The sequence below is a fragment of the Promicromonospora sukumoe genome, from assembly GCF_014137995.1.
GTDB lineage: Bacteria > Actinomycetota > Actinomycetes > Actinomycetales > Cellulomonadaceae > Promicromonospora > Promicromonospora sukumoe.
Genome location: NZ_JACGWV010000001.1, coordinates 1,367,559 through 1,824,167, shown reverse-complemented (window position 1 = coordinate 1,824,167; position 456,609 = coordinate 1,367,559). Strand labels below are relative to the sequence as shown.

The window sequence follows — 456,609 nt, the reverse complement described above, 5'->3', positions numbered from 1 at the left end:
GACAGCGCTGGCGAGGTCGCCACATCGACGGGCAGCAGTGACCAGGATGACGTGCTGACGGAGGGTGGTGAGCTCCTGATCTGGGCCTGGGAGCCCACCTTGAAGCAGGTCGTGGCCGACTTCGAGGCCGAGTACCCGAACGTGGACGTCGAGCTGGCGAACGTCGGCACGGGCAACGACCACTACGTCGCCCTGCAGAACGCCATCAGCGCCGGCTCCGGCGTCCCCGACATCGCCCAGGTGGAATATCACGCCCTGCCCCAGTTCACCATCACCGACTCCCTCGCCGACCTCACGCCCTACGGCGCAAGCGACCTCGGGCGCACGTTCTCCCCCGGCACCTGGGACGCCGTCACCGGCGGCACCGACGCCGTGCACGCCCTGCCGATGGACTCCGGGCCGATGGCCCTGTTCTACAACCAGCGCGTCTTCGAGGACGCCGGCGTGGCCGTGCCGACCACGTGGGCCGAGTTCGCCGACGCCGCCCAAGCCATCCAAGACCATGACCCAGGCACGTACATCACCGCGGACAACGGCATCAGCACCTTCACGACGTCGATGATCTGGCAGGCCGGCGGCCACCCATTCACCGTCGACGGCACCACCGTCACCGTCGACCTCGCTGATGAGGGCACGCTCCGGTTCGCGACCATGTGGCAGCAGCTCATCGACCAGGGCCTGGTCGCTGATGTCTCGGACTGGTCCGACGAGTGGTTTCAGGGCCTGAGCGACGGGTCGATCGCTGCACTGGTGACCGGGGCATGGATGCCCGCCAACCTTGCCACCGGAGCTGCCACGGCGTCGGGTGACTGGCGGGTGGCCCGCATGCCGCAATGGACCGACGGCGCCAACCAGACCGCGGAGCTCGGTGGGTCCTCCCTCGCCGTCACGCAGGTCAGCCAGAATGCCGAGCTCGCCTACGCGTTCGTGAAGTACGCGAACATCGGCGACGGAGTCGCCACCCGCCTGAACGCCGGCGCGTTCCCCGCCACGATGCGGGACCTGACCGATCCGGCGTTCCTGGCCCAGGAGCCGGAGTACTTCGGGGGGCAGCAGATCAACCGGGTCCTGGCCGACTCCGCCACCCACGTCCTACCCGGCTTCCAGTACCTCCCTTTCCAGGTGCACGCCAACAGCATCTACCCGGACACCGTCGGCCAGGCCTACACCGGCACCACCACCCTGACCGACGGCCTGACTGCCTGGCAGGACGACATCGTCTCCTACGGTCAGGCACAGGGCTTCACCGTCAACAAGTAGGGCCAGCGTTCGAAGGACGACAGAGGGGCAGCCGCGCGAAGCGGCTGCCCCTGTCTCAACGGGTCCAGGCCCGCCAGAACGGGCCGTCGGCGCGCTCGAGCAGAGCGTCCCGGAGCGCGACCGGTGCCATGTCGTACTCCGCCAGGTCCTCCAACGCCAGCCACTGCGGGTGGTGGATCTCCGCTCTGTCGAACGTCTCGGTCGACGTCGGATCTGGGTCTGAACCTTCGGCTTCGAACACCAGGGTGATCACGTTCCCTACAGGGCCCGGGTGGGCGGTGTGGTGTAGAGCGCCCGCAAATCCAGTGACCGTGACCTGCAGCCCGGTCTGGTGTGCCACGTGTTCTTGCAGCGAGCCCTGGACCGACCTGCCCTCCCCGACACGGCCACCAGGCAATGTCATGCGCCCAGTGGCCGTCTCGCGGACCACGAGGACGAAGCCTTGCGAACGGACCAGGGCCCTGACTGTAAGCTCGCGCCCCGCTCCGAGCATGTTCTGTGCATGGCCGAGGGCAGGCTCACGCGTCTCGGGCGGATCACTCACACGGTCGCCGAAAGCACTGCGTGCTCGTGGGATCCGTACGAAGCCGAGGTCCGTGTCCGACTCGACACCCAGCACTGCTCGCAACGCTTCTCGGTACGCCTTGCCCGGCCATCGCGTCAGCCCACGCTCCCACCGCCAGACCTGTTCACGGCTGAGCGTCCCGGCCCGCCCGGTCGTGGCACGGATGTGCTCGTTGACCGCCTCCGCCAGCTCACGACGGGACATAGGCGCCGTCGATCTGGACGGTGAGCTCGTTGCCTCGCGCCGTGCCCGCAAGCGGTCGTTCGTCATACGTCGCCCGGCGCACGGCTCTGCCTGCTCTCCGCACCTGACTCGCCGGAGAGTGTGACTGACAGGAGGGTGTCGTGGGCAGCGTCGCCGGCCAGCCAACCCCGCCAGAGCCAGTCGTCGGTGACCACCCTGCGGGGTACCGCGGGCAGCCGAAGGACGGCGGCGAGGAGTGCAGCGTCGTCTGGTTCGGGGATGCTCAGCCGTGCTTCGACGACGTGGATCGAGCTGCTGTCGACGCCGCGCACAGGGAGAGTGCTCGCCGCGACCTGCACCACACATTCAGCGGAGATCCCGCTGGCCGCGGCCAGGAGCCGCATGCGGATACCCACCTCGACCAGCCGAGGCTCGGCGACCGTTGGTGGAGGTGTCTCGTCGCTCAGCCCGCCATCTGATGCCCGGCGGGGCGTGGAACCGGTCATAGGTCGGGCCTGACGGCGTGGGAAGCCAGGTCGACGATGTCACCGAGCCGTTTGGGCAAGCGACCGTTCAGGACGTTCCCGGTCAGGCCGGCGTTCTTCACGACCTCGGCCAATGCTGACCGGTCCCCGTCGGTGATCGACGCAGTGATCGCCGCATGTCGCAGCACCTCCTGCGCGGCGTACCCGTCGGCCGCCGCCAAGGCCTCTGCGGTGGTCTGGGCGCCGACGGCAGGGGCGGCGGGGTGCCGGTGAGCATGGGCGATGATCGCGACCGCGGCCCCGTATCTGGCCCGGTAGTACACGTACCCCTCCCTCGGCACAGCACCGGCCCGGTACCGGGCCACCATGGCGTCAGTGGCCAGGCGACGGGTCGTGGCAGAGGCGCACAGAGCGGTCAGGCAGGTCGCGGCGTCATAGTCCTCGTCCGGAGACACGCCCGAGCTCGACGCCGAGATCAAGGCCCGGGCGCCGTTCCCGTCCCGGTTCAGGAGGCGGGAGGTGACCTGAGCCTGTCGCCCTTCCAGGAGGCGGTCGTCGTTCCCTGCGTAGGTCGCGGCCAGGACGGCAGCATCGGCCCAGCGTCCCGCCATGGCAAGGGCGAACGTGCCACCGACCACGAGCTGGGTCCGTGCCAGACCAACGAGCTGGCGGTGCTGTGCCAGGGAGGTGTCGATGTCGCCGAATGGCAGGGGCAGACCGTCCAACTGGATGGGCAACCGGCCATGGAGCGCCCCGAGGATCCGGGTCAGCATCGCCACACCCTGGTCCGGGTCGGTGCGCAGGTGAGCACGGGCGCGGCCGGTGGCCGCGCCCACTACTTGTGCCGCTTCCTGGGCCGTCAACGGCCGCGTCAGGTCGGTGTACAGGCCGATATGCCGGGCGCTGATGGTCCGCGCGAGGTCCGGCTGGTGGCAGTCCCTGGCGATCTGTGCGGCACCCGTCAGAGCCCGACCCGCCTCCCGCACCGTGACCTGCCGGTCCGTCGCTGCCGCCGCGGCGCGGGCGGCAGTAGCGACGTGGTCGAGGCGGGTGCGCAATGGCAGGCAGGCCGGACGCGGCCTGGCCACCAGCGGGAAGCACGCGGCGATCTCGCCCCGCCCAACGCGTCCCGTTCGCACCGTGCCCGCGGTGGGCTCCGTGTGCTGGTCTCGGGTCGCGGTCGTCGTAGGCGACACGTGGGTGACAAGGGTGCGTGCGCTGGTCATGGTCGTCATCTCGGGGATCTGTGGTGCGTCAAGGTTCGCGGCGGCGAGGGTGCCCTGGCTGACTGGTGTCGCTGTGTTCGGTGTCATCGTTTGCCCTTGGCCCACAACGCGTTGCGGATCGCGACGGCCAGGACCTGCTGGTCGACCGGGTGCAGGCCGAGCCGGTTCCAGTGCGCTGCCACGGCGTGCCGCAGGTCGCGCTGCAGCGCGTCGGGAACCGTCGCGCTAGGTGTGGGAGTGAATCCCTGGTGGGTCAGGGCGCATAGGCGGCCGCCTGCATCGGCGAGGGCACTGGCCCACACTGCCGCGTATTGGTCCAGGTCCAGCAACCGTGTCGCGGGCGTGAGCAGATAGGCACCGAGCATCTCGGTCAGCCCGTGGGCCCGGACCCTCGCGGCCTTTTCCAGCGGGGTCGCGTCGAGCCAGTGCTGGTCGACGAAGTCCGCCGTATGCGGAGTGCTCAGGCCCGCCGCGTGGCACAGGGCCACGGTCAGGATCCCGGCCAGATGCCGGGGCACGAGCAGAGGATGGTCCTCGCGCAGGTAGTCCAGGACGCCCTGGCTGTCGGCACAGTGCAAGTCCGCTAGCACCAAAGCCCGGGGCCCCGGTACACCGGACAGGTTCCCGACGGGCCGCATCGAGAGCGGGGTCGGCGCCGGTGCGGCCCACCAAGGCCCAGCTCTTCCGGTTGGACCCGCCTGGTTCACCCATGCGGCCGCCTCAACCGCGGGCAAGCCCTGCAGGTAGACGCGCCAGCCCCGGTCCTGGTTCAGGAACCACCACCGAACGCTAGCCTGTGCGCACAACTCGTCCAGAACGTCGGCAAGCACGATCGCCACGCCCGTGCGAGCCTGGGGCCCGGCAGTGAAGACGAGGTCGAGCTGGGACCAGCCGACCACGTCCGCTGGCGCTGGCGTCGGGCTGGGCACCACGATCGTGCCCTGCGTGTACGGCTGGGCTGTGCGGGGCGTGGGCAGGTAGAGGATCGTGCCGCTCATTCGGCCCACCCGATCCCCAGGACGCCGTCGCCACCGCAGACCGGAGACGCGCGCCGACGCAAGGACTCGAACACCAGCCGCGTGCCGAACCGCCCGTACAAGAAGCGTGGCTCGAGCTGGATCGCCCAGGCGACCGCCGCGCGGGCGATCCGCTCGGGTCCCAGTACCGCCAGGATCGGCTCCAGGACGTCGCCCGCCGCGCGCCGGACGTTCCCGGCGTTAGCCTGCGGGTGAGCCCCGCCGTCCGGGACGGGGCGCCGTCCGGCTACAGGTTGGTGCGGCCCCACGTCGGGTCGCGGGCCGGATCCTGCGACGAGAGGTCTGGGTTCTAGCGTGCCCATCTCGGGCCTCCTTGCGTCATTACGTGGAACCCGACCGGTGACGGTTTCTCCAGCGCGTCACCGGTCGGGCGATCTATGGCCGCGATCTGCGTGCGAGCCGCTGAGCACATCGGCTGGATCCCGACCTACGTGCGTGAGAGGTTGACTTCGAGGTGCTCGGTCGAGGAGGTCCCAGGGATCGGTAGGACGACTGGTGACAGGTCGAGCAGGTAGGTGATCGCGGCGCGGGTGTCGGTCGCCAAACTCCCGGCGCCGAGGGGCGCGTAGGGCACGAACGCGAGTCCCTCGTGCGTGCAATACCGGACGACGTCGTGGTCGCCGTCGGTTAGGTTGAGCCGGTTCTGCACGGCGGCGATCGGTGCGGTCTTCAGGGCTGCGTCGATCTGGGTGGTCGTGACCTTGGACAGGCCGAGGTGCCGGATCTTGCCTTCCGCCTGGAGCGCCGCGAGCTCGCCGATCTGGTCGTCGAGCGGGACCTTCGGATCGATGCGGTGCAGGTAGTACAGGTCGATCCGGTCCACCGCGAGGCGGCGCAGGCTCATCTCGACGCACTGACGCAGGTACTCCGGCCGGCCAACGGGCGCCCACTGGTCGGGACCCTGGCGGGTCATGCCGCCCTTGGTCGCGATGACGAGGTCGTCTGGGTAGGGGTGCAACGCTTTGCGGATGATGCGTTCGGCCGTCTCGGGTCCGTAGGCGTCGGCGGTGTCGAGGTGGTTGACGCCGAGGTCGACCGCGCGGCGCAGGACGGCTTTCGCCATGTCCATGTCGGCGGGGTGGAACCAGTGGCCTGGGCCGGTCAGTTGCATGGTGCCGTACCCGATGCGCCGTACGGGCAGGTCCCCGCCGATCGAGAACGTGCCGCCGAGGTCTCCGGGCACCGGCTCTCCGGCGATGTCGGTGGTGCTCACGATGCCTCCTTCATGCCGTGGACCGTCTGGAGCACGAGCGAGGCGGCCTGGTCGGCAACGGCTTCGGGGTCGAGGTTGGTGGTGTCGATGTGCGCGATCCGGGCGCCGGTGGTGGCGAGCCGGTCGGCGGCCTGGTGGAAGTAGTTGATCTCGTTGGTGGTCGAGTCCGGGCGGTCTTGGTATCGGTTGTGTGCGCCGCGGTTGGTCAGCCGGTGGCGGACGATGTCCGGTGTCCCGGTCAGCAGGATCGTGAGGTCCGCGGGGAGAACAGGGAGGTTGAGGGCGTCCAGGAAGGTGGGCTCGACACCGTCGTGGCGCTGCATGGTCATCCCGGAGGTGGTGTAGCGGTCCGTGATGACGATCTGGCCTTCCCTGAGGCGAGGTCCGATCTCGGTGACGGCCTGGTGGTACCGGTCTGCGGCGTACAGGCACGCCAAGGTGTGGCCGGCGGTGGTCGGTGTGAGCTGCCGGGCCAGGATCCCGACCGGTCCGGTAGAGGGCTGTGTGGTGTGGTGGACCGCCAGTCCCATGGCGCGGAGTCGGTCGCTCAGGCTGCTGCACAGGGTGGACTTGCCGACGCCAGAGGGACCGTCGACGGCGACCAGAAGGCCATCACGGTGTGGCGCGGTCATGGCAGTTCGAAGAGGGTCGGAGCCTCATCCGTGGTCGGCGTCGAGTTGCCGCGCTTTCCAGAGCTCGCGATTTCGACGAGGTCGCCGAGGGTTGCCCCGCCGGGTGCGAAGCCAGAGGCGAGGTCGGCGAACAGGCGGGCGGTGACCAGGGCGTCGTAGTCGGCGCGGTGGGCCTTCATTCGTGCTGGCAGGTCGGTGTCCAGATGCCGGTGCTCGACCAGGGCTGTGAGTTTGTACGACTCCAGGTCGTAGCAACGACGGGCGAGCTTCAGGGTGTCCAGTGCGGTCGGGTGGTCCCAGCCGGGCAGCGACCGGTGCAGGACGTCCAAGTCGACGTGGACGGCGTGCCCGACGGGGATCGCGTCGCCGAGCGCAACCAGAATCTCGTCTGCCACGGCGTCGATCGTTGGTGCGCTGGCGACGTCGTCGTTGCTGATGCCGTGGATCTTGCGGGCCTGCCAGGTGATCGGGACCGCGGGCCGCACCAGCCACACCAACGGCTTCCCGACAATGCCGCCACGGACGGGCACGGCGGCGACCTCGACCAGGTCCGGTGGCCGGGCGCCGTTGCCCTCCACGTCGACCACGACGTAGTCGACGTCGTCCCATCGGGTCGTTGCGCTCATACCGGCTCCTTCGACGTCGTCTGGTCGGCAGCATCCTGGTCGGTGGGCCAGCCAGTGTCGGCGCGGCCGTGCAGGCGCGGCTTGTGGGGGTGACGCTGGTCGTGGAACTGGAACCCGAGGCCGTGCTGCAGGAAGTAGCGGGGCTGTTCGTCCAGGCCAGCCACGATCGCGGCACGCTCGGTGATCTCCACGATCTCGACATCCTCTCGGCCGGGCAGCCGTCGCGCGAGGTCACGCACCGCATCGTGCGTGGGCTTGTCGTGGTGCTTGGCGCACAGAGCGAGCTGCTTGGCCGGGCAGATGTCGCACAGCTCCCGGATGCCGTAGTGCCCGTTGTAGTCCGGCACTTCGTGGGCGAATGAGACCGAGCAGCTGGTCTTGCGGAACAGCGGCCCGCCGCCGTCGGCGAACGCCTCGAGCACGCGGCGTTCCAATGTCTCGGGAACGATCTTGCGGCGCGCGGTGCCCTCGTAGGGTTCGGGCAGGTTGTTGGCCTTGTAGTAGTCGGCGATCTCGTCCCGGTAGAACAGTCCGGTGAATACGGTGCCGTGGGCGTGGTGGGACAGTTCGACGGCCTTTGCCATGTGCTCGGGCGTGTCGTTCAGACCGGGTACCAGGGGCCGCCAGTACAGGATCACGCGGTACCGGTCGGCGTGCGCATACAGAGTCTTCAAGGACCGCTCGGCGATCTCGCTGTTGACCGGCTCGATCCGCTTGTCGCTGATCCCGGAGTAGGTCACCAGGATCGTGACCCGGATGTTCGTCAGCCGGTTGAGGCGGTCGCAGTCCTCGGGGTCGACGCGGTAGCGGGTGATGACCAGGACGTGGTTGGTCAGGCCGCGTGAGTCCAGATCCTCCAGGACCGTGAACAGGTGCTCCTTGACGCGGGGCAGGAACGGGTCGGTGGCCCGGTTGAAGACCTGCACGGGGGTGTGGTGCGCCTGGAAATAGGGGTGCGCGACCAGTTGCCGCACGGCCTCGTCGTCGGGCATCAACGCCCGCGGCTGGGTCATCTCCCATACCCCGTAGGTGTGGCGGATGCAGTAGGCGCAGTCCAGGGGGCAGCCCTGGATGTGGTTCAGCGACAGGCCCGACTTGCGGTAGTCAACGACGCTGCGTGCCGCTTCGGGCAGCTGGGCGATCTGGTCGGGGGTCAGCAGTGGGACGGTGACCGGCACAACAGCCTCCAGAGAGAAGTCAGTGGGCGACGAGATCTACGAGGTGCTTGTGGTGGCTCCATCACCAGGGGCCGGGTCAACTGTGCATCTCGGGCTGCGGCGGGCAGGAGGGCATTCTGGCTGCTCAGGTCCGGCATTCTGCGAAGCCGTGTGTCCCGTAGGCAGTCAGCGGACTGATCGTCGGCGGTCGGTCAGGTCGTTGATGATGGTGGTCACTCGACCCACGCTGTCCCCAGGACGGCGTCGGCGCCCGAGACCGGCACTGCGCGGCTCTGCAGCGCCTGGAAGACCAGTCGCGTGCCGAACCTGCCGTGCAGGAACTCGGTGTCCTGCGGGTCGGGCAGAACCCTGCTGGTGCGGGACACCGCATCGGCGGCAGCCCCGACACGATGGGTCAGCATCGAGGTCCGTGCCTGAACAGACGCGAAGCCTTCCGCGTCCTCGGCCGCGCGCAACACCGTCAAGTACATGCCGCCCGTCCCGGCATACAGGTCCGGCTCGGTCAGGACATCGAGCTGGGACCGAGTTAGGCACGACGCAATGACGCCCTCCGCGGCTATCCGAGCCTGCGGGTCGCCTAGCGCGATGGCCGCCATCTGCAACGCCCTGCCGATGCCCGGCGTACCGTGCGCCCAGGTCGGAGCAGACGGCTCCTGACTGGTGCTGCCGCTCTCCAGCTCGTCCCAGCCGATACGCGTCGGCCACCACACCACGCCGTCGCTTGTCTGCTGACGCCACCGTTCGTACCAGGACGCGATCTGCCGGATCGCGACGTCCTGGCCCGGCACCGCGTGCCCGGCGCGCGACGCCGCCGCGAGGACCGCCAGGATCCCGGCTCCGCCCCGGGCGAACCCAAGATACGCATGCCCGCCAACCCCGTCCATGGCACCTGGTGCCGTCGGTGAGGACGACCGCGCGGTGCTGCTCCACCAGCCAGGGACAGGCGCGCCCTCCAGCACTCGGTTGCGCGCACGGTCCACCAGATAAGCCAGAGCCCGGACCAGCGTCGTATGCAGCACCTCAGCCTGCTCCGGGCCGGATGCGGCCGGGTCCTCAGCAACGTGCACAGCGCGGCGCAGCAGGACCGTGGTGAGGCCAGCGAGTCCCGTCATGAGGTCGAACTCGCCGCTGCTCACCGGGGTGCGCTCGCGCCAGCGGGCCGCTGCCTCGGCAAGACGGTCGTTCACGAGGGCAACCAACGATCCGTCCAGCTCGGCGAGCTGACGCGCCCACCGCGCGCGACCTGCCGGACCGGTCGCATCCACAACGAACGCCAAGGCGGGAACTCCGTGGAACAGGTTCGCCCGCACGGAGGTGTCCAGCGCTACCGAGGTGGCCGCGAGCAGGTGGTCCGTCACGTCGTCCCACGAACCCTGACTGGTCAACGCCATCTCGACCGCGACCAGCGTGCGAGCCAGCTCCCCGTCGGCCAGGGACTGAGGGGTGGAAGACGACATGCCTGGGCTGGAGCGGTGGTCGCTGGGCCGGTGGCCGGCGCCTCGCATGGCGATCACGGCTTCGGCCGGATCGTCATGCCGTCAGCCGCGCAGCGCCCGGGCAGCAGAAGCAGGGGCGTCAGTTTCGGGCTGGAAGGGCGCGGGTGGTGGGTGCCCATGTGGTCTCTCCTGTAGTGCTATGGACCCGGTCGGTGACGGTTTCTCCGGCACGTCACCGACCGGGAGTTGTGGGCGTCCAGAGAGCGATTCCGCATCGGACGGCCGTGCGAGGTTCGGCCACATGGGACCGGTCGCGATGTCCTGGACCGTTCACCAGGGCATGGTGATATCGAGCCAGAAGGAGCCATGCTCGGAGTCGGGGCGCCACCGGGGCCGCCCGCTGGACTCCAGCGGGTAGACGTACCCGGCCGTGACGAGCACTCGTTCCAGATCGAGCCTTGTCGCACCTGAAGCGGCGGGGAGATCCGTGCGGCGAGTCCAGCGCAGGTCGGAGTCTCCCTCCCAGACCTCGCACGCCACGATCTGGAATCGCAGCGCGTCGAGACGCACACGGAGCGCCAAGAAATAGGTGCGCGACGGCGCCTGGACCGCCAGCGCACGCACCTGGTCGATCAGCTCGGTAGGCGGTGCCATCATCACCGTCGAGACACCCGGCTTCCGGCTAGCTCGGCGACGAGGTCGCGAAGCACTGCGGCAGCACCGTTCTGGGCCAGGGACCCGGTGACGGTGTCAGCGGCGCGACGTACTTCCGCGGGCGCGTTGCCCATGGCAACCGCGTGGCCTGCCCACGCCAGGGCAGGCAGATCGTTCAGTCCGTCACCGACGAACACCGTCTCTTGTGGAGCAACACCTAGCGCCGACCGCACGGCTTCGAGCGCAGTCGCCTTCGACACCCGTGGCGGTGTGACGTCCAACCAGTGCGGGCCGTTGATGTTCACCGTGACGTCGAGCGAAGCAACCAGCTCGTGCAGATACTCCACAGCGTCCCGGCCGGCCAGGACCAGACGAGGTGTCTGGACGCGCTCCAGCACCTCCTGGGAGACCACGTACTGGCGCCCGTTGAGCTGTCCCGGGTCGAAGAGTTCCGAGACGTGATAGCCCCAACCGATGTCCTCGGCACCGGTCTTGATCCCCGGAACAACGCGTCGTGCAAGTTCGAGCACCGAGCCGCCGGCCAGGGTGTGGCTGTCCTCGAGCTCGTAGCCCCCCGGCCAGGTTGAGTCCACTCGGGCGGTCACTGCACCGTTGGACGCCACGACCCTGGTGCCGTCCAGGCCAAGAGCGATCGCGACCGGCAGCGCGCCTTTCAACGACCGTCCTGTCGCCAGGACGACGTCGATGCCGGCCCCGACGGCGTCGGCTACTGCCCGCCGGGTGGGTTCCGGGACATCGATCCCGGAGTCAGGCACGAGCGTTCCGTCGATGTCTAGGGCGACCATCCGGCGGATCGGACGCACGTCGGTGACGGTCATGCCGGTCCCGCCGTGAGGCTGCGGAGCTGGGCACGGATGTGGACCTCATGCCCATCGATGTCGCCAGACCAGTCGGTGGTCCCCGGAACGAGCATTCGGTGGTCCATCGGAAGCGAGCAACCCAGAGCCCTGGCAATCTGCTCGCCCTCTGACAGGTCGTGGGGGTGAAGGCTGATCCGCCCCCGGTTCAGCGTCACCGTCTCGATCCGGTCCTCGCCTACCGTGGCCAGCACCTGGGCAACGACGCCCAGCGCACGCACCAACGAATCGGGACTCGTAGCGGTGGTTTTCATGGATCCTCCTCGCGCAATACGCGTTTCCCGGTTGAGGAAACGGCGTCACGCTGCGATCGGCAGTGGAATAACGATCGACCACGTGCGACAACGCGCAGGAGGGCATTCTGTAAATTGCTTTCCGGCAATCTGGTCCAGATTGCTACCGGCCTCGGAGACAGGCAAGTCCCCTCCGTGAAAATCGTCAGGCCAGCGAACTCGGTCGGGAGGTATCACTCCAGAATGCCGGAACAGCTCGTTCAGAATGCCCTCCCCCACGAGCCCCGCTGACCGCACAGTGGCCTGGAGCGCGCGCCGACCCGGCAAGCGTCCGCGCTGTTTGACCCACCTCGCCTTGAAGGAGGCATCGTGTCGATCACCGCTTGGCTGCGCCCCCACGTCCATACAGCGCGGCGCCGTGAGCAGGCGACGATTCAGCACCGTGGCGCACCGATCCAACCCACCCTCCCGTGAGCGAGCAGAGCAGCACCGGCGTCTTCGTCGCGGTCGACGGGCCCAGCGGTGTCGGCAAGTCCACCCTGACTCGGGCGCTCACCATCCGCCTTGCAGACGACGGGCATACGGTGCACCGGACAGCGGAACCGTCCGACGGACCTATCGGCTCGCTCGCACGCACGCTGACGAACACCGCCGACGGCCTCACCCTCGCTTGCCTCTACACCGCGGACCGGCATCACCACCTAGCGCACGAGATTGAACCACGGCTGGCGACCGGAACAATCGTGATCACCGACCGCTACATCGCCTCGGGCCTGGTGATGCAACGGCTCGACCATGTTGACCCCGACTACCTCCGCGCCCTGAACGAGCCGGTCCGTGTACCGGACCTCCTTCTGGCGCTGACAGCAGACGAGGACGTCATACGACGACGTCTGACCCGACGCGGGACGCACAACAGATACCAGGACCAGCGTGCCTCCAGCCAGAGTGAGGCGGCGTACCACCGGGAAGCGGCTCAGCACCTCGGCGGCCGGGGCGCACTGGTCCACACCATCAACACAACGAACCTGACCACTGACGCGGTCGCCGCACTCGCGCACAGGTACGTACGAGACGTGCTCGGCGCGCTCGGAGATACCGCCGCGTGATCGGCGCCATCCCACCAGGGCGTGCGCAACCGCGACGCTTGCGCTGGCAGACAACCAGCGCCAAACCGCCGCGGTCAGCGAACGTGTGGAGCCTCCGAGCTTGCGGGAAGACAACTCGCCGAGCGCATCCTGGCTTTGCTGCAAGACACCACGGCGAGCTCACTGCGAGCTCCCGCTCACTCGCATCGCGCCACAACTGAAGCCGGTGATCACCGACGCGAAGTAGGGCCGCCCGATCGGATATGCGCCAAGTTCGGCAGCACGTGGCGGCGTGCCAGACTTGCGGCCATGCTTTCGCCGACCGTGAGACAGGACGCGCAGATCCTCTGGGAATTTCACCAGATGCCCGACGAGGATCGTGCGACCGACGTCGCGATCGGCCTCGGCGGCCATGACATCAGCGTGGCGGAGCACACCGCGGCACTGTATCGGCGGGGCAGGTTCCCTCTGGTGGCGTTCAGCGGTGCTAACGCACCCACGACCGTCGAGAAGTTCCCGCGTGGTGAAGCGGTGCACTTTGCTGAGCGCGCTGAGCAGCTCGGTGTTCCACGTGAGGCGATGGTGCTGGAGACGAAGGCAACCAACACCAGTGAGAACTTCACGTTCACGCGCGACCTGCTCCTGAGCCAGAAGATCGATCCGGGATCGGCGACGATCATCAGCCGCCCCTACCAACAGCGTCGCGCGTGGGCAACGGCCCGAAAGGTCTGGCCCGGACTCGAGGTCGTGTGCTCGGCGAGGTGGCAGTCGCTGGAGGACTACATCGTCTCGATCGGCGACGAGCAGCGGGTGTTGAGCATGCTGGTCGGAGACACGCAACGGCTGTGGGTCTACGCCGACGCCGGGTTCGCTGTCCCGGTCGAAGTCCCCGACGACGTGCGGGCCGCCTACGAGCGGCTAGTGGCCGCCGGATACACCAGCCGACTGGTCAGTGTGTAGACCAATTCAGGTCAGGGGCACATCGGCCGCCCGGGCCAGCCGAATCAGGTCGACGCCGGGTCGGCGGTTCATTGTCTCCACGAAAGCGGACACGATCTGCTTGGTGATGTCGTGGTGGCGCACCTGCGACGGCGCGACCGCTTCAGCGTGCACAAGGGTGGCGAGTGCTCCGTCTCGGTCCCCCGCTGCAAGGTGGGCGCGGGCGACGTCCAGGTGCAGACGGACCCGCCGCTCGATCGGCATATGCCCGACGTCCAACGGCGCTCCAACAGCCAGGACGGTGTCCATGTCGCCCAGCACCGCCGCGATGTTCGCTCGGTGGATCGCGACATTGGTGGGACCGAACGCCGTCCACAGATCGTTGCGGTCCATGCCAGCCACCAACGCCGCATCATGAGCCTCATCCAGGTACGCCGCAGCTCCGGCGTTGTCGCGGTCGGCAGCCAGAAGCAGCGCGCCTGTCAGCAACATCGTCCCGTAAACCGCCGCCGATGCGACCGTCTGCGACATCCGGCGCTGGAACTCACTTGTGGCTCTCTCGACAATGGTCAGTGCGTCAGTCCGGTGGCCGGCAGAAGCCATCGAGAACGCCGCGGTGCGCAGCAGAGACATCCGCAGAGTGGGATCGCCGCTTGCTTCGGCAGCCGACACACCTCGGTCCGCAGCGATCCAGGCGACGTCCGCGCTGCCCGCCTTGGACAGAACGATCGCGCCGACTTGATTGGCCAACGCGAGGACCCGCGCATCGGTAGGCCCGCCCCGAAGTTCCATCGCACGCAGTACCCGCAGCGCCGAGGAGGAAGCGAGAGCGGCAGCTTCGAAGTTGCCTGCCTGGTACGCGTCGAACGCAGCACCGATCCCCGACCGCGCTGAGGACAGGTCAGCGCGGGCGACGTCGGTGCCGGTTGCCGGGGCGTAGGTGAGCAGCGCTCCACGCAAAAGGTCGATCGCGGTGTCGGGAACGGCGCTGCTCCTCCCGGTCGTGTGATCCTTGTCAGCCCACGTCGCGACCCAGCTCGCAGTGTCCGGACCGCCCGCAGCCGATCGCCCTCGCCGAGTCTTGTGGAAACCAAGCTCCGAGTCCCTGGCGACGCCGAGCACTGCCCGCAGACCCTCCCGGTATTCGGCGTTCGGCCAGCGGATCAGCCCACGCTCGTAGCGCGCAAGGGTGTCGACGTCGAGACCGCTCTGCCTGCCGGTGGTGCGCCAGATGTACTCGTTGACGGCCTGGGCGAGCTCGGCACGCGTCATGGACGTTCCGCTGCCCGACGGCGATGGAGTCACCTCGCGGCGTCGCCGCAAATGATCATTGGCCACGAGCATCCCTCCCGCAAAGCGGCTCGATCCGCTCTGGTCCCCTATCAGAGTAGTGACCACTCCCACATCGACGTGTGACTGGGTCCAGATTGCCGGACCGAAGTTGCCAGATTGCCCTCTAACACCGAGGCGGCGGTAACGGTCTCCGCACCGCACGCCACTGCCCCGGTGAACCTGTTTCGCAGCGCAGGCCCGACAGCAATGCCCGCACGGTCATGCTCGACGAGCCGGAGTCGTCTGGGCAGGGGCAGCAGCAGCGATCTCGCCGGTATGTCACTGTCGCGTCGGTAGGCTGGGTTTCTGCCCGTCAAGTCCCGCCACGGGATCTCGCCGGCGGCCGCAGTGGTCGCCAGCCACTCTCTGGAGCCGTGGAGCACCGGCACGGCCCAGTGCGTCATCAGAAAGGGCCGCCATGATGCACTGGGCCAATTCAGCGGGCAACGTCGGCCAGACGCCAGGATCAGCAAGCTAGGCGCCCGAAATCGGCCATCCAGCGGCTCGATCTCGTCCTGTTCATTTCAGAGCCCAAGGGATCGGCTCGATGTATTGGCGAGGGCGTCGAGCGGCCGGACGTAATGGCGGACCAGGGTGGCGACGTCGCGATGATAGGTCCGTGCAGAGAGCCCGACGTCGCCGTGAGTTGCCGCACCAGCGTCAAATAGCACTTGGCCGGTCCTGTACCTGTGCCGGCGAAACGACACATTCCGGGAGTGCGCTTATGCTCGTGGCGTTATGAAGCACGCTGCGACCGGCGACTTTTCGCACGAGTTAGATGTATATTCCTGGTCATCGGAACATGCACCCGTCACCATGGCTCCATGGAGACGATGCGGCGGTTCCTCGTCCTGACCCCGGTATCACTCGGGGTCTCCACCGTGGCATTCGTAACCTACTCGGCGGTCAGCACCGGTGGCTCTATCAGGCCAGAGGTGGAAACCGCCCTTTTCGTCGCGCTCGTGGGGGTCGCGATCGTGCTCGTGGCGGTATTCCTCGCCGCACGCCTGCTCCGTCCGCTGGGGGTGGACAACGCATGGGCCGCACTAAGCCTGGCCCTCGGTTTGGCCACAGTCGCAATGGGCATCACCTACGCCGGAGCCGAACCGGACGAGTGGGGCATGCTTCTCTTTGAGGTGGCTGTCGGTGTGCAGGTACCCGCTTGGCTGACGTACGCCGTCGGGCTGCTGGCCGGTGATCTACGGAACCGAGCCGCTCGGAGGCGTGTCGACCCCACCGACGCGGCGTGACAACCTGTCACTGCGAACCGATTCCAGCGTTGGGCGGGCAGGACGACTTTCAGTCACCGTTGTCTCAGGCGTGGTTGCCCGGCCGCGGACCGGTTCCGGCGGGTGCACGAGCACGTCCTGCACTTCTACCGTGGCCCCTGGCGCGACCTGTACCACCAGACACCCCGCACCCACGTCGACCAGCGCGGGCGCCACTCCCCCACCACGACGCGGCATGCGGGACCGAGCACGCACGCCGGGTACGGGCCCTCGACCTGGACCGAAACCGGCACCCGTCTGGTCGAGTCCGTGCTCCACGCCCCGAAGGACCACACCGGGTCGATCACCCCGACCGAGAAACCCGTCAGCGTCCTGGAGCTCTTGATCAGCTACGCGTGCCCATCCGGTGGCGTGGTCCTGGACCCCTTTGCCGGCTCGGGGTCGACGGCGGTCGCGGCCCGGCACACCGGGCGGTCCGCGGTGCTGATCGAGAAGCGCGAGAAACAGTGCGAGACCACCGCACGCCGCCTGTCCCAGGCCGTGCTGGACCTGGGCGACTCCATGTGAGAGAGCTTGTCAAAGCGAAGACCACGCTGGTGTCTCCCCCGACATGTTCCCATCATTCGCGCTCCAGGGTGGGTGCGAGCGCCGCCCTGACGAGCCACTGCCCTGCACCGGCGGTCTCAAGCCAGGCAGTGCGGGCACCGGCCACGCTCGCAGTCACGGACCCGCCTGGGAACCGGGCCAGGTCCGGGCCGTCGTAGCCGGAGGCCGACGGCGTCGCGCGGTACAGGTAGGACGCCGGCTCCGAGTCCTGCACCCCGGGCTCGGTACTGGTCCACGAGAGCACGCCGCCGGCGGCGCGGAGGTCGTCGGCGACGCCGTCGGGCAGCCGCACGATGCTGTCGCTGTCACCGACTCGGTCGACGACGTACAGGTCTCCGGGGCCGTCGGCGCCGAGGCTGACCGTCCACGCGATGACGTCGTCCGAGACCGCGATCTGGGTGACCACGGACGAGGAGTCGTGCTCGAACTCCATCAGCAGAGTGCCGGTCGGGTCGACGCCGCCCAGGTCGTCGAACAGCCGGATCGACGTCGTACTGGTCTCCCCGGAGCCGGGGGTCAGGATCGCGGCCATCGCCTCGTCCTCGTCCGCAGCGAGTGCGGTGACCCCGGCCGCGAGCTCCGTCGGCGTGCCCTCGTCGTCGAGCGTCTCGGCGTACAAGCGGGTGTCGTCTGCCGTGTCCCCGGCTGTCCAAAGGGCATGGTCCAGTGTGGTGGCGATCAGCCACACGTTCTCCTGGCTGGTGACCAGGGGTTCCGTCGAGGAGGTGATGCCACCGCCGGCCAGGCTGGCCGTGCTGACGAAGTTCGCGCGGGGTGACGTGCCCGCGGCCGCGTAGTCGCTCCAGACCACATGTTCTCCGGTCACGGCGAGGCCGGTCGGGGACGCCCTGCGGTCCTGGTACCAGGTCAGGGTGGTCGAGGAGCTGCCCGACCCGTCGCCTGCCCAGCCGTCTGCCCGGATGCTTGCCTCGTCGGTCGTGTCGTCGTCGTCGAGGAGCTCCCTGCTGTCGAAGGTCCAGATGTGGCCCGTGCCGGCGAGCCCGCGCGGCTCCGGGAGCGGCTCCCCGTAGGCAGTGACCGGCAGGCCCTGGTCGTCGAGGACACCAGGCGTTACCACCTCGATGTCGGCGTCGTAGCAGGTCAAGGGGCGGGCGTCGGGAGTGTCGACCACCACGGGGTCGACGAGCGGGCCGACGTCGAGGCCGGAATCCGGGGCGCGCGCCGGCGTCGGCCCGGGCAGGTCATCGGGGCACGCGAGCCGGGTGTAGCCCGCCGGGTCCGGGCCGGGGCCGAACCAGTCCGTGCGGCCGTCGTCGAGCAGGCGGGCGATCAGCTCCCCGCCCGGCAGCACCACCGGCCCGATTCCAGGCAGCGGCACCGGCCCCCGGGTCAGCACGCCGAGCACCACCAGCAGCGCCAAGCACGCCGCACCAACCGCCTGACCCGTCCGACGCCGCCGCAGCGCCGCCCGGCTCCGGTCCAGCACCACCTGCTCGTCGACGACCACCGGCTCGACCACCTCGGCATGCGCCGTCAGCAGGTCCCGCAGGCGGGCCAGCCCCCGCGAGTTGGCCGCCTTCACCGTCCCGACCGCGATCCCGAGCTCGCGAGCGACGTCCGCCTCGGGCAAGTCCAGCAGGTGCCGCAGCACCACCACCCGCCGCTGGTTGAGCGGCAACCGGGCCAGCCCGCGGACCAGCTCGTCGCGCAGCACCACGTGCCCAGCATGGTCCGACGTGGGTGGGATGGGGATGTTATCGTCGCCCGGGAACGACTCTCGGTGTGCGTGGCGCCAGGCGTCGATGCGCAGGTTGACCAGGATCCGCCGGGCGTAGGCACGTGCCGTACCCGGCTTGACCTTGGCCCAGGTGCGGTAGACCCGCTCGAACGTCGACTGCACCAGCTCCTCCGCCCGGTGCCGGTCACCGCACAGCAGATACGCGGTGCGGTGCAGGTAGGTGCTGGAGTCCCGGACGAACGCGGTGAACTCCGCATCCCGGGTCCGCGGCACGTCGACCCGCACGTCGAGCGGCGGACCGTCGCCTGCCCCGCCGTCGCTCGCTGGCGTGCTCACCTGAACTCGCTCATCATCGCTACGCTTTCCCACCTCATGCCCTCCCCTACGGAGAGTGTCAGCTAAAGGTTGCCCGGTCGGTCGATCGACCGGAGGCTCCCACCGATGGCAGGCGGTCGCAAATGTGCGCTCCCGAGTGGTGAAAGCCCGTCAGTTGGGAAAGACCGAAAGCGGTACGCCGAGCATTTCCGCCGTCGCCTCCCACAGCTGCGCCTGCTTCGACGGATCGGTCGCTGCAGCGCTCGGGACGGCGACGAAGCCGTCGTGCATGTATGTGCCGCTCTGAATGTTCTGGGTGATGCCAGCGATGACGTTGGCTGCAGCACGGCTGACCGGTTGGCCTGCAGATCCTGGGAACATCGCGTGCAACAAGGGGGTGTCGGTCAGGCCAGGGCAGATCGCGACGGCGGCTGGCCCGGCGTCACGAAGGTGGCGAGCGAGCCATTGAGTGAACGTCACGATCGCGAGCTTTGACCGGCGATAAGCCTCGAAGGCCTCGTAGCCGTTCTCAAGCTGAAGGTTGTCGAAGTCGAGGGACGCGCCGCGGTGTGTCTCAGAAGAGATATTGACGATGCGCTCGCGTACGACGTCCCTCAGTTGAAGGGTGAGCGAGACCATCGCCAGGTAGTTGACCTGCCAAGCGAGTTCGTTGCCGTCGATGGTGACCACGCGCTGTCGGGCCGGGGGCGCAACGGCGTTGTTGACGAGCAGGTCGAGGTGCCCAACGCGCTCGCGTACGCCATGGGCGAGTTCGGAGACGTCGCTGAGCCGTGAGAAGTCAGCTTGCAGGTACTCGACTCGTGCGCCGTGCGTTCGTAACCGCTCGATCAATGCCCGCTGCTCGGATCCCGGTTGAGGGCCTTGCACGAGCAGGGTCGCGACCTGAGACGCGAGCCGTCCGGCGACAGCTTCTCCGATCCCGCTGGTGGCGCCGGTGATGAGGACCTTCTTGCCCGTCAGTTCCATCCGTTCTCTCCTTCGTGCTTCCGTGTCCGCGGTGGCATGGCGTTCCGTCGTGGACGGCGATGTCGGCTCTGATCCGAGGCGTGGAACGGCGCACTGCGTCTGCTCCCCACCTGTACTGCAGCCACGTGGGTGTGCGACTGTCGGCCGCGCGCCGCACGAAGGCGCCGCCTGTTCGGGCGGCGCCTTCGGGGTCAGATGGCCCGCTCGGAGAACGTCAGCACTCGTTCGCCCTGGCGGATGTGGCCCAGGGCGAGTGCGCCGTCCCCGGTATCCGTGGCCTGCTGGAACGCGGTGAGCGTGGGCCAGATGTACTGACGGATCTCTGCTACAGATCCCCCATCGTCGACAGGGACATTCACGATCGCCCGAAAGGCCCCCAATTGGTCGGCCACCGCAGCGGCCGACGTGGGTGCCGGCGTGCCACGGCGGACGATCTCGAAGAGAGTCACGAAGCTGGGCGCGTCGCGATCAGACCAGATGCGGTCGGCGAGCGGCCGCGCGGCGGCTGTCGTGCCCGCAGGGAGCACGTTCTCGGTGACGGCGACGAACTCGAACTTCTCCTGATCGACAAAGGTTGCTTCGTCGGGCTGCACGTTGCGCGAGTACTCCGGGTCCTGGGCCAGACTCTGGCTGGCCTGGAGGTTGTCGAAGGTGACCTCGCCGATGCCGTAGTAGGGCGAGTCGCCGCTGATGTCGGCCGCGCCGAGGATCCGGTGGTTCTGGATGTAGCGGCGCATCAACCGGATGCCTCGCGACAGCGTGCCGTGGGGGTGTCGCCAGTGATCCTGGAACTCCTGCGGCGTCAGCCCTACCTTCGGCGGGGTGAGGATGAGGAGCTTGACCTGTCCTTGCATGGTTTCCTCTCTGGGGCTCGCGGCTCGACGCGGCGCCACCGTGAGTGGTTTCGTGTGGTTCAGCCTTCGGGGCGGTCGGACCCGTTCGGGCCTGTCGCGGGGTGGAGCACTGCCTTGGCGACGCGGCCGGAGCGGGAGTCGGCCAGGGCCTTGTCGATGTCGTCCAGGGGGTAGTGCGTCTCGATCTTGTCGATCGGGAAGCGGCCCTGGAGGTAGAGGTCGACCAGGCGGGGCAGCAGGATCGAGGGTGCGCTGTCACCGAGCGTCGAACCGCTGACCTTGCGGCCGCCGAGCAGGAGCCAGGGATCGAACTCCAAGGCCTGCCCCTGGGCGACGCCCGTGATGACGGCGTGCCCCATCTCGCCGAGCACCTCGACGCTGGTGCGCATCACACCGGCGTTTCCCGTCGCTTCGAGGCTGAAGTCGACTCCCGTCCCGCCGACGATCGCGCGCACCGCTGCCGGCACGTCGTCGGTGCTGGTGGTGTCGATGACGTGGGTCGCGCCGACCTCGAGTGCTCGGTCCAGCTGGGGCTTCTTGCGGGCAACGGCGATGATCGTGCTCGCGCCCGCGACCTTCGCGGCCATGATCGCCGTCAGCCCCACGGCGCCGAGGCCGAAGACGGCGATCGAGGAGCCGGGCGTGACCTGGAGGACGTCCAGGACCGAACCGGCTCCGGTGCGGACACCGCAACCGAAGGGCCCAAGGACGGCCGGGTCGACGTCGGGCGACACCTTGATCGTGCTGGTGGCGTGCGCGACGGCGTAGGTGGACCACGACGACTGGTAGAAGAAGTGGCTGTGGACGGGCTGACCGCTCTGGTCGGTCAGGGAGGTCGACCCGTCGCTCCTGCCGCCGGAGAAGTTGATGTCGTAGTGGTGCTCGCAGTACGCGGGCTTGCCTGACACGCAGGCGCGGCAGTGCCCGCAGTTCGCGCTCGTAAGCAGGACCTTGTCGCCGGGCTCCAGCCCGGTCACGGCCCTGCCGACCTGCTCGACGACACCGGCGCCCTCATGTCCGAGGACCACGGGCGGGGTGGCGAGCTGGTCGAATCCTTCGTCCAGGATCTCGATGTCGGTCGCGCAGATCCCTGCGGACTCGATCCGTACCAGGACCTCGTCATCGCGAATGGGACCGACGTCGAGATCTTCCAGGCTGATGGTCTTCACGTCGCGCATGACGGCGGCATGTGTTGCGGTCATGGTTGTCTCCGAATCGTGGTTCGCCGAACGGTCACGGCTGGTCGGTGGGCCGCACGACGATCTCGTTGACCGCAACCCGGCGGGGGTTGGTCACGATGAACGCCGCGGCCTCGGCGATGTCTTCGGCGTGCAGTGCCTCGACCTCACCGAACATGGCGGTGAAGCCCTCGGCCGCACCGTCCTTCTGGTCGAACAGCTCGCTCTCAGTACGACCGGGCTCGACAACCGAGAAGCGGACGTTGCGCGTGGTGTACTCCTGACGCCACGCCTCGGTCGCCGAGGTCACGGCGAACTTGGTCGCGGTGTAGACGGCGACCCCCGGTGCAGCGACCCGGCCGGAGACCGACGAGACGTTGACGACATCGGCGACCGAACGAGAGCTGGTGGTCGCCGCGCTGAGCAGGTGAGGGAGCGCGGCCTTCGTGACGTACAGCAGGCCGCGCAGGTTGATGTCGACCATCCGGTCCCACTCGTCGAGCGGAGACTCCTCGGAGGGTCCGTTGAGCATGGTCCCTGCCGCGTTGACCAGCGTGTCCAGGCGGCCGAGCTCGGCCACGACACGCTCGATCGCAGCGCGGGCGGCGTCCGCGTCGGTCAGGTCGGCGCCGATGACCAGGGCGGTCCCGCCGTCGGCCTGGATCTGGGCGGCGAGGTCCTGGAGGCGGTCCTCGCGGCGCGCGATGAGGGCGACCGTGGCGCCGGCGGCGGACAGGCGACGGGCGGTCGCCCGGCCGATACCGCTGGATGCGCCGGTGACGACTGCGACGGTGCCGGTGAGGTTCTCAGACATGATCTCTTCTTTCGGTGTTCGGCTTTGCTTGCTCAATGAGCCAAACACCCGCAGAGGCAAATCTGGCGGGCTTAGCCCGCACCCCTCGACCTGGTACTGCCAGTACGTGTTAGGCCGGGTCCGACGACACGGCGACTGAGTTCAGAAGGACAGCGGCGACGCGACCAGGCCAGACACTCGTCGCGAGATCGTGATGCCACGCGGACGCCGCTCGCCCAACGGCGCTTGTCGCACCCGGCTGCAACGGGACGACGAGATCAGCGCTCGGAGGCGGCCGGCTGGTGGGACGCTTCGGCCAGGTGCTGATCGGCCACGCTCCAGGTGATCAGCGGGTGCAGGGCTCGCATCAGCCCGATGCCACGCTCGGTCGGCCGGTAGGTGATCTGGACCGGCTTCGTCGCGATCACCTCTCGTTCGAGCAGCCCCTCAAGCTCGAGCTCACGCAGCCGCTGAGTGAGCAGCCGGCCCGAGATGCCCTCGACGTGCCCGCGGTACTCGACGAACCGCCGCGCACCGAGCATGCCGGCCAGCATGATGCCGGCCGTCCACTTGCGGCCCACCAACTCCGCCGAACGCTCGAAGCTGCGGCACTTCTCAGCGTCGATGTGCTCGAAGCCCTCAACGACGTGAGCGGGCGCCTGCCGGACAGACGGGGCCGGGTCCTGCCGCGCAGCATCGGACCGGGTGACGCGGGCACTGGCCGTCGAGGAACTCATACCACGAGCCTACCCGAATCGGTAATCATAGGTAACCGAGTTACCTGTGCGTTGCTCGATGTTCCGTCGTGGCGGATCGTCTCCGTCATGGACACGACCGCCACGGACCGGGGCGCACGATGAACTACGCCCACTCGCTGGAGCTCGGCCTGCAGCTGCCGCAGGGGGCCGAGGTAGACGACGACGCGCGCCACCGGCTCGTCAGTCTCGCCGAGGAGCTCGGGTACGACCTCGTCAGCGTCGTCGACCGCCCGGACCTACCCGCCACCGACGCCGTGACCCTGCTGGGCTGGTTGGCGGCTCGCACCAGCACGATCCGGCTCAGCGCTGATATCCGCGCGCTGCCGCTGCGCGACCCGGCGGTCCTGGCCCGTTCGGTCGCGAGCCTGGACCGGCTCACCAGCGGGCGGCTGGACCTCGTGCTCGGCGCCGAGACGAGCGCGGACACCGTCGTGGCTGCCGGCGGGCCGCAGCTGGAGAAAGCCGAGACCTGTGGCGTGCTCGGCGAGGCGATCGACGTCGTCCGGGAGCTGTGGAGCATGGAACGCGGCCTGGCCCGGGTTGACGGGCGCCACTACCGGCTCTCCGGCGCCGCGAAGGCAGCGCCCGCGCACGAGGTACCGGTCGGCGTGTACGGCACGACGCCGGACCTGCTTGAGCTCGCTGGGCGTCGCGCCGACGCGTGGTCGGCGCGCTACGCGGGCACGGACGCTCTCGCCGCGAGCAACGCGACGATCGACGACGCGGCCCGGCAGGCGGGACGGGCCCCGCGTGAGATCCGGCGCCGGATCATCGTGAACGGCACCTTCATCCAGGCCGGCGAAGAGCACAGCCTCGGCCTGACCGCGACACCGACCCAGTGGGTGACCGAACTGCTGCCACTGGTCGTCGACCACGGTGTGGGGACGATCATGCTGGACTCCGTCGACACGGACACGATCACCCGGTTCGCCCGCGAAGTGATTCCCGCTTTGCGTGCGGCCATCGACGCCGCGCTGCCCTACGGTTCCGCCGGCCTGCGCGTCCGGACCGCGGCAGCTCTGGCCCGTCGGACACCCGGTATCGACTACGACGACGTGCCCGCCGGCCTGGCCGAGATCGTCGAGCCCGGTGACCGGGCATACGCCCGCTACCGCTCCGGCTACCTGCGTGGCGGCTCCCCCGCCGTCGTGCTGCGCGTGTCCACGCCCGAGCAGGTCGCACTGGCGCTGGCTTACGCGCGGCGCCACCCCGAGCTCCCGCTCCCGCGCCGCAGCGCCGGGCACGGGATCTCCGGGCGCTCCACGAACGAAGGCGGCATCGTCATCGACCTGTCCGCGATGAACCAGATCGAGGTGCTGGACGAGGCCACACGACGGGTCCGGATCGGTCCCGGGGCCCGCTGGATGGAGGTGGCGGCAGCGCTGCACCCGTACGGCTGGGCTCTGAGCTCGGGTGACTACGGCGGCGTCGGTGTCGGCGGTCTGGCGACCGCGGGCGGGATCGGGTATCTCGTGCGCGCGCACGGACTGACGATCGACCACCTGCGAGCGGTCGACATGGTCCTCGCCGACGGCTCGCTCGTCCAGGCAAGCGAGACCGAGAACACGGACCTGTTCTGGGCGGTGCGCGGTGCCGGAGCCAACGTCGGGATCGTCACGTCCTTCGAGTTCGAGGCCGACGTGGTCGGGCCGGTTGGGTACGCCGAACTGACCCAAGACGCCAGCGACCCCGCACGCTTCCTCGTGGACTGGGGCCAGTTCGTCGAGACGTCTCCACGCGAGGTGACCAGTTTCCTCATCATGTCGCCCGCACGCGGCAGACAGCCGGCCGTGGCGCTTACTCGCACCATGGTCGACTCCGACGACCCCGAGACGGTCGTGGCGCGGATCGAACCATTGGCCGATCTGGCCGCGCTCTACGCCCAGCAGGTGCAGATCGTGCCCTACGCGGCGGTCCTGGCCAACGCCAGTGACGAGGAGCCGGTCTCCCAGGGCGAGCCGGTCTCGCGCAGCGGTCTGCTTCGCCACATCACGCCCGAGTTCGCCGCTGCCGCCGCCCGGGTGCTGTCCAGCGGTGGCGTGCACTGGTTCCAGATCCGCGCGCTCGGCGGCGCCGTCGCCGACACCGACCCCGACGCGACCGCGTTCGCCCACCGCGACGCGAACTTCTCCGTGGTCGTCATGGGCCGACAGGACTCCGTCGTCGACCGTCTGTGGGCCCGGCTGGAGCCCTTCTTCGAGGGCAGCTATCTCAGCTTCGACAGCAGCCTGCGACCGGACCGCATCGAACAAGCGTGGCCGACGCGCACCCTCGCACGACTGCGGGAGCTCAAAGTGGCGTACGACCCCGACGGCGTCTTCAACGACAACTTCCATATCCCCCTTGTCCCTTCACCAGCCAGTACAGGAGCAGCACGATGACCGACTACGGCCACGACCTCACCTTTGGCGCGTTCATCACCCCGGTGGCGAGCCCGGCACATCAACCCGTCGAGCTTGCGATCCTCTCGGAGAAAGCCGGCCTGGACATGGTGGGATTCCAGGACCATCCGTACCAGCCCGCGTTGCAGGACACCTGGACCCTGATGTCCTACGTGGCCGCGCGCACCGAACGCGTCCGGGTCGTAGGCAACGTGCTCAGCCTTCCCCTGCGGTCACCCGTGACGCTCGCGCGCGGCGCCGCCGCGCTCGACCGGCTCTCCGGAGGGCGGGTCGAGATGGGCCTCGGTGCAGGCGCGTACTGGGACGGGGTTGTCGCGATGGGCGGCCGCCGCTTGACCAAGGGCGAATCGGTCGAGGCGCTCGAGGAGGCGGTCGCCGTCCTACGCGGCCTGTGGGCCACCAACGAGCGCGGCGGGTTCCGGTTCGACGGCCGGTACTACACCGTGGCCGGCGCACGTCGGGGTCCAGTTCTGGCGCACCACGTGCCGATCCACATCGGCGCCTACGGTCCCCGCATGCTGCGCCTGACCGGCCGTGTGGCCGACGGCTGGTTGCCGTCACTCAGCTACCTGCCAGACGGTTTGGACTCCCTGGCCGGCATGAGCGAGCAGATCGACGACGCGGCGGTCGCCGCCGGACGCGACCCCGCCGCGATCGTGCGCCTGCTCAACATCGGCGGCCGGTTCACCACGCGTGCCGACGGGGTCTTCGACGGCCCGCCGGAACACTGGGCAGAACAGATCGCCGAGGTCACGCTGAACACCGGCGTCTCGGGGTTCTTCCTCATGTCCGACACGCCCGCGGAGATCGAGTCCTTCGGCCAGGAGATCGCACCTCGCGTGCGTGAGCTGGTCGCCGCGGCCCGGGCTCACTGAGACCCCACGTCGGACAGGGGCAGCGCCCCTCCGGCGAATGAATGCGACGCATTCACGCAGGCCGCCGCCACGACGTGGCGGCGGCGGCAAGTGGTCGCCGAGCACGACGCTGACCGGCACGCTCAGCGCCGCGCTCACCCTCCCCCGAATCCGCGCGGGCGGACCCGCAGATCGATGGCAAAGGATGACCGTGCGCTCGTACGTGATGTCGTGGGGGACGCGTGCCTATGGGCGCGTCAAGGTGCCGTTCGACACCGTCGAGGGCTTCCACTGCGGGTTGGATCTCGCTACGGCAGATGCTGAGATCTCTGCCCGCGTGTTCGAGGTCGACATCTGGGACACCCAGACCAGGCTCGACCACCCGTTCATGATGCAGGTCCTGGTCGGCCATGCCACCCGCACCCGCATCCTCCTCCACGAGGAGGCTGGGTCCCGGTACGCCGTCGGCGACCTGCCGACCAGCACGGACGCTCCACTGACCTACGAACGGCCGACCGGCACGAACACTGCCGAGACCGAAACCACCACAGTCCCGGTCAGTCAGGCCCGCGGAATCCTCACCGAGTACGTGCGCACCGGCGAACCGCCCACGCAGGTCACCTGGGCCGTCCAAACCGAGGACTGAAGCACGCGCCGCTACCGAGCCGGGCACCTAGCCCTGGGTCGAGGGGCCGCGCGGTGCGATGTCCATCGCGCGAGCCCAAGCGGCCGCGTCGTGGGGGAGGTCGGGAGACGGCATGTCCTCGCCGAGCAAGTATCGCAGCACCTCGAACGCCGAGATCCGGTTGCCCTTGCGGTCCAGGAACCGGCTGGCGATGATCCCGCGGGCGCAGAGCTCCCCGCCCCGCGTGAACGCTTGCTCCTGATAGAAGGCGCGCTCGTCCCAGCCCAGGATCTGTGTGGTGATCTCGAAGCGGTCCAACAGTCGCAGGGATCGCCGGTACTTGATGGTCGATGCCGCGACCACTGGGGCCCAGCCCAGAGATCGAGCGACCGGGAACAGGCCCAGGTCACCGAACTGGTTGTTCCGGGCCACGTCCATCATCTGCAGGTACGTGCCGTTGTTGACGTGCAGGTACGAGCCGAGGTCCAGGGGCCCGACGCGCATCCGGGTGACCGACGGGTCGAGCGTCGTCTGTCCCGGACGGACCTTGCGGGGGAAGAGTTCAGTCCAGGTGCGCTGAAGCATGCGGGCCATGGGGTCTCCTGTGTCGGGCCGTGACCGTTGTCGGTGGCGGGGCTAGATGGGTCCGAGCACGGCGCGGGTGCTCGGCGTTGGGAGAGGTCGCAGACGTCGCGGCTGGGCCGCACATGCAAGGAGACTGGCCGCGAGACATCCGCAGGGATCGCGGGGCATGATGCGGTTTCGGCCGGAGGCCATGCGTCGGCTCAGACCGGTGCGCGCTGCGAGTTTGCTGCCTCGTGTGGAGGGCCGGCGCGGCGTTTTGGCACGACCGAGATCGTCGGTGCTCGAGCAGGCCGGCCTGGTCAGCGCGGCCCTACATGGACGCCTCACGGCTCTCGGTGCTCGGCCTCGCTCTGGACAGAATCCGGCTCGACCGGAGTCGTCTCGTCCGGGCTGTTGCCCCAGCTCATCAAGATGCTCAGCTTCTCGGCGGCCGGCGAGCCAACGTCGGCGGTGTAGGTCGAGAGAAACTGGCCGCCTGAGTCCGGGATGTCGAACGTCTCGTAGTTCAGGCTCATCACCCCGACGGTCGGATGGAAGATGCGCTTGGTGCCGTGCCCGTGCTTGAACAGCCGGTAGGTAGCCCAATACCGCGCGAACTCCTCGGAGGCCACCGACAGCTCGCCGACGAGCTTCTCCAGCGCCTCGTCCGGTCTGCCCGGGTTACGTGCCGCGCGCAGTGCGGCGACGGTCGGCGCCGCGACTTCCTCCCAGTCGGGGTAGCGCACCCTGTTCGACGAGTCCAGGAACAGCCAGCGGGCGACATTTCGGTCGCGAGCGGGCATGGCACCGAAGTCGGTGAGCAAGATGGTCGCCGCACGGTTCCACGCCAGGATCTCCATCCGGGGACCCTGCAGCAGGGCAGGCACCGGGTCGATAGCCTCGACGAAGGTCCGCAAGCCCACCCGCACCTTCGGTCGTCCCACCGGCGTGCTGCGGCGCTGCTGAGCAGTTGGGTTACCCACCAGGCTGCGCAGATGCTGACGCTCCAGGGGGTCGAGCCGCAGTGCGTCCTCGATCGCGGTCAGCACCTGGTCAGAGATGTTGCCGATGCGCCCCTGCTCCAACCGGGCGTAGTAGTCGACGCTGACACCAGCCAGCGCGGCGACCTCCTCGCGGCGCAGGCCACGCCCTCGACGTTGGACGGGCGACGGCGGAAGCCCGACCGTCGCCGGATCGATCTGGGCGCGACGTGATGTCAGGAACTCGCGCAGCCCGTTCGACGTCGTCATGCTCCGATTCTGCCCACGAACGCTACGCACAGGCGGTGCTTAGCGCGTACTGCCAGTACCAGTTCCAACGAGCGCACTCTGGATGCCCGGTCCGCCCGGACTGTCGAAGTCGGACGGACGCGGATGGACACCTGGACGGATCGGTATCGCTTCATCTGCCTCTGTCGCCGGCTGAAATGTGGGGCAGGGTCGAAGGCACGCCGCGCCTTCGACCCTGCGATTCGCCGTGGCGCGGGATTCTATGGCGCGAGCGGCGGGTAGTCCGTGTAGCCCGTGGCGCTCCCGCCGTAGAAGGTCGCGGGGTCCGCCTCCGTGTAGGGGCCCTCGCGGTCGATCCTGTCGATCAGATCGGGGTTGGCCAGCCACGCTCGCCCCAACGAGACCAGGTCTGCTCCCCCGTCATCCACGGCGTCGCGGGCAGCCTCGTGCGGGGCCATCGGCTCGTTGTCCCGATGGGGGTTGAGCATCAGGACCCCGGGCCACAGCTGACGCAGCTCGTGGATGAGCTGACGCGTCCCCGGCTCCTCGATGATGTCCAGGAACGCCAGCCCGTCACCAGCCAGCTCGGTCAGCATCGCCCGGTACAGCTCGGCCGTTCCCGCCTCACGGATGCCCAGCGCAGAACTCGCGGGCGACACGCGCAGCGCGGTCCGCTCTGCCCCGACGGCATCTGCCATGGCGCGCACGGTCTCGACGGCGAACCGGATGCGGCCAGCGGTACTGCCGCCCCACTCGTCCTCACGGACGTTCGCGTCCTGGCACAGGAACTGTTGGACCAGATACCCGTTGGCTCCGTGGAGCTCGACTCCGTCAAAGCCGGCAGCAATCGCGTTGCGCGCCGCGGCGGCGTGTTCGTCGATCGCCTCATGGATGTCGTCCTCGGTCATCGCCTCGGGTGCGAGGTTGGACCTCATGCCGTCCGGCGTGTAACTGCGGCCCGGTGCGGCGACCGATGACGGGGCCTTGGGGACACGCCCACCACGCACCTCGGGACGCCCGGCACGCCCGCCATGCATGATCTGGGCGAAGATCAGGCCGCCCGCCTCGTGCACGGCGTCAGTAACCTGTCGCCAACTAGCGACCTGTTCGAGCGTGTGCAGGCCTGGAGTCGCCGGGTAGGCCTGTCCCAGGGTGCTCGGCTGAATGGCCTCCGAGACAATCAAGCCCGCGGTCGCCCGCTGCCGGTAGTACTCAGCCATCAGTTCGGTAGCAGCCTCGCCGGCGCCCGCTCGACTCCGTGTCATCGGAGACATGACCAGCCGGTTGGCGAGCTCGTACGGCCCCAGTTCCAGGGGCGAGAAGAAATCGGACATGGACGGATTCTTCGTCGGATCGACGAACCGTCCAACCATCAGGTAACTCACTTACATTGCGTAAGCACAGACTTTCGAACAGCACATTGACCCAGGTCATGCCTGCCCCGCCGCTCGCCTGGTGGTCGCTCGCCGCGATCGGTCACGGCGGAGCCGCGGAGGGACGCGACCGCAGGTCCGACGTGGTGACGCTAGCGGGGCAGCGCGCAAGAGATCCGGCGGCTCGAACCGGTCGATGCCTGTGGATAACCCTGGGGCAAACCTGTGGATATCAACCGCAAAAGGTCCTCCAAAGCCGCGAGGTTGAACGGCTCCAGACATTGGTGCGCTGTGGAAATTCCTACCAGTCCCGGCCGCCGCGCTGCTGGGATGCCCGGTCGACGGCATCGCGTCGCGCTCGTTCGTCCGCGTCACGGCGGATCCAGGCAGCGCGGGCTCGTGCGTCTGTCAGGACTGCCGGCACGCGCTCCATCGGCCGCGGCTGCGAGCGGCCGCGGTGCAGGGTCCTGGATTCCCGACGGGTCGTGATGGCTTCCAGTGCTCGTGCGGCAGCAGCGTAGGCCTCGCTGCGCTCCCCTTCCGGTACCTGCGGTCCGAGCGGGGCGACCGGGTCGGTGACCTGGTAGCGGTCGCGATAGGCCACCACCTGCCGCATCGCCATCTGCCATGCCCCGCGTGCGGGGCCGTCCGGCGGCGGCAGGGCGATGGTCTCCATCCACAGCTGCGGGTTCGTCACCGCGTCCTCCACCAGGGCGTCCAGTCGGGTGGCGATCAGGTCAGCGTGCCGGGCGAGCCACGTCTGCACGAGCGGATCTGTCGCCGGTCGCGCACGCCCCGCCTGCACGCTGGCCTCGGCTGCGCTGTCGGCACCGGTGCCTGCGTCGGTCCGGGCTGGGTTGGTGATGAGGTCGGCGAGGTGGTCGGTCATGACCTTGCGGACCGAGCCGACGTCGAGCTGTTGGAGTGTCGCGGCACCCGGTGCGTGACAGACGCTCTGGGCGACGTGTTCGATCAGGGGCCACCACTGGTCCAGCTCGACCCGGTCGTAGAGGTGGTCGACCAGGGCGCGCAGCGCCGGGATCTGCCGTTCGAAGTGGTCCAGGTTCCGGATGGTCTGCAGGTTGGGTTCCATCGCGAACCACGTCAGCGGAATGGTCTCGGCCAGCGCGCCTGCGAGAGCATCGGGGTTGTCGGTGGCGGTCTGGGCGGGGTCGGTGGGCAGGTCGAGTGCCTGGGCGTGGGCCGCTTCGTCGGGGGTGAGCATCGCCCAGACGCGGGCGGCGGCGGTGCGGCCGGCGGTGTCGGGGTCCAGGGCGACGATGAGGTCGCTCAGGTCCCTACCGGTCGCGTCGCGCAGGGCTTGTAGGTGTCGTTCGGTGATGCCGGTGCCGCCGGCGGCGACCGGCGCGATCTCGACTCCGGTCTGTTCCGCGAGACGGGCCGCGGCCAGGTGGAGGGCGGCGTGGTCGGTCGGTCCCTCGACGAGCACCGGGCGGGCACCGGCTGCCAGGCGGGTGATGGCGTCGGGGTCCAGGCCGTAGACGAGCTCGCCCTTGCGGTACGCCGCGGTCTCGGGGGTGTTCAGGTACTTCGGTGCGCGCCCGTCACCGGTGTCTGCCTCGGTGGGGTTGATGCGTGCGGTGACGCCGACGACGGTCCCGGTCTGGTCGCGGTAGGGGAACACGATCCGGTTGCGGAACTTGTCGATGACCTTCCCGCCGCGGGTGCGGGTGGCGACCCCTGCCGTGACGAGCTGGTCGGGCGTGTACCCGAGGGTCTGCAGGTGGTCGGTCAGCCCGGTCCATAACGCGGGAGCGGCGCCCCACTCCGCACCGGCCAAGCCGCGGCTGGTCATGTATCGGGTCGCCCAGGACTGGGTGGTCTTCTGCCGGGTCCACCAGGTCCACGCATGGCCGGTGATCTCGACGACTAGGTCCCGCTCCCCCGCCTCGACGACGGGCTCCTGAGCACCGGCCATGGGCACCTTGCCATCCGCGCTTGTCGGGGCACCCGGCCCAGCCGTCGCACTGCCCTCGGTGCCTGCTTCCTGCCGCGGTGTCTCGGCCGACGGCGTGGTCGCGATCGGGTCGCCGGGCCCGTCCGCGCCGGCGGCCGGGACGTCAGCCCAGAGCATCGTGTCGGTGGTGTCGGGGGCGGTCGTGATCCAGGCCGGCAGTCCCCGCTCGTCGTGCTCGCGGTGTCGGGGTAGGCCGATGCGGTGGTGCAGGACCTTCGCGATCGACCGGGCGTTTCCGAACCCGGTCCCGGCCGCCCGCCGGACCACGGCGGCGGGGTCGGTGCCAGCTGCTTCGTGCATGGACAGGCGCTTGGCCAGCACCGGCCAGACCTCGTCGCCCAGGACCCGGTCCGCGACCCGTCCGGGCAGCACCGACCGGACCGCCTCGGCCAAGCGACCGACGCGGTCGGGCTCGAGGAAGGTGAGGTAGGCGTCCTCGTATTCGGGGACGAGGCGGGCCAGGGAGTGCGCGTAGTCCCACTCGTCCTCGATCACCCGGGACGCGGACTGTTCCTCGCCGTCGCGGTCCAGGACGCCCTTCAGCGCGTTCAGCACGGCGCGCTCCAGGTCGGGCTGGCGGTGCGGGTCCAGATCCAGGACGTCGTCGGTCTCGACGTAGACCCGGTTGGAGTGCGCGCCGCGGGTGATGGCGGTGTAGAGCTCGTTGCGAGTCATCCCAACCCCGACCATCGCGTGGGAGGTGTCGACGGTCATGCCCTGCACCCGGTGGATCGTCGCGGCGTACCCGAGCTCGACATGCTGAGCGACGTAATCGGCGGGAAGCACCACGGTCGCCCCGGTCTCCAGGTGCCGGGCCTGCAGCGCACCGTTCTCGTCGCGGGCTGTGACGCGCCACAGGTCGCCGTTGTGGACCCAGTCCTTGCTCCAGTCGATGTGTCCGTGGTCGTGCTGGGCGCGCAGGTGGCGGTTGTTCAGCCGGGTCACGATGACGTCGCCGATACCGGCGCGGTTCTCGTCGTGCAGGGTGATGCCGTCGTCCTCGACCTCGCCACGGGTCACCCGGTGCAGGCGGGCGCGAGCGGACAGCTCGGTCACGAGAGTGTTGGTCGCGGCGATCATGATCGTCTTGCGGCCGGTGTCGGAGTCGGTCTGCCAGTTCGCGAACATCTCCTCCGCCATCGCCGCCGCCGACCCACCCAGGGTGCGGCGGTGGGTGATGTAGAAGTCCAGGCCTCGGTGGTCGCCGTCGCGGAGCTGGAGGGAGGCTTCGGCTTCGCCGGGGGTGTGGAAGCGGTGGATCTGGGTCAGCTCGACGGCGCCGGCCTGCTGGGCGATCAGCCGCAGGGCGCCGCCGGCGGCGACGGCGCCGAGCTGGGCCGGGTCACCCAGCAGCCGGACACTGCCACCCGCCTGCTGGGTGATAGCAAGGACATCGGCGAGGGCGAGCGTGCCTGCAAGGCTCGCTTCGTCGACCAGGACCACCGTCCCGGGCTCCGCCGTGAGGCGTTCGCGCAGGCGTTCACTTCCCGCGCCGTGGTTTGCCAGGAGGAACATGTCCAAGGTTTCCGCCGTGATCCCGTCGCCGAGGTCCGCGCCGAGGACTTCCGCGGCGGCGGCCGACGGCGCCAGGGCGATGAGCTTGCCGCCCGAGTCATGGACCGCGGTCGCGAAGGCGCGCATGGCGGTGGTCTTCCCGGTGCCAGCCGGCCCGATGCCCGCTGCCAGCACCGTGCTGGTCGCGAGGTGCGCTACCAGGTCCCGCTGCCCCTGGTTCAGGACCCTGCCGCGGTCAACCCGGACCTGCTCAATCGCGCGCTCGACTGCGTCCGGGTCGATGATCAGGCCACCCGGGGTACGGGCGGCAGCCAGCAGTTGGTCCTCGGCCTCCAGGACCGCCAGGGAGGTGTACTTCGTGGAGCCGTGCACGAAGTAGACGCTCTCGCCATCCTTGCGACGCATCACATCCGGCGGCTCATTCAGATCCGGCGGCGTGATCACCAGGCTTGCAGCTTCCGCGAACCCGGCGATCGTCGCAGCAAACGCGAGCAGATCGGTGCCCTGGGGGGCATGCTCGCGGGCCAGGCGGGTGGCCTCGGCCTGCAGGTGGTACGTCGTCCATGTCGCCCGCTTGCCCGCCACGTTCGTCAGGCAGGCATCGACCAGATCACCCTGAGCGAGGACCTGTGCCGTGAGGTCCGCAACGGTGGCCCGGCGGCTGGCGGCGGTGCGCCACCGCAGTTGCCGGAAGATCTGCGCGCGCGGCCACGCCACACCGAGGCGCTCGACCGCCTCGGTGACGTCCTGGGACGCCCACCGGGCAACACCCCGCCCGGCAAGGTCCTGGGCGACGGCGGGCCACAAGTCCTTGAGCTCGTCCACCCCCACCCGACCGATGCCCGGGTGGGGGTGGAGTGCCCCGGCGAGCATGCGCGCGACCGCATCCGGGTCGCCCAGGATCGTGGCTGCCAGCTGGGCCCACTGCGGGAGCCGGTGCCGTAGCCCGACGGGTGTGCCATTGCCCTGCCGGGTGTCCAGGTTGGCCTGCTGCGTCAACCCGTAGGCGGTCTTCGTGGCTGGCTCGTGCCCGTGCTTCGCGCGGTAAGCGGCCCGGAGAGACTCGTAGGACTCCTGGATCGCGGCCCGGCGCCGCGAGAACGCCTCCCGGAGCTGCTTGGGGACGCCGACGATCTCCCGCACACCCTGCTTCCCACGGCCCCGGCTCTCTGTGTGGAACGCGACCCCGAGGACCTCGACCAGGAGCTGCTCGATGCGGGTGTTGTACCGCTCCGAGGCGGCAGCACCGAGCGAGTACAGGACCCGACCGTCCAGCGCCCGCCAGATCCCGTCGACCCCGAGCGCCTTGGTCGAGACCGCGACATGCGTGTGCAGGTTCGGGTCGCCGGCGCGGGAGTCGAGGTGGTCGAACGCGACGGCGGTCAGGCCGTGGGTGTCGATCTGCCGCACACCACCCGCGCCCCCACGGGTGAGCGCGGCCTCGGACTCGATCCACCCCAGGGTGTCCTGCCACGCCTGGGTATGCGCCTTCGTGATGGCCTCCCGCGTCGCCTGGTCGCCCAGCCCCCACAGAACACTGATGCTCTTGGACGGCGTGAACACAAGGTCATACCCGGCCACCGCCTTACGGGGCTGCTGACCGCGCTTGGCCATCCAGGTCGCCACGTCCTTGTCCGAGACCTCGCCTGATCCGCCCTTCTCGGCGTGCTCCTGCTGCGCCAGGGTGCGCGCGACGTTCCAGCGGATCAGGTCCCGCTCGACACCAGCCTCCGGCGGCCGATCGTTGTCCGCGGCGAACCGCGCGAAAGCTGCCTCCAGCGCAGCGGTGTAGCCGTCGTCGGGGCGGGCTTTGAACTCGGGGAAAGCCCGACCGAGCGCGCCCACCCTGGCGGCGTCTTGCTTGGACGTACCGCGGGCCAGGGCCTCGACCTCCAGCCGCTCCGCGTCCGGGTGCCGGCCCTGCCCGAACAGCGACTTCATCTGCCGCTCCAGCACCTGCCCCGATACCCCGAGCTGGTCCAAGCCCGACCCGACCCAGTGGCCTGGCGGGTTGCCGTGCTGCATGTAGTAATCCGTCAACGACATCCCACGACCCCGCGGCACGTCGCCCGACGCCACTTGCTGGGTCAGGTACGTGTACCCGCTGCCTGCGCTCAGCGCGTGGACCGTCATCACGTTGTCCCCCACCCCCTCTCCTGGGCTTGTCGGGCTGTTCCAGGTCGCCTTCGGCGGCCTCCGCTCACGGCTTGTGCAAGAGGTGTGTGGCCTTCGTCGTGGCGGTCCGCGGGACCCGCAGTCCTGCTGCCCGCCTGCCCGCGTCACGCCGCCGCGTGCGCCGCGTCGTGCCGTGTCGTACGCGTGCGCGTCGTCGCGCGTGCGCGTCGCTGTGGTTGCTCGTCGCCGGTGTCGCTGCTGGCCGGGGACCACAGCAGCGGGGGTCCCGGCACGAGACCCCTGGGCGGGGGCGGCTGGACGCCACACTGGGCATACGAAAGAGACCGCCATCCCCCGGTACGGGGATGGCGGTCTCCTGGACCTGGTGCTACGCGGTGAGCATCACAGAGACCCGGCAGCGGCCGGCTGCGGGACGCTGGCCGTCTTCTGCTCCTGCGGCTTCACCGCCGGTCGCTGCGCCTTGACCGGCTCCTGCTTCGCGGCCCCCTGCGCCGTCGGCGACGGGTTCGCCTCCGGCGTGGTGCTCGCGGTCGTGGTCGCTGCCTTGCGCGGGCTGCGGGCGGGCTGCGCCTTCTCGGCGTTCTTGGCCTTGGCCGAGGTAGCGCGGGCCGGGCCGTCGTTAGCAGGCTTGGCTGCCACCTGGCCCGCGCTCTGGCTCGTGGCCTTGGTCGCGGCGTCCGCCGACACGGAAGCGGTCGCGGCCTTGACCGGGGCGCTGGTCTTGGGTGCGTCGTTCGCCTCGGCGGACTGCAGGGTTCGGTCGTCCGGGATAGCGGTGCGCAGGCCTGCGGCGATCTCCTCGACCTTGTCCAGGTCGTAGCCGAAGTCCCGCAGGGCCAGGAAGTACCGGGCCTCGCGCGTGCTACGCCAGGTCGCCTTGCTGGTGCGGGCCTCGATCGCGGCCAGCGCCAGGACCAGAGTGATGCGCTGCACCCGCCCCGGCCTACCTGCCTTCGCGGCCTTGGCGATCATCTCGCCGATGGCCGTGCGAGCCCCGTAGCCCGCGTTCTTGATACCGAGCCACTCAGCGGCCATGGCGTGCCCGGTGTTGCCCGCCTTGTCCAGGCTGCCGCCCTCCTGCAGCACCGACATCGCGATGAACTCGTCCGCGCCCTTCGGCGCGGTCGTCTTCTTGGCGAAGTCGGCCAGCCACTTGCGGCGCACGTCCGTGGCCGACTCCCAGCGCGGGTTGAACTCACGTACCGCGTCGCGCTCGGCCTTCTCCTTGCCGCTGAGCGGCACCCCCAGGACGCGGCCGTCCTTGGCGTGCTTGTTCGCCCTCGGGTCGGTGCACACGTACGCGACCTTGCTGCGGCTGTACTCGTCCAGGTAGGCGGCGTGGCCGGGGCAGGTGCGGTGCGTCTCCTCGGTCAGGCGGTTGCCCTGCGCGTCGGCCAGGTCACCCAGCCGGGTGATCTTCTTGTTGCCGTACCCGGGGTTCGGGATCTCCCGCACACCGGCCTCGCGCAGCGCCTGGCGGGCCTGCGCCAGTTCCTGGACGCGCTGGAGCGTGTCGCGCTGCCGCTGGGCCTCGTGCGCGAACTGTCCCGGGTTGCTGGTGGCGACCTCGGTCAGCTTCGCGACGATCTTCGGGTGGTCGACGAACTCCGTGAGCGTCGCGGCCTGGTCGATGGTCAGGTCGTACTTGACCTGAGCGGCCCGCGCGGTCTTCGACTCGGCGACGCCGAGTGCTGCCTTCACCTTCGCCGTGGTGGTCTTGGTCCGCTTGGCGATCTGCGCGGCGGTCGCGCCGAACAGCGCCATCTGCTGGTACCCGGCCGTGCGGTCGGCGTCGTTGATCCCGGCCCGCTGGTCGTTCTCGTGGAACTGGTTCACCAGCCGGTCCAGCGCGCTGCTGCCATTGCTGCTGGGCACCACGATCACCGGGTACAGCGCCAGGCCAGCCTTAATCGCTCCCCAGGTGCGCCGCGCACCACCGTCGACCAGGGTGAGCGTCCCGTCCTGGTCCTCGTACACCGGCGGCGGCACCCGAACCCCCAAGTCCCGGATGCTGTCGACGAAGTCGACGTCGATGGTCTTCTCAACGTCGCTGCGGACGTTCGTCCCGAACTTCACGGTGCGCGGGTCCACGTACCGCAGCTCCGCCTTCTCGAAGGCGTTACCCGCCACCTTCTCGGCGTTCTTGTTCTCGATCTGCACAGACATGATCGGCTCCTTGTGCCGTCAGGGCCTGGGATAACCCCGGGCCGTTGTCTCAATTATATGCTACAAAGAACGCTCAGGCCACCGATAAAGGCCATAATTTACACGTTGGACTAATCATTTATTTCATTTGTTCAGCTTTCATGGCCGATGGAGTCAATCTCGGAGGTTGTGCCGATTCGAGTGCCGGGCACGTTTCCTGCGGCGCGAGCGGCGACTGTGCGCCACCAGCGCACACCGAACCGCGCGACGGCGGGGGGCTGTGGCTCCTTGTCCGAGTAGACGACCACCACCGGTTGTGGCATCTGCCGCAGGTCGGCAGTCAACCGCTCGACTTCCTTCGCGGTGATCGCTTCCAGTTCGTCCATCTGCTCGCGAACCCGGAACGGAACATTCAGCTTTCCACGCTCCCAGTCGCGGACGATCTCGGCGCGGTTGCCGAGCAAACGCCCAAGATCCGAGCGCTCCAGACCGAGCGCTTCGCGCGCGCACCAGACCTCACTACCCGTCATCCTGCGCAACTGCCCATCGCTCATGACGCCTCCGTCCTGCATCCATGGCCCCAGCGCGCGGCCCCAGCGCGCGGCCCGGTTCGGTCCGCGCCTGGCCGGCGAGGGCTCACCCCGCGCACCCGATGCTAGTTCGACACTGATCCACGTCGCGGGCCCAATGGGCGAGCAGGGCACGGCAACCGAACCAGTCCGTTCCGGCACGCCATGCCCGCTTGATTTCGCATAGTGAATTCTCGCTCTCAGCCTGTTGCGCGCCGCGCGCACCTGTGGTGCGCGCGGCATTTGGACAATTGTCCAAATGCATTCAGGCCATCCCAACGCCCGCCCAGGGAGCACCGTCGAGGCGAGTTGGTGCGCGCTCCTGACCTGCGGTGATACCCGTGCACACCACGGTGTGCACGGGTCAGGGTGTGCGCAGAGCGCGCGCACGCCTGCCACCGTTGCGACGGTGAAGACCTCGACCAAAGCGTTGCCCAATTCCTGCCCCGTTCGTTTCGGGCGCGTAACAGGTGTGCCAATTGCCTTGCATCAACGACCCGGATCGGCGGTAATGGATTCCCCCAGTTTTCACCCGCTCGACAATCTCGACCTCGTCGGCGATCACCGCGTGCCGTCCCGGCGGCGCGCCCACGGAGGCAGGCCCCTCAGCATGCGCACCACACGACCTGTTCTCACCGCAGCGCTGCTGCTCGCGCTAGCTTCAGGCTGCACGACTGGCGGGTCGGCTTCGCCTACACCGAGCGAGTCGGCGAACTCGCCCACCCCGTCTCTTTCGGCGTCACCGTTACCGAGCCCCACGAATCCGAAAGCGCTCGCCCGTACAAGTGCCGAGGCACTTGCGCGCGATTACTACGCGGTCACGGACGAGGTCGGTCAAGATCCCGATGCCAAGTTGTCTCGGCTTGGCAGAGTCGCCACGAGCGTGGAGCTCAGCACTCGCCAGCAGATCGTGGAGCAGTGGCGCGCCGATGGCTGGCGCAAGACAGGGCAGACCACGGTCGCCGAAGTAATAGTCCAGTCCGTGAACCTGGACAACTCGGATCCAGAAGCGGGGCGAGTCCCGACCGTACAAGTGGACGTCTGTTACGACGTCAGCGACGTCGACCTCGTCGACGAGGCCGGAAATTCCAGGGTGAGCCCGGACCGCGCCGATCGCGGATGGGAACGTCTCCACGTAGCCAACTACGACTACAAATCAGATCCTGCCAGCGGCTGGCGCGTCGCCTCATTGGAAACACTGGAGAAGGCCCCATGCACAGGCTGAGGGCAACAGTCACTGCCGTCTTCGCACTCGCCCTCGGTGGGATTGCGATACCCGCATCAGCGGACCCGCATTGCAAAGCCTTCGACCGGGATTCCGGCGTCTGCGTGATCATCGCCCACGACCCCGGATCGGCCTCTGCGCAGGTCTCGGACGATTCAGCGTCAGCGGCGAGCGGACGCTCCGAGGCACCAGCCAAGCCGGCTCGCCGGTCGAGCATGGGGTCGGCGTGCACGTGGGAGCCGCAGGGCAGCATCACGATTCATCTCGATGAGGCGGGTGGCCCGGTGCCGTGCACGTCCGAGTACGGGGTGTGGAGCGAGCAGTGGAACTGCTACCTGAGCCGGGCCATACCGCAGCCGCCGGCCACCGCCCCCGAGTGGGAAGGGCATGAGCAGGGCGACGGCGCGATCTACGAGTGCCGCATCCCCACCGGCGGGCTCCAGGGCGCGGTCTGGCTGGCGACTCCACCAGACGCGGCCGACGCCGGACCCACGCCGGGTGAGGTGGCGCAGATCGCGGTGGAGCGGATGAACCTGCGTGCGGTCGAGATCGGGATGTCCCCGGATCCGGACGGGCCTGGGGTCGTGGCGTTGCCGACGTGGCTGTGGGTCCACGACCCCGGTGAGCAGACGTTCGGTCCGATCACGCGTACTGCTTCGGCGGGGTCCGTGACGGTGTCGGCGACGGCCCGGGTGGAGCGGATCGTATGGGACATGGGTGACGGCACCCAGGTCGTGTGCACCGGCCCGGGCACCCCGTACGAGTTCCGGTTCGCACGGCAGGCGTCGCCGGACTGCGGGCACATCTACACCCGGGAGTCCGGGTACCGGCCAGGGCAGGAGTACACGGTCACGGCCACCAGCGAGTGGGTCGTGGACTGGGAAGGGGCCGGGCAGTCCGGGTCGCTGGACGTGGACGACCTGTCGCGCAGCGTGCAGGTCTCGGTCGGCGAGGCACAAGTACTGGTGAACTGACGGGCTGCCCGAGCTGGGCGGCCAAGGGGGATGTCGGGATGACTAGCACGACCACGCGGGGACCATCGGCGCCAGGGGCGTCACCGGCAGGGGCCAGGCTCGCACCACCACGATTGAAGCGGCGTCCGGTGCTGGCAGTAGTGATGATTGCGGCGATCGGCGTCGGCGCCCTGGGCGCGGTGCTGCTGTGGGCGACGCTGACCGACACGCGCACGGTGCTGGTCGCCCGGGACACGATCGTGCGGGGCTCGGTGATCACGGCCGAGGACCTGACCGAGACCCAGGTCGGTGCCGACGTCGCGTTGGACCTGATCGGTGCCGGGGCGCGGGCCGACGTGGTCGGGCAGCGTGCGGCGTGGGACGTCCCGGCCGGCGCCGCACTGACGGCCGGTGTCGTGGCCGAGGAGTTGGTGCCGCCGTCGGGCATGTCGGTGCTCGGCATGGTCCTGCCACCACCGGTCGCACCGGGCCTGAGCCTGCTGCCCGGCGACCAGGTGCGAGCGGTCGTCACGGCCGCCGACGGCGGTGGCGAGCAGACCCCGACGTTCCACGAGGCCGAGGTAGTCGCGGTCAACCCGCCCGCCCCAGATGGACAGACCGTCGTCGACGTCCTGGTCTCCCACGAAGAAGCCATCACCCTGGCTGCCGAGGCAGCCGCCGGCAAAGTGACGCTCGTCCTGGACTCCCGCGAGCTCGACGAGACCACCAGTCCGTCCGATGACGGAGCAGAGCCCTCCGCCTCGCCCAGCACCTCATCCACTACCGAGGAGGGCTGATGGCTGTCATCGCACTGTGCTCCGCCTCCGGCTCACCGGGCGTCACCACGACCGCGCTCGGCCTGGCCATCGCCTGGCCACGCCCGGTCGTACTGGTCGAGGCCGACCCGGTGGGCGGGTCCGCGATCCTCGCCGGCTGGTTCCAAGGCGCCCACGACCACGACACCGGACTGCTGGACGTCGCGTTCGCGGCCGAACCCATCGCCGCCGCCGTGGACCGGGTCGCGGTCCCGATCAAGGACGGGGTCCGGTTCGTGCCTGGTGTCCGCTCACACCTGGAGGCACGGGAACTGGGCGGCCTGTGGGGGCCGCTCGCCGAGGTGCTCGCCGGGCTGGACGCGACCGGGCAGGACGTGATCATCGACGCCGGGAGACTCGGAATGGCCGACTCCCCACGGCCCCTACTCGAGCGAGCCGACAAGACACTGCTGGTGACCCGGACCGACCTGCCCGCGCTCGCGGCCGTCCGCTCCTATGCCGATCTGGTCGTGCGGACCCGGGCGTGGAAGCGGGCCGGGCTCCTGGTCGTCGGGCCCGACCGCCCCTACTCGGGGCGCGGCGCGGCCAAGCTCCTCGGACTCCCGCTGGCCGGTTCTGTCGCGTACTCGCCCAAGGATGCCGAGACCTATCACCTCGGAGCGGCGCCCCGGGCCCGGTTCCACAAGAGCGGCTACGTGCGCTCGCTCGCTGCGACCGCTCGGACCCTGGCCGCGGAGATCTCGCTCGGCACTGCACCACCCAGCCCAGCGCTGCCCAGCCCGTCCGGTAGTCCAGCAGACCAAGCCGCGAGGCAGGGACGGGCCCCGGGTCCTGCGGCGGTCTGGGCTGCTGCCGCTGATCGTCGACAGGAGCACGCATGACGGCCGAGCCGCGCACCGAGTCTCCCGAGGGCACCGACCCGGCGGGCATCGCGTTTCTGACGCGACCGGTCCCGCACGAATTACCACCGAACCTGCGTCGCCCGAGCAACCCCTGGGTTGGCTCCGGACAACCTGACTCGGGTGACGGGACGACTCGCCGATCCGACCGCTCTGCCGCCGCACTGCCACGGCCGGTCCCGGTGGACTGGGCCCTGGTGGACGCGTTGCGCGACCAGGTCTCCACCGAGCAGGCCGAGCAGTTCTCGCCCGGCACCGACACCCTGGTGCGCGAGGAAGCCGGCAAGGAGGCCATCAACCGGCTGGTGAAGCAGGCCTCCACCGACCGGCGCAACGACGGCAAGGCCGAGTTCACGCCCGCCGAGCGGGAGGTCCTGCGGGATGCGGTGTTCAACAGCCTGTTCCGCATGGGCCGGCTACAACCGTTGTTGGACAACGACGACGTCGAGAACATCGAGATCTACGGCCACCGCACTGTCCAGCTCCAGCTCGCCGACGGCACCTGGGTGGCCGGCCAACCAGTCGCGGACTCCGACGATGAGCTGATCCAGCTGATCCAGGACATCGCCTCCCGCACCGGCTCCGGCGCCCGCCCGTTCTCCGAGCGGAATCCGTACGTCGACATGCGCCTGCCCGGTAGCGGTGCGCGCCTGGCGGCGTCGGCGTGGGTGACCGACCGGCCCGTGGTGGTCATCCGGCGCCACCGCCTGATCCAGGTCACCCTCGACCAGCTCGTCGGGCTCGGGATGCTCTCGCCCATTGCCGCGTCGTTCCTCGCGGCAGCGGTCCGGGCCCGGAAGTCGATCGTGGTCTCCGGTGCGGCCAGCGCCGGCAAGACGACCCTGACCCGGGCGCTGTGTGACCAGATCCCGGCCGGGGAACGGATCGCGACGTTCGAGACGGAGTACGAGCTCGGGCTGCAGGACCTGCGCCCGAACGTGATCGCGTGGGAGGCCCGCCCCGGCTCCGGCGAGGTCGGGCTCGATGGGCGGCAGGCCGGGGAGTCGACCATTGCCGAGGCGTTGTGGCGGTCTTTCCGGTACAACCGGTCCCGCTTGATCGTCGGTGAGGTTCGCGGCGCGGAGGTGTGGCCGATGATCAAGGCGATGGAGTCCGGCACCGGGTCCTTGTCGACCACGCACGCCACCAGCGCGGTCGCCGCGATCCGGAAGCTGGTGACCTGCGCGATGGAGGGCGAGGAGCAGGTCACCCATGACCTGGCGACGTCCAAGCTCGCGCACGCGATCGACCTGATCGTGCACGTCGACCTGTCCTACGACCCCACGAGCCAGGCACCGCGCCGTCAGGTCGCCGAGATCATCTCAGTCGCCCCCGGCGAGCGGGAGACCGGGTACGCCACCACCCAGATCTTCGCCCCCGGACCCGACGGGAACGCCGTACCGAAGACCATGCCGGACCTGGACCACCAAGGTCTGGAGGCCTACGGGTTCGACCTGCAGGGCTTCAGCGAAGCCCTGCACCACCCCGGAGTGCCCGGCCGGGCGACGACGGCGGTCCGGTCATGATCCTCGCCGCCCTGTGCGGCGCGCTGGTATGCGGCGGCCTGGTCGGCCTCGTCTACGCTCTGCGCCCCGTACCGCCGGCCCTGCCTCCGGCCGCGCGACCGCCGCGCACCAGCCTGGTCGACCGGGCCCGGACAGCGTTCGGCCGGATGCCGCGCCGAACCCGCATCCTGCTCGGGCTCGGTATCGCCGCGGGTCTGGTCGCCTGGCTGATCACCGGCTGGCCACTGCTCCTGCTCGTCGGGCCGGTCGTCTCGGTCGGTGTCCCGTCGATGCTGTCCAACAGGGCACAGGGCGAACGGATCGCGCGCCTGGAAGCGATCCAGGACTGGACCCGGTCCCTGGCCGGCTCCCTCTCCGGCGGCAAGAGCCTGGAGAACGCCCTGCGGTCCACCGCGTGGACCGCACCGGCCCCGATCGCACCCCAGGTCCAGGCGCTGGCGGCGCGGCTGGAGTCGAGCTGGAACCCGCGGGTGGCGCTGGCCGCGTTCGCCGACGACCTCGCCGACCCGACCGCGGACATGGTCGCCCAGTCCCTGACCACCGCGATCGAGCTGCGCGGCCCCGTGGCCAAGGTGCTGGACGACCTGGCCGACGACGTCGCCGACCAGGTCCGCGCCCGCCGCGAGGTCGAGGCCAGCCGCGCCACCTACCGCGCCACCGCGACCTGGCTGACCGTCATCACCGTCGGCACCCTCGGCGCAATGCTGCTGAACGGCACCTACATCGAGCCCTACCGCACCCCGCTCGGCCAGATCGTCTTCCTCGTCCTGGCCGCCTTCTTCGCCCTGACCCTGTTCTGGTTCAACCGCATGTCCAACGGCTCCGGACCCGCTCGCCTATTCACCAGGGGCCGGTCATGACCGGGCTGTTCTGGGCCGGCCTGACCGGCGCATCCATCGCACTGGCCCTCGTCCTCCTGGTGGTCCAGCTCCTGCCGGCGCACGTCGACCTCGCCCAGGGCTTGACCCGCCTGGCCCCGGCGAACCACCCGTCGCGCTCCCGGCCCCAGGAGCAGGCCGTTCCGGGCAGCACGGAACGGCTGGGCCGGTGGGGCCGCGACCACCTCCCTGCTGGACTCTGGCTGCGCACACCCCACCGTGATCTGGCCCTGCTCGGCATCCCACCGGCCCGGTTCTACGGCGAGCAGCTGGTGTGCGCGGCCCTCGGGGTGCTCGCTGCGCCCCTGCTCATGTGGGGCCTCGGTGTCCTGGGCATCCGTGTGCCGTTCACCGTCCCTGTCCTCGCGGCGGTGCTGCTGGGTGCCGCCTTGTTCCACATCCCGCACTACACCGTCGCGGACAAGGCGACCAAAGCTCGCACCGAGTTCCGCCGCGCCCTGTCCCTCTACACCAGCCTCCTCGCGCTGCGGCGCATCAGCGGGTCCGGTGTCCCGCAGGCGATGGAGCAGGCCGCGCAGGGCACCGGGTCCTGGGTCCTGAACCGGATCGCGGTCACCTTGGCCCAGGCCCAGATGTCTGGGGCGCGGCCCTGGGACGCGTTGAAGGATCTGGCCGACCAGGTCGGCGTCGGTGAGCTGCGCGACCTGGCCGAGACCCTGGAGCAGTCCGCCACGGAGAACACCGCGATCTACGACAACCTCCGCAAGAGCGCCAAGGCCCAACGCAACGCCCTGCGCAACCAAGACCTCGCCGCCGCCAACGCCATCGCCGTCCGCATGAGCGCCTCCGGCGCCGTCATGGCACTGACGTTCATCGCGCTGCTCCTGGCGCCGTCGGTCATGCGCCTGCTGACCCCGGTCTAGCCCGCACACCTATCCCGCCCGACTGGAAGGACCGGCATGCCCGCTAGCGCCGCGCACACCTCGGACCAGGCACCCGTGCCGGTCCGGCGTGCGCGCACACCCTGGTGTGCGGGCCGACGGGAGGCGGGGCAGGCGGCGATCCAGACCGCGATCCTGCTGCCGCTGGTGCTGCTCCTGATCATCGCGTGCATCCAGGCGACGCTCTGGTTCGCCGGCCGCCAGGTCGCGGTCGCGGCCGCCAGCGAAGGCGCCCGCAGCGCGGCAGCCGAGACAGGCACGGTCGGCAGCGGGCAGGCGGCAGCTATCGAGTTCGCCAGCACGACCGGGCGCGGCTTCCTCCTGGTCCCCACCGCGACCGTCACGCGCAGCGAGACCACCGCGTTGGTGACCGTGTCCGGCAAGACCCTGTCCCTGATCGAAGGGTGGGAATTGGCCATCACCCAGACCGCGACCATGCCCGTCGAACGCCTGACCGCCCCGACCGGGCCAGGTACCCCATGACGGCGCCCACCCCACGCGCCCACCCCGGGGTTCGTAGGCGGGAGGCCGGAGTCGTGGCGATCGAGCTCGTCATCACCATCCCGGCCGTCGCGCTGATCGGCTGGGCAATCATCGTCGGTGCCCTGTCCGTGCTGGCACAACAGTCCGTCCAAGCCGCTGCCGCCGACGCGGCCCGGACCGCTTCCCTGGCCCGCACCGTGTCCACCGCCCAGGCTGACGCGTCCGCGGCGGCCTCGATGTCGCTAGCGAACCAGGACCTGCGCTGCGCGTCGACCGACGTCGCCCTCGACACGGCCGGGCTGCTGGCACCCGCCGGGCAGCCGTCGACGGTCTCGGCCACCGTCTCCTGCCACCTGGACCCCCGCCGCCTCGGGATCCCCATCGGGCGCCCGTTGACGATGCAGGCCACCGTGTCTTCCCCCGTCGATACCTGGAGGTCTCAGTGATCCAGCACCAGCCGACCACCACCGCACCGGGACCCGAGGAGGAGCGTGAGGCGGGGTCGGTGCTGCCGTTCCTCGTTGTGTGCGTAGCGACCTTGCTGGTGTGCGCGGCGTTCGTCGTCGAGCTCGGCGGGACCCTGCACGCCCAGCAGCGCGCCAACGACCTCGCCGCGCAGGCGGCACGCACTGGCGGCCAACAGATCGCCCTCACCCAGGGCGGGACACCCGGGTCTCAGACGCTGACCGTCGACCCCTACGCCGCACGCTCCGCCGCACAGGCCTACCTGTCCACCGCGGGTGTCTCCGGGTCCGTCACCGTGGCCGACGCCACGCTCACCGTGAACGTCACGGACACCTACCAGTCACCGATCATCGGCTCGATCGCCGGCCCCCGGCAGGTGTCCGGGTCCGCGACCGCGCGCCTGGTGCGCACCCTCGCCGGGACAGAGCAGGAAGGACGCTCATGACAACCCCACCCACCGCGCGGCGCGCACCACAGCGCGCACACCCTGGTGCGCGGCCCACGACCAGTGACCGGCTGCGCGGCCTGGCCGCCACGCTCGGGCTGCTGCTGCTCGTCGTCGGGATCCCTGTCGTGCTGGAACTGGCCCGCCACCGGCTCCTGCCTCCTGGGTTCGGATGGGACGACCTCGGACTGGTCCTGACTAGCGCAGGCAGCACGACCCTGGTGGTCGTGGTGCTGGGCTGCGTGACCTGGGCCGCTTGGGCCTACCTGACGCTCACCATCGTGCTTGAGGCGGTCGCACTGAGCGGCCGGATCGCGGTCCCGGGTCGGCTCGGGTTCCAGCGCGGTCTGGCCCGACGCCTGCTGACCACCGCATCACTGCTGTTCGCGGTCTCCATCCCACCGGCACTGGCCCAGACCCCGGCAGACGCGGCCACCGCGCACACCGAAACCACCGCCCCGCACACCACCTCGGCGGGCCCCGAGGCGGCGCGCGCACCTGCGCGCACCTCTGCGCACACCATCCCCGACCAGGACGAACGACCCGCACGCCCGCAGACGGTGCCGTACACGGTGGTCGAGGACGACAGCCTGTGGAGCATCGCCCGCGACCAGCTCGGCGACCCCATGCGGTTCACCGAGCTCAAAGACCTCAACCAGAAGGCCCTGGCTAGTCGGCCCGACTTCCTCATCCCCGGGACCGTCCTGCGCCTACCCGCCCCACCAGCCGACGACGACGTCGAGGACGGCACCGGGCAGAACGTTGCTGCGGCCGAGACGGTGGCGGACAGTCAGGCGCCGCGCGACGAGACGTACACGGTCAAGATCGGGGACATCTTGACCCAGATCGCGCTGGACGAGCTCGGTGACGCCGGCCGGTACCCCGACATCGTGGAGGCCTCCGAGCAGACCGTGCAGCCCGACGGCGACCGGCTGACCGACCCCGACCACATCAAGCCGGGCTGGCGCCTGACCATCCCCGCCATCACACCCGCCCCGGCCAAGCCCACGGCATCCACCCCGGCACGCGAGACAACAACAGAGCAGCCTGCCGACACCACCGAGACGGCAGCCAAGGACTCGCACACCCCGCCAGCAACAGCCGAGCAGGACCACGCACCGAAGTCCGAGGCCAGCGTCCCCGAGAGCCCTCACGACCCCAGTACCTCGACCCCGGACGGGGCGCCCGCACACCAGGGTGTGCGCAACCACACCCGGTCCCCGGACGCGACCGGAACGGAACCGCACACCAACCCCTGGGCAGGCCCCACCGACCTGCCTGGCTCCCGGTCCACGTCCGCGGCACCAGGCGCCAGTGAGGGGCAGACCACCAGCGCGACGCCAACACCGCGAGCTGCGACAGAGGAGGACACGGCAGAGGCAGACGAGAGCGACCTTGCGGGTCCAGCGTGGCTCGTGCCCGGGCTCGCTGGCGGGGGTGTGATGCTCGCGGCCGGGCTGCTGGTCGTGCTGCGTCGCCGTCGCGCTACCCAGTGGCGCTACCGGCGCCCCGGGCACCGGATCACCCCCGCACCGACCACCACGGTGCCGGTCGAACGCACGATCACGACCACCGGGCAGGCGTGGATCGGGGACATCGACGCCCTGGACCGCCTCTTGCGCGGCCTGGCCACATCACACCAGGGCAGCTCGGCCGGGGACCTGCCCGCGCTGATCGGGGTCGAGCTCACCGGGAACGACGCCGTCGTCCACCTGGCCGAACCGACCGACCTGCCGCTGCCGTGGGTCGGCTCCGGTACACGGTGGACCGCTGCCGTGTCAGAGGCACCGGCGGAGACCTTGACGGACGATGTGCTGGCGCCCTACCCACTGCTGGTGACCGTCGGCATGGACGAGGCCGGGCACGTGTGGCTGCTGGACCTCGAACAAGCCCGCACCGTGACCGTGACCGGCGACCCCGAATCAGTCGACGCATTCGGGCGGTACATCACGGCCGAGCTGCTACTGCACCCCTGGACGGAGAACACCACCCTGCACACCCTGGCCACCCGCTGGGACGTGACCGGCCTGGCAGACTTCCGCCACCACCACGACCACACCGACGACTACGACACCCTCGCCTGCGTCAGCGAGGTCGACACCGCCACCGCCGCTCTGCGGGACAGCGCTGGGCGCGAGCGGGACGAGTCACACGCCCTCATCGCTGCGCCGGGCATCGGGGCGACCACCCGGTCCGCCTTGCACACCCTGACCACGAACCTGGACACAGCCCAGGACCGGGCCGGTGCTGCCGTCGTACTGCTCGGTGCGGCCGCCGAACCATCGCCCGTGCTCGCTGCGGCAGCCACACCCAGGCTCGTCGTCGACGTTCGTGAGGGCCGGCTGCGTGTGCCGGCGCTGGGGTGGGACCTGGCCGCCGTCGGGCTGGCCGAGCACGAGCTCGCCGCGTCGGTCGCCATCGTCGAGGTCACCCGAGCCGCAGAAGAACCACAGGCCGAGTCCACGGCCCTGGAACCGGTCGGTCGTGCAGCGCCCCTACCCGAGCCGCTCGAGCGCGTTCACGCGGGGCACGCTTCGCCCCCAGCAAGCACGGAGGAACCGGCTGTGCAGCCGCGGCCCGCCGACCAGCACGCACCGGCCGGACCCTGGTCGCTCCTGCCTGCGCCGACCGCCGACTACGTCGAGGCCGCTGCCACCACGGCACAGGACATCGAGGTATTGGCGCCGGTCGTGCAGCCACGGCCGGCGAGCGAGAAGGTCCGTGACACCGACCCGACCCTCGACCAGGATGTGGCGGCATGGTTCGACCCTGACCAGTACCGACGTCCGCGGCTGATGTTGCTCGGTCCGGTGACCGCGACCGGGTACGGAAGGATCACCGAGCCCACGGCGCGGCTCAAGGCCCTGCACGTCGAGACCCTGGCGTATCTCGCGCTCCACCCACGGGGAGTCACTCCCGCGGAGCTGGCCGAGGACTTCTCCATCGTGGAGGGACGCGGCCGGTCCTTGGTCACCGGGGTGCGGGCCTGGCTCGGCACCGACCCCGCCACCGGCCGGCTCTACGTGCCGGATGCGACCAAGACGGCCGCGTCCGCCGCATCGGGTAAGGCCGCGTACCAGGTCGAGGGCCTGCTGGTCGATATCGACCTATTCCAGCGTCTCCAAGCCCGAGCACGTGCCCGTGGTGCCGACGGCATCGACGACTTGGTCACCGCGCTCAAGATCGTGCGGGGCCGCCCGTTCAGCCAGACCCGCACCGACGGGTGGACCTGGTTGTTCGAGGGGGACCGGATCGACCACACCATGACCGCGGCGATCGGTGACGTCGCCCACCTGGTGCACACCCGGGCGATGGCTGAGGAGAACATCGACCTGGCCCGGTGGGCGGCACAGGTCGGCAAGCAGGCCAACCCGGATGATGAGACCTCACGGCTGGACGACATCACCATCCAGTACGTCACCGGGCACGCCGAGCTGGCCCGCAAACGCCTGGCCGAGGAGATCTACGACCGCAGCGACGACGAGTGGCCGCCGCCGGACCCGCCGGAGCGCACCCGCGAGATCGCCGCCCGGCGGGGCATGAGTCCAGGAGCTCCCGGCAGGAAGCGCCGGCGCGCCTGAGCACTGACCTGCTCGACGCCGAACCACGCCCGAGACAAGGGGCCGCACTCGGCCCTCTGCGTGGTGAGGACTCCGGGTAGCGAGGTGCCAGGGTCTGCCCCGGCGCGTACCACGCCACGGAGTGCGGGTGGCGTCGCGCTCGGCGTCCCGTGAGATGAGGCGCACTGTGGCGGTCAGGGCGTGCGCGGCGGAGCGCACCTGAGCCGTGCACACCTGCCGCAGGCCGTGCGCGCACCTGCCGCGCACCCGGCGACCGTTCCGGTTGGGACGGGCCTTCGAGCCTCGTGCACGCCGGCTCAACCCCTTTGTTTGAAACGACTTGGTGCGCGCTGCTGACCTGCACGAACACCGTGCGCACCCGTGGTGTGCGCACGTGAGGTGTGCGGAAAGTGCGCGCTGGATCGTCAGGGTCGAGCCATGGACACCACGCACGAGCTCGACCCGGCACCGCTGGAGGCAGTCGGCCGCGCCGCGAGCACCCACGGCACCGCCGAGGGGGCGCTGCTGCTCGCCGCGGCGGGCGTGCCGGTCTTCCCCTGCGTCCAGGGCGGCTCGCGCCCGTTGCTGCCCAGCGGGCCACGCGCCGCCTCGGCCGATCCGGACCGGGTGGCCTCGTGGTGGTCGCGGTACCCGGCCACCAACCTCGCCATCCCGACCGGTGCCGCCTCGGGTCTCGATGTCGTCGAGGTCTACCCCGACCGCTCCCGGTCGGGTATCAGCGCGGTGCGGCTCGCGATGCGGGCGGGCCTGCTGCCCCGGCCAGGCCTGGCGATCAGCACCCCGACCGGTGGGCTGCACCTGCTCTTCCCCCGGGCACCACAGACCGCCCAGCCGTCCTGGGACGCGCCGCGGTCGGGACTGAGCTTCCACGGCGACAGCGGCCACATCCTGCTGCCGCCGTCGCTGGTTCTACGCGCCGACGGCGTCGTCGCGCGCTCCCAGCTGGTCGGCCCCGGCAACACGTCCACCGGCCCCGTCCATGCGGGCGCGCTACGGCGTCTCGTTGACCCTGCCCCCGCGCAGAACGGCCGGCCGGCGCTGGCGCCCACAACCGCGTTGCGACCGGGACAGAGGCGGGGCCACACCGCCGATCCGCGCCCCGTATCGCCAGCAGGGCCCCAACCGATGTTCCGTCCCGATCCCGGCGGCCCTGGTCGTCGGCCTTCTGAGGTGGTGAGCCTGTGAACCCGCAATCCCCGCACTCGCAGCACAGCCGAGGCCCGCGTACCCAACCGGTCCAGCCCCAGGCGCTGGGCCCGTCGTCGTCGAGTACCGATCCGCACGCCTTCGAGGAACAGGCCCGCCGCAAGACGGTCCGGTCCAAAGCTCCGGCCCGCTCGGCCCGGGACCGGGAGGTCACCTGGGTCCGTCCCGGGGACCTGCCTTCCCTGACTTCCCGGCGGGTCCTGGTGCGAGGCGTCGACTTGCACGCCGCGATCGTGCGCCGGGCTTTGCGACGACCGACCGCAGCCGCGAAGAACGCCGTCGGGGCCGCCAAGCGGGCGCTCACCCCGGGCGCCCGGCGACAGGAACGAACCACACCGCAGCAAGGCACCGAAGGGATGGGTATCTGATGACCACCACGACGCTTCCCAAGGCTCCCGAAGCCCCCACGGCAGAGGGAAAAGAGCCGCTGTTCACCACCGGTGAGGGTCTGCGGATCCTACTGCTGCGTCTGCACATGGACGGGCCGGCTGCCTGGTCGACCGACCTGGAGGCCACGGAGCTGATCGAGTTCTGCATGGCCAAGTACGCGGGCATGGCCAAGAAGTACCGGCAGACCCCGCACGACGCAGCGTTCGCCGCGTTCGAGGTCCTCCGTGCGCCGGCCACCGCCGAAGCCGACGACCCCTGGGGCGTCGTGACCCGAGCGGTGCAGCTCTCGCTGATGGCCGAGGACCGAGCCAACGGCCTGCTGTGCGACCAGTCCCGTGCCCGCCGGCTGCTGACCTCCGACCAGCACGACGCGACCCGGTTCAGCGACTACGAGCTCGACGGCGCCCGATCCATCGAGACCATCACCGGCGAAGTGGTCTCCGTCGACCCAGCGCTCCTGGATCACCTCGACGCCACCGAGGCCGTGGTCGCATCGCAACCGTCACGGGTCGCGACGATCGAGACCCGCACCGCACTGGACCTCGCCGCGAAGGTCCTGGCGGGCTTCGGCTGGAAGGTCACCCATGCCCGAGCCTGCCTGGACTACATCACCGAACGCCTGACGATCACCGGGGACAGGACTCGCGCGTTCGAATACCTACGCCGTGACAAGACCGCGCTGGGTCGGTTCGATCTGGAGCTGCGGCGGTGGACCGCGTTGTGCGCCGTCGTTCTTGGCCACCCCCACCACCCGGCGCTAGCGGTCCGGAACGGGTTGCTGGAACGGCTGATGCGCGGGCAGCGCACCGCCACGATGCTCACCGACGAGCGATTCGTGCGCGCGCTGGTCGCCGCCAGCCCTGCCCGCGCCGCAGTACCCGAGCGTACGGTGCGGCCCGCCCTGCGGGTGGTGTGCGATGCCTGAGACCCGGGGACAGAAACAGGACACCGCGGAAGGCGTGTTGCGCCTGGACGTCGCCGTCGACGCGATCACCGTCGGCGAACGGCACCGCCACGACCTCGGTGACATCGACGCCCTGGCGGCATCGATCGACCAGCTCGGGCTGCTGCAGCCGATCACCGTGACCCCGGACCTGGTCCTGGTGTGCGGGTACCGGCGCCTGGTCGCGATCCAACGCCTGGGCTGGACGACCACACGACCGTGGGTACGCAGCGGGATCTCCGACCGCCTCCAGGAGGTGCTGGCCGAACGTGACGAGGAACAGCTGCGCAAGCCGCTGGACGACGTCGAGGCTGCGCAGCTGTACCGGGAGATCAAGCAGCTCCTGGCGGAGGACGCCGCACGCCGCCAGTCGAACACCCGCTTCGGCGCCGACGACGACGCCCAGGAAGCCATCGCGCAGCCTGCTTCCGAGGCGGGGGCTAATTCGGACATCGACGGTGGTGCCAAATTGGCACCACCGCGTGACCTGCACGAACGCACTCGGGCACAGGCGGCACGCATGGTCACCGGGAAGGCGTCCTACTCCCGCCTGGACCGCATCGCGACCCTGTCCGACATCGCGCAGGACCCCGCCCGCCCCGAGCGAGTCCGGGCACTGGCTACCGAGGCCCTGGAACAGATCCGCGAGGGAGCATCCGTGTTCCCGCTGTACGACGAGGTCAAGGCCGAGCTCGCCGCCACCGACCCGACCGCCCAGGCTGTCGAGGAGGTCACCCAGGAGGAGGTCGACGAGGTCGTCGCCGCCGCGATCCAGCGGCTGAACCAGCCCGAGTCAGCCCCAGATGCGCGCGGCAAGGGCCGGCACTCGCTGCGGGCGTTCGCGCTGCTGTGGCAAGGCCTGGACGGGTGGTGGGAGCACTACGACCCCACCGACGTCGGAGCCGCCACCCACGATGCCGACTGGGCCGTGTTCGAGAACGTCCTGGACCAGACCACCCGGTTCGCCGCCGCAGCCCGCGCCGCACGCGACCAAGCCCAGGCAGCCCGCCGCGACCACACGGAGGCATGACCATGCTCAACCCACGAGGCCTCAGGTCATGGATCTCCGCGCACCGCGCCCTCAGCATCCTGATCGGCACGCTCATCCTCGTGCTCGTCGCCGTCGGGCTGCGGCTCACGCCCCCGAGCACCACGGACGCCACCCACGCAGCCGCGTCGCCGGCGGCTCCCTCCACCGCGCCGAACGGGGTCGACGGCCCGACCGACGGCGCCATGGAACCGACCGCCGCCGCTGACGCGGCGACCATCCAGGCGACCGACCCTGACGTGTTCGCGCGGTCGGTGGCCAAGGCCCTGTTCACGTGGGATACGACCAACTCCAACCTGCCCGATCTGACCGAGCAGCTGCTGGTCGTCGCGGACCCGACTGGTGAGGAAACCCCGGGCCTGTTGCTGGATCTTCGGACCTACCTGCCGATCTCGAAGGCATGGACGCACCTGGCGCAGTACCAGACCCGGCAGTGGCTCGAAGTCACCGACGTCGTCGAGCCCGCCACGTGGCACGACGCCCTGGCGCAGGCCCCCGACGGGGCGGTCGTCGAAGGGACGACAGCGCGCACCGTGACCGCGATCCGGCACCGCGCCGGGACCTGGGACAGCGCTGCCGTCTCGGCCAGCTCGCAGACCCAGTTCACGATCTTCATGGTCTGCGCCCCCGCCTACGAGCAGTGCCACCTGCTGCGCCTGTCCGCCTCCGACGCCGCCCTGCTCTGAGGAACACCCATGATGCGCGCACTCGCTGTCATCGCTCTGGTGGTGTTCCTGTTCGGGCCACCCACCGCGCTGACCGCCTACGCCCTCCTGGCCCCCACCACCACCGGGTGCATGCCCGGCGGCAACACGGTGGGCCCGATCGGGGCGCTTCCCACGCAACTGACCGCGTCGACCACCGGTGGCGCAGTCGTGCGCCTGGACCAGGTCCAGCTCGGCCACGCCGCCACGATCATCACCACCGGCTCTACGGCCGAAGGTGTGGGACGGGACGGGGTGCTGGTCGCGCTCATGGCGGCACTGACCGAGTCACACCTGCGGATGCTCGCCAACCCAGGCGCCTACCCGTCCTCGGCGGGCTTCCCAAACGACGGCGATGCGAGCGACCACGACAGCCTCGGTCTCTTCCAGATGCGGCCTGCCGCCGGTTGGGGAACCGTCGCCCAGCTCATGGACCCGGGCTATCAGGCCGCGGCATTCTTCGGCGGACCGACCGGCCCGAACCACGGGTCACCGCGCGGGTTGCTCGACATCCCCGACTGGCAGCGACTCCCAAAGGGCGCGGCGGCTCAGGCGGTGGAGGTCTCCGCGTTCCCCGACCGGTACGCGCAGTACGAACCCGTCGCCCAGGCGATCCTGGAGCAGCTGACGACCACGCCTGGCGCAACCGACGCCAAGCGGGACGACGCCCCTTTCGTGTCGTCACGCATCGTGTTCCCGCTGCCAGCCGACACCTGGACACGCATGTCCGGGTTCGGGATGCGGACCCACCCGGTAACCGGCGTCCGCACACTGCACGCCGGGACCGACTACGCTGCCCCGGCTGGTACCCCGGTGCTCGCGCTGGCCGACGGCGTCGTCGCCTACGCGGGACCGGACCCACGCGCGGGCAACCTGCTCGTCATCGACCACACCCTCGCAGGACCCAACGGTCCGCGACGAGTGGCCTCGGCCTACTCACACCTCCTCGACGGCTCCACGGCGGTCTCCGAAGGCGACTACGTGAGCGCTGGTTCCCAGGTCGCCCAGGTCGGGTCCACCGGGCAGTCCACCGGACCTCACCTGCACCTGCAGATCCACCCCGGCGGGTTCGACGCCGCCCCCACCGACCCCGAACCCTGGCTGGCAGCCCACTCCCCCACCGCCCTGGACGGCTCGACGGTCCTGCCGGCCACCGGGTCCTGCCGGACGGAGGCGACGCCATGACGAGCTCAACGATCTCCCTCGCGGTCACCGCCCTCCTGATCTTCGGAGTCGGTCCGGACTTCGGTGCCGTGACCGGTAGCCGCCTGTACCCGATCATCGGCGCCGTACTGACCATCGCCCTGGTGCTCGCCGTGGCGATGTTCGTGGTCTGTGCGTTCGTCTGGCCCATCGCGTCGGCCTCCGGGAACTGGCAGGCCACCAGCAAGGCCCGCACCGGCGTCCTCATCTCGGTGGCCGGCGCCGTGCTCGCGGGCAGCAGCTTGGCCTGGACGAACTGGCTCATCGACCTCGGCCACACCCTCTAGACCCCGGTCGGCGGTAGCCCCTCACCAGCATGCCTTGACAGCCCCGGGCGTGGTGCGGGCGGCACACCTGCCCAGCGCAGACATCACCGCGCTGAGGGAGAACCGCCATGCTGCACGTCCAGACCGTCACCCACGCCGCCTCCGCCGCGGCCACCCGCACCGCCGAGCACGCCACCCTGATCGCGGCAGGGATCGCCACCCGGGTACCCGGGGACATCGACATCCGGCCGAACACCAGCGGCCTGCCCGGGATCCCGCAACTGAAGGAAATCGTCGGCGCGATCATGAGCATCGGCCTGATCCTGGCCGTGGTCGCCCTGATCATCGCCGCGATCGTCTGGGCTTTCGGCGCCAACAGCTCCAACCCGCACCTCGCCGGCCGCGGCAAGACCGGGATTCTGGTCGCCGCCACCGCCGGCGTGCTGTGCGGGGCCGCCGTCGCCCTGGTCAACTTCGGCTGGGACCTCGGGCAGCAGATCTGATGGACATCTGCTCCCTCCCCTTCGTCGCCCAGGTCTGCGCCGGATCCGCAGCAACAGCAGCCTCCCCGATCCAGCCGCTCGCGGACCTGGTCGGAGACCTGGCCGCCTGGGTCATGGAAGGCATGTGGGCCCTCATGGTCACCACGACCATGACCGACGTCACCAGCCCCCAGTTCCGTCGGGTCTACGCCCTGGTGTTCGGGATCGCGGTCCTGGTCATGCTGCTGTTCTTCCTGCTGCAGGTCATCACCGGCATGCTCCGCCGCGACCCTGGTGCCCTCGGCCGCGGTGTCCTCGGGCTCGGCAAGTCGATCCTGGGCTCGTTCCTCGTGGTCACGCTGACGGCGGCGTTGCTGGAGATCACCGACCAGCTCTGCCACGGCCTCGTCCAAGCAGCCGGGACCACGATGGAGGAAGTCGGTGACCGGCTGATCGTCATGGTCACCGGCATCTCCATCTCGACCGCGGTGGTCGGGGTCGGGCCACTGTTCGCGGTGTTCCTGGCCGGACTGGCGTTCACCGGGGCGTTCACGGTCTGGATCAGCCTGCTCGTGCGCTCCGCGCTGATCCTGATCGCCATCGCCCTCGCACCCCTGGCCCTGGCCGGGGCGTCGTGGGACGCGACCCGCGGATGGGTGACCAAATGGGCCACGTTCACGATCGCGCTCATCGTGTCCAAACTGGTCCTGGTGGTGATCTTCCTGATCGCGACCGAGCAGATGTCCGCACCCATCCAGGTCGACATCGCGTCGGTGGCCGAACCACTAACCGGGATCGTGCTCCTGATCATCGGCGCGTTCGCGCCGTACCTGACGTACAAGTTCCTCAACTTCCTCGGCTTCGACCTCTACCAGACGATGACCACCGAGACCGACGCCAAGGAAGCCCTCAACCGGCCCGTCCCCTACCTGCCCGGCGGATGGTCCCGACCGAACCCGGCCAAGGTCCTGGGATCCGACGGGACCGCCGACCGTGGCGGTGCCGCAGACGGTGCGGGCGACGGCGCTGCAAAGGCCACGACCGCCTCGGGCGGTACCAGCCTGGGCGGCAGCACCGGGGCGGCAGGAGCGGGCACCGGGGCCAGAACGGGTGCGGGCGCCAGCTCCGGTGCCACGGCGACTGGGGCTGCTGGGGCTGGAGGTCCGGTCCTCGCCGGTGCTGCCCTGGCCAAGGCCGCTTTCGACTCCGGCGGAAAGACCGGGCAGGCCCTCGGCGGCCAGGCCGCACAGGCCGGCGAGGGCGCGACCGCTCCCACCGCCGACCAGCCCACACCGGCCGGTGCACGCCCGACGGCCCCGGCCGGTGACGGCTCGCAGCCGCCGTCGGCATCACCCCGGGAGCAGCCCGGGATCTTGTTCCAGGACGGGGACTAACCCATGACCAACCACGAACAATCAGGCGGACTGCTTCGGGCGGTGAAGTTCTCCCGCCTGTCCAAGCGAGCCCTGCTACTGGGCCTGACCGCGACCCAGCTGACGATCATCGGCATCGGTGGCCTGCCCCTGGTGATCGCGCTCTACACCGGAGCCGGAGCCCTCTACGCGATCGTCGTGCTCGCCATGGCCGTCGCCGCCGCGCTCGTCCCGGTGGGCGGGCGGCAGGTGATCACCTGGGTTCCGATCGCGGGCTCGTGGGCCTGGCGCACCGTCACCGGCCAGCTGGACTACCGGGCCCGGATCACCGGCCGCACCGAACGGCCGCGGCCGGCCGGAACTCTCGCCCTGCCCGGGGATTCCGCGGCGCTGCGTCAGTACACTGATCCCGTCACCGGGGCTGTGCTCGTGCACGACCCGCACGCCGCGACCCTGACCGCGCTGCTGCCGGTCACCCACCCAGCGTTCGTGCTCCTGGACCCAGGCGAGCAGCAACGCCGAGTCACCGCCTGGGGACGGGTCCTGGCCACGGTCTCCCGGTCCGGGCACATCGCCGCCCTCCAGGTCACCGAACGCACCCTGCCCGGCTCCGGCGCTTCCCTGGCCGACTGGTGGCAGACCCATGGCGCCCACGACGGGTCCTTCGCCAGCAGGACGTACGCGGACCTGATCGACCGGGCTGGACCTGCCGGGGAACAGCACTCCACGACCATCGCCCTGTCGCTGGACCTGAATGCCGCCGCCCGCACCATCCGGGCCGCCAGCGGTGGGCTGCGTGGGGGCGCGGCGGTACTGCGGCAGGAGGTCGAGACCCTGACCATCGCGCTGCATGCCGCGGACCTCACCCCCGGCGAGCCCTACGACGCGGGACAGCTCGCCATCCACCTACGCACCGCGTACGACCCGGCGATCGGTCCGGCCCTGGAACGCCACCCCACGCTCGGGCGGGAGCTGGCCGCCGCCGGGCCCATCGCCGTGACCGAGACCTGGGGGCAGCTGCGGGCAGACGGCGCCCACCACTGCATCCTGTGGATCTCACAGTGGCCCCAGTCCCAGACCTTCCCTGGCTTCCTCGCCCCGCTCCTGCTGTCGTCGGGCGTCCAACGGACCGTCTCCTTGACCTACCGGCCCGTGCGGCCGGACGCCGCGATGCGCGAGCTGCGGCGCCGGCGCACCGGGCACCTGTCGGACGCCACCCAGCGCGCTCGCATGGGACAGACCACCGATGCGACCGACCAGGCCGAGCTCGCCGACGTCCTGCAGCAGGAAGCCGACCTCGCAGCCGGACACAGCCTCCTGACCGCCACCGGCCTGATCATCATCAGTGCTTCCGACGCCGAGCAGCTCGAGCACGACATCGCCGCAGTCGAACAGGTCGCGATCCAGGCCGGCATCGAGACCCGCCGGCTGTGGGGCCAGCAGGCCCAAGCGTTCGCTCGGTCAGTCCTGCCCGGATGAGCAAGACAGATCTAAGCAACCCTTGCATGCCGCTTATGTCGGAACGAACGACAGAAGCGGTATGAGCAATGCCAGAAAACCCGCCATTAGGCTTATCCGAGCATTGGCCAACTCGACCGAAAAACGTTCACGCCAAAACCACCGCGGCTCTTGGTACTCGTCAACCCGAATCCGACCCGACGCGGCATCGACAAGGGAATCGCGAATTAGGTCACTTATCTCTGAGGCGCAGCCAGACGTCATCGGGTGTTCGTCGAGCAGATCGAACACGCGGCGTCCACGCCACTCGTAGTCCACGCCGCGCGCCTTGCCGAAACGACGCCAAGCATGGGCCGAGCGCACCGCGGACTCCTTATCCGACAGGCTGTATGGCTTGAAGTTCTGCAGAGACCAGATCAGGCGGAAGCCGGCCTGACCGTAGGACCGGTAGGCGTCGAAGCGCCTCACGATCGCTTCGATGTCAGCCGTGAGGCCGTAGAAAAATCCAGCGAAGGCAACCACTGAAAACGTAAACCACATGGCACAGAACAACCATATATTTGACTCGCGCAGAAACAAGGGCGGAAGTAACCCGTACAGCACTCCCAGCACGGCGCAGAACAGGACTTGCCACCATTTCGTACCTTCAGCCCAGCTCGACATCCTGCGGACACTCGTCTCAGGCAACAGCGACACCTGTTCACGGCTGATCCCAACCCGCTCCAAGACCTTGAACGCTCGACGCGTTGCCGCAATGTCTCGAGACCCCATGCTGCCGCCCGGGCTCCTGTGGCTACTGCGCACTCCTCCACTCCTTCGGTTATGTCCGTGCCGCCCACCTGCTCGAATGCTGCGTCACCCTACGCACGACCACCGACAGTCGTAGCATTCTGGACGCACCGGCACGGGCGTCCATCCGCGGAATTGGTCCAGGACCCCGACTCAGGCACCGGCCGAAGCGATGCCCTGAGCAGGCAGTGCAATAGGAACGCCTGTTAGCACCTAGCCCTCCGCGTCTCACTTAGCCCAGGACCGAGGGCCACGGTGAGGACGAGCACACCTGTCCGGCATGAACAACGACACTCCTCCCAGCGCCCGAGAGCTGGTCACACGGCAGGCTGGTTCCCTCAGTCTGGCGCTGTGGCATGACGGCACCACACCGGACGAAGACGGCGGCTACCGCCAGCGGTACGCCTACCGCATCGCCGATGCCACCGTTCCCGGCGCACTGCCTCATGACGGGCGGGACATCCATTCCGGAGTCGGCGCCGACGGCGACACGACCGCGGGCATGACCTCTCTCGTTACCCTTCTGTCCGCGGCGGCCGAGTCCTACCGGCACCAGATGAGCAATCCGCTCAGCGCCCCGGAGAGCCTGAACCTGTTCCCCGCCTGGGTCACCGAGGCCGCGTACCTCAACTCCGACGAGCTGACCATGCTCGCCCTCGAACTGGAGCACCCTGGCGGCCTCGGGCCCAACGAGTCGGCCACTGCGGAAGCACCGCCGGTCACCTCTGCTGGTCCGGAACCCACCGGTGAGGCGCCGGCATGGCCTCCCGGGCGGTACTACACGGTGATCTTCCTCCAGGACGAGGAAGGGCACGCCGTCGTGGACCTCCTGCAGGATCAGGGCGCGCAAGCCGCGATTGACCACCTCGCGCAGTGGGACTACGGGTCCGAGACCATGGAGGCGGCCTTGTTCAACCAGGACTACCACGCGGACGTCCCGCACTACTCGGGCACCAGCGAAGCCACCGACGGCCCCTACGTCCTGAGCTACCAGCCCGGTCTGGGCACGGTGCACCTGCTGCGTCAGTTCCCCGCCCAGGCGCCGGACGGCTGGCCCAACCGGTACACCGGCGTCATCGACCCGGCCCCCGGCCCCGCAGCCGCGCAGGCGGTTGCGCCGCGGGCGACCGCAACCCGTACCGCAGCCGGGCATGCGATAGATCCCGAGCCTGCCAGAACGAGGCCCGACGACGGTCTGTCCCTGTGACAAGCGAGCCGCTGACGGTGTCGGCCGCGCACCTGGTCGGTGTTCACGCTCACCGAGGCTCAGGGAGTTCGTCATGGAGACCACCAATCCGCAGCACGACGCCGAGGATGCCGCCGAGGCTCTGCGTCGGCTGGCGCACTCGACGCAGAAGCTCGACGACCTCGCGGACACGTACTGGGTGATCACCGACCTGGCTGCCGTGGTCCGTCGCCTGGAACAGGTCACCACCCAGGTCCTGACCGCGCATCGCGACAACGTGGACCTGGCCCACGACGACCAGGGCAAGGCTGCACCTGGACAGGTCCACGCACTGACCGCGGTCGAGCACCTGCGCAAGGCCGTCGAGCTGTTCCGCCGGGCCTACCTCAGCCTCGACCTGGCCATGGGCCACTCCGGTGCCATCGCCTGGTACCCCGCCACCGACACCACAGCTACCGCTGCGGGAGGGCGGCCCCGCGCCCAGGCGCGTCACGCCAGGCTCGAGAGCGACACCGACGGCGCCCTAGATCTGCCGCGCAGCCGGACCGCCAAGCGGTCGCGATGACGACGTCAGCCCCCGGCCAGGGTAGGGACGAGAACTCCGATCCAGGCAGCGCCCTGCCAGCCGAGCCCGAGCAGTTCCACACCGCGACCCTGACCACCGGCCGTGAACCCAGGTCGGTGCGCCGCGCTCGTCAGCGAGCCACGGCAGCTGCGCTAGCCCGAGCACGTCAGGACCGGATGCAGTCCAACCAGCAGCGCCTGGACGCGGCACGAGCTGAGACTCGCGGCCTACGGTTCCTGCCCCGCTTCGGCGACTACGGCCCGGCCACACTGCGCACGCCTATCCGGTTCCGGGTCCCCCAGCATCAGGACACGTCCGCGACCTGGGGCGCCGCGTACCCGTTCCTGGCCGAAGGCGGCCTCGGCGCCGACGGCGTGTTCGTCGGCCGCGACCTGCACTCCGGATCCTCCTTCGTCTACGACCCATGGGTGCTCTACCAACGAGGTCTGGTCACCGCACCCAACATGGTCGTGGCCGGGATCGTCGGCGCCGGCAAGTCCGCCCTGGCCAAAGCCCTCTACCTGCGCTCCCTCGCGTTCGGGCGACGCGTCTACATCCCCTGCGACCCCAAGGGCGAACACACCGCCGTCGCCCACGCCGTCGGCGGCCGAGCCATCGCCCTCGGCCCCGGCATGGCCGCGCGGCTCAACCCGCTCGACGAAGGCCACCGCCCGGCCGGAACCGACGACGCTGCCTGGGCCGAGCAGGTCGCCGCCCGGCGGCGGACCCTGGTCGGTGCACTGACCGAGACCATGCTCGACCGGCCGCTGCACCCGGTCGAGCACACCGCGATCGACATCGCCCTCGGCGCCACCGTGCGCACCAGTGCCGTGCCGATCCTGCCGACCGTCGTCGACCACCTCCTGGCCCCCGACAAGGCGGACGACCTCGACGGGCGGCTGACCGAGGACGGCCGGCACGTCGCCCACGCGCTACGACGGCTCGTGCGCGGCGACCTGGTGGGCTTGTTCGACGGTCCCTCGACCGTTGCGTTCGACCCGTCGCTGCCGATGCTGTCCCTGGACCTGTCCCGGGTCACGGAGAACAACTCCGCCCTCAGCGTCCTGATGACTTGCGCGTCGGCGTGGATGGAGGGCGTCCTGGCCGACCCCAACGGCGGCCAACGCTGGGTCGTCTACGACGAAGCCTGGCGCCTGATCTCTCACCCCGCGCTGCTACGCCGCATGGACGCCCACTGGCGCTTGGCACGCTATTACGGCATCGCGAACATGCTCGTCATCCACCGACTGTCCGACCTCGACAACGTCGGCGACACCGGCACCGCGCAACGCTCACTCGCCGCCGCGCTACTAGCCAACGCTGAAACGCGGGTCATCTATCGGCAGGAGACTGACCAGCTCGGCCACACCGCCCAAGCCCTGAACCTGACCCTCACTGAAGCCGGGCTGCTTCCGACCCTCGGACTGGGGCAGGGACTGTGGCGCATCCGCAACCGGTCCTTCCTCGTCCAGGCCCAGCTTCACCCCGACGAAGCCCGCTTGTTCGAGACCGGTGCCAAGGCCCGCGGCATACATGGCCGCGCCCGAGATCAATGAGCATCCTGGCCGCACTCGGAAAGGTTTCGCTCAGGAACAGATCGCTGCTATGTGCGCTCTGGAGCGACTAGGCGTCTTCAACCACCAACCAGAAAGGTCCGTCAGACGGGCAGGACTCCGGTGCTTGCACATCGGGCACTCCAGCGAGGTCGTCGTGCGCACCACCACGGAGTTCCACCTGGTCGCCGGCGATCAACTGGCCAGCTGACGAGGAGCCGGCCGGAAACACCGGCGTGTAGATGAGCTCTGTCTCGCTCTCGGTCACGGTGACGCAACCAGCCGTGTCCTCGACCTGACCTGAAAGAACTGCTGAATCGCCTACACCAGGGTCATCGGAGGCATAAGTGGCGTACTCCAAGCCGCTATCCGTGCTGCTACCTGATCCCTGGGCACAAGCGGACAGCCCTGCAACGGCTCCCAAGACCAACCAGCCGGCAGCAGTCGATCGCTTCATCGTGGGCCTCACCTTCAGTAGTAAAGAGATGTCGCACTCGGGATGCGGGAGATCTTCGAGTAGACACTCCATCCACCCGCACCTGAGGCACCGCCCTTGTGTATGCCGATCGGATGGGTTCCGTTCACCCATGGCCCACCGCTGTCTCCCCCGGCCGTCGGGGCGCCAGTCACACGAACGAACACAGCATTGCACGTGCCATTCGGGCAGGCACCGGTCCAGGTCGGGCGATACGCAATCGACGCAATGGTCCCGCAATCCCAGCCGAGCGCTGGCCTACCGCGGTGGCAGGCCGTGATCCCTGCTGGCACGTCCTGAGGCGAACCCATGGTCGTCGCACTGGACGAGGAGGATCCGAAGAAACTGCTGGACACGTAGTGCCCAGCGGGAATCCTGTAGAAGCCGATGTCAGCGTTCGCGCCGTGATTGCGCAGGGTACGGGTGGCAGTGACGTAGCTGCCAGTGCCCGCCGTGTTCGTGTAGACCCGCTTGCTGGTACCGCAGTGCGACGCGCTGAATACTCCGATGTACGACGAGCCATTCCGCGCAGAGAACGCGACTGTGCAGCCGTTCATCGCCACCCCGCCGCGGGTGAGGATCGTGTCGGATGCGACCGGGACCGACTCGACAATCACTTGGTCGAATCCTGTCGACGCGGCCAGTTCGATGGCGTCGACATCGCCGACGGAGTCCGTGGTATCGATCACGAGCGCACCATCAACGGACCGGACATAGAGACCCTGGATGCCAGGCGCAAAATCGCGAGCAATCGCTTCAACTTCGTCGGTTATTTCAGGGACGATCGTAGCGACAGGAGCCTCGTCGAGGACGGCCACTGTCGTCTCACTCGACAGCGCAAGATCCGAAACTGCACTCGCAACGTCCACATCTTGGGTGCGGACGCTAAGTCGCTGCCCGGTGTCCGTCTGATCGAACCAGACGTCCGCATCGACACCCAGCTCCAGGTTCTGCTCGTTGAGCACCTCAACGACCATCTGCTGGTCCGACACGGCCGCTTCCGCGTCGGCCTCATCGACGCCGTTCTCACGCGCATAGTCACGCGCCGCGGCGGCTCGGGGACCAATCGCATCGTCGGGCGGAGCAGCCTGCGCCGGCACCAATGCCAGTCCGCTGATGACAGCGAAGACGAGCGTTGTGGTCAGGACATGGCGTCGCTTCATGGTCGCTCCTGCCAATGGGGTCATGGGAGATGGGGCCAACCGGAGCCGACGATATTCCGAGCCGATCTCGGAGCACCACGAAAGTCCCGCCGTTTCACCCAGCCAACCTGCAAGGCGCCCAGTAACACGATTACCGACCGCGCCTTCACGGCAGCAGAAACCACAAGAATCACCTGCCTTGCCCACCGTGCGAGCTCTTTCGGCATGTCACCGATAGATCGTGGCGTTCACAAGACACCTGCCTTCCGGACACCGCTGGGAGGCAACATGCGTGAGGACACTCGAACGCCGGACGACCAAATCGCCGACAGGATCGCCAGGCTCGACGCCTTGCACGAGAGACTGGCGAGCGCCATCGACCGCCTTGTCACAGGTCAGGACTGGCGACGCGCGATCGAGTTCGCCGCCAGGTTCCGGAGCCGATCATTCAACAACACCCTGCTCATCTGGGTGCAGCATGCCGCGGCGCATGAGGAGGGCCGCGTCCCGGACCCGTACCCGACCCGTGTTGCCGGGTACAAGCAGTGGAAGGCCCTGGGGCGAAGCGTCGACAAGGGCCAGGCCGGCTATCAGATCCTCGCGCCCGTCACCGCACGGGTCGCGGTCACCGAAGACGGATTATGGCGGCGCCTGGGCAAGGGCGAGAAGCCGGAAGCGGGCGAGACCGCCAAGAGCCGCATGGTCGGGGTCCGGCCTGCCTATGTCTGGGACGTCTCCCAGACGTCGGGCGACCCCCTCCCCACACAGCCAGCTCCGGCGCTCCTGGAAGGCGAGGCACCACCAGGGCTCTGGGACGGTCTTGCCCACCAGATCCAGGCTGCCGGGTTCACGCTCCACGAGGCACCCACTGCCGCCGCCATCGACGGCGCGAACGGTGTAACGCACTGGCTCAAGCGCACCGTCCACGTCCGCGCCGACATGGACCCGGCTGCCCGGGTCAAGACGCTCGCTCATGAGCTCGGGCACGTCATCCTGCACGACCGGGACGACGTCGACGCTGTCGTCCACCGAGGCATCGCCGAGGTCGAGGCCGAGTCGTTCGCCCTGATGGTTGCCGCCTCGCACGGCATGAACACCGAGCGGTACACCGTGCCCTACGTCGCGACCTGGGCCTCCCGTGTACCTGGGCAGGACCCGGTGACGACGATTCAGAAGACCGCCACACGCGTTCGCACCGCAGCCCTGCAAGCCCTCGAGCAGCTCGAAACGCCTCAGATCCCGGACGGCGAACCACCCTCGTCGTCAATCTCCACGGTGGTCGCCGACTCCCAGGCCGGACCGCGACAGACGGCGAGCGCCGCACAGTCCGCGTTGCCACGGCCGACACAGAGCTCGACTGGTGCAGAAGGACCGGGAGTGTGAGCGGGCGGCACGTGCCCGTGACGCTACCCCGGGCTCGCTTCGACGTCGGCCCCGACGGGGACCTGACGGTCACGGTCGATGGCCGACCGTGGCAGCCGCCCGTCCAGATAGAGGGCACAACGTCGAGGGGCCCGGGCCTACCGTTGGGGCGTTCCGACGCCCCGTGGGCCCAGCAGCAGATCGCGAACGACCTGGACACTCCCGTCCGGGTCGAGACCGTCGAGGACGGTCGTTCCCGCACCGACATCGCGCTTCCCGACAGCTACCAGGTCGCAGATCCGCCTCGTCCTCAGGTCTCTGACGGGGTGGGCGCCGGCCCTTACCTGCCGGGTGAGCCGGTCTCGATCAGTGTCGTCGTCGGGCAGACGCACGCCGACGAGTACGGGCAGGTGCGCTACCAGCTACCGACCGCGCTCGGCGACCGGGCCGTGCTGGTTCACGGGGAGACTTCCGGCACCACCCGGCCGCTGGACACGTCGCCTCTCCCAGAACCGTCCGCCGATCCGGTCGAAGCGCCTTCGCGCCGCGCCTTCATGGGCCGCAACTTCGATGTCCGTCGGCGTCAGCCCGGTTCAGATCATCCCCGGCCCGCACGGCGGGCACCCGCGACTGCATCCCGGGCGACAGCGGACGACGGCCTGGGGGCACTGTGAGAACGCCGTCGTCCGCGCCCGGACGGGCGATGGGTGACGAGCTGACCGACCTCGGCCTGATCGCCCTGGGTGGGCTGCTCGGTCTGGCCGCTGTGCTGCGCGCGGCGGGCAGCCTCGCCACCTGGGCCATCGGCGCCAGTTCACCGACCGGGAGCGCGCTGACGGGACTGGGTGTCCTGCTCAGGCCCGCCGACCCCGCCGTCGTGCTCGGAGCAGACGGTCTGCACCCGGTCGCGTACTGGGTCACCGTCGCCGTACTCCTGACCGTCGTCGGTGTCGTTGTCTGGCAGGTCACCCAGGCAGTCCTGGGGATGAACCACCGGCAGACCCGCGACCCGCACCACACCCCCGGCACGGCGACGCGACGCGACGTCGCGCACAGTGCCTCGGAGCGGGTGCTGCTCAAGCGGTCACGCACCCTGCGCCCGTCACTACGGAAACCCACGGCGCCGGAGGTCGGATATCAGCTGGGGGCCGCGCACGGGCAGGGCGTGTGGGCTTCGGTCGAGGACTCCCTCTTAGTCCTGGGGCCGCCGCGGTCGGGCAAGGGCCTGCACATGGTGGTCAACGCGATCCTCGACGCCCCCGGGGCCGTCGTGACCACCTCGACCCGGCCCGACGCCCTGACCGTCACCCTCAAAGCACGCGAACGCGTCGGACCCGTCGCTGTGTTCGACCCGCAACACCTGGCCAAAGGACTGCCGGCCGGGCTGCGGTGGTCGATAGTTCGCGGCTGCGAAGACCCCCTTACCGCCATGATCCGGGCCACCGGCCTCGCCTCGGCCACCGGGCTGGGAGGGGGTGGGACGGAAAACGGTGGGTTCTGGGAGGGAATGACACGCTCCGCGCTGCAGGCCATGCTGCACGCCGCCGCCCTGGATGGGCGTTCGGCTCGGGACTTGTTCGCATGGTCAAACTCGCCGTCAGCTGCCGAGGACGCCGCCGCGATCCTCGCCTCCCACTCGGACGCGGCCACGGGATGGGGGCAGTCGCTGGAGTCGATCATCCAAGCCGACCCCCGCACCCGAGACAGCGCCTGGATGGGCGTCAAGCAGGCCCTGGCCTGCCTCGCCGACCCCCGCGTCCTGGACTCGGTGTCTCCCGGCCCGGACGAGTCGTTCGACCCCGAGGCGTTCCTACGGGACAACGGGACCCTCTACCTCCTGGCCACCGGGGCTGGGTCGGTGACCTCTGGGCCCTTGGTCGCGGCGTTCATCGAGGACCTGGTCGAGACCGCCCGGCACCTGGCCGCCGCCTCACCGGGTGCTCGCCTGGACCCACCCGTGTTGCTGGCGCTGGACGAGATCGGCAACCTTGCGCCCCTGCCTTCGCTGCCGACCCTGATGGCTGAAGGCGGTGGCACCGGTTTGACCACAATGCCTGTGCTGCAGTCCCTGGCCCAGGCGCGGGACAAGTGGGGCGAGAACGCGGCCAACGCGATCTGGGACGCCTCGATCGTCAAAGTCATCCTCGGCGGCTCCTCGTCGTCCAAAGACCTGGCGGACTTCTCCAGCCTGATCGGCGAACGCGACGAGTTCACCGACACCCACATCCGCGGCGAACGCGGCTCAAGGTCGATACAGCGCGCCGTACGGCGTGTGGCGATCATGCCGCCGCAGGCCATCCGGATGCTGCCGTTCGGCATCAGCTTGGTCCTGCTGCGCGCGGCGCCGCCGATCATCACCGACCTGCGGACTTGGACGACTCGACCTGATGCCGACCAGCTCAGTACGGACCGCGACGAGGTCGAGGCGCTCCTGCAGGACGCGGCCCAACGCACCAGGCGTCCCAGGGCCGACACCCCAGATCACTCCCCGCCCGAGCGTGGCCCCGTGAGTGAGCGAGACGAACCCCAGGACGACTCGGAGGAGAGCTCGTGATGGACGGCGGCCCGTATACCGGCGACGAGATCGAGTCGGCGTGGCACCACGCTGACGTGCTCCGACGGCAGCATGTACCGGATTCACGCCGCCCAGTCCAGGCAGTGTGAGCAAGATGATCTCGTCCTAATCGGCCGAACAATTGACGGAGATCACCGGAAGTTTCCACTCGCCAGGCACGCGGGTGTCAGCGGTCGGCCGCATCATGGTGCTCAGCGAGTCCGCAAGAAAGGGCACCGGCATGAAGGTTGTGGCCACGATCGACACCCGCGCTGCCGTCCACGGCGAAGAAGCCTCCCAAGCCCGCGAGATCGAGGCCGAGGCCGCGACCTACGAGCAGGCTCGTGACGCCCTGTTCGGCCAGGTGCCTGAGGACTGGATGATCATCGGCGGGATCGGTGTGCCCGACAGGGCCGACACCTACCAGCCCCCTCGACGCCACTAGCCCGCAGACGGACCCGTCCTCACCCTACGGCGGCCGGTCCGGGACACCGCAGTGTTCGCACATACAATAGAACGCATGTTCGACACTGTGGCAGTTCCAACGGCACTGGAACATGCCCGCGCCACGCTCCAGTCGGCCGAGCGCCGGGTCGGAGTTGAGCACCGCAACCAGGTCGTCGAACTCGCCCCGGCCTCCCCCGCACTCTTGACCGAGCTGCTGCCCGGGGGCGACCTGCCCGCCGGCGTGGCGGTCACCGTTCGGGGCTCGGCCAGCTTGATGTGCTGGCTCCTGGGCGCCACTCAGCGAGACCGGTGGATCGCGCTGATCGGCTGGCCCGAGCTCAGCGCCGTGGCGCTGGTCGAGGCAGGCGTCGACCTGGAGCGTGTCGTCGCAGTGCCTGACGCTGGCAGCCGCATGGCCGATGTCCTCGCCGCGCTCCTGGACGGTATCGAGATCGTCGTCGCCGGCCCTCGCGCCCAGCTCACCCGGAGCGAGCGGCGCCGGCTTCTGGCCCGGGCCCGGCAACGCGCCACCACAATCTTCTCGCCCGACTACTGGGAGGGTGCGGCGTTGGTGCTCGACGTCGAGCAGACCAGGTGGAGCGGCCCGGACCGCGGAGCCCAGTGGCTGCGTGAGGCCCACTTGGGCGTGGTGCGTCGCTCGCGTCTGGGCGGCGCTGGCGCTCGCTTCGACATCACCCGGCATGACACTACTGAACCGACCGCGCTCGCTACCCGCGCTGCGGCCCGTCGTCGGGCGGGGTAACGCCGTGGTGTACGACCTGACGGGGCTGATCAACAACTGGCCCGCTGCTGCCGTGGGTGGTGTGCCTGTCAAGCCCTCCTACTCCTGGGACCCAGTGGCCGTGCTGGCACGCCTGTGCTGGACCGATCACGCGATCTGGGTGCCCGGACATGCCAATCGGTGGAACAACCACTTCGTGCTCGTCTACGTCACCCCGGATGAGAACGACCGCCGGACCGAGACTGGGCTGTGGCTGCATTGGACTGACGTCGCCCGCGTCGTACCTGCCGAACCTTCCCGGGGGCCGATGCCTCCCGATGAGCCCATCTCGCGGGCACGCCCAGAGGCTCGGCGCCAGGCGCCCTCTCTGCGGTCTAACCGGACGGGTCGTTCTGACGCGCGCCCTCGTCACTAGCCCGGATTCAGGCTGAGTCGCCCTGATGGCTTCCGGGTGTTGTTGGGACACGAGACGGTCGCCTCTGCGGGCGTGCTCCAAGTGCGGTTGCGGTGGGTGTGGTGTTGGTCGTGCACCTGGCAAGGGATATGGGCGCGATTTGGCGCCCGTGACCCGAGCAGGGAGCCACCGTGACGATCCCCATTCGCCAGAGCTTGGAGGGCGTGTTCCTGACCGGGCTGCGTCCCGGCACTACCCGCACAGGCCTGCCCGTGCTGCGAGCGCGGGTACGCGCCCAGCAGTGGCAGCGAGAGGACGGGAGCTCCACACCCGGTGAGCCGGTCACGTGCGACCTGGTCGTATTCCACGCATCGACCCAGCGTGCCCAGACAAGGTTCCGGCCTGGTGACGCGTTCGTCGCCGCAGGCCACGTCAATGTCTACGACGTCACCCGTGACGGCAAGACCGTTCAGCGCGAGGAGTTCGTCGCCCGGCGCCTCGGGCGCGATGCGGCGCGCACCCGGTACAACGTCACCCGCACCCGCCGCTGGCTCCGACCGACCACAGCACCCGTTGCAGCATCCAGCTCGGGGCGTGCGTCGTGAGCGGCCCGGACCAGGTACACGGTGCCGACCCGGGCGAACCAGAGCTGCCCGGCCCGGACGCCCAGGACGAAGTGCCGGTCACGCAGGGCGGTGTACCGGCCGATGCGTCCGAGCTGTCGCTGCTACGGATGCTTGGGTGGCGGCCCGGCGACCCGCTGCCCGACGTCGACGGCCTGAATGACGCGCCAGACGAAATCGGCAACGACGGACAGCATTTCCCTTCGAGCGGTCGGAGCCTGGGCGGAAGCACGGCGTCCTCAGATGCCGACCCGCTGCTTCCGGAGGAGCCGGAGCCGGTCGTACCGATCAACTGGAACACCCTGGACCCGGAGCGGGCCGAGCAGGAGTGGTGGCAGCTGGACGCGTTCGTGTACTGGCTGCGCGACGACTTCGGCCTGACGCCGCAGGAGCTGCCGCCGATGTGGCACCGGCACCCCGAGCTGGTCTGGGAGCTGTCGGCGCTGCGCACGTCCTGGCTGGCTGGGCACGCCGAGGACGCCCACCCAGGGTCACCGCTGGTGTGGCTGCGGGACCTTTCCGACTCCCGGCGCCGGTTGCGGGACTGGGTCCAGCGGTGCGGCACCACCCTCACCGAGGACCGCTCCACCCGCCGTACCACCTGGCCCGGTGAACAGGCCGCCACGAGCCCGGTCCCGGTAACGGTCGCCGATCGGGCCGCGGACTTCGCAGTGTTCGTCGCCGACGACGTCGCCCGGCGGCGCCAGATCGAGGCCGACGCCCAGGCCGAGATCGAGGAGGCGCGTGCCCGACGACTGAGCCGTCTGCGCGAGCAGTGGGGTCTGCCCGGCACGTCCACCAGCACCACCGAACCAGCCCCGGACGGGCAGAGCTCAGCCGCGACCGACCAGGAGGGCACCCCATGAACCACGCCGTCACCCAGGAAGCGCTTCAGCATGCAGACATCGCAGCCCTGACCGCGCAGGAGCATGCCGATGCCAGCGACGCGCACGCACTGATCTCGCACAGCGTCTGGCGCCTGCTGCACAGCCTCGGCGCGCCGACCGGTGGGCGCGCCATGGCCTTCGGGCACGACCCGCAGATCCTGCTCTCCGGCGACCCGGCGCGCTCAGAGCTTCGTGACTCCGACGGGTTCCCCCTGTACTCACGGTGGCAGGCAACCGTCCCAGCCCCCGGAGCCCACAGAAACATAGTCGGGAATGCAGTCCCGATCAGCCGGTACCCCCTCAACCTGGAGACCGCGCCGGTCTTCGAAGTCGCCGTCGCTTCGATGCAGTACAACGACATCCGCCTACGCAGCCGCGAGGCTCGCGTCACCCGGCACCGCGGCTTTCACATCCAGGCCGCCGAAGCCCTGACCGCGCTGGCGCCAGGTGGACATGCGGTACTGCTGGCCAACCACTCGATCCTGGACTTCCCCGACCCGCAGCCCTGGGGCGAGCTGGCGCGAATAGCCGACTTCCTCGGAGCGGTGCGGCTGCCCTCCTACGCACTACGGGCTGCCCGAGCATGCGACGCCCCTGTCGATGTCCTGATCCTGCGACGCCGCGAGACCCCATTCCCCGACCCGAAACTGCAGTTCCCCGGTGTGCAGTGGTCACCCGAGGACGGCCTGCACGAGAGCACCTACTTCACCGATCACCCCGACCGGGTGCTCGGCACCCGAGATGTGGGCACCGACTACTGGGGCATGAAGCAGCTCGCCGTCCACGACCCAGATCGCACCTGGCCAGGCCGGCTCAACGCCGCGCTCGACGACATCGCACACCATCACGGTGCCCACAGCGACCGACCACCTGGCCCGCCGCCAGCGTCTGCACGGCCCTTTCCTTGGCCCAGCGCCACCCGCCCACCCGGGGAATCGCCCGGTCCGCAGCTGTGACCGCAGGCAAGACGGAACACCCGCCCTACCACCGCCACCAACGGAAGGAACACCCATGCAGTTCGACGAAGCCAACTTCATCCAGACCGACCTGGAGACACTCCTGGAGCTGTTCGGAAAGAAGTACCACTACGACACCCCGGCGGCCGCAGCGCACCAGAACATCTCGGAACACCTGTGGCCGCACCTGAAGGCGCTGGAGTACACGACCGAACGACTCCTGGCCATCGGCGAGGACTCCGATGTGCTCGCCGGCGTCCCGCCCGACGCACGAGAGCTCACCGAGAGCATCGACGACTACGAGGTCGGCGACGTCCTGATCGCCGACTCGCCCCGTGCCGACCAGTGGCCACACCCTGACCTGCAGCTCCGGCTGGCGAAGGAAGCCGAGCTCGAGAACGCGAGCCTCGTCCTGGCCAATCTGCCGATGACGGACACCCGAGCGCTGACCCGTGCCACGAAGACCGATCTCGCGATGGTGCACCACGGGCTCATCCTCGACGCCCTGGCCTGGCTCCGCCCGGGCGGGCTCCTGGTTGTCACAGCCCATCGCCAGTTGCTGGAGGGTTCCGACGCCCAGCCCCGCCGCTCCATCGCCCGGCACGCAGACCTGGTCGCCGCCGTCCGCCTGCCCTCGTCCGCGCTACGTCAGGCACCGCTCCAGGACAGCCCCGTCGATCTGCTCCTGCTGCGTCGCCGCGAACCAGGTCACCCGCCGGCCGGCCTGGACTTCATCGGCCGAAGCCCCGTACACGTCCACGACGCTCCGGACATGCTCATCAACGACTGCTACGCCATCGCGCCCTGGGCCGTACTGGGCAACATCGTGCCCGACCCGGTCGAACCCGACATGACGACGGTCGCCCCGGTCGGCGGTGACTTCCGCCGGGCACTCGCTCAGGCACTCGGTGCCCACTCCGACATCGCGATCGACGACGGCCTGTACGCCCAGGAACGCACCACACGCGCGAGCAAGGCGCACCCGGCGCCCGTCCAGGACACGTCGCGGGCCGCGAGGGCCAACCCGGACGGGCCTGCGCTGTGAGTGTCGATCCGAAGTCGATACCGCTGCTCCGCGGAGCATTCGTATCGGCCAGGCAGCCCGGAAGGACGCCATCGTCATGATCACCAAACTGGCGGAGTACCTCGCCCACTTGCCCTACACCATCGGCCACCAGCTCGGAGACCAGCACGTCGTCGTCGGTGCGTTCGACTCCGATCTGCGCACCATCGCGCACGCCGCCATCGACTGGAACGACGGTAACGGCAGCGACGACCAGACCGCCGAAAAGATCACCGCATACCTCGGCCGAGTGCTGAAACCGCACCCCGTCGCACGACTGATCGTGACCGCGTACGGGCCGGAGGGCCCTGCCCGCTCACAGGCCCTCGCCGATGCCGTTAAGGATGCGTTGGGACTTCGTACCGAACAGATCCATGTCCAGGAGGACTTCGGTCGCCTCCGCCAGTCCGCCACCGGCACGTGGGGACCAGCTGTGCGTCTAACGGGAGTCGTGCCACGGGCAGCGCTAGGCGGCCGTCCAGTACCTGCGGCGTCGCGCGAAGAACTGCTCGAATCCGTAGCCCCCTTGTCTGTTCCACTGTTCGGCGACATCGCCGCCGACCGGGCCGCCGCGCTGAGCAGCAGTTCTCCTCTTCTCCGGGCAGAGGTCGCGCAGCACGCCATCGACACCCTGGCCACCGGGCCAGTCGACGACCTCCAGCAGATGTCAGTCCTGTCTCACCTGATCACCACCGACATCCGGATGCGCGACTGCGCGCTCGCGCACGCAATTGGCGCGAGCGACGAACTGATGGGACCTCGAACCAGTGCCCTAGTTCGCACGTTCCGAGCGGCACCACCCGACGAACGGCCCGAGCTCGCGTCCACCGCTGCTGCGGCGGCATTCCTCGCCGTGTGGCCCCCGCCGATCGTTCACGGCCTCTTGCGATACGCGAATGAGTCATCCGGCCTCACCACGCTCGTTACACGGGCGATCGAGGCGGGTGTCGACCCCAGACCGATGCGACCGGGCATCGCACGCGCGTCACAAGACCAACTGACCAGGCTCGAGGATGACTGGACTGCTCAGCGTCCAGCGCCGCGTCTCGCAAGCGGGCGAACGGTTTCGTCGCCGGCTCCGTCCGTACCGTCGACGGGCTACCCAAGGCGGGAGCACCACGACCCTGGGGCCGGCACACCTGAGTTGTAGGCAGGTAGGAGCGGCTATGACCTACGGCGACATCAGCATCGTCCTGAGGGACACGCTCACGAGGATTCTCACCGACTACCTGCGGCCGATCCCGCACCTCGGTGGTCCGATGGGGCGCGGCGTACCCCGACGGACGCCGTCAGGGATCGACGCGGACCTCCTGCTCGTCCAGCGGTACCGAATCCCGGTGCTGCAGTGGACCCTAGCGCTGCTCGACGCTGTCGTGCCCGCGAATGCAACAACACTCGATCCTGAATGGGGCCCGGGCCGCCTGCTGGTCAACCGATTCGCGGCCGCGGTGGAGCCCATCGCCCAGGCCATCCCGGAACCGTCCGACGCCGACATGCGTGCCCGCCACCAGTACGAGTTGGTTGAGATGTGGCGCCAGGCGGCCAGTGCAGCGAGCGAGGCACTCGACCACGAACTCGGCGCACTGACCAATCTCTCCCGGGCGGACGGCCTCCGCGCCATCAGCGACGCCTGCGACCTGGTGCGGGCGCTGATCCGGCTCGACGACCGGATACGCGACAGGTCGACCTGGTACCACTTCGGTGGCAGCCGATACGTCAAAGGTCACACCCATTCCTGGGGCCTGCTCCGCGCGGCCGAACTGTGCGCAGACTGGCTGTCAGCCCATGACCTCGGCCAGGTCCTGGACGCCCAGGGCCAGCGCACCGGCGACATCGACCACACCGGCATGTTCCACCAGCGTCTCGCTGTGACACCTGGTCCGTATCCGCCAGGTGTGTCCGGGGCGAACGACGCCCAGCGCAATGCGCTCTTGCACCTGGACGTCCCGCCTGGCGCCCTGACGCTGCGCCGTCTGATCATCGCCCACCGACAGGTCAGCTACGACGCGCGTAACATCGCGCGGTCCGTCGGTGCAACCGGCCTTGCCGCGCGGTTCGACGAGCGCTTCCTCCTCTACGACCGGCTCGTGCACACGACCAGCGGCGTTCGTGACGGCGACACGAAACCGGATCCGAAACATGCCTGGCATCCCGACCAGGCCCTCTCAGAGACCCGCACCACGATCAGACTCCTCGCCACGCCAGCTACCCCGTCAACGCTCGACCTGGCCGTGCTCGACAGGCTCGCAAACAGGGTCGACGCCCGCCTTGCAACGATCCTGCGCGAAGGCGCCCGCGACCGTCGCTACGTACTGACGAACGGGCGCGGCATCACGGACCGGGTCGTCTCGCTCGCCCCGCGCAGCGCTCCGGAATTCTTCGCTCTGGCTTCGGAGCTAACCGCGCGCCTCCGGACCGAACTGTCGCTGCCGTCTCCGTGGACGTCCCGGGACATCGAGGCCGCCGAGCATTCGAGAGCAACCTTCAGGGCCTCGCTGCTCGCGGGCCGGCGCGGAAGTCGCACCAGCGGACTCCGCTTCGAGGAACGGCATAGCCCTGCATCGCACCTTGCCGCTGAGCCTGGCACCCCGGAGGCACAGGAAGCTGCCTACCGGCGCTACCTCGCTTCCACACCGACCCGGTCTAGCCGGAGCGCGCCGCCGCCCGGCATCCAACGCTGACCACAGCCAGTCCCCAGGCGGCCCGGACTGCACCTCACACCTCTCCTGTATGGAGATCTCCGCCGATATCGCCCACGCCGCGCGACACTCGACGGTGTCGGACGACGGACTCAGCTTCGTCGCTCGGCTTCCCGAGAACTACGAACCGCCGCCCGACGCGCTGGCCGTCTTCGTCCGCATCCTGCGCCGCGTCGCAGAGGAGGATCGCGCCAACCGCCCCACCGGGAGGGCACGAAAGGCAGCGTGACCCATGGATCTCGCCTTCCTCGGCCGGGTCTCGACCGAAGACGCCCAGGACCCCACGACGTCGCGGATGTGGCAGCTCAAACGAGCCCGAGACCTCGTCGAACCGATGGGGCACCGCATCGTCGCGGAGTTCTTCGACGTCGGCCAGTCTCGATCTCTGCCATGGAAGCGACGGCCCGAGGCAAACGCGCTCTTGGAGGAGATCAAGCGCGGCTCCCGCCGCTTCGACGGTGTCGTCGTCGGTGAGCCGCAGCGCGCGTTCTACGGTCACCAGTTCGCCATGACGTTCCCTGTACTCACGCACTACAAATGTGCGCTGTTCGTACCCGAGGTAGGCGGTCAGGTCGACCCCGACTCCGAGGCTCACGAGATCATGATGGGGCTGTTCGGCGGCATGTCGAAGAGCGAGCGTAGCCGGATCAAGAAGCGCACCGCGGCCTCCATGCGCGAGCTTGCCGCACACACCGACCGCCACCTCGGCGGACGCCCGCCCTACGGGTACCGGTCGATCGACATCGGCCCCCACCCGAACCCGGCTAAGGCCGCCGCAGGCCAGCGTGCCCACAAGCTGTCCCCCGATCCCGTCACGGCCCCGGTCATCGAGCGGATCTTCGCCGAGTTCATCGCCGGAAAGGCAGTCCGCGCCATCACCGCCGGCCTCGTCGCCGATGACATCCCTTCGCCGTCCGCCTACGACCCGGCTCGTAACTCCCATCGAGACCAGCGCGGATGGGCCCACCAGACCGTCCGCGCGATCCTGCTCAACCCTACTTACACGGGTTACCGGGTCTGGGGGAAGCAGGAGAAGTTCGAGCAGCTCATGAACGTCGAGGACGTCGCCGCGGGCGAGGTCACCCGGATGCGCTGGCGTGGCACCGACCAGTGGATCCGCCCCGACAGTCAGACCCACCCCGCGATCGTGGACATCGCGACCTACGAGAAAGCGCTCGCCCGGATAAACGCACAGCGACGGGGAGCCAACCAGCGCAGCCCCAAGACCTCATCGACCGGCCGTGTGTACCCGCTCGCTGGCCGCTGCTTCTGCACCGCATGTGAAAGTCGCCTGTCGGCCCGGTTCTACGCCTCGAAGAAGAAGGACGGCACCGGCCGTGTGCTCTACCGCTGCGACGTCGGCGGCAAGCGAGCGCTCCCAACGAAGCTGGCCGAACACCCCGTTGCCGGTCTCAACCAGAACCGTGTCCTACCCGTGCTGGACAGCTTCCTCTTCGAGCTGTTCGACGAGCCAGCCGCGCTCGCCGCCACCATGGCCGGTGGAAACCCTGGTTCCAGCCAACGGGCGGTTGCTCAGCACAAGCAGATCGCCGAGACGAAGAAGGAGATCGAGAACCTCGTCCGAATCCTTGCGGGCGGCCTCACCTCCGAGGCCATCACGACTGCGCTCGTCGCTAAGGAGGCTGAGCTCAAAGCACTCCAACGCCAGCTCGATGACCTGCAGGCCCCGGGTGAGTCGATCGACGTCAAGCAACTGGCCGAAGACCTACAGATCGTGGGCGGATCGCTCAACGTCCTGGGTCGCGCTACAGACGAAGAACGCCGAGACCTCTATGAGGCACTCGGCGTTCGAGTCGACTTCAACGCCGCTGCGTCAGAAGTCGTCTTCTCTGTAAACCCCCTGATCACAGGGCGTTACGATAAAAGTGTCCGGAGGGGGACTTGAACCCCCACGCCCGATAAAGGGCACTAGCACCTCAAGCTAGCGCGTCTACCATTCCGCCACCCGGACAGGTGGACCGTTCCTGGCGTTTCCGCCTTCCCGGTGCGTGGAAAAACATAGCACGCAGGAGGGGTCGGGTCCGAATCGAAAAGCGTGTGACCTGGGCCGCTCTGAGACCAGGCGGCCCAGGTCCCGCCCGAACACCGGCGCGGGGCCGCCCGGACCAGGCCCTGGCGCCCCGCCCATCAGCCCAGGAGCTCCTCCGTGACCTCCCACAACCGCCGCTCGCGCTGCGGGTCAACCGCGAACGGTTCCACCTCGCGCTCGGCGTTCTTGACCACGAACGCGCCGTCGCGCAGGTGCGCCCAGCGCTCGTCGAGGGCGACGGCCGCCAGCAGCGGACCCGAGCGCTCCGGCGTCGAGACCCCGGGGATGCGCCCGACCGCGCGTCCCACCCGCTGCAGCGCGGGCCCGTGCTCGCGCGAGAGGCCGCTGCCGGGCATGAACCCCGGCTCGAAGACCGACACGGCGACGCCGTCGGGCAGGCGCCGTTGCAGCTCGTGCGCGTAGTAGAGGATCGCGAGCTTCGAGTTCGAGTAGGCGACGCCCGCGTCCCGGGTGCCCGGCTCCGCCCCGGCGTCCGCCGGCCGCGCGAGGTCCAGCGGGTCGCGCCACTCGGCGGGCGGCACGCCGAGCAGACGGCGCGGGGTGTTCAGGTAGTACGTGTTGGAACCGAGCAGCACGATCCGGGCCGGAGCCGTGAGCGCGCCCGCCACCTCGCGCACGAGCTGGGCGTGGGCCAGGTGATTGACCGCGAAGGTCAGCTCGTGGCCGTCCGCGGACGCCGTGCGGGTGTCCGCCACCGACACCCCTGCGTTGCCGATGACCGCGCGCAACGGCCGCACGGCGCCGTCGGTCAGGAGGCGCACGGCCTCCTGGCCGGCAGCGCGGACGTCGGCGAGGCTCGCCAGGTCGGCACCGATGGCGTGGGCCGTGGCGCCCACGGCCCGGACCTCCGCGGTGATCGCGTCCAGCCGCGGACCGGGCCGCCCCACGAGGAGCAGGTCGGGACGGTGCTGCGGGCTGCGGTTCGCCATGGCCAGCACCGCGGACCGGCCGAGGCCGCCCGTCGGTCCGGTGATGAGCACGGTTCCGGTGGTCGAGGTTGTCATGCCGCCATCGTGGGTCGGCCGGATGCCGCGGGGCAGTCGTCGGGTTGTCGTAGGACCGGCAGGGCCACCACAAGCGCGCGGCCGGAGCGCAGACTGGACCGATGGAGCTTGGACCAGCGATACGACACTGGCGCGACCGCGTCTCGCCCGACGCCGCCGGGATACCGGTCGGCACGAGACGGCGCGCCGCGGGGCTGCGCCGGGAGGAGCTGGCCCAGCTCGCCGGCATCTCCGTCGACTACCTCACGCGGCTGGAGCAGGGGCGGGCCACAGCGCCGTCGGACCAGGTCGTGGAGGCGCTCGCCCGGGGCCTCCGGCTCAGCGAGCCCGAGCGCGAGCTGCTGTTCCGGCTCGCCGGGCTGACCGCCCCGGGGCGCGGCCTGGTCTCCAGTCGCATCACGCCCAGCGTGCAGCGGATGCTCGACCGGTTCGACGGGCACCCCGTGGTCATCTTCGACGCGATGTGGAACCTCGTGACCGCCAACGCCGCCTACGACGCCCTCATGGGCCGGACCACCGCGTGGCGCGGGCCGGAGCGCAACGCGGTCTGGCGGCACCTGCTCGGACCCGCCTCACGCGTGGTCCACTCGCCGCAGGAGGAGGCCGACCTGGTGGCGAACCTCGTGGCCGACCTGCGGCTGACAGCGACGCGCTACCCCACCGACCCACGCATCCGCCGGCTCGTGGCGGACCTCAAGGCGCAGAGCACCGAGTTCGTGCGCCTCTGGGAGGCGATCGACCTGACCGCGCAGGAGGCACCGGCGAAGCTGAAGACGGTCGACCACCCCGAGGTCGGTCGCATCCGGATCGACTGCGACACGCTCGTCGTCGCCGGCGACGACCTGCGGATCATGGTCTACTCCTGCGAGCCCGGCACCGAGGACGCGGAGCGGCTGGCGCTCGCGATCGTCCTCGGCAACCAGGCCATGCGGGAGCGGGCACCGAGCAGCCAGGAGACCGGCGGCCAGGAGCCCGCCGCCGTCACTCCCCCGCCGCCACCTCGATGATCGTCTTGCCGGGCACGCGCCGTCCGGCGAACGCGGCCGCCGTCTCGGACAGCGGCCGGACGGCCCCGACCACGGGCCTGAGCCGGCCGGCCCGGACGCGTTCGGCGAGGTCGGCCAGCCGGGCGCGGTCCGGTTCGACGACGAAGAAGACCGCCCGCCCGTCCTTCGGGTGCACGGTGGGCGGCGCGGCGATGGTGACGACGGTGCCGCCCGCGCGCACCAGCTCGGTCGACCGCTGGAGCACCTCTCCGCCGATGACGTCGAACACCACGTCCACCTGGCCGGCCTGACCCAGCTCGCCGGAGTCCAGGTCGAGGAAGGCGTCGGCCCCGAGGTCGAGCGCCAGGTCCCGGTCCCCGGCGCGGCCCGTGCCCACCACCCGGGCGCCCGCCTCGCGGGCGAGCTGGACGGCGACCGAACCGACGCCGCCCGCGGCGCCGTGCACCAGCACGGTCTGCCCGGTGCGCAGGCGGGCGTGGTCGAACAGCCCCTGCCACGCCGTGAGCCCGGAGATGGGCAGCGCGGCGGCCACGGTGTGGTCCAGGTCGGCCGCCAGCGGGGCGAGGTTGCGCGCCTCCACGGCGGTGTACTCGGCCAGGGACCCGTTGCGGCTCCAGTCAGTCAGCCCGAACACCCGCTGGCCCACCGTCAGGCCCGTGGTCCCGTAGCCCAGCTCGGCCACGACGCCCGAGAGCTCGTGCCCGGGCACGGTCGGCGTCCGGTCCCGGCCGGACCGGTCCACCCAGGTGCCGGGCCAGTCGAGCTCGCCGGGCGTGAAGCCGGCGGCGTGCACGCGGACGACGACGTCGTTCTCCGCGGCGTGCGGGTAGGGCAGGTCGCTCATGACCAGGCCCGAGATGCCGGCCTCGCGGTCCTGCGTGGTGATCGCTCGCATGGTGGTTCCTCTCGTCGTCGCTGGACGGTCCGCGCGGGGGACGCTGCGCCCACTCCCCCATGCTGCCCACCGGTGAGCGGTCCGCGCCGCCCGAGCCCGGCCAGGAATCCCTCGGATCCGGACCCGCTGCCGCAGCCGCGACGTCGGCCTAGGGCTCGCGCATCCGGGACCGGAGGACGTCGAACTCGCAGCCCGGCGCGTCCGGGTCGAAGCCGTGCTCGACCAGCCAGCGTGACGCCGTCAGGCTGCGCAGCGACCACCAGGCCCGGATCACGTCGCGGTCCGCGCCGGGGCCGTAGCCGGTCAGCAGGTCGTCCAGGCGCTCCTCGTGCCCGAGCGTCAGGATGGCGAGGTCGAACATGGGGTCGCCGGGCGCCGCCTCGGACCAGTCGATGATGCCGGTGACCTCGTCGCCGTCGACGAACACGTGGGTGATCTGCAGGTCGCCGTGGATGAACGCGGGCCGGTACGGCCGGAGGGCGGCCTGCGCGATCTCGCGGTTGCGCCGGACCACCTCGGCGGGCAGGACCTCGTTTGCGAGCAGCCATGCGCACTCGCGCTCCAGCTCCGCGGCGACGTCGTCGAGCCCGCGGCCCGGCCAGGGCGGAGGCGGTGCGTCGTGCAGCCTTCGGACGGCGGCGCCCGCAGCGGCCCACGCCGCCGACGACGCCGGGGACGGCTCGCCGAGCACCCCGAGGGCCGTGCCGGGGACGGCGGCGATCGCGAGCACCGGCGGCTCGTGCCAGCGGATCGCCGGGGTCGGCACCGGGACCATGCCCATCGCCCGGATCTCGACATCGGCGTGCGCCGGGTCGCCGTCGACCTTCAGGAACACGTCGCCGACCCGCAGCGTCGCGCGCTGGCTGTGCGCGACAACGACCTCCACCTCGCCCATGGCTGCCTCGCTCATGGCGGCCATCCTGGCGCAGCCGGCGGATCTCTCCGGTTTTTCGGTGGGGTGCCGTGCGCGGCTTCCCTTCGAGACCGAAGTTTCTTGTCTTTGACCGACCTCAAAGACAAGAAACTTCGGTCTCGAAGGGGATCGTCCGCGAGGGGTCGGCCGACGTCGGCCGGGCCGGGCCGGGGCCGGGCGGGTGAGTGTCAGTGGTCGGGTGTTTCCTGGACCCATGAACAGACCCGACCAGGACGGCGCCGGCCGGAGGACGCGGTTCGCGATCGACGCCGTCACCGCGCTGCGCCTGGTGCGCGAGGACCCCGCGGCGGGCGCCCGCGTGCCGCTGGTCGCGCCCGCGGTGCTGCGCAGCCACGCCATGGCGATCCTCTACCGCGACGCCGACGCCGGGCTCCTCGACGAGAAGACGGCGCGGGCGCTGCTCGAACGGGTCGCGACGCTCAAGGTCCGGCTGCTCGGCGACCGGGTCTCGCGCTCGACCGCGTGGAAGATCGCGCGGCAGCTCAAGTGGGAGGACACCGGCCCCGCCGAGTACCTCGCCGTCGCCACGCTGCAGGCCGACGTGCTGGTCGCCGGGGATCGGGACATCGCCTCGGCGGCGTCGGGGCTGGTACCGCTGGCGACGTACGACGACCTGCGGCGGGCGTGACGGCGGCGGTCCGTGTCCGCCCAGCCCCGTGTCACCGCGCCGCCCCGCGCGTGCGCAAGAATCCTCGCGTGACCACGCTGAGGTTCGAGCTCACCACGTCCGTCCCGGTCGGCCCGCGCGCCGCGATCGACTTCCTGACCGACCTGACCCGGCACCGCGGCCTGCACCCCTACCTGGTGTCCGCCGACGTCGTCGCCGAGGGCACCGGACCGGACGGGCCGTGGCAGGAGTGGCGCGTCGTCGAGCGGCCGCAGCTCGGCCCGCTGCGGTACACGATCCGCTTCCCGGCCCGGGTGGTGCGCGACGGCGACACCATGACGTCGTCGGTGCGCGCCGCACCGGGCTGCACGCTGCGCACGGTCACCCGGGCCACGCACGCCGGGGACGACGACGGCACCAGCGCCCTGCTCACGGAGACCACCGAGGTCACCGCACCGTGGCCCGTGGCCGGGTACATGACCCGCCAGGCCCGTGCCGCGCACGAGCGCACCTTCGCGCTGCTGCCCGGGGAGCTGGGCCGGCTCCGATAGACAGGACCGGGCGGGCGCAACCCCTCGGGCAGCGCTCGCCACGCCGCGCGACACGCCGAGCGGGACACCGTGTGCGGCCGCCGGTTCCGGGGCATCATGAGGAACATCGGGGGGCGGCCGCATCTCGCAGAGGAGCCGCGACATGGAGCTGTCCGACCGGGCGCGCGCCGCGCAGGACGCCATCGGGCCCGTCACGTCCTTCTTCCAGTCGTTGCGTGCGATGGACGGGCAGGCCGGCATCGTCGACCTGACGTTCGGCGACCCGCACGAGATGCCGCTGCGCGGGCTGGTGAACGCCCTGCGGGAGAACCTCGAGCCCCGCTCCGTGGACTGGTTCGCCTACAAGACGAGCCTGGCGCCCGCCCGGGCGACGATCGCGGAGGGGCTGCACGGCGAGCTGGGCCTGCCCTTCGACCCGGACGACGTCGCGATGACCCAGGGCGCGTTCGGCGCCATCGCTCTGGCGTTCCGGCTCGTGGCCGACGCAGGCGACGAGGTGGTCTTCCCCCAGCCCGGCTGGTTCTACGCCCCGATACTGCGCGCGGCGAACCTGGTGCCGGTGCGGGCACCGCTGGCGGCGGGCAGCTTCGACCTGGACGTCGAGTCGATCGCGCGGGCGATCACGCCGCGGACGCGCGTCGTCGTCGTGAACTCGCCCGCGAACCCCACCGGGCGCGTCTACGCCAAGGACCGCCTCGCCGAGCTCGCCACGGTGCTGGAGGCGGCGTCGGCCCGCAACGGCCGCCGCATCTGGCTGCTGTCGGACGAGCCCTACCGCCGGATCCGGTTCGACGGCATCGGCTTCACGAGCCCGGCCGAGTGCTACCCGTGGGCCCTCGTCGACTACAGCTACGGCAAGGTGCTGCTCGCACCCGGCCAGCGCCTCGGCTACCTCGCGCTCTCGCCCCTGATCCCGGCCGCCGAGCGGGACGAGCTGCGCGCCGCCCTGCTCCCCCTGCAGATGGGGCTCGGCTGGACCTTCCCCGACGCCCTCATGCAGTACGCCGTCCCGGCCCTGGAGACCGTCTCGATCGACGTCGCCGAGCTGCAACGGCGGCGCGACCTGATGGTGACGGCGCTCGGCGCCGCGGGCTACGACCTCACCGTGCCCGAGGGGACGTTCTACCTGTGGGGCGCGGCCCCGGGCGGCGACGCGTCGGCGTTCGTCGCGGCGCTCGCGGGGCGCGGGGTGTTCGTGCTGCCGGGCAGCGTGTTCGACCACGCCGGCCACTTCCGGATCAGCCTCACCGCGACGGCCGCCATGCTGGAGCGGGCCCTGCCGGCGCTGCTCGAGCTCGCGCCGCGGTGAAGCGCGCCTGTGTCAGCGTCCCCTGGCACACTGGCGGCCATGACTTTCCCGGACGCCGCACCGCCCGCGCACGACGTTACCGCCGCAGCGCTCGGCGTCGCGCCCACGCCGCTCGACGTGCTCCGTTCCGTGTTCGGCTACGACGCGTTCCGCGGTGACCAGCAGGAGATCATCGAGACGGTGGCCCGGGGTGACGACGCCCTCGTGCTGATGCCCACGGGCGGCGGCAAGTCGCTCTGCTACCAGATCCCGGCGCTCGTTCGGCAGGGCACCGGCGTGGTCATCTCGCCCCTGATCGCCCTGATGCAGGACCAGGTGGACGCGCTGGACGCCCTCGGTGTGCGGGCCGGGTTCCTCAACTCGACGCAGGACCCGGACCAGCGCCGGCACGTCGAGCAGGCCTACCTCTCGGGCGAGCTGGACCTGCTCTACCTCGCCCCGGAGCGGCTCGGCGTCGAGTCCACGGCCCGGCTGCTCGACCAGGGCACCATCGCGCTGTTCGCCATCGACGAGGCGCACTGCGTGTCGCAGTGGGGCCACGACTTCCGGCCCGACTACCTGCGCCTGGGCGCGCTGGCCGAGCGCTGGCCCGGCGTCCCCCGCATCGCGCTGACCGCGACCGCCACCCAGCACACGCGCGAGGAGATCGCGGAGCGCCTGGGCCTGACGGAGGCCAAACACTTCGTCGCCAGCTTCGACCGGCCCAACATCACCTACCGGGTCGCGCCCAAGGACAGCCCGCTCAAGCAGCTCCTGAACCTGCTGCGCACCGAGCACCCCGGCGACGCCGGGATCGTGTACTGCCTGTCGCGCGCGTCGGTCGAGAAGACCGCCCAGCAGCTCACCGACCAGGGCATCCGCGCCCTGCCGTACCACGCGGGCCTGCCCGCCCAGGTGCGCGCCGCGAACCAGTCCACGTTCCTGCGCGAGGACGGCGTGGTCATGGTCGCGACCATCGCGTTCGGCATGGGCATCGACAAGCCGGACGTCCGGTTCGTCGCGCACCTCGACCTGCCCAAGTCCGTCGAGGGCTACTACCAGGAGACGGGCCGCGCCGGGCGCGACGGCCTGCCGTCGACGGCGTGGCTCGCGTACGGGCTGGCCGACGTCGTGCAGCAGCGCAAGATGATCGCCGAGTCCGAGGGCGACCTCGCGCACCGCCGCCGGCTGTCGTCCCATCTCGACGCGATGCTGGCGCTGTGCGAGACCGTGGAGTGCCGGCGTGCGCAGCTCCTGCGTTACTTCGGCCAGGACCACCCGGGCACCTGCGGCGCGTGCGACACCTGCCAGAACCCGCCCGAGGCCTGGGACGGCACCGTCCCCGCGCAGAAGCTCCTGTCCGCCGTGTTCCGGCTGGACCGCGAGCGCAACCAGCGCTTCGGCGTCGGGCACGTGGTCGACATCCTGCGGGGCAAGTCCACGCCCAAGGTCACGCAGTTCGGGCACGACAGCCTCACCGTGTTCGGCGTGGGCGAGGACCTGGCGGACGGCGAGTGGCGGTCCGTGGCGCGCCAGCTCCTGGCGCAGGGCCTGCTGGAGGTCGACTCGAACCACGGCACGCTGCTGCTCACCGAGACCAGCGGCGACGTCCTGGGCCGTAAGCGCGAGGTGCGGCTACGGCGCGACCCGGCCCCGGCGGCGGGCGCCCGCCGGTCGTCCCGGTCGGGCGGCACCAAGGCGGACGCGGTGGCGCTGTCGGACGCCGACCAGGAGGTCTTCGAGCGGCTGCGCGCCTGGCGGGCGGCCACGTCCAAGGAGCAGGGCGTGCCCGCCTACGTGGTGTTCCACGACGCGACGCTGCGCACGGTGGCGACCGAGCGGCCGGCCGACCTGGACGCGCTGAGCGGTATCAGCGGCGTCGGCCAGGCCAAGCTGGAGCGGTACGGCGCGGGGATGCTGGAGGCGCTGCACTCCCCCGCCTGATGCCCGCCGTGGTCACGGGTCGTGCTCACAGGTCGTGCTCGGCGAGCTCGCGGAACTCGTCGGGCACGGCGCCCCCGCGGCGCAGCACCACGGGGAGGTAGCCGACGGCGTCCCCGCCGAACCGGGTGCGGATCGCGTCCATCGACTCGTCGACGGCGCCCCGCGCCACGCCCGGCGCGGAGCCGGGCCGCCACGGGTCCGGCGGGTCGAGGTCGAGCTCCATCTGGACGGCCGACTGGTCCGCGATGTTCGAGACGGAGACGCCGAGCAGCGTGATCTCGCACGGCGCGGCGTCGTCGCCCGCGTCGTCGATGGCGGACCAGGCCAGCCGCACCGCGACCTCGGTGAGGGTGAGCGTCGCGGACATCGGCACGGGCAGCGTGAGCGAGCGCGTCGCCCGGGTCATGCCCGCGAACCGCACGGCGACCGTCACAGTGCGCCCCGCGCGCCCCTTGGCCCGCAGCCGCCGCGAGACCCGGTCGGACAGGTGCGCCAGGACCGCGCGGACGTCGTCGGGCTCGGGCCGCCGTCTGCTCAGGGCCGACTGCGCCCCCACGGAGCGGGCGCGACGGCTGGTGACGACCCGGCGCGGGTCCTCGTCGTGCGCCATGGCGCTGAGCTTGTGCCCGACGGCGTGCCCCAGGATGTGCTCGACCGCGGACGACGGGGTGCGGGCCAGCTCGCCGATGGTGCGGATGCCGAGGTCGGCCAGGCGCTGCTCGTTGACGGGTCCCACGCCCCAGATGAGGCTGACGGGCAGCGGGTCGAGGAAGGTCCGCTCGGCGCCGGGGTCGACGACGACCAGGCCGTCGGGCTTGGCGACCTGTGAGGCGATCTTCGCGAGGTGCTTGGTCCGCGCGGCGCCGACCGAGATGGGCAGGCCGACCTCGTCGCGGACGCGCTCGCGGATGCGCGCCGCGATGGCCGCGGGCGGGCCGAACAGGTGCGTCGCCCCGGACACGTCGAGGAATGCCTCGTCGATGGAGATCCGTTCGACGACGGGCGTGACGTCGGCGAGGACCCCCATGACGGCGTCACCGAGGCGCTGGTACTCGCCGAAGTGGCCGCGGACGAACAGGAGGTCGGGGCAGAGCCGGGCCGCGCGCCAGCCGGGCATCCCGCCCTGGACGCCGAACCTCTTGGCCTCGTACGAGGCCGCGAGCACGACTCCCCCGCGCGGCCCGCCTCCGACGGCGATCGGCCGACCGCGCAGGTCAGGGTCCAGCAGCTGCTCGACCGACGCGTAGAACGCGTCCAGGTCGGCGTGCAGGATCGTGGGGCCGGGCGCGGACATGCTCCCACCCTACTCGAACACCTGTTCGACTCGACCCCACAGCCCTTCGTTGAGTGCTGGATATTCGCCCTCCAACGCCCGTCAGAAGGGCAAATACCCAGCACTCAACGAAGCGGCTCCTGGCGTCATATATGATGTACGACGTGCCGACGACGCCTCCCGCCCCGATCTCCCTCCCCTCCCGGACGGAGCACGCGCTCGCGACCATCAAGGAGGGCATCCTCAGCGGACGGCTCGCCGCCGGGCAGGCGCTCGTCGAGGCGGACCTCGCCCAGGAGCTCGCGATGTCCAAGACCCCGGTCCGCGAGGCGCTCAAGACCCTGGAGATGAGCGGTCTCGTCGTCGTGCGGCCCTACGTCGGGGTGCGCGTGCGGGAGCTGACGCAGGCCGACGCCGTCGCCATCTACGAGACCCGGCTGCTGCTGGAGCCCGAGGCGACCCGGCGCAGCGTTCAGCGCGGCATGGACACCGCGAGCGCCCGGGCGGCGCTGGAGCGCGCGGCCGAGGTGACGGAGCCGGTGCAGCGCAGCCTCGCCAACCGCGCGTTCCACGCGGCGCTGTGGGCCGCGGCGGACAACCCGGTGCTGGTCGGCATGCTGGAGGGCCTGCGGGACCAGACGGCGCTGGCCGCCGTCACGACGTGGGCGAAGCAGCCGAGCTGGCGCGACGAGGCGCAGGAGCACGCGCAGATCCTTGCCGCTGCGGAGGCCGGCGACGCCGACCTCGCGGCGGACCTGACCCGCCGGCACATCGCCGGCTTCCTCGACCGGCTCCACCAGGGAGGTGCGACCGCCTGACCCGCAGGACCTGAGCAAGAAGCAGACGAGGTGCAGCCCGTTCACCGCCAAGTTCCCGGGCCGCACCTCTGGAACGAGTGCTCCATGGCGGAGCACGCACGTCACCCGATGAAGGAGCAACGATGCTCAATAGTACAAAGCAGCCCGTGGCTGTCGCAGCGCGTGCGCGGCGCAGCCAGATGCGCTGGACGATCGTCGCGTTCTCGGCGCTCGGCCTGACCATCGCCTATCTCGACCGCGCCGCGCTCAGCGTCGCGCTGCCGTTCATCTCCGAGGACTTCCACATCAGCCCCGCCGTGCAGGGCGTGCTGCTGTCCTCGTTCTTCTGGACCTACGCCCTGTTCCAGGTGCCGTCGGGCTGGCTGCTGGACAAGTTCGGCCCGCGCGTCATCTACCCGATCGCGGTGGGCTGGTGGTCGCTGTGGACGGCGCTGACCGCCTTCGCGACGGGTGTGACCAGCCTGATCGTCTTCCGGCTCGGCCTAGGGATCGGCGAGGCGCCGGTGCAGCCCGCGAACATCAAGGTGGTCTCCACCTGGTTCCCGCGGCGTGAGCGCGCCTTCGCGTCCAGCCTGTTCGACATGGGCCAGCAGATCGGCTCGGCCCTGTCCATCCCGATCGTGACGTCGATCGCGGTGTTCGCCGGCTGGCGCTGGACCTTCGTGCTGATCGGCGCCGTCGGCCTGCTGTGGATCGTGGGCTGGCTCGCCATCTACCGCGCCCCGCAGAACCACAAGCGCGTCAACGAGGCGGAGCTCGAGTACATCCGCTCCGACCAGGCCGAGATGGTGGAGCGCGCCGGCGAGGAGGTGCGCTGGAGCACGCTGCTGCGCGACAACCAGACCTGGGCCCTGCTGCTCGGCTACGTCTTCCGGTCGCTGGCCGGCGCGTTCTTCCTCACCTGGTACCCCAGCTACCTGCTCAACGAGCGCGGGTTCACCGAGGCGGAGTTCGGCATGGTCGGCGCGCTGCCCGCCGTCATCGGCATCGGGTCCACGGTGCTGGGCGGGATCGTCTCGGACCGCATGCTCGCCTCCGGCCTGTCCCCGAACGTCGCGCGCAAGGTGCCGATCATCTCGGGCCTCGTGCTGAGCGCGTGCATCGGCTTCAGCCCGTTCGTGGAGAGCAACGTGGTGCTCATGGTCGTCCTGACCGTCTCCAGCGCCGCGCACTCCTTCGCCGGAGCGGCGATCCTCAGCCTGCCCGCCGAGGTCTCGCCCAGCCCGGAGCGGGTCGGCTCCCTGGCCGGCTTCCAGAACTTCGGCTCGCAGCTCGGCAACCTGATCAGCCCCATCGCCATCGGCCTGGCCCTGACGGCGTCGGGCGGCTCGTACCTGTGGCCGCTCGTCTTCGCGGCGGTCAGCTGCCTGGTCAGCGCCGCGATCTACGGCCTCTGGGTGCAGATCAAGCCCGTCGAGCAGCGCGACGAACCCCTCGACACCTCCGGTGACAGCGACAGCACCGGCCCCCTGCAGAACGGAGCATCATGACCGGGCACCACGACATCGTCGAACGCCTGAAGACGGTGGTCGGCATCCCCGTCGTCCCCTACGCGCCCGACGGCGGCGTCGACCTCGCCCGGACCGGGCAGCTCGCCGACCGCCTGGTCGCCTCGGGCCTCGGCGCGATCACGCCGAACGGCAACACCGGCGAGTTCTACGCGTTGACCCCGCGCGAGCGGGCCGACGTCGCCCGGACGGTCACCGAGGTGGCCCGCGACCGCGCCGTCGTCATCGTGGGTGTAGGCCTGGACCCGGCCACGGCCCAGGCCGAGGCCCGGGCGGCCGCCGAGCTCGGCGCGCACGCCGTCATGGTGCACCAGCCGGTGCTCCCCTACATGTCGCGGCGGGGCTGGGTGGAGTACACGGCCGCTGTCGCGCACGCCGTGCCCGGCCTCGCCGTGCTGCCGTACGTGAGCTCGCCCGTCATCCGGGGCGCGGACCTGGCGGCGCTCGCGCAGGCCGCGCCGAACGTCGTCGGGGTCAAGTACTCCGTGCCGGACCCCGTCGCCTTCGCCGAGACGGTGCAGGACACCGACGCCGACCTGCTCTGGATCGCCGGGTTGGCCGAGTCGTACGTGCCGTCGGCGTGGCAGTCGGGGGCGCGCGCGTTCACGTCGGGCCTGGTCAACGTGGCGCCGGACGTCTCGTTCGGGCTGCTCGACGCCCTGCGGCAGGACGACGGCGCCCGCGCGGCGTCGGTCTGGCGGCGCATCCGGGAGTTCGAGCAGCTCCGGGCCCGCGACCGGTCCGCCGACAACGTCTCGGTGGTCAAGGAGGCCATGCACCAGATGGGGCTGTGCGACCGCTCGGTGCGCCCGCCGAGCACCACCCTGGGCGAGACCGACCGGGCCGCGATCACCCGCATCCTCGACGACTGGAAGGCGACGGTATGACCACGGGCAGGAAGATCGACCGGCTGACCACCTACCTGCAGCGCGTCGGCAACCGCCCGCGCGTGCTGCTGCGGATCACCACCGACGACGGCATCGACGGCTGGGCGGAGATCTACAACCACGGGCCGGACCTGGCCTACCCCGCGATCATCGAGTACCTCGCGGACCAGGTCGCGGGCATCGACGCGTCGCGGGTCTCGTACGTGAACCAGCTGCTGCACCAGTCGGCCCGGTTCCCGCAGGGGGCGCTCGGGCTGGCGGCCATCGCCGCCGTGGACCACGCGCTGTGGGACATCGCCGCCAAGTCGGTGGGCGTGCCCGTCTACCAGCTCCTGGGCGGCGCCGTCCGCGACCGGGTACGGGTCTACGCCGGCCTGTACGACGCGCCCGACGTGCCCGAGCTGCGCGACCGCACCGCCGCGCTGCACGAGAACCACGGCGTCGACGCGTTCAAGCTCAGCCCGTACCGCCGCGACCTGCACCGGTCGCGGTTCGGGCTGGTCGCGCGGGAGCTCGGCGACTGGTTCGGCGACATCCGCGCGAACCACCCCGAGGAGTGGGAGTTCGCGTTCGACGCCCACGGCTGCCTCTGGGAGCCGCGCCAGGCCGTGGACCTCGCCGCCGCGCTCGCGCCCAACGAGCCGATGTTCCTGGAGGAGCCCATCCGCCCGGAGTACCTGCCCGCCTGGGGCCGCATCCGCGCCGAGATGACGGTGCCGCTCGCCACGGGCGAGTCGCTGTACTCCCCGAACGAGTTCCTCGGCCTCCTGAACGTGCAGGGCGCGGACATCATCCAGCCCGACATCGCCGTGGTCGGCGGGCTCACCCAGATGCGCAAGATCGCGACCCTCGCCGAGGCGCACGACGTGCCCGTCGCGCCGCACAACCCGCTGGGCCCGCTCGCGACCGCGGCGAACGTGCACTTCGCGGCCGCGACCTGGAACTTCTCCATCCTGGAGTACAAGCCCGACGACGTCGCCTGGTGCCACGACCCGTACGTGCCGGTCGACGGCCACCTGGACCTGCGCCCCGACCGGCCCGGCTGGGGCATCGAGATCGACGAGTCGGCGCTCGCGCACGACGACTGGGTGCACTGGGAACGCAAGGTCCCCGTGCGGCAGGACGGATCGACGGCATGGATGTGACCAGCCCCGTACGCAGCAGGGACGCCCGCACGGGCGCCGTCCGCGACCTCGACGTCGTCGAGACGACGCCGGAGAGCCTCGACGACGTCGCCCGGCGCGCCGCCACCGCGGCCCCCGACCTCGCCGCCTGGCCGCGCGAGCGGCGTGCCGCCCTCCTGGAGGCGCTCGCCGACGCGCTCGACGCCGACCGGGACGCCCTCGTCGCGGAGGCGGACCGCGAGACCGCCCTCGGGCCCGACCGGCTCGGCGGCGAGCTCACCCGGACCGCCTACCAGCTCCGGACGTTCGCCCGCGTCGTGCTCGACGGCGGCTACCTGGAGGCGACGATCGACCACGCGGGAGACACCCCCATGGGCCCGCGCCCCGACCTGCGCCGCATGCTGGTGCCGCTCGGCCCGGTCGCGGTCTACGCGGCGAGCAACTTCCCGTTCGCGTTCTCCGTGCTCGGCGGCGACACGGCCTCGGCGCTCGCCGCGGGCAACCCCGTCGTCGTCAAGGCGCACCCGGGGCACCCGGCGACGTCGGAGCGCGTGGCCCGGCTCGCCGAGCGGGCGGTCGCCGCGACGGGCGCGCCGGCGGGCACGTTCGCGCTCGTGCACGGGTTCGACGCCGGGGTCGCGCTGGTGTCCCACCCCGCGATCCGCGCGGCCGGGTTCACGGGGTCGCTGGCCGGCGGGCGCGCGCTCGCCGACGCCGCGGCCGCCCGCCCGGCGCCGATCCCGTTCTACGGGGAGCTGAGCAGCATCAACCCCGTGCTGGTCACGCCGTCGGCCGCCCGCGAGAAGGCCGACGTGTACGGCGCCGGCCTGGCCGGCTCGGTGCTCCAGGGCGGCGGGCAGTTCTGCACCAAGCCGGGCCTCGTCCTGGTCCCCGCGGGGGCCGACGGCGACCGGGTCGTCGAGGCGTTCGGCCGCGCGATCGGCGCCGCGCCGGCCCTGCCCGCCCTGACGGCCGGCATGGCGGACGCGTACGAGCGGGGGCTGACGGCGCGGGCCGCAGAGGCCGTCGTCCGGGCGCGGGGCGTGGACCCCGGGGCCGGGACGGGCGGGGCGGGGGCGGCCGGGTCTGAAACGGCGGGGTCCGGAACGGCGGGGTCGGCGGCGTCGACGACGCGACCCGCCCTGCTGGAGGTCGACGCCGGTGCGCTGACCGCCGACCTCGTGGAGGAGTGCTTCGGGCCGCTCGCCGTCGTCGTGCGGTACGCGGCCGAGGCCGAGGCCGTGGGCGTCGTCGGGCAGGTGGAGGGATCGCTCACCGCGAGCATCCTCACCGCCGGCGCGACGGACCTGGACCTGCCCGACGCGCGGGCCGCGCTCGCGGCACGCGCGGGGCGCGTGCTCTACGACGGGTACCCGACCGGCGTCGCCGTGGCCTGGGCGCAGCACCACGGCGGGCCGTGGCCGTCGACCAACACGCTGCACACCTCGGTCGGCGCGACGGCGATCCGGCGGTTCCTGCGTCCCCTCGCCTGGCAGCAGGCCCCGGAGCACGCCCTGCCGCCGGAGCTGCGCGACGGGGCGCCGGTGGTTCCCGTCCGGATCGACGGGGAGCTGGTGCTGCCCACCGCCTGAGCAAGCGGCACGGGGAGGAACCCGGGGCAAAAACAAGCGGCCCCGCGGCTGTGGAGGCCGCAGGGCCGCTCGATCCGCTGTCTCATCGGATCCCGCCGGCACTCTCGCGCCGGAAGTCTGGAGCCAGTCTAGCGGACCCACCCGTCCGCGCGGGGCTGTTCGCTCGGGCGGGTGAATCCCGTCCGAGCGGGGGCGGCGCCGGATACGCGCGCGTATCGTCGCAGGTGCCACAGCATCGGGCAGCACGGCGGGCCCGTCCGGCGGCTCGCCGCGGACGGTCTGCGACGTGCCCGCCCGGTCCGTTCCCACGAAAGGCTCGGCGGCCGGAGGCAGCAGCACCGGACGCGCGACGGGCTTCGTGGAACGCCCGCGCATCGAGCCCGGGCGCGACTGTCGCAGAAATCGACGCGAGCGGCGCTCGGTCCCCCGACCCGCCATCTGATCGCCGGAACCTCACGGTCGGCGAGCCTTCCCTGCCTGGTCCGCGCACGCGGGCACCGGGCGGAGGCCCACCGGCGGCGCCCTCGCGCGGTCGGAAGGAGAACGGGATGAGCACCTCGAACCGTGAGACCAGGAACCGCCGGGCCGGTGGCCTGAGCGTCCAGGCCTGTGCCGTGATCGTCGCCGTGGCCGGGATGTGCGCCTGGGTGGCGCACGACCTCCTGGCCGGGGCGGCCCCGACGACGCCTCTGGCGGTGGCGGCCGCACCCGCCGGAGCGGACGGCGCCGGGGCGGGCGACGTGTACGTGACGACGCCGCAGGCCGCGCCGCCGGTCGTGCTGCTGGTGGCGCCGGACGGGTCCGCGGCCGTGGTGTCGGGCGGTGCGGCCGGAGCGGCCGACGCCGGCACGGCTGGTGCGGTGCCGACCCGGCCGTCGTCCGGGGGCAGCCTCGCCGGGCTCGCACCGGTGGGCGCGGCGCCGGCGACGGGCGCGGGCGCTTCAGGTACGGACCCGGCGGGCGGGGCCGCCGCCCCCGTGATCGTGCTCCCCGCCGATCCTGGCGCCGCCGGCCACGGTGCCGACCTCGACGTCCGGCAGGACCAGCGGGTCAGCTATCAGGTGCTCGCGGCCGACGGCTCCGTCGTCTACGTGGGCGCGGACGGGCGCCTGGTGGCGAACACCGGCGCGGTGTCGTCCAGCGGCGTCCTCGCGCTCGGTTCGCGCGGTTCGGACCTGCGGTCCGGGCGGTCGACGGCGCCTGCCACCACCAGGACCACCGGCGACTCCGAAGCGTCCGGCGGGACCACGGCGATGACGCACGGCAACGACTCCTTCGGCGGCCTGTTCGAGGGGTACGGAACGGGGCGCTCCCTGGCGATCAGCGGCTTCGAGGACCACTCGGTGAGCGTCGTCGGCAGCGACCAGGTCGTCACGTACGACGACTCGAACGTGTTCCTGGCCCGCAACGGCCGGATCAACGCGAACACCGGCGACACCGACTCCAGCGGCCTCAACACGGTGGACGTCACGGGGTCGGTGGTCCGGTCGGGCAACTCGGGCGACGCCGAGGACGAGGAGGGCGACGACGCCGACGAGGAGGAGGACGGCGAGAACGGCGAGGCACCGGAACAGGACGAGCAGGAGGACGGCGACGAGCCCGCGGGACCCGCCGTCCCGGTCACCGGCCCGGCCGTCACCGGCACGAGCCACGCGACCGTGACGGACGAGGGCGCGTCGTCGGCCACCGGCGACGGCGCCCTCGTCATCGGCGCCGACGGGTTCGACGACGTGTCGATCCGCAGCCGGGGCGACGGCAACGTCGTCACCTACGACGACTCGAACGTCGTGATCGGTGGCTCCGGGCCCGTCAACTCCCAGATCGGCGACAGCGATACCGGGGGTGCCGTCGTGATGGGCGTGCACGGCTCGGACGTGCGGGCGGGCTGCGAGGGCGACCTCTGCTACTCCGACTGACGGCGCGAGCTGACCGCGCAAACTGTCCGCGGGACCGGGATAGCCGTGCCGGTCCCGCGGACCTACGCTGGAGGGGTACCCCTTCCGCGACGACGACGTGGCGGTGACACCCGATGGTGTGGCCCTTCCTGACGCGCGCCAAGCCGGCGCCCGACCCCCTGGTCACGCTGCGCCTGCAGTCGCGGCTGGGCCAGCTCGCGGCCGAGCTGCGCCGGGTCGAGGAAGACCCGAGCCTGTACGCCCGCGCCCACCACTGGTTCGCCGTCCAGAACGCCTACGACGCCCTGCTGCGCGAGGCCTGCCGGCTCGCCGACCTGCCCACCGACGCGGACCCGTTGCGCGCGAGCGAGCGCTCGGCCGCCGACGAGCGGCTGCGGGAGGAGCTGGAGCTCAGCTCCCGCGGCTGGTCGTGGTGAGACCGCCCCGCTGCCGCCAGAACCTCCGCCCCCGCTTAGGGTCAGGGCATGTTCCCCTGGCTCGAGATCGCCGGCTGGGTCGGCTCCGCGCTCGTCGTCCTGTCGCTGACGCAGGCGCGCGTGTTCCGCTTCCGCTGGCTCAACCTGACCGGCTCCCTGATCGCGACGACGTACAACGCGATCCTCGGGATCTGGCCGTTCTTCGCGATGAACGCCGCGATCAGCCTCATCAACATCTACTGGCTGCGCCGCCTGACCCGCGAGCGCCACGACGCCGCGGTGTACGAGGTCGTGGAGGTCGCCCCGGACGACGCGTACCTGCTGCACGTGCTGCGTACGCACGAGGCCGACATCGCGACGTTCGCGCCGCGCTTCAGGGCCCTGCCGGGGCCGGGTGAGGAGCGGTCGGCGTTCCTGGTGCAGCGCGGGGACGAGACGGTGGGTGTGGTGGAGGTGCGCGACGCCGGGGACGGCGCGGGCGTCGTGGAGCTCGACTGGGTGTCCATGCGGTTCCGCGACCTGACGCCGGGCGAGTTCGTGTACCGGCGCAGCGGGATCTTCGCGGCCAAGGGGTTCGACCGCGTCGTCGTGCCGGAGGCCGCGCAGGGCGAGCAGGCGTACCTGCGGGGCGTGGGCTTCCGCCCGGAGGGCGAGACCTGGGTGCGCGACGTCGTGGCCGGGGAGGGCGGCGCACCCGGGTGAAAGCCGCCTGAGCGACCTTGACAGTACGGGGGCTGCCTGGGAAAACTCACCTCAGCCGCTGGTCTGCATCGAGGCAATCCGGCGCCGCCGACACCGACGTCCGGGAGAGAACGTGCACCTGCCCTCAGGCAACCGAACCAGCGGCAGACCGGGAGGCGTACGCCGACGGCGCCACGCCCCCGCGGCCGCGACCACCGCGCTGGCCCTGCTGGTCCCGGCGCTCGTCGCCACCGCGTCCCCGGCGGCCGGCGCCCCGGCGTCCGCGCAGGAGGCGTCCACGCAGCAGGCGGGCACGCTCGACGGGTACACCGTGTCCTCGCCGGACCGGTCGATCGAGGCCGGCGTCGACGTCGTCGACGGGCGCCTGACGTACGAGGTCGTGCGGGACGGGACCACGAGCGTCGTCGCGCCGTCGGGCCTGGGCCTGAAGCTGCGCCAGCCCGCGGTGGACCTCACGACGGGCCTGAGCATCGAGGCCACGGAGCGCTCCGTCGTCGACGAGACCTGGACCCCCGCCTGGGGCAACGACGCCCAGGTGCGTAACCACGCCAACGAGCTCACGGTGCACGCCGTGCACGAGGCCTCGGGCGTGGAGCTCGACGTGGTGTTCCGGGTGTTCGACGACGGTGTCGGCTTCCGGTACGTCTTCCCGGAGCAGGACGCGCTGGGCGACGGCGTGGTCGTGTCCGGCGAGTCCACGCAGTTCGCGCTGCCCGCCGACCTCACGGCGTACTCCATCCCGGCGGGCACCCGCTGGAGCGCGGACGAGCAGCACTACCGCACGCAGCCGTTGCCCGACGTCGCCTCCGCGCAGACGCCCATCACGATGTCCCGCGCGGACGGCCTGTTCCTGGCCGTGCACGAGGCGGCCCTGATCGACTTCCCGAGCATGACGGTGGTGCGCGGCGCGACGCCGGGCACGCTCGTCTCGGACCTGATCGCGCTGCCGAACGGCGACAAGGCGGTGATCGACGTCGACGCGGACGGGTTCGCCACGCCCTGGCGCACGCTCACCGTGGGCCGCACCGCGGGCGACCTGGCGGCGTCCCACCTCATCGAGAACCTGAACGCGCCGTGCGCCATCTGCGACGTCGACTCCGACGACGACGGCGCCGCGGACACCACCGACTGGATCGACCCGGGCACGTACGTCGGGGTGTGGTGGGAGCTGCAGCGCCGCGACACGACCTGGAACGCCGGGCCGAAGCACGGCGCCACCACGGCGCGCATCAAGGAGTACGTGGACCTCGCCGTGGAGTCCGGGGCCAAGTACGTGCTGGCCGAGGGCTGGAACCAGAACGCGGGCGGCGAGTGGAAGGGTCAGGACTTCGTGACGCCGCAGGCCGACGTCGACATCGACGAGGTGCTGGCCTACGCGAAGGAGAACGGCGTCGGCTTCATGGCGCACAACGAGACGCGCGGCTACGTGGACTACTACGACGCGCACATGGACGAGATCTTCGACCAGTACCAGGAGTGGGGCATCCACGCCCTGAAGACCGGGTACGCCACGCGGTTCGAGCTGGGCGGCGTCAACCGCAGCCACTACGACCAGGAGGCGGTCAAGCACTACCAGCGGGTCATCGAGTCGGCGGCCCGGCACGAGATCTCGGTCAACGCCCACGAGGCCATCAAGCCGACCGGCCTGTCGCGCACCTACCCGAACATGATGACGGGCGAGGGCGTGGCGGGCATGGAGCAGCACAACTACATGGGCGCGAGCGGCAACCCGCCCGAGCAGGCCACGATCCTGCCGTTCACACGCTGGATGGGCGGGCCCGCGGACTACACGCCCGGCGTCCTGGCCGTCACGTGGGACCCGGCGAACCTGAAGACCCGCGTGCAGACCACGACGACGGGGCAGCTCGCGCTCTACCCGACGTTCTCCAGCCCGCTGCAGATGCTGGCGGACACCCCGGAGAACTACGCGGAGCACGCCGAGGCCTTCGAGTACCTCAAGGACATGCCGACGGCGTGGGACGAGTCCCACGTGCTCGACGCCGTCCTGGGCGACCACACCGTGACGGCCCGCCGCAGCGGCGACACCTGGTACCTCGGGTCGGTCACCGACGAGAACGACCGCACCGTGCGGGTGCCGCTCACCTTCCTGGACGAGGGCACCACCTACGTCGCGGACGTCTACGCCGACGCCGGGGACGCGTCCTGGAAGGGCAACCCGACCGCCGTCGAGGTGACGCACTCGCTGGTGGACGCGGCCGACACGATCGAGGCGTCCATGGTGGGCGGCGGCGGGCACGCCGTGAAGCTGCGCCCCGCCACGCCGGAGGACGTCGCCGAGCTGCCGGACTACGCCACCGGGACGTTCACGCTGGAGGGCACGCCCGAGGTCGCGTACGAGCCGACCGCCGGCACCGTGACGGTCACCGCGACCGTCCGCAACGACGGCACGACGGCCGGCCAGGCCCGGATCGCGGTCGACGGCGCGACCGTCGACGGCGCCGCGGGCCGCGTGGGCGGCGGCCAGACCCGCACGTTCACGTTCACCGTCGCGGCCGACGACGTCGACTACCGGACGGCGAACCGGCTCGCCGTCGTCGGCGCCGACGGGAAGCCTGGCGCGCCCGTGTCCGTGGCGCTCCTGCCCCGGCCCGACCGGACCCTGCTCGACCTGCTGGACGACGAGGCCCGGAACCTGGACCCGGCCCGGGCCGCGCTGATGACCCAGCGCGCCGAGGCGGCACTGGAGACGGGCCGCGGGGACGACTTCGCCGCCGTCCGCCGGGCGATGCAGGCCGTGCGGCACGCGGTGCTGACCTCGTCCGTCGAGGCGGTGCCGCCGGGGGTCGCGGACGAGATCGACGCCGTCGTCGAGCCCTACCTGGGTACCGCGGCGGGGCTGTTCGGCATCCTGGGGCTGATCCGGGACGCGGAGCACGCGTCGGCGATCGACGCCCGGACCGCCGTCGGGCTTCGGAAGCCGGCTGCCGAGGCCGTGGCGCACGCCCGGTCCGGTGACGCGGAGGCGATGGACGAGGCGCTCGGCGACCTGGCTCGCCAGGTCGAGGCGGCCGAGGGCGACGCGCAGACCCTGGCGCGGCTGCTCGCGGCCGTCGAGGCCCAGCACGAGGAGCAGGTCAGCGAGGCGGAGACTGGCACGCTGCTGGGCGGCGCGCGCACCAACGCCGAGCACCCCGGCTACACGGGCACCGGGTTCGTCCGCGACCTGACCAAGGCCGGGGCGGGCGTGCGGTTCGCGTACGAGGCCGCGGCGCCCACCACGGTGGAGCTGTCGTTCCGGTACGCCAACGGCATGGTCGTCGCGCCCCTGGACCGTCGGCTCTCCGTCTCCGTGGACGACGGCGCGGCGCAGCCGGTCTCGTTCCCGAACCTCGGCCAGGGCGCCGACCGGTGGCGCATCTGGGACTACTCCCCCGGCGTGCTCGTCACGCTGCCCGCCGGGCGGCACGAGATCCTGCTGCACCACACCGCCGCGGACACCGGCAACATCAACCTGGACCACCTGCGCATCACGGCGCAGCCCGGGGTGCTGACCGAGCCCGCCGCCGACGCCTGGGGCGCCCGGACGATCTACACGGCCGGGGACCTCGTCGCGCACGACGGCGCGCTGTGGCAGGCGTCGTGGTGGACCCAGAACCAGACGCCCGGGGCGTCGGCGTACGGGCCGTGGAAGGAGATCGCCGAGACGTACGACGGCACCGCCGTGTGGACGGCGTCGCGCATCTTCGACACCGGGGACGTCGTGGAGCACGACGGCACGCGCTACGAGGCGAAGTGGTGGACCCGCAACCAGGCGCCTGGCGACAGGCACGGGCCGTGGAAGGAGATCGGCTGACGGTCTCGTGCCCGACGGCGCCGCTGTGTGGCGGCGCCGTCGGGCGTGGGGCCGTCGGGCGTGGAGCCGTCGGGGACGGAGCGCGACCTCCGCGTCCGTGCCCGGCCGGGCGAAACCGGGCGGGCGCGGACCGATAGGGTGCGGCGCGGGCCCGGCACGACGACGGGCCGGTCACGGCGGTATCCCCCACGAGAGGAAGCACAACGGTGTACGACCAGGTCACAGCCCGGCGGCGCACACCCCTCGGCCTGCTCGTGTGGGTGCTCGCCGGAACCCTGGCGTTCGGCGCGGTGGTGGGCACGGTGTGGGTGCTGACGCGGGACGTGTCCCCGCAGGACGCCGTCGGGCAAAGCACCAGGACGCCGACGCCCACGGTGCCGAGCCCCAGCGACGCGACCCTGGTCGACGCCCCGGCGAGCCCCGAGCCGGAGCCCACCCCCACGCCCGAGCCGCCCGCGCCGACCACGGTCGCGCTGCAGGGCGTGGGGTCCGGCCGGTGCCTCGACGTGCCCGGCGGCGGCGCCGGGGACGGGGTGACGCTCCAGATCCACGACTGCAACGGGTCGGGCGCGCAGCTCTGGACGGCGTCGGCCGCCGGGGAACTGCGGATCCTCGGGACATGGTGCCTCGACGACCCGAGCGGCGGGCAGGAGGGCGCGGCCGTCCAGCTCTGGACCTGTCACGGCGGCGCGAACCAGCAGTGGGCCCCGCAGGCCGACGGCACCCTGCGCAACGCCGCGACGGGTCTGTGCCTGGACGTGTCCGGGGGCGGCGTCGAGAACGGCACGCCCGCGCTCGTGTACGGCTGCCACGCCGGGGACAACCAGCGCTGGTCGTTCGCCTGACCCGTCGTCACCGCAACGGTCCCGCCCCACTGGGGCGGGACCGTTGCGGTGACTCACACCAGCGGCTGAGCCTCACGCAGCTCGCGCAGCGCCTCGACGACGAGCGCGTGGTCGTCCTGCTGCGCCAGACCGGAGACGGTCGCGACGGCGACGATACCTACGCCCTCGACGCGCACCGGGAACGCGCCGCCGTGCGCCGAGTACTCCTGGAACAGCAGCCCGTGGTCGGCGTTGAAGTCTGAGCCCTTGGCCTTGGCCCGCAGCCCGACCAGGTACGACGACGCCCCGAACCGGTAGACGACCCGCACCTTGCGCTTGATCCACGAGTCGTTGTCGGGGGTCGTACCGGGCCGCGCCGCGTGGAAGACCTGCTGCGTGCCCTTGCGGATGTCGATCGTGACGGGCAGGTCCCGCTCGACGGCGAGCTCGACGAGCAGGTTGCCGAGCCGCCAGGCGTCGTCGTGCGTGAAGGACCTCAGCACGAGCTCGACCTCCTGGGCCTCGACCTCGGTGATGATCGCGGTGACATCGGATTCGCTCATGCGCCCATCCTGCCCTGCCCGTCGCGGCCCCGGTCCAGCCCGGCGGGCGCCAACCCGGCCGACGACGTTCTCCTTTGAGACCTAAGTTTCTTCGCTTTGAGGCGGCTCAAAGCGAAGAAACTTAGGTCTCAAAGGAGAGGCCGACGTCGGGCCAACCGGACAGATCCGGCGGACCGGTCAGACGGGCTGAGCCGACTGGTCCGTCAGGCGGCCCGTCCGGCGGACCGTCAGGGCAGACCCGTCAGGGCAGACCCGTCAGCACGGCCCGGTCACGGCGCCTCGTACGTGGCCGACACGTGGTAGACGCCGCCGCCCCAGCCGTCGGCCGGGAACGCGTCGGAGACCCGGATGTAGGCGGCCTTGTCGTCGCCGAGGTGCTCGGTCAGGTCGAGGGTGTGCTCGGCCCGGTTGGAGCCGTCGCGGATCTGCTCGTCCTCGGTCAGCACCGTGGTCCAGCTCTCGCCGTCGGGCCCCACCTCGACGACGTACTGGTTGTCGATCTCCAGCGTCACCTGGGCCGACGTCGTCCCCGCGGGGAACGGGAACCGGTAGACGAACGCGCTCTCGCCGTCGGCGTACCGGCTGCCGCCGCCGCTGAAGCCGGAACCGCCCGCTTCCCAGAGCCAGGGGATCTCCTCGGGCGACCCGGCGGCGAAGTCGACGACGCCCGCGACCAGCACCTCCGCCCGCGCGGTGTAGGTCAGGCCCGACCGCGCCGTGACGGTCACGCTGACGGGGTAGCTGCCGTCGGCGGTGCCCGCCGGGACACGCACGGTCACCGGCACGGTGGCCTGCGCGGGGTCGGCATGGCCGTGCGGGCTGAGCCGCAGGGTCCGGTCAGCCGTGACCTTCCAGCCGCGCGGCCCGGTGGCCTTCACGGTCACCGGCAGCGGTTCGGGCCGGGCCGACGTCGCCGCGACGCGGACGTCGAGCCCCACCTCCGTGGCCGTCCCGGAGGCGGGCAGCACCGCCACGACCGCCGGCGAGGCCGCGGCCGACAGGGTGCGGCGCGGCTGCTCCTGCGGCACGTCGGCGATCAGCGCGCTCAGGGCGCTGGCCTGGGTGCGCCAGTCGAACACGTTGGGCTGCGTGTCGGTCGCGCCGGCCCAGCGCAGGCCGAGCCGGCCGACGACGTCGCGGTCGTTCGCCCAGATGGAGTCCGCCTGGTCGGCGACGACCTGCTGGTAGGCCGGCTCGCCGGTCGTGTCGGCCAGCTCCATCAGGTAGCGCGCGAAGATGCCCTTGAACTGCTTCTGGTTGTCGTCGCAGCTGCGACCGGCGGCCTCGCACCACTCGGTGAGGACGCCGTCCTTGACCAGCACGTCCGACTCCAGCGCCGAGTCGGCCAGGTACCGGGCCTGCTCCAGCAGCTCCGGGTCGCCCGTGGCGCGGTACAGCTCGAGAGCCGCGCCGATGCCGAGGCCCTGGTTGTAGGTCCACACGGTGTCGTTGTTGCTGCTGCAGTCGTCGCGCAGCCCGTCGTTGATCAGGCCGTCGGAGTTGATCATGCCGCTGCCGACGAACCAGTCCCAGGCCTCCTGCGACCGGTCCAGCCAGAGGGTGTCACCGGGCAGACGGTTGTGCAGCTCCGCGGTCAGCCGGACCCACTGGCCGTTGGTGACGGCGTTCTTGTACGTGCGCTCCTCGTTCCACCAGATGCCGCCGCCGCAGGTGCTGGTGTCCCAGAACTCGTTCATGAACTCGCCGATGGTCACGGCCATGTCGAGGTACTTCTGGTCGCCGGTCAGGTCGTAGGCGGTGACCCAGTTCAGCCCCCACCAGCCCGAGTCGTCGATGGCACGGCTGGTGAAGTTGCCGTAGATCTCGTCCGTGGACCGCTGCCCTGCCGGGAACGGTCCCTTGTTGGTCTCGAAGCTGTGGTCCAGCTCGTCGAGGTAGCGCTCGTCGCCGGTGCGCTTCATGTAGTCGCCGATGGTCTGGAGCGCGACGGCGGAGTTCCACCAGCTCGACGCGAACCACGCCTTCTCCTGGTCGTAGGAGTCCATCAGCACGTCGGCGGAGACGCGCGCGTCAGCGACGGCGGTCGCCGCGGACGGCGGTGCGGGGGTATCGGGTGCGGGTGGCGGCCCGGCATGGGCCAGGACGACCGGCTGCAGCCCGGCGATCACGGCCATGGCCAGCAGGACACGTCTGGTACGACGGAACATCGACATCGATGGGCTCCTCCCCCTGGGCGCGACGTTGCCCCCAGGCGCTCGTGATTTCACCCAAAACCTACAGGACAATAGGATGAAATACACCCATTAGATGACAGCGATGTCATAGCGGCCCGCGGGCGGGCGCGCGCGGGTCGCCGACGGGCGCGGGCTGATGGTGCGCTTCTAACCAGTCATTGCGCCCGGGATCAGGCTGTTTTCGGGCCCAATGACGGGGTAGAAGCGCACTGCCGGTCAGCGCGGCAGACAGCGGCATCAGCCGAGCGGATCGGCCGGACAGGTGTGCTCGGTCAGGCCCATCCGGCCGGCAGGACACTCGTCGACCGACGCCGACGCCGCCGCACCTCTCATCGCCGCGCTCGCCACTGCACCGAACGTCGATGTGCGCTTCTACCCAGCGATTAGGCCCGGAATCAGGCTGTTTCGGGGCGCAATGACTGGGTAGAAGCGCACATCGGCGGCACGGCGGCACTGGCGGAGCAGATCGCCGGGCGCTGCTCCCGCGGCCGGGCACAGAGGGTCGGCCGGGCAGTAGCTGGCCGACGTCGGCGTCGCGGACGACGCAACTCCCGCCACCGCTGCGCCCGCCAACTGCGCCCGACGTCGAAGTTCGCTTCTACCCCGTCATTGGGCCCCGAATCACGCTGTTTTCGGGCGCAATGACTGGGGAGAAGCGCACATCGGCGGAGCGGGGGCGCGAGGCCGAGCCGCGGGCGTTAGGGGGCGGGGTCGGCCGGGCAGGTGTCGTCGGGGAGGTCCACCCGGTCGGCAGGGTCGACCCGGGGTGCCGGGTCAGCCGGGCAGGTGTCGTCGGTGAGGGCCGCCATGGGCGCAGGGTCGGCCGGGCATTCGTCGTCGGTCAGGGGTGCCGGGTCGGCGGGGCAGTCGTCGGGGGACGTGGGTGTGCCGGACGCCGCTGCCAGGGCCGCCGTTGTCGCCGACACCGACATCGCCGACATCGGCAGTGCCGACGTCGGCATGCCGTTCGACGCCGCACCCGCCACGGACGCACCCACCCCCGCACCCACCGGCACCCCCGCCGACGCCGTCACCGCGAGCCGGCGGTCCGGGTCCAGGCGGGTCAGGATCGCGTAGGCGAGCCGGGCCAGGTCGTCGACGTCGCCCTCGGTGAGCCCGTCGAGGATCATGCTGGTCACCGCGTCGGCGTACAGCGGCGTGCTGTCGCGGTAGACCTCGCGGCCCTGGTCGGTGAGCAGGGCGTTGGTCGCCCGCGCGTCCTCGGGGCAGGGCGCGCGCCGCACCAGCCCCTTGCGCTCCAGCCCCGTGACCACGCGCGACAGGCGGGCGAGCGTGGCGTTGGTGCGCGAGGCGAGGGCGCTGAGCCGCAGCTTGCCGTCGGAAGCCTCGGCCAGCGCCTCCAGCAGCGTGAACTCGAACGACGTCAGTCCGGCGGGCTGCATGCGCTTGTCCAGCGCGGTGGGCAGCAGCTCCAGCAGGGCGTGCAGGCGCGCGACCGCCACCCGCTCGGGGTACCTCAGCTCGCGCTCGTCCATGTCGCCATCCTAACAGTTGGTTGCACCTACAACCAAAGGGGTCTATGGTCGGTGCTTGTAGATACAACCAACTAGGCAACAACCGAGGGAGCACCACCATGGCCAGCATCACGATCATCGGCACCGGCGCGATGGCCAACGCGATCGGCGGGGTCTTCGCCGCGGGCGGGCACGACGTCGCCCACGTCGCCCGGGACCAGGTCGGCACCGCGCCGCTCGACGGCGACATCGTGGTCCTCGCCGTCCCCTACGGCGCCCTCGACGGCCTCGCGACGACCTACGGCGAGCAGCTCGCCGGCAAGACCGTCGTGGACATCACCAACCCGCTGAACTTCGAGACCTTCGACTCCCTGGTCGTGCCCGCCGGCAGCTCCGCCGCCGCCCAGCTCCAGGCCAAGCTGCCCGCCAGCCACGTCGTCAAGGCGTTCAACACCACGTTCGCCGCGACGCTCGGCGCCAAGCAGGTGGGCGGCCTGCCCACCACGGTCCTCGTCGCCGGGGACGACGCCGACGCCAAGGCGGCCCTCATCGCCGCCGTCACCTCCTCGGGCCTCGGCGCCGTCGACGCCGGCTCGCTGGAGCGCGCGCACGAGCTGGAGGCCATCGGCTTCCTGCAGCTCACCCTCGCCGTCGGCGAGCAGATCGGCTGGACCGGCGGCCTCGCCGTCGCCCGCTGACCCCCCGCACCAGCACCAGCACACCCAGCACCCAGCACCCCGCCAGAACACCCACCCCGGACCTGGAGCCCGCCATGGATCGCCCGACCGAACCGACCGCCGTGCACGACCGGATCATCACCCCCGACCTGGCGATGGACGCCGTGACGCTGCGCGTCGGCGACCTCGACACGATGGCGTCCTACTACGGGACTGCGTTCGCGCTCGAACCCCTGGAGGAGCGCGGCAAGGGCAGCGAGGTGCACCGGGTGCTGGGGCGGGGTACGACGCCGCTGCTGCGGCTCGTCCACACGCCCGGCCTGCCCGCGGGCGACCACCGGCAGGCCGGGCTGTTCCACACGGCCCTGCTGTTCGACGACGAGGCCGCCCTGGCCGCCACCGTCTACCGCGCGGTGCAGGACCCGCGCGGGCAGTTCACGGGGTCCAGCGACCACCTGGTCAGCGAGGCGTTCTACTTCACGGACCCCGAGGGCAACGGCGTCGAGCTCTACACGGACCGTCCGCGCGAGCAGTGGGTGCACGAGGGCGGCCAGATCAAGATGGGCAGCGCCTGGCTGGACCCGAACGCCTACCTGCGCACGCACCTGACCGAGGCCGAGCTGGGCGCCGCGCCCAGCCGGTCCGGCCGCGTGGGCCACGTGCACCTGCAGGTGGGCGACATCGCGCCGGCCCGGCAGTTCTACGTGGACGCGCTGGGCCTGGAGGCGACGCTCACCGGCTTCCCCGGCGCGCTGTTCGCGTCGGCGGGCGGGTACCACCACCACATCGCGATGAACACCTGGAACAGCGCGGGCGCCGGGCCGCGCGCCGCGAGCCTCGGGCTGGGCGAGGTCGCGATCACCGTCCCCGGCCGCGAGGACCTGGACGCGCTGGTGGCGCGCCTGCGCGCGGCGAACCTCCCCTTCGCCGACGACGGCCGCTCGGTGACCGTCGCCGACCCGTGGGGCACGCAGGTCAGCGTCTCGGTGCCCGGCACCTCCGTCGAGGACCTGCTGGCCCGGTAGGGCACCTGGCCGGTCGCCGCGCGACCGGCCAGGTTCAGCGCGTCGAGCTCCCCGGCACCAGCTCGGTCGGCAGCGTCACCTTGGTGACCTGCCCGGCGTCGCGGAGCTGGTCCAGGACGAGCCGCACGGCCTCGGTGCCCATGTGCGTCTCGTCCTGGCGGATGTGCGTGAACCGGTAGCGCGCCTGGTCGTAGAACGCGTCCGGGTGGTCGAAGCAGACGATGCCGAGGTCGCCGGGCACGTCCCGCCCGGCCCGGTGCGCCGCCTCGCGCAGCAGGACGGCGATGTTGTACTCCGTGGCGACCAGCCCGGTCAGGCCCGGGTTGGCAGTCAGGAACTTCTCCAGCTCGGCGATGTCGTCCTCGGGCGCGACGCCGCTGCCCGGCACCGTGGAGCGCACCCGTCGGAACTGGTGCGCGGGGTCGAACGGCACGTGCCGGGTCGCGTGGGCGGCGACGACGCCGTCGAGCCGGTCCTGCACCGTGGAGACCGTGCTCGCCGCCGAGACCAGGCCGACGTGGTCGTAGCCGGCGTCGAACAGCGCGTCCGCGGCCTGGCGGCCCGCCGAGACGTTGTCGGAGCAGACCGACGACACGGGGACGCCGTCGAACACGCGGTCCAGGATGGCCACGGGGAACGCCCGGGTGATGAGCTCCAGCACGGACGGCGGCACGTACTGCGAGGAGCTGGGCTCCAGGACCAGCCCCTGGACGCCGTCGGCGACGAGCGAGCGCACGAGGTCGCCCTCCGCCTCGCCGTCGCCCAGGCTGCGCTTGATGACCAGGTTGGCGACGGTGCCCGACGCGTCGAGCAGGCCCGCCAGCACGCGCGTGCCGAAGGTGTCGTCGAAGTCGGTCAGCACGCAGCCGATCAGGGGGCTGGGCCCGGGGCCCGCGCCGACGGCGTTCGTGGCGGTCTCGCTGACCACCACGGTGCCGAGCCGCGGACGGCGCGTGATGTAGCCGTCGTCGCGCAGCAGGTCCATGGCGCGCTTGAGCGTGATCGCGCTGACCCCGAGCTGTTTGGTCAGCTCGGCCTCGGCCGGCATCCGGTCGCCGACACGGTACGAGCCCGCGTGGATGGACGCGCGGAGCTTCTCGTACACCTCGAGGTAGAGCGGCTGGCTCACTGATGCCCCTTCACCGAATGGATATGACCGATGAATCTACCGTGGTCGGAGGGCCTCGCCCGCCTCCACCGCGGCCCGCAGCTCCAGCGCCATGATGGCGCTGACCTGCGTGGAGTAGTAGACGGGCGGCTGCGCGGGCGCGCGCCAGTCGTCGCCCGCGAGCAGCGAGCCGTCGCGCTGTCCCGTCGCCCACAGCGCGTCGGTGCTCGTGCGCACGAAGTCCACGAGCGGGGCGGCGTCGGGCGAGCCCGGGCCGAGCCGGTCCAGGAGCGTGCCGAGGTAGCGGTAGAGCACCCCCTTGAAGAGGCCCTCGTCCCCTCCCCCGCCCTCGCGGCCGACGACGCCGTCCGGCGCGAGCTCGGCGATAGCCGTCGTCGCGGTGCGCACGGCCTGGGCGACGAGCTCCGGCCGGTGCAGGACGGCGTCGAGCGCGACGGCGGCCCCCACGTACAGGCCCTGGTTGTAAGTGAACCGCCACTGGGTGTCGATCCGGCCGTCGCCCTCGCGGTTGATGCCGTCCTCGACGAACCCGTCCGGCCCCACCAGGGTGCTCGTGATCCAGTCGAAGGCGACGGTGCCGTGGTCCAGGTACCTGGGGTCGGGGTCCTGCGCGTGCAGCCGCGCGGACAGGATCGCGAACGGCCCGTTGGCCGGCGTGTTCTTGTAGTACGGCTGCTGCTTGCGCCAGGCGACGCTCGGCCCGTGCGTGTCGTTCCACCCGTGCTCGACGACGTGCGCCCAGATGGCGCGGGCGTCGTCCAGCGGCTCCTCGCGCCCGGTGAGCCGCGCCAGCCGCTCCAGGGCCAGCGCGTACCAGAGCATGTCGTCGAAGTAGTCGTTGAACAGCGAGCCCTCGTTGCGGGAGCGCAGGTTGGCGCTGGTCGCCTCGGCCGCCGCCAGCCACTCCGGGTCCCCCGTGCGCTCGAACGCGTCCAGCCGCGCGTCGATCACGTGCGCCAGCCACCAGTAGTTGAACGTCGAGTTGTCGCCGGCCGGGTAGGTGTTGTCCAGGAGCTGGGGCTCCGGGGCGCCGAAGAAGTGGTCCAGGCCGCGCTGGGCCAGGTCGGCCCGGGCGGACCAGGGGTTCTCGGTCCGGGCGTTCGAGTCGTTCACAGGTCTCCTAGGGTCGCTGCGCGCGAGTCGCGCGCCGGGGTGGCGCGTGCCGCCCGTCTCGTCGAGACGGGCGGCACGCGGCGGTGTCACTGCGCGTTGTCGGCCAGGATGCGGTCGCCCAGCTCCTGCGCCTCCTTGAGCGCCGTGGCGGCGTCGGTCTCGCCGCCCAGGAACTTCTCCAGGGCGGGGATGAGGGCCTTGCCCTCGACGTCGGACGCGCCGGGGATGTTCGAGCGGACCTGGGCGTACTCCATGGTCTCGATGAACGCCTGGTAGCGGTCGTCGTCGGTGAAGTACGGGTCGTTGGCGGCCTCGACGTTCGCGGGGATCCAGCCGGAGATCTTGGCGAAGTCCACGCCGTTGGCGGGCTGGGTGGTCCACCACTTCATGAACTCCCAGGCGCCGTCCGGGTTCTGCGCGCCGCTCGGGATGACCAGGCCGAACCCGCCCATCCCGGCGCCCTGGCCGCCGTCGGGGCCGACGGGCGGCTGCACGATGCCGTAGTCCACCTCGGCCTCGTCCAGCGCGGTCAGGGCCCACGGGCCGTCGTACTTGATGGCCGTGGAGCCCTCCGCGAAGGAGTCGACGCCCTCGCCGAAGCCGGGCTCGTACACGCCGGCGTCGAACAGCCCCTGCCAGAACTCCAGGACCTCCAGCCCCTCCGGGCTGTTGAACGCCGTGCCGGCGCCGTCGTCGGAGAACATCTGGCCGCCCGCCTGGCGCAGCCAGATGTTGAACAGGCCCGGGTCGTCCAGGGCGAAGCCGGCGACGGACAGCTTGCCGCCGTCCTGCTCGGTGACGGCCTCGGCGGCCTCCTTCAGGGAGTCCCAGTCGGTGGGCGGCTCGACGCCGGCGTCCGCGAGGAGCTCGGTGTTGTAGAAGAGCGACCGGTTGTCCACGAGCAGGGGCAGCCCGTAGGTCTCCCCCTCGACGACGAGCTCGCCCATGGCCTGCTCGTAGAACTGGGCGGTGTCCACGCCGTCGGCCGCGATGTACTCGTCGAGCGGCGCGAGCGCGTTCTTCGGCACGTACAGGGGCGTGTTGTACCGGTCCCAGAGGACGACGTCGGGCACGCTGCCCGAGGCGAGCGCCGTGAGCAGCTTCTCCTCCACGAGCTCCTGGCCCACGTACGTGACCTCGTACTCGTCCTGCGACTCGTTGAAGGCGTCGGCCTGGGCCTGGAGCTGCTTGGCCTGGGCGCCCGACCAGGAGCCCCAGAAGGTGACCTCCTCGGGACCGCCGCCCGAGCCGCCGTCGGACGCGCCGCCGCAGGCGCTCAGCGCCCCGACCATGACTGCCACCGCCGCGAGGGCCCCGGTGATACGTGCTGCTGACCTCATGACTCTGCTCCTTTGCAGGGTGTCATCACTTCGTACCCGAGTGGGCGAAGTTCTCGATGATGTAGCGCTGGGCCACGACGAAGACCAGCAGGACCGGCAGGCTCGCCAGGATCGTGCCGGCCAGCAGGGGCCCGTACTCGGTCTGGTACTCGTTGACGTACCCGGCCAGGCCCACCTGGACGGTGAGCATCTCCGGGTCGTTGAGCGCGATCAGGGGCCAGAGGAAGCTGTTCCAGCCGGCCTGGAAGGTGAGCACGCCCAGCACCGCGAGGCCCGCACGGGCCAGCGGCAGGTAGATGTTCCAGAAGATGCGGAACTCGCTCGCGCCGTCGATGCGCGCGGCGTCGCCGAGCTCGTCGGGCAGCGCCTGGAAGAACTGGCGCATGAAGAACACGGCGAACGGCCCGGCGGCGAACGGGATGAGCACGGCGCCGTAGCTGTTGATGAAGCCGGCCCCGCCCTCGCCGAACAGGTCGTTCCCACCCACGAGCGGGAACCGCCGCAGCACCAGGAAGGTGGGCACCATCGTGATGATGCCGGGCACCATCATGGAGCCGAGGAACAGCGAGAAGACGACGCCGCGGCCGCGGAAGTGCAGCTTGGCCAGGGCGTACCCGGCCAGGCCGCCGAAGAACAGGTTGGTGACCACGCCGCCGAGCGCGATGACCGCCGAGTTGGCCAGGTACCGGCCGAACGGGCCGTCGGTGAACAGCGCGACGTAGTTCGCGACGGTCGGGTTCTCGGGCACGAGCTGGAGGTAGGACGAGAGGATCTCGCCCTCGGGCTTGAGCGACGTCGACAGGGTCCAGACCAGCGGCATCACCGTGGTGACGGAGATCAGGACGACGGCGAGCGCCCAGACGACCTTGCCGGTCACCGCACGCGGGGTCAGCGGCCGGGTCGTGGTGAGCTGCTGCGGGGCGGACGCCGGGGCGGGGGTGCCGGCCGGGGCGGTCGCGAGCGCGCTCATCGGCCGGTCTCCCGTCCGGTGGCCCGGGCGTTGGCGACCGAGAAGACGAGGATGACCAGGAACAGCACGAACGACAGCGCCGAGGCGTAGCCCATCTCGAGCCGCCCGAAGCCGCGGTCGTAGATGTAGTAGACGAGCGTGAGCGTCGAGTTGCCGGGGCCGCCCTTGGTCAGCACGTACGCCTGGTCGAACACCTGGAACGCGGCGATCAGCAGCAGCGTCAGGATGAGGAACGTCGCTCGCGAGATCGCCGGCCGGGTCACGTGCCAGAACACCCGGTAGGCCCCCGCGCCGTCGACGCGGGCGGCGTCGGTCAGCTCGCGGGGCACGCCCTGCAGGGCGCCGAGGTAGATGATCATGTTGGCGCCGAACCCGGCCCAGACGCTCATCATGACGATGGCGATCATCGCCCAGCGGGACTCGTACAGCCACGCCGGCCCGTCGATGCCGAACCAGCCGAGCACCGCGTTGAACAGGCCGTACTGCGGGTTCAGCAGCCAGAACCAGATCGCGGCGGTCGCCACGGTCGAGGAGACCACCGGGATGTAGAACAGGGTGCGGAAGACGCGGGCCACGCGCGTGCTGCGGTTCAGCAGCAGCGCGGTGCCGAGCGCGACCAGCAGCCCGGCCGGCACGTACAGCACCGTGTAGAACGCGGTGTTGCGCACCGCGACCCAGAAGATCGGGTCGCCCGCGATGCGCGCGTAGTTGTCCAGGCCCACCCACTCGAAGTCGCCGATGACGGAGTAGTCCGTCAGGCTCAGGCCGATCGCCATCACCACCGGCAGCAGCAGGAAGACGGCGAACAGCGCGACCGGCACGGCCAGGAAGATCCAGGCGGAGATGGTCTGCTGCCGCCGGGTGGCACTCACGGCGGCGCTCACTGTGCTGACCCCGAGACTGACTCGGCCGCGCTTCCGGCGGTCGAGTCAGGTGTGTGGTCCGGGGCCGGACGGCGGTAGGTGCGCAGGCCCGCGGTCTCCAGGGCCAGCTCGCAGAACATGGAGTTCGCCCAGGAGAACCACTCGCGGGTCCAGATACCGGGGTCGTCCGCGTGGAACGACTCGTGCACGGCGCCGGTCCCGTCGTCGGTCGCCAGGATCAGGTCGAGCAGCGCGCGGCGCTCGGCCGGGTCGGTGCTGGTCAGGCCCTGGATCGCCAGCGCGATGGGCCAGACGTGGCCCTCGGGCGTGTGCGGGCTGCCGATGCCGGAGGCCGCCGAGCCGCGGTAGTAGTACGGGTTGGCGGGGCTGAGCACCAGGTCGCGGGTCGCGAGGTAGAGCGGGTCGTCGGCGCGGCACCAGCCGGTCAGCGGCAGGGCGAGCAGGCTGGGCGTGTTGGCGTCGTCCGCCAGGAGCACGCCGCCGCGGCCGTCCACCTCGTACGCGTAGACCGGCACGCCGTCGGGCCCGGTCACGACGCCGTGCTCGCGGATGCCGCGCTCGATCTCAACACGCAGGGTCGTGGCCGCGGCGGCGAGGTCGTCGTCGTGCAGCACCTCGGCGGCGAGCTGCGCCAGGTGCCCGAGCGTCGTTGCCGCGAGCGCGTTGCCCGGCACGTTGTAGCCGTGGGTGCAGGCGTCGTCGCTGGGGCGGAAGCCCGCCCAGGTCATGCCCGTGAACCCCACCTCGGGCCCGCGGCCGTCGCGCACCAGGGTGTCGGTCGGCGGGCAGTCGGTGCGCTCGAAGGTGTACGACGACGCCTCCGCGTGCCGCTGCTCGGTGCGCCACAGGTCGATGACGGTGCGCCCCACCTGCCCGAGGTCGGTGAGGTGGTCGGTACGGCCGGTGACGCGCCACAGGTCGAAGGCGAGCTGCAGCGGGTAGGCCAGGGAGTCGATCTCGTACTTGCGCTCCCAGACCCAGGGCGACTGCCCCGTCTCCGGGTGTCCCGTGCGGTCGCGGTGGCCGCCGCCGGTGGGCCCGTCGTTGAAGGCGTTGGCGTACGGGTCGCGCAGGATCGAGGACTGCTGCCGCCGCGAGACGGCCGCGATCGTGTCCGCGAGCCGCTCGTCCGCGGCGGCGAGGTGCAGGAACGGCGCGAGCTGCGTCGTCGAGTCCCGCAGCCACATCGCCGGGATGTCGCCGGTGATCACGAAGGCGGTGCCGTCCGGGTGGAGGGTGATCGTCCGGGCGAGCGTGTCCGCCATGCAGCGGCCGACGGCGTCCGCGATCTCGCCGCCCAGCCGCTCGCGGACCTGCTCGACCAGGTCCACGAGGACGTCCGGGTCGTAGAGCGCGGCCGTACCGGTCTCCGGCGCCGCGCTGCCTGTCACGTAGCTCATTCGAACCCCATCGTTCGGTGCTGCCGGCCGGACCCACGCTGGCCCGGCCTGTCGTGAACAGTAGGAGCCAATTACCCCCATGTCAACGTATCGGAATAGGGGTAATAGCAGAAGACGCAGGTGACCGGCTCGCGGAATACTCGAAGGGCCGCACCCCGACGACGAGGGCGGCCGTCTCGACGAGGAGTTCCCCATGTCAGAACGCGCTACCGAGACCACCGGCCTGGCCACCGCCGACCTGTTCGTCGGCGGGCAGTACGTGCCCGCCGAGGGCGGCCGGTACACCGACTTCGTCCGAGCGCTGACCGGCGAGAGGATCGCGCGCGTCGCCGCCGCCTCCGTCGCGGACGCGAACCGCGCGGCCGACGCCGCCGCGGCAGCCCTGGAGACCTGGTCCGGGCTGCCCCCGGCCGCCCGCCGCGAGGTGCTCGCGGGTGCCGCGCGTCTGCTGGCCGAGCGGGCGGACGAGATCGCCCGGGTGATGGGCGAGGAGATGGGCGCCACCCGGCCGTGGTGCGAGTTCAACGTGCACGTCGCCACGGGGATGCTCGCCGAGGCGGCGGCGCAGGCGTACTCCGCCGTCGGCGAGATCATCCCGTCCGACGTGCCGGGGCTGACCGCCTACGGCGTCCGGCAGCCCGCGGGCGTCGTCGTCGGCATTGCGCCGTGGAACGCGCCCCTGATCCTGGGTGTCCGGGCCGTCGCGATGCCGCTGGTGCTGGGCAACACCGTGGTCCTCAAGGCCAGCGAGCAGACGCCGCGCACCCAGGCCGCGATCGTCGACGTGCTGCGCGAGGCCGGGGCGCCCGCGGGGGCGATCAACCTGATCAGCAACGCGCCGCAGGACGCGCCCGCGGTCGTCGAGGCGCTCGTGGCGCACCCGGCCGTGCGGCGCGTCAACTTCACCGGGTCGACGCGGGTGGGCCGGGTGATCGGCGAGCTCGGCGGCCGGCACCTGACCCGGGTGCTGCTGGAACTCGGCGGGAAGGCGCCGTTCGTCGTCCTGCCCGACGCCGACCTGGCCGAGGCGGCGGCCGCCGCGAGCTTCGGTGCGTTCATGAACCAGGGCCAGATCTGCATGTCCACGGAGCGCGTCGTCGTCGACCGGTCCGTCGCCGACGACCTCTCCGCGCGGCTCGCCGCCCGCGCCGCGGGCCTGGCCGTGGGCGCGCCGGACGACCCGCAGTCGCAGGTGGGGCCCATGGTGCACGCCGCGGCGCGGGACCACGTGCTCGACCTGATCGCCGACGCCCAGCAGCAGGGCGCCGAGGTGATCGCCGGCGGCACCGCCGACGGGCTGTACCTGCGACCCACGGTGGTGCGGGGCGTGCGGCCCGGCATGCGGATCTACGGCGAGGAGTCCTTCGGGCCGGTCGTCTCGATCACCGAGGCCGACGGCGCCGACGAGGCCGTGCGGATCGCCAACGACACCGAGTACGGCCTGTCGGCCGCGGTGTTCGGCGGGGACGTGACGGCCGCGCTCGACGTCGCGCGCCGCATCCGGTCCGGGATCTGCCACGTCAACGGGGCGACGGTGCACGACGAGCCGCAGATGCCGTTCGGCGGCGTGGGCGCCAGCGGGTGGGGACGGTTCGGCTCGCGGGCGGCGATCGAGGAGTTCACGGAGCTGCGCTGGATCACGGTGCAGGCGGGGTCGCGGCCGTACCCGATCTAGCGGCGTCGGACGGGCTGGGCGGGGCCCGGGCCGACGGCGTCCGGCGGGTAGCCTGCGGCGGGACGCCCCGGTCGCGGGGCGAGCGCTCGACGAAAGGCACCCCTCATGACGCGTGAGCTCCCCCTGGACGGCCGGACCGCCGTCGTCACCGGCGCCGCCCGGGGCATCGGCGAGGCGACCGCCCGGCGCCTGGCCGACGACGGCGCCGCCGTCCTGCTCGTGGACGTCTCCCCCACCGCCGAGGACCTGCGGGACGAGCTGCGCGCGGCGGGACACCGGGCGGCGTCGGCGGTCATGGACGTGGCCGACGAGGCCGCTTGGACCGACGCCGTCGCCGCCTGCCACGCGGAGCTCGGCCGGCCGCAGATCCTGGTGAACAACGCCTACGCGGGGCGCATCGCCTCGCTGGCGGACACGCCGCCGGAGAGCTGGGAGCACCAGATTCGGGTGACGCTGACGGGCGCCTACCTCGCGACGCGCGCGCTGCTGCCGGACCTGTCGGCGTCGGGCAACGGCGCCGTGGTGATGGTCTCCTCGGTGCACGCGCACTTCGGGCTGCCCGGCCGGGCCGCGTACGCCTCGGCGAAGGCGGGGATGACGGGGCTCGCGCGGCAGCTCGCCGCCGAGTACGCCCCCGCCGTCCGCGTGAACAGCGTGCTGCCCGGGCCCGTGCTCACGCCGCACTGGGACGGCGTCGGCGATGCCGAGCGCGCGAGCGCCGCGGCGGCGACGGCGCTGGGCCGGCTCGGCGAGGCGTCCGAGGTCGCCGACGCGATCGCCTACCTCTGCTCCGACCGCGCCTCGTTCATCACGGGCGTCGAGCTGAACGTCGACGGCGGGTGGAGCGTCACCAAGGAGTCGGTGTGACGGCTCCTTGGTGCGGGAATCGCCTGCGGGAATCAGCGTGAACCCCGGGCCGCCGCCGTCCTAGGGTGTGCCGATGACGACCGTTCAGCCCGTCCAGATCACCTTCGACTGTGCCAGCCCTGAGCGCGTGGGCCGGTTCTGGTGCGAGGCACTGGGGTACGTCCCGCCGGACCCGACCGAGGACGGTTTCGCCACGTGGGAGGAGTACAGCCTCTCGCTGCCCGAGGAGAAGCGGGACTCGTGGTTCGGCGCGAGCGACCCGAACGGCGTCGGCCCGCGGCTGTTCTTCCAGCGCGTGCCGGAGGGCAAGGTCGTCAAGAACCGGGTGCACCTCGACATCAAGGTCGGCCGGGGCCTGGTGGGCGAGGAACGGCTGGCGGTCCTGGAGTCGCACGCCGTCCGCCTGGAGGCGATCGGCGCGACGCGCGGCATCCTCCTGCTGGCCGACGGCGAGAACGAGTCCTGCCAGAACATGCAGGACGTCGAGGGCAACGAGTTCTGCCTGGACTGACGCCGAAGGCTCCTTGGTCGAGCTGGTCGAGCCGGTCGAGGCCGACTACCGACGCGGGGACGCAAACTGCCGACGCGGGGATGCGAACTGCCGACCACCGCTGAACCCCCCTCTCCTTTGAGACCTAAGTTTCTTCGCTTTGAGGCGGCTCAAAGCGAAGAAACTTAGGTCTCAAAGGAGACGAGCCAGCCGGCGTCGGCCTACCCCGCGACCACCGCGCCGCGGCGGGCGTTGAGGTCGTCGAGCGCCGTCCGCACCTGCTCCGGCGCGCCCGACGGGAGCCGCACCAGCTCCTCCTCCAGGGTCCGCTGGTCGGTCCACTCCTTCAGCGAGCGCAGCGCGCCGGTATGCCCGGTGTCCGCGGCCTCGACGGCGGCCAGGACGGTCGCGAACGCCTCCGGGTCGTCGGCGACTGCGCCCAGCGTGGAGCCGAGCGTGACCGGCGGCGGGACGGACCGGTCGCGCGGGTCGGGCACGGTCCACTCGTGCCGCCCGGCGCCCACCTCGAACTCGCCGGAGCCGTCCGGCAGCACCACGACCGCCGACGCATTCGGCGGCACGACGGTGTGCACCACGATCTCCCCGTCGCGCGCGACCCAGCCGGCCTCCGCCAACCCGTACGGCGTCGAGAACCGCGTCACCGCGTGGTCCAGCCCCGCGATCGGCACCGGCGCGACCCGCAGCCGGCGGTATCCCGCTGCGTCCGGGGCGAGCCCGGCCACCGTGCGGTGCAGCCAGTCCGCGACGGCCCCGAAGGCGTAGTGGTTGAACGACGTCATCTCGCCGGGGTTGATGCTCCCGTCCGGCAGCATGCTGTCCCACCGCTCCCAGACCGTGGTGGCGCCCATGGTCACGGCGTACAGCCAGGACGGCACGCCGGTCTGGAGCAGCAGCCGGCCGGCGACGTCGGCGTGCCCGGTGCCGGTGAGCGCGTCCTGGATGATCGGTGTGCCCACGAACCCGGTGCCGATGCGGTAGCCCGCGCGGCGCACGAGCCAGGCGAGCCGGTCGCCCATCACCGCGCGCGTCGCGTCGTCGACGAGGTCGAACGTGATGGCCAGCGCGTACGCGGTCTGCGCGTCCGAGACGATCCGGCCCGACGGCGTCGTGTACTCGGCCGCCCAGGCCAGTCGCGCCCGCTCGGCGAGGTCGCCGTACCGCTCGACGCCCGCCGCGTCGCCCACCTCGCGGGCCGCCCGCGTGACGAGCTGCAAGGACCGCACCAGGTAGGCGCTGGCCACGATGTCGGGGTCGGTCTTGGCGCCGGCCGGGTCGTCCGGCGGCGCGTCCGGGTCGAGCCAGTCCCCGAACTGGAACATGCCCTCCCAGAGCAGCCGCTCCCCGGACAGGTCCAGCAGCACGTCGGCCCAGGCCCGCATGCTCGGGTACTGCTCCGCGAGCGCCCGCCGGTCGGCGAACCGTTCGAGCAGGGTCGTGGGCACGACGGCGGCGGCGTCGCCCCAGGCCGCGGCGGGTTTGGACCCGAACGGCAGCACGAACGGCACCACGATCGGGCAGACGCCGCCGCGTGCGGCTTGCTCGGCGGCGACGTCGCGCAGCCAGGAGGCGAGGAAGGCGTTGCTGTCGAAGAGGTAGCTCGCGGTGGGCCCGAAGACCTGGATGTCGCCGGTCCAGCCGAGGCGTTCGTCGCGCTGGGGGCAGTCGGTGGGCAGCGAGACGAAGTTGCCGCGCATACCCTGCACGACGTTCTCGTGCAGTCGGTTCACGCGCTCGTCCGAGCTCTCGAACCATCCGGTGCGGCGCATGTCGCTGCTGATGACGACGGCGGTCACGGCCGCGCGGGCCGCCTCCAGGTCGAGCTCCCCGGGCCAGCCGTCGACCTCGGCGTACCGGAACCCGTGGAACGTGAACTCGGGCTCGAAGGTGTCGTCACCCCCGGAGAGCACCAGGTGGTCCGTGGCCGCCGCGTGCCGCAGGGGCCGCACGCCGAGCTCCCCGTGCTCCAGCACCTCGGCGTGCCGCAGCGTGATCACCTGCCCGCGCTCCCCCGTCACCCGCACCCGGAGGCGGCCCACGAGGTTCTGCCCGAAGTCGAGCACCGTGCGCCCCGACGGCGTGGTGATCACCTCGCGGACCGAGAGCTCCCCGACCCGCCGCACGGGTTCGGCGATGGCAGGCTCGGGGACGACGTCGGACGCGTCCACGCGCACCGGCGCCCACGCGGCGTCGTCGAACCCGGGCAGGCTCCAGCCGGAGACGGCGCGGCCGGCGTCGACCCGCTCGCCCGCGTAGATGCCGCTGGCCACGACGACGCCAGCAACCGCGCCCCGCCAGTCCGGCCCGGTTGTCAGTACGCGGATGGTGCCGTCGGCGAGCTCGACGTGCAGGTGCACGGCCGCGGCCGGCTGCTCGCCGTAGAAGGTCTGGGCGGCGCCGTGGAAGCCGTACTTCTCGGTCCACCACCCGCCCGCCAGGCGGACGCCGACGGCGTTGGCGCCGGTCCGCAGCAGCGCGGTGACGTCGGTGGCCTCGTGCACCAGCCGGTGCTGGTAGGCGGTCCAGCCGGGCTTGAGCACGGCGTCGTCGACGTCCTGCCCGTTGATCTCGACCTGGTAGACGCCGTGCGCGGACGCGTAGAGCGTGGCGCGGGCGACGTCGCCGGGCAGGTCGAGCTCGGTCCGCAGCAGCCCGGGCGTGGCGTCGTCGTCGGGCCCCGGGCCGGCCAGGCCCACGAACCGGCCCGCCCACTCGCCGTCGGCCAGGAAGACGCTGCGCACGGTGACGGGGTCGCTCCAGGGCGAGGTGCCGCCGTCGGTGCCGGTGACGCGCACCTCCAGCGTGTGCCGGGCGTGCGGCGTCAGTGGGTCGAACGGCCAGGGCACGAACCGCGACTCGTCGGTGTCCAGGCGGAGCGCCTCCCCGCCGTCGAGCCGTACCTCCGCTCCGGCCTGCCACCAGCCGGGCACGTCGGACTCGACGGTCCAGCTCAGGCGCGGGGTGGGCGTGTCGGCGAACGCGCCGTCGGTGCGCCGCTCCACGCGCACCTCACGGACGCGGGTGCCGGCGGTGGTCGGGGTGTCGTCGTTCATCGGTGGCCCCTTTCAGCCCTTGACCGCGCCGGACGTCATGCCGGCCACGATCTGGCGGTTGAAGAAGATGTACATGACCAGCGGCGGCACCGTGATCAGCAGGATGTCCATGAACAGCAGGTTGAACTGGCTGACCATCTGGCTCTGGAAGTTGTAGAGGGTGAGCTGCACGGTCGCGTTCTCGTCGCCGGGCAGGAAGTACAGCGGGTTGGTGAAGTCGTTGAACACGTTGACCGCCTGGACCACGACGATCGTGATGATCACGGGCCGCAGCAGCGGCAGGATGACGGCGAAGAACAGCCGCAGCGGCCCGGCGCCGTCGATGATCGCCGCCTCGTCGAGCTCGCGCGGGATGGTCGCCACGAACGCGCGGAACAGCAGCACGCAGAACGAGAGCCCGAACGTCGCCTCGATGAGGATCAGGCCGGGCATGGTCTTGAACAGCCCGGTCTGCTGCAGCACCCAGATGGTCGGCACGACGGCGGGCGGCACGATGAGCCCCGCGAGCACGAAGAAGTTCACGACCGGGTTGAGCCGCGACTTCCGGCGCTGGAGCAGGTACCCGACCATCGCCGCGAGCACCACCATGACCGCCACGCTCACCACGGTGAGCACTGTGGAGTTGAGGAACGCCCGCACGACGATGCCGTCGCGGGTGGTCAGCACCTCGGTCAGGTTCTCGGTGAAGGCCCACTGCGTGGGCCACGTGAACTCCAGGCGCGACGCCGACGACGCGTCCTTGGACGCCGTCAGGAAGATGAACGCGAACGGCACGAGGAAGACCACGACCGACACCGCGATGGCCACGATGCCCGTGGCCCGGGACCCGGCGCGTCTCATCGGTCCACCTCCTTGCGGTTGAGCAGCAGGGAGACCGGCACCATGATCGCCGTGACCACGAGGAACAGGATCACGTTGCCCGCCGTCGACAGCCCGTAGAAGCCGGCCTGGTACTGCTTGTAGATGACGGACCCGATCACGTCGCTGGTGAACCCGGGGCCGCCGCCCGTGGTCGCCCAGATGAGGTCGAACGACCGCAGGCCGCCGATCAGGGACAGGATGATCACGGTGGCCGTCGCGGGCTGGACCAGCGGCAGCGTGATGGAGCGGAACTGACGCCAGGCGCCCGCGCCGTCGACCCGCGCGGCCTCGTAGTACTCCTGCGGGATCGCGACGATGCCCGCGATGTAGATGAGCGTCGCGATGCCGAGCCCCTTCCAGACGTCGACGGCCGCGATGGTCAGCAGCGCCTGGTTCGGATCGGTGAACCACCCCGGTCCCTCGATGCCGAACGTGGCGAGCATCGTGTTGACCACGCCGTCGAACGGGTCGAGCAGGGCCTTGAACGTGATGCCCACGCCGATGGTGGAGACCAGCACCGGGAAGAACACCACGGAGCGCAGGTAGCCGCGGCCCACGAGCTGCGAGGTGAGCAGCACCGCGAGCGCCAGCCCGAGCACGACCTTGGCGCCCGAGGTCACGAAGCCGTAGATCAGCGTGTTCAGGAACCCGCGCGAGAGCTGCGGCTCGGCGAAGAACTGCACGAAGTTGTCCAGGCCGATGAACTCGGTGTCGAACAGGGTCCAGCGGGTCAGGCTGAACCAGAACGACGCGAACGTGGGCACCGCGAAGAAGATCAGGTAGAGCACGCCGGCCGGCAGGTAGAACCAGGTCGGGTAGATGCTGCGCTGGGTGGCCGAGGTGGAGCCTGAGCCCGCCGTCCGACGACGCTTGGCGGACCCCACCTCGGTCATGGTCGCGACCATCGGCGACCTACCAGCCCTCGAGGCCGAGCTGGCGGGCCTGGTTCTCGACGTCCTGGTCGTAGAACTCGGCGGCCTCCTCGGCGGTCTTGATGCCGGAGCCCACCTCGACGGTGACCTTCTCCAGGTTGGGGCCCTTGACCGGGGAGCTGAACTCCAGGGCGTTGGCGGCCTTCCCGGCGTCGAAGTAGGCCTGGATGTCGGCCAGGAGCGCCGGCGCGGTGTCGAGCGCCTCGCACGTGCCCGCGTACGGCCCGGCGGGCGGCAGCAGCTCGTTCTGGATCTCGCAGCCGGCCTCGCTGTTCGCGAAGGCGACGAGCTCCTTGGCGGCCTCCAGCTCGGCGCCCTCGGTGGACCTCGGCACGTAGAGAGCGTTGGGCTGCCAGATCGTGGCCTGCGTGTTGGCGGCGTCCTCGGCCGGGAGGGCGAAGAAGCCGATGTCGTCCACGGCGTCGGGCGTGTTCTGCAGGATCGTCTGGATGACGCTGGAGAGCATCGGGTAGTGCGCGCCCTCGCCCTCGGCGACCATGCGGGCGCCGTCCTGGAAGGCCGCGGACGGGAAGTCCTCGTTGAAGTACCCGGCCTCGGCCACCTCCTGCTGGTGCTGGAAGCCCAGGAGCGCGGGCTCGTCGGCGTAGGAGCGCTGGTGGGCCGTGTACTGGTCGGCCCACTCGGGGTCGACGGCGAGCACGTTGGCGAAGTCGCCCAGCACGAAGAGCTGGCTGGTCCACGTCTCGCCGTAGGTCTGGATCACGGGGGCGACGCCGTCACCCTCGGCGGCGATCGTCGCGTTGTTCGCCATGAACTCGTCCCAGGTCTCGGGGACCTCCAGCCCGAGCTCCTCGTAGAGCGGCTTGTTGTAGACGACGCCGCCCGCGAACGAGGCGCCGAGCGGCGCGCCGTACAGCCCGTTGTCGGTGCTGACGACGGGGGTGAACTCCTCGGTCAGCGAGCTGACCCACTCCTGGTCGCTCAGGTCCACCAGGGTGGAGTCGGGGTTGAGGGCCTGGAGCAGGGAGCCCGAGTTGTAGTAGAAGACGTCGGCCATCTCGCCGGTGGACAGCCGGGTCTTGACGAGGTTGTCGCCCTCGGTGCCGCCGGGGCGGATCTCGACGTCGACCGAGACGTCGGGGTGCTCCTCCTCGAAGGCCGCGGCCAGGGCCTCGGCGGTCTCGGGGTTGGGGGCGTCGTTCGAGGTCAGGAACGTGATCTCGGTGGTGCCGTCGCCGGAGCCGGACGCGGCGCAGCCGGTCAGGGCGCCGGTCGCGGCGAGGGCGGCTGCGGCCGTTGCGGCGGCGAACCTGCGGGTGGGGAACGTACGGGACATCTCTCTACCTCCTTGTAGAGACGGATGGGACGGCGGAGTGTAGAGCGATCTACACTCGCACCGATGAATCCTTTCAGTGGGAGCACGCTAGCGGGGTGCCATTTCTGGTGTCAACCGATCTACACGGGCAGGATGGCCTCACGATGAGCACCCAACCGACCCGCCGCCCGCGGCCCTCTACCATCCAGGACGTCGCCCGCGAGGCCGGCGTCTCCCGGGCCGCGGTGTCCAAGGTGATCCGCAACGCCTACGGCGTCAGCCCGCACATGCGCACGCAGGTCGAGGCCGCGATCGAGCGCCTGGAGTACCGGCCGCGCGTCGCGGCGCGGGCGATGCGCGGGGCGAGCTTCACGCTCGGCTTCGAGATCCCGCAGGTGGGCAACGACTTCCTGACGATGATCGTCGACGGCGCCACGGAGGCGCTCGCGGAGACCCCGTACCAGATGATCATCGCGCCGCTCGGCCGGGACCAGAAGGGCGACGTGGCGATCAACAGCCTCGCCGACCGCCAGGTCGACGGCATCGTCGCGATCTCGCCGCGCGTCGACCCCGCCTGGCTCGAACGGGTCGCCGAGCGCACGCCGCTGGTGATGATCGGGCGGCACGACCGCTCCGACCGCTACGACACGATCACCGGCGACGACCGCTCCGGCGCCGAGCAGGTCATGTCGCACCTGCTCGACCTGGGCCACACCCGGATCACGCACCTGACCATCCACCCGTCGCGACCCGAGCCGCCGTGGGCCGGCCAGGCCGGGGCCGAGCCCCACGTGGTGCGGACCGCCGTCTACCGCGAGCGCATGGCGGCGGCCGGGCTGGAGCCGCAGGTGGTGCACACGATGTTCGACGGCTCCGAGGCGCACGCCGCGACGCTCGGCCTGCTGGCCTCCCCCGACCGCCCGACGGCGATCTTCGCGGGCAACGACACCCTGGCGATCGGGGTGCTGAGCGCGGTCGCGGAGGCAGGCCTCGACGCAGGCGACGTGTCCGTCGTCGGGTACGACGACGTGCCGATCGCACGGCACCCGCTCGTGTCGTTGAGCAGCGTCGACCAGAGCGGCATCACGCTGGGCCGGGAGGCGGTGCGGCTGCTGCTGGAACGGCTGGAGGGCCGGACCGAGTCGGTGCTCTACGAGGCAGAGGCGGTGCTGCGGGTCCGGCGGTCGAGCGGGGCGGCGCCGGGGCGTGAGGGTTAGTGGCCGGCGGGTGGCCGGTGGGCATGGCCGGCGGCCGGTGGAGCATGGTCGGTAACCGGTGGCCCGTGGAGCATGGCCGGTGGCCGGTGGCCGGTGAGATCGGCAGTCCGCATCGAGATCGGTAGCCAGCGTCGTCGCCCTCTCCTTTGAGACCTAAGTTTCTTCGCTTTGGGGCGGCTCAAAGCGAAGAAACTTAGGTCTCAAAGGAGAGGTCCCAGCAGGCATCCGCCTCCGGCCGACGGCGGACGGCGGACGGCGGACAACCGACGTCGGGCGGCGGACAACCGACGTCGGACGGCGGACGGCGGCAGACCCGGCCCCCAGGGGCACACCTCGGAATGCGCGTGGCCGCAGAGAAGTTGGTCATTTCGTGAGCCTTCTGACCGACACCGGCGCGGCGCCCGACGACGCGGCACGCACCACCGCCACCCGCACCACCACGCCCGCCAGCGCCACGACCACCACCGCACCCAGCGCCGACCAGCAGCCGTCGGCCGCCTCCGCGAAGACCGCCTTCCCGGCGCCCGGCTCCCCGGCCACCGCCGCCCCGGAACCCGACTACTCCGTGCTGGACAACGCCGCGTGGTCGTCGCTCAGCGGTGAGCACGCGCATCTCGCCGAGGGCGGCGACCTGGTACGCCGGTACCCCGGGGACGTCTCACCGTTCGCCGCCGTCCGCACCTGGGACGACCCGCGCGTCTGGGCCGCGATCATCGACCTCGTCGGGTACGACGCCGACTTCCCCGCCCCGCCCGAGTCCGTCGCGCTCCCGGCGGGCTGGGTGCGCGGCGACCTGTTCGCCGGCGTGCAGCTCGTCGAGACCGCGCGCCTGGTGGGCCGCCCCGACGAGGAGGCCGTGGTGCTGGGCGAGGCGGACGTCCCGGAGATGCTGGACCTCGTCGCCCGCGCGAAGCCCGGCCCGTTCCTGCCCCGCACCCACGAGATGGGCCGGTATGTCGGCATCCGGCGCGACGGCGTGCTCGCGGCCATGGCCGGCGAGCGCCTGCGGCCCGCCGGCTGGACCGAGATCAGCGCCGTCGCCACCGACGAGCGGTTCCGCGGCCAGGGACTGGCCTCGCGCCTGGTGCTCGACGTCGTGCACCACGTCCGCGAGCGCGGCGCCCGGGCCATGATGCATGCCGCGGCGAACAACACGAACGCGATCCGGCTCTACGAGAGCCTCGGGTTCGTGGTGCGACGCCGCAACGAGTTCGGCATGGTGCACACGCCCGCGCGTCCGTGACGCTGCGGGAGCCCGGCCAGAGTCCGGCACCGGTTCCAGCGCGGTAACGCGACCCGGTGCGGGCGCCTGACCCGGAACCCATCCCCGCAGACGCGAGACGGCCCCCGGCGCACCATGCACCGGGGGCCGCCTCCGCGAGCCCAGCAGATGAACCGAGCAGCTCAGTGCGCCGCCGACTCCTCCGTCGCCTTCTTCCGGGACGGCAGCAGGTGCAGCACGGCCACCACGACCGCGCCGACCACCAGGCCGACGACCGCGGAGCAGAACGTGTTGAACAGCCACCCGAGGGTGCCGCCGAGCGCGCCGGCGCCGTCGTGGATGACGACCTCCAGGTGGTGCACCCACTCGTAGGGCCCAGGGATCCAGCCGGTGCCGTCGGCGCCGAGGTTGACGAGCAGGATGTGCCCGCCCACCCAGAGCATCGCGACGGTGCCGACCACGGAGATGACGGCGAGCACGCGCGGCATCGCCTTGACGAGCCCGCGGCCCAGCGACTTGGAGAAGCCGGAGTCGCGTTCGGCGAGCCGCAGCCCGACGTCGTCCATCTTCACGATGGCCGCGACGATGCCGTAGACGATGATCGTGATGACGAAGGCCACCACGACGAGGATCGTCAGCCGGGACCAGAACGACTCGTCGGCGACCTCGTCGAGCGCGATCACCATGATCTCGGCCGACAGGATCAGGTCGGTGCGGACCGCGCCCGCGACCAGCTTCTTCTCCGCCTCGGGGCTCACCTCCGTGGCGAGCACCGTCTCCTCGGAGTGGCCGGAGATCTTGTGCCAGATCTTCTCGGCGCCCTCGTAGGCGAGGTACGTGCCGCCGATCATCAGCACGATCGGCAGCAGCCACGGCAGGAACTGGCTGAGCAGCAGCGCGGCCGGGAGGATGAAGACCAGCTTGTTGCGGATCGACCCGATCGCGATCTTCTTCACGATCGGCAGCTCGCGCTGCGCCGCGATGCTGCGCAGGTACTGCGGTGTCACGGCGGTGTCGTCCACGACGACACCTGCCGCCTTGGCGGTCGCACGGCCCGTGGCTGCGCCGACGTCGTCGATGGACGCCGCCGCGAGCTTTGCCAGCGCGGCGATGTCGTCCAGCAGTCCCATCAGGCCACCCACGGCGCACCCCGCTCCGGTCGATGTGTCGTCATGTCCCGAAGCCTATGCAATCGAGGCCCCCGCCCGGGCACCCGACCCACACCACGTGTCAGACGTACAGGTCCCCCGAGGGACCTGTACGTCTGACACGGGCGCCGGGCCTGGGATCAGCGGCCGGCCGGGATGAGCTCGATGCGGTCCAGGTTCCAGTTCTGGTACGCGTCCTCGGGCAGGCTGATCCGGAGGGTGTGCGTGCCCTTGGTCAGCCGCTGCGTGACGCCGCTGGGCTGGAGCACCTGCTTGGCGTGGCTGGTCGTGTTCCGGACCGCGACCCGGCCGCTCGGCGCGCCGTCGTCGAAGGAGACGGTGTACGTCCCGGCGGGCGAGTACGGCGACGACGCGCGCACGGCGACCTCATAGGTACCGGTCTTCGGCACCTCGACGGAGTACGTGAGCCACTCGCCGCCGCGCATCCAGCCGAGGCTGACGGCGCCGTCCAGGTCCTGGATGTCCACGCCCTCCCCCGGGCGCATCTGCAGGTTGCTGCGGTTGGCAGGCTCGAGGTCGTGGTACCCGACCCCCTCGCCGGGCAGGAAGTCCTCGGCCTCGACCCGGACGGCGCCGCGCGGCAGCGGGTCGCCCTCGCCGGTGCGGAGCCAGCTCTCCAGCTTCTCGACGTCGTCGGTCTGGAAGATCGTGGTGTTGTAGCCCTCGACCAGCGCCTGCCAGCCGCGCAGCGGGTCGATGAGCGACGCCTCGTCCGTCATCCGCTCGGACAGGCCGTTCCACATCGTGTTGCTCCAGACGCGGCTCCCGCTCGCCACCCGGTCCAGGAACGGACGGCGCGCGACGGCGTCGGCCGTGCTGTCGAAGTTGACCTCGTAGGCCACGGGCTGGTCGTCGCCGAACTTATCGACGTCGGCCAGGTTCGCGTCGGTGACCATGTGCATGTAGACGGCGCCGCGGTGCGTGGCGCGGAACTCCTGCACCTGCTCGACGGGCGCGTCCGACTTGAACAGGCCGTTGCGGACCGTGCCGGTCTCGGTGAGCACGGCCCAGATCTCCTCGCGGAACGGCCAGCCCTTGTCGAGGTTGACCAGGCCGCGGTCCTTCGCCAGCCGCATCGCCTCGGCCAGGGTCGGCACGCCCTCGTCGGTGAGTGCGGCCTGCGCGCCGCCCAGCCCCTCGCGCAGCCGCAGGCCCTCGACCTGCTCCAGCGTCAGGCTGTCGACGCGGCCGGTGCCGTTCGTGGTGCGGTCCACGGTCGTGTCGTGCATCAGCACGGGCACGCCGTCGGCGGTGAGCTGGACGTCCAGCTCGACGATCTCCGCGCCGTCCTCGAACGCCGCCAGGATGGCCGGCTCGCTGTTCTCGGGCGCCGAGCGCCACTGCGCACGGTGCGCCGCGGTCAGGATCTTCGCGTCCGGGCCGTGGTCCAGCAGGTCGCGGTAGGCGCGTTCGGCGGGGGTGCGGCCCCCGTGCCCGGGGCCGCCGTGGCCGGCGTGCAGGGCGGACGACGACGCCGCGTCGACCGGGCCGGCGTCGACGGACGGGGCACCGGCCAGGGTGCCGGCCACGGAGGCGACGGCGCCGGACAGCACCAGGGCGGCCGTGGTGACGACGGCCCCGGCGCGGGTACGGATGCGTGAGTTCATGGGGGCGAGCCTGGTGCCGCAGCCGGCCGCCGGGGCGACGCGCACCCGACGGCCGGCTGAACACTCGCTGAACGCTGGGCCGGTCAGACCTCCCCGCACTCCACCCGCGCGTCGCCCCAGTCCGCGTGGTCGAAGTTCTTGCCGTCCGGCCCCTCGTCGGCGACCAGGCGCAGACGGCGCACGCCGGTGACGTCGACGTCGAGCGGCACCCCGCCGTCGTCGTTGGACAGGACCGGCGTCTCGGTGAGCAGCACGCCATCACCGTAGACGGCGAACCGCACTGAGCCGACGCCGGTGTCGCCCGGCTTGTCGAGCACCTCGTCGTCGATCCCGACGACGGCGGTGAACGCCGTGCAGGCGCCGCCCAGCCAGGCGGTCACCGAGCCGGTGGCGTGCATGCCGATGCCCTTGGCGTAGGTGACGCCCGCGATCCGCAGCGGGTTGCCGTCGCCGCCCGCGGCCTCGCCGTTGGACCGGTCGCGCTCGACCGGGCCGTAGCCGTTCGACTGCTCGGTCCACTCCAGGTCGGAGACGTACGGGCTGCCCGTCGGGGCGGGCGGCGTGACCCACAGGGTCGCCTGGCTCGCGGCGACGTACTCGCCGCGACCGGTCGCGCCGCCCCCGGTCGCACCACCGGCCCGGTAGTCCACGTCGACGGGCACCTCGTACGTGCCCGGGGCGCCGTCGGCCGGCACGCTGACCTGCCAGGTGAAGCGCGCGGTCTGCCCGGCGGCGAGCCGCGCCACGGTGCGGGCGCCCTGGTCGGTGGTCCACCCCGCGGGCAGGTCCGGCGTCAGGCGCACGCGCGTGACGGCGCGGTCCGCGACGGTGAACGCGGCCGTCACCTCCACGGTGCTGCCGGGCGCGACGTCGGCCTCGACCGGGTCGACCGTGATCGCGGCGTCCGGCCGCGCCTCGAGCGGCTCCAGGCAGGACTCCCGTCCGCCCGTCGCGGCGCACACGACCGCCACGAAGCCGCCGTTCTCCGCCGTCGGCACCCGCAGCGTGTCCCGCGTCGTGGTGCGGACCGTGGAGTGCACGGTGGCCGACCCGTCGTCGCCGTCGTCGGTCAGCAGGTCGACCACCACCTTGGAACCGCGCGCGAGGCCCTCCAGCGGGAGGCGCAGCGGGTCGCCGGAGCCGGCCCGCATGCCGCCCACGAACCACCGGTCGCCGGACCGCCGAGCGAGCACCGCGTCCTGGCCCGGCGTGCCGCTGAGCAGCCGCACCTCGTCCCAGGTCGTGGGCAGGTTCCGCAGGAACGGCAGCGCGTTGGGCTCGTCGTCGTACCCCTCGGGCTTGTCCGAGATGTGCTGCCAGCCCGACTCGTAGACGACGCCCATCGCGGCCTGCTGCGCCTTGGACGTGCGGTCGTTGTCGCGGGAGAACACCACGGGCGTGAAGTCCATCGACCCGACGACGCCGCGCGTGAACGGCACGATGAGGCTGCGCTCGGGGCTGATCCCGTTCTCCATGCCGCGCACGGCCTCGTAGCTCATGATGTGCGGCCACGTGCGCTGCAGGCCCGTGGGCAGGGCCGCGCCGTGGAAGTTGATCATCAACTCGTACCTGGCGGTGTCGCGCGCCACGTCGTCGTACCACCGGTGGATCTCCTGCGAGTCGGAGTCCATGAAGTCGACCTTGATGCCGCTCACGCCCCACGACTTCAGGCGCGGCAGCCACTCGTCGCGCTGCTCCTGCGTGCGCAGGTCGCGGCTGTGGAACCAGACGATGACGTCGACGCCGCGGGTGTGCGCGTAGCGGACCGTGCGCGGCACCCAGCTCGCGTCCCAGCCCTCGTCCAGCAGCACGTACTCCCAGCCGTTGCGCGCGGACAGGTCCACGAAGTCGCGCTGGCGCGCCTCGTCACGCGGGCTGCCCGCGTCCGTCAGCCAGCTCCAGCTCGACCGGCCCACCCTGATCCAGTCCGCCTCCGGGTCCAGGGCGGCGGGCGTGGCCAGGTCGTCCACCAGCGTGGAGCCGACGACGCCGGGCAGGTCCCCGACGACCGCGACCCGCCACGGGGTCGACAGGTCGCCCGTCGTGGTCACGGGGCGCCCCTCGAAGAGCTCGACGTCGTAGCGCAGCGAGCCGGGCTCGTGGGCCAGGTGCGTGCCGGAGTAGTCGCCGTGCAGGTCGGCCTCCGTGACCAGCGCGTACGTGTCGCCCTGGCCGAACAGCACCGGGTACCCGACGCTGCCGGAGCCGTTGCCCGCCGCCGCGGTCGTGGTGCTCCACTCGGCCTCGTAGTTGACGGCGTAGGAGCGCTGCATCCACGCCGGCCCGTCCGCGGCCGGCTCCCACGCGCCCGACTCGTCGTCGACCCGGTGCTCGCCCGGTCCGTCGACGAGGTAGCGGTAGGCGACGCCGTCGTCGGCCACCCGGACCGCGATGCGCAGGCGGCCGCCGGCCGCGCCGTCGAACGTGAACACCGACTCGCGGTGCGTATAGGCCCGGCGCTCACGCTTGCCCGTGGACATGGCGTAGGCGTCGCGGACCGTGCGGTCGCTGCGGCCGGCGAAGGTGAGGCCGGTGGTCAGGTCGCCGTCGCTGCCCCGCAGCCCGAGGCGCGTGGCCGAGAGCACCGTGCCGCCGTCGGACCGCACGTCGAGCGCGACCTGACCGGCCTCGTCCAGGCGCAGCAGCCCGTCCAGGTGCGAGCCGCGCGGGCCGTCCACGCGCCATTCCGACGCCGCCGCACCTGACCCGCCCGGTCCGCCACCCGGCCCGGTGCCCGCCGGGGCCGCGCTGGCGGTGCCCGCGACCACCAGCCCGCTCGCGACGAGCGCGAGGACTGACACCGCTGTCACCAGATGAAGGGCAGGACGGAACGCTGGTACGAGCTGCACGAGGTCTCCCTTGACGTCGAGTGCGCTGCTTCGGATGCGGTTGTGTGGTGGTGCGGCTGCGTCGTGCTGCGGCTTCGGAGCACGGCGGCCGGTGCGCCGCCCAGCAGGCTAGGCGGCGCACCGGACCAGGTCAACAGGCGTTCCCGCCCCTGGTGGGTGGGCCTGACGGCGAACCGACCGGCGAACCTACCGGCGGCCTACCGCCGGATCTGCCAGTGCCCCGGCCGCAGATCGAGGCGGCGCAGGAGCTGGGCGTTGAGCGCGACCACCACGGTCGAGAGCGACATGAGCACCGCCCCCGCGGACATCGGCATCACGAAGCCGACCGGCGCCAGCACCCCGGCGGCCAGCGGCACCGAGATGAGGTTGTACCCGGCGGCCCACCACAGGTTCTGCTTCATCTTGCGGTAGCTCGCCCGCGACAGATCGATCACCGAGAGCACGGACCGCGGGTCGTCGCTGGCGAGGATCACGCCCGCCGAGGCGATGGCGACGTCGGTGCCGGCGCCGATCGCGATGCCGACGTCGGCCTCGGCGAGCGCGGGGGCGTCGTTGACGCCGTCGCCGACCATCGCGACCTTGCGCCCCTCGGCCTGGAGCTCCGCGACCTTGGCCGACTTGTCCCCCGGCCGGACGCCGGCGAAGTACCGGTCGACGCCGAGCTCGTCGGCGACGGACCGGGCCACGGCCTCGGCGTCGCCCGTGATCATGACGACCTGGACGCCCCGGTCGTGCAGCGCCCGGACGGCCGCCGGGGACTCGCGCCGCACCTCGTCGGCGAGCTTGATCGCGCCGGCCACGACGCCGTCGCGCAGGACGTGCAGGATGATCGCGCCGTCCTGCCGCCAGGCGTCGACGGCGTCCAGCTCGTCCTGGCCGTGCTCCTCCAGCAGGCGCGGGCCGCCGACCCGGATCTCGTGCCCGTCGACGGTCGCCGTGACGCCGACGGCGGGCGACGACTCGAAGCCCGTGGCCCGCGGGACCGTCAGCCCGCGCTCCTGCGCCGCGCGGACGATCGCCCGGGCCAGCGGGTGCTCGCTGTCCTGCTCGGCGGCGGCCGCGAGCGCCAGGAGCATGTCGGTCTGTGTGCCTCCCGCGTCGGTGTCGTCCTGGCCCGGGTCACGGGCGGACCGCACCTCGGCGACGGTGGGCTCGCCCTTGGTGAGGGTGCCGGTCTTGTCGAACAGCACGGTGTCGACGGTGCGCATGCTCTCCAGCGCGAGGCGGTCCTTGACGAGCACGCCGCCGCGGGCGGCCCGCTCGGTGGCGATCGAGACGACGAGCGGGATCGCGAGGCCCAGCGCGTGGGGGCAGGCGATCACGAGGACGGTCACGGTGCGGATCACGGCGTCGTCGGGCAGGCCGAGCAGGGTCCAGACGACGGCGGTGATCGCGGCCGCGCCCAGCGCGAACCAGAACAGCCAGCCCGCGGCGACGTCGGCGAGGCGCTGCGCCCGCGACGACGACGCCTGCGCGTCGGCGACCAGCCGCTGGATACCGGCCAGGGCGGTGTCGTCGCCGGTGGCGGTGACCTCGACGCGCAGGCCGGAGTCGGTGGCGACGGTCCCCGCGGTCACGGGCTCGCCCGGGCCGCGCGGCACGGTGCGCGACTCCCCCGTCACCATGGACTCGTCCATCTCCGCCCGGCCGTCGACGACGCGGCCGTCGGCCGGGACGCTCCCGCCCGGCCGCACCACGACGACGTCGCCGACCACGAGGTCGCCCGGCGCGACCGTGACGACCAGGTCGCCCTCGACCCGCTCGGCCTCGTCGGGCAGCAGGGCCGCGAGGGAGTCCAGGGCCGACGTCGTCTGCGCGAGCGAGCGCATCTCGATCCAGTGGCCCAGCAGCATGATGACGATCAGGAGCGCCAGCTCCCACCAGAAGTCGAGCTGGTGGTCGAGCAGGCCCAGGCTCGCGCCCATCGAGGCGACGAACGCGACGGTGATCGCGAGCCCGATGAGCAACATCATCCCGGGCTTGCGGGACCGCAGCTCGCTGACGGCGCCGGTCAGGAACGGCGAGCCGCCCCACACGTACATGACGGTGCCGAGCACCGGCGGGATCGCCGTGACCCAGGCGGCGTCGGGCAGGTCGTAGCCGAGGATCATCGCGAACATGCCGGAGAACGCGACGACCGGCACGGCGAGCACCAGCATGATCCAGAACAGCCGTCGGAACTGGCCGACATGGTCGCCGTGACCCGCGTGCCCGCCGTGGCCCGCGTGGCCCGCGTGGCTCTCGTGGCCGGTGTGTTCGACGTGCGCGGCGTGCGCGACATCGTGCGACGCGTCGTCGGCGTGGCCCGTGTGGCCGGCGTGGTCTTCGTGCGACGGCGCCGGGTGCGCGTGACCCTGGTGGAGGTCGGGACCGGGCGCAGCGGTGTGTCCGGAGGTGTGCTGGTGTGGCTCGTTCATGGATCGCTCCTGGGTTGAGCAGAGCATGCCCCGTGGGGCGGCAGTACTCCATATATACCCCTAGGGGGTATCAACGTCAACCGGGAACCCAGGTCGTCCGTGACCCACGCGCCCAGGTGGCAGGCATACGAATTCGAGGTGTGTTGCTCCACGTAGACAATGTCCACGCAGAGCAACACACCTCGAATTCGTACAGTTACCCGGGCCCGGATCTCGACCGTCGCACTCCCCGACTCAGTCTCAAGTCGAGGTTGAAGGTTCACCCGGGTCCCGACCTCAGGTCGAGGTTGAGACTCCGTGCAACACCGCAGGTCAGCGCCGCAGGCCAGGGCCCAAGACCGCCTACACGTCCACGTGGGACCCGAGCAGCACCGTCCGGTCGCGGGGCAGGGCGAAGTGCTCGGCGGCGTCGGCGGTGATGTGCGACGTCGCGATGAACAGACGCCTGCGCCAGGCCGCCATGCCGGGCTCGTCGCCGAGCTGCAGCTCGATGCGCGACAGGAAGTAGGTGGCGTTGTCGAGGTCGAGGCGCCCCTCGGTGTCCTCGGGCGCGAGCTGGGCGAGCGCCCACGGCACGTCGGGCCGCTCGTCGTACCCGAAGCGCACGGTCAGGTGCGTGATGCCGTCGTCGCTCTCGCCGAGGTGCTCGATGGTCACGCGGTCCTCGTCGGCGAGCCGGGGCACGATGGCCGTCTCCACGGCCACCACCGCCACCTGCTCGTGGCGCACGTGGTTGTGCTCGACGTTGGCCCGCAGGGCCAGCGGCGCCGTCTGGCTCGCGCGGTTCAGGAAGATCGCGGTGCCGCGGACCACCTGCACCGGCGCTGTCCCGGTGCGCAGCTTCTCCACGAACTCGCGCAGCGGGCCCTCCATGGCCTCGCGCTTGGCCGTGACGATCTCGCGGCCCCGCTGCCACGTCGTCATGACGGTGAAGGCGGTGATGGCGATGAAGAGGGTGAGCCAGGCGCCGTGCACGAGCTTGGTCAGGTTTGCCGCGACGAACAGCAGGTCGACGGTGAGCAGCACGGCGGCCGTCGAGGCGAGCGCCCAGCGCGGCACGTTCCAGGTCTTCCACGCGACGTAGAAGAACAGGACGGTCGTGATCGTGATGGTGCCGGTGACCGCCATGCCGAAGGCGTACGCGAGCGAGGCGGAGTTGCGGAACGCGAAGACGAGCGTGAGCACCGAGACCATGAGCACCCAGTTGATGAACGGCACGTAGATCTGGCCGCGCTCCGACCGCGAGGTGTGCAGGATGCGCAGGCGAGGCAGGTAGCCGAGCTGCGCGGCCTGTGCGGTCACGGAGAACGCGCCGGTGATGACGGCCTGGGACGCGATCACCGTGGCGGCGGTCGCCAGGACCACCATGGGGATCAGGGCCCATTCGGGGGTGAGCAGGAAGAACGGGGCCGACACGTTCGCGCGGTCCTGGAGGATCAGCGCGCCCTGGCCCAGGTAGCTCAGCGCGCAGGCCGGGAGCACCAGGAAGATCCAGCCCACGGAGATCGGCCTGCGGCCGAAGTGCCCCATGTCGGCGTACAGGGCCTCGGCGCCGGTCACGGACAGCACGATCGCGGCCAGCGCGAAGAACGCCAGGTCGAAGTGCCCCGCCAGGAAGCCGATCGCGTACGTGGGCGAGAGCGCGCGCAGGATGCCGGGCTCGTTCGCCACGCCCCAGATGCCGCACGCCCCGATCGCGGTGAACCACGCGATCATCACGGGGCCGAACAGCCGCCCCACGGCCGCCGTGCCGAACTTCTGGGCGGCGAAGAGCAGCACGATGATCACGGCGGTGACCGGGACGATCCAGCCCTCGAACTCGGGGTTGATGATCTTGAGGCCCTCGACCGCGGAGAGCACGGAGATGGCCGGCGTGATCATGCTGTCGCCCAGGAACAGCGCGGCGCCGAACAGCCCGAGCCCCGCGAGCGTCATGGCGGTACGCGTCGACCCGTTCTTCGCCCACCGGCGCAGCAGGGTGATGAGCGCCATGATGCCGCCCTCGCCGTCGTTGTCCACCCGCATCGCCAGCAGCACGTACGTGATGGTGACGATGAGCATCACCGACCAGAAGATCAGCGAGACGACGCCGTAGACGTTCTCCGTGGTGGCCGGCACGGGGTGCGGGTCCTCCGGGTTGAAGACCGTCTGGAGGGTGTAGATCGGGCTGGTCCCGATGTCGCCGAACACGACGCCGAGCGCGCCGACGACGACGGCGAGCCGCAGGACGTCAGCGGGCCGCGACACCAGGCCGGGCGGGCGAAGAGCAGTAGTCACCCGTGGAACCTAAGGCGCATCCGCCGCGCCCGGCGCGGCATTGACGGTTTCTTAACGCCCCGCGCGTCACACCCGGGCGCCGGGCCCGACGTCGGCCCGGGCCCGCGGCGCGGCAGGTCAGTCGAGCGGCGACAGGAGCTCACGGAACTCGCCCGGACTGGTGTGCAGCCCCCAGATGCGCTCGGCGACGGCGTCGTGCCCGCGCTCGGGGTCGTCGCCCTGGATGGCGCCGGGGATCACGAGCTGGACCGCCCGGATGCCCGCGGGCTCCAGCGCCTCGTGCAGCATCTGCACGTAGGCGCTCTCCCCCGCGAACCCGATGGACGTGCCCGCGTACTGCGTGCGCGGGCGGACCGACGTCCCGCCGTTGACGAACACGAGCGTGCCCGCGCCCGCCTCCCGCATGCCGGGCAGCACCGCGTTCACGGCGGCCACCGGCCCGAGCACGGAGAACCGGACGGCCTCCAGGATGTCGGCCGGGGGCGTCTCGGTCACGGGCCGCAGGTAGTGCCGCGCCGGGAGCGGGCTGTACTGGAGCACGGAGACCGGCCCCAGGTCGGCGGCCGCGGCCTCCAGGGCCGCGGTCAGGGCGTCGGCGTCGAGCACGTCGGCCGCGTAGCCCCGCGCGGTGACGCCGTCGTCCGCGAGCTCGGCGGCGAGCGCGTCGACCTTGTCCTGGCTGCGGGAGACCAGCGCGACGGCGAAGCCCTCGCGTCCGAAACGCTGCGCGACGGCGCGGCCGACGCCGGGGCCGGCGCCGATGATGGCGATGGTGGGCATGCGACGAGTCCTCTCGTAGGTGTCACTCGAAGGTGTCACCTCGACGCTACGTCCGCTCCCGGGTCCCCGGCAGGTTCTGCCAGGGACCCCCTCGTCAGCGCTCGTTCAGGATCAGCGCTCGTTCGGGATGAGCCGCCACGCGACGACGGCGGCGATCGCGACCAGCACGGCCGCGACCACGCACGTCGTCTGCAGGGAGGCGACGAACGCCTCGCGCGCCGCGTCCAGGACGGCCGTCTCGACGGCGGCCGCCTGGTCGCCCGCGACGGCGACCGCGGAGGCGAGCGAGTCGCCCGCCTGGGCGGCGGCGTCGGCCGGCAGCCCGGCGGGCAGCGCGACGCGCGCCTGGTAACCCAGGGTGACCAGCGACCCGAGCACGGCGACGCCCAGCGCGACGCCGAGCTCGTAGGCCGTCTCGGAGATCGCCGAGGCCCCGCCCGCCTTGGCCGGCGGGACGGCGGAGACCACGGCGTCCGTCGTCAGGGTCATCGCGAGCCCCACGCCGAGACCGGCAGGGACGAGGGCGAGCCCGAGCCACACGTAGTGCTCGGCGCCCTCCGCGACCGCGATGCCGACCATGCCCAGCGCCGTGACCGCGAGCCCGAGCGCGATCGCGCGCCCCCGGCCGAACTTACGCAGCGACCAGCCGACCACCACGACGACGGCGATGGACGCGACCGTGGCGGGCAGCTCGGCGATGCCGGCGACCAGCGGGGAGAACCCGCGCACGAGCTGCAGGTACTGCGAGAAGAAGAACAGCATGCCGGTCAGCGCGAAGATCGCGATGAGGTTGGCCGCCACCGCGCCGCTGAACGCCGGCACCTTGAACAGGCCGACGTCGAGCAGCGGGCCGCGCCCGTCGGCCGCGAGGCGGTTCTGCCGCCGCACGAACCAGACGCCGGAGGCGACCGCGAGCGCCAGAACGCCGACGGCGAGCGCGTCGACGCCCTCGGACGCGGCGTGCTTGATGGACCAGACCAGCGGCATCACGGCGGCGAACGACAGCAGCACGGAGAGCAGGTCGAGGCGGCCGGGGTGCGGGTCCTTGGCCTCGGGCAGCAGCACCGCGCCGGCCACGACGAGGACCAGCACGACGGGCACGTTGACGAGGAAGACGGAGCCCCACCAGAAGTGCTCCAGCAGCAGGCCGCCGACCAGCGGCCCGACCGCGGCGCCACCGCCGGCCGCCGCGGACCACACCGCGATGGCGCGGCTGCGCTCGGCGGCGTCGGGGAACAGCGTCCGGATGAGGGACAGCGTCGAGGGCATGATCGTGGCGCCCGCGACGCCGAGCAGCAGCCGCGCGGCGATGAGGGTCTCCGCGTCGGGCGCGAACGCCGCCAGCACCGAGGCCGCGCCGAACGCCGTCGCGCCGATGAGCAGCAGCTTCTTGCGCCCGATCCGGTCCGCGAGGGTGCCCATGGTGACCAGGAGCCCGGCGATGGCGAGCGAGTAGATGTCGCCGATCCACAGCACCTGGGTGGCGGTGGGCGCGAGGTCGCGGGTCAGCGACGGGACGGCCAGGTACAGCACGGTGCCGTCGATCGCGAGCAGGCCGACGGCGAGCACGAGGACGGAGAGCGCGGCCCACCGGCGGCGCACGGAGAGAAGGGGAGCAGGTGCGGTCACCCGAGTAACTGTACCGTCTAGCCGGTACAGTTTTCTAGGACCAGGCGTGTGACGCGGCCTATAGTGCGGTGCGACGGGTGCGAGGGGGTGGGCGATGGGCAGGACGGCGGGCAGGAGCCCGGAGCAGACACGGGCGGTGATCCTGGAGGCGGCGAGCCGGCTGGTCCGCGAGCGCGGGGTGTCGGCCAGCCTCGACGACGTCGCGCGCCGGGCGGGCGTGTCCAAGGGCGGCCTGCTGTACCACTTCGCGAACAAGCACGACCTGCACCTCGCCCTGGCGACCGAGTGGCTGGAACGGTTCCGCACGGCGGTGCGCACTGCGATCCCGGCCGACGACGACGCCCCCGGCCGCCTCACCCGCGCCTACGTGCGCGCCTCGATCGACGGCGCGCTGGACGCCGCGGCCTCCCGGGACGCGCTGGTGGTGATCGCGCACCTGTCGAGCGTGGACGCCGTCATCGACCTGGCCCGCGCGGACGCGCGCCGCTGGAACGAGGAGCTGCGGGCGGACGGCCTGCCCGAGGACGTCCTGACGCTCGTGGTCGCGGCGGCGGACGGCGCGAGCGCGCAGCCCGCCTGGGGCGACGAGTCGACGCCGGAGCAACTGGCCCGGCTGCGGGAGCAGCTGCTCGCGCTGACTGTCATCGGCGGCTGACGGCGATCCTGCCAGCGCGGGCCCGGCCGGCGAGAGCCGGCGTCGTCAGCCCGCCGCGCTCCCCCGGTCGAACTGCTCCCGGCTGTCCCGGAGCTGCTGGCCGTGGTCCTGCGCCCAGTCGACGAAGCCGTGGGCGAGGTCCATGAGCTTCCAGCCGAGCGGCGTCAGCTCGTACTCGACGCGCGGCGGCACCTCGGCGTAGGCGGTCCGGGTGACCATGCCGTCGCGCACGAGGCCCCGCAGGGTCTTGCTGAGCATCCGGTGCGAGACCCCGGCGACGACGGCCTGGATCGTGGAGAAGCGCTGCGGACCGTCGGAGAGGGACGCCACGACCAGCAGGGTCCAGCGGTCGGCGACCTGGCCCATGAGGTCCCGGGTCAGCTCGTGCGTCTCGCTGTCGCAGGGCGAGTCCGGGCCCCCGGGCATCTTGGCGGTCAGGCTCTCCAGACGCGCTTCACGCGAGATCGGCGTCATGCCGCATTGCTTCCTCTCGGGTAACCGACGAACTGCAAAGTGCGTATTTGAAAGCTGGATTACCGGCTTCTCCGCACTGTTGTCTCACGTGGACCAACCAGACCGGTACCGCGTTCGTTCCCGCGACCGGGCAGGTCCACCGACAGCATTCCTCGACGCGAAGGACCAGCAATGCTCAAGATCGCCATCATCCTCGGCAGCACCCGCCCCGGCCGGAACGGCGAGGCCGTGGCCAAGTGGGTCTACGAGATCGCCTCGCAGCGCACGGACGCCGAGTTCGAGCTCGTCGACCTGGCGGACTACCCCCTGCCGCACCTCGACGAGCCGATGTCGCCGGCCATGGGGCAGTACGCCCACGACCACACCAAGGAGTGGGCCGCCAAGGTCGCCGAGTTCGACGGCTACGTGTTCGTGACGCCGGAGTACAACCACTCGACGTCGGGCGTGCTGAAGAACGCGCTGGACTTCGTCTACAACGAGTGGAACAACAAGGCCGCGGGCATCGTCTCGTACGGCGGTGTGGGCGGCGCCCGGGCCGCGGAGCACCTGCGCCTCATCCTCGCGGAGCTGCAGGTCGCGACCGTGCGCCAGCAGGTGGCGCTGTCGCTGATGACGGAGTTCGAGAACTACTCGGTCTTCAAGCCGGGCGAGCACCTGACCCCGGCCCTGAACACGCTCCTGGACCAGACGGTCGCGTGGTCGGGCGCCCTGGAGCCCCTGCACGCCTGACCCACCGCACAAACTGCCTCGTTGAGTGCGGGATATTCGCCCTTCTGGCCCGCTCAGAAGGGCGAATATCCCGCACTCAACGAGGGGGTCAGCGGCGGAACGTGCGCAGGCGCAGGCTGTTGCCGACCACGAAGACGCTCGAGAACGCCATCGCGGCACCGGCCAGCATCGGGTTGAGCAGGCCGAGCGCGGCCAGCGGGATCGCGGCGACGTTGTAGCCGAACGCCCAGAACAGGTTGGTCCGGATGGTGCCGAGCGTCCGGCGGGACAGCCGGATCGCGTCGGCGGCCGAGACCAGGTCGCCGCGCACCAGCGTGATGTCCGCGGCCTCGATCGCGGCGTCGGTGCCCGTGCCCATCGCCAGGCCCAGGTCGGCCTGCGCGAGCGCGGGGGCGTCGTTGACGCCGTCCCCGACCATCGCGACGACCCGCCCCTCGGCCTGGAGCCGAGCGACGACGTCGGCCTTGTCCTGGGGCATGACCTCGGCGATCACCTCGGTGATGCCCACCGCGGCGGCGACCTGGGCGGCCACGACGCGGTTGTCGCCGGTGAGCAGCACGGGCGTGAGCCCGAGGGCCACGAGCTGCCCGACGGCGTCGGCGCTGGTCGGCCGGACGGCGTCGGCCACGACCAGGATGCCGCGCGCCTGCCCGTCCCAGCCGACAGCGACCACGGTCCTACCCTCGCCCTCCGCGCGGGCCTTGCCCGCGGCGAGGTCCGCCGGCAGGTGCAGGGACCAGTCGGCGAGCAGGCTCTCCCGCCCGACGACGACGGCGTGCCCGTCGACGACGCCCTGCACGCCCTTGCCCTGGACGCTCTCGAACGACTCCGGGACCGGCAGGTCGCCGACCTCCTGCGTCGCGCCCTTGGCGACGGCCTGGGCCACGGGGTGCTCGGAGGCGTCCTCCAGGGCGCCCGCGAGCCGCAGCAGCTCCTCGCGCGTGGTGCCGTCGGCGGGAACCGCCTCCAGGAGGGTCATCCGGCCGGTCGTGACGGTGCCGGTCTTGTCGAGCACCACGGTGTCCACCTTGCGCGTGGACTCCAGCACCTCCGGCCCCTTGATGAGGATGCCGAGCTGGGCGCCGCGCCCGGTGCCCACCAGCAGCGCCGTCGGCGTGGCCAGGCCGAGCGCGCAGGGGCAGGCGATGATCAGCACCGCGACGGCGGCGGTCAGCCCGGCCGCTGCGGGGAACCCCGCGCCGAGCCAGAAGGCGAGGGTCGCGACCGCGACCGCGATGACCACCGGCACGAAGATCCCGGAGACCCGGTCGGCCAGCCGCTGGATCTCGGCCTTGCCGGACTGCGCGTCCTCGACCAGCCGGGCGATCCGCGCGAGCTGGGTGCCCGAGCCGACCTCCGTGGCGCGGACGACGAGGCGGCCGCCGGAGTTCACCGTCGCGCCGGCCACGGTGTCGCCGACGCCCACCTCGACCGGGACCGACTCCCCCGTGAGCAGCGACGCGTCGATCGCGGAGGAGCCGGCGACGACCACGCCGTCGGTCGCGACCTTCTCCCCCGGCCGCACGACGAACTCGTCGCCCACGCCCAGGCTCTCGACCGGGACCCGCGTCTCGGTGCCGTCCCGCAGCAGCGCGACGTCCTTGGCGCCGAGCTCCAGCAGCGCGCGCAGCGCGGCGCCCGCCCGCCGCTTGGACCGCTTCTCGAAGTACCGCCCGGCCAGCACGAACATCGTGACGCCGGTGGCGACCTCCAGGTAGATGTTGGCGGCGCCGTCCGACGGCGCGACGGTCAGCTCGAACCCGTGCGTCATCCCCGGCTCACCCGCCGTGCCGAAGAAGAGTGCGTACAGGGACCAGCCGAACCCGGCCAGTACGCCCAGCGAGACGAGCGTGTCCATGGTGGCGGCGCCGTGCCGCAGGTTGGTCCACGCCGCGTGGTGGAACGGCCAGGCCGCCCACAGCGCGACCGGGGCCGCCAGCGCGAGCGACGCCCACTGCCAGTACGTAAACTGCCAGGCCGGGACCATCGCGAGCGCGATCACCGGCACGGAGAGCACGACGGACGTGATCAGCCGGTCGCGCAGCGCGGCCAGCTCGCGGTCGCGCGGGTCGGCCGCGTCGCCGCCGTCGGCGGGCGCCTCCGGCGGCGCGGGCAGCGCCGCGGTGTAGCCGGTCTTCTCGACCTCGGCCACCAGCGCGTCCAGGTCGTACCCGGCGGGCGCGGTGACCTTCGCCTTCTCGGTGGCGTAGTTGACGCTGGCCGTCACGCCCTCCAGGCGGTTCAGCTTCTTCTCGATCCGCATGGCGCACGACGCGCAGGTCATCCCGCCGATCTCCAGGTCGACGGTCGTCACCTGCTCGTCCGCCCGGGCCGTGGTGCCCATCAGCCCCTCCCCTCGGTGTCCACGACGAAGCGCGCGGTGTGCACGTCCCCGTCGACCTTGAAGTCCAGGTACAGCAGGTAGCGGCCCGACGTCGGCGCCTCGGTCATGAACGTGACGTCCGGGCCGGACCGTGTGCCCGGCTCGGGCTCGTCGCCCTCGGGGTGCACGTGCAGGTAGGCCAGGTCGCCGTCGCGCAGCGCGACGAGGTGCCCGTAGGCGCCGAGGTACGGCTCCAGGCCGGTCACCGGTTCGCCGTCGCGCGTGACCGTCGCCGTGAGCGTCGACTCCGCGTCCGTGCTCAGGTCCCCCGTGAGCGTCGCGGTGTAGCCGCCGGTCGTGTCCGACGCCGAGACCGCCGCCGCCGGGCGCGGGTCCACCGGTCCGGCGACCTCGACGGCCCGGCTGAGCGTCACGTTCTCGCCCGACGCCGCGGGCACGAAATCGGTGAACACGCGGTAGGTGCCCGGCTCGGCCCAGGTCCAGGGGATCGACCAGACGCCGTCGGCCGACATCGTGGGGTGCACGTGCCGGAACCGCTCGCCGTCGGACCGCACCACGACCAGGTGCAGCTCCTTGTCGTGCTCGGTCTCGAACGCGGTCACCGCGGCGCCGTCGGCGTCGGTCACCGAGAACGAGAGCGTGCCGCGCTCCCCCACCTCGTCCGGGGCCGTGACCGGGCTCAGGAGCAGGCCGTCCTGCTCCAGCGCCAGGCCGCGGACCGATGCCGGGCCGGGGGCGCCGGAGCCGTGGGCGTCGGCGGCGCCGTCGGCGTCCGCCGCCTCGTCCTGCCCGTGCCCGCCGGCGTCGCCGGGCATCTCGGTGCCGTCCATCTCCATCGCGTCCGGCCCGGACCCGGCCTCGGCCGACGCCGACCAGGCGTCGACCGAGGCCTGCGGCACCACGGCGCCCGCGACGGCGAAGGTCACGGCGAACAGCGCCGCGAGCCCGCCGCCGTACAGCCCGAGCCGCTGGGGCGCGTTCATGAGACCCGCGCCGCCTCGTAACCCGCCTCGTCGACGGCGGCCAGGATCGCGGCCTCGTCCAGCACCGCGGCGCTGCGGACCACGAGCCGGCCGGTCGCCGCGCTCACGTCGACCTGCTCGACGCCGGGCAGGCGGCTCACCTCGCCGCGCACCGACGTCTCACAGTGCCCGCACGTCATCCCGGTCACCTGGTACTCGCTCGTCGCCATCGTCTTGCCTCTCGGATTGGTAGCGTGCTACCCCTAGGGGGTAACCGTATGCGCTTCACCATATACCCCTGCGGGGTATGCCGCGCAACGTCGAGCGCGGGCCCGGTGGCACTCTGAGCGCCGATTCCGCAACCAGACCCGCGCTCATCGACGACGCCCGACTCGGCGCCGGCCCGGCAGCCGAACGTAGGGGCCGTCGGCGGATGAGCCGCCATGAGCCGACGGCGCCTACGTTCGACGGCGCCGGCGTTCGGCAGGGCCCGACGCCGCCTGACCGCTACGGTGCAGGGATGTTCGAACTGCAGATCATCCCGGCCGCGATACTCGTGCTCCTGCTCCTGCTGTTCATCACGGTCAGCGGCAACATGAGCTCCCGGGCGAAGACGACCGAGCGCCTCGAGCGCAAGCTGGACATGGTGATCAAGCACCTCGGCATCGAGGGGCCGGCCGCCGAGGGCATCCCGCCGGAGGCCCTGGCCGAGATCGACCGGTGCATCTGGTCCGACCGGCGGATCGAGGCCATCAAGCTGTACCGGGAGGCCACCGGCCACGGTCTGCTGGAGGCGAAGGAATGGGTCGACCGCCGCGCGGCGTCCTACTGATCCTCCCCGCGACCAGAGCGGCTAAAGCGACCCGACCGCAGCCCCCACCCCCCTGACCTGGCCGTTCACCGCGCGAAAGAACCGTAATTCGGCGACAATTCACCTCCTCCATCGGTAGGGTGACGATCGCCGCGCCTGTGTCTGTGTCCGGGCGGGCTTTCTTTTGTGGAGTGATGATCAGGAGGACGCATGAGCTTTGCCTCACGCGTATTTGAGAACCGTCGGTCGGTCGTGTCGGTGGGTGTGGTGACGTTGTTCAGCGCGGGCCTGCTCGGCTTCGCGCTGCTGTACGACGGCGAGGCGACGGCGGACGTCGACCTGAACGACTCCGGCGTCTGGGTGACGCAGACCGCGCAGGGCCAGCTCGGCCGGTTCAACTACGAGGCCAAGGCCCTGGACGGCGTGCTGCTGGCGAACTCGACGAGCTTCGACGTCGAGCAGGACGCCCAGCGCGTGCTCCTGGACAGCGTGAGCGACTTCTCGGCGAGCCCGGTGAACCCGGCGCAGCTGTCGCTGGACAACACGATGAAGTTCCCCGCGGGCGCGCAGGTCGCCGCGGGCGGCGCCACCACCGCGGTCTACGACGGCGAGACCGGTCGCACGTGGGTCATGCCGTTCGACGCGGCCACCTTCGACGAGAAGGAGAACAAGCCGACGCTCACGGTCGGCACGGGCGGCACGCTCGCGGTGGGCAGGGACGGCACCGTGCACGTGGCCGTGCCGGGCGACGGCAAGCTATACACGGTCCCGACCAGCACGCAGGGCGTCGCCGAGGACGCCGACGAGTCGTCGCTGGCCCTGGCCGCGGACGCCAAGATCCAGGTCACGGCGGTGGGCGACCAGCCCGTAGTGCTGAACCAGTCCACGGGCAGCCTGGTGCTGCCGGGCGGCGACTCCGTCCAGATCGAGGACGGCTCCCAGGGCATGCTGCAGCAGCCCTCCGGCGAGGCGGACGACGTCGCGCTCGCGACCCCCACGGGCCTGGTCACCGTGGCGCTGGGCGGGGGCGACCCGGTCAAGCACAGCTTCGCGGGCGGGACCGGCGGGCAGCCGTCGGCGCCCGTGCAGCTCGGCGGCTGCCTCTACGGCGCCTGGGCGGGCGGCCAGGTCATCCGCGAGTGCGGGGACCGGGAGGACGACGTGAACCAGGTGCTGGAGGGCATCAACCCCGCCGCGAACCTGGTCTACCGGGTCAACCGCAACATCATCGTCCTGAACGACGTCGCGAACGGCTCGCTGTGGATGGCCGCCGACGAGTTCGAGAAGGTGGACGACTGGAAGCAGACGATGCCCGAGGACGCCGAGGGCGAGAAGACCGAGACGGAGGAGGCGACCCCGGAGCAGGTCGACCAGGCCGTGGCCGACCGCAACCGGGCCAACCGCCCGCCCGTGGCGAAGCCCGACACGTTCGGCGTGCGGCCGGGCCGCACGACGGTGCTCAACGTGCTGGGCAACGACTCCGACCTGGACGGCGACGTCATGGTCGCGGCCGTCAAGGGCGAGGTCGAGGGCGACATCAGGGTCGACCGCGTGCTGGGCGGCGCCGCCCTGCAGGCCGACGTGCCCGACGAGGCGACCGGAACCTCCACCTTCACGTACCAGGTGGACGACGGCCGAGGCGGCAGCGACCAGGCGTCCGTGGACGTCGAGGTCGTGCCGCTGGAGGAGAACAACGCCCCCGAGCAGCCGGGCAAGCCGGTGCTCGTGGTGGGCCAGGGCAGCATCGGCACCATCAAGGTGCTGCCGTACTTCAAGGACCCCGACGGCGACGACATGTTCCTGTCCAGCGCCAGCACCGCCGACCCGCTGGACGAGGTGCGGTTCCGCCCGGACGGCACGGTCGAGTTCCGCGACGGCGGCACCGTGACGGGCAACAAGGTCGTCGAGCTCGTGGTGTCCGACGCCCTGGGCATGCCGTACCAGGGCACGCTGATCATCCAGGTGGTCGCGGCCAACGTGCCGCCGGTCGCTGTGCAGGACCACGTGACCGTGCTGGCCGGCGAGCCCGTGACGGTGGACCCGCTGGTCAACGACTTCGACCCCAACGGGGACGACATCCGCCTGACCCGGGTCGACGACAAGCAGGGCGCGGAGATCACGACCAGCTCGACCGCCCAGACGTTCCGGTTCCGCTCGGAGACCCCTGGCTCGTACGACGTGACCTACGAGATCACCGACGGCCCCGAGCCGACCATGGGCCTGGTGCGCGTCGACGTCGTGCCGCCGCCGGACGAGGCGGGTGCGCCCGTCGCGGTCTCCGACCAGGTGCTGCTCCCGGCGGGCGGCACGGCCCTCGTGGACGTGCTCGCCAACGACACCGACCCCGCGGGCGGCGTGCTCGTGGTGCAGGGGGTCAGCGTGCCGTCCGACGCACCCGTGAGCGTCTCGGTGCTCAACCACCAGATCCTCAAGGTCTCCGAGGTCAAGCGCCTGGAGGGGCCGGTCACGATCTCGTACACGGTCGCCAACGGCACGAGCACGGCCAAGGGGCAGGTGCGTGTGGTGCCGATCCCGGCGCCGGCCCAGCTCCGACCGCCGGAGGCGGGCCCGGACGAGGCGACCGTGCACGTGGGCGACGTCGTGACCATCCCGGTGCTGAAGAACGACAACCACCCGGACGGCCTGGAGCTCACCCTCACGGACGAGCTGCAGGAGGCGCCCCCGGCCGAGGCGGGCGAGGCCTTCGTCTCCGAGGACACCGTGCGGTTCCGGGCCGGCCAGGAGGCCGGGACGTACCACGCGGTCTACGAGGTCGCGGACGCCAACGGGCAGAAGGACTCGGCGCAGGTCACGATCAACGTGCTCGACGCGCCGGAGAACTCCGCGCCGCAGCTTCCCGACATCGAGGCACGGGTGCTGGGCAACGGCGTCGTGCGCATCCCGCTGCCGCTCGACGGCACCGACCCCGACGGCGACCACGTCACGCTGAGCGCCATCTCGGCCGCGCCGTCGAAGGGCACGGCGACGATCGTCGACGGGTTCATCGACTACCAGGCGGCCGAAGGGAGCAGCGGGCTGGACACGTTCACCTACCAGGTCACGGACACCCGCGGCGCACCGGCCGAGGGCGTCGTGCGGGTCGGCATCGCGCCGCCCCCGGCGTCGAACCAGGAACCGCAGGCGATCGACGACGTGACGACGGTGCGGCCCGGCCGCACGGTGGCCGTCGCGGCCCTGGAGAACGACTCGGACCCGGACGGCGACCAGATCTCGCTGGTCGCGAAGGGTTTTGAGGGCACGGGCGACCTGAAGCCCAAGGCGGTGGAGGACGACGTCGTGGTCACCGCGCCGGACGACGAGGGCGCCTACTCCTTCTACTACGCCATCCAGGACACGTTCAAGGCGGAGGCCAGCGGCGCCGTCACGGTGAACGTGGACCGGAACGCGCCGCTGCTGCGGCCGATCGCCCACGACGACGTCGTGACGGTCGACGACGTGGAGGGCTCCACCAGCGTCACGGTCGACGTGCTGGCCAACGACGTGGACCCGGACGGCGTGGCCGCCGACCTCGCCGTGTCCGTGGACCCGGACCTGACGGGCGTGACCGTCACCGAGTCGAACGGCATCCGGGTCGAGCTGACCCAGGACGCCCAGGTGATCACCTACACGGTCACCGACATGGACGGCCTGGAGGCCAAGGCGTTCGTCCGCGTGCCGGGCGACCAGGCGCGGCCACACGTCAAGCCCGGCCTGGAGCCGCTGAAGGCGACCAGCGGCGAGCCGCTGACGATCGACCTGGCCGAGTACGTGGTGGTGCGCGACGGCCGCGAGCCGCGGATCACCGAGGAGAAGACCGTCAAGGCGCTGGAGGGCTCGGCCGACGTCGCCGACCACGACACCATCGTCTACACCTCGGAGCTGGACTACGCCGGCGCGGCGTCGGTCAGCTTCGAGGTGACCGACGGCGACGGGCCGGACGACGCCGACGGCCTGTCGGCGGTGCTGACGCTGCCGATCGACGTGACGCCGTCGACGAACATGCCGCCCAAGGTCACGGGCCGGCCCGTGCTCAAGGTCGCGGCGGCCGAGGAGGCCGACGTCGACCTGTCGCGGTACGTCACCGACCCCGACAAGGACCCGCTGACCTTCGACGTCAAGGGCGCCGAGGGCGTCACCACCACGGTGTCGGGCGCGGTCGTGACCGGCGAGGTCGACGCGTCGGTGCCCAAGGGCACCTTCCGCGAGCTGCCGATGACGGTCTCGGACGGCAAGAACCCGGCGGTGAAGACCGTGCTGACCGTCGAGGTGGTGCCGTCGACCCGGCAGCTCGCCAAGACGGCGCAGGACGTGGTGCTGGACGCCCACCAGGGCGAGGCGACGACCATCCCGGTCCTCGCCAACGACACCAACCCGTTCCCCGACAAGCCGCTCAAGGTGGTCGGCGCCCAGCGCGAGACGGGCCAGGGCGACGTCTCGTTCAACGAGTCCGAGGTAGTCGTGACCCCGGGCGCGGACTTCACCGGCGTCATGACGGTGCGCTACCGCGTGCAGGACGCGACCGGGGACCCCGACCGCGAGGTCGACGGCACCGCGAAGCTGACCGTGCTGGGCAAGCCCGAGGCGCCCCGCGCTCCCCGGGTCGAGGAGGTGCGCTCGGAGACCGTGGTGCTGAGCTGGGACCAGCCCAACAACAACGGCTCCGACGTCACCGGCTACACGCTGCGGACACAGAACGGTCAGGAGCACGCGTGCAAGACGACCACCTGCACGTTCGACGGGCTCAAGAACAACGTGAAGTACACGTTCACCGTCACAGCCACGAACGAGGTCGGCGAGTCCGCGCCGTCCCCCGCGTCACGTGCGGTCCGTCCGGACGCGAAGCCGGACCAGCCCGCGCCGCCGACGCTCAAGTTCGGCGACAAGAAGCTGACCGTGTCCTGGAAGAACAAGTCCTACTCGGACCGGTCCCCGATCGAGTGCGTCAACCTGGAAATCAGCCCCGCCCCCAGCGGGGTGACGCAGAAGACCTGCCAGCCGGGCACCAGCACCACGTGGAGCGGCCTGGAGAACGGCACGGCGTACACGGTGCGCGTGCAGGCCAAGAACAAGGCCCCGGACCCGTCCGACTGGTCCGCGCCGTCGGCACCGGAGACGCCGGCCGCTCCCCCGGCCGCACCCGCGGTGCCGACCGCGACCCGGGTGGACACCGCCGTGGGCGGGCAGATCACCGTGAGGTGGACGGCGCCGGCCAACAACGGTGACGCCATCGACAAGTACTGGTTGGGCGTCTACACGGGTGGCGAGCTGGTCAAGGCGATCGACACGATCCGGACGACGGAGGTCGTGCAGGAGCTGTCGACCGACTCGACGTACACGTTCCGGGTCCGGGCGATCAACAAGGCCGGCAAGGGCGACGCGAGCCCCTTCTCGAACGCGGTGGTGCCCTTCGGCGTCCCCGACGTCCCGGGCAAGCCGACCGCGAAGCTCGGCTCCACCACGAGCGGCCAGGCGAACGTGAGCTGGAACCGTGTCACGGAGTTCCGCGGCGCGGGGGCCCACTACGAGGTCACGGCCAACGGGGAGCCCAACCCCCCGAGCGCGGGCAACAACGCCACGTACGTGTACAAGGGCCTGAACAACGGCACGTCGTACACGTTCCAGGTGCGGGCGTGCAACGCCGACGCCTGCTCGAGCTGGTCGTCCGCGTCGAACGCGGTGACCCCGTACGGGCCGCCGCCGGTCCCGAAGATCACCGCGACCGGCGAGGGCGGCAAGGTGACGTTCACCTGGGACGCGCGGACGGAGAACGGCCGCCCCACCACCGCCCGGGTGACGGGTTCGATCACCAGCACGTCCAAGAGCGGCACCCAGTCGGCCACGGCCGGCGCCGGGCAGTCCCGGCAGGCGTGCGTCGAGGTGACCGACTCCACGGGCAAGAAGGCCAGCGCCTGCGACTCGGCGGCGGCCCTGACGCCCAAGGCCTGGGTGACCGTGGGCGGCGGGAGCGGCGACTGCTCGAGCTGCCGCAACTGGGTGCTGAACTGGTCGGGCTTCGACTCGGGCAACCACGAGGCGGCCTGCTGGGCGGGCAACACGCAGAAGTACGACCAGGACAGCCCGACCTACTGGCACGACATCCACCCGCCGCACGCCAACACCTGGAGCGGCAGCACGAAGTACGCGATGAACGGGTCCAGCGGGTCCCGGACGCTCTCGTGCTTCATGAGCTCCAAGTACAACGGGGCGGACGTCGCGTTCATGGTCGACGGCGAGCGGTACCAGGTCTCGACCTGGAACAGCTGACCTGACCCGCGGCGGGGGCGTACGGGCGACCGTGCGCCCCCGCTGTCATACGCCCGGAATCGCTCCGGAATCGTTCCGGAGGCGAATTGCCCTACTTGTCGTTACGCTGCCGCCGACGCCAGGTTCGACCATTTGGTCCGCTCTGCCCTGAGTCGCGCCGACGACCTGGACCTCGAACGCAAAGGACCGCAATGTTCGCCCAGGCCCTCACCACCAGCCTGATCGACGGCAGCCGCACCGTCGACAGCCACACCGTCGACAGCGACCACGGGACGTCGATCTGCCGGAGCTGGGCGAACCATCCGGGGGCCAGGACCACGGACACGGACCACGGCGGGTACTCCGCCGTCGTCGACCACGCGCCGCTCCCGCCGGCGCGCGACACGGCCACGCTCAGCGTGCTCCGGGGAGCGGCCGTCGACGTCGGCTGCGGGTGGGCCTTCTTCGACGGCCTGGCGCCGGCGGCCGGCTTCGTGCGCGCCGGCCTGCTGTCCAACCTGAGCCCCTCCTGGGACCTGTTCGAGGCCGCCGAGGTGCGCTCCTGGTGCACCGAGCACTGCTGCGACGAGGCCGCGCTGGTGCTCGGCCGCCAGGTCCACGACCAGGACGAGATCGACGGGTTCTTCACGCAGTTCGCGACCTCGCTCGCCGCGTAGCGCGGCGCGCCCGGCGCCCCGCGCGCTTGCGGACGGCGACGCACCCGGACGACGACGCACCCGGACGACGACGCACGCGGGCCGGCCTGGTACGACCCCAGTCGTACCAGGCCGGCCCGGTGCTGCCGGACGGCGGCGGTCAGTGCGTGCGCGGCACCTCCCCGCCCGGCGTGCGGCCGACGGCCGTCGCCAGTGCCTCGCCCAGCTGACGCCGGCGCCGGATGAGCAGCCCGCCCGCGGCGAGCAGCAGCAGGGCGCCGGTCACGAGGGTGGCCACGTCGGCGCCGGTCTGCGCCAGACCACCCCCACCGGTTCCGGTACCGGTCCCAGCACCGGTACCCGTCCCGGGGTCGTTGCCCGAGCCGCCGCCGGCCGTGGGCTCCACCACGAAGGTCGCGACGGCGGAGTCACCTGCCTCGGCGCTCGTGGCGATGCCGGAGTGCGTCCCGGTCCCGAAGTCGGCCGGGACGGTGAAGGTCCACGAGACCGTGCCGTCCTCGTCCGCCGCCGTGCCGGTGAGCACGATCTCCCGCGAGCGGATCACGCCGGTGACCATCTCGCCGGGCTCGAAGCCGGACGCGTAGAACGTCTGGCTGTCCCCCACGGCCACCGACTCGTCCTCGAACCACGCCGTGAGCGTGCGCGCGTCGCCGCCGGTCACCTCGACCGGGACCTCCGCGCCCTCGCTGCCGTCGGACGGCTCGGCGACGATCACGTGGATGCCCGGCTCCGTGTCCTCCGGCACCGTGATGGTGACGGTGAACCCGCAGGTGTCGTCCGGGACCGCGACGACGGGCTCGCCGACCGGCTCCCCCGCGGCGTCGGTCAGCGTGACGGTGACGTCCACCCCGGCCGGGAAGCCGGTACCGGTGACGGTGACCTCGCCGCCCGGCTCGACCGTGCTCGGGTCGACGGTGAGGGTCGGGTCGGTGCACTGCTCACCGGGGTCGACCGGGGCCACGACGAGCGGGGCCTCGGCGGCCTCGCCGCTGGTGACGTCCGTGACGACGACGGTGTAGTCGCCCGGCTCGGCGTCCTCGGGGACCACCAGGTCGGTGGTGAGGGCGCCGTTCTCGTCGGTCTGCACGGTGACCGGTTCGCCGACGGGGTTGCCGTCCGCGTCGGTGAGCTGCACCGTGGCGGTGCTGTCGGGCGTGTAGCCCGCACCGTTCACCGTCACCGTGCCGCCCGGCTCGACCTCGGACGGGTCCACCGTGACCGCCGGGTTGACGGCCGGCGCCTCGTCGGAGACGGCGAGCGCCGCCTCCACGGAGGTGCCGGTGGTGTCGTCCGTGGCGGCGACGGTGTAGTCGCCCGGCTCGGCGTCCTCCGGTACGGCGAGGAGCGTCGAGAAGGCGCCGTTGTCGTCGGTGTCGACCGTGACCGGCTCGCCCACGGGGTTGCCGTCGGCGTCGGTGAGCTGCACCGTGACGGTGCTGTCGGGCGTGAAGCCCGTGCCGGAGACCGCCGTGCTCCCGCCCGGCGCGACCTCGGTCGGCGCGAGGGTGAGCTCCGGGGTGATGGGTGCCGCGACGACGTTCAGGGTCTCCTCGGCGGAGGTGCCCGTGGTGTCGTCCGTGGCGACCACGGTGTAGTCGCCCGGCTCGGCGTCCTCGGGGACCGTCAGGTCGGTCGTGAAGTCACCGTTCTCGTCGGTGTCGACCACGACCGGCTCGCCCACGGGGTTGCCGTCGGCATCGGTGAGCTGCACCGTGACGGTGCTGTCGGGCGTGTATCCCTCGCCCGTCACCGTGGTGGTGTCACCCGGGACGACCTCCGTCGGGTCCACCGTCAGGGTGGGCTCGATCGGCGCCGCGACGACGGTCAGGGTCTCCTCCGCAGAGGTGCCCGTCGTGTCGTCCGTGGCGACCACGGTGTAGTCGCCCGGCTCTGCGTCCTCAGGGACCGTCAGGTCGGCCGTGAAGTCCCCGTTCTCGTCGGTGTCGACCACGACCGGCTCGCCCACGGGGTTCCCGTCGGCGTCCGTGAGCTGGACCGTGACGGTGCTGTCGGGCGTGTATCCCTCGCCCGTCACCGTCGTGGTGTCACCCGGGACGACCTCCGTCGGGTCCACCGTCAGGGTGGGCTCGATCGGTGCCGCGACGATCGTCAGGGCCGCCTCGGCCGGCGTACCGGTCGTGTCGTCCGTGCCGACCACCGTGTACTCGCCCGGCTCGACGGTCTCCGCGATCACCACGTCGGTGGTGAAGGCGCCGTCCTCGTCCGTGCCGAGCGAGACCGGCCCACCGACCGGGTCGCCGTCGGCGTCGACGAGCTGGACCGTGACGGTGCTGTTCGGCGTGTAGCCCGTGCCGGACATGGTGGTGGTGCCGCCCTGCTCGACCTCCGCCGGGTCCAGCGTCAGGGTGGGCTCGATCGGTACGGCGGCGACGGTCAGCGCCGCCTCGGCCGGCGTACCGGTCGTGTCATCCGTGCCGACGACGGTGTAGTCACCCGGCTCCGTGTCCTCGGGGACGGTGAGGTCGGTGGTGAACGCGCCGTCCTCGTCGGTGTCGACCACGACCGGCTCCCCCACGGGGTTGCCGTCGGCGTCCGTGAGCTGGACCGTGACGGTCGAGTCGGGCGTGTAGCCCTCACCCGTCACCGTGGTGGTACCGCCCGGCACGGCCTCCGTCGGGTCCACCGTCAGGGTGGGCTCGATGGGTGCCGCGACGATCGTCAGCGCCGCCTCGGCGGGCGTGCCCGTGGTGTCGTCCGTGCCGACGACGGTGTAGTCACCCGGCTCGGCGTCCTCCGGAACCGTCAGGTCGGTGGTGAACGCGCCGTCCTCGTCCGTGTCGACCACGACCGGCTCGCCCACGGGGTTCCCGTCGACGTCCGTGAGCTGCACGGTGACGGTCGAGTCGGGCGTGTAGCCCTCACCGGTCACCGTCGTCGTGTCGCCCGGCACGGCCTCGGCCGGGTCGACCGTCAACGTCGGGTCGATCTCCGCGGCGGGGATGACCGTCAGGGCGGCCTCGGCGGGCGTGCCCGTGCTGTCGTCCGTGCCGACCACGGTGTAGTCACCCGGCTCCGCGTCGTCCGGGACCGTCAGCGGCGTCTCGAACGCGCCGTTCTCGTCGGTGTCCACCACGACCGGCTCCCCCACGGGATCGCCGTCGGCGTCGGTGAGCTGGACCGTCACGGTCGAGTCAGGGGTGTAGCCCTCACCCGTCACCGTCGTCGTCCCGCCCGGGCCGACCTCGCCCGGGTCCACCGCGAGCGTGGGCTCGATCGCCAGCTCGCAGGCGTCGATCCGCGCACCGGAGTTGCCGAGCCCGACCCGGCCGGCGTCGGCCGACTCGACCAGGCCCAGGCTGAGCGCGGAGACCTCGACGTCGGCGAGCAGCTCCTCGCCGTCCGCCGTCGTGCAGGTCTCCGTCACCTGGCGGTTGATCTGCAGGGAGACGACCTGGACCAGCACCTCGAACACGGGCGACAGGGCCTCGCCGAGAGTGTCGGAGATCCCCTCCGTCAGCGGGTCGATCAGCTCCTCGAAGATCTGGTCGCCCGCGTCGCTGATGAGCAGGTCGTAGACCGCCCCGAAGATCGGCGCCGCCGTGTTGCCCAGGCCGTTGATCGTCGTCGTCAGCAGGGCGCCGGTCGCCGCCTGCACGCCGGTGCTCCGGTTGACCGCCTGCGGGAAGTCGCCGTTCACGGCACCGACCAGCGGCACGGACCAGGACACGTCGAGCCTGCCGAGCGCGGACTGGTCGAAGAAGGCGATGTTGACGGTCACGGCGTCCAGGGCCTCTTCGACCGCCCCGGTCATGATCTGCGTGACCTCCTGGAGGATCTCGGCTACGGCGTCGAGGACCTGGGCGGTGGTCTGCTCGTCCAGCACCTCGGTGTTGGGGGCGAGCCCGTTCAGCCCGACGCCGTCGTCCCCGGACCACGGGTCGGTGCCGTCCACCAGGTGCTCCAGGTGGAGCTGCAGCTCGCCGGTGGACAGGTCGATGGTCACGAGCTGGTTCTCGGAGGTGATCGGCTCGCCGACCACGGCCTCGACCAGCGTGTCCTGCAGGTCCGACTGCACGGTGAGCGTCGGCTCCGGGATGCCCGGCACCGCCGCCAGGAGGTCGGTCAGCGCCGAGAGGTCCAGCGTGTCGTTGACCAGCGACTCGATCTCCGTGTCGACCAGTCCGCCGATGTCGGAGACCGCGCCGGCCGCGTCCTCGATGGCGGGCGAGTGGAGCTGGAGGTCCGCGTCGCCCAGCCGGTACTGACCCGGGCCGGTGACCCCGCCGTCGGGGTCGAGGAACACGCCGTCCTCTGCGGTGACCTGCGATGCCGCGGCGCCGAGCTCGACGGTGAGCTCGTCGACGATCTCGTCGGTGAGGCCGTCGGCGCCGGCGAGCCGGGCCAGCGACAGCACGTCGAGGCTCGCGGCTCCGAACTCGTCGTCGGTGCCGTCCAGGGTGACGCCGCCGTCGGCGCCCACCAGGCCGGACACGGCGTCCGCGTCCTGCGGGCCGGACGCCTCGCTCGTGCTCGCGAGCGCGCCCACCTGCCCGAAGTCGAGGATCTGGTCGACGGGGATCTCGAGGTCCCCGATCTGGAGCAGCTGGGACCCGAGGAGGTCGACGTCGATGTTCTCCGTGTTCGGGCCGGGGTTGCTCTCCGAGCCGGCGTCGGAGCTCGCGGCGCCCAGCAGGGCCTCCTCGAGCAGGTCCGAGTCCAGGACCGAGGCCGCGGCCTCGGCCGGCTCGTCCGGGTAGTTGTCCACCGCGACGGCGGGTAGGCCCGCGCTCGTCACGATCAGGGCTGAGGTGACGGCCACGGCGAAGCCTCGGCGCCACGTCGCGCCACCTCGCCTCCGGCCTGTCGGCACATGCTTCGAAACCAAGAGATCGCTCCTCACGCTCGCGCGTCCGGGGACGGCGTCCGGGTGACTGCGGGTCGCGTCGGTGGTGCGCGCCCCGGTCCAGAAGACACACGTTCGCGGTGACTTGCCACGCGCAACGCCAATCGTGCACAGGTGCACTCCGGTGCACTTTCCGTTGCGTCGGTGCAACGAAGGACAATTCGACGCGCTGAAGGCCGGGCAAAGGGGAACGGGGCGCGCAATGCGCCCGGGGCCGCGACAAGGAGCGGGTGAAAAATACCTCGCCTCCGCCGCTCCGGCCAGCGCAGCGGCGGATGCGGGGCCGGAAACCGCCGCGAGAGCAGGTGCCGATATCTCGCACAATTCACCCGGTGCCATATGCTCCACTAGGAGGCTTCAACGGAAAGTCATGGGGTCTTCTGGAAAGGAATTGAACGTGGGTCCAGAAAGCGGACCCCCGGCACCGACGCCGCCGCACGAGTCCTCCGGGTGGGCGTCAGCCGAGGGAAGCAGGGGGCTGGACCGGGCGGTCCATGGTCGCGATCCGGAGCTGCGGGTCATCGCGGCCTTCGCGACCAGCCTGGACCCGAGCACCCTGGTGGTGAGCGGTCCCAGCGGGATCGGCAGGAGCACGACGGTGCTGGCCGCGCTGCGCCGGACCGGCGCGCACCTGTCGGCCGTGCGGGTCGTACGGTCGAGCTCCGCGCGGCCGTACGCGCAGGGCCTGGTGGGCCGGGACCGCCTGGACCTCTCGGACCTGACTGCCCCGGCGGACCCCGGGCCGGGACACGAGCTCGACCCCGCCGGGCTCCTGGAGGCGGTGGACCGCGGCGTCCCGCACGCCGGCGGCGGTCCCCGGGTGCTGTTCGTCGACGACGTCGAGCTGCTCCCGCCGGGCGGCATCGCGTGGCTCGAGCGCCTGGGCGACGCGGCGTACGAGCGCGACTGGCGGGTCGTGCTCGCCGCCCGGCGCGTCGTGCGCGCCCGGCTGCCCGACGACGTCGAGCTCGTCGAGCTGGGCCCCCTCGCCGTCCGGCCGCTGCGGCTGCTGCTGGACGAGCGCCCGGGGCTGCCCGTCGCCAGGGACGTGGCGGACCGGCTGCACCGGTGGAGCGCCGGCAACCCGCGCGTCGCCCTCGAGCTGGCCGACGGCCTCAGCGAGAGCCAGCGGCGCGGCGACGTCGGGTGGGCCGGCCCGCGCACCGTGGGGCTCGCGGCGCGGCGCGCGTACCGGGGCCTCGCGGACGAGGCCGGGGCGGCGGACGCGGCCCGCCACCCGCTGCTGGGCCTGCTGCGCGAGGAGCGGGCGGCGGCCGACGGCGGTGCCGTGGGGCGGGTGTGCGTCGGCGGCACGGTCGCCGAGACGATCCTGGACGGGCTGCACCTCGACGACGTCGCCGCGCTGGCCGACGCCGGCGCGGAACCGCGCGTCGCCGCCCGGGCGGCCGGCGTCACGCTGCTGACCGGGTCGGCCTGGGCCGAGGGCGCCGGCCGGTGGGCGCCGCCGGTGGCCGCAGCACAGTGGACCGACCACCTGTGGTGGCGGGACCCTTCCGGCGTCGGGCGGGCGACCCGGGCCGCCGGGGTGCGGGCCGCCGCCGCGCTGATCGAGCTGGAGCACACCGGCCGGCTCGCCGACCCGGCCGCGCTGCGCGCCGACCTCGGCCGCCTCGGGTCGGGCCCCGACCCGCACTGGCTGGGGCTGTGCCTCCAGGTCAGGGGGCACCTGCTGCTGGGCGACGGGTCGGGGGCGCGCCGGTTCCTGGAGAACCGGGCGGGCCCGGCCGAGGGCCGCACGGTGGCGGAGGTCGTCGCCCGGGACCTGGCGACGGCGCGGGTCGCGATGTTCGACGGCCGGGCGGCGGACGCCCGCGCCCACCTCGCGCACGCGACCGACCTGCGGCCCAGCGCCCAGGAGTGGCTCCCCGTCCAGGGCCTGCGCGCCGTCGCGGCCGCGGTGCTCGACGGCGCGGCGCCCGGGAGCGCGCTGCCCGCGCGGCCGGGGGCGTGGTCCACCCGGGCGCTGGGCGAGTTCGCCGTCGACCTGGGCACCGCGCACCTCGCCGTCGGGCAGGCCGAACGGGCCGCCGAGCTGCTCACCATCGGCCTCGAACGCTGCGCCTGGCCCTACCGCGGCCGGGCGCAGGCCCACGCCGACCTGGTCGAGGCCCACATGCTCCACGAGCCCTTCCGCGGCGCGCTGCCGTACCAGGCCCGGCGGCTGGTCGACCCGCCAGTACCCCCGGACGAGCGCACCGACGCCGACACCGCGGCCGCCCACGCGCGGACCCTGGCCGTGCTCGCCGCGCTCGAGGGCGACGAGACCGGGCGGAGCGGCGTCGAGGGGTGGCTGCCCGCGGAGCCCGCGCCGGTCTCGCCCTGGCAGCGGCTCCGGTCGCTGATCGCCTACGGCCGGCACGAGGTGGCGCACGGGGACCGCGCCTCGGCGGAGCCGGCCCTGCGGGAGGCCCGGACGCTCGCCCACCTCACCGGGGTGCCCGGCTGGGGCGTGGCGGTCGACGCCTGCCTGACCGGCCCGGACACCCGGAACGAGCACGTCTGGGACGAGCTCGACGACGACGAGCGCGAGCTGGTCCGCCTCGCGCTGCGCGGCACCACCAACGCGCAGATCGCCCGGATCGCCTACGTCTCGCTGCGCACCGTCGCCAACCGCTTCCGCCAGATCTACGCGGTGCTGCACGTCCGCGACCGGCGGGACCTGACCGAGCTGGCCAGGTCCCACCCGCCGTCCTGGCTCGCCGAGCGAGCCTGACCGGCTACCCGGCGTCCGCCGCCAGCCGCTGCGCGACGGCCGCCGCCTCGGCGGCCTTGACCTGCGCCTTCTCCGCCCGTCGCGCGGCCTTGGCGGCCCGCTTCGGCGTGCTGCCCTCCGAGCGGCGCTCGAACAGCGTGTAGATCACCGGCACCACGTACAGCGTGAGCAGCGTCGAGGACACGAGCCCGCCGATCACCACGAGCGCCAGCGGCTGCGAGATGAACGCCCCGCCACCCGTCAGGCCGAACGCCATCGGGGTCAGCGCCAGGATCGTCGCCGCCGCCGTCATCACGATCGGCCGCAGACGCTGGCGCGAGCCCTCCCGCACCGCCTCGTCGAGCGGCCGCCCGTCGGCCCGGTACTGGTTGATCAGGTCGATGAGCACGATCGCGTTGGACACCACGATGCCCACCAGCATCAGCACGCCGATCAGCGCGGCGACGTCCAGCGGCGTACCCGTGAGCAGCAGCGCCAGCAGCGCGCCCGTGGCCGCGAACGGCACCGACACCAGCAGGATCAGCGGCTGCCCGATGCTCCGGAACGTCGCCACCATCACCAGGTACACGATCAGGATCGCCGCCAGCAGCGCCAGGCCCAGGTCGGCGAACGCGTCGGCCTGGTCGGCCGCCACACCGCCCACGCTCACCTCGGCGCCGTTCGGCAGGTCCAGGCCGTCGATCTCCGTGGTCAGCGCCGTGGTGAGCGTGCCGAGGTCCTGCCCCGCCGGGGTCACCGCCACGGTCGCGCTGCGCTCGCCGTCCACCCGCGTCACCGACGCCGGGGCCGACACCTCCTCGACCGTCACCAGGTCGCTCAGCGGCACCACGCCCGCCGCCGTCGGCACGTCGATCTTCTCGATCTGCGCCGCCGTGGCCGGCACGTCGCCCGCGACGACGACGTCGAGCGACGACCCGTCCAGGTCCACCGTGCCGATGCTCGCCTCGTTCATCGCGCCGGCCACCAGGCCCGACACGGCCGCCTCGGTCAGCCCGGCCTCGGCCGCGGCGTCCCGGTCCACCGTCACCTGCACGGTCGACTGCTCGGCGGCCAGGTTGTTGGTCACGCTCTCGACGCCGTCCACGCCGGTGACGGCGTCCTCGACGGCGCTCGCGGCGTCGGACAGGTCGGCGGCGTCGGGCGCGGTGACCACCAGGTCCACGGTAGAGCTGGCGAAGCCGGCGTCCCCGGCCGCGACGGTGACATCGCCGTCCAGGGTGGCGGCGTCGAGCGCGTCGCGGACGTCGTCCTGCACGGCCTCGCCGTCGGCGTCCTCGTCCAGCGTCATCGCGAACGACGCACTGCTCCCGCCGCCGCCCATGCCGAAGGCGGCGGCCATGCCGTCGCCTGAGCCGACGGTGGTCTGCACGGTCGCGATGCCGGCGACACCCGCGAGCACCTCCTCGACCTCCTGGGCCGCCTCGTCCTGCTGCTCCAGCGAGGTGCCCGGCTCGAACTCCTGGGTGACCGACAGCGTGTCCTGGCCCGCGGCCCCGATGAAGTTGGTCTCCATGCGCGGCACCAGCGCGAGCGTTCCGGCCAGCAGCGCGACCGCGACCGTCAGCGTGACCGCCGGGTGGCGCAGCGAGGCGGCGAGCGACGGCACGTAGGCGCGCTGCCAGATGCCGCGGCGCTCCTTGAGCTCGGCGGCCTCCCGCATCGCGGCGCCGCCGTCGGCGGAGACCGGCACCTTGATGAACCAGTACGCGAGTACCGGCACGACCACGAGCGCGACGATCAGCGAGGCGCCCATGGCGATCGCCACGGTGACGGCGAACGGCTGGAACAGCTCGCCCGCCATGCCGCCCACCAGAGCGATCGGCGCGAACACCGCGATGGTGCAGACCGTGGAGGCCGTGATGGCGGCGCCCACCTCGCGCACGGCGGTGACGATCGCGTCCACGCGGTCCTCGCCGTAGGACAGGTGCCGCTTGATGTTCTCGATCACGACGATCGAGTCGTCCACGATGCGCCCGATCGAGATGGTCATGGCCGCGAGCGTGAGGATGTTCAGCGTGTAGCCGGTCAGGTTCATCGCCGCGAACGTCACGGCCAGCGACAGCGGGATCGAGATCGCCGAGACCAGCGTGGCCCGCAGCGAGGCCAGGAACACCAGGATCACGAGCACCGCGAACAGCAGGCCGAGGCCACCCTCCGTGGTCAGGCCCTCGATCGACTCCTCGATGAACGGGGCCTGGTCGAACGTGACGGCGGTGTTCACGCCCGCGTCGTCGAGCTCGTCCTCGACGTCGGCCAGCACGTCCTGCACCGCGTGCGACACGTCGACCGTGTTGCCGTCGGGCGTCTTGGTCAGCGCGATCGCGAGGGACGGCTCGCCGTCCAGGCGCGAGAAGGAGGTGGGGTCGACGTCCTGCAGGCTCACCTTCGCGACGTCGCCCAGGTGGACGACGTCGGGGGCGGAGGGGGTCTCGGCGTCGGGGGCGCCTGGGGTGGCGCCGGTTGCGCCTGCTGCGCCCGCTCCCGCTGCACCCGCGGCCCCGGCCGCTCCGGTCGCTCCGGCGGAGGCGCCGGCCGACGGGACGATCGGCAGGTCCTCGAGCTCCTCGACGGTGCTGACGGTGGTGCCCACCTGGACGCTGCTGGTGCGGCCGTCCTCGGTGACCGAGCCGACCGGCATGACCGTGCCGTTGTCCTGCAGCAGCGACGAGAGCTGGGCGGCGGTGAGGCCCGCGGCGGCCAGCTTGTCGTCGTCGGGCTCGATGACGACCTGGCGCTCGGTGGTGCCGGTCACGGTGACGTCGCGGACCTCGGTGATGCCCGACAGCTCGGGCACCAGGACGGAGTCGATCGTCTCGGTCAGCTCGCGCTCCGTGCCGTCGCCGGACACCGCGAGCTGCACCACGGGCAGGTCGTCGAACGAGCCGGCCATGACCTCGGGCTCGACGTCCTGCGGCAGGTCCTGGATGTTGCCCAGCGCGGAGGTCATCTCCTGGCTGGCCTCGTCGATGTCGGTGCCGTACTCGAGCTCGACGGTGGTCATCGAGATGCCCGTGGAGACGGTCGAGGTCACACCGGTCACGCCGTCGACCCCCTCGACGGCGGTCTCGACCGGGCCGGTGACCCGCTCCGAGACCAGCTCCGGCGACGTGCCCGGGTAGGTCGCGGTGACCGCCACCACGGGCACGTTCAGCGACGGTATGAGTTCCTGGCGGAGCTGCCCCATGCTGAAGATGCCGACGACGAAGACGGCTATCGTCGCGAGTGCCACAAGGGCACGGTTCGCGAGCGACATTCGGGCAAGACGAAACACACTGCCTCCAGATCTGGGGTTCACGCCGGGGTCCCACGACTCCGTCGGCGCAGTATTTTGCCTAACGCAAAGGATCGCGCCCGGGTTCCCGGCCCGCAACTCCGGTTCACCCGGGCCGGTACGCCGACTAAAGTCACTGCGTGACCGACCAGACGCGTGCGCAGCTCGCCGCCGAGCTCGCCGACCTGCACCACCGGCTCGGTGAGGCGTTCTTCGCCTCCCGGCTCCGGCCCCTGCTGGAGACGGACCTGACGGTGCAGCAGCTCAGAGCGCTGGCGCTCGTGCAGGTGGACCGCGACTCGACGCCGCAGCGGCTCGCCGAGGCGCTCGGCGTCTCCGCGGCCACGGTCTCCGGCATCCTCGACCGGCTCACGGCCGCCGGGATGGTCGTGCGCACCCCCGACCCCGACGACGGCCGCGTCCGCCGCGTGACCAGCACGGAGAGGGGCAGCGAGGCGATCCGGCGCATCGTCGCGCTGGAGGACGACCTGCCGCCCGACCTGCTCAACCTGCTCGACGTCGACGACCTCCGCGCCCTCACCCAGGGCACGAGAGCCCTCCTGGAGGCGGCCCGCCGCCTAGCCCCCTAACCCCTCGTTGAGTGCTGCGTATTTGTCCTTCCGCGGGCCGTGGAAGGACAAATACCCAGCACTCAACGAGGCGGTTCAGGTGTGGCGGGTGGCGGTTTCCGTGGCCAGACGGCGGAGCAGCGACCGGGCCTCCGGCGGGGCGGTGACCTCGATGTGGTCGGCGAACTGGAGGAGCTGCCGGGCCGCCTGGACCTGCGCGTAGGCGACGGTGATCGGCACCCGGCCGGACGCGTCCGCCGGGCCGACCGTGCGCAGCCGCGAGCCGAGGATGCGGCGCGCCAGGTCCACGCCGTCGGCGTCCAGAAGCGCAGTGACAGTGACCTCGTGCCGCGTCTCCAGCGCCTGGCCCAGCCCGGCGGCGACGTCGGCCAGCGTGGTGCCGGCGCGGAGGCGGCGGGCCTCGTCGAGCAGCGCCCAGCCGTCGAGCCTTGTCAGTGCGAAGAGACGGGGCGCGGCGGCGACGTCGGCGACGAGGTACCAGCGGTCCACCCGGAGCAGCAGCCCGTACGGGTCGACGACCAGGTCCCGCGCCGCGCTCTCCCCGCTGCGGCGATACGTGACACGCAGGCGCCGGGCCTGGCGCAGGTCGCGCGCGAGCGCGGCGACGTCGGGCGGCTCGCCCTCCTCCCGCGGCGCGAACCAGGCGCGGTTCTCGACGGTGACGACGTCCGCGAGGGACAGCGGCGCGACCCCGCGCCTGGGTGCCGGCGACCCGGGCCGCGTCGCGAACTTGCCGACGGCGGCCCGCGCCGCGGTCTCCGCGCCGAGCACCCGGGCCCGCTCCAGGTCGACGCCGACGGCGCGCAGCACGTCGGCCTCCGACGTCGTGAGCCGGCTGAGGTCGACCTGCTGGCCCGGGAGCAGGCTGATGCCGCCGTACCTGCCGCGCTCGGTGAGCACGGGGATGTCGGCGTCGACGAGCTTCTGCACGTCGCGCAGGATCGTGCGGGTGGACACGCCGAACTCGTCCGCGAGCGCCTCCGCGGTGGTGTGCCGGCGGGCCTGGAGGGCACCGAGGATGCCGATGAGGCGCTGCGCCGAGGTCATGGGCTTGCTCCCGTTTCGCTCTCGCCGAGATAAACCTGACAGGTTCTGTTGCATTATGGCGCGAGCGTGGGTGCGTCGCCGAAAGCCGGCGGCGTCTGGAAGGAGCAACCCATGCCCGCACCCAACCTCTTCCTCGTCTACGTGACCGACGTCGAGCGCGCGACCGCGTTCTACGGCGACCTGTTCGAGATCGAGCCCGTCACGGTCACCCCGCGCTACGTGCCGTTCGAGGTCGCGCCCGGCGTGCTGTTCTCGCTGTGGGGCGGCCAGGGCGACGAGGTCGCCGCGGACACCCCGCGCACGTCGGAGGTGGGCCTGATGGTGTCCCGGTCGTCGACCGCCGTCGACGACGTCTACGCGACGTGGGTCGCCAAGGGGGCCACCGTGGTCGAGGAGCCGCACGACGCCGTCTTCGGGCGCACGTTCGTGGTCGCCGACCCGGACGGCAACCTGATCCGCGTCTCACCTGTCGACTGACGGTCGCCGCCTGCCGCGCCGTCGTCGTTGAGTGCTGGATATTCGCCCTTCCGGAGCCCGCGAAAGGGCGAATATCCAGCACTCAACGAAGGCGGCGGGCCCGGGCGACGCGCCGCACGTAATGTGTGTGCCGTGCCGCCGACCACCGCCCCCGAGCCGTTCTCGCCGCAGGCCGCGCCGGAGGCGATCGAGGACCTGCGGGCGCGGCTGCGGGCCACCCGCTGGCCCGACGCGCCCGAGGACGCCGGCTGGTCGCTGGGCACCGATCTCGACTACCTCCGCGAGCTGGTCGCTTATTGGGCGGACGCGTTCGACTGGAGCGCGCAGGAGGCCGCGCTGGCGCGGCTCCCCCGCTTCCGGACGTCGGTCGACGGGCTGGGGATCCACTTCGTGCACGCGCGCGCCGTCGAGCCCGCCGGGCCGGTGCTGCCGCTGGTGCTGAGCCACGGCTGGCCGGACTCGTTCTGGCGGTACTCGAAGGCGGTGCCGCTGCTGACCGATCCGGGGGCGCACGGCGCCGACCCGGCCGACGCGTTCGACGTCGTCGTCCCGGACATGCCGGGCTTCGGGTACTCGGACCGGCCGGCCGGGGCGCCGCTGAGCTCGATCGACGTCGCGGGGCTCTGGGCGGAGCTGATGACGACGCTCGGCTACGAGCGGTTCGGCGCCGCGGGCGGCGACATCGGCAGCCACGTGAGCCGGTACCTGGCACTGGACCACCCCGACCGCGTGGTCGCGGTGCACCGCACGGACGGCGGCCTGCCCGTTTTCGCGGGCGACCCGGCCACCCTCCAGGCCGAGGAGCGCGCGTGGTTCGCCGAGACCGCGACCTGGAGCGCGACCGAGGGCGCGTACGGCGCGCTGCACCGCACCAAGCCGCAGACGGTCGCGGCGGCACTCAACGACTCCCCCGCCGGGCTCGCGGCGTGGATCGTCGAGAAGCTCAGGGCCTGGAGCTTCGGCGACCTGGAGGACGCGTACACGCGCGACGAGATCCTCACGAACATCACGATCTACTGGCTCACGGGCACCATCGGCTCGTCGATGCGGATGTACCACGCCAACGGCGCGATCCCGGCCCGGCAGGTCACGCGGCGGGTCGAGGTGCCGTCCGGGTTCTCGCTGTTCCCCGGCGACATCGTGCGCCCGCCCCGGGCCTGGCTGGAGCGCACGGCCAACACCGTCCACGTGACCGAGCCGGAGCGCGGCGGGCACTTCGCGGCGTTCGAGGAGCCGGAGCTGTACGCACAGGAGCTGCGCGACTTCTTCCGGCCCTACCGCGGCGCCTGACGTCAGGCGGGCACGGCACCGACGGGCTCGTTCCAGTCGATGTGGTGCTCGTAGATCCACCGGCTCGGGTCGTTGCCCGTGCGGGCCATGTGCGCCATGCCGAGCCGCATGACCAGGTCGCGCGGCACCGCCGCCAGGGGGTGGACCGCCTTCCACCCGCCGGTGCGCCGGCCCTGCTCGACGACGCGCTCGACGCGCTCGCGCCGCAGCCCCTCGTAGGCCACGAAGGCCGACTCGACGGTGGGCAGGTCGCGCAGGCACTTCGCCAGCACGACGGCGTCCTCGATCGCCATGGCCGCGCCCTGCCCGATCGAGGGAGCCGTGGCGTGCGCGGCGTCGCCGACGATGATCATGCGGCCCTTGTGCCAGGCCGGGACCGACGGCACGTCGTAGGTGTTCCAGCCCGCGAAGATCCTCTCGGTGGCGCCGATGATGTCGGCGGCGGGCCCCTTGTCGTCGCGGAACAGGTCGACCAGCCGACGCCGCCACTGCTCCGGGGTGATCGCAGCCAGCTCCGCCGGGGTGGGCTCGACCGGGCTCGGCGGGTTCGCCACCCACCACACCTCGCCGTCCGGGTGCGGCGTGTATGCGAAGAAGCAGCGCCGCCCGAAGATCGCGTTCATCATGCCCGGCTCGCTGTCGACCGTGATCCCCGCGGCGTAACCACCGGTGTTCAGCAGCCCGTTGTACCGGGCGCCGGGTGCGTCCGGGGCGATGAGCTCCCGGGTCCGCGACCGCAGCCCGTCGGCGCCGATCAGCAGGTCGCCCTCGGCGGTGGTGCCGTCCGCGAACGAGGCGACCACCCCGGCGTCGGACGGCCAGGTGCCGACCAGGCGCCTGCCGTGCTCGAACCGCACGCCGCGCCGCAGCGCCTCGTCGCGGAGCCTGGAGTACAGGTCGGCGCGTTTGACCGTGCGGCTCGTCAGGCCGTCGCCGGCCGTCTCGACACCCGTGCCGTAGGGCAGCTCGCCGAGCCTGCGGCCCGACCCGCTCGTCATCGTGATCCGCGGCGTGTCGAACCCGAGCCCGCGGACGTCGACGTCGACCGCGCGCAGGGCGTCCAGCGCGTTCACCGCGAGGGTCAGGTAGACGCCCGCGTTCTCCGCCGTCCGGTCGTACGCCTCGTAGACGGTCGCCCTGCTGCCCGCGGCCTCCAGGGCGATCGCGCACGTCATCCCGGCGATTCCGCCGCCGACCACCATCGCTGTGTATGTCATACACATCAGCGTATGGCATACACTCGGGATCGAGCCAGACCCTTTCGACACCGGCACGAGAGCGAGCACCACGACATGAACGCCAAGCCCCCGACCGGGCTCGACCTGCTCTGGGGGGCCGGCACCGGGGCGCCCGGAAGCGCGACGTCCGGCACTGCGACGTCGGCAACCCGGCAGGGCCTGACCCCCGACCGGATCGTCGCGGCGGCCGTCGAGCTCGCCGACGAGGGCGGCCTCGACGCCGTGTCGATGGCGCGGATCGCCGAGCGGCTCGGCTTCACGACCATGTCGCTCTACCGGCACGTGCGCAGCAAGGAGGAGATCCTCCTGCTCATGCTGGACGCCGTCGCGGCGGTGCCCCCGGCGCTCGACGAGCCGCCGGGCGACTGGCGCCTCGGGCTGGAGCGCTGGTGCGCCGCCCAGTGGACCATGCTGCGGGCGCACGCCTGGATCGTGGACGTGCCCATCAGCGGCCCGCCCGTGACGCCCAACCAGCTCACCTGGACCGACCGCGCCCTGGCCGCCCTCGGCGACACCGGGCTCGCCGAGAGCGAGAAGGCGGGCGTCGTCCTGCTGGTCGCCACGTACCTGCACAACAGCGCCCGGCTGAGCGCGGGGCTCGGGGACGCCGCGTCCGGCGAGTCCGTGGCCGCCTACAGCACGCTGCTCGGCCGGCTCGCCGACGCCGAGCGGTTCCCCGCCCTGCGCCGGGCCGTCGACGCGGGCGCCTACGACTACCCCGCCGACGTCCCCGAGGACGACCGGCAGATCGACTACTCGTTCGGCCTCGACCGCATCCTCGACGGCGTGGAGGCGCTGATCAGCCGGCGGGCCCGCTGACGCCTGCCGACATCACCACTCCGCCGACGCACCCCGCGGCGACACCGTCCGGGGCACGCCCCACGGGTTGTCGTCGCGCAGCGGCGCCGGCAGCAGGTCCTGTGGGGCGTCCTGGAACGTCACGCCGCGCAGGAACCGGCCGATCGCGGCCGTCCCCACCGACGTGCCGTCCGTGGTCGTCGCGGGCGACGGCCCGCCGTGCTGCATCGCGGGGGTGACGGCGACACCGGTGGGCCAGCCGCCCAGCAGCACCCGCCCGGCGTACCGGCCCAGCGCGGCCACGAGCGCGCCCTGCTCACCACCGGTCTCCCCAGCGCCCGTCTCCCCCGACCCCAGGTGCAGGGTCAGCGTCAGGTTCCCGGGGAACAGCTCGCCGACGACGGCGGCCAGGTCGGTGCCGGCCGGGTACTCCACGATCACGGAGAACGGCCCGAACACCTCGTCGAGCAGCGCCTCCCCGGCGGAGCGGAGCACGTCCAGCGGCGCCGCGACGAACGTCGGCGTCACCCAGGCCTGCCCGTCGTCGTCGCGCCGGAACCCGCCGGCTCGCACCACGCGCACGCCGCCCACCCCCAGCGCCTCCGAGACCCGCCGCTCGTACCCGTCCGCGATCGACGGGTTGAGCAGCCGGTGCTCCGGCACGTCGGCCGCGGCGGCGACCACGGCGTCGTCGTACGCCGTGCCCTCCGGGACCAGGAGGAAGCCCGGCTTGGTGCAGAGCTGGCCCGCCGAGCCGGAGACGCTCCCGACGAACCCGGCGAGCAGCGCGTCCGCGCGCTCGTCCAGTGCCGCCGCGGAGACCAGCACCGGGTTGACGCTGCCGAGCTCGCCGAAGAACGGGATCGGCTCCGGCCGCGCGGCGGCCCGGGCGGCCAGGAGCTGGCCGACGCGCTGCGACCCGGTGAAGGCCGCCGCCCGCACGGACGGGTGCTCCAGCAGCGCCACGCCGGCGTCCTGGTCCGTGACGAGCTGGAGCGTGTCCTCGGGCAGCCCGGCCTCGACCAGGGCGCCGGCCACGAGCGCCGCCACCCGCTCCGACAGCCACGGGTGCCCCGGGTGCGCCTTGACGATCACCGGGCAGCCCGCCGCGAGCGCCGCCGCGGTATCGCCGCCGGCGACGGAGAACGCGAACGGGAAGTTGCTGGCCGCGAAGTTGAGCACGGGGCCCACGGGCCACAGGGCGCGGCGCAGGTCGGGGCGGGGCCCGAGCACGAACTCGGGGTCGGCCTCGTCGATGCGGACGTCGAGGTAGGCGCCGTCCTCCACGACGTGTGCGAAGAGGCGGAGCTGCACCTGGGTGCGCTTGAGCTCGCCGCGCAGCCGGGCCTCGGCGAGACCGGTCTCGACCTGCGCGGTCGCGACGAGCTCGTCGGCGTGGTCACCGAGGGCCGCGGCGGCGCGGCGCAGGCCCTCGGCGCGGGTCGCGGGCGTGGCCCGGGACAACCCGGCGAACGCCTCGGTGGCCCGGTGGGCCACGTCGTCGACGGTGCGGTCAAGGTCGGACGCCGCGGTGGCGGTCATGGGGCTCCTCATCGAAGGCAAAGGCAGGATCGAAGACAAAAGGCAGGTCAGAACACGAAGCCCGTGGGGAACGGGTCGCTGGGGTCGAGCAGGTAGTTGGCGGTGCCGGTCACCCAGGCCCGCCCGGTGATGGTGGGCAGGACGGCGGGCAGGCCCGCGACCGTCGTCTCCCCCACCAGGCGCCCCACGAACCGGCTGCCGATGAACGACTCGTTGACGAAGTCGGTGTCCAGGGCGAGCTCGCCGCGGGCCCAGAGCTCCGCCATGCGGGCCGACGTGCCGGTGCCGCACGGCGACCGGTCGAACCAGCCCGGGTAGATCGCCATCGCGTGCCGGGACAGCGTGGCGTCGGAGCCGGGGGCGATCAGCTCGACGTGGTGGCAGCCCTCGACGCCGTCGAGCTCGGGATGCACGGGCTTCGCGGTCTCGTTGATCGCGTCCATGATCGCGAGCCCGGCGGCGAGCAGGTCCTGCTGGCGCTCGCGGTCGAACGGCAGCTTGAGGTCGTCGAGGTCGACCAGGGCGTAGAAGTTGCCGCCGAACGCCATCGAGTAGGGCACGGTGCCGTAGCCGGGCACCTCGACCTCCTGGTCGAGGGCCGTGACGAAGCTGGGCACGTTCTCGATGGTCACGGCGTCGGCGTGGCCGTCGCTGACGGCGACCTTCGCGACGACGAGCCCGGCGGGCGTGTCGAGCCGAATCTCGGTGACCGGCTCGACGACGTCCACCATGCCTGTCTCGACGAGCACCGTGGCCACGCCGATGGTGCCGTGGCCGCACATGGGCAGGCAGCCCGACACCTCGATGTAGACGACACCCCAGTCGCAGTCCGGCCGCATGGACGGCTGCAGGATGGCGCCGCTCATCGCACCGTGCCCCCGCGGCTCGTCCATCAGGAAGTGCCGCAGCTCGTCCAGGTGCTCCATGAAGTAGAGCCGCTTGTCGTTCATCGTGGCGCCGGGGATGGGCCCGACGCCGCCGGTGACGACGCGCGTGGGCATGCCCTCGGTGTGCGAGTCGACGGCGGTGATGGTCCTGCTGCTGCGCATGCTTGCTCCTTCTTCGTTGAGTGCTGGACATTTGCGCAGTCGAATCCTCTCGACCGCGCAAATAGCCAGCACTCAGCGGGGGCTGCGGGAGGCGATGTAGCTGAGCGCCGCCTCTGTGTCCTTGCGCACCTGCGCCTCGTGCTCGGCGGACAGCGGGCCGCGCGGCGGGCGGGTGGGGCCGCCGTAGCTCTGGCCGGCCATGTCGATCGAGAGCTTGATGGCCTGCACGAACTCGGTGCGCGAGTCCCAGCGGAACACGGCCACGAGGTGGCGGTACAGCTCGCGCGCCTCGTCGATCTTGCCCTCGGTGACCAGGGTGTAGATCTCGACGGCCTCGCGCGGGAACGCGTTGGGGTAGCCCGCGAACCAGCCGACGGCGCCCGCGACGAGCGACTCGAAGAGCAGGTCGTCGGCGCCCGCGATGACGTCGAGCTCCGGGGCGAGCTCCTTGATCTCCAGCACCCGGCGCACGTCGCCCGAGAACTCCTTGACGGCCACGACGTTCTCGAGCTGGGCCAGCTCGGCCAGGATGCTGGGCGTCAGGTCGACCTTGGTGTCGATCGGGTTGTTGTAGATCATGATCGGCAGGCCGACCTCGTTGACCGCGGCGTAGTGGGCGATCACCTCGGAGCGGTTGGCGCGGTAGATCGTCGGCGGCAGGAGCAGCACGCCGTCGGCGCCGTCCTCGGCGGCGAGCTCGGCCCAGTGCTTGGCCTGGTGCGAGCCGACGCCGTGCACGCCGGCCACGACGAGCCCGCGCCCGCCGACGGCCGCGACGGCGGTCTGGATCACCTTGCGGCGCTCGTCGTCGGTCAGGGAGGAGTACTCGCCGAGCGACCCGTTCGGGCCGACGCCGCGGCAGCCGTTGTCGATGAGGAACTCGCAGTGCGCGGCGAACTTCTCGTAGTCGACGGCCAGCCCGGCGGGCGCGGACTCGTCGGGCGTGAAGGCGAGCGTGGTGGCGACGATGACGCCGCCGAGGTCGAATCGCTGGTTCATGTCAGGTCTCCTGTGGTTGCGATGCTATGCGGGAAGGTGAGGTCGGTGGGGCGGCGAGGTCGCCGAGCCGGACGGGCACGACGATCGGACGGCGGTCGGCGGCTGTCCCGTCGTCGTCCAGCAGCTCCTGGAGCGTGCGGCCGCACATGCGTGCCTGGCACGGGCCGAGGCCGGCGCGGCTGGTGAGCTTCACGGAACGGGTCTCGCGCGAGGCGGTGAGGTCGACGACCTCGCGGATGCGGCCGTAGGTGGTCTCCTCGCAGCGGCAGACGACGGTGTCGTCGCGCAGCCAGCGCACCCAGCCGCCGCGGATGCCGTGGGCGGCCTCGATCCGGGCGGCGAAGCCGCGGGCACGGTCCCGGGCGCGGCTCACGCGGCGGGCGGCCCCGGACCGGAGGTCTCCCCCGGCCGCGGCCGTGCCCGCGACGGCGCCCTCGGCCAGGGCCGCGTCGGCCCCGCCGATGCCGGTGATCTCGCCCGCGGCCCACACCCCCGGCACGGACGTGGCCTGCGCGTCGTCGACGACGACGAACCGGCTCGGTGCCAACGCGCACCCGGCGGCGATCGCCAGCTCCAGGCGCGGCGTGAAGCCGTGGCTCACGGCGACGGCGTCGGCCTCGACCTGGCGCTCGGTGCCCGCGATCGGCGCCCAGCGCGCGTCGAGCCGCGCGACCGTGACTGCCTCGACCTGGCCGTCGCCGTGCGCGGCGACCACGGCCTCGCCGGGGCGCCAGGGGACGCGGTGCCGCACGAGCTCGCCGACGTACCCGGCCAGCTCGCCGGACTTGCCCGCGGCGCCGGCCAGCTCCCAGGGCCGGTCCAGCCAGCCGCGCGCGAGGGGGCCGAGCCGGCTCGCCTCGTGCACGCCGACGACGTCGGCGCCGGTGCGCAGCAGCGACGACGCGACGGGCAGCAGGAAGGGTCCGGCCCCGGCGACGACGACGCGGCGCCCGACGGCGACCCGCTCCCCCTTCGCCAGCGCCTGTGCGGCCCCCGCGGAGTAGACCCCGGGGAGCTGCCAGCCGGGGAACGGGAGGGTCCGGTCGTGGGCGCCGGTAGCGAGCACGAGGGCGTCGGGCTCGAACGTGCGGGCCTCGCGCCCGGCGGCGTCGGGCTCCCCGACGAGCACGTTCAGGCGGACGCCGTCGTCGAGCCGCTCCAGCGACCACACCTGGGCGTTCGGGAGCACCGTGACAGCCGGGTGTTCCCGCAGGGCGTCGGCCAGCGCGCGGTACGTGCCCCACTTGTGGTGCAGCAGGTGCTCGCGCCCGGCGGGCCGAACCTCGGGGAGGTGTCGCCAGTACTGGCCGCCGAGCACGTCGGCGGCGTCGAGCAGCGTGACGCGCGCCCCGGCGTCGGCGGCGGAGCGCGCGGCGGCCAGGCCCGCAGGGCCGGCGCCCACGACGACGACATGCCTGGTGTTCGCCCCGGTCATCGGGTCACCTCCGGTTCGCCGTGCCCGTCACGGCCCGCGGCGGGCGCGACGGTCCCGCCGGATTCGCCCGCACGCTCGCCGACGGCGACGGGCCCGCCCTGCCGCACCACGACGTCGCCGTCCTGCGCGCGGCGCAGGCAGGCCCGCACGTCGCGCAGGCCGTTGACCTCGACCACGCAGTCGAAGCACACGCCGATGCCGCAGAACACTCCGCGCGGGGCGCCGTCCTGGTGCGTGGTGCGCCACTGGCGCCGGCCGGCGCCCAGCAGGACGCCCGCGATGGTCTGCCCGGCGGTGCCGGTGACGGCCTCGCCGTCGACCCAGATCGTCAGGGGCCGGTCGGGGCCCGGCCGCACCGGGTCGGCGCCGGCCGGGATGCGGCGAGACGTCATGATCGTGCTCCCTCGGGATCGCTCTCCGACGTGTCAGACCCCCAGGTCCCCCGGGGGACCTGTACGTCTGACACGTGGGGGGTGGGGCGCAGGGTCTGGAGCGTGGGGCGGTCCGCGGCGTACGGGGACGGGTCGACGGCGGGTTCCGTCCCCAGCAGCGCAGCCGCGATCAGGTCGCCCGTCGCCGGGGCCAGGCCGACGCCGGCACCCTCGTGACCGGTCGCGAACCACAGCCCGGGCAGGGCCGGGTCGGCGCCGATCACGGGCAGGTGGTCGGGCATGTAGGGCCGGAAGCCCAGGTAGGAGCGCATCACGTTGGTCTCGGCGAGGAACGGGAACACCGCGACGGCGCGGCGCGCCATCTGCGCGAGCACCTCGGCGCGGAACCGCTCGTCGAAGCCGACCTGCTCGCGGCTCGACCCGATCAGCACCGTCCCGCCGCGCGTCGACTCGATGACGGCGGACGTCTGCAGCTCGGCGCCCGCGGACTGGGTGGCGGCGAAGTAGTCGCCGTCGTACACCTTGTGGTGGATGCGCTGCGGCATGGGCGTGGTCACGAGGACGACGCCGCGGCGCGGCCGCACCGGGACCCACGAGCCGAGCCGTTCGGCGACGTCCGCCGACCAAGGCCCGGCCGCGACCAGCACGGCACCGGCGGCGACGTCGCCCCGCGTCGTCGTGACGCCGGCCAGCCGGCCGTCCGCGCCGAGCAGGGGCCCGGTCACCTCGACGCCCGTGCGGACGACGGCGCCGGCGCGGCGCGCGGAGGCGAGCAGCGCCTCGGCGGCGGCGACCGGCTGCACCTGGGCGTCCTGCGGGTAGTGGACCCCGCCCAGCACGCCGGGCGCGAGATCCGACTCCAGGGCGCGCGCCTGGTCGGCGGTCACCTCGACCGCCTCGACGCCGGCCTCGCGCTGGCCCGCGGCGAAGTCGCGCAGCCCGGCCAGGCCGTCGTCCGACGACACCACGACCAGGCCGCCCTTGGCATCGTGCTCGATCGACGGGAACCGGGGGCCGAGCTCGTCGGCCAGCTCCTGGGCGAGCGCCGTCCAGCGGCGCAGCGACTCCTGGGCGAGCACCAGCTCCGGCCCGGGACCCTTGTCCGAGACCAGCAGGTTGCCCTCGCCGTGGGCGCTCGTCCCGGCGACCGCGGCCCCGCGGTCGAGCACCACCACCGAGGCGCCCGCGAGCGCCAGGGAGCGCGCGCACGCGGCGCCCACGATCCCGGCGCCCACGATCACGACGTCCGTCGCCACGTCCACCCCCTCCATCGCTGCGTAGTCCTGTGTCTGCCTAGTCCTGTGTCTGTCTCACTGCCTGCCCCGGGCGCGCGGCCAGGAAACCCCGAGCGGTCCCGCTCAGTCCTCCGGCTTCCCCGCCCACGTGCCCAGCGAGTGCCCGATGTGCCGTTCCATCAGCGCCTTGGCGCCGGGGCCGTCGCCGGCCGCGAGCAGGTCGAGCAGCTCGTGGTGCTCCTGGGCGGAGGCGGCCAGCGTGCCTGCGGCGACCATCGTCGAGAGCCCGAGCAGCCGCGCGCGGTCGCGCAGGTCGGCCACGATCTCGCCGGCCACCGGGTTGCCGAGCAGGCCCATGAGCCGCAGGTGGAACGCCTGGTCCGCCTGGAGGTACGCGACCAGGTCCCCGGTGCGCGCGCCCTCGACGATCTCGTCGGCGAGCGCCCGGAACTCCCCGAGCTGCCCCACGGGGAACGACTTGGCGAGCCGTTCCATCCAGACGGGCTCGATCACGAGCCGGACGGCGGCGACGTGCCGCAGCGTCTGGTCGCTCACGCGCGTGACGCGGAAGCCCTTGTTGCGCACGGCCTCCAGGAACCCGCGCCGCTCCAGGTCGAGCACGGCCTCGCGCACGGGGGTCGCGGACACGTCGAAGCGCGCGGCGAGCGTGGGCACGGAGACCAGCTCGCCGGGCTCCAGCTCGCCGGCGACGATCGCGGCCACCAGCGCGCGGTGGACCTGCTCGCGCAGGCTCGCGACGGGTGCCAGACGGCGGACCGACGGGGTCGGTGAAACTGAGCTCATGATGCTCTCCAGGGGTGCCAGGCTTCGACAGTAGAATATTACACACGACAGGAAACCCGTCGTCAATGCCGCCAGAGGGTACCTGAGCGAGGGCTCGATCGCCGGGCTTTCGCCCGTCAGAACTGGCGTCATCCCGCCGAAACGCGACGTTTACAATCACCCCATCGACACCGCTGTACTGTCTCAGTAACATATCACGCATCACATATCGAAGGCTGGCCGCGTCGACGACGACCGTGGCCGCGCCGGGGCCGTACCTGTAGACCACCCGACGCACCCGCGTCACTGATCGAAGGGCCACATCGTGAAGCTCCATCGGATTACGACAGCAGCCGTGGCGGTCGCCGCGACGCTCGCGCTCGCCGCGTGCGGCGGCGGCAGCCAGGACGCCTCCTCCTCGGGCGGCGGCGGGTTCGAGGCCGAGCCGGCCGAGGGCGGCACCGTCCAGGTGCTGCAGAACGCCGACTTCTCCTACCTGGACCCGGCGCGCGGCTGGGACGGCGGCGTGAACAACTTCTACCGCCTCGTCTACCGCCAGCTCACCACGTCGGCGCCGGGCTCGGCGGAGAACCCCACCGAGATCGTCCCCGACCTCGCGGAGAGCCTCGGCGAGGTGTCCGACGACGGCCTGACCTGGACCTACACGCTCAAGGACGGGCTGAAGTTCGACAACGGCGACCCGATCACGTCGGCGGAGGTCAAGTTCGGCATCTCCCGCGCCTGGGACCCGGAGATCGGCATCGGCTCGCCGTACCTCAAGCAGGTCATCGACGCCCCCGAGGACTACGAGGGCCCCTACAAGACCGGTGACCTGCCCACCGTCGAGACGCCGGACGAGAAGACGATCGTCTTCCACCTCAAGGAACCGTTCCCCGAGTTCGACGCCGTGCTCTCCCAGGTGAACGCCACCCCGTTCCCCGAGGGCAGCGGCGAGGGCGACGAGTTCATCCACGAGATCATCGCCTCGGGCCCGTACAAGCTGGCCGAGTACGTGCCGGGCAGCACCATCAAGCTCGAGCGCAACGAGAACTGGGACGCCGCGACCGACGAGGTGCGCGCCGCCAAGCCGGACGGCTGGGAGTTCACGATCGGCCTCGACCCGGCCACCATCGACGAGCGCCTCATCGCCGGGCAGGGGGCCGACGTCAACGCGATCTCCGGCACCGTCCAGCCGGCCACGCTCCCCCGCCTCCAGACGCCGCAGCTCCAGGACCGCACCCTGCAGCTCCCGGGCATCTGCACCACGTACATGGGCCTGAACACCACCAAGGAGCCGCTCGACGACGTCCGCGTGCGCCAGGCCATCAGCTACGCCATCGACCGCAACGCCATCGTCAACGCGAGCGGCGGCACGCAGCTCGGTGAGCCCTCCACGACGATCCTCCCGAGCAGCGTCGCCGGCCACAAGGACTTCGACCTGTACCCGTCCGCGGACGGCACCGGCGACGTCGAGGCCGCGCAGGCACTGCTCGACGAGGCCGGCCTGTCGGACGGCTTCACCCTGACCCTCGACATCCGCGCCCAGGAGTCCATGCAGGCCCAGGGCGAGGCGGTCCAGCAGGCGCTGGAGCGCATCGGCATCACCGTCGAGCTCAACCTGATCGACACCGCCACGTACTACGAGACCATCGGCACCCCGTCGCAGCAGCACGACGCCGCCATCACCGGCTGGTGCCCGGACTGGGCCTCGTCGGCCGCCACGTTCATCCCGCCGCTGTTCGACGGCCGCAACATCTACGAGAAGGGCAACTCGAACCTCGCGCAGCTGAACGACGAGGACGTCAACACCCGGATCGACGAGATCAAGGCGATGACGGACATCGACGCCGCCAACGTGCAGTGGGGCGACCTCGACGAGGAGATCGTCGGGCTGGCCCCGGTCGTGCCGCTGATGGTCGCCAAGACGGTGTCGCTGCCCGGCGAGAACGTCACCGGCCTCTACTCGTCGGCGAACGCCGCGACCGGCGGCATCGACTACGTCGGCGTCGGTCTCAAGGACCCCGAGAAGGGCTGACCCATGACGTCCTTCCCGACCGATCTCACGACGGCCAAGCCCGTCGAGGCCGGGACCGACGACACCCCCGAGGCGCCGGCGGCACCAGCCGCCGGCGCCGTCCGGGCGGGTGCCGGCGGTACCTGGCAGGCCCTGCGCCGCGACGTCGGCGCGATGCTCGGCCTCGGCTACATCGTGCTCGTCACGCTCGTCGCGGTGCTCGCGCCCGTGCTCACCTCGATCAGCGGCTGGACGCCGTACGAGTTCGACCAGAGCGCCATCGACCCCAACCTCGGCGGCATGCCGATCGGCCCCTGGGGCGGCGTCAGCGCCGAGCACTGGTTCGGCGTCGAGCCCGGCAGCGGGCGCGACATCTTCGCCCGCATCGTCTACGGCGCGCGGGTGTCCATGAGCATCGCGCTGTCCGCCACCGCGCTGACCACCGTGCTGGGCGTCTCGCTCGGCCTGGTCGCCGGGTACTTCGGCGGCCGCGTCGACCTGGTGATCTCGCGCGTCATGGACTTCCTCATGGCCTTCCCCGCGCTGATCTTCATGATCGCCGTGCTGTCCGCCCTGCCGGCGAGCAACCGCTCCGCGCTGCTGGTCGTGGTGATCTCCGTGTTCGGCTGGCCGTACCTGGCGCGCATCGTGCGCGGGCAGACCATGTCGCTCGCGCAGCGGGAGTTCGTCGAGGCGGCCCGCGCCGCCGGGGCGAGCGGCACGCGCATCGTGTTCCGCGAGATCCTGCCCAACCTGCGCTCCACGATCATCGTGATGGCGACGCTGGCCGTGCCCGGCTACATCGGCACCGAGGCCGGCCTGTCCTTCCTCGGCGTCGGCGTCGTACCGCCCGCGCCGAGCTGGGGCCAGATGATCGCCGCGTCCGTGAAGTGGTACGCCGTCGACCCCGCGTACTTCGTCTTCCCCGGCGCGTGCCTGTTCCTGCTCGTGCTCTCGTTCACCGTGCTCGGCGACCGCCTGCGCGCCGTCGTCGACGCCCAGGAGGGCCGCTGATGCCTAGGTTCCTGCTGACCCGGGTCACCTCCGGCCTCGGCGTGCTGCTGCTGGTGTGCCTGTTCACCTTCGTGGTGTTCTTCGCGCTCTCGCCCGACCCCGCCGTGCAGATCTGCGGCAAGAACTGCACGCCCGAGGTGATCGACCAGATCCGCGGCAACCTCGGGCTGGACCAGCCGTTCTGGGCCCAGTTCTTCCATTTCGTCGTCGGCATCTTCGCGGGCCGCACCTACGGCGAGGGCGCCGGAGCCATCGAGTGCGCCGCGCCGTGCCTGGGCTACTCGTTCCAGTCCAGCCAGGCCGTGTGGGACATGATCGTCCAGCGCCTGCCCGTCTCGGCGACCATCGCCGTGGGCGCGGCCGTGCTGTGGCTGCTCGCCGGCCTGGCCGGCGGCCTGCTCAGCGCCGTCAAGGAGGGCACGTTCCTCGACCGGTTCACCACCGGCCTGACGCTGACCAGCATGTCGATCCCCAACTACGTGCTCGCGCTGGTGCTGCAGTACGTGCTGGTGGTCAAGCTGCAGTGGCTGCCCTTCCCGCAGGCCGTCGCGTTCGCCGACGACCCCGGGCAGTGGTTCGCGAACTTCGTCATGCCGTGGATCGTGCTCGCCGTCGGCTACGCGGCCGCCTACACGCGGCTGACCCGCGCCAACGTGCTCGACGTGCTGCGCGAGAACTACGTGCGCACCGCCTACGCCAAGGGCCTGCCCCAGCCGCTGGTCTGGCGGCGGCACGCCCTGCGGCCGGCCCTGACCCCGATCGTGACGATCTTCGGGATGGACTTCGCCGGCCTGCTCGGCGGGGCGCTCATCACCGAGACGGTCTTCGGCATCAACGGCGTCGGCAAGATGGCCGCCGACTCCATCGCCCGCAACGACCAGCCGGTGATCATGGGCGTCACGCTGCTGGCCGGGTTCCTCGTCGTCGTCGGCAACATCGTGGTCGACGTCGTCTACACCGCCATCGACCCGAGAGTGCGGGTGAACGCATGAGCCTGCTGACGGTCCGTGACCTCACGGTCACCTTCCCCACCCCGCGCGGGCCGCTCGACGCCGTCCGCTCGCTCGACCTCGACCTGGAGCCCGGCGGCGCGCTGGGCATCGTGGGCGAGTCCGGCTCCGGCAAGTCCATGACCAGCCTGGCGATCATGGGCCTCCAGCCCCGCGCCGCCAAGCGCACCGGCAGCGTGCGGCTGGGCGGCCAGGAGCTGGTCGGGATGTCCGAGTCCGAGCTGCGCCGCGTACGCGGCGACCGCGTCGCCATGGTCTTCCAGGACCCGCTGTCCTCCCTGAACCCGTACTACACGGTCGGGCTCCAGATCGAGGAGGCGTACCGCGCCCACCGCCCCGGCACCACGCGGCGCGTGGCCCGGCGGGTCGCGATCGAGGCGCTGGAACGGGTGCACATCCGCGACGCCGCCCGGCGCGTGGACCACTACCCGCACCAGTTCTCCGGCGGCATGCGCCAGCGCGTCATGATCGCCATGGCGCTCAGCACCGAGCCCGAGCTGCTGATCGCCGACGAGCCCACCACGGCGCTCGACGTCACCGTGCAGGCGCAGATCCTCGACCTGCTCCAGGAGATCCGCCGGGAGACCGGCACCGGTCTGGTGCTCATCACGCACGACCTGGCCGTGGTCAGCGAGGTCACCGACCACATCGTCGTCATGAAGGACGGCGAGTGCGTCGAGCGCGGCGCCGTCGAGCAGATCTTCACCGACCCCCGGCACGCGTACACGCAGGCGCTGCTGGAGGCCGTGCCGCGCATCGACGACGAGATCGGCGAGCTGCGCGCCGTCGGGCCGGGGGCTGTTGCCGGCGCCGGGCCGGGCGACGTCGTACCCGGCAAGAACGAGAAGGACGGAGGCCCCGCATGAGCACGCCCCTGCTGCGCGCCACGCACCTCGTCAAGGAGTTCCCGGTCATGGGCACGGGCGGCGTGCTGCGCCGTCCGGACACCTTCCGGGCCGTGGACGACGTGAGCTTCGAGATCGACGCGGGCGACACGCTCGCCCTGGTCGGCGAGTCCGGCTCGGGCAAGTCGACGACGGCGCGGCTGGCCGCCCGGCTGCTCGACGTCACCTCCGGCACCGTCGAGCTGGACGGCGAGGACGTCACCGCGCTGAAGCGGTCCGACCTGCGCCGGTTCCGCAGCGACGTGCAGGTCGTCTTCCAGGACCCGTACTCGTCGCTCAACCCGCGGCACACCGTGGAGCGGATCGTCACCGCTCCCCTGCTCTACCAGCAGCGCAGCATCCCGGGCGGGGCGCGCGCGTTCACCCGCGCGCTCATGGAGCGGGTCGGGCTGGACCCGGACCACTCGCAGAAGTACCCCGCGCAGTTCTCCGGCGGCCAGGCGCAGCGCATCGGCATCGCCCGCGCACTCGCCGTCGGGCCGCGCGTCGTGGTGTGCGACGAGGCCGTCTCCGCCCTGGACGTCTCCGTCCAGGCGCAGGTCATCAACCTGCTGCGCGACCTGCAGCGCGAGGAGGGCCTGACCTACCTGTTCATCGCGCACGACCTCGCCGTCGTGCGGCAGATCGCCACGCGCGTCGCCGTCATGACGCAGGGCCGCATCGTCGAGGAGGGCGACCGCGACGCCGTCTTCGACGCGCCGCGGCACGAGTACACGCGCAAGCTGCTCGACGCCGTGCCCCGCATCCGCCCCGAGTGGGAGGCGGCCCGACGGCGCAACGCGGCGCTCACCGCGGAGGGGGCCCGATGAGCGCGGGGAAGGCCGCGCAGCCCTGGACCACGTACCTGCTGCCGGGCATCGGCGTCCGCGAGCGCCGCGTCGCGGTGCCGCTGGACCGTTCAGGCCGGCTGGCGGGCGAGGTGTCGTTGCTGGTCCGAGAGCTGGTGGACCCGACGCGCGGCGACGAGGACCTGCCTCTGCTGGTGTACCTGCAGGGCGGGCCGGGCGGAGCGAACCCCCGTCCGCTGCGCCGGGACGGCTGGCTGGACGTGGCGTTGCGCGACTACCGCGTGGTGTTCGTGGACCAGCGCGGCACGGGCGGCAGCTCGCCGCTGGACGGCGAGGCGCTGGCCGGGCTGAGCGCGGGCGAGGGCGCCGACCTGCTGGCGTGCTACCGGGCCGACTCGATCGTCGCGGACCTGGAGGACGTGCGCCGGGACGTGTACGGCGGGCGGCCGTGGTCGACGCTGGCGCAGAGCTTCGGCGGCTGGATCACGCTGGCGTACCTGTCGGTGGCGCCGCAGGCGCTGCGCGCCTGCTACGTCGCGGGCGGCATCCCGGGCACGCCGCCCGACGCCGCGGAGGTCTACCGCCGCACGTTCGGCCGGGTGGCGGGCAAGACGGCGGAGTTCTACCGGCGCTACCCGGCCGACGTCGAGGCGGTGGCGGCCATCGCGGACCGGCTCGCGGGGGGCGACGTCCTGCTGCCGGACGGCGACCTGCTGACGGTGCGCAGGTTCCAGTCCATGGGCATCGACCTGGGCATGAAGCCGGGGCCGGAGCGGCTGCACTGGTTCGTCGAGAAGGCGTTCGCCACGTCCGGCCGGCTGTCGGCGGGGTTCCTGCAGGAGGCGATGGTCCGCACCGCGCAGGCGGACGGACCCCTGTTCTGGACGCTGCAGGAGTCGATCTACGGGCACGGCGGCAACGGCCCCACGGGCTGGGCGGCGCAGGCCGAGCGCGACCGTCGTCCGGAGTTCGACGCGGACCGGCGTCCGCTGCTGTTCACGGGCGAGATGGCGTTCCCGTGGATGTTCGACGAGATCCGCCTGCTGCGCCCGTTCGCGGGCGCGGTGCACGAGCTGGCGGCGCGCCAGGAGTGGTCGCCGCTGTACGACCTGGACCGCCTGGCCGCCAACGAGGTGCCCCTGGCGGCGATCGTCTACCACGACGACATGTTCGTGGACTCCGGGCTGCAGCTCGACACGCTCTCGCGGGTCGGGTCCTCGCAGGCGTGGGTGACCAACGAGTACGAGCACGACGGGATCGGCGACGCACGCGTGCTGGAGCGCCTGCAAGAGCTGGTCCGCGACCGAGGAGGAGAGATCCGATGAGCACGCACCACACCACCGGCCGGCCCCCGTACGCGGGGACCCGCGCACCACGCCTGGCCGACAGCCCGGCGTTCAACGCCCACATGGAGCGCGGCTGGGGCGCGCCGGACGTCGTCGTCCCCGTGATCCCCGGGGCGCCCGAGGCCGCCGCGGACCACCGCCGTCGGCTCTCGGAGCGGATCGGCGCGCGCGACGCCGTGGTCAGCGCCGGGCGCGCGCCGCTGCGCAACGGCGACGCGATGTTCGGGTTCCGCGCGGACAGCGACTTCGTGTGGCTCACGGGCACGCAGGCCGAGGACGGCGTCTTGGTGCTGCGGGCGAGCGACGGCGGGCACGACGCGACGCTGTACCTGCCGCCGCCCGCCCGGCCGGGCGAGAGCGAGTTCTTCGCGAACGCGGCATACGGCGAGCTGTGGGTCGGGCCGTCCCCGGACCTGGCCGCCTGGGCCGAGGCCTACGGCATCGCGGTCGAGCCGCGGGCCGCGCTCGACGCCGTCCTGGACACGCTGGACGGCGCGCTCGCCTCGCCGTCGGTCGACGACGACCTGGTGCGCCGGTTCGGCCTCAAGCCGTCCGAGGACCTCGCCCGGGCCCTGTCGGACCTGCGGATGATCAAGGACGACTGGGAGATCGGCCAGCTCCGCGAGGCGATCGACCACACCGTGACCGGGTTCGACGCCGTGGCCCGCGAGGTGCCGCGCGCCGTCGGCGGGCTCGGCGAGCGCTGGCTCCAGGGCACGTTCGACCGGCACGCCCGCACGTTCGGCAACGGGCCCGGCTACTCGACGATCGTCGGCTCCGGCCCGCACGCGCCCACCCTGCACTGGGTGCGCTGCGACGGCCCCGTGCTGCCCGACGTGCCGCTGCTGCTCGACATGGGCGTCGAGGCCAACTCGCTGTACACGGCCGACGTGACGCGCACCATCCCGCCGTCGGGCACCTTCAGCCCGATCCAGCGCCAGGTGCACGACCTGGTGGAGAAGTCGCACCGCGCCGGCATGGCGCAGATCCGCCCGGGCGTCGAGTACCTCGACTTCCACTACGCCTCCATGGAGGTCATCGCCCAGGGGCTGCACGACTGGGGGCTGCTGGACGTCTCCGTCGACGAGGCGCTCTCCCCCGGCGGGCAGCAGCACCGGCGCTGGCTGGTCTGCGGCATCGGCCACCACCTCGGGCTGGACGTGCACGACTGCGCCCACTCCGACTACCCCACCTACCAGGCCGCGCCCCTGGTGCCCGGCGTCGTCATGACGGTCGAGCCCGGGCTGTACTTCCACGCCCACGACGAGACCGTGCCGCCCGAGCTGCGCGGCATCGGCGTGCGCCTGGAGGACGACCTGCTGGTCACCGCCGACGGCGCCGAGGTGCTCTCCGACGCCCTGCCGATCGACGCCGCCGGCATCGAGCGGTGGACCAGCGAGCGGATCGGCGATGCCTGAGGCTCTGCTCACCTCGGCGGGGCGGGCGGGGCGGGGCGCGCCCGGGGCGCACGTCGCACCCGGGGCGCGTGTCGCCCCCGGGGCGCGTGTCGCCCCTGGGGCGCGTGTCGCCGAGGCGTTCCCGCTGGCCGACGTCGCGGTGACGGGCGGCGTCTTCACGCGGGCGCGGGACCAGATGCTGCACCTGGCGCGCGTCTACCCGGTCGACCGGCTGCTCGCCGTCTTTCGCGCGAACGCCGGGCTGGACACGCGCGGGGCGCGGCCGCCGGGCGGCTGGGAGGACTTCGGGCACCCCGACGAGGACGCCTGGGGCCCCGACGACTACCCCGGTCGCGAGGCCGCGCCCACCGCCAACCTGCTGCGCGGGCACTACGCGGGACACTTCCTGTCCATGCTGGCGCTCGCGGCGGGCGGGGCGGACGGCGCGGACGGCGCCGTCGTGCGGGACGAGCTGCGGGCCAAGGTCGACGCGATGGTCGAAGGGCTGCGGGAGGTGCAGGAGGCGCTGGCGGCGTCGGGCCGCTACAGCCACCCCGGCTTCCTGGCCGCGTACGGCGAGTGGCAGTTCTCGCGGCTGGAGGGCCTGGCGCCCTACGGCGAGATCTGGGCGCCGTACTACACCTGCCACAAGATCATGGCGGGGCTGCTCGACGCGCACCGGCACACGGGGTCTGGTGTGGCGTTGGAGATCGCCGCCGAGATGGGGCGGTGGGTGCACGGGCGGCTGTCCGTGCTGCCGGCCGAGCAGCGCGCGGCCATGTGGGCCCTGTACATCGCGGGCGAGGCCGGCGGCATGAACGAGGTGCTGTGCGACCTCGCGGTGCTGACCGGGGACGACGTCTTCGTGGAGACGGCGCGGCTGTTCGACCTGGACACCATGCTCGACTTCGCCGCGGCAGGCCGGGACGAGCTGGACGGCATGCACGCCAACCAGCACGCCGCGACGCTGCTCGGCTACCTCGCCCTGGGCGACCTGACCGGCCAGGCCCGGTACACGGACGCCGTCGTCAACCTCTGGGACATGCTCGTGCCCGGCCGCACCTACGCCCACGGCGGCTCTGGCGAGAACGAGCTCTGGGGGCCGGCGGGCGCCGTCGCGGGCGACATCGGCAACCGGAACGCCGAGACGTGCGTGACCTACAACATGCTCAAGATCGCGCGGGCGCTGTTCGAGCGCACCGGCGAGGCGCGGTTCGCCGACTACTACGAGCGGGCCGTGACGAACCAGGTCCTGGGTTCGCGGCGCGACGTCGGCTCGGACGACTCGCCCGAGGTGACGTACATGTTCCCCGTGCACCCGGGGGCGCTGCGCGAGTGGGACAACGTGGGGACGTGCTGCGGGGGCACCGGGCTGGAGAACCACGTGAAGTACCAGGACTCGGTGTACTTCCGGTCGGTTGGTTCGGGCGGCGGTGCTGGTGGCGTCGGTGCGGCGGGGGCGGCGGATGCCGCCGGAGCCGTGGGTGATGGTGCCGTGGGTGCCGGAACCCGGGGTGCCGAAGCTGCGGGCGGCGGCGTCCGCACCGTCTGGGTCAACCTGTACGTGGCCTCGACCGCGGTGTGGGCCGAGGAGGACGTCCGGCTCACGCAGGAGACGGCCTACCCGCTGGAGGGGCGCAGCCGGATTCTGGTCGACGCGAGGGGCGACCTCGACCTGCGCCTGCGGGTCCCGGGCTGGGTCACAGGCTCCCCCGTGTCAGACGTACAGGTCCCTGGAGGGACCTGTACGTCTGACACGGGTGCTCCTCGGTTCCGCGTGCGGGTCGACGGCGAGGCGCAGTCCGTCCGGGCCGACGGCGGGTACGTCTCCCTGCGGCGCGACTGGCGGCCGGGCACCGTCGTCGAGATCGAGATGCCGCTGACCCTGCGCGAGGTCCCGACGCCGGACGACACCTCGGTCGTGTCCCTGGAGCTCGGCCCCACGGTGCTGCTGGCCCGCAGCGCCGCGACGACCTGGCTACCGGTCCAGGCCGCGACCTGGCGGCGGCTCGACGGCACGCTCGACGCCCCGCTCACCCCGGCCGACGACGGCACGTGGCGGCTCGGCGACCTCGTCCTGGAGCCGACGTGGTCCGGGTCCGACGCCAGGTACCACATGTACCTGCGCCGGGCCGATGCCCGGATCGCGTTCGCGGGGACGGACCCCGCGGCCGACTCGGGCGTGCCGAACGCGGCGCGCGCGGACGGGCGGACGTTCCTCGACGTGCTGTGGTCGGACGGCGGGTTCGCCGACCGTGCCGAGTTTCTTGAGGCAGTGCTGCGCGCGACGCACGAGTTCGTGGACCTCGGGCTGCTCAGCGCCGCGGAGGGGCGCGCGGTGCTGGTGGCGGCGGCGCGGTCCGAGGTCGGGCGGAAGGGCGGGGGCTTCGCCGTCGGGCAGGAGGGAGGGCGGTCCGACGTCGGGCAGGAGAGCGGGCGGCACGCCGTCGGGCGGGAAAGCGCGCGGTTCGACGTCGCGCACGAGAGCGGGCGCGAGCCGGAGGCCGCGGCTGCGGAAGCGGCAGCCGCAGAGGAAGCCTCGCTCCTGTCCCGGGCGCCCACCGCCGCGCACGACGGCTCCGCGCCGCGCGTCGAGATCGTCCCCGGCGCGGCGCCCGGCGTCAGCGGCTGGTATCTCCGGCCGGCGGAACTCACCGTGACCGCACGGGCCGACGCCGGCGAGCCAGCCGTCGAGATCCAGGTCGACGACGGCCCGTGGGCGCCCGCAGGGCAGACGCCGCTCGTGCTGGCCGACGGCGTGCACACCGTCACGGCCCGCGCCGTCGACGGCCAGGGGCGGGAGCGCCGCGTCGTCCGCGAGGTGAGCGTCGACACCAAGCCGCCGCGCACCAAGGTCACGACCAAGCGCCTGGGCCCGCGGGGCGTCGAGATCAACCTGACCGCCGCCGACGACGTCTCCGGCGTCGACAGCATTCGGTGGAAGGGGCCGGACACGTTCTGGGCGACGTTCGCCGAGCCATTCAGCCGGGCGCTGTCCGACGTGCCCCAGGTGATCGAGTTCGCCGCGACCGACCGGGCGGGCAACCAGGAGCCGGTCCGCACTCTGGTCCTCCCGCCCGCCGACGCCGACTGACCCACCCCGTGTCAGACGTACAGGTCCCCCGGGGGACCTGTACGTCTGACAACGCCGCCGGGTGCGCCCGAGCGCGGGCCCGGCGGCGCAGGCAAGGTTCGAGTGACGCCCGACCAGCGAACAGGAGTGCACGCATGAAGCACCAGCGAGCCGCCCGACCGTCCCTGGCCCTTCCGATCGCGGCGTTCGCCGCCATGACCCTCGCCCTCGGCGCAGTGCCCGCGAGCGCCTCGGCGGCACCACCTCCGCCGGCGCCACCGTCCGCGCCGCCGTCCGTAGACGCGTGCCGCCTGCCCGCCGCCGTCGGCGGGCTGGGCTCCGGCTTCCCGGTCGACGACCAGGCGCTGCCCGCCGTCGGCACCCTGAAGGCTGCGCTGCTGCTGGTGGACTTCGACGACCACCCGGCGTCCCCGGGCTCCGCACCGGAGGCGGTAGCCAACCTCGCGTCGGGCGCCGAGTACCTGGAGCGGGTCTCGGGCGGGCGGCTGGACGTCACCACGACGGCGTCGGACGGGTGGGTGCGGATGCCCGAGCCGTCGACGTCGTACCCGTTCGAGCGGGGCCTGAGCTACGCGGACCACGTGCGCTACATCGGCGACGCCATCGCGGCGGCGGACGACACGTTCGACTTCTCGGACGTCGACGTCGTCTGGGTGACGGCCACGAAGGAGGCGCCGAACATCACCTACTCGCCGACGACGAACTTCCTGGACGTGACGGCCGACGGCAACCACCTGACGCACGCCGTGACCTTCGGCTACGACCAGTGGCGCTGGGGCGGCCTGGTGCTGGCGCACGAGTCGGGGCACACGCTCGGGCTGCCGGACCTCTACCTGTTCGAGGCGCCGCCGGAGGACCCGGGCAACTATCACGCGGCGGTCGGCGGCTGGGACCTGATGGGCCTCATCTCGGGCGCGGGGCCGGAGTACTTCGCCTGGCACCGGTGGCAGCTCGGCTGGATCGACGACGACCAGGTGGTGTGCGCCGGTCCCCGGAGGACGACGTCGGCGCGGCTGGCGCCGGTGGCACGCTCGGGTGATGCGAGCCCGGGGAAGGACGCGATGGTCGTGTACCCGCTGTCGGCGACGCGTGCCGTCGTCGTCGAGAACCGGCAGCCGGTCGGCTACGACGAGGGCATCGGCGCCCGCGGCGCCCTCGTGTACACGGTCGACGCGTCCGTGCGGTCGGGCGAGGGCCCGGTCCGGGTCGTGGACTCGACGCCGGGTTCGGCGGACGGGCTGGACGACGCCCCGTTCGCGGCGGGCTCGTCCTGGACGGAGCCGACGACGGGCGCGGTGCTCACGTTCCGCGCCGGCCCGGCGGGCACGCTCAAGGTGACGGTCAAGCCCTGACCCCGCCCTGACCCCCGCCGTGTCAGACGTACAGGTCCCCCGGGTGACCTGTACGTCTGACACGTCGTGGGCCGGGGGCGGATGTCAGTGGTGACGTCTACCGTCGTGCCATGAGCGAGCCCCGGCCCTTCACGGTCCACGTCCCCGACCAGGTCCTCGGCGACCTGCGCGAGCGCCTGGCCCGCAGCAGGATTCCCGAGGACTCGCCCCGGCGTCCGCCGTCGGGCATGAGCGCCGGCTACCTGCACGAGCTCGTGGACCACTGGATCAGCTGGGACTGGCGGGCGCGCGAGGCGTGGCTGAACACGCACCCGCAGTTCCTGGCCCGGATCGGTGACGCGGACGTGCACTTCGCGCACCTGCGCGCCGAGCGGCCGGACGCCCCGGCGCTGCTCGTGCTGCACGGGTGGCCGCACACGTTCGCGCTGCAGCTCGACTTCGCGGACCTGCTGCCGAATCTGCACGTGGTGGTCGCGAGCCTGCCCGGCTTCGCCTGGTCGACGCCGTACGCGGACGGCGCGATGTCGGAGCGGCGGCTGGCCGCGACGATGCACTCGCTCATGACCGACGTGCTGGGCTACGACCGCTACTTCACGTACGGCGAGGACGTGACGGCGAACGTCAGCGACCTGATCGCGGCCAGCTACCCGGAGCACGTGGCGGGCATCGTCGCCACGCACGCGCACTTCCCGACCATGGCGGAGCGTGCCGAGCTCGACGACCCCGAGGTCAAGGAGTTCTTCGACGGCATCGCCGCGCGGCACGAGACCGAGGGCGCGTACGGGCACGTCCAGGCCACCCGGCCTGACACCCTCGCGACCGCGCTCAACGACTCCCCCGCCGGGCTGCTGGCCTGGCTGACCGAGAAGCTCGTCGAGTGGAGCGACACCCCGCCCGGCGACCCGAGCGCCGTCGAGCAGCGCATCTCGCGCGACCGCCTGCTCACCGAGGCGACGATCTACTGGGCGACGCAGACGATCGCGTCGTCGTTCCGCCCGTACTACGAGGGCGCCGACCAGCCCGACCCGATCCCGCCCACGTCGGTGCCCGCCGCGGTCTTCGTGCAGCGGCACGAGGCCGCCTACCCGGAGTCGCTCGCGCGCCGCCACTACCTGGGCCTGCGTGTGTTCGACCGCCTGACGGAGGGCGGTCACTTCACGGTCGGCGAGGTGCCGGGCGAGATGGCGGCGCGCGTGCGGGAGTTCGTCCGCTCGGTCGACGGCGGCGTCGACGGCGGCTGAGCCCCGACTCAGGCCTTGGGCTCGAGCCGGATCACCGGGAACTTGCGGTCGGTGTGCGTCTCGTACTCCTTGGCGTCGGGCCAGTACGCGGCCCAGAGCCCGTAGAGGCGCTCCCACTCGGGCGATGTCGGGCGCACGACCGTCGTGGTGGCCTGCAGCGTCTGGTCGCCGACCTCGATGGTCGTCTCGCCGGTGCCGTCCTCCACGTTCGCCACCCAGACCGGGTCCTTGGGCGCGCCACCCAGGGAGCCCACGACGAGGTACGCGTCGCCGTCGGTCGCGGCGACCAGCGGCGTCACGTACTGCTTGCCGCTGACGCGCCCGACGTGGTGCAGGAGCAGCAGCCGCTTGCCGGCGAAGTGCCCTCCGGCGACGTCCGCGCCCAGCACGCCCGCGTTCGCGCGGAACGCCTCGATGATCCCGGTGTTCATGTCTGTCATCTGGTCCTCCTCCGACCTCCGCCGGCCCCGTGCCGACCTAAACGGACTTTACCCCGCTTAAGCGATTCCCGATAGCATCCGGGCATGAGCACGCCGATGACGTGGGGCACCCCGCAGCCCGAGCGGGCCGACGCCGCACGCAACCGTCAGGTGCTGCTCGCCACCGCCCGCGAGCTGCTCGCCGAGGCGGGGCCGGAGTGCCTCACGATGGACCTCCTGGCCGAACGGTCGGGGCTCGGCAAGGGCACCGTGTTCCGCCGGTTCGGCTCGCGGGCGGGCATCTTCCAGGCCCTGCTCGACGACAGCGAGCGCGACCTGCAGCAGCGGGTGCTCAGCGGGCCGCCGCCGCTCGGGCCGGGGGCACCGGCGGTCGACCGCATCATCGCGTACGGCACGGCGCGCGTCCGCTTCCTCGCCGAGCACCACGAAGTCGCGCGCGGGACGCTCGACGGGCGGGGCGGGAGCGGGGGGCGCTCGGGTGGGGGGCGCGGAGGCGAGGGTCGCTCGGGCGAGCGGCGGCGGCCGTTGACCGAGATCCACCTGCGGGTCCTGCTGCGCGAGGTCGACCTGCCCGGCGCCGACGTCGACGTGCTCGCCGGGCAGCTCTCGTACGCGCTGGACGGTCCGCTGCTGTTCCAGCTCTTCGCGGGGCCGGAGCTGGAGGGCCCGACGCCGACCGCCCGCTTCGAAGAGGGCTGGCGCGACCTGGTCGAGCGGGTGTGCGGGGTGCCGGGGGCGTAGATCCGGCCCGGCACGCGGCGTTCGCGGGTTGCCGGTTGCGGGGGGGGCGGACACGTGCGGACCGCCCAGCTGCGGGCCACGTCGTCGGGCACGTTTCGCGACGTCCGACGCGGGTGCCGCCGTCGGGCACGTGTACCGCCGTCGGGCACGGGAGCGCGCAGGACACGGCGCGGGGAGCGCAGCGCACTGCCAGCCGTGCGCCGGCGCCGGTCGCTGCACCCGCTGCACCCGCTGCACCCGCTGCCCGACGACAATCAGCCGACCAACTAAGGGGCAACTACCCAACTCACCTTCGAGACCGAAGTTTCTTGTCTTTGAGCCGCCCCAAAGACAAGAAACTTCGGTCTCGAAGGAGAAGGTGGGCGACGACGGAAACCAGCCTCGCCCGACGGCGCCGGCCCGTCGGCGTCGGCTACCCGATGGCGACTGCCCAACGTCGGCTGCCCAACGTCGGCTGCCCAACGTCGGCTGCCCAACGTCGACTGCCCGACGCCGGCTGCCCGACGCCGGCGACCGCCCGACGGCGATCGCGACGCACGTCGTCCGACGACGATCGGCCGACGCAGAAGGGACGGCCAACTCAATCACCTTCGAGACCTAAGTTTCTTCGCTTTGCGGCCCTACAAAGACAACAAACTTCGGTCTCGAAGGGGAGGGTGGGCGACGACGGAAACCAACCCCGCCCGACGACGTCGGCAAGACCTCACGCCCGCCCGACGGCGCCAGGCCAAACCCCAGACCCCCAACCCGAAACCGTCACGCCACAGCCCGCGCCCTCCAGACCGTGGCCGTCGCGTCCAGGACGTCGCCCCACGGCGTCGGACGGACGTCGAACACGTTGCTCGTCTCCGCCGCATCAGCGACGAACGGCCGGTCGAACTGGTACATCACGCCCAGCGCCTCCCGCAGGAGCGGCACCACGAGTCCCCCGGCCTTCAGCACGCCGCGCGGCATGCGGCGCAGCCGGGGCTCGCCCGTCCCGGCCCGCGCGCCGAGCTCCCGCAGCACCTCGCGGACGGTCGCCGGCGGGTTGGACGGCACGAGCCACGGCGAGCCCCAGGCCCGGTCGTCGGCGCCGAGGGCGATGAGGGTCGAGACCACGTCGTCGACGGCCGTCCAGGTGTGCGGCTGGTCGGGGTCGGCCATGACGGTGGCGGGCTTGCCGGCGAGCGTCGCCGCCGCGTACATCGGCAACAGCCCGTGCGAGGCCGGGACCGACGGCCCGATGTAGTCCGACGCGCGCGCCTCCGTGGCCCGCACCCGCCCGGCACGGTGGGCCGCAAGCGCCTCCTCCCACAGCCGCGCTCGCAGCCGGCCCTTGTGGTCCGACGCAGCGAGCGGCAGGTCGCGGGTCATCGGCCGCTTGAGCGGCCCATAGCCGTAGAGGTTGCTGAGCGTCACGAGCACCGCGCCCGAGGTCTCGGCCGCGTGCAGCGCCGCGGCGGCCAGCGGGGGCCAGCCGCGCTCCCACGTCGCGTACGAGCCGGGGTTCGCGCAGTTGTAGAGCACGTCCGCGCCGCGGGCCGCCTCCGCGAGCGCCGTCGCGTCCGTGGCGTCCAGGACGATCCGCTCGACGCGCGGGTGCTCCGGGCCACCGCCGGAGCGGGTCACGACGGCGACGGGGCGGCCGGCCTGGGCGAGCCGGAGTGCGAGCGCGGTGCCGACAGGCCCGGCACCGAGGACGAGGTGGGAGGTCATGACCACAGGGTGTCATCCATAGTAGTCATACAGGTTGCAGACTTGTATGATTGGCGACGAACATCCCGCCGCAAAGGAGCGCCATGACGTACCAGCCCGACGCAATCCGGACCGTGCAGCTCTCGACTGTCACGCTGCCGCTGGCCACCCCCATCTCCGACGCCAAGGTCTTCACCGGGCGGCAGAAGCCCATGACCGAGGTCGTCTTCCTGTTCGCGGAGATCACCACGGAGCAGGGGTTCGAGGGCCTCGGCTTCTCCTACTCCAAGCGCGCGGGCGGCCCCGCCCAGTACGCGCACGCCAAGGAGGTCGCCCAGACCGCCGTCGGCGAGGACCCGAACGACATCGCCAAGCTGTACACGAAGCTGCTGTGGGCGGGCGCCTCCGTGGGCCGGTCCGGCGTCGCGACCCAGGCCCTGGCCGCCATCGACATCGCCCTCTACGACCTCAAGGCCAAGCGCGCCGGCCTGCCGCTGGCCAAGCTGCTCGGCGCGCACCGCGACTCCGTGCGCACCTACAACACCTCGGGCGGCTTCCTCAACGCGAGCATCGAGGAGGTCAAGGAGCGCGCCAGCCGGTCGATCGCCGAGGGCATCGGCGGCATCAAGATCAAGGTGGGCCTGCCCGACAGGCGCACGGACCTCGCCCGCGTCGCCGCCGTCCGCGAGCACATCGGCGCGGACGTCCCGCTCATGGTCGACGCCAACCAGCAGTGGGACCGCAGCACCGCCCTGCGCATGGGCCGGCGCCTGGAGGAGTTCGACCTCGTCTGGATCGAGGAGCCCCTGGACGCGTACGACGCCGAGGGCCACGCCGCGCTCGCCGCCGCGCTGGACACCCCGATCGCGACCGGCGAGATGCTCGCCTCCGTCGCGGAGCACGAGCGGCTCATCGAGAAGCGCGCGTGCGACATCATCCAGCCGGACGCCCCGCGCGTCGGCGGCATCACGCAGTTCCTGCGGCTGCTCACGCTCGCCGACCAGGCCGGGCTGGACCTCGCGCCGCACTTCGCGATGGAGATCCACCTGCACCTGGCCGCCACGTACCCGCGCGAGCCCTGGGTGGAGCACTTCGACTGGCTCGACCCGCTGTTCAACGAGCGCCTGGAGACCAAGGACGGCCGCATGCTCGTCCCGGACCGCCCCGGCCTCGGCGTCACCTTCAGCGAGCAGGCCCGCGCCTGGACCACCGACACCGCGACCTTCGGCCCCGCCTGACCTCGCGCCTGGTCCCCCCGCGACCTCCGCGACGTGTCAGACGTACAGGTCACCCGAGGGACCTGTACGTCTGACACGTAGGCCAGGAGATGCACCGAGATGGAAGCATGAGCCCATGGCCCAGACCCTGAGCGGCACCCTCGTGGAGGCGCTGCGGACCCGCATCGTCAACGGCGACATCGCCCCGGGCGAGAAGCTGCCCAGCGAGCCGCGACTTGCCGTCGAGCACCAGGTCAGCCGCACGGTGGTCCGCGAGGCCATCGCGCGGCTGAACCTGGAGGGCCTGGTCCACACGCGGCGGGGCAGCGGCAGCTACGCCCTGACCCCTCCCGCGGAGGCCGACGACGGCGGGGCGCCCGTCGCCCGGTCGCTCGCCGACCGGCTCGCCCTGGTCGAGTACCGGCTGGCCCTGGAGGCCGAGGCCGCCGCGCTCGCCGCGACCCGGCGCACGTCCGCGCAGCTCGCGGCGCTGGGCGACCGGCTCGACGCGCTCGCGTCGTCGGACGGGCATCCCGCCACCGCGATGCAGCACGACTTCGCGTTCCACCGCCTCGTCGCGGAGGCCGCGGGCAACAGGTTCCTCCTGGAGGCCCTGGACCGGCTCGGCCCGCAGATGATCGCCATGCCGCGCGGCCGCCTGGACCGGTCCGACGACGGCGGGGCGGGGAACGGCCGCCCCGGCGGCGGCCCGTCGGGCGCATCGGGCGCGGACCCGCACGGCGGCGGCCGCTTCGCCGGCGTCGTGCAGGAGCACCGCGCCGTGCTCGACGCGCTCGCCGCGCAGGACCCGCTGGCCGCGTCCGCGGCGATGCGGGTCCACCTCGCGTCGTCCCGCCGCCGTCTGCTCCAGGAATCAGGAGCCGACGCCGCCGGCTGACCGGGCCGCGGAGCCGCCGTCGGGCAAAGCCGTTGACCACAGCAGCCCCTGCCAGCCGAAGCGCCGCCTTGGCAGCAACCGCTGTGGTCAACACCGGCCCGCCGCATGGACCGAGCCGCCGCATCGCCGGCTCGCCGCCGGCCGGAAACGACGTGACCACAGCAGTTGCTGCCAGGCTGGACGGCAACCTGGCAGTAAATGCTGTGGTCAACACCGGGAGCGGCGGCCCCGGCAAGCGGCGGCCCGACGGCGGCACCGGGTCAGCAGGCCAGCCGGTCAGCGCGGCGGCTTGACCGCCAGGACCGGGTGGTCGGCCTGCAGCAGGATGCGCTGCGCCACCGAGCCCATGATGAACTTGCCGACCGTGCTGCGGCGGCGCAGGCCGATCACGATCAGCGACGCGTCGTGCTTCTCGGCGAGGTCGAGGATCTCGTCGGTGAAGTCGTCACGGTGCGTCCCGCGCACCACCTGCGCCCGCACCCCGGCCTCGGTCGCCTGCGCGAGCACGCGGTCGAGGTCCTCCTCGGCGGCGACCGTCGTCTCGACGACGGAGCCCTCCCGCGCCGAGTTCACCACGAGGAGCTCCTCGTCCCGGAGCCCGGCCTCGGCGATCGCCGCACGGACGGCGGCCTCCCCCGCCGGCGTGGGGACGTAGCCAACGACGATGCTCATACGGACTCTTCCTCTCGGTTCTTCGCGGGCACGTCGCCCGCCGCCGCCTCGGACGACGCCGCCCGCCGGTCGCGGACGGCACGGATCAGGGGCAGCACGGCCACCACCACGAACACCACCAGCAGCGTCGCGGAGATGGGGCGGGTGAAGAAGCCCGCGGCCGACCCGTCGAACATCAGCAGCGAGCGCCGCAGGCTGGACTCCAGGAGCGAGCCCAGCACGAACGCCAGGACGAGCGGCCCCGGCTCGAAGCCGAACTTCTTCATCAGGTAACCGACGGCGCCGAACACGACGACCAGGAGGACGTCGAACACGGAGTTGTTGATCGTGTAGGCGCCGATCATCGTGATCAGGGCCGTGACCGGCGCCAGGATCGCCGCGCGCACCCGCAGGATGCGCACGAAGAGGCCGACCAGCGGGATCGACATGATCAGCAGCAGCACGTTGCCGATGTACATCGAGTTGACGACGCCCCAGAACAGCTCGGGGTGCTCGGTGACGAGCTGCGGCCCGGGCGTGATGCCCTGGATGAGCAGCGCGCCGAACATGAGCGCCATCGTCGCGTTGGCGGGGATGCCGAGGGTGAGCAGCGGGATGAACGAGCTGGTGGCGGCGGCGTTGTTCGCCGTCTCCGGCCCGGCCACGCCCTCGATGGCGCCCTTACCGAAGCGGCTCGGGTCCTTGGCGCGCTTCTTCTCGGCCGCGTAGGCGGCCATGGAGGCGATGGTCGCGCCGCCGCCGGGCAGGATGCCGAGGAAGAACCCGAGCACGGACCCACGGGTCACGGCGCCCGAGGACTCCTTGAGGTCCTTGCGCGACGGCCAGACGTTGGCGACCTTGCCGGGCGCGTGCACGGCGCGGTGCCGCTCCTCCAGGTTGTAGAGGATCTCGCCGAGGCCGAACAGGCCCATGGCGACGGGGACGAAGTCGATGCCGTCGGCCAGGCTGAGGCTGTCGAACGTGAAACGTTCGGCGCCCGTGAAGGCGTCGCGGCCGACGGTCGCCAGCAGCAGCCCGATCGCCGCGGCGATCAGGGCCTTGACCTTCGCGCCGGACGCGATGGTCGAGACCAGCAGGATGCCGAGCAGGGCGAGGGCCGCGTACTCGGGCGGCCCGAAGTCGAGGGCGAAGCCCGCCACGACGGGGGCCAGGAAGGTCAGTCCGACGATGGCGACGGTGCCACCGATGAACGACCCGACGGCGGCGACGCCGAGCGCCGTGCCCGCCCTGCCCTGTCTGGCCATGGCGTGCCCGTCGAGCACGGTCACGACCGAGCTGGCCTCGCCCGGCAGGCGGAGCAGCACGGACGTGATGGTGCCGCCGTACTGCGCGCCGTAGAAGATGCCGGCGAGCATGATGATCGCGGTGACCGGCTCCACGCCGTACGTCAGCGGCAGCAGGATGGCGATGGTGGCCGCCGGGCCGAGACCCGGCAGCACGCCGATGAGCATGCCGATGACCACGCCGATGAGGCAGTACAGGAGGTTGGTCGGTTCGAGCACGACGGCGAAGCCGGCGGCTACGTTCTGCAGTGATTCCACGTGCGTTTCCCTTGCGGATCAGACCTGCGGTGCGGTCAGAAGAGGTGCGGGACGTTGGTGCCGAGTGCCCCGACGAAGACCCCGTAGAGGGCCCCGACCACGAGTACCGAGTACAGGACGGCGGAGCGCCACGACTCCCCGCCGAGGAACTTCATCCAGACCAGGCTCAGCAGCAGGGCGGGGATCTCGAAGCCGATCACCGGCAGCAGCGCCACGAGACCGAGGAGGGTCGCGAGGCCCACCAGGGAGAGCCACGAGTACCGGGAGAACTTCTCCCCGTCGCCACCCCGCCGTCCGACGACGACCTGGGCGAGCGACAGCACCACCACGGCGACGCTGATCGCGAGCGGCCACAGGCCGGCGCCCGGCTGGGTCGGCGTGCCGAGGCCCAGGCCGACGGCGATCACCGCGCCCAGCACGCCGACCCCCGCCGTGACGACACAGGCGCCGAGGTTGGCGACCGGGCCCGCGGGCGGCGGCGCCTCCTCGGCCCACTCGTCGGCGAGCGCCTTGGCGGCTTCTCCGGCCGACGTCGGCGCGGCGGCGTCCTCGCCCGCCCTACCCTCCGGTTCGCGGTCCACGCGACCCTCCTTGGTTGCCGTTGCCACGAGGGATCAGCCCTCCGCGAGGCTGATGTCGTACTCCTCGGTGAGCGCCTGGTACTTCTCGGCGAGCTCGGTCCACTCCGTGGTGACCTCTTCGCCCGAGATCTCGTGCGGGGTCAGCAGGTTGTTCTCGTTGAACGACGTGTAGGTGTCCGTGGCGATGGCGGCGTCGATCGACTCGACGAGGCGGGCCTTGACATCCTCGGGCAGACCCTTGGGGGCGGCCAGGGCGCGGTACTGCGACACGGGCACGTCGTAGCCCTCCTCGACGGCGGTCGGCACGTCGGGCAGGAACTGGTTGCGCTCGGCCGAGAAGGCGAGCAGCGGCACCACGTTCCCGGCGTCGATCTGCGGCTTGGCCTCGCCGAGCTGCACGGTCGCCACCTGCACCTGGTCGCCGACGACGGCGGTCAGCGCGGGCGAGCCCGAGTCGAACGGGACGGCCGTGCCGTCGATCTCGGCCTGCGCGAACAGCGCCGCCTGAGCGAGCTGCGAGCCCGTGCCGACACCCGTGGTGCCGTACTTGATGTCGCCCGAGCCGGCCTTGAGGTCGTCGAGGGTCTCGAACCCGGAGTCCTTGCTGGCGAGCAGCACGTAGTCGTCCTGCGAGAGGCCCTTGATCACGTCGAGGTCGGCCAGGTCGACGGCCTCGTCCTCGGACACGGCCAGCGGCGTGATCGTGATGAGAGAGGCGTTCAGCAGCACCAGCTCGTAGCCGTCGGCGGGCTTGCCCGCGACCTCCTCGGTCGCGACGGCGCCGTTGGCCCCGGCCCGGTTGACGACGGGGACGGCGACGCCGAGGTCCTCGGCCATGCCCTCGGCGACGGCGCGGGCGATCAGGTCGGTCGACCCGCCGGCGTCCTGGCCCACGGTGATGGTCACCGGGCCGGACGGGAAGTCTTCACCCTCACCGCCGCCGGCGGCGCCAACGTTGCCGCCGCACGCGGCGAGCGTCAGGGCGGACAGCGCGGCGGTGGCGCCCAGCGCGACCCTGCTGGTCAGCGGGCTGCGGCGGGCACCGGAAGGTGCGCCGCGGCGCGGGTTTCGGGGGGTAGGAGTTGTCATCACAGCTCTCCTCGTTGAGATCTCCGACGGGCATCTGCCGGTCGGGCGTTGAGCATAGGAAGCCCATACGATGCCTGTCTAAGCCTCTTACTGCATTGCTTGATTCTCGGAATGCATCAATCCCGGAAAGGCCATCGTGTACACCCTCGATCAGGTCCGCTGCTTCCTCGCCGTCGCGGAAGAGCTCCACTTCGGCCGCGCGGCAGAACGACTCAACATGACCCAGCCGCCCCTGAGCCGTCAGGTCCAGAAGCTGGAACGCGCCGTCGGCGTCCCCCTGCTGGAACGGGACAACCGGCACGTCGAGCTGACGACGGCCGGCGCGGTGTTCCTGGAGGAGGCCCGGCGCCTCCTGACCGCCGCCGACGCCGCCCCCGCGCTGGCCCGGAAGATCGCCGCGGGCCGCGCGGGCGTGCTGCGCCTCGGCTTCACCGCCGCGTCCGGGTTCAGCCTGCTGGGCACGCTCGTCCAGGAGATCACCGACTTCATGCCCGACGTCGACCTGGACCTCCAGGAGCTCGTCACGGTCGAGCAGATCGAGGCGATCCGGCGCGGCGAGCTCGACCTGGCGCTCGGCCGGCCGCCGTTCGACCAGGAGAGCTTTGACTCCCGGCTCCTGCTGTCGGAGGACCTGGTGCTGGCCGTGCCGCCGGGGCACGCACTGACCCGGCTCGACCGGCCCGTGACCGCCGCCGACCTGCGCGACCAGCCCGTCGTCGGGCACCACCCCACCAAGGCGCGGTACTTCTACGACATGGTGGTGCGCTACATCGCCGTCGAGCACGGGAACGTGGTGCACGTCGTCAGCCAGATCCTGACGATGTGCTCGCTCGTGGCGGCCGGGCGCGGCGTGGCGTTCGTCCCGGAGTCGGCCCGCCTGCTCGGCCTGCCGGGCGTGACGTTCGTGGAGCTCGACGTCCCGCACGGCGTCGTCGAGCTGCACGCGATCTGGGACCGCACCTCGAAGAACCCGGCCCTCCACGAGTTCCTCCGCTACCTCCACCCCGACCCCACCCGCTGAACCCCGCTCGTTGAGTGCTGGGTATTTGTGGCTTCGAATCGTTTCGAAGCCACAAATACCCAGCACTCAACGAATGCCCCACGGGCGGGTGATACCTCGTGGGCATGAATTGATGCACGATCGGGCTTGGACAGGCATCGTGGAGCGTTCCTACCGTGGCCGCGAGAACCTAGCCCGACCAGTCGCCATCGTCGACGTCTGTCACAGGAGGGGGCCACCACCTTGGCCACGTATGCACCGCAGGAGCTCGCCGTCGCCCTGAAGGACGGGCTGCTGTCGTTCCCCGTCACGCCGTTCACCGCGGACGGGGCGGTCGACGAGCAGCGGTACCGCGACCACATCGACTGGCAGTCGAGCTTCCCCATCGGCGGACTGTTCGCCGCGGGCGGCACTGGCGAGGGCTTCAGCCTGACGCCGCAGGAGTCGGCGCAGGTCGTGCGCCTCGCCGTCGAGACCGCCGGCGGGCGCACCCCCGTGCTCGGCAGCGCGGGCGGCAACACCGCCCAGGCGATCGAGAACGCGCGCGCCGCGCAGGACGCCGGCGCCGAGGGGCTCCTGCTGCTGCCCCCGTACCTCACCGAGGCCGACCAGGACGGCCTGCTGGAGCACGCCTCCGCCGTGTGCGCCGCGACCGACCTCGGCGTCATCGTCTACAACCGCGGCAACGCGATCTACTCCGCGACCACCGTCGCCCGGCTCGCCGAGCGGCACCCGAACTTCATCGGGTTCAAGGACGCGATCGGCGACATCGAGCACCTCACCCGCGTCTACGCCACCAACGGCGACCGGCTGTTCTACCTGGGCGGCCTGCCCACCGCCGAGACCTACGCCCTGCCGCTGCTCCAGCTCGGCATGAGCACCTACTCCTCGGCCATGTACAACTTCGTGCCCGAGTTCGCGCTGGAGTTCTACCGGGACGTGCGGGCGCAGAACCACGCCGCCGTCACCGAGAAGCTGCGCCGCTTCGTGCTGCCGTACCTCGACATCCGCGACCGCACCAAGGGCTACGGCGTGTCCATCGTCAAGGGCGGCATGAAGGCCATCGGCCGCGACATGGGCAGCGTGCGTGCGCCCCTGCAGGACCTCACCGCTCAGGACCTCGCGGACCTCTCCGCCCTGCTCGACGCCGCCGGAGTGCGGCCCGCTCCGGCCGACGGCGCCCCGGCCGGCACTACGGCCGACGCCGACGCCGCCGTCGACACCCTGGCCGGCTGACCCGAACGCCCTCAAGGAGACATGCGATGACCCAGCTCACCGGCCACTCGATCGTCGCCGGCGCGCCCCTTCCGGGCACCGCCGGCACCTTCGCCGGGCAGGACCCGGCCTCGGCCCAGGCGCTCGAACCCGCCTACTCCCTGCTCGACGAGGCGCAGGTCGCCCGGGCGACGGCCGCCGCACAGGAGGCGTTCGCCTCCTTCTCCGCGCTCGCCCCCGAGCCCCACGCGCGCTTCCTGGAACAGGTCGCGGCCAACATCGAGGCCGTCGCGCCCGACGTCGTCGCGCGGGCCATGCAGGAGACCGGCCTCCCGGCGGCCCGCCTGACGGGCGAGGTCGCCCGCACCACGAACCAGCTCCGCCTGTTCGCGCAGGTGGTGCGCCAGGGCGACCACCGTGGCGTGCGGATCGACCCCGCCCTGCCGGACCGCGCTCCCCTGCCGCGCGCCGACATCCGGCAGCGCAAGGTGCCCGTCGGCCCCGTGGCCGTGTTCGGCGCCAGCAACTTCCCGCTCGCCTTCTCCACCGCGGGCGGCGACACCGCGTCCGCGCTGGCGGCCGGCTGCCCCGTGGTGGTCAAGGCGCACAACGCGCACCCCGGCACGGCCGAGCTCGTGGGCCGCGCCGTGGCCGACGCCGTCGCCTCGTCCGGGCTGCACCCCGGCGTGTTCTCCCTGGTCTACGGGCCGGGCAAGGTCGTGGGCCAGGCGCTCGTGTCCGACCCGGTGATCCAGGCCGTCGGCTTCACCGGCTCCCGCGGCGGCGGCCTCGCGCTCGTCGCGGCGGCCGCGGCCCGCCCCGTGCCCATCCCCGTCTACGCCGAGATGAGCTCGATCAACCCCACGATCCTGCTCGACGGCGCCCTCGCGGGCGACGTCGACGCCCTGGCCGCCGCGTACCTCACGTCGGTGACCGGCTCCTCGGGCCAGCTCTGCACCGCGCCGGGCCTCGTGTTCGTGCCGGACGACGAGCGCGGCGACGCGTTCGTGGCCGCCGCCGGGCGCGCAGCGGCCGCCGCGGCCGGGCAGACCATGCTCACCGAGGGCATCGCACAGGCCTGGCAGGACGGCGTGGACACGCTCGCCGCGCAGGACGGCGTCTCGCTCGTCGGGGCCGGGTCCCCCGGCGCGACGGAGAACGCCCCCGCGCCCGCGGTCTTCGCCAGCGCGGTGCCGACCCTGCTCAGCAACCCCGTGCTCCAGGCCGAGATCTTCGGCGCGGCCTCGCTCGTGGTCCGGTACTCGGACGCCGACGAGCTGCTGTCCGCCGTCGAACGCCTGGAGGGGCAGCTCACCGTGACGCTGCACCTGACCGAGTCGGACCGCGAGACCGCAGCCGCCCTGCTTCCCGTGCTGGAGCGCAAGGCCGGTCGCATCCTGGCGAACGGCTGGCCCACCGGCGTCGAGGTGGGGCACGCGATGGTGCACGGCGGGCCGTTCCCCGCGACGTCGGACGGGCGCACCACCTCGGTGGGCACGCTCGCGATCGAGCGGTTCCTGCGGCCCGTGGCCTACCAGAACCTGCCGGAGTACCTGCTGCCCGAGCCGGTCCGGTCGGACAACCCGTGGCACCTGACGCGGCGGGTCGACGGCGTGCTCGACGTCGTGCTGGGTGCGACGGAGACCGACGTCACGAAGGCGGACGCCGCCCCGGAGACCGCGGGGACCGCGCGGTGAGCGCGCACCCCCCGATCGCCCGCGTCGAGGTCGTGCCCGTCGCGGGCCACGACTCGATGCTGCTGAACCTGTCGGGCGCGCACGCCCCGTTCTTCACGCGGAACGTCGCGATCGTCACCGACTCCGACGGCCGCACGGGGCTGGGCGAGGTGCCCGGTGGAGAGAAGATCCGGGCGACGATCGAGGAGGCCGGCGCGATCGTCGTCGGGCAGCCGGTGGCGCGGTACCGCTCCCTGCTGCGCGACGTCGCCCGCGCGTTCGCCGACCGCGACGCGGGCGGGCGCGGGCTCCAGACCTTCGACCTGCGCACCACGGTGCACGCAGTCACGGCCCTGGAGTCCGCGCTGCTCGACCTGCACGGCCAGGACCTGGGCGTGCCCGTCGCGGAGCTGCTCGGCGACGGCGTCCAGCGCGAGGCCGTGCCGATGCTCGGGTACCTGTTCTACGTGGGCGACCCGGGCGCGACCGACCTGCCGTACCTGCGCGGCGACGACGAGTCCGACGCGTGGGGGCGGCTGCGCCGCGAGGAGGCGATGACGCCGGACGCCGTCGTGCGCCTGGCCGAGGCCGCCGCCGAGCGGTACGGGTTCACCGACTTCAAGCTCAAGGGCGGCGTGCAGGCCGGTGACCTGGAGGTGGACACCGTCGTCGCGCTCAAGGAGCGCTTCCCCGACGCGCGGATCACGCTCGACCCCAACGGCGGCTGGCTGCTGGCCGACGCGATCCGGCTGGGCCGGCGCATGCGCGGCGTCGTCGCCTACGCGGAGGACCCGTGCGGGGCCGAGGGCCGGTTCTCCGGCCGGGAGGTGATGGCCGAGTTCAAGCGGGCGACGGGCCTGCCGACGGCGACCAACATGATCGCGACCGACTGGCGGGAGATGGCGCACGCCGTGCGCGCGGGCGCCGTCGACATCCCGCTGGCCGACCCGCACTTCTGGACCATGGCGGGCTCCGTGCGGGTGGCCCAGCTCTGCCACGAGTTCGGGCTGACCTGGGGGTCGCACTCCAACAACCACTTCGACATCTCGCTGGCCATGTTCACGCACGTCGGGGCGGCGGCGCCCGGCGAGATCACGGCGCTGGACACGCACTGGATCTGGCAGGACGGGCAGGGCCTGACGACGGCCCCGCCGCAGATCGCCGGCGGCGCGATCCAGGTGCCGACGACGCCGGGGCTCGGCGTCGAGCTGGACCGCGAGCGCCTGGCCGCCGCGCACGAGCTGTACCTGAAGCACGGCCTGGGCGCCCGCGACGACGCCCTGGCGATGCAGTACCTGGTCCCGGGCTGGGCCTTCGACCCGAAGCGCCCGTGCCTGGTCCGCTGACCCCCTCGTTGAGTGCTGGCTTTTTGCGGGACAAATGCCCCACGACCCCGCAGATACCCAGCACTCAGCGGGATGGTTCATGAGCGGGGTGCTGCTCGGGTTCGCGATCGTGCTCGTGCTCGTCGGGGTGGGGTTCGTGGCCGCGTGGGCACTGCCCGGCGAGGCCCGCGCGATGCAGCGCGGCATCGCGCCGCTGGTGTACTACATCACCAACCCGGCGCTGATGTTCCTGCTCATGTCCGACGCCGACCTCGGCGCCGTCCTGCGCACCTACACCCCGATCGCGCTGATCACGGCGGCGGCCACGGGGCTGCTCTACGCGCTGGTCGCCGGCGGGCTGCTGCGGCGGCCCGCCGGGCCGGTCGCGGCCGGCGCCATGGCGAGCTCGTACGTGAACGCGGGCAACATCGGGGTGCCCATCGCGCTGTACGCGGTGGGCACCGCCGCCCCGGTCGTGTCGGTGCTCATCGCGCAGCTCCTGGTGGTCGCGCCGCTGTACCTATCGGTGTTCGCGTGGTGCCGGCACCGGGCGGGGCGGTTCGCTCCTGCCCGTTCCGACGACGACGGCGCCTCCCCCGCTGCCGACGCCGGTGCCGCTGCTGGAGCCGGTGCCGATGACGGCGCTGCCGCCGCGGCTGCCGACAGCGCCGGGCCCTCCCGCTCCCTCGGCGCGACCCTCGCCCGGTCGCTCGCGAACCCGGTCACAGTCGCGACGGGGCTCGGTCTGCTGGCCGCGGCGTTCTCCGTGGACCTGCCCGCGGTGCTCGGGCAGCCGGTCGAGATGCTCGGCCACGCGTCGGTGCCGCTGCTCCTGCTGCTGTTCGGCATGTCGCTGCGCGGTCAGCGGCCGCTGGGCCGGGACGCCCGCGCCGAGGTGGTGCTGGGCACCGTGCTCAAGTCGCTGGTCATGCCGGTGCTGGCCTGGGTGGTCGGCCGGTTCCTGTTCGGGCTGGACGGCCTGGACCTGCTCGGCGTGGTGCTCATGGCGGCGCTGCCCACGGCGCAGAACGTGTTCCTGTTCGCGGGACACTTCCGCCTGGCGACGACGTCGGTCCGCGACGTCACCCTCCTGAGCATGCTCCTGGCGTTGCCGGTCTCCCTGCTGGTGACCTTGCTCCTGGGCTGACGCCGCCGGCGGCGCCGACAACGGCGCCGTCGAACGTAGGGGTAGTCGCACTCTGGGCGCCCAGAGTGCGACCAGACCTACGCTCAGCTGCGGCCGGAGGCTCAGCTCAGCGGGGCGTGATGCCCGTCAGGACGTTGCGCACCAGGGCGTCGGCGAACGACTCCGTGACCGGCTCGTCCGGGACCAGGAGCCGGTGGTAGACGGCGCCCCAGAGCTGGTCGACCACCACCTGCACGTCGACGTCGTCGCGGACCTGCCCCGCCTCCTGCGCCGCCCGCAGCCGCTCGGCCGCCAGGCGGCGCCGCTCGGAGGAGTACAGCGTGCGGTAGGCGACGGCGAGGTCCTGGTCGGTCTGCGACTGGCCGATCAGCTCCGCGAGGATGCGCCCCGCGGGCGTCGTCGTCATGAGGTGCACGAACGCCCGGAGCTGGTCGCGCAGGTCCACGCGGATGTCGCCGGTGTCGGGGAAGGCGAGCGTCTGCTGCACGGCGTGGAAGTAGCCGTCCAGGGCCAGCGCGCCCTTGGAGGGCCACCACTTGTAGAGCGTCGTCTTGCTGACGCCGGACAGGCGCGCGACGCGCTCGAACGTCAGGTCGGCGATGCCCTCGGCCAGCAGCAGCTCGCCGACGGTGCGCAGCACGTCCGCGCGCACCTCGTCGGCGGGCCGCCGCCCGCGCCCCCGGGCCCGCGCGCCCGGCTGTCCGACGTCGGACGCCGCTACCTGGTCCGTCATGTCCCCTCCTCCTGGCCCCCGCAGTCTAGGAGGGTGCCCGTCGCTGATCCGCGTGATCGGCAGGATGTCAGGTGATCGGTAGTCCGGGCTGCCGACCACCTGACGTTCTGCCGACCACTCGGCACGGCCGGCGCGGCGCCGGTCACGCGGTGCGCACCGTGAGCAGGTCCGGCAGGCCCACGCGCTCCAGGAACTCGGCGCGGGTGCGGTCGGCGAGGTCCGAGACTGCCTCGGAGCCGTCGTCGGCCGGGTCGATGTGCACCCGGTACGGCCGCTGCCCGGCGGGCAGCGCGACGATGCGGGCGATCTCGTCGGAGACGAGCGCGACGTCGGCGTCGGGCGCCAGGGCCGCGAGCTTCTCCGCGACCTGGCCCATCAGCCCGGCGTAGCGGGTCTCGTAGTCGGCCTCGACCGCGGCGTCGGCGGGGTGGCCGGCGTGCGCGAAGTGGTTGGTGCCGCTCGTGAACGAGCCGGGCACCACGATCGACGTCTCGACGCCCCAGCGGGCCAGCTCGGCGGCGTACGACACCGCGAGGGAGTCCATGCCCGCCTTCGCCGCGAAGTACGGCGCCAGGTACGGCGGGGTGCCGCCTTTGACGCTGGAGCTGGAGACCCAGATGACGAGGCCCGCGCCGCGGCGCCGCATGCCGGGCAGGACCGCCCGGTTCACGCGCTGCGCGGACAGCACGTTGACGTCGTAGAGCTGCGCGAGCTGCTCCGGCGTGAACGCCTCGGCCGGTCCGACGACCATGTGCCCCGCGTTGTGGATCAGCACGTCCACGTGCCCGCGTTCGGCCTCGATTTGGCCGACGGCGCGGTCCACGGACTCCTGCGAGCTCACGTCGAGCTCGACCGGCCGCAGGTCGGCTCCGTGCTCGGCGGCCCAGGCCCGCGCGGCGTCGACCTGGGGCGCGTTGCGACCCTCGGTCTGTCGCATGCCCGCGTAGACGGTGTGGCCCGCGGCGGCCAGGGCGCGCGCCGTCAGCGCCCCGAACCCGCTCGACGCCCCGGTGATGACGACGACGGCGCTCATGCCAGGCCCCCGTTGGTGTAGATGACCTGACCGTTGACCCAGCGCGCGGGGCCGGCCAGGAAGGCGACGGTCTCGGCGATGTCCTCGGGCTGGCCGAGGCGCTCGAGCGGCACGGCGTTCGCCAGGTTCTGGACGGTCTGCTCGTCCTTGCCGTTCAGGAACAGCGGGGTGGCCGTGGGGCCGGGGGCCACCACGTTGACGGTGATGTCCTTGCCGCGCAGCTCGCGGGCCAGGATCAGCGTCATGCCCTCGACGGCGGCCTTGCTGGCGACGTACGCGGCGTAGGCCGGGAACTGCGTACGCACCACCGACGTCGAGAAGTTGATCAGCGCGCCGCCGGGGCGCAGCCGGTTCGCGGCGAGCTGGGCCACCACGAACGTGCCGCGGATGTTGGTGCGGTGCATGCGGTCGAGGTCGTCGAGGTCGAAGCTCGCGACCGGGCCGAGAATCATGATCCCGGCCGTGTTGACGACGACGTCGACGCCGCCGAACGCCGCGGTGGCCGCGTCGAAGGCGGCGGTCATGGCGGTCTCGTCGGCGACGTCCCCGCCGACGGCGAGCGCCTGGCCGCCCGAGGCCTGGACGGCCGCGACGACCTCGTCGGCCCGGGCCCGGTTGCCCGCGTAGTGGACGACGACGGCGAACCCGTCGGCGGCGAGCCGCTGGACGACGGCGCGGCCGATGCCGCCGGACCCGCCCGTCACGAGGGCGACGCGGGTGGTGCTGGTGTCGGTGGTGCTCATGGGGTTGCTCCCTGCTTCCTGTGCGGTCTCGATGTGGACTGTGCGTTCATATAAACACAGAAGTGCACGCGCCGTCCATATATTCCCGCACACCACTTCCGGACGTACCAGCCCGGCACACCGGGCCCCGGGAACGACGAAGGCCCGCCCCCGGCAGGATGTCGCGCACGCCCGGAAACCGGAGAGCATGCGTGACCGCCTGCCGGCGGCGGACCTTTCAGACGGCGGCCGAGGTTCCCCCAGAGTTCCCCGGCCGTCGTCGGTCCTTGATGTCGTCAGACGCCGGTGGGCTCCGCCACCTTCGTGCGCGAGCCGCCCGTGCGGTCGGCGTCGTCGACGTCGCCGTCAGCCTCCCCGCCGTCCGAGGCGGCCGCGTCCTCCGGGCCGTGCAGGTCGTTCGCCGCGGCCTCGTCGAACGGGATCGCGCCGGCCAGCACCTGGTCCACGCGGTCGCGGTCGATCTCCTTGGTCCAGGTGCCGATGATGACCGTGGCCACGGCGTTGCCGGTGAAGTTGGTCAGCGCGCGGGCCTCGGACATGAAGCGGTCGATGCCGACCACGATGCCCACGCCGTCGACCAGGTCGGGGCGGTAGGTCTGCAGGCCGCCCGCGAGCGTCGCCAGGCCGGCGCCGGTGACCCCGGCGGCGCCCTTGGAGGCGATGATCATGAAGGCGAGCATGCCGATCTGCTCGGGCACGGACAGCGGCGTCCCCATCGCGGAGGCGATGAACAGCGACGCCATCGTCAGGTAGATCGCCGTGCCGTCGAGGTTGAACGAGTACCCGGTCGGCACGGTGATGCCGACGACGGGCTTGGACACGCCCAGGTGCTCCATCTTGGCGATGAGGCGCGGCAGGGCCGCCTCGGACGACGACGTGCTGACGATGAGCAGGTACTCGCGCGCCAGGTACTTCATGAGCAGGAAGATGTTCACGCGGGCCACGAACCAGAGCACGGCGCCCAGCACCACGGCGATGAACACGATGCAGGTCAGGTAGAACCCGAGCATCAGGGTGCCGAGCGCGACGACGGCGCCCCAGCCGGTCTCGCCGACGACGCCGGCGATGGCGCCGAACGCACCCACGGGGGCGACCCACAGGATCATCGTCAGGACGCGGAAGACGATGGCCTGGATCATCCGGATCGCGTCGAGCGCGGGCTTGCCGCGGGCGCCGAGCTGCTGGATCGCGAAGCCGACGAGCAGCGCCACGAACAGGGTCTGCAGCACGGACTCGCCGGTCAGCGGCGAGACGAGCGTGGTCGGGATGATGCCGAGCACGAAGTCGACGAGGCCGGCGGCCTCACCCTCCGCCTCGTAGCTGGCCTCCGCGATGTTCAGGCCCTCGCCCGGGTGCAGCACGTTGCCGACGAGCAGGCCGATGAACAGCGCGAACGTGGACATCACGATGAAGTAGAGCAGCGCCAGCCCGCCGACCCGGCCGACGGTGGCGGCCTTCGCGATCGAGCCGATGCCCAGCACGATGGTGCAGAAGATGACGGGCGAGATCATCATCTTGATGAGGGCGACGAACCCGGTGCCGAGCGGCTTCAGCGCCACTCCGGTCTCCGGGGAGGCCAGGCCCACGATGACGCCGGCCACGACGGCCACGATCACCGCGATGTACAGGTAGTGACTCTTGTCGAGCCGGCGGCGCGGGGTGGTCCCGGCGCCGGCGGGCTGCGTTACCGCCATGGTGTGTTCCTCTCACAACGCTGTGTGGTCAGCGACAAGAGTGCTGGCGGGGACGGCGAACCCCACCATTGCGTACATAGTGTTCTCGCCGCGGTCACCGGCGCGGCGCGGGCGGGTCACAATGGGTCCCGTGGCGCAGCGACGGGGTGCGAGTATCGCGAGGTGGTTCCTCGCCGTGCACACGGCGCTGCTGTTCGCCGGGGCCGTGATCGTGTTCGGGCTGCTGGCGCTGGACGCCCGGTCGTCGGCGGAGTCGCACGCCGCGAAGGAGAGCACCGACCTGGCGGCGACGGTCGCGGCGGAGTCGCTGGTGATCGACACCGTCGCGAAGGCGCACGCCGACGCCGGCACCGACCGGGAGGGCACCGTCGCCGAGGTCTCCGCGCTGCTCCAGCCGTACGCCGAGCGCGTCATGGCGACCACCGAGATCGACTACCTGACCGTGATGGACACCGACCGCACCCGGTACACGCACCGCAACACGTGGCAGATCGGCCGCCAGTTCGTCGGCACCACCGCGCCGGCGCTGCGGGGCGAGACGTTCACGGAGGTGTACGACGGCACGCTCGGCCCGTCGGTCCGCGCCGTCGTCCCCGTGGTCACCGACGACGGCGAGGTGGTCGGCATGGTGTCCGCCGGCGTGACGCTCGACCGGCTCTGGGACAGCATCGTGCCGCGCCTGGTGATCGTCGGCGTCGGCACGCTCCTGGCGTTCGGCACGGGCGCCGTCGCCGCGACCATCCTCGCCCGACGGCTGGACCGCATCACGGAGAGCAAGGGCCCGGACGAGCTGGCGCACCTGTTCACCGCGCACGAGGCGGTGCTGCACTCGGTCGAGGAGGGGATGCTCCTGGTCGAGGACGGCACGGTGGTGCTCGCCAACGACGAGGCCCTGCGGCTGCTCGACGCGGAGGACCTGACGGCGCCGTTCGCCGTCGACGACGCGCGCCTGTCCCCCGCCGTGCACGACGTGCTGGTCGGCACCGCCCCGGAGGGCCCGGTCCGCGTGGGCGACCGTGTGCTGCTCGTGGGCCGGGACACGGCAGCGGCGTCGGGCCGGAACCTCGGCGAGATCGTGTCCCTGCGCGACCGCACCGAGCTGCAGCGCGTCACGGGCGAGCTGTCGTCGGTGCGCACCATCTCCGAGGCGCTGCGCGCGCAGACCCACGACTTCAGCAACCGTCTGCACACCATCGCGACGCTCATCGAGCTGGGCCGCAGCGACGAGGCGCTGCGGTTCATCGCGAGCGAGCGCGACCTGGGCCAGCGGCTCACGGACCGGGTGGTCCAGGCGATCGAGGAGCCCGTGATCGCCGCGCTCGTGCTGGGCAAGGCCGCGCAGGCCCGCGAGCGCGCCGTCGAGATGCACTTCGAGACGCACCTGACGCCGGGCACGCACTGGCTGGAGCCCGTGGACGTCGTGACGGTCCTGGGCAACCTCATCGACAACGGGATCGACGCCGCGTCCGCCCGGGCGCTGGACGGCGCGACCGAGGCCTGGGTCGAGGTCTACCTCGCCAACGGCGACGACGGCTCCCTGGTCTTCCAGGTCTCCGACAGCGGCGCGGGCATCGCCGACGCCGACGTCGGCCGCATCTTCGAGCAGGGCTGGAGCACCAAGGCCGCCGCGGCGGGCGGCCGCGGCTACGGCCTGGCGCTGGTGCGCCAGGTGGTCGAGAGCCTCGGCGGCGACATCGAGGTGACGCGTGCGGCGGGCACCGGCGCGGTCTTCACGGTCACGCTCCCCCGCCCCGACCAGGCGCCGGGCGGCGGCACGCCCGACGACGGCGCCGTCGTCGGGCCGCCTGCCCTGGCCGGACCGACCGGGCCCGGCGGCCGCGGGTGATCCGGGTCCTGGTCGTGGAGGACGACCACCGCACCGCCGAGGCGCACGGCGAGTACGTGCGCCGCGTCGAGGGGTTCGAGCTGGCCGGGGTGGTGCACACCGCGAGCGAGGCCGTCCGAGCGCTGCGCGACGCGCAGACCGAGGGGCAGGAGGTGCACCTGCTCCTGCTGGACATGAACCTGCCCGACCGGCACGGCCTGGTCCTGTGCCGGCAGCTCCGCGCGGCGGGCCTGGTCGTGGACGTGATCGCCGTGACCGCGGCCCGCGAGCTAGAGGTCGTGCGCGAGGCGGTGGCCGTCGGCGTGGTGCAGTACCTCATCAAGCCGTTCACGTTCGGGCTGTTCGCCGAGAAGCTCGGCGCGTACCGCAAGTACTTCGAGCAGATGCGCTCGCCCGTCTCGACGATGAGCCAGCGCGAGGTGGACACCGCGTTCGCCGCGCTGCGCACCTCGAACGCCGCCGGGCTGCCGAAGGGGCTGTCCCAGGACACCCTGGACACCGTGTCCGACCTGCTCGCCCGGGCCTCCGGCGCGCTGTCCGCGAGCGAGGTGGCCGACGAGCTGCACCTGGCGCGGATCACGGCCCGCCGGTACCTGGAGTTCCTCGCGGACCGCGGCGTCGCGACCCGCGCGCCCCGGTACGGGATGCGGGGCCGGCCGGAGCTGGAGTACGCGCGCCAGCGGCAGGCGTGACGCCTGGCGCTGTGGCTCGGCCGCGACTCACGGCCCCACTGGCCGGGTTCCCTTTGAGACCTAAGTTTCTTCGCTTTCAGCCTCGCGAAAGCGAAGAAACTTAGGTCTCGAAGGGGATTGCGGCCGACGGCGGACGACGGCCGGCCGGTGCCCGACGGCGGCGGACGACGACGGCGGCGGGCACGCCGCCGCGGCGGACGGCGTCAGGGCGCGACGGCCGCCGTCAGCCGGTCGATGAAGGCCTGCTCGCCCTCGGTGACCTTGACCCGCTTGCTGAAGAACCCGCCCAGCTTGGTGCTCGACGCCTCGGCGACCTGCCCGGCGATGCGAAGCAGCCACTCGCCGTAGGCGACGGCGTCCTTCTCGTCGCCGCGCGCCCGCAGCAGCGCGACGGCGGCGGCGGACAGCGCGACCGCGCGCGCCGTCTCGCCCTCGGGGTCCGGCTTGGCGCCCTCCGTGGCGGCGCGCTCGGTGGCGGCGGCAGCGGCCGCCACGCCGACCTGCGAGGCGGGGTTCGCCGCGGCCTCGGCCTCGGCGGCGTCCTGCGCCTGGATCCGCTCACGCATCCCGAGCGCGACCGACCGGACGAAGTCGTTCTCGTGCTCCTGCGCCTCCCGGAACACCTTGGCGCCCGAGGTCATCTCCTTGAGGAACTGGAACGCTCCCGGGCGGCCGTCGGCGAGGGTCGCGCCCTTCAGCACGGCTCCGGGCGCGTCGAAGATCGGGTCGAGCTCGTCGTCGGTGAAGTCGGCCAGGTTCGTCATGCGCACGCTCTCTGTCGGGGTCGGGTGTTCGGGGAACGCCTCAACATACTGTGCGGTTCCCCCCAGGCGCGCCCTTTCCCGCAGGTCAGGCGCGGGGTCGGACGGCGGTCAGGCACCAGGCCCGACGGCGGGCGCGGCGTCAGTCCCGCACCGCCGCCCCGTACCGGCCGGCCAGCGCCCGGGTCGCCTCGACGAGCTCGGGCGGACCCACCACCTCGAACGGCACGTCGAAGACGCCGAGCCGTCCGGCGAGCCCGCCCCAGGACCACGAGCCCAGCACGACGCGGCAGCGCGGCTCGCCGTCGACGTCGGGCAGCGGCTCGCACAGCCCGTGCCCGCCGATCCACGGCGCGAGGTCGGCGGCCCGCGCGTGCAGGACCGCCTCGCCGCGCACGGGTGAGCGGGAGCCGCTGATCCGCGGCCCGACGAACCCGGCGACGTCGCCTCCGGGCACCTCCCGGCGGACGAACCGCGGCCCGGTGCCCGACCGGAGCGTGAGGCGGTCCACCCGGAACAGCCGCCAGTCGTCGCGGTCGAGGTCGAACGCGACGAGGTACCAGCGGCCCTCCGCGCTGACGAGGTGGTGCGGCTCGACGCGGCGCGGCGGCCGGAACGCGGCGTCGCCCTCGCCGACGGCGGGCATGGTGCCGCCCTCGTAGTCGAACCGCACCACCTCGCGCGCCTGGCACGCCGAGCCGAGCGAGAGCAGCACGTCGGGGTCCACGGCGGGCTCCTCCGGCCCGGTCCGACGCCGCACCGTGGTCACCTCGAGCGCGTCCAGACGCGCCCGCAGGCGAGCCGGCATGACCTGGCGGATGGTCGCCAGTGCGCGCAGCGCCCCCTCCTCGGCGCCGGGGATGGCGCCGGTGCGCAGCGCGACGGCGACGGCGACCGCCTGCTCGTCGTCGAACAGCAGCGGGGGCAGCTCGGCCCCGGCGTCGAGGCGGTAGCCGCCGTCGGGCCCCTTGGTGGCGTTGACGGGATAGCCGAGCTCGCGCAGCCGGTCGACGTCGCGGCGGACCGTTCGCGGGCTGACACCCAGGCGGTCGGCGAGCAGCGCGCCGGGCCAGTCGCGGCGGGCCTGCAGCAGCGACAGGAGGGCGAGGAGGCGTCCGGAGGTCTCGAGCACGAATTCAGGATCGCACGCAGTAGAGGCCAGGAGCTGACCGCTACCTCGGGAAGTCTGAGGGAGTACCGCAGAGCAGGAACCGACCGAACGCACGGACCGCAAGAAGGAGACATCGTGATCCGCACCCGAGCACTCACCAAGGACTTCGTGGTGAGCCGCACCCGCACCGTCCACGCCGTGCGCGGCATCTCGCTGGACGTCGAGCCGGGCGAGCTGGTGGCCGTGCTCGGCCCCAACGGCGCCGGCAAGACCACCAGCCTGCGCATGCTGACCACCCTCATCCAGCCGACGTCGGGCACGGCGGAGGTCGCCGGCTGGGACGTCGTCGACCACCCCGACCGGGTCCGCGCCGCCATCGGCTACGTGGGCCAGGGCGGCGCCGGCGGCGCGTCCCAGCACGTCCGCGACGAGCTGGTCACTCAGGGCGAGATCTACGGTCTGGACCGGCGCACCGCCAAGGCCCGCGCCGCTGAGCTGCTGGAGGCCCTCGACCTGACCGAGCAGGCCGACCGCAAGGTCGAGAGCCTGTCGGGCGGGCAGAAGCGCCGCCTCGACGTCGCCGTCGGGCTGATCCACGCGCCGTCGCTGCTGTTCCTCGACGAGCCGTCGACCGGGCTGGACCCGCACAACCGCGCGAATCTGTGGGAGCACATCCTGCGGATGCGTACCGCGGCCGCCGAGCCGATGACGATCGTGCTGACCACGCACTACCTCGACGAGGCGGACACCTTCGCCGAACGGGTCATCGTGGTGGACCACGGGCAGGTCATCGCCGACGACACCGCCGACGCCCTGAAGGCCGAGCTCGCGGGCGACCTCGTCACCCTGCGGGTGTCGGACGAGCACGGAGCGGCCCTCGCCGCGATCGCCGAGCGCGCGCCCGGAACCCGGTCGGTGCGGGTGGCCGACGGCGGGGTGGTCGCGGGGGTGCCCGCCGGGGCGCTGGGCGTCCGGGCGCAGGGGGCGCACACCGAACGGGAGAGCACCGTCGAGATCCGCACCGCGGACGGCCCCGGCGCCACGCCCGGCCTCCTCCGCGCCGCCGACGCCGCCGGGATCGGCGTGCGCCGGGTCGACGTCGCCCGCCCGACGCTCGACGACGTCTTCCTGGGCCTGACCGGCCGCAGCCTGCGCGAGACCGGCGTCGACGGCGCCGGGCCGGACGGGCCCGACGGCCCGGACACGACCGGCGACGCCACGACCAGCACGTCCGCTCCGACCAAGAAGGAGGTCCTGGCATGAGCGCCGCGACCCTGACCCCCACCACGCCGACGTCCGCCGGGCGCCCGCTCCCCCGCCGCGGCTTCGTGCGCGACACCCGGATCGTGCTGCGGCGCGAGCTCGCACCCGTGATCCGCGACCCGTTCTCGGTCGTCTTCGGGCTGGTGCAGCCCCTCGTCTTCCTGGGCCTGTTCGGTCCGTTGCTCGCAGGCTCGGCCGGCGGCACCCTCGGCGGCGACGTCTGGCTGTGGTTCGTGCCCGCCGTGCTGGCGATGACCACACTGTTCGGCACGTCCGTGACGGGCTCGAACCTGCAGCTCGACCTCTCGTCGGGCGTGCACGAGCGGATGCTCGTGACCCCGCTGTCCCGCCCCGCGCAGCTCGTGGGCCGCGCCCTGAAGGAGATGGTGCCGATCCTCGCCCAGTCGGCGGTGGTGCTGCTCGTGATGCTGCCGTTCGGCCTGCGCCCCGACCCGCTCGGCGCGGTGCTCACGCTGCTGCAGCTCGCGGTGCTCGGCGTCGGCGTCGGGGCCCTGTCGTACACGCTGGCGCTCGCCGTGCGGAAGCAGGAGTGGATGTTCTGGGTGGTGCAGCAGACCGTGCTGTTCCCGGTGATGCTGCTGTCCGGGATGCTGCTGCCGCTGGAGACCGGGCCGGCGTGGATGCGGGCCGTGTCGACGGTCAACCCGCTGCGGTACGTCGTCGACTCGGGCCGTGCCGCGTTCGCGGGCGACGTCTTCTCGTCGACGGTGGCCTGGGGCTGGGTGGCGGCGCTGGTCACGGCCGCCGTCGGCCTGACGGTCGGGGTCCGGGCGATGATCCGCTCGACGGACTGACAGCGGACCGCGGCCGGTCGCCCGCGGCGTGCGACCGGCCGCCGTCCGCCGTCGGCCGCGAGCCGCAATTCCCTTCGAGACCGGGGTTTCTTCGCTTTGACGCCCGTCAAAGCGAAGAAACCCCGGTCTCGTAGGTGACGTACCCGCCCGGCAGAATGTCTGCGTGACCCCGAGACCCGAGGACCGCCTGGCCGGCCTGCGGCGGACCGTGCTGATCGTCGCGATCCTCAACTTCGCCTACTTCTTCGTCGAGCTCACCGTGGCCCTGACCGCCGGCTCGATCTCCCTGCTCGCCGACAGCGTCGACTTCCTCGAGGACACGGCGATCAACCTGCTGATCCTGGTCGCCCTGAGCTGGCCGCTGGCCCGGCGCGCCCTGATGGGCAAGGTCATGGCCGTGATCATCCTGGGGCCGGCGGCGGTGGCGGCCTGGCAGGCGGTGGGCCGGTTCTCCGGCCCGACGGCGCCCGACGTCGGGCCACTGGTGCTGGCCTCGCTCGGCGCGATCGTCGTCAACGGGGTCAGCGCCTGGCTGCTGGCCCGGGCCCACCACCAGGGCGGGGCGCTGGGCCGGGCGGCGTTCCTCTCGGCCCGCAACGACGTGCTGGTCAACGTCGCGATCATCGCGATGGGCCTGGTCACCGCGTGGACCGGCTCCGGCTGGCCCGACCTGGTCCTGGGCTGCGTCATCATCCTCCTGGCCCTGCACGCCGCCCACGAGGTCTGGGAGGTCAGCGAGGAGGAACGCCTGGCCGCGAAGGCGGCCGCAGGCGACCAAATCGCCTGACCCACCCACCCAACCCCGCTTCGTTGAGTGCTGGGTATTTGTCCTCTGCAACCGGTTGCAGAGGACAAATACCCAGCACTCAACGAACGAGAGGTCACCCTGGGAATCACCCCTCGGCGGCGCGCCCCGGGAAAGGGGGCGCCGTAACGTCGAAGGATGAACTACGCACTCGTACTTGGGGGTGGCGGCGTCGCCGGCGTCGCCTGGGAGCTGGGCGTGCTGCAGGGCATCGCCGACAAGGACCGGGACCTCGCGGCCCGCCTCATCGGCGCCGGACGGGTCGTCGGGACGTCCGCCGGCTCCGCCGTCGCCGCGCAGATCACGAGCGGCACGCCGCTCGACGTGCTCTACGAGGCGCAGCTCGACCAGGACGGTTTCGACGTCGAGGTCGAGTTCGACGGGCCCGCCATGGTCGCGGGCTGGGCCGCCGCGATGGAGCCGACGGCGGACGGGACCCCGCCCGAACCGATCGAGTTCCGCCGCAGGATCGGCGCGATGGTGCTGGCCATGCCCACCACCGCCGAGGCGGCCCGGCTCAAGGAGCACGAGGCGCACCTGCCGACCACCGAGTGGCCCGACACCGACCTGGTCATCCCGGCCGTCGACGCCGGGTCGGGCGAGCTCGCCGCGTTCCGGCGTGACTCGGGCGTGCGGCTGCTGGACGCCGTGGCGGCGAGCTGCGCCGTACCCGGGGTGTGGCCGCCGGTGACGATCGGCGACCGGCGCTACATCGACGGCGGCATCCGCTCCGTCGCGAACGTGGACCTCGCCGCGGGTGCCGACCACGTGCTGGTCGTGACGCCGCAGCGCCCCGGCACGCCGCCACTGTTCGGCCCGTCGGTCGCCGAGCAGGCCGCGGCGCTGGCCCCCGCGAAGGTGCTCGTGATCAGCGCCGACGACGCGTCCGCCCAAGCGTTCGGCATCAACCCGCTCTCGCCCGCCACGCGGGCGCCGTCGGCCCGCGCGGGCCGCGCGGTGGGGCGGGCCCAGGCGGCGGAGCTGGCCGCGCTCTTCGCCTGACGACGCCGCGTACGCGGCCTCAGCCCTGCCCGGCCTCCGCCGTCGGGACCCCGCCCAGGTGCTCCCCGAAGAACGCGAGCGTCCGCTCCCAGGCGTCCGCCGACGCCTCCGGGTCGTGCGACATGCCCTGGACCCGCATCAGCAGGCCGAGCGGGCCGGTGTACTGCGCGAGGAACGAGTGCGTCGCCCCGGGGTAGACCTTGAGGTCCACCGGGACGCCCTTGCGCTCCAGGCCCGCCCGGAGCTTGCCGACCTCGGCGACGTCGACCACCTTGTCCCGGTCGCCGTAGCTCGCCACGACCGGGCAGGGGGCCGACAGCATACGGTCGAGCTCCGCCGGGTCCTGCTTGCCGGCGGGCAGCAGGCCGTAGTTGACCGCAGCGGCGTCGAACATGCCGCGGCCCGCAGCGACGAGCGCGAAGCGTCCGCCCAGGCAGAAGCCCATGACCCCGACCCGACCGGTGCAGTCGGGCCGGGCCGCGAGCGCCGCCCGCTCGGCCTCCAGCCGGTCGTACGCGGGGCCCTGGTCAGCGACGAAGCTGGCGAAGGTCTGCCGCAGGCAGCGTCCGCGCTGGTACATCGACGGGGCGTGCACGAGGTAGCCCTGGGCGGCGAGGTGGTCGCAGACGCGGCGCAGCTCGGCGGTCATCCCGTAGGCGTCGTGCACGACGACGATGCCGGGGAACGGTCCGTCCCCGGCGGGGACCGAGGTGTGTCCGGGGTGCACGGTTGCCTCCTGCTCTCAGGTGCGGCCGGGGAGCCGACGACGGCGCCCGGCCGGGTGTCGCCGTCGGACCGTACCAGCAGATATGCATGATGCATAGAGCCCGCCCTGCAGCATGATGGGCGCCATGTTCACCAGCATCGACGGGACCATGGACCTGCGGGTCGCCGCGTACGCGGTCATCACGGACGAGGCGGGCCGGCTGCTGCTGCCCCACTGGTCCGAGGGCACGCAGGAGGGCTGGACGATGCCCGGCGGCGGCATCGACCCGGGCGAGCACCCGGCGGACGCCGCCGTCCGGGAGGTCCTCGAGGAGACCGGATACCACGTGGAGCTGGACGGCCTGCTCGGCGTCGACAGCTTCGTGTTCGCGGCGGAGCGTGTGCCCGCGGCGGACCGTCCGCGGCAGGCGCTGCGGATCGTGTACCGCGCGCACGTCACGGGCGGCGAGCTGCGCGTCGAGCAGGACGGCAGCACCGACGGCGTCGCGTGGCACACGCCCGAGGAGGTCGACGCGCTCGACCGGGTCGCCCTGGTGGACCTGTCCCGCCGCTGGGCGGGCCTGATCCCCTAGAACGTGTCAGACGTACAGGTCCCCCGAGGGACCTGTACGTCTGACACGTCAGGGCCGGGCCGCGTCCAGGGCCGGGCGAGTCCAGGGGCGGGGCGGGTCAGGGGCTGGGCGGGTCAGGGGCGGGCCGACGGCGGGAAGCCCGTCCAGCGCAGGTCGGCCGGCAGGTGCCCCATGTCGTTGAACAGCACGACGCTCGGCGGCGTCCGGTCCCGGTACTCGATGACGGTCAGGGCCGTGTTGCCGCTGTTCAGGCCGAGCCAGCGGGCGGGCGGCGCGTCGAGCGCGTGCCGCAGCAGCCAGGCGACCTGGAACGCGTGGGTCACCAGCACCTCGTGCGTCTCGACGTCGGCGGGCCTCGCGAACCGGTCGACCAGCGCCGCGGCGAGCCGCTCGCCCGGGGCGCGCTCGGCGTCGTCGAACCCGTCGAAGAACCCGGCCCAGGCCGCCGGCAGGTCCGGGGCGGCGGGCACGTAGGGCACGTGGTCGACCAGCTCGGCGGCCTCGGCCACGGGGGCGTCCGGCAGGTGCTCGCCGAGCACGCGCGCGCTCGCTGCGGCGCGCGGCAGCGGAGAGTGCCACACCGCGTCCACGGGCAGCCCGGCCAGCCGCTCGCCGAGCAGGTGCGCCTGCCGCCGTCCGACGTCGGTCAGCTCGCCGAACGCGTCCGCCGCACCGTGCCGCACGAGGTAGAGATGTCTGGTCGCCATGCGACGAACCTAGCGGCCGGCCGCTCCCTCAGGCCCCTCCGGCTCCGCCTCGCGCGGGATGCCCAGGGTCGAGAGCAGGTCCTCGTGCAGCTCCATCCAGACGGTGTGGCACGAGCTGATCCCGGTGCCGGTCACCCACTCGCCCTGCCCGTCCCGCGCCCGGTCCAGCGCGGCGGCGAACCGCGTGTCGTACCCCTCGAACCGGGCCAGGACCGAGGCGAGCGAGGCCACCAGCGGCCGTAGCTCGTCGCGCAGCGCCCCGAGCTCGTCGAGCACGCGGCTGTCCCACTCCGCGTCCGTGTGGTGGTTCGGGGTGAGCCGGTCGTCCTTCTCGGGCAGGAGCTGCCAGTCGGTGCACGCCTGCAGCAGGCGGGCGTTCAGCGGCCCGAACCTCTCGTGCGCCTGCTCCACCAGCGAGCGCGCGTCCACGTCCGCGAGCTCCTCCGCGAGGCGCCGGTCGTCCTCGGCGCGGCCCCGGTCCGTCAGCGACCAGCCCGCCGTGCCCCCGAAGGCGGCACGCCGCACCCAGCCGTACGCCTCGTCGTCCAGCAGCAGCTCGTGGGCGTCCGCGTGGTCGAGGTCGAACCGCGCCGCGACGGCGTCGTCGTCCGCCATGCCCTGGATGCGGACGGAGTGGAGCACGAGCAGCTCAGGCTGAGAGGATCTGCCGAGAACCGGGATGTGGGCCATAGTGCACCGTGCAACGTCCCCGTGGCCGGTGTCAACGGGGGCGGGTTCGCCCAGGGAGGAAGCCATGTCGGACAGTTCCGCCATCGACCTTGCCGGGACGCCCGGCAGCCCCGGTCAGGCCGCCGGGCCGGCCCGCGTGGTGCACGGCCCCGACGACTTCGCGCGCGTCCGCCCCGGCGACGTGCTCGTGTGCCGCTTCACCGAGCCCACCTGGACCGCCCTGTTCGGCGTCGTGTCCGCCGTGGTCACCGAGACCGGCGGCGTGCTGTCGCACGCGGCGATCGTCGCGCGGGAGCACGGCATCCCCGCCGTGCTCGCCGTCCCCGGCGCCATGACGGCGCTGCCCGACGGCGCCACCGTCACCGTCGACGGCGGGGCCGGGCGGGTCACGGGCTGAGGCTCGCGCGTGCCCGGTGGGCGCTCGGCGTGCGCGCGCCCCGCACGACCGACACCGAGCCGTCCAGGGGCAGCCCTCCCCATGGGCACCGGCGCGGGTGCCGTGCCAGCCTTCCGGCGTCAGACCAGAAGTCCGACCCCTGGATGGAGAGCACCGATGACCGTCACCTCCCCGTTCCGCAGAAGATCCCCGAGGCGGTGGGCGCTCGCGGCGCTGGCCGCGCTCGCCCTGGTCGCCTCGCCCGCCGCGGCCTCGGCCGCCGTACCGGCCGGTGCCGTGCACGACGGCGCCGTCGTGCTGGCGACCTCCCACAAGTCGCCGTTCAGCTGCGGCAAGACGTTCTACGCCAACAACTGGAGCGGCGGCCACAGCCCCAACGGCTCCATCGACTGGCAGACCTACGGCGGCGACGCCGTCAACGGCGAGACGGTCCGGGCCACGGCCGGCGGCACCGCCACCTTCGACGACGAGGGCGGCACCAGCTACGGCAAGTGGGTGCAGGTCGTGCACGGCGACGGCACCCGCACGCGGTACGCCCACCTCGCCACGATGGTGCGCAACCCGGGCCAGACCATGTCGGTCAGCCAGGGCACCGTCATCGGGACCGTCGGCTCCACCGGCGGTTCCCAGGCGCCGCACCTGCACTACGAGCAGCGCAGCTCCTCGGGCGTGGTCGACACCTCGCCGACCGTCGACGGCGTGACCGTCTCCGTGGGCCAGAAGAAGGCCGTCAGCAGCACCAACGGCTGCGGCGGGTCGAGCAACCCGTACACGCCCGCGGAGGTCTGCGGCAGCGGCTTCGCGGTGATCGACCAGGCGGCGCTCGGCAGCGTGGGGCGCACCTACCTGCTCTACAACTCCGGCAACGGCAACAACTGCGTCGTCACCCTGAAGTCGACCAACCTCGGCACGCCGACGGCGGTCTCAGCGTTCCTGGAGCCGCAGGGCGCGTCACGCAGCACGGACTCGGGCAGCTTCGGGTACTACGCGGGCCCCGTGAAGCGGTCCGCGCCCGGCACCTGCGTCAAGTGGGGCGGCTCGGTGGGCTCCACCAGCTACACGAGCCCGTTCGAGCACTGCGGCTGACGCCGTTCCTGCGACACCGAAGGCCCCTGGGCATGTGCCGGGGGCCTTCGGTCGCACGCGGCCTGAGGGATCAGCCCCGGGCCGGCGGCTCGATCAGGTCCCACGGCATGCCGTACAGGTCCTCGAAGACGGCGACCGTGCCGTACTCCTCGTACCGCGGCTCCTCGCGGAACCGCACGCCCGCCGCGACCATCCGCGCGTGCTGCGCGGCGAAGTCGTCGGTCTCCAGGAAGAACGCGACCTTCCCGCCCGCCTGCCGCCCGACGACGTCGGCCACGTCGCCGGCACCGGACGCCGGGGCGCCGGGCGCGCCGGCGAGCGCCAGCACGAGCCCCGTCCCGCCGTCCGCGGGCCCGACGACGACGCGTCGCCGGCCCGCCGCGTTCGTCTCGTCCTCCCGCAGGGCGAACCCGAGGGCGTCGACGAAGAAGGTGATCGCCTCGTCGTGGTCGCGGACGAGGTAGGTGACGTCGGAGAGTCGCAGCACCCGACGATCCTAGGCGTCGCGCGAGCCCGTCGAGCGCGCCCGTCCCCGGCAGGGAGCGCGGAGTGGTCTGATGGTCCACGACATCTTCCGGCGTCCGACCCGTCGGCGTCCGACCGAGAGGCAACCCCATGAGCTCCACGCATCCCACCGGCACCCGCGGCGCACGACAGCCCGGCCGCGGCTTCCGCTGGATGAACCGGCTGCTCATGCGGCGCGCCCGCCGCAGCGAGGGCAAGACCATGGGGATGAACCTGCTGGTCCTGACCACGATCGGCCGCAAGAGCGGGCAGGCCCGCACCAACCCGCTCGCCTGGTTCCCGGGCCCGGACGGGGGCTGGCTGATCGTCGCCTCCGCCGGCGGCGCCCCGGCGAACCCGGCGTGGTACCTGAACCTCGCCGCGCACCCGGACCAGGTCACGGTCGAGCAGGGCGGCCGCAAGGTCGAGGTGACCGCCGAAGAACTGCACGGCGCCGAGCGCGCGGAGGCCTGGGCGCGGATCACCGCCGAGGCGGCGAACTTCCGCCGGTACGAGGAAACAACGGACCGGGAGATCCCGGTCATCCGGCTGACGCCGCGCGCCTGAGCCGGCGCGCCTGACCCCGCGCTCCCGACCGGGGCACGCCCGAACCCACGCATAGCGAGATCCCAGCCCTCTGCCGGGCCGGGTCCAGCCCCGCGGCCTACGTTCGAATCATGAGCACCCGCAGCAGCAGGCCCGGCACCACGTCCGGCGGCACGCACGACGGCAGCACGCCCGACGGCGAGACCCCCGAGGCACACGACCTCGGGCTCTCGCACGACCTGCCGAACCTCCTGAACCGGCGGCACGCCATCGGACTGCTCACCGCGGGCGGGCTCGCCGCGGCCCTGGCCGCGTGCTCGTCCGGCACGGGCTCGTCCGGTCAGACCGGCACCCCCAGCGGGGCGCCGTCGGGCGGGCCGGGCGGGGCACCGCCCGAAGGCGGCGCGGGCGGCCCGGGCGGGGGCGCACCCGGCGACGTGTCGCAGGACGACGTCGGCGAGGGCGAGATCCCGGAGGAGACCAACGGCCCCTACCCCGCCGACGGCACCAACGCCCTGACCATGACGGGCGTGGTCCGCGGCGACATCACCTCGAGCTTCGGGGACTCGTCCGGCACGGCCGACGGCGTCCCGCTCACCTTCTCGCTGACCGTCGTCGACGTGTCGGGCGAGGGCGACGCCGGGACCCCCGTCGCGGGCGCCGCCGTGTACGCCTGGCACTGCGACCGCGACGGCAGGTACTCGATGTACGACGTCGCCGACCAGAACTACCTGCGCGGCGTCCAGGAGGCCGACGCCGACGGCAAGGTGACCTTCACCTCGATCTTCCCCGCCTGCTACGCGGGCCGCTGGCCGCACATCCACTTCGAGGTCTACCCGTCGCTGGACGACGCCACCAGCGCCACGAACCGGATGCGCACCTCGCAGCTCGCCCTCCCCCAGGACGCGTGCGACGCCGTGTACGCGACCACGGGGTACGAGCAGAGCGTCAGCAACCTGGCGGGCGTCACCCTCGACTCGGACAACGTGTTCTCGGACGGGTACGCGCTCCAGATGGCGAAGGTGTCCGGCTCCGTGAGCAAGGGCTACACGGCGACGCTGCGGGTCCCGGTGTGACGCCGCCGCGGTGGGTAGTGTCGTGGGCATGACGCAAGCCACCACCTCCCGGGCCACCACAGCACTCCAGACCGCGGACTGGCGGCGGCGCGTCTTCGCGCTGTACGCCGAGGCCCGCACCCGCGCCGTCGTGAGCCCGGCCGCCGCGCACGCGGGCTGGATCACCGCGCGGGACGAGCTCTTCGCCACCCACCCCGTCTCCCCGATCCTCCCGGAGGAGCGGGCCGGCTTCACCGGGCTCACCGTCACCCCGTACGACCCGGCGTGGCGCCTGAGCGCCCCGATCGTCCCCGCGGAGCCCGGGCCCGACGGCGCCCCGCGCCGCCTCGACGTCCCCACCGGGACCGACGGCGTCGTGCCGTTCGAGCTGCTCGGCACCGTCGCCCTCGGGTCCGACGCCCTGGGCGACCTCGGCACGCTCGACGTCTGGCGGCTCGCCTCCTACGGCGGCGGCCTGTTCGTGCCGATCAAGGACGCCCTCGCCGGCCCACCCGGCGGCACCTACGGCGGCGGGCGCTACCTCCTCGACACGGTCAAGGGCTCCTGGCTCGGGCACACCGGCGGGTCCGACGGCGGGGAGGGCGGCGGCCCCGACGACTTCGGCGTCGGCGACCTGGTGCTCGACCTCAACTTCGCCTACAACCCGTCCTGCGCCTACGACCCGGCGTGGACGTGCCCGCTGGCCCAGGACGGCAACACGCTGACGGTCGAGGTCCCGGTCGGCGAACGCACGCCGCTCAAGCCGGCGTACTGAGCCCCGCGCGGAGTTCCGCCGTCGGCCCTCTCCTTCGAGACCTAAGTTTCTTCGCTTTGGGGTGGCGGAAAGCGAAGAAACTTAGGTCTCGAAGGAGACGCACCTCGCGGGGAGGTGAGGCTTTCCAACCCCGGGCCTCATGTTGGCCCGACGCCGCGAGTCCTGGTTGCCTGAGGCCATGACGACAGAACCGTCCGGCGTCGAGCTCCCGGACACCGGCCGCGACGACGACGGCCGTCCCACCGTCGGGCAGCACGACGACGGCCGCACCGCCATCGGGCAGCCCGAGACCACGGCCCGCCCCGCCGTCACGCACCCCGACGAGCCGCACACCGACGGCCTCGCCGAGCGGCTGAACTGGCTGCGCGCCGGCGTGCTCGGCGCGAACGACGGCATCGTGTCCGTCGCGGCCGTCGCCGTCGGCGTCGCCGCCGCGACCTCGCAGACCGGCCCGATCCTCACCGCCGGCCTCGCCGCCCTCGTCGGCGGCGCCATCTCCATGGCGCTCGGCGAGTACGTCTCGGTCTCCAGCCAGTCCGACACCCAGAAGGCCCTCATCGCCAAGGAGAAGGCCGAGCTCGCCGCGATGCCGCGGGAGGAGCTCGCGGAGCTGGCCCAGCTCTACGAGGCCAAGGGCCTGTCCCCCGCGACCGCCCGCCAGGTCGCCGTCGAGCTCACCGAGCACGACGCGCTCGCCGCCCACCTGGAGGCCGAGCTCAACATCGACGAGGACGGCGTCGTCAGCCCCTGGCACGCCGCGCTCGCCTCGGCCGTCGCGTTCACCCTGGGCGCCGTCCTGCCGCTCGCCGCCGTGCTGCTGATCCCCGAGCCCTGGCGCGTCGGCGCCACGTTCGTCGTGGTGCTCGCGGCGCTCGCGGGCACCGGCTGGATCGCCGCGTGGATCGGGGACGCGCCGCGGGTGCGCGCCACCGCGCGCGTCGTCGTCGGCGGGGCCCTGGCGCTCGGCGCCACCTTCGCGCTCGGCTCCCTGCTCGGCACGACGGCGGCCGGGTGAGTACCGTTATGGCCCGATGAACACCATCGACATCACACCGCCCCCTGCCGGCACACCCGCGTCGGCGTACGGCGTCCACTCCGAGGTGGGCCGCCTGCGCAAGGTCCTGGTCTGCGCCCCGGGCCTGGCTCACCAGCGCCTCACCCCGTCCAACTCCGCCGACCTGCTGTTCGACGACGTCCTGTGGGTCGAGCGCGCCCAGCAGGACCACGCCGACTTCGTGGCCGAGCTGCGCTCGCGCGACGTCGACGTCGTCGAGCTGCACGCCCTGCTCGCCGAGACGCTGCGCGTGCCGGGCGCCCGCGACTGGCTGCTCGACCGCAAGATCGTGCCCGAGATCGTGGGCAACGGCCTGGTCGAGGCGACGCGCGAGTACCTGGAGTCGCTGCCGGAGCACGAGCTGGCCCGGTACCTGATCGGCGGGCTCGCCGTCGCCGACGTGCCCGAGCTGCCGCCGGGCTTCCGCGCGCTGGCCGACCTCAGCCCGGACGCCCGCGAGTACCTCATGCCGCCGCTGCCGAACACCCTGTTCACGCGCGACACGACCTGCTGGATCTACGGCGGCCTCACGCTGAACCCGCTGTACTGGCAGGCGCGCCGCGACGAGACGCTGCTGATGAAGGCGATCTACTCGTTCCACCCGGACTTCGTGGGCAGCCGCGTGTGGTGGGGCGACCCGGAGACCACCCACGGCGAGGCCACCTTCGAGGGCGGCGACATCATGCCGATCGGCAACGGCACCGTGCTGATGGGCATGAGCGAGCGCACCTCGCGGCAGGCGATCACGCAGGTCGCGGCCTCGCTGTTCGAGGCGGGCGCCGCCGAGCAGATCGTCGTGGCGGGCATGCCGCGACTGCGCGCCGCCATGCACCTGGACACGATCATGACGTTCGTCGACGTCGACACCGTCACCGTCTACCCGCGCATCGTCGACCGGGTGCACCCGTTCGTGCTGCGCCCCGACTCCGGCCCGCAGGGCGTCGCGGTGACCGACGCCGGTGGGTCGTCGTTCCTCGACGTCGTCGGGCGGGTCTCGGGGCTGGGCGAGCTGCGCGTGATCGAGACCGGCGGCGACGTGTACGAGTCCGAGCGGCAGCAGTGGGACAGCGGCAACAACTCCGTGGCGGTCGAGCCCGGCGTCGTGTTCACCTACGACCGCAACACCACCACGAACGACCTGCTGCGCAAGGCCGGCGTCGAGGTGATCGAGATCGCGGGCGGCGAGCTGGGCCGCGGCCGGGGCGGCGGCCACTGCATGACCTGCCCGATCATCCGGGAGCCCGTGAGCTGGTAGGGGCGCCCCCCAACTCACAGGGGCTGGACCGACCCGCGCCACCGACCGCCCGGCAGTTACTCTCCATTCCGGACAAAATCCCCCGAAAGGAGTCCGGAATGTCGGTCGGTGGCGTGCCCGTTCGCGAGCGCCTGCGCAGGCTGGTCGAGCACCAGCGGTTCCAGCGGGTGGTGCTCGGCGTCATCATCGCCAACGCCGTGGTGCTCGGGCTGGAGACGTCGATCCTCGACGGTCCCGTCGACGAGGTTCTGCAGGTGGTCGACGACGTGATGCTGTGGTTCTTCGTCGCCGAGATCCTGCTGCGCCTCGTGGCGCACGGGCCGCGCTTCTTCCGGGACCCGTGGAGCGTGTTCGACCTGCTGGTGGTGAGCATCGCGCTGATCCCGGCGACCGGCCCGCTGGCGCTGCTGCGCGCCCTGCGCATCCTGCGCGTGCTGCGGCTCGCCGACTCCGTGCCGTCGATGAAGCGCGTGGTGAACGGTCTGATCGCGGCCGTGCCGGGCATGGGCTCGGTGGGCGCGCTCCTGGTGCTGGTCATGTACGTGTCCGTGGTGATCGCGACCAACCTGTACGGCGCGATCGCGCCCGAGCACTTCGGCGACCTGGGCACCACGGCGTTCACGCTGTTCCAGGTGATGACCGGCGAGGCCTGGCCCGACATCGCGGACGACGTCATGGAGGTCGAGCCTACGGCGTGGATCTTCTTCGTCGTCTTCATCCTCGTGGTCTCGTTCGCGGTGCTGAACCTCTTCATCGCGGTGGTCGTGAGCGGCATGGAGAGCATCGACGAGCTCGCCGAGCACGAGGAGCGGTCGGACGCCGAGGTCATGCGCGAGCTGCAGGCCATCCGGGCCCAGCTCAGCGCGGTGCAGGCGGAGCTGGCGGCGTCCCGGCGCGACACGCCGGCGGACCTCGCCACGCCGGGCACTTGATGCATCCTTGGGTTGCAGTTCCGGAAAAGCCATAGACGCTACCAAGTCCTCGTTGTACCTTTCTTCACACACGGACTGGCGCCGTGGCGGCAGGTTGTGTGTCCGTGACTCCCCGCCCCACGACGCCGGCACGGCGAACAGCACGACGAACTGCACACGAACACAACACCACGAACAGCAGCATCCATGACTACCGGAAGGGACAAGACACACGATGGTTCGCACCAGCATCGCTGACCAGGCCGCACGCCTGGCCAAGGCCAGTGCCGCCACCGAGTCGTCCTACCCGACCACCGCGCAGCACCTGTGGGACGGCCGCGAGGCCATCCGGGGCGCCATACGCTCCTGATCCGGCAACGGCCGGACCAGTGATCGTGAGCCGCCTCGGGACATCTGTTCCCGGGCGGCTCTTGTCGTCCCGGGGCCGGACAGCACCAACCTGAGCACCACCCCGAACAAGAAGTACCGAGACGACAAGCTCACCGGAAGGAGCAGGCCCGTGGCCGACGTCCTAGTCCTCAATGCCGGCTACGAGCCGCTGCACCGGGTATCGGTCCGGCACGCCATCCACATGCTCGTGCGCGAGGTCGCGGTCGTGGAGGAGGCGGTCGACGGCCGCTCCTTCGGGCCGTTCCCCTTACCGCGCGTGCTGCGGCTGGTCCGGTACGTGACGATGCGGTGGCTCTACAAGTCGGGCGGGGCGCCCGCGTGCACCAAGCTCGGCGTCAAGCGGCGCGACGGCCTGTGCGCCTACTGCGGCGGCCCTGCCGAGACCGTGGACCACATCCTGCCGCGGTCCCGCGGCGGCCCCTCGACGTGGATGAACCTCGTGGCCGCCTGCTACGAGTGCAACTCGCACAAGGCGGACCGCACCCCGGCCGAGGCCGGCATGGTGCTCCACGTGACACCGCACGTCCCCCGCGCGGACTACGCCCGCGCCATCCGGCACAGAGCGGCCCGCGCGGCCTAGGGTCGCGTCCGGGCGGTGATCGGTCAAAGGTCAGGTGATCGGCAACTCGAGTTGCCGATCACCTGACCTTTTGCAGCTCACTTGCCGACGCACCCCGTCGTCCGGCTCCTTCTAGCCGCGGTGAACCGAAGAGTCCGGGGCGCGCACTTCCTGCCACTTTCAACATATAGCGGCAGGGGGGCCTTGCGGCAAGGCCCCTGTCGAGGCGCAGAATCGTCGGCCGTCGACCGTTTTGGCGACTGACGAAACAGGGGGCGAATTGTGACCGACGTGATCATCGCGGGCGGGGGCCCGACCGGTGTGCTGCTGGCCTGCGAGCTACGGCTGCAGGGCGTGCGGGTGCTCGTGCTGGAGCGGGACACCGAGCCGACGAAGGTCGTCCGAGGGCTCGGCCTGCACGCGCGCACCCTGGATATCCTGGACCAGCGCGGGCTGCTGGAACGCTTCCTGCCGCTCGGCCGGCAGTACCCCGTCGGCGGCTTCGCGGGCATCACCGCCCCGGCCCCGCCCGCGCTCGACACCACGTACCCGTACGTGCTCGGCATCCCGCAGCCCGTCACCGAACGCCTGCTGCGCGAGCGGGCCGCCGAGCTCGGCGTCGAGGTCCGGTACGGGCACGAGGTGGCCGGCATCGGCCAGGACGACGACGGCGTCCACGTGGTCCTCGCCGACGGCACCCGGCTCGACGCGCGCTACCTGGTGGGCTGCGACGGCGGGCGCAGCACCGTGCGCGGGCTGCTGGGCATCGGGTTCCCGGGCGCGCCCAGCCGGCAGGAGACGCTGCTCGGCGAGGTGCGGCTGACGGCGGCGCCCGAGACGATCGACGCCGTCGTCGCCGAGGTCCGCGAGACCTGGAAGAACTTCGGCGCCATGCCGCTCGGGGACGGCCTGTACCGGCTCGGCGCCCCGGCCGACGGCGTGGCCGAGGACCGCACGACCCCGCCGACCCTGGACGAGCTGCGCGCGCAGGTGCGGAAGGTCGCCGGGACCGACTTCGGCGCGCACTCCCCGCGCTGGCTCTCCCGCTTCGGCGACGCCACCCGGCTGGCCGACAGCTACCGCGCCGGCCGCGTGCTGCTGGCCGGGGACGCCGCGCACGTGCACCCGCCGTACGGCGGCCAGGGCCTCAACCTCGGGGTGCAGGACGCGTTCAACCTCGGCTGGAAGCTGGCCGCCGAGGTCCACGGCTGGGCGCCGGACGGGCTGCTGGACAGCTACGCGGCCGAACGCCGTCCGGTGGCCGCCGACGTGCTCGACAACACCCGCGCGCAGACCGTGCTGCTCTCCCCCGAGCCGGGTCCGCAGGCAGTGCGCCGCCTGCTGACCGAGCTCATGCGGTTCGAGGACGTGCGCCGGCACCTGGCCGAGAAGGTCACCGCGACCGGCATCCGCTACGACGTCGGCGGGCCGGAGGCGGGCGGCGGCCTCGTGGGCAGGCGCCTGCCCGACGTCGCCCTGCGGGAGGGGCGGCTCTACGAGCGGATGCGCGACGGAAAGGGGCTGCTGCTGGACCGCACCGGCCGGCTCTCCGTCGCCGGATGGGCCGACCGGGTCGACCACGTGGTCGACGACACGGCCCCGCTGGACGTCCTCGCCGTCCTGCTGCGGCCCGACGGCCACGTGGCCTGGGCCGGCGCGGACCAGGCGGACCTGCTCGGCCCGCTGCGCCGGTGGTTCGGCGCCGGGTCCGCGACGGTCTGAGCCGTCCGGGCACCGCCCTAGCAGGTCGCCGGACGAACCGCCTGGTGAGGCCGAAACACGGCGGGTGAAGAGCCCCGGTACCCTGTGCGCGTTCATGATCCTCGCCACGACGTCGTCGTGCGACCGGAGAAGGGGGCGCCCGAGTGAGCGTCGAAACCGCTGGGTGGCCGCGCGCCGTTGTGGTCGTGCGCGACGACGGATCGGGGCAGGTGGCCATCAACGGCCAGACCGTGCCCGTCTACCGCAGCAGCCTGGGCGAGACCCGCAGCGAGGTCATGCGCCTGGTGATGGAGTACTCGGCGAGCATCGGGCTCGCCGTGGAGGTCCAGGCCCTGGGGCCCGAGGGGCCCAGTGCGCTGACCGTCCACCCCGACGGCCGCGTGGTGCACGACGAGGGCGCAGGCGCCATCAAGGCGGCCCAGGACGCGCAGGAGGCTGCTCAGGCGGCCCAGGAGGCGCAGGCGGCGCTGGCCCAGGACTTCGCCCAGCAGGCGGCGGCCGCGCAGGCACAGACCGCGCAGCCTGTCGCACAGGCGGCGCCCGCTCCGGCAGCCCCCGCGCAGCCGAGTCCGGCCGTCCCGGCGCAGGTGCCCGCGACGGTGCCGGCTCCCGCGGCCGACCCCGGCGTCGGTCCGCAGGGCGCGCAGGCGCAGGCAGCGCCGGCACAGGCGCCGGCCCCTGCACAGGCACCGGCCATCACGCTGCTCGGGCCGCAGGGGGACCTGGCCCCGGAGCCGACGGCGGCACCCGGCGGCATGGCGCCCGGCGGCACGATCGCCCCGGCACCCACCAGCGGCCCCGGCGAGACGTCGTTCAGCGCGGGCAGCTCCGACACCGGACGGCGGGACAACCGCCGGTCGTCGTTCCTGGTCCAGGACCGCCTCGACGAGCCGGCCACGCAGGGCCTGCGCGGCGTGCTGGCCCGGGTCGGCCTGCGGGTGCCGCCCAGCGAGTCGGAGCGGTCCGAGCGCGCCGACGAGCAGGCGGTCAGCCAGCACTGGCAGGGGCCCCGCACCATCTCGATCGTGAACGGCAAGGGCGGCGCGGGCAAGACGCCGTCGACGGTGCTGCTCGGGGCGGTCTTCGCGCAGTTCGGCGGCTCCGGCGTCGTCGCCTGGGACAACAACCAGACCCGCGGGACGCTGGGCTGGCGCACCGAGCAGGGCGACCACGAGGCGACCCTGCTCGACCTGATCCCCCAGACCGAGCACTTCCTGGGCCCGACGGCGCAGCTCGGCGACCTCGCCGGGTTCGTGCACCACCAGTCGCGCGACCGGTTCGACGTGCTGCGGTCCAAGCCGATGGCGCTGGCGCACGAGCAGCGCATCTCGTCCGAGGACGTCGACGCCATCCACGCGGTGCTCGCCAAGTTCTACCGGATGATCTTCATCGACTCCGGCAACGACGAGTCCGACCCGATGTGGCTGCGCATGATCGACCACACCGACCAGCTCGTCGTCGCCACGAGCACCCGCGACGACCACGCCGAGGCGGGCGCGCTGCTCCTGGAGGCGCTCGCCAACCGCGGGGAGCACATGGCGGACCTGGCCCGCAAGGCCGTCGTCGTGGTGAGCCAGTCCGATCCCAAGGCGACCCCCGCCGACCTGCGCCGCGTGGCCCAGGGCTACCGCGCGCTGGCGCGCGAGGTGGTCACGGTCCCGTTCGACCCGGCCATGGTCGACGGCCAGCTCGTCTACCGCGCGCTGCGTCCGCAGACCCGCCGGGCCTGGCTGGCCGCGGGCGCGGCGGTCTCGCGCGGGTTCTGACCCGGGACGACGGCGCCGCCACGGCGCCGTCGTCACTGCGCGGCCGCTACACCCCGGCCGGGGCGACGATCCGCGTGACGACGCGGCGGACGTCGGCCCGGCCGTCGGCGGCGGCCGCCGTGTCCTCCGGGACGGCGAGCATGCCGCCGACGGTCAGCACGGAGCCGTGCACCGCCGCGAGCACCTGCCCGAGCAGCCGCTCGGCCGGCACCGTGGCGTCGATCCGGTCCGGGTGCCGCTCCTGGACCTCGCGCAGTGCCTCGACCTTGGCCGCGCTGGAGGTCGCCGACCGCTCCAGGTTGCCGAGCATCCCCGGCCGCTCCAGCGTGTGCCAGAGCAGGAGCCGGACCAGCTCCGGGTGGCCGACCGTGAAGTCGAACAGGCGGACGGCGTAGCCGGGCAGGTCGTCGGCGTCGAACGGCACGGCGTCCAGCAGGTCGAGGATGCGGGCGCTGACCACCTGGTCGAACAGCGCCTCCTTGCCGCCGAAGTACGCGTAGATGCGCTGCTTGTTGGCCGCCGCGTGCTCGGCGATGCGGTCCACGCGCGCGCCGGCCAGCCCGTACCGCGCGAACTCCTCGGCGGCGGCCTCCAGGATGCGCTCGGGCGTCGGGGCACGTCCGACGTCGGCGGAGGGGGTGGGCATGTCGCTCAGCCTAGCTCCGGGCCGCCGGCAGGGCCGTGGACGTGATCTCCTCCGCGACGGCCCACAGCCGGGCCGCCGTCGCGCCGTCGCGCATGCGCCGGTTGAGCAGGGCGCGACGCGGCGGCCCGGCCAGCCCGTAGCGCGGCCCGTAGTAGCTGCCCTGCGGCACCCCGTCGCCCGCGGCGGCGACCAGGAGCGCCCCGACGCCGTCCTCGGGGGACGCCATCGGCAGCAGGCCGTTCGCCCAGCGCACGGGCTCCTCGCGCCCCATGCTCGGGCCGGTGACCTGGAGGTTGGTGCGCGTCAGGCCGGGGTGGGCGGCCGAGCTGACCAGCGGCCAGCCGCGCTGCCCGGCGAGGTGCGCCAGGTGCCGGGCGAGGTGCAGGTCGGCCAGCTTGGACTGCGCGTAGGCGGGCAGCGGCCGGTACTCGCGGCGCTCCCAGTCGAGGTCGCCGAAGTCGATGCGCCCCTGGTTCGCGGCGAACGAGCACATCGTGGCCACGCGCGGGGCGGGCGCCGCCAGCAGCAGGGGCAGCAGCAGGTTGGTCAGCGCGAACGGGCCCAGGAAGTTGGTGCCCCACTGCAGCTCGTGGCCGTCGGCCGTCGTGTAGCGCTCCGGCGGGATCGAGATGCCGGCGTTGTTCACGAGGACGTCGAGGCGGTCGAGGTCGCGCGACAGGGCGTCGGCGAAGGCGCGGACCGACGCAAGGTCGGCGAGGTCCAGGACCCGCACCTCGGCCCGCGCGTCCGGCGAGGCGGCCCGGATCTCGGCCAGCGCGTCGGCCCCCTTCTCCGGGTTGCGGACCGCCAGGACCACCCGGGCGCCCGCGTCGGCGAACCACTTCGCGGCCTCGCGGCCCGTGCCGCTGTTGGCGCCCGTGACGACGACGGTACGCCCGGTCTGGTCGGGGACGGGACGGGGTGCGGACATGCTGTTCACCTTAGTCATCACGCCAGTCAGCGGGCCGGGACGGCGGTCGAGGTGGTCTCCTCGGCGACGGCCCAGAGCCGGGCCGCCGTCTCGTCGTCGCGCATACGCCGGACGAGGCGCGCCGGGCGCGGGTCCCCGACCAGGCCGAACCGTGGCCCGTAGTAGCCGCCGGAGGCGGCGGCCGGGTCGGCGGCTGCCAGCAGGATCGAGCCGGCACCCTCCGGGGCGTCCATCGACGGCAGGATGCTGCCCGGCGACCAGCGCACCGGCGTCTCCTTGCCCATGCTCGGGCCCGTGACCTGGAGGTTGGTCCGGGTGAAGCCAGGGTGGGCCGCGGTGCTGACCAGGGCCCAGCCGCGCCGTCCGGCCAGGTGCGCCAGGTGCTGCGCGAGGTGGATGTCGGCGAGCTTGGACTGCCCGTACGCGGCCCAGGTGCGGTACGGGCGGCGCTCCCAGTCGAGGTCGCCGAAGTCGATGCGCCCCCGGTTGGCCACGCCGGAGCTCATGGTGGCGACGCGCGGGGCGGGCGCCGCCAGGAGCAGCGGCAGCAGCAGGTTGGTCAGCGCGAACGGGCCCAGGAAGTTGGTGCCCCACTGCAGCTCGTGGCCGTCCGCGGTCTCGTAGCGCTGGGGCGGGGCCATCACTCCCGCGTTGTTCACGAGGGTGTCGAGCCGGCCGAGGTCGCGCGCGAGCCCGTCGGCGAACGCCCGCACGGACGCCAGGTCGGCGAGGTCCAGGACCCGCACCTCCGCCTGCGCGTCGGGGCGGGTCGCGAGCACCTCGGCGAGGGCGTCGGCCCCTTTCTCCGGGTTGCGGACGGCGAGGACCACCCGCGCGCCGGCGGCCGCGAGGCGCTTGGCGGCCTCCCGGCCGGTGCCGCTGTTGGCACCGGTGACGACGACGGTGCGGCCGGTCTGGTCGGGCACGGCGTACATGGGGGCTCCTCGGTTCGACGGGCCAACCAACGAGTTGGTTGGGTGCTCCCACTGTGCACCCGCTCCCCCGACGGCACAACCCCGCGGCACAACCCCTGGGTACGACGCCGGGGTGCCGGGTCGTCTCCGACCCGGCACCCCGTACCTTGCTCGCTCGCGCCGTCAGACCTTCAGCGCCTCCGCCACCAGCTCCAGCGTCTGCGTGCGGCCGAACGTGGCGTCCAGCGGCTCGCCGTCCCGCGACCCGGCGACCGGCACGAGCATGACCTCCTCGACGCCGTGCCGCTCCGCCAGCCCGCGCACCTCGGCCGCCACGTGGGCGGCGTCGCCGATCAGCCAGCGCGTGCGCATCGCCTCGATGGACTGGGCGATCATGCCGTCGGCCGGCTCGTCGGCCGTGGCGCGCAGCGCCTCCTCGACCGTCTCCAGCGGGCCCAGCTTCTGGCCGGACCGCAGCCGGGCCATCTGCCGGAGCTGGGGCAGGGCGCGGTCGTGCGCCTCGTCCGACGTCGGAGCGGCCACCGCGTTGACCGTCACGAACGTGCGGGGCTCGGGGTGCTCCTCCGACGGCCGGTAGCCGTCGCGGTACAGGGCCAGGATCTGGTCCATGCCCTGCCCGGAGAAGTGGTTCGCGAACACGTAGGGCAGCCCGAGCTCGGCGGCCAGGCGGGCCGAGTAGTCGCTGGAGCCCAGCAGCCACACCGTGGGCACGCTCCCGGCGGCAGGCGTCGCGCGGACGTCGTAGATGTCGCCCGAGACCAGCCGCAGGCGAGCGCCGTCCGGCTCCATCAGCGCCATGATGTCGGTGACGTGCTGCGGGAACCGGTCCACGTCCGCCGTCGGGCCCGTGGCGCGCAGCAGGGAGGTGACCACGGGGTCGCTGCCCGGGGCGCGGCCGATGCCGAGGTCGATGCGGCCGGGGGCCACGGCCTCCAGCGCCGCGAACTGCTCGGCGACCACCAGCGGGGCGTGGTTCGGCAGCATCACGCCGCCGGAGCCCACGCGGATGCGGGAGGTGCGCGCGGCGGCGGCGGCGATCATGACCGGCGGCGACGAGGCGGCGACGGCGGCCATGTTGTGGTGCTCCGCGAACCAGTAGCGCTCGTAGCCGAGCCGGTCGGCGAGCGCCGCCAGGTCGAGCGAGGCCGACAGGGCCTGGGCGCTGGTCTGGCCCGAGCGGACGGGCACGAGGTCAAGGACGGACAAGCGTGGCTGGGTGTTCATCGCTCTGGTCAACCGTCCCGCGACCCACCCTGTTCCGGCACACACGACCCTTTACCAGTTCTGTACCTTTTTCGGTATCGCGGAAGATCATGGCGTCAACCCCGGTCTGCCTGACATGATCACTTTCGTGTCTGTTGATGTGCGCCCCGCGACCGACGAGGACGTCGACGCCGTGGTCGACCTGTTCCGCCAGTACCTGTGGTTCTACGAGCAGGAGGTACCCGACGCCGAGGCGCGGGCCTACCTGACAGCCCGCCGCGACGCGGGCGACAGCGTGCTGCTCGTCGCCGAGGTGGCCGTGGAGGGCGCCGACCCGGCGGAGGACGCCAGGATCGTCGGGTTCGCGCAGAGCTACCCGACGTGGTCGTCGGTGAGCCTGAGCCGGTCGTGGGTGCTGAACGACCTGTTCGTCTCCCCCGCCGCGCGCGGGACGGGCGCGGCGCGCGCCCTGGTGCAGGAGACGGCCCGCCTCGCCAAGGAGTCCGGCGCCATCCGGGTCTCGCTGGCCACCGCGTGGGACAACGTTGCCGCACAGGGCCTGTACGAGTCCGAGGGCTTCGTGCGCGACCAGCACTTCCACCACTACGCGTACGTGACGGGCGCCTGACGCTCTCCCTCCCCTGACGTGTCAGACCCTCAGGTCCCTCCGGGGACCTGAGGGTCTGACACGTCGGGTGCGTCTGGCCTGATCAGGTGCGTGGGCGCGTCGTTCCTGCCCGTGTCGGTGGCCCGCGCTAAGGTTTGCCGCGGCTGGGACACACCTGGGCAAACTGCACCCTGACCAGGTCGTTCACCCGGCCTTCCGCCTGTATGTCTGACGAGTCGGGGAAACCCCGGGAACTGGAGCGCACACCACCATGATGGGAGGCAACCACGCCGCGACGGGAGCCGCGGCCTGGGTAGCGGTCACCGCGTCGACGCCGATCGCGTTCGGCTGGTATCCGGTGACCGACACGGGCGTGATAGCGGGAGCCCTGGTCTGCGCGGGCGCCGCGCTGCTGCCCGACGCCGACCATCACTCGGGCACGATCGCCAACTCGCTCAAGCCGGTCTCGAACGGCGTGGTCAAGGTCATCGAGGCGCTCTCGGGCGGGCACCGCAAGGGCACGCACTCGATCCTCGGCATCGCCGTGTTCACGCTCATCGCGTGGGGGCTCAGCTTCCTGAGCATCGACACGGGCAACGAGCAGATCGGCGCCATCCTGATCGGGCCGGGCATCATGTGCGTGCTGCTGGTCTCGTTCGCCCTCAAGGCGCTGAAGATCACGCGGGACACGAAGCTCCTGCCGTGGACGACGTCGATCACGCTCGCGGTGCTCATCGCGATCTTCGCGCCCGAGGAATGGTTCTGGATGCCGTTCAGCGTGGCGCTCGGCTGCACCGTGCACATCCTGGGCGACATGATCACCACCAACGGCGTGCCGCTGCTGTGGCCGCTGAAGTTCCGCTCCCCGCGCTGGATGCGCGACGGGCGCGGCGTGGAGCTCGACATGATCTGGCGGTCCGGCGGCAACCTGTCGATCCCGATCCTGGGCGACGCCGGGTCGGTCCGCGAGTGGATCTTCCTCATCCCCGTGTCGCTGTACGCGATCATCGGCATCGTCTGGGCGCTGCTCAACGAGATGGGCTACGACACCATGGCGGTCTGGTACCAGGTCCTGGCGCTCTTCCCGGGCTGATTTCTCGCCCAGATGCCCGACGACGACGTCCGGCCCCTGCCCGCTGAGGGCGGGGGCCGGACGTCGTTGCTCGCTCGGACGCTCGCTCGGCGTCCGGCTCAGAGCCCGCCGGCCACGGCGGCGCCCGCGGCGAGCCAGGCGCGCCGGGTCTCGGGGCGCAGCGCGCCGTAGCGCAGGTGCCCGTCCACCATCGCGGGGTCGAACGGGATGGTCACGACCTCGCGGGCCAGCGACCGGTAGCCGTCGGCGACCTGCTCCAGCTCGCCCGAGGACTCCTTCGGGTCCGCCTGGCTCACGACGACGACCGCCTGCTGCGCCAGGTACGCCGACCGCCCGTCCCGGGTGCCGAGCGCCTCCAGCAGCAGGGCCCCGGCCTCCGCGTGGTCGTCGCGCGTCGTGGTGGCGACCACGAGCTGGTCGGTCAGGTCGATCATCCGCTGCCACATCGGGTCGGACTCGTCGTTGCCCGAGTCGATGAGGATCATCCGGTAGTACTTCGAGAGCACGGAGTGGATGGCGTCCACGTCCTGCGGCTCGATCCGCTGCTCGTTCGCCATCGCTATCGGCTTGGACCGCAGCACGTCGAACCGGTCGCGCGTCTGGTGGTGCACGTACCGCGCGAGGTCGGCGGCCTGCGCCGACGGGCCCAGCAGGCGGTCCGTCTGCGGCAGCAGGTCCAGCAGCGTGGACTCGTGCGGGCCCTGCTCGGTGCGCCAGCCGAGCGTCCCGCGCGTCTGGTTGTTGTCCCACGTGACCACGCCCGCGCCGCCGAACTGCGCGAAAACAGCCGCCAGCAGCACCGTCGACGGCGTCTTCCCCGCGCCGCCCTTTCCGTTCACCATCGAGATGGTGCGCGGCCCGGGCCAGTGCTGGCTCACGGCGCGCTCGTCGGCCCGCTCGGCGCGCTCCGACTCGCTCGGCCCCACGCGCAGGCCCATGCGGGTCAGGAAGCCACGGAAGCCCTGCGTGGCCGGGTCCTCGTCCTGCTGGTGGGTGAGGAACGACTGGCGCGCCTCACGGCGCGAGCGGGGCGCCTCCCCCTCGACGGCACGCGTGGGGCCCGACGGCGGGGCGGACCCGTCGTCGGGGCCCGGGTAGCCGGCGTAGCCCGCCTGGCCGCTGTAGTCGTCCGGGCCGGTGTAGCCGTCGGAGCTCGTGTAGCCGGCCGGGCCGGGGTAGCCCGCCGTGGGTACCGCGTCCACGGGGGCCTGGCTCGCCGGGCCTGCCGGGCCGCTCGCCGGGAGGTCGCCGGGGGCCTCGGCCGGGGCACTGCCCGGGAGGTCCTGCGCCGCGCTGTCGCGGACCCACTCGGCGACGTCCTGGTCGCCGCCGCCGTACGAGTCCGTGCCGTAGCCGCTCGTGCCGTAACCGTTCCTGCCGTGCGCCCCGACGCCGTTGGTCTCCGCGCCGTTCGTGCCGGCGCCGTCGGTGCCCTTGCCGTGGGAGTGGACGGGGACGGTCCCACCCGCTGACGTGCCCTGGTCGGGCGTGGCGGCGTCGGGGGCGCCCTGGTCGGGTGCCGCCGCCTGGTCGGCCGGCGAACCCGGGTCCGTGGCGTCGGCCTGGTCGGCGGGCCGGGGGGCCCGGCGGACCGTGTCCGTGTCGATCGGGTCTGCCTGCTCCGCACCGGACGCCTCCACGCCGGCCGCCTCCGGACCGGCAGGCTGCTCGCCGGCGTGGTTGCCGCCCGGGGCCAGGTCGGCGACCGGGACACCCTCGAACGCCGGGGCCGGGATCGTCCCCGGGCCCGTCAGGGGGTCGGTGAGCGGCTCGGGACGCTGCTCGCGAACGGGCTCGGGCCGCTGCTCGGGCTGGGCGGCGACAGGCGGGGCAGCGACCGGCGGGGCCTGCGGCGTCTGCGCCGCGACCTCTTCCTCCTCCGGAACCACCGTGCCGTCCGGGTGCACGATCAGGTTCCAGAGCCCTTCGGGGCCGGTCGCCGAGGCTCGTACGGGCCGGCCGATCTGCACGGCGTTCTCCGTGACCCGCCGCAGGACCTCCACCCGCGCCTCCTCCAGGCTGCCGGCGGCGATCGGGTGGAACGTCCCGTCGATCGTCACCTCGCCTGAGCCGTCCTCCCGGACGATCGCGTCGATCCGGGGCCAGCGGGGCACGGTGTCAGAGCTCATGCGTTTCCTCCGAAGTTCCTGGGTAGGCGGCATAGCGTGGGTTCGCCCCCGTTGCAAGGGTCGGCCATGATCGGCTCACCGGCCACCCCAACGGGGCATTCACCCCACCTGGTAGGTTCTCGCGCAAACAGGTGTCGAATCCGGGACCACAACCGAGGAGCCCTTGCGTGTCCGACGAGCCCACCCGCCGTATTCCTCCGGCGGCCGACCCGACACAGATCCAGCGACCACCCGCTCGCCCGGGGCAGCCCGGCGCCCCGTCATCGTATGACGCGACCCAGCGGATGAGCGCCTTCGCACCGGGTCAGCCCGGTCAGCCGACGCCGCAGCGCCGCGACCGGGGCGACGACTCCCGGGGCGGCGGCTCCGCGGCGGGCGCCGTCCTGGCGTGGATCCCGCGCATCCTGCTCGCGCTGAGCGTGTACCAGCTCGTCCGGCTGATCCCCGGGTTCGACGTCATGCCCGACGTCTCGCAGTTCCCCCTGTTCCGCGGGATCGGCGACGGCGTGCTCGGCATGCTCAACCTCAACCCCGACTGGTCGGACCAGGCAGCGAACCTCACCATCCCGGTGCTCGGCATCGCGCTGGCCGGCCTGTTCAACACGATCCGGTCGCTGAACACGTCGCTGGCGATCTGGCCGTACGGTCTGGCGGTCGTCGCGTGGATCGTGGTGTTCGCCGTCGGCGGCGTCGTCGGCTACGCGCAGGACGCCACGGAGAACGTGAAGCAGAACGTGCAGAACTCGGTGGACGAGAGCGTCGACAACGCGAAGCAGGACGCCAAGGACGCCGTGCAGCAGGAGATCGACAAGGGCGTCGAGGACGCCAAGCAGAACGCGACCGAGAGCGTCGAGCAGAGCATCGGCGACCAGCTCGAGGACGCGCTGCCCGGCGGGAACGGCTGATCCGGCAGGTCACGGCTCGGGCACTCCGGCGCCGGTGCACGGCACGACGCTGATAGCGTTTCTCACGTCCATCCGGCATCTGCCGGAGCACTGTTGAGGAGTCCTTGCTTGTCCGACGAGACCACCCGCATGACGGCCCCACGCCCTGCCGGAGAGCCGGCCGGGGGTGGCGACCGTACCGCCGTCGTACCGACGCCGGCCACGCGGGCGGTCCAGCCGCCGCCCGCGGCCACCGGACCGGTGCCGCCGCACACCGCGCCCACGCGCGTGGTGCTGCCCGGCGGGCCGACCGGCCCGGCCGGGACCACGGGCGGGGCCACCGGCGGGTTGGCGCCGACGAGCGTCGTCGGCCACGGGGGCGCCGTCGGGCAGGGTGCTGCTGGTGGTGGCTACACGGGTTCGGGGGCCGGGTACACCGGCTCCGGGGCCCCGACCGCGCCGCGCATCCCCGCGACGGGCGAGGTCCTGGGGCAGTTCCAGCTCGGCGACTCGCTGGGCCACGGCGGGTTCGCGCACGTGTACCGGGCCATGGGTCCCGGCGGGGAGGTCGCCCTCAAGGTGCTGACCAACACCGAGCCGGGCTCGCTGGACCGGTTCGTCGGCGAGGCCGCGCTGCTGGACCGGCTGGCCGGGCGCGGGTTCCCGCAGCTCGTGGCGGCCGGCCTGGAGTCCCCCACGCCGTGGTTCGCGATGGAGCTCGTGCCGGGCCCCACCCTGTCGCAGCGCCTGGCCGCCGAAGGCCCCCTGCCGGTGCACGAGGTGCTGCGCGTGGCCGACGACGTGCTCGACGCGCTCGCGGTGCTCCAGGAGGAGCACTTCCTGCACCGGGACGTGAAGCCGGCCAACATCATCGCCGCGCCCGACCGGAACGTGCTCATCGACCTCGGCATCGCCAAGGGACACGGCACCAGCACGTCGACGCACGCGGCGGGCACCATCTCGTACATGGCGCCCGAGCTGTTCGTGCGCAAGCCGCACGCCCGCTCCGACGTCTACAGCCTGGGTCTGCTGCTCATCTTCATCGCCACGGGCCAGCTGCCCAACGACCTCAACTTCGCGGGGCGTGACCTGACGGCGGCCGACGTCGGGCCCGTGGACCAGCGGCTGCTGCCCCTGGTCCTGGCCATGACGCGGCACCGACCCGAGGACCGCCCGCCGCTGCACAACCTGTCGCGCACCGTGGCGCAGCTCGCCGGCGACAGCGCGCGGCTCGACCCCGCGCTGCTCGCCGCGGCCGGTGCCACCACGATCGAACGGGGCCTGGTCACCGAGGTGCTCACGGGCAGCGGGGCGGCGGCCACGGTCGCGCCCACCAGCATGCTCGCGAGCAACCCCGTCCAGCCCGGCGAGCCGATGACCAACCTGGTCTACGACCAGCAGCTCATGGGCCGGCTGCACCAGGTGCACGGCGACGGGTTCGACGGCGCGGCCGAGGCCGTCATCTCGACGTACCTGGCCGCCGTCGGGGCGCAGCGGGCCGGCGGGCGCGCGCCCGTCGAGATCAAGGACTACCTGTGGGCCGCCATGCGGTGGGCCCCGGCCTTCACGCCGGAGGGCTACTCCGACACGTTCGAGGGCTGGGCCGCCTACCGGCAGCGCCACGGCCTGCCCCTGCCCGGCACGCCGACGACGTCCACGCCGCGCCGGCAGACCACGGGCACTGCTGCCCGGGTGGCGGCCGTTGCTCCTGCCGCGCACGCGACGCAGCAGCAGGCGACGCAGGTCGCGCCGTCGTTCCGGCCGGGACCGCCGACCCAGCAGGCGCCCGCTCCCGCGCAGCAGGCGGGGCCGACGACGCAGCCGCAGCGGCCCACGGGGCCGGTGCCGCCGAACCCGCAGCAGCAGACCGGGCCGGTGCAGCCGACCGCGCCCGCCCAGGGGTTCCCGGGGCGGGACGAGCGGGACGCCCTCCCGTCGCGGCGGGACGACCGGGACCCGTCCCGGGACTCGCGGAGCGACAGGAACCGGGACTCCGACGGCGGCATGCGGGCCGTGGCGGCCATCCTGGGCTGGATCCCGCGCATCCTGATGGCGATCGCGGTCTACCAGCTCGTGCGCCTCATCCCGGGCTTCGACGTGATGCCCAGCGCCGCCGAGCTGCCGCTGTTCGCCGCGCTCGGCGACATCGGGGTCGCGGCGCTGAGCCTCGACCCGGAGTGGGCGCCGCGCCTGGCGGAGCTCTCGATCCCGCTGCTCGGCATCATCACGGCCGCCCTCGTCAACCTCGTGCGCGCGGTGCGCCAGCGCCGCGGCGGCCGCACCTGGCCGTTCTGGCTGGCCGTCGTCGTCTGGGTGATCGTGATCGCCGTCCAGGGCGTGGTGGGCTACGCGCAGCAGGTCACGGAGGACGCCCGCGACTCGTTCCAGGAGCAGCGGGAGCAGATCCAGGACGACCTGGAGCAGGGCGTCCAGGACACGACCGAGGACGTGCGCGACTCGCTGTGGCAGTCCTTCGAGGACGTCCTCCCCTGGAACTGACGACCTCTCCCCCGGACGTGTCAGACGTACAGGTCACCCCGGTGACCTGTACGTCTGACACATCTGGAAAAACAGGTGCGCCGCGCTCAGAGGGCGTGACATGCTCGGCGCACGGTCACCGGGTCTACCCCTGAGGCGCTCGCTGACCGGCCAGCTCAAAGCAGGAGAAACAGCTCCGGCACGTGCGTTCGAGCACGGTGCGGACAGGGAGGAGGCAGTGATGGACGACGTCGTTCGCGCGGCTGCCTTCGCGGCAGCAGACGCCACTGTCACCAGGAGCACCCGGGGCTGATCCGGCGATGCTCCAGCATCAAGGAGCACCGACTTGCCCCGTTTTCCTGATTCACCCACGTCCGCCCTCATCCACGCAGCCAGCAAGGGCGGCAAGCAGTACGACAAGCGGTCGGCCGACGCCGAGCGCCGGTCCACCCGGCGCGGCCAGGTCACCCGCGAGGACCTCGAGGGCCCGTACCCGGGTCCGCTCGACACGGCCCCTTCCGCCGTCGAGCTCAGCACGCCTGAGTACGACGTCGACCACGACCCGTTCGACCACGACCCCACCCAGCCCGGCCCCGGGCAGCGCTGGTCCACCTGGCGATCCGTCGCCAAGGGGCAGCGCGGACCCGCCCCCCTGCCGGAGTGGGTCGTCACCAGGGACGCCGCGATCGACACCGAGCTCGGCATCCTCAAGACCGGCAAGGAGGCCGACGCGTTCCTCGTGGAGCGCGCGGTCCCGGCGGGCGCGGACGCGTCGTCGGACGGCGGGCCGGACCTGACGCTCGACCAGGCGGCCACGCGCTGCCTGCTGGTCGCCAAGCGGTACCGCAGCCTGGAGCACGGCCAGTTCCACCGCGGCTCGGAGTACACCGAGGGCCGCACTGTGCGGCGCACCCGCGACCAGCGCGCCATGGAGGACCGCAAGTCCGCCTGGGGTCGCGCGGTGTCGGCCACCCAGTGGGCCGACGCCGAGTTCGTCGCCCTGCGGGAGGCGTGGTCGGCGGGCGCGCCCGTGCCGTACCCCGTGCAGATCGACGGGACCGAGGTGCTGATGGAGTTCATCGGCACCGAGGAGACCGACGACCTGGGCCGCACCCAGGCCGTCGCCGCGCCGCGCCTGACCCGGGTGCGCCCGTCGGACGACCTGCTGGAGTCGTACTGGGAGCAGCTCACGCACGGGATGTCCGTGCTGGCCCGGCTCGGGTTCGCGCACGGCGACCTGTCGCCGTACAACATCCTGGCCGACGGCGAGCGGCTGGTCATCATCGACCTGCCGCAGGTCGTGGACCTGGCGGCCAACCCGTTCTCCAGCGACGTGCTGCTGCGCGACTGCCGCACCGTGTGCGACTGGTTCACCGCCCGGGGGCTCGACGTCGACGCGGACGCCCTGTTCGCCGACCTCCTGGCGCAGGCCTTCTGACCGACACCCGACGTGTCAGACGTACAGGTCCCCCGAGGGGCCTGTACGTCTGACACGTCGCAGGGTCACTCCGCCGGGGTGACCGGGCCGCAGGTCCAGGACGAGAACACCAGGTCGGTCTGTACCCGGCCCACCTCGCCGCGAGCCGTGAAGTCCAGCACCAGGCGCTGCAGCTCGTCGGTGTCGGCGCAGGCCACGGTGATCAGGAAGTCGTCGGGGCCCGAGACGTGGTGCACGGCCCGGGTCTGCGGCAGCCGGCGCACCCACTCGACGAACGGCCCCAGCAGGGGCCGGGAATGGGTGGTCAGGCGCACCATCAGCATGGCCTGCAGCCCCCGTCCGACGGCGGCCGGGTCGATCGCAGCGTGGTACCCGCGGATCACGCCGGCGTTCTGCAGGCGCTGGACACGCGCCAGGCAGGTCGACGGCGCGACGCCGACCCGCTGCGCGAGCGTCTTGTTGGAGAGACGCCCGTCGTTCTGCAGCTCGATCAGCAGGGCGCGGTCCACCGAATCCAGGAGCACGTTCTGGGTCATGGGCCGAATATCTAGCACGCCGGGACGCCGTCGGACAGGACGAATGCCGATAGTCACCCATGAGCATGCATTCCTGGACCACGCGCGCCGTCCACGCCGGCAAGGACGACCTCGCCGCGCTCGGGCTCCATGCCCCGCCGATCGACCTGTCCACCACCTACCCGTCGTACGACGTCGTCGGCGAGGCCACGCGTCTGGACGAGTTCGCCGAGGGGCACGACGACGGCGGCCCGCCCGTCTACGGCCGCGTCGCCAACCCGACGGTGCGGCGCTTCGAGAACGCGCTGGCCGAGCTGGAGGGCGCGGAGGCAGCCGTCGCGTTCGCGAGCGGGATGGCCGCGCTGTCGGCGTGCCTGCTGGCCCAGGTCGCGGCGGGGCGGCCGCACGTCGTCGGCGTCCGGCCGCTGTACGGGACCACCGACCACCTGCTCGACTCCGGGCTGCTCGGCACCTCGGTGACGTGGGCGACGCCCGAGGACGCGGCGTCGGCGATCACGGCCCGGACCGGGCTCGTCGTCGTGGAGAGCCCGGCCAACCCCACGCTCGACGAGGTGGACCTGCGTGCCCTGACCGATGCCTGCGCGCCGGTGCCCGTGCTCGTGGACAGCACGTTCGCCACGCCGGTGCTGCAGCGGCCGCTGGAGCAGGGCGCCACGATGGTGCTGCACAGCGCCACGAAGTATCTGGGCGGGCACGGCGACGTGATGGGCGGTGTGGTGGCCTGCGGCGAGGACATGGCCCGGTCGCTGCGCCAGATCCGGTTCGTGACCGGCGCCATGCTGCACCCCATGGCGGGGTACGAGCTGCTCCGCGGCCTGGCGACGCTGCCGGTGCGGGTGCGCGGGGCGTCCGCCACGGCGTCGGAGCTGGCGCGCCGTCTTGCCGACCACCCGCGCGTGACCCGGGTGCACTACCCGAGCATCGGCGGGGCCATGGTGTCGTTCGAGACGTCGGCCGACCCGGTGGCCCTGGTCTCCGCCGTCCGGCTGATCACCCCGGCCGTGAGCCTGGGCAGCGTGGACAGCCTGATCCAGCACCCGGCGTCGCTGACGCACCGGATCATGGACGAGGTGTCCCGCAAGGAGGCGGGCATCTCCGCGGACCTGGTCCGCCTGTCGGTCGGCCTGGAGGACGTCGACGACCTCTGGGCGGACCTGTCCCAGGCGATCGTGCACGCCTCCCGCTGACGCCTCGTTGAGTGCGGGCTATTTGTTGGATCTGGCCGTGAGATGCAACAAATAGCCCGCACTCAACGAGGTGGTGGGGCGGGCGGCGCGCGTCTAGCGTGTGGGCATGACCAGCACCCCGTACGACCACGACGACCTGCTCGCGTTCCTCGTCGGCCACGGCGTCGCGATCGGCTCGGGCGACCTGGACACCCTGGCCGACAGCCTCGCGTACCCGTCGGTGATCGTGTCGGCCGACCGGTCCGAGGTGCTGCCCGACGCCGAGGCGGCGCGCACGAGCCTCGGCGGCATGCTGGCGGACTACCGGGACCAGGGGCTGGTCGCCGCCGTGCCGGAGATCAAGGCGGTCGAGCAGGTGGGCGACGCGCTGCTCTGGGTCGACGTGCGCTGGAGCTTCAAGGACGAGAACGCCTCGGAGTCGACGGCGGACCGGACGCGCTACCTGCTGCGCCGGGGCCGGGAGACGTTCGAGCTGTGCGTGGTCGTGCCGGTCGAGGAGTAGGTCCTGGGCCGGCGGCTCGCCGGCAGCGCGTCCGGGACGACGGCGTCTGCCGGACGACGGCGGCCCGCGCGCCGCGCGCTCACGGCAGGAGCCCTCACGCCGCGGTGAGCTCTCGCCGCATGTGCCAGCGGGTCAGCCGGCCGCTCGTGGCGTCCGTGGGCGCCAGCCGGTCGAAGCCCGCCCGCTCGAACATCGCGACCGTGCCGACGAACGCCGCGCTCACCGGTACCCGGCGGCCGGCCTCGGGCTCCACGGGAAAGGCGTCGAGCGCCGTCGCCCCGTGCTCCGCGGCGTAGGCGACGCCGGCGTCGAGCAGGGCGCGGGCGACCCCCTGCCGGCGGAAGCCCGCGCGCACGGTGACACACATGAACACCCAGGTGGTGGGCCAGGTCTCGGGCTCCCCCGTCGGCAGCACGCGGGACCGTTGCAGCGACTGCGCCGCCGAACGGCGCGAGAAGCCGAGCCAGCCGGCGACCTCGGGGTTCTCCCCCGGGCTCGATCCCGGCTCAGATCCCGCCCCGCCCGAGCCGGCGCCCAGGCCCGAGCCAGTGCCCGAGCCAGTGCCCGAACCCGGACCGAGATACGCGAGCATCCCCGGAGCCGGCTCCTGCCCCGTCAGGTCGCGCAGCCGCTCGCCCCGCGTGGTGACGTCCTCCTTGGCGGGCGCACGCCAGTGCATGCACCAGCACGCCTGCTCGCGCCCGTTCGGGTTGAGGACGCGCGCGACGTCGTCGAACCGGTCGGCGGTGGCGGGCACCACCGCGATGCGACCGGGGTTGCTGGAGGCCGCTTCGGGGGCCGTGCTCGGGGCCATGCTCGGAACCTACCCCGCGCCACCGACACTCGCGGCGCGATGCGCTTGGCACACTTTTTATCCCGGGGCGCACGGCGTCGCGGCAACGGACCGACCTCGCTTGCGACCGGCGGCGTCGTGTGAGATAAATAAGTACCCGCTTATATAAGGAGAGATCATGACCAGCACGAACACGATCGACCCGGTCGCCACGGCCGGCCTCATGACACGCGAGGTCCGCGACGGCAGCCGGGACGGCGCCCCGACCAAGATCGCCGTCGCCCGCCGCACCTATGCCGCCGACCAGGACGACCTGTGGGACGCCCTCACCACCGCCGAGCGGCTCCCCCGCTGGTTCCTGCCGGTCAGCGGCGACCTCACCGTGGGCGGCCGCTACCAGTTCGAGGGCCAGGCGGGCGGCGTCGTCGAGCGCTGCGACGGTCCGGAGAGCTTCGCCGTGACCTGGGAGTTCGGCGGCCAGGTCTCCTGGGTGCGGGTCTCCCTGAGCCCGGCCGACGGCGGCACGACGCTGGAGCTGGTGCACGAGGCCGTCGTCGACCCCGACTTCTGGACCCAGTACGGCCCCGGCGCCGTCGGCGTGGGCTGGGACCTCGGCCTGGTCGGGCTCGGCCTGCACCTCGCCACGCGTTCCACCAACGACGCGACCGAGTTCCAGGACTGGACCCTCTCCCCCGTCGGCGTCGAGTTCGTCAAGCTGGCGAGCGCGGACTGGGCCGACGCCGCCATCGCCTCCGGGGAGGACGCCGACCAGGCGCGCGCCGCCGCCGAGCGCACCGTGGCCTTCTACACGACGCAGCCGGAGGCCTGAGTGCCGGCCGTCGCCCGGCGGCCCGGCGGCGAGGCCGGGGACGGGGCCGGCGCCCTCGACACCGCGCCGGCCCACGTGTTCGAGGCGCTCGGCGACCCCGTCCGGCGTCGGCTGCTGGAGCTGCTGGTGCCGGGCGAGCAGCCCGCGGGCGCCCTGGTCGCCGCGCTCCAGGCGCGCGTCCGCATCACCCAGCCGGCGGTCTCGCAGCACCTCAAGGTGCTGCGCGAGGCCGGCCTGGTGCGGGTGCGCGCCGAGGGCACGCGCCGCCTCTACGCCGTCGACGACGCCGGGACCGCCGCCGCGCGGGCCTGGCTGGCCCGCTTCGAGGACACCTTCGCCCAGCCGCTCGACGCCCTGGCGACGGAGCTGGCCCGCGGACGCCGCGAGCGCCGTCGGGCAGCGGGTACGAGCGGGGCCGGCGAGCACGACACGGCGGCCGCGGCAGGGACAGACCAGGCTGCCGGGGCCTGACCGCAGGTCAGACCCCAGATCTGGGCCCACGGCCCCAGGATTCTCTGGGCGCGTGACTGGGTCGCCGGGCCGTCGTGACCCGCCCGCGGCGTCCCTACCTTGAGGGGATGAGCGAAGGCGTCCAGGGGGACCGTCGCCGCCGTGCCCGTCTCCGGGGCGGTCGCCGGCGCCCCGAGCACGAGTCGGGGCAGGCGCTGACGGAGTACGTCGCGGTGATCGGCCTGCTGTTGCTGGTGGTCGGCATCGTGTTCGCGGCGGCGACGCCGGTGGCGGCGGACATCGGCGAGCAGTGGTTGTGCGCCGTCGACCCGATCGTCAAGGAAGAGGGCGTCGAGTACTGCGTCGACGACGACGGCACCGGTGAGCCCGGCCCCGGGGAGGAGTACGGGCCGCCGTCGGGCTCGTGTGCCTCGGACGTGACGTTCGACGAGGTGGACGGTACCGCCGTCGTGCAGGTGGACTGCGTCTGGACCCCTGTGCCGCAGCCCTGCCTGACCGAGCACGGGCCCGCCGGGCACGGCGAGCGCGACCCCGCGGACCAGGTGTACCCCGAGGACGAGATCGGGGACTTCGTCGACTGCATGACCGGCACCCGGGGCGGGCCGAAGGACGACCCGGAGGACCCGAGCTGCGTCAACGCGACGCCCTCGGTCGAGGACCTCGACGAGGACGCTCCCCCGCGCGTGCAGATCGGCTGCCGGGAGTGGCCGGTGCCGAAGGGCTGCGAGGAGGAGTGGGCGGCCTACGAGGAGTCGGGGCCCGGCCGGGAGCGCGCGGCCCGCGCGGGCGAGCTGGCGAACTGCGTCTCCGAGAAGTACGGCTCGATCGAGCCGCCGTGCGTCGTACAGGCGACGGGGCACGTCGACGAGACCAAGATCCAGTTCCTGTTCTTCCGGTGGGGCGGCAGCAACGGCACCCTGATCGAGAAGCTCGGCGACGGGCGCATCCGCGTGCACGTGCTGCGCGGCGTCGAGACCGGGGCGGGGCTGAGCGGCAGCGACGTGGGCGGCTCGCCGGTCAGCTTCGACATCGCCGGCATCACGGGGTACGCGAAGGACAAGACGTACGAGTTCGCGGACATGCAGAAGGCCCAGGACTGGATCGACTGGTACAAGAAGTACGACAGCGTGAACGCCAACCAGCCGTACTGCTGGACCGCGGGCACGATCCCGGCGGTGCACTGCGACCACAGCGACCAGGAGCGCGCCGAGGACCTGCGCAGCGAGGAGCCGGAGCACCACGAGCTGGCCGAGGCCGACAGCGACATCAAGAAGGTCAAGCTCAAGGGCGGGCTGAGCATGAAGGGCGAGCTCGGCGCGTTCTCGCTGAAGGGCAGCATCGAGGGCGGCTACGAGGGCGAGATCCAGATCGAGGACCGGCGGTTCTCGGACGGCAGCCGGTCGGCCACGTACACGTCGTCGGACATCGGGGGCTTCCTGATCGGCGCCAAGCTGGGCGGCAAGCAGCCGTTCACCAAGGGGCCGGACGGGAAGCCGACCAGCTCCGGCTCGGGCAGCGGCAGCGGCCAGGTGGGCATGGAGTGGAAGGGCACCACGAGCACCACCGTCTCCTGGGACAAGGACGGCAAGCCGGCCAAGCTGATCATCTCGATGGACGACCAGGTGATGCGGACCCTCTACAAGGCGGGCATCGACGTGTCCGTTGCGCTGCCGTACGGGTTCACGGTGGGCGGCGGGTACAAGAAGTCGGAGGAGGCGGGCACCCTGTCCAAGCGGGAGCTCATCATCGACTTCAACCAGTACCCGGAGCTGCGCGAGCAGCTCGGCCCGGTGATCGACGAGGTCTTCCCCCGCGACCGGGAGGGCAACCTGATCAAGGACGACGTCGAGATCGACGGGGAGGACTCGTCGGGCGGCACCCTGTACGACTCCGCCGAGGACTACGCCAACGTGCGCGAGCTGAGCTACGACGCCACGAAGGTCAGCGAGGGCGGCGAGATGGGCCTGACCTGGGAGGGCCTGGACCTGTTCAAGGCCTCGTGGACGCAGATCGACGAGGAACGGACGCTGTCGGAGTCGTCGTTCGAGGTGACCGACGTCGACGGCAACAAGCAGACCATGTCGCCCGCCCCGCAGTGCCGGGCCAAGGACTTCGTGCAGCCCGCCGACTACTACAGCGACGACTTCTCCGACCCGCCGACGGCCAACGCCGACTCCAAGCACGACGTCGGCGCGCAGTACGTGGACAACAAGTCGCCCAAGTTCACCGAGGGCACCTACCCCGGCACCGACTACGACGGTGACGTGCCGAAGGACCGGGCCGAGCGGGTGCACTCCCTGCTGGACGAGTACTCGGCGGCCTTCCCCGACAAGAACATCCTGGTCGTGAAGGACTTCGGGAACTTCTCGTTCAGCAACCTGTTCGGGTTCGTGCACCTGGCGACGGTCGACGGCATGGACGTGATCGGCATGACGTCGGGCACCGTGAAGAACAAGGGCGACGGCGGCTGGATCAACTGGGGCTTCACCGGCACGTACGACTACGACCCGGAGATCGGCACGGTCAAGTTCAAGCAGCACTAGCTGGACGTGCACCCTCGTTGAGTGCTGGCTATTTGTCCTTCCGGCCGCACCGAAAGGACAAATAGCCAGCACTCAACGAAGGGGGTGGGTCAGTAGCGCTTCGGGAGCTTGAGGTGGCGCTCCGCCATGATCGTGCGCAGCAGGTCCGGGCGGTCGGTGATGAGGCCGTCGACGCCGATGTCCATCAGCGACTCGATCGTGGCGCGGTCGTCGACGGTCCACGGGACGACGTCCATCCCGGCGCGGTGCGCGGCGCGGACGAGCTCGGGCGTGGTGAAGGGCACGTAGCCCGGGTCGTTCACGCCACCACCCTGCGGGTCGCCGTGCACGGGCGAGACGGCGTCGGCGCCGAAGGAGGCGGCGGCCGCGACGAACTTCTGCTGGATCGAGCCCGGGAAGTCGTCGATGTCCAGGCCGCCGAGCCACGGGGACGCGCCGTCGACGCCGACCTGGAGGAACTGCTGGCCGTTGGTCAGCGCCACGAGCCCGAACCGCGGCTCGACCTCGCTCATCCGCATCAGCGAGCCCCAGTCGAAGCTCTGGATCGTCACCTGGTCGACCAGCCGGGCCTTGCGGACCTCACGCGCGACGACCTGCACGAACTGCTCGCGCGGCGCCGTCTGCTCGGGGGCGCCCGCCTCGACCTTGGTCTCGATGTTGAGCATGACCTGGTGCGCGCGGTGGCGGTTGACCAGCGCGAGGACCTCGGACAGCAGCGGCATGCGCTCGCCCGGGTGCAGCTCCTGCCCGGGGAACTGCGGCTGGCGCAGCGACCCGCAGTCAATCGTGCGGACCTGGGCGAGCGTGAGGTCCTTGATGTACGTCTTGTTCGGCACGTACGGGAACTGCGGGTCGCCCGGGAACGCCGGCTCGGTGTCGACGCACTTGGCGGGGCTCGGGTCGCGGTCGTGCGTGACGACGGCGTACCCGTCCCGCGTGATCTGCACGTCCAGCTCCAGCGTGCTGACGCCGAGCGCGAGGGCGTTGTCGAAGGCCGGGAGCGTGTTCTCGACGGTGAGCGCGATGCCGCCGCGGTGGGCCTGGAGGTCGAAGGTGCGGTGGTGGTGACCGGCCGGGGTGGCGGACGCCGGGGCTGCGCCCAGGGCCAGCGCGCCCACGAGGGTCACGGCGAGGGCTGCTGCGGTACGGGCGGCGACGACGCCGCGTGGGGTGGTCCTCATGCGGCCGAGCCTGGACGGGCCCGGTGACCGGGGCAAGACCCGCCGCCGTCGGCCCGGCGACACGGCCGTGAACGGGCGGCGACGCGGCCGCCCCGCCCGGGTGCGGCGCCGTCGTCGTGCACGGAACGAAGCGGTACGTATCCCCAGGTAGGAGTACGGTTCTCGCGTGGCTCATCTGGACTGGGAGATCAAGGCAAGCCTGTTGATGTACGTGATGGGGGCGCCGGGCGGCCGCATCGTGCAGGACGACGCAGTGGGCGGCAGCGGCGCCTCGTTCCACTTCCCGCTCGACCCGGAACGTACTCCTGAGGTGTCCGCGGACTCCTCGACGTTCGCGTTCACCGGCTCCGTGATCTTCATCGGGCACTTCGGCTCGTTCGTCGGCGAGGTCGCCGACATCGAGGTCGACGCCCCGGCCGACGGCGGCGCGGACTGGACCATGTCGATCCGCGACCGCGAGTCGGACGTGCGCACGGTCGCGTTCCGCCTGGCCGGCGCCCCGGAACGTTCGGCCGACGGCGCCCGCCTCACCTGGGCGCAGGTCGAGCTCACGGAGGACGGCGCGAAGCTGTGGGGCGGCAGCTACCCGGTCGCGACCCCGTTCGAGCCGGTCACGATCGACCTCGCCTGACCTACCCCGCCCGAGCCGGCCTCGTTGAGTGCTGGATATTCGCCCTCCCGGAACGCTCCGAAGGGCGAATATCCAGCACTCAACGGGTCAGGCGGCGGGTGGGGTGACGTCCACCTCGCTCAGCCTTGTCGCCTGTTCGCGAGTGAGGGGCAGGGTGAGCGCCGCCAGCGCCGTGTCGAGCTGGGCCGGCTTGCTGCCGCCGAGCATCGGGTGGATGCCGCGGGCAGCCAGCCAGGCCAGCACCACCTGGCCGCGGGACGCGTCGAGCTCGGCCGCGACGTCGTCGAGCACCGCCAGCCGCCGCGTGCTTCCCGGGTGGTCGAAGACCTCGGGGATCGGCTTGGCCGGGTTGTCGTACGCGCCGGACAGCAGCGGCGTGTACGCCCAGACGTCCAGGTGCTCGACGGCGGCGAGGTCGACGAGCTCGTCGTCCAGCCAGCCGAACCGGTGGTTCCCCGTCAGCGTGCCAGGGCGCGGCTGGAGGTAGCTGTAGGCGTGCTGGACCACGCCGAACGGCTCCTTCCCCTGCCCGACGGCGTGGCTGCGGGCCCGCTCGACCCGCCACGCGGGGTGGTTCGAGGTGCCGATGCGGGCGGTGAGGCCGTCGGACACGAGGGCGGCGCAGGCGTCGGCGGTCTCCTCGACCGGGACGGAACGGTCCTCCATGTGGGCCCAGGCCAGGTCGACGTGGTCGGTGCCGAGCCTGCGCAGGCTGCCCGCGAGCTGCGCGCGGACCGCGGCGGCGGAGAGGCCGGTGCGCGAGGCGGGCCAGTCGGCGGCGTCACGCGGCTCGGCACCGAACTTCGTGGAGAGCAGCACGCGGTCGCGCATGCCGGGGCGGGCGGCGAGCCAGCGGCCGAGCACCTCCTCGCTCTGCCCGCCGTAGCCGGACTCGCTGGCCCAGAAGGCGTAGCAGTCGGCGGTGTCGATCCAGCGGCCGCCGGCGTCGACGAACCGGTCCAGGAGCTCGAAGGCCGTGGTCTCGTCGACGGCGGTGCCGAACGTCATGGCGCCGAGCACGAGGCGCTCGGCGGGGGCGTGCTGTGTGGTGGTCATGGCAGGTGTGGTCATGGGAGCAGCGAAATCCCTGGAGCGCGCTCCAGGTCAAGGGGAGGATCTGAGGATGATCACGTATTCGCCCGCGCAGGCCGCCGAGGTCTCGGGCTTCAGCATCGACACGCTGCGGTACTACGAGCGCGAGGGCATCCTGCGGCCCATCGCGCGGACGTCCGGCGGGCACCGCGCCTACACGCAGGACGACCTGGGCTGGCTCGACCTGGTGCACTGCCTGCGCGACACCGGCATGCCGATCGCGGACCTCAAGCGCTACGCCGAGCTGTCGCTGGACGAGGCGACCCTGGCGGCGCGCGTCGCGCTGCTGGACGAGCACGACCGGCGGGTGCAGGAGTCGATCGACGCGCTGCGCGTCCAGCAGGAGCGCCTGCGGGAAAAGATCCGCTGGTACCGCAGTCAGGGCGTGTGACCCCGGGCGGTACGGCGACGGCGTTGACCACAGCAGTTCCTGCCACCCCGGGGGCCTCGCCGGCAGCAACCGCTGTGCTCAAGGGGGCTGCTCAACGGCTGCTCGACGGGGCTGGGGCGGGGTTGAGCACAGCGGTTGCTGCCACGGCGGGGGTCGTTCTGGCAGGAGGTGCTGTGGTCAACGGGAGTGCGGCGCGGCGGTGGACTTTAGTCCGCTCGGCGGAGGTCCGCTGGTAGGTTTTCCGGCATGACGTCACCAGCACCCGGCGTCGGCGAGGTCGCGGCCGCGACCGTCGGCCCCGGGCCGGTCCCGTCAACCGATCCCGGGCCCGCAGCGGCCCTCCCGCCGACCCCGGAGCTCATGCCCGTCCCCGCGCCGCTGGCCACGGAGCCGGCACCTGAGCCGGCCTTCGCGCCGACCTCGAAGCCAACCCTGGAGCCGACCCTGGAGCTCGCGCCCGTCCCGCCGCCGCCGACCACGGGGGCCGCATCGGCAGCCGCGTCGGCCGAGGGACCCGAGCCGGTCCCCGCGCCGCCAGCCGGGCCGCACGACGAGCCCGTGTCGCTCGGGGAGGCCGCTGCCAAGGCCGGTTCGGCCGACGACGGCGTGCCTGCGCCGCCGGTCGACGACGCCGGGCTGGTCGCAGAACCGGCCGACCGGGCCGAGGACGACGGGCCGGTCGACGAGACCGAACCCGTCGATTCGGCCGAAGCCGAGCCTGTGCCCGCGCCGCCGGTCGAGTCGGCCGAGCTGGGTGAGTCGGCAGAGTCGGCTGAGCCCGTCAACGAGTCCGAGCCGGTCGGGGAACCCGCCGTCGAGGCGAAGGCCGTCGTCGAGCCTGTGCCCGCGCCGCCGGCCGAGTCGGCCGACGAAGCCGAGTCAGCCGTGGAGCCCGAGCCCGTCGACGAGGCAGTGCCCGCCTACGAGCCAGTTCCCGCTCCTCCTGTCGACGAGCCCGTCCCCGCACCGCCCGCCGCCGAGGCAGCATCGCCGACCGCCGAGCCCGCCGCTGCCGCACCCGCCGCCCCCGTCGTCGTCGAGGCAGCAGCTCCCGCCTCCGCCGAGCCCGACGCCCCCACCCCGGCGTCGGCCGAAGCGTCCCCAGACCCGGCCGAAGCGGACCCCACTCCCCCGCTCCCTCCGCTGCCCGCACCAAGCCCAGCACCCGCCCCCCGCGCCGCCTCACTCCCGATGCGCCCCGTGCGGCGCATCCCCGCGAGCGGCGAGCGCCTGGGCCGGTTCACGCTCGCGGAGGCGCTGGGCCACGGTGGTTTCGCGCACGTCTACGAGGCGCGGGCCGACGACGGCACCCAGGTCGCCCTCAAGGTGCTGACCGGCCTGCACGACGACGCCCGCGAGCGCTTCGCGCAGGAGGCGCACCTGCTGGAGCGCCTGGACGGCCGGGGCTTCCCGCGCTTCGTCGAGGCGGGCCTGGACGCGACGCAGCCGTGGTTCGCGATGGAGCTCGTGCCGGGCACCACGCTGCGGGACCGGGTGCGCGAGGAGGGGCCGCTGACCGGCGCGCAGGCGCTGGGCCTGGCCCGGCAGATCGTGGACGCGCTGCTCGTGCTGCAGGAGGAGCGCTGCCTGCACCGGGACCTCAAGCCGGCGAACATCATGGTCGACGGCGACCGCGCGGTGCTCATCGACCTGGGCATCGCCAAGGTCTTCGACGCCGCGACGTCGACGCAGCCGGCGGGGACCATGTCGTACATGGCGCCGGAGCTGTTCGGGCGCCGGGTGCACCCGCGGTCCGACGTGTACAGCCTGGGCCTGCTCCTCGTGCACGCGGCGACGGGTGACCTGCCGCTGGACCTGAACTTCCTGGGCCGGGACCTGGAGCCCGCCGACCTGGTCGACGCCGAGGTGGCGGAGGCCGCGGGCGTCGAGCCGCCGGTCATCGACCGGCACCTGCAGTCGCTGATCCTGGCGATGACCCGGTACCAGCCGAACCACCGGCCGCCGCTGGAGAACATCGCGAGCGTGGTGCGCGCCCGGATCGCGAGCACGACGCCGGACCCGACGCTCCTGCTCACCTCGCAGCTCGTCAGTGACGGCGTGACGGCGGCCGAGGTCGCCGCACTCCCGGCGACGGAGATGCTGTCCGGCAAGGGCCACACCAAGAGGTTCCGGCGCGGCCTGGACCGGTCGGACGACGTAACGCCCACCCGGGTGCCGGAGCCCTGGCACGCCCTCGTGTACGACCGGGCGCTGATGAGCGTCCTGACCGAGGTGCACGCGGACGGGTTCGACGGCGCCGCGGAGCAGGTCGTGGCGAACCACGTCGCCGAGATCGGTGCGGAGATGGCCGGCGGCCGCACCCCGGCCGAGATCAAGGACTGGATCTGGCAGGCGATGCGCTGGCAGGTCACGACTCCCCCGGACGGGCACGCCGACACGCTCCGCGGCTGGCGCGCGTTCCGCAACCCCGAGCCCGCTCCGGCGAGCAAGCGGGCGCCCGTCACCAGCAGGACGAGGTCCGCGACCCCGATCGGGTCGGCCGTGTCCGGTTCGGCCGGCTCCGGTGCGGGCGGCTCCGGTGCGGCCCCGCCGCCGCAGTCGTTCCAGCCGCGCAAGAGCCCGGTCAAGCACCTCGGCCCGGCGCCGCGGCAGGCCGCGCCCAGCCCGTCCGTGCGCGCCACCCGGCCGATGCCCGCGGTGCAGCCCGGCCGGCAGCCGACGGCGCAGCCCACGCAGCAGCAGCCCACCCGGCAGCAGGTCGCGCGTCCGACGGCGCAGCCCGTCAGGCAGCCCACCCGGAAGCCGACGGCGCAGCCGGCCGTGGCGCCCACCGCCGTCCAGCGGCCCGTCGCGGGTCGCCCGCAGGTCGCGCAGCCGGCCCGGCCGCAGGGCGCGCCCGCCCGGCAGAAGGGCAAGCAGCGTCCCGTGGCGCAGGCCCCGGTCGCGCCGCGCAAGCGGCCGTGGCCGCTGCGGCTGCTCGGCGCCCTGCTGCGCTGGGTGCCCCGGCTGCTGCTCGTGGCCGCCGTGTACGTGCTGGTCACGCAGGACGCCCAGGGCGGCGACCCGTTCCTCGCGGCGCCCGCCTTCGGGACCGCCGCGTTCGGGCTGGCCGTGCTGCTGCGCATCGCGGGGCACCGCATGTGGGTCTGGTTCTACGTGCTGTCCGCGGTGCTCATCGCCGCGGGCTCCGCGTTCATGTGGGTCAACAGCACGGGTCAGCTCGTCCTGGGCTGACGCGCGCGGGCGCGGGGCAACGTGCTTACGGCGGGGTGGGTAACGGAGAGCTAGCACTGCTACCTCTGGGTTACCCACCCCGCTGCGTATGCCCTTCCCCCCGGCCCGCCCGGCCTACCGGAAGTCCCGCGACCTTCCCGGCACCGCCAGCGACAGCGGCGCGAGGTGTTCCGCCAGGAGGTTGACGGCGCCGTCGGCGGCCTCGATCCGCCCGCGGATCACCATGGCCTGCGCCGACCGCGCGACCCGGCGGAGCCGCTGCCACAGCCCGACGGTGCAGATCACGTTGAGCAGCCCCGTCTCGTCCTCCAGGGACAGGAACGTCACGCCCCCGGCGGTGCCCGGCCGCTGCCGGTGCGTCACCACGCCGCCGACGGCGACCCGGCGTCCCGGCTCGGTCACCATCGCCTGGGCGACGGTGAGCACGCCCGCCGTCTCCAGCCCCGGCCGGACGTGCTGCGTCGGGTACGAGTCGGGTGTCACGCCCGTCGCCCACGCGTCGGCCTGCGACAGCTCGACCTCGCTCATCCCGGGCAGGGTCGGGGCCTCGACGCCGACGCTGACGCCGGGCAGCGTCGTCGGCCCCTCCTGGCCCAGCGCGCCCGCGGCCCACAGCCCCTCCCGGCGCTCGACGCCGAACGGCTCCAGCGCGCCGCCCGTCGCGAGCGCCTCGAGCTGCGCCGTCGACAGCTCGACCCGCTGCACCAGGTCCCGCAGGGACGCGAACCCGGCCGGGACGCCGTCGTCCCCCGTAGGAACGCCCGGCCCGACGCCGTCCGACCCCGCGCCGTCCTGCCCGACGCCGTCGCGCGCCGCGACGATCTCCTCGGCCTTGTCCTTGCCGATGCCGCGCACGGACTCCAGCCCCATGCGGACCACGAGGGTCGGGTCAGCGTGGACCAGGTCGGCGACGGACGAGGTCTCGACAGGCTCGACCAGCGAAGCGACAGGCATCCGCTCGACCGACGAGAGCACCCGCGACGCCGCGACCGAGGGCCGCAGCACCCGGACCCCGTGCCGGCGGGCGTCGGCGACCAGGGACTGCGGCGAGTAGAACCCCATGGGCTGGGCCGCGAGCAGCCCCGCGTAGAACGCGGCCGGGTGGTACACCTTGAGCCACGAGCTCGCGTACACCAGGTACGCGAAGGAGTAGGCGTGCGACTCGGGGAAGCCGAAGTCGGCGAAGGCCTTGAGCTTCTCGAAGATCTCCTCCTGGACGTCGCCGGGCACGTCGTTCGCCGTCATCCCGGCGAAGAGCCGGGCGCGCAGCGCCTCCATGCGCTCGACGGACCGTTTGGACCCCATGGCGCGCCGGAGCTGGTCGGCCTCCTTGCCGGAGAACCCGGCGACGTCGATCGCCATCTGCATGAGCTGCTCCTGGAACAGGGGCACGCCGAGGGTGCGGCTCAGGGAGTTCTCGAGCAGCGGGTGCAGGTACTCGACCTTCTCCCGGCCGCGCGCCCGCTCGATGTACGGGTGCACCGACCCGCCCTGGATGGGACCGGGCCGGATGAGCGCGACCTCCACGACGATGTCGTAGAACGTCCGCGGCCGCAGGCGCGGCAGGGTCGCCATCTGGGCGCGCGACTCGACCTGGAACACGCCCACGGTGTCGGCGGCGCACAGCAGGTCGTAGACGGCGGGGTCCTCCTGCGGCAGGCCGTGCAGCTCGGGCCGCTCGCCGGTCTGCTCCTCGATGAACTCGAACGCGTACCGGATCGCGGTCAGCATGCCGAGGCCCAGCAGGTCGAACTTCACGAGCTCGGCGTCGGCGCAGTCCTCCTTGTCCCACTGCAGCACCGTGCGCCCCTCCATGCGGGCCCACTCCACGGGCACGACCTCGATCACCGGCCGGTCGCACATCACCATGCCGCCCGAGTGGATGCCCAGGTGGCGGGGCAGGCGGAGCATCCGGTCGGCGAGATCGAGCACGTCGTCGGGGATCTCCCCCTCCTGCGCGGCCGACGGCGGCGTGCGGAACGGCACCACGTCGTGGGTGTCGTCGGCGCGCTCCCGGGGCTGGCCCGGTATGCGCACGTCCTGCGCGAGCACGTCGACGAAGACCCCGTTCTCGCCCGGCCCCCACAGCGCCGTCATGCGCGCGTCCTTCGCGGCGGTCCGGTTCTGCGGGGCCGCTGGTCGAGCTTGTCGAGACCCTGCCGAGGTCTCGACAAGCTCGACCCGCGTTTGTCGAGACCCTGCCGGGGTCTCGACACGCTCGACCGGCGCTTCCGGCACCTTGCCCGACGGCGGGACGGTTGCCCTCGGCTTGAGCGTGCCCCAGCGCTCGATGGACTTGGACCAGGCGTCCTGCTGCCCGACGTCGTACCCGAGCGCGCGGGCGGCGTCGCGCACCGCGGACCGCGGCCGGTAGGAGATGACGTTGGCGACCTGCGCCGCGTGCGTGCGACCGAACCGCTCGTAGACGTGCTGGATCACCTCCTCGCGGCGTACCGACTCGATGTCGATGTCGATGTCCGGCGGGCCGTCGCGCTCGGGCGCGAGGAAGCGCTCGAACAGCAGCTTGTGCTTGACGGCGTCGACGGCGGTGATGCCCAGCGCGAAGCAGACCGCGGAGTTGGCCGCGCTGCCCCGGCCCTGCGCGAGGATGCCGTGGGTGCGGCAGAACTCGACCAGGTCGTAGACCACGAGGAAGTACCCGGGGAAGTTGAGGTCGGTGATGACCTTCAGCTCGTGGTCGATCTGCGCCCACGCCTTCGGGTTGCTCTCCCGGGACCCGTAGCGGCCGGTCGCGCCGCGGTGGGTGAGCTCGCGCAGCCAGGAGGCCTCGTCGTGCCCGGGCGGGACGGGGTAGGGCGGCAGGTTGGGCGCGATGAGCTTCAGGTCGAACGCGCACTCGGCGCCCAGCGCGGCGGCCGTCGCGACGGCCTGCGGGTGCAGCCGGTGCAGGCGCGCCATCTCGGCACCGCTGCGCAGGTGGGCGGTGGGGGCGCCGGGCAGCCAGCCGTCGAGGTCGTCGAGGCTGGACCGGGCGCGGACGGCGGCCAGCGCGCCCGCGAGGTCGGCGTCCCGGGGGCGGGCGTAGTGCGCGGCGGTCGTGGCGACGAGCGGCAGGCGCGCCTCCTGGGCGAGCAGGGCGAGGGCGGCGTGCAGGTCGGCGTCGCGCGGGTCCCCGGTCGCGCTGATCTCGACGGCGACATTCTCCCGCCCGAACACATCGACGAGCCGCTGCAACTCCCGCCGCCCGGCTGCGAGCCGATCACTCCGATTCCCCCCTCGTTGAGTGCTGGGTATTTGTCCTGTCGAATCGTTCTGAGAGGGCGAATACCCAGCACTCAACGGGGAGGTCAGGGCCTGGCGGACGGCGCCCTTGCGGCAGCCCGTGAGGACCAGCCACTCGCCTGCCGCTGCCTCGCCCAGGGTCTCCAGGGTGTAGTGCGCGGCGCCCTTGACCCCGGCCTCCAGGTGCGCGGTGCCGATCGCGCTCGACAGGTTGCGGTACCCCTGCGGCCCGCGCGCGAGCACGAGCAGGTGGGTCGCGCGCGGATCGGGGATACCGGTGGGCGGGTCGAGCACGGGCACGCCGCGGGTGCCCGTCGAGACCGTCGGCAGGTGCAGCTCGGCCCCGAACGCGGTGGGCAGCCCGATCTTCTTCGCGGCCTCCGAGAACCGCACCACGCCGTACAGCCCGTCGTGGTCGGTGATCGCGAGCGCCTTCAGGCCGAGGCGCTCACCCTCGGCGGCGAGCTCCTCAGGGTGGGAGGCGCCGTCCAGGAAGCTGAACGCGGAGTGTGCGTGCAGCTCGGCGTACGGCACCTCCTGGTCGCGCCGGTCTCGCGCTGCGGGCCTGGTCACGGGGCCGTCCCGACGGCCGGTGTCGACGCCGAGGTCGGCGCTCTCCTCCGACGTCGGCACCTTGCATCGAGATCGGTCCAGTGATCGACCGATCTCAAGGCAGACTGCCGACCTGGCCGGCGCTGCCTGGTCGCAGAGGGCCTAGTCATAGAGGGCCTCCAGGGACCAGACCCCTGCCGCCGACGAGAGCAGCAGGCCGAGCGTGAGCTCGTCCCGGCCGGCGGGACCGTCGACCACCACCTGGAGGAAGACGCGACGCTTGCCCCGCGACGTCCACCACCGTTCGGCGACCGGCCAGGGCCCGGCCCAGTCGACGACGGCGGCATCCAGACCGGCCCACACCCCGCCGTCGTCCGGGGTGCCGTCCGGGCTGACAGGGGTGCGGACGACCGACGCACGGGTGATCGACACGATGCCGTCCGGCGCACCGTCGTCCGACGAACGGCTGGCCGACGCACCGCCGCCGCCCGAACCGCCGTCGCCGAAGAGGTCGCCGCCCCCTTCCCCCGGCACGACCACGCGGGCCGGGTCCCCGCTGACCGCCAGCCGCACGTCGACGACGACCGGCAGCCCGTCGGCGTCGAGCACGCGCGCGGGGACGGGCTCGGGCAGCACGACCGACGGTGCCGGCGGCGGCAGGGCGCCGGGCCAGGGCCGGTCGGGGTCGCGCTCGGGCGGGACCTGCTCGCCGTAGGGCACGAGCTGGACGCGGTCGCGGGGGTCGCGCCCGCCCTGGAGCCGGACGGTGAGCACGGCGTCGCCCCCGAGCAGCGCCTGCACGCGCTCGACGGCGCGGCGGGCGCGCAGGTCCTCGCCCGCACCGGGCCCCCAGAGGCGCGGCTGCAGGGCCCCGGCGGGCGCAACATCCTCGGCGGCCAGGGTCAGGCCCGCGATCGGGGCGGGCTGCTCGCCCCGTCCCAGGGACGACGCCGTGAGCCAGCCCTCGAGCTGCCAGCGCACCCGGTCCGTGATCCGGGCGGCCGAGAGCCCGCCGAGCGTGTCGTCGGTGCGCCACAGCCGTTCCAGGGTGCGGGCCTCGCCCGTGACGGGGTCGACGGCGCGGGCCGTGATCCGCAGCCGCCCGCACGCCAGGCCGCGCCGGTGCAGGTCGTCGTGCAGGCGTTCGGCGAGCCGGCGGGCGGCGAAGGTCGCGACGTCGACCCGGTCGGCGGGCGGGTCCAGCTCCTCGGCGACGGTCAGGTCCTCGACCAGCCGACGCCGGGCGGGCGGGCGCACGTCCTGCCCGCGGGCGAGGCGCTGCGCCCAGACGCCGAGGTCGCCGAACCGGGCGGCGACGGCGGCGTCGGGCAGGGCGGCGAGGTCGGCCAGCGTGCGCACGCCGAGGCGGCGCCACAGGTCGACCAGCTCGGTCAGGGCGCGGTCGGCGGGCCGGGCGTGCACGAGCACCGCGGCCGGGCGGGGCGCGAGGTAGTCGCGCGAGGCGCCCGGCGGTACGACGGCGTCGTCGCGGGCGGCCAGGACGGCGGCCAGGTAGCCGTCGGCGACCCCGACCTGGCACTCGTGCCCGGTGCGGACGGCGACCTGCTCGGTCAGCTCGCGCGCCAGGTCGTGCTCCGAGCCGTGGTAGCGGGCCGCGCCGCCCGACGGCAGCAGGAGCAGTCCCGGGCGGGCGATCTCCAGCCCGGAGACCACGGTCTCGGCCGCGACGGCGACGGGCTCGAACTCGCGGGCGTCGCGGGCGTCGTCGGCGGCCCAGAGCTGCAGGTCGGGGCACCGCCCCTGGGCCTCGCGCCGGCGCATGCCGCGGCGCACCCCGGCGCTGCGCGCGGGGGCGGACACCGCCACGATGCGGCCGCCGGGGCCGCCCGTGACGGCCGCGGGGACCTCGGGGCCGAGGCCCGCGACGACCAGGGCGGCGACGACCGGCCAGTCGGGCACCCAGAGGCACGCGGTGCGGGTCGCGGCCCCGGACGCCGTCCCGGCCCGGCCGGCGCGACCGGAACCGGCGGCACGCTCCGGGCGATCGGCGCGGACGCCGGTGCGGTCGGTTCCGCCGGAGCGATCGACGCCGCCCGTGCGATCGGTGCGGCCGGAGCGGTCCTTTCGGGAGGTCATCCCACCAGCTCCAGCGGCGTCCGGCTCGCGGCTTCTTCGTCCTGCGCCCTGGCATCCCCGGCGCGCGGCCCGACGTCGCCCGGCGCCGCACCCACACCCGGGACCGCACCCACCAAGGTGCCGGCCACGCCGCTGCCGCTCACGTCACCCTCGGACCAGCCGCGCTCCGTGCCCGCGGCCCGGCACACGGGGACCTCGATGTCCAGGTGCACCGGACGCGCCGCGCTCCCCCGCCCGGTGCGCCGCACCCGCAGGGTCCGACGCCGCAGCCAGCCCACCCCGCCGTCGACCCCGGCCCAGCCGCCCGCGGTGGCCTCGAGCACCACGTGCGCCCCCGCCCAGTCCCCCGTGCCTCGTTGAGTGCTGGACATTCGCCCCGTCGAGGGCCGTTGGAGGGGCGAATACCCAGCACTCAGCGGAGCGGTGGGGACCAGGACCGTGCCGCGGTCGCGGGCGCGAGCCGTGAGGCGACGGCGGTCCTGGTCCAGGAGGATCACCTCCGGCCCGACGACGACCACGTCCATGCCGTCGATCAGCGCGGCGAGCACGGCGGGCGCGTCCACCCCCGACCCGGCCGGCAGCGGGACCACCAGGGTGCGGCTCAGGTCGCACCCGGCGTCGGCCGCGGCGGCCATCCCGGCGGCCGGGTACCCGACCAGCACCGTCCAGGCCCCGTCGCGGGACGCCTCGGCGAGCAGCGTGAGCAGCAGCGACGTCGAGCCCCGGACGACGACGGTGGTCCCGGCCCGCAGGCCGCCGTCCGGCAGGAGCGCCGCGAGGTGCGGGTGCACCGGCAGCACGCGCGCGCCCTCGCCCGGTCCGGCGGCTCCGCTCACCCGGCTGCCCGACGACGGCGCGAGCTCCGCGGGACGGACCTCGACAGGCGCCGGCACCGACACCGGATCGGTCAGGAGCCCGCCCCGCAGCGCCCGGACCTGCACCCGCTGCGGCTCGGACGACGACTCGCCCGACCGTTCGCGGACCTGGCCCCGGGTCTGGTCCCGGGACTGGTCGCGGAGCGGCGAGCCGCTCGGGTCGCGGAGGCGCTCGGCGGGCTGGTCGGCGCGGACGGTCTGGATGCTCTGGACGGCGGGGCGCGTGGCCGTGGCCTGCTTGCGGACGCCGGTGCGCGCCTCGGCCGACCGCAGCGCCGCGAGCGCCTGCGCGTGCTTCGTGGCGGCGGCGTCGCCGGCGTCGGTGCCGGTCTTCGAGGAGATGGTTACGACGGTCATGTCCCTCCAGCGGTGGTGCCTGCCGGTGAGAGACCGGTGGTGGAGCGCTTACGAACACATGTTCGATAGGACACCAGTACATCGCTCCGGGGCGGACCTGTCAAACCATCTGTTCCGCAACACTGCGCCGCCGCCGACGGCCGTCATCGGCGCTCTCGGAGTCGGACACCACTCGTTCAGCAGGTGCCGGGTGGGCTGAACTTCGTTCGGTTGCGCCCCGGGTATACCGGCTGTGCCGGACAGTCCGGCTGGGGCGAACTGCGTGCGTCTCGGCCCCTCGCCCATCGGCTGTGCCGGACAGTCCGGCTGGGCCGGACTTCGCGGGGCCAGGGTGAGCGGAATACGGCCCACCCGGCCACCTCTCTCCTGGTACACCTTCCTCCGGCGGCCTCGCTTCACAGCCCACATCAGAGCCCGCTTCACGACCCGTGCGCAGAACGACGCGAGGTACCGGTCCAGATCTGGACCGGTACCTCACGTCGTTCTCGGAGCGCGCGGCTCAGATCAGCAGCGCCCTCACGCCTCCAGGACGTAGAGCGACAGCGTGTGCGCCACGAGGGCCGGCTTCTCGGCTCCCTCGATCTCGACGGTGACCTTCGACGAGAGCCGCACACCGGCCGCCGTCGGCTCGGCGGAGAGGATCTCGGTGACGGCCCGCACGCGCGCGCCCGACGGCACCGGGCTGAGGAACCGCAGCCGGTCCATGCCGTAGTTCATCACCATGGCGACGCCGCCCACCTGCACGAGCGAGGACGCCAGGCGCGGCAGCAGCGACAGCGTGAGGTACCCGTGCGCGATCGTGGAGCCGAACGGCCCGGCGGCGGCCCGCTCGGCGTCGAGGTGGATCCACTGGTGGTCCTCGGTCGCGTCGGCGAACGCGGCGATGCGCTCCTGCGTGACCTCGAACCACTCGCCCGTGGCGGTCCGGCCCACGGCTCCGGCGAGGTCTGCCGGTGAGTCGACGGCGATGACGCCGTCCACGCCGGTGCTCATGCCTTCGGGCCGCCCGCCACGTACAGCACCTGGCCCGAGACGAACCCGGACTGCTCGGCGCAGAAGAACGACACGGCGTTCGCGATGTCCTCAGGCTGGCCCACGCGACCCACGGGCACGTCCTTGGCGGCCACGCTCAGGTAGTCGGACAGGGACACCCCGATGCGCTCGGCGGTCTCGCGGATCATGTCGGTCTCGATCACGCCGGGCGCGACGGCGTTCGCGGTGACGCCGAACTTGCCGAGCTCGATCGCCAGGGTCTTGGTGAAGCCCTGCATGCCCGCCTTGGCGGCCGAGTAGTTGGCCTGGCCGCGGTTGCCGAGCGCCGACGTCGAGGACAGGTTCACGATGCGGCCGTACTTGGCCTCCACCATGTGCGCCTGCACGGCCCGGGTCATCAGGAACGCGCCACGCAGGTGCACGCCGAGCACGGCGTCCCAGTCGGTCACGGACATCTTGAAGAGCAGGTTGTCGCGCAGGATGCCGGCGTTGTTCACCAGCACCGTGGGCGCGCCCAGCTCGGCGGTCACGCGCGCGACGGCGGCGGCGACCGACTCCTCGTCGGCGACGTCGGCGCCCACGGCGAGCGCGCGGCCGCCGTCGGCCACGATCGCGTCCGCGGTGTCCTTGGCCTGGTCCTCCAGGAGGTCCAGGACGGCGACGGCGAAGCCGTCCTGCGCGAGCCGGCGGGCCGTGGCGGCACCGATGCCGCGGGCCGCTCCGGTGACGATGGCGGTACGAGTCATCAGGGGTTTCCTCTCGTTGCGTGAACTTCAGAACATCACGAGCTGCCGCAGCGCCGCTCCCGAGGCGAGCCGGTCGAGCGCGGCGGGCAGGTCGTCCAGGGTGATGCGGTCGGACACCAGGCGCTCCAGGGGCAGGCGCCCGGCCCGCCACAGCTCCACGTAGCGCGGGATGTCGCGGCTCGGCACGGCCGACCCGAGGTAGGAGCCGACGACGGTGCGCGCCTCGGCGGTCAGGCTCAGGGGCGAGACGCTCGCCCGCGCGTCGGGGTGCGGCAGCCCCACCGTGACGGTGGTGCCGCCGGGTGCGGTCAGGGCGTAGGCGGTCTCGAACGCGCGGGCCGAGCCCGCCGCCTCGATCACGACAGGCGCGCGCAGCCCCTGGTCGGCGGCCTCCTGCGGCCCGAGCGCGAGGGTCGCGCCGAGCTCGCGGGCCAGGTCGAGCTTGGCGGGCACGGCGTCGACACCGACCACCTCGTGCCCCAGCGCGACCGCCACGAGAAGCGCCGCCATGCCGACGCCGCCGAGCCCGACGACGGCCACGCGGTCGCCCGGAGCGGGCCGGCCGGCGTTGACGACGGCGCCGCCGCCGGTCAGGACCGCGCAGCCGAGCAAGGCGGCGACGTCGGGCGGGACGTCGTCGTCGACGGGCACCACGGACGTCTCGGAGACCACGGCGTGGGTCGCGAACGCGCTCACCCCGAGGTGGTGGTGCACCTCCTGGACGCCGTCGGCCCCGGAAACGGCCCGGGACAACCGCCGCCCATCACCCACGAGCGTCCCGGCCGCGTTGGCCGCCGACCCTACGGCGCACGGCAGCCGCCCGTCGGTGGCGCACTCGGCGCACTCCCCGCACCGCGGCAGGAACGTCATGACGACCCGCTGCCCGACGCCGAGGCGCGCGCCCGGGCCGGTCGCCTCGACGACGCCGGCGGCCTCGTGCCCCAGCAGCATCGGCACGGGCCGGGCGCGGTTGCCGTCCACGACCGACAGGTCGGAGTGACACAGCCCCGCGGCCTCGATCCGCACCAGCACCTCACCGTCGCCCGGCGGGTCCAGCTCCAGCGGCCCGACCGTGACCGGCCGGGACTCCGTGTAGGGCGCGGGCGCGCCGCAGCGCTCCAGCACCGCACCGGTGATCAGCACACGTGCTCCCTTCAGAGCTTCTCCAGCACCATCGCCATGCCCTGGCCGCCGCCCACGCACATCGTCTCCAGACCGTACTGGCCCCCGGTGTCGGCGAGCGCGTTGATCAGGGTGGAGGTGATGCGCGCCCCGGTCATCCCGAACGGGTGCCCGACGGCGATGGCACCGCCGTTGATGTTCAGCCGCTCCGGCTCGACGCCGAGCTCGCGCGCCGAGGGGATCACCTGCGCTGCGAAGGCCTCGTTGATCTCCACGAGGTCCATGTCGTCGACCGTGAGCCCGGCGCGGCGCAGCGCCTGCCGGCTGGCCTCGACGGGGCCGAGCCCCATGATCTCCGGGGACAGCCCGCTCACGCCGGTGGACACGATGCGGGCCAGCGGCGTCAGACCGAGCTCTTCGACCACGCGGCCGGAGACGACGACGAGCGCGGCGGCGCCGTCGTTCAGGGGGCAGGCGTTGCCCGCGGTGACGCTGCCGTCGGGGCGGAACACGGGCTCCAGCGTGGCGAGCTTCTCCACGGTGGTGCCGGGCCGCGGACCGTCGTCGGCGGAGACGACCGTGCCGTCCGGGAGGGTGACGGGCGTGATGTCCCGGGCCCAGAAGCCGGACGCGATGGCGGCCTGCGCGCGCTGCTGGCTGCGGGCGGCGAACTCGTCCTGCTCGGCGCGCGTGACGCCGCGCAGGGCGGCGACGTTCTCCGCCGTCTGGCCCATGGAGATGTACGCGTCGGGCAGCACGGCCTCCAGCCGCGGGTCCGTCCACAGCCCGGTGCCGGCCCCGGCGCGCTTCTCGGTGCGGGCCAGGGCGTCGGCGAAGACGGGGTTGTGCAGGTCGACGCCGGGGATGTCGTCGCTCGACCCGGTCGCGAACGAGCTGACCGACTCCACGCCCGCGGAGACGAAGACGTCGCCCTCGCCCGCCTTGATCGCGTGGAACGCCATGCGCGTGGTCTGCAGGCTGGAGCTGCAGTACCGCGTCACGGTCGCGCCGGGCACCATGTCCCAGCCGCACAGCACCGCGACGATCCGCGCCAGGTTCATGCCCTGCTTGCCGCCCGGCAGGCCACAGCCCAGCAGCAGGTCGTCGATGCGCGCCGGGTCCAGGCCCGGCACCTGCCCGACGGCGGCGCGCACCATCTCGGCGGCCAGGTCGTCGGGGCGGACGTCCTTGAGCGACCCCTTGTGCGCGCGCCCGATGGGCGACCGCGCGGTGGCGACGATGTAGGCCTCGGTCATTGCTCCTCCTTGAGCTGGTCAGACGAACGCGGCGTGGCCGGTGATGGCGCGGCCCACGATGAGCTGGTTCATGTCCTTGGTCCCCTCGAACGTGTAGACCGCCTCGGCGTCGGCGAAGAACCGGGCGACGCCGTGATCCAGTGTGATCCCGTTGCCGCCGCACGCCTCCCGGCACAGCGCGACGGTCTCGCGCATCCGGGTGGTGACGAACGCCTTGGCCATCGCGGCGTGCGCGTCCTTCTGGGTGCCGAGGTCCTGGAGCTGGGCCACGCGCACGCACATGGCGAAGCTCGCCGTCACGTTCCCGTACGCCGTCGCGAGCTTGTCCTGGATGAGCTGGTAGCTCGCGATCGGGTTGCCGAACTGCTCGCGCTGCTTCGTGTAGGCGACGGCGGCCTCGTAGGCGCCGATCATGGTGCCCAGCGCCTGCCAGGACACGCCGTCGCGCGTGATGCGCAGCACCTTGGCGACGTCGCGGAAGCTGTTGATGCCCTGCAGCCGGTCGGCCTCGTCGACGCGCACGCCGTCGAGCACGATGTCGGCGTTCTGCACGATGCGCAGGGACTGCTTGCGCTCGATCTTGGTGGCGGTGAAGCCCGGCGTGCCCTTGCGTACCAGGAAGCCCTTTACCTGGTCGTCGGCGGTGTCCTTGGCCCAGATGACCACGACGTCGGCGAAGGTCGCGTTGCCGATCCAGCGCTTGGCGCCGTCCAGCACCCAGGTGTCGCCGGTGCGGGTGGCGGTGGTGCGCAGACCCTTGGCGGTGTCGGAGCCGGCCAGGGGCTCGGTGAGCCCGAACGCGCCGATCACGTCGCCGGCGGCCATGGGCGGCAGCCACGTCTCGCGCTGCTCGGCGCTGCCCCCGATGCCGATCGAGGTCATGGCCAGGCCGCCGGACACCCCGATGAAGGTGCAGAACGAGGAGTCGACGCGCGCCGTCTCCATGCCGACCCAGCCGCGGAACACGGCCGAGGTCTCCTCCCCCTGGGTCTCGGCCCAGCCGGAGCCGATGGTGCCGAGCTGCGCGTACGGCTTGAACAGGTGCACGGGGCACTCGGCGCGTTCCCAGTAGTCGTCCGCGATGGGGCGCACCTCGCGCTCCATGAACTCGCGGACGGCCAGGGCCTTCTTCAGCTCGGCCGGGGTGAGCAGGTCCTGGAAGGCGTAGAAGTCCGCCTCCAGCAGGTCCGTGGCGGGTGGCTCAGGTGAGAGCGTCATCGGTCCTCCGATCGTCGTCGATCTTCATGTCCAGTATGCATCATTCTCGAATATGTTGCACAGACCCCCGGGGGTCCGGTTACGCTCCCTCGATGGGCTATCGCCACCCCTTCCCGCTGCGCTGGAACGACAACGACCAGTACGGCCACATGAACAACACCGTCTACTACGAGGCCATGGACACCGCGGTGAACACCTGGCTCATCCGGCACGGCGGCCTGGACCCCGCGGGCGACGTGATCGGGCTGGCCCGGGCCTCCTCGTGCGAGTTCCTCGCGCCGGCGTCGTTCCCGGAGGAGCTGGAGGTCGACGTCGCCGTCGGCCGCCTGGGCCGCACCTCGATCACGTGGGACCTGGCGATCCTGCGCGCGGGCGCCCCCGACCGGTCCGAGGCGTACGCGACGGGCGCCTTCACCCACGTCTTCGTGGACCAGGTCGGGCGGCGCCCGGTCCCGGTGCCGGAGGCGATCCGCGCGGCGGTCGAGCGGCACCTCCCGCTGCCGCCCACGGCGTAGGCGTAGCGACGCCGCGCTAGCGCCGCGGCCGTCCCGCAGCCACGCCGTCCGGGGGTGCGCTTCTGCCCCGTCATTACGCCCGAAAACACGCTGACTCCGGGCGCAATCGCTGGGTAGAAGCGCACCTCTGGGGGCCGCCGGTGGTGCGCTTCTACCCAGCCATTGGGCCCGAAAACGTGCTGAGTCCGGGCGTAATGACGGGGCAGAAGCGCACCATCGGCGCATTGCGTCAGGGCTCCGGCGTCGGCTCTTGCGTCGGAGCCGGCTCCCGCGCCGCCCGCGCCGCGACGTCGCCGCGCTGCCCGCTGCCTGTAGTGCGCTTCTACCCAGCGATTGGGCCCGGAAACGTGCTGATTCGGGGCCCAATGACTGGGTAGAAGCGCACCATCGGCGCATCGGGTCACGGCTCCCGCGTCGGGGTCGACGTCGGGGTCGGGGTCGGGGTCGGGATCGGCGTCGGCTCTTGTGTCGACGCCGGGGCCGACGTCGGCTCGTGCGGCGGCGTCGGCTCCCGGGTCGGCAGCGGCTCTTGTGTCGAGGTTGCCGCCGCGGCCGACGCCGGGGCCGTGTGGAGGGCCGTGAGCTCGCGCTTGAGGACCTTGCCGCTCGGGCCCAGCGGCAGGTCGGCCGAGACGTGCACGACGCGCGGGTACTTGTACGCCGCGACGTGCTCCCGCATGTACGCGACCACGGCGTCCGGGTCGATGTCGGCCCCGTAGGACGGCACGATCGCGGCGTGGACCTCCTGGCCGCGGGCGGCGTCAGGCACCCCGAACACAGCGGCCAGCGCGACGCCCGGGTAGCGGGCCAGCACCGCCTCGACCTCCGTGGGATACACGTTGTAGCCGTTGCGGATGATCATGTCCTTCTTGCGGTCCACGATCGTGACGATGCCGTCCGCGTCCACGGTCCCGAGGTCGCCGGTACGGAACCATCCGTCGACGACGGCGGCGGCCGACGCGTCGGGCCGCCCCAGGTACCCCTTCATCAGGTTGTGCCCGCGCACCACGATCTCGCCCAGCTCGCTCACCCCGCCCGACGCCGAGCCCGACTCCGAGCCCGACCCCGGCACCCCCAGCAGCTCGACCCGGTCCTCCACCTCGGCGACGGCCACCGCGACGTCGACACCCCAGATGGGCCGCCCCACGGTCCCCGGCCGGATCGGCTCCGACGTCACGTTGAAGGTGCACGACGGCGACGTCTCGGTCAGCCCGTACCCCTCGTGCACCTGCGCGCCGAACGCCTCCTCGAACGCCTCCAGCAGCGCCACCGGCAGGGCCGCGCCGCCCGAGACGGCGAACCGCAGCGGGGGCCGCGCCGTCGTCCGCCGGGCCGCCTCGACCATGCCCGCGAAGTTGGTCGGCACCGCCGTGAACACGGTCGCGCCGTGCGCCACCAGCAGCTCCAGGGCCTCGTCGGGATCGAACCTCGGCAGCAGCACGATCGACGCCCCGCGCCGGAACGCCATGTTCAGCACCGCCATCTGCCCGAACGAGTGGAAGAACGGCAGGCCGCCGTACACGACGTCGTCGGGCCGGAGGTCGAAGGAGTCGATCAGGGAGCAGTGCACCTGCTCGACCATCGCCAGGTGCGACCCGACGGCGCCCTTCGGGGTGCCCGTGGTGCCGCTCGTGTAGAGAATCGTGGCCGCCGCCAGCGGGTTCACGCCGGCGTGCCGGGCGATCGGCGTGGCGGCGTCGGCCTCGTCCTCCAGCCGCGCCACGGGGGTGCCCCGCTCGGCGAGCTGCCGGGCCGTGGCCGCCGGCACCAGCACGGACACCAGCGGCACCCCGGCGCGGGCGGCGGCCGGCGCGGCGTCGGCCAGCAGGGGGGCGGCGACCACGACGACGTCGGCCGCGGCGTCGCGCAGCACGAACTCGATCTCGTCCGTGCGGAACAGCAGGTGCACCGGGACCACGACGGCGCCCAGCGCGAGCGTCGCGTAGTAGACGCGCGGGAAGTCGGGCACGTTCGGCACGATCATCGCCACGCGCGAGCCCGGCCCGATCCCCCGGGCCGCGAGCGCCCCCGCGTAGGCCCGGGTGCGGTCCCAGAGGTCGCCGTAGGTGGTGGCCTGGCCCATGAAGTGCAGCGCGGTGCGGTCAGGGAAGCGGCGGGCCGTCTCGGCGAGCATGCTCGCGATGGACAGCGTGCCGTAGCCGGGCCCGTCGACGGCGGGGTCGGGCGGGGTAGCGGTCGGGCCGGCGGGGGCGGACGGCGCGGCGTCGGGTGCGTGGGTCATGTCGGGTCTCCTTCGACGGTCGACAGTTCGGGGGCGACGCGCGCCAGGTAGGGCGCGCGCCGGCGGAGCTCGGCGCGGCCGAGGGAAGCCAGGTGCACCTCGTCGGGCCCGTCGGCCAGGCGCAGCGTGCGCACGCCGGCGAGCAGCTCGGCCAGGGGGTGGTCGCCGGAGACCCCGGCGGCGCCGAACACCTGGACGGCGCGGTCCAGGATCTGCCCGACGGCGCGGGGTACCGCGATCTTGATGGCCTGGATCTCGGTCATGGCGGCTTTGTTGCCGACGGTGTCCATGAGCCAGGCGGTCTTGAGCACGAGCAGGCGCAGCGACTCGATCTCGATGCGCGACGTGGCGACCCACTCGCGCACGACGCCCTGGTCGGCCAGCGGGGCGCCGAACGCGACCCGGTCGGCCGCGCGCTCGCGCACCAGGTCCAGGGCGCGCTCCGCGGTGCCGAGCGCGCGCATGCAGTGGTGGATGCGGCCGGGCCCGAGCCGCGCCTGGGCCATGGCGAACCCCTCGCCTTCGCCGCCGAGCAGCGCGGAGGCGGGCACGCGGACGTCGTCGAACACGATCTCGGCGTGGCCGCCGTGGTCGCGGTCGTCGTAGCCCAGCACGGTCAGCCCGCGCACGACGGTGACGCCGGGAGTGTCGCGCGGCACGAGCACCATGGACTGCTGCCGGTGCCGGGCCGCCCCCGGGTCGGTCTTGCCCATCACGACCAGCAGCCCGCAGTCCGGGTTCATCGCGCCCGTGGCGAACCACTTGCGGCCCGTGACCACGTACTCGTCGCCGTCGCGCACGATGCGGGTCGCGATGTTCGTGGCGTCCGACGACGCGACGGCGGGCTCGGTCATGCAGAACGCCGACCGCTGTTCGCCCTCCAGCAGCGGGTCGAGCCAGCGCTCGCGCTGCTGCGGCGTGGCGAAGTGGGCCAGCAGCTCCATGTTGCCGGTGTCGGGCGCGGCGCAGTTCATCGCGACCGGCGCCAGCTTTGGGCTGTACCCGGTCAGCTCGGCCACGGGCGCGTACTGCAGGTTGGTCAGGCCGCCGCCGCGTTCCGCGGCAAGTCCGCCCGGTCCGTCCGGGCCGCCCGGCGGCAGGAACAGGTTCCACAGCCCCCGCCCCCGCGCGGCGGCCTGGAGGTCGCGCACGACGGGCCGGAAGGACCAGTCCCCGGGCGTGGCCGCCACCTGCGCGGCGAGCACGGGCTCGGCGGGCAGCACCTCGTCCGCCAGGAAGTCCCGGACCCGGTCGGTGATGTCCCGCGTGGTCGTATCGGGTGCGAAGTCCATCAGGCTCCTCCTGTCGTGGTGCCCGACGCCGGAGTGGCGCCGCCCGGCGCAGCGCCGCCGAGCCGCGCCAGCCCCTCGCGGGCCAGCGGCTCGACGAGCGCGCCGATCGTGTCGAACCCGGCGCCGACGGTCTGGCCGCCGGTGTACCGGTAGTGGATGCCCTCGAGGATGACGGCGAGCTTGTAGCAGGCGAACGCCCGGTACCAGGCGAGGTCCGGCACGGCGATGCCGGCGCGGGCGGCGTAGGCGTCGGCCACCTCGGCGAAGTCCGGGTAGCCCGCGCCGGGCACGATCGCCCCTGCGACGCCGACGACGCCGGCTTCCCGCGTCAGGTCGTGGATGTCCCAGTACATGCCGAGCATGCCGAGGTCCACGAGCGGGTCGCCGAGCGTGGCCATCTCCCAGTCCAGCACCGCCGCGACGTGCGGTGCCTCCGGCAGCCCGGCGACCAGCACGTTGTCGAGCCGGTAGTCGCCGTGCACGATGCCGGTGCGGGCGCCGTCGTCGGGCACCGCGTCCCCGAGCCGCTCCTGGAGGGTGTCCAGGAGCGGCTGGGGCCGCGACCGGGAGGCGTCGTACTGCCGCCGCCAGGTCTTCAGCTGCCGCGCGAGGTACCCGGCGGGCCGGCCGAAGTCGGCCAGCCCGACGGCGGCGGGGTCGGTGGCGTGCAGGTTGGCGAGCACCTCGGCCAGCTCCACCGACAGGGCGCGCAGGCCCGCGGGGGTCCAGGCCGCGTTGTGCTCGGGCCGGGACAGGACGGCGCCGTCGACGTGCTCCATGACGAAGAACACCGTGCCCGTGACCTCCCCGGCCTCGGTGTCGTCCACGACCGCCACCGTGCCCGGCACCGGGACGGTCCCCGCGAGCGCCGTGATGACGCGGTGCTCGCGCCGCATGTCGTGCGCGGTGGTGAGCACGTGTCCCAGCGGCGGACGCCGCAGCACCAGCGGGCGGGCGGCGCCGTCCACCCGGTAGGTGAGGTTGCTGCGCCCGCCGGGGATGAGGGTCGCCGTCAGCCCCGGGGCCGACGCCGGGTCCGGTCCCGGAGCCGTGAGCTCCGGGTGCTCCCGTTCCAGCCAGGCGGCCAGGCCGGCGACGTCGAGGCCGGGTGGTTCGTGCGTCATGGTTCCCCTCCTGCGGGTGGTTCTGGTGCGGTGGTCCTGGTGGGACCCGGTCAGTCCGTGACCGGGATGCCCTCGTTCTCGAGCGGCACCTGCGCGGGCTCGACGGCGACGGCACCGGCCTCGGACACCGTGTAGGCGTCGTCGGTGAAGTCCTGCACGCCGTCCGTGACCACGGCGACCCGGACGGTGCGGTGCGCGAAATGATCCTCCGCCGAGTAGGTCAGCGGCGCGACGCCGTTGCCCACCAGGTCGCCGGACTCGACCGCCGCCAGGATCGACTCCCGGGTGGGGTCGGGCCCGGCGGCGGCCAGCGCCTCGGCGAACTGGTAGCCCACGCTCATGCCGTAGGTGGTGTTGCCGGTGTAGGGCGCGCCGTCGTTGTACTCGTCGTTGATGGTCGAGAACAGCTCGTACCACTCGGACGACGGGCTGTTGGGCAGGTAGTTCACGGAGACGAGGCCCTCCAGCACGGGCGCGACGTCGGCGCCGAGGTACTCGACGAGGGTCGGGTGGTCGGCGCCCGAGGAGGACACGTGCCACCGCGGGAACCAGTCCATCTGCGCGGCGGTGCCCACGGCCAGGGCGGTGAACCCGTTGATGGTGCCGAGCACGTTGTGCGTGCAGCCGGCCTCCTTCATGGCGCCGATCTGCGCGGTCACGTCCTGGTCGGCGGTGGAGTAGGTCTGGCTGCTCGCCACCTTCCCTGCGCCGACGGCGAGCTCGACGCCCGCGAGGATGCCCTCGCCGAAGTCGTCGTCCTGGCCCAGCACGCAGACGACGGCGTCCGGCTCGGTGTCCAGCGCGTACTGCGCCAGGGCCGCGCCCTCGGTCACGTAGTCGGCGTTGAAGCCGAACGTGCCCGGGTACTCGTCGGGCTGGTCCCACGTCAGGGAGCCGGAGGCCACGAACAGGTCGGGCACGCCGTTCTGGTCCAGGTAGTCGAGCACGCTGGAGTGCGTGGGCGTGCCCAGACCGTTGACGACGGCGAAGACCTCGTCCTCCTGGACCAGCTCGCGCACCACCGTCTGGGTGGTGGCGGGGTTGTAGCCGTCGTCCTTGACGACGTACTCGATCGAGCGGCCGTGGATGCCGCCGTTCGCGTTGACGTACTCGAAGTACGCGGCGGTGGCCGCCGAGATGGACGCGAAGCCGGCCGCGGCCGGGCCCGTCAGCGGCTGGTGCGTGCCGATGACCACCGTGTCGTCGGTGACGCCGGGCACCTCCGCGGCGGCGGGGGTCGAGCAGGCCGACAGCGCCGTCGCGGCGGTCAGCCCGAGGACGGCGGCCGTGCCCACGGAGCGGGGGCGGGACAGGAGTGCAGTGCGCATTTCCGTTCACCTCACTGTGTTGGGAAGGAGCTACGTGCTGGGAAGGAGCTACGTGCTGGGAACTTGCTCTGGAGCGTGCTTGCGGCCGGGGAAGAGGTCGGCGAGCCCGCCCGGCCGGAGCACGGTCACGACGATCACGACGACGCCGAACAGGGCGATCTCGAGGTTGCCCGCCAGCCGGTGGCCGAGGTCGGCGGGCAGCGCCGTCGTGGCCTGGTCGACGACCCACGGCAGCAGCGTCACGAGCACCGCGCCGAGCGCGGCGCCGCCGAGCGAGCCGAGCCCGCCGACCACGGCGGCGACCACGAGCAGGAGGGAGAACCCGAGGCCGTACGCGCCGGGGCTGACCTGCTGCGTGACGATCGCGAGGACGACGCCGCCCAGGCCCGCGGCCAGGGAGCTGAGCACGAACGCCCCGGCCTTGACCCGCCCGGGGTCGACGCCGGCCAGGCGCGCGGCGGTCTCGTCGTCGTGCACCGCGCGCATGCGCAGGCCCGCGCGCCCGGCGCGCAGGGCGACCAGCGGCGTGACGGCGCAGGCCGCGACGATGATCGCGAGCCACGCGTGCCACTGCTCGGTGGCGATGAGCGCGGCGAGCGCGTCGGGCACGGGGACGAACGGGGCGCGTACGCCCTGCTCGCCCGCGAGCCCGGGCACGGTGCTCGCGACCGAGGGCAGCGCGATGACCAGGGCGAGCGTCAGGCCCGCGAGGTAGGGGCCACGCAGCCGGGCCGCGGCCAGCCCGAGGAGCAGGCCGAGCAGCCCGGCGGTGGCGAGCGCGCCGGCCACCCCGGCGAGCAGGGGCAGGAGCCAGCCGCCGGCGCCGTCGGCCACCGGGGTGCCCTCGATCGCGGACTCGACCCGGGTCGCGGTCAGGGCGTACCCGTACCCGCCCGCGGCCATGAGCACGGCGTGCCCCAGGGAGAGCTGGCCCGTGAGCCCGACCAGCAGGGTGAGCCCCGCGACGGCGACGAAGACCCCGGTCGCGGTCGCGAGCTGGTAGTTGCGGTACGGGTCGAGCAGGAAGGTGGCGCCCAGGGCCAGCAGCGTGAGCAGGCCGGCGCGCAGCAGGAGTCTCGCTCCGTGAGTCCTCATGCGGTCCGGGCCTCCCTGGCGGCGAAGAGGCCGTGGGGCCGCACGAGCAGCACGACCGTGAGCAGCGCGAGCACCGCCAGGGGTGCGGCGGCGGCCGAGGCGTACCCGGTCACGAGGCTCGCCAGCACGCCGACCGTCAGCCCGGCGGCCAGCGCCCCGGCGGGCGAGTCGAGCCCGCCGATGACGGCGGCGGCGAACGCGTTCACGAACAGCACGTCGGCGGCGTGGGGGTCCAGGCCGAGCCCGGTGGGCACGAGCAGCAGGGCCGCGAGCGCCGCGGTGGCGACCGACAGGGTCCAGCCGAGGGTGACCATGCGCGGCACGCGGACGCCCAGGAGCCGCGACGTCTCGGGGGCGAAGGCGGCGGCGCGCAGCCGCAGGCCCAGCGAGGTCCGGTTGAACAGGAGGGCGAGGCCGCCCATGACGACGGCGGCGACCACGAGCACGAACAGGTCGTAGGGGCTGAGCAGGTTCACGCCGCCGACCGCGAGGGGCCGCTGCGAGAACGGGGCGTGCACGGGCCGGTGGTCGGGTCCGAACGCGATGGCGAGCCCGGCCTGGATCACCATGACCAGGCCGATCGCCACGATGATCCCGGCCAGCGGGTTGTCCCGGGGCACCCGGCGGATCAGCCACCGTTCGACGACGGCGCCGAGCAGCGCCCCGGCGGCGAGCGCGGCGGCCAGCCCCAGCCAGTACGAGCCGGTGGCGGACGTGACCGCGAACGCCACGTACACGGGCGCGACCGCCATCGCGGCCTGCGCGAAGTTCACGGTCCGGGTGGCGCGGTAGACGATGACGAGCGACAGCGCGAACAGGGCGAGGACGGCGCCGCGCGCCAGCCCCGTCGACAGCAGGAACACGAGTCTTTCCATCGGCTGGTCTCCTCTCTCCGGTCTCAGCGGCTCTGGTCTCAGAAGCCCAGGTAGGCGTGGCGGAGGGCGGGGTCGGCGGCGAGCGCGGCGGCGGGCCGGTCGGCGACGACCTCCCCCAGGGACAGGACGACGCCGCGGTCGGCGACCGACAGCGCGCCGGTGACGTTCTGCTCGGCCAGGAGCACGGTGAGGCCGGTGGCCTCGGCCTGGTCGCGCAGCACGCCGAGGAGCTGGGCGACGACCAGGGGCGCCAGCCCGAGGGAGGGTTCGTCGAGCAGCAGCACGGAGGGCCGGGCCACGAGCGCCCGGGCGAGGGCGAGCATCTGCCGCTCGCCGCCGGACAGGGTGTGGCCCGCGGCGTCACGGCGCCGGGCCAGGGGCTCGAACAGCTCGTACATCTGCCCGACGGCGGCGTCCCGCCCGGGGCGGCCGCCCCGTCCCGCGTACCTCCACAGCGCGCCGAGCCGCAGGTTCTCGGCGACGGTCAGCTCCGCCACGACGCCGCGCCCCTCGGGCACGAGCGCGAGCCCGCGGCGGACGCGGTCCTCGGTGGGCAGGCCGGTCAGGTCGGCGCCGTCGAGCAGCACGCGCCCGCTCCGGACGGGGGTCAGGCCGGTCAGGGCACGCAGCAGCGTGGTCTTGCCGGCCCCGTTGGCGCCGAGCAGGGCGACGACGCCGCCGTCGGGCACCTCCAGGTCCAGGCCGTCGAGCACGGGGGCGCCGTCGCCGTAGCCGACGGTGAGCCGCTCGACCGTGAGGGTGCTCATGCGGTCTCCCCGGAGGTGCCCTTGGTCTCGACAGGCTCGACCCGCGGGCTACCGGTCTCGACAGGCTCGACCCGCGGGCTGTCGCTGGTCGAGCTTGTCGAGACCCCCGCGCTACCGGTCTCGACAGGCTCGACCAACGGTGGCGCCGGCACCCCGAGGTAGGCCTCCTCGACGGCCGGGTCGCGGCGCACCTGCTCCGGGGTGCCGCTCGCGATGACGTGCCCGAAGTCGAGCACCACCACGCGGTCGGCCACGTCCGTCACGAAGTCGACGTGATGCTCGACCAGCAGCACGGAGCAGCCGTCGCCGGCCACGTCGCGCACGGTCCCGGCGAGCCGGTCGATGTCGGCGGCGCCGAGCCCGCCGGCGGGCTCGTCCAGGAGCAGCAGCCGGGGCCGCGTCACCAGGGCGCGGGCGAGCGCCACGCGCTTGCGGTCCGGGTAGGGCAGCGTCCCGGCGGGGACCGCCGCGAGGTCGGCGAGCCCGAGCCCGTCCAGCGTCTCGCGGGCCGCGCCGACGTCGTCCGGGTCGCGACGGCCTGCGACCCTCCGGGCGCGTCCGCCCGTGCTGGTCAGCGGCACGAGCACGTTCTCCAGCACGGTGAGGCGGTCGAACAGCCCCAGGCCCTGCAGCGTCCGGGACACCCCGGCCCCCAGCAGTCCGGTCGGGGCCGACGGCGCGGGCGCCCCGTCCACCCGGACCCGGCCCCGCCGGGCGCGCACCAGGCCGCACACGGCGTTGAAGACCGTGGTCTTGCCGGCGCCGTTGGGGCCGATCAGCGCGACGGTCTCGCCGTCGGCCACGGTGAAGGACACGTCGTCCAGGGCGGTGAGGCCGCCAAACGTCACGGTCAGCCCCGAGACCTCCAGCCGGGGCGGGCTGTCTGCTGCCTTGCTCGTCGTCGTCATCGGCACCTCGTCGTGTCGTCGTCGGATCGGAGGGAAGAGCGAGAAACCGACCGGCCGGTTTGTCACGGGGATACCGCACCCGCGGCCAGCCGGCGGCCGTCCTACCGGTGCGGTATCCCGCTGGTCATGCCGCCGTCGACCACGATCTCCTGGCCGGTGATCCACGCCGACGCCTCGCTCGCGAGGAACAGGATGGTCCCGGCCAGGTCGTCGGGGACGCCCGGGCGGCCGAGCGGGATGACGAGCGCGTCGGGGTCGATCCGGGCGCTCATCTCGGTCAGGACCAGGCCGGGGTGCACGGAGTTGACCCGGATGCCGTCCTTGCCGAGCTCGACGGCGAGCGACTTGGTCAGGCCCCGCACGGCGAACTTGGAGGCGGTGTAGCCGTGCAGGCTCCAGCTCCCGCGCAGCCCCTCGACCGAGGAGATGTTGATGATCGAGCCGCGCCCGGCGGCCTTCATCGTGGGCACCACGGCGCGGCAGCCCAGGAACACGCCCGTGGCGTTGACCGCCATCACGGCGTTCCACTTGGCGAGCGTGAAGTGCTCGATGGGGGCGGCGTTCGCGATGCCCGCGTTGTTGACCAGCACGTCCACGCCGCCGAGCTCGTCGACCACCTGGCCCACGACCCGTTCCCACGCGTCCTCGTCGGTCACGTCGAGGTGCGCGAACCGGGCCCGCTCCCCCAGGTCGGCGGCCAGCGCGCGGCCCTCGTCGTCCAGGACGTCGGTGATCACCACGTGCGCCCCGGCGTCGTGCAGGATGCGCACGTACGCCGCGCCGATCCCACGCGCCGCGCCCGTCACGACGGCGACCCGGCCGGTCAGGTCGTGCAGCCCGGCGGCGGTCGGGCCCGCGCCCGGGGCGGTCATGCCGCCACCTCGTCGCCGACCACGGCGTCGTCGGCCACCCGGACCACGAGCCGCCCCGTCGTCGCGCCGCCCGCGAGCCGCGCCACCGCCGCGGGCGCCTCGCCGAACCCGACCACGCCGCCGAGTGCGGGCCGCAGCACGCCGTCGGCCGCGAGCCGGGTCAGCTCGGCGTGCGCGGCGTCCACCAGGTCGGGGCGCCGCTGCTGGTAGAGCGCCCAGTGCAGGCCGAGCACGCCGTAGTTCTTCACCAGCGCGAGGTCGGCCCGGACCTTCGGCATCCGCCCGCTCGCGAAGCCGACCACGACGATCCGCCCCTCGAACGCCAGGCAGCGCGTGGAGCCCTCGAAGGAGTCGCCGCCCACCGGGTCGAACACGACGTCCACGCCCGGTCGGCGCAGCGCGCCGACCCAGTCGTCGTCGCGCAGGAACACCTCGTCGGCGCCCGCGGCGCGGGCCGCCGCCACCTTCTCCGGGCTGCCCACCACCCCGACCACGCGCGCGCCGGCCGCCCTGCCGAGCTGGCACGCCGCCGTGCCCACCCCGCCCGCGGCGGCGTGCACCAGCAGCGTCTCGCCGGCCCGCAGCCCGGCCCGCCGGTGCAGCCCGAACCACGCCGTCTGGTACGCGATCGTCAGCGCCGCGGCCTGCGCGTCGTCCAGGGCCGACGGCGCCGCGTGCACCGCCTGGGCCGGGACCGTCGCGTACTGCGCCAGCACCCCGATCTTCGAGCCGACGACGCGGTCGCCCACGCGCACCCGCTCCCCCTCGGTCACGCCGGGCCCCAGCGCCACGACGTCGCCGCACAGCTCGATGCCCGGCACGAACGGCAGGTCGGGCCGCTCCTGGTACTCGCCGCGGGCGAGCAGCACGTCGGGAAAGTTCACGGCCACGGCCCGGACCCGCACCAGCACCTCGCCCGGTCCGGGCTCGGGCACCGGCACGTCGTGCAGCTCCAGCACCTGCTCGGGCTCCCCGTGGGAAACCACGCGCCACGCCTTCATCGCCGTGGGTGGGTTCACGTGTCAGTCCTTCCTGCTGCTGTGTCCGGTGCTTCTGATGCCGCGCAGGAACAGCTCGGTGAGCTGCTCCGCGAGCTGCGCGGTGGTCTCGGGCCCCGCGGGCGAGTACCACTGGGGCAGGTAGTGCACGTCGGAGAAGAAGTGCGCGATGAGCACCGCGGTGGGCACGTCGTCGCGGAACACCCCCTCCTTGATCCCGCGCTCCAGGAGCGCCTGGAAGTCGTCGTGGTACGCCCGACGGCGGCGCTTGACCTCCGCCTGCCGCTCCGGCGCCAGCATGTGCTGGCTGCGGGTGAACACGGTGCCCTCCGCCAGCAGCTCGATCGACGTGGTCACCACGTCCTCGCACACGGCCCGCAGCACCTGCTCGACGTCGTCCCCGCGCTCGTCCCCCGCCGCCACGAGCTGGTCGAGGCGGGCCTTCTGCAGCGAGAGCATCCGCTCGTAGATCGCGAACAGCAGGTCGTCCTTGGACGCGAAGTAGTGGTACATCGCCCCCTTGGTGACCCCGGCGGCGGCGACGATCTGCTGGACGCTCGTGGTCGCGTAGCCCTGCGAGGCGAACAGGTCGAGGGCGGCCCGCAGGACCTGGTCGTGGACGTTCGTGGTGCGCATGGGCACATCCTTCACCGCGAGCGCCGCCGCCGGGCGGCTCACCACGCCGCCCGCACGCTGGCCCCGCCGTCGACCAGGAGGGTCTGCCCGGTGACCCAGGCGGCGTCGTCGGACAGGAGGAAGGCGGCGGGCCCGGCCACGTCGTCCGGCACCCCGAGGCGCCGCAGCGGGTAGGCGCGCGCGGCCTCCTCCTCGCGCCCCTCGTACAGGGCTCGCGCCAGCCTCGTCTTGACGACGGCGGGCGCGAGCGCGTTGACGCGCGTGGCCGGGGCGAGCTCGTCGGAGAGCTGGACGGTCAGGTTGATCAGGGCCGCCTTCGAGACGCCGTAGAACCCGATGTTCGACGCCGACGTCGTGCCCGCCAGGGACGCCATGTTCACGACGGAGCGGAGCGCGGCCGGCCCTGCCACTGACCCTGTGGCGGCCGCCGCCCCTGCGGCCGCGGCCACCGTGTCCCGGGTCCACTCCAGCGCGGCGATCACGTTCACCTCCAGGATCTTGCGGGCCGCGCCCGTGTCGAGCTGCGCGAGCGGACCGTAGGCGGGGTTGATCCCGGCGTTGTTCACCAGGTGGTCCAGGCGCCCGAACCGCTCAGCCGTCCGGGCGAGCACGTCGGCGCGGTGCCCGGCGTCGTCCGCCTTGCCCGCCACGCCCAGGGCGCGGTCCGCGCCCAGGACGGCGACCGCCTCCGCGAGCGTCCCGGGGTCGCGGCCGGTGATCACCACCCGGCCGCTCTCGGCCACGATCCGGCGGGCGACCGCGAGGCCGATCCCCCGGCTCGCGCCGGTGACGAGCGCGACGCGGCCCGCGAACCTGCGCCCGGGGTCGCCCGTCCCGCTCTCGTACCCCTCGGCGACGTCGTCGTCAGCCACGCGTACCTCCGTACCGTCTGGTCGGTTTGCATGGGGACCGTAGCACGCCCCGTCCCCGGCGGATAGGGTGCTGAGAGGAACAGATGTCCTTTATGCATCAATCTGCATTCTGTTGCACCGGACCCCGGCGGACGGTTGGATGACCTGATGACGACCACGACGTCGAGCATCGCGACGGTCGGGCTCGACGCGGCGCCGAGCCGCCTCTCCGCCCGGCTGTCCACGCACCCCGAGGCGCAGCGCGTGCTCGACCTGGCGCGGGACACGTTCATCGAGGGCTACCGCATCGACATGGGCCCGCTCGCCACGCAGCTCGGCGTGGACCGCACCTCGGTGTTCCGCTGGGTCGGCAACCGGGACGCGCTGCTCTCCGAGGTGCTGTGGTCGCTCGCCGTGCCCACGCTCGTGCAGGCCGAGCACGCCGCCGAGCACCTCACGGGCGCCGAACGGCTCGCGACGCTGCTGACCACGTTCGCGCGCGACCTGATCGAGGCCGACTACTTCCGCGCGTTCCTGCGCCGGGAGCCCGCCCGCTCGCTGCGGCTGCTGACCACCGCGGACAGCCCGATCCAGCGCCGGTTCGTCGCCACCGTCGAGTGGCTCGTGGTCCGCGACCTGGGGACCGAGCCCTTCGGCGGCACCATCACGCCCGAGGAGCTGGCGTACCTGCTGGTGCGGGTCTCGGAGTCGCTCACCTACGCCGACCTCATCACCGGCGACGAGCCCAGCCCGACGCGGGCCGCGACGGCGTTCCGCCACCTGCTCCGGGTCACCTGACCCCGGCGGCCGCCGACCCCGGAGCGGCGACGGCGGGGTGGTTGCTGGCACCTGACCCGCCGGACCGGCAGAGTGGGGCCATGGATTTCACTCGTCCCTACCCGCCGGACCCGTACACGCTGCTGCCCGCGCCCATGGTCTTCTCGGTCAAGAGCACCGACCTGACCGACGGCGAGCGCATGCCCGACGCGCACGCCGCGCACGACCGCAACGTCTCGCCCGCCCTGGAGTGGAGCGGCTTCCCGGAGGGCACGCGGTCGTTCGTCGTGACCTGCTACGACCCGGACGCGCCGACGCCGATGGGCTACCAGCACTGGACCGTCGCCGACCTGCCGGCGGACGTCACGTCGCTGGAGACCGGCGCGGGCGCCCCCGACGGCTCGGGCCTGCCCGCCGGCGCGTTCCAGACCCGCAGCGACGGCCACACCCCGGGCTTCGAGGGCGCGGGCCCGCCGCCCGGCGACCACCCGCACCGCTACATCTTCGCCGTGCACGCCCTGGACGTGGCGCCGGGCGAGCTGGGCCTCGGCCCCGACAGCACCAACGCGCAGGTGGCGTTCAACGTGTACTTCCACCTGCTGGGCCGCGCCACGCTGACCGCGACGTACAGCCGATGAGCGACGACACCACCCTGCCGGTCCTGGGCGACCTCGCCTGGGCCCCGGCGCTGAAGCACCCGGAGCTGCTCGCCGAGCCCGTGCTCGCGGCGCTGACCGCCTGGGCCGCGGCGGACCCGCGGGTCGCGGAGCAGGTCGCCGTCACCGAGATCGACCCCGACCACGCCGACACGGCCACGCTCAACGAGCTGCACGACCTACCGCCGGAGGCCTCCGCCAACTGCGTGCTGGTGGCGGGCAAGCGGGCCGAGGAGGAGCGCATCGCGGCGTGCGTCGTGCCGGCGAGCACGTTCGCCGACGTCAACAAGCGGGTGCGCAAGCTGCTCGACGTCCGCAAGGCGTCGTTCCTGCCGACCGAGCGCGCGGTGGCCGACTCCGGCATGGAGTACGGCGGCATCACGCCGGTCGGCCTGCCGGGGCACTACCGGGTACTCGTCGACGCGCGGTTCACGCAGGACGGCACGATGGCGCTCATGGGGTCGGGCGTGCGTCGCTCCAAGCTGCTCATGCCGGGTCCGCTGCTGTGCGCGATGCCGGGCGTCGAGGTGGTCGAGGACCTGGGCGTCAGCCGCGGGTGACCCGGCCGTCCATCGCGGCCTCCATCCGCTCGGCGAGCTCGGCGGCGTCGAACGGGGTGGCGCCGTCGGGCGAGAGCGCGGCGCGGACGTAGCGGCGCAGCTCCTCGCTGACCTCCACGTAGTGCTGGAGCCGGGGGCGCGGGGAGGCGCCGTCGAGCGCCTGGCGCAGGGCGTCGTTGGCCTTGCGCAGCGGGTCGTCGGTGCCCTCGGCGCCCTTCCCGGTCGCGTAGTCGACCAGGGACGCCGCGAGCCCGCCGGTCTCGGCCTCGCGCGCCCAGGGCGCCGCCGGGTCCCGGTACGGCACCTCCCGGCTCGCGGCGAAGCCGCCCCGCTCGAAGATCACCTGGTGGCTGCGCTCGTCGGTGAGGAACTCCACGAGCCGGCGGGCCGCCACCGGGTGCCGGGACGCCGCCGCCACGGCGAGGCTCTGCCCGCCGAGCACGCCGCCGCCGGGCACGGGCATGAACCCGACCCGGAACGGCGCGGCATCCTCGCCCCGCAGCACGCGCAGCGCCCGCGGCCAGTGCCGCAGGAAGACGGCGTGGCCCGCGGCGAACGCGGCGAGCGAGCCCTGCTCGTCGAACGCGAGCGACGCCGTGCCCGCCGCCCCGCCCGAGCCCCCGGAACCGCGCAGCCGCGCGGCCAGGCTCTCGACCGTGGCCCCGATGCGCTCGACGTCGTCGAAGACGGGACGCGCGGCGGCGTCCACCGACACGGCGCCGGTGCCGAGCAGGATCTCCCAGAGGTTGACGGTGAACCCCTCGTAGTCGGCGAGCTGCTGCGCGATCGCCGTGTCCACGACCGGCCGCCCCGGCCCGTGGCCGTCGCCGCCCACCGCGGCCAGGACCTCGTGGGCGAACCGGTCCAGGCCCGCCCAGCCGTCGTCGACGGGGATCGGGTCGGTGGCGGGCACGTCGCCGCCGTAGAACTCGGTGATCAGGTCCAGGTTGCAGTACAGCAGCCCGACGTCGGAGTTGAACGGCAGCGCGTACGTCGCCCCGTCCCACGTGCCGGCGGCCCAGGGCGCGCGCAGGAAGCCGTCGTCGGACGCGCCGTCGAGCGCCCGGAGGTAGCCGCTCTGCGCGAACTGCGGCACCCACGGGATGTCCAGGTTGTAGACGTCGTAGCCGGGGTCGCCGGCCTGGGCGGCGGACAGCAGGGTGCTGTAGGCGCGGTCGGCGTTGCTGGAGACCTCGACGATGCGGGCGGGGTGCGCCTCGTGCACCCGGTTCCAGAGGTCCACGAGCGCGCGGCGCTGGCCGCCGTCGGTCTCGTCGCGGCCGCTGAGGATGGTGAGCTGCTCGCCCGCGCCGAAGGTCTCCAGGTCGGCGGGACCGCCGAACAGTCCCTCCAGACCGAGCGGCAGCCCGGCCCCCGCGACGAGCCCCGCCGCGCCGCCCACGAAGAAGCCCCGCCGCGTGATCCCGTGCGAGCCGTTGCCCGCCGTGCCACCGGTCATGTCACCGTCCTCCGAGCTGTCCGAAGAGGCTGCCCAGGGTGCTCTCCAGCTCGCCGAAGGAGCTGTCCCAGCACTCGCCGTCCCATTCGGCCGCGATGCGCTGCAGGTCGCTCACCTGGCAGGACGCCTCACCCACCGCGACCACGTAGACCCGCACGCCCGCCGCGTCCTCCGCGCGGGCGGACCGGACCAGGTCGTCGGCCGTGAGCTCCGCGCCCGGCCCGGCCCCGGGGTGGTTCTCGCCGTCGGTCAGGACGACGACCGCGGTCAGGTGACGGCGGGAGGCTCCGTCGGGGTCGAGCCCGGCGAGGTAGGACGTGCCGGCGTCGATCGCGTCGTAGAGCGGCGTCGCGCCGTCCGGCCGCACGTCGGCGAGGCCGTCCGGGGCCTCGGTCCGGGCCGCCCCGCTCTCCGTCAGGTCGAGGACGGGCCGCGGGCTCGTCCCGGCGCCCCCGGAGAACGACCAGATCGCCACCTGGTCGGACCCGCCGAGGTGCCCGAGCGCACCGAGGACCCCGCGCTCGGCGACGTCGATCCGCGTCCGGTCGCCGTCCGCGGGCCGGGCCATCGACGCCGACGCGTCGACCAGCGCCAGGACGCGCGCCGGACGCCGGGCCGTGCGGTACTGCTCCTCGGCCGAGCGCACGCGCGTGTACGCCACCCGGCGGCTGTCCGGCTCGACCACGGGCGCGTCCCCCAGGCCGGGCAGCGGGCCGTCCGCGCCCGCCGGCGGCTGCCCGTCCAGGCCCCGCACGCGCGCCTGCCGTTCCAGGACGGCCTGCCCCTCGGGCGTCACGAGCCACTCGACGAAGGCCTGCGCCCCGCGCGACCGGCGCTCGGCAGGCTCGCCGGCCGTCCAGCCCACGCGCACCGCCGTGTAGTCCAGGCCGAGGGTCGAGCCCGGGTAGAACGGCACCAGCGCGGTGCGTCCTTCGCCGCTGCCCGACGCCGGGCACGCCGCACCGCCCTCGGCCGCCGCGCGCTCCGTGGTCAGCACCGCGACCCGTGGCGGCTCCGGCTCCGAGAGCTCGTCCAGGCGGCACAGGAGCGCGCCGTCGGTGCCGGGCGGCAGGCCGACCTGTTCGAGCGCGCGCCCGAGGTCCAGCTCGAGCGACTCCGCGCCCGGCCCGGCGTCGGCGTACAGCGGCACGGTGTGCAGCGCGGCCGCGAACGACGTGTCCGGGTTGGCCCGCACGACGTCGAGGTCCGCCGCCCCGGCCGCGTCGACCAGCTCGCGGACCGTGTCGTCCGGGCCCGTCGTCGCCCGCAGCCTCTCGGCGTGCGCCTCCGGGACGGCCAGGACCAGGGGCGTACCCGCGACGACCTCGCGGTCGGCGAAGGAGAAGGGCTGGCCGAGGCCCTCCTCGGCCACGAGGTCGGCCTGGCTCCTGGACTCCGCGATCCACACGTCCGGCCGCGGGCCCAGGTCCAGCGAGGCCTCGCCGCTCCGGTCCGGCCCCTCGGCCCAGCCGGAGGCGAACGCGGCGCGCAGCACGGGCCAGCCCAGGGCGAACGTGGTGACGTGGTACCGCGGGCAGGAGAACGCGGTGACCGACTCCCGCTCGAAGGCGTCGGCCGCGGCCGCGAAGCCCGCGGCGCCGTCCTCGGGCACCATGACGGCCACCTCGGTGGGGTCCTCGCAGGACCGCGCGCGCTGCAGGCCCACCGCGCCCGCCGTCGTCGCGGCGAGCGCCACGACCGTCACCGCGATGACGAGGACCGGGTGCCGGCGTGACCACCGCCAGGCCGCGTCAAGCCAGCCCTTGTAGGTCCGCACGCGCACGAGCGCGGCCAGGCCCAGCAGGAAGAGGACCACCGAGACCGCGAGCAGGATGATCTGCGTGCCGCGGTCCACGACTCCCATCGCGGCGGTGCAGATGCCGGCCACGGTGCCGAACACCGTGAACAGCGTGGTGCGGTGGTCCCCCCACCACGGCCGCGGGCCGCCGTCGCCCCGTCGTCCGGTACCGCCTGGCTGCCCCGTCGCACCCATCCGTCCTCCCGAACGTCAGGGTCCCTTATTTACCACATTGACCAGGTATTTACCCGGATCAGAGCGGTAAGGGACCCCGACGGCGAGGAGGCCTCAGGGGCGCGACGAGGCGCCGCGGATCAGTTCTCGGCGCGGCCCTTGCGCCAGTAGCCCATGAACGCCACGGACTTGCGGTCCACCTGGCACTCGTTGACGAGGTAGCGGCGCAGCGTCTTGATGACGCCGGCCTCGCCCGCGAGCCACGCGTACAGCACGGTGTCCTGCGCCAGGGGGCGGCCCGCCTCGTCGACCGGCACCTCCCAGAGGATGCCCGTGTCGATGTCGACGTCGTCCACCTCGGCCGACAGGTCCACGCCGGCGGCGGTCAGCGCGGGCGCGGTGTCCGACGACGGCCGCACACCCATCGCGAGCAGGCGGTCGGCCGCGGCCTGGACCGCCGGGACCAGCACGTCGCCGTGCTCGCGCCCGTCGCGGGCCAGCCAGTGCACGCGCACGCCCTCGGGCGCGCCGAGCTGCCAGCCGTCCTCGGGGTGGGGCACCTCGAGGAAGACCTCGCCCACGGCGTCCTCGGGCAGGGACTCGCAGATGGCGGCGATGGCGGGCACCGCGGTCTCGTCGCCGGCCAGCAGCAGCGCGTGGCTGGAGGTCGGCGGGGCGAACTCCACGCCGCCGTGCACGCCGTCGTACTCGGCGTTGGGGCCCATGATGACCAGCGGGTCGCCGGCGGCCGCGTTCAGCGCCCAGCGCGACGCCGGGCCGGTGTCCCCGTGCATGACGACGTCGACGTCGACCTCGCGCAGGTTCTGGCGCACCGTGCGGACTGTGTAGGTGCGCATCGGGTTGCGGTGCTCGTCGGGGAGCATGCGCCACGCGGCGTACCAGTCGGGGTCGTCGCGGCGCAGCGCGTCCCAGCCGCCCTGGGGCGACGGGAGCAGCAGCTTGATGCGCTGGTCGCGGCCGTTGTCCGCGAACTTGTCGAGGTCGGGACCCGTGAACGTGAAGCGGACGAAGGACGGGCACAGGCGCGTCACGCGCGCGACCTGGACATCGAACATTCGCGAGGGCTTGACGGCGAGCCCCTCGGTCTTGATGGTCACGACGGTGAGCCTAACCTAACTTTGCCGGGCCTGTTCCCCTCCCGCCGAACCCTGGGACGGGGCCTGCGTCACACCCGTCGGATCGGTTCGGCAGCGGCCCCGGAACCCCCTCGGGGCACCCCCTTTTTCACCCCGAACGACCACCGCCCTGCGAAAAAGATCACCCGTTCCCCGCTTGAATTAGCCCTGACGAAAGAGTGCATGTCATGACATAGACCCGCTAACTTGGCGATGATCCGAACCGCTTCGACACCCCCCGGTCAGCACTGGATCGCATCCCCGGACACCCTGCTCTCGCTGGAGAACGCATCATGATCGACCATTTCGCGCTCGGGTGGGTCACACCCATCCTCTCGTTCCTGCTCTCCTGCGCCGGCTGCGCCGTCGGCCTGACCTGCACCGCCCGCGCCCGCGTCACCCACGGCACCGCGAGCCTCGCCTGGCTCGGCCTCGGCGCCGTCGCCATCGGCGGCACCGGCATCTGGGTCATGCACTTCGTCGCCATGCTCGGGTTCTACGTGCGCGGCACCGAGACCCGCTTCGACGTGCCCCTGACGATCGCGAGCGGCCTGCTCGCCGTCGTGGTCGTGGGCCTCGGCCTGTTCATCGTCCGCGCCGCCGGCGTCGGCCCGGTCGCGCTGGCCGCGGGCGGCCTGGTCACCGGACTGGGCGTCGCCGCCATGCACTACATCGGCATGCAGGCGCTGCACGTGGGCGTCGAGCTCACGTACCACACCCCCACCGTCATCGCGTCGGTGGTCATCGCGATCGTCGCCGCGACCGCGGCCCTCTGGCTCTCCGCGAAGGTGCACACCATCGCCGCGGGTGCCGGCGCCACGGTCATCATGGGCCTCGCCGTCTCCGGCATGCACTACACGGGCATGGCGGCGCTGAGCGCGGAGGAGACCACCGCGATCGTGCAGAACACCGCCGGCATCGGCGTGGCCACGCTCCTGGGCCCGCTCATCATCGGCGTCACGATCAGCACCATCATGATGCTCCTGGTGGTCGGGCTGGCGCCCAGTCCCGAGGAGATGGAGGCCCAGGAGAAGTTCCGGGGCTGGCAGGGCCGGCAGGACGAGATCCAGCGCGAGACCGCAGCGGGCCGCCGCTCCCCGCTGCGCTAGGCGCGCACCGGACCGCCGCCGGACCCGCCGTCAGACCCGGGTGGCCCAGAAGGCCACCGCCGACGCCGCGGCGACGTTCAGCGAGTCCACGTCGCCCGCCATCGGGATGCGCACCACCAGGTCGGCGGCCTCGACAGCACCCCTGCTGAGGCCGTCGCCCTCGGTGCCGAGCACGAGCGCCAGCTTCTCCGGCGGGCTCGCGACCAGCTCGTCGAGCGTGATCGAGTCGTCGGTCAGCGCCAGCGCGGCGACCGTGAAGCCGTCCTCGCGCAGGTCGTGCAGGCCGGAGGGCCACTCCTCGACCCGGGTCCACGGCACCTGGAACACGGTGCCCATCGAGACCCGCACCGAGCGCCGGTAGAGCGGGTCCGAGCAGCGCGGCGAGACGAGCACCGCGTCCACGCCGAGGGCGGCGGCGCTGCGGAACGCGGCACCGACGTTGGTGTGGTCGACGACGTCCTCCAGCACCGCCACGCGGCGGGCGCCCGCACCGCCGCGCGCGCCCGCGAGCAGCTCGTGCACGCCCGGCAGCGGCGGCCGGTGCATCGCGGCCAGCGCGCCCCGGTGCAGGTGGAAGCCCGTGATCTCCTTCAGCAGCGGCTCCTCGGCCACGTAGACCGGGGCGCCGGTCCGCGCGATCACCTCGCTCATCGAGTCGAGCCACCGCGGCGCCATGAGGAACGAGCGCGGGCGGTGCCCCGCCGCGAGCGCCCGCCGGATCACCGTGGAGCTCTCGGCGATGTACAGACCCTTGGCGGGCTCGTGCTTGGAGCGCAGGACGACGTCCGTGAGGCTGTTGTAGTCGGCCAGTCGCTCGTCGGCGGGGTCGTCGATGCGGACGACGTCGAGGGTGGTCACCGATCCATTCTCCCTGACGGTGCGGTCAGATCCGCCCTCGGACGGGGGTGCGCTCCGTCGGGTCGCCGTCGTCGGGCATGACCATCTCGGCGCGGACGCCGAGCAGGCGCACCTCGCGGCCGGGCTCGATGCCCTCGGCGAGGGCGAGGACGGCGGCGGTCAGGTCCCCGAGCGACCGTGTCGGGGCCGGGAGCTTGCGTGAGCGGTCCTGGGTGAGGAAGGGCGCGTAGCGCACCTTGAGGCCCACCCGGAAGACCGGCCGGTCCTCCGCCTCGGTGTCGGCATGCACCTGCGTGACCAGGTCCCGCAGCGCCGCCTCCACCTGGTCGGGCGTGGTGAGGTTGCGTTGGTAGGTGGTCTCGCGGCTGTGCCCGCGCGCCACCCAGGGCGTGTCGTCGACGACGGCGGAGCCGCGACCGTTGCCCAGGTCGCCGTACCAGGCGCCCATGCGTGGGCCGAACTCGGCGACCAGCACGTCGGCGTCGGCCGCGGCCAGCTCCGCGACGGTGCGGATGCCGTGGGCCGCGAGGCGCTTGGACACCTTGGGCCCGACGCCCCACAGGTCGATGGTGGGCCGCGGGCCCATCACGTCGGGCCAGGTGGCCTCGGTGAGGCGGAAGACGCCGGCGGGCTTGCCGAACCCGGTGGCGATCTTCGCGCGGATCTTGTTGTCGCCGATGCCGACCGAGCAGTGCAGGCCGGTGGCGTCGAGCACGGCCTGCTGCGCCCGGCGGGCGACCGCCTCGGGGTCGTCGGCGTCGCAGCCGAGGAACGCCTCGTCCCAGCCGAGCACCTCGACCACCGTGCCGAGCCCGCGCAGGGTGTCCATGACATGCTCGGAGGCCCGGAGGGAGGCCTCGTGGTCGACGGGCAGGAAGATCGCGTCGGGCACCTTGCGGGCCGCGACCCGCAGTGGCATGCCTGACCCGACGCCGTGCTCCCGCGCCTCGTAGGACGCGGTCGAGACCACCGCCCGTTCCGTGGGGTCACCCCGCCCGCCGACGACGATCTGTTTCCCGGCGAGCTCGGGGCGGCGCAGGACCTCGACCGCGACCAGGAACTGGTCGAGGTCGACGTGCAACACCCAGCGGAAGGCGCGCGGGCCCATGGGCACGAGTCTCCCGGAGGGGGCTCCGGCTGTCATGTGACTGGCGTGCTGCTGGGGTGCTGATGGCGTGCGGGTGCGCCGTTCCTGGAACGCTCGTTGCCGCGTGGCACCCGGCTGGCACACCGTTATCGTCCCGTTATCTCTCAGAGCGAAACTCTCCCCCCTTCCCACGGAGCCCCAAGACTCCATATTCTCCGGGGCAAGGAAAGTTCGTCTCACTCAACAGGAGAGCTGCGATGAGAACTGCCAGGAACTCCCGGTCGCCCCGCTCGCGCCGCGGCAAGGAACCGGCCCCGCACCCGGCGTTGCCGCAGTCCTACGCGGCAATGATCGAGCGCACGCCGTCGCTGGACGATGCGCAGCTGGAGTCACTCCTTGAGCGAGCAGTCGCCGGAGCAGACGCCGCACGCACCCTCGACGCCACAGCGGTCTCCCCCAGCCTCCGCGTCACGCTGGAGGCCCGGGTCAAGGACGGGCAATACGCGAAGGAGCGTCTCGTCCTCGCCCACCTCCGTCTCGTCCCGGCGATCGCCGGCTCCTACGCGGGCCGCCTTCCGTTCATGGACCTCGTGCAGGAGGGCAACGTCGGCCTGGTCCGCGCCGCCGACTCGTACGACCCCGCGCACGGCACGTTCGCCGCGTACGCCCACCGCTGGGTACGCCGCTCGATCGTCCGCGCGGTCGCCGCCGCCGAGCAGGCGCAGAACGCGAGCACCCCCGCCCCCACTCCGGAGCAGCACCTGCTGCGGCGCCGCGTCCGCCAGGCCGTCGCCCACCTCGACGCCGTCGAGGCCCGGGTCCTGGAGATGCGCTTCGGCCTCCTGGACGGCACCACCCGCACCCTCGACGAGATCAGCCGCCGCCTTGGTGTGACCAAGGAGCGCGTGGCGCAGATCCTCGAGTCCGCGCTGGCCCGGCTCCGCGACGTCGTCAGCCCGGCTCCCCTCGTCGCGTGACCGCCGGCTGGGCACCCGACTGCCCGGCCGGCGTCAGCCGCGCGTTCACGACCCCCTCGGCACGAGCCTCCGCGCCGGCCGACCGATGACCCCACCACAGGGAAGCCCCGGACGTCGGTGTGCCACCACAGGCCCACCCACGCGGGCTTCGCACCGCAGGTCAGCGGCGACAGCCGCGTGACCTGTTCCCCCGAACCGGGCTCGGGGCCCTCCGGCGTCAACGGCGCCGCCGGAACGGCCCCGGGTCCGGAACCCACCGCCTCGGCGGCGGCCTCGGCCTGCCCGCCGGGGCGTCTCCTGCCGGCTCAGGGGGCGAGCGTCGTAGCGACGACCGCCGCCGCGAGCAGCACGTCGTAGACCACGCACGTCTCGGCGTACCAGCGCCACACCACCGCGCCGGCCCGGTGGTGGAACGCGTCCCAGACCGCGTGCCCGACCAGGCCCGCGGCCACCACGTACGCGCCGGTGTCCTGCCCGGCGAGGACCGTCGCCAGCAGCGCGACACCCGCGAACACCGCCAGGCCCGCCGCCTGCAGCAGGAGCATCGAGCGGCCGCGGATGCTGCGCCGCACCAGGCCGACCACCGGGTAGACCAGGGCGACCAGCAGGATCAGCCACGGCGGGAGGCCCGCCACACCGCCCGCGACCGTCAGGGCGAGCAGCGCCAGCCCGAGCAGCACGGGCCACCGGCGGCCCAGCCACGCCAGGTCGAACCCGTGGACGTGCTGCGTGTACTCGGCCGGGCGCAGCAGCATCGCCCCCGCCATGGCGGGCACCATCAGCACGTGACCCCAGAGCATGAGGTCGCCCGACGTCGCGACGCCGGCCCAGAAGAGGACGAGCAGCATCGCGAACGGGGCCGCCATCGCCGCGTTCATCTCCCAGATCGCGGCCCAGGAGTGCCGCCGCACCCGCATCCACACCGTCATCGCCGCGACCATGTCCAGGACCATCACCACGGCCCCGACGTCGGGCCGGCCCAGCACCGCCTCCACCCCGAGGGCCGCGCCCGCCAGGTCCCAGGCGGGGGCCAGCGCCAGCATCCCGAGCACCATCACCACGACCATCTCGGCCAGGTGCGCGAGGAACCTGCCGGCCGCGCGTGCCCGGCTCACGGGCGCGGCGCCGTGGATGTTCTCGTCGGTCGCTGCCCGGCGCGCCGTACGTGACGCGGTGTCGCCCGCGCCGTCTCCCCGGACCTGCCCCGCTGCTGTCGTCGTCTGTGTCATCTCGCCGTCTCCTCGCTCCGGGCGGCGTCCCTCGCCGCTCCGTTCTCCACGCTGTCGCGCGGCGGGGCCGGTCAGTAGTGCCGGACCGCACCCTCGCGCGGGCAGATGTCACGAGCTCGGATGACAGATGTCATCAAGCCCTCGCGGCACGCCCCGGCCGGGCGTCGGCGCTGGCAGGATGGCGGCATGAGCACCGGGCGGGCCGTCGCGGACGACGGCGGCAGCGGACTCGCGGGCTTCCGCCGCAACGTCTGGTGGGGGCTGGCGGGCACGGTGGCGTGCGTGCTGGGCTTCGCCGTCGGCGACTGGGTGCTGGACCCCGACGTCCCGGCCGGGCTGCGCGCGCTGACCGGGCTGTCTACGGCGGCCACCATCGTGGCGTGCGGCGTCCTGCTGGGGCGGCGCATGCGGGACCGCGCGCCGTCGGCCGGCTGGCTGGTCACCGCGGGCTGCGCCGCCGTGGTCGCGGGGGCGGTGCCGCTCGCGGTCGGCAACTTCGGGATCTGGTCCATCGCGCCCGCCGCGACGATCGCCGTGCTGGTCATGTTCCTGCCCGCCCGCCGCGCGTGGCAGGTGCTCGGCGCCGCGCTGGTCGTGCTGCCCGCGATCGGCCTGGTGGTGGCCCTCGCAACCGGCGAGCCCAACGTGGCGCACGCGGTGTGGATGCCCGCCCTCATGGTCGTGGCGTTCGGTCCGGCGATGCTCGGCATGCTGCGCGGCTGGCAGGTGGCGGCCCGGCTCGACGACGCCCGGCGGCTGGCCGGGGAGCTCGCCGTCGCCGACGAGCGCCTCCGGTTCGCCGCCGACCTGCACGACATCCAGGGCCACCACCTCCAGGTCATCGCCCTGAAGAGCGAGCTAGCGGCGCGCCTGGCGGAGGCCGACCCGGCGCGGGCCGCCGCGCAGATGCGCGAGGTGCAGCAGCTCGCCGGGGACGCCCTGCGCGAGACCCGCGCCCTGGTGCAGGGCTACCGGCGCACCACGCTCGACGCCGAGATCGCCAACGCGTCCAAGGTGCTGGCCGCGGCGGGCGTCGAGGTCCGCGCCGACGTCGACGCCGGGCTCGCCGCCGCGCTGCCCGACGCCCCGCGCAGCCTGCTCGGCCTCGTGGTGCGCGAGGCCACCACCAACGTGCTGCGGCACAGCCGCGCCACGCGCGCGGCGATCGTCCTGGTCCCGGACGACGCCGGCGCCCGGCTCGTGATCGACAACGACGGCGCGCGCCCGGCGCGGTCCACGAACGGGGACACGAACGGCGCGGCGGACGCGAGCGGGGCAGCAGGGGCAGCAGGGGCAGCAGACGTGAACCGGGCGGCCGGGGCGGCGGACGCGACCGGAACGGCTGGCGCGGCCGGTCCGGTCGGCGCGGCCGGTGACGGGACCGGGCTGGCCTCGCTGGCGGAGCGGCTGGACGCCGTCGGCGGGCGCCTGTCCTGGGTGAGCGACGAGGACCGGTTCGTGGTCACGGCGACGGTGGCCGGATGATCCGCCTGCTGCTGGCCGACGACGAGGAGCTGCTCCGCGGCGCCCTGTGCGCCCTGCTCGACCTGGAGGACGACCTGCGGGTCGTGGCCGAGGCCGCCACCACCACGGACGCGGTGCGGCTCGCCGCGCAACACAGGCCCGACGTCGCCGTGCTCGACCTGGAGATGCCGCCCACGGACGGCCTGCACGCGGCCGCGCAGATCCTGGCCGCCGCGGATGGCGCGCCGCCCCGCGTCATCATCGTCACCCGGCACGCCCGCCCCGCCGTCCTGCGCCGGGCGCTGGCCGCCGGGGTGAGCGGGTTCGTCCCCAAGTCGACGCCCGCGGCGCGTCTCGCACAGATCGTGCGCGACGTCGCCGTCGGGCACCGGTACGTGGACCCCGAGATCGCGGCGTCGGCGCTCACGGAGAACGAGTGCCCGCTGACGGACCGCGAGCTGCAGGTGCTGCGGGCGGCCCAGACCGGCGACCAGGTCTCCGACATCGCGGCCGCCGTCCACCTCGCGCCCGGGACGGTGCGCAACTACCTGTCGTCCGCGATGGCGAAGCTCGGCGTCGCGACCCGGCACGCGGCGGCCCACCGCGCGTGGGAGGAGGGCTGGATCTGACCGCGGACGGCCGCCAGGTGGACACCACCATTTTCGGAGGTGGCCGCGTGGGCCTGATTCCGTTCGGCCCCGACCCGGGTATTCCGTCCCAGCCGGACTGTCCGGCCAGGCCAAATAAGCCGGGTCTCTGCCGATCGAAATTAGGCCCACCCGGCCACCTTCGGCTGACCATGTCCCGCCCCGCCGACGCCGCACAGATCCGCCCGCGCGAGGCTCGTGACCGCGACGGCTCTACCGCGAGCCCCGCCGTCACGGCAGCCCACCGCGCGCGGGAGGACGGCTCGATCTGACCCGCCCCGGCAGGCCCACACGGAGCTAGCCGGCGTTCGCCTCGCGGGCACCATCCACGTAGTACCAGCGGCCGGCCTCGCGGACGAACCGGCTGGTCTCGTGCAGGCTGCCCCGCGTGCCAGCCGCGGGGTCGCGGTAGTACGCCGTGAACTCCACGACCCCGGTGGTGTCGAACGGGCCGCCGCGCTCGGTGCGGTGGATGTCGAGGCGGCGCCACTGCTCGTCGCCGACCCCGGCGTCGTCGGGCCGGGTCTGGGGTGCCCAGGTCGCCAGCAGGTAGGCGCCGTCCCCGACCGCGAACGCGGAGTAGCGCGAGCGCATCAGGGCCTCGGCCGTCGGGGCCGTCGCGGCGCCGGAGTGGTAGCGCCCGCAGCAGGCGCCGTAGGTGTCGCCGGAGAGGCAGGGGCAGCGTTCGTCGTCGTGCACGGAGCGATCCTCGCACCTACGCGAACGTCTCGTGGCCCAGCACGGCGAGCAGCCGGATCTTCTCCTCCGCCGCGCTGCCCGGCGCCGGGGTCAGCACGAGCAGGCACTGCGACTGGTCCTCGGTGAACAAGGCCTGGCAGTCCACCTCGATCCGGCCGACCTCGGGGTGCACCAGGACCTTGTGGTCCTCGAACCGGCGGGAGACCTCGTGCAGCTCCCAGACGCGCGCGAACTCCTCGCTCTCCCGCAGCAGGACGCGGAGCATCTCGTCGGCGGGCGACCCCGGGCCCGCGGCGGCGTGCGCGGCGCGGAGGGAGGCCACCTGGCTGCGGCCCTGGCGCTCGTGGTCCTCGGGTGGGTAGACGTCGCGGGACGCCGGCTCCGTGAACCAGCGGTACACCGAGCTGCGGGCCAGGCCGGACGCGGGCGGGGCGCCGAAGATCGTCTCGGCCAGCCGGTTCTGCACGAGCACCTCGCCCAGGCCCGACAGGATCAGGGCCGGCGAGTCCTCCAGCCGGTCGAGCACCCGCAGCAGGGCCGGCGCGACGTGGGCGTCGAGCGGCGTGCGCCGGGGCACGCCGTGGCCGGCGAGCCGGTACAGGTAGTCGCGCTCCTCGGCGGTCAGCCGCAGCGCCCGGGCGAGCGCGGCGAGCATCTGCTCGGAGGGCTGCGGCCCGCGCTGCTGCTCCAGCCGGGCGTAGTAGTCCACCGACATCCCGACCAGCGCGGCGACCTCCTCCCGGCGCAGCCCGGGCGCGCGGCGGCGCGGCCCGGGCACCAGCCCGACGTCGGACGGGCGCAGGGCCTCCCGGCGTCGGCGGAGGAAGTCGGCGAGCGCGGCGCGGTTCATGCCCCCATCGTGCGCCGCATGCGGGACCTGGACCAGGGAGCGCCGGTCCCTGGTTCGCCGGGTCTCTCCCGCCCCCGGCGACCGGGCCGCACGGTGGGGGCATGAACACACACGGAAACACCGTCTTCCTTCCCGGCGGGACGCGCGGCATCGGCCTCGCCCTCGCGACCCGTCTCCAGGCGCGGGGCAACACCGTGGTCGTCGGCGGCCGCGACACCGCGGTGCTCGACGCCCTCGCCGCGGAGCACGGCTTCGGCACGGTGCGCATCGACACGAGCGATCCCGCCTCGATCACCTCAGCGTCCGCCGAGGTGATCGAGCGCTTCCCGGACGTGAACGTGCTGGTGCCCATGGCGGGGATCATGCGCGCCGAGGACTGGCGCGGCCCCGGCTTCCTGGCCGACGCCGAGGCGGTCGTCACCACCAACCTGCTCGGCCCGATCCGCCTCATTGCGGCGTTCACGGAGCACCTGCAGAGCCGGCCCGACGCGACGATCCTCACCGTGTCGTCCGGGCTGGCGTTCGCGCCGCTGGGTGTCACGCCGTCGTACAACGCGTCCAAGGCGGCGGTGCACATGCTCTCCGAGAGCCTGCGCCTGCAGCTCGCGGGCACGAGCGTGTCCGTGGTCGAGCTGGTGCCGCCGTCGGTCCAGACCGAGCTCATGCCCGGGCAGGACACGAACCCGCTGGCCATGCCGCTGGACGAGTTCGCCGACGAGGCGCTCTCACTCCTGGAGAACAAGCCCGGCGCCCACGAGGTCCAGGTGGAGCGGGTCAAGTTCCTGCGCTACGGCGAGGCCCGCGGCGACTACGCCGACGTCGTCGCGGCCCTGAACGCGACCGACCCCCACGCCGCCGCCCACTGACCTGCCGCCCGTTGACCCGTTGCCCGCCGACCCGCCGCGGTCCGGCCCCTCAGGAGGGGTCGGACCGCGGCGTGACGACCAGCAGGTCGCCCGGCGTGCAGTCGAGGACGTCGCAGATCGCCGTCAGGGTGGAGAACCGGATGGCGCGGGCGCGGTCGTTCTTCAGCACCGACAGGTTCACCACCGTCACCCCGACCAGCTCCGCCAGCCGCGCGAGCGTCATGCCGCGCTCGGCGAGCAGCTCGTCGAGGCGGCAGTGCACGCGGCCGTCGTCGTCGTCCGCGGGCATCAGACCAGGCCCTCGACGTCGCGCCGCAGGCGCGCGCCCCGCTGGAACGCGTACCCGACGGCGCCGAGCAGGAAGCCCGCGAGCAGCAGCCGCAGGTCGAGGCCCAGCACGAACGCCTGGCCGGTCTCGACGCCGAGGCTCACCAGCGCGCTGCTCGCCGCCGTCCCCTGGACCGACGGGACCAGCAGCGAGGTCACGATGAGCGTCGCCGCCGCGACGTTGACCGCCGTCAGGTTGCCCCGCGTGAAGAACCGGCCGCGGAAGAACGACCCGCCCAGCAGCACGAAGCAGGCGGCGACCACCAGCATGGCGAGCAGCGGCAGCACCGCGGCCGCCAGCACCAGCGCGAACGGCACGGCCTCCAGGCCGGAGACGCGGACCACCGCCTCGGTGGCCTCCGCCGCCACGGCGCCGGCTGCGCCGTCGACGCCGGTCGCGCCGCTCAGCAGCAGCTCGTGCGACACGCCGTCGAGCGCGACCGGCACCGGGACGTCCCGGTTGGGCAGGATCTGCGCCAGCTCGCGGACGAGCGCCACGGCACCCGCGACCACCGTCACGCCGCCCGCGAGCGCCAGCACCACGTAGTCCGGTCGCTGACTGGTGAACCATCGCTGAGCCATCTTCGCCATCCTTCGATCGCCATATCGTTTGTCGATAGTATCGAATCACGATATGCCTGACGGCGTCAAAGAAAACGACCATGCAGCTGCTGCCAGGACAGGTCTCGTCCTGGCAGCAGTTGCATGGTCCGTTTCGTCCCCGTCCTCAGCGGGCCCTGGTCACGTCGCCGCGGGCTCCTCCACGGCCGGGGCCGCGAACTGGCTCGCGTACAGCCGCGCATAGGCGCCGTCGGCCGCGAGCAGGTCGTCGTGCGAGCCCTGCTCCACGATGTCGCCGTGCTCCATCACGAGGATCACGTCGGCGTCGCGGATCGTGGACAGGCGGTGCGCGATGACGAACGACGTCCGGTCCTTACGCAGCCGGTTCATGGCCTCCTGCACCAGCACCTCGGTGCGGGTGTCCACGGACGACGTCGCCTCGTCGAGCACGAGGATCGCCGGGTCCGCCAGGAACGCGCGGGCCAGTGTGAGAAGCTGCTTCTCCCCCGCCGAGACCGACGACCCCTCCTCGTCGACGACGGTGCCGTAGCCGTCGGGCAGGGTCCGCACGAACGGGTCCACGTGGGTGGCCCGCGTGGCGGCGAGGAATTCCTCCTCGTCGACGGTGGCGCCGTCGGGCACGCCGTACCGGAGGTTCTCCTCGATGGTGCCCTTGAACAGCCAGGTGTCCTGGAGCACCATCCCGACCGACGAGCGCAGGTCGTCGCGCGACATGTCGCGCGTGTCCACGCCGTCGAGCGTGATGCGCCCGCCGTCCACCTCGTAGAACCGCATGAGGAGGTTGACCAGCGTCGTCTTGCCGGCGCCCGTGGGGCCGACGATGGCGATGGTCTGGCCCGGCTCGGCGACCAGGTTGAGCCCGGTGATGAGCTCCTGCTCGGGCGTGTAGGAGAACGTGACGTCCTCGAACGCGACACGTCCGCGGACCGGCACGACCTTCTGCGACTCGGCGGGGTCCGGCGTCTGCTCCGGCGCGTCCAGCAGCTCGAAGACGCGCTCCGCGGAGGCGACGCCGGACTGCAGCAGGTTCATCATCGAGGCCACCTGGGTCAGGGGCTGCGTGAACTGGCGCGAGTACTGGATGAACGCCTGCACGTCACCCAGCGACAGCGTGCCGGACGCCACGCGCAGACCGCCGACGACGGCCACCACCACGTAGTTCAGGTTCGCGAGGAACCCCATGGCGGGCTGGATGGTGCCCGAGATGAACTGCGCCTTGAAGCTGGAGTCGTACAGCGCGCCGTTCTCGTCGGCGAACGCCTTGGCCGTGGACTCCTGGTGCCCGTAGACCTTCACGAGCGCGTGGCCCGTGAACGACTCCTCGATGTGCGCGTTCAGGCGCCCCGTGGCCGCCCACTGCTCCACGAACTGCGGCTGGCTGCGCTTGGCGATCTGCGCCGTGAGGATCACCGACAGCGGCACCGTCACGAGCGCCACCAGGGCCAGCACCGGGGAGATCCAGAACATCATGAACAGCACGCCGATCACCGTCAGGACGGCGGTCACGAGCTGCGCGAGGGTCTGCGTGGTCGTCTGGGCCACGTTGTCGATGTCGTTCGTGACGCGCGACAGGATCTCGCCGCGCTGCTTGCTGTCCACGTACGACAGCGGGATGCGGTGCAGCTTCGCCTCCACCTGGTCGCGCAGGTCCCGCATGGTGCGCTGCACGACGCCGGCGGTGATGCGCGCCTGGAGCCAGCCGAACAGGAACGCCCCGACGTAGGCCGCGACGACCCACCCGAGGGTCTGCATCAGCACCGTGAAGTCGATGCCCTGGCCGGGGACCACGCCCACGACGCCGGACAGCAGGTCGGCCATCTGGTCCTGCCCCGACGCGCGCAGGCCCGCCTCGGCCTGCTCGGTGGTCACCCCGGCGGGCAGCTGCGCGCCCACGACGCCCGCGAAGATCACGTTCGTCGCGTTGCCCAGCAGCTTGGGCCCGAGCACGGTCAGCGCGACCGAGCCGATGCCGAGCACCATGAGCAGCACGACGTTCAGGCGCTCCGGGCGCAGCGACCCGGCGAACCGGAGCATCGAGCCCTTGAAGTCCATCGGCTTCTGGACAGGCATGCCCATCCCCATGCCCATCGGGCCGGGGCCGCGCCCGGGACCGCCGGGACCGCGGGGCGGTGCGGCGGGTGCCGCCGTCGTACCCTGGCTCTCGCCCTGAGGCTTGTCCTCGTTGCTCACGCCGCCTCCTCCAGGCTCATCTGGGACGTCACGATCTCCTGGTACGTCGGGTTGTCCGCGAGCAGCTGCGCGTGCGTGCCGCGGCCGACGATACGGCCGTGGTCGAGCACCAGGATCTGCTCGGCGTCGCGGATGGTCGCCACGCGCTGCGCGACGACGATCACCGTCGCGTCGGCGGTCTGCGGCCGCAGGGCCGCTCGCAGCCGGGCGTCGGTCGAGTAGTCGAGGGCGGAGAAGCTGTCGTCGAACAGGTAGATGCGCGGCTTGCGGATCACCGCCCGCGCGATGGCGAGCCGCTGCCGCTGCCCGCCGGAGAAGGTCGCACCGCCCTGGGCCACGACGGCCTCCAGGCCGTCCGGCAGCGCCTCGACGAAGTCACGCGCCTGCGCCACCTCCAGCGCCGCCCACATCTCCTCCTCGGTGGCGTCGGACTTGCCGTAGCGGAGGTTGTCCGCAACGGTCCCGGTGAACAGGAACGCCTTCTGCGGCACCAGCCCCATGAGCGAGCCGAGGTCGCGCTGCAGGAGGTCCCGCACGTCGACGCCGTCCACGCGGACCGTGCCGCCGGTAGCGTCGAACAGGCGAGGCACCAGGTTGAGCAGCGTCGACTTGCCGGAACCGGTCGAGCCGATGATCGCCGTGATCTGGCCCGGCTCGGCCGCGAAGGTCAGGTCGTGCAGCACGGGCTCCTCGGCGCCCGGGTAGCGGAACTCGACGTTCTCGAACGTGATGCGTCCGCGCGGGCCGACGTGGTCGCCGTCGGGCAGGGCGTCCGCAGGGACGCCGTCCGCGCCGGGCACGCCGTCGCCGTCGGGCGAGCCGTTCCGCACGGCGCGCAGGCCGGGCAGGGCGACGGGGTGCTCCGGGTCGACGACGGACGGCTCGGTGTCGAGGACCTCCCCGATGCGCTCCGCCGCGACCGCGGCGCGCGGGATCATCATGAAGATCATCGTGGACATCATCACGGCCATGAGGATGTACATGAGGTAGCTGAGGAACGCCGTCAGGGAGCCGATCTGCATGCTCCCCGTCTCGATGAGGTGCGCGCCGAACCACAGCACGGCCACGGACGACAGGTTCATGATGAGCATGACCACCGGGAACGTCAGCGCCATCAGGCGGCCGGCGCGCAGCGAGGTGTCGAACAGCTCCTCGTTCACCACGCCGAAGCGCTGGGACTCGCGACGCTCGCGCACGAACGCGCGGACCACGCGCAGGCCCGTGATCTGCTCGCGCAGCACGGAGTTGATGGCGTCGATCCTCTTCTGCATGCGCCGGAAGTGCGGCACCATGCGCCACACGATGACGCCGGCCGTGGCGGCCAGCACCGGGACGATGACGACGAGCAGCGCGGACAGCGTGACGTTCTCGGACAGCGCCAGGATGACGCCGCCGACCAGCATGATGGGCGCCATCACCATGATGGTGAACGTCATCAGCACGGTCATCTGCACCTGCTGGACGTCGTTGGTGCCCCGCGTGATCAGGGTCGGCGCCCCGAACTGGGCCATCTCGCGGGCGGAGTAGGTCTGCACGGAGTGGAAGACGTCGCGCCGCAGGTCCCGGCCGAAGGCCGTGGCGACCTGCGCGCCGAAGTAGACCGCGATCACGGAGGCGACGACCTGACCCAGCGAGACGACCAGCATCCAGCCGCCGGTGGACCAGATGTAGCCGATGTCGCCGGGCACCACGCCGTTGTCGATGATGTCGGCGTTCAGGCTGGGCAGATACAGGGCCGCGAGCGTCTGCACCAGCTGCAGGACGAGCACCGCGACCACCGCCCACCGGTACGGGCCCAGATATTTCCGGGCGAGCGTGACGAGCATCAAGAGTTCCCTTCAGGGCTGGGGGTTGGAGAACCTGGTGCGCCGGCTCCCGCAGTGGAGGCTGCACCGTCCACGGCGTCGGGGCCACGCATTTTTTCGGGGCCGGCGAGGCCGTTCACGAGGGCGTCGGCCAGGACGTCGGCCGGCACCGCGGGCTGCAGGTGGTCGATCCGCAGGTGGGCGCCGGCGATCGCAGACTCGACCAGCGAGATCGCCACCTCGACGGGGACGCGCAGCCGGTGCGCGTCCGGGGCGAGGACGGCGGTGATCCCCTCGACCGTAGCCGCGCGCTGCCGGGCGCGCTGCTCCAGCAGCGTCTTGCGGTAGCTGAGCATGCGCTCATGCGGGTCGACGGCGGAGCCGCCGCCGGGGGCCGCGCCCGGCATGCCCGGCGTCACGACCCGCGGTCCCGACGGGCCGGGTGGACCCGGCGGCGTCACCGGCGGTGACCCGCCCGCCGCGCCGGGCGCACCGTGCGCGCTCGGTGAGGCGCCGAACGGGGCGCCGAAGGGCGATCCCGGCGCCCATGGCGCCGGCGCCATGCTGCGCAGCACGGACATCCACCGCATGACCTCGGCCACGCGGTGGCGGCCCAGCTCGATCACGAGCTCCAGGCGCCGTTCGAGGGGCAGCGCGGGGTCGATGCCGCTGAGCTCGGCGAGCGTCTCCTCCGGCCGGCCGGCGCGCGCCAGGCCCTCCACGGCGACGGCGCCCACGAGCGCGGTCTTGTCGCCGAACGCCCGGAACAGCGTGCCCTCCGCGACCCCGGCGGCGTGCGCGAGCTCGCGCGAGGTGATGTCGTGCCCCCGCTCCGCGACCAGCGGCAGCACCGCGTCGACGATCGCCGCCTTGCGGTCCTCGGGAGACATGCGGGGTGCCCGCGTCCGTGCGTTGTCCATGCCGCGAGAGTAATTGAGTGAGCGCTCACTCCGCAACTCGTTCCGCCCTCGGCAGAGAGCTCTGCCCGGACACGCCGGAAGCCCCCTGGTGCGAGCACCAGGGGGCTTCCGTGAACTGCTCTACCAGCCGGTCAGCCGGTCAGCCGGCCGGCGGGGCCGGCGGCGGGGGCGGCGTCGAGCCGCCCGGGCGCTGGCCGCGCTCGGAACCGCTGTCGAACGGCTCGCCCGACCGCGTGCCGGCGCTCGTCGCGTCGGCCGTGGCGGCCTCGGCCTGCCGCTGCGCCTCGGCGAGGGCCTCGGCGGGGTCCGGCAGCAGGGGCTCGTCGAGCACGGAGTCGATCGGCCCGCGCGGGCCCGAGGGGCCCTCGCCCGGGGGCGGCGGCGGGACGGCCGGACCGGCACCGCCACCGAAGCCCGAGGCGATGTTGCCCAGGGCGGCGGTGAACTCCGTGGGGATGACCCAGGTGGTGTTCGACGTGCCGTTCGCGATCTGCGGCAGCGTCTGGAGGTACTGGTAGGCCAGCAGCTTCGGGTCGGCGTCACCGCGGTGGATGGCCTCGAAGACCTGGAGGATGGCGCGCGACTCACCCTCGGCGCGCAGGATCTGCGCCTGGGCGTCACCCTCGGCCTTCAGGATCTCGGACTGCTTCTGACCCTCGGCCGTGAGGATGGCGGACTGCTTGACACCCTCCGCGGTGAGGATCGCGGCGCGGCGGTCACGCTCGGCGCGCATCTGCTGCTCCATGGAGCCCTGCACCGACGGCGGCGGGTCGATCGACTTGAGCTCGACCCGGTTGACGCGGATACCCCAGCGGCCGGTCGCCTCGTCAAGCACGCCACGCAGCTGGCCGTTGATCTGGTCACGGCTGGTCAGCGTCTGCTCGAGGTCCATCGAGCCGATCACGTTACGCAGCGTGGTGACGGTGAGCTGCTCGATGGCGGTGATGTAGTTCGCGATCTCGTAGACCGCGGACTTGGCGTCCGTCACCTGGAAGTAGATGACGGTGTCGATCTCGACCACCAGGTTGTCGCTGGTGATCACGGGCTGGGGCGGGAACGAGACGACCTGCTCGCGCAGGTCCACGCCGGCACGGACGCGGTCCACGAACGGCACCAGCACGTGCAGGCCCGGGTCGAGCGTCTTGGAGTACCGACCCAGGCGCTCGACCACGAGCGCCACCGACTGAGGAACGATCCGCACGGCGCGGATCACCGCGACGATACCGACGATCACGACCAGGGCAATGATCAGATAGAGCAGGACTTGCCCGAATGACTCCACGAGTTCTCCTTACGCGAGCGCCTTGGCCCGCGGGCGGTGTTCAGCTTCTGACTTGGACTGTCTGGGACAACACAAAAGGGGGCGCCCAGGCGCCAGGCCCCTAGGCCGGCTCGACGACGGCGGTGGCGCCGTCGATCTGGACCACACGAACGCTAGTGCCGGCGGGCAGCAGCGGCGACCCGGGCACGGAGCGCGCGCTCCACACCTCGCCGCTGAGCTTGATCAGGCCCGACGCGGTGCTGACCTCCTGGACCACCGACGCCGTACGGCCCACGTTCGCCTCGGCGTTGGTGGGCGCCTTGGGCGTGTTGTTGCGCAGGTGCCGGATCAGCGTGGGCCGCAGCGTCACGAGCAGCACCACCGACGCCACGACGAACACGATGGCCTGCATCCACAGCGGCGCGCCCGCGCCGTTCGCGACGGCGGCGGCCAGCGCACCGCCCGCGAACATGATGAAGACGAAGTCCAACGACAAGAGCTCGATCAGCGCGAAGATCAGCGCCGCCCCTACCCACCACAACCACGCCATGGGTTGCTCCCTCCGAGCGTCCACTCCGGCTGGCGACCGGTCGACGCCGGAACCTCTCCGGCGACGGGCCCTTCGCGGTGAAATTACCGCTACCTCGGACCTTTGCCCGGACTTTACCAAGGACCACTGACACAGCGGTAGTGAAATCGCCGTTTCAAACACTTTTCCTGAGCGCCCTCAACATTCCAGGTCCAGCACGCCGGGAGGACGCCGGGGAAAGGCCTCAGCGCGCGGCGCGCGCCAGCCAGCGACCGCCGCCGTGCGCCACCACGAGGGGCAGCCCGAACGCGGCCGAGAGGTTGTCCGCGGTGAGCACCTCCTCGATCGGCCCGGCGGCCTGGATGCCGGCCTTCTTCATCAGCAGCAGGTGCGTGAAGCCCGGCGGGATCTCCTCGACGTGGTGCGTCACGTGCACCAGGACCGGCGAGGCGGGGTCGTTCGCCAGCCCGGCCAGCGTCGCCACGAGCTCCTCGCGGCCGCCCAGGTCGAGGCCCGCGCCGGGCTCGTCGAGCAGCAGCAGCTCGGGGTCGGTCATCAGGGCCCGCGCGATCTGCACGCGCTTGCGCTCGCCCTCCGACAGGGTGCCGTACGTGCGGTCGGCGAGGTGGTCGACGTCGAACGCCGCCAGCAGGTCCTTGGCCCGCTGCTCGTCGAGCTCGTCGTAGCTCTCGCGCCAGCGCCCGGTCACGCCGTAGGCGGCGGTCAGCACGACGTCGCGGACGGTCTCCGCCGTCGGCAGCCGCTCGGCGAGGGACGCGCTGGAGATGCCGATCCGGGGGCGCAGCTCGAACACGTCGACCCGGCCGAGGGTCGTGTCCAGGATCGTCGCCGTGCCCGACGTCGGGTGCAGACGCGCCGCGACGATCTGGAGCAGCGTCGTCTTGCCGGCCCCGTTGGGCCCGAGAACGATCCACCGCTCTCCCTCGTTCACCTGCCAGTCCACGGAATCGAGGATGGTCGAGGTGCCGCGACGGACGGTGACGCCCGCAAGGTGGAGAACCGAGCTCATGGGCACCGACCCTACCTGGTCGGTCGTCATTTACAGTGCTGCGGTGGACACCGAACAGGACCTCCCCCGGAGCGTGCTGCTCGCCCTGTGGCTGCAGGGTGTGGGCGACACCTCGGACGCCGTGAAGTCCGTGGTGGGCGACGACGAGCCGCACACCGTGGAGGGGCTAGCAGGCTTTGCCGACGGAACCGACCTCGACACCCTCTTCACCGCCTGGACGGAGGGGCCGCGCGAGGTCTGCGCGCTGCTGCCCTCGCCCGGCGACGCCTCGGGCGTGCCGGCGGCGGCCAACCACGACGCCACCGAGGCGGGCGAGTGCGTGGTGATCACGACACCCGCGGGGAGCTGGGCCGCCGTGCCCCGGGTGCAGGCGTTCGGCAGCCACCTCGAGCCCGGGCACATGGTCACGTGGAACGTGGTGGCGGTGCCGGACTGGACCACGCTGGTGCACGGCACGATCGGCTCGGTCGCCGACGCCGAGCGCGAGCTGCGCACCAGCCTGATGACGGCCACGGACGCCCTGGACCAGCTCGACGTCGCTCGCTGGCGCGACGACGCCGCCGACGCGATCGAGCGCATCCGCTCGGCCAGCACGTCGTCGTGGCCCGTGCCGCACCTGGACGGCCGCCGGGCCCGCGTGCTCGACCTCGCCAGCCGGCTGCGCGCCATCGTCGCGCTGGGCACGGTGGACGACGGCGGCGCGGTCAACGTCTTCCAGGTCGACCAGCGGTCCACGGCGCTGCGCGAGGTGGACCGCACGGCGCGGCACGCGATGAGCGCGGCGACCTACGGCCGGATCTCCTGACGGGCTGCGCCTGAGGCGCCCGGCGCGCTACGCGCCGGCCAGGACCCGCTCGTAGACGTCCATGGTGCGGTCCGCGATGGCGGCCCAGGTGAAGTGCTCCTCCGCCCGACGACGGCCCGCGGCGCCCATCGACTCCGCACTCTCGGCGTCCGTCGCCACGCGGGTCAGCGCCGCGGCCAGGTCGGCGACGAAGCGGTCGGGGTCGAGCGGGGTGCCGGTGCCGTCGTCGGACTGCTCGATGGGCACGAGCAGGCCGGTGACGCCGTCGTCGACCACCTCGGGGATGCCGCCCGTGGCCGTGCCGACCACGGGCAGGCCGACCGCCATGGCCTCCAGGTTCACGATGCCGAGCGGCTCGTAGACGCTCGGGCAGACGAAGACGGTGCACGCGCCGAGGACGGCGATCAGGTCGGGCCGCGGGAGCATCTCCTCGATCCAGACGACGCCGGTGCGGGTCTCGCGCAGGCGCTCGACCAGGCCCCGGACCTCGGCCATGATCTCCGGCGTGTCCGGCGCCCCGGCGCACAGCACGAGCTGCACCTCGGGGGGCAGCTCGGCGGCCGCGCGCAGCAGGTACGGCAGGCCCTTCTGCCGCGTGATCCGGCCGACGAACACGACGGCGGGGCGGTCCGGGTCGATGCCGTGGCGCCGCACGGTCGCCTCCGCCGCGGCGCGGGCCACGGCGTCGTCGGCGTCGGGCCGTCGCCAGCCCGACAGGTCGATGCCGTTGTGCACCACGTGCACACGCTCGGGGTCCAGCTCCGGGTAGACGCGCAGGATGTCGGCCCGCATGCCGGCGGAGACCGCGATGACGCCCGCGGCGCCGAGGTAGGCGGTGCGCTCGGCCCATGACGACAGGGCGTAGCCGCCGCCGAGCTGCTCGGCCTTCCAGGGCCGCAGGGGCTCCAGCGAGTGCGCGGTGACGACGTGCGGCACGCCGTGCAGCAGGCCGCCCAGGTGCCCCGCCATGTTGGCGTACCAGGTGTGCGAGTGCAGCAGGTCGGCGCCCGCGACGTCGTCGGCCATCAGGAGGTCCGTGCCCAGGGTGGCCAGGGCGGGGTTCGCGCCCGCGAGCGCCGTCGGCGTCGTGTAGCCGGTGACGCCGGAGGCCTCGGTGGCGGCGTCGCGCGGTCCGTCGAAGCAGCGCACGCGCACGTCGGCGTGCTGGGCGAGGACGGTGGCCAGCTCGGCGACGTGCACGCCCGCGCCGCCGTAGACGTTCGGCGGGAACTCGCGGGTCAGCAGGTCCACGCGGAGCGCGCCGGCGGGGGCGGTGGGCTGGGGGGCGGGGCCGGGGGCGGCGGGAACGTCGGGCACGGTGCCAACCTAGCGTGCGGCAGGTCTCCGCGTGCCACCTGACGGAACCGGCGGAAAGGGCTTAATGTCACCGTATGGCCTCCGCCCCACGCGTCCTTGCGATCGTCCTCGCCGGCGGTGAGGGAAAGCGGCTGATGCCGCTGACCGCCGCCCGCGCCAAACCCGCAGTTCCCTTCGGCGGTATCTACCGCCTGGTCGACTTCGCGCTGTCGAACATCGTCAACTCGCGGTACCTGCACGTCGTCGTGCTGACGCAGTACAAGTCCCACTCCCTGGACCGCCACATCTCCAAGACGTGGCGCATGTCGCCGCTGCTGGGCAACTTCGTGGCGCCGGTGCCGGCGCAGCAGCGCGTCGGCAAGCACTGGTATCTCGGCAGCGCCGACGCGATCTACCAGTGCCTCAACATCATCGACGACGAGCGTCCGGACATCGTGGTCGTGGTCGGCGCCGACCACGTCTACCGCATGGACTTCTCGCAGATGGTGGACGCGCACATCGAGTCGGGGGCGCGCGCCACGGTCGCCGCGATCCGGCAGCCGATCGCCATGGCCGACCAGTTCGGCGTCATCGACGTGGACCCGGCCGACCCGTCGAAGATCCGGGAGTTCCTGGAGAAGCCGACCGACCCCACGGGCCTGCCGGACTCCCCCGGCGAGATCCTCGCCTCGATGGGCAACTACGTGTTCGACGCCGACGCGCTGGTCGAGGCGGTCACGAAGGACGCGGCCAACCCCGACTCGCGGCACGACATGGGCGGCGACATCATCCCGGCGTTCGTGACCCAGGGTGAGGCGGGTGTCTACGACTTCATCCGCAACGACGTGCCCGGCTCCACGGACCGGGACCGCGGCTACTGGCGCGACGTCGGGACCATCGACTCGTACTACGACGCGCACACCGACCTGATCGCGGTGCACCCGATCTTCAACCTCTACAACATGGAGTGGCCGCTGTACACGGGCTACACGGGGCTGCCGCCGGCGAAGTTCGTGCACGCGGGCCCCGGCCGCACCGGCCACGCCTCGGAGTCGATCGTCTCCCCCGGCGTGCTCGTCTCCGGCGCGCAGGCGGCGGGGTCGGTGCTGTCCCCGGGCGTGCACCTGCACTCCTGGTCGAACGTGTCCAACTCGGTGCTGATGGACGACGTCCAGGTGCACCGCTACGCGCACGTGCACCGCGCCATCGTGGACAAGAACGTGATCGTCAACGAGCGGGCCCGCATCGGCGTCGACCACGACGAGGACCGGGCGCGCGGCTTCACGGTCACGGAGTCGGGCCTCGTGGTGGTCCCGAAGGGCACCATCGTCGACTGACGCTCGCCCGTAACGGCGGCTGCCGCCGCCGCTGGCTGACGCCGTCGGCTGACGCCTCCTGAGGCGTTGAACGTAGGGGTGGTCGCACTCTGAGCCCTCAGAGTGCGACCACCCCTACGTTCGGTTCACCCATCTTTCAGCTAGCTCTTGCCGGGGCGGCCCCTCGGCCCTTATTGTCAGTTCGACATTAAGAGGGTGACAGCCAATGACCGACGACGAAGACACCTGGACGCCACCGGAGATCCTCGTGGCGGTCGACCTCGTGATCCTGACCTTGCGGGCGTCGGTCTTCCACGTGCTGCTGATCGAGCGCGGGATCGAACCGTTCAAGGGCGCCCAGGCCCTGCCGGGAGGGTTTCTCAACAACGCCGAGGAGGACATCTACGCCGCAGCCCTGCGTGAGCTCCGGGAAGAGGCGGACCTGGACGGCACCGACCTGCACATCGAGCAGCTCGGGGCCTACGGCACGCCCGGTCGCGACCCGCGCGGTCGCGTGCTGTCGATCGCCTACCTGGCGATCGCACCAGGACTGCCCGACCCCGTCGCGGGGACCGACGCGTCGGGGGCCGCCTGGGTACCGGTCGAACGAGCTCTTTCGGGCGACGTACAGCTCGCGTTCGACCACTGGAAGATCCTCGACGACGCCGTCGAACGGGCACGAAGCAAGCTGGAGCACACACCGCTGGCTACGGCGTTCTGTGGCACGACCTTCACCATCGCGGACCTCCAGGAGGTCTACGAGGCGGTGTGGGGCGTCGACCTCGACCCACGCAACTTCTACCGCAAGGTCCAGCGCGTACCGGGCTTCATCGAGTCCGCCGGCGCCGACCGACGCATGACCACCGGCCGTCCCGCCCGCCTGTTCCGCGCAGGACCTGCCGCCACACTGCACCCCCCGCTCACCCGCCCTGATCCATCGAACGATTCCGAGGAGGGTCGATGACTGACGCACGCGTGGTCGTCGTTCTGACAGCACTGGATCTCGAGTACAAGGCAGTCCGACAGCACCTGAAGGACATCGAGCAACATCGGCACGGCACCGGCACACGGTTCGAGATCGGTACCGTCGACGGCACGGACTGCAGGATCGCGGTCGGGCTCGTCGGGGTCGGCAACTCGAACTCCGCCGTGCTCGCCGAGCGGGCGATCCAACAGTTCTCGCCCGTGGCGGCGCTGTTCGTCGGCGTGGCGGGAGCGGTGTGGGACGCCACACCGCTCGGCCAGGTAGTGGTGGCCGACCGCGTGTTCGCCTACCAGGGAGGCACCAGCGAGGACGACGGCTTCAAGGCCCGCCCGAGCGAGTGGAAGACGTCGCACCACCTCAGCCAGCTCGCCCACCACCTCGAGCGTTCCGGAACCTGGGCGGCCCGGTTACCGCTGGACGCCCGCATGTCGGACGGCGGCCGTCCGAGCGTCACGTTCGGTGCCATCGCGGCCGGGGAGGTCGTCCTGAACTCTCGTGTCTCCATCGAAGCTCGTCGGCTCCACAAGCACTACAACAACGCGACGGCGATCGAGATGGAGGCTGCCGGCATTGCCCATGCCGGCCACCTCAACAGTGCCCCGGTCGCCATCATCCGCGGCATCAGCGACCGGGCCGACGGCGAGAAGTCGTCCGCGAACGACGGCACCTGGCAGCCCCGAGCCGCAGCGCACGCGGCGGCATTCGCGATCGAGCTCGCAGTCGAACTGGCCAACGAAGCGAAGGAGACGTCCATGACCCCGAACGAGCCTCGCACCACCCCGCCTGCCTCGACCAGCACTACCGTGAACAACACCACCTCGGGCAACGTGGGGATCGTGGCGGCGAACGTCACCGGCAGTTCCGTCTGGATGTCCACCACGCCGGAACGTGAGCAGGTCACCGACCCGACCAAGGCGCTGGCCGAGCTTCGCGTGCTGCTCGATCACCACCGTGCCGAAGGGGCCGTGGACGACGAAACCTACGATGCTGCGAAGAGCGGCCTCGTCAACGCTGAGACAGCACTGCGAGATCCTGACGCGAAGGGCAAGAAGAAGGCGGTCATCGCGCTCAGGCAGTTCGGCGGTCTCGTGGCCCACCTGGCGGACCTGGCGGCGAAGACCGCCGTCGTCATCACCGCAGTGAACGGGCTCGCATGAACACCCATGCGGCTCCGCCCCCGCCTCCGCCCGAACCGCACGAGATGAGAACGGACAACAGCGCGGGGCCGGGATCAGTGGTCGGCATTCAGGCGAGCGTCGTCCACAACGCGAACGTCTACCAGATCAGCGCCACCGATCCGCCGGAGAAGAAGTACCGGACGGGCGTGCGATATCTGGAGGACGGCGTCCCGCGGAAGGCCGAGGAACTTTTCAGCGAGGCCATGGCAGATGGACTGGACACGGCCGAGGTGCGCTTTCACTGGGCGCTGTCGATGTTCAGCGCGCGGTCCGATCGGGACCTCACCAAGGACGAACGAGCCCGTCTCACCACCGCTGCCGAGCGATTCGTCGCTCACGAGGACGATGAGGAGTACGGCCCGGCGCTCGGGGCAGTCCGGGAGCTGATAATTCACCGGCTCGACCCCTCGGCAGAGGGCATCGAACTGGCAGAGAAGCGGATCTTGGCGCTACCCGGGGCGCTCCGTGAAAGGTCGCTCCGGCACCTCGACAAGGTGCTCTCGGCTGCGACGAAAGACAACGTCTGGGCGAACACCAAGAAGCAAGCGCTTCTCGAGCGCCATTCCGGGAGCCGCGGCCATCGCGTCTGGGCCTACTTCGAAGCGGACCCCGCCGGGCCCCGCGCTCGTCCTGCCCAGCTTCCACACATCGCCCCAGGTGAACGTGCTCGGATCGCTGCGGGGACGCTCCTGTGCGCCCTCACCGTCGGCTATCTCGGATGGCTGACTCTCAGCAGCGCCGCTCCCGTCGCCATAGTGGCCTACGCCCTTGCGCTCGCCGCTGCCTGGGTCACCGCTCGCAACGCTTTCGAATGGCGCTATCGCGTCAAGAGGCTCAGATGGGAGGAGCAGCGGCGGCGTGCGAGCGCGGCCAATGGAGGCTCCGACGGCCGGGGGTTTGCCGCGGGCGTCACCAGGTCCTTCGAGTTCTACTTCAGCAAGTACCGACCACGTGATCACGAGAAGGACTGGTGGCTGGCCGAGACAGCTGGCCTCCGCACATACCTGCGCGACGAGATCGTCGAGATCTACCGGGAGAGCCACGTCTCGCTCGCGAATGTCGTCTGGCTGATCCGGTATCACGCCATCGACGTACAGAAGCAGTGGAGAGCCGGCACTATCGACGACCATAAAGTTCGCTTTCAGATTGCCGACAGGACCAAGATCCTTTGCGTACTGGGGCTGACGATCCTGCTGCTCACAGTCGGCTGCGTCATCCAGAACGCGCTCCAGGCTCAACCCGCCGGAGCAGCAGTCGCCACTTTCCTGGCGGTGGCCGGCGGACTGTACACCGCGAGAAAATGGCACAGAGTCGCCAGTGGGAGACGTCACTATATTGACGACCTCTACGACGAAGGTCGGCGCAGGGAGGGGCGGGAGAACGAATTCCGCCGTTGGACGCAACGGCTGAAGGACGCTCGGCCGAGCGAGGAAGAGATGGAGACGTGGCTGCGCAGCGACACCACGATCCTGATCGCCGACGCTCTTGAGCACTTCCGCATCTCATGGCGCGACGTGATCTCGTATGCCGTGCTCCGGGTTCCCACTCCCAGTGCCAGCCGAGCCCAGGAACGCAACGGCCCTTTGCGGTACAACAGCTACGCCCTGCGGCTGTTCCTGATCACCGAGGACGGCGTCCGTGAGGTCAGCAAGGTGCTGAACTTCGAGACCGGTGCGTTCAACAGCGAGGAGCGCAACACCTTCCGCTTCGACGCCGTCTCCTCGGTCAACGTCGTCAAGGGCGCTGATGGTCGGCAGAACCTACGCTTGACGCTCACCAACGGGCCGACAAGGGACATTCTCGTCACCAAGGGACAGGACCTGGAGCTCGCCGCGGACGACCTGCGGAATCCCGAACGGCCCGACACCGATGCCGACGTCGAACCGGACAACCCGTTGGACACGAGCCTGGACACCACAGGGTTCGCGCCGACCCTCCGCATCCTTGAAGGCATCGCCGCGGACGGCAAGAACTGGATCGCACGGGGCAACTACTGATGGCTGGGCACTGCCGCCGTCGAACGTAGGTGTGGTCGCACTCTGAGAGCTCAGAGTGCGACCACACCTACGTTCAACTGCCCGGCCGCCGTGGACGGATCGGCACGGCAGCGGGGCGCTCCGGCACACTGGTTCCCGTGAAGCGACTCATCGTGTCCGACGCCGACTCCACGTTCTTCCGCCAGGAGGTCATCGAGCTCATCGCCGAGCACGCGGGCACCCGCGACGAGGTGGCGGCCGTGACCGAGCGCGCGATGCGGGGCGAGCTGGACTTCGCCGGCTCGCTGCGGGAGCGCGTCGCGACCCTGGCGGGTGTGCCCGTCGAGGCGCTGGAGAAGGTGCGGGCGGCCGTGGAGCTGATGCCGGGCGCCCGGGAGCTCGTGGCCGAGTGCCACGCCCGCGGCTGGGCGTTCGGGCTGGTCTCGGGCGGGTTCGAGGAGATCGCGGTGCCGATCGCGCGGGAGCTCGGGATCGAGCTCGTGCGCGCCAACCGGCTGGAGGTCGCCGACGGCGTGCTGACCGGCCGCACCGTCGGCCCCGTCGTCGACCGGGCCGCCAAGGCCGCGACGCTCCGCGAGTGGGCCGCGCAGGCCGGGGTGCCGATGGAGCAGACTGTCGCCGTGGGCGACGGCGCGAACGACCTCGACATGATCGGCGCCGCCGGGGTGGGCGTGGCGTTCAACGCCAAGCCCCTGGTCCGCGCCCAGGCTCCCCACGTCATCGAGGACCGCCTGGACAACCTCCTGGCCCTGCTCTGACGCGCCCCACCCTGTCAGACGACGACGGACGTGTCAGACGTACAGGTCACCCGGGTGACCTGTACGTCTGACACGTCCGTCGTCGTCTGACACGCAGAGCGGTCAGGCCGGGCGCGTGACCTCCGTCAGGCGGGCCGACTTGCGGTCCCACTCGGCCCAGGCCAGGTCGGCCTCCAGCACCGAGTACGTCGCCGTCGGGACGCCGACACGCACCTGCGCGAGGGCGCCGTCCTCCGAGCCGGGGCCGGCCAGGAGCTCGGCCGTGCCCGCCATCGCGGGCTCGTGACCGATCACCAGGACGGTGCGGGCCGCGGGCTCCAGCTCACGGACCAGCGCCAGGACGCCCCGCGGCATGGCACCGAGCAGGTCGTCGGTGTAGGCCACCGGCGGCTCCCCCAGGTGCTTGCGCATGAGGTCCCAGGTCTGCCGCGTGCGCAGCGCCCCGGAGACGAGGACGGCGTCGGGCACGAGGCCGGACGCGACCAGCGCCGCCCCGACCTTCCCCGCCTGGTCCCGACCACGCAGGGCGAGCGGCCGGGACTCGTCGGGAAGTTCCGACGCCGGTTCCGCCTTCGCGTGCCGGAGCAACACCAGACGCCGTGACGGCGTCGTGGTGGGCTCCGCGCCCGACGCTCTGCCCATCAGTGCCTCCTGACCATCTATTGGCCCATGGCGTGCACGCCGCCGTCGACGTGCACGATCTCGCCTGTCGTTGCCGGGAACCAGTCGGACAGCAGGGCGGCGACGGCGCGCGCGGCCGGCTCTGCGGTGGTCTGGTCCCAGCCGAGGGGGGCTCGCGTCGGCCAGGCGTCCTCCATCGTCGCGAAGCCCGGGATGGACTTGGCGGCGGTGGTCCGGATCGGCCCTGCCGAGACGAGGTTGCAGCGGATACCTTCGGGCCCGAGGTCGCGCGCCAGGTAGCGGTTCGCGGACTCGAGACCAGCCTTGGCCACACCCATCCAGTCGTAGACGGGCCAGGCGAACTGCGCGTCGAACGTCAGGCCGACGACGGCACCGCCGTCGGTCATCAGCGGCCTGGCGGCCACCGCGATCGACTTGTACGAGAACGTGGAGACGTGCAGCGCGGTGGCGACGTCCTCCCAGGTGCCCGTGAGGAAGTTGCCGCCCATGACGGACTGCGGGGCGAACCCGATCGAGTGCACGACGCCGTCGAGCCGCTCGAAGCCCTCCGCGCGCACGGCGTCGGCCAGCGCGTCGAGGTTCTCCTGGCTGGTGGCGTCCAGCTCGACCACCGGCGCCTCGACGGGGAGACGCTTGGCGAAGGCCTGGGTCAGCTTCATCTGCCGCCCGAAGGACGAGAGCACGACCTCCGCGCCCTCCTCCTGAGCGAGCCGGGCGGCGTGGAATGCGATCGACGAGTCCGTCAGCACGCCCGTGACGAGCAGCTTCTTACCTTCGAGGAGACCCATGTTGTCCTTCCGATCAGGCGCAGGCGTGCCGGAGCAACCCCTGTGCTGGGTGCGAGCGTAATGCGAACTGCGGCGTGGGACGAAACTCCGCGCCGTTCCCGGTACCGAGAATGTTGGATATGTACGGGCGAAACCGCAGGTGGCGGCGTCAGACTACGGGTCAGTGCCCCATGCCCAGGCCACCGTCGACGGGGATGACCGCGCCCGAGACGTAGCCGGCGGCGTCGGACGCCACGAAGGAGACGACCGCGGCCACCTCGTCCGGCGTGGCGAAGCGGCCGGCCGGGATCGACTTCAGGTAGCCGTTGCGCACGTCCTCGGACAGCGCGGCCGTCATGTCCGTCTCGACATAGCCCGGCGCGACGACGTTCGCGGTGATGCCGCGCGTGCCGAGCTCACGGGTGATCGAGCGGGCCATGCCTACGAGGGCGGCCTTCGACGACGAGTAGTTGACCTGGCCGGGGCCGCCGGACATGCCGACGATCGAGCCGAGCAGCACGATGCGGCCCTTGCGGGCGCGGATCATGCCCTTGGACACCCGGCGCACGCAGCGGAACGTGCCCTTGAGGTTCACGTCGACGACGGTCTCGAACTCCTCGTCGCTCATCCGCATGAGGAGCTGGTCCTTGGTGACGCCGGCGTTGGCCACGAGCACCTCGACCGGGCCCATGTCGGCCTCGATGGCGGAGAACGCGGCGTCGACGGCCTCGGTGTCCGTGACGTCCGCCACGTAGGGCGCGACGCCCTTGGGCAGGTCCCCGCCACGGTAGATCGTGGCGACGCGGTCGCCGTCGGCGACGAAACGCTCGGCGATGGCGCGGCCGATGCCGCGTGCGGCACCCGTCACGACGACGACACGGCCGGTCGGACCTGCGGCAATGCTCTGGGTGGCGGGCGTGGTGGTCACCTGAGGCTCCTCGATGCTGGGCTTTCGCAAGGGGGCCGCGCAAGGCTGGGGGCCGCGGCCGGGACCTGGGTCGATCCGGGTCCGCTGCGACGCTACCCCGCGCGTCGGACGCGCGCCGCGCGCGGCGGGCCACAGGGATGCACCGGTCCTTGTCGGTTTCCTACAACAACCCGCCGCGTGTCCGAAACGTCCGGAGCCGTGTGAGATGCGTCGGCATCGCGTCCGACGTCGTGGAGCGCACGTAGACTGGCAGCATGAACGAGCCGGTTCCCTCCATCACCTCGGCCCAGGAGCCGTTGGCGGTGGACCAGGCGCGCCGGACACGCAGCTACCTCATCCAGATGTCCATCCGCGTGGTCTGCATCATCGGCGCCGTGCTGGTCGACGGCTGGATCCGCTGGGCGCTGGTGGCCGCCGCGGTGGTGCTGCCGTACTCGGCGGTGCTGGTCGCGAACGCCGGCCGGGACCACACGACGCACGACACCTCCCCCGTCACCCCGCAGGCCGCCCCCATGCTGGAGGAGCTGCCCGAGGAAGCGCCCCCGGCCGCACACCAGGGCGAGGACGGCCAGGGCCAGGGCCGCGTGATCAACCACGTGGACGACTGAATGGACCTCCTCGGACTCTCGGGTCCCGCACCCGACCCCGTTCCCGACGGCGAGCTGATCTGCAGCGCCAAGGGCTGCCGCGAGCAGGCCGCGTGGGGGCTGCTCTGGAACAACCCGAAGCTGCACACGCCCGAGCGGCGCAAGGTGTGGCTCGCGTGCGACGAGCACCGTGAGCACCTGGAGCAGTTCCTGGGCGCGCGGTCCTTCTGGAAGCAGACGGTGGCGGTCGCGGAACTGGACCGGGTGTCGTGACCGATACCTCGGTGCTCGCCCCGATGCCCGACGACGCCCGCGGCCCCCGCACGACCCGCCAGTGGGTGATCCTGGCGGTCGCCGCCGTCGTCCTGGCCGCGCTGTGCCTGCTCGCCGGGCGCTGGCAGTGGAACCGGTACGAGTCGCGCGAGATCGAGATCGACCGCATCGAGAACAACTGGTCCGCGCCCGCCGTGCCCGTGGACGAGGTCCTGCCGGGGCCGGGGGCAGTCGTCCCGGAGTCCGACGTCTGGCGCCCGGTCGAGCTGCGGGGCACCTACGTCACCGACGCGACGGTGCTGCTGCGCAACCGGCCCGTCGCCGGCCAGAACGGGTACCACGTGCTGGTGCCGTTCGAGGCACGCCTGCCGGACGGCCAGGAGGTCGTGGTGGTCGTGGACCGCGGCACGGTGCCGCTCGGGTCCGACGGCGCTGAGCCCGATGCGTTCCCCGCGCCGCCGTCGGGCACGGTGACCGCGGTCGTCTCCCTGCGGGCGGACGAGCCCGCGTCGTCCCGCGGCGCCCCCGCGGGGCAGGTGCAGGCGATCTCGACGGCGCAGGTGCTCGCGGCGGGGCCGTCCGGCGCGGGCTGGGCCGAGGGGCGGACCGTCGGCGCGTACGGCGCGCTGCGGTCCGAGCAGCCGGCGCCCGGGATCTCGCTCGCCACGCTGCCCAAGCCCAACACGGACCCCGGGTCGCACCTGTCGTACGCGTTCCAGTGGGGCATCTTCGCGATCGGCGCGATCGCCGGCTACGTGCTGCTGTGGCGCCGCGAGCGCGGGGCGCTGCGCGGGGAGAACGTCTCCGCGGGTGACCTGCTGCTGGCCTCCGAGGACCTGGCCGACGCCGAGGGCGTGCGCGCCCGCCGGCAGCCGCGCGACCGTCGGCCGAGCGCGGAGGACGAGGAGGACGCGCTCATCGAGGCCCAGCTCCGCTGAGCCCCGGCCGTCCGCCGGTCAAGCTTGTCGAGACCCCTCGGCACGAACAAGGTCCCCGGGAAAGCACCACGTCCCCGGGCTCTGTTGCTCTGCGTAGACATTGTCTACGCAGAGCAACACGACCCGGAGTTCTACGGTCTCCCCGAGGGGTCCAAGAGGTCTCGACAAGCTCGACCAGCGGTCGGGCCGTCAGGCTCGGTCGCCGAGATCACGCGAGGGAGACGAGCTCCTGGTAGCTGTCGTTCCAGAGGTCCTCGTCGCCGTCGGGCAGGAGCAGCACGCGCTCGGGCTCCAGGGCCTCGACGGCGCCGTCGTCGTGGGTCACCATCACGACCGCGCCCTCGTACGTCTTGAGCGCGCCGAGGATCTCAGCGCGGGAGGCGGGGTCGAGGTTGTTGGTGGGCTCGTCCAGGAGCAGCACGTTCGCGCCGGACACGACGATCGTCGCCAGCGCCAGCCGCGTCTTCTCGCCGCCGGAGAGCACGTTGGCGGGCTTCTCGGCGTCGTCACCGCTGAACAGGAACGAGCCCAGCACGGAGCGCACCTGCGTGTCGGTGAGGTCCGGGGCCGCGTGGCGCAGGTTCTCGACGACGGTCGCGTTCATGTCGAGCGTGTCGTGCTCCTGGGCGTAGTAACCGAGCTTGAGACCGTGGCCCGGGATCACCTCGCCGGTGTCCGGGGCCTCGACGCCCGCGAGGATACGCAGCAGTGTCGTCTTGCCCGCGCCGTTGAAGCCGAGGATGACGACGCGCGAGCCGCGGTCGATCGCCAGGTCCACCCCGGCGAACACCTCCTGCGACCCGTACGCCTTGGACAGCCCGGCGGCGGTCAGCGGCGTGCGCCCGCAGGGCGCCGGCGTCGGGAAGCGGAGCTTGGCCACGCGGTCCGAGGCGCGCTCGCTCTCCAGGCCGCCGAGCATCTTCTCGGCGCGCTTGATCATGTTCTGCGCGGCGGTCGCCTTGGTCGCCTTGGCGCGCATCTTCTCGGCCTGGGCGAGCAGTGTGCCCGCCTTCTTCTCGGCGTTGGCCCGCTCGCGCCGACGACGGCGCTCGTCCGTCTCGCGCTGCTCCAGGTAGGTGTCCCAGCCCATGTTGTACTGGTCCAGTTCACCCCGGTTGGCGTCCAGGTGGAACACCTTGTTCACCGTGGCGCGCAGCAGGTCGACGTCGTGGCTGATCACGATGAACCCGCCGTTGTACGCCTTGAGGTAGTCACGCAGCCAGATGATCGAGTCGGCGTCGAGGTGGTTGGTCGGCTCGTCCAGCAGCAGCGTCTCGACGCCGCTGAACAGGATGCGCGCCAGCTCGATCCGGCGGCGCTGACCGCCGGAGAGGGTGCTCAGGGGCTGGCCCAGCACGCGTTCGTCCAGGCCGAGGTTCGCCGTGATGATCTGCGCCTCGGACTCGGCGGCGTACCCGCCCGCCGCGAGGAACCGCGCCTCCAGCCGGGGGTACCGGTCCAGCGCGGCGGCCTGCGTGGCCGGGTCGGCCGACGCCATCTCGCCCTCGGCCTGGCGCATCTGCGTGATGACGTGGTCGAGGTTTCGCGCCGAGAGCACGCGGTTCATCGCGAGCACCTCGAGGTCACCCGTGCGCGGGTCCTGCGGCAGGTACCCGATGTCGGTGCCGCGCACGATCTGCCCGCCCGTCGGCTGGGTCTCCCCCGCGAGGGTCTTGGTCAGCGTGGTCTTGCCGGCACCGTTGCGGCCGACCAGGCCGATCCGGTCGCCCGAGGCGACCCGGAAGGTTGCCTCGCTCAGCAGCACGCGCGCGCCGACGCGCAGCTCGACGCCATGGGCAGTGATCACGCAGGTGTTCCTCACGGTCAGGGGGGTGGTGGCAGGGTGGATCGGCCCACGGCGGCGGGGGCCGGTCCAGTCTAGGGGGTGCGACTGCGGCATCGGGCGGGTCGCGACGAATGTCACCATGGGACCCATGCCCCCTTCACGCGCCGACGCCGCCGGCTGGCAGCCCGGAGACGTCCGCGAGGCGGCCGGCGGGCTGTTCGCACTGGCCCTCGCGACGTTCGTCGCCGTCACCACCGAGCTGGTCCCCGTGGGCCTGCTCCCGCTGATCAGCGACGACCTCGACGTCTCCGAGTCGCTCGCGGGCCTCCTGGTCACCGCGTACGCCTTCATGGTCGCGGCGCTCGCCCTGCCGCTGACGTCGGCCACGCGCCGGCTGCCGCGCAAGTCCCTGCTGCTGGGCACCCTCGTCGTCTACACGGTGAGCAACGTGATCGTCGCGCTCGCCCCCACGTTCGCCGTCGTCGCCACGGCGCGCGCGCTGGGCGGGGCGGCCCACGCGGTGTTCTTCTCGGTGAGCATCGGGTACGCGTCACGCCTGGTACGCCCGCACCTCGCCGGCCGCGCGCTCGCGCTGGTCACGCTGGGCGCCTCGGCCGGGTTCATCCTTGGCGTCCCGCTGTCGACGTCGCTGGGCACCGCCGTCGGCTGGCGCACCACGTTCGTCGTCCTGACGGTCGTGTGCGCCGTCGCGTGCGGGCTCACGGCGTGGCTGCTGCCGTCCGTCCCGGGCGGCGGCACTCCCCCGGCCGACGCCGCCCGCGGCGCCCGCCGCACCGCGCTCGCCCAGGTCAGCACGGCCAACGCCCTGGCCTACCTGGGCCACTTCACGGTCTACACCTACATCTCCGTGCTGCTCCTGGCCGCCGGGCTCGCCACCGCCGCGCTCGGGCCGGCCCTGCTGCTGATCGGCGCGCTCGGGCTGGTCGGTGCCGCGTTCGCCGCCGCGCGGCTCGACGTGCGGCTCCGGCAGACCACCGTGATCACCCTGTCCGTGGTCGCGGCCGGGGTGCTCGCCCTCGGCGTCGCGTTCCCCGGGACCGTGGGCACGCTCGCCGCGGCGGCCGTCTGGAGCATCGGCTTCGGTGCCGTGGCGGCCGTCTTCCAGACGGCGGCGATCCGGACGCGCGGAGCCTCGCCCGACGTCGTCGGGGCGCTGGTCAACGCGACGGCGAACATCGGTATCGGCGGCGGCGCGGCGCTCGGGGCGCTCGTGCTCGACGGCGCGGGCATCGACGTCCTGCCGTACACCGGGGCGGTGCTCGTGGTGGCCGCGCTGGTGGTGGTGCTGGTGACGCGCCGGGCGTTCCCGGGCGGCAGGGCCGACGCCGCTCCGGGCACCGCGGGCGACGCCGCAGGTGAGTGATCACTTCACCGTCAGAACGCGCGCACATGGCAACGCGGACGTAACGTCCGCCCCATGGGCACTGAGACGACCAGCGTTCCAGTCACCGTCACCGACGCGCTGCCGCTGCTGCGCGCCGGCCGCCTGACGGGCGGTGACGACCTCACGGGCAACCGGCCGGCGAAGCACCTGATCGCCCGGCGGCGCACGTACTTCAAGCAGCACACCACGGCGGTCCTGCGCGGACGGCTGACCGGACGGCCCGACGAGTACCACCGCGAGATGCGGCGCCGGATCACCGGGGCGCGCGCCGCCGCGGCCGAGCTCTGGGAGCTCGTGGCCCGACGCCCCGCCTGGCGGGTGCTCCAGTCGGTCCAGGCCGACGGCGGCGCCCTGGAGCTCGACCAGCTCGTGATCGGGCCCGGCGGCGTCTTCACGATGCACACCATCTTCCGCCCGTCGCACGAGGTCACGGCCGAGGCCGCCTGGAACGAAGCGCGCCGCACCCAGGAGATCCTCGGCCGGGCCACGCGCGTGCCGGTCACGGTGACGCCCGTGATCGTCTTCGTCCGCACCAAGGAGCCCCGCGTGGTGGGCTCTCGCGAGGGCGTCGAGGTGCTCACCACGCGGGAGCTCGTGCCGTGGCTGGAGGACCGGCGGCCGGTGCTGACGGACCGCGAGCTGGAGATCGTCCACCTCGCGGCCCGCGACCGGCGCACCTGGGCGCGCTGAGGGTCAGAGGCACACGCGCGGCACCCGCCGACGCGCCGCGTCCGCGAGGCGGTCGCCCAGCTCCGCGAGGGGCACGGAGGCCTTCGCGCCCGACGCCGGGTCGGTCACCGCCACCGCGCCCGACGCCGCCTCACGCGCGCCGAGCACGCCCAGCAGCGCGTCCCGCCGCTCGCGGGCGAGCCGGATCCGGTTGCCCAGCGACCCGTCCCGTTCCACGCGGACGCGCAGGCCACGGGCCCGCAGGTCGGCGGCGACGTCGTCCACGAGCGCGTCCCCGCCGTCGGGCAGCGGGAGCAGGCAGACCTGCACGGGCGCGAGCCAGAAGGGGAGCCGGCCGCCGTGCCGCTCCAGGAGGAACGCGACCATCCGCTCCATGGCGCCGACGGTGCCGCGGTGGATCATCACGACCCGTTCGCGCTCCCCGGACGCGGCGACGTAGGTCAGGTCGAACCGTTCGGGCTGGTTGAAGTCGAGCTGCACGGTCGCGAGGGTCTCCTCGTGGCCGCGGGCGTCGAGCACCTGCACGTCGATCTTGGGGCCGTAGAACGCGGCCTCGCCGGCCTCGGCATGCCAGGGCAGGCCGGCGGGCGACGCGACGTCGTCGAGCACGACGCGCAGCGCCTCCTCGGCCGCGGCCCACTGCCCGGGCTCGCCGAGCCACTTCTGGGAGTCGTCACGGCCGGACAGGCGCAGGTACGACACGTCGATGCCCAGGGTGTCGAGCACCTCCAGCACGGCGACGACGGCGGTGCGCACCTCGGCGGCGACCTGGTCGGGGCGGCAGAAGACGTGCGCGTCGTCCAGGTTGATCTGCCGCACCCGGCTCAGCCCGGACAGCACCCCGGACCGCTCGGCGCGGAACATGGGCGCGAGCTCCGAGTACCGCACGGGCAGGTCGCGGTAGGAGCGCGGCTCGGACGCGTAGATCTGCGCGTGGTGCGGGCAGTTGGCGGGCCGCAGCACGAGGGGGTCGGCGTCGTCGTCGGGACCGCCGCCGAGGTACATCGGCGGGAACATGTCGTCGGCGAACTTGGCCCAGTGCCCCGACCGCTCGAAGAGGGAGCGCTTGCCGAGCACGGGCGAGTACACGGGCTCGCAACCGGTGCGCAGCGCGACCTCGCGCGCGTACTGCTCCAGCTCGTACCGGACGGCGGCACCGGCGGGCAGCCAGAGCGGCAGGCCGGGGCCGACGAGCGGGCTGGTGTCGAAGATCCGCATGTCCCGGCCGAGGTCGCGATGGTCGAGGACGGCGGGCCGTTCCGCGGCGTCCGGACGGCGATCGGGCGCCTGCTGGTTCGGTGCGTGGACGTTCATGGCATTGCTCCTTAGGAGGGAGGAGCCGCCCGGTTGCCGCCGTCGTGCATGACAAAGGCCCCGGAGCGAGCTCCGGGGCCTGGGTTGCTGGGTGCAGGTCAGCGCGCGCCGGAGGGGTCCGGCGTCGTCGTGCGTGCGCTGAGGTGCATGCCGCCCACCGTAACGTCAGAGGGTGCGGGCGTCCAGGGCGTTGCAGTCCTGGATGGTGCCGCCCTCGTAACCGATCGAGAACCACTTCACGCGCTGCTCGCTGGAGCCGTGGGAGAACGCCTCGGGGTTCACGTCGCCGCCGGAGCGGCGCTGGATGTTGTCGTCGCCGACGGCCGCGGCGGCGGACAGCGCCTGGTCCAGCTCGTCGCGGGTGATGGGCTCGAGGAACGTGACACCGGTGTCCGGGTCGACGGTGGTCGCGGCGTTGCCGGCCCACATCCCGGCGAGGCAGTCGGCCATGAGCTCGATGCGCACCGAGTCGGACTCCGGGCCGGTGCCCGACCGGTCGGCCCGCTCGAACAGCCCGAGCTGGTTCTCGATGTGGTGGCCGAACTCGTGCGCCGTCACGTACATCTCCGCCAGCGGCCCGCCCTCGGCACCGAACTGGCTGGAGAGCTGGTCGTAGAACGAGAGGTCCTCGTACACGGTGGTGTCGGCCGGGCAGTAGAACGGCCCCGTGGCCGACGTCGCGGAACCGCAGCCGGTGTCGACGGCGCCTTCGAAGCTGACGACCTCGGGCATCGCGTACTCGACGCCGCCCTGTGCCGGCAGCGTCTCGGCCCAGTACACGTCGAGCGAGTCGACGGCGGCGCTGAGGCGGCACTCGGGGTCGCTGTTGGCCTGCTCGGCCGTGCACTCACCGATGTAGCCCTGCTCGCCGCCGCCCCCGGAGTCCGTGGTGGTCCCCAGGATGTCGGCCGGGCTGTTGCCGGTCAGCACCATGTAGAGCAGCGCGATGACGAGCGCCGCGCCGCCGCCGACACCCGCGCCGACGGCGCCCCGGCGTCCGCCACCCTTGCGGACCCGGCCGCCCTCGAACTGCCCGCCCTCGCTGAAAGTCACCTGACAACGCTACCGCGACCGGGCAGGCCGCGGGCCCGCACCGCGGTGGCGAGCGACCGGCGAAGCTCCGGGACCGTCCGTACGATCGGCCCATGGACCTGCTGCGACATGCTGAGCTCTCGCGCCGCGCCGTCCTCGCCGCGGCGGCGCTCGTCCCCCTGGCCGGTTGTGTGCGGGAGGCGTCGGGCCCTTCCGGGGGCTCGGAGAGCGCGCCGGGTGGCGCGTCGCCGTCATCGGCGTCGTCGGCGGCCGGAGGGTCCGGGGCGGAACCGTCGCCGTCCGACACCGCCTCGGGCGATGCCGACGTGGACCTGGGCGACGGCACGCCGGCCGAGCAGGCCGCCCGGCTCGCGGGCGACGACCCCGTGCTCCTCGCGCTGATCGCGGCGTTCACGCCCGGCTGGCTCCCGCCGGAGGCCCCGGACCCGGAGCCGACCCGGATCTTCGACAACGTGACCGTGGTCGGCACCGACTTCGTCTCCGCGACGGCCGTGGAGACGTCCGACGGTGTGATCCTGATCGACGCGCTGGAGTCGCGGGACCAGGCCGCCGACATCCTGGTCCCTGAGCTCAGGTCGCTGGGCGTGGACCCCGCGCGCATCAAGTACGTGGTGGTGGCGCACGGGCACGCCGACCACTTCGGCGGGGCCCAGTACCTCGCGGACCGCTACGGCGCCCGCGTGCTGATGAGCCCGACCGACTGGGACGTGGCCGCCGCGGACGACTCGCCCGACGTCCCCGCGCGTGACCTGGACATCGCCGACGGGCAGAAGCTCACCCTGGGCGGGACCACGATGACGCTCCCCTACACGCCGGGACACACCCCGGGCACTGTCTCGCCGGTCTTCCCCGTGTGGTGGAAGGGGCGGCGGCACACGGCGATGCTCTGGGGCGGGACCGGGCTCCCCGAGCCGACGTCGGGCAAGCGCGACTACCTGCGTTCCGTGACCGACTACGCCGCGCTGATGCGGCGCGCCCGTGTGGACGTCGAGCTGAGCAACCACGCCCAGACCGACTACGGCCTGGAGCGCCTGCGGGCGCTGCGCGACGGGACCGCCGACGGCCAGAACCCGTTCGTCCTGGGGCGGGCCCGCGCGCAGCGCTTCATGCGGGTCCTGGAGCTGATGGTGCGGGACACGCTCCAGGCCTAGGCGGCTTTTCAGCAGAGGTCGATCTTCCAGACCGGGTTCCAGTTGACGTTCTTCCCGGTGAGCGCGCCGATGCTGTCGACCTGCGAGTTGTCGGCCCGCAGGAGCCGCACGGCCACGTTCTGGCTGTTCTGCGCGTAGACCGTGCCCGTGAAGTTGGTCAGCTCGTAGTACTGCCCGGCCGGCAGGCAGTAGTACAGCGCGTACGCGGACCAGAGACCGTCGGCCTCCTGATTGCGCACGCACAGGTGGTAGAGCGGGCAGTCCCCGACCATCTGCTCCGACTGCGTCGCGCTCAGGTTGGTCTCGACGATGGCCGGCTTCGGCCAGATGGACGGGTCGCCCTTGAGCAGGGCGGCCTGCACCGGGCCGCTGTCGGCCGACGCCGGAGCGGTGACGGTCGCCGGGCTCCCTGCCCGCTGGTCGGCGACGGCCGGCGCCGCCACACTCACCGCGAAGGCCGACAGCAGGGCGACCAGCACGGCGATCAGCCGCCGTGCCGGCCGGACTCCGCCGCCGCTGTTCGTGCCGCCGACCGGGCGGTCCTGCCTCGCCGCGAGGTACCTGCCCCCGCCGGTGCCTGTGCTCGTCGTGGTGCTGGATCTGGTCATCTGTCTCAGCTCTCCCCGTGTCACCTCAGCAGCTGGATCTCAGGCCGGGGCAAACGTAGGTCGCGCCGAGACACGTTCCTAGGTGATTCGGTGCGGGCCGAAAGACGCCTGGCGACTGTATTTCCGCCCGCACCGGGGACTCTTCTACCGGCTGCCGTCCCGGGGCCGCCGCCCCCCGAGCCGGCTACCACTAACCGGGCTAGCGCGAACCGGGCTACCTCGCGGACCGCTTGCGGAACTCCTCCACCGGCCAGGACGTCATCGCACCGATGCGCACCGACACGATCGCGCCGTCGGCGTCCCGCTCGGTCTGGACCGGCTCGCCGACCGTGCCGAACCCGGCCACGGGCTCCTGCACCAGCCGGCCGTCGGACACGACCAGCCGCTGCGCGACCTCGGCCGGCTCGGCGGCGCGCACGTTGATCGCGTGCAGGATGCCGCCGAGGTCCACGACGTCGGACACGCCCCAGAGGTTGGCAAAGCGCCCGACAGGCGCGTCCGCCGGGACGCCCGGCACCGGGTCGCCGCCGTTGCCGGAGGTGGCTGAGGCGGTGCCCGAAGTCGCTGCCGAGGCCGCGACCTCGTCCGCCGCCGCGAGCGCCAGGTTGATGAGCTGGATGACGCCGTTGGCGATCTGCCCGGCGGTGCCGTCGACGGAGTTGGTGAGCGAGGAGACGACGATGCCGTCGACGGGGTCGATCCAGGTGCGGGTGATGTGCCCGGGGTACCCGCCGGAGTGCCCGACGACCTCGCGGTCTCCGACCTTGCCGACCTCGATGCCGACGCCGTAGCGGCCGAGCTGCTTGCCGCGCACCGTGACGCGGGACTCGTCGCGCTGCATGAGGCGCTTGCTGGCGTCGCTGATGAGCGTGGTGTCGCCGTGGACGTGGGCCGCGCCGTAGCGGACCATCTCCAGCGCGGTGGAGTACCAGCCGGTCGCGGCGGCCATGGCGCGGGTGTCGACGTGCGGGATGACCCGGCGCGCGTCGCCGTGGGCGATGCGGCCGGTGTGGCCGGCGGCGTACTCGGCGGCGCGGGCGGGGTCCAGCTCGGTGCCGGTCCGCGTCAGGCCCAGCGGCTCGACGACGGCGACGCGTGCCACCTCGTCGTACGTCTTGCCGGTGACGCGCTCGATGATGATGCCGAGCAGGCTGTACCCGATGTTCGTGTACTTGAAGTGCTCGTTCGGCTCGAACACGACGCCCTCGGCGCGCACGCACTCCAGCACCTCGTCGCGGTCGAGGAAGGGGCGGGAGTGCTGCCAGAAGTCGCCGTCGGAGGAGTCGCGGATGATCCCGGCCTGGTGGCCGAGCAGCTCCCGGACGGTGACGCCGGCGGCGCGCGAGCCGTCGAGCTCCGGCACGAGGTCACCCGCCCGGTCGTCGAGCCGCAGCTCGCTGCGCTCCACGAGCTGCATCACCAGCACGCCGGTGAACGTCTTGGAGTGCGACGCGACGCGGAACAGGTGGTCGCTGGTGAGGTCCTCCCCCGTCTCCACGTCGGCCTTCCCCCAGGCCAGGTCGACGAAGACCTCACCGCGCCGGCCGACGGCGAGCTGGAGGCCGGGGATGCCGTGGTACGCGGCCTGGAACGAGGCCCAGTCGGCGAGGTAGGGGGCGATCGAGCGGAGGGTCTGGGCGGTGCGGTCCTCGGTCAACAGGGGTCCTCTCGGCGTGGTGGTGTCGGCTGCATGATGCCTGATCGGTATTTCGGCGGGGTGAGCAGGACGGTGCCCGGACGTCCGGGTGTGCCGCCGTCCGGTCAGCGCTGGCGGGCGTGCTTCGGCCGGTCCGGGTTGCGCAGGGTCTTGAACAGCCACCACACGATCAGGAGGACGACCGCGACGATGACGACCTTCTGGAACACGCCGACGCTCTCCTCGACGATGTGCCACTGGTCGCCCAGCAGGTAGCCGGCGCCGACGAGCAGGGTGTTCCACACACCGGAGCCGATCGTCGTGAAGAGCAGGAAGCGTGTCATCGGCATGCGTTCCACGCCGGCCGGTATGGAGATGAGGCTGCGCACGATCGGGATGACCCGGCCGATGAGGACCGCCCAGTCACCGTGCTTGTTGAACCAGGCCTCGGCCTTGTCCACGTCCTCGAGCTTCACCAGGGGCATCCGGTCCACGATGCTGCGCAGACGGTCGCGGCCGAGCCATGCGCCGAGCCCGTAGAGAAGGACCGCGCCGACCACGGAACCCGCCGTCGTCCAGATGAGCACGTGCCACAGCACGAGCGTGCCCTGCGCGGCTGTGAAGCCTGCCAGCGGCAGGATCACCTCGCTCGGCAGGGGCGGGAAGAGGTTCTCGAGGGCGATCGCTACGCCTGCGCCCGGTGCGCCGAGGGTCTCCATGAGCCCGACGGCCCAGTCGGCGACGGTCGTGGCGAAGCTTTGTGTCGTCATGCCCCTACGCTATTCGGCTCCGAGGGGTGGACGAACTGCGGGTCTCCGTAACGTCGTGCGGGTATGCCGCAGGTGACGTGTGGTTTTCCGCAGTCCGCCCCGCCGCCGTCCTCCATATCCTGGCAACGTGACCCCAGCCCCCACCGCCCCGCACAGCACCCCCGCACGCGTGCTGTGGGGTGCGGCCCTCGGGGCCCTCACCTGGCCCGTCGACCTGTTCTGCGCCGTGCTGGCGCTGCTCACGGCGCGCCGTCGGGCACCGCTGGCGCCGGTGCGCGCCGTGGTCACCCTGCACCGCGGGCGCACGGTCCGCTTCCTCGACTGGTCCGACGGCGGCGCACCGGTCACCTCCCGGCGCGCCGCCGCCTACCTGGCACTGCGCGTCGGGATGAGCTCGCTCAGCATGCTGGTGCTGGGGCTGCTGGCGTACGGGCTGTTCGGGGTGGTCGTGAGCCTGGCGTCCTGGCTGTTCGACGTGCGGCTCACCGTCGACGCGGCGTTCCAGGGCGACGGCCTGTCGACGTCGGACGTGCTCGTGCTGGTCCCCATCGGCAGCATCCTGCTGTACCTGGACCTGATGGGCCTGTTCGGCGTCGGCCTCCTGGACCGTTGGACCGCCGCGCGGTGGCTCGCCCCGAGCCGCAGCGAGCGCCTGGAGGCGCAGGTCGAGGAGCTGACCGTGAGCCGCGCCGACCTACTGTCGGCCCTCGACGCCGAGCGGGGCCGGATCGAGCGCGACCTGCACGACGGCGTCCAGCAGCGCGCGGTCGCCCTCGGGCTGCTGGTGAACCGGGCGCGGCGGCTCTCCGGGCCCGAGGCGGCCGGCTCCCTGCTGCTCGAGCAGGCCGGCCGGGAGGCGGAGCAGCTGGTGACGGACCTGCGCGACGTCGCCTGGCGGGTGCGGCCCACGACCCTGGACACGCACGGTCTGGAACCCGTGCTGCGACAGCTCGTGTCGCACGCCGCCGTACCGACGGTGCTGGACTGGGACGTGCCGGTCCGTCCACCCGGTGAGGTGGAGACGACCGTGTACTACGTGGTGGCCGAGACGCTGACGAACGTGGCGAAGCACTCGGGGGCGGACGGTGCGCGGGTCTCGGTCTCGCTCGACGGCCCGGCCCGTGCGGGAGATGACCGCGAGCGCCAGGACGCCGCCGTGCACGTGGTGATCAGCGACGACGGCGTCGGCGGCGCCGTGGTGCGCCCGGGCCACGGGCTCGCCGGCCTGGCCGGGCGGGTGGCCGCGGCAGGCGGCACGCTGGCGCTCACGAGCCCCGCGGGCGGGCCCACACGCGTCGAGGTGGTGCTGCCGTGCGCGTGATGCTCGCCGAGGACTCCGCCCTGCTGCGGGAGGGCATCCGCAGCCTCCTGACCGACGAGGGGCACGACGTCGTCGCCGCATACGGCACCGCCGACGAGCTGCTGAGCCGGCTGGCGGCCGAGCGGCCCGACGTCGTCGTCGTCGACGTGCGCATGCCGCCCACCCACACCGACGAGGGCGTGCGGGCCGCGGTGCAGATCCGGGAGCGCTGGCCGGAGGTGGGCATCCTCGTGCTCTCGCAGTACGTCGAGCGGCAGTTCGCGCAGGTGCTGCTGGGCGACGGGGCGCGCGCCGTCGGCTACCTGCTGAAGGACCGGGTGATGGGCGTGGACGACTTCCTCGACGCGCTGGACCGGGTGCGGTCCGGCGGCCTGGTCCTGGACCCGGACGCGGTGGGGCAGCTCTTCCGGGACACGACGCACCGGCTCGAGATGCTGAGCGAGCGGGAGCGGGAGGTCCTGGGGCTCATGGCCGAGGGGCGCACCAACGCCGGCATCGTGCGGGCGCTGTTCATCTCGACGTCGGCGGTGGAGAAGCACTCGAACGCGATCTTCGACAAGCTGGGGTTGCTGGCGGAGGACGGGTACAACCGGCGGGTCCTGGCGATCCTGCGGTGGCTGGAGTCGTGACGGCGAGCGGCACCCGCACCGCCGTGCCATGGTGATGGCCCGACTCCTGAGCGGACGGTCCCTTCATGGACGAGCAGTTCACCGCGACACTGCAGAAGAGCCCGAGCGAGGGCGGCTGGACGTACGTCGTCTGGCCGAGGTCCGTCGAGTTCTTCGGGACGCGCGGCCTGGTCAAGGTCCGGGGCACCATCAACGGGCACCCGTTCCGGAGCTCGTTCATGGCACTGGGCGACGGCACGCACAAGCTGCCCGTCAAGGCGGACGTGCGCAAGGCGATCGGCAAGGACGAGGGCGACACGGTGACCGTCGTCCTGCAGGAGCGGCTGTAACGAGCAGCGGTTGAACGGATCGCGGAGCGTTCCTAGGGTGCTCCGATGCGCATCTTCCTGGCCGGCGCGACCGGCGTGATCGGTTCCCGGCTGCTGCCCCTGCTCGTCGCGGCCGGTCACGACGTCGCGGGGACCACACGCTCGCCCGACCGCGCAGGCATGATCGAGCGGCTCGGCGGCAGTCCGGTCGTCGTCGACGTCTACGATCTCGACGCGCTGACCGCGACGGTCTCCGACGCCAAACCCGACCTGGTGATGCACCAGCTCACCGACCTGCCCGACGACGCCGCGGCGATCCCGGCGCGCGCCGCCGCGAACTCGCGCATCCGCACCGAGGGCACCGCCAACCTCCTGACGGCGGCACGAGCTGCCGGTGCGTCCCGGGTGCTCGCCCAGTCCATCGCGTGGACGCCGTCCGGGCGGGGCGACGCCGTCGCACGGCACGAGGCCGCCGTGCTGGACGTGGGCGGCGTCGTGGTGCGCTACGGACAGCTCTACGGTCCGGGCACGTACTACGCGACGGAGCCGCCCACGCACCCGCGGATCCACGTGGACGACGCGGCGCGGCGGACGGTGCCGCTGCTGGAGGCGACGTCAGGCATCGTGGTCCTGGCCGACCCGGCGACCTGATCGTTTCACTCCCCCAGATCCGGTCAGCCGCGCAGGCCGAGCACCCATTCGGCGATCGACGCCAGGTCCGCAGCAACAACCCCCGTGGCCGACTCCACCTCGTGCAGCAGGGCCGCACCCGGGTGCTCCTCGGCGACCCACCGACGGTCCGCGTCCCCGATCACGTCGTCGAGCCAGACGAACGGCCGACCCTGCGCGATGCGCACCAGCGCGCTCGTCTTCCACTGCAGACGGTCGGGTCCGACGTCACCGGCGTACGCAGGCAGGTCGGCGACAGGTAGGCGCGGCAGGCCCAGCAGGGGCGCGATCACGTCGTTCGCGCGGTCCATCCATGCCGTGGCCCACACGAGGTCGCACCCCAGGCCCGCGAGCAGCGGACCCAGCGACCGGTCGACCCGTTCCAGGAAGGGGTTGGACGACGCCGTCCAAACCTCCGGCGGCCCCGGCACCGCAGGACCGGCCGGGCCGCCGAACGGGAGCAGCGTGCCGTCCACGTCGAGGAACAGGATCGGTCGCAGTCGATCAGCCATCCGGGCACGGTAGGTCGACGACGCCGTTCGGGCCTAGCGCCGACGCGACCCCGACCCGCCGTCCCGGTGGATCAGGCTCGAGCTGGTCGACAGCCTCCGCACGCCCATCCGGGAGCGCGCCGCCGCATAGAAGTCGTCCCGAGCCCGGCGAAGCAGGAGTGCCTGGCCGTCCCACCCGTCCAGGTCGAACTCCGCGTCGTCGCCCGCACGGGCGAACACCTCCAGCCGATGAGCGGCGACCCGCATCCTGCGCGCGGCGTCCACGGTGTCGGCGTCCGCCAGCAGGCAGAGCTCCTCCCACGCATCGGTCACCGCACGATCGATCTCCTCGCCGGTCAGACGCGCGAGCCCGGCGTCCAGATCGACGGGCGGCGTCGTGGCACCGGGCCGGTGCCCGGCGGTCATCCCGGCGATGAGCTGCGAGTACCTGCGCAGCGCCCTCGTGTACTGGAGGCACGCGTCGTAGAACCGCTCGCGGCGCCATCGGGCGGCGTCCGTGACCATGGTCGTGGCCAACGTGCCGATCACGCCGAGCGTCACACCGATCAGGGCGGGTAGCTGCACCAGAAGGTTGTCCACCGCGCCAGCATGACATCACGCCCATATCGGGCAGGCGCGCAGCGCCAAGACCACGCCGTCCGCCAAAAAGACCCCGCCCGCGACCCACCCTCTTCCTAGACTGACCCGATCCACCCGCCTGCCAGAGCAACGCGAGGCACGGCGAGCCCCCAACCCGAAAGGCCCAACGCGTGTCCCACGTCGTCGCGATCAAGGACCAGGTGGAGGCGGCCGTCCAGGCCGCCCTGTCCCAGGCGCTCCCGGCCGAGCTGGCCGACGCCGACCCCGTGGTCCGACGATCCGACCGTGCCGACTTCCAGTCGAACGGGCCGCTGGCCGTCGCCAAGCGCGCCGGGCGCGCGCCGCGCGACCTCGCATCAGCGACAGCCGCCCATCTCGCCGCGCCCACGACCATCGGCGGGGCCGCACCCGCAGGCAGCATCACGCCCGAGGTCTCCGGCCCCGGCTTCCTCAACCTGACCGTCCCGGCCGCCACGATCTGGCAGCAGGTCGCCGCCCGCCTGACCGCCGAGAACCTCGGCGTCGCCACGTCGCGCACCGGCGAGCGCACCGTCATCGACTACTCGGCGCCCAACGTCGCCAAGGAGATGCACGTCGGCCACCTGCGCTCGACGATCATCGGCGACACGCTCGCCCGCGTCCTCGCGCACCTGGGCGCCGAGGTCACCCGGCAGAACCACGTCGGCGACTGGGGCACCCAGTTCGGGATGCTCATCCAGTTCATCGACGAGCATCCCGAGCGGACGTGGCAGGGCGAGGGCTCGATGTCGGCGCTCGACGCCCTCTACCGCGCGGCCCGCGCGGAGTTCAACAGCGACCCCGGTTTCGCCGACCGCTCCCGCGAGCGCGTGGTCGCCCTCCAGTCCGGAGACGCCGCCACGCTGGCCACCTGGCGGGAGCTCGTCGCCGAGTCCGAGACCGCGTTCCAGGCCGTCTACGACCGCCTCGGCATCCTGCTCGCCCCGGCCGACGCCGACGGCGAGTCCCGCTACAACGCCGACCTGCCCGGGATCGTCGACGAGCTCACGGCGCAGGGCATCGCCGTCGACTCGGGCGGCGCCCTCTGCGCGTTCACGGACGGCGTCGTCGGCCCGGACGGCGACCCCGTGCCGCTCATCGTGCGCAAGAAGGACGGCGGCTTCGGCTACGCCGCGACCGACCTCGCCACGCTGCGCCTGCGCGTGGACGAGTACCGGGCCACGCGCATCCTCTACGTCGTCGACGCGCGGCAGGCCCTGCACTTCCGGATGGTCTTCGACGTCGCCCGCCGCGCCGGCTGGCTGCCCGACGACGTCGCCGCGACCCACGTCCCGTTCGGCACCGTGCTGGGCGCGGACGGCAAGCCGTTCAAGACGCGCGACGGCGGCACCGTGCGCCTGAACGACCTCCTGGACCAGGCCGTCGAGCGCGCCCGCGCGGAGCTGGCCCAGAAGGACCACGGGCTGACGTCGGAGGAGTTCGAGCACGTCGCGCAGTCGGCGGGCATCGGCGCGGTCAAGTACGCCGACCTGTCGAACACCCGCACCAAGGACTACGTCTTCGACGTCGACCGCATGGTGGCGCTGAACGGCAACACCGGCGTCTACCTCCAGTACGCGCACGCGCGCGTGCGCTCGATCCTGCGCAAGGCGGCCGACGCCGGGGTCACGCTCGGCGTGCCCGTCGACCCGGCACTCGCCCTGCACCCCGCCGAGCGGGCGCTCGCCCTGACGCTGGACGAGCTCGCGGCGACCCTGGACGACGTCGCCGAGACCCTCGAACCGCACCGCCTCGCCGGCTACCTGTTCGGCCTGGCCCGCGCGTACACCGAGTTCTACGACCAGTGCCCGGTCCTGCGCGCGGACGACGACGGCGTCCGCGCCAACCGCCTGGCGCTGTGCGACCTGACGGGCCGCACGCTGGCGACCGGACTGGACCTGCTGGGCCTCGCCGCGCCCGACCGCATGTGACGACGTCCGCCCCGGCCCACCACGGGCCGGGGCGGGCAACATACGCCGCTCCTGTCAGAGCCTGACACAAGTGTCATCGGCGCTACCCTAGGGCCATGTCGAGCACGACGAGCAGCGGACCGAGCAGCGGCCAGACCCTGCGCGAGATCAGCCGCGACGCCGTGCGCGCGCGCATCACCGAGATCGCGCTGGAGATGTTCGCCGAGCGCGGGTTCGAGCAGGTGACCGTCGAGCAGATCGCCGCCGAGGCCGGCATGTCCGCCCGCACGTTCCACCGCTACTTCCCCGCCAAGGAGGACGTCGTCATCGGCGACCCGGCACGCGGCGGCGAGTTCGTCCGCGGCGTCCTGGCCGACCGCCCCCAGGACGAGCCTGTCTGGGACTCGCTCCGCCTCGCCTTCGACGCTCTCGTCACCCAGGCACCCCCCGGGGGCGGGGACGACGAGCGCGGCAAGCGCTCCATGCGCGTGCTCGTCAGCGCCGCCTCGCTCCGGGCCCGCAGCCTGGAGAAGCACCTCCTGTGGGCACGCATGCTCACGCCGCTCGTCGCCGCCCGCCTGCCCGACGACGACGCCGCGCTCCGGGCGGAGATCATCGTCCAGTCGGCCCTCGCCTGCTTCGACGTCGCGCTCACCACCTGGGCGAACGCCGACGACGGCACCACCGCGAGCGAGCTGCTCGACCGGAGCTTCGCGACGCTCCGCCCGCAGGTCTAGCGCCGCACGCCCGGAACGGCGGGCGTCAGCGACGGATCGAGGTCTTATCGGCCGGGGTCAGCCCGGGTCGACGGTCCGGAAGCGCACGAAGTCGACCGTGTCGTCGTCCCGGATGTCGGGGTAGTAGTACGTCCGGAGCGCCGCCCGCAGCTCGTCGGCCACGCACCCCTCCAACGCGGCCTGGGCGTCGGTGATGTCCGCGAACCGGAGGTGCTCCACGGAGTCGACCACACCGGGCAGCGCCCGGTACCGGTCGTCGAACTCGAACATCAGCGTGACGGGCCCCGGGACGGTCGGATCCTCGAACCGGGTCGTGGCGGTCTTGCCGCCGTCGACGACGCTCCCCCAGTGCTGCGGGCTGAACCGCAGCAGCCGCGGCGGGTCCGCGTCCGGGTGCTGGTACGCGTGCGGGAGCAGGTCGCGGGCGGGGACCGAGAACCACTCACCGCCGTCGGACACGATCACGCGGGAGTCGGGCTGCTGGTCGAGCAGCACCTGGCGACAGCGCCCGCACGGACCGATGACGCCGCGGCCCCCGTCGCCGACCGCGACGATCAGCGCGATCGGGCCGGAACCGGCGGCGGCCGCCGTGCCGAGCGCCACGAGCTCGGCGCACGGCCCGCCCGTGAAGTGGCCGACGTTGGCACCGGTGTGGATGTCGCCGTGGACGTCCATCACCGCCGACGCCACGGTGTGCAGGTACGCGTCGTCCCCGGGGAGGCGGGACACGACCTCCTGCGCGGCGTCGATCAGACGCCGTTCGGCCGCGGTCAGGGCAGGGTCGGTCGCCGTCGTCGTCATGGGCGGGATCGTGACACGTTCGGCGGCCGCGCGCCGAGGGATTTCCCTGCGCCCGCGCGCCCGCCCGCCCGTCGGCCCGCGCGCGAAGGCCCTACCCGTCCGCGCCGATCCGCGCCGCCACCTCCGGCGGCAGCGCGTACGGCGTCTCGCGCGGCAGGTCGGGCGAGCCGCCCGCCGTCAGCTCGGCGCGCCAGGCGCGGACCTGGTCGGTGACGTCCGTCAGCCCGACGACCCACTCGCCGACGTAGGCGTCTACGGCGCTGCCGCCGATCCCGACCTGCAGCGACCGGTGCTCCAGCGCGCCGCCCTCCGGGGTCCGCTCCGGGTCCCACTGCACCCGGACCGGGCTGGACGCCTTCTGCTCGGCCCACGCCGCGGCGTCGTCGTGCAGCGAGCGGTCGAAGTGGCTCAGGGCGGCCAGGCCGAGCGCCTGCTCGAAGCCGGACCGCGACATGCGGACCGCGAGGACCCGCTCCTGGCCGGGCTTGGTCGCCCAGCCGCAGCGGTACATCATCCAGCAGAACGACGGCTTGACCCAGGTCATCCGCTCGCGCTTGAAGGGCGGCACGAAGCGGCCGGCACGCAGGGCGGCGTCGGCGATCGCGGGCGGGTAGGCCTGGTAGACGGTGAGGGTGTCGGCGTCGTGGACGGCGCGCACCTGTCGCTTCGGGATGCTCATCGGGAGGGACGGTACGCATCCGGACGGACGGCGACCACGGGATTTCCCGCCCTGGAACCACCCAGACGGCGTCCAGGCGACAACGGGATATCACGGTTGTGATGTCTGGGTTACGGCCATTAATGGCGGACTGCCGGATGGTTCGGTCCTGGAATGTCTGGTTTTAATCGACGTAACCCCGATCGCTTTCCGATTGACAGGGTGAAAAACCCGCCTGACGCTGTTTCGCGGTGCACCACGCCCGCGTGGAACACCATTTGTTCCAGCGGAGCGATTCGAGGGGAAACACCATGATCCGAGGATTCCGTGTCATCAGTCGGGCAGGAACAGTTCTGGCCATCTCGGCCGGCCTGGCCTGCACGGCGGCAACAGGTGCGAGCGCGATGGTGCTGCCCGGGGCGACCGCCCCCACGGCACACCTGATCGGCGCGACCGACCCGGTCGACGCCCCAGCAGCCGAGGCTCCCGTCGACGCTCCAGCCGCGGAAGCACCGGCCGACGCGCCGGCCGTGGACGCCCCGGCGGACGTGCCCGTACCCGACGTTCCCGTCGACGCGCCCGTCCCGGACGTCCCGGTGGACGCGCCGGTCCCGGACGTTCCGGTCGACGCCCCCGTGCCGGACGTGCCGGTCGACGCGCCGGTCCCTGACCTGCCCGTCGACGCGCCGGTGCCCGACCTGCCCGTCGACGCCCCCGTGCCCGACCTGCCGGTCGACGCGGTCCCGAGCCTTCCGGTCGACGCCCCGATCCCCGACCTCCCGGTCGACGACCTGCCCGTCCCGGACCTGCCGGTCGACGACCTGCCGATCCCGGACCTCCCGGTCCCGCTGCCGACCGACGGCCTGCTGAGCTCGCTGCTCGACGCCGTCGGCGGGCTGCTCAGCACCCTGCTGGGCGCCCTCGGTGGCGGCCTGCCCGTGCCGCTGCCGGTCCCCCTGCCCGTGGGATGAGCATGACGGCGGCGTCAGCGCCGTGAGAAACAACTGAGATGCACGGGTGAGGCCCTTTTCCGGAACTCCGGAAAAGGGCCTCACCGCTTTTCTGAACAACCGTCCAGAAAAGTTGAACAATCGTCCAGGAATTCGGCCGACGGCGCGGCCCGGACTACCTGAGACAGTGCGCGGCCCGCGAGTGCGATAGGACGGTCCCATGCTCAGCACCCGCTCCCCCGAAGAGCCCTACCTGGTCGAACGCGACCCCGGCTACTTCGAGTACCAGCTCCCGGTCTCGGTCAAGGCGGTGGTCGCCTGGCGTGGCCGGCTGCCCCTGCTGCGCAACGAGCGCGACGAGTGGGAGCTGCCCGGCGGCAAGCTCGACCTCGGCGAAGAGCCGGCGCAGTGCCTCGCCCGCGAGATCGAGGAGGAGCTCGCCTGGGACGTCACGGTCGGCGAGCCCGTCCACAGCTGGGTGTACCGGGTCCTCCCCCACCGCCACGTCTTCGTCCTGACCTTCCTCGCGACCTACGACGGCGACGCCGCGCCCGTCGTCAGCGACGAGCACCAGGAGCTGGTGCTCGTGACGCCCGAAGAGGCCGACGCGCTGCGGATGCCCGCCGGCTACCGGGCGGCGATCCGGCTGGCGGTCGAGCGGGGGCATCTCCGCGCATGACCCGCGCACGACGGCACCGCGTCGACCGAACGGGCGCCGGGCCCGCCGCCCGTCGGATACCTTGAGCCCGTGCCCGACCTCCTGATCGCCCAGCGCCACTCGGCCCACCTCGACCGGGTCGTCGAGGCGCTGCGCCAGGTGCACGAGAGCGACGGCTACCCGATGGTCTGGCCCGAGGACCCGGTCGCCTGGCTCACCCCCGAGCGCTCGATCGGTGCGTGGGTCGCGCTGGCCGACGGCGCCGTCGTCGGCCACGTGATGCTGGTCGCCGCGGACGGCGTCGAGCAGGTGGACCAGCTCGCGGAGACCGCCGGGGTGTCCGTCGCCGGGCTGGCCGCCGTCAGCCGCCTGTTCGTCACGCCCAAGGCGCGCGGCTCGCGCATCGCATCGACGCTGCTGGAGCGCGTCGAGGACGCGCCGACCCGGCGCGGCCGCCGGCTCGTGCTCGACGTCGTGGACGACGGCGGCCCCGCCGTCCGCCTGTACGACCGCCTGGGCTGGCGACGCGTGGCCACGGGCCCGGCCGCCTGGACCGCCCCGGACGGCACCCACCCGCCGACGGCGTCCTACCTCTGCCCCCGCTGACCCACCCCGCGACAACTCGCTGAGTGCTGGATATTCGCCCTTCCAGCGCGTCCGGAAGGGCGAATATCCAGCACTCAGCGAGAGGTCAGGCGGTGCGGGAGCCCAGCCAGGGGGCCAGGTGGTCCTCGCGCCACAGCCACTCGACGCCGGCGGCGGCCTCCTGCGGCGTGCACAGCGCCGCGTGGAACGCCTCGCGCAGCAGGTGCCGCTCGTCGACGCCGCCCGAGCCGTCCGGGCCGGCGCCGTCCGCGACCCCGGTCACCACGATCCGGGTGTGCGGCACGGTCCCCGCGCAGACCTCCGACCACGGCCCCAGGTCACCGACGGCGAGCTGACCGCCCGCGCCGTCCCACAGGCAGGCGAGCCCGGGCCGGTCCGCCACGTGGAAGACGCCGCGCGCCCGCAGCCCGCCGGCGCCGAGCGACTCGATGTGCTCCAGCAGGCGCTCCGGGTGGAACGGCAGCGGCGAGCGCAGCTCGAGCGTCCAGCTCCGGTCCCCGGGCACCCCGCCTCGCCCGGCGACGACGACGGCCCCGAGCGGGTGCGCCCGGCGTTCGGCGCGCACCGCCGAGTGTGTGGCGGCGGCGAGCAGGTCGGCCGACAGGGTGTCCAGGCCGTCCACGCGGCGCGTCCCGGCGCCGCGCAGCCGGTCGAGCAGGCCCGACGCCGTGGGCGGGAGCGGGGGGCGGGAGGTCTCGACAGGCTCGACCAGCGACGACGGCTCGGACAGGGCGGACGTGTACGTCACCACCAGGTCCGCCTGCTCGATCTGGCCGGCCAGCGCCTCGCCGACCGAGCGCTCGTCGCCGGTCGTCAGGCCCAGGCCGCGTTCGAGCAGGGTGTCGTCGCCGAGCAGGTCGTGCTGGAGGGTGTCGACGTCGACCACCGTGAACGAGGTCGCGATCCGCGTGTGGTCGAGCGCGCCGCCGGGCGCGGTCTCGGCGGTCAGCGACCGGGCGGCGGGCAGGGGTTCGGCGCTGACGGGCAGCGCGAGCAGCACGTGGTCCCAGCGGCCGTCGCGGGCGAGGCGGGCGATGGTGGGGACGGCGTCCTCGCGGACGGCGCAGGACAGGCAGGCGTGCTCCAGCGGGACCAGGACGTCCTCGATGACGCCGGCGGCGTCCAGGACGACGCGCCGCAGGTGGTCCTCGTAGATGTCGTGCCGGGCGGCGACGACGCCGGGTGTGTCGGTGAGCAGACCGAACAGCGCGGTGTCGCGCAGCACGGGGTCGATCGTGGCCAGGACGCTCACCGGGATGATTCCGCGGCGGTCTCCGGTTCGGTACATGCTGCCTCCTCGCCCGGGGGACGACCCCGGAATAATTGATAACGGTTCTCAGTTCTGGTTCACTGTAGCGCGATATGAGAACGGTTCTCACCAGCGACGACCAGCTCGCCGCAACAGGAGGTCATGTGTCAGCCAGATGCCAGGTGCTGGGCACCGTCCCGGGGTTCGGCCACTCGATTTCGCACTCGCACGTGCGGACCAAGCGGCGGTTCGACCCCAACATCCAGAAGAAGCGCTACTGGGTCCCGTCGCTCGGCCGCAACGTCACGCTGCGGGTGAGCGCGAAGGGCATCAAGACCATCGATCGCAAGGGGATCGACGTGGTCGTCGCCCAGATCCTGGCAAGAGGGGAGAAGGTCTGATGGCCAAGAAGTCGAAGATCGCCGCCGACGCCCGGCGCCGCGAGCTCGTCGCCCGGTACGCCGAGCGGCGCACGGAGCTGCGGCGCACCCTGCGCCGGCTGGACCTGCCGGCCGAGGAGCGGGCGGCGGCCGCCGCGGAGCTGTCCCGGCAGCCGCGCGACGCCAGCCCGAGCCGGCTGCGCAACCGCGACGCCGTCGACGGCCGGCCCCGCGCGTACTCGCGGAAGTTCGGGCTCTCCCGGATCCGCCTGCGCGAGATGGCCCACCGCGGCGAGCTGCCCGGAGTGACCAAGTCGAGCTGGTGAGACCGGCCGGCACCCCCGACGGCCCCGCCGTCGCCCACCTGCTACGCAAGGAGTGACACATGAAGGTTCGCGCATCACTGCGGTCCCTGAAGGACAAGCCCGGCGCCAAGGTCGTGCGCCGGCACGGCAAGACGTTCGTGATCAACAAGCTCAACCCGCGCTGGAAGGCGCGCCAGGGCTAGGACGAGGAGACACACCATGAAGCAGAACCTTCACCCCACCTACGGCCCCGTGGTCTTCCGGGACGCGAGCGCAGGCTTCACGTTCCTGACCCGCTCGACGCTGGCCGGCAGCACCGACTCCGGCCCCGGGCGCCCCACGGCGACCATCGAGTGGTCCGACGGCCAGACCTACCCCGTGGTCGACGTCGAGATCAGCAGCGCCAGCCACCCGTTCTGGACCGGATCGGCCCGCGTGGTCGACACCGCCGGACGCGTCGAGAAGTTCCGGCAGCGCTACGCCAAGCACAACACGAGCAGCGACAGCAAGGGTGGTAACTGATGGCATCGCGTACCGACCTGCGACCCGTGATCAAGCTCCGCTCGACGGCGGGCACCGGGTTCACCTACGTGACCCGCAAGAACCGGCGCAACGACCCCGACCGGCTCGTCCTGCGCAAGTTCGACCCCGTGGTGCGGCAGCACGTCGACTTCCGCGAGGAGCGCTGACCGATGGCGGTCCCCAAGAGGAAGATGTCCCGGTCGCGGACCCGGTCCCGCCGCTCCCAGTGGAAGGCCCTCGTGCCCGACCTGGTCGCGGTGACCGTGGACGGCCGCCAGGTGCGCATCCCCGCGCGGCTCGTGCCCGCGGTACGGCGCGGCCTGGTGGTCCCGGACTGAGACCCGCCTGATCGACCGACTGATCGACGAGAGCCCCGGCGCACACAGCGCCGGGGCTCTCGTCGTGCCCAGGGTGCCCGACGACGGGGTTCAGCCCGCCGGTGCCGGGGTCAGCGCGTGAGCGCCGCGGCGTCGACCCGGATGTCGAGGCCGGCGGCCAGCTCGTCGGCCCAGTCCTTGGCCGCGTGCCCGGTCGGGTCCGCGACCAGCACGTGCCCGATCCGCTCGTTGTTGTCGCCGGGCCGCACCTCGCGGCCGGGCGACGGCGTCTCGTGGCCGACGACGCGGTCGTCGTCCGCCAGGCGCTCAGCGCCCCGGACCTCCCGCACGACGCCGTCGGCCGGGGCCAGCAGGAACGTGACAGCGGCGCTCGTGGCGGCCGGCGGGCCCGCCACGGGCTCGCGGCCGAGCGCCAGGTCCACCAGGACCCGCAGCGGGTTGTAGCCGGTGACGAGGCGGACCAGCTCGAAGACGTAGCCGCCGCCCTGGCGCGGGTTGAGCTCGATCAGCCGGGGCCCGGCGGCGGTGAACCGCACCTCGGTGTGGCTGATGCCGTGCGTCAGGCCGACGGCGGCGAGCACCGCGACGACGTGCCGCTCGATCGCGTCCCGTTCGTCGGGCGCGAGCGGGGCCGGGAACAGGTGCCCCGACTCGACGAAGCCCGACCCTGCCTCGACGCCGGGTTCCGCCACCGACTTCGCGGTGATGCCCAGCACCCGCGTGACGCCGTCGCGGGTCACGGACTCGACGCTGTACTCCGGCCCGTCCAGGACCCGTTCGAGCAGCGCGAGCCGCTCCAGCGGCTGATCCCGGGTGTTGCGCTCGGGGCCGGTCGCCGCGGCGAAGGCCACGGCGAGCCCGGTCTCGTCGGCGACCTTGGCGACCCCGGTGCCGGAGTTCATGTCCACGGGCTTGACCACGAGCGGGTAGCCGAGGCTCGCCGCCTCCTTGCGCGCCTGGTCCCAGGTGGACGCCACCGCGAACGGCACGTCGGGCACTCCCCCGGCCGCGAGCGCCTGCCGGACCAGGTGCTTGCGCGTCGCGGTGCGCAGCACGTCCGCGGGCGCGCCGGGCAGGCCCAGCCCCTCGGCGACGTGCGCGACGGCGGGCAGGTAGTAGTCGCAGGTCGTCAGCACGCCGTCGACGGGCCGGCCCGCGGCGCGCTCCCGGGCGGCGATCTCGCGGGCCGCCGCGAGCAGGGCGGCGTCGTCGTTGGTCTCGGCGACGACCACCTCGGCGGCGAGCGCCAGGACGGGGTGAGGTGCGCCGTCGGGCAGCCGGTACAGGTCGGGGTCGCGGGTGACGAGCACGTACCGGTGGCCGGCGTCGTGCAGCAGGGGCGGGAGCATGAGGCCCGTGGACTGGAGCCAGCTCTCGATCATGAGCAGGTTCGCCACGTCAGCACGCTCCGTGCGTTCGATCGCGAACGAGAGTCGTTCTCAACATGGCGCACAGCCTGCCACGGATCGGGCGGCCGTTCTCGCCGGGCCGCGAGCGCCTGTGGAAAGCGCCGACCGGGCCGCCGGGGCCACCGGGGGAAGGTTGTGCTCCCAGGTGTGTTGCTGTGAGTAGACGTTGTCTACTCACAGCAACACACTCCGGACGCACACGTTCACCCCGCGGACCTCAGCCCCAGTCCTACAGCACCCCGTCCGGGAGGGACGGGTGCTCGTCGACGTGCGGCTTCGGGCGCGGGATGAGCAGCGCGAGCACCGTGCAGACGACCGACGCGAGGAGGCCGAGCAGCAGTGCGGTGCGGAACGCGTCGTCGGACGGTACCGGGACCCCCTGGTACTGCGCGCCGCCCGCGGCGAGGACGCCACCCACGACGGCGGCGGCCGACGTCGTGCCCAGGGAGCGCATGAGGGTGTTCAGGCCGTTCGCGGCGCCCGTCTCGTGCGACGGCACCACCTGCATGATGAGGGCTGGCATGGCCGCGAACCCCAGCCCGATACCGACGCCGACCACGATGTTGACCACCAGCACGTGCCACACGTCCAGCTCGACGACGACGGCGATCACGTACGAGACCGCGATGACCGCCGCGCCGGACGCCAGCAGCGGCTTGGCCCCGAAGCGGTGCGCGAGCCGCCCCGCCACGGGCGACATCGCCAGCATCACCAGGCCGGACGGCATGAGGATCAGGCTCGCCTGCATCAGCGTGAGGCCGAGGCCGCCCGCCGCCGTCGGCAGCTCCAGGAGCTGCGGGAACACGACGTTGGAGGCGAACAGCGCGAAGCCCATCGCGATCGAGGCGAGGTTGGTGAACAGCACGGTGCCGCGCGCCGTCACGCGCAGGTCCACCAGCGGCTCCTGGATGCGCAGCTCGTACCAGCCCCACACCAGGAGCACGACGGCGCCGCCGAGCAGCAGCCCGAGCGTGCGCGGCGACCCCCAGCCCCAGTCGTTGCCGCGCGAGACCGCGAGCAGCACCCCGGTCAGGCCGATCGCGAGACCGATCACGCCGACGACGTCGAGCCTCCCGCCCGTACGCAGCGTGCTCACGGGCACGACCCACGCGACGAGCACGAGCGCGAGCAGGCCGATCCCGGCCGCCACCCAGAACACCACGTGCCAGTCGTAGCGCTCGGTGACGTACGCGCTGATCGGCAGGCCGAGCGCTCCCCCGACGCCGAGCGTGGCGCTGACCAGCGCGATGCCCGACCCGAGCCGGTCGCGGTGCAGCACGTCGCGCAGGATCGAGATGCCGAGCGGGACCACGCCCATGCCCATGCCCTGCAGCCCGCGCCCCACGATCAGGAGCACGACCGACGGCGCCAGCGCAGCGACCACCGAGCCGAGTGCCAGCAGGCCGAGCAGCGCCAGCGCGACCGTCTTCTTGCCGTACATGTCGCCGAGCCGCCCCGAGATGGGCGTGCAGATCGCCGCGACCAGGAGCGTCACGGTGATGACCCAGGCGGTCACGTCGCGCGAGACGCCCAGCAGGACCGGCAGCTCCGACTGGATCGGCAGCAGGATCGTCTGCATGAACGACGCCCCCATGCCGGCGAACGCGAGGACGGCGATCACGAGCCCCGGCCTCGGCATCCGGGTGAGACGGGAGCGGTCCTGGCCACCGGGCGGGAAGCGGAATCTCATGTGGGGCAGACGATCCTTCGACGAGGGCGTTCCCCGCGCAGCCGGACGCCCGCAGCACGGGGTCCGCGCGGCGCGAGGGGGATACCCGCACCTTACATAGTTGCCCGCGCCAACCGAGATCCCGGTCGACGACGGATCATATATGCATAGTCCCATATGTGCGGTGTAGCATATGGGCATGGCACTCGACGCACTGATCCTCGGTCTGCTCGACCTGCGCCCCATGACCGGCTACGACCTCAAGAAGACGTTCGACGGCACCGTGGCCCACTTCTGGTCCGCCGACCAGTCGCAGATCTACCGCACCCTGGCCCGGCTGGAGCAGGACGGCCTGGTCGACGTGCGGGTCATCCCGCAGACGGGCAAGCCGGACCGCCGCGAGCACAGCCTCACCGACGACGGCCGCGCCCGGCTGCGGGAGTGGTTACGGTCACCGCTGCCCGACGAGAAGGCACGGGAGCCGTTCGTCGGCCGGCTCTTCCTGGTGGGCCGGGAGGACGACCCGGAGCTGGTCCGCGCCCTGCTCGCCGAGCGCCGGGAGGCGGCGCGCCGTCAGCTCGCCGTGCTCGAGGCCATCCCGACGGCGGACGGCGGCGACCTCGCCGCCCGCCTGCGCACCGCCACGTTGCGCAAGGGCATCGCGGACCACCGGGCCGAGCTCGCGTGGCTCGACGAGCTGGAGGCCGCGCTGTGAACCTCCACCTCACCGAGCAGCACCCCGACGCCGACGAGTCGGTGCTGTTCCTGCACGGCGGCAACGTCGCCGGCTGGATGTGGGAGGAGCAGGTGGCGGCGCTCCCCGGCCACCACTGCCTCGTCCCGGACCTGCCCGGCATCGGCGGGTCGGCGGACCACCCGTGGACCGACCTCGCGACGACGGCCGACAAGCTGGCCGACGTCGTCCGCGAGCGCTCCCACGGCGGACGCGCCCACGTGGTGGGGCTGTCCCTCGGCGGCATCGTGGGGATCGTGCTCGCCGCGCGGCATCCCGACGTCGTGCGGAGCGTCTTCGTGACGGGCGCGCTGCTGTGCGGGGTGCGCGGCCCGACCCGCTGGGCCGGGCTGGCGCAGCTCCCGTTCTGGGGCAGCCCCGGCTACTGGAAGGGACTCGCCCGGGCCTACGGGCTCCCGGCGGAGTCGGTCGACGTCTTCGTCCGCACGGGCCTCGGGATCGACCGGGACTCGGCCCGGCGGATGGTCGCCGAGATCTACGACGGCGGCCCCGCCCCGCACCTCGACGACCTGCGCGACCTCGACTTCCCGGTCCTCACGATCGCCGGCGAGCGGGAGCTGCGCACGTTCCGCGGCTCGCTGGACGAGGTCACCCGCCGGGTGCCGCACGCCGTCGCGCGGGTCGCGCCGCGGATGCACCACGTCTGGAGCGCCGAGGACCCCGAGCTGTTCCACACCGCGCTGTCGCACTGGCTGCGCACGGGCGAGGCGTCGCCGGCCCTGCTCCCGGTCGCGCCGGCGCGGGCCTGACCCCGGAGGCCCGGCGTCGGGCACCCCGGCCCGGGCCGGAGGAGCAATGCACTTTGAGACCTAAGTTTCTTCGCTTTGACGCGCGTCAAAGCGAAGAAACTTAGGTCTCAAAGGTGAAGGCTTGGCCGACGACGCCGGTCAGGCGGCCGCGAGCTCGACGGCCAGCTCCTCGACCAGGTCGTAGCCCTCCTGCATGCCGCCCTCCATGCCGGTCGCGATGATCATGTCGCGCACGTCCTTGCTGGAGACGACCGTGCGGACGGTCAGCGTGGTGCGCCCGTCGTGCTCGGTGAGCGTGTAGTGGTTCAGGCTGGGCTCGGAGTCGCCGTCGGTCATCCCCTCGAACACCTCGGTGTGTGTCATCCGCTCCGGCGCCGCGATCTCGTGGTACTCGCCGTGGAACGCGACCTCGAAGCCGTCGTTCGCGGTCATCACGTAGCGCCAGGCCCCGCCGACCCGGAGGTCGACGGTCGCCTCGGTCACCGTGCCGCGCTGCCCGGCCCACCAGCGCCGGATCAGGTCCGGCTCGGTGAGCACCCGCCACACCTGCTCGCGCGGCGCGTTGAACTCCCGGGTCACCAGGATCTCGGTGTCGGTCGGGAGCGTCAGGACGGCGCTGCCCTTGGTCGTGGTGGTCATGTCAGTCTCCTTGTCCGGTTCCTGCATCGGTCGGTCGTTGCGTCCCGAGCTCGTCGAGCACGTCGTCCATGAGGTCGAACCGCTCGTTCCAGAGCCGCTCGTAGCGGGAGACCCAGTCGTGGACGGCCTGCAAGGGCGCGCCGTTGACCCGGTAGAGGCGGCGGCGCCCGTCGTCGCGCACGTCCACCAGCCCCACCTCCCGCAGCACCCGCAGGTGCTTGGACACCTGCGGCTGGGCGAGCCCGAGCAGCTCGACCAGGTCGCCCACCGCGAGCTCGCCGCCGGCCAGGGCGTCGAGGATCTCGCGGCGGCGCGGCTCGGCCACCGCGTTGAACGCGTCGGTCGTGGTTGCTGCTCGTGCCATGCCTCAAACATATACCCATATAGGCATGCGTCAACCGACGGCCAGGGTGAAGTACACGCAGGCGACGCCGCTCAGCCCGGCGCCCCTCAGTCCCGCACCGGCGCCGTCGACGCCCGGACCATCAGCTTCTGCTCCGCCGTCCGGCGACGGGCGCGCGCGGCCCGCGGCAGAAGGGCGAGCTCCAGCGCCTGCCGGCCCATGTCCTTCATGGGCAGGCGCACCGTCGTCAGGGCGGGCGACAGGTGCCCGGCCACGGTCACGTCGTCGAACCCGGTCACCGACACCTCGCCCGGTACGGAGACGCCCCGCTCCCCCAGCACCGACAGCACGCCGACCGCCATGTCGTCGTTGAGCGCGAGGATCGCGGTGACGTCCGGGTGGGCGTCGAGGATCTGGCGGGCGGCGTCCTTGCCGCCGTCGAGCGTGAACGCCGCCTCGACCACGGGCAGGTCGGCGAGCCGCAGGCCGTGCGCGCCGAGCGCCTGCTCGACGCCGGCGAGCCGGTCCGCCATGGTCGCCAGCCGGCGCGACCCGGCCGCCACGGCGATGTGCCGGTGACCGAGCGAGAGCAGGTGCTCGGCGATGGCCCGGCCGCCCGCGACGTTGGCCGGCACCACGGCGTCGACGCCGAGCTGCGGGTGCCGGCCGATGACGGCGACCCGCCCACCGGAAGCCTCGAAGGCCTGCACCTGGGCCTTCATCTGCGCCTGGACGTCCCGGTCGAGGTGCCCGGAACCGGCCACGACGATGATCCCGACGCCCGCACCCGCGAGCGCCCGGAGCTGGGCCACCTCGGCGTGCGGGTCGCGGCCGGTGTGGCAGATCTGCACCATGCGGCCGTGGGCCCCGGCGACCTCCAGCACTCCGCTGGCGATCTCGGCGAAGTACGGGTCGCCGATCTCGTGCACGACGAGCCCGACGGACGGGCTGGCGCCGCTCGCGAGCGAGCGGGCGTGCACGTTGGCGACGTAGCCGAGCTCGGTCGCGACGGCGCGCACCCTTTCGGCGAGCTCCTCGGACACCCCGGCGGCCCCGGACAGGGCCCGGGAGGCGGTCGCGATGGACACGCCGGCGTGCTCCGCGACGTCGACCAGGCGTAGCCCGGCGGTGTGCTTCCGCATCGAATCTCCTCGCCACAGGTCAAGAGACGCCGCCTCGGGTCAAGAGAAAGGTAATGGATGACCTCAAGACCCTTGTCACCCGGCGTCCTAGTTCCTAGAGTGCCGTAAGCGGTTACGGAAGCGCTTGCCCACGATGATGTGGACCCACAAGGGAGTGGACCATGAGAGCAACCCGACGCCTGATGCCGGCGGCTGTCGCCGCCGCCTCGGCACTGTCCCTGTCCGCCTGTCTGGCGAGCCCCGAGCAGGGCGGCAGCGAGGCGGACGACCCCGACGCCCCGATCGTCGTGGGCGTGTCGCTGCCCCTGACCGGCGACTTCGCCGAGCCGGGCAAGGGCGTGCAGCGCGGCTACGAGGCCTGGGCCGCGCACGTCAACGAGAACGGCGGGCTGCTGGGCCGCCAGGTGGAGCTGGTCATCGTCGACGACCAGTCGAACGCGGACCGGGTCGCCTCCGACTACGAGCGGCTGATCAACCAGGACGGGGTGGACCTGATCTTCGGGCCGTTCTCGACCCGGCTCGTGGTGCCGGCGGCGCAGGTCGCCCAGGACTACGGCTTCCTGTTCGTGGAGCCCGCGGGCGCCGCCGCCGAGGTCTTCGAGCAGGGGTTCGACAACCTGTTCTACGCGGCACCGGCCATCGCCGACGACCACTACGACCACCTGGTCGAGTACGTCCTGGCCCTGCCGGAGGCGGAGCGCCCCGAGACGGTCGCGGTCGCCTCGATGGACGACCCGTTCGCCCAGGGCACCGCGTACGGCCTGCGCGACCAGCTCGCCGAGGCCGGGGTCGAGGTGGTGGTCGACGAGGTGTACCCGCCGAACACCACGGACTTCAGCGGCATCGCGGCGAAGATCGCGGACTCGGAGGCGGACCTGCTGATCGTCGGGTCGCAGTACCAGGACGGCGTGAACCTGGTGGTCGCGCTCCAGCAGCAGGGCTACCAGCCGCAGATGGCCGCGATCTCGGGCGCGCCGACCAACGCGGAGTTCCCGGAGGCGATCGGCGAGAAGACCGAGGGCATCCTGGCCCCGACCGGGTACACGCCGACGGCGCCGTACCCGTCGAACCAGGAGTTCGTCGAGTTCTACGAGGCCGAGCACGGCTCCCCGCCCGCCGAGGACGAGGCCAACGCGTGGACCACGGGCCAGGTCGTGGCAGCGGCGGTCGAGGCCGTGGAGTGCGCCGACCCGAGCCCGGAGTGCCAGGAGCAGCTCGTCGGGTGGCTGAAGGAGAACGAGGTCGAGACCGTCGTCGGGACCCTGAGCTGGGACGCGCAGGGCCGACCGCAGAGCGCGCACCTGATCCAGCAGTACGTGGACGGCGAGATCAAGATCGTGCTGCCCGACGACGTCAAGGAAGCCAACCTCGTCCACCCGAAGCCCGCGTGGTGAACCGATGACGGGTGCCCTGTTCGCGCAGAGCCTGGTGCTCGGCGTCCTCCTGGGTGGGCTGTACGCCCTCCTGGCCGCCGGCCTGACCCTGTACTTCGGCGTGATGCGTGTGGTCATGATCGCCCACTCGGCGTTCCTGATCCTGGCCGCGTACCTCGCCTGGTACTTCCACGAGCGCACGGGGGTCGACCCGCTCCTGTCCCTGGTCGTCACGGTGCCGCTGTTCTTCGTGGTCGGGTACGGGATGCAGCGGTTCCTGGTGTCCCGGCTGCGGCCGATCACGCTGACCACGATGTCGGTGCTGCTCACGTTCGCGGTCGCGCTGACGATCGAGGGGCTGCTCGGGTTTATCTGGACCGGCACGCAGCGCCGCGTCCAGCTCGGCTACTCGGGCACGAGCATCGAGGTGGCGGGCGTCAGCGTCGCCGTCGTGAAGCTCATCGCGTTCGGCCTGGCCGCACTGTCGCTGGCCGCGCTGTACCTGATCCTGCGGCGGACGTCGTTCGGCCGGGCGCTGCGGGCCACCACCCAGCACCCCGAGGCCGCGCGGCTGATCGGCATCGACACCGACCGGGTGGCCGGGCTCGGCTTCGGGCTGGGGCTGGCCACGGCCGCGATCGGCGGGACGGCGCTCGCGCTGGACTACACGATCTACCCGTCGCTGCACTGGCACTGGATCGGGCCGCTCATGGCGATCATCGTCGTGGGCGGGCTGGGCAGCATCCCCGGCGCCGCCATCGCGGCCCTGCTGCTCGGCGTCGCCGCGAGCCTGCTGCAGGTGCCGCTCGGCACCACCTGGGCGCAGACCGTGTTCTACCTGGCCCTGTTCGTGACCCTCATGATCCGCCCGCAGGGATTCTTCGGAGGTCGCCTTGCCCAACGCTTCTAGCGGTACCAGACCCTCCGGCCCGACGGCGGCCGGCCCGACGACGGCGCGCGTCGTCCGGATCGGCGGCCTGCTCGCCCTCGCAGCCGTGGTGCTGCTCTTCCCGTCGCTGGCCCCCGACCCGTTCATCCTGTCCGTCGGCGTGGTGATCCTCAGCTACGCCGTGCTCGCCACCTCGTGGAATCTGGTGGGCGGGTTCACTGGCTACATCTCGCTGGGGCACGCCGCCTACTCGGGCCTCGGCGGGTACGCCACGGCGCTGCTCATCCTGCGGTCCGGGCTGAACCCGTGGCTCGCGCTCCTGGTCGGGGCCCTGATCGTGGCCCTCATCGCGATCCCGGTCGGCATCGCGTCGCTGCGGGTGCGCGGCGCCTCGTTCGTGATCGTCTCGATCGCGCTGGTGCTCATCCTGCAGCTCACGTTCCAGAGCTGGCACACGTTCACCGGTGGCTCGGGCGGGCTGCGCGTGCCCCGGCCGTTCGGCGCGGACGTGCTGCGGCCCGAGCAGCACGAACGGTTCTTCTACCTGCACGCCGTGCTCCTGGCGCTCGCGCTGCTGACCTGGTGGCTCATCGAGCGCTCCCGGCTCGGCGCCGGGCTCAAGGCCATCCGCGAGGACGAGGACAAGGCGCAGGCCCTCGGCGTGCCGACGTTCGCGTACAAGCTGACGGCGCTCGTGACCAGCGCCTTCTTCACCGCGCTGGGCGGCGGCCTGTACGCGCTGTGGTTCGGGTACCTCGACCCGATCTTCCAGTTCTCGATCCTGGTCGGCACCTACATGGTGCTCATGTCGCTGCTTGGCGGCGTGCGCAGCCTGTTCGGCCCGCTGCTCGGCGCCGTCGTCGTCGGGTACGCGGTCGAGGTGTTCAAGTCGCAGTACGGCGACACGCAGTTCCACCTGGTCGCCACGGGCGTCCTGCTCGGCCTGGTCGTCCTGTTCATGCCCGACGGCGTCATCCCCGCCATCACCTCGTTCCTGAACCGGCGCCGCCGCGCGGCGTCGATCCGCGAGGTGAGCGCCGAGGAGCTGGCCCGGCAACGTGAGGAGGCAACGCGATGAGCACCGCATCCGTGAGCACCGAGGGGCTGAGCAAGTCGTTCGGCGGCGTCCGCGCCGTCGACGACGCCTCCGTGGCGTTCCACGACGGCAGGATCAACGCCCTGATCGGGCCCAACGGGTCCGGCAAGACCACGTTCTTCAACTGCGTCACCGGCATGATCAAGCCGGACGCCGGGACGGTGACCTACCGCGACCGCGACATCACGGGGCTCGCCCCGCACCGGATCGCGCGCTCCGGCATCGGGCGCAGCTTCCAGCTCTGCCGCGTCTTTCCCCGGCTGACCGTGCTGGAGAACGTGCTGGTCGCGGTGCAGCCGCACGGTCTGCTCCAGCGGCTGCGCGGCATGCGCAACCCGGACGACGTCGCCCGGGCGCGCGAGCTGCTGTCCCGCGTCGGCATCGACCACCTGGAGCATGCCGAGGCCCGCGACATCTCCTACGGGCAGCAGAAGCTGCTGGAGCTGGCCGGGGTGCTGATGGGCGACCCGCACACGATCATGCTCGACGAGCCGGCGGGCGGCGTGAACCCGGCGCTCGTGGACCGCATCGCCGACCTGGTGCGCGAGCTCAACGCCGAGGGCCGCACCTTCATCATCGTGGAGCACAACATGGAGCTGGTCATGGGCCTGAGCGACCACGTGGTGGTGTTCGACCGGGGCCGGCCGATCGCCGAGGGCACCCCCGCCGTCGTGCAGGACGACCCCCTGGTCCTGGAGGCCTACCTTGGCGTCTGAACTCGCACCCGAACCCCTGCTGCGCCTGACGGACATCCAGGCCGGCTACGGCCGCGCGGCCCTCGTGCTGCGCGGGCTGTCCGTGACGGTGGCACCCGGCAGCGTGGTCTGCCTCGTGGGGCCGAACGGCGCCGGCAAGTCCACGGTGCTCAAGGTCGCCAGCGGGCTGCTCAGACCGCGCGCCGGCCAGGTGGTGGTCGACGGCGTGGACGTGACCGGCCGAACGCCGCAGCAGCTCCTGGCCGCGGGGCTGTCGCACGTACCGCAGGGGCACAGCGTGTTCCCCGAGATGACGGTGGCCGAGAACGTGCTGCTCGGCGCGTACACGGTGCGCGACCGCGCGGAGATCGCGGCCCGCACGGACTTCGTGACGGAGCTGTTCCCGCTGGTCGGCGAGCGGTGGTCCGCCCTGGCGGGCGCGCTGTCGGGCGGGCAGCAGAAGCAGGTCGAGTTCGCCCGCTCGCTCATGGTGCGGCCCAAGGTGGTGCTGCTCGACGAGCCGTCGATGGGGCTGGACCCCAAGGCGACGGCGGTCGTGTTCGAGCAGGTCCAGCGCATGCGCGACGCCGGCACAGCCGTGCTGCTCGTGGAGCAGAACGCGCGGCGGGCGCTGGAGTCGGCCGACGTCGGCTGCGTGCTGGACCTGGGCCGTGTGCACATCACGGGCCCGGCCCCGGACCTCCTCGCGGACCCCAGGCTGGCCCAGCTCTACCTGGGCGGCCGCCCGAAGGAGGCCGCCTGACCCACCCCCACCCCTCGTTGAGTGCTGGGTATTCGCCCTCTCGCGCCCCGTGAAAGGGCGAATACCCAGCACTCAACGAGGCAGGACTGACTGCTGGCCGTTCAAAGGAGAACTGTCATGTCGCTTCGATCCGCCCTGGGTACGTCGCTCGGCAACGCCGGACAGGTGGTGCTCGGCCTGGCGATCCTGGCCGCGCTGCTCGCCGGGCTCCACCTCACGCCCGCCGTCGGCGGGGGCGGTCCGCCCGGTCCGGGGGCGGACGGCGGGGCCGCGCCGTCGTCCGCGGGACGGCAGGACCCGTACCGCGACAAGGTCGCGGACTACGGCGTCTGCCGGGGCACGGACCCGGCCTGCTACAACGACTGGGACCTGCCGCGCGCCACCGACGGGCGGGTGCGCGTGCTGGTCTTCACCGCGACCGGCGTCTCGCGGCACGCCCACCTCGGGCCGCTGCTGCCCGCCGGGATGAACCCGCCGCTGACGTCGGCGCACGTCGCGCAGAACGCCGTGGTCCGGTGGGGGCAGGAGTACGGGTTCGAGGTGGACTGGACCGAGGACGTGCGCCAGCTCGACGCCCCGGCGAAGCTCGCGCCGTACGACGCCGTCGTCTTCCTCAGCAACTCCCGCACCATGCTCGACGACGCGTCCCAGACCGCACTGCTGCAGTACGTCCGCTCGGGCGGCGGCTTCGTGGCCGTGCACAACACGCTCGGCGCGATGTACCACTGGCCGTGGTTCCAGGGGCTGCTCGGCGGCGCCAACTTCTACGACCACGGGCCGCACCGCGACGGGCAGGTGCTCACCGTCGACCGTCGCGACGCCTCCACGAAGGACCTGCCGCGCCGGTGGGACTTCCGCGACGAGTGGTACAACCTCGAACCGTTCCCCACGGGCGTGCGGTTCCTCGCCGAGGTGGACACCTCCACGATCGGCTCCGGCACCGGCTTCAACGGGCACCCCGGGCACGACGGCGAGCACCCGGTCTCGTGGTGCCAGTACTACGACGGCGGTCGCGCGTGGGTCACCTCGCTCGGCCACGACCCGGCCGCGTGGACCGAGGACTCGGCGCTGCCGGGCGCCGGGTCGTTCGAGACGCACGTGGTGGGCGGCATCCTCAGCGCGGCCGGCGAGCGGCCGTTCTGCCGGTAGGTCTCGACGGGCTCAGGGGTCTCGACAAGCTCGACCCGCGGGTAGGCACGACGCAACGCACAGCACTCCGCAATGACGACGACGACATTCAGGAGGCACCATGCGCACCAGACAGAGATGGCGGTCGGCGGTGGCCGCGGTGGCGGTCACCGCGACGGCCCTGGCGGGGCTGACGACGGCGATGCTCGCCACGGCCGCCCCGGTGGGTGACCCGATCGAGGACCCGGCCCCGGAGGAGAAGCAGTCGACGATCGGCCTGGTCCTGGAGGAGTACGCGCAGTTCCCGAAGACGGAGCCGATCCCGGCGCCCGTCGACCGGCGGCTGATGCGGCACGCGCGCATCAACGGCATCGGGGAGCTGCCGGACGGCTCGGGCCGCATGTACGTGCCGGACCTGAACGGCCCGCTGTACTTCGTCCAGGACGGCGAGCCGCGGGTGTACCTGGACGTGGCGGCACGGTTCGCGCCGGAGTTCTTCTCCGGGCGGGGCATGGGCAGCGGCTTCGGGTTCGCGGCGTTCCACCCGGACTTCGAGGACAACGGCACGTTCTACACGGTGCACAGCGAGCGCCCCGGCAACGCCGGGCCGCCGTCGGACCCCACGACGTACCCGGCGCAGACGCCGACGTTCCTGCACGCGGTGGTCACGGAGTGGGTGGCGGACGACCCCGCCGCGGAAGTGTTCTCGGGGACGAGCCGGGAGGTGATGCGCCTGGGCTTCGCGGGGCAGGTGCACGCGATCCAGCAGATCGACTTCAACCCGACGGCGAAGCCGGGCGACGAGGACTACGGCCTGCTGTACCTCGCGGTGGGCGACGGCGGGATCGGCGTCGGCACGGGGGTGCCGCAGGAGCGGGACACGCCGGCCGGCAAGATCCTGCGGATCGACCCGGCGGGCACGAACGGGCCGGGCGGCACGTACGGCATCCCAGCGTCGAACCCGTTCGTGGACGAGCCGGGCACGCTGGGCGAGATCTACGCGATCGGCATGCGGGACCCGCACCGGTTCTCCTGGGACCAGAAGAGCAAGCGGGCGGAGCCGCGCATGTTCCTGGGGCACATCGGCGAGCACGCGATCGAGGCCGTCTACGACGTTCAGGCGGGCGACAACTTCGGCTGGGGCGACCGGGAGGGGAAGTACGTCTTCGACGCGTCCGACCGGTGCAACCTCTACCCGCTGCCGGAGGACGACGCCTCCTTCGGGTTCACGTATCCCGTGGTGGCGTACGACCACGACCCGCCGCCCGGCTGGTCGTGCACGGCGGACAGCGGGTACGCGATCAGCGGCGGCTTCGTCTACCGCGGGCGCGACCTGCCGGCGCTGGACGGCAAGTACCTGTTCACGGACCTGGTCGAGGGGCGGGTGTTCTACGCCAAGGAGTCGCAGATGCGGCGCGGCCGCGACGAGGCGCAGATGTACGAGCTCGCGCTGTACGACACCGACGGCACCCGCAAGCGGATGCCCGACTTCACGGGCGACGAGCGGGCGGACCTGCGGATGGGCCGGGACGCGTCGGGCGACCTGTACCTGGTGGCGAAGGCGAACGGGAAGATCTGGAAGGTCGTGGACACGGTGCACGCGCCGGTGCCGCAGGACGTCCCGCGCTCGCTGGAGAAGAACAACGTGAGCTTCTACGACTTCGAGCACCCGTTCCAGCAGAACGGCGCCGTCGAGATCGACCGCGGCCTGTCCCGCACCTACCTCAACCTGATCAACGGCGGGGAGGACATGCGGGTGGCGGACGGCGCCTACCCGGGCAGCAACAACTCGATCCAGCTCGGCCAGGTCGACCCGCTGACGGCGGGCAACGACGACTGGAAGGCGGGCGTCTACGACGCGGCCGGGGTGCCCACGCTGTCGGCGTTCAACGGCGTGGACGGGATCACGGTGGCGGGCTGGGTCAAGATGACCGGCCAGAACCCGAGCCCCAACACCACGACGGCGGACCCCGACGACTTCTACAACGCCGTCGGGCTGGCGGGCCTGCTCAGCGGCGACTCCGACGGGCACGGCGTGCGCGCCCTGCTGGAGATCATCCAGGTGGACGGCGAGCTGCGGCTGGTCGCGCTGGGCCGGCGGATCGACGGCGGGGCGTCGCAGACCTTCGCCGCTCACGAGGACTGGCGCACCCTGCTGCCGCAGGACGAGTGGGTGCACCTGGCCGCGACGTTCGACTACACCACGGGGAAGATGGCGCTGTACCGCAACGGCGAGCGGGTGCCCGGCTTCTACGTGGTGGACGGCGACCCGTGGCAGGTGGACGGCTCGGGGACGTCGGCCACGACGCCGCGGGGCATCAAGATCGGCGGCAGCTTCCCGCAGGACACGCAGGAGCGGAACCCCTGCAACTGCCGCATGGACACGATCCAGCTCCTGGACCGCGCGATCACGCCCCGCGAGGTGGCGGCCCAGTACCGCCTCATGACCCGCTGACCTCGCTCGTTGAGTGCTGGGTATTCGCCCTTTCGCGCCCCGCGGAAGGGCGAATACCCAGCACTCAACGAGTTCGGTGGGCGGGGTGGGTGGGGTGGCGCGGGTGGGTAGCATGGCGGCATGGCTGCCGAGAAAGCGCTTACCGCCCCGATTCACATCGACAGCTCCCGACCCGCACGGTCGGTCCTGCGGCTGCTCGCCCGGCGTCCCGGGCGGATGTCCGTGGCGATCGCCGCGTTCACCGTCAAAGAGGTGCCGATGTGGTTCCTGCCGGTGGTCACGGCGGCCGTCATCGACATCGTGGCCACGGGCGGCGAGGTGCGCGACGTCCTGATCTGGTTCGCCGTGGCCGCCGCCCTGCTGCTGCAGAACTTCCCGAACCACCTCGTCTACACGCGCGCCTTCATGACCGTCGTGCGCGACACCGGCGCCGGGCTGCGTAACGCCCTGGCCGCCCGCCTGCAGAACCTGTCGATCGGATACCACTCGCGCGCGAGCTCGTCCGTGGTGCAGTCCAAGGTGGTGCGCGACGTCGAGAACATCGAGGTGATGCTCCAGCAGGTCACCCATCCCCTGCTCTCGTCGGTCATGGTGCTGGCCGGCGCCGTGACGATGACGGCCCTGAAGGTGCCGCAGTTCCTGCCCGTCTACCTGCTGGCCGTGCCGCTCGCGCTCGGGCTGCGCTGGGCCACGGCCCGGCGCTCGCGCGACCGCAACGAGCGCTTCCGCCGCGAGGTCGAGGGCTTCGCCTCACGCGTGGGCGAGATGGCCTCGCTCATCCCGATCACCCGGGCGCACGGCCTGGAGCAGACGGCGGTCACCCGCCTGGCCGCCGGGGCCGACGGCGTGCGCCGCGCCGGGCTGCACCTCGACATGCTCAACGGCCGCGTCGCGTCGCTGTCCTGGGTGACGATGCAGCTCCTGGGCGTGACGTGCCTCGCGCTCGCCGCGGTGTTCTCGCTCACCGGGTTCCTGCCGGTCACGGCCGGCGAGGTGGTGCTGCTCTCCGCCTACTTCACGCTGCTCACGCAGGGGCTCACCCAGCTCCTCATGCTCCTGCCGGTCACGGCGCGCGGCATGGAGTCGGTGCGCTCCGTCGCCGAGGTGCTGGAGGAGCCCGACCTGGAGGAGAACGAGGGCCGGGCCGCCGTCGACGCCGTGGGCGGCGAGCTGACGCTGGACCACGTGCACCACCGCTACCCCGACGCGGACGACGACGCCCTGCACGACGTGACCCTCACGATCCCGGCCGGTCAGACGGTCGCGTTCGTCGGCTCATCGGGTTCCGGCAAGTCCACGCTGCTCAACCTCGTGCTCGGGTTCGTGCGCCCGACGTCGGGCCGGGTGCTCGTGGACGGCGTCGACGCGCAGGAGCTCGACCTGCGCACGGTGCGCCGCCACGTCTCGGTGGTGCCGCAGGAGTCGGTGCTCTTCGAGGGCACCATCCGCGACAACGTCACCTACGGCCTCCCGGACGCGCCCGACGACGTCGTCCGCGCCGCGCTGCGGGACGCCAACGCCCTGGAGTTCGTCGAGGCGCAGCCCGACGGCTGGGACACCGTCGTCGGCGAGCGCGGGGCACGGCTGTCGGGCGGGCAGCGGCAGCGCATCGCGATCGCCCGCGCCCTGGTGCGCGACCCGCGCATCCTGCTGCTCGACGAGGCCACCAGCGCCCTGGACACCGAGTCGGAGACCCTGGTCAAGGAGGCGCTGGGCCGCCTCATGCGGGGGCGGACGACGCTGGTCGTCGCCCACCGGCTCTCCACGATCCGGCAGGCCGACCGGATCATCGTGCTGGAGCACGGGCGGATCGTCGAGCAGGGCACGCACGACCACCTGGTCGCGCACGGCGGCCGCTACGCGACGCTGCACGAGACCCAGGCGGGCTGACGCCGGCCGGGCCGAGTTCGGCAGTCTGCATCGAGATCGGTCCAGCGCTGGACCGATCTCGGTGCCACCGGCCAAACTCGAAAGTTCGGCGCGTCAGGCCGCCGACGTCAGCGAGCCCGGGCCCGGCACCAGCGCGACGGCGTCGGGCCCGATCTCGCGCCCGTCCTCGGTGACGAACCCGACCCGGACGGGCTCGCCCGTGGCCTCCTCGACGTACCGCACGGACGGTCCGAAGCCCGAGGGCCGGTGCTCGTCGCCCCACGCCGTGAACGCCCCCAGCACGGTCTTGAGCTCCCTCCCCGCCTCGGTGAGCACGTACTCGTCGCGCTGCCGCTGACCCGCGTCGCGGTACGGCCGCCGCTCCAGCACGCCGCCCTCGACCAGGGTCTCCAGGCGCGCCGTCAGCACGTCGGGCGCGATGCCGAGCCGCGCGCGGAAGTCGGCGAACCGCGTGTAGCCGAAGAAGGCCTCGCGGACCACGAGCAGGGTCCACTTCTCCCCCAGGACCTCGAGGCTCCGGGCGATGGAGCAGCGTGCGTTGCGTTCGCGGGGCGTTGTGCTCATGCCCACATCCTATCTGAGTTGTAGTTTCCAACCTAGGTGCTAGGTTGTGAATCCCAACTCAGATGGGAGTTCCCTCCGATGACATTCACCTGGGCGGCACGCGGCAGCCGCTGGGCGGCCGCAGCCGCCGTGGCCCTCGCGCTCTGGGCGTCGGCCGCGCCGACGCTCGTCTACCCGGTCTACGCCGCGCAGTGGCACCTGACGACGGCGGTCACCACCACGGTGTTCGCCGCCTACCCGGTCGCGCTGATCGCGACGCTCCTGCTGCTCGGCGGCGTCTCGGAGACCGTGGGCAACCGCGGCGCGATCCTCGGCGGACTCGGCTTCCTGGGGCTCGGCGCCCTCACGTTCCTGCTCGCGCCGAACCTGGCGCTGCTGCTCGTGGGCCGTGCGCTCATGGGCGTCGGGGTGGGGCTCAGCCTCGGTCCCGCCACGAGCGTCATCGCCTCCTCCCGGTCCGACGACGGCCGGGACCGCACCGGCGCGACCACCACCGCGGCGTCCGCCGTCGGCCTGATCACGGCACTGCTCGTGGGCGGCGCGACCGTCCAGTTCAGCGGCAACCCGCTGCACGCCGGCTACGGGGTGCTGCTCGCCGGCGTCGTCGTGGCCGCGGTCGCCGCCTGGCTGCTCCCCCGCCGCCCGCGCGCCGCACGCCGCTGGCGGCCCCGCCCGCTGGCCGTGCCGCGCGACCGGCGGCCGTTCCTCGCGGGCACGTTCGGCGTCTCCGCCGCGTACGCGCTCGGCGCGATCTTCCTCGGCATCGGGGCGCAGTTCGCGCGGGACACCGTGCGGTCCGACGACGCCTTCGTCAACGGCGTGGTCCTCGCCCTGTCCGCCGCCGCCATCGGCGTGACCGCCCTGCTCGCCGGGCGGCTGGGGGCCGCCCTGGCGCTGCGGCTCGGCGCCGTCAGCGCGCTCGTCGCACAGGGGCTGATGCTCGTCGCGGGCGCCACCCACTCGATGCCGGTGCTGGTCCTGTACTCCGTCGTGGGCGGTGCGGGCTACAGCCTCCTGTTCTCCGGCGGCATCACCCTGGTCACCCGCAGCGCGCCCGCGGAGCACCGGGCCGCGACCACGTCGTCGGCCTACCTGGTCGGCTACCTCGTGCAGGCGGGCGTCGCCCTGGCCGTGGGCCGGCTCGCCACCGGGCAGGGGCTGCAGCTCGCGCTCGTCGTGGGCAGCGCCGTCGTCGCCGCGCTGGCGCTGGCCGCCGTGCTCACCGTGCGGGCCCGGGCGACGTCGTCCGAGGCGGTCCCCGCCGAAGCCGGCACCGCTCCCCTCGACACCACCGCCGTCGACACCTCCGCCGTCGGCACCTCCGCCGTCGGCCCCACACGAACCGACACCGTCCGAACCGACACCGTCTCAACCGACACCGCACCGAACAACCTCGTGAAAGTGAGCTCGTGATGACCGAACTGAAGAATGCCGTGGTCCTGGTGACCGGCGCGAACGGCGGCCTCGGCCGCGCGTTCGTCGCCGAGGCCCTGCTGCGCGGCGCCGCCAAGGTGTACGCCAGCGCCCGGACGCCGCGCGAGTGGACCGACGCGCGCGTCGTGCCGCTGCCCCTGGACATCAACTCGCCCGAGTCGGTCGCCGTGGCGGCCGAGGTCGCCGCCGACACGACCGTGCTGATCAACAACGCCGGGATCTCCGACACCGGGCACCCCACGCTGAGCACGCCGCTCGACGACGTCCGCTCGGTGTTCGAGACCAACGTGTTCGCGCAGCTCGGCGTCACGCAGGCGTTCGCGCCGGTGCTGGCCCGCAACGGCGGCGGCGCGATCATCAACCTGCACTCCGCGCTGAGCTGGCTCGGCACGGGCACGTACTCCGCGACCAAGGCCGCCTTCTGGTCGTACAGCAACGCGCTGCGCGTGGAGCTGCTGGGCCAGGGCACGCACCTGCTCGGCGCGCACCTCGGCTACACGGACACGCCCATGACGGAGGGGCTCGACGTGGTCAAGGAGGACCCGCGCGACATCGTCGCGGCGGTCCTCGACGGGCTGGAGGCGGGCGAGCCCGAGGTCCTCGCGGACGACACGAGCCGCCGGGTCAAGGCCGCCCTCTCGGGCCCGCTGGCCGCCCTGTACCCGCAGCTCCAGGGCGCCTGACCCAACCACGTGTCAGACGTACAGGTCCCCCGGGGGACCTGTACGTCTGACACGTAGTTGGCGTGCGGCGCGCTGGTCAGGCGGGCGGGAAAGTTAGCGTCGCCGTCAGGCCGCCGTCGCGGCGCGGGGCCAGCAGCAGGTCGGCGTCGTGGGCGCGGGCGATCGACGCGACGATCGACAGGCCCAGCCCGCTGCCCGAGGGCCGGTCCGGGCGCCGCGTGCGGGCGTCGGCCCGGACGAAGGGCTCGGCCAGGGTGCGCACCACCGCGGGGTCGAGCGGCGCCCCGGTGTTCTCCACGACCAGCACCGGCCGACGGCGCTCGTCGAGCCGCGTGGTGACCCAGATCCGGCCGTCGGGGCCGAGGTTGTGCAGCACGGCGTTGCCGAGCAGGTTGGCCGCGAGCTGACCGAGCAGCACCCGGTTGCCGTGGACCGGGGCGGCGTCGAGCGTCACGGCGAGCGCGGGCGCCGCGCTCCCGGGTGCGGCGCCCGACGTCGCGGCGTCCCCCGCGGCACGAGCAACGCCCAGGTCCGGCGACCGGTCGACGGCCTCCCGGACGACGTCGGCCAGGTCGACGGGCTCGGCCCGGAGGTTCTCGTGATCGAGACGGGCGAGCTGGAGCAGCGACTCGACCATGGCGATCGAGCGCTCGTTGGTCTCGTACAGCCGGCCGAGCAGGCGGTCGACGTCGCGGCCCTCCGGGTCCGCCCGCGCGACGTCCAGCAGCGCCTTGACCACGGTGTTCGGCGTCCGCAGCTCGTGCGAGGCATTGGCTGTGAACCGGCGCTGCTCCTCGAAGGAGCGCTCCAGGCGGGCGAGCATGGTGTCGAACGTGTCGGCGAGCCGCCGCAGCTCGTCGTCGGGCCCCTCCAGGTCGATCCGGTGGACCAGGGACCCGTCCGCGGCGAGCGCCGCGGCCTCGCTGATCCGGTCCAGGGGCCGGAGCATGCGGCCCGCGAGGACCCAGCCGCCGACCAGGCCGACGAGCGCGAGGAAGCCGACCGCCGCCCCGGACAGCGGGATGGCGACGTCCAGCAGGTCGGAGCGGCTGGGCGCGAAGCCGCCGCCGTCCTGGACCATGAGGTTCTCGTCGGGCACGTACCGCAGCACCAGCAGCAGCGCGGCGAACAGCGCGGTCCCGGCCACGACGAGGAAGCCCGCGTAGCTCAGCGTGAGCCGCAGGCGCACGGACAGCCCGGCCCGACGGCGCCCGGCGGGAAGCGTGGTCACTGCTCGCCGAACCGGTACCCGACGCCGGGCACGGTGTGGATGAGCCAGGGGTCGCCGAGCCGCTTGCGCAGCGTCGAGATGGTGATGCGGACGGCATTGGTGAAGGGGTCGGCGTTCTCGTCCCAGGCGCGTTCGAGCAGGTCCTCGGCGCTGACGACGCCGCCGCGGGCGTCCATCAGCACCTGCGCCACGGCGAACTGCTTGCGGGTCAGGGCGATGTACCGGCCGTCCCGGTAGACCTCGCGACGGTAGGGGTCCAGCCGCACGGGCCCGACCTCCAGCACGGGCGGGGTCGTGGCCTCGGGCCGCCGGGCCAGGGCCCGCAGCCGCAGCACGAGCTCGCGCATCGCGAACGGCTTGGTCAGGTAGTCGTCGGCGCCGAGCTCGAAGCCGGTCACCTTGTCGGTGAGCTCCCCGGCGGCGGTCAGCATGACGATCCGGACGCCCGGGTGCTCCGCGACGACGCGGCGGGCCACCTCGTCCCCGTGCACGACGGGGACGTCCCGGTCGAGCACGACCACGTCGTAGGGGTGGGCCGCGACCAGGTCGAGGGCCGTGCCGCCGTCGTTCGCGATGTCGGCGGCGATCGCCTCCAGCCGGAGCCCGTCCCGGATCGCCTCGGCGAGATAGGGCTCGTCCTCCACCACCAAGACGCGCATGTCAGCACACGCTACCGGCGGGCACATATCGGGGGCGTATCGAAAAGCACAGACGCCCTGGCAACGTGGCGCCCGGTGGGCTGGTCCCATGACTCGACACGAACTGGCCCACCCGCCCGCCCCCGTCGGCGGCCCGCCGCGGCACGTGCCCCGCCCCGTTCCTCGCGCGCCGCGGCGCTCCGGCCGCCGCCCGACGGCGTTCCTCCTCGTGACCGCCGCCGTGCTGCTCACGGCAGTCTTCGGGGTCTACCCCCTGCTCGACCGCGGCGACGCGCCGGTCGTGCGGGCCGTGGACCAGGTGCTCGACCAGGCGCGGTCCGGGTCGGGCTCGACCGGCGTGGCGGGCGGCGACATCCCCGACGGCGTCGCGACGCTCGACGACGACCTCCCCGCGATCACCAACCTCGACGCCGACCTCACCGCCGCCGTGCGGGAGGCCGCCGCCGACGCCGCGGACGACGGCATCGACTTCTGGGTCACGAGCGGCTGGCGCAGCCCGGCCTACCAGCAGCGGCTGCTCGACCAGGCGGTCCGGCAGTACGGCAGCCTGGAGGTCGCCCGGGAGCGGGTCAGCACGCCCGAGCTGTCCGAGCACGTGAGCGGCAAGGCCGTCGACATCGGCCCGACCGAGGGTGCGTACTGGCTCATCCAGCACGGCGCCGAGTACGGGCTGTGCCAGGTGTACTCCAACGAGATCTGGCACTTCGAGCTGCTGACCAAGCCGGGCGGCACCTGCCCCGCGCTGCTCGAGAACGCGGGCGGGTGAGCCCGGCGTCGGTCCGGAGTGGGCGGGTCAGTGCGGGTCAGCCCCGCGAGGCCCGCGTCAGCCGGTCGCGCGCCCCGGCGTCGGTGAGCGTGCCGACGTCGTCCACCCACTGCTCGACGCCGCCGCGGTGCGGCAGCGCCCGCACCTCCGGGTCGGCGACGGCGGCACGCAGCACGCCGACCACGTCGCGCAGCCCGGTGAAGGGCCGGTCGTAGAACCCCTCGCAGACGGGGCCGTCCAGCGCGGGCAGGCCGACGGAGCGCTGCCGCGCGTGCAGCGCCTCGCAGACGGCGCGCAGGGCGGCGTCGCGCTCCTGCCAGGTGCCCGCCGCGAGCGCCTCGGCCAGCGGCCCGCCGGCCGACGACGCGACGGGCAGCCGCCCGAACAGCGTGCCCGCCCACTTGGGGTACGGCGGCCAGCGCCGTTCCAGCAGGAACCCGAGCCGCATCAGCCCGGTGACCAGGCGTGCGGCGAGCAGCCTGGAGCCGAGGTCGTCGCCGCGCTGCCCGGTGCGCCCCACGAACGGCAGCTCCTGCCCGACGCGCGTCCACTCGGCGGCCAGCACGTGCAGCCACACGTCGTGCGGGTACCAGGCGAGGCGTTCGCGCAGCGCGGTGAGCTCGCCCGGCCCGTCCTCGAACACGGGCCCGGCCGTCACCTCGAGCACGGCCTGCCCGGTCAGCGACAGCCAGTCGGTCACCGCGAGGTCGCCGCCGACGTCCAGCCCCGTGCGCGACCGGACGAACTCGACGGGCGCGGCCACCTCGACCCGGTGCCGGACGGTCGGGTCCCACGTGACCGGGAACGCCGTCGGGAACCCCTGGTACGACGCCGGGAGCGCGGCGGCGAGCACGTCGTCGGTCTCGCGGACGCGGTCGGCGGGGACCAGCAGGGTCAGGCGGAGGCCCCAGTCGTGGTCGCGCGAGGTGTCGTCGTCGAGGCCCAGCACGTCCGAGCCGGAGCCGAGCCGGGCGGCCGCGCGCGGCAGGTCCGGCAGCTTCCGGTCCAGGACCGGCCGGACGACGTCGGACCAGTACGCGCGGGCGAGCTCGGTTCCGGACATGCCGCCAACCTAGGAGCCGCGCGCCGCATGGGTCCAGGTGAATCCAACGTCCGGCGGGGACGTGCCGCGCCGCTGCTCGACGTCGCCAACGTGGCCCGGCGTTCAACGAGGAGCGCCGATTCCAGGCTCCGGAGTGCGCACGTGCAGGACGGGGGTGGCCGCCTGGGCCGGACTTCGACCAGCACGGACTCGAAAAATCCGGCTGAGCAGGACAGTCCGGCCGAGCCGAACCGCGCACAGCGCCGCCCCCGATAATTCAGCCCAGCCGGAGAATCAGGCCAGGCCGATCTGACCCAGCGCAGAACGAACGGAATTCAGCCGACCCGGCACCCTCTCTCCTGGTCACCTTCACCGCCCGGGTGCCTGTGACATGCCCCGCAGATCAGCCAACCGCGGCGCCCGCGCCCGGCCCGCCGAGCGCGGGATCGCGGCCCGTCCAGCCCCAGCCACGACCCGAAACGCTCAGCGCACGCTCGCGGTGACCGCCCGCGCCGTCAGGCAGGTGGAGCCGCCCACGTAGACCCGGTCGCCGTCGGCCAACCACCGGCGCTCCCCCGGGCGCAGCGGCTCGGTGGGCACGGCGTCACCGCGCGCGGCGACGTAGGTGCCGTTGGCCGACCCGAGGTCGACGACGCTCCAGCCGCCCTCCATCCAGGTGAGCTCGCAGTGCCGGCGCGAGACCCCGGTGTCCTCGCACACGATGTCGGGTACGACGCCGCGGCTGCGCGAGGCGCGGCCGACCACGAGGCGCTCGCCCGTGAGCGGCACGACGGCGTCGGCCGAGGAGCCCACGGACACCGACGGGGCCGAGGAGGCGGTGGTCGGCCGGTCCTCCTGCGCCTGGTCCGCGGACCACTCGTCGTCCGACCGGACCTCGAGCGCCCAGCTCGTCGGCGGGGCGGTGTCCCGGGGCGGGCGCACCACGGGGAGGACGACGCGCGGCATCGTGATCGAGTCGTCGAGCCGGGGCGCGGAGCCGATCCGGACGGCCAGCAGCGGGACGTGCTCCTGGACGGCGTTCGGGTGCGCGGCGAGCATCCGGGCCAGCGCCAGCGCGCCGTCGAGCGGGAGCCCGGCGCTGGGCTGCACGCGCACGTCGGCCCGCTTCTCCAGGAGGTGCTCGACGACGAGCGACCGGAGCGTCGGGGCGTGCATCAGGAGCTTGCCCGTGGTGACCGCCACCGGCACGACGCCGGGGTGGCCGAGCACGGCGCACAGCCCGTCCGCCAGGGAGCGGGCCGCCTCGTGGAGGATCTCGCGGCACGCCGCGTCGCCGTAGTCGGCGGCCGTGATGACCTGCGGCGCGAACCCGGCGAACAGCGACGCGTCGTGCACGGTGGTCCAGCGCTCGCGCCGGCCGAAGTGCTCCTCGGCGGCCCGGACCAGGCCCGGGGACGCGCCCATCCGGCGGCCGTCCATCGACCGCGCCGCGGCGTCGAGGCCCCGGCGTCCGATCCAGGCGCCGCCACCGTTGTCCCCCACATGGGGCCCCATGCCGTCGGCGAGGTGCCACCGCCCGACGTCGTCGCAGGCCACGGCGACCGCGCCGGTGCCGACCGCGAGCGTGGCGCCCGACCCGGCGCCGATCGCGCCCAGGTGTGCCGTCACCGCGTCGCTGGAGACGGCGGTCGAGCTGGTCCGCAGCTCCTCGGCGAGGATGTCGTGCACGCGGTTCGGGTCGAGGCTCCCGGCCTGCGTCATCGAGCGGAACCCGCGCATCCCGACGGCGGCCGCCGACACCCGCGGACGCCCGCCGAACCGGGCGAAGCCGCGGCACAGCTCGCGCACCACCTCGGGCACGGTCGACCGCCCGTCGACGACCGTGGCCGGTGGCCCCGTCACCTCGTAGGACACGCCCCGCGGCCCGGAGCTGAACCGCAGGCGCGAACCCGTGCCGCCGATGTCCACGCCCACCACCCGTGCGTCCACTTCGATGCCCTTTGCCCCACCCTGCTCACCCGTCACAATCGGCACCGGCACATATTCACCCGCGATGCCGCATTCCGCACGTGTCGGCTGTCATATGGGTGCGTCACCCGAACAGGGTGACCCGCGCCCGCGCTCGCTCGCCCGACGATGGGGCCGTGCACAACCACGGCAGTCCCCCGGCCCGCCCCGGCGGCCCCTGATGTCCGCCCTGGCCGTCACCCTGGTGGGGCTGCTCCTGCTGCTCGCCGGGTCGCTGTCGGTGCGCCTGGCCGTGCTGGCCGCCGGGTTCGGCGTGTCCTGGATGCTCGCCGTGGCCCTGGGCACCGACACGGGCACCGCGGTGCTGATCGGCGTCGCCGGTGCGGTGCTCGCCTTCCTGCTGACGCTGGTGGCCTCCCGCCTGCTGTTCTTCGTCTGCGGCCTGTGCGTCGGGGCGGTGGTCGGGGCCAGGCTCTTCGTGCTCGTGCAGGGCGGCACCGCCGACGTGCTGCTGGCCCTCATCGTGATCCCGGCCGTCGCCCTGCTCTGCGCGTTCCTGGCCCGGCGCCTGGAGCGGCGGTTCCTGGTCTGGGGCACGGCGGTCGGCGGCGCGGCGCTGGTGATCTCGGGCGTGGGCCGGCTCTGGACCGACGCCGACGACCTGTGGCACCCGGAGAGCGGCGGCGCCGTCGTCGTCGCGCTGGTGCTGTGGCTGGTGCTGTCCGTCATCGGCAGCCAGGTGCAGAAGCGCTTCACGGCCGCCAGGTTCACCGAGAACGGGTGAGGTCCGGGACGCTCCGGCGCGGTGGGCTGGCAGGGTCAGGCCACCCTCGCGATCCCGAAGGAGCGCTCGATGTCCCAGTCAACACTCACCGCCTGGAAGTTCAAGACCGCGGACGGCGCCGACGACGCCGCGAAGCGGATCCAGGACCTCGCGAAGCAGCAGCTCGTCACCGTCCACGACGCGGCGACCGTGCGGTGGGAGACGGGGGCCAAGAAGCCCAGGACCCGCCAGCTCTCGTCGCTGACCGGCGCGGGAGCCCTCGGCGGCGCCTTCTGGGGCATGCTGTTCGGGCTCCTCTTCTTCGTCCCGCTGCTCGGCGCCGCCATCGGCGCCGCGACGGGCGCCCTGAGCGGCGCCCTCACCGACGTGGGGATCGACGACGGCTTCATCAACCGTGTCCGGGACAAGATCACGCCGGGAACGTCGGCGCTCTTCGTCCTCTCCTCGGACGCCGTCGTCGACAAGATCCAGGACGCCTTCGCCGGGCAGGAAGCGCCCGAGCTCATCTTCACCAACCTCAACGCCGAGCAGGAGGCCGCGCTCCGCGAGGTCTTCGGCGAGGGACACACCGACGAGGAGACATCATGACCAGCGCTCACGCCTCCGGCTCCGAGCCGATCCCGGGCACCTACCCGGGCGGCAGGGTCGGCCCCACCGAGTACGGCGACACCAGCTCCATGGCTCTCGGCACCTCGGCCTTCGCCGGGGTCATGCTCGTCATGGTCTCGATCTTCCAGATCCTGCAGGGCATCGCCGCGACCGCGGCGGGCACCGTGTACGTCACGGGTGCCGAGTACGTCTTCCAGCTCGACGTGACGACCTGGGGCTGGATCCACATCGTCGTGGGCGCGATCGCGCTCGCCACCGGTATCGGCGTCCTCGCCGGCCAGACCTGGGCCTACGTGGCCGGTATCGTCCTGGCCGCGGTGTCGGCCCTGGCGAACTTCGCGTTCATCCCGTACTACCCCTTCTGGACCCTGCTCATCATCGCGTTCGATGTCGCAGTAATCTGGGCATTGTCCACACTTGTCGCACATCGTGCCTGATCACAGGCCCCTGGGGTGAAGACAGCGCGTGCGCAGGCACGGGCGAAGAACCGCGGGCATCATGGCGAGTAGTAGGCCGGTGGGGTTCCCCCGTCACCGGCCGGCGGCCAGGGGGCGGCCGCCGCTTCACCGTCGAGTGAGGAACAATGCGCGCCAACCCGAGCCCTGTCGTCCGCCGCAGTGCGCCACGCGCCACGCGGCTGGTGTTCCCAGCCGGTACGTCCGTCACCCATGGCGCGCCCCGCCGGCAGGCCGACGACGACCACCTCCCGCGCCTGCCGCGCATCTACGTGCCCCGCCTGCGGCTGTGGCAGCGCCTCGACGAGGCCACCGAGGGCGCCGTGACCCTGCTCGTGGCCCCGGCCGGCGCCGGCAAGACGCTCGGCGTGACCGGGTGGCTGCGGCAGGCGGCCCCGGCGCACGCGGAGCACGCCGTCTGGGTCCGCGCGGACGACTCCTGGACGGCCGAGCGGATCGACGCCGCCCTCGACGGCCCGGCGGACGCCGGCGACGACGGCGGGCCCGGCGAACCAGCCGGGACGGGCAGCACGCCGCACCTCGTCGTGGTCGACGACGCCCACCTGCTCCCGCCGTCGGCCCTGCGCCGGATCGACGAGCGGCTCAACAACGCGCCGGAGGCCATCCGGCTGCTGCTCCTGAGCCACTGGGTGCTGCCGCTGACCCGGCTCGTCCCGGAGCTGCTCGGCAACTTCACGCTGCTGCGCGGCGGCCTGCTGCGGCTGAGCGACGCCGAGAGCGCCGAGCTGGTCTCGGCGCACGCCCGGACCGGCGACCGGCAGGTGCTCGACGCCGTGGCCCGGCACGCCGACGGCTGGTGCGCCGCGGCCGTGCTCACCGCCCGCGACCTGAGCGCGGCACCCGACCCGGCCGCGGCCGCCCGGCTGCTGCCCCACGACGTCGCGCCGATCGCGACGCGCGTCGCGGGCGAGGTCTTCAGCACCCTGACCCCGCGGCAGCGGCACCTCCTGCTCTGCATCGCCGGCGACGGCGTGGTCAGCGTGCCCGCGGCGGCGCACCTGTCCCACGACCAGCACGCGGGCGAGATCCTCGGCGAGCTGGAGGACACCGGCCTGCTGGTGATGCGCGAGGAGCACGGGTGCGCCCCGGCCCCGGCGGACGAGCCGGAGACCACCGGCGGCTTCCGGGTCCACCCGCTCCTGGCGGAGGTCGTGCAGCGGCAGCTCGCCGCCGGCGGGGTGGACGCCGCGCGGGCCCGCTCCACGGTGATCCGGGCCGTCCGGCTCGACATGGCGCGCGGCAACCTGTCGAAGGCCTTCGCCCGTCTGGTGCGCGTCGGGGCGCCGGACGAGGCCGCCGACGTGCTGGCCCGCGACGGGGTGCGGATGGTGCTGGGCCAGAGCGCGTACGACGAGGTGGGCGAGTTCGTCCGGGCCGAGCCGGAGATCGTCGACCACCGGCCGGACATCTGGTTCGCCATCGCGCTCGACTGCTGGGTCCGGGACGACCTGGAGGGGGTGCGGCACTGGGGCGACCGGCTCCTGGAGGCCCGACGGCGGTGGTCCCCGTCCTTCCCGGCGGGCGGCCCCGAGAGCCTGGACGCCGGCGTCGCCTGCGTCCGCCTGTGGCGCGCCGCGCTCGGGCTGGAGCCGGCCTACGCCGCCGTCGGCCACGCGAAGCGCGTGGTGGTCGCCTCGCAGACCCGGCCGGCCGTGCGCGAGGCCAACGCCGACGTGCTGCCCGTGCTGGCCAACGAGCTGGGGGTCACGCAGAACTGGCTGGGCGAGCTCACCGAGGCCGAGACCAGCCTGACCCTGGCGGTCAGCCTGTCGCGCAGCCAGGGCCTGGCGCCGCTCGGGGTGTGCGCCCTGAGCCACCTCGCCTTCACCCAGTACATGCGGGGCCGCGAGGCCGCATGCGTCGAGCTGGCCGGCGAGGTGCTCGTCGCCGCCGACGCCCCCGGCGCGCGCACCCTGCGGTTCGTCACCGCCCGGGCCGGGCTGGCGCGGCTGCTCGCCCGCCTGCTCGACGTCCCCTCGCCCGCCGACCCGGGCGAGGCGCAGGTCGTCGACGCGCGCTGCCACGGTGCCGACCTCTGCACCCGCTTCTGGTTCCGCGTCTGGGACGCCCGGCAGGCCGTCCTGGCCGGCGACGTGGTCGAGGCCCGGCGCATCCTCACGACGCCCCGGGAGACCCCACGCCTGACCGACGAGCAGCTCCCGGAGCACCTCCGGGTCGCGCTGCTCGTGGAGCAGGCGTTCGTGGCGGTGCTCGCGAGCGACCGCGAGACCCTCAAGTCGCTGCGCGGCACGCTCGACTCGCTCGGCGCCGTCGGCGAGGCGGCCCTGGTCCAGGGCCTGCGCGCCGACCGGGAGGGCGACCGGCGCGGCGCGGCCGTCGCGTTCGAGGCCGCCGCCGCGGACGCCACGTACTCCCAGCCGCCCACGCGCGCCCTCGCGCTCGCGTGCGAGGCCCAGGTCCTGGACGCGCTCGGCGACCCGGCCCGCTCGGAGGACCGGCTCGCGGAGGCGATCTCCGTCACCGAGGCCCGCCGCAACGCGGCGCCCTTCTTCGGCTGGGCCCGCCAGGGCACCCCCATCGCGACACTCCTGCGGCGGCTGGCCGAGCGCCCGGCCGGGCCCTGGGTGCACGAGCTCGCCGCGACCGCCGCCGAGCGGCCGGACGTCACGGTGCTGTACGCGTCGATGACGGCGACGCCGCGCGAGCTCGGGGAGGTGAGCCTGGCCCTCGTGCCACCGGCCCTGAGCCCCCGCGAGCGCGAGGTGCTCAACGAGCTGGCACGGGGCGCTACCTACGCGGACATCGCCGCCGCGCTGTTCGTCTCCGAGAACACGGTCAAGACGCACGTGTCCAGCCTCTACACCAAGCTCGCGGCGTCCCGGCGGAGCGAGGCGCTCAAGATCGCGCGGAGCTTCCACCTGCTGTGACGCCGGTCCCCGGACGCGCCGCCGAGACCGCGCGACGCCCCGGCCGCCTCAGCAGCCGAGCTCGGACACCACGTCGTCCCGTGCGTCCTTGACGCCCTGGGCCTCGTCCTCCAGCGTGCTCAGCGCACCCGCGACCGTCGCCTCGCCGGCCACGTCGTCGACGGCCTTCTGCAGACCGGCCCACGCGTCGTCGAGCTCCTGGGCGCGGTCCTGGGCCACCTCCTTCGCCGCAGAGTCGAAGGTCTGCCACGCCTGGCTCAGTTCGTCCCGCGCGGCGCGGACGTCGTCGACCGTGGCGTCGGGCGACAGCGTCGAGCGGAAGTTGGTCAGCGCGGTGTCGAGGTCGTCGGCCGCGCTGCACGCCTGCGCCGTGTTGTCCTCGGGTGTGTCGCCGCCGGAGCACGCCGCCGGCGCGATCACCAGGAGCAGCAGCCCGAACAGGGCGCTCGCCGTCCGTCTCATGTCCGTCCCCTTCCCGTTCACGTGAACACGACCGCCCAGTCGTCCTTCATGCTGACGGTCGTCCAGCCGAGCCGCTCCGCCGTCTCCGTGACGGGCTCCGTCACGGAGAAGGTCTGGGCCTGGCTGGCGTAGGCGAACTCCCGGTCGGCGTCGTCGTGGTCCACCAGGAGCGAGAGGTGCGGCCCGTGGGCGGCGGCCGCCCACTCCAGGAGCTCGTGGTCCCCCGCCGAGTTGCCCGCCGCGAGCACCGGCGACCTGCCGAGCTGGGCCTGGATGTTCGTCACCTTGGCGGCGCCCTCGTTGACGTCGCCCAGCACGCGGGCGGTGCGCCGCAGGGCCGGGCGGCCGCGCGCGTCCTGCTCGAGGTCGTACGCGATCAACGTCCCGACCACCCGCTCGGGCGGCACGCCGTACAGCTCCTGGCTCACCGCCCGGACGAACTCGGTGCCCCCGCCCGTCACGACGCCGACGCTGAAGTCCAGCGCCCGCAGGGCGCCGAGCAGCTCCAGCATGGGCCGGTACCGGAGGGTGCTGAGGGGGCGGTCCAGGGTCGGGTGGGCGCCGGCGCGCACGAAGTCGCGCACCTCCTGGGTGAACGCCCGCGGGTCGAGCCCCTGGAAGAGGCCGGCCAGGGCCAGGGCCACGCGGGACAGCCCGATCTCCCCCACCGCCGCGGTGTCGCCGGTGAGCACGGCGCGGAACTCGGCCTCCCCCGCGAGCGCCGGGTCGTCCGCGACCCGGCGGCGCAGGGCGTCGACGTAGAACTCGTACTGCACGTAGGTGGGGCGCTCGCACCACAGCGTGCCGTCGTTGTCGAAGTAGGCGACGCGGTCCTCGGGCGGGATCGAGCCGGCGTCGTCGAGGAACCCGAGCACGTCGTCCCGGGTGCGGCCTGGCCGCCACGAGGGCAGCCGCCCGTCGGTGGTCATGGTGCGCCTCCGGAGGATGTCGCCGCCGTCGCCAGGGGCAGGGCCGCAGCCAGGGGCAGGGCCAGCGGCCGGGCCACCGCCACCGGGGCCACGGGCGTGGCCAGGGCGACGGCCGCGGCGTGCGGCCAGGGGCGCACGAGGTCCTCGCGGACGCAGCGGAAGCCGACGTGGCTCATGCCGGTGTCGACCGCCTGGGGCCGGCGGGCGGCGGGCCGGTAGCGCCGGCAGTAGGTGTCGGCGCAGAGGAACGACCCGCCCTTGATCACCTTGCGCGGCACGGCGAACTGCGGCTGGCGGGGGTCGCGGCTGGCCTGGGCGGCCCCGCCGCGCGGGTTGGCGGGCGCGCAGCAGGCGTCGGGTGCGGCGTCGGGGTGCCGGTCGGACCACCAGTCGGCGGTCCACTCCCAGACGTTGCCGGCCATGTCGTACAGGCCGTACGGGTTGGGCGGGAAGGAGCCGACCGGGGCGGTCCGGGTCCACCCCGACTCGCCGGTGGAGCGCCAGGGGAAGTCGGGCCCGTCCCAGGTGTTCGCCAGGACGAGGCCGCCGGGCCGGTCGTCGTCGCCCCAGGTGTAGGCGGCGCCGTCGAGCCCGCCGCGCGCGGCGTACTCCCACTGGGCCTCCGTGGGCAGGCTTGCGCCCGCCCAGGCCGCGTACGCGGCGGCGTCCTCGTGGGCCACCTGGACCACGGGGTGGTCGCCGCGGTCGTCGACGCCGGAGCCGGGCCCCTCCGGCCGGCGCCAGGACGCGCCGGGGACCCAGGCCCACCACTGGCTGAGGTGGCGCAGGTCGACCGGCCCGGGGGTCGGGGTGAAGACCATGGACCCGGGCGCCAGGTTCTCGGGCGGGGCCCCGGGGTACAGGGCGGGGTCGAGCGGGCGCTCGGCGACCGTGACGTACCCGGTGGCGGCGACGAAGGCGTCGAACTGCGCGTTCGTGACGGCGAACCGGTCGATCCGGAACCCGTCGACGCGCACGGGGTGGGCCGGCGCCTCCTCCGGGTAGTGGTCGTCGGAGCCCATCCGGAACAGCCCGCCGTCGATCCGGACGTCGTCCTGGGTGCGAGGTGCCTCGGTGTGCGCCGTCATGCGCCCGGGGCGCCCGACGTGAGCTTGGCCAGCACCTGGTCGATGCTGAACGACGCCGGCTCCTGACGGGCGGGGAACTCGACGAGCGTCGCCAGCATCCTGGCGACGTACGCCTGGGCGGGCACCGCCAGCCAGATGTGGTCCAGCATCCAGTCGAAGTAGGTGTTGGACGTGATGTCCGCGCGCTCGAACGGGTCGGTCCGCAGGTTGAAGATCTTGGGCGCCCGCAGCTCGACGTAGGGCTCCAGCCAGATGTCGAGGGTGCCGGCGGCGCGCTGCTCCAGGAACACCATCTTCCAGTTGTCGAAGCGCAGGGCGGTCAGGTCGCCGTCGTCGGACACGTAGAAGAAGTGCTCGCGCGCGGACACCGGGCTCTCCCCCGTGAGGTAGGAGAGCTGGTCGTGCCCGTCCAGGTGCACCTTGTAGCGCGTCCCGCCGAGGTCCGTGCCCTCGCGGAGCCGGTCCGCGATGACGGGCTCCCCCGCCGCGGCCAGCAGCGTCACGAACCAGTCGGCGTGGCTGAAGAGGCCGTTGAGCACCGTGCCCTCCGGGACGTGACCGGGCCAGCGCACCATGGCCGGCACGCGGTAGGCGCCCTCCCAGTTGGAGTTCTTCTCGTTGCGGAACGGCGTCATCCCGCCGTCGGGCCAGCTGTTCATGTGCGGGCCGTTGTCCGTGGAGTAGACGACGATCGTGTTCTCCGCGATGCCGAGCGCGTCGAGCTCGTCCAGCAGGCTGCCCACGAGGTCGTCGTGGTCGAGCATCGTGTCGTGGTAGACCGACTGCCACCGGCCCGCGCGGCCCCTGCTCTCCGGCTTGCCGTGCGTGCGGAAGTGCATGTGCGTCGAGTTGAACCAGACGAAGAACGGCTGGTCGGCGGCGGCCTTGTCGCGCATGAAGCCGACCGCCGCGTCCCGGAACTCCTCGTCGACCGTCTCCATCCGCTGGCGCGTCAACGGCCCGGTGTCCTCGATGCGCTGCGTACCGTCGCCGTTCGCCCAGGAATGGAGAACGCCGCGCGGGCCGAACCGCTCCCGGAAGTCGGGATAGTCCTCCGGCCGCGGGTAGTCGTCCAGCTCGGGCTCCTCCTCGGCGTTGAGGTGGTAGAGGTTGCCGAAGAACTCGTCGAAGCCGTGCAGGGTCGGCAGGTGCTCGTCGCGGTCCCCGAGGTGGTTCTTGCCGAACTGGCCGGTGGCGTACCCGCGGTCCTTGAGCGCGGTGGCGATCGTCGGGTCCTCGGCCTGCAGCCCGATCTCCGCGCCCGGCATGCCTACCTTGGTGAGCCCGGTGCGGTACGGGTTCTGCCCGGTGATGAAGGCGGCGCGGCCGGCGGTGCAGCTCTGCTCGCCGTAGTAGTCGGTGAACCGCGCCCCCTCGGCGGCGATCCGGTCGATGTTCCTCGTGCGGTACCCCATCACGCCGTCGGAGTAGGCGCTGATGTTCGTGATCCCGATGTCGTCGCCCCAGATCACGAGGATGTTCGGTGAGTCGGCCACGGTGCTCCTTCGGGTCGGCGGCACGGGCCGCGGGTCTGCACGGGTGCCCCCATGCTCGCCGCGGCGTGTCCGGCCGGACTCCCCCAGAACGGGTGAGGTGCCCTCCGCGCCCTCCCCCGGCGCACGTGTCAGACGTACAGGTCACGGGAGGGACCTGTACGTCTGACACGCCAGGGGGTTACTCGTAGCGGAGCGAGGAGATCGGGTCCTGGCGCGCGGCCCGCAGGGCCGGCAGCGTGCCCGCCAGGAACGCGATCGCCATCACCCCGAGCACGACGGCGGCGACCGTGACCGGCTCGAACGCGATGAGCGTCAGGCCCGGGAGGTTCGCCAGGAGGTCCCCGGAGATACCGCCCACGACCTGCCCGATGCCGATCGCGGCGAGCACGCCCAGCGCGCTGCCGACCAGGCCGATGACGACGGCCTCGATGCTGAACAGGGAGAAGACGCGTGCGCTGGACAGGCCCATCGCCTTCATCAGCCCCACCTCGCGGGTGCGCTCCTGCACGGCCATGAACAACGTGTTGACGATGCCGATCCCGGCCGCGACCAGCGCGATCACCGCGAACCCGTTGAGCACGAGCACGATCGCGTCGATCACCGAGGTGATCGTGCCGAGCTGGTCCTCCAGGGTGCTGGCGGTGTAGCCGGCGTCCTCCAGGCGGTCCTTGAGGGCCTGGGTCGACTCCTCGCCCGCGGCGGCGTCGAACGTGACGGAGGCCTGCGCGTAGCGCTCGGCCTGGGCGGCGGGCGCGCCCGTGGTCTGCAGGTCGTAGAGCGTCTCGGCGAGCGTGTCGTTGGGGATCGCGCCGGCCATGCTGATGACGCCGGGCTCCGCGATGCCGACGACGTCCGCCTCCGTGGTCACCTGCGCGCCCGTGCCGTCGGTGACGGCCAGGACGACGGTCTGCCCGACGGCGTCGGCCGCGCTGCCCAGGCCCAGCGGCTCCAGGTAGCTCTCGGGCAGCACGACCTGCGGGTCGGCGGCGGCGAGGTCCACCTGGGTGCCGGACGCGAGCTCGACCTTCATGCCGGGCACGAACTGCGAGATGGAGAGCTGGAGCTTGTCGCCGCCGTCGTGCTGCACGTAGTCGGTGGTCACGTTCTTGACCGGCTCGACGGACAGCACGCCGTCGACATCCGCGATGGTGTCGATGTCGTCGTCGGTCAGGGCGGTCGCCGTCGCCCCCGGCGGCCCCTCGACGGCGATCTGATCCGGGTCGTACTCGGCGGGCCCGCCGTCGGCCGGGGCGTCCTCGTTCGTGGCCGTGACCGTCATGACGTCGTCGACGCCCACGGAGGCCACGGTGTCGTCGATGTACCGGTTGATGCCGGTGCCCAGGCCGTTGGTCAGGGAGAGCGTGAACGCGCCGATGAAGATCGCCAGGACGGTCAGGCTGGTGCGCAGCCGGGACCGGAAGGCGTTGCGGAACGCGGTGGTGACGATGTCGAGGACCCTCATGCCGCCACCTCCGCGCGGGCGAGGAGGCCGTCGCGGACGTGGATGCTGCGGTCGCAGCGGGACGCCAGCTCCTCGTCGTGGGTGACGACCACCAGGTTGATGTCCTGGCTGCGGTTCAGGTCGAACAGGATGTCCTCGACGACGCCGCCCGTGGCGGTGTCCAGGTTGCCGGTGGGCTCGTCGGCGAAGATGACCCGCGGCCGGTTGATCAGTGCCCGGGCGATGACCACGCGCTGCTTCTGCCCGCCGGACAGGTCGTTGGCCTTGTTGCCGGCCTTGTCGTCGAGCTCGAGCTGGGCCAGGGCGGCCATCCCGCGGGCGGTGCGCTCGCGCCGGGGCACCCCGGCGATCTTCAGCGGCAGCGTCACGTTGTCCAGCACGCTGGCCTGGGCGTTGAGGAAGAACTGCTGGAAGACGAACCCGAAGGCGCTGTTCCGGGTCTGGTTGAGCTGCTTCGCGGAGAGCCGGGACGTGTCGGTCCCGTCCAGGGTGATGGTCCCCGCGGTGGGCCGGTCGAGCAGGGCGAGCAGGTGCATCAGGGTGGACTTGCCCGAGCCGCTCTTGCCGGTGATCGCCACGGACTCGCCCGGGGCGATGTCCAGGTCGACGCCCTTGAGGGCCTCGAAGGCGCTGGGCCCGGACCCGTAGGTCTTGCGCAGATTGCTGACGGAGATCAGTGGGGGCGCCACGTCGGCCGCCTCTCTCGTGTTGCCGGTGCTGACGAGTCCGACTCTCGTCCACCGCGCGCCCGAGCGAGTCCTCCCAGGGATGACTCCTGTGTACTCCCCTGGTACTGCCCGACGGCGCGCCACGGCGACCGCCGCCCGGCGACTACTCCCAGACGGCGATGCTGCGGCGCACCGGCACGGTGCCGTCGTCCGCGGCGAACAGCTCGGGCGAGCGCCGGCGGGTCTTCTCGATGTCGTCGAAGACGGCGCGCAGGTGCGCCCGGAGGCTGGCGCGCGCGCTGGAGATGTCGCCGGCGACCACTGCGTCGAGGATGGCATGGTGCTCGTCCACGAACCGGCCGACGCCGTTGGTCTCGTGCAGGCCGAGGCGTCGCGCGCGGTCGAGGTGCCCCTTGGCCGCGACGACGGTCGACCAGGCCCTGCCGTGCCCGCTCAGGCGCAGCAGGCCGTGGTGGAACGCCTCGTCGAGCGCGAAGAACTTCTCGATGTCGAGCCCGGGCTCGCGCTGCTGCTCCAGGTTGGCCCGGAGCTCGGCGAGCAGGTCGGCGTCGAGCGTCTCGGGGATGTCGTCGAAGGCGGCCAGCTCGACCGCCTCACGGAGGAACTGCGCGTCGGCGACGCGCTCGGCGTCGACCCGGGAGACGAAGGAGCCGACCTTGGGGAAGACCCGGACCAGGCCCTCCTCGCCGAGCAGGATCAGGGACTCGCGCACCGGCGTGCGGCTGACGCCGAGGGACGCGGCCAGCTCGTTCTCCGACAGGGAGGCGCCCGGTGCGAGCTCCAGGGTGAGCACCTTGCGGCGCAGCGTCTCGTAGACGACGCTCCGGTTCGATCGGGTCGAGGCTTGCCCCATGCCCGGAGTCTAGACGAGACCGACGTCGCTTCCACGCCACCGACAGTTGACAGAAACTTGTGGACGCTGCTTACATACAAGACCTGCCACACATCGGCCCGCGCGGCCGTTCGGACAACGACGTCAGTCAAAGAAGTCAAGGAGCACCTCCCATGGCGGACACCGCTATGACCTCACCGGGCGACACCTCGCCGGGCGCACCGGGCAACGCCGTGACCCGGTCGACGAAGGACCTCACCCGCGCCGCCGTGTCGGGCTGGCTCGGCACCGCCATGGAGTTCATGGACTTCCAGCTCTACTCGCTGGCGGCCGCGATCGTCTTCAACCAGATCTTCTTCCCCGGTGTCAGCCCCGCCATCGCCCTGATCGCCGCGATGGCGACCTACGGCGTGGGCTACGTGGCCCGGCTCGCGGGCGCCGTCTACTTCGGCCGGATGGGCGACCGGATCGGACGCCGCAAGGTGCTGTTCCTGACCATCGCGCTCATGGGCGTCTCCACGACGCTGATCGGCGTGCTGCCGACCTACCAGATGATCGGCATCACCGCGCCGATCCTGCTGGTCGCGCTGCGCCTGGTGCAGGGCTTCGGCGCCGGCGCCGAGATCGCGGGCGCCACCGTGATGCTCGCCGAGTACGCACCCGTGAAGCGCCGCGGCCTCGTCGCCTCGCTCGTCTCGCTCGGCACCAACTCGGGCACCCTGGCGGCGTCCGCCCTGTGGGCCCTGCTGCTGGTCGTGCTCAGCGAGGAGCAGCTCCTGTCGTGGGGCTGGCGCCTGCCGTTCCTGCTCAGCTTCGTGCTGATGATCTTCGCCGTCTGGATCCGTCGCAACGTCAAGGAGAGCCCGGTCTTCGAGGCCCGCCCCGACGTCGTCGACGGCGTCGCCCTGACCCGCGCCGAGGTCAAGGAGGCCGAGACCGCCCCCGTGCTGGAGGCCGCCATCTCCCAGCGCAAGGGCAAGGCGTTCTTCCTGGCCCTGGCCCTGCGGTTCGGCCAGGCCGGCAACTCCGGCCTGGTGCAGACCTTCCTCGTCGGCTACATCGCCACCAGCCTCGCCATGGACCGGGCCCTGCCCACCGAGGCGATCATGTGGGGCTCCATCGCGGGCTTCGTGACCGTGCCGCTGGTCGGCATGCTCGGCGACCGCTTCGGCCGGCGCGCGATCTACACCGCGCTGTCGCTGCTGACCATCGCGTTCGCGTTCCCGATGATGCTGATGATCACGAGCGGCAGCACCGCCGCCCTGCTGTTCGGCATGATCGCGGGCCTCAACCTCGGTGTGCTGGGCCTGTTCGCCCTGGAGAGCGTCACGATGGCCGAGCTGTTCGGCGCCCGCACCCGGTTCACGCAGCTCGCCCTGTCCAAGGAGATCGGCGGCATCCTCGCCACCGCGATCGGCCCGGTCATCGCCGCGTCGCTGACCGCGGCGACCGGGAGCTGGTGGCCCATCGCGGCGATGCTCATCGTGTACTCCACGATCACGCTGGTCGCCGCGCGTCTCTCCCCGGAGACCCAGGGCCGCGACCTGGTCCAGCTCGAGGACGCCGCATGAGGGCCGTCGTCGTGCACGGCGCGCGGGACCTGCGCGTCGAGGAGCGCCCCGACCCCGTGGCGGGGCCCGGCGAGGTCGTGGTCGCCATGGAGTGGGGCGGCGTGTGCGGGTCCGACGTCGCCTACTGGAAGAACGGCGCGTCCGGCACGGCCGTGCTGCGCGACCCGCTCGTCCTGGGCCACGAGGTGGCCGGACGCGTGGTCGCGACCGGTCCGGGAGTGACCGGCTGGGCCGAGGGCACGCCCGTGACCGTGCACCCCGCGACCGCCACGGCCGACTCCGTGCTGCCGGACCGGCTCGCCGGGCGCACCAACCTGCACTCGCAGGTGCGCTACTTCGGCTCGGCGGCCTTCCACCCCCATACCGACGGCGGGTTCAGCGAGCTGCGGGCCGTCCCCGCAGCCCAGCTCCGCCGTCTGCCCGACGGCGTCGGCACCGAGCTGGGCGCGCTGGCCGAGCCGCTCGCCGTGGCGATGCACGCGGTACGCCGGGCCGGCGCCGTCGTCGGGCGCGACGTGGTGGTCAACGGCGCGGGCCCCATCGGGTGCCTCGTCGTGGCCGCCGCGAAGCACGCGGGCGCGGCGTCCGTCACCGCGGCCGACGTCTCGCACGCCTCCCTGGCCGTGGCCAAGGAGCTCGGCGCCGACCACGTGCTCAACGTGGCCGACGGCGACACGCTGCCCGCCGACAGCGAGCTCGTGTTCGAGGCCTCCGGGGCGCCGGCCGCGCTCGGCGGCGTGCTGCGGGCCACGGCCCGCGGCGGCACGCTCGTCCAGGTCGGCAACCTGCCCGGCGCCGCGGCGCCGGCCGCCCTCGGCGACCTCGTGACCCGCGAGATCACCTGGGTCGGGGCCTACCGGTTCGTCGAGGAGATCAGCGACGCGCTCGCCGCCCTGGGCGACGGGCTGGACGTGTCCGGCGTGATCACGCACCGCTTCGACCTGGCGGACGCCGACGCGGCGCTGGCGGCAGCGGCCGGGCCGGAGAGCAGCAAGGTGCTGATCCGGCTGGGCTGACCTGCGCTTTTGCTCGGCCGACCAGCCGGACGGCTGGGCCGACCGGCCGTCGCGTGCGGTGCTGTGGCATCGTGGCACCGCACGCGACGTCGAGGTCTAGGGGGAACGATGCGTGGTACCGATCTGCTGGCCGACGCGTTCGGCCGCATCCGCGAGACGGTGCACGGGGCGGTCAGGGGGCTGTCCGCCGACGAGCTCGCCTACCGGCCCGACGACGGCTCCAACTCGGTCGCCTGGCTCGTCTGGCACCTGACCCGCGTCCAGGACGACCACGTCGCCGACGCCGCGGGCACGAGCCAGATCTGGTCCGACGACGGCTGGGACCGCAGGTTCGGCCTGCCCTTCCCGGCCGAGGAGACCGGCTACCGGCACGACGCCGAGGAGGTCGCCGCGGTCCGGGTCTCCTCCGGCGACCTGCTCACCGGGTACCACGACGCCGTGCACGAGCGGACGCTGCGGTACCTGGAGCGGCTGTCCGACGACGACCTCGACCGCGTCGTCGACACGCGGTGGGACCCGCCGGTGACGCTCGGCGTCCGGCTGGTCAGTATCGTCAACGACGACCTGCAGCACGCGGGTCAGGCGTCGTACGTGCGCGGCCTGGTGCTGCGCCGGCGCTGACCCCGCCCCCGCTCCTCCGGCGGCCGCTCCCGACACCCGGGGGCGGCCGTCGGCTCTGCCCCTGAAGGACCCGATGCCGTTCACGCTCTCGCACCCCGCCGCGGTGCTGCCCTTCGTGCGCCGCCCGTTCAGCGCCGCCGCGCTCGTGGCCGGCGCCGTCGCGCCCGACCTGCCGTACTTCGCCCGCAGCATGCCCGTCCCGGTGAGCGCTCAGTCCTGGTACGAGCCGTTCATGAACGCGACAACGTCGCACTCCCTGGCCGGCGCGGTCACGGTGAGCCTGCCGTACGCGCTGGTGCTGTACGGGTTCCTGCTCGCGGCGCGGCGGCCGGTCGGGGGGCTGCTGCCGGGGGTTGTCGGGGCGGGTTCGGCTGGGCCTGGGGCGGGCAGGCGCGGTGCTGACGGGAGAGGCGAGCCCGGCCCGACGGCGGCGGGTGTGCTGCTCCGGCGCTCGGCGTGGGTGCTGCTGTCGCTGGTGATCGGGATCGCGACGCACCTGGTGTGGGACTCGTTCACGCACGGCGACGGGTACGTCGTGACGCACGTGCCCCTGCTGAGCGCCACGGCGTTCGGCGACCTCACGTGGGCCCGGCTGTTGCAGCACGTGAGCACCGTCGTGGGGCTCGTGGTGATCGCGGTGTACTTGTGGCGGCGCCGGTCGCGGATGCCGGGGTGGGGCGCTGCCCGACAGGACGCGAGCGTCCGGCGTGCGACCCTCCGCGGGCTGTGGGCGGTCGTCGCCGTCGCGGTGGTCGGTGCCGTGCTCGGCACGGTGCGGTGGTGGTCGGCTGGCTCGTCGTCCGACGGCGTGGGGTTCACGCCCCGGGACGTGGTCGAGGGCGTGCTGTCCGACGTCGCGACCGGGGCCGGGGCCGCCCTGATCGCCGCGCTGCTGCTCTACGTCGCGGTGTGGTGGGCGGTGCGCGGGGCGCGCGCCGTCGGCCAGGGATGACGTCGCTCAGGAATGGTGTCGCTCAGGGGTGGTCCGCGGGGCGCGGCAGCGTCCCGTGCTCGACCAGGCGGTCGTAGATGCCCTCGAACGCGCCCGCGAGCTGCCGGGTCTGCGCGTCCGAGAGCGCGTCGAGGAAGACGGAGCGCACGAACGCGATGTGCCCCGGCGAGGCCCGTCCGAGCAGGGCGCGTCCCTCGGCGGTGAGGGTGACGTCCTTGGCCCGGCGGTCCCGCGCGTTCGGGGTGACCTCGACGAGGTTCCGGCCGGCCATGCGCAGCACCTGGTGGGACACCCGGCTCCGTTCGGCGCCGATGCGTGTGGCCAGGTCGGAGACCGTCATCCTGCCGTCCTGGTCGCTGGTGAGCGCGACCAGGACGTCGTAGTCCGCCAGCGAGACGTCGGCGTCGGCCTGGAGCTGGTGGTTCATCTCGTACCGCAGGCGCAGGTGCACCTTCATGAAGGCGTACCAGGCGCGCACCTGGTCGTCGTCGAGGAACGCGAAGGGCGACTCGGGCGGGACGTCGTAGCGACCCATACGGCTCAGCGGAACAGGACGGTGTAGACCTTCGCGAGGAGCCCGTCGCGGACGAAGCCCATGTCCGTGCCGCGGACCACCGGCGGCGCACCCTCGGGCCCGAGCGCCCACGCCAGGTAGCCCAGGTCCTGCACCTGGTAGAAGTCCCCGTCCGGCCGGAACACGAACCCGGGCGCCCCGTCGAGGATCTCCCGCACCTTGGCGTCGAGTGCCTCGTGTCCCTCGACCTGGCCCTCGGCGTCGGCGAAGACAACGTCCTGCGTGTACGTCCGGCGGATCGCCTCCGCCCGGCGGTCGGCGTCGCGCTCGCCGAAGACCTCCAGCAGGTTCGCGCGCATCAGCTTCTCGAGACTCGGGTCCGACATGACACCCTCCAGATTTACATGAAGTTTCACTCAAAATAGGTGCCCGCCGGCCGCTCGTCAAGCCGGTCGTGCGTTGACGCACATTCTGCGGTTCGTCGAGCGGCGCGTGCCCGACCTCGGTGGAATGGTCCCCGAACGGGAGGGGATCAGCCGGTATGACTGCCGCACGCGCGCTGCAGATCGACGACTGGGTGCTGCACCGCCCCAACGTCGTGCGCTCCGTCGCGGCACGCGTCCCCGGCATCGACGCCGAGGAGGCAACCAGCCGCGCGCTGGAGAAGATGGTCCGCATCGTCTCCACCGGAAAGACGATCGAGGACCCCGCCCCGTACTGGCGCAGGGCCGCCGTCAACGAGGCGATCTCCATGACGCGCGAGGCCGGCCGCGCCCGACCGGTCGAGGACGACACCCTCGCGGCCCTGACGCCCCCGGTCGCGGGCGCCGAGCTGGACGCGGAGCGCGAGGTGGACGTCTCCATGCTCCGCTCGGCGCTGTCCGACCTGGCCGACGACGACCGCAAGATCCTGCTGGACCGGCACGTCCGCGACATGGCCGTCGCCGACATCGCGGGTGACCTCGGGGTGCGCCCGCACGCCGTGACGATGCGGCTACGGCGGGCCGAGGAACGGCTCGCCGGGGCGTTCGCCGCCGCGCACGCCCAGGAGGTCAACGAGCCCGAGTGCCGTGCGACCCGTGCCGCGATGCACGACTACCTCAAGGACCGGCTCCTCCCCCGGCGCCGCGGCCGGGTCGAGGCCCACATGGACGGTTGCGCGGAGTGCACCCGGGCATTCGTCGACGTGCGCGAGGTGTCGTGGATGCTCCGCGACCTGGGGCAGCACCTCGTCGCCGGCGCCCTGGCGACGGGCGCGCTGGGCACCGCGGCGGTGGCCGGGGCCGCGGGGGCCGGCGCGGGGGCGGCCGGGGCCGGGGCGGCGGGCGCCGCGAAGCCGCCGTTCGGCAAGAAGGAGGCCGCGATCACCGCCGGTGTGATCGCCGCGCTGGCGATCGGCGCCGGGGCCGCAGCCCTGGTCGCGAACCAGCCCGACGACCCGCCCGCCGCCGAGTCGGCCGCGAACCCCGGGGCGGGTGAGGGTGCGGGTGGTGGCGGTGCGGGCACTGGTGCGGGTGGAGGCGGCGGCGCAGGAGACGGCGCAGGCGCAGGTGGGGACGGCGCAGGCGAAGGAGCCGGCACGGGTGCGGGCGACGGCACAGAAGACGGCGGTGGTACGGGTGGAGGCAGCGCAGACGGAGGCGGCACGGACGGCGATGCGGGCAGTGCTGACGGGAGCGGCGGCGCAGGTGAGGGCGGCGAGAGCGGTGCCGAGCCGGGCGCGAACGCGGACGACGGCACTGCAAGCGCAGGAGACGGCGGTGCGGGTGACAGCGACGAGCCCGGACGGGACGGCACCGGAGGCGGCGCAGCCGACGGAACGAGCGGCGGAGCAGCCGGCGGTGCCGATGGTGCCGCGCCGGACGGCGATGCGGGCGGCGCGGGTGACGACGGCGGTGCTGAAGCGAACGACGGAGGCACCGACGACCCCGCGAGCGCCGGCGAGATCGCCGACGCGGTGTCCGACTGGTTCGCCGGGCTCGACATCCCGGGGACCGGCTCCGGTGACTCAGGTACGGACGACGCGGGCACCGCGACGGGCACCGGCACCTCCGGGAGCGACGCCGCGGACACCCGGGCCGGCGACGCGACAGAGGGCAACCGTGCCGGCGGTGACCCGAACGGCACAGACGGCGCAGATTCCGGCGACCGCGCAGATGCCGACGGCGCGGACGGACAAAACAACACCGAAGGGCAGAGCAGCGCGGACGGCGCGCAGCCGGGCATCGGCGCCGAGATGACGAGCTGGTTCGCGCGGCTCGGCGTCGCGGGGATCCCCGCGTTCCTCCTGCTGGTGTTCATCCTGTGGCTCTGGGACCGCTGGTCCCGCGCCGACGACTGACCGTCACGCAGGGCTCCCGCGAGCGTGCGTCTCGACCTGCCCGCAGCGTCTGTTCCACACCTTCGCGGCGCTGGGGTGAGGTTCCGGTTCGGGCGGCTGGGGGCAAGGTGTGGATTTGGAGGGGTGGCCGGGTGGGCTGGATTTCGATCGGCTGCGGCCCGCATCTTCCGGCTGTGCCGGACAGTCCGGTCTGGATGAATCGGGCGGGGCCGGGCCGAACGAAATACACCCCACCCGGCCACCCCGCTCTGAGTCGTGTCTACCCTCCGGGCGGTCAGCGCGACCGCCGTGGAGCAGTGGGCCCGTCAGCCTGAGCAGGCCGCGCCGTCAACCGGCAGGCGGGTCGGCCGGCGAGGCAGCACAGTGGGACAGCGCGGCAGCGCACCGGACCGGACAGCGGGACGACACAACGAACACAGCAGGGGGAACGATGCGGATCGACCTGACCGGCAGGACCGCGCTCGTGACGGGCTCGACGCAGGGCATCGGCCGCGCCATCGCAGCGACGCTCGCGGACGCCGGGGCCCGCGTGGCGATCAACGGACGGCGCGCCGAGGGCGTGGCCGCCACGATCGACGAGCTGCGTGCGGAGTCGGCGGACCGCGTCCTGGTGGCCGCGGCGGGCGACGTCACCGACGCGGCCGGGACCGATGAGGTGCTCGCCGCCGCTGGCGACGTCGACGTGCTGGTCAACAACCTGGGCGTGTTCGGCGCCGTGCCGCCGCTGGAGATCGACGACGACGAGTGGCGGCGGTACTTCGAGGTGAACGTGCTGGCCGCCGTCCGCCTGATCCGCGCGACCCTGCCCGGCATGACCGCGCGGGGCTGGGGGCGCGTGCTGAACATCGCCAGCGACTCGGCGATCGTGATCCCCGCCGAGATGATCCACTACGGCGTCTCGAAGACGGCGCTGCTGGGCGTCTCGCGCGGCTTCGCCAAGGAGGCGGCCGGGACCGGCGTGACGGTCAACTCCGTCATCGCCGGCCCGACGCACACCGGCGGCGTCGAGAACTTCGTCTACGAGCTCGTCGACGAGTCCCTGCCCTGGGACGAGGCGCAGCGCGAGTTCATGCGGCTGCACCGCCCGCAGTCGCTGCTCCAGCGGCTCATCGAGCCGGAGGAGATCGCGAACATGGTGGCCTACCTCAGCTCACCGCTGGCCTCCGCAACCACGGGAGCCGCCGTCCGGGTGGACGGCGGCTACGTGGACTCGATCGTGCCGTGAGAGCCGGCCTGCGATGACCTGTCAGGCCCAGAGGAAGGGCACGACCATCGTCAGCAGCGTCACCACCGGGCCGATGATCACCATCGACAGACCCCAGATCGTGAGGTCTCGGTTCACCTTCGGTCGGTCGTGCTCCACGGTCGAGGCGACGATGGTCGCTCCGGTGGTGCCGAACGGCGCGCAGTCGACCAGCGAGGCGGAGATGGCGAGGGCATAGATGAAGCCCGTCATCTCCAGGCCGCCGCCCGGGATCAGCAGCGGGACGGCGAGCGGGATGAGCGCACCGATGATGCCGATGGTCGACGCGAACGCCGAGACCAGGCCGGCCACGATGCACAGCACGAGCGCCGCGACCAGCGGCTGGCTGACCGAGCGCGCGGCCTCGCCGAGCTGCTCGATGGCGCCGAGCCGGGTGAGCACCTCGACGTACGTGATGATGCCGCCCAGCAGCAGGATGGTGCTCCAGTCGATCCGCGAGATGCCGCGGCGTCCGACACCGGGGTCCACGAGCGCGAGGATCACCGCGATGGTCAGGGCGACCACGCCGAGGTTGATGTCGACGTCGAGCGTGGTGAGCAGGAAGAACCCGCCGATCAGCACCAGGATGGAGATGATCACGAGCGCCTGCAGGGCCGTGATCTTCGCCGGGACCTTGGTCTCCGTGCGCTCCAGCGTGGCGACGCCGCCGCCGGAACCGCCGGCCGGGCCGCCGGACGCACCGGTGCCGCCGGTCCCGCCGTCGGACGCCGCGCGGGCCTGCCGCGTGCGCTGGATCAGCTCGCGACCGCCGAACATGAAGAACGCGGCGAGCACGACCAGGCCGTTGACGCCGACCGACAGGCCGAACATGAGGCCCGCGTTGTACGGGATGTCCGCGCTGGAGGCGACCGTCTGCACCGTGATGCCGACGATGCTGGTGGGCGCGAGCGCACCACCGACGATCGCGGAGCTCATCGCGATACCCATCATGGTGGAGCTGATGCGGTGGGTCGCCGCGAGGCTCATCGCGATGGGCACCACGGCGAACGCCGCGTGCGAGGTGCCCAGGCAGGCCACGCCTGTGGCGATCAGCCACAGACCCCAGGGCAGCAGGGCCACCCGGTCGCCGATCAGGCCGAGCGAGCGGTCCACGAGCCAGTCGATGGTGCCGGTCTCGCGCGCGATGCCGAACAGGTACGTGATGCCCACGAGGATGATGAGGGCGTCCACGGGGAACCCGCTCAGCACGTCGTCGAGGCCCTCCCCGACCACGCCGATGCCCACGACGAACGCCGCGACCAGCGCGAGCGCCCCCATGTGGACGTTGCGCAGCGCCGAGATCCCGAAGACCAGCGCGAGCCCGATCAGGGCGATGATCTCGGCGGTCATGCCGTCTGCTCCTTGCGTGAACGTGCGGACTGCGTGCACGGGGCGAGAATCGTCATCGATCGTCTCCGTTCGTCGTGGTGGTCGCGGCGGTGCCGGCCAGGTAGGCGGCGAGCGCGGGCTCGTCGACCCCCTCGACGTCGGCCAGGCCGATCAGGCTGCCCGCGGCGACGGGACGCGCGAGGCGTGCGCCGTCGAGCAGGTAGTAGGGGGCGACGGCCTCGGCCGGGTCGATCATCACCGGGGCGACGCCGGCGATCTCGTGGTGGTGGCCCTCGACGCGCAGCGTCGTGCCGACGGCGAGGTCCTCGGCCGCGCGGGCGGCGAGCATCATGGTCCAGCGGGCCGGCAGGGCCGGGACGCGGTCGACGGCGGCGTGCACCGTCAGCGGCGTCTCGACGCCCATGTAGTGGTACGGCCAGTAGATGCAGGCGTACTTCCCGTTGCGGCTGATCACGTGGCCCTTGCCACGCAGCAGCTCCCAGACCGTGGGGTCCCCGGTCCGCACGACGGCGAACACGCCGCCGGCGAAGCTCGCCTCGCCCGGCAGCCGGAGCGCCGAGAAGACGTCGACGACGCCGTCGTGCTCCAGGATGCCGCCGTCCTCGCGGGCGGCGTAGATGTCGGCGAGCTCCGCGATGCGGGCCACCGGGTAGTGCATCGCCTCGACGTCGGCGGACGTGCCGGTGCGGGTGGCGACCACGGTCATCTCGCACGAGTCGGCCGCGGCGGCGCGCTTGAGGCCGGTCACGGCCTCGGCGCGGCGGGCCAGGGTGCCGGCCACGTCGTCGCCGAGCTCCAGCAGGTTGAGCAGCGCCGGGGCCTCGACCGTGACGCCGGCCTGCGTGACGCGGCCGGTGGCGGGGTCGAGCTCCAGGTCGTACTCGCCGGACTTGCCGAGCGCGACGATGTCGAGCCCGACCGCGCTGACCCAGTCGACCAGGCGCAGCAGGTTGGCGGGCTGGTCGCCGTCGCCGGGGAGGTAGCTGAGGCCGTTCGCGGCGGCGCGGGCGCCCAGGTCGGCACCCACCACGGTGTCGACCTCCTTGCTGACCATGACCACGTGCGTGCCGTGGTCGAGCGCGGCCGAGGCGTAGCCGAAGCCGGCCGCGACACGGCCGCAGGCCTCGACCAGGACGTCGATGACCGTCCAGTCGAGGGCGTCCTGCGACGCGACGAGCGCGACCTGGCCCTGCTCGACCGCGCGCGCGGTGGTCGCGGGGTCGGCGGACTCGGCGACGCGCTCGGCCGGGTAGCCCAGCTCGTCGAGCATGCGTCGCACCCCGGCGGTGTCGGGGTCGACCAGCACCACCGGGCGGATCTCGGGCGTGAGCGCGAGCTGCGCCAGGAACGTGCGCCCGTAGCCGCCGTTCGCACCCGTCAGGGCGACGCGGAGGGGGGCTCGCGTCCGGGAGACGTGATTGAGGATCACCGTTGTTCCGATCGTCGTGCACCCGCTCGGCGTTCGAGCGGGCTGGCGGCCACTGTGCCACAGTTTCCAACATCGTCCAACTTCGCATCAAATACTCACACGATGTGAGAAGATCTGATCATGCTCGGATCCATCGCCGACGACTTCACCGGCGCCACCGACCTCGCGACCATGCTGCGCGCCTCAGGTCACCGCGTCTCCGTGGTGGTCGAGGACGGCACGCTCTCCCCCGCCCAGCTCGCCGAGGTCGACGCCGTCGTGGTCGCGCTCAAGACCCGCACCGCGCCCCGCGCCGAGGCCGTCGACGCCTCGCTCGACGCGGTGGCCCGCCTGCGCTCGTGGGGCGCCGACCGCTTCTACGTGAAGTACTGCTCGACGTTCGACTCGACCGACGACGGCAACATCGGCCCGGTGCTCGACGCCGTGGCGGACGCCGTGGGCGCGGAGCGCGCCGTCGTCGTGCCGTCCCTGCCGGCCAACGGCCGCACGGTCTACCAGGGGCACCTCTTCGTGGGCGCCGACCTGCTGGAGAACTCCTCGATGCGACACCACCCGCTGACGCCCATGACGCGCTCGCGGGTCGCGGACCTGCTGCGCCCGCAGACGCCGCACGACGTCGGCGAGGTGCCGCTCTCCGCCGTGCGCCGGGGCGCGGACGCCGTCCGCGACGCGCTCGACGCCGCTCCCGCGCGCTACACGGTGGTCGACGCGATCACCGACGAGGACCTGGTGGCGATCGGCGCGGCCACGGCCGGCGACGTCCTGGTCTCGGGCGGCTCGGGCCTGGCGCTCGGCATCCCCGGGCCCCGGCTGCCCGACGCCCTGTGGTCGGCCCCCGCGTCCGGGCGCGGCGCCGTCCTGTGCGGCAGCGTGTCGACGACGACGCTGGCCCAGATCGCCCACGCCGCCCGGACGCAGCCGGTGCGGCTCGTCGACATCGCCGCGGCGATCGCCGACGAGCAGGGCACGGTCGCGGAGCTCGCCGCGTGGGTCGAGGAGCAGTCCCCCGACTCCCACCCGGTGGTGTGCGCGGCGCGCGAGCGCTCGGACGTGCGGTCCCACCTCGACGGCGTCGAGGTGGCGCCCGTCGTCGAGCGGGTGCTCGCCGGCGTGGCCCGGCTGCTCGTGGAGCGCGGGCTCGTGACGGCGCTGATCGTCGCGGGCGGCGAGTCCAGCGGGGCGGTGGTGCGGGCGCTCGGCGTGGGCGCGCTGCACATCGGCCCGGAGCTGGCCCCCGGCGTGTGCTGGGCGGCGGGTGCGGTGGACAGCGCCGCCCCCGAGCCCGGCGGCGACCCCGGCCCGACCATCGCTTTGGCGCTCAAGAGCGGCAACTTCGGCGGCGAGGATCTGTTCACCCAGGCGTGGGAGGTGCTGGTATGAGCGCCGCGACCGAGCCGACGACGAGCGGCGCGACGAGCCCGGCGACCAGCACATCGGCCGGCCCGGCCTCCGACCCGATGGCGGCCCTGATCGAGGCCGGCCGCCAGCTCGTCGAGGCGGGCCTGAGCCCCGGCAGCAGCGGCAACGTGAGCGTGCGCGACGGCGACCGCATCCTGATCAGCGGCACGGGCACCTCGCTGGGCCGGCTGACGCCGGACGGCATCGCCGAGGTCTCGCTCGACGGCACCCACCTGGGCGGCGCGCGCTTCTCCAAGGAGACGCCGCTGCACACCGCGTTCTACCAGCGCGAGGACGGCTACCGCGCCGTCGTGCACGTGCACTCCCCGCACGCCGTCGCGCTGGCGTGCCTGGAGCCGTGGGCAGCGCACAACGCGATCCCGCCGCTCACGCCCTACTTCGTGATGCGGGTGGGGCAGACGCCGCTGCTCCCCTACCGGCACCCGGGCGACCCGGCGCTGGGCGACGACCTGCTGGCCGCGCCCTGGCCGCTGCGCGCCGCGCTGCTGGCCAACCACGGCGCCGTCGTCGCCGGGGCGAGCCTGGACGAGGCGGTCGACCGCGCGACCGAGCTCGAGGAGGCGTGCCGGATCGCCCTGCTCACGGCGGGTTCCGAGCGCCGTGAGCTGGCACCCGACCGCATCCGCGAGCTGGCCGACAGGTGGCGCAGCCCATGGACCCCGGCGTCCTAAACTGACGCGCAGGAGGCGATGATGGCGAAGACGACGGCACTGATCCCGGAGCAGCGCAGGCAGCAGATCCTGCGGCACCTGCGCACGGAGCAGGTGCTCAGCTACCGGCAGATCACCGCGCTGCTCGGCATCAGCCAGATGACCGCGCGCCGGGACGTGGCCCTGCTCGCCGAGCAGGGTCGCGTCAAGGCGACGCAGGGCGGGGCGACCCTCGTGACGCGGCTGCTGAACGAGCCGCGGCGCGCCGAGAAGGCCGTGACCGGCCTGGCGGAGAAGACCGCCATCGCGCGGGCGGCCGCCGAGATGGTCACCAACTCGATGACGGTTTACCTCGACGCCGGCACGACCGTGCAGGCGATGCGGCCGTTCCTGGAGGAGCGCACCGGGCTCACGGTCGTGTCGAACGACCTGAGCACGGTGCTCGCGTTCCTCGACCACCCGAGCGTGGACCTGATCAGCGTGGGCGGGCGGGTGGACCCGGACAACCAGTCCACGATCGGCCGGCTCGCGGCCCTGACCCTGGCGGAGCTGTCGCTCGACATCGCGTTCCTGTCGTCGAGCTCGTGGGACGCGCGGCACGGCGTCACGACGCCGGTCGAGGCCAAGATCGAGGCGAAGCGCGCGGCCATGGCGTCGGCGACGACGACGGCGCTGCTCGCCGACAGCGGCAAGTTCGGCAGCTACGCCAAGTACCGGGTGCTGTCGCTGGACGAGCTCGACACGGTGGTCTGCGACCTGGCGCTCGACGACGCCGACGCCGACCGGATCGAGTCCCTGGGCGTCGACGTCGTCCGGGCGGGCTGACGATCAGGCGCTGATGCGGCCCTTGGCCGCTCGGGTGTCCCCGTCGCCCTTGGAGCGGGTGGCCTTCGCGGCGGTCCTGTCCTTCGCGTAGCGCTGACGCGCCGCCTCACCGGTGGTGCCGAGCACCATGCCGATCTTGTGCCAGGAGAGGTTGGCCGCACGAGCCGTGCCGACGGCGTCGCGCATCACGTGGTCGGCCTGCCGGATCAGGAGCTCGCGCTCCGCCATGGCGCGCACGAGCACCACCTGGGGCGGGAGCTCGTCGGTGCCGACGTCGTACACCTCGGCCTGGTCGACGTCGAAGTTCTCGAAGCGGCGCTCGATCTCGGCGAGCTCGTCGGGCGTGAGTTCGGACATGGGCTTCACCTCCTGCTTCGTCGCGGCTGCTCCGCGAGGTACTTCGGCCGTGCCGGGCGCATGGCGTGCGCGACGATCTCTCGACCGCTGCGCTCGATGGTGCCCACCTCCATGATGCGGCCGGCTCGGTCGGGGCCGATATACATCGTCATCCCGTCGGACTGCACGATCACACGAATGGCGTTCGCGATCACGTGGAGAAGGTCGTCGTCGGCATAACCGCGCTTGCGGGCGCTGTCGATGATGACCAGTTCTGTTCGCATCGTACAAGCATGACTTGGCAAGGTCAATGTGCCAAGTTGAACTTGCGAACGCCGGCCGTTCGCCTGACCCCCGAACGTGTCAGACGTACAGGTCACCCGGGTGACCTGTACGTCTGACACGTCCGGGGTGAATGGCCGCCCGCAGCGATAGCCTGGCGGGATCGCCAACTCCGACGCCGGTACGACGCGCCCCGGGACCGCGGGCGAGCTGCTGACCCTCGCGGTCGGCGACCTGGTGCGCCGGGTCCACGACGGCGTCCCGGCCGCGCTGGCCGACGAGCCCGACGCCGTGCACCGCCTGCGCACCTCGGTGCGGCGCCTGCGCAACGTGCTGGCCGCGTTCAAGCGGTACCTCGACCGGGACGCCGCCGCGGAGCTCCGCTCCCGGCTCAAGGAGCTCGGCGACGTGCTCGGGAAGGCGCGTGATCTGGAGGTCCGGGCACAGCAGGCCGCGGCGGCGGCCGACGCCGCCGGCCTCGACGACGCGACCCGCTCCGCCCTCGTGGACCCGCTGCGGACGGCCCACCTGCACGCGCACGCCGAGGCCGTGCGCTGGGTCCGGTCGGAGCGCAGCCGCGACCTGGACCGGCTGCTGGCCGAGTGGGCCGCGCGGCCCCGGCTCGGCGACCGGGCGGGACAGCCGGCCAAGAAGGCGGCCCGCCGCGCCGTGCGCCGTCAGGCCGCCCGCACCCTGGAGGCCGCGCCCCGGCTCGCCGACCCGGAAGCCGCCCACGAGCTGCGCAAGGCCGCGCGCCGCCTGCGGCACACGTGCGACGCCGTCACCCGCGAGCCCGTCCGGCTGCTGGGGCGCAAGGCCAAGGACCTCGGCGAGGTCGGCCACCGGATCCAGTCCGTGCTCGGCGACCACCGCGACGCCCTGCTCCTGGCCGAGCACGTCCGCGACCACGCGCGGCTGCGCACGGACGACTCCCGAGCGTACGACGACGACGTCGACCGGTGCCAGGGCCGCGCCCTGTCGGCGCTGGCAACCCTTCCGGCGGCCCTGGGCGACCTGCAGCGCCAGGCCCGGCTCTAGCCGCCCGCCGCCGAGATCGGTCCGGTGCACCGAGACCGGTCCATCAACCGACCGGTCTCAACGCAACAGACCGATCTCACTCCCCAGGGCTGCCAGGGTCCTCCGCAGCAGCCGCCAGGCGGGCCGCCAGCGTCGCCACCGCGGCCCGGAGCTCCGGGCCCTCCTCGACCCGGAACGCGAAGGGCACGCTCGCCAGCCACTCCTGCGCGTACATCGCAGGGTTGCGGGTGGTGCCGGTCAGCACGCACCGCCGCTCCCCCGCCGCCTCGAGGCGGCCCATCTGCGCGCCGACCCAGGGGGCGACGTCGGCGAGCGGGGCCTCGAAGACGACGCGCGTGGTGAACTGCCAGCCGGTGCCGAGGTGCTGCTCCAGCGCCGCGACGGGGTCGAGGTCGGCGGGCGGCTCGAAGGGCCGGTCGGTGTGCTCGACGGCGAGGACGCGGTCGACCCGGTAGGTGCGCACGGCGTCGGCGCGGTGCGAGTGGCACAGCAGGTACCAGCGGCCGTACCGGACGACGACGGCCCACGGGTCCACCTCGGCGTCCCACTCGCTGCCGGACTCGCCGCGGTAGGTGACCCGCACGCGTCGTCGGGCCGCGACGGCGGCGACGAGCTCGCTGGTCACGGCCGTGTCGGGGCGGGCCGCGTACCGGTCCGGGGCGGCGGAGGCGTGCTCCCGCAGGGTCGCGGCCTGGCGGCCGACGTCCTCGGGCAGCGCCCGGATCACCTTGCCGAGGGCGGTGTCGACGAGGTCGTCGGCCTCGGGGTGGCTGTCGAGCACGGCCATGACCAGGCCGAGTGCCTCGGTCTGCGTGAACGTGACCGGCGGGAGCCGGGTGCCGCGCCCGAGGCGGTAGCCGCCGTGCGGCCCCCGGGTCGAGGTGACGGGGACGTCCGCCTCGCGGAGGATCTCGACGTACCGGCGGGCGGCCCGCTCCGTGACGCCGAGCCGCGCACCGAGCTCCTCCGCCGTCGTGCCCGGGCGGGTCTGCAGGATCTCCAGCGCGCGCAGCGCGCGGGCGGTGGGGCTGGTCTCGGACGGCACCCCTGCAGGTTAGGCGCCCGCGGAGCCTCGGCGCGCGAGTGGGCCGCGCCCACCCCAGGGTGGAGACGCGGGTGACCGTGCAGCTCGACTGGGCCCCCGAGGGCGCGACCGAGAAGATCGGCAACGCGCTGAACTTCGACGACCGCCGGGTCCAGGGTGACCTGGCGCGGTTCAAGGAGTACATCGAGTCGCGCGGCGTCGAGACCGGGGCCTGGCGCGGCGACGTGAGCTGACCGCAGCCGCCCGGCAGGGCAAGTGAGCGCCGTCCCCGTGCCCTCTGGCACGGGGACGGCGCTCCGTTCGTCCGGCGTCGTCCGGCGGGGTCAGCGCACGACGTCGAAGACCTGCTTCTGGATGCCGTTCTTGTACGCCTCGTGCTCGACGAGGCGCAGCTTCTGGGCCGCCTTGTCGGTGTCGCTGAACAGCGGCTTGCCCTGGCCCAGCAGCACCGGGAAGACGAGCAGGTGGTACGAGTCGATCAGCCCGGCGTCGGCGAGCGCCCGGGTGAGGCTGACGCTGCCGTGCACCTGGATCTCGTCGCCGTCGGTCTCCTTGAGGCGGGCGACGTCGTCGAGCGAGCGCAGGATGGTGGTCTCGCCCCAGTCGCCGGCCAGGTCGTCCTCGGGGAGCGTCGTCGAGACCACGTACTTGGGCAGCGCGTTGTAGCGCTCGAACTCGGCCATCTGCGGCCAGACGGGCGCGAACATCTGGTAGCTGGCGCGGCCGAGCAGCAGTGCCCCGGCCTCCTCCTGCTCCCGGGCCTTGAGCTCGTACGCCTCCTGCACCGGCTCGACCGTCTTGAAGGTCCACTCGGTGTTGTGCAGCTCGGGGTCGCCTCCGGTCGGGTCGACCTTGCCGTCGAGCGAGACGAAGTGCGTGGCGACGATGGTGCGCATGGGTGGTTCTCCTGTCGTGGCGGCCGCGCGGCGGCCTGCTGCGGGCGTTTCTACGGGGATGGACGGGAGTGTCGCGGCAAAGTCATCGGTGCCGCGCGGGAATTTTGATCCGGAAGCGGATCGTCCGGAATCGGTCCTACCGTAGGCGTGTACGGGAAACAGCTCGAGTACGGGAGACGAGAATCATGGACATCCTGCTCATCGGTGGCCTCTGGCTCGACGGTTCGGCCTGGGACGACGTCGTCCCCCAGATCGAGGCGCTGGGCCACCGGCCGGTGCCGGTCACGCTGCCCGGCCAGGGCGACGGCCGCACGGGCGTCACGCTGGACGACCAGGTCGCCACGGTGCTCGCGGCCGTGGACGCGGCGTCGGGCAAGCCGCTGGTCGTGGGGCACTCCGCGGCGTGCACGCTGGCCTGGCTGGCGGCCGACGCACGGCCGGAGGCGGTGGCGGGCGTCGTGCTGATCGGCGGGTTCCCGTGGGACGACGGCAAGTCGTACGCCGACCTGTTCCCGATCGTGGACGGCGTCATGCCGTTCCCCGGCTGGGAACCGTTCGCGGGGCCCGACTCCGACGACCTGGACGACGAGACCAAGGCCGCGGTGGCCGCCCGGGCCGTGCCGGTCCCTGAGGGCGTCGCGAAGGGCGTGGTGCACCTGTCCGACGAGCGCCGGTTCGGCGTGCCGGTCGTGGTGGTGTGCCCGGAGTTCTCGCCCGCCCAGGCCCAGGAGTGGATCGACGCGGGCGACGTGCCGGAGCTCGCGCGGGCCAAGCAGGTCGAGCTGGTCGACCTCGACTCGGGGCACTGGCCCATGTTCACGCGCCCGGCCGAGCTCGCGCGGCTGCTGGTGGACGCGGCCGTGTGACGACGGCGTCCTCACGGCGCGGTGACCAGCTCCTGCGGGAGCACCACCGCGTCGACGAGGGCGCCGTTGCGCCAGACCGTCACCTCGGTGCGCCGGCCGATGGCGTCGCCGACCATGAGGCGCTGCACGGCCGTCGTCGTCACGACGGTGGCGCCGTCGATCGCCACGAGGATGTCGCCGCGGCGGATGCCCGCGAGGTCGGCCGGCGAGCGCGCGATGACCTGCGCCACCTGCATGCCGGTGCGGGAGCCGATCCGCTCCGCGACCGGTTCGGGCAGCACCACCTGCGTGCCCGCGATGCCGAGCCATGCCCGCCGCACCCGGCCGGTGTTGACCAGCGTGGCGATGATCGCCCGGGTCGTGGTGTTGATCGGCACCGCCAGGCCCAGGCCGATGCCCGCGACGGCGGTGCTGACGCCGACGAGCCGGCCGGCCGTGTCCGCGAGCGCGCCGCCGCTGTTGCCGGGGTTGAGCGCGGCGTCGGTCTGCACCACCTCGTCGATGATCCGGCCGGCCCCGGTCGGCAGGGAGCGGCCTAGCGCGGACACGATCCCGGCCGTGACGCTGCCCGCGAGCCCGAGCGGGTTGCCGACGGCGACGACGAGCTGACCGACGCGTAGGCCCGCGGCGTCGCCGAGCGTGAGGGCGGGTGGCACGTCGTCGTCGGCCCGGAGCACGGCCAGGTCGGAGAGCGGGTCGCGGCCGACGACGCGCGCTCCGACCTCCGAGCCGTCGGAGAAGGCGGCCCGCACATCCGTGGCCGACTCCACGACGTGCGCGCTCGTGAGCAGCAGCCGGTCGCCCGGGATCACCGAGGCGCTCCCAGCCCCGGCGCCGCGCGCCGTCCGCACCGACACCGCCGCGACCGACGGCAGGACGGCGTCGACGACGCGCACGATCGACGCCGAGTAGGCGTCCAGCGCCTCGGAATCGTCCATGGGTCCATCACACCGCGCGACAGGCGCGGCGGGAACTGGATTCGCCACGGGCAGACAGGGCCGGCCCTCCCCTCTCCTTCGAGACCTAGGTTTCTTCGCTCTGGGGCGCCGCAAAGCGAAGAAACCTAGGTCTCAAAGGGAAAGGGTCGGTCCCGGTGGGGCGGCACCGGGGGGGTCGGTCACGTTTTCGGGGTGGTTCCGGTCAGGTGTGCGGGCCCGCGACGCGGGCCGCAACCCTGACCTAGGAGGACACCCACATGGACGCCAGGATCGACTACTTCGGCAACCCCCTCGCCGGAAAGGTCCTGCGGCACCTCAACTCCGCGAACAAGCTGATCGTGGACTCGACGCTGCCCGCCGTCACCCAGGAGCTCGTGAAGATCCGGGCCAGCCAGATCAACGGCTGCGGGTTCTGCACCGACATGCACACCAAGGACGCCGCCGCCGCGGGCGAGACCCAGCTCCGGCTGAACCTGGTCGCGGCCTGGCGGGAGGCGACCGTGTTCACCGAGCCGGAGCGGGCCGCGCTGGAGCTCGCCGAGGAGGGCACGCGGCTGGCCGACGCCGCGGGCGGCGTCCCGGAGGCGACCTGGGAGCGGGCCGCCGCGCACTACGACGACGACCAGCTCGCCGCGCTGATCTCCCTGATCGCGCTCATCAACGCGTACAACCGGATCAACGTCATCAACCGGCAGCCCGCCGGGGACTACGTGCCCGGCCAGTTCTGACGGTCCCCCAGGGCCCGGCCGGCCTGACGCCGTCGGCCTAGCGCCGTCCGACCAGACGCCGTCGGCCCCGCAACCCGCGAACGGGACTCCCCTTCGAGACCGACGTTTCTTCGCTCTGACGGTACGCAAAGCGAAGAAACGTCGGTCTCGAAGGGGACCGGGCACCTCGCGCCGCGGCGGCACGCTCTCGACCCGGCTTGACTGTGTCCCAAGGACATAGTTTGAACTGTCGTTCGTCGGCGGTCCGCCGGCGGACGAGAGGAGCCGACAGTGGCCTGGAGCACGCGCCAGCTCGCGGAGATCGCGGGCACGACGATCAAGGCCGTCCGGCACTACCACGAGATCGGTCTGCTGGACGAGCCCGCGCGCAAGCCGAACGGCTACAAGCAGTACGAGACCGCCCACCTCGTGCGGCTGCTGCAGATCAAGCGGCTGAGCGACCTCGGCGTGCCGCTCGCGCAGATCGCCACGATGGGCCGCGCCGACCAGGAGCCCGACGAGGCCCTCCGCGTGCTCGACGCCGAGCTGGAGGCGACGATCAGCCGGCTGCAGCGGGTGCGGGCGGAGCTCGCGGTCATCCTGCGCCACCGCGCGCCGGCCGACCTGCCCGCGGGGTTCAGCGCCGTCGCGCGCGACCTCGCCGACGTGGACCGCTCGATGCTGATGATCTACGCCCAGGTGTTCGACGACGACGCCATGGACGCCCTGCGCACGATGATGAACGAGCAGCCGCCGACGGAGGCGGACGACCAGTTCCAGACGCTGCCCGCCGACGCCGACCGGGCCACCCGGCAGGCCCTCGCCGAGCGGATCGCGCCCCTGATGGAGCAGCAGCTCACCGCCTACCCCGCGCTGGCCGAGCCCGCGTCGCACTCGCTGCACGGCCCCGACGTGATGGAGAGCGCCGTCGTGCAGGCGCTGCGCGAGCTGTACCACCCGGCCCAGCTCGAGGTGCTCTACCGCGCGCATCTGATCGTCACCGGACAGACTGACGACCGGCTCGACGACGAGGCGCTCGTCGTCGGCCGGGGCCCCCGATCCTGACGACGCCGACCATCCCGACGATCCTGACCACCCCCGACGAACGGACGAGACGTTGACCGCACCGACCACGCCCGACACCTCGCTCATCGCCGAGGACCTGCTCCTGCTGCTGTTCGACCCCCGGTCCGGCACCATCGCCGGCGAGAACACCCTCTTCTACACGCTGGCGGGTGCGGTGCTGACCGAGCTCGCAGTGGGCGACCACGTCGAGATCGACAGCAAGCCCGGCCTGACCGGGCCCAAGATCACCGCGAACGCCGGCAGCCCGCCCGCCGACCCGCTGCTGCGCGAGCGCTGGGACCTGCTCGTCCAGAAGCCGCGCGGCTCGCAGACCTTCCTCGCCGAGGTGGGGCCCTACCTGCGCGAGCCGCTGCTCGACCGGCTCGTCGAGCGCGGCCACGTCGGCCGCGAGAAGCGCAAGGCGCTCGGGTTCATCCCCACCACGGCCCTGACCGACGGCGGCACGCCCCGCCGGGCGGAGCTCCTCGCCGCCGTCCGCCCCGTGCTGACCGACGGCGCCGAGCCGGACCCCCGCACCGCGGTGCTCGGGGCCCTGCTCTCCGCCAGCGGCAGCCTGCCCGTCCTGAACAGCGACATCCCCTGGTCCGGCGCCGTCTACACGCGGGGCAAGGAGCTGGAGCAGGGCGACTGGGGTGCCTCGGCGGCCGGCGAGGCGGTCCTGCGGACCACCATCGCGATCGCCACCTCGAGCGCGGCCATCGCGATCGCGTCCGTCCAGAGCAACTCCTGACCCTTCGTTGAGTGCGGGCTATTCGTTGAACCAACGGTCGTTGTGCAACGAATAGCCCGCACTCAACGAAGGGGTCAGGGCAGGGGGCGGGGGCGGATCGCGGTCAGCGACGCCGTCCGCACCTCCAGCAGCGGTTCGTCCGACGTCGGACGCACCCGCGGGTCCACGTACACGCCCGACGACGGCGACCAGGCGAACGCCCGCAGCCACAGGCCGTGCGCGCGGATCTCGGCGCGGTACGGCGCGAGGTCAACGTCGAACCGGCGGCCGGACCAGAACTGGTCCGCGATCAGCCGGTCGCCGGCGTGGACGCGCATCACGTCGCCCGTCCAGTCGAGGCTCAGCAGCACCCGCTCAGCGCCGTCGAAGACGTCGTCGGGCACCGGCACCTGGACGGGGACGAGCGCCGCGAAGTCGGCGTCGTCCGCGGCGGACAGCCGGCCCGCGCTGCCGTCCGTACGCACCGGCGCGACGGCCGCGGCGTCGAACCGGGGTACGGCGACCGGCCGGGACGTGTCCTCGCCAGGGACGGTGTACCGCGCGAAGCGGCTGCCCTCCCCCGGGACCCGCGCGTATCTGCCCGCGGTCAGCGCGGGCAGGACGTCGACGGTGCGGTCCTCGGCGTGCGGCACGAGGCGGAAGGCCTCGCCGTCGAAGTACCCGCTCCCGTCCCACAGCACGACGGACTCGCGCCCGTCGATCATGCCCTGCCACACGGTGTCAGCGAGGGTCGGCGGCAGGAACACCAGGGTCGTGTCCCCGACGACGACCTCGGCGGCGAGCCCCGGCGCGGCCGTCGGCGCGGCGACGACGCGGACACCGGCACCGGGCGCCTCGGGCGCCGGCGCCTGCGTCCGGAGCACCTCGACGCCCCCGATGTCCGCGGGATCGACCCCCTCGATCTGCAGCTCGACGTCGACGCCGTCCGTGGTCGCGAACAGGAAGACCGGGCCGTCGGCGGTGTCGAGCCGCGTGATCGGCTGCGCGGGCACGGTGAGCGCGGGCACGGCCCCGAACCGCTGGCGCAGCGGCCACGCCGCGGACACCCCGGAGCGCAGCGTGCAGGGCGCCGTCGGCACGGTGACACGGTGCGGGCCGAGGTCGACGTCGAAGCGCACGTCCGCGACGTCGGGCAGCGGGGCGAGCGCCGGCTGGTGGTTGTTGACGAAGAGGTAGCCGCGCTCGACGTCGCCCCGGACGGACCAGCGCACGTCGCCCGCGCCGGAACCCTCAAGACCGCCCGGCAGCACCACCGGGTAGGCCGCGAGGTCCGGCCCGAACTCCGCCAGGAACAGGTGCTGGCGGCGCAGCCGGTGGTAGTGCGGGCGCTGCTGGCCCGCAGCGCCGACCGGCGCCCAGAAGTCGTAGTCGCGCACCGGCAGGTCGTTGGGGTAGCCGGTCGCGTGCGACTCCTGCGTGGTGGAGAGCTCGCCGAGCACCTGGGTGGCCCCGTGGTAGAGGTAGTAGCCCTGCCAGGCCGACCCGCTGCCGAGCTTGGTCAGGGCGAGCGCGGCGACGTCGTCGGCGTCCACGTGGGGGCGCCGGTGGTAGGCGACCTGCATGCCGCCGCCCAGCTCGCAGGTGGCGAACGGCCACGGGTCGTCGGCACCGTCGGCCGCCTCGCCCGTGACCGGGCCGTCGCGCAGGTCGGCGCCGACGGTGAGGTCGTCGCGCACGGTGCTGAACGTGTAGTGCAGCGCCCCGAAGGCGGGCCAGCCGGTGGTCGACTCCTCCCAGAAGCCGTCGGAGTAGCCCGCGTACACCGGCAGCACGCGGTTCTCCGGGAGCCGGGCGCCGCCCCAGCCGGTCGCGAGCCACAGGGGCGCGCGCAGGCCGGCGTCCTCGGCGAGGTCGCGCAGCGTGGCGAGGTGGTCGGGCTGGTCGTAGAGCTCGTTGTCGACCTGGATGCCGATCACGGGCGCGTCGGGGCGCCCGGGGCCGCGCGTGAGGTCGCGCACCTGGTCCCCGATCGCGGCGTACCAGCCGCGGGCGAGGTCCACGTAGGCGGGGTCGTTCGTGCGGTGCGCGACGGGCAGCGCCTGGAGCCAGTCCGGGAAGCCGCCGTTGCGCGTCTCGCCGTGGGCCCAGGGACCGATCCGGAGGACGACGTCGAGGCCCGCCCGGGCCGCGGTCAGCACGAACCGGCGCAGGTCGCGCGCCCCGTCCCAGCGCACGTGCCCGCGCACCTCCTCGTGCACGATCCACAGCAGGTACGTCGCGACCACCGTGACGCCGCCGGACCGCATCGTGCGCAGCTCGGCCTCCCACCGCTCGGGGCGGTCGCGGCTGAAGTGGTACTCCCCCATGACGGGGAACCAGGGCCGACCGTCGCGCTCCAGGTACCGGCTCGTGAGGCGGACGGCGTCCGGCGTGCCCGCGGGGTCGCCCATCTCCAGGGGCGCCGGCTGCACGGGCGGCGCGGCCGGGACGCGAAGGTGGCGGACGGTCGGCTGTGCTGGGAGGTGGCTCACGCAGCCGACCCTACGAAGCCCCGCCCCGCGACGACATGCACGGATCGACGCCGCACATGGACGATCGTGCGGCGGCCGGACCCGGACCCAGCCTGCGACAGGTCAGCGCGTCCCCGCGACCGGCGCCAGCCGCACCAGCGGCTCCGGGGCGTGGACGCCGCGCGGCCGGTAACCGAGCGAGTCGGCGACGCCGAGGTAGTCGGCCAGGTACCAGACGATGCTCAGCCACATCTCGGTGCCCTGCAGCCCGGGGACGCCGTCGGGCCCGTCGCCGCGCGGCGCGAACGCGATGCCCGCGCCCTCCGACCAGGTCTCCAGCGCCCGGTCGAGCTGCTCGCGCGCCCAGGCCTCGCCCTCGGCGCGCCGGTGCGCGGTCTGCTTCGCCGCGAGCCAGAGCGGGTGCACGATGTCGAGCACGTTGCAGGCGGTCCAGCCGTCGGGGGTCGCGAGCACGGGGTCGGCCGCGTGCTCCAGCACCGTGTCGACCGCGGCCTCGGGGTACGGCAGCGGCAGGCCGAGCTGGGCGTACGAGCCACGGGTCAGGCGGTAGAACCCGTTGACGGCCTGGAGCCAGCGCGGCGCGGGCTGGGGCGCGCCCCACAGGCCCGTGGCGGGGTCTGCCTTCGCCGTCAGCCAGCCGAGCAGGCCGTACAGGGGGCCGACGCCGCCGTCGGGCAGCTCGTCGCCGAAGTCCGCGATGTTCAGGGCGCAAGCCGTGGCCAGGGAGTCGACGGCGGCTCCGCTCCCCCAGGCCTGGGCGCCCCAGTCGCGCGATTCCAGGGCGCCGACGACGTCGCGGTCGCCCAGCGCGTGCACCGCGCGGACCGGGTGCGGCAGCCGCGCCCCGAGCAGCCGGACGGCGTAGCCGACGCTGAGCACGTGGTAGGCGGCGTCGCCGTCCGTGGGCGAGAGCGGCTCGCCCGGGACGAACGGCCGAGCCAACCCGTCGTCAGAGAGGTCTCCGTCCGGGATCAGCCCGGTCGCGGGGTCCTGGCGGGCGGTGAGCCGCCGGACCAGGTCGGCGGCGTCGAACCCGGGCGGCGTCGTCCCGAGCAGCAGGTCCGCGATCTCGACGGCGTCCGCCCACGGGCGCACGGCGGGCGCGAGCGGGCCCGCGGCGGCGGAGGGCCGGTCCACGAACCGGCCGTCCTCGAAGCAGCGGGCCAGCACGTCGGCCGCCTGGGCGCGGGCCCGGTCGCCGAAGGCGGCCAGGCGGGCGCCGAGGTCGGGGGCGGGCGCGCCCTTCGTCTCCGCGCGGCGGTCGCGCAGGACGCGGGCGGGGTTGCCGGCGACGACGGCCCAGTCGGGCACGTCCTTGGTGACGACGGCGGCGGCCGCGATGACGACGTGGTCGCCCACGGTCACGCCGTCGAGGATCGTGGCGTTCGAGCCGATCCACACGTCGTCGCCGATCGTGATGCCCTTGCTCCAGGTGTCCTGCTGGAAGACCGGGCGGTCGTTCGCCATCTGGTGGTTGAACCCGAGGATCGAGCTGTGCGCGCCGATGCGGACGCCGTCGCCCATCCGGATCTCGCCGCGGACGACGGCGAACGGGTTGACCGAGCAGTCCGCGCCGATCGTCAGGTCGCCCGAGAGGTAGGCGAGCGCGGCGACGTAGGTGCGGTCGCCGAGGGCGAGCCGGTCGCAGTACACGGCGGCGTTCGGGGCGACGAAGACGCCGTCGCCGAGCACGGCCCCGGCGTCGGCAAGCTCGCGCTGGCGCGCCGTCTGCGCCGCACCCTCCGCCGAGGCGGGGTCGTACTCCCAGGGGAGGAAGTCGACACGTCGGACGCCTTGAGCCGCTGAGTGATCCACGCGGCAACCCTATCCAGGCGCCGCGCCGAGGCGACGGCGCCGTCCGGCTACCGGCGCAGCCCCAAGGAGCGCAGCTCCAGGTCGGCCAGCCGGCGCACGACCTCGGGGTCGCCGTCCCGCCACGCGCCCATCGGGTCGTCGGAGACCTTGTTCAGGGCCCGCAGCGGCTGGTTCGTCAGGGCCCGCAGCGCGAGCAGCGCGGGGTCGGCTCCGAGCATGCGCCGGCCCGCGCTCGCCCGCCGGATGAACCGGATCCGCAGCGGCACGTACAGCACGGCGAGCAGCAGCACGGGCACCAGGAACACGGCGAGCCCGGCGAGCAGCGCGACGTCGGCGACGGTCTCGGCCTGGGAGCGGCCGGCCTCGGCCAGGTTCTCCGCGGCGGACGCGGCGCCGCTGAACGGCGCGGCGAGGTCGTCGCCCACGCCCGGGATGCCGTCGATCCGGCCCTCGACGTCGTGGAACCGGCCGGCCATCTCGTCGGCCGCCGACGCCGTCGCGAGGCCGGGCTCGCCCAGCTTCATGGTCGCGGTCCAGACCTCGCGCCCGGCCCACGCCCAGCCCGCGGTCCACGCGAGCAGCAGCAGGTCACCGAGCGCCTGACGTGCGCCCCTGGCCGGAGCGGCCGCGTACAACCTCATGGTCTGGTCCTCCGGTGTCGACGGGCAGCACGCCGCACCGTATCGGACTTACGGACCATCAATTCCACAACCGGCCAAACCGATATGTGGTTGCATACTCCACGAATTGTTTCCGACATCGCGAGGTATCACCATGGCTGCCAACGACGAGCTGACCCGCACCTTCGTCGAGTTCGACGCCGACGGCGACGGCCACATCACCGCGGACGAGTTCCGCCGGGCGATGGCCACGCGCGGCGAGGAGACCACCGACAAGGACCTCGACCAGATCTTCGGCAAGGCCGACCACGACGAGGACGGCAAGATCAACCTCGACGAGTTCACGATCGCCTGGGACGCCTGAGCAGGCGCACGACCTGGACGAACGACCCTGACCCGGGCGTACGACCTGGGTATGACCCAGGGGCACACCAAGACCAGCCTGGGGCAGGACGCCGCGGTGGCCGCCGGTCCGTAGCGTCCTTCCCATGGACACCACCGTGTATACGCCCGGGTCGTCGCCCGCAGTGCGCGCCCGTTCGCTGACCAAGACGTACGGCAAGGGTGAGGCGATCGTGCGCGCCCTGGACGGCGTGGACGTCGACTTCGAGCAGGGCAAGTTCACCGCGATCATGGGCCCGTCCGGTTCGGGCAAGTCGACCCTGATGCACCTGCTGGCGGGTCTGGACTCCGCGACCAGCGGTCAGGCGTTCCTCGGGCAGACCGAGATCACCGGCCTGAACGACAAGTCCCTGACGAAGCTGCGCCGCGACCGGATCGGGTTCGTGTTCCAGCAGTTCAACCTGCTGCCGATGTTCACCGCGGAGCAGAACATCACCCTGCCCGTCGAGCTCGCCGGCGCCACCCTGGACAAGGCGTGGCTGGACACCCTGGTCGAGACCCTGGGTCTGACCGGCCGCCTCACGCACCGCCCCGGTGAGCTCTCGGGTGGGCAGCAGCAGCGTGTCGCGATCGCGCGTGCGCTGATCGCGCAGCCCGACGTCGTGTTCGCCGACGAGCCGACCGGCAACCTCGACTCCCGCTCCGGCGCCGAGGTCCTGTCCTTCCTGCGCCGCTCCGTGCGTGAGCTGGGCCGCACGATCATCATGGTCACCCACGACCCGTCGGCCGCCGCCTACGCCGACCGGGTGGTCCTGATCGCGGACGGCCGCATCGCCGGCGACATCAGCGACCCGACGCCGGAGTCCGCGATGGCCGGCCTGGACGCCCTGCGCACCCTCAAGCCCGCCGTCACCACCGGCCCCGCCGGCAACGCCGCCCGGACGGGTGCGTGATGTCGACCTCCTTCCCCACCGCACGCCTCACCCTGGGGCAGATGCGCCGCAGCACCGGCCGGCTCGCCGCCGCCGGTGTCGCGATCCTGATCAGCACCGCGTTCGTCACCGTGACCCTGCTCGCCGGCAGCGTCATCCAGGGCACCACCCATGACATGGTCGCCGCCGAGTACGCGCGCGCCGACGTCGTCGTCTCGCTCGACGACATGACCGACGCCTCCTTCTCCGCCGACGACGTCGCCGCCGTCGCGGACGTGGACGGCGTCGAGACGGTCCAGCCCGTCACGAGCTGGTCGGGCGACCTGCGCAACGGCGGCCGGGGCGGCTACCAGACGTTCGCGCCGGTCCCCGCCGACCCGCGGCTCTCCCCGCTGGAGCTGACCGACGGCGCCTGGCCCGCCGCCGACGACGAGGTGGCGCTGACCCCCGAGGTCGCCGACCGCCTGGAGGTCGGCCTGGGCGACACCGTGACGCTCGGTCGCACCCTGTACCCCGAGGGCTGGGCCGACAGCGAGGCCATGGACCCCGCCGAGGAGCTGGGCGACCCCGAGGACGTCACCGAGACGCTGACCGTGACCGGCCTGCTGGCCGACCCGTACGGCGCCTTCTCGATCTACGGCGGGGCCGCCGCGGTCCCGGCCGCCACGCTCGACGCCTGGAACGCGGAGGAGCCCTGGCCCAACCCGGTCCGGGAGCTGGTCGTCACGCTCGGCACCCCGCTGGACGGCGCCGCCGTGCCCGCCGCGGTGGACGACGCGATCCGGACGGCCACCGCCGACGCCCCCGCCGACGTGTCCGTCCAGACCGTCGAGGAGGTCGCCACCGAGCAGACCGCCGCGCAGACCGGCGGACAGGACCTCGTCTTCCTCGTCTTCGTGCTGACCTTCGCCGCCATCGCGCTGCTCATCGCGGCCATGGTCATCACCAACACGTTCCAGGTGCTCGTCGCCCAGCGCACCCGGACGCTCGCCCTGCTGCGCTGCATCGGCGCCGGGACCGGCCAGCTCTACCGGAGCGTCCTGCTGGAGGCCGCCATCCTCGGCGCGGTCGCCTCGGCCGTCGGCATCGTGACGGGCGCCGTGCTGGCCCAGGTCGCGCTGCTGGTGGCGCCGGCGTTCGACCTCGGCGTGCCGATCCCGTCGGCGATCACCCTGACCTGGCAGTCGGTCGTGCTGCCGCTGGCCGTCGGCACCCTCGTGACGGTGCTGGCCGCGCTCGCCCCGGCCCGCTCGGCGACCCGCGTGGCCCCGCTCGCCGCGCTGCGCCCGGCCGACGCGCCGACGCTGCGTGCCCGTGCGGGCCGCGCCCGCCTGGTCATCTCGATCCTGTGCCTCGTGGGCGGCTTCGGGCTGCTCGGCGTCGGCGTCGCCCTGGGCACCGCCGGCTCCCCGCAGTTCGGCCTCGTCGCGGCCGTCGGCGGCGGCGCGCTGGCGTTCTTCGGCGTCGTACTCAGCGCGGTGCTCTGGCTGCCGCGCGTCGCGGCCGGCCTGGGCTCGCTCGTGGCCCGGAGCGGCCCGGCGTCGCGCCTGGCGGTGGCGAACACCCTGCGCAACCCGCGCCGGACGGCGGCCACCTCCACGGCGCTGCTCATCGGCGTCACGCTGGTCACCATGATGTCCACCGGCGCGGCTAGCGCCCGCATCTCGGCGGACAGCCTGCTCGACGAGTCCTTCCCGTACGACGTGAGCGTGTCGACGTCCGCGCCGGAGTACATCGACGACATGCGGGCCGCCGTCGCAGACACCGAGGGCGTGGGCGCCACGGCCCTCGTAACCCAGGCGCCGGTCACGCTGGAGGGCGTGGAGGACACCGGCGTCGTGGCCGCCGACCCGGGCGACCTGGCCGACGTCGTCAACGTGCCCGAGGAGGCGGCACTGCTGACCGAGGGGTCGATCCTGCTGACGGAGGAGGCCGCCGACTCGCTGTCCCTCGGCGCGGGCGACACCGCCTCCGTCGTCGGGCCCGAGGGCGAGGTCGACCTGACCGTCGTCATCACGGGCTCCGAGGCGCTCAACCGCACGGTGACGACCGGGGACCTCGCCCGCGTCGTCGACCTGGAGACCCCCGGGAACGCCTGGACCGACATCTGGGCGCAGATCTCGGGCGCCGAGGCCGCCGCCGTGCTGACCGACGTCCAGGACGCCGCCGCGCAGGTCGACGGCGACGCGTTCGTCATGGGCCCGGCGGCGCAGGCCGCGCAGTTCCGCCAGGTCGTGGACGTGATCCTCGGCATCGTGGTGGGCCTGCTCGCCGTGGCCGTCGTGATCGCCCTGATCGGCGTGACCAACACGCTGTCCCTGTCAGTCATCGAGCGCACCCGCGAGTCCGCGACCCTGCGGGCGATCGGGCTGAGCAAGGAGCAGCTGCGCGGCATGCTGGCCGTCGAGGGCATGCTCATCGCCGGGGTCGGCGCCGTGCTCGGCGTCGTGCTCGGGCTGGTGTTCGGCTGGGCCGGGGCCGCGACCGCCCTGTCCATCATGGGCGACGTGCGGTACGCCGTCCCATGGACCGACATCGTGGCGGTGCTGGTCGTCGCGCTGGTCGCCGGGCTCCTCGCCTCGGTCCTCCCGGCGCGGGCGGCCTCCCGCACCTCCCCGGTGGCGGCGCTCGGCGTGGAGTAACGGCTCCGCTGGTCGAGCTGTCGCTGGTCGAGCTTGTCGAGACCCAGGTCTCGACAAGCTCGACCAGCGGTGCGGTGCTCAGTCGTCGTCGGGCATCTCGCGCCGTTCGCCCACCGGCGCCGCGGCGTGCGGGAAGGCGAGCGAGCCGGGGGCGACCCACCACTCCAGCACGTCGTAGGCGAGGCGGCCCGCCGCGACGGAGGGGTCGGCGTCGGACAGCCGGGCGGCCTCGTCGGGGTCGCACGCGAAGATCGACATCCCGCGGTACGACGGGTCGCTGCGCAGGTCGAACGGCCCGTTCACGACGAGCAGGCCCTGCCGCCGCAGGTCGGCGCGGTAGGCGAGGTGCCGCGCCTGGAGGTCGATGAGGGCGTCGTCGCTGATGGCGGGCGCGTTCCGCGGACGCCTCAGGACCACGACCGTGTACACGTCGAAGGCGTCGGGGACGTCGGGGTCGCTGGCCATGGTTTCAGGCTACTGAGGCCCAGCGTTCCCGGCCTCCGGCGGACCCGAGTCCCCACCGCACGCCCCGGACGGCCACGGCCCCGGCAGGGCCGCCGAGGTTCCGGCTGAACCAGGTCTCGACGTCCAGCTCCGTGCGCGCCCAGACCGGCAGCAGCGCCACGGAACCCGCCGCCAGCAGGCGGTACGGCCCGCGGGCGACCGGGGGCAGCGGCGGCTCCCGCAGCAGGAAGTGCGCGGTGTCGAGCGCCTCGGGCGTGGCCGCCAGCTCGTCCCGGTACGAGCGCAGGCACTCCCCCAGCTCGGCGACCGACTCGGGGACCACCTCGGCCCCGAGCGCGCGGGCGACCCGGCCGGACTGGGCCACGTACTCGTCGGCCTCGGCGGGGCTGAGCGGCCGCTCGCCGTAGCGCTGGTGGGCCGCCAGGAACGAGTCCGCCTCCGCGACGTGCACCCAGGTCAGCAGGTGCGGGTCGCTCGCGCGGTACGGGCGGCCGTCGGGGGCCCGGCCCCGCACCCGGTCGTGCACGGCGCGCACCCGGTCGACCATCTCCTGGGCGTGGTCCGCGGTGGCGAACGTCGTCGTCGCCAGGAAGGTGGAGGTGCGGGCCAGCCGCCCCCACGGGTCGCCGCGGTAGCCGGAGTGGCCCGCGACGCCCGCCATCGCCAGCGGGTGCAGCGACTGGAGCAGCAGGGCCCGCAGCCCGCCCGCGAACGTCGCGGAGTCGGCGTGCACCCGGCGGATCGGGCTGCCGGGCGGGAACCAGCGCGGCCCGGGCGTGAGGTGGATGCGGTCGCGCGCCTCGAACCCCTGGGGCCCGGCCACCTTCGTGAACAGGGCGTCGCCCACCCGGGCACGCAGGCGTTCGACGGGACTCGTGACGAGGGGCATACGGCCAGTATCCGCCTGCGCCTGACCGGGCCGACCGCGAGGCCGGCCGCGACCACGTCAGGCGACGGTGAGGTGCGGCATCTGGTCGAGCCGCTCCAGGATCACGCCCTCGCGCAGCGCCCAGGGGCAGATCTCCAGCTCGGGCAGGTCGAAGACGTCCATGCAGGCCTCGGCCACCAACGCGCCGGGCACGATCTGGTGGGCACGGCTCGGCGAGACGCCGGGCAGCTCCGCCAGGTCCGCGGGGGCCGTGCGGACCAGCTCGTCCATCCGCTCGCGCAGGTCGTCGAGCCGCAGCGCCCGCGGCACCAGCGGCCCGTCCGCGGCGGGCGCGGCGCCGCAGATCCGGGCGAGCGACCGGAAGGTCTTGGACGTCGCGGCCGCGCGGTCGGGGCGCCCGCCGCGCAGCAGGCTCCCGGCGTTCCGGGCGATGTCGGCCCGCAGGTCCCGGCGCAGGGCGTGCAGCGCCTCGGCGTCCGGCCCGGCGCCGTCGCGCGGGATGCCGAAGTGGCTGCGGGCCAGGCGCGCGGCCCCGAGCGGGAGCGACCAGGCGGCGTCGGGCGCCTCGTCCGCGCCCCCGGCGATCTCCAGGGACCCGCCGCCGATGTCGAACACGGCCAGCCGCCCGGCCGACCAGCCGAACCACCGGCGCACCGCGAGGAACGTGAGCCGGGCCTCGTCCGCGCCGCTGAGCACCTCCAGCTGCACCCCGGTGCGCTCCTGCACGGCCGCCAGCACCGCCTCGGCGTTCACCGACTCCCGGACGGCGGACGTCGCGAACGCCAGCGTCTCCGCGCAGCCCCGCTCCTCCGCGACCCGCACGGCCTGGGCCGTGAACTCCACGAGGGCGTCCACGCCTGCCGGCCCGACGGCGCCGTCGTCGTCCAGGTGCTCGGCCAGCCGCAGCGGCTGCTTGTACGACGACGCGGGCAGCGGCGCCGCGCCGCCGTGGGCGTCGACCACCAGCAGGTGGCCCGTGTTGGAACCGATGTCGAGGACGCCCAGACGCATGGACCGAACGCTACCCGGCGGTGCCCGCCGGAGGGTCGGCCGTCCAGCGGTCCGCGAGCGCCTCCGCGCCCCGGGCGAGCAGCGCGACGTCGGCGCCGACGAGCACGAAGGACGCCCCGGCGTCGAGGTAGGCCTGGGCGACGGCGGGGTCGAAGGCGTTGACGCCGACGGGTTTGCCCACCTCGCGGACGACCTCGAAGGTGCGGTGCACGGCGGCGGTGACGGCGGGGTGGGTCTGCTGCCCGAGCAGGCCCATGGACGCGGCGAGGTCGGAGGGGCCGACGAAGACGCCGTCCACGCCGTCGACGCCGGCGATCCGGGCGGCGTTCTCGACGCCGGTGACGGACTCGACCTGGACGAACAGGGAGACGTGCCGGTCGGCGTCGGCCAGGTAGTCCGGGACGCGGTTCCAGCGGGCGCCGCGGGACAGGGCGCTGCCGACGCCGCGGATGCCGCGCGGCGGGTAGCGCACGGCGCGGACGGCGTCGTGGGCCTGGTCGGCCGTGTCGACCATGGGCACCAAAACGTTTTGGGCGCCGAGGTCGAGGAGCTGCTTGAGCACCACGGGGTCGCCCGACGGCGCGCGGACCACCGGGGTGACGGGGTACGGAGCGACCGCCTGGAGCAGGGCCGTGGTGGTCTCCAGCCCGATCGGCGAGTGCTCGCCGTCGATCAGGAGCCAGTCGAGGCCGCCGCCGGCGCAGATCTCGGCCACCACAGGGCTGCCGGTGCACACCCACATGCCGGCCAACGGCCGGCCCGCGGCCTCGATGCGGTCGCGGAACGTGGGCGGGAGGGTCAGACGAATCGGCACGAGACGGTCCCCAGCTCTCGGTAGTCTGCCAGCACGGTGTCCCCCGGCTCGACCCACAGGGGCCGCGTGAACGACCCGGCCAGGATGATCTCCCCGGGCTCCAGCGCGTCGCCGTGCCGGGCGAGCTTGTTGGCGAGCCAGGCGACGCCGGCCGCGGGGTGGTTGAGCACGGCGGCGGCGACGCCCGACTCCTCGATGACCTCGTTGCGGTAGAGCAGGGCCGCGACCCAGCGCAGGTCGGTCTCCCCCACCTTCACGGGGTTGCCGCCGTAGACCATGCCGCCCATCGCGGCGTTGTCGCTGATGGTGTCGACGATGGTGCGCCCCGCCAGCTCGACCCGGGAGGACAGGATCTCCAGGGCGGGCACCACGTACTCGGTGGCCCGCAGCACGTCGAACACCGTGGCGTCGGGCCCGGCCACGCGCTCGTTCAGCACGAAGGCGAGCTCGACCTCGACCCGCACGTTCGAGAACCGGGCGTGCTCGATCACCGACCCGTTCTCGTGGACCATGTCGGCGAAGATCGCGCCGTAGTCGGGCTCGGTGATGCCGGTGGCGGCCTGCATGACCTTGGAGGTGAGGCCGATCTTGCGGCCCACCGGGCGCCGTCCGGCCTCGATGCCGCGCCGGCGCCACGTGTTCTGCACGGCGTAGGAGTCCTCGATGGTCATGCCCGGGTACCGCGCGGTGAGCAGCGGCACCGTGGCGCGGTCGGCCTCGGCGCGGGCCAGCTCGTCGGCGATGGCGGTGACCGTCGTGTCGTCGAGCGTGCGGCCCTCGGCCGCCGCGCCGTCCGCCTGCCCCGTCACAGCTGGTGCCCCAGCTTGTACTCGCCCTGCTTCCACGACGGCAGCTCGTCGGTGTCGTCCTCCGGGCGCGTGTAGGAGAACCCGTCCGCGCCGATGGTCACGGCCATCTCGGAGGTGTCGGTGCGCGCGACGACGGGCTGCGGGACGCCGTCGAGGTCCAGGACGGGCGAGGCCTCGGTGTACCAGGACGGCACCACGGGGTTGCCCCACCAGTCGCGGCGCTGGTTGTCGTGCACGTCCCAGGTGACCACGGGGTTGTCGGGGTCGCCCGTCCAGTAGTCCTGCGTGTAGATCTCCACGCGGTGTCCGTCGGGGTCGCGCAGGTACAGGTAGAACGCGTTGGAGACGCCGTGCCGGCCCGGGCCGCGCTCGATGCGGTCGCTCAGGCGCAGGGCGCCGAGCTTGTCGCAGATCGCGATGATGTTGTGCTTCTCGTGGGTGGCGAACGCGACGTGGTGCATGCGCGGGCCGTCCCCGCCGGTCATCGCGGTGTCGTGCACGGTGGGCTTGCGGCGCAGCCAGGCGGCGTAGGTGGTGCCCTCGGCGTCCTGGATGTCCTCGGTGACGCGGAAGCCGAGGTCCTCCATGAACTTCACCGCGCGCGGCACGTCCGGGGTGACCTGGTTGAAGTGGTCCAGGCGCACCAGCGCGCCGGGCGTGTGCAGGTCGTAGCGCCACGCGAGCCGCTCGACGTGCTGCACGTCGTAGAAGAACTCGTACGGGAACCCGAGCGGGTCGACCACGCGCACCGAGTCCCCGATGCCCCGGGTGAAGCCCTCGGGCTCGCGGCGGACCTCGCAGCCGAGCTCCGTGTAGAAGGCGACGGCCCGGTCGAGCTCCTGCGGGCTGCGCACCCGGTAGGAGAAGGCGGCGACGGCGGCCACCGGACCCCGGCGCAGCACCAGGTTGTGGTGGATGAACTCCTCGATGGTCCGCAGGTACACCGCCTCGGAGTCCTCTTCCGTGACGATCAGGCCGAGCACGTCCACGTAGAAGTTCCGGGAGGCGGCCAGGTCGGTGACCACGAGCTCCATGTACGCGCACCGCAGGATGTCCGGCGGGGGCGCCAACGGGGTGGGGATGTGCGTCATCGCGTCAGGCTCCCTTGCCGAACGTGGGGTGGTGCGCCGCGCCGAGCGTGACGTGCACGGCCTGCTGGTGCGTGTAGAAGTCGATGGAGCGGTAGCCGCCCTCGTGGCCCAGGCCGGAGGCCTTGACACCGCCGAACGGCGTGCGCAGGTCGCGCACGTTGTTCGAGTTGAGCCAGACCATGCCCGCCTCGACGGACTGGCTGAACGTGTGCGCGCGCCGCAGGTCGTTGGTCCACACGTAGGCGGCCAGCCCGTACCGCACGCCGTTGGCCAGCGCGAGCGCCTCCTCGTCGGTGTCGAACGGCGTGATCGCGACGACGGGGCCGAAGATCTCCTCCTGGAAGATCCGGGCCGACGGCGGCACGTCCGCGAAGACGGTGGGCGCCACGTAGTTCCCGGTCGGGAAGCCCTCGGGCCGGCCGCCGCCCGCCACGAGGCGGCCCTCGCCCTTGCCGATCTCGACGTAGCTCATGACCTTGGCGTAGTGCTCGGGGTGCACCAGCGCGCCGACCTCGGTGGCCGGGTCGTGCGGGTCGCCCACCACCACGCGCCGGGCCTGGGCGGCGTACCGCTCGACGAACTCGTCGTAGACGGCGCGCTCCACGAGGATGCGGCTGCCCGCGGTGCAGCGCTCGCCGTTGAGCGAGAAGACGCCGAAGATCGTCGCGTCGATCGCGGCGTCCAGGTCGGCGTCGGCGAAGACGACGGCGGGCGACTTGCCGCCCAGCTCCATGGAGAGGCCCTTGAGGTACGGGGCGGCGTTGGCGAAGATCGTCTCGCCGGTGCGGCTCTCCCCCGTGAACGAGATCAGGGGTACGTCCGGGTGCTTGACCAGCGCGTCGCCCGCCTCCTCGCCCAGGCCGTTGACCAGGTTGAACACGCCCTCGGGCAGCCCGGCCTCCTCGAAGATCCCGGCCCACAGGGACGCCGACAGGGGCGTGAACTCGGCGGGCTTGAGCACCACGGTGTTGCCGGTCGCGAGCGCGGGGCCGAGCTTCCACGACTCCAGCATGAACGGCGTGTTCCAGGGCGTGATGAGGCCCGCGACGCCGATCGGCTTGCGGTTGACGTAGTTGAGCTGGCGGCCGGGCACCTTGAACGCGTCGTCCGTCTGGGCCACGACCAGGTCGGCGAAGAACCGGAAGTTCTCCGCGGCCCGCCGGGCCTGGCCCAGCGCCTGCGTGATGGGCAGGCCGGAGTCGAAGCTCTCCAGCTCGGCCAGCCGCGCGTCGCGGGACTCGACGAGGTCGGCGATGCGGTGCAGCACCCGGGAGCGCTCGCGCGGCGCCATCCGCGGCCACGGCCCGTCAGTGAACGCGGTGCGGGCGGCGGCCACGGCGCGGTCGACGTCGGCCGCCTGCCCGGCCGCGGCCCGCACGTACACCTCGTTGGAGACGGGGTCGAGCACGTCGAACATGCCGCCGTCGGCCGAGTCGACAAGCTTGCCGCCGATGTAGTGCCGGATGCGGTCGGGCAGGTCGGCGGGAACGTGGCGGATGGGCTGGTCGGTCACGGTGTCTCCGGGGTTCGCGAGTCGAGGAAGGCCTGCATGGTCGCCCAGCGGTGGTCGCGCGCGGCGATCTCGATCTCGAGCGGGTCCGCCTGGTCGCGGATGAGGTCGAGGATGTGGGCGTGCTCGGCCACGGAGTCGTGCGCACGCCCGGGCACGAACGCGAACGTCGAGTCCCGCAGCCCGGAGAGCTGGGCCCAGCCGCGGTGCACCATGTCGAGCAGCAGCCCGTTGGGGCACGACTCGAACAGCACCGAGTGGAACTGCCGGTTCAGGGCGGTGAACGCGTGCGGGTCGAAGTGGTCCAGCAGCGAGCGCAGCCGGTCGTTCACCTCGGCGGCCCGGGCGAGGTCCGCTGCCGAGATGGCAGGCGCCGAGAGGCCGGTCGCGGCGCCCTCGACCACGCCGAGGGCCTGCATGGCCTCGACGTACCCCCGCTCGTCGATCATGGCGACGCGCGCCCCGACGTTGCGCTCGAAGGTGACCAGTCCCTCGGCCTCCAGGCGCCGGATGGCCTCGCGCACGGGGACGACGCTCATGTCGAGCTCGTCGGCGATGCTGCGCAGCACGAGCCGGTAGCCCGGCCCGAGGTCGCGGCGCGCGATCCGCTCCCGCAGGAAGGTGTAGGCCACCTGGGACTTGCTGATCTCGCCCGCGAAGGCGGCCTCGACGGCCGAGCCGGCCCCGCCGTCGAGCGTCATCGGGAGGCCCGCCATTCCTCGTAGCGCGCCCGCCAGGTGGCGTCCGGCGGGAACAGCCCGTCGATGGGGTGGCCGGCGGCGACCTGCTGCGCCACCCAGGCGTCCTGCTCCTCCTGCGCGACGGTCGCCGCGGCGACCTCGGCGACCAGGTGCGGCGGGATGACGACGACGCCGTCCGTGTCGCCCACGATCACGTCGCCTGGCAGCACGGTGGCGCCGCCGCAGGCCACGGCGACGTCGGTGTCCCAGGGCACGTGCCGGCGGCCGAGCACCGCGGGGTGCGGGCCCTTGCTGAACACCGGTAGCCCGGTCTCGGCAACCGCGGCGAAGTCGCGCACGCCGCCGTCGGTGACCACGCCCGCCGCGCCGCGTACCTGCGCGCGCAGCGCGAGGACGTCGCCGAGCGTGGCCGAGCCGGTCTCGCCGCGCGCCTCGATGACGATCACCTCGCCGGGGCCGACGGTGTCGAAGGCGCGCTTCTGCGCGTTGTACCCGCCGCCGTGCGTGGCGAACAGGTCGGCGCGGTACGGCACGAACCGCAGCGTGCGGGCGCGGCCGACGATCGTGGCGTCCGGCACGTTGGGCCGCACGCCCTCGATGATCGCGTGGTCCAGGCCGCGCTTGCGGAGCTGGGCCGAGAGCCCGGCGACGGGGGCCCGGCGCAACAGACCCGCCAGCTCCTCGGTGAGCACGAACGGCTCCGGCGCGGGCTCCAGCCCCGCGGCCTCCGCGCTCCCCCAGGCGTCGGCCCGCTGCGCGTCATCGACCCGGGGCCCCGCGCCGACGTCGGTAAACGGCACCTCGCCCTGCACCACCGTGGTGACCAGGCGGCCCGACGTCGGCGCGCCGGGCGCCGTCGGGGCGTCGACCTCGACCTCGACCACGTCGCCGGGCACCACGACGCTGGACCCGGCGGGCGTGCCCGTCAGGATCACGTCGCCGCGCTCCAGCGTGAGGTGCTGGGAGAGGTCGGCCACGATCTGCGCGAACGGGAAGAGCAGGGCGTCCGGGCCGGTGGTGTCGTCCTGCACCAGCTCCCCGTTGACCCAGGTGCGCAGCCGCAGCGCCGCCGGATCCACCGTCCGCGCGTCGATCACCTCGGGCCCGAGCGGCGTGTACCCGTCGCGGCCCTTGGAGCGCACGTTGGAGCCCTTGTCGGCCCAGCGCAGGTCGTAGACGCCCAGGTCGTTGGCCGCAGTCACGGCGGCGACGTGCCCCCACGCCTCCTCGACGGTCACGTGCCGCGCCGGCTCGCCGATCACCAGCGCGATCTCGCCCTCGAAGGCCAGCAGCTCGGTGCCCGCGGGCCGCTCGACCACGCCGCCGCTCACGCCGAGCGAGCTGGCCGGCTTGAGGAAGTACGACGGCGCGGCGGGCCGCCGTCCGCGCTGGTCGGCGCGGGAGGCGTAGGCGAGGTGGACGGCGACGACCTTGCCGGGCTTGCCTTCGATGGCCATGAGCTCCCTTGCTCTCTGGTGCTTCGTATCACAGATCGTATATGGTCGAGCTGGGCCCGGCAACGTCGCCGACCACGGGCAGAACGGACGAACGATGCAGTTCCACCACCACGGCTACGTGTCGGGCGACCCCCGCGTGCAGCCGGCCGCCGGGTACGGGCTGGACCGCCCCGCCGAGCTGCCGGACGACGTCGACGTGCTCATCGTGGGCAGCGGCCCCGCCGGCATGATCGCGGCGGCGCAGCTCGCCCAGTTCCCCGGCATCCGCACGCACCTCGTGGAGCGGCGGGCCGGGCGCCTGGAGATGGGCCAGGCCGACGGCATCCAGGCGCGCAGCGTCGAGACGTTCCAGGCGTTCGGGTTCGCGGAGCGGATCACCGCGGAGGCCTACCGGATCACCGAGATGGCGTTCTGGAAGCCGGACCCCGCCGACCCCCGGAACATCGCGCGCGCCGCCGTGCCGCCCGACGACTCCGACGGGATCAGCGAGTTCCCCCACCTGATCGTCAACCAGGCCCGCGTGCTCGACTACTTCGCCGAGGTCGCGGCCCGGGCACCCGCGCGCGTGACCCCCGACTACGGCCTGGAGGTCACCGGCCTCACCGTCCCCGAACGGCCCGGCGAACCCGTCACCGTCACGCTGCGGCACACCGCCGGACCGCAGGAGGGCACCAATCGCACCGTCCGCGCCCGGTACGTCATCGGGGCCGACGGCGCGCACTCCGCCGTCCGGCAGGCCATCGGCCGCACCGCCGTCGGCGACAAGGCCAACCACGCCTGGGGCGTGATGGACGTCCTGGCCGTCACCGACTTCCCGGACGTGCGCACCAAGTGCGCCATCCAGTCGCACGACGGCGGCTCCATCCTGCTCATCCCCCGCGAGGGCGGGTACCTGGCCCGCTGGTACGTGGACCTCGGCGAGGTGCCGCCCGGCGAGAGCGCCCGCGTCCGCGCGACGTCGCTCGACGAGGTCATCGCCCGCGCCAACCGGATCATCCACCCCTACACGCTGGACGTGAAGGACGTGCCCTGGCACAGCGTCTACGAGGTGGGCCACCGGGTCACCGACGGGTTCGACGACGTGCCGGCCGGCCTGACCGGCACCCGCACGCCCCGCGTGTTCCTCACCGGCGACGCCTGCCACACACACAGCGCCAAGGCCGGGCAGGGCATGAACGTCTCCATGCAGGACGGCTGGAACATCGCCTGGAAGCTGGCGCACGTGCTCACCGGCCGGGCGCCCGAGGCGCTGCTCGCCACCTACTCGGCCGAGCGGCACGTCGTGGCGCAGGACCTCATCGACTTCGACCGCGAGTGGTCGCGCCTCATGGCGACGCCCCCGGAGGACCTGCCCGACCCGACGTATCTCGAGGACTTCTACGTCAAGACCGCCGAGTTCCCGTGCGGGTTCATGACGCAGTACCAGCCGTCCATGATCGTGTCCGACGCCGCGCACCAGGGGCTCGCGGCGGGCTTCCCGGTCGGCAAGCGGTTCAAGTCGGCGCCCGTCGAGCGCGTCGCCGAGGGCAACCCGGCGCACCTGGGCCACCACGCCCGGGCCGACGGGCGGTGGCGCGTCTACGCCTTCGCCGACGCCGCCGCGCCCGGTGAACCCTCGGCCCTGCGCGACTGGGCGCAGTGGCTGGGCACCGCGCCGGACTCGCCCCTGCTGCGGCACACGCCGTCGGGTGGCGACCCGGACGCCGTGCTCGACGTCAAGGTCGTCTACCAGCAGGACCACTTCGGCGTGGAGTTCGCGGACGTCCCCGAGGTGTTCCGGCCGCGGGTCGGCCCGTTCGGCCTGGTCGACTACGAGAAGGTCTACGCGACCGACCCGGGCCAGGACATCTTCGACCTGCGCGGCATCGACCGCGGGGGCGCCGTCGTCGTCGTGCGGCCGGACCAGTACGTGGCCGCCGTGCTTCCCCTGGCCGCCACCGCGGACCTGGCCGCCTTCTTCGCGAGAGCGCTGCTCGGGCAGGGGTAAAGCACTGCTCCGGCAGGGGTAATGTGTGCCGTGTCGAGGCGGATGCCACCGCCTGCGCTCGAAAAAGGGGCGCGCGACGGGCTCCTGGCCGGGCCCGCCCGGGACACATACGGACCGCACCACTCATCCGTCACTGTTTCCCTGGAGGCCCAGTGCCCACCGTGTCCGCCCATGTCGCCCGTACCGTCGCCCGCCACGTCGACCACGTCTTCGGCGTGATGGGGAACGGCAACGCCTGGTTCCTCGACGCCCTGGAGCGCTCGACCACCGCCCGGTTCACCGCCGTGCGCCACGAGGCCGGCGGCGTCGTGGCCGCCGACGCCCACTTCCGCGCGTCGGGCCGCATCGCCGCCGCCACCGCCACCTACGGCGCGGGCTTCACCAACGCGCTCACGGCGCTCGCCGAGGCCGCGCAGGCCCGCGTGCCGCTGGTGCTCCTGACGGGCGACGAGCCGACGTCGGGCCCGCGCCCCTGGGACGTCGACCAGATCGCCCTGGCGGCCGCCGTCGGCGCGCGCACCTATACGGTGGGCCGCGCGGACGCCGCCGCCACCAGCGTGATCGCCATCGAGCACTCCCTGACCTACCGGGTGCCCGTGGTGCTCGCGATCCCCTACGACGTCGCGGCGCTCGACGCGGGGCCGATCCCCGACGCGCCCGAGCCCGTGCTGCCGCAGCCGCTCGCCCCGGCCGGGCCCTTCGACGCCGCCGCCATCACCGACCTGGCCCGCCACCTCTCCGAGGCCGAGCGGCCGCTGCTGCTCGCGGGCCGCGGCGCCTGGCTCGCCGGGGCCGGACCCGCGCTCGGCGAGCTCGCCGAGGCCACCGGCGCCCTGACCACCACCACGGCGCTCGGCCGCGGCGTCTTCCCCGACGGCCGGTACGACCTCGGCGTCGCGGGCGGCTTCGGCGCGCACGGCGCCATGGAGCTGGTGCGGCAGGCCGACGTCGCCGTCGTGCTCGGCGCGTCCCTGAACCAGTTCACGATGCGGTTCGGCGAGCTGTTCGCGCCCGGCACCCGCGTGGTCCAGGTCGACATCGCGCCCGCCGCCACGCACCGGCACGTCGGCGGGTTCGTCCGCGGCGACGCCGCCCTCGTGGCCCGCGCCCTCGTCGACGAGCTGCACGCCCTGCGGGCCAAGCCCTCCGGCTGGCGCGAGACCGTCGACGTCGCCGCGTCCCGCGCCTACGAGACCGGCCCGGCCGACGGCCTCGCGCCCGACGGGCGCCTCGACCCGCGCAGCGTCGCGCACCGACTGGCGGGCCTGCTGCCCGCCGACCGCGTCGTCGTCTCCGACGGCGGCCACTTCATCGGCTGGGCCAACATGTACTGGCCCGTCGCCGCCCCCGACCGCATGGTCATGGTGGGCACCGCCTACCAGTCCATCGGGCTCGGCTTCCCGAGCGTCGCGGGCGCGGCCGCGGCCCGGCCCGACGCCGCCGTCGTGCTCACCACCGGCGACGGCGGCGGGCTCATGGCCCTGGCCGACCTGGAGACCGCCGTGCGCACCGCGGGCGGCCGCGGCCTCGCCGTCGTCTGGAACGACGCCGCGTACGGCGCGGAGGTGCACGTCTACGGGCGGCAGGGCATCACCGAGGAACCGATGCTGATCCCCGAGGCGGACTTCGCGGCGCTCGCCGGGGCGGTCGGCGCCGACGGCGTCGTCGTGCGTTCGCTGGCCGACCTGGACCGCGTGGGGACGTGGGCCGCGACCCCGGTCGCCGAGCGCCCCTTCCTCCTGCTGGACTGCCGCGTCTCGGGCTCCGTGGTGGCCCCGTACCAGGAGGAGATCCTGGCGGCCAACCGCGCCCGATGACGGCCTGACCTCGGAGGACGGGACCAAGGTCCCGTCCGGACGGGGCCCCCGACTCTGCCGCGTGGCAATCCGTCGCGGGAGGGTGGAACCGGGCGCCGGAAGAGGTCCGGCGCATCCACCGGGAGGACATCATGAGCTCCGTCAGCCACAACCCCGCCGAGTGGGCGCACGGGTCGGGCGCAGCACGGGAAGCCACCGCCGAGACCACGCACGTCGCGAGCGAGGCCGTCGCCCGGTACGCCTTCGCGGGCGTCCGGCTGCTGATCGCGTTCGAGTTCCTGTGGGCGTTCGGCGACAAGCTCTTCGGGTGGGGCCTGTCCACCCCGTCCGACGCCGCCTGGATCAGGGGCGGGTCCCCGACCGAGGGCTACCTCGGCAGCGTCCAGGGCACCTTCGCCGGCTTCTTCAACCCGATGGCGGGCAACCCGGTCGTCGACTGGCTGTTCATGCTCGGGCTGCTCTGCATCGGGCTGGCGCTCGCCCTCGGCATCGGCATGCGGATCGCCGCCGGGGCCGGCGCGCTGCTCCTGCTGCTGATGTGGATGGCGTCGCTGCCGCTGGCCGTGAACCCGTTCGTGGACGACCACCTGATCAACGCGGTCGTGCTGATCGGCCTGGCCGCCTTCCTGGCCGGTGACACCGCAGGTCTCGGCAGGTGGTGGTCGCAGCGCCGCATGGTGCGGCGCTTCCCCGCCCTGCGGTGACGACAGCACCCGTGGTGCCCGCCCCGGTGACCGGGGCGGGCACCACGGCTACGGTGGGGCACATGGACGTGCGTGTCTTCCTCGTGGACGATCACGAGGTGGTGCGCCGCGGCGTGGCCGACCTGCTGGAGTCCGAGCCGGGGGTGAGCGTCGTCGGCGAGGCCGGCACGGCGCGCGAGGCGCTGGCCCGGGTGCCCGCCGCCGAGCCCGACGTCGTGGTCCTGGACGTGCGGCTGCCCGACGGCGACGGCGTGACCGTCTGCCGGGACCTGCGCTCGCGCATGCCGGACCTCGCCTGCCTCATGCTCACGTCGTTCGCCGACGACGAGGCCCTCTACGACGCGATCCTCGCCGGCGCCGCGGGCTACGTGCTCAAGCAGGTGCGCGGCACCGACCTGGTCAAGGCCGTGCTGACCGTCGCGGCGGGGGGCTCCATGCTCGACCCGCGTGCCACGGCGCGCGTCATGGAGCGGCTGCGCACGGAGGCCCAGCACGCGCCCGACCCGCTCGCGCAGCTCACCGACCAGGAGCGGCGCATCCTCGGGCTGATCGGGCACGGCCTGACCAACCGGCAGATCGGCGCCGAGCTGTTCCTGGCCGAGAAGACCGTCAAGAACTACGTCTCCAGCATCTTCGCCAAGCTGGGCCTGGAGCGGAGGGCCCAGGCCGCCGTCCTCGCGGACCGGCTGGAGCAGGACAAGCGCCAGCACCCCTGACGGCGTCAGGGCTCCAGCGACTCGTCCGCGGGCAGCGGCACCCGCCACTCCAGGCGGGTGCCGGTCTGCACGGCCTCCGGGTTCACCTGCGTGACCGTGAGCGTGCCGCCCGACTCGGCGGCGCGCCGGGCGAGGTTGACCAGGCCGCTGCGCGGCACGCCGGGCTGGACGCCCACGCCGTCGTCGCTCACCGTGAGCACCACCTCGTCCCCCACGGCGAGCCGCACCTCGGCCCGCGACGCGTGCGCGTGCCGGGCGACGTTCGACAGCGCCTCGCGCAGGACGGCGACGACGTGCTCGGCGATGTCGGGCGGGACCAGGGTGTCGACCGCGCCCTCGAAGCGCAGCCGGGCCGTGAACCCGAGCGCGGCCACCGTGGCGTCCACCTCCGTGATCACGCGGGAGCGCAGGCCCACCCGGCGGGCGTGCGCGCCGTCGGACGGCTCCCCGGACTGCAGGCGGTAGATCGTGGTGCGGACCAGGGCGATGGTCTCGTCCACCTCGTCGACGGCCCGGGTGAGCTGGTCGGCCACCTCCGGGGCCGTGCCGCGGGCCACGCGCTGGAGCAGCAGCCCCGTGGCGTACAGCCGCTGGATGGCCAGGTCGTGCAGGTCGCGCGCGATCCGCTCCCGGTCGCGCAGCAGGGCGACCCGCTCGGCGTCGGCGCGGCCCTCCGCCAGCTCCAGGGCGACGGCGGCCTGCGCGGCGAACGCGCCCAGGGCCTCGACCACGACCGACGAGAACGGCGGCCGGCCCCGCAGCCGGCCCGCGGCCAGGACGCCCCGGGCGCTGCCGGGCTGCCCGAGCGGCCAGACGGCGAGCGGGCCCAGCGGCCCCGGCAGGTCCAGCGAGAGGCTGGCGCGCTCGTCGGCGGACGCGTCGTCGGTCACCATCAGCACGCCCGTGCGGAACGTGAGGGTGCCGAACGTGCCGTCGGCCGCGAGCACCGACCCCACCTGCGCCTCCGTGTCGAGCCCGGAGGCCGACTGGAGCACCAGGCGGCCCGTCGTCGGGTCGGGCACCGCCGTCGTCGTCACGTCGGCGTCCGCCACCTCGCGTGCCTCGCTGGCGATCAGCGTCAGCACGTCGTGGGGCGAGGAACCGGCCAGCACGTGCCGCGAGATCCGGTCGTTCGCCCGCGCCCAGCGCTCCCGGAGCCGGGCGACGTCGTACAGGCGGGCGTTCTCGACCGCCACGCTCGCGGCGGCCGCGAGCCCCTCCAGCACGCGTTCGTCCTCGGCCGTGAACTCGCCCCCGCCGCGCTTGTCGGTGAGGTAGAGGTTGCCGAACGGCGAGCCGTGGACCCGCAGCGGTACGCCCACGAAGGTGCGCATGGGCGGGTGGTGCGCGGGGAAGCCGACGGAGGCGACGTGCGCGGACAGGTTGGGCAGGCGCAGCGGCGTGGGGTGCCGGATCAGCTCACCGAGCACGCCGCGGCCGGTGGGGTACGGGCCGACGGCGGCGACCTCGTCCTCGGTCATGCCGACGGTGAGGAACCGGTGGATGCGCTTGTCGGCGCCCAGCAGCCCGAGGGCGCCGTACCGGGCGTCGACGAGGTCGACGGCGGCCTCGACGATGCGGTGCAGCACGGACTCGAGGTCGAGGCCGCGGCTCACCCCGAGGACCGCCTCCAGCAGCACGTCGGTGCGGTCGCGCGGAGTGCTCGTCGGGTCCATCGGCACCTCCCGCTGCCACGGTAGCGCGCGGCGGAACGCGGGACCTAGGTCCTGGGGCGGCGGGGCCGGGTGACTCTGCCGTCCCCGCGCGGTGGCTGCTGTGCTGGTGGTAATCCTTGGATCACGACTCGTGAGGAGCACCACCATGAGCAGCACCACCTGGTACCGGGGCATCGTCGTCGGGGTCGACGGCTCGGGCGACAGCCTGGGCGCGCTGGACTGGGCGGCCCGGGCCGCCGACGTGCACGAGGCGCGGCTGACCGTCGTCGCGACGCACGCCACGCCGCCCGCGCCCGTGCCCGGGTTCGGCGACACGGTCCGGGACACCCGCGACGAGGCCCGGCGCGCCGCGCAGGCAGCACGCGACCGGCTCGCCGGGCGCCGCCCGGGCGGCCGCGAGGTCGAGGTGGTGGTGCTGCCCGGCGCGCCCGCGCACGTGCTGAGCCAGCGGTCGCGGACCTGCGACCTCGTGGTGGTGGGCCGCCGCGGCCTGGACGCGCTCGACCGCGTGCTGGTGGGTTCCACGTCGTCGGCGCTGGCGGCGTCGTCCCCGGGGACGGTGGTGGTGGTCCCCGCGGGGGCGACGCCGGACGACCCGAGCCTCATCCGCGTGGGCGTGGAGCGGGACGACGAGCCCGACGTGCTGGGCACCGCGTTCGCCGAGGCGGCCGCCCGCGGCTGCCCCCTGGAGGTGCTGCACGTGGTGGGCACCGACCCGGTGGGCTCGGCGCTGCACCAGGCCGACCCGCTGGCGGCGTCCTGGCACGAGGCGGCCCGGGAGGACCTGGCCGACCAGGTGGCGCGGTGGTCGGAGAAGTACCCGCTGGTCTCGTGCTCGGTGGTGATCCGCCGCGGGGACCCGGCGGGCGTGCTGCTGGAGGACCTCACCCCGGGCGACCTGGTCGTCGTCGGCGGGCGCCGGCACCCCACGGTGCTGGGGCGCATGCTGCGCAGCGTGCCGGACGCCGTCCTGCGGGGTGCCCCGTGCCCGGTCCTGGTGGTGCACAGCCGGCGTCCGGCGGAGTAAGGGGCGGACGCGGCGAGCCGGAAAAGCGCACGTTTGCGGGAGGTCTTGTCACGGCTTTCCGGATCGGGGTGACGCCGACGTACCGTCAGCACCGTGAGAGCACGAGCTGGGGTCATCGCCTGCGCGGCCGCGTTGCTGCTGTCCGCCTGCGCCACGGGCGAGCGGACGTGGTCCGAGGCGATGGACCGGGGCTACCCGCCCGCGCCGGCGCAGCGGGTTCCGACGTCCGCCGAGGAGGCGACCGAGGCCGTCCCGGTCGCCGAGCTGGCCCACCCGCGCTGGCTCGCCGAGACCGCGGAGCGCACCGGCATCCCGCGGCGCGCGCTGGCCGCGTACGCTGGCGCGTCCCTGCGGCTGGCCGAGACCCTGCCACAGTGCGGCATCGGGTGGAACACGCTCGCGGGCATCGGCGCGGTCGAGTCGATCCACGGCAGCTACCTCGGCGCGGGCGTGGAGGACGACGGGGTGGTGAGCCCGCCGATCATCGGCATCGCGCTGGACGGCAGCGAGGGCGTCATGGAGATCCTCGACACGGACGAGGGCGAGCTCGACGGCGACGTCCGCTGGGACCGCGCCGTCGGGCCCATGCAGTTCATCCCCACCACCTGGGGCGACTACGCCCAGGACGGCAACCTCGACGGCCGGACCGACCCGCACCAGATCGACGACGCGGTGCTCACCGCGGCCCTGTACCTGTGCGAGAGCGGCGACGACGTCACCACCGACGACGGCTGGCAGGCCGCCCTGGGCGCCTACAACCGCTCGGTGTCCTACGCCCGCGATGTCGCGGACCTGGCGACGACGTACGCGGACCCGGCGGCCTAGGCTCCCGGCCCGCCGGAGGTCTGGCCCACCGGCGGGAGGTCCCGCCCGATCAGCCGGACGATCGCCAGCTCCGTGGCCCGCGTCATGTCCACCGAGCCCGGGTCGAGCAGCCACTGGAGCTGCAGGCCGTCCATGGTCGCCACGATCACGCGGGCGGTCGTCGCGGTGTCGACGTCGTCGGCGACCTCGCCCAGGGACCGGGCCTCCTCCAGCGCCTCGACCACGAGGGCCAGCAGCCCCTGGTACCGGTCGCGGAAGTACTCCTGCGCGGGGTGCTCGGCGGTCACGCTCTCCGCCGCGAGCACGGTGTAGAGCCGCACGATCCCCTCGCGCTCGGTGTTGCGCCGCGTGGTCTCCACGAGGTGCCGCAGGAACGCGAGGCCGTGGGGGCGCTCGCTGCCGAGCTCCTCGATGTCGGACGAGTCGCGCAGGTCGAGCACCCCGGTGAGCAGCCCGGCCTTGGACGAGAAGTAGTGCAGCACGCCGGCCTGGGTGAGCCCGACACGGGCCGAGATCTCGGCCAGGGACGCGCTCTGGTAGCCGCGCTCCGCGAACGTCTCCATGGCGATGCGCAGGATCTCCGCGCGGCGCTCCGCGGGCGGGCGCCGCGTCCTGGTGGCCCCGGCTTCTCGTGTCATCCGAGCGAGTCTACGGGTACGTGGAACTGCTACCTACCGAGTGCTTGGTAGGTAGGGGTAGGATCGCGGCACGTTTCCACCCACCGATGGGAGTCGCAATGACGCGCACCACCCGGTCCGGGCCCGTCCGGACAGCACTCGCCACGCTGAGCGTCCTGGCCGTGGGCGCCGTCGGACTCGGCCCGGCCGCCGCGCCGGCCACCGCAGCCCCGACCAGCGCACACGTCTGGGTCACCACCGCCGACGGCAGCCGCAGGCTGGCCGACGGCGGCACCCTCGCCTTCGACACCGGCCCGCAGGCCACCGACATCCGGGTCAGCCCGGGCCAGGTCGCCCAGCGCTTCACCGGCGCCGGGGCGTCCGTCACCGAGGCGTCGGCGTCGCTGATCAGCGGCCTGCCCGCCGGCACCCGCGACAGCCTGATGCGGTCGCTGTTCTCCCGGAGCGGCGACGGCATCGGCCTGAACTACCTGCGCCAGCCGCTCGGCAGCACCGACTTCAACTCCGGCGGCTTCTACACCTACGAGGACACGCGCGGGCAGTTCAGCATCGCCCGCGACCAGCAGCAGATCCTGCCCGTCCTGCGGCAGGCGCTGGCCGTCAACCCGAACATCCGCTTCATGGGCAGCCCGTGGTCGCCGCCCGCGTGGATGAAGTCGGGCGGCTCCCTGAACGGCGGCAGCCTGCGCACCGAGAACTACGGGGACTACGCCGACTACCTGGTGCGCGCGATCCAGGCGTACGCGCAGCAGGGCGTGAACCTGAGCGACCTCACGGTGGCGAACGAGCCGCTGTTCGCCACGAGCTACCCCTCGCTGAGCATGTCCGCGGCGGAGCAGGCGCAGTTCCTGCGGGTGCTCGACGCCCGGCTGACCAGCGCCGGGCTGGGCACGCAGATCTTCGCCTACGACCACAACTGGGACCGGCCCGACTACCCGCTGGAGGTCTTCTCCGGCACGCAGGGCATCTCGCGCGTCGTCGGCGCGGCGTTCCACTGCTACGGCGGCTCGCCCGAGGCGCAGGCCCAGGTGGTCTCGGCGGGCAAGCGGGTCTACTTCACCGAGTGCTCCGGCACGGACAGCGACAACGCCGCGAACACGTTCGGCGACACCCTGGTCTGGCACGCCGAGAACCTCGTGGTGCGCAACATGCGCAACGGCGGGGAGACGACGATCAGCTGGAACCTCGCGCTCGACCAGAGCGGCGGCCCGCACCAGGGGCACTGCGGCACGCGCTGCAACGGCGTCGTCCAGATCGCCGGTGGCAACGTCACGCGCAACGCCGAGTTCTACGTGCTGGGCCACCTCACCAAGTTCGTCGACGCGGGCGCCCGCCGCATCGGCTCCACCACCGAGCAGCCGGGCGGGCTGCAGAACGTCGTCTACCAGAACCCGGACGGTACGCGCGTGGCCTACGTCGTGAACGCCTCCTCGGGCAGCCGCACGTTCTCGATCACGGACGAGGGCCGCTCGCTGACCCACACCCTGCCGGGCCGCGCCGTCGCGACCTACACCTGGGACCCGCAGACGACCACCACCCCGGCCGACCCGGACCCCGCCTCCTGGTACCAGGTCGCCTCGTCGGCGAGCGGCAAGTGCCTCGACGCCGCCGACTGGGGCACCGCGGACGGCACCGGCCTGCAGCAGTGGGCCTGCGGCGGCACCGCGCAGGCGAACCAGCGCTGGCGCTTCACGCCCACGACGGGCGGCTACTACCAGGTCGCCAACCAGCACGCGGGCAAGGTCTGGGACGTCTCCGGCGGGCAGGGGGCCGTCGCCGCGGGCGCGTCCGTGCACCTCTGGTCCTACGTGGGCGGCACCAACCAGCAGTGGCGGCCGACGACGACGAACGGCGGCGTCACCTTCACCGCGCGGCACAGCGGCGCCTGCCTGACCCTGGGCGCCGCGACGGGCGCCGACGGGACCCGGTTCACGCAGCAGCCGTGCACCGGCTCCGCGGCCCAGACCTTCCGGCTCACGCGAGCCGGCTGAGCCGGAAGGTCCGTACCGCCCGTGCGGGAACCCTCAGGCAGAGGTTCCCGCACGGGCCACGGCGCGCACCCGCACGACGGCGGTCACGCCGAGCACGGCCACGGCGGCCGCGAGCGCCGCGGCGGCGGTCGGGGCGGAGTACGGGGTTCCGTCCCACCGCTCGACGGCGATCCAGGACAGGCCCCACGCGATGGCCAGGGCCACGGCGACGGGCCCGTTGCCCCGCACCGCCAGGACGACGCCGATCACGCCGACCACGGCGAGGACGCCGACGGCCCACCAGTCGGCGGCGAGCCCGGCGCCGTCGAACCCGGCGCTGGTCAGCGCCGCGGCGATGTTGGCGGCGGTGGCCACGCAGACCCAGCCGAGGTAGATGCCGAGCACGCCGTCGACCAGCACACGGTCCAGCCACCCGTGCGCGCTGGTGCGGAGCAGGATCAGGAAGACCCGGACGAGCAGCGTGAGCAGCGCCGCGATGACGAGCACGCTCACCCAGAGCAGCCCGGCCTGGACCACCAGGATCCACGCGGCGTTGAGCAGCATGGTGCCGGCGACCGGGAGCCGGAGGCGACGCTGCCGCGCCTGCGCCTCGGCCGTGGGGGCGGGGAACCACTGGAGCAGCGTGTACCCGGCGAGCCCCACGTAGACGACGGTCCACACGGAGAACGCGGCGGACGCCGGGGCGAGCAGCGTGGCGTCCGTGTCGAGCGCTCCCCCGGCCGCCGCGTTGACCGACGTGCCACCGAACACGCCCACGCCGATCATGGAACCGATGACACAGACCACGAAGCTGACGGTGACGACGATCTGCTGCAACCGGTCGTGCGATGTGTCGTGCGACGTGCCCTGTGCCATGGAGCCCTCCTCGATGGGCCGGGCGTCCCCCTGTACCTGCCCCAGCAGGCAACCGCCCGGCGAATATGCCTAGCCTATCTAGTAAATCGCTCGGCTTCCTGTTTTGCGGAAAGGTTGGTGTCGTCCCATGTCCTACGTCCTCGTGACCGGAGCAACCGGGTATATCGGGGGCGGCTCGTGCCCGAGCTGCTCGCCGCCGGGCACGACGTGCGCGTGCTCGCGCGCCACCCCGAACGGATCGCCTCGCGCGACTGGGCCGGCTCCGTCGAGGTGGTCGAGGGCGACGCCACCTCGCGCGACGACCTGCGCCGGGCGCTGGACGGCGTCGACGTCGCCTACTACCTGATCCACGCGCTCGGGGCCGGCGCCGGGTTCGCGGAGCGCGACCGCAGCACCGCCCGCGGCTTCGCCGTCGTCGCGCGGGAGCTCGACGTCGGCCGCGTGGTCTACCTGGGCGGCCTCTACCCCGAGGGCGAGCGGCTCTCGCCCCACCTGGAGTCCCGCCGCGAGGTCGAGGAGATCCTGCTCGACGGCGGCGCGCCGACCGTCGTGCTGCGCGCCGCCGTGATCCTGGGCTCCGGCAGCGCGTCGTTCGAGATGATGCGCTACCTCACCGAACGGCTGCCCGCGATGGTCGCGCCGCGCTGGATCAACAACCGCATCCAGCCCATCGCGGTGCGCGACGTGCTGCGCTACCTCGTCGGCGCCGCCGAGATCCCCGCGGACGTCAGCCGCGGCTTCGACATCGGCGGCCCCGAGGTGCTCACCTACCGCGAGATGATGCAGCGCTACGCCGCCGTCGCCGGGCTGCGCCCGCGGGTGATCCGCGCCGTCCCGGTCCTGACGCCGCGGCTGGCCAGCCTCTGGGTCGGCCTGGTGACGCCCGTGCCGCCGGGCATCGCGAAGCCCCTGGTGGGGTCGCTCGTGCACGAGGTCGTGGCCCAGGAGGACGACATCAAGCAGTACGTGCCCGACCCGCCCGAGGGACTGACCGGCTTCGACAAGGCGGTCGGCCTCGCGCTCGCCCGCATCCGGGACCTGGACGTGCGCACGAGCTGGCTGTCCGCCTCGGTGCCCGGCGCCCCCTCCGACCCGCTGCCCGACGACCCGGACTGGGCCGGCGGGAGCCTCCTGGTCGACGACCGGTCGAGCCGCGTGGACACCACGAGCGAGGCACTCTGGACCGTGATCGAGGGCATCGGCGGCGCGCACGGCTGGTACTCCTGGCGCCTGGGCTGGGTGGCGCGCGGCGCCATGGACCGCCTGTTCGGTGGGCCCGGGCTGCGCCGCGGACGACGGCACCCGCACAACCTCGCGCCCGGCGACGCGCTCGACTGGTGGCGGGTCGAGAAGATCGTCCCGGGCCGGCTGCTGCGGCTGCGCGCCGAGATGCGGCTGCCCGGCCTGGCCTGGCTGGAGCTGTCCGTCGAGGACGCCGACGCCGACCGGCCGACGTTCCGGCAGCGCGCCGTCTTCCTGCCGCACGGGCTGCCCGGGCAGCTCTACTGGTGGGCGATCAGCCCGTTCCACGGCATCGTGTTCGGCGGCATGCAGCGCAACATCGCCCAGGCGGCGGCCCACGCCGTCCACGAGGAGAGGACAACATCATGAGCGAGACGCAGGACGGCGCCGCCGGGATCTCGGCCGCACAGTTCCACCGCCACCCCGGCGTCGGCGACTGGCGCGTCAACGCATGGGGGCCGCAGGCCGTGTTCACGTCCGGCTCCCTGGCCGACGCCGCGCACCTCGTACCGGTGGTCGTCGCGCAGGCCGCGCACCTCGGCGTGCTGCCCGACGTCGACCTGCGGCCGGAGGCCGTCGTCGTCCGGGTGCCGTACCGCGGCGCGCACCACATCCAGGCTGGGGCGCCCGCGTTCGCCGCCGCCGTGTCCGCGGCCGCCGCCGAGCTGGGCCTCGTCCCCGACGTCTCGCTCGTGCAGAGCGTCGACCTCGCCGTCGCGCAGCACTCCGGCGCGGACGCGCGCCCCTTCTGGGCCGCGACACTGGGCTACGACGCCTCCGGCGACGTCGACGCCGTGGACCCGCTGCGCCGCGGACCCCAGCTCTCGTTCCAGACCCTGCGCGGGGACCTGCAGGGCCGGGGCCGCACCCACGTCGACGTCTCCGTGCCCGCCGACCAGGCCCGCGCCCGCGTCGACGCCGCGCTCGCGGCGGGCGGGCGGCTCGTGGACGACTCCCGCGCCCCGGCGTGGTGGACCCTGGCCTCCCCCGACAACCACGGGGTGGACGTCGCCGCCTGGACCGACACCTACGACACCGAGACGTACGAGTAGCCGGTCACGACGCCGAGGGCGTCCGCGGACGCGGCTCGTCGCGGCCGGCCCCCGGGTCCGCGCGCGAGCGCCGCCGTCGGCCGCCGAGCCGCGACGTGCCGTTGGGCACCGCGGCGTCCCACGCCCGCGAGATGCCGAGGTGGCGCAGGTGGCCGTCGGTCACGGTCAGACCATCGGGCCCGATCCAGTGCTCGACGCCGAAGCGCTCGTCGGTCGCGGCGTCCCAGCGCCGCATGAACGGCGTGCCGTTGTCGGTGATCACGACCGACCCGTAGGTGGTGGGAAGCGGCTCGGCGGGCAGGTGGATCACCGTGTAGACGCCCGCGAGGTCGGAGGGGCCCACGGAGGACACGCTGTACCAGTTGCCGTCCCGGTCCCGCTGGATCGCGTACCCGCTCGCGTCCAGGGCGACGCTGAGGTGCGGCAGGTCGGCCTCGAGGAGCTCCTGGCTGTTCTGGTACACGGTGCCGACCTGGGCTGCCTGGGTCATCGCGCGCGTCTCCTTGCCGTCGGGTCGGGGATATTCACCCATCCAAGCGGATAAGTCGCGATTTGGCTGGTGTAGTGGCGATATCCGGGGCACAAAGTGCCGTGAGATCGCCCACGCCCGGCAAGTTGTGGCACGTTCCTGGCTCTTGGGCCACACAGGGTGCACAGTGGGAGGTGAAAAGCACCGACGTCCATCGACGGGACACGCGTGAACGACTCAGAGCCTTCGGCCGCGGCGGTCGAGGCGGCGCTCGCGCCCGGACACCGCGCGCCCGTCGGCCGCTACCGGCTCGACCTGGTCACCGGGCGGTGGGCCTGGTCGGACGAGATCTTCGAGATGCACGGGTTCCGTCCGGGCGAGGTGGTGCCCACCACGGAGCTCGTGCTCGCCCACAAGCATCCCGAAGACCGGGAGCGCGTGGACCACGTGCTGCGCAACGCCGCCGCCACGGGCCAGCCGTTCAGCTCGCTGCACCGCATCGTCGACGCGCAGGGCCGCACCAGGACGCTCGCCGTCACCGGCCAGTCCCGGCGCGACCCCGACTCGGGCTCGATCACGGAGCTCTACGGCTACTTCATCGACGTGACCAAGGCCGACCGGGAGCAGGCCCAGCGCGAGGCGACGGCCTCCATCCGCGCGTCGGCGGAGAGCCGGGCGTCGATCGAGCAGGCCAAGGGCGTGGTCATGGTGACGTACGGGGCAAGCGAGGAGGAGGCCCTCCAGCGTCTGCGGACGGCGTCCAACGAGCGCAACGTCGCGCTGCGGGACCTGGCCGCCGGGCTCGTCGAGTGGTTCGCCGAACCGGGGACGACCCGGTTCCCGGGCGCCGACGAGATGACCGAGTTCCTCGCCGGGCCCGGCGACCAGGCCGCCGACCGGTAGGTCAGGCGATCAGGCGGAAGATCGGGAAGGCCCGCCCCTCGGCCGTCTTCTCGTAGCCGGCGAAGCCGCTCGAGAACTCCTTGAAGCGCGCCCACATCGCGTCGCGCTCGTCGCCCGTGACCTCCTCGACCTTGACGCGCAGCGTCTCGACGGGCTCGCCGGGGACCTCGATGTCGACCTCCTCGACCCGCCGCAGGCCGAAGACCCAGGCCGGGTGCTTTGGCGAGCCGCCGGCGCTGCCGACGATGTAGCGGACGTCGTCGTCCTGGATGGCGGCCAGCGGCGCGATCCGCAGGCTGCCGTCATTGCGGGGCACGTGCACGAGCACGAGCTTCTTGCCGAACTGCACGGGCTCGTTGACCTCGCCGCCGTTGGCGCGGAAGGTGTCGACGATCTGTTGGTTGAAGTCCATGCCCGGGGCAACGCGGGCGGGGCGGGCGGCATTCCGCGAGGTCACGCCACCGCGCCCGGCCCGGGTCACCCGCCCGGGCGGCTCATCCGGCGTCGAACCGGTCCTCACCCTCCAGGTCCGGGTTGTCCTCCGGGTCCTCCCCCGGGAGCTCCATGCCCGCGGCCTCCGCCGAGTCCTTCTTCAGGCGGTCGGCGTCCTCCTTCGACACCTCGGTCTCGTCCCGCCGGGACCCGGCGTCGTCCTTCGGGGCCATGTGCCTGCCGTGCTCGCTCATGCCGGCTCCTTCCAGTGCGGGTTCAGCCAGGCACGACGTGCCCGCCGGCTTTCGACGCTACGACGGCGACCACCCACTCGCACCCACGGTTCCGCCCCGCCGAGAACCTGGGGGTTGCGTAACGATATATCTTTGATCTATCTTTAGAGCGTCGGTCGAGCAGCATCCGCTCCCGATCGGCGGGATCGACGAGACGCCGTAGTGCGCGACAGCGCACCGCCTCGCCCCGCAGCGACACCAGAACACGACACCAGAACTCGTAGGAGACACACCATGCGTACCCATGACGACAACCCCCAGACCCCCCGCTCCTCCGGCCGACGTGGTGGCCGCGGCCGCCGCGGCTTCCTGCCGTCGTTCGACGGCCCGATGTTCGGCCCCGTCTACGGCCCCGCGTTCGCGATGGCCGGCGGCCCGGGCGGCTTCGGCCCCGGCGGCTTCGGTCCCGGCGGTCCCGGAGGCTTCGGCCCGCGCGGACCGCGCGGCGGCCACCACGAGGGCGGACGGCGGGGCCCCCGCGGCCCGCGCCGCGCCGGGCGCGGCGAGATCCGCGCCGCGATCCTGCTGCTCCTGGCGGAGCAGCCCATGCACGGCTACCAGATCATCGGCGAGCTCGCGGACCGGACCGACGGCCGCTGGCGCCCCAGCGCCGGCGCGGTCTACCCGGCGCTCTCCCTGCTCGCCGACGAGGGCCTCGTGGCCATCGGCGAGGAGGGCGGCCGCAAGCTCGCCACGCTGACCGACGAGGGCACCGCCTACGTCGAGCAGCACAAGGACGAGCTCGGCACACCCTGGGAGCAGGTGGGGCACGGCCACGGCCGCGAGCTGCGGCACGAGCTGCGCGCGCTGGCCGACGCCGTCGAGCAGGTCGCCCGCACCGGGACCCCCGAGCAGGTGGCCAGTGTGACCACACTGCTCGACAAGGCCCGCCGCGAGGTCTACCTGACCCTCGCCGGGGAAGCGCCCGACAAGGACCGCTGACCCCCACCCCATCGACCGCCACGGGCGGCGTCGCGAGAGATCGCGGCGCCGCCCGTCCTCGTGCGGCGGGGCACCTCTCTTGACAGGATGACCGCATGACCGCACTCGAGGACCTGCTCGACGACTACGTGTTCCGGCCGGAACCGGAACGGGACACGAAGTTCGAGGAGCTGATGAAGGCCTTCCTGCGGGCTGACGAAGAATGGGCGGCGACGTTCGACACGGTGTGGTCGTGGGGCGAGTGGCCCGAGCGCGAGGGCCCGGGCAACGGGATCGACCTCGTCGCACGCGAGCAGGGGACGGAGCGCCTGGCGGCCGTGCACTGCGCATTCCACGATCCGGCCGAGTCCCTGACCGAGGCGGATGTCGCCGCCTTCCTGTCGGCCTCGGACAAGGCCCCGTTCACGACCCGGCTCGTGGTCGCGACGACCGACAAGTGGGACAAGGACCTGGAGGATCTTGTCCGGGCCGAGAAGGTGCCCGTCGGTCGGATCGGGCTGACACGGATGCTGGACTCGTCGGTCGACTGGACCCCGTTCGGACCGAGGACCATGGCGACCACCGGTCGCGCCTCCCGCACCGCGCTCCACTGACCCCCTCCTCACGTGTCAGACGCACAGGTCCCTCGAGGGACCTGTGCGTCTGACACGTTCGGGCGGGGTCAGGTGAGCAGGTCGGCCGCGTGGCGGAGGACCGGGGCCGCGAGCGTCCCGGCGAGCACCCCTACCCCCGTGACCCGGAACGTGGCCGACTCCCCCGGGAGCAGCGTGACCAGCGCCTCGTCCACCGCGGCGCCGGCGCCGAGCCGGTCGGCGTGCAGGGTCAGGTCCCGGACGAACGTGTCGGTGGTGACCGTGACCTCGACGTCGCCGCCGTCGACCGGCACCGCCTTGACCTCCAGCCGCGGGCGCGGGTAGGCGAGCTCGCGGTCCACCGCGAAGTACCGGAACGCCCGGGCCGCGCCGTCGACGTCGGCCACCAGGACCTCCGCGGCGGCGTCGCCCGGTGCGGACAGCGCCGGGTCGAGCGTCAGGGTCTGGCCCGCCACGGGGCCGACGGCGAACGTGACCGGCTGCTCGGCCAGCACCCGGCCGTCGAGGCCCACCCGGCGGACAATCGCCGAGCCAGCCCACTCCTCGTGGCCGTCATTGACCAGCACGAGCGCGAGCTCGCCGTCGCGCGGCTGGATCGTCGCGAGCCGCGGCGCGAAGGCCGCGCGCACCGCGAACCAGGCGGGCCGACGGCGCCCGGCGGAATCCACCACGGCCCAGGACGCGACCGGCCAGCAGTCGTTGAGCTGCCACACGATGGAGCCCATGTTCAGCGGCCGCAGCGAGCGGAAGTGCTCGATCGCGAACGTCAGGGCGCGCGCCTGGTTGAGCTGCATCGCCCAGTGCCAGTCGGCCATGTCCGCGGGCTCGTCGAAGTACGGCGCGAGGCCGCGCGCCAGCTTGAGCGAGCCGTCGACCGCCTTCTGGTGGTGCAGCACGCCCGGGGAGTCCGGCAGCAGGGGGTCGTCGTGCACGGCATCGGTCAGGGTGCGCCAGGCGGGCGGACCCTGCCAGCCGAACTCCGAGACGAACCGCGGCCGGTCGTCGGCGAAGACCTGGTAGCCCTGCTCGTTCCAGCCGTCCCACAGGTGCACCACGCCGCGCGAGCGGTCGTTCGAGTACACCTCGGGGGTGCCGGAGTACGGGCTGCCGGGCCAGTAGAAGGCGTGCGGGCTGACGTCGGCGACCACCCGCGGCAGCACGTCCAGGTAGTAGCGCTCGCCCCACGGCTGGTCGCCGAGGCGCTCCTTCCAGCCCCAGTCGTCCCAGCCGAGCCAGTTCTCGTTGTTGCCGTTCCAGATCGCCAGCGAGGGGTGCGACATCAGGCGGACGACGTTCTCGCGCGCCTCCGCCTCGACCTCCTGAAGCATCCACTCGTGCTCCGGGTACAGCGCGCACGCGAAGGCGAAGTCCTGCCAGACCAGGAAGCCGAGCTCGTCGCACTGCGCGTAGAAGTCGTCCGACTCGTAGAGGCCGCCGCCCCACACGCGCAGGATGTTGGCGTTCGCCTCGGCGGCGTCGCACAGCCGGGCGGCGACGTCGTCGTGCGTCACGCGGTGCGGGAAGCAGTCGTCGGGGATCCAGTTGAAGCCGAGTGCGGCGACGGGGCGCCCGTTGACGACGAAGGCGAACGACTCGCCGTCGGCGTCGGCCTCGCGGCGCACCTCGACGGAGCGGAAGCCGACGCGCCGGTCGTCGCGGTCGAGCGGCTCACCCGTCTCGTGGTCGAGCAGCTCGACCTCCAGGTCGTGCAGCGGCTGCGCCCCGGAGCCGCGCGGCCACCACAGGTCGGCGTCCGCGACGGGCACCTCGACCACGACCTGCGCCGAGGTCTCCGCCGCGGGCACGACGACGCTCGCCGTGGCGCCGGCGACCCGGACGACGAGCTCGGCGTCGTGCGCCGTCGACGTGCGCTCCAGCTCCACGCCCACCTCGACGACGCCGCGCCAGCCGGCGCCGTCGTGCCCGCCGCCCCGCTCGGCCCGTACCTCGACGCGGGTCTCGGCGAGGCGCGCGACCGACCAGGACTCGATGCGCACGGGGCGCCAGATACCGGCGGTGACCAGCGTGGGGCCCCAGTCCCAGCCGAAGTTGCAGGCCATCTTGCGGATGTGGGCCGACGGCGAGTCGAACGCGCGCCGCGCCTCGTCGTCCAGCGCGTCGAAGGGGCCCCAGGGCGAGTCGAACACGACGGCGACGTGCGCTGCGTCCACAGAGTCCAGCGGCACCCGGTAGGACCGGAACATGTTCCGGGTCCGCAGCCGCTCGACGCCGTCCACAGACACCGTGGCGAGCGTGTCGAGCCCGTCGAGCACCAGGTCGGTGCGCTCGGCGTCGGCCTCCCCGGGCGCCCCCGGAGCGGGCAGCGTCGTCTCGTACCGCCACCGCGAGCGCCCGATCCACGGGGTGAGCAGCTCGTTGCGGTCGAGGTACGGGTCGTCGATGAGGCCGGCGGCGAGCAGGTCGGTGTGGACGGTGCCGGGCACCGTCGCGGCGACGGGCAGGCCGGCAAGGACCGCCTGGTCGGCGTCGGGTCCGGGGGTGTCGAGGTGCAGGGTCCAGGGACCGGGCGCGGCGGTGCGCGTGAGCATGGGGGCCACCAGGGGGTGTCGGAGCGGGCGGTGCGGGACGAGCGTTCCAGGACTTTCTTTCCGTTGTCAAGCAAGTCCGCGCCAGCCCTTGCGCCGGAGGTTGGTCGTGTGGTTATTTGAGCGCGTCAAAAAAGGACGTATCGCCCCCGGGCCACGTCCCGCGCGCTGGAACAGTGCCGTTCCGCACGTCTCCACTGCGCGTCCTCGACCCAAGGATGGAGACCCATGACCCGCTCTCGACGCCTGCTGCGGCAGGCGCTGTGCGGCCTCGCCGCCGCGAGCCTCGTGCTCGCCGGGGCCGCCCCGGCAAGCGGCACCGCGGCCGCCGACCCGGCCCCGACTCCCCCGGCCCCGATCCCCCGGGTCGAGCCCGGCGACCTCGCCACGGCGCCGTACATGGGCTGGAGCAGCTTCAGCATGCAGGTCTACAGCGGCGACGGGCGGTGGATCACCGCCGACCAGCTCACCGCCCAGTCGGACGCCATGCACACCAAGCTGCAGCGCTACGGCTACGACCGCATCAACGTGGACGCGGGCTGGAACGACGGCTTCGACGACCACGGCCGCCCGGTCCCGAGCACGACCCTGTACCCCGACGGGCTCCAGGCCGTCATCGACCACGTGCACGACAACGGCCAGAAGTTCGGCCTGTACTTCATCCCGGGCATCGGGCCGGAGGTCTACGAGGCCGACCTGCCCATCTGGGACGCCCCCGGGTGCAGCACCGGAGACATCGTCAAGCAGCCGCTCACCAAGGCCGACTACTGGGGCATCGGCTGGGCGCTCGACTTCGACAACCCGTGCACGACCAAGTACATCGACTCGATCGGCGCCCTGCTGGGCGACTGGGGCGTCGACTTCGTCAAGTTCGACAGCGTGACCCCCGGCTCGGGCATCAGCGACCTGTCGCTCGACGCCCGCCGCGACGTCGCCGCCTGGTCGGACGCGCTGCACAGCCGCGACATCTGGTTCGAGCTCTCCTGGGCGCTCGACCCTGCCTACGCCGACTACTGGCGCGAGCAGGCCGACGGCTTCCGGGTCGACTGGGACGTCGAGTGCTACTGCGAGAACGAGGCCCTGACCACCTGGCCGAACATCGCGCGCCTGTTCCCCAAGGCGGAGCAGTGGTGGCGGCACACGGGCCCGGGCGGGTTCGGCGACCTCGACTCGCTGAACGTCGGCAACGGCCGGATGGACGGCCTGACGCAGGACGAGCGCCGCACGGCCACCAGCCTCTGGGCCATCTCCGCGGCCCCGATGTACACGGGCAACGACCTGACCCGGCTCGACACGTTCGGCCTGAACCTGCTCACCAACGAGGAGGTCATCGCGATCAACCAGGCCGCGATCCCGGCGCACCCGGTCTCGACGTCGGGCAAGCGGCAGGTCTGGTACTCGCTGCAGGACGACGGCAGCTACGTGCTCGGGCTGTTCAACCTCGGCTCGACGGACGCCGACGTGACCGCGACCTGGGCGGACCTGGGCCTGAGCGACGGCAGGCACAAGGTGCGCGACGTCTGGGCCAAGAAGAACCTCGGCGCGTTCACCGGCGGCTTCACGGCCACCGACGTGCCGCCGCACGGCGTCCGCCTGCTGCGGGTCACGCCCGCCGCGAGCGCGGCGTCGACCGTGAACGACGACGTGCTCCAGGTGGGCTACGGCGGCGACTGGGCGCGCAACGGCAACCAGGAGGTCGCGGCAACGTCGCAGGACCTCGCGGTCACCGTCGTGGCGGACGGCGACGAGCCGCCCGCGCCGGGCGACACGGACCAGAGGGTTATCGAGCTGAACGACGACGCGTCCGACATCGCCTACTCCGGGAGCTGGAGCCACAGCACCGGGCGCAGCCTGGGCGACCACGAGGACGACGTGCACTGGACCGAGAAGGACGGCGACGCCTTCGAGCTGACGTTCCGCGGCACCGGCGTGACCTATGTGACCGAGCGCGACGAGTCGCAGGGCGAGGTGGCGGTCCACCTGGACGGCGAGCTCGTCGAGACGGTCGACGTGTCGCTGCCGGCGGGGACGCCGCGCGAGAGCCAGCAGGCGGTGTGGACGACGTCGGGCCTGGAGGACGGCGAGCACACGCTGCGGATCGAGAAGAAGGGCGGGCGGTTCATGCTGCTCGACCGGATCGACGTCGAGCAGGAGAACCTGGTGACGCCGAACGCGATCGCCGTGCCCGACGCGCAGGCGGAGGCGACCCGGATCGAGCTGGCCCGCGACCCGGGCGAGCTGGTCGACGTGCGGCACGGCGACACCGTGCTGCGGAAGGGCACCGACTGGACCGCGGACGGTCAGGCGGTCGTGCTGTCGGGGGACTTCCTGACGGCGCTGCCCGCGGGCGACACGGCGCTGACCTTCGCCTTCCGCGGTGACGGCGCCGACGACGTGCACACGGCGACCGGCGAGGCGTGGACCGACCTCACGTTCACCGGCACGGGCGTCACGTGGGTTGCGCCGACGGCGCCCGACCAGGGGCCCGTGCACGTCTACGTCGACGGGGTGCTCAAGAAGACGGTCGACACGGCCACCGCGGCCCGCCGCACGCAGCAGGAGCTGTACTCCGTGTCCGACCTCAAGCGGGGCAGCCACCGCATCGTGGTGGTGAACGGCTCGGACGCGCCGGTCCGGAGCGACGGGTTCAGGTTCACGCGCTGACCCCACCCCACATGTCAGACGCTCAGGCCCCTCGGGGGACCTGAGCGTCTGACACGGTCACGCCGCCGTCAGTTCCAGCACCAGGCCCGACGCCGGCTGCAGCACCGGCAGCGTCACCCCGGCCGAGGCCAGGACGGCGCCCGGCACCCGGAAGCCCTCGCTGCTGCGGGCCCGCTCCATCCAGGCGGGCTCGCGCCCGTGCACGGCGATGGGGCCGAACGCGTCCGGCAGGCGCACCACGTAGTCGCGGTCCCGGTCGAGGCCCGGGAACGGCACCCGCGCCACCTGCGGCCCGGCGGAGCTGGCCAGCCGCACCCACGCGAACAGCGCGTGCGTGCGGTCCTGGGACACGGTCCCGTGCAGCAGCGTCTGCTCGTCGGCGAGGTCGGCGTGCACGCGCACTCCCCCGTGCAGCAGGCCCCGCCGCGAGGTGACGAACGCGGCCCACTCGCTGAGCCGCACCATCTCGTCCTCGGTGCAGCCCGTGATGTCCCACTCGATCCCCGGCGCGGCGAACGCCGTCGTCACCAGCCGGAACGACAGGTCCGTGACGCGGTGCGTGGTGTGCGACCGCGCCGCGCCGACGTGCGAGCCGAGCAGCTCCGGCGGCAGCAGCACCTCCGTCCAGCGCTGGATCTGCTGGCGCTCCACGGGGTCGTTGCAGTCCGAGGCCCACACCCGGTCGGTGTGGTCCAGGATGCCGAGGTCCACGCGGCCGCCGCCCGCCGCGCAGCTCTCGATCTCCAGCGCCGGGTGCCGCTCGCGCAGCTCGTCGAGCAGGGCGTACAGCGCCAGCGTCTGCCGTCGCACCCCCGGCCGGTCCCCGGCGCCGTCGCGCACCACCGCCTCGAGCAGGTCCCGGTTGTGGTCCCACTTGATGTAGTCGACGCCGTAGCGCTCCACCACCGCCGAGATCGCGTCCAGCAGGTACGCGTACGCCCCGGGGTGCGCGACGTCGAGCACGTACTGGTTGCGGAAGCTCGTCCCCACCCCGGCCGACGGCGCCAGCAGCCACTCGGGGTGCTCGCGGGCCAGGTCGGAGTCGAGGCTGACCATCTCGGGCTCGAACCACAGCCCGAACTCCATGCCAGCCTGCCGCACCCGGTTGACGAACGGGTCCAGCCCGTCGGGCCACACGGCCGCCTCGACCTGCCAGTCGCCCAGGCCCGCCGTGTCGTCGCGGCGGCCCCGGAACCAGCCGTCGTCGAGCACGATGCGCTCCACGCCGATCCGGGCGGCGCGGTCCACGAGCTCGCCCAGCCGGGCGAGGTCGTGGTCGAAGTAGACGGCCTCCCACGTGTTCAGCACCAGTGGCTGCGGCCCGGTGCGGGGACGGCGCGCGCGGGTGCGGCGGTGGAACCGGTCGGCGATGCCGTCCAGCCCGGCGTCCGACCACGCGAACAGCACGTCGGGCGCCGTGTAGCTCTCCCTCGCGGCCAGCCGCACCTCGCCGGAGCGCAGCAGCTCGCCGCCGCCGAGCACGGCCGCGTGCGCGCCGGCGCCCTCGTGCAGGCGCTGGGCGATCCAGCGCTGGTCGCCGCTCCAGGCCACGTGGGCCGCCCACACCTCGCCGGACCGGTTGCCGAAGCCCGGCGTGCCGACGGCGAGCAGGTACGGCGAGTCCACCCCCGGCTTGCCCCGGCGCACCTCGCGCACGTGCGCGCCGTCGACCAGCGGCAGGCGCTGCGGCTGCCGCTCCCGGCTCCACCGCCCGCTGAAGTCGAGCACCTCGACCGCGCGGGCCGGCAGCGGCAGCAGCGCCGTGACGTGCGACAGGTCGTAGACCTCGCCCGCCGCTTCACCCGCCGTCACGGTCCACCGCACGCGCAGGACGCCCGTGGCCTCCAGCTCCACCTCGGCCGCCAGCGCGAGGTCGGCGACCGGTTCACGCAGGTTCAGGCGCACGACGCCGCCGACGCCGCCGTCCGGCACCACCACGCTCGCTTCGACGAGCTCCGGGCGCGGCGTCGTCGCCGTGCCGCCGCGGTGGCCCTCGATGCCCGGCAGGCCCGACCAGGCGTCCCGCTCGACGGGCAGCAGCGTGAGCGCCCGGGGCGTCTCCGGCGAGTTGGCGACCCGCGCGGTCACCCCGGTCGCGCGCAGCGCGCCGACGCCCTCGGGGCCGAGCTCGCCGAGGTCCTCACCCCAGTGCAGCACCTGGGGCACCGCCCCCACGAGATCGAGCACGAGCGACACTCCGGCCGCGCGCAGCACGGCGTATTCCTCACCAGCAGACATCTTCACCACCCCGACTAGACTTTCTTGACAGCGGAAACTTAGTCGCCCTACGCTTTCGGCGGCAAGCGAGGTGCCTACCTCCTGCCGCTCGACGACGAGGGATGAGGCCGATGGCGATCTCCACCACCACCCCGGCGCGCGCACCGCGTGCGGCCGGGAGCGACCGTACGACAGGGCCGGTGCGGCGCGCCGGATCGCCCGCCCACCGCGGCGACGCGCGGCTGGCCTGGGTCCTCGTCGCGCCGGCGATCGTCGGCTTCCTCGTGTTCGCGGCCTACCCCACGCTGCGCGGCATCTACCTGAGCTTCACCGACTTCCGGGTGCTCACCCCGCCGCAGTGGACCGGCCTGGACAACCTGAGGCGGCTGGTCGCCGACGAGGTGTTCTGGCACTCCCTCGGCGTGACGGCGTACTTCGTGCTGCTGTCGGTCGTGATCGGCATGGCCCTGTCGGTCGCGACGGCCGTGGTGCTGCACCGGCTGACGGCGTCGACCGCGCTGCGCGGCATCATCATCCTCCCGTTCCTCATCTCCGGGGTCGTCGCGGCCACCACGTGGTCGTGGATGCTCGACGCCCAGCTCGGCATCGTGAACATCGCGATCCGCCAGCTCGGCCTCGACCCCGTGTTCTTCCTGGGCTCCAGCAAGTGGGCCATTCCCACCATCGCGCTGATCAGCGTCTGGAAGGGCATGGGATACAACGCGATCATCGTGTTCGCGGGCCTGCAGACCATCCCGCCGACCATCTACGAGGCCGGCCGGATCGACGGCGCCAACGAGATCCAGATGTTCCGCCGTCTCACGCTCCCCCTGCTGCGGCCCGTGCTGGCGATGGTGCTGGTGCTGACGGTGATCGGCTCGTTCCAGGTGTTCGACCTCGTGGCCGTGACCACGCAAGGCGGCCCGGCCCGGGCGTCGAACGTGCTCCAGCTCTACATCTACGACAAGGCGTTCGGCCAGTTCGAGTTCGGCTACGCCGCGACGATGTCGCTCGCCCTGTTCGCGATGCTCATCGCCATCACCTTCCTGCAGATGCGCCTGCTGCGCGCCGACGAGTCCGACACGAACTGAGGAACCAGCATGTCCGCATCCGCTACCGTCTCCGGACCCCGCCGCCGCCTCAGCGTGGGACGCACCCTCGCCTGGACGTACCTGGGCGGCGTCGTGCTGGTCACGCTCTTCCCGTTCTACTGGATCCTGCGGACGTCGTTCTCGAACAACTACTCGCTGATCACCCACCCGTCGTCGCTGCTGCCGGTGGACTTCACGCTCGGCGCGTTCCGGCGCGTGCTCGGCATCGCCACATCCGCGGAGTCGCTGGCCGAGGGCGGCTCAGGCGCCAGCATCAACATCCTGCACTTCGCGATGAACTCGCTGATCTTCGCGACGCTCTCGACGGTGCTGGTCGTGTTCTTCTCGCTGCTCGCCGCCTATGCCTTCGCCCGCCTGCAGTGGCCGGGCCGGGACCTCGTCTTCTCCGTGCTGCTGACGGCGCTCATGGTGCCGGGCATCCTGACGCTCCTGCCCAACTTCGTGCTCATCAAGGACCTGGGCCTGCTGAACACGTTCGGCGGACTGATCCTGCCCGGCGCGCTGTTCTCGGCGTTCAACATCTTCTTCCTGCGGCAGTTCATGCTCGGCCTGAGCAGCGAGATCGAGGAGGCCGCGCTGATCGACGGCGCCAGCCGCCTGCGTGTGCTGTTCCAGATCACGCTGCCGATGACGTCGGGCCCCGTGACGACGCTGTCGATCCTGGGCTTCATCGGCGCCTGGAACGACTACTTCTGGCCGCTGCTGGTCACGAGCGACGACAGCGTGCGGCCGCTCACCCTCGCCCTGGCCGTGTTCAAGCAGTCCTCGCCGCAGGCCGCGCCGGACTGGGCCGGCCTGATGGCGGCCACGCTGGTCGCCGCGCTGCCCATGCTGGTGCTGTTCCTCGCGTTCGGCCGCCGCATCGTGGACTCCATCGGCTTCTCGGGGCTCAAGTGAGCGCCGCGACCCGCCCGGTCCGGCTGCGCTGGACGGCCCCCGCCGCGCGCTGGGGCGAGGCGACGCCCGTCGGCAACGGCGAGATCGGCGGCATGGTCTTCGGCGACGCTCGCGGGCGCATCGGCCTCAACGACTCGTCCCTGTGGTCCGGCACCCCGGACGGCCCGGCGCGGGCGCTCGACGCCGTCGTCGCCGGGGGCGCGGGTCCCGAACGCCTCGCCGAGGTGCGCGACGCGGTCGCGCGGCACGACGACGACGCCGCGGAGCGGCTGCTGCGCACCTTCGAGGGGCCGTGGAGCCAGGAGTTCCTGCCGCTCGGCGACCTGGACCTCGACCTGGGGACCGCGGACGTGACCGGGTACGAGCGCGTGCTCGACCTGTCCTCCGCCGTGGTCGACGAGTCCTTCCTGCTCGGCGGGGTGCCCGTCCGCCGGGCCACCTGGGTCTCCGCGGCCGACGGCGCGCTCGTGGTCGAGCTCGTCGCCGACGCCCCGGTCTCCGGGGTGCTGCGCCTACGGTCGCCGCTGCGGGTCGTGGGCTCGGACGCGCGGGTGGCCGACGGCGGCCGCGCGCACCTGTCCCTGCTGGTGGAGACGCCGGTCGACGGTTCGCCGAAGCACGAGTCGGAGGCGGTGGCGCACGTCTGGCGCGACTCGGCAGACGGGGCCGCGACCGGCTTCGACCCAGCCGCCGCCGTGGCCGTGGCGCTCCGCACGGACGGCGCCGTAACGCCGTCCGGCGACGACGTCGTGGTCACGGGCGCCCGCCGCATCCTGCTGGCCGTCACGACCGAGACGAACGCGCGCCGCTGGTGGCGGCACGAGCCGGCCGCCACACGTGCCGACCTCGCCGAGCGCGCGGCAGCGCGCGCGGAGGCGGTCGCGACGTCGGACTCCGCCGACCTCCGCACCCGGCACGAGGCGGACGCCCAGGCGCTCCTGGGCCGCTCCGGCCTGGAGATCGGCGCGGTGGACGACCGGCCCGTCGACGTCGGCCCCCTGCTCGCCGACGGCGACGACCGTGCCCTGGCCCGCGTGCTCTACGCGTACGGCCGATACCTGCTCGTGTCGTCGTCGCGGCCTGGCTCCCCGCCGGCCAACCTCCAGGGCATCTGGAACGCGTCGATGCGGCCGCCGTGGTCGTCCAACTACACGATCAACATCAACACGCAGATGAACTACTGGCTGGCCGAGCGCACCGGGCTGGGCGAGCTGCACGAGCCCCTGCTGGACCTGATCGAGCGGGTGGCGCACACGGGAAGCGCCGTCGCGTCGGCGCTGTACGGGACGCGCGGCTGGGTGGCGCACCACAACACGGACCCGTGGGGCTGGGCGCTGCCCGTCGGCGCGGGGCACGGCGCGACGTCGTGGGCGTTCTGGCCGATGGGCGGGCTCTGGCTCGCGGACCACCTGTGGCAGCGCTGGGAGTACGGGCGCGACCGCGACGAGCTGGCCGGGCGCGTGCTGCCGCTGCTGCTGGGCGCGAGCGCGTTCGCCCTGGACTGGCTGGTCACGGGCGCGGGCGGCACGCTCGGCACCTCGCCCTCGACGTCGCCGGAGAACTCGTTCCTGCGGGCCGACGGGTCGACGGGCGCGGTGTCGACGTCGTCGGCGATGGACCTGACCCTGATCCGCGCGACGTTCGAGCGCACGCTCGCCGCCGCGGAGGTCGCGGGCACGACGGGCGAGCCGCTGCTCGACGAGATCCGCGCCGCGCTCCCCCGTCTCGCGCCGCTGCGGGTCGCCGACGACGGCACCCTGGCCGAGTGGGGCGACGACGCCGTCGCGACCGACCCGCAGCACCGCCACCTGTCGCCCCTGATCGGGCTGCACCCGCTCGACGTGATCGACGTCGGGCGCACGCCCGGCCTCGCCGAGGCCGCGCGCCGCACGCTGGACGTGCGGGGGCCGGGCGCCATGGGCTGGTCGTGGTCGTGGAAGATAGCGATGCGCGCCCGGCTGGGCGACGGCGAGACCGCGCGCGACCTGCTGCGCGAGGCGGCTCGGGCCTTCCCCGGGGACCCCGACCTCGACGCGCCCGTGGACGGCTCCGAGTGGGGCGGGCTGCTGCCCAACCTGTTCTCGACGCACCCGCCGTTCCAGATCGACGGCAACTACGGGCTCGCCGCGGCGATCGCGGAGATGCTGGTCGGCTCCGGCGAGGGCACGCCCGACAGCCCGGTCCGGCTGCTGCCGGCCCTGCCCGCGGCCTGGCCCGAGGGCCGGATCACCGGCGTCCGCACGCGCGGCGGCGTCGCCGTCGACCTCGACTGGAGCGATGGCCGCCCCGCCACGCTGCGCCTGCACGACGCCGTGGGCGCCGGGACGCGCGAGGTCACCGTGAGCTTCGGCGGGCGCACGCACACCCTGCCCGCGGACGGCGCCCCGGTGCGGGCCGCGGACCTGTTCGGGGCTACCCCATGAGCAGCCAGGACCCCCGCGAGGCCGCCCTGCGCGCCTACCGCTCGACGCAGGAGCTCCCGGACGACTTCGCGGACTTCTGGCGCGACACCCTCGCGGAGGCCCGGCGGTTCGACACCCCGCCGTCGGCCGTCCCCGTGGAGACGCCGCTCACGGCGATCGAGGTGCTCGACGTGACCTTCCCCGGGTTCGGGGGCGACCCGGTCCGGGGGTGGCTGCGGCTGCCGCGGCACCGCGACGAGCTGCATGGCGCCGGCCTGCTGCCCGCCGTCGTCCACTTCACCGGCTACGGCGCGGGCCGCGGGCACGCGATCGACGACCTGACCTGGGCCGCCGCAGGCTACGCCCACCTGGTCATGGACACCCGCGGCCAGGGCGACGGGTCCACGCCGGACGGCCCGTGGGGCGACAGCACGGGCTACCTCACGCGCGGCCTGGCGGACCCGGCCGGCTACTACTACCGGCGCGTGCTCACCGACGCGGCCCGGGCGGTCGACGCCGTCCGGCTGCTGCCCGGCGTCGACCCCGCCCGCGTGGCCGTGCTCGGCAACAGCCAGGGCGCGGGGATCGCGCTGGCCGCCGGCTACCTCGCCGACGACGTGGCGGCGGTGCTGGCGCAGGCGCCCTTCCTCGCGGACCTCCCGGGCGCGCTCGCGCTGAGCGCGCAGGGGCCCTACCGGGAGCTGGCCGACCTGCTGGCCCGGGACCGCCCGCGCCGCGAGCGGGCGCTGTCCACGCTGCGGTACTTCGACGTCGTGAACTTCGCCCGGCTGGCCCACGCCCCCGCGTGGTTCTCCTGCGGACTGGACGACGACATCACTCCCCCGGAGACCGTGTTCGCCGCGCACAACGAGTACGCGGCGCAGCACGACATCACCGTCTGGCCGTCCAACGGCCATGACGCCGGCGGCAGCCTGGACCGGCAGGGCGCGCTCGACGTGCTCGGCCGCGTGCTCCAGGCCGCCGTCGGCCCTACCAACCCGAACCGAACCCACCCGGTCCCTTGATCGAAGAGGAATCATGAAACCGAAGCACATGCTGAGCATCGTCGCTGCAGCCGCTGTCACCGTCTCGCTGGCCGCCTGCGCGGGCGGCCCGGCCGGCGGAGCGGCCGAGGAGGGCGCCCACGCGGGCACCGTCAACTGGTGGACCTGGGACGAGAAGCAGGCGGAGTCGTACAAGACCTGCCTGCCCGCGTTCCAGGAGAAGTACCCCGACATCACGGTCAACATCACGCAGTACGCGGTGGACGACTACTTCACCAAGCTGACCGCGGGCTTCGTGGCCGGCAACGCGCCGGACGCGTTCCAGAACAGCGTGGAGTTCCTGGACTCGTACGCGCAGCAGGGCCAGCTCGAGCCGCTGGACGACTACATCGCGGAGTCGGGCTACGACCTGGGCGTGTTCAACGTGGGCGTTCCCGCCTTCACGTACACGGACGACAAGCAGTACGCCCTGCCGCTCGACTGGGCGGGGTCCGCGTTCTACTACAACAAGGACCTGCTGAAGGACGCCGGCCTCACCGAGGACGACGTGCAGAACATGACCTGGAACCCGCAGGACGGCGGCACGTTCGACGACGTCGTCGAGCGGCTGACCGTCGACGCGAACGGCAAGCACGGCGACGAGAAGGGCTTCGACAAGGACGACGTCGCGGTCTACGGCATCGGCGCGCTCGGCACGGCCGACTACCTGGGCCAGACCACGTGGTACCAGTTCGCCGCCTCGACGGGCTGGACGATGCGGGAGCCCGAGGCGTGGCCCACGTCCTTCGCGTTCGCCGACCCGACGTTCGTCGAGACCATGGGCTACCTGCGCGGCCTGTCCGACCGCGGGCTGGCGCCCGAGTTCGGCCAGTTCACGGTCGGCGACACCGAGCAGCTCGGCTCCGGCTCGGTCGCGATGATCTCCGGCGGCTCGTGGTCCGCGACGACGTTCGCCAAGCTGCCCGACATGTCGGTGGGCATCGCGCCCAACGTGCTCGGGCCCGACGGCGAGACCCGTGTGGTCATGAGCAACTCGAACGGCAACATGCTCTGGTCGGGCAGCAAGGTCAAGCAGGCCGCCTGGGACTGGATCTCGTTCATGGGCACGGCCGAGTGCCAGGAGAGCGCCGCGCTCACCTCGGGCTCGTTCTTCCCGTCCATCCCGTCGGCCATGGACGCCCTCGCCGCGGACCAGCTGGAGAAGGGCATCGACCTGAGCGTCTTCGTGGACTACGCGAAGAACGAGCAGCTCGAGCCGTCGCTGGCCTACGGCAACGGCGCGGAGCTCAAGTCGGAGCTGCAGCCGCTGTTCGAGGCGTACTACAGCCACCAGCGTGACGACGACGTCTGGCAGGAGGCCTGCGACAAGGCCTCGGAGATCCTGTCCAAGTAGTCCCGGCCGGCCCGGGTGCGGTGCCTCGCGCACCGCACCCGGGCCCGACGACGAGGTTCCCCATGAGCGCCACGCCGCCCCTGACGAGCGCGCGCCGCCCCACGCTGCGGACGGCGACGTCGGCGGAGATCTTCACGCGCATCATCACGCACGGCCCGGTCAGCCGGGTCGAGGTCGGCCGCCTGACCGGGCTGTCCCCCGCGAAGGTCACCAAGACCGTCGGCCCGCTGATCCGCGACGGCTTCGTCACGGAGGGCGAGCACGCCGAGAGCTCGTCCCCCGGGCGGCCCGTGTACCCGCTGAGCGTGGTGCCGCGCTCGATGCTCGCGATCGGCATCAAGGTCAACGTCGACGAGATCGTCGCCGTCGCGGCGAGCATCGGCAACGAGGTGCTCACCTCCACGCGCCGCACGCTCGCGCGTCACGACCCGGAGACGGTGGTGCGCGAGATCGTCCGCTGCGTGCGGCGGCTGGTCGCCAAGCTCGGCGACGGCGCCGACCGGCTGGTGGGGATCGGCGTCTCGGTGTCGGGCGACATCGACTCGGCCTCCGGCGTCGTGCGCCACTCGCCGCTGCTGGGGTGGGCCAACGTGCCGCTGGGCGCCACGGTCGCGCGGGAGGTCGACCTGCCCGTCGTCGTCGAGAACGACGTGCGGGCGCTCGCCCGGTCCGAGCAGTGGTTCGGGCTCGGCGTGGAGGCGGAGAGCTTTGCCGTCGTCACCATCGGCGCGGGCATCGGCTGCGGCATCTACGTGAACGGCGACGTCGTGGTCGGCGCGCACGGCGTGGTCGGCGAGATCGGCCACCTGCCGCTGGCCCCGCCCGACGCCGAGTGCGTGTGCGGGCGCCGCGGCTGCGTCGAGGCGGTGGCCTCCTCGGGCGCCATCCGCGACGCCGTGCGCGCCGGCCACGACGATCCCGCGCTCACGCTCGCCGACGCCGTCGCCCTGGCACACTCCGGCGACCGCGCCGCCGTCGACGCCTTCGACCGGGCGGGCACCGCCATCGGGGCTGCGCTGGCCGTGACCGCGAACCTCGTGGACCCGGAGGTGGTGGTCATCGCGGGCGAGGGCGTCATGGAGTACGACCTGTACGAGCGGCGCATCCGCGAGAAGTTCACGGCGCACGCCTTCGGGGCGGCGGCGAGCTGCCGCCTGGTGGTGCGGCGGCACACGTTCATCGACTGGGCGTGCGGGGCGGCGGTGGCGGCTTTTCGGGAGGCGCTGCGGCCGGTGGTGTGAGTGCTGGGTTGTCTGGGCTGCTCGGGGGGTTGCTCGGGCTAGTCGGGTCCGGGCAGGAGCCGCCGCGCCTGCCATCGGGCGAGATCCGCCTCGAGCAGCGCCGGGTCACGCCGCGGCGGGACCTCGTCGAGGATCTCGAGCCGTGTGATCCGCTCGATGCGGAACCCCCGGATCGCGTCACGAAGCCGGCACCAGCCGCTGAGCAGCCACGTGTCGGCGGCGCGGAGAAGACCCATGGTCTCGACCTCGCGGACGGTCGTGGCGGAGTGGTCCGGTGTGCCGTCGGCGCTCTCGCCCACATAGGTGAGTCGCACCACGCGGCGTGCGGCGATCGCGTCGGAGAGGATCCCGAGCGGCACGGCGCCGCCCGTCGGCGGGGCGGCGTCGATGACGTGCATCGTTCCGAGCAGCTCCTGGACGGGCGCGCGATGCGCCTCGTCCATGACCGCGGCGATCTTGGCGCGCGCCCGGCGGGCGGCGCCTTGGTAGGGCGAGGACTCGAGGAGCGCGAGACCGGCGAGCACCGCCAACGACTCGGCGGCGGAGAGGTTCAGAGGCGGCAGCGAATACTCACGGAGGATCGAGTAGCCGCCCGCGGCCCCGTGGTCCGCGTAGACGGGGACCCCGGCCACCTGGAGGGACCCGATGTCTCGTTCGATCGTCCGTGCGGACACGCCGAACTCGCGGGCGAGCCGAGCGGCGGACCAGGGGCGCCGTGCACCGCGAAGCAGGTCGACCAGGGCGTACTGCCGCTCGGCTCGCTTCATGCTTCCGATTCTCCCAGGGGTGCGAGTGAGTCAGGTGGGGTGGGTCAGCTCCGCATGCTGCGCTGGCCGCCCACGGACCAGACCCGAGAGACCCGACCGTCCCCGTCGAAGTCGAAGACGTCGACGCC

At 72.7% G+C, this 456,609-nt stretch carries 404 protein-coding genes, 1 tRNA gene and 3 pseudogenes (2 of these 408 running past the window's edge); 216 read left to right on the top strand and 192 right to left on the bottom strand.

What is annotated here, in order from left to right; all coding sequences use genetic code 11:
* Nucleotides 1-1,260 carry the 3' portion of an ABC transporter substrate-binding protein gene (locus FHX71_RS08030; RefSeq protein ID WP_182615201.1) on the top strand. The gene continues 114 nt to the left of window position 1, outside the view, so 1,260 of the gene's 1,374 nt are visible here — the last part of the coding sequence; the start codon falls outside the window, past its left edge; the stop codon is at nt 1,258-1,260.
* 55 nt (nt 1,261-1,315) lie between these two features.
* On the opposite strand, the gene FHX71_RS29155 is transcribed toward FHX71_RS08030, so the two are convergent.
* The 12 genes from FHX71_RS29155 to FHX71_RS07970 all read right to left on the bottom strand — a co-directional run bounded on the left by FHX71_RS29155 (nt 1,316) and on the right by FHX71_RS07970 (nt 11,627).
* Nucleotides 1,316-1,753, bottom strand: coding sequence for an NUDIX domain-containing protein (locus tag FHX71_RS29155; RefSeq protein WP_281383784.1), 438 nt, complete (start codon nt 1,751-1,753; stop codon nt 1,316-1,318).
* A 338-nt stretch (nt 1,754-2,091) separates the two neighbouring features.
* On the bottom strand, nt 2,092-2,412 hold the full coding sequence (locus FHX71_RS08020) for a hypothetical protein (protein WP_182615199.1): 321 nt from the start codon (nt 2,410-2,412) through the stop codon (nt 2,092-2,094).
* A gap of 98 nt (nt 2,413-2,510) precedes the next feature.
* Complete coding sequence (locus FHX71_RS08015) at nt 2,511-3,719, bottom strand: hypothetical protein (RefSeq protein ID WP_182615198.1); 1,209 nt, start codon at nt 3,717-3,719, stop codon at nt 2,511-2,513.
* Nucleotides 3,720-3,802: 83 nt separating this feature from the next.
* On the bottom strand, nt 3,803-4,717 hold the full coding sequence (locus FHX71_RS08010; RefSeq protein WP_182615197.1) for a lantibiotic dehydratase C-terminal domain-containing protein: 915 nt from the start codon (nt 4,715-4,717) through the stop codon (nt 3,803-3,805).
* A gap of 466 nt (nt 4,718-5,183) precedes the next feature.
* Complete coding sequence (locus FHX71_RS08005) at nt 5,184-5,969, bottom strand: aldo/keto reductase (RefSeq protein ID WP_182615196.1); 786 nt, start codon at nt 5,967-5,969, stop codon at nt 5,184-5,186.
* Nucleotides 5,966-6,601, bottom strand: coding sequence for a dTMP kinase (gene tmk / locus FHX71_RS08000; RefSeq protein WP_182615195.1), 636 nt, complete (start codon nt 6,599-6,601; stop codon nt 5,966-5,968). The genes FHX71_RS08005 and tmk (FHX71_RS08000) overlap by 4 nt, the downstream gene beginning before the upstream one ends.
* Nucleotides 6,598-7,188 carry a 3'-5' exonuclease gene (locus FHX71_RS07995; RefSeq protein WP_182615194.1) on the bottom strand — a complete coding sequence of 197 codons (591 nt, stop codon included), beginning with the start codon at nt 7,186-7,188 and terminating at the stop codon, nt 6,598-6,600. The genes tmk (FHX71_RS08000) and FHX71_RS07995 overlap by 4 nt, the downstream gene beginning before the upstream one ends.
* A gap of 35 nt (nt 7,189-7,223) precedes the next feature.
* Nucleotides 7,224-8,405 carry a radical SAM family protein gene (locus FHX71_RS07990; RefSeq protein ID WP_220489560.1) on the bottom strand — a complete coding sequence of 394 codons (1,182 nt, stop codon included), beginning with the start codon at nt 8,403-8,405 and terminating at the stop codon, nt 7,224-7,226.
* A gap of 212 nt (nt 8,406-8,617) precedes the next feature.
* Nucleotides 8,618-9,862: a lanthionine synthetase LanC family protein gene (locus FHX71_RS07985; RefSeq protein ID WP_182615193.1), complete on the bottom strand. Its 1,245-nt coding sequence runs from the start codon at nt 9,860-9,862 to the stop codon at nt 8,618-8,620.
* 309 nt (nt 9,863-10,171) lie between these two features.
* Nucleotides 10,172-10,498 (bottom strand): hypothetical protein, encoded by a 327-nt coding sequence (locus tag FHX71_RS07980; protein WP_182615192.1) that lies wholly within the window; start codon nt 10,496-10,498, stop codon nt 10,172-10,174.
* The gene (locus FHX71_RS07975; RefSeq protein WP_182615191.1) at nt 10,498-11,334 is read right to left on the bottom strand and encodes an HAD family hydrolase; all 837 of its coding nucleotides are present in this window, start codon (nt 11,332-11,334) and stop codon (nt 10,498-10,500) included. Before FHX71_RS07975 ends, FHX71_RS07980 begins: the two co-directional genes overlap by 1 nt.
* Nucleotides 11,331-11,627, bottom strand: a complete 297-nt coding sequence (locus tag FHX71_RS07970; RefSeq protein ID WP_182615190.1) for a hypothetical protein — start codon at nt 11,625-11,627, stop codon at nt 11,331-11,333. Before FHX71_RS07970 ends, FHX71_RS07975 begins: the two co-directional genes overlap by 4 nt.
* A gap of 449 nt (nt 11,628-12,076) precedes the next feature.
* On the opposite strand from FHX71_RS07970, the gene tmk (FHX71_RS07965) reads away from it, so the two are divergent.
* The gene (gene tmk / locus FHX71_RS07965) at nt 12,077-12,715 is read left to right on the top strand and encodes a dTMP kinase (protein WP_182615189.1); all 639 of its coding nucleotides are present in this window, start codon (nt 12,077-12,079) and stop codon (nt 12,713-12,715) included.
* Between the two features lie 288 nt (nt 12,716-13,003).
* Entirely contained in the window at nt 13,004-13,654 is a 651-nt protein-coding gene (locus tag FHX71_RS07960) for a YdcF family protein (protein WP_182615188.1), read from the top strand.
* Nucleotides 13,655-13,660: 6 nt separating this feature from the next.
* Here FHX71_RS07960 and FHX71_RS07955 read toward each other — a convergent pair whose 3' ends face one another.
* Nucleotides 13,661-14,905, bottom strand: coding sequence for a hypothetical protein (locus tag FHX71_RS07955; RefSeq protein WP_182615187.1), 1,245 nt, complete (start codon nt 14,903-14,905; stop codon nt 13,661-13,663).
* A gap of 884 nt (nt 14,906-15,789) precedes the next feature.
* On the opposite strand from FHX71_RS07955, the gene FHX71_RS07950 reads away from it, so the two are divergent.
* Both FHX71_RS07950 and FHX71_RS07945 read left to right on the top strand, forming a co-directional pair.
* Complete coding sequence (locus tag FHX71_RS07950) at nt 15,790-16,215, top strand: hypothetical protein (protein WP_182615186.1); 426 nt, start codon at nt 15,790-15,792, stop codon at nt 16,213-16,215.
* 93 nt (nt 16,216-16,308) lie between these two features.
* Nucleotides 16,309-16,761: pseudogene (locus tag FHX71_RS07945) on the top strand (DNA methyltransferase); the annotation flags it as partial.
* A gap of 52 nt (nt 16,762-16,813) precedes the next feature.
* On the opposite strand, the gene FHX71_RS07940 reads toward FHX71_RS07945, so the two are convergent.
* The 6 genes from FHX71_RS07940 to FHX71_RS07915 all read right to left on the bottom strand — a co-directional run bounded on the left by FHX71_RS07940 (nt 16,814) and on the right by FHX71_RS07915 (nt 23,363).
* On the bottom strand, nt 16,814-18,835 hold the full coding sequence (locus FHX71_RS07940) for a SigE family RNA polymerase sigma factor (protein ID WP_312876962.1): 2,022 nt from the start codon (nt 18,833-18,835) through the stop codon (nt 16,814-16,816).
* 150 nt (nt 18,836-18,985) lie between these two features.
* Nucleotides 18,986-19,801 (bottom strand): SDR family NAD(P)-dependent oxidoreductase, encoded by an 816-nt coding sequence (locus tag FHX71_RS07935; protein ID WP_182615184.1) that lies wholly within the window; start codon nt 19,799-19,801, stop codon nt 18,986-18,988.
* Nucleotides 19,802-19,992: 191 nt separating this feature from the next.
* Nucleotides 19,993-20,655 (bottom strand): EthD domain-containing protein, encoded by a 663-nt coding sequence (locus FHX71_RS07930; protein WP_182615183.1) that lies wholly within the window; start codon nt 20,653-20,655, stop codon nt 19,993-19,995.
* Between the two features lie 59 nt (nt 20,656-20,714).
* Complete coding sequence (locus FHX71_RS07925; RefSeq protein WP_182615182.1) at nt 20,715-21,857, bottom strand: NAD(P)-dependent alcohol dehydrogenase; 1,143 nt, start codon at nt 21,855-21,857, stop codon at nt 20,715-20,717.
* 31 nt (nt 21,858-21,888) lie between these two features.
* Complete coding sequence (locus FHX71_RS07920; protein ID WP_182615181.1) at nt 21,889-22,647, bottom strand: SDR family NAD(P)-dependent oxidoreductase; 759 nt, start codon at nt 22,645-22,647, stop codon at nt 21,889-21,891.
* A gap of 257 nt (nt 22,648-22,904) precedes the next feature.
* Complete coding sequence (locus FHX71_RS07915) at nt 22,905-23,363, bottom strand: winged helix-turn-helix transcriptional regulator (protein WP_182615180.1); 459 nt, start codon at nt 23,361-23,363, stop codon at nt 22,905-22,907.
* Between the two features lie 119 nt (nt 23,364-23,482).
* On the opposite strand from FHX71_RS07915, the gene FHX71_RS07910 reads away from it, so the two are divergent.
* The 3 genes from FHX71_RS07910 (at nt 23,483) to FHX71_RS07900 (ending at nt 27,286) form a co-directional block, all read left to right on the top strand.
* Nucleotides 23,483-25,765: an LLM class flavin-dependent oxidoreductase gene (locus tag FHX71_RS07910; RefSeq protein ID WP_182615179.1), complete on the top strand. Its 2,283-nt coding sequence runs from the start codon at nt 23,483-23,485 to the stop codon at nt 25,763-25,765.
* Nucleotides 25,762-26,661, top strand: a complete 900-nt coding sequence (locus tag FHX71_RS07905; protein ID WP_182615178.1) for an LLM class flavin-dependent oxidoreductase — start codon at nt 25,762-25,764, stop codon at nt 26,659-26,661. The genes FHX71_RS07910 and FHX71_RS07905 overlap by 4 nt, the downstream gene beginning before the upstream one ends.
* Before the next feature lie 190 nt (nt 26,662-26,851).
* Nucleotides 26,852-27,286: an Imm1 family immunity protein gene (locus FHX71_RS07900; protein WP_182615177.1), complete on the top strand. Its 435-nt coding sequence runs from the start codon at nt 26,852-26,854 to the stop codon at nt 27,284-27,286.
* A 27-nt stretch (nt 27,287-27,313) separates the two neighbouring features.
* Here the strand turns inward: FHX71_RS07900 and FHX71_RS07895 are convergent, their stop codons facing one another.
* The 6 genes from FHX71_RS07895 to FHX71_RS07870 form a co-directional block, all read right to left on the bottom strand.
* Entirely contained in the window at nt 27,314-27,859 is a 546-nt protein-coding gene (locus FHX71_RS07895; protein WP_312876961.1) for an acyl-CoA thioesterase, read from the bottom strand.
* Between the two features lie 314 nt (nt 27,860-28,173).
* Nucleotides 28,174-29,079 (bottom strand): helix-turn-helix transcriptional regulator, encoded by a 906-nt coding sequence (locus FHX71_RS07890; protein WP_182615176.1) that lies wholly within the window; start codon nt 29,077-29,079, stop codon nt 28,174-28,176.
* 239 nt (nt 29,080-29,318) lie between these two features.
* Entirely contained in the window at nt 29,319-30,443 is a 1,125-nt protein-coding gene (locus FHX71_RS07885; RefSeq protein ID WP_312876960.1) for an alkene reductase, read from the bottom strand.
* A 289-nt stretch (nt 30,444-30,732) separates the two neighbouring features.
* Nucleotides 30,733-36,072: a MobF family relaxase gene (gene mobF / locus FHX71_RS07880; RefSeq protein WP_182615175.1), complete on the bottom strand. Its 5,340-nt coding sequence runs from the start codon at nt 36,070-36,072 to the stop codon at nt 30,733-30,735.
* A 369-nt stretch (nt 36,073-36,441) separates the two neighbouring features.
* The gene (locus FHX71_RS07875; RefSeq protein ID WP_182615174.1) at nt 36,442-38,226 is read right to left on the bottom strand and encodes a ParB/RepB/Spo0J family partition protein; all 1,785 of its coding nucleotides are present in this window, start codon (nt 38,224-38,226) and stop codon (nt 36,442-36,444) included.
* Nucleotides 38,227-38,357: 131 nt separating this feature from the next.
* Entirely contained in the window at nt 38,358-38,759 is a 402-nt protein-coding gene (locus tag FHX71_RS07870; protein ID WP_182615173.1) for a helix-turn-helix domain-containing protein, read from the bottom strand.
* Nucleotides 38,760-39,183: 424 nt separating this feature from the next.
* Here FHX71_RS07870 and FHX71_RS07865 point away from each other — a divergent pair, with 424 nt between their 5' ends.
* The 20 genes from FHX71_RS07865 to FHX71_RS07770 all read left to right on the top strand — a co-directional run bounded on the left by FHX71_RS07865 (nt 39,184) and on the right by FHX71_RS07770 (nt 60,001).
* Nucleotides 39,184-39,999: a hypothetical protein gene (locus FHX71_RS07865; RefSeq protein ID WP_182615172.1), complete on the top strand. Its 816-nt coding sequence runs from the start codon at nt 39,184-39,186 to the stop codon at nt 39,997-39,999.
* Between the two features lie 284 nt (nt 40,000-40,283).
* A complete protein-coding gene (locus FHX71_RS07860; RefSeq protein ID WP_182615171.1) occupies nt 40,284-40,973 on the top strand; it encodes a hypothetical protein in 690 nt (229 codons plus the stop codon).
* 143 nt (nt 40,974-41,116) lie between these two features.
* A complete protein-coding gene (locus tag FHX71_RS07855) occupies nt 41,117-41,749 on the top strand; it encodes an SAF domain-containing protein (RefSeq protein ID WP_182615170.1) in 633 nt (210 codons plus the stop codon).
* Entirely contained in the window at nt 41,749-42,609 is an 861-nt protein-coding gene (locus tag FHX71_RS07850; protein ID WP_182615169.1) for a CpaE/TadZ family protein, read from the top strand. The genes FHX71_RS07855 and FHX71_RS07850 overlap by 1 nt, the downstream gene beginning before the upstream one ends.
* A 200-nt stretch (nt 42,610-42,809) precedes the next feature.
* Nucleotides 42,810-44,153: a TadA family conjugal transfer-associated ATPase gene (locus tag FHX71_RS07845; protein WP_312876959.1), complete on the top strand. Its 1,344-nt coding sequence runs from the start codon at nt 42,810-42,812 to the stop codon at nt 44,151-44,153.
* Nucleotides 44,150-45,013, top strand: a complete 864-nt coding sequence (locus FHX71_RS07840; RefSeq protein ID WP_182615167.1) for a type II secretion system F family protein — start codon at nt 44,150-44,152, stop codon at nt 45,011-45,013. Before FHX71_RS07845 ends, FHX71_RS07840 begins: the two co-directional genes overlap by 4 nt.
* Nucleotides 45,010-45,915 (top strand): type II secretion system F family protein, encoded by a 906-nt coding sequence (locus FHX71_RS07835; RefSeq protein WP_182615166.1) that lies wholly within the window; start codon nt 45,010-45,012, stop codon nt 45,913-45,915. Before FHX71_RS07840 ends, FHX71_RS07835 begins: the two co-directional genes overlap by 4 nt.
* A 36-nt stretch (nt 45,916-45,951) precedes the next feature.
* A complete protein-coding gene (locus FHX71_RS07830; protein WP_182615165.1) occupies nt 45,952-46,416 on the top strand; it encodes a TadE/TadG family type IV pilus assembly protein in 465 nt (154 codons plus the stop codon).
* A gap of 53 nt (nt 46,417-46,469) precedes the next feature.
* Complete coding sequence (locus FHX71_RS07825) at nt 46,470-46,862, top strand: TadE/TadG family type IV pilus assembly protein (RefSeq protein ID WP_182615164.1); 393 nt, start codon at nt 46,470-46,472, stop codon at nt 46,860-46,862.
* Entirely contained in the window at nt 46,859-47,326 is a 468-nt protein-coding gene (locus FHX71_RS07820; protein WP_246402355.1) for a pilus assembly protein TadG-related protein, read from the top strand. Before FHX71_RS07825 ends, FHX71_RS07820 begins: the two co-directional genes overlap by 4 nt.
* A complete protein-coding gene (locus FHX71_RS07815) occupies nt 47,323-50,907 on the top strand; it encodes a LysM peptidoglycan-binding domain-containing protein (protein WP_182615163.1) in 3,585 nt (1,194 codons plus the stop codon). Before FHX71_RS07820 ends, FHX71_RS07815 begins: the two co-directional genes overlap by 4 nt.
* A gap of 417 nt (nt 50,908-51,324) precedes the next feature.
* Nucleotides 51,325-52,092 (top strand): bifunctional DNA primase/polymerase, encoded by a 768-nt coding sequence (locus FHX71_RS07810; protein ID WP_182615162.1) that lies wholly within the window; start codon nt 51,325-51,327, stop codon nt 52,090-52,092.
* 388 nt (nt 52,093-52,480) lie between these two features.
* Entirely contained in the window at nt 52,481-53,428 is a 948-nt protein-coding gene (locus FHX71_RS07805) for a serine/arginine repetitive matrix protein 2 (RefSeq protein ID WP_182615161.1), read from the top strand.
* Nucleotides 53,421-54,476, top strand: coding sequence for a ParB N-terminal domain-containing protein (locus FHX71_RS07800; protein ID WP_182615160.1), 1,056 nt, complete (start codon nt 53,421-53,423; stop codon nt 54,474-54,476). Before FHX71_RS07805 ends, FHX71_RS07800 begins: the two co-directional genes overlap by 8 nt.
* Before the next feature lie 2 nt (nt 54,477-54,478).
* The gene (locus tag FHX71_RS07795; protein ID WP_182615159.1) at nt 54,479-55,180 is read left to right on the top strand and encodes a hypothetical protein; all 702 of its coding nucleotides are present in this window, start codon (nt 54,479-54,481) and stop codon (nt 55,178-55,180) included.
* Between the two features lie 12 nt (nt 55,181-55,192).
* Complete coding sequence (locus tag FHX71_RS07790; protein ID WP_182615158.1) at nt 55,193-56,383, top strand: M23 family metallopeptidase; 1,191 nt, start codon at nt 55,193-55,195, stop codon at nt 56,381-56,383.
* Nucleotides 56,380-56,688 (top strand): DUF6112 family protein, encoded by a 309-nt coding sequence (locus FHX71_RS07785; protein WP_182615157.1) that lies wholly within the window; start codon nt 56,380-56,382, stop codon nt 56,686-56,688. The genes FHX71_RS07790 and FHX71_RS07785 overlap by 4 nt, the downstream gene beginning before the upstream one ends.
* 107 nt (nt 56,689-56,795) lie before the next feature.
* Nucleotides 56,796-57,170 (top strand): DUF6112 family protein, encoded by a 375-nt coding sequence (locus FHX71_RS07780; protein WP_220489556.1) that lies wholly within the window; start codon nt 56,796-56,798, stop codon nt 57,168-57,170.
* Entirely contained in the window at nt 57,170-58,543 is a 1,374-nt protein-coding gene (locus FHX71_RS07775; protein WP_182615156.1) for a conjugal transfer protein TrbL, read from the top strand. Before FHX71_RS07780 ends, FHX71_RS07775 begins: the two co-directional genes overlap by 1 nt.
* A gap of 3 nt (nt 58,544-58,546) precedes the next feature.
* Nucleotides 58,547-60,001 carry an SCO6880 family protein gene (locus FHX71_RS07770; RefSeq protein WP_182615155.1) on the top strand — a complete coding sequence of 485 codons (1,455 nt, stop codon included), beginning with the start codon at nt 58,547-58,549 and terminating at the stop codon, nt 59,999-60,001.
* 33 nt (nt 60,002-60,034) lie between these two features.
* On the opposite strand, the gene FHX71_RS07765 is transcribed toward FHX71_RS07770, so the two are convergent.
* Nucleotides 60,035-60,784 (bottom strand): hypothetical protein, encoded by a 750-nt coding sequence (locus FHX71_RS07765; protein WP_182615154.1) that lies wholly within the window; start codon nt 60,782-60,784, stop codon nt 60,035-60,037.
* Nucleotides 60,785-61,049: 265 nt separating this feature from the next.
* Here FHX71_RS07765 and FHX71_RS07760 point away from each other — a divergent pair, with 265 nt between their 5' ends.
* From FHX71_RS07760 to FHX71_RS07750, 3 genes are all read left to right on the top strand, one after another.
* Entirely contained in the window at nt 61,050-61,976 is a 927-nt protein-coding gene (locus FHX71_RS07760) for a hypothetical protein (protein ID WP_182615153.1), read from the top strand.
* A gap of 73 nt (nt 61,977-62,049) precedes the next feature.
* Entirely contained in the window at nt 62,050-62,520 is a 471-nt protein-coding gene (locus FHX71_RS07755; protein WP_182615152.1) for a hypothetical protein, read from the top strand.
* 176 nt (nt 62,521-62,696) lie between these two features.
* Complete coding sequence (locus FHX71_RS07750; protein ID WP_312876958.1) at nt 62,697-64,076, top strand: putative type IV secretion/conjugal transfer ATPase; 1,380 nt, start codon at nt 62,697-62,699, stop codon at nt 64,074-64,076.
* Nucleotides 64,077-64,143: 67 nt separating this feature from the next.
* Here FHX71_RS07750 and FHX71_RS07745 read toward each other — a convergent pair whose 3' ends face one another.
* Nucleotides 64,144-64,434: a hypothetical protein gene (locus FHX71_RS07745; protein ID WP_182615151.1), complete on the bottom strand. Its 291-nt coding sequence runs from the start codon at nt 64,432-64,434 to the stop codon at nt 64,144-64,146.
* 110 nt (nt 64,435-64,544) lie between these two features.
* Entirely contained in the window at nt 64,545-65,711 is a 1,167-nt protein-coding gene (locus FHX71_RS07740) for a chymotrypsin family serine protease (protein ID WP_182615150.1), read from the bottom strand.
* 267 nt (nt 65,712-65,978) lie between these two features.
* Between FHX71_RS07740 and FHX71_RS07735 the strand changes: the two genes are divergently transcribed.
* The 13 genes from FHX71_RS07735 (at nt 65,979) to FHX71_RS07675 (ending at nt 79,323) form a co-directional block, all read left to right on the top strand.
* Nucleotides 65,979-67,073, top strand: a complete 1,095-nt coding sequence (locus tag FHX71_RS07735) for an ArdC-like ssDNA-binding domain-containing protein (RefSeq protein ID WP_182615149.1) — start codon at nt 65,979-65,981, stop codon at nt 67,071-67,073.
* A 143-nt stretch (nt 67,074-67,216) separates the two neighbouring features.
* The gene (locus tag FHX71_RS07730; RefSeq protein ID WP_182615148.1) at nt 67,217-67,726 is read left to right on the top strand and encodes a hypothetical protein; all 510 of its coding nucleotides are present in this window, start codon (nt 67,217-67,219) and stop codon (nt 67,724-67,726) included.
* Nucleotides 67,727-67,755: 29 nt separating this feature from the next.
* Complete coding sequence (locus FHX71_RS07725) at nt 67,756-69,606, top strand: type IV secretory system conjugative DNA transfer family protein (protein ID WP_182615147.1); 1,851 nt, start codon at nt 67,756-67,758, stop codon at nt 69,604-69,606.
* 142 nt (nt 69,607-69,748) lie between these two features.
* Nucleotides 69,749-70,051 (top strand): hypothetical protein, encoded by a 303-nt coding sequence (locus tag FHX71_RS07720; protein ID WP_246402353.1) that lies wholly within the window; start codon nt 69,749-69,751, stop codon nt 70,049-70,051.
* Between the two features lie 75 nt (nt 70,052-70,126).
* On the top strand, nt 70,127-70,816 hold the full coding sequence (gene imuA', locus FHX71_RS07715; RefSeq protein ID WP_182615146.1) for a DnaE2-dependent mutagenesis accessory factor ImuA': 690 nt from the start codon (nt 70,127-70,129) through the stop codon (nt 70,814-70,816).
* 564 nt (nt 70,817-71,380) lie between these two features.
* A complete protein-coding gene (locus FHX71_RS07710; RefSeq protein ID WP_182615145.1) occupies nt 71,381-71,794 on the top strand; it encodes a single-stranded DNA-binding protein in 414 nt (137 codons plus the stop codon).
* Nucleotides 71,791-72,678, top strand: coding sequence for a hypothetical protein (locus tag FHX71_RS07705; protein WP_182615144.1), 888 nt, complete (start codon nt 71,791-71,793; stop codon nt 72,676-72,678). The genes FHX71_RS07710 and FHX71_RS07705 overlap by 4 nt, the downstream gene beginning before the upstream one ends.
* Nucleotides 72,675-73,655, top strand: a complete 981-nt coding sequence (locus FHX71_RS07700; RefSeq protein WP_182615143.1) for a hypothetical protein — start codon at nt 72,675-72,677, stop codon at nt 73,653-73,655. The genes FHX71_RS07705 and FHX71_RS07700 overlap by 4 nt, the downstream gene beginning before the upstream one ends.
* 55 nt (nt 73,656-73,710) lie before the next feature.
* Nucleotides 73,711-74,700, top strand: coding sequence for a class I SAM-dependent methyltransferase (locus FHX71_RS07695; protein ID WP_182615142.1), 990 nt, complete (start codon nt 73,711-73,713; stop codon nt 74,698-74,700).
* Between the two features lie 76 nt (nt 74,701-74,776).
* Nucleotides 74,777-75,868: a hypothetical protein gene (locus FHX71_RS07690; RefSeq protein WP_182615141.1), complete on the top strand. Its 1,092-nt coding sequence runs from the start codon at nt 74,777-74,779 to the stop codon at nt 75,866-75,868.
* A gap of 16 nt (nt 75,869-75,884) precedes the next feature.
* Nucleotides 75,885-77,399 (top strand): hypothetical protein, encoded by a 1,515-nt coding sequence (locus FHX71_RS07685; protein WP_182615140.1) that lies wholly within the window; start codon nt 75,885-75,887, stop codon nt 77,397-77,399.
* A gap of 49 nt (nt 77,400-77,448) precedes the next feature.
* Nucleotides 77,449-77,646 (top strand): hypothetical protein, encoded by a 198-nt coding sequence (locus FHX71_RS07680; RefSeq protein ID WP_182615139.1) that lies wholly within the window; start codon nt 77,449-77,451, stop codon nt 77,644-77,646.
* A 3-nt stretch (nt 77,647-77,649) separates the two neighbouring features.
* Nucleotides 77,650-79,323, top strand: a complete 1,674-nt coding sequence (locus FHX71_RS07675; protein WP_182615138.1) for a recombinase family protein — start codon at nt 77,650-77,652, stop codon at nt 79,321-79,323.
* On the opposite strand, the gene FHX71_RS07670 is transcribed toward FHX71_RS07675, so the two are convergent.
* Together FHX71_RS07670 and FHX71_RS07665 are read right to left on the bottom strand one after the other, a co-directional pair.
* Nucleotides 79,305-79,389: transfer RNA gene (locus tag FHX71_RS07670), tRNA-Leu, on the bottom strand. The two genes, FHX71_RS07675 and FHX71_RS07670, sit on opposite strands and share 19 nt — an antisense overlap.
* A gap of 176 nt (nt 79,390-79,565) precedes the next feature.
* Nucleotides 79,566-80,492: an SDR family NAD(P)-dependent oxidoreductase gene (locus FHX71_RS07665; protein ID WP_182615137.1), complete on the bottom strand. Its 927-nt coding sequence runs from the start codon at nt 80,490-80,492 to the stop codon at nt 79,566-79,568.
* A gap of 101 nt (nt 80,493-80,593) precedes the next feature.
* Here FHX71_RS07665 and FHX71_RS07660 point away from each other — a divergent pair, with 101 nt between their 5' ends.
* Entirely contained in the window at nt 80,594-81,499 is a 906-nt protein-coding gene (locus FHX71_RS07660) for a helix-turn-helix transcriptional regulator (protein ID WP_182615136.1), read from the top strand.
* On the opposite strand, the gene FHX71_RS07655 is transcribed toward FHX71_RS07660, so the two are convergent.
* Together FHX71_RS07655 and FHX71_RS07650 are read right to left on the bottom strand one after the other, a co-directional pair.
* The gene (locus FHX71_RS07655) at nt 81,474-82,394 is read right to left on the bottom strand and encodes an NADP-dependent oxidoreductase (RefSeq protein ID WP_182615135.1); all 921 of its coding nucleotides are present in this window, start codon (nt 82,392-82,394) and stop codon (nt 81,474-81,476) included. The two genes, FHX71_RS07660 and FHX71_RS07655, sit on opposite strands and share 26 nt — an antisense overlap.
* Before the next feature lie 148 nt (nt 82,395-82,542).
* Nucleotides 82,543-83,304 (bottom strand): phosphotransferase family protein, encoded by a 762-nt coding sequence (locus FHX71_RS07650; RefSeq protein WP_246402351.1) that lies wholly within the window; start codon nt 83,302-83,304, stop codon nt 82,543-82,545.
* A 217-nt stretch (nt 83,305-83,521) separates the two neighbouring features.
* Between FHX71_RS07650 and FHX71_RS07645 the strand changes: the two genes are divergently transcribed.
* From FHX71_RS07645 to recQ, 4 genes are all read left to right on the top strand, one after another.
* Nucleotides 83,522-83,956, top strand: coding sequence for a hypothetical protein (locus tag FHX71_RS07645; RefSeq protein WP_182615134.1), 435 nt, complete (start codon nt 83,522-83,524; stop codon nt 83,954-83,956).
* A 68-nt stretch (nt 83,957-84,024) separates the two neighbouring features.
* Nucleotides 84,025-84,486 (top strand): hypothetical protein, encoded by a 462-nt coding sequence (locus FHX71_RS07640; RefSeq protein ID WP_182615133.1) that lies wholly within the window; start codon nt 84,025-84,027, stop codon nt 84,484-84,486.
* A 142-nt stretch (nt 84,487-84,628) separates the two neighbouring features.
* Complete coding sequence (locus tag FHX71_RS07635) at nt 84,629-85,795, top strand: aminotransferase class I/II-fold pyridoxal phosphate-dependent enzyme (RefSeq protein WP_182615132.1); 1,167 nt, start codon at nt 84,629-84,631, stop codon at nt 85,793-85,795.
* A gap of 39 nt (nt 85,796-85,834) precedes the next feature.
* Complete coding sequence (gene recQ / locus FHX71_RS07630; RefSeq protein ID WP_220489554.1) at nt 85,835-87,718, top strand: DNA helicase RecQ; 1,884 nt, start codon at nt 85,835-85,837, stop codon at nt 87,716-87,718.
* A gap of 25 nt (nt 87,719-87,743) precedes the next feature.
* On the opposite strand, the gene dinB is transcribed toward recQ, so the two are convergent.
* Nucleotides 87,744-89,012, bottom strand: coding sequence for a DNA polymerase IV (gene dinB / locus FHX71_RS07625; RefSeq protein WP_182615131.1), 1,269 nt, complete (start codon nt 89,010-89,012; stop codon nt 87,744-87,746).
* Nucleotides 89,013-89,146: 134 nt separating this feature from the next.
* Between dinB and FHX71_RS07620 the strand changes: the two genes are divergently transcribed.
* The 10 genes from FHX71_RS07620 (at nt 89,147) to FHX71_RS29970 (ending at nt 102,613) form a co-directional block, all read left to right on the top strand.
* Nucleotides 89,147-89,809 carry a GntR family transcriptional regulator gene (locus FHX71_RS07620; protein WP_246402916.1) on the top strand — a complete coding sequence of 221 codons (663 nt, stop codon included), beginning with the start codon at nt 89,147-89,149 and terminating at the stop codon, nt 89,807-89,809.
* 146 nt (nt 89,810-89,955) lie between these two features.
* On the top strand, nt 89,956-91,299 hold the full coding sequence (locus FHX71_RS07615) for an MFS transporter (protein WP_182615129.1): 1,344 nt from the start codon (nt 89,956-89,958) through the stop codon (nt 91,297-91,299).
* Nucleotides 91,296-92,204: a dihydrodipicolinate synthase family protein gene (locus FHX71_RS07610; RefSeq protein WP_182615128.1), complete on the top strand. Its 909-nt coding sequence runs from the start codon at nt 91,296-91,298 to the stop codon at nt 92,202-92,204. The genes FHX71_RS07615 and FHX71_RS07610 overlap by 4 nt, the downstream gene beginning before the upstream one ends.
* Complete coding sequence (locus tag FHX71_RS07605) at nt 92,201-93,349, top strand: mandelate racemase/muconate lactonizing enzyme family protein (RefSeq protein ID WP_182615127.1); 1,149 nt, start codon at nt 92,201-92,203, stop codon at nt 93,347-93,349. Before FHX71_RS07610 ends, FHX71_RS07605 begins: the two co-directional genes overlap by 4 nt.
* The gene (locus FHX71_RS07600; protein ID WP_182615126.1) at nt 93,340-94,920 is read left to right on the top strand and encodes an aldehyde dehydrogenase family protein; all 1,581 of its coding nucleotides are present in this window, start codon (nt 93,340-93,342) and stop codon (nt 94,918-94,920) included. The genes FHX71_RS07605 and FHX71_RS07600 overlap by 10 nt, the downstream gene beginning before the upstream one ends.
* 548 nt (nt 94,921-95,468) lie before the next feature.
* On the top strand, nt 95,469-96,836 hold the full coding sequence (locus tag FHX71_RS07595) for a hypothetical protein (RefSeq protein WP_182615125.1): 1,368 nt from the start codon (nt 95,469-95,471) through the stop codon (nt 96,834-96,836).
* Between the two features lie 113 nt (nt 96,837-96,949).
* Nucleotides 96,950-97,252, top strand: a complete 303-nt coding sequence (locus FHX71_RS07590; RefSeq protein ID WP_182615124.1) for a hypothetical protein — start codon at nt 96,950-96,952, stop codon at nt 97,250-97,252.
* Between the two features lie 48 nt (nt 97,253-97,300).
* Complete coding sequence (locus FHX71_RS07585; RefSeq protein ID WP_182615123.1) at nt 97,301-97,954, top strand: hypothetical protein; 654 nt, start codon at nt 97,301-97,303, stop codon at nt 97,952-97,954.
* A gap of 112 nt (nt 97,955-98,066) precedes the next feature.
* Nucleotides 98,067-101,768 (top strand): glycoside hydrolase family 97 N-terminal domain-containing protein, encoded by a 3,702-nt coding sequence (locus FHX71_RS07580; protein WP_182615122.1) that lies wholly within the window; start codon nt 98,067-98,069, stop codon nt 101,766-101,768.
* A 206-nt stretch (nt 101,769-101,974) separates the two neighbouring features.
* The gene (locus tag FHX71_RS29970; RefSeq protein WP_182615121.1) at nt 101,975-102,613 is read left to right on the top strand and encodes an RICIN domain-containing protein; all 639 of its coding nucleotides are present in this window, start codon (nt 101,975-101,977) and stop codon (nt 102,611-102,613) included.
* A 53-nt stretch (nt 102,614-102,666) separates the two neighbouring features.
* On the opposite strand, the gene FHX71_RS07570 is transcribed toward FHX71_RS29970, so the two are convergent.
* The 3 genes from FHX71_RS07570 to FHX71_RS07560 form a co-directional block, all read right to left on the bottom strand.
* The gene (locus FHX71_RS07570) at nt 102,667-103,155 is read right to left on the bottom strand and encodes a heme-degrading domain-containing protein (RefSeq protein ID WP_182615120.1); all 489 of its coding nucleotides are present in this window, start codon (nt 103,153-103,155) and stop codon (nt 102,667-102,669) included.
* A gap of 269 nt (nt 103,156-103,424) precedes the next feature.
* Nucleotides 103,425-105,329, bottom strand: coding sequence for a glycoside hydrolase family 76 protein (locus tag FHX71_RS07565; RefSeq protein ID WP_182615119.1), 1,905 nt, complete (start codon nt 105,327-105,329; stop codon nt 103,425-103,427).
* 719 nt (nt 105,330-106,048) lie between these two features.
* A complete protein-coding gene (locus FHX71_RS07560) occupies nt 106,049-106,846 on the bottom strand; it encodes a MarR family winged helix-turn-helix transcriptional regulator (protein ID WP_182615118.1) in 798 nt (265 codons plus the stop codon).
* A gap of 98 nt (nt 106,847-106,944) precedes the next feature.
* On the opposite strand from FHX71_RS07560, the gene FHX71_RS07555 reads away from it, so the two are divergent.
* Nucleotides 106,945-107,523: an NADPH-dependent F420 reductase gene (locus FHX71_RS07555; protein WP_182615117.1), complete on the top strand. Its 579-nt coding sequence runs from the start codon at nt 106,945-106,947 to the stop codon at nt 107,521-107,523.
* A gap of 74 nt (nt 107,524-107,597) precedes the next feature.
* The gene (locus tag FHX71_RS07550; protein ID WP_182615116.1) at nt 107,598-108,527 is read left to right on the top strand and encodes a VOC family protein; all 930 of its coding nucleotides are present in this window, start codon (nt 107,598-107,600) and stop codon (nt 108,525-108,527) included.
* 34 nt (nt 108,528-108,561) lie between these two features.
* Here FHX71_RS07550 and FHX71_RS07545 read toward each other — a convergent pair whose 3' ends face one another.
* The 6 genes from FHX71_RS07545 to FHX71_RS07520 form a co-directional block, all read right to left on the bottom strand.
* Entirely contained in the window at nt 108,562-109,656 is a 1,095-nt protein-coding gene (locus tag FHX71_RS07545) for a GntR family transcriptional regulator (protein ID WP_182615115.1), read from the bottom strand.
* Between the two features lie 36 nt (nt 109,657-109,692).
* Nucleotides 109,693-110,769, bottom strand: coding sequence for a glycoside hydrolase family 76 protein (locus FHX71_RS07540; protein ID WP_182615114.1), 1,077 nt, complete (start codon nt 110,767-110,769; stop codon nt 109,693-109,695).
* A gap of 86 nt (nt 110,770-110,855) precedes the next feature.
* Complete coding sequence (locus tag FHX71_RS07535) at nt 110,856-112,109, bottom strand: ABC transporter substrate-binding protein (RefSeq protein ID WP_246402349.1); 1,254 nt, start codon at nt 112,107-112,109, stop codon at nt 110,856-110,858.
* A 25-nt stretch (nt 112,110-112,134) separates the two neighbouring features.
* On the bottom strand, nt 112,135-113,079 hold the full coding sequence (locus tag FHX71_RS07530; RefSeq protein ID WP_220489552.1) for a carbohydrate ABC transporter permease: 945 nt from the start codon (nt 113,077-113,079) through the stop codon (nt 112,135-112,137).
* The gene (locus FHX71_RS07525) at nt 113,076-113,951 is read right to left on the bottom strand and encodes a carbohydrate ABC transporter permease (protein WP_312876957.1); all 876 of its coding nucleotides are present in this window, start codon (nt 113,949-113,951) and stop codon (nt 113,076-113,078) included. Before FHX71_RS07525 ends, FHX71_RS07530 begins: the two co-directional genes overlap by 4 nt.
* A gap of 8 nt (nt 113,952-113,959) precedes the next feature.
* Nucleotides 113,960-115,363 (bottom strand): glycoside hydrolase family 125 protein, encoded by a 1,404-nt coding sequence (locus FHX71_RS07520; protein WP_182615112.1) that lies wholly within the window; start codon nt 115,361-115,363, stop codon nt 113,960-113,962.
* A gap of 193 nt (nt 115,364-115,556) precedes the next feature.
* Between FHX71_RS07520 and FHX71_RS07515 the strand changes: the two genes are divergently transcribed.
* The 3 genes from FHX71_RS07515 (at nt 115,557) to FHX71_RS07505 (ending at nt 118,416) form a co-directional block, all read left to right on the top strand.
* On the top strand, nt 115,557-117,038 hold the full coding sequence (locus FHX71_RS07515) for an aldehyde dehydrogenase family protein (RefSeq protein ID WP_182615111.1): 1,482 nt from the start codon (nt 115,557-115,559) through the stop codon (nt 117,036-117,038).
* Nucleotides 117,039-117,143: 105 nt separating this feature from the next.
* Nucleotides 117,144-117,905, top strand: a complete 762-nt coding sequence (locus tag FHX71_RS07510; protein ID WP_182615110.1) for an SDR family NAD(P)-dependent oxidoreductase — start codon at nt 117,144-117,146, stop codon at nt 117,903-117,905.
* 73 nt (nt 117,906-117,978) lie between these two features.
* Nucleotides 117,979-118,416 carry a VOC family protein gene (locus tag FHX71_RS07505; protein WP_182615109.1) on the top strand — a complete coding sequence of 146 codons (438 nt, stop codon included), beginning with the start codon at nt 117,979-117,981 and terminating at the stop codon, nt 118,414-118,416.
* Between the two features lie 200 nt (nt 118,417-118,616).
* On the opposite strand, the gene FHX71_RS07500 is transcribed toward FHX71_RS07505, so the two are convergent.
* From FHX71_RS07500 to FHX71_RS07485, 4 genes are read right to left on the bottom strand one after another with little or no spacing between them, the layout of a single operon-like run.
* Nucleotides 118,617-121,466 carry an alpha-L-rhamnosidase gene (locus tag FHX71_RS07500; protein ID WP_182615108.1) on the bottom strand — a complete coding sequence of 950 codons (2,850 nt, stop codon included), beginning with the start codon at nt 121,464-121,466 and terminating at the stop codon, nt 118,617-118,619.
* 12 nt (nt 121,467-121,478) lie between these two features.
* Entirely contained in the window at nt 121,479-122,306 is an 828-nt protein-coding gene (locus tag FHX71_RS07495) for a carbohydrate ABC transporter permease (protein ID WP_182615107.1), read from the bottom strand.
* On the bottom strand, nt 122,303-123,220 hold the full coding sequence (locus tag FHX71_RS07490) for a carbohydrate ABC transporter permease (RefSeq protein WP_246402346.1): 918 nt from the start codon (nt 123,218-123,220) through the stop codon (nt 122,303-122,305). The genes FHX71_RS07495 and FHX71_RS07490 overlap by 4 nt, the downstream gene beginning before the upstream one ends.
* 19 nt (nt 123,221-123,239) lie before the next feature.
* Nucleotides 123,240-124,556: an extracellular solute-binding protein gene (locus tag FHX71_RS07485; protein ID WP_182615105.1), complete on the bottom strand. Its 1,317-nt coding sequence runs from the start codon at nt 124,554-124,556 to the stop codon at nt 123,240-123,242.
* Nucleotides 124,557-124,699: 143 nt separating this feature from the next.
* Between FHX71_RS07485 and FHX71_RS07480 the strand changes: the two genes are divergently transcribed.
* Both FHX71_RS07480 and FHX71_RS07475 read left to right on the top strand, forming a co-directional pair.
* A complete protein-coding gene (locus FHX71_RS07480) occupies nt 124,700-125,752 on the top strand; it encodes a LacI family DNA-binding transcriptional regulator (RefSeq protein WP_182615104.1) in 1,053 nt (350 codons plus the stop codon).
* A gap of 565 nt (nt 125,753-126,317) precedes the next feature.
* Nucleotides 126,318-126,995 (top strand): GNAT family N-acetyltransferase, encoded by a 678-nt coding sequence (locus tag FHX71_RS07475; RefSeq protein WP_182618544.1) that lies wholly within the window; start codon nt 126,318-126,320, stop codon nt 126,993-126,995.
* 161 nt (nt 126,996-127,156) lie between these two features.
* On the opposite strand, the gene FHX71_RS07470 is transcribed toward FHX71_RS07475, so the two are convergent.
* The 7 genes from FHX71_RS07470 to FHX71_RS07440 form a co-directional block, all read right to left on the bottom strand.
* Nucleotides 127,157-128,104, bottom strand: coding sequence for a DUF808 domain-containing protein (locus FHX71_RS07470; protein ID WP_182615103.1), 948 nt, complete (start codon nt 128,102-128,104; stop codon nt 127,157-127,159).
* 158 nt (nt 128,105-128,262) lie between these two features.
* The gene (locus FHX71_RS07465; protein WP_220489550.1) at nt 128,263-129,750 is read right to left on the bottom strand and encodes a glycerophosphodiester phosphodiesterase family protein; all 1,488 of its coding nucleotides are present in this window, start codon (nt 129,748-129,750) and stop codon (nt 128,263-128,265) included.
* Between the two features lie 83 nt (nt 129,751-129,833).
* Nucleotides 129,834-132,560 carry an NPCBM/NEW2 domain-containing protein gene (locus tag FHX71_RS07460; protein WP_312876956.1) on the bottom strand — a complete coding sequence of 909 codons (2,727 nt, stop codon included), beginning with the start codon at nt 132,558-132,560 and terminating at the stop codon, nt 129,834-129,836.
* 236 nt (nt 132,561-132,796) lie between these two features.
* Nucleotides 132,797-135,016, bottom strand: a complete 2,220-nt coding sequence (locus tag FHX71_RS07455; protein WP_182615101.1) for a heavy metal translocating P-type ATPase — start codon at nt 135,014-135,016, stop codon at nt 132,797-132,799.
* 342 nt (nt 135,017-135,358) lie between these two features.
* Nucleotides 135,359-137,293 carry a potassium transporter Kup gene (locus FHX71_RS07450; protein ID WP_312876955.1) on the bottom strand — a complete coding sequence of 645 codons (1,935 nt, stop codon included), beginning with the start codon at nt 137,291-137,293 and terminating at the stop codon, nt 135,359-135,361.
* A gap of 117 nt (nt 137,294-137,410) precedes the next feature.
* Nucleotides 137,411-138,073, bottom strand: coding sequence for an SDR family NAD(P)-dependent oxidoreductase (locus tag FHX71_RS07445; RefSeq protein ID WP_182615100.1), 663 nt, complete (start codon nt 138,071-138,073; stop codon nt 137,411-137,413).
* 111 nt (nt 138,074-138,184) lie between these two features.
* Complete coding sequence (locus FHX71_RS07440; protein ID WP_312876954.1) at nt 138,185-139,702, bottom strand: MFS transporter; 1,518 nt, start codon at nt 139,700-139,702, stop codon at nt 138,185-138,187.
* A 94-nt stretch (nt 139,703-139,796) separates the two neighbouring features.
* On the opposite strand from FHX71_RS07440, the gene FHX71_RS07435 reads away from it, so the two are divergent.
* Nucleotides 139,797-140,357 carry a TetR family transcriptional regulator gene (locus tag FHX71_RS07435; protein ID WP_182615099.1) on the top strand — a complete coding sequence of 187 codons (561 nt, stop codon included), beginning with the start codon at nt 139,797-139,799 and terminating at the stop codon, nt 140,355-140,357.
* A gap of 45 nt (nt 140,358-140,402) precedes the next feature.
* Here the strand turns inward: FHX71_RS07435 and FHX71_RS07430 are convergent, their stop codons facing one another.
* Nucleotides 140,403-140,831, bottom strand: a complete 429-nt coding sequence (locus tag FHX71_RS07430; RefSeq protein ID WP_182615098.1) for a winged helix-turn-helix transcriptional regulator — start codon at nt 140,829-140,831, stop codon at nt 140,403-140,405.
* 171 nt (nt 140,832-141,002) lie between these two features.
* Here FHX71_RS07430 and FHX71_RS07425 point away from each other — a divergent pair, with 171 nt between their 5' ends.
* Entirely contained in the window at nt 141,003-141,560 is a 558-nt protein-coding gene (locus FHX71_RS07425; protein ID WP_182615097.1) for an NADPH-dependent FMN reductase, read from the top strand.
* Nucleotides 141,561-141,648: 88 nt separating this feature from the next.
* Here FHX71_RS07425 and FHX71_RS07420 read toward each other — a convergent pair whose 3' ends face one another.
* From FHX71_RS07420 to FHX71_RS07410, 3 genes are read right to left on the bottom strand one after another with little or no spacing between them, the layout of a single operon-like run.
* Nucleotides 141,649-143,904 carry a heavy metal translocating P-type ATPase gene (locus tag FHX71_RS07420; RefSeq protein ID WP_182615096.1) on the bottom strand — a complete coding sequence of 752 codons (2,256 nt, stop codon included), beginning with the start codon at nt 143,902-143,904 and terminating at the stop codon, nt 141,649-141,651.
* A complete protein-coding gene (locus FHX71_RS07415) occupies nt 143,904-144,887 on the bottom strand; it encodes a DUF8832 domain-containing protein (RefSeq protein ID WP_182615095.1) in 984 nt (327 codons plus the stop codon). Before FHX71_RS07415 ends, FHX71_RS07420 begins: the two co-directional genes overlap by 1 nt.
* Complete coding sequence (locus FHX71_RS07410) at nt 144,884-145,096, bottom strand: heavy-metal-associated domain-containing protein (RefSeq protein ID WP_182615094.1); 213 nt, start codon at nt 145,094-145,096, stop codon at nt 144,884-144,886. Before FHX71_RS07410 ends, FHX71_RS07415 begins: the two co-directional genes overlap by 4 nt.
* A 290-nt stretch (nt 145,097-145,386) precedes the next feature.
* Between FHX71_RS07410 and FHX71_RS07405 the strand changes: the two genes are divergently transcribed.
* From FHX71_RS07405 to FHX71_RS07395, 3 genes are all read left to right on the top strand, one after another.
* The gene (locus FHX71_RS07405; protein ID WP_182615093.1) at nt 145,387-145,698 is read left to right on the top strand and encodes a hypothetical protein; all 312 of its coding nucleotides are present in this window, start codon (nt 145,387-145,389) and stop codon (nt 145,696-145,698) included.
* A 246-nt stretch (nt 145,699-145,944) separates the two neighbouring features.
* Nucleotides 145,945-151,941 (top strand): Ig-like domain-containing protein, encoded by a 5,997-nt coding sequence (locus FHX71_RS07400; RefSeq protein ID WP_312876953.1) that lies wholly within the window; start codon nt 145,945-145,947, stop codon nt 151,939-151,941.
* 191 nt (nt 151,942-152,132) lie between these two features.
* Nucleotides 152,133-152,597, top strand: a complete 465-nt coding sequence (locus FHX71_RS07395; RefSeq protein ID WP_182615092.1) for a hypothetical protein — start codon at nt 152,133-152,135, stop codon at nt 152,595-152,597.
* Between the two features lie 139 nt (nt 152,598-152,736).
* On the opposite strand, the gene FHX71_RS07390 is transcribed toward FHX71_RS07395, so the two are convergent.
* Nucleotides 152,737-157,377, bottom strand: coding sequence for a choice-of-anchor G family protein (locus FHX71_RS07390; RefSeq protein ID WP_182615091.1), 4,641 nt, complete (start codon nt 157,375-157,377; stop codon nt 152,737-152,739).
* A 481-nt stretch (nt 157,378-157,858) separates the two neighbouring features.
* Between FHX71_RS07390 and FHX71_RS29965 the strand changes: the two genes are divergently transcribed.
* Nucleotides 157,859-160,195, top strand: coding sequence for a helix-turn-helix transcriptional regulator (locus FHX71_RS29965; RefSeq protein ID WP_182615090.1), 2,337 nt, complete (start codon nt 157,859-157,861; stop codon nt 160,193-160,195).
* A 4-nt stretch (nt 160,196-160,199) separates the two neighbouring features.
* Here FHX71_RS29965 and FHX71_RS07380 read toward each other — a convergent pair whose 3' ends face one another.
* Entirely contained in the window at nt 160,200-163,448 is a 3,249-nt protein-coding gene (locus tag FHX71_RS07380) for an efflux RND transporter permease subunit (protein WP_182615089.1), read from the bottom strand.
* A 158-nt stretch (nt 163,449-163,606) separates the two neighbouring features.
* Between FHX71_RS07380 and FHX71_RS07375 the strand changes: the two genes are divergently transcribed.
* Nucleotides 163,607-164,056 (top strand): MarR family winged helix-turn-helix transcriptional regulator, encoded by a 450-nt coding sequence (locus tag FHX71_RS07375; protein WP_182615088.1) that lies wholly within the window; start codon nt 163,607-163,609, stop codon nt 164,054-164,056.
* Between the two features lie 75 nt (nt 164,057-164,131).
* On the opposite strand, the gene FHX71_RS07370 is transcribed toward FHX71_RS07375, so the two are convergent.
* Entirely contained in the window at nt 164,132-165,103 is a 972-nt protein-coding gene (locus tag FHX71_RS07370) for a helix-turn-helix transcriptional regulator (RefSeq protein ID WP_182615087.1), read from the bottom strand.
* Nucleotides 165,104-165,214: 111 nt separating this feature from the next.
* Here FHX71_RS07370 and FHX71_RS07365 point away from each other — a divergent pair, with 111 nt between their 5' ends.
* Nucleotides 165,215-165,580, top strand: coding sequence for a VOC family protein (locus FHX71_RS07365; protein WP_182615086.1), 366 nt, complete (start codon nt 165,215-165,217; stop codon nt 165,578-165,580).
* 132 nt (nt 165,581-165,712) lie between these two features.
* Nucleotides 165,713-166,870, top strand: a complete 1,158-nt coding sequence (locus FHX71_RS07360; RefSeq protein WP_182615085.1) for an epoxide hydrolase family protein — start codon at nt 165,713-165,715, stop codon at nt 166,868-166,870.
* A 2-nt stretch (nt 166,871-166,872) separates the two neighbouring features.
* Here FHX71_RS07360 and FHX71_RS07355 read toward each other — a convergent pair whose 3' ends face one another.
* Nucleotides 166,873-168,087: an FAD-dependent monooxygenase gene (locus FHX71_RS07355; RefSeq protein WP_182615084.1), complete on the bottom strand. Its 1,215-nt coding sequence runs from the start codon at nt 168,085-168,087 to the stop codon at nt 166,873-166,875.
* A gap of 75 nt (nt 168,088-168,162) precedes the next feature.
* On the opposite strand from FHX71_RS07355, the gene FHX71_RS07350 reads away from it, so the two are divergent.
* Entirely contained in the window at nt 168,163-168,927 is a 765-nt protein-coding gene (locus FHX71_RS07350) for a TetR/AcrR family transcriptional regulator (RefSeq protein ID WP_182615083.1), read from the top strand.
* Between the two features lie 12 nt (nt 168,928-168,939).
* On the opposite strand, the gene FHX71_RS07345 is transcribed toward FHX71_RS07350, so the two are convergent.
* The 7 genes from FHX71_RS07345 to FHX71_RS07315 all read right to left on the bottom strand — a co-directional run bounded on the left by FHX71_RS07345 (nt 168,940) and on the right by FHX71_RS07315 (nt 176,362).
* Entirely contained in the window at nt 168,940-170,448 is a 1,509-nt protein-coding gene (locus FHX71_RS07345; RefSeq protein WP_182615082.1) for an aldehyde dehydrogenase family protein, read from the bottom strand.
* Between the two features lie 47 nt (nt 170,449-170,495).
* Nucleotides 170,496-171,497, bottom strand: a complete 1,002-nt coding sequence (locus tag FHX71_RS07340) for a proline racemase family protein (protein ID WP_182615081.1) — start codon at nt 171,495-171,497, stop codon at nt 170,496-170,498.
* 72 nt (nt 171,498-171,569) lie between these two features.
* Nucleotides 171,570-172,496, bottom strand: coding sequence for a dihydrodipicolinate synthase family protein (locus FHX71_RS07335; RefSeq protein WP_182615080.1), 927 nt, complete (start codon nt 172,494-172,496; stop codon nt 171,570-171,572).
* A 1-nt stretch (nt 172,497) separates the two neighbouring features.
* Complete coding sequence (locus FHX71_RS29695; protein WP_182615079.1) at nt 172,498-173,931, bottom strand: NAD(P)/FAD-dependent oxidoreductase; 1,434 nt, start codon at nt 173,929-173,931, stop codon at nt 172,498-172,500.
* A complete protein-coding gene (locus FHX71_RS07325; protein ID WP_246402340.1) occupies nt 173,928-174,323 on the bottom strand; it encodes a (2Fe-2S)-binding protein in 396 nt (131 codons plus the stop codon). Before FHX71_RS07325 ends, FHX71_RS29695 begins: the two co-directional genes overlap by 4 nt.
* Nucleotides 174,320-175,579, bottom strand: coding sequence for an NAD(P)/FAD-dependent oxidoreductase (locus FHX71_RS07320; RefSeq protein ID WP_182615078.1), 1,260 nt, complete (start codon nt 175,577-175,579; stop codon nt 174,320-174,322). The genes FHX71_RS07325 and FHX71_RS07320 overlap by 4 nt, the downstream gene beginning before the upstream one ends.
* Before the next feature lie 102 nt (nt 175,580-175,681).
* Nucleotides 175,682-176,362: a GntR family transcriptional regulator gene (locus FHX71_RS07315; protein WP_182615077.1), complete on the bottom strand. Its 681-nt coding sequence runs from the start codon at nt 176,360-176,362 to the stop codon at nt 175,682-175,684.
* A 304-nt stretch (nt 176,363-176,666) separates the two neighbouring features.
* Between FHX71_RS07315 and FHX71_RS07310 the strand changes: the two genes are divergently transcribed.
* From FHX71_RS07310 to FHX71_RS07260, 10 genes are all read left to right on the top strand, one after another.
* Entirely contained in the window at nt 176,667-178,376 is a 1,710-nt protein-coding gene (locus FHX71_RS07310) for an ABC transporter substrate-binding protein (protein WP_182615076.1), read from the top strand.
* 3 nt (nt 178,377-178,379) lie between these two features.
* Nucleotides 178,380-179,369, top strand: a complete 990-nt coding sequence (locus FHX71_RS07305) for an ABC transporter permease (protein WP_182615075.1) — start codon at nt 178,380-178,382, stop codon at nt 179,367-179,369.
* Entirely contained in the window at nt 179,369-180,361 is a 993-nt protein-coding gene (locus FHX71_RS07300; protein WP_182615074.1) for an ABC transporter permease, read from the top strand. Before FHX71_RS07305 ends, FHX71_RS07300 begins: the two co-directional genes overlap by 1 nt.
* The gene (locus FHX71_RS07295) at nt 180,358-181,245 is read left to right on the top strand and encodes an ABC transporter ATP-binding protein (protein WP_246402337.1); all 888 of its coding nucleotides are present in this window, start codon (nt 180,358-180,360) and stop codon (nt 181,243-181,245) included. Before FHX71_RS07300 ends, FHX71_RS07295 begins: the two co-directional genes overlap by 4 nt.
* On the top strand, nt 181,242-182,093 hold the full coding sequence (locus tag FHX71_RS07290; protein WP_182615073.1) for an ATP-binding cassette domain-containing protein: 852 nt from the start codon (nt 181,242-181,244) through the stop codon (nt 182,091-182,093). The genes FHX71_RS07295 and FHX71_RS07290 overlap by 4 nt, the downstream gene beginning before the upstream one ends.
* On the top strand, nt 182,090-183,397 hold the full coding sequence (locus FHX71_RS07285) for an alpha/beta fold hydrolase (RefSeq protein WP_182615072.1): 1,308 nt from the start codon (nt 182,090-182,092) through the stop codon (nt 183,395-183,397). Before FHX71_RS07290 ends, FHX71_RS07285 begins: the two co-directional genes overlap by 4 nt.
* Nucleotides 183,394-184,836 carry an aminopeptidase P family protein gene (locus tag FHX71_RS07280; protein WP_182615071.1) on the top strand — a complete coding sequence of 481 codons (1,443 nt, stop codon included), beginning with the start codon at nt 183,394-183,396 and terminating at the stop codon, nt 184,834-184,836. The genes FHX71_RS07285 and FHX71_RS07280 overlap by 4 nt, the downstream gene beginning before the upstream one ends.
* Complete coding sequence (locus FHX71_RS29125; RefSeq protein ID WP_246402324.1) at nt 184,829-187,909, top strand: beta-L-arabinofuranosidase domain-containing protein; 3,081 nt, start codon at nt 184,829-184,831, stop codon at nt 187,907-187,909. The genes FHX71_RS07280 and FHX71_RS29125 overlap by 8 nt, the downstream gene beginning before the upstream one ends.
* Before the next feature lie 134 nt (nt 187,910-188,043).
* On the top strand, nt 188,044-189,261 hold the full coding sequence (locus FHX71_RS07265) for a M6 family metalloprotease domain-containing protein (RefSeq protein ID WP_182615070.1): 1,218 nt from the start codon (nt 188,044-188,046) through the stop codon (nt 189,259-189,261).
* 110 nt (nt 189,262-189,371) lie between these two features.
* Nucleotides 189,372-190,502, top strand: coding sequence for an epoxide hydrolase family protein (locus FHX71_RS07260; protein WP_182615069.1), 1,131 nt, complete (start codon nt 189,372-189,374; stop codon nt 190,500-190,502).
* Nucleotides 190,503-190,510: 8 nt separating this feature from the next.
* Here FHX71_RS07260 and FHX71_RS07255 read toward each other — a convergent pair whose 3' ends face one another.
* Complete coding sequence (locus FHX71_RS07255) at nt 190,511-190,942, bottom strand: nitroreductase/quinone reductase family protein (protein WP_246402322.1); 432 nt, start codon at nt 190,940-190,942, stop codon at nt 190,511-190,513.
* A gap of 84 nt (nt 190,943-191,026) precedes the next feature.
* On the opposite strand from FHX71_RS07255, the gene FHX71_RS07250 reads away from it, so the two are divergent.
* Nucleotides 191,027-191,683: a TetR/AcrR family transcriptional regulator gene (locus FHX71_RS07250; RefSeq protein WP_246402320.1), complete on the top strand. Its 657-nt coding sequence runs from the start codon at nt 191,027-191,029 to the stop codon at nt 191,681-191,683.
* Between the two features lie 756 nt (nt 191,684-192,439).
* On the opposite strand, the gene FHX71_RS07245 is transcribed toward FHX71_RS07250, so the two are convergent.
* The gene (locus FHX71_RS07245) at nt 192,440-193,381 is read right to left on the bottom strand and encodes an NAD-dependent epimerase/dehydratase family protein (protein ID WP_182615068.1); all 942 of its coding nucleotides are present in this window, start codon (nt 193,379-193,381) and stop codon (nt 192,440-192,442) included.
* A gap of 83 nt (nt 193,382-193,464) precedes the next feature.
* Between FHX71_RS07245 and FHX71_RS07240 the strand changes: the two genes are divergently transcribed.
* Nucleotides 193,465-194,598, top strand: coding sequence for an L-talarate/galactarate dehydratase (locus FHX71_RS07240; RefSeq protein WP_182615067.1), 1,134 nt, complete (start codon nt 193,465-193,467; stop codon nt 194,596-194,598).
* Between the two features lie 115 nt (nt 194,599-194,713).
* Nucleotides 194,714-195,475 carry a FadR/GntR family transcriptional regulator gene (locus tag FHX71_RS07235; protein ID WP_182615066.1) on the top strand — a complete coding sequence of 254 codons (762 nt, stop codon included), beginning with the start codon at nt 194,714-194,716 and terminating at the stop codon, nt 195,473-195,475.
* Nucleotides 195,476-195,751: 276 nt separating this feature from the next.
* Here FHX71_RS07235 and FHX71_RS07230 read toward each other — a convergent pair whose 3' ends face one another.
* From FHX71_RS07230 to FHX71_RS07215, 4 genes are read right to left on the bottom strand one after another with little or no spacing between them, the layout of a single operon-like run.
* The gene (locus tag FHX71_RS07230) at nt 195,752-196,147 is read right to left on the bottom strand and encodes a universal stress protein (RefSeq protein WP_182615065.1); all 396 of its coding nucleotides are present in this window, start codon (nt 196,145-196,147) and stop codon (nt 195,752-195,754) included.
* The gene (locus tag FHX71_RS07225) at nt 196,144-197,688 is read right to left on the bottom strand and encodes a tripartite tricarboxylate transporter permease (RefSeq protein ID WP_182615064.1); all 1,545 of its coding nucleotides are present in this window, start codon (nt 197,686-197,688) and stop codon (nt 196,144-196,146) included. The genes FHX71_RS07230 and FHX71_RS07225 overlap by 4 nt, the downstream gene beginning before the upstream one ends.
* Nucleotides 197,689-197,723: 35 nt before the next feature.
* The gene (locus FHX71_RS07220; protein WP_312876952.1) at nt 197,724-198,269 is read right to left on the bottom strand and encodes a tripartite tricarboxylate transporter TctB family protein; all 546 of its coding nucleotides are present in this window, start codon (nt 198,267-198,269) and stop codon (nt 197,724-197,726) included.
* 33 nt (nt 198,270-198,302) lie between these two features.
* Nucleotides 198,303-199,358, bottom strand: coding sequence for a tripartite tricarboxylate transporter substrate binding protein (locus FHX71_RS07215; RefSeq protein ID WP_246402311.1), 1,056 nt, complete (start codon nt 199,356-199,358; stop codon nt 198,303-198,305).
* A 136-nt stretch (nt 199,359-199,494) separates the two neighbouring features.
* Here FHX71_RS07215 and FHX71_RS07210 point away from each other — a divergent pair, with 136 nt between their 5' ends.
* The 5 genes from FHX71_RS07210 (at nt 199,495) to FHX71_RS07190 (ending at nt 205,721) form a co-directional block, all read left to right on the top strand.
* Nucleotides 199,495-200,379 (top strand): LysR family transcriptional regulator, encoded by an 885-nt coding sequence (locus FHX71_RS07210; RefSeq protein ID WP_182615062.1) that lies wholly within the window; start codon nt 199,495-199,497, stop codon nt 200,377-200,379.
* Between the two features lie 222 nt (nt 200,380-200,601).
* Entirely contained in the window at nt 200,602-201,594 is a 993-nt protein-coding gene (kdgD, locus tag FHX71_RS07205) for a 5-dehydro-4-deoxyglucarate dehydratase (protein ID WP_246402308.1), read from the top strand.
* A 26-nt stretch (nt 201,595-201,620) separates the two neighbouring features.
* Nucleotides 201,621-203,270 carry an aldehyde dehydrogenase (NADP(+)) gene (locus FHX71_RS07200; RefSeq protein ID WP_182615061.1) on the top strand — a complete coding sequence of 550 codons (1,650 nt, stop codon included), beginning with the start codon at nt 201,621-201,623 and terminating at the stop codon, nt 203,268-203,270.
* Nucleotides 203,267-204,595: an enolase C-terminal domain-like protein gene (locus FHX71_RS07195; protein WP_182615060.1), complete on the top strand. Its 1,329-nt coding sequence runs from the start codon at nt 203,267-203,269 to the stop codon at nt 204,593-204,595. The genes FHX71_RS07200 and FHX71_RS07195 overlap by 4 nt, the downstream gene beginning before the upstream one ends.
* 79 nt (nt 204,596-204,674) lie before the next feature.
* The gene (locus FHX71_RS07190; protein WP_182615059.1) at nt 204,675-205,721 is read left to right on the top strand and encodes an AEC family transporter; all 1,047 of its coding nucleotides are present in this window, start codon (nt 204,675-204,677) and stop codon (nt 205,719-205,721) included.
* A 106-nt stretch (nt 205,722-205,827) separates the two neighbouring features.
* On the opposite strand, the gene FHX71_RS07185 is transcribed toward FHX71_RS07190, so the two are convergent.
* From FHX71_RS07185 to FHX71_RS07170, 4 genes are all read right to left on the bottom strand, one after another.
* The gene (locus tag FHX71_RS07185) at nt 205,828-206,454 is read right to left on the bottom strand and encodes a TetR/AcrR family transcriptional regulator (RefSeq protein WP_182615058.1); all 627 of its coding nucleotides are present in this window, start codon (nt 206,452-206,454) and stop codon (nt 205,828-205,830) included.
* Nucleotides 206,455-206,596: 142 nt separating this feature from the next.
* A complete protein-coding gene (locus FHX71_RS07180; protein ID WP_182615057.1) occupies nt 206,597-207,487 on the bottom strand; it encodes an SDR family oxidoreductase in 891 nt (296 codons plus the stop codon).
* Complete coding sequence (locus FHX71_RS07175; RefSeq protein ID WP_182615056.1) at nt 207,484-208,230, bottom strand: SDR family oxidoreductase; 747 nt, start codon at nt 208,228-208,230, stop codon at nt 207,484-207,486. Before FHX71_RS07175 ends, FHX71_RS07180 begins: the two co-directional genes overlap by 4 nt.
* Nucleotides 208,231-208,505: 275 nt before the next feature.
* Entirely contained in the window at nt 208,506-209,924 is a 1,419-nt protein-coding gene (locus FHX71_RS07170) for a cation:dicarboxylate symporter family transporter (RefSeq protein WP_246402305.1), read from the bottom strand.
* Between the two features lie 130 nt (nt 209,925-210,054).
* Here FHX71_RS07170 and FHX71_RS07165 point away from each other — a divergent pair, with 130 nt between their 5' ends.
* Both FHX71_RS07165 and FHX71_RS07160 read left to right on the top strand, forming a co-directional pair.
* Complete coding sequence (locus FHX71_RS07165; RefSeq protein ID WP_182615055.1) at nt 210,055-211,770, top strand: sensor histidine kinase; 1,716 nt, start codon at nt 210,055-210,057, stop codon at nt 211,768-211,770.
* The gene (locus tag FHX71_RS07160) at nt 211,767-212,462 is read left to right on the top strand and encodes a response regulator (protein WP_182615054.1); all 696 of its coding nucleotides are present in this window, start codon (nt 211,767-211,769) and stop codon (nt 212,460-212,462) included. Before FHX71_RS07165 ends, FHX71_RS07160 begins: the two co-directional genes overlap by 4 nt.
* Before the next feature lie 203 nt (nt 212,463-212,665).
* On the opposite strand, the gene FHX71_RS07155 is transcribed toward FHX71_RS07160, so the two are convergent.
* Together FHX71_RS07155 and FHX71_RS07150 are read right to left on the bottom strand one after the other, a co-directional pair.
* Nucleotides 212,666-213,226, bottom strand: a complete 561-nt coding sequence (locus FHX71_RS07155) for a hypothetical protein (RefSeq protein ID WP_182615053.1) — start codon at nt 213,224-213,226, stop codon at nt 212,666-212,668.
* A 139-nt stretch (nt 213,227-213,365) separates the two neighbouring features.
* Nucleotides 213,366-214,355, bottom strand: a complete 990-nt coding sequence (locus FHX71_RS07150) for a helix-turn-helix transcriptional regulator (protein WP_182615052.1) — start codon at nt 214,353-214,355, stop codon at nt 213,366-213,368.
* A gap of 114 nt (nt 214,356-214,469) precedes the next feature.
* Here FHX71_RS07150 and FHX71_RS07145 point away from each other — a divergent pair, with 114 nt between their 5' ends.
* The 4 genes from FHX71_RS07145 to FHX71_RS07130 all read left to right on the top strand — a co-directional run bounded on the left by FHX71_RS07145 (nt 214,470) and on the right by FHX71_RS07130 (nt 218,219).
* A complete protein-coding gene (locus FHX71_RS07145; RefSeq protein ID WP_182615051.1) occupies nt 214,470-215,597 on the top strand; it encodes an ATP-binding cassette domain-containing protein in 1,128 nt (375 codons plus the stop codon).
* Complete coding sequence (locus tag FHX71_RS07140; protein WP_182615050.1) at nt 215,594-216,412, top strand: ABC transporter permease; 819 nt, start codon at nt 215,594-215,596, stop codon at nt 216,410-216,412. The genes FHX71_RS07145 and FHX71_RS07140 overlap by 4 nt, the downstream gene beginning before the upstream one ends.
* A 163-nt stretch (nt 216,413-216,575) precedes the next feature.
* A complete protein-coding gene (locus FHX71_RS07135) occupies nt 216,576-217,199 on the top strand; it encodes a cation efflux transmembrane domain-containing protein (protein WP_182615049.1) in 624 nt (207 codons plus the stop codon).
* Between the two features lie 156 nt (nt 217,200-217,355).
* Nucleotides 217,356-218,219 carry a patatin-like phospholipase family protein gene (locus tag FHX71_RS07130; RefSeq protein ID WP_182615048.1) on the top strand — a complete coding sequence of 288 codons (864 nt, stop codon included), beginning with the start codon at nt 217,356-217,358 and terminating at the stop codon, nt 218,217-218,219.
* A gap of 19 nt (nt 218,220-218,238) precedes the next feature.
* On the opposite strand, the gene FHX71_RS07125 is transcribed toward FHX71_RS07130, so the two are convergent.
* Nucleotides 218,239-218,946, bottom strand: a complete 708-nt coding sequence (locus tag FHX71_RS07125; RefSeq protein WP_182615047.1) for a dienelactone hydrolase family protein — start codon at nt 218,944-218,946, stop codon at nt 218,239-218,241.
* A gap of 148 nt (nt 218,947-219,094) precedes the next feature.
* Between FHX71_RS07125 and FHX71_RS07120 the strand changes: the two genes are divergently transcribed.
* A complete protein-coding gene (locus FHX71_RS07120; protein WP_182618536.1) occupies nt 219,095-219,517 on the top strand; it encodes an NUDIX hydrolase in 423 nt (140 codons plus the stop codon).
* 113 nt (nt 219,518-219,630) lie between these two features.
* On the opposite strand, the gene FHX71_RS07115 is transcribed toward FHX71_RS07120, so the two are convergent.
* Both FHX71_RS07115 and FHX71_RS07110 read right to left on the bottom strand, forming a co-directional pair.
* A complete protein-coding gene (locus FHX71_RS07115; protein ID WP_182615046.1) occupies nt 219,631-220,224 on the bottom strand; it encodes a histidine phosphatase family protein in 594 nt (197 codons plus the stop codon).
* Between the two features lie 9 nt (nt 220,225-220,233).
* Nucleotides 220,234-220,866, bottom strand: coding sequence for a transcriptional regulator (locus tag FHX71_RS07110; RefSeq protein ID WP_312876951.1), 633 nt, complete (start codon nt 220,864-220,866; stop codon nt 220,234-220,236).
* Between the two features lie 112 nt (nt 220,867-220,978).
* Between FHX71_RS07110 and FHX71_RS07105 the strand changes: the two genes are divergently transcribed.
* Both FHX71_RS07105 and FHX71_RS07100 read left to right on the top strand, forming a co-directional pair.
* On the top strand, nt 220,979-221,311 hold the full coding sequence (locus tag FHX71_RS07105) for a PEP-utilizing enzyme (RefSeq protein ID WP_182615044.1): 333 nt from the start codon (nt 220,979-220,981) through the stop codon (nt 221,309-221,311).
* 156 nt (nt 221,312-221,467) lie between these two features.
* The gene (locus FHX71_RS07100; RefSeq protein ID WP_182615043.1) at nt 221,468-222,397 is read left to right on the top strand and encodes a M23 family metallopeptidase; all 930 of its coding nucleotides are present in this window, start codon (nt 221,468-221,470) and stop codon (nt 222,395-222,397) included.
* 70 nt (nt 222,398-222,467) lie between these two features.
* Here the strand turns inward: FHX71_RS07100 and FHX71_RS07095 are convergent, their stop codons facing one another.
* Nucleotides 222,468-222,884, bottom strand: a complete 417-nt coding sequence (locus FHX71_RS07095; protein WP_182615042.1) for a VOC family protein — start codon at nt 222,882-222,884, stop codon at nt 222,468-222,470.
* 128 nt (nt 222,885-223,012) lie between these two features.
* Here FHX71_RS07095 and FHX71_RS07090 point away from each other — a divergent pair, with 128 nt between their 5' ends.
* The 10 genes from FHX71_RS07090 (at nt 223,013) to FHX71_RS29120 (ending at nt 232,955) form a co-directional block, all read left to right on the top strand.
* Complete coding sequence (locus tag FHX71_RS07090) at nt 223,013-223,468, top strand: nitroreductase/quinone reductase family protein (RefSeq protein WP_182615041.1); 456 nt, start codon at nt 223,013-223,015, stop codon at nt 223,466-223,468.
* Nucleotides 223,469-223,578: 110 nt separating this feature from the next.
* Nucleotides 223,579-224,523: an intradiol ring-cleavage dioxygenase gene (locus FHX71_RS07085; protein WP_246402299.1), complete on the top strand. Its 945-nt coding sequence runs from the start codon at nt 223,579-223,581 to the stop codon at nt 224,521-224,523.
* Between the two features lie 28 nt (nt 224,524-224,551).
* A complete protein-coding gene (locus tag FHX71_RS07080; RefSeq protein ID WP_182615040.1) occupies nt 224,552-225,277 on the top strand; it encodes a DUF1684 domain-containing protein in 726 nt (241 codons plus the stop codon).
* A gap of 178 nt (nt 225,278-225,455) precedes the next feature.
* Complete coding sequence (locus tag FHX71_RS07075; protein ID WP_220489544.1) at nt 225,456-226,292, top strand: VIT1/CCC1 transporter family protein; 837 nt, start codon at nt 225,456-225,458, stop codon at nt 226,290-226,292.
* Between the two features lie 16 nt (nt 226,293-226,308).
* Entirely contained in the window at nt 226,309-227,586 is a 1,278-nt protein-coding gene (locus tag FHX71_RS07070) for an arginine deiminase (protein WP_182615039.1), read from the top strand.
* 98 nt (nt 227,587-227,684) lie between these two features.
* Nucleotides 227,685-228,518, top strand: a complete 834-nt coding sequence (locus tag FHX71_RS07065; RefSeq protein WP_182615038.1) for an ion transporter — start codon at nt 227,685-227,687, stop codon at nt 228,516-228,518.
* Nucleotides 228,519-228,732: 214 nt separating this feature from the next.
* Complete coding sequence (locus FHX71_RS29690; RefSeq protein ID WP_281383673.1) at nt 228,733-228,867, top strand: hypothetical protein; 135 nt, start codon at nt 228,733-228,735, stop codon at nt 228,865-228,867.
* Nucleotides 228,868-229,017: 150 nt separating this feature from the next.
* Nucleotides 229,018-229,488, top strand: coding sequence for an HNH endonuclease (locus tag FHX71_RS07060; protein ID WP_020018328.1), 471 nt, complete (start codon nt 229,018-229,020; stop codon nt 229,486-229,488).
* A gap of 261 nt (nt 229,489-229,749) precedes the next feature.
* Nucleotides 229,750-231,189: a rifampin monooxygenase gene (gene rox, locus FHX71_RS07055; RefSeq protein WP_182615037.1), complete on the top strand. Its 1,440-nt coding sequence runs from the start codon at nt 229,750-229,752 to the stop codon at nt 231,187-231,189.
* A 143-nt stretch (nt 231,190-231,332) separates the two neighbouring features.
* A complete protein-coding gene (locus FHX71_RS29120) occupies nt 231,333-232,955 on the top strand; it encodes an ATPase (protein WP_312876950.1) in 1,623 nt (540 codons plus the stop codon).
* Between the two features lie 46 nt (nt 232,956-233,001).
* Here the strand turns inward: FHX71_RS29120 and FHX71_RS07045 are convergent, their stop codons facing one another.
* From FHX71_RS07045 to FHX71_RS07030, 4 genes are all read right to left on the bottom strand, one after another.
* Entirely contained in the window at nt 233,002-233,601 is a 600-nt protein-coding gene (locus tag FHX71_RS07045; protein ID WP_182615036.1) for a TetR/AcrR family transcriptional regulator, read from the bottom strand.
* 10 nt (nt 233,602-233,611) lie between these two features.
* Nucleotides 233,612-234,532 carry an SDR family oxidoreductase gene (locus FHX71_RS07040; RefSeq protein ID WP_182615035.1) on the bottom strand — a complete coding sequence of 307 codons (921 nt, stop codon included), beginning with the start codon at nt 234,530-234,532 and terminating at the stop codon, nt 233,612-233,614.
* 26 nt (nt 234,533-234,558) lie between these two features.
* Nucleotides 234,559-235,467, bottom strand: coding sequence for an SDR family oxidoreductase (locus FHX71_RS07035; protein ID WP_182615034.1), 909 nt, complete (start codon nt 235,465-235,467; stop codon nt 234,559-234,561).
* 162 nt (nt 235,468-235,629) lie between these two features.
* The gene (locus FHX71_RS07030) at nt 235,630-236,691 is read right to left on the bottom strand and encodes an LLM class flavin-dependent oxidoreductase (protein WP_182615033.1); all 1,062 of its coding nucleotides are present in this window, start codon (nt 236,689-236,691) and stop codon (nt 235,630-235,632) included.
* A gap of 127 nt (nt 236,692-236,818) precedes the next feature.
* Here FHX71_RS07030 and FHX71_RS07025 point away from each other — a divergent pair, with 127 nt between their 5' ends.
* Entirely contained in the window at nt 236,819-237,298 is a 480-nt protein-coding gene (locus FHX71_RS07025) for a GNAT family N-acetyltransferase (protein ID WP_312876949.1), read from the top strand.
* Between the two features lie 253 nt (nt 237,299-237,551).
* Nucleotides 237,552-238,370, top strand: a complete 819-nt coding sequence (locus FHX71_RS07020) for a metal-dependent hydrolase (RefSeq protein WP_246402296.1) — start codon at nt 237,552-237,554, stop codon at nt 238,368-238,370.
* A gap of 98 nt (nt 238,371-238,468) precedes the next feature.
* Here FHX71_RS07020 and FHX71_RS29115 read toward each other — a convergent pair whose 3' ends face one another.
* Nucleotides 238,469-240,499, bottom strand: a complete 2,031-nt coding sequence (locus FHX71_RS29115) for a hypothetical protein (RefSeq protein ID WP_246402285.1) — start codon at nt 240,497-240,499, stop codon at nt 238,469-238,471.
* Between the two features lie 284 nt (nt 240,500-240,783).
* Here FHX71_RS29115 and FHX71_RS07010 point away from each other — a divergent pair, with 284 nt between their 5' ends.
* The 3 genes from FHX71_RS07010 to FHX71_RS07000 all read left to right on the top strand — a co-directional run bounded on the left by FHX71_RS07010 (nt 240,784) and on the right by FHX71_RS07000 (nt 245,299).
* Complete coding sequence (locus tag FHX71_RS07010; protein WP_182615030.1) at nt 240,784-241,404, top strand: hypothetical protein; 621 nt, start codon at nt 240,784-240,786, stop codon at nt 241,402-241,404.
* 108 nt (nt 241,405-241,512) lie between these two features.
* Entirely contained in the window at nt 241,513-243,882 is a 2,370-nt protein-coding gene (locus FHX71_RS07005; RefSeq protein ID WP_182615029.1) for a protein kinase domain-containing protein, read from the top strand.
* A 325-nt stretch (nt 243,883-244,207) separates the two neighbouring features.
* Nucleotides 244,208-245,299 carry a serine protein kinase RIO gene (locus FHX71_RS07000; RefSeq protein WP_220489542.1) on the top strand — a complete coding sequence of 364 codons (1,092 nt, stop codon included), beginning with the start codon at nt 244,208-244,210 and terminating at the stop codon, nt 245,297-245,299.
* A gap of 65 nt (nt 245,300-245,364) precedes the next feature.
* Here FHX71_RS07000 and FHX71_RS06995 read toward each other — a convergent pair whose 3' ends face one another.
* Nucleotides 245,365-245,835 carry an Lrp/AsnC family transcriptional regulator gene (locus FHX71_RS06995; RefSeq protein ID WP_182615028.1) on the bottom strand — a complete coding sequence of 157 codons (471 nt, stop codon included), beginning with the start codon at nt 245,833-245,835 and terminating at the stop codon, nt 245,365-245,367.
* A gap of 59 nt (nt 245,836-245,894) precedes the next feature.
* Between FHX71_RS06995 and FHX71_RS06990 the strand changes: the two genes are divergently transcribed.
* Together FHX71_RS06990 and FHX71_RS06985 are read left to right on the top strand one after the other, a co-directional pair.
* Nucleotides 245,895-247,022 carry a trans-sulfuration enzyme family protein gene (locus FHX71_RS06990; protein WP_182615027.1) on the top strand — a complete coding sequence of 376 codons (1,128 nt, stop codon included), beginning with the start codon at nt 245,895-245,897 and terminating at the stop codon, nt 247,020-247,022.
* A gap of 106 nt (nt 247,023-247,128) precedes the next feature.
* Entirely contained in the window at nt 247,129-247,524 is a 396-nt protein-coding gene (locus tag FHX71_RS06985) for a DUF6841 family protein (RefSeq protein ID WP_182615026.1), read from the top strand.
* Nucleotides 247,525-247,618: 94 nt separating this feature from the next.
* On the opposite strand, the gene FHX71_RS06980 is transcribed toward FHX71_RS06985, so the two are convergent.
* A complete protein-coding gene (locus FHX71_RS06980; RefSeq protein ID WP_182615025.1) occupies nt 247,619-248,338 on the bottom strand; it encodes a GNAT family N-acetyltransferase in 720 nt (239 codons plus the stop codon).
* 157 nt (nt 248,339-248,495) lie between these two features.
* Between FHX71_RS06980 and FHX71_RS06975 the strand changes: the two genes are divergently transcribed.
* From FHX71_RS06975 to FHX71_RS06965, 3 genes are all read left to right on the top strand, one after another.
* Complete coding sequence (locus FHX71_RS06975) at nt 248,496-249,146, top strand: SRPBCC family protein (RefSeq protein ID WP_182615024.1); 651 nt, start codon at nt 248,496-248,498, stop codon at nt 249,144-249,146.
* A complete protein-coding gene (locus FHX71_RS06970) occupies nt 249,147-249,617 on the top strand; it encodes an ArsR/SmtB family transcription factor (protein ID WP_312876948.1) in 471 nt (156 codons plus the stop codon).
* Between the two features lie 107 nt (nt 249,618-249,724).
* Nucleotides 249,725-252,160 (top strand): hypothetical protein, encoded by a 2,436-nt coding sequence (locus FHX71_RS06965; protein WP_182615023.1) that lies wholly within the window; start codon nt 249,725-249,727, stop codon nt 252,158-252,160.
* A gap of 89 nt (nt 252,161-252,249) precedes the next feature.
* Here the strand turns inward: FHX71_RS06965 and FHX71_RS06960 are convergent, their stop codons facing one another.
* Complete coding sequence (locus FHX71_RS06960; protein ID WP_182615022.1) at nt 252,250-253,341, bottom strand: glycerophosphodiester phosphodiesterase family protein; 1,092 nt, start codon at nt 253,339-253,341, stop codon at nt 252,250-252,252.
* A gap of 166 nt (nt 253,342-253,507) precedes the next feature.
* On the opposite strand from FHX71_RS06960, the gene FHX71_RS06955 reads away from it, so the two are divergent.
* Nucleotides 253,508-253,972: an HtaA domain-containing protein gene (locus FHX71_RS06955; protein WP_182615021.1), complete on the top strand. Its 465-nt coding sequence runs from the start codon at nt 253,508-253,510 to the stop codon at nt 253,970-253,972.
* Nucleotides 253,973-254,059: 87 nt separating this feature from the next.
* Here FHX71_RS06955 and FHX71_RS06950 read toward each other — a convergent pair whose 3' ends face one another.
* On the bottom strand, nt 254,060-255,043 hold the full coding sequence (locus FHX71_RS06950) for an aldo/keto reductase (protein ID WP_246402283.1): 984 nt from the start codon (nt 255,041-255,043) through the stop codon (nt 254,060-254,062).
* A gap of 52 nt (nt 255,044-255,095) precedes the next feature.
* On the opposite strand from FHX71_RS06950, the gene FHX71_RS06945 reads away from it, so the two are divergent.
* Together FHX71_RS06945 and FHX71_RS29685 are read left to right on the top strand one after the other, a co-directional pair.
* The gene (locus FHX71_RS06945) at nt 255,096-255,455 is read left to right on the top strand and encodes a MerR family transcriptional regulator (RefSeq protein ID WP_182615020.1); all 360 of its coding nucleotides are present in this window, start codon (nt 255,096-255,098) and stop codon (nt 255,453-255,455) included.
* Between the two features lie 246 nt (nt 255,456-255,701).
* Nucleotides 255,702-258,650 (top strand): protein kinase domain-containing protein, encoded by a 2,949-nt coding sequence (locus tag FHX71_RS29685; protein ID WP_182615019.1) that lies wholly within the window; start codon nt 255,702-255,704, stop codon nt 258,648-258,650.
* A gap of 114 nt (nt 258,651-258,764) precedes the next feature.
* Here FHX71_RS29685 and FHX71_RS06935 read toward each other — a convergent pair whose 3' ends face one another.
* From FHX71_RS06935 to FHX71_RS06900, 8 genes are all read right to left on the bottom strand, one after another.
* A complete protein-coding gene (locus tag FHX71_RS06935; protein ID WP_182618530.1) occupies nt 258,765-262,466 on the bottom strand; it encodes a PHP domain-containing protein in 3,702 nt (1,233 codons plus the stop codon).
* 141 nt (nt 262,467-262,607) lie between these two features.
* Complete coding sequence (locus FHX71_RS06930; RefSeq protein ID WP_246402281.1) at nt 262,608-264,542, bottom strand: Y-family DNA polymerase; 1,935 nt, start codon at nt 264,540-264,542, stop codon at nt 262,608-262,610.
* Nucleotides 264,539-265,774 (bottom strand): DnaE2-dependent mutagenesis accessory factor ImuA', encoded by a 1,236-nt coding sequence (gene imuA', locus FHX71_RS06925; protein WP_182615018.1) that lies wholly within the window; start codon nt 265,772-265,774, stop codon nt 264,539-264,541. The genes FHX71_RS06930 and imuA' (FHX71_RS06925) overlap by 4 nt, the downstream gene beginning before the upstream one ends.
* Nucleotides 265,775-266,290: 516 nt before the next feature.
* Nucleotides 266,291-266,767, bottom strand: coding sequence for a MaoC family dehydratase (locus tag FHX71_RS06920; RefSeq protein ID WP_182615017.1), 477 nt, complete (start codon nt 266,765-266,767; stop codon nt 266,291-266,293).
* Complete coding sequence (gene fabG, locus FHX71_RS06915; RefSeq protein WP_182615016.1) at nt 266,764-267,513, bottom strand: 3-oxoacyl-ACP reductase FabG; 750 nt, start codon at nt 267,511-267,513, stop codon at nt 266,764-266,766. The genes FHX71_RS06920 and fabG (FHX71_RS06915) overlap by 4 nt, the downstream gene beginning before the upstream one ends.
* 27 nt (nt 267,514-267,540) lie before the next feature.
* Nucleotides 267,541-268,656: a zinc-binding dehydrogenase gene (locus FHX71_RS06910; RefSeq protein ID WP_182615015.1), complete on the bottom strand. Its 1,116-nt coding sequence runs from the start codon at nt 268,654-268,656 to the stop codon at nt 267,541-267,543.
* An 11-nt stretch (nt 268,657-268,667) separates the two neighbouring features.
* Nucleotides 268,668-269,891 (bottom strand): acetyl-CoA C-acetyltransferase, encoded by a 1,224-nt coding sequence (locus FHX71_RS06905; protein ID WP_182615014.1) that lies wholly within the window; start codon nt 269,889-269,891, stop codon nt 268,668-268,670.
* Between the two features lie 18 nt (nt 269,892-269,909).
* Nucleotides 269,910-271,109, bottom strand: a complete 1,200-nt coding sequence (locus tag FHX71_RS06900; RefSeq protein ID WP_182615013.1) for an acyl-CoA dehydrogenase family protein — start codon at nt 271,107-271,109, stop codon at nt 269,910-269,912.
* Nucleotides 271,110-271,201: 92 nt separating this feature from the next.
* Here FHX71_RS06900 and FHX71_RS06895 point away from each other — a divergent pair, with 92 nt between their 5' ends.
* Nucleotides 271,202-271,624, top strand: a complete 423-nt coding sequence (locus FHX71_RS06895; RefSeq protein WP_182615012.1) for an acyl-CoA thioesterase — start codon at nt 271,202-271,204, stop codon at nt 271,622-271,624.
* 400 nt (nt 271,625-272,024) lie between these two features.
* Here the strand turns inward: FHX71_RS06895 and FHX71_RS06890 are convergent, their stop codons facing one another.
* The 12 genes and pseudogenes from FHX71_RS06890 to FHX71_RS06835 form a co-directional block, all read right to left on the bottom strand.
* Nucleotides 272,025-273,866, bottom strand: coding sequence for an AMP-binding protein (locus FHX71_RS06890; RefSeq protein ID WP_246402279.1), 1,842 nt, complete (start codon nt 273,864-273,866; stop codon nt 272,025-272,027).
* Nucleotides 273,863-275,158: an acyl-CoA dehydrogenase family protein gene (locus FHX71_RS06885; protein WP_182615011.1), complete on the bottom strand. Its 1,296-nt coding sequence runs from the start codon at nt 275,156-275,158 to the stop codon at nt 273,863-273,865. The genes FHX71_RS06890 and FHX71_RS06885 overlap by 4 nt, the downstream gene beginning before the upstream one ends.
* The gene (locus FHX71_RS06880) at nt 275,158-276,282 is read right to left on the bottom strand and encodes a phosphotransferase family protein (RefSeq protein WP_182615010.1); all 1,125 of its coding nucleotides are present in this window, start codon (nt 276,280-276,282) and stop codon (nt 275,158-275,160) included. Before FHX71_RS06880 ends, FHX71_RS06885 begins: the two co-directional genes overlap by 1 nt.
* A 50-nt stretch (nt 276,283-276,332) precedes the next feature.
* Entirely contained in the window at nt 276,333-277,610 is a 1,278-nt protein-coding gene (locus tag FHX71_RS06875; protein WP_220489540.1) for an ABC transporter substrate-binding protein, read from the bottom strand.
* A gap of 48 nt (nt 277,611-277,658) precedes the next feature.
* On the bottom strand, nt 277,659-278,705 hold the full coding sequence (locus tag FHX71_RS06870) for a branched-chain amino acid ABC transporter permease (protein WP_182615009.1): 1,047 nt from the start codon (nt 278,703-278,705) through the stop codon (nt 277,659-277,661).
* Nucleotides 278,702-279,580 (bottom strand): branched-chain amino acid ABC transporter permease, encoded by an 879-nt coding sequence (locus tag FHX71_RS06865; protein WP_182615008.1) that lies wholly within the window; start codon nt 279,578-279,580, stop codon nt 278,702-278,704. The genes FHX71_RS06870 and FHX71_RS06865 overlap by 4 nt, the downstream gene beginning before the upstream one ends.
* A gap of 260 nt (nt 279,581-279,840) precedes the next feature.
* A pseudogene (locus FHX71_RS06860) lies at nt 279,841-280,347 on the bottom strand (ABC transporter ATP-binding protein); the annotation flags it as partial.
* Entirely contained in the window at nt 280,344-281,255 is a 912-nt protein-coding gene (locus FHX71_RS06855) for an ABC transporter ATP-binding protein (protein ID WP_182615006.1), read from the bottom strand. The gene FHX71_RS06855 and the pseudogene FHX71_RS06860, both read right to left, overlap by 4 nt.
* Nucleotides 281,256-281,356: 101 nt before the next feature.
* Nucleotides 281,357-282,127, bottom strand: a complete 771-nt coding sequence (locus tag FHX71_RS06850) for an SDR family NAD(P)-dependent oxidoreductase (protein ID WP_182615005.1) — start codon at nt 282,125-282,127, stop codon at nt 281,357-281,359.
* Nucleotides 282,124-283,146 (bottom strand): NADPH:quinone oxidoreductase family protein, encoded by a 1,023-nt coding sequence (locus tag FHX71_RS06845; RefSeq protein WP_312876947.1) that lies wholly within the window; start codon nt 283,144-283,146, stop codon nt 282,124-282,126. Before FHX71_RS06845 ends, FHX71_RS06850 begins: the two co-directional genes overlap by 4 nt.
* Nucleotides 283,147-283,149: 3 nt before the next feature.
* The gene (locus FHX71_RS06840) at nt 283,150-283,761 is read right to left on the bottom strand and encodes a TetR/AcrR family transcriptional regulator (RefSeq protein WP_182615004.1); all 612 of its coding nucleotides are present in this window, start codon (nt 283,759-283,761) and stop codon (nt 283,150-283,152) included.
* 38 nt (nt 283,762-283,799) lie between these two features.
* Nucleotides 283,800-284,633: an SDR family oxidoreductase gene (locus tag FHX71_RS06835; RefSeq protein WP_182615003.1), complete on the bottom strand. Its 834-nt coding sequence runs from the start codon at nt 284,631-284,633 to the stop codon at nt 283,800-283,802.
* 147 nt (nt 284,634-284,780) lie between these two features.
* Between FHX71_RS06835 and FHX71_RS06830 the strand changes: the two genes are divergently transcribed.
* The 3 genes from FHX71_RS06830 to FHX71_RS06820 all read left to right on the top strand — a co-directional run bounded on the left by FHX71_RS06830 (nt 284,781) and on the right by FHX71_RS06820 (nt 286,605).
* The gene (locus FHX71_RS06830; RefSeq protein WP_182615002.1) at nt 284,781-285,410 is read left to right on the top strand and encodes a QsdR family transcriptional regulator; all 630 of its coding nucleotides are present in this window, start codon (nt 284,781-284,783) and stop codon (nt 285,408-285,410) included.
* An 80-nt stretch (nt 285,411-285,490) separates the two neighbouring features.
* A complete protein-coding gene (locus tag FHX71_RS06825; protein WP_182615001.1) occupies nt 285,491-286,027 on the top strand; it encodes a YbhB/YbcL family Raf kinase inhibitor-like protein in 537 nt (178 codons plus the stop codon).
* A complete protein-coding gene (locus FHX71_RS06820) occupies nt 286,024-286,605 on the top strand; it encodes a YbaK/EbsC family protein (protein WP_182615000.1) in 582 nt (193 codons plus the stop codon). Before FHX71_RS06825 ends, FHX71_RS06820 begins: the two co-directional genes overlap by 4 nt.
* Here the strand turns inward: FHX71_RS06820 and FHX71_RS06815 are convergent.
* The 3 genes from FHX71_RS06815 to FHX71_RS06805 all read right to left on the bottom strand — a co-directional run bounded on the left by FHX71_RS06815 (nt 286,592) and on the right by FHX71_RS06805 (nt 291,154).
* Nucleotides 286,592-288,064 (bottom strand): extracellular solute-binding protein, encoded by a 1,473-nt coding sequence (locus tag FHX71_RS06815; protein WP_182614999.1) that lies wholly within the window; start codon nt 288,062-288,064, stop codon nt 286,592-286,594. The two genes, FHX71_RS06820 and FHX71_RS06815, sit on opposite strands and share 14 nt — an antisense overlap.
* Nucleotide 288,065: 1 nt before the next feature.
* Nucleotides 288,066-290,057 (bottom strand): vWA domain-containing protein, encoded by a 1,992-nt coding sequence (locus FHX71_RS06810; RefSeq protein ID WP_182614998.1) that lies wholly within the window; start codon nt 290,055-290,057, stop codon nt 288,066-288,068.
* Between the two features lie 119 nt (nt 290,058-290,176).
* Nucleotides 290,177-291,154 (bottom strand): siderophore-interacting protein, encoded by a 978-nt coding sequence (locus FHX71_RS06805; RefSeq protein ID WP_312876946.1) that lies wholly within the window; start codon nt 291,152-291,154, stop codon nt 290,177-290,179.
* 311 nt (nt 291,155-291,465) lie between these two features.
* On the opposite strand from FHX71_RS06805, the gene FHX71_RS06800 reads away from it, so the two are divergent.
* Nucleotides 291,466-292,281 (top strand): MHYT domain-containing protein, encoded by an 816-nt coding sequence (locus FHX71_RS06800; protein ID WP_182614997.1) that lies wholly within the window; start codon nt 291,466-291,468, stop codon nt 292,279-292,281.
* A gap of 30 nt (nt 292,282-292,311) precedes the next feature.
* Here the strand turns inward: FHX71_RS06800 and FHX71_RS06795 are convergent, their stop codons facing one another.
* On the bottom strand, nt 292,312-293,139 hold the full coding sequence (locus FHX71_RS06795) for a TrmH family RNA methyltransferase (RefSeq protein WP_182614996.1): 828 nt from the start codon (nt 293,137-293,139) through the stop codon (nt 292,312-292,314).
* Nucleotides 293,140-293,164: 25 nt separating this feature from the next.
* Nucleotides 293,165-294,247: a DNA polymerase IV gene (locus FHX71_RS06790; protein ID WP_182614995.1), complete on the bottom strand. Its 1,083-nt coding sequence runs from the start codon at nt 294,245-294,247 to the stop codon at nt 293,165-293,167.
* Nucleotides 294,248-294,483: 236 nt separating this feature from the next.
* Between FHX71_RS06790 and FHX71_RS06785 the strand changes: the two genes are divergently transcribed.
* Entirely contained in the window at nt 294,484-295,203 is a 720-nt protein-coding gene (locus FHX71_RS06785; protein ID WP_182614994.1) for a sigma-70 family RNA polymerase sigma factor, read from the top strand.
* 305 nt (nt 295,204-295,508) lie between these two features.
* On the opposite strand, the gene FHX71_RS06780 is transcribed toward FHX71_RS06785, so the two are convergent.
* Nucleotides 295,509-296,432 (bottom strand): hypothetical protein, encoded by a 924-nt coding sequence (locus tag FHX71_RS06780; RefSeq protein WP_182614993.1) that lies wholly within the window; start codon nt 296,430-296,432, stop codon nt 295,509-295,511.
* Nucleotides 296,433-296,618: 186 nt separating this feature from the next.
* On the opposite strand from FHX71_RS06780, the gene FHX71_RS06775 reads away from it, so the two are divergent.
* Both FHX71_RS06775 and FHX71_RS06770 read left to right on the top strand, forming a co-directional pair.
* Nucleotides 296,619-297,917, top strand: coding sequence for a sensor histidine kinase (locus tag FHX71_RS06775; protein ID WP_182614992.1), 1,299 nt, complete (start codon nt 296,619-296,621; stop codon nt 297,915-297,917).
* Nucleotides 297,914-298,525: a response regulator transcription factor gene (locus FHX71_RS06770; RefSeq protein ID WP_182614991.1), complete on the top strand. Its 612-nt coding sequence runs from the start codon at nt 297,914-297,916 to the stop codon at nt 298,523-298,525. The genes FHX71_RS06775 and FHX71_RS06770 overlap by 4 nt, the downstream gene beginning before the upstream one ends.
* 315 nt (nt 298,526-298,840) lie before the next feature.
* Here the strand turns inward: FHX71_RS06770 and FHX71_RS06765 are convergent, their stop codons facing one another.
* Nucleotides 298,841-299,242 carry a YchJ family protein gene (locus FHX71_RS06765; protein ID WP_182614990.1) on the bottom strand — a complete coding sequence of 134 codons (402 nt, stop codon included), beginning with the start codon at nt 299,240-299,242 and terminating at the stop codon, nt 298,841-298,843.
* Nucleotides 299,243-299,258: 16 nt separating this feature from the next.
* A complete protein-coding gene (locus FHX71_RS06760) occupies nt 299,259-300,092 on the bottom strand; it encodes a helix-turn-helix transcriptional regulator (RefSeq protein ID WP_182614989.1) in 834 nt (277 codons plus the stop codon).
* Between the two features lie 101 nt (nt 300,093-300,193).
* On the opposite strand from FHX71_RS06760, the gene FHX71_RS06755 reads away from it, so the two are divergent.
* Entirely contained in the window at nt 300,194-300,958 is a 765-nt protein-coding gene (locus FHX71_RS06755; RefSeq protein ID WP_182614988.1) for an SDR family oxidoreductase, read from the top strand.
* Nucleotides 300,959-301,007: 49 nt separating this feature from the next.
* On the opposite strand, the gene FHX71_RS06750 is transcribed toward FHX71_RS06755, so the two are convergent.
* The 8 genes from FHX71_RS06750 to FHX71_RS06715 all read right to left on the bottom strand — a co-directional run bounded on the left by FHX71_RS06750 (nt 301,008) and on the right by FHX71_RS06715 (nt 309,602).
* Nucleotides 301,008-301,247, bottom strand: a complete 240-nt coding sequence (locus FHX71_RS06750; protein ID WP_182614987.1) for a helix-turn-helix domain-containing protein — start codon at nt 301,245-301,247, stop codon at nt 301,008-301,010.
* Nucleotides 301,247-301,867: a hypothetical protein gene (locus FHX71_RS06745; RefSeq protein ID WP_182614986.1), complete on the bottom strand. Its 621-nt coding sequence runs from the start codon at nt 301,865-301,867 to the stop codon at nt 301,247-301,249. The genes FHX71_RS06750 and FHX71_RS06745 overlap by 1 nt, the downstream gene beginning before the upstream one ends.
* 159 nt (nt 301,868-302,026) lie before the next feature.
* Nucleotides 302,027-303,955 (bottom strand): ABC transporter ATP-binding protein, encoded by a 1,929-nt coding sequence (locus FHX71_RS06740; RefSeq protein ID WP_246402882.1) that lies wholly within the window; start codon nt 303,953-303,955, stop codon nt 302,027-302,029.
* Between the two features lie 98 nt (nt 303,956-304,053).
* Nucleotides 304,054-305,883 (bottom strand): ABC transporter ATP-binding protein, encoded by a 1,830-nt coding sequence (locus FHX71_RS06735; protein WP_182614984.1) that lies wholly within the window; start codon nt 305,881-305,883, stop codon nt 304,054-304,056.
* Nucleotides 305,883-306,782 carry a TetR/AcrR family transcriptional regulator gene (locus FHX71_RS29680; RefSeq protein ID WP_281383671.1) on the bottom strand — a complete coding sequence of 300 codons (900 nt, stop codon included), beginning with the start codon at nt 306,780-306,782 and terminating at the stop codon, nt 305,883-305,885. The genes FHX71_RS06735 and FHX71_RS29680 overlap by 1 nt, the downstream gene beginning before the upstream one ends.
* Nucleotides 306,783-306,921: 139 nt before the next feature.
* Nucleotides 306,922-308,064, bottom strand: coding sequence for an SPFH domain-containing protein (locus tag FHX71_RS06725; RefSeq protein WP_182614983.1), 1,143 nt, complete (start codon nt 308,062-308,064; stop codon nt 306,922-306,924).
* A gap of 100 nt (nt 308,065-308,164) precedes the next feature.
* A complete protein-coding gene (locus tag FHX71_RS06720) occupies nt 308,165-308,593 on the bottom strand; it encodes an NfeD family protein (protein WP_020013101.1) in 429 nt (142 codons plus the stop codon).
* Between the two features lie 223 nt (nt 308,594-308,816).
* Complete coding sequence (locus FHX71_RS06715) at nt 308,817-309,602, bottom strand: ABC transporter ATP-binding protein (RefSeq protein ID WP_182614982.1); 786 nt, start codon at nt 309,600-309,602, stop codon at nt 308,817-308,819.
* Between the two features lie 43 nt (nt 309,603-309,645).
* Here FHX71_RS06715 and FHX71_RS06710 point away from each other — a divergent pair, with 43 nt between their 5' ends.
* Nucleotides 309,646-310,407, top strand: a complete 762-nt coding sequence (locus tag FHX71_RS06710) for an Rv1486c family protein (protein ID WP_182614981.1) — start codon at nt 309,646-309,648, stop codon at nt 310,405-310,407.
* A 27-nt stretch (nt 310,408-310,434) separates the two neighbouring features.
* Here FHX71_RS06710 and glgA read toward each other — a convergent pair whose 3' ends face one another.
* Nucleotides 310,435-311,724, bottom strand: a complete 1,290-nt coding sequence (glgA, locus tag FHX71_RS06705) for a glycogen synthase (RefSeq protein ID WP_182614980.1) — start codon at nt 311,722-311,724, stop codon at nt 310,435-310,437.
* A gap of 74 nt (nt 311,725-311,798) precedes the next feature.
* On the opposite strand from glgA, the gene glgC reads away from it, so the two are divergent.
* The 5 genes from glgC (at nt 311,799) to serB (ending at nt 317,937) form a co-directional block, all read left to right on the top strand.
* The gene (glgC, locus tag FHX71_RS06700; RefSeq protein WP_182614979.1) at nt 311,799-313,040 is read left to right on the top strand and encodes a glucose-1-phosphate adenylyltransferase; all 1,242 of its coding nucleotides are present in this window, start codon (nt 311,799-311,801) and stop codon (nt 313,038-313,040) included.
* A gap of 205 nt (nt 313,041-313,245) precedes the next feature.
* The gene (locus FHX71_RS06695; protein ID WP_182614978.1) at nt 313,246-313,983 is read left to right on the top strand and encodes an NUDIX hydrolase; all 738 of its coding nucleotides are present in this window, start codon (nt 313,246-313,248) and stop codon (nt 313,981-313,983) included.
* Complete coding sequence (locus FHX71_RS06690; RefSeq protein ID WP_182614977.1) at nt 313,980-315,161, top strand: 5'-methylthioadenosine/S-adenosylhomocysteine nucleosidase family protein; 1,182 nt, start codon at nt 313,980-313,982, stop codon at nt 315,159-315,161. The genes FHX71_RS06695 and FHX71_RS06690 overlap by 4 nt, the downstream gene beginning before the upstream one ends.
* On the top strand, nt 315,158-317,179 hold the full coding sequence (locus tag FHX71_RS06685) for a hypothetical protein (RefSeq protein WP_182614976.1): 2,022 nt from the start codon (nt 315,158-315,160) through the stop codon (nt 317,177-317,179). Before FHX71_RS06690 ends, FHX71_RS06685 begins: the two co-directional genes overlap by 4 nt.
* A 137-nt stretch (nt 317,180-317,316) precedes the next feature.
* Nucleotides 317,317-317,937 carry a phosphoserine phosphatase SerB gene (serB, locus tag FHX71_RS06680; RefSeq protein WP_312876945.1) on the top strand — a complete coding sequence of 207 codons (621 nt, stop codon included), beginning with the start codon at nt 317,317-317,319 and terminating at the stop codon, nt 317,935-317,937.
* Nucleotides 317,938-318,039: 102 nt separating this feature from the next.
* On the opposite strand, the gene FHX71_RS06675 is transcribed toward serB, so the two are convergent.
* The 3 genes from FHX71_RS06675 to fabG (FHX71_RS06665) form a co-directional block, all read right to left on the bottom strand.
* A complete protein-coding gene (locus tag FHX71_RS06675) occupies nt 318,040-318,579 on the bottom strand; it encodes a SixA phosphatase family protein (RefSeq protein WP_182614975.1) in 540 nt (179 codons plus the stop codon).
* A gap of 17 nt (nt 318,580-318,596) precedes the next feature.
* The gene (gene fabI / locus FHX71_RS06670; RefSeq protein ID WP_182614974.1) at nt 318,597-319,367 is read right to left on the bottom strand and encodes an enoyl-ACP reductase FabI; all 771 of its coding nucleotides are present in this window, start codon (nt 319,365-319,367) and stop codon (nt 318,597-318,599) included.
* Between the two features lie 160 nt (nt 319,368-319,527).
* Entirely contained in the window at nt 319,528-320,274 is a 747-nt protein-coding gene (gene fabG / locus FHX71_RS06665) for a 3-oxoacyl-ACP reductase FabG (protein ID WP_312876944.1), read from the bottom strand.
* 254 nt (nt 320,275-320,528) lie between these two features.
* Here fabG (FHX71_RS06665) and FHX71_RS06660 point away from each other — a divergent pair, with 254 nt between their 5' ends.
* Genes FHX71_RS06660 through FHX71_RS06650 form a run of 3 tightly spaced genes read left to right on the top strand, consistent with a single transcriptional unit; the run spans nt 320,529 to nt 322,072 of the window.
* Nucleotides 320,529-320,882: a DUF3099 domain-containing protein gene (locus FHX71_RS06660; protein ID WP_182614973.1), complete on the top strand. Its 354-nt coding sequence runs from the start codon at nt 320,529-320,531 to the stop codon at nt 320,880-320,882.
* A complete protein-coding gene (locus tag FHX71_RS06655; RefSeq protein ID WP_182614972.1) occupies nt 320,883-321,134 on the top strand; it encodes a hypothetical protein in 252 nt (83 codons plus the stop codon).
* On the top strand, nt 321,131-322,072 hold the full coding sequence (locus FHX71_RS06650) for an SURF1 family cytochrome oxidase biogenesis protein (protein WP_312876943.1): 942 nt from the start codon (nt 321,131-321,133) through the stop codon (nt 322,070-322,072). Before FHX71_RS06655 ends, FHX71_RS06650 begins: the two co-directional genes overlap by 4 nt.
* A gap of 208 nt (nt 322,073-322,280) precedes the next feature.
* Here the strand turns inward: FHX71_RS06650 and FHX71_RS06645 are convergent, their stop codons facing one another.
* A complete protein-coding gene (locus FHX71_RS06645) occupies nt 322,281-323,879 on the bottom strand; it encodes an ABC-F family ATP-binding cassette domain-containing protein (protein ID WP_182614971.1) in 1,599 nt (532 codons plus the stop codon).
* Between the two features lie 127 nt (nt 323,880-324,006).
* Here FHX71_RS06645 and FHX71_RS06640 point away from each other — a divergent pair, with 127 nt between their 5' ends.
* Together FHX71_RS06640 and FHX71_RS06635 are read left to right on the top strand one after the other, a co-directional pair.
* Nucleotides 324,007-325,242, top strand: a complete 1,236-nt coding sequence (locus FHX71_RS06640) for an MFS transporter (RefSeq protein WP_182614970.1) — start codon at nt 324,007-324,009, stop codon at nt 325,240-325,242.
* A gap of 54 nt (nt 325,243-325,296) precedes the next feature.
* The gene (locus tag FHX71_RS06635) at nt 325,297-325,953 is read left to right on the top strand and encodes a hypothetical protein (RefSeq protein WP_182614969.1); all 657 of its coding nucleotides are present in this window, start codon (nt 325,297-325,299) and stop codon (nt 325,951-325,953) included.
* 3 nt (nt 325,954-325,956) lie between these two features.
* On the opposite strand, the gene thrS is transcribed toward FHX71_RS06635, so the two are convergent.
* Together thrS and ypfJ are read right to left on the bottom strand one after the other, a co-directional pair.
* Nucleotides 325,957-327,267, bottom strand: a complete 1,311-nt coding sequence (gene thrS, locus FHX71_RS06630; protein ID WP_182614968.1) for a threonine--tRNA ligase — start codon at nt 327,265-327,267, stop codon at nt 325,957-325,959.
* A gap of 165 nt (nt 327,268-327,432) precedes the next feature.
* Complete coding sequence (ypfJ, locus tag FHX71_RS06625; protein WP_182614967.1) at nt 327,433-328,320, bottom strand: KPN_02809 family neutral zinc metallopeptidase; 888 nt, start codon at nt 328,318-328,320, stop codon at nt 327,433-327,435.
* Nucleotides 328,321-328,412: 92 nt separating this feature from the next.
* Between ypfJ and FHX71_RS06620 the strand changes: the two genes are divergently transcribed.
* Nucleotides 328,413-329,471, top strand: a complete 1,059-nt coding sequence (locus tag FHX71_RS06620; RefSeq protein ID WP_182614966.1) for an MBL fold metallo-hydrolase — start codon at nt 328,413-328,415, stop codon at nt 329,469-329,471.
* Between the two features lie 8 nt (nt 329,472-329,479).
* Here the strand turns inward: FHX71_RS06620 and FHX71_RS06615 are convergent, their stop codons facing one another.
* The 3 genes from FHX71_RS06615 to FHX71_RS06605 all read right to left on the bottom strand — a co-directional run bounded on the left by FHX71_RS06615 (nt 329,480) and on the right by FHX71_RS06605 (nt 332,485).
* The gene (locus FHX71_RS06615) at nt 329,480-330,079 is read right to left on the bottom strand and encodes a hypothetical protein (RefSeq protein WP_182614965.1); all 600 of its coding nucleotides are present in this window, start codon (nt 330,077-330,079) and stop codon (nt 329,480-329,482) included.
* A gap of 214 nt (nt 330,080-330,293) precedes the next feature.
* Nucleotides 330,294-331,736, bottom strand: coding sequence for a serine hydrolase domain-containing protein (locus FHX71_RS06610; protein ID WP_182614964.1), 1,443 nt, complete (start codon nt 331,734-331,736; stop codon nt 330,294-330,296).
* 104 nt (nt 331,737-331,840) lie between these two features.
* Nucleotides 331,841-332,485, bottom strand: a complete 645-nt coding sequence (locus tag FHX71_RS06605; protein ID WP_182614963.1) for a DedA family protein — start codon at nt 332,483-332,485, stop codon at nt 331,841-331,843.
* Between the two features lie 127 nt (nt 332,486-332,612).
* Between FHX71_RS06605 and FHX71_RS29960 the strand changes: the two genes are divergently transcribed.
* The 4 genes from FHX71_RS29960 (at nt 332,613) to FHX71_RS06585 (ending at nt 335,394) form a co-directional block, all read left to right on the top strand.
* A complete protein-coding gene (locus FHX71_RS29960; RefSeq protein ID WP_182614962.1) occupies nt 332,613-333,806 on the top strand; it encodes a sensor histidine kinase in 1,194 nt (397 codons plus the stop codon).
* On the top strand, nt 333,797-334,435 hold the full coding sequence (locus tag FHX71_RS06595) for a response regulator transcription factor (protein ID WP_182614961.1): 639 nt from the start codon (nt 333,797-333,799) through the stop codon (nt 334,433-334,435). Before FHX71_RS29960 ends, FHX71_RS06595 begins: the two co-directional genes overlap by 10 nt.
* Before the next feature lie 65 nt (nt 334,436-334,500).
* Nucleotides 334,501-334,764 carry a DUF1905 domain-containing protein gene (locus FHX71_RS06590; RefSeq protein ID WP_182614960.1) on the top strand — a complete coding sequence of 88 codons (264 nt, stop codon included), beginning with the start codon at nt 334,501-334,503 and terminating at the stop codon, nt 334,762-334,764.
* Nucleotides 334,765-334,809: 45 nt separating this feature from the next.
* Nucleotides 334,810-335,394: an NAD-dependent epimerase/dehydratase family protein gene (locus tag FHX71_RS06585; protein WP_182614959.1), complete on the top strand. Its 585-nt coding sequence runs from the start codon at nt 334,810-334,812 to the stop codon at nt 335,392-335,394.
* Between the two features lie 23 nt (nt 335,395-335,417).
* On the opposite strand, the gene FHX71_RS06580 is transcribed toward FHX71_RS06585, so the two are convergent.
* Nucleotides 335,418-335,924, bottom strand: a complete 507-nt coding sequence (locus FHX71_RS06580) for an HAD domain-containing protein (protein WP_182614958.1) — start codon at nt 335,922-335,924, stop codon at nt 335,418-335,420.
* Nucleotides 335,925-335,957: 33 nt separating this feature from the next.
* On the bottom strand, nt 335,958-336,503 hold the full coding sequence (locus tag FHX71_RS06575; protein WP_182614957.1) for a hypothetical protein: 546 nt from the start codon (nt 336,501-336,503) through the stop codon (nt 335,958-335,960).
* A 170-nt stretch (nt 336,504-336,673) separates the two neighbouring features.
* On the opposite strand from FHX71_RS06575, the gene argS reads away from it, so the two are divergent.
* Both argS and FHX71_RS06565 read left to right on the top strand, forming a co-directional pair.
* Nucleotides 336,674-338,452 carry an arginine--tRNA ligase gene (gene argS / locus FHX71_RS06570; RefSeq protein WP_182614956.1) on the top strand — a complete coding sequence of 593 codons (1,779 nt, stop codon included), beginning with the start codon at nt 336,674-336,676 and terminating at the stop codon, nt 338,450-338,452.
* A gap of 95 nt (nt 338,453-338,547) precedes the next feature.
* The gene (locus FHX71_RS06565; protein ID WP_182614955.1) at nt 338,548-339,168 is read left to right on the top strand and encodes a TetR family transcriptional regulator; all 621 of its coding nucleotides are present in this window, start codon (nt 338,548-338,550) and stop codon (nt 339,166-339,168) included.
* 57 nt (nt 339,169-339,225) lie between these two features.
* On the opposite strand, the gene FHX71_RS06560 is transcribed toward FHX71_RS06565, so the two are convergent.
* Both FHX71_RS06560 and FHX71_RS06555 read right to left on the bottom strand, forming a co-directional pair.
* Nucleotides 339,226-339,969: an ASCH domain-containing protein gene (locus FHX71_RS06560; RefSeq protein WP_182614954.1), complete on the bottom strand. Its 744-nt coding sequence runs from the start codon at nt 339,967-339,969 to the stop codon at nt 339,226-339,228.
* Nucleotides 339,970-340,060: 91 nt separating this feature from the next.
* A complete protein-coding gene (locus tag FHX71_RS06555) occupies nt 340,061-340,648 on the bottom strand; it encodes a DUF4291 domain-containing protein (RefSeq protein WP_182614953.1) in 588 nt (195 codons plus the stop codon).
* Between the two features lie 290 nt (nt 340,649-340,938).
* On the opposite strand from FHX71_RS06555, the gene FHX71_RS06550 reads away from it, so the two are divergent.
* The 3 genes from FHX71_RS06550 to FHX71_RS29090 all read left to right on the top strand — a co-directional run bounded on the left by FHX71_RS06550 (nt 340,939) and on the right by FHX71_RS29090 (nt 342,841).
* Nucleotides 340,939-341,598, top strand: coding sequence for a hypothetical protein (locus FHX71_RS06550; protein ID WP_182614952.1), 660 nt, complete (start codon nt 340,939-340,941; stop codon nt 341,596-341,598).
* 199 nt (nt 341,599-341,797) lie between these two features.
* A complete protein-coding gene (locus tag FHX71_RS06545) occupies nt 341,798-342,256 on the top strand; it encodes an NUDIX hydrolase (RefSeq protein WP_182614951.1) in 459 nt (152 codons plus the stop codon).
* A 69-nt stretch (nt 342,257-342,325) separates the two neighbouring features.
* Nucleotides 342,326-342,841 carry a GNAT family N-acetyltransferase gene (locus tag FHX71_RS29090; RefSeq protein WP_220489534.1) on the top strand — a complete coding sequence of 172 codons (516 nt, stop codon included), beginning with the start codon at nt 342,326-342,328 and terminating at the stop codon, nt 342,839-342,841.
* An 85-nt stretch (nt 342,842-342,926) separates the two neighbouring features.
* On the opposite strand, the gene FHX71_RS06535 is transcribed toward FHX71_RS29090, so the two are convergent.
* Nucleotides 342,927-344,129, bottom strand: a complete 1,203-nt coding sequence (locus FHX71_RS06535; RefSeq protein WP_182614950.1) for a CobW family GTP-binding protein — start codon at nt 344,127-344,129, stop codon at nt 342,927-342,929.
* 125 nt (nt 344,130-344,254) lie between these two features.
* Between FHX71_RS06535 and rpmB the strand changes: the two genes are divergently transcribed.
* From rpmB to rpmF, 6 genes are read left to right on the top strand one after another with little or no spacing between them, the layout of a single operon-like run.
* Nucleotides 344,255-344,491, top strand: coding sequence for a 50S ribosomal protein L28 (gene rpmB, locus FHX71_RS06530; protein WP_026365262.1), 237 nt, complete (start codon nt 344,255-344,257; stop codon nt 344,489-344,491).
* Nucleotides 344,491-344,796, top strand: a complete 306-nt coding sequence (gene rpsN, locus FHX71_RS06525) for a 30S ribosomal protein S14 (RefSeq protein WP_182614949.1) — start codon at nt 344,491-344,493, stop codon at nt 344,794-344,796. The genes rpmB and rpsN overlap by 1 nt, the downstream gene beginning before the upstream one ends.
* Nucleotides 344,797-344,855: 59 nt before the next feature.
* On the top strand, nt 344,856-344,978 hold the full coding sequence (ykgO, locus tag FHX71_RS06520; protein ID WP_020013141.1) for a type B 50S ribosomal protein L36: 123 nt from the start codon (nt 344,856-344,858) through the stop codon (nt 344,976-344,978).
* A gap of 16 nt (nt 344,979-344,994) precedes the next feature.
* A complete protein-coding gene (locus tag FHX71_RS06515) occupies nt 344,995-345,297 on the top strand; it encodes a type B 50S ribosomal protein L31 (protein WP_182614948.1) in 303 nt (100 codons plus the stop codon).
* Complete coding sequence (gene rpmG / locus FHX71_RS06510) at nt 345,297-345,464, top strand: 50S ribosomal protein L33 (RefSeq protein WP_020013143.1); 168 nt, start codon at nt 345,297-345,299, stop codon at nt 345,462-345,464. Before FHX71_RS06515 ends, rpmG begins: the two co-directional genes overlap by 1 nt.
* A gap of 3 nt (nt 345,465-345,467) precedes the next feature.
* A complete protein-coding gene (gene rpmF / locus FHX71_RS06505; protein ID WP_108496534.1) occupies nt 345,468-345,635 on the top strand; it encodes a 50S ribosomal protein L32 in 168 nt (55 codons plus the stop codon).
* 110 nt (nt 345,636-345,745) lie between these two features.
* Here rpmF and FHX71_RS06500 read toward each other — a convergent pair whose 3' ends face one another.
* Nucleotides 345,746-347,032: an ATP-grasp domain-containing protein gene (locus FHX71_RS06500; RefSeq protein WP_182614947.1), complete on the bottom strand. Its 1,287-nt coding sequence runs from the start codon at nt 347,030-347,032 to the stop codon at nt 345,746-345,748.
* Nucleotides 347,033-347,273: 241 nt separating this feature from the next.
* Complete coding sequence (locus FHX71_RS06495; protein ID WP_182618521.1) at nt 347,274-348,683, bottom strand: MFS transporter; 1,410 nt, start codon at nt 348,681-348,683, stop codon at nt 347,274-347,276.
* A 229-nt stretch (nt 348,684-348,912) separates the two neighbouring features.
* Here FHX71_RS06495 and FHX71_RS06490 point away from each other — a divergent pair, with 229 nt between their 5' ends.
* Entirely contained in the window at nt 348,913-349,428 is a 516-nt protein-coding gene (locus tag FHX71_RS06490) for a PadR family transcriptional regulator (RefSeq protein ID WP_182614946.1), read from the top strand.
* A complete protein-coding gene (locus FHX71_RS06485; RefSeq protein ID WP_182614945.1) occupies nt 349,425-350,216 on the top strand; it encodes an alpha/beta fold hydrolase in 792 nt (263 codons plus the stop codon). The genes FHX71_RS06490 and FHX71_RS06485 overlap by 4 nt, the downstream gene beginning before the upstream one ends.
* Before the next feature lie 138 nt (nt 350,217-350,354).
* On the opposite strand, the gene FHX71_RS06480 is transcribed toward FHX71_RS06485, so the two are convergent.
* The 3 genes from FHX71_RS06480 to FHX71_RS06470 form a co-directional block, all read right to left on the bottom strand.
* Entirely contained in the window at nt 350,355-350,855 is a 501-nt protein-coding gene (locus FHX71_RS06480) for an SRPBCC family protein (RefSeq protein WP_182614944.1), read from the bottom strand.
* Between the two features lies 1 nt (nt 350,856).
* The gene (locus FHX71_RS06475; RefSeq protein WP_182614943.1) at nt 350,857-351,219 is read right to left on the bottom strand and encodes an ArsR/SmtB family transcription factor; all 363 of its coding nucleotides are present in this window, start codon (nt 351,217-351,219) and stop codon (nt 350,857-350,859) included.
* A gap of 86 nt (nt 351,220-351,305) precedes the next feature.
* The gene (locus FHX71_RS06470) at nt 351,306-352,340 is read right to left on the bottom strand and encodes a LacI family DNA-binding transcriptional regulator (protein ID WP_182614942.1); all 1,035 of its coding nucleotides are present in this window, start codon (nt 352,338-352,340) and stop codon (nt 351,306-351,308) included.
* 161 nt (nt 352,341-352,501) lie between these two features.
* Here FHX71_RS06470 and FHX71_RS06465 point away from each other — a divergent pair, with 161 nt between their 5' ends.
* The 8 genes from FHX71_RS06465 to FHX71_RS06430 all read left to right on the top strand — a co-directional run bounded on the left by FHX71_RS06465 (nt 352,502) and on the right by FHX71_RS06430 (nt 362,629).
* On the top strand, nt 352,502-353,734 hold the full coding sequence (locus tag FHX71_RS06465) for an amino acid ABC transporter substrate-binding protein (protein WP_182614941.1): 1,233 nt from the start codon (nt 352,502-352,504) through the stop codon (nt 353,732-353,734).
* Between the two features lie 4 nt (nt 353,735-353,738).
* On the top strand, nt 353,739-354,623 hold the full coding sequence (locus tag FHX71_RS06460) for a branched-chain amino acid ABC transporter permease (protein WP_182614940.1): 885 nt from the start codon (nt 353,739-353,741) through the stop codon (nt 354,621-354,623).
* The gene (locus FHX71_RS06455) at nt 354,607-355,680 is read left to right on the top strand and encodes a branched-chain amino acid ABC transporter permease (RefSeq protein ID WP_246402276.1); all 1,074 of its coding nucleotides are present in this window, start codon (nt 354,607-354,609) and stop codon (nt 355,678-355,680) included. The genes FHX71_RS06460 and FHX71_RS06455 overlap by 17 nt, the downstream gene beginning before the upstream one ends.
* Complete coding sequence (locus FHX71_RS06450; RefSeq protein ID WP_182614939.1) at nt 355,677-356,414, top strand: ABC transporter ATP-binding protein; 738 nt, start codon at nt 355,677-355,679, stop codon at nt 356,412-356,414. Before FHX71_RS06455 ends, FHX71_RS06450 begins: the two co-directional genes overlap by 4 nt.
* Nucleotides 356,404-357,156, top strand: a complete 753-nt coding sequence (locus FHX71_RS06445; protein WP_246402274.1) for an ABC transporter ATP-binding protein — start codon at nt 356,404-356,406, stop codon at nt 357,154-357,156. Before FHX71_RS06450 ends, FHX71_RS06445 begins: the two co-directional genes overlap by 11 nt.
* A 117-nt stretch (nt 357,157-357,273) precedes the next feature.
* Nucleotides 357,274-358,305, top strand: a complete 1,032-nt coding sequence (locus FHX71_RS06440) for a ThuA domain-containing protein (RefSeq protein WP_182614938.1) — start codon at nt 357,274-357,276, stop codon at nt 358,303-358,305.
* Nucleotides 358,306-358,405: 100 nt separating this feature from the next.
* On the top strand, nt 358,406-360,739 hold the full coding sequence (locus FHX71_RS06435) for a PQQ-dependent sugar dehydrogenase (protein ID WP_182614937.1): 2,334 nt from the start codon (nt 358,406-358,408) through the stop codon (nt 360,737-360,739).
* 120 nt (nt 360,740-360,859) lie between these two features.
* Nucleotides 360,860-362,629 (top strand): ABC transporter ATP-binding protein, encoded by a 1,770-nt coding sequence (locus tag FHX71_RS06430; protein ID WP_182614936.1) that lies wholly within the window; start codon nt 360,860-360,862, stop codon nt 362,627-362,629.
* A gap of 93 nt (nt 362,630-362,722) precedes the next feature.
* On the opposite strand, the gene FHX71_RS06425 is transcribed toward FHX71_RS06430, so the two are convergent.
* Entirely contained in the window at nt 362,723-363,193 is a 471-nt protein-coding gene (locus tag FHX71_RS06425) for a winged helix-turn-helix transcriptional regulator (RefSeq protein WP_182614935.1), read from the bottom strand.
* A 78-nt stretch (nt 363,194-363,271) separates the two neighbouring features.
* Between FHX71_RS06425 and FHX71_RS06420 the strand changes: the two genes are divergently transcribed.
* Together FHX71_RS06420 and FHX71_RS06415 are read left to right on the top strand one after the other, a co-directional pair.
* Nucleotides 363,272-364,606: an MFS transporter gene (locus FHX71_RS06420; protein WP_182614934.1), complete on the top strand. Its 1,335-nt coding sequence runs from the start codon at nt 363,272-363,274 to the stop codon at nt 364,604-364,606.
* A complete protein-coding gene (locus tag FHX71_RS06415; protein WP_182614933.1) occupies nt 364,606-365,310 on the top strand; it encodes an SDR family oxidoreductase in 705 nt (234 codons plus the stop codon). The genes FHX71_RS06420 and FHX71_RS06415 overlap by 1 nt, the downstream gene beginning before the upstream one ends.
* A gap of 76 nt (nt 365,311-365,386) precedes the next feature.
* Here the strand turns inward: FHX71_RS06415 and FHX71_RS06410 are convergent, their stop codons facing one another.
* Nucleotides 365,387-366,541, bottom strand: coding sequence for a sensor histidine kinase (locus tag FHX71_RS06410; protein WP_312876942.1), 1,155 nt, complete (start codon nt 366,539-366,541; stop codon nt 365,387-365,389).
* Nucleotides 366,538-367,200 carry a response regulator transcription factor gene (locus FHX71_RS06405; protein ID WP_182614932.1) on the bottom strand — a complete coding sequence of 221 codons (663 nt, stop codon included), beginning with the start codon at nt 367,198-367,200 and terminating at the stop codon, nt 366,538-366,540. The genes FHX71_RS06410 and FHX71_RS06405 overlap by 4 nt, the downstream gene beginning before the upstream one ends.
* A gap of 88 nt (nt 367,201-367,288) precedes the next feature.
* On the opposite strand from FHX71_RS06405, the gene FHX71_RS06400 reads away from it, so the two are divergent.
* Nucleotides 367,289-367,966 carry a M15 family metallopeptidase gene (locus FHX71_RS06400; RefSeq protein WP_220489528.1) on the top strand — a complete coding sequence of 226 codons (678 nt, stop codon included), beginning with the start codon at nt 367,289-367,291 and terminating at the stop codon, nt 367,964-367,966.
* Between the two features lie 37 nt (nt 367,967-368,003).
* Here FHX71_RS06400 and FHX71_RS06395 read toward each other — a convergent pair whose 3' ends face one another.
* Both FHX71_RS06395 and FHX71_RS06390 read right to left on the bottom strand, forming a co-directional pair.
* Nucleotides 368,004-369,029, bottom strand: a complete 1,026-nt coding sequence (locus tag FHX71_RS06395) for a DUF4037 domain-containing protein (RefSeq protein WP_182614931.1) — start codon at nt 369,027-369,029, stop codon at nt 368,004-368,006.
* 462 nt (nt 369,030-369,491) lie between these two features.
* Nucleotides 369,492-370,958: a BadF/BadG/BcrA/BcrD ATPase family protein gene (locus tag FHX71_RS06390; RefSeq protein ID WP_182614930.1), complete on the bottom strand. Its 1,467-nt coding sequence runs from the start codon at nt 370,956-370,958 to the stop codon at nt 369,492-369,494.
* A gap of 199 nt (nt 370,959-371,157) precedes the next feature.
* Here FHX71_RS06390 and FHX71_RS06385 point away from each other — a divergent pair, with 199 nt between their 5' ends.
* The 4 genes from FHX71_RS06385 to FHX71_RS29085 all read left to right on the top strand — a co-directional run bounded on the left by FHX71_RS06385 (nt 371,158) and on the right by FHX71_RS29085 (nt 375,694).
* Nucleotides 371,158-371,721 (top strand): DUF4203 domain-containing protein, encoded by a 564-nt coding sequence (locus FHX71_RS06385; RefSeq protein WP_182614929.1) that lies wholly within the window; start codon nt 371,158-371,160, stop codon nt 371,719-371,721.
* Between the two features lie 69 nt (nt 371,722-371,790).
* The gene (locus FHX71_RS06380; protein WP_182614928.1) at nt 371,791-372,309 is read left to right on the top strand and encodes a DUF1269 domain-containing protein; all 519 of its coding nucleotides are present in this window, start codon (nt 371,791-371,793) and stop codon (nt 372,307-372,309) included.
* Nucleotides 372,306-372,767, top strand: coding sequence for a DUF7144 family membrane protein (locus tag FHX71_RS06375; RefSeq protein ID WP_220489526.1), 462 nt, complete (start codon nt 372,306-372,308; stop codon nt 372,765-372,767). The genes FHX71_RS06380 and FHX71_RS06375 overlap by 4 nt, the downstream gene beginning before the upstream one ends.
* A 146-nt stretch (nt 372,768-372,913) precedes the next feature.
* On the top strand, nt 372,914-375,694 hold the full coding sequence (locus tag FHX71_RS29085) for a LuxR C-terminal-related transcriptional regulator (protein WP_182614927.1): 2,781 nt from the start codon (nt 372,914-372,916) through the stop codon (nt 375,692-375,694).
* Nucleotides 375,695-375,742: 48 nt separating this feature from the next.
* Here FHX71_RS29085 and FHX71_RS06365 read toward each other — a convergent pair whose 3' ends face one another.
* The 7 genes from FHX71_RS06365 to FHX71_RS06335 all read right to left on the bottom strand — a co-directional run bounded on the left by FHX71_RS06365 (nt 375,743) and on the right by FHX71_RS06335 (nt 382,673).
* Complete coding sequence (locus FHX71_RS06365; RefSeq protein ID WP_182614926.1) at nt 375,743-376,156, bottom strand: hypothetical protein; 414 nt, start codon at nt 376,154-376,156, stop codon at nt 375,743-375,745.
* A 17-nt stretch (nt 376,157-376,173) separates the two neighbouring features.
* On the bottom strand, nt 376,174-377,085 hold the full coding sequence (locus tag FHX71_RS06360) for an HAD family hydrolase (RefSeq protein WP_182614925.1): 912 nt from the start codon (nt 377,083-377,085) through the stop codon (nt 376,174-376,176).
* Entirely contained in the window at nt 377,082-378,173 is a 1,092-nt protein-coding gene (locus FHX71_RS06355; protein WP_182614924.1) for a formylglycine-generating enzyme family protein, read from the bottom strand. Before FHX71_RS06355 ends, FHX71_RS06360 begins: the two co-directional genes overlap by 4 nt.
* The gene (locus FHX71_RS06350; RefSeq protein ID WP_182614923.1) at nt 378,170-379,669 is read right to left on the bottom strand and encodes an arylsulfatase; all 1,500 of its coding nucleotides are present in this window, start codon (nt 379,667-379,669) and stop codon (nt 378,170-378,172) included. Before FHX71_RS06350 ends, FHX71_RS06355 begins: the two co-directional genes overlap by 4 nt.
* A gap of 178 nt (nt 379,670-379,847) precedes the next feature.
* Nucleotides 379,848-381,131, bottom strand: a complete 1,284-nt coding sequence (locus FHX71_RS06345) for an ABC transporter permease (protein ID WP_182614922.1) — start codon at nt 381,129-381,131, stop codon at nt 379,848-379,850.
* Nucleotides 381,128-381,820: an ABC transporter ATP-binding protein gene (locus tag FHX71_RS06340; protein WP_312876941.1), complete on the bottom strand. Its 693-nt coding sequence runs from the start codon at nt 381,818-381,820 to the stop codon at nt 381,128-381,130. Before FHX71_RS06340 ends, FHX71_RS06345 begins: the two co-directional genes overlap by 4 nt.
* 142 nt (nt 381,821-381,962) lie before the next feature.
* Entirely contained in the window at nt 381,963-382,673 is a 711-nt protein-coding gene (locus FHX71_RS06335; protein WP_182614921.1) for a GntR family transcriptional regulator, read from the bottom strand.
* Between the two features lie 167 nt (nt 382,674-382,840).
* Here FHX71_RS06335 and FHX71_RS06330 point away from each other — a divergent pair, with 167 nt between their 5' ends.
* The 4 genes from FHX71_RS06330 (at nt 382,841) to FHX71_RS06315 (ending at nt 386,812) form a co-directional block, all read left to right on the top strand.
* Nucleotides 382,841-384,223, top strand: a complete 1,383-nt coding sequence (locus FHX71_RS06330; protein ID WP_182618514.1) for an MFS transporter — start codon at nt 382,841-382,843, stop codon at nt 384,221-384,223.
* Complete coding sequence (locus tag FHX71_RS06325; RefSeq protein ID WP_182614920.1) at nt 384,220-385,239, top strand: L-idonate 5-dehydrogenase; 1,020 nt, start codon at nt 384,220-384,222, stop codon at nt 385,237-385,239. The genes FHX71_RS06330 and FHX71_RS06325 overlap by 4 nt, the downstream gene beginning before the upstream one ends.
* Nucleotides 385,240-385,347: 108 nt before the next feature.
* A complete protein-coding gene (locus FHX71_RS06320) occupies nt 385,348-385,860 on the top strand; it encodes a mycothiol transferase (RefSeq protein ID WP_182614919.1) in 513 nt (170 codons plus the stop codon).
* A gap of 73 nt (nt 385,861-385,933) precedes the next feature.
* Nucleotides 385,934-386,812: a DUF4184 family protein gene (locus tag FHX71_RS06315; protein WP_182614918.1), complete on the top strand. Its 879-nt coding sequence runs from the start codon at nt 385,934-385,936 to the stop codon at nt 386,810-386,812.
* Nucleotides 386,813-386,834: 22 nt separating this feature from the next.
* Here FHX71_RS06315 and FHX71_RS06310 read toward each other — a convergent pair whose 3' ends face one another.
* Together FHX71_RS06310 and FHX71_RS06305 are read right to left on the bottom strand one after the other, a co-directional pair.
* Entirely contained in the window at nt 386,835-387,347 is a 513-nt protein-coding gene (locus tag FHX71_RS06310) for a MarR family winged helix-turn-helix transcriptional regulator (RefSeq protein ID WP_182614917.1), read from the bottom strand.
* A gap of 5 nt (nt 387,348-387,352) precedes the next feature.
* On the bottom strand, nt 387,353-387,712 hold the full coding sequence (locus FHX71_RS06305; RefSeq protein ID WP_246402271.1) for a nuclear transport factor 2 family protein: 360 nt from the start codon (nt 387,710-387,712) through the stop codon (nt 387,353-387,355).
* A 155-nt stretch (nt 387,713-387,867) separates the two neighbouring features.
* Here FHX71_RS06305 and FHX71_RS06300 point away from each other — a divergent pair, with 155 nt between their 5' ends.
* Together FHX71_RS06300 and FHX71_RS06295 are read left to right on the top strand one after the other, a co-directional pair.
* Nucleotides 387,868-389,667 (top strand): zf-HC2 domain-containing protein, encoded by a 1,800-nt coding sequence (locus FHX71_RS06300; RefSeq protein ID WP_182614916.1) that lies wholly within the window; start codon nt 387,868-387,870, stop codon nt 389,665-389,667.
* A gap of 430 nt (nt 389,668-390,097) precedes the next feature.
* Nucleotides 390,098-390,892 carry an SDR family NAD(P)-dependent oxidoreductase gene (locus FHX71_RS06295; protein ID WP_182614915.1) on the top strand — a complete coding sequence of 265 codons (795 nt, stop codon included), beginning with the start codon at nt 390,098-390,100 and terminating at the stop codon, nt 390,890-390,892.
* A gap of 21 nt (nt 390,893-390,913) precedes the next feature.
* On the opposite strand, the gene FHX71_RS06290 is transcribed toward FHX71_RS06295, so the two are convergent.
* Both FHX71_RS06290 and FHX71_RS06285 read right to left on the bottom strand, forming a co-directional pair.
* Nucleotides 390,914-392,260: an SLC13 family permease gene (locus FHX71_RS06290; protein ID WP_182614914.1), complete on the bottom strand. Its 1,347-nt coding sequence runs from the start codon at nt 392,258-392,260 to the stop codon at nt 390,914-390,916.
* 52 nt (nt 392,261-392,312) lie between these two features.
* Nucleotides 392,313-393,689: a homoserine dehydrogenase gene (locus FHX71_RS06285; RefSeq protein ID WP_182614913.1), complete on the bottom strand. Its 1,377-nt coding sequence runs from the start codon at nt 393,687-393,689 to the stop codon at nt 392,313-392,315.
* Nucleotides 393,690-393,809: 120 nt separating this feature from the next.
* Between FHX71_RS06285 and otnK the strand changes: the two genes are divergently transcribed.
* From otnK to FHX71_RS06270, 3 genes are read left to right on the top strand one after another with little or no spacing between them, the layout of a single operon-like run.
* On the top strand, nt 393,810-395,069 hold the full coding sequence (gene otnK, locus FHX71_RS06280) for a 3-oxo-tetronate kinase (protein WP_220489524.1): 1,260 nt from the start codon (nt 393,810-393,812) through the stop codon (nt 395,067-395,069).
* Nucleotides 395,066-395,779: a class II aldolase/adducin family protein gene (locus FHX71_RS06275; protein ID WP_246402267.1), complete on the top strand. Its 714-nt coding sequence runs from the start codon at nt 395,066-395,068 to the stop codon at nt 395,777-395,779. Before otnK ends, FHX71_RS06275 begins: the two co-directional genes overlap by 4 nt.
* Before the next feature lie 21 nt (nt 395,780-395,800).
* Entirely contained in the window at nt 395,801-396,583 is a 783-nt protein-coding gene (locus FHX71_RS06270) for a DeoR/GlpR family DNA-binding transcription regulator (protein WP_182614912.1), read from the top strand.
* Nucleotides 396,584-396,586: 3 nt separating this feature from the next.
* Here the strand turns inward: FHX71_RS06270 and FHX71_RS06265 are convergent, their stop codons facing one another.
* Both FHX71_RS06265 and FHX71_RS06260 read right to left on the bottom strand, forming a co-directional pair.
* Nucleotides 396,587-396,940 carry a hypothetical protein gene (locus FHX71_RS06265; protein ID WP_182614911.1) on the bottom strand — a complete coding sequence of 118 codons (354 nt, stop codon included), beginning with the start codon at nt 396,938-396,940 and terminating at the stop codon, nt 396,587-396,589.
* Between the two features lie 5 nt (nt 396,941-396,945).
* On the bottom strand, nt 396,946-397,203 hold the full coding sequence (locus FHX71_RS06260) for a hypothetical protein (RefSeq protein WP_182614910.1): 258 nt from the start codon (nt 397,201-397,203) through the stop codon (nt 396,946-396,948).
* Nucleotides 397,204-397,438: 235 nt separating this feature from the next.
* Here FHX71_RS06260 and FHX71_RS06255 point away from each other — a divergent pair, with 235 nt between their 5' ends.
* Complete coding sequence (locus FHX71_RS06255; protein ID WP_182614909.1) at nt 397,439-398,239, top strand: CHAD domain-containing protein; 801 nt, start codon at nt 397,439-397,441, stop codon at nt 398,237-398,239.
* A 76-nt stretch (nt 398,240-398,315) separates the two neighbouring features.
* On the opposite strand, the gene FHX71_RS06250 is transcribed toward FHX71_RS06255, so the two are convergent.
* A complete protein-coding gene (locus tag FHX71_RS06250; RefSeq protein WP_182614908.1) occupies nt 398,316-399,284 on the bottom strand; it encodes a helix-turn-helix transcriptional regulator in 969 nt (322 codons plus the stop codon).
* 62 nt (nt 399,285-399,346) lie between these two features.
* On the opposite strand from FHX71_RS06250, the pseudogene FHX71_RS06245 reads away from it, so the two are divergent.
* Nucleotides 399,347-399,517 (top strand): annotated as a pseudogene (locus FHX71_RS06245) (SRPBCC family protein); the annotation flags it as partial.
* 90 nt (nt 399,518-399,607) lie between these two features.
* Here the strand turns inward: FHX71_RS06245 and FHX71_RS06240 are convergent.
* Nucleotides 399,608-400,180 (bottom strand): dihydrofolate reductase family protein, encoded by a 573-nt coding sequence (locus FHX71_RS06240; RefSeq protein ID WP_182614907.1) that lies wholly within the window; start codon nt 400,178-400,180, stop codon nt 399,608-399,610.
* A 185-nt stretch (nt 400,181-400,365) separates the two neighbouring features.
* Between FHX71_RS06240 and FHX71_RS06235 the strand changes: the two genes are divergently transcribed.
* Nucleotides 400,366-401,046 (top strand): alpha/beta fold hydrolase, encoded by a 681-nt coding sequence (locus FHX71_RS06235; protein ID WP_182614906.1) that lies wholly within the window; start codon nt 400,366-400,368, stop codon nt 401,044-401,046.
* An 11-nt stretch (nt 401,047-401,057) separates the two neighbouring features.
* Here FHX71_RS06235 and FHX71_RS06230 read toward each other — a convergent pair whose 3' ends face one another.
* The gene (locus FHX71_RS06230) at nt 401,058-401,984 is read right to left on the bottom strand and encodes a S1C family serine protease (protein ID WP_182614905.1); all 927 of its coding nucleotides are present in this window, start codon (nt 401,982-401,984) and stop codon (nt 401,058-401,060) included.
* A gap of 257 nt (nt 401,985-402,241) precedes the next feature.
* On the opposite strand from FHX71_RS06230, the gene FHX71_RS06225 reads away from it, so the two are divergent.
* The 3 genes from FHX71_RS06225 (at nt 402,242) to FHX71_RS06215 (ending at nt 404,507) form a co-directional block, all read left to right on the top strand.
* Complete coding sequence (locus FHX71_RS06225) at nt 402,242-402,712, top strand: carboxymuconolactone decarboxylase family protein (protein WP_182614904.1); 471 nt, start codon at nt 402,242-402,244, stop codon at nt 402,710-402,712.
* Nucleotides 402,713-402,982: 270 nt separating this feature from the next.
* Nucleotides 402,983-403,756 carry a MerR family transcriptional regulator gene (locus FHX71_RS06220; protein ID WP_182614903.1) on the top strand — a complete coding sequence of 258 codons (774 nt, stop codon included), beginning with the start codon at nt 402,983-402,985 and terminating at the stop codon, nt 403,754-403,756.
* Between the two features lie 52 nt (nt 403,757-403,808).
* The gene (locus FHX71_RS06215; RefSeq protein WP_182614902.1) at nt 403,809-404,507 is read left to right on the top strand and encodes a GOLPH3/VPS74 family protein; all 699 of its coding nucleotides are present in this window, start codon (nt 403,809-403,811) and stop codon (nt 404,505-404,507) included.
* Between the two features lie 74 nt (nt 404,508-404,581).
* Here FHX71_RS06215 and FHX71_RS06210 read toward each other — a convergent pair whose 3' ends face one another.
* The 3 genes from FHX71_RS06210 to FHX71_RS06200 all read right to left on the bottom strand — a co-directional run bounded on the left by FHX71_RS06210 (nt 404,582) and on the right by FHX71_RS06200 (nt 409,434).
* A complete protein-coding gene (locus tag FHX71_RS06210; RefSeq protein ID WP_182614901.1) occupies nt 404,582-406,978 on the bottom strand; it encodes a beta-galactosidase in 2,397 nt (798 codons plus the stop codon).
* Between the two features lie 102 nt (nt 406,979-407,080).
* Nucleotides 407,081-408,793, bottom strand: a complete 1,713-nt coding sequence (locus FHX71_RS29675; protein ID WP_182614900.1) for an acyltransferase — start codon at nt 408,791-408,793, stop codon at nt 407,081-407,083.
* Nucleotides 408,794-408,840: 47 nt separating this feature from the next.
* Nucleotides 408,841-409,434, bottom strand: coding sequence for a hypothetical protein (locus FHX71_RS06200; RefSeq protein WP_182614899.1), 594 nt, complete (start codon nt 409,432-409,434; stop codon nt 408,841-408,843).
* Nucleotides 409,435-409,567: 133 nt separating this feature from the next.
* On the opposite strand from FHX71_RS06200, the gene FHX71_RS06195 reads away from it, so the two are divergent.
* The 3 genes from FHX71_RS06195 (at nt 409,568) to FHX71_RS06185 (ending at nt 413,329) form a co-directional block, all read left to right on the top strand.
* Complete coding sequence (locus FHX71_RS06195) at nt 409,568-409,777, top strand: EF-hand domain-containing protein (protein WP_182614898.1); 210 nt, start codon at nt 409,568-409,570, stop codon at nt 409,775-409,777.
* A gap of 124 nt (nt 409,778-409,901) precedes the next feature.
* Complete coding sequence (locus FHX71_RS06190) at nt 409,902-410,708, top strand: ABC transporter ATP-binding protein (RefSeq protein WP_182614897.1); 807 nt, start codon at nt 409,902-409,904, stop codon at nt 410,706-410,708.
* Entirely contained in the window at nt 410,708-413,329 is a 2,622-nt protein-coding gene (locus FHX71_RS06185) for an ABC transporter permease (RefSeq protein WP_182614896.1), read from the top strand. Before FHX71_RS06190 ends, FHX71_RS06185 begins: the two co-directional genes overlap by 1 nt.
* Before the next feature lie 78 nt (nt 413,330-413,407).
* Here FHX71_RS06185 and FHX71_RS06180 read toward each other — a convergent pair whose 3' ends face one another.
* From FHX71_RS06180 to FHX71_RS06140, 9 genes are read right to left on the bottom strand one after another with little or no spacing between them, the layout of a single operon-like run.
* A complete protein-coding gene (locus FHX71_RS06180; protein ID WP_182614895.1) occupies nt 413,408-413,794 on the bottom strand; it encodes a YciI family protein in 387 nt (128 codons plus the stop codon).
* 4 nt (nt 413,795-413,798) lie between these two features.
* Nucleotides 413,799-414,683, bottom strand: a complete 885-nt coding sequence (locus FHX71_RS06175; protein ID WP_220489522.1) for an oxygenase MpaB family protein — start codon at nt 414,681-414,683, stop codon at nt 413,799-413,801.
* A 57-nt stretch (nt 414,684-414,740) separates the two neighbouring features.
* Nucleotides 414,741-415,694 carry a Ppx/GppA family phosphatase gene (locus FHX71_RS06170; protein ID WP_182614894.1) on the bottom strand — a complete coding sequence of 318 codons (954 nt, stop codon included), beginning with the start codon at nt 415,692-415,694 and terminating at the stop codon, nt 414,741-414,743.
* Nucleotides 415,695-415,704: 10 nt separating this feature from the next.
* Nucleotides 415,705-416,508 (bottom strand): HpcH/HpaI aldolase family protein, encoded by an 804-nt coding sequence (locus FHX71_RS06165; RefSeq protein ID WP_182614893.1) that lies wholly within the window; start codon nt 416,506-416,508, stop codon nt 415,705-415,707.
* Nucleotides 416,493-417,317, bottom strand: coding sequence for a 2-oxo-hept-4-ene-1,7-dioate hydratase (gene hpaH / locus FHX71_RS06160; protein WP_182614892.1), 825 nt, complete (start codon nt 417,315-417,317; stop codon nt 416,493-416,495). Before hpaH ends, FHX71_RS06165 begins: the two co-directional genes overlap by 16 nt.
* A complete protein-coding gene (hpaD, locus tag FHX71_RS06155) occupies nt 417,314-418,408 on the bottom strand; it encodes a 3,4-dihydroxyphenylacetate 2,3-dioxygenase (protein ID WP_182614891.1) in 1,095 nt (364 codons plus the stop codon). The genes hpaH and hpaD overlap by 4 nt, the downstream gene beginning before the upstream one ends.
* 4 nt (nt 418,409-418,412) lie before the next feature.
* On the bottom strand, nt 418,413-419,921 hold the full coding sequence (gene hpaE, locus FHX71_RS06150) for a 5-carboxymethyl-2-hydroxymuconate semialdehyde dehydrogenase (RefSeq protein ID WP_182614890.1): 1,509 nt from the start codon (nt 419,919-419,921) through the stop codon (nt 418,413-418,415).
* Nucleotides 419,918-420,619 (bottom strand): GntR family transcriptional regulator, encoded by a 702-nt coding sequence (locus FHX71_RS06145; RefSeq protein WP_182618509.1) that lies wholly within the window; start codon nt 420,617-420,619, stop codon nt 419,918-419,920. Before FHX71_RS06145 ends, hpaE begins: the two co-directional genes overlap by 4 nt.
* Nucleotides 420,616-422,076, bottom strand: a complete 1,461-nt coding sequence (locus FHX71_RS06140; RefSeq protein ID WP_182614889.1) for a fumarylacetoacetate hydrolase family protein — start codon at nt 422,074-422,076, stop codon at nt 420,616-420,618. Before FHX71_RS06140 ends, FHX71_RS06145 begins: the two co-directional genes overlap by 4 nt.
* A 94-nt stretch (nt 422,077-422,170) precedes the next feature.
* Between FHX71_RS06140 and FHX71_RS06135 the strand changes: the two genes are divergently transcribed.
* The 4 genes from FHX71_RS06135 to FHX71_RS06120 all read left to right on the top strand — a co-directional run bounded on the left by FHX71_RS06135 (nt 422,171) and on the right by FHX71_RS06120 (nt 427,300).
* A complete protein-coding gene (locus tag FHX71_RS06135; protein WP_182614888.1) occupies nt 422,171-424,063 on the top strand; it encodes an FAD-binding monooxygenase in 1,893 nt (630 codons plus the stop codon).
* A 152-nt stretch (nt 424,064-424,215) separates the two neighbouring features.
* The gene (locus tag FHX71_RS06130) at nt 424,216-425,880 is read left to right on the top strand and encodes a thiamine pyrophosphate-binding protein (protein ID WP_182614887.1); all 1,665 of its coding nucleotides are present in this window, start codon (nt 424,216-424,218) and stop codon (nt 425,878-425,880) included.
* A gap of 131 nt (nt 425,881-426,011) precedes the next feature.
* Nucleotides 426,012-426,584, top strand: a complete 573-nt coding sequence (locus FHX71_RS06125; RefSeq protein ID WP_182614886.1) for a hypothetical protein — start codon at nt 426,012-426,014, stop codon at nt 426,582-426,584.
* A gap of 62 nt (nt 426,585-426,646) precedes the next feature.
* Complete coding sequence (locus FHX71_RS06120; protein ID WP_182614885.1) at nt 426,647-427,300, top strand: response regulator; 654 nt, start codon at nt 426,647-426,649, stop codon at nt 427,298-427,300.
* A 5-nt stretch (nt 427,301-427,305) separates the two neighbouring features.
* Here the strand turns inward: FHX71_RS06120 and FHX71_RS06115 are convergent, their stop codons facing one another.
* Entirely contained in the window at nt 427,306-428,976 is a 1,671-nt protein-coding gene (locus FHX71_RS06115) for a sensor histidine kinase (RefSeq protein ID WP_182614884.1), read from the bottom strand.
* Nucleotides 428,977-429,121: 145 nt separating this feature from the next.
* On the opposite strand from FHX71_RS06115, the gene FHX71_RS06110 reads away from it, so the two are divergent.
* Both FHX71_RS06110 and FHX71_RS06105 read left to right on the top strand, forming a co-directional pair.
* Nucleotides 429,122-430,003 carry a universal stress protein gene (locus FHX71_RS06110; RefSeq protein WP_182614883.1) on the top strand — a complete coding sequence of 294 codons (882 nt, stop codon included), beginning with the start codon at nt 429,122-429,124 and terminating at the stop codon, nt 430,001-430,003.
* Nucleotides 430,004-430,096: 93 nt separating this feature from the next.
* Nucleotides 430,097-430,828, top strand: a complete 732-nt coding sequence (locus tag FHX71_RS06105) for a lytic transglycosylase domain-containing protein (RefSeq protein ID WP_312876940.1) — start codon at nt 430,097-430,099, stop codon at nt 430,826-430,828.
* Here the strand turns inward: FHX71_RS06105 and FHX71_RS06100 are convergent.
* Nucleotides 430,825-431,466, bottom strand: a complete 642-nt coding sequence (locus FHX71_RS06100; protein WP_182614882.1) for a TetR family transcriptional regulator — start codon at nt 431,464-431,466, stop codon at nt 430,825-430,827. The genes FHX71_RS06105 and FHX71_RS06100 overlap by 4 nt on opposite strands.
* A 98-nt stretch (nt 431,467-431,564) precedes the next feature.
* On the opposite strand from FHX71_RS06100, the gene FHX71_RS06095 reads away from it, so the two are divergent.
* Complete coding sequence (locus tag FHX71_RS06095) at nt 431,565-433,457, top strand: RICIN domain-containing protein (protein WP_182614881.1); 1,893 nt, start codon at nt 431,565-431,567, stop codon at nt 433,455-433,457.
* 33 nt (nt 433,458-433,490) lie between these two features.
* Here FHX71_RS06095 and FHX71_RS06090 read toward each other — a convergent pair whose 3' ends face one another.
* Nucleotides 433,491-434,312 (bottom strand): TspO-related membrane protein, encoded by an 822-nt coding sequence (locus FHX71_RS06090; protein WP_182614880.1) that lies wholly within the window; start codon nt 434,310-434,312, stop codon nt 433,491-433,493.
* Between the two features lie 177 nt (nt 434,313-434,489).
* Between FHX71_RS06090 and FHX71_RS06085 the strand changes: the two genes are divergently transcribed.
* Nucleotides 434,490-435,923, top strand: coding sequence for an SDR family oxidoreductase (locus tag FHX71_RS06085; protein ID WP_312876939.1), 1,434 nt, complete (start codon nt 434,490-434,492; stop codon nt 435,921-435,923).
* Complete coding sequence (locus FHX71_RS06080; protein ID WP_182614879.1) at nt 435,920-436,606, top strand: VOC family protein; 687 nt, start codon at nt 435,920-435,922, stop codon at nt 436,604-436,606. The genes FHX71_RS06085 and FHX71_RS06080 overlap by 4 nt, the downstream gene beginning before the upstream one ends.
* Nucleotides 436,607-436,610: 4 nt before the next feature.
* Here FHX71_RS06080 and FHX71_RS06075 read toward each other — a convergent pair whose 3' ends face one another.
* Entirely contained in the window at nt 436,611-437,096 is a 486-nt protein-coding gene (locus FHX71_RS06075) for a hypothetical protein (RefSeq protein ID WP_182614878.1), read from the bottom strand.
* 207 nt (nt 437,097-437,303) lie between these two features.
* Here FHX71_RS06075 and FHX71_RS06070 point away from each other — a divergent pair, with 207 nt between their 5' ends.
* A complete protein-coding gene (locus FHX71_RS06070) occupies nt 437,304-437,978 on the top strand; it encodes a PAS and ANTAR domain-containing protein (RefSeq protein ID WP_182614877.1) in 675 nt (224 codons plus the stop codon).
* Between the two features lies 1 nt (nt 437,979).
* On the opposite strand, the gene FHX71_RS06065 is transcribed toward FHX71_RS06070, so the two are convergent.
* Both FHX71_RS06065 and FHX71_RS06060 read right to left on the bottom strand, forming a co-directional pair.
* A complete protein-coding gene (locus FHX71_RS06065; protein ID WP_220489521.1) occupies nt 437,980-438,435 on the bottom strand; it encodes a nitroreductase/quinone reductase family protein in 456 nt (151 codons plus the stop codon).
* Between the two features lie 37 nt (nt 438,436-438,472).
* Nucleotides 438,473-438,664, bottom strand: coding sequence for a hypothetical protein (locus tag FHX71_RS06060; RefSeq protein ID WP_182614876.1), 192 nt, complete (start codon nt 438,662-438,664; stop codon nt 438,473-438,475).
* 273 nt (nt 438,665-438,937) lie between these two features.
* On the opposite strand from FHX71_RS06060, the gene FHX71_RS06055 reads away from it, so the two are divergent.
* Together FHX71_RS06055 and FHX71_RS06050 are read left to right on the top strand one after the other, a co-directional pair.
* Complete coding sequence (locus FHX71_RS06055; protein WP_182614875.1) at nt 438,938-439,645, top strand: PadR family transcriptional regulator; 708 nt, start codon at nt 438,938-438,940, stop codon at nt 439,643-439,645.
* 95 nt (nt 439,646-439,740) lie between these two features.
* The gene (locus tag FHX71_RS06050) at nt 439,741-440,238 is read left to right on the top strand and encodes a restriction endonuclease (protein ID WP_182614874.1); all 498 of its coding nucleotides are present in this window, start codon (nt 439,741-439,743) and stop codon (nt 440,236-440,238) included.
* Between the two features lie 68 nt (nt 440,239-440,306).
* Here FHX71_RS06050 and FHX71_RS06045 read toward each other — a convergent pair whose 3' ends face one another.
* A complete protein-coding gene (locus tag FHX71_RS06045; protein ID WP_182614873.1) occupies nt 440,307-442,787 on the bottom strand; it encodes a glycoside hydrolase family 2 protein in 2,481 nt (826 codons plus the stop codon).
* A 225-nt stretch (nt 442,788-443,012) separates the two neighbouring features.
* Between FHX71_RS06045 and FHX71_RS06040 the strand changes: the two genes are divergently transcribed.
* Nucleotides 443,013-445,448 (top strand): X2-like carbohydrate binding domain-containing protein, encoded by a 2,436-nt coding sequence (locus FHX71_RS06040; RefSeq protein WP_182614872.1) that lies wholly within the window; start codon nt 443,013-443,015, stop codon nt 445,446-445,448.
* A gap of 57 nt (nt 445,449-445,505) precedes the next feature.
* Here FHX71_RS06040 and FHX71_RS06035 read toward each other — a convergent pair whose 3' ends face one another.
* Nucleotides 445,506-447,686 carry an alpha-galactosidase gene (locus FHX71_RS06035; RefSeq protein ID WP_182614871.1) on the bottom strand — a complete coding sequence of 727 codons (2,181 nt, stop codon included), beginning with the start codon at nt 447,684-447,686 and terminating at the stop codon, nt 445,506-445,508.
* 110 nt (nt 447,687-447,796) lie between these two features.
* Here FHX71_RS06035 and FHX71_RS06030 point away from each other — a divergent pair, with 110 nt between their 5' ends.
* From FHX71_RS06030 to FHX71_RS06005, 6 genes are all read left to right on the top strand, one after another.
* A complete protein-coding gene (locus FHX71_RS06030) occupies nt 447,797-448,756 on the top strand; it encodes a carbohydrate ABC transporter permease (RefSeq protein WP_182614870.1) in 960 nt (319 codons plus the stop codon).
* 9 nt (nt 448,757-448,765) lie between these two features.
* Nucleotides 448,766-449,674, top strand: a complete 909-nt coding sequence (locus FHX71_RS06025) for a carbohydrate ABC transporter permease (RefSeq protein WP_182614869.1) — start codon at nt 448,766-448,768, stop codon at nt 449,672-449,674.
* Nucleotides 449,671-452,097 (top strand): glycosyl hydrolase family 95 catalytic domain-containing protein, encoded by a 2,427-nt coding sequence (locus tag FHX71_RS06020; protein WP_182614868.1) that lies wholly within the window; start codon nt 449,671-449,673, stop codon nt 452,095-452,097. The genes FHX71_RS06025 and FHX71_RS06020 overlap by 4 nt, the downstream gene beginning before the upstream one ends.
* On the top strand, nt 452,094-453,101 hold the full coding sequence (locus tag FHX71_RS06015; RefSeq protein ID WP_182614867.1) for an acetylxylan esterase: 1,008 nt from the start codon (nt 452,094-452,096) through the stop codon (nt 453,099-453,101). Before FHX71_RS06020 ends, FHX71_RS06015 begins: the two co-directional genes overlap by 4 nt.
* 13 nt (nt 453,102-453,114) lie before the next feature.
* A complete protein-coding gene (locus FHX71_RS06010) occupies nt 453,115-454,473 on the top strand; it encodes an ABC transporter substrate-binding protein (RefSeq protein WP_246402265.1) in 1,359 nt (452 codons plus the stop codon).
* 62 nt (nt 454,474-454,535) lie between these two features.
* The gene (locus tag FHX71_RS06005) at nt 454,536-455,714 is read left to right on the top strand and encodes an ROK family protein (protein WP_182614866.1); all 1,179 of its coding nucleotides are present in this window, start codon (nt 454,536-454,538) and stop codon (nt 455,712-455,714) included.
* 38 nt (nt 455,715-455,752) lie between these two features.
* On the opposite strand, the gene FHX71_RS06000 is transcribed toward FHX71_RS06005, so the two are convergent.
* Nucleotides 455,753-456,481, bottom strand: coding sequence for a helix-turn-helix transcriptional regulator (locus FHX71_RS06000; protein WP_182614865.1), 729 nt, complete (start codon nt 456,479-456,481; stop codon nt 455,753-455,755).
* A gap of 44 nt (nt 456,482-456,525) precedes the next feature.
* On the bottom strand, nt 456,526-456,609 hold the final stretch of the coding sequence (locus FHX71_RS05995; RefSeq protein ID WP_182614864.1) for a nuclear transport factor 2 family protein. 327 nt of this gene lie beyond the right edge of the window; only the last 84 of its 411 coding nucleotides appear in the window; its start codon lies beyond the right edge, outside the window; its stop codon occupies nt 456,526-456,528.

Excerpts from the sequence above, each read along its gene's own strand:
- FHX71_RS07190 (WP_182615059.1), top strand. The coding sequence starts at position 204,675 with ATGAGCGGGGTGCTGCTCGGGTTCGCGATCGTGCTCGTGCTCGTCGGG.
- FHX71_RS06810 (WP_182614998.1), bottom strand. The coding sequence starts at position 290,057 with ATGGGTGCGACGGGGCAGCCAGGCGGTACCGGACGACGGGGCGACGGC.
- FHX71_RS07285 (WP_182615072.1), top strand. The coding sequence starts at position 182,090 with ATGAGCGCGGGGAAGGCCGCGCAGCCCTGGACCACGTACCTGCTGCCG.
- FHX71_RS06685 (WP_182614976.1), top strand. The coding sequence starts at position 315,158 with ATGAACACCCATGCGGCTCCGCCCCCGCCTCCGCCCGAACCGCACGAG.
- imuA' (WP_182615146.1), top strand. The coding sequence starts at position 70,127 with ATGTTCGACACTGTGGCAGTTCCAACGGCACTGGAACATGCCCGCGCC.
- FHX71_RS08015 (WP_182615198.1), bottom strand. The coding sequence starts at position 3,719 with ATGACCAGCGCACGCACCCTTGTCACCCACGTGTCGCCTACGACGACC.
- FHX71_RS06035 (WP_182614871.1), bottom strand. The coding sequence starts at position 447,686 with ATGTCTGCTGGTGAGGAATACGCCGTGCTGCGCGCGGCCGGAGTGTCG.
- FHX71_RS06745 (WP_182614986.1), bottom strand. The coding sequence starts at position 301,867 with ATGGCTCAGCGATGGTTCACCAGTCAGCGACCGGACTACGTGGTGCTG.
- ykgO (WP_020013141.1), top strand. The coding sequence starts at position 344,856 with ATGAAGGTTCGCGCATCACTGCGGTCCCTGAAGGACAAGCCCGGCGCC.
- FHX71_RS07115 (WP_182615046.1), bottom strand. The coding sequence starts at position 220,224 with ATGGCGACCAGACATCTCTACCTCGTGCGGCACGGTGCGGCGGACGCG.
- FHX71_RS07955 (WP_182615187.1), bottom strand. The coding sequence starts at position 14,905 with ATGACGCGTGCCGAGCTCGCCCAGGCCGTCAACGAGTACATCTGGCGC.
- FHX71_RS06950 (WP_246402283.1), bottom strand. The coding sequence starts at position 255,043 with ATGACCACACCTGCCATGACCACCACACAGCACGCCCCCGCCGAGCGC.
- FHX71_RS06325 (WP_182614920.1), top strand. The coding sequence starts at position 384,220 with ATGAGGGCCGTCGTCGTGCACGGCGCGCGGGACCTGCGCGTCGAGGAG.
- FHX71_RS06235 (WP_182614906.1), top strand. The coding sequence starts at position 400,366 with ATGGACATCCTGCTCATCGGTGGCCTCTGGCTCGACGGTTCGGCCTGG.
- FHX71_RS07075 (WP_220489544.1), top strand. The coding sequence starts at position 225,456 with ATGACGACAGAACCGTCCGGCGTCGAGCTCCCGGACACCGGCCGCGAC.
- FHX71_RS07100 (WP_182615043.1), top strand. The coding sequence starts at position 221,468 with ATGACCGTCACCTCCCCGTTCCGCAGAAGATCCCCGAGGCGGTGGGCG.
- FHX71_RS07950 (WP_182615186.1), top strand. The coding sequence starts at position 15,790 with ATGGAGACGATGCGGCGGTTCCTCGTCCTGACCCCGGTATCACTCGGG.
- FHX71_RS07530 (WP_220489552.1), bottom strand. The coding sequence starts at position 113,079 with ATGAGCGCGCTCGCGACCGCCCCGGCCGGCACCCCCGCCCCGGCGTCC.
- FHX71_RS07645 (WP_182615134.1), top strand. The coding sequence starts at position 83,522 with ATGAACAGACCCGACCAGGACGGCGCCGGCCGGAGGACGCGGTTCGCG.
- FHX71_RS06495 (WP_182618521.1), bottom strand. The coding sequence starts at position 348,683 with ATGCCGAGGCCGGGGCTCGTGATCGCCGTCCTCGCGTTCGCCGGCATG.
- FHX71_RS07985 (WP_182615193.1), bottom strand. The coding sequence starts at position 9,862 with ATGTCGTCTTCCACCCCTCAGTCCCTGGCCGACGGGGAGCTGGCTCGC.
- FHX71_RS07045 (WP_182615036.1), bottom strand. The coding sequence starts at position 233,601 with ATGCCCACCCCCTCCGCCGACGTCGGACGTGCCCCGACGCCCGAGCGC.
- FHX71_RS06880 (WP_182615010.1), bottom strand. The coding sequence starts at position 276,282 with ATGACGCACGAACCACCCGGCCTCGACGTCGCCGGCCTGGCCGCCTGG.
- FHX71_RS07595 (WP_182615125.1), top strand. The coding sequence starts at position 95,469 with ATGAGCACCTCGAACCGTGAGACCAGGAACCGCCGGGCCGGTGGCCTG.
- FHX71_RS29085 (WP_182614927.1), top strand. The coding sequence starts at position 372,914 with ATGCGCGCCAACCCGAGCCCTGTCGTCCGCCGCAGTGCGCCACGCGCC.
- FHX71_RS06270 (WP_182614912.1), top strand. The coding sequence starts at position 395,801 with ATGGCGAAGACGACGGCACTGATCCCGGAGCAGCGCAGGCAGCAGATC.
- FHX71_RS07200 (WP_182615061.1), top strand. The coding sequence starts at position 201,621 with ATGACCCAGCTCACCGGCCACTCGATCGTCGCCGGCGCGCCCCTTCCG.
- FHX71_RS06040 (WP_182614872.1), top strand. The coding sequence starts at position 443,013 with ATGACCCGCTCTCGACGCCTGCTGCGGCAGGCGCTGTGCGGCCTCGCC.
- FHX71_RS06735 (WP_182614984.1), bottom strand. The coding sequence starts at position 305,883 with ATGCTCGTCACGCTCGCCCGGAAATATCTGGGCCCGTACCGGTGGGCG.
- FHX71_RS06440 (WP_182614938.1), top strand. The coding sequence starts at position 357,274 with ATGTCGCTTCGATCCGCCCTGGGTACGTCGCTCGGCAACGCCGGACAG.
- FHX71_RS07420 (WP_182615096.1), bottom strand. The coding sequence starts at position 143,904 with ATGGGCACCACGGCCCGGGCGGACGAGCAGGTGACGACCGTCGACCTG.
- FHX71_RS06200 (WP_182614899.1), bottom strand. The coding sequence starts at position 409,434 with ATGAGGTTGTACGCGGCCGCTCCGGCCAGGGGCGCACGTCAGGCGCTC.
- FHX71_RS06885 (WP_182615011.1), bottom strand. The coding sequence starts at position 275,158 with ATGGACTTCGCACCCGATACGACCACGCGGGACATCACCGACCGGGTC.
- FHX71_RS07180 (WP_182615057.1), bottom strand. The coding sequence starts at position 207,487 with ATGAGCGCCGTCGTCGTCATCACCGGGGCGTCGAGCGGGTTCGGGGCG.
- FHX71_RS07425 (WP_182615097.1), top strand. The coding sequence starts at position 141,003 with ATGCTCAAGATCGCCATCATCCTCGGCAGCACCCGCCCCGGCCGGAAC.
- FHX71_RS07700 (WP_182615143.1), top strand. The coding sequence starts at position 72,675 with ATGAACCACGCCGTCACCCAGGAAGCGCTTCAGCATGCAGACATCGCA.
- FHX71_RS07355 (WP_182615084.1), bottom strand. The coding sequence starts at position 168,087 with ATGACATACACAGCGATGGTGGTCGGCGGCGGAATCGCCGGGATGACG.
- thrS (WP_182614968.1), bottom strand. The coding sequence starts at position 327,267 with ATGAACGTCCACGCACCGAACCAGCAGGCGCCCGATCGCCGTCCGGAC.
- FHX71_RS07415 (WP_182615095.1), bottom strand. The coding sequence starts at position 144,887 with ATGAACGCGCCCCAGCGGCTCGGGCTGTACGGCGGCGGGCTCGCGGCG.
- FHX71_RS06185 (WP_182614896.1), top strand. The coding sequence starts at position 410,708 with ATGTCGACCTCCTTCCCCACCGCACGCCTCACCCTGGGGCAGATGCGC.
- FHX71_RS06465 (WP_182614941.1), top strand. The coding sequence starts at position 352,502 with ATGAGAGCAACCCGACGCCTGATGCCGGCGGCTGTCGCCGCCGCCTCG.
- FHX71_RS06675 (WP_182614975.1), bottom strand. The coding sequence starts at position 318,579 with ATGGGCAGAGCGTCGGGCGCGGAGCCCACCACGACGCCGTCACGGCGT.
- FHX71_RS07155 (WP_182615053.1), bottom strand. The coding sequence starts at position 213,226 with ATGACGAACCTGGCCGACTTCACCGACGACGAGCTCGACCCGATCTTC.
- dinB (WP_182615131.1), bottom strand. The coding sequence starts at position 89,012 with ATGTCCGCGCCCGGCCCCACGATCCTGCACGCCGACCTGGACGCGTTC.
- FHX71_RS06430 (WP_182614936.1), top strand. The coding sequence starts at position 360,860 with ATGGCTGCCGAGAAAGCGCTTACCGCCCCGATTCACATCGACAGCTCC.
- FHX71_RS06515 (WP_182614948.1), top strand. The coding sequence starts at position 344,995 with ATGAAGCAGAACCTTCACCCCACCTACGGCCCCGTGGTCTTCCGGGAC.
- FHX71_RS29685 (WP_182615019.1), top strand. The coding sequence starts at position 255,702 with ATGACGTCACCAGCACCCGGCGTCGGCGAGGTCGCGGCCGCGACCGTC.
- FHX71_RS06450 (WP_182614939.1), top strand. The coding sequence starts at position 355,677 with ATGAGCACCGCATCCGTGAGCACCGAGGGGCTGAGCAAGTCGTTCGGC.
- FHX71_RS06395 (WP_182614931.1), bottom strand. The coding sequence starts at position 369,029 with ATGTCCGGAACCGAGCTCGCCCGCGCGTACTGGTCCGACGTCGTCCGG.
- FHX71_RS07655 (WP_182615135.1), bottom strand. The coding sequence starts at position 82,394 with ATGCGAGCGATCACCACGCAGGACCGCGAGGCCGGCATCTCGGGCCTG.
- FHX71_RS06535 (WP_182614950.1), bottom strand. The coding sequence starts at position 344,129 with ATGTACCGAACCGGAGACCGCCGCGGAATCATCCCGGTGAGCGTCCTG.
- FHX71_RS06960 (WP_182615022.1), bottom strand. The coding sequence starts at position 253,341 with ATGAGGACCACCCCACGCGGCGTCGTCGCCGCCCGTACCGCAGCAGCC.
- FHX71_RS07315 (WP_182615077.1), bottom strand. The coding sequence starts at position 176,362 with ATGAGCTCAGTTTCACCGACCCCGTCGGTCCGCCGTCTGGCACCCGTC.
- FHX71_RS07495 (WP_182615107.1), bottom strand. The coding sequence starts at position 122,306 with ATGAGACGCGCCGGGTCCCGGGCCACGGGCATCGTGGCCATCGCGGTG.
- FHX71_RS06265 (WP_182614911.1), bottom strand. The coding sequence starts at position 396,940 with ATGTCCGAACTCACGCCCGACGAGCTCGCCGAGATCGAGCGCCGCTTC.
- FHX71_RS07515 (WP_182615111.1), top strand. The coding sequence starts at position 115,557 with ATGTCAGAACGCGCTACCGAGACCACCGGCCTGGCCACCGCCGACCTG.
- FHX71_RS07080 (WP_182615040.1), top strand. The coding sequence starts at position 224,552 with ATGACGCAAGCCACCACCTCCCGGGCCACCACAGCACTCCAGACCGCG.
- FHX71_RS07035 (WP_182615034.1), bottom strand. The coding sequence starts at position 235,467 with ATGTACGCCGTGCCCGACCAGACCGGCCGCACCGTCGTCGTCACCGGT.
- fabI (WP_182614974.1), bottom strand. The coding sequence starts at position 319,367 with ATGGGTCTCCTCGAAGGTAAGAAGCTGCTCGTCACGGGCGTGCTGACG.
- FHX71_RS07255 (WP_246402322.1), bottom strand. The coding sequence starts at position 190,942 with ATGACAGACATGAACACCGGGATCATCGAGGCGTTCCGCGCGAACGCG.
- FHX71_RS06355 (WP_182614924.1), bottom strand. The coding sequence starts at position 378,173 with ATGACGGCGCACACCGAGGCACCTCGCACCCAGGACGACGTCCGGATC.
- FHX71_RS07480 (WP_182615104.1), top strand. The coding sequence starts at position 124,700 with ATGAGCACCCAACCGACCCGCCGCCCGCGGCCCTCTACCATCCAGGAC.
- FHX71_RS06190 (WP_182614897.1), top strand. The coding sequence starts at position 409,902 with ATGGACACCACCGTGTATACGCCCGGGTCGTCGCCCGCAGTGCGCGCC.
- FHX71_RS06375 (WP_220489526.1), top strand. The coding sequence starts at position 372,306 with ATGACCAGCGCTCACGCCTCCGGCTCCGAGCCGATCCCGGGCACCTAC.
- FHX71_RS07815 (WP_182615163.1), top strand. The coding sequence starts at position 47,323 with ATGACAACCCCACCCACCGCGCGGCGCGCACCACAGCGCGCACACCCT.
- FHX71_RS07020 (WP_246402296.1), top strand. The coding sequence starts at position 237,552 with ATGGGAGGCAACCACGCCGCGACGGGAGCCGCGGCCTGGGTAGCGGTC.
- FHX71_RS07215 (WP_246402311.1), bottom strand. The coding sequence starts at position 199,358 with ATGACAACTCCTACCCCCCGAAACCCGCGCCGCGGCGCACCTTCCGGT.
- FHX71_RS06010 (WP_246402265.1), top strand. The coding sequence starts at position 453,115 with ATGAAACCGAAGCACATGCTGAGCATCGTCGCTGCAGCCGCTGTCACC.
- FHX71_RS07600 (WP_182615126.1), top strand. The coding sequence starts at position 93,340 with ATGGATGTGACCAGCCCCGTACGCAGCAGGGACGCCCGCACGGGCGCC.
- FHX71_RS06145 (WP_182618509.1), bottom strand. The coding sequence starts at position 420,619 with ATGACGCTCGACGGCGGGGCCGGCTCGGCCGTCGAGGCCGCCTTCGCG.
- FHX71_RS06000 (WP_182614865.1), bottom strand. The coding sequence starts at position 456,481 with ATGAAGCGAGCCGAGCGGCAGTACGCCCTGGTCGACCTGCTTCGCGGT.
- FHX71_RS07870 (WP_182615173.1), bottom strand. The coding sequence starts at position 38,759 with ATGAGCGATGGGCAGTTGCGCAGGATGACGGGTAGTGAGGTCTGGTGC.
- FHX71_RS06580 (WP_182614958.1), bottom strand. The coding sequence starts at position 335,924 with ATGGCTGATCGACTGCGACCGATCCTGTTCCTCGACGTGGACGGCACG.
- FHX71_RS07850 (WP_182615169.1), top strand. The coding sequence starts at position 41,749 with ATGGCTGTCATCGCACTGTGCTCCGCCTCCGGCTCACCGGGCGTCACC.
- FHX71_RS07795 (WP_182615159.1), top strand. The coding sequence starts at position 54,479 with ATGCTCAACCCACGAGGCCTCAGGTCATGGATCTCCGCGCACCGCGCC.
- FHX71_RS07445 (WP_182615100.1), bottom strand. The coding sequence starts at position 138,073 with ATGCCCACCATCGCCATCATCGGCGCCGGCCCCGGCGTCGGCCGCGCC.
- rpsN (WP_182614949.1), top strand. The coding sequence starts at position 344,491 with ATGGCCAAGAAGTCGAAGATCGCCGCCGACGCCCGGCGCCGCGAGCTC.
- FHX71_RS06090 (WP_182614880.1), bottom strand. The coding sequence starts at position 434,312 with ATGGCACAGGGCACGTCGCACGACACATCGCACGACCGGTTGCAGCAG.
- FHX71_RS07610 (WP_182615128.1), top strand. The coding sequence starts at position 91,296 with ATGACCGGGCACCACGACATCGTCGAACGCCTGAAGACGGTGGTCGGC.
- FHX71_RS06415 (WP_182614933.1), top strand. The coding sequence starts at position 364,606 with ATGACCGAACTGAAGAATGCCGTGGTCCTGGTGACCGGCGCGAACGGC.
- FHX71_RS06895 (WP_182615012.1), top strand. The coding sequence starts at position 271,202 with ATGGGCTATCGCCACCCCTTCCCGCTGCGCTGGAACGACAACGACCAG.
- recQ (WP_220489554.1), top strand. The coding sequence starts at position 85,835 with ATGACTTTCCCGGACGCCGCACCGCCCGCGCACGACGTTACCGCCGCA.
- FHX71_RS07750 (WP_312876958.1), top strand. The coding sequence starts at position 62,697 with ATGCAGTCCAACCAGCAGCGCCTGGACGCGGCACGAGCTGAGACTCGC.
- FHX71_RS08010 (WP_182615197.1), bottom strand. The coding sequence starts at position 4,717 with ATGAGCGGCACGATCCTCTACCTGCCCACGCCCCGCACAGCCCAGCCG.
- FHX71_RS07520 (WP_182615112.1), bottom strand. The coding sequence starts at position 115,363 with ATGAGCTACGTGACAGGCAGCGCGGCGCCGGAGACCGGTACGGCCGCG.
- FHX71_RS06565 (WP_182614955.1), top strand. The coding sequence starts at position 338,548 with ATGTCGAGCACGACGAGCAGCGGACCGAGCAGCGGCCAGACCCTGCGC.
- FHX71_RS07975 (WP_182615191.1), bottom strand. The coding sequence starts at position 11,334 with ATGACCGTCACCGACGTGCGTCCGATCCGCCGGATGGTCGCCCTAGAC.
- FHX71_RS06195 (WP_182614898.1), top strand. The coding sequence starts at position 409,568 with ATGGCTGCCAACGACGAGCTGACCCGCACCTTCGTCGAGTTCGACGCC.
- FHX71_RS07585 (WP_182615123.1), top strand. The coding sequence starts at position 97,301 with ATGTTCCCCTGGCTCGAGATCGCCGGCTGGGTCGGCTCCGCGCTCGTC.
- tmk (WP_182615195.1), bottom strand. The coding sequence starts at position 6,601 with ATGACCGCGCCACACCGTGATGGCCTTCTGGTCGCCGTCGACGGTCCC.
- FHX71_RS29695 (WP_182615079.1), bottom strand. The coding sequence starts at position 173,931 with ATGACCGGGGCGAACACCAGGCATGTCGTCGTCGTGGGCGCCGGCCCT.
- FHX71_RS07855 (WP_182615170.1), top strand. The coding sequence starts at position 41,117 with ATGATTGCGGCGATCGGCGTCGGCGCCCTGGGCGCGGTGCTGCTGTGG.
- FHX71_RS06945 (WP_182615020.1), top strand. The coding sequence starts at position 255,096 with ATGATCACGTATTCGCCCGCGCAGGCCGCCGAGGTCTCGGGCTTCAGC.
- FHX71_RS06225 (WP_182614904.1), top strand. The coding sequence starts at position 402,242 with ATGGACGCCAGGATCGACTACTTCGGCAACCCCCTCGCCGGAAAGGTC.
- FHX71_RS06275 (WP_246402267.1), top strand. The coding sequence starts at position 395,066 with ATGAGCGCCGCGACCGAGCCGACGACGAGCGGCGCGACGAGCCCGGCG.
- FHX71_RS06695 (WP_182614978.1), top strand. The coding sequence starts at position 313,246 with ATGACCGACGACGAAGACACCTGGACGCCACCGGAGATCCTCGTGGCG.
- FHX71_RS06055 (WP_182614875.1), top strand. The coding sequence starts at position 438,938 with ATGCGTACCCATGACGACAACCCCCAGACCCCCCGCTCCTCCGGCCGA.
- FHX71_RS06480 (WP_182614944.1), bottom strand. The coding sequence starts at position 350,855 with ATGACCACCACGACCAAGGGCAGCGCCGTCCTGACGCTCCCGACCGAC.
- FHX71_RS06100 (WP_182614882.1), bottom strand. The coding sequence starts at position 431,466 with ATGACACGAGAAGCCGGGGCCACCAGGACGCGGCGCCCGCCCGCGGAG.
- FHX71_RS07875 (WP_182615174.1), bottom strand. The coding sequence starts at position 38,226 with ATGTCTGTGCAGATCGAGAACAAGAACGCCGAGAAGGTGGCGGGTAAC.
- FHX71_RS06365 (WP_182614926.1), bottom strand. The coding sequence starts at position 376,156 with ATGAGACGGACGGCGAGCGCCCTGTTCGGGCTGCTGCTCCTGGTGATC.
- FHX71_RS06905 (WP_182615014.1), bottom strand. The coding sequence starts at position 269,891 with ATGACCGAGGCCTACATCGTCGCCACCGCGCGGTCGCCCATCGGGCGC.
- FHX71_RS07245 (WP_182615068.1), bottom strand. The coding sequence starts at position 193,381 with ATGACCTCCCACCTCGTCCTCGGTGCCGGGCCTGTCGGCACCGCGCTC.
- FHX71_RS07675 (WP_182615138.1), top strand. The coding sequence starts at position 77,650 with ATGGATCTCGCCTTCCTCGGCCGGGTCTCGACCGAAGACGCCCAGGAC.
- FHX71_RS06170 (WP_182614894.1), bottom strand. The coding sequence starts at position 415,694 with ATGCGTCTGGGCGTCCTCGACATCGGTTCCAACACGGGCCACCTGCTG.
- FHX71_RS07805 (WP_182615161.1), top strand. The coding sequence starts at position 52,481 with ATGACCACCACGACGCTTCCCAAGGCTCCCGAAGCCCCCACGGCAGAG.
- FHX71_RS07185 (WP_182615058.1), bottom strand. The coding sequence starts at position 206,454 with ATGACGGACCAGGTAGCGGCGTCCGACGTCGGACAGCCGGGCGCGCGG.
- FHX71_RS06560 (WP_182614954.1), bottom strand. The coding sequence starts at position 339,969 with ATGACGACGACGGCGACCGACCCTGCCCTGACCGCGGCCGAACGGCGT.
- FHX71_RS07010 (WP_182615030.1), top strand. The coding sequence starts at position 240,784 with ATGAGCGCCTTCGCACCGGGTCAGCCCGGTCAGCCGACGCCGCAGCGC.
- FHX71_RS06335 (WP_182614921.1), bottom strand. The coding sequence starts at position 382,673 with ATGGGGCAAGCCTCGACCCGATCGAACCGGAGCGTCGTCTACGAGACG.
- FHX71_RS07455 (WP_182615101.1), bottom strand. The coding sequence starts at position 135,016 with ATGAACGAGCCACACCAGCACACCTCCGGACACACCGCTGCGCCCGGT.
- FHX71_RS06975 (WP_182615024.1), top strand. The coding sequence starts at position 248,496 with ATGACCAGCACGAACACGATCGACCCGGTCGCCACGGCCGGCCTCATG.
- FHX71_RS06965 (WP_182615023.1), top strand. The coding sequence starts at position 249,725 with ATGAGCGAAGGCGTCCAGGGGGACCGTCGCCGCCGTGCCCGTCTCCGG.
- FHX71_RS06115 (WP_182614884.1), bottom strand. The coding sequence starts at position 428,976 with ATGGACCCGACGAGCACTCCGCGCGACCGCACCGACGTGCTGCTGGAG.
- FHX71_RS07240 (WP_182615067.1), top strand. The coding sequence starts at position 193,465 with ATGACGTACCAGCCCGACGCAATCCGGACCGTGCAGCTCTCGACTGTC.
- FHX71_RS06290 (WP_182614914.1), bottom strand. The coding sequence starts at position 392,260 with ATGACCGCCGAGATCATCGCCCTGATCGGGCTCGCGCTGGTCTTCGGG.
- FHX71_RS06005 (WP_182614866.1), top strand. The coding sequence starts at position 454,536 with ATGAGCGCCACGCCGCCCCTGACGAGCGCGCGCCGCCCCACGCTGCGG.
- FHX71_RS07065 (WP_182615038.1), top strand. The coding sequence starts at position 227,685 with ATGTCGGTCGGTGGCGTGCCCGTTCGCGAGCGCCTGCGCAGGCTGGTC.
- FHX71_RS07905 (WP_182615178.1), top strand. The coding sequence starts at position 25,762 with ATGACCGACTACGGCCACGACCTCACCTTTGGCGCGTTCATCACCCCG.
- FHX71_RS07430 (WP_182615098.1), bottom strand. The coding sequence starts at position 140,831 with ATGACGCCGATCTCGCGTGAAGCGCGTCTGGAGAGCCTGACCGCCAAG.
- FHX71_RS07130 (WP_182615048.1), top strand. The coding sequence starts at position 217,356 with ATGAACTACGCACTCGTACTTGGGGGTGGCGGCGTCGCCGGCGTCGCC.
- FHX71_RS06720 (WP_020013101.1), bottom strand. The coding sequence starts at position 308,593 with ATGGCGTGGTTGTGGTGGGTAGGGGCGGCGCTGATCTTCGCGCTGATC.
- FHX71_RS08020 (WP_182615199.1), bottom strand. The coding sequence starts at position 2,412 with ATGCGGCTCCTGGCCGCGGCCAGCGGGATCTCCGCTGAATGTGTGGTG.
- FHX71_RS07740 (WP_182615150.1), bottom strand. The coding sequence starts at position 65,711 with ATGAAGCGACGCCATGTCCTGACCACAACGCTCGTCTTCGCTGTCATC.
- FHX71_RS07735 (WP_182615149.1), top strand. The coding sequence starts at position 65,979 with ATGCGTGAGGACACTCGAACGCCGGACGACCAAATCGCCGACAGGATC.
- FHX71_RS07300 (WP_182615074.1), top strand. The coding sequence starts at position 179,369 with ATGCCTAGGTTCCTGCTGACCCGGGTCACCTCCGGCCTCGGCGTGCTG.
- FHX71_RS07090 (WP_182615041.1), top strand. The coding sequence starts at position 223,013 with ATGAGCTCCACGCATCCCACCGGCACCCGCGGCGCACGACAGCCCGGC.
- FHX71_RS06545 (WP_182614951.1), top strand. The coding sequence starts at position 341,798 with ATGCTCAGCACCCGCTCCCCCGAAGAGCCCTACCTGGTCGAACGCGAC.
- FHX71_RS07235 (WP_182615066.1), top strand. The coding sequence starts at position 194,714 with ATGGCCCAGACCCTGAGCGGCACCCTCGTGGAGGCGCTGCGGACCCGC.
- FHX71_RS06140 (WP_182614889.1), bottom strand. The coding sequence starts at position 422,076 with ATGGCCATCGAAGGCAAGCCCGGCAAGGTCGTCGCCGTCCACCTCGCC.
- FHX71_RS06405 (WP_182614932.1), bottom strand. The coding sequence starts at position 367,200 with ATGCGCGTCTTGGTGGTGGAGGACGAGCCCTATCTCGCCGAGGCGATC.
- FHX71_RS07935 (WP_182615184.1), bottom strand. The coding sequence starts at position 19,801 with ATGGAACTGACGGGCAAGAAGGTCCTCATCACCGGCGCCACCAGCGGG.
- FHX71_RS06900 (WP_182615013.1), bottom strand. The coding sequence starts at position 271,109 with ATGACGCTCTCACCTGAGCCACCCGCCACGGACCTGCTGGAGGCGGAC.
- glgC (WP_182614979.1), top strand. The coding sequence starts at position 311,799 with ATGGCCTCCGCCCCACGCGTCCTTGCGATCGTCCTCGCCGGCGGTGAG.
- FHX71_RS06295 (WP_182614915.1), top strand. The coding sequence starts at position 390,098 with ATGCGGATCGACCTGACCGGCAGGACCGCGCTCGTGACGGGCTCGACG.
- FHX71_RS07140 (WP_182615050.1), top strand. The coding sequence starts at position 215,594 with ATGAGCGCCGCGACCCTGACCCCCACCACGCCGACGTCCGCCGGGCGC.
- FHX71_RS29680 (WP_281383671.1), bottom strand. The coding sequence starts at position 306,782 with ATGGACAACGCACGGACGCGGGCACCCCGCATGTCTCCCGAGGACCGC.
- FHX71_RS07510 (WP_182615110.1), top strand. The coding sequence starts at position 117,144 with ATGACGCGTGAGCTCCCCCTGGACGGCCGGACCGCCGTCGTCACCGGC.
- FHX71_RS06490 (WP_182614946.1), top strand. The coding sequence starts at position 348,913 with ATGGCACTCGACGCACTGATCCTCGGTCTGCTCGACCTGCGCCCCATG.
- FHX71_RS06755 (WP_182614988.1), top strand. The coding sequence starts at position 300,194 with ATGAACACACACGGAAACACCGTCTTCCTTCCCGGCGGGACGCGCGGC.
- FHX71_RS07260 (WP_182615069.1), top strand. The coding sequence starts at position 189,372 with ATGAGCGAGCCCCGGCCCTTCACGGTCCACGTCCCCGACCAGGTCCTC.
- FHX71_RS06320 (WP_182614919.1), top strand. The coding sequence starts at position 385,348 with ATGCGTGGTACCGATCTGCTGGCCGACGCGTTCGGCCGCATCCGCGAG.
- FHX71_RS07250 (WP_246402320.1), top strand. The coding sequence starts at position 191,027 with ATGAGCACGCCGATGACGTGGGGCACCCCGCAGCCCGAGCGGGCCGAC.
- FHX71_RS29115 (WP_246402285.1), bottom strand. The coding sequence starts at position 240,499 with ATGAGCTCTGACACCGTGCCCCGCTGGCCCCGGATCGACGCGATCGTC.
- FHX71_RS07410 (WP_182615094.1), bottom strand. The coding sequence starts at position 145,096 with ATGGCGACGAGCGAGTACCAGGTGACCGGGATGACGTGCGGGCACTGT.
- FHX71_RS07925 (WP_182615182.1), bottom strand. The coding sequence starts at position 21,857 with ATGACCGCAACACATGCCGCCGTCATGCGCGACGTGAAGACCATCAGC.
- FHX71_RS07120 (WP_182618536.1), top strand. The coding sequence starts at position 219,095 with ATGGACCTGCGGGTCGCCGCGTACGCGGTCATCACGGACGAGGCGGGC.
- FHX71_RS06770 (WP_182614991.1), top strand. The coding sequence starts at position 297,914 with ATGATCCGCCTGCTGCTGGCCGACGACGAGGAGCTGCTCCGCGGCGCC.
- FHX71_RS06425 (WP_182614935.1), bottom strand. The coding sequence starts at position 363,193 with ATGAGCACAACGCCCCGCGAACGCAACGCACGCTGCTCCATCGCCCGG.
- FHX71_RS07305 (WP_182615075.1), top strand. The coding sequence starts at position 178,380 with ATGACGTCCTTCCCGACCGATCTCACGACGGCCAAGCCCGTCGAGGCC.
- FHX71_RS06015 (WP_182614867.1), top strand. The coding sequence starts at position 452,094 with ATGAGCAGCCAGGACCCCCGCGAGGCCGCCCTGCGCGCCTACCGCTCG.
- FHX71_RS06865 (WP_182615008.1), bottom strand. The coding sequence starts at position 279,580 with ATGGAAAGACTCGTGTTCCTGCTGTCGACGGGGCTGGCGCGCGGCGCC.
- FHX71_RS06345 (WP_182614922.1), bottom strand. The coding sequence starts at position 381,131 with ATGAGGGTCCTCGACATCGTCACCACCGCGTTCCGCAACGCCTTCCGG.
- FHX71_RS07690 (WP_182615141.1), top strand. The coding sequence starts at position 74,777 with ATGATCACCAAACTGGCGGAGTACCTCGCCCACTTGCCCTACACCATC.
- FHX71_RS29125 (WP_246402324.1), top strand. The coding sequence starts at position 184,829 with ATGCCTGAGGCTCTGCTCACCTCGGCGGGGCGGGCGGGGCGGGGCGCG.
- FHX71_RS07910 (WP_182615179.1), top strand. The coding sequence starts at position 23,483 with ATGAACTACGCCCACTCGCTGGAGCTCGGCCTGCAGCTGCCGCAGGGG.
- FHX71_RS07890 (WP_182615176.1), bottom strand. The coding sequence starts at position 29,079 with ATGACGACGTCGAACGGGCTGCGCGAGTTCCTGACATCACGTCGCGCC.
- FHX71_RS07470 (WP_182615103.1), bottom strand. The coding sequence starts at position 128,104 with ATGGGACTGCTGGACGACATCGCCGCGCTGGCAAAGCTCGCGGCGGCG.
- FHX71_RS07105 (WP_182615044.1), top strand. The coding sequence starts at position 220,979 with ATGTCGGACAGTTCCGCCATCGACCTTGCCGGGACGCCCGGCAGCCCC.
- FHX71_RS06030 (WP_182614870.1), top strand. The coding sequence starts at position 447,797 with ATGGCGATCTCCACCACCACCCCGGCGCGCGCACCGCGTGCGGCCGGG.
- FHX71_RS06980 (WP_182615025.1), bottom strand. The coding sequence starts at position 248,338 with ATGGCCCCGAGCACGGCCCCCGAAGCGGCCTCCAGCAACCCCGGTCGC.
- FHX71_RS07695 (WP_182615142.1), top strand. The coding sequence starts at position 73,711 with ATGCAGTTCGACGAAGCCAACTTCATCCAGACCGACCTGGAGACACTC.
- FHX71_RS07915 (WP_182615180.1), bottom strand. The coding sequence starts at position 23,363 with ATGAGTTCCTCGACGGCCAGTGCCCGCGTCACCCGGTCCGATGCTGCG.
- FHX71_RS06640 (WP_182614970.1), top strand. The coding sequence starts at position 324,007 with ATGCCCCCTTCACGCGCCGACGCCGCCGGCTGGCAGCCCGGAGACGTC.
- FHX71_RS07650 (WP_246402351.1), bottom strand. The coding sequence starts at position 83,304 with ATGAGCGAGGCAGCCATGGGCGAGGTGGAGGTCGTTGTCGCGCACAGC.
- FHX71_RS06830 (WP_182615002.1), top strand. The coding sequence starts at position 284,781 with ATGACGACCACGACGTCGAGCATCGCGACGGTCGGGCTCGACGCGGCG.
- FHX71_RS06620 (WP_182614966.1), top strand. The coding sequence starts at position 328,413 with ATGGACCTGCTGCGACATGCTGAGCTCTCGCGCCGCGCCGTCCTCGCC.
- FHX71_RS07780 (WP_220489556.1), top strand. The coding sequence starts at position 56,796 with ATGCTGCACGTCCAGACCGTCACCCACGCCGCCTCCGCCGCGGCCACC.
- FHX71_RS06825 (WP_182615001.1), top strand. The coding sequence starts at position 285,491 with ATGGATTTCACTCGTCCCTACCCGCCGGACCCGTACACGCTGCTGCCC.
- FHX71_RS06990 (WP_182615027.1), top strand. The coding sequence starts at position 245,895 with ATGAGCATGCATTCCTGGACCACGCGCGCCGTCCACGCCGGCAAGGAC.
- FHX71_RS07535 (WP_246402349.1), bottom strand. The coding sequence starts at position 112,109 with ATGAGGTCAGCAGCACGTATCACCGGGGCCCTCGCGGCGGTGGCAGTC.
- FHX71_RS06590 (WP_182614960.1), top strand. The coding sequence starts at position 334,501 with ATGGACGAGCAGTTCACCGCGACACTGCAGAAGAGCCCGAGCGAGGGC.
- FHX71_RS06930 (WP_246402281.1), bottom strand. The coding sequence starts at position 264,542 with ATGACCTCCCGAAAGGACCGCTCCGGCCGCACCGATCGCACGGGCGGC.
- FHX71_RS07800 (WP_182615160.1), top strand. The coding sequence starts at position 53,421 with ATGCCTGAGACCCGGGGACAGAAACAGGACACCGCGGAAGGCGTGTTG.
- otnK (WP_220489524.1), top strand. The coding sequence starts at position 393,810 with ATGCTCGGATCCATCGCCGACGACTTCACCGGCGCCACCGACCTCGCG.
- FHX71_RS06075 (WP_182614878.1), bottom strand. The coding sequence starts at position 437,096 with ATGACCCAGGCAGCCCAGGTCGGCACCGTGTACCAGAACAGCCAGGAG.
- FHX71_RS07405 (WP_182615093.1), top strand. The coding sequence starts at position 145,387 with ATGTTCGAACTGCAGATCATCCCGGCCGCGATACTCGTGCTCCTGCTC.
- FHX71_RS07755 (WP_182615152.1), top strand. The coding sequence starts at position 62,050 with ATGGAGACCACCAATCCGCAGCACGACGCCGAGGATGCCGCCGAGGCT.
- FHX71_RS07980 (WP_182615192.1), bottom strand. The coding sequence starts at position 10,498 with ATGATGGCACCGCCTACCGAGCTGATCGACCAGGTGCGTGCGCTGGCG.
- FHX71_RS06470 (WP_182614942.1), bottom strand. The coding sequence starts at position 352,340 with ATGCGGAAGCACACCGCCGGGCTACGCCTGGTCGACGTCGCGGAGCAC.
- FHX71_RS06045 (WP_182614873.1), bottom strand. The coding sequence starts at position 442,787 with ATGCTCACGCGCACCGCCGCGCCCGGTCCCTGGACCCTGCACCTCGAC.
- FHX71_RS07895 (WP_312876961.1), bottom strand. The coding sequence starts at position 27,859 with ATGGCCCGCATGCTTCAGCGCACCTGGACTGAACTCTTCCCCCGCAAG.
- FHX71_RS07840 (WP_182615167.1), top strand. The coding sequence starts at position 44,150 with ATGATCCTCGCCGCCCTGTGCGGCGCGCTGGTATGCGGCGGCCTGGTC.
- FHX71_RS07465 (WP_220489550.1), bottom strand. The coding sequence starts at position 129,750 with ATGAACTCACGCATCCGTACCCGCGCCGGGGCCGTCGTCACCACGGCC.
- FHX71_RS06300 (WP_182614916.1), top strand. The coding sequence starts at position 387,868 with ATGACTGCCGCACGCGCGCTGCAGATCGACGACTGGGTGCTGCACCGC.
- FHX71_RS06360 (WP_182614925.1), bottom strand. The coding sequence starts at position 377,085 with ATGACCACCGACGGGCGGCTGCCCTCGTGGCGGCCAGGCCGCACCCGG.
- FHX71_RS06060 (WP_182614876.1), bottom strand. The coding sequence starts at position 438,664 with ATGAGCGAGCACGGCAGGCACATGGCCCCGAAGGACGACGCCGGGTCC.
- FHX71_RS07335 (WP_182615080.1), bottom strand. The coding sequence starts at position 172,496 with ATGAACCAGCGATTCGACCTCGGCGGCGTCATCGTCGCCACCACGCTC.
- FHX71_RS07085 (WP_246402299.1), top strand. The coding sequence starts at position 223,579 with ATGAGCACCCGCAGCAGCAGGCCCGGCACCACGTCCGGCGGCACGCAC.
- FHX71_RS07380 (WP_182615089.1), bottom strand. The coding sequence starts at position 163,448 with ATGTCGCTCGCGAACCGTGCCCTTGTGGCACTCGCGACGATAGCCGTC.
- FHX71_RS06985 (WP_182615026.1), top strand. The coding sequence starts at position 247,129 with ATGACCAGCACCCCGTACGACCACGACGACCTGCTCGCGTTCCTCGTC.
- FHX71_RS29690 (WP_281383673.1), top strand. The coding sequence starts at position 228,733 with ATGGTTCGCACCAGCATCGCTGACCAGGCCGCACGCCTGGCCAAGGCC.
- FHX71_RS06315 (WP_182614918.1), top strand. The coding sequence starts at position 385,934 with ATGCCGTTCACGCTCTCGCACCCCGCCGCGGTGCTGCCCTTCGTGCGC.
- FHX71_RS06080 (WP_182614879.1), top strand. The coding sequence starts at position 435,920 with ATGAGCGAGACGCAGGACGGCGCCGCCGGGATCTCGGCCGCACAGTTC.
- FHX71_RS06995 (WP_182615028.1), bottom strand. The coding sequence starts at position 245,835 with ATGACCCAGAACGTGCTCCTGGATTCGGTGGACCGCGCCCTGCTGATC.
- FHX71_RS06890 (WP_246402279.1), bottom strand. The coding sequence starts at position 273,866 with ATGACCCACGCACCCGACGCCGCGCCGTCCGCCCCCGCCGGCCCGACC.
- FHX71_RS07960 (WP_182615188.1), top strand. The coding sequence starts at position 13,004 with ATGCTTTCGCCGACCGTGAGACAGGACGCGCAGATCCTCTGGGAATTT.
- FHX71_RS06840 (WP_182615004.1), bottom strand. The coding sequence starts at position 283,761 with ATGCGCACCACGAACGTCCACGACCAGGTCCTGCGGGCCGCCCTCGAC.
- FHX71_RS07230 (WP_182615065.1), bottom strand. The coding sequence starts at position 196,147 with ATGAGCATCGTCGTTGGCTACGTCCCCACGCCGGCGGGGGAGGCCGCC.
- FHX71_RS07620 (WP_246402916.1), top strand. The coding sequence starts at position 89,147 with ATGTACGACGTGCCGACGACGCCTCCCGCCCCGATCTCCCTCCCCTCC.
- FHX71_RS07505 (WP_182615109.1), top strand. The coding sequence starts at position 117,979 with ATGACGACCGTTCAGCCCGTCCAGATCACCTTCGACTGTGCCAGCCCT.
- FHX71_RS07395 (WP_182615092.1), top strand. The coding sequence starts at position 152,133 with ATGTTCGCCCAGGCCCTCACCACCAGCCTGATCGACGGCAGCCGCACC.
- FHX71_RS07550 (WP_182615116.1), top strand. The coding sequence starts at position 107,598 with ATGGATCGCCCGACCGAACCGACCGCCGTGCACGACCGGATCATCACC.
- FHX71_RS29155 (WP_281383784.1), bottom strand. The coding sequence starts at position 1,753 with ATGCTCGGAGCGGGGCGCGAGCTTACAGTCAGGGCCCTGGTCCGTTCG.
- FHX71_RS06690 (WP_182614977.1), top strand. The coding sequence starts at position 313,980 with ATGACTGACGCACGCGTGGTCGTCGTTCTGACAGCACTGGATCTCGAG.
- rpmG (WP_020013143.1), top strand. The coding sequence starts at position 345,297 with ATGGCATCGCGTACCGACCTGCGACCCGTGATCAAGCTCCGCTCGACG.
- FHX71_RS06475 (WP_182614943.1), bottom strand. The coding sequence starts at position 351,219 with ATGGCACGAGCAGCAACCACGACCGACGCGTTCAACGCGGTGGCCGAG.
- FHX71_RS06125 (WP_182614886.1), top strand. The coding sequence starts at position 426,012 with ATGAGCTCCGTCAGCCACAACCCCGCCGAGTGGGCGCACGGGTCGGGC.
- FHX71_RS06740 (WP_246402882.1), bottom strand. The coding sequence starts at position 303,955 with ATGGGCATGGGGATGGGCATGCCTGTCCAGAAGCCGATGGACTTCAAG.
- FHX71_RS07280 (WP_182615071.1), top strand. The coding sequence starts at position 183,394 with ATGAGCACGCACCACACCACCGGCCGGCCCCCGTACGCGGGGACCCGC.
- FHX71_RS07760 (WP_182615153.1), top strand. The coding sequence starts at position 61,050 with ATGAACAACGACACTCCTCCCAGCGCCCGAGAGCTGGTCACACGGCAG.
- FHX71_RS07920 (WP_182615181.1), bottom strand. The coding sequence starts at position 22,647 with ATGTCTGAGAACCTCACCGGCACCGTCGCAGTCGTCACCGGCGCATCC.
- FHX71_RS07560 (WP_182615118.1), bottom strand. The coding sequence starts at position 106,846 with ATGGACGAGCGCGAGCTGAGGTACCCCGAGCGGGTGGCGGTCGCGCGC.
- FHX71_RS06460 (WP_182614940.1), top strand. The coding sequence starts at position 353,739 with ATGACGGGTGCCCTGTTCGCGCAGAGCCTGGTGCTCGGCGTCCTCCTG.
- FHX71_RS07490 (WP_246402346.1), bottom strand. The coding sequence starts at position 123,220 with ATGACCGAGGTGGGGTCCGCCAAGCGTCGTCGGACGGCGGGCTCAGGC.
- FHX71_RS06555 (WP_182614953.1), bottom strand. The coding sequence starts at position 340,648 with ATGAGCATCCCGAAGCGACAGGTGCGCGCCGTCCACGACGCCGACACC.
- FHX71_RS07590 (WP_182615124.1), top strand. The coding sequence starts at position 96,950 with ATGGTGTGGCCCTTCCTGACGCGCGCCAAGCCGGCGCCCGACCCCCTG.
- FHX71_RS07345 (WP_182615082.1), bottom strand. The coding sequence starts at position 170,448 with ATGACCGCCACCGCGGCGTCCGACCTTGACCGCACCGTCGACGACGTG.
- FHX71_RS06550 (WP_182614952.1), top strand. The coding sequence starts at position 340,939 with ATGATCCGAGGATTCCGTGTCATCAGTCGGGCAGGAACAGTTCTGGCC.
- FHX71_RS07340 (WP_182615081.1), bottom strand. The coding sequence starts at position 171,497 with ATGCGCAGCAGCAGGACCATCACCGCCGTCGACTCGCACACCGAGGGC.
- FHX71_RS06790 (WP_182614995.1), bottom strand. The coding sequence starts at position 294,247 with ATGGGCCCGCGCGCCTTCCGCTGGGTGTTGCACGTCGACCTCGACCAG.
- FHX71_RS06785 (WP_182614994.1), top strand. The coding sequence starts at position 294,484 with ATGAGAACTGCCAGGAACTCCCGGTCGCCCCGCTCGCGCCGCGGCAAG.
- FHX71_RS06585 (WP_182614959.1), top strand. The coding sequence starts at position 334,810 with ATGCGCATCTTCCTGGCCGGCGCGACCGGCGTGATCGGTTCCCGGCTG.
- FHX71_RS07500 (WP_182615108.1), bottom strand. The coding sequence starts at position 121,466 with ATGAACGACGACACCCCGACCACCGCCGGCACCCGCGTCCGTGAGGTG.
- rpmF (WP_108496534.1), top strand. The coding sequence starts at position 345,468 with ATGGCGGTCCCCAAGAGGAAGATGTCCCGGTCGCGGACCCGGTCCCGC.
- FHX71_RS06180 (WP_182614895.1), bottom strand. The coding sequence starts at position 413,794 with ATGGCCAGCGACCCCGACGTCCCCGACGCCTTCGACGTGTACACGGTC.
- FHX71_RS06780 (WP_182614993.1), bottom strand. The coding sequence starts at position 296,432 with ATGACACAGACGACGACAGCAGCGGGGCAGGTCCGGGGAGACGGCGCG.
- FHX71_RS07930 (WP_182615183.1), bottom strand. The coding sequence starts at position 20,655 with ATGCAAGGACAGGTCAAGCTCCTCATCCTCACCCCGCCGAAGGTAGGG.
- FHX71_RS06400 (WP_220489528.1), top strand. The coding sequence starts at position 367,289 with ATGACTCGACACGAACTGGCCCACCCGCCCGCCCCCGTCGGCGGCCCG.
- FHX71_RS06820 (WP_182615000.1), top strand. The coding sequence starts at position 286,024 with ATGAGCGACGACACCACCCTGCCGGTCCTGGGCGACCTCGCCTGGGCC.
- FHX71_RS06635 (WP_182614969.1), top strand. The coding sequence starts at position 325,297 with ATGGGCACTGAGACGACCAGCGTTCCAGTCACCGTCACCGACGCGCTG.
- FHX71_RS07665 (WP_182615137.1), bottom strand. The coding sequence starts at position 80,492 with ATGACAACCTCGACCACCGGAACCGTGCTCATCACCGGACCGACGGGC.
- FHX71_RS06120 (WP_182614885.1), top strand. The coding sequence starts at position 426,647 with ATGGACGTGCGTGTCTTCCTCGTGGACGATCACGAGGTGGTGCGCCGC.
- FHX71_RS07030 (WP_182615033.1), bottom strand. The coding sequence starts at position 236,691 with ATGAACACCCAGCCACGCTTGTCCGTCCTTGACCTCGTGCCCGTCCGC.
- FHX71_RS06655 (WP_182614972.1), top strand. The coding sequence starts at position 320,883 with ATGGACCTCCTCGGACTCTCGGGTCCCGCACCCGACCCCGTTCCCGAC.
- FHX71_RS07770 (WP_182615155.1), top strand. The coding sequence starts at position 58,547 with ATGACCAACCACGAACAATCAGGCGGACTGCTTCGGGCGGTGAAGTTC.
- fabG (WP_182615016.1), bottom strand. The coding sequence starts at position 267,513 with ATGACTCGTACCGCCATCGTCACCGGAGCGGCCCGCGGCATCGGTGCC.
- FHX71_RS07295 (WP_246402337.1), top strand. The coding sequence starts at position 180,358 with ATGAGCCTGCTGACGGTCCGTGACCTCACGGTCACCTTCCCCACCCCG.
- FHX71_RS07570 (WP_182615120.1), bottom strand. The coding sequence starts at position 103,155 with ATGAGCGAATCCGATGTCACCGCGATCATCACCGAGGTCGAGGCCCAG.
- FHX71_RS06850 (WP_182615005.1), bottom strand. The coding sequence starts at position 282,127 with ATGACCGCCCCGGGCGCGGGCCCGACCGCCGCCGGGCTGCACGACCTG.
- FHX71_RS07810 (WP_182615162.1), top strand. The coding sequence starts at position 51,325 with ATGGACACCACGCACGAGCTCGACCCGGCACCGCTGGAGGCAGTCGGC.
- FHX71_RS07325 (WP_246402340.1), bottom strand. The coding sequence starts at position 174,323 with ATGACGTCTCGCCGCATCCCGGCCGGCGCCGACCCGGTGCGGCCGGGC.
- FHX71_RS06855 (WP_182615006.1), bottom strand. The coding sequence starts at position 281,255 with ATGACGACGACGAGCAAGGCAGCAGACAGCCCGCCCCGGCTGGAGGTC.
- FHX71_RS06435 (WP_182614937.1), top strand. The coding sequence starts at position 358,406 with ATGCGCACCAGACAGAGATGGCGGTCGGCGGTGGCCGCGGTGGCGGTC.
- FHX71_RS07660 (WP_182615136.1), top strand. The coding sequence starts at position 80,594 with ATGGAGCTTGGACCAGCGATACGACACTGGCGCGACCGCGTCTCGCCC.
- FHX71_RS06775 (WP_182614992.1), top strand. The coding sequence starts at position 296,619 with ATGAGCACCGGGCGGGCCGTCGCGGACGACGGCGGCAGCGGACTCGCG.
- hpaD (WP_182614891.1), bottom strand. The coding sequence starts at position 418,408 with ATGACGCACATCCCCACCCCGTTGGCGCCCCCGCCGGACATCCTGCGG.
- FHX71_RS06175 (WP_220489522.1), bottom strand. The coding sequence starts at position 414,683 with ATGCCCCTCGTCACGAGTCCCGTCGAACGCCTGCGTGCCCGGGTGGGC.
- FHX71_RS06715 (WP_182614982.1), bottom strand. The coding sequence starts at position 309,602 with ATGAGCTCGGTTCTCCACCTTGCGGGCGTCACCGTCCGTCGCGGCACC.
- FHX71_RS06050 (WP_182614874.1), top strand. The coding sequence starts at position 439,741 with ATGACCGCACTCGAGGACCTGCTCGACGACTACGTGTTCCGGCCGGAA.
- FHX71_RS07635 (WP_182615132.1), top strand. The coding sequence starts at position 84,629 with ATGGAGCTGTCCGACCGGGCGCGCGCCGCGCAGGACGCCATCGGGCCC.
- FHX71_RS07040 (WP_182615035.1), bottom strand. The coding sequence starts at position 234,532 with ATGTCCGCACCCCGTCCCGTCCCCGACCAGACCGGGCGTACCGTCGTC.
- FHX71_RS06135 (WP_182614888.1), top strand. The coding sequence starts at position 422,171 with ATGCAGTTCCACCACCACGGCTACGTGTCGGGCGACCCCCGCGTGCAG.
- FHX71_RS07970 (WP_182615190.1), bottom strand. The coding sequence starts at position 11,627 with ATGAAAACCACCGCTACGAGTCCCGATTCGTTGGTGCGTGCGCTGGGC.
- FHX71_RS06230 (WP_182614905.1), bottom strand. The coding sequence starts at position 401,984 with ATGGACGATTCCGAGGCGCTGGACGCCTACTCGGCGTCGATCGTGCGC.
- FHX71_RS06870 (WP_182615009.1), bottom strand. The coding sequence starts at position 278,705 with ATGAGGACTCACGGAGCGAGACTCCTGCTGCGCGCCGGCCTGCTCACG.
- FHX71_RS06240 (WP_182614907.1), bottom strand. The coding sequence starts at position 400,180 with ATGCGCACCATCGTCGCCACGCACTTCGTCTCGCTCGACGGCAAGGTC.
- FHX71_RS07680 (WP_182615139.1), top strand. The coding sequence starts at position 77,449 with ATGGAGATCTCCGCCGATATCGCCCACGCCGCGCGACACTCGACGGTG.
- FHX71_RS07350 (WP_182615083.1), top strand. The coding sequence starts at position 168,163 with ATGAACGCCAAGCCCCCGACCGGGCTCGACCTGCTCTGGGGGGCCGGC.
- FHX71_RS06305 (WP_246402271.1), bottom strand. The coding sequence starts at position 387,712 with ATGTCGGACCCGAGTCTCGAGAAGCTGATGCGCGCGAACCTGCTGGAG.
- FHX71_RS07565 (WP_182615119.1), bottom strand. The coding sequence starts at position 105,329 with ATGTCGATGTTCCGTCGTACCAGACGTGTCCTGCTGGCCATGGCCGTG.
- FHX71_RS06800 (WP_182614997.1), top strand. The coding sequence starts at position 291,466 with ATGATCGACCATTTCGCGCTCGGGTGGGTCACACCCATCCTCTCGTTC.
- FHX71_RS07785 (WP_182615157.1), top strand. The coding sequence starts at position 56,380 with ATGACGAGCTCAACGATCTCCCTCGCGGTCACCGCCCTCCTGATCTTC.
- FHX71_RS06875 (WP_220489540.1), bottom strand. The coding sequence starts at position 277,610 with ATGCGCACTGCACTCCTGTCCCGCCCCCGCTCCGTGGGCACGGCCGCC.
- FHX71_RS07790 (WP_182615158.1), top strand. The coding sequence starts at position 55,193 with ATGCGCGCACTCGCTGTCATCGCTCTGGTGGTGTTCCTGTTCGGGCCA.
- FHX71_RS06260 (WP_182614910.1), bottom strand. The coding sequence starts at position 397,203 with ATGCGAACAGAACTGGTCATCATCGACAGCGCCCGCAAGCGCGGTTAT.
- FHX71_RS06615 (WP_182614965.1), bottom strand. The coding sequence starts at position 330,079 with ATGACCAGATCCAGCACCACGACGAGCACAGGCACCGGCGGGGGCAGG.
- FHX71_RS07170 (WP_246402305.1), bottom strand. The coding sequence starts at position 209,924 with ATGGCGGTAACGCAGCCCGCCGGCGCCGGGACCACCCCGCGCCGCCGG.
- FHX71_RS06660 (WP_182614973.1), top strand. The coding sequence starts at position 320,529 with ATGAACGAGCCGGTTCCCTCCATCACCTCGGCCCAGGAGCCGTTGGCG.
- FHX71_RS07370 (WP_182615087.1), bottom strand. The coding sequence starts at position 165,103 with ATGACCTCGGCGCAGCGCCTCATCGGCATCCTCGGTGCCCTCCAGGCC.
- FHX71_RS07265 (WP_182615070.1), top strand. The coding sequence starts at position 188,044 with ATGAAGCACCAGCGAGCCGCCCGACCGTCCCTGGCCCTTCCGATCGCG.
- FHX71_RS06110 (WP_182614883.1), top strand. The coding sequence starts at position 429,122 with ATGAGCAGCACCACCTGGTACCGGGGCATCGTCGTCGGGGTCGACGGC.
- FHX71_RS07175 (WP_182615056.1), bottom strand. The coding sequence starts at position 208,230 with ATGAGCACCACCGACACCAGCACCACCCGCGTCGCCCTCGTGACGGGC.
- FHX71_RS07835 (WP_182615166.1), top strand. The coding sequence starts at position 45,010 with ATGACCGGGCTGTTCTGGGCCGGCCTGACCGGCGCATCCATCGCACTG.
- FHX71_RS07435 (WP_182615099.1), top strand. The coding sequence starts at position 139,797 with ATGGGCAGGACGGCGGGCAGGAGCCCGGAGCAGACACGGGCGGTGATC.
- FHX71_RS07725 (WP_182615147.1), top strand. The coding sequence starts at position 67,756 with ATGGGTGACGAGCTGACCGACCTCGGCCTGATCGCCCTGGGTGGGCTG.
- FHX71_RS06095 (WP_182614881.1), top strand. The coding sequence starts at position 431,565 with ATGACGCGCACCACCCGGTCCGGGCCCGTCCGGACAGCACTCGCCACG.
- FHX71_RS07830 (WP_182615165.1), top strand. The coding sequence starts at position 45,952 with ATGCCCGCTAGCGCCGCGCACACCTCGGACCAGGCACCCGTGCCGGTC.
- FHX71_RS06420 (WP_182614934.1), top strand. The coding sequence starts at position 363,272 with ATGACATTCACCTGGGCGGCACGCGGCAGCCGCTGGGCGGCCGCAGCC.
- FHX71_RS07685 (WP_182615140.1), top strand. The coding sequence starts at position 75,885 with ATGACCTACGGCGACATCAGCATCGTCCTGAGGGACACGCTCACGAGG.
- FHX71_RS07365 (WP_182615086.1), top strand. The coding sequence starts at position 165,215 with ATGCCCGCACCCAACCTCTTCCTCGTCTACGTGACCGACGTCGAGCGC.
- FHX71_RS06605 (WP_182614963.1), bottom strand. The coding sequence starts at position 332,485 with ATGACGACACAAAGCTTCGCCACGACCGTCGCCGACTGGGCCGTCGGG.
- FHX71_RS06025 (WP_182614869.1), top strand. The coding sequence starts at position 448,766 with ATGTCCGCATCCGCTACCGTCTCCGGACCCCGCCGCCGCCTCAGCGTG.
- FHX71_RS07485 (WP_182615105.1), bottom strand. The coding sequence starts at position 124,556 with ATGTCCCGTACGTTCCCCACCCGCAGGTTCGCCGCCGCAACGGCCGCA.
- FHX71_RS06385 (WP_182614929.1), top strand. The coding sequence starts at position 371,158 with ATGTCCGCCCTGGCCGTCACCCTGGTGGGGCTGCTCCTGCTGCTCGCC.
- FHX71_RS07290 (WP_182615073.1), top strand. The coding sequence starts at position 181,242 with ATGAGCACGCCCCTGCTGCGCGCCACGCACCTCGTCAAGGAGTTCCCG.
- FHX71_RS06760 (WP_182614989.1), bottom strand. The coding sequence starts at position 300,092 with ATGAACCGCGCCGCGCTCGCCGACTTCCTCCGCCGACGCCGGGAGGCC.
- FHX71_RS07070 (WP_182615039.1), top strand. The coding sequence starts at position 226,309 with ATGAACACCATCGACATCACACCGCCCCCTGCCGGCACACCCGCGTCG.
- FHX71_RS06310 (WP_182614917.1), bottom strand. The coding sequence starts at position 387,347 with ATGGGTCGCTACGACGTCCCGCCCGAGTCGCCCTTCGCGTTCCTCGAC.
- imuA' (WP_182615018.1), bottom strand. The coding sequence starts at position 265,774 with ATGACCGTCGTAACCATCTCCTCGAAGACCGGCACCGACGCCGGCGAC.
- FHX71_RS07555 (WP_182615117.1), top strand. The coding sequence starts at position 106,945 with ATGGCCAGCATCACGATCATCGGCACCGGCGCGATGGCCAACGCGATC.
- FHX71_RS06750 (WP_182614987.1), bottom strand. The coding sequence starts at position 301,247 with ATGCCCGCGGACGACGACGACGGCCGCGTGCACTGCCGCCTCGACGAG.
- FHX71_RS06920 (WP_182615017.1), bottom strand. The coding sequence starts at position 266,767 with ATGAGCACCGGCGTGGACGGCGTCATCGCCGTCGACTCACCGGCAGAC.
- FHX71_RS07775 (WP_182615156.1), top strand. The coding sequence starts at position 57,170 with ATGGACATCTGCTCCCTCCCCTTCGTCGCCCAGGTCTGCGCCGGATCC.
- FHX71_RS07605 (WP_182615127.1), top strand. The coding sequence starts at position 92,201 with ATGACCACGGGCAGGAAGATCGACCGGCTGACCACCTACCTGCAGCGC.
- FHX71_RS06380 (WP_182614928.1), top strand. The coding sequence starts at position 371,791 with ATGTCCCAGTCAACACTCACCGCCTGGAAGTTCAAGACCGCGGACGGC.
- FHX71_RS06330 (WP_182618514.1), top strand. The coding sequence starts at position 382,841 with ATGACCTCACCGGGCGACACCTCGCCGGGCGCACCGGGCAACGCCGTG.
- FHX71_RS06815 (WP_182614999.1), bottom strand. The coding sequence starts at position 288,064 with ATGACCGGTGGCACGGCGGGCAACGGCTCGCACGGGATCACGCGGCGG.